The 461,373-nt window shown below is 63.2% G+C and carries 401 protein-coding genes, 6 tRNA genes and 1 riboswitch (2 of these 408 running past the window's edge); of the genes, 266 read left to right on the top strand and 141 right to left on the bottom strand.

The genetic code is table 11. The features are described 5' to 3' along the window. Positions 1–587, top strand: the 3' portion of a protein-coding gene (locus BZG29_RS22320; RefSeq protein ID WP_077407661.1) for an energy transducer TonB. It extends 193 nt beyond the left edge of the window; 587 of the gene's 780 nt are visible here — the last part of the coding sequence; its start codon lies off the left edge, out of view; its stop codon occupies positions 585–587. Between the two features lie 38 nt (positions 588–625). Next, a complete protein-coding gene (locus BZG29_RS22315) occupies positions 626–2,884 on the top strand; it encodes a TonB-dependent receptor (protein WP_077407658.1) in 2,259 nt (752 codons plus the stop codon). Between the two features lie 138 nt (positions 2,885–3,022). Here BZG29_RS22315 and BZG29_RS22310 read toward each other — a convergent pair whose 3' ends face one another. Then, the gene (locus tag BZG29_RS22310; protein ID WP_077407656.1) at positions 3,023–3,424 is read right to left on the bottom strand and encodes a PRC-barrel domain-containing protein; all 402 of its coding nucleotides are present in this window, start codon (positions 3,422–3,424) and stop codon (positions 3,023–3,025) included. Positions 3,425–3,671: 247 nt separating this feature from the next. Here BZG29_RS22310 and BZG29_RS22305 point away from each other — a divergent pair, with 247 nt between their 5' ends. The 3 genes from BZG29_RS22305 (at position 3,672) to ftsB (ending at position 7,133) form a co-directional block, all read left to right on the top strand. Then, a complete protein-coding gene (locus BZG29_RS22305; RefSeq protein WP_077407654.1) occupies positions 3,672–5,324 on the top strand; it encodes a CTP synthase in 1,653 nt (550 codons plus the stop codon). A 140-nt stretch (positions 5,325–5,464) separates the two neighbouring features. Beyond that, positions 5,465–6,748: a phosphopyruvate hydratase gene (gene eno, locus BZG29_RS22300; RefSeq protein WP_034750709.1), complete on the top strand. Its 1,284-nt coding sequence runs from the start codon at positions 5,465–5,467 to the stop codon at positions 6,746–6,748. 61 nt (positions 6,749–6,809) lie between these two features. Beyond that, on the top strand, positions 6,810–7,133 hold the full coding sequence (gene ftsB / locus BZG29_RS22295; protein WP_035821182.1) for a cell division protein FtsB: 324 nt from the start codon (positions 6,810–6,812) through the stop codon (positions 7,131–7,133). Positions 7,134–7,484: 351 nt separating this feature from the next. Here ftsB and BZG29_RS22290 read toward each other — a convergent pair whose 3' ends face one another. From BZG29_RS22290 to BZG29_RS22270, 5 genes are all read right to left on the bottom strand, one after another. Continuing rightward, positions 7,485–7,763, bottom strand: coding sequence for a hypothetical protein (locus BZG29_RS22290; RefSeq protein ID WP_034783329.1), 279 nt, complete (start codon positions 7,761–7,763; stop codon positions 7,485–7,487). Between the two features lie 152 nt (positions 7,764–7,915). Then, on the bottom strand, positions 7,916–9,058 hold the full coding sequence (locus BZG29_RS22285; protein WP_077407652.1) for a glycerophosphodiester phosphodiesterase: 1,143 nt from the start codon (positions 9,056–9,058) through the stop codon (positions 7,916–7,918). Further along, positions 9,058–11,469, bottom strand: a complete 2,412-nt coding sequence (locus BZG29_RS22280) for a TonB-dependent receptor (protein ID WP_253192675.1) — start codon at positions 11,467–11,469, stop codon at positions 9,058–9,060. Before BZG29_RS22280 ends, BZG29_RS22285 begins: the two co-directional genes overlap by 1 nt. Positions 11,470–11,620: 151 nt before the next feature. Continuing rightward, a complete protein-coding gene (gene hslO, locus BZG29_RS22275; protein ID WP_077407650.1) occupies positions 11,621–12,601 on the bottom strand; it encodes an Hsp33 family molecular chaperone HslO in 981 nt (326 codons plus the stop codon). A gap of 4 nt (positions 12,602–12,605) precedes the next feature. Continuing rightward, positions 12,606–13,130, bottom strand: coding sequence for a gamma carbonic anhydrase family protein (locus BZG29_RS22270; protein WP_070260363.1), 525 nt, complete (start codon positions 13,128–13,130; stop codon positions 12,606–12,608). A gap of 206 nt (positions 13,131–13,336) precedes the next feature. Between BZG29_RS22270 and BZG29_RS22265 the strand changes: the two genes are divergently transcribed. The 8 genes from BZG29_RS22265 to bamC all read left to right on the top strand — a co-directional run bounded on the left by BZG29_RS22265 (position 13,337) and on the right by bamC (position 20,536). Continuing rightward, on the top strand, positions 13,337–14,212 hold the full coding sequence (locus BZG29_RS22265; protein ID WP_077407648.1) for an alpha/beta hydrolase: 876 nt from the start codon (positions 13,337–13,339) through the stop codon (positions 14,210–14,212). Positions 14,213–14,302: 90 nt separating this feature from the next. Then, a complete protein-coding gene (locus BZG29_RS22260) occupies positions 14,303–15,136 on the top strand; it encodes a 3',5'-nucleoside bisphosphate phosphatase (RefSeq protein WP_077407646.1) in 834 nt (277 codons plus the stop codon). Positions 15,137–15,349: 213 nt separating this feature from the next. Continuing rightward, positions 15,350–16,234: a protease HtpX gene (gene htpX, locus BZG29_RS22255; protein WP_077407644.1), complete on the top strand. Its 885-nt coding sequence runs from the start codon at positions 15,350–15,352 to the stop codon at positions 16,232–16,234. A gap of 38 nt (positions 16,235–16,272) precedes the next feature. Beyond that, positions 16,273–16,896 carry an L-threonylcarbamoyladenylate synthase gene (locus BZG29_RS22250; protein WP_077407642.1) on the top strand — a complete coding sequence of 208 codons (624 nt, stop codon included), beginning with the start codon at positions 16,273–16,275 and terminating at the stop codon, positions 16,894–16,896. A gap of 94 nt (positions 16,897–16,990) precedes the next feature. After that, positions 16,991–17,668, top strand: coding sequence for a site-2 protease family protein (locus BZG29_RS22245; protein ID WP_077407640.1), 678 nt, complete (start codon positions 16,991–16,993; stop codon positions 17,666–17,668). A gap of 58 nt (positions 17,669–17,726) precedes the next feature. Further along, positions 17,727–18,299 (top strand): class I SAM-dependent methyltransferase, encoded by a 573-nt coding sequence (locus BZG29_RS22240; protein WP_077409237.1) that lies wholly within the window; start codon positions 17,727–17,729, stop codon positions 18,297–18,299. Between the two features lie 84 nt (positions 18,300–18,383). Next, entirely contained in the window at positions 18,384–19,262 is an 879-nt protein-coding gene (gene dapA / locus BZG29_RS22235) for a 4-hydroxy-tetrahydrodipicolinate synthase (protein WP_077407638.1), read from the top strand. 80 nt (positions 19,263–19,342) lie between these two features. Beyond that, entirely contained in the window at positions 19,343–20,536 is a 1,194-nt protein-coding gene (gene bamC, locus BZG29_RS22230; RefSeq protein ID WP_077407635.1) for an outer membrane protein assembly factor BamC, read from the top strand. A gap of 170 nt (positions 20,537–20,706) precedes the next feature. On the opposite strand, the gene BZG29_RS22225 is transcribed toward bamC, so the two are convergent. After that, complete coding sequence (locus BZG29_RS22225) at positions 20,707–20,964, bottom strand: hypothetical protein (protein WP_077407633.1); 258 nt, start codon at positions 20,962–20,964, stop codon at positions 20,707–20,709. Between the two features lie 353 nt (positions 20,965–21,317). Beyond that, positions 21,318–22,439 (bottom strand): cupin domain-containing protein, encoded by a 1,122-nt coding sequence (locus tag BZG29_RS22220; RefSeq protein ID WP_077407631.1) that lies wholly within the window; start codon positions 22,437–22,439, stop codon positions 21,318–21,320. Positions 22,440–22,532: 93 nt separating this feature from the next. Here BZG29_RS22220 and BZG29_RS22215 point away from each other — a divergent pair, with 93 nt between their 5' ends. Then, positions 22,533–23,078 (top strand): peptidylprolyl isomerase, encoded by a 546-nt coding sequence (locus tag BZG29_RS22215; RefSeq protein WP_035821149.1) that lies wholly within the window; start codon positions 22,533–22,535, stop codon positions 23,076–23,078. A gap of 54 nt (positions 23,079–23,132) precedes the next feature. On the opposite strand, the gene BZG29_RS22210 is transcribed toward BZG29_RS22215, so the two are convergent. The 4 genes from BZG29_RS22210 to BZG29_RS22195 form a co-directional block, all read right to left on the bottom strand. Further along, a complete protein-coding gene (locus BZG29_RS22210) occupies positions 23,133–24,167 on the bottom strand; it encodes a hypothetical protein (RefSeq protein WP_077407629.1) in 1,035 nt (344 codons plus the stop codon). Beyond that, positions 24,164–26,866 carry a DNA mismatch repair protein MutS gene (mutS, locus tag BZG29_RS22205; RefSeq protein WP_077407627.1) on the bottom strand — a complete coding sequence of 901 codons (2,703 nt, stop codon included), beginning with the start codon at positions 26,864–26,866 and terminating at the stop codon, positions 24,164–24,166. The genes BZG29_RS22210 and mutS overlap by 4 nt, the downstream gene beginning before the upstream one ends. A 244-nt stretch (positions 26,867–27,110) precedes the next feature. After that, on the bottom strand, positions 27,111–27,668 hold the full coding sequence (locus BZG29_RS22200) for a hypothetical protein (RefSeq protein WP_077407624.1): 558 nt from the start codon (positions 27,666–27,668) through the stop codon (positions 27,111–27,113). Next, positions 27,665–29,830, bottom strand: a complete 2,166-nt coding sequence (locus BZG29_RS22195; RefSeq protein WP_171985090.1) for a serine/threonine-protein kinase — start codon at positions 29,828–29,830, stop codon at positions 27,665–27,667. The genes BZG29_RS22200 and BZG29_RS22195 overlap by 4 nt, the downstream gene beginning before the upstream one ends. A 371-nt stretch (positions 29,831–30,201) precedes the next feature. Here BZG29_RS22195 and BZG29_RS28250 point away from each other — a divergent pair, with 371 nt between their 5' ends. The 3 genes from BZG29_RS28250 to BZG29_RS22185 all read left to right on the top strand — a co-directional run bounded on the left by BZG29_RS28250 (position 30,202) and on the right by BZG29_RS22185 (position 31,799). After that, positions 30,202–30,354 carry a type VI secretion system baseplate subunit TssF gene (locus BZG29_RS28250; RefSeq protein ID WP_171985089.1) on the top strand — a complete coding sequence of 51 codons (153 nt, stop codon included), beginning with the start codon at positions 30,202–30,204 and terminating at the stop codon, positions 30,352–30,354. A gap of 207 nt (positions 30,355–30,561) precedes the next feature. After that, positions 30,562–31,125 carry a DUF3274 domain-containing protein gene (locus BZG29_RS22190; protein WP_077407620.1) on the top strand — a complete coding sequence of 188 codons (564 nt, stop codon included), beginning with the start codon at positions 30,562–30,564 and terminating at the stop codon, positions 31,123–31,125. Between the two features lie 410 nt (positions 31,126–31,535). Further along, positions 31,536–31,799 (top strand): PAAR domain-containing protein, encoded by a 264-nt coding sequence (locus tag BZG29_RS22185; protein WP_077407618.1) that lies wholly within the window; start codon positions 31,536–31,538, stop codon positions 31,797–31,799. On the opposite strand, the gene BZG29_RS22180 is transcribed toward BZG29_RS22185, so the two are convergent. The 7 genes from BZG29_RS22180 to cphA (BZG29_RS22150) form a co-directional block, all read right to left on the bottom strand. After that, positions 31,796–33,118 carry an aspartate aminotransferase family protein gene (locus BZG29_RS22180; protein WP_077407616.1) on the bottom strand — a complete coding sequence of 441 codons (1,323 nt, stop codon included), beginning with the start codon at positions 33,116–33,118 and terminating at the stop codon, positions 31,796–31,798. The two genes, BZG29_RS22185 and BZG29_RS22180, sit on opposite strands and share 4 nt — an antisense overlap. A gap of 83 nt (positions 33,119–33,201) precedes the next feature. Continuing rightward, complete coding sequence (locus tag BZG29_RS22175) at positions 33,202–34,098, bottom strand: MurR/RpiR family transcriptional regulator (protein ID WP_077407614.1); 897 nt, start codon at positions 34,096–34,098, stop codon at positions 33,202–33,204. Positions 34,099–34,142: 44 nt separating this feature from the next. Further along, positions 34,143–34,427 carry a hypothetical protein gene (locus BZG29_RS22170; RefSeq protein WP_077407612.1) on the bottom strand — a complete coding sequence of 95 codons (285 nt, stop codon included), beginning with the start codon at positions 34,425–34,427 and terminating at the stop codon, positions 34,143–34,145. A 170-nt stretch (positions 34,428–34,597) separates the two neighbouring features. Further along, positions 34,598–37,267, bottom strand: a complete 2,670-nt coding sequence (locus BZG29_RS22165; protein WP_077407610.1) for a TonB-dependent receptor — start codon at positions 37,265–37,267, stop codon at positions 34,598–34,600. Between the two features lie 227 nt (positions 37,268–37,494). Next, positions 37,495–40,641 carry an EAL domain-containing protein gene (locus BZG29_RS22160; RefSeq protein ID WP_253192674.1) on the bottom strand — a complete coding sequence of 1,049 codons (3,147 nt, stop codon included), beginning with the start codon at positions 40,639–40,641 and terminating at the stop codon, positions 37,495–37,497. Between the two features lie 192 nt (positions 40,642–40,833). Further along, positions 40,834–43,404 (bottom strand): cyanophycin synthetase, encoded by a 2,571-nt coding sequence (gene cphA / locus BZG29_RS22155; protein ID WP_077407606.1) that lies wholly within the window; start codon positions 43,402–43,404, stop codon positions 40,834–40,836. 57 nt (positions 43,405–43,461) lie between these two features. Then, positions 43,462–45,639 (bottom strand): cyanophycin synthetase, encoded by a 2,178-nt coding sequence (gene cphA / locus BZG29_RS22150; protein ID WP_077407604.1) that lies wholly within the window; start codon positions 45,637–45,639, stop codon positions 43,462–43,464. Between the two features lie 513 nt (positions 45,640–46,152). Here cphA (BZG29_RS22150) and BZG29_RS22145 point away from each other — a divergent pair. Then, positions 46,153–48,423, top strand: coding sequence for an ABC transporter ATP-binding protein (locus tag BZG29_RS22145; protein WP_077407602.1), 2,271 nt, complete (start codon positions 46,153–46,155; stop codon positions 48,421–48,423). A gap of 2 nt (positions 48,424–48,425) precedes the next feature. Further along, on the top strand, positions 48,426–48,896 hold the full coding sequence (locus tag BZG29_RS22140) for a DUF1854 domain-containing protein (RefSeq protein ID WP_077407600.1): 471 nt from the start codon (positions 48,426–48,428) through the stop codon (positions 48,894–48,896). A 44-nt stretch (positions 48,897–48,940) separates the two neighbouring features. On the opposite strand, the gene BZG29_RS22135 is transcribed toward BZG29_RS22140, so the two are convergent. Both BZG29_RS22135 and BZG29_RS22130 read right to left on the bottom strand, forming a co-directional pair. Continuing rightward, positions 48,941–49,546, bottom strand: a complete 606-nt coding sequence (locus tag BZG29_RS22135; RefSeq protein ID WP_077407598.1) for a hypothetical protein — start codon at positions 49,544–49,546, stop codon at positions 48,941–48,943. Between the two features lie 56 nt (positions 49,547–49,602). Next, positions 49,603–51,117: an AMP nucleosidase gene (locus tag BZG29_RS22130; RefSeq protein WP_077407596.1), complete on the bottom strand. Its 1,515-nt coding sequence runs from the start codon at positions 51,115–51,117 to the stop codon at positions 49,603–49,605. Between the two features lie 123 nt (positions 51,118–51,240). Between BZG29_RS22130 and BZG29_RS22125 the strand changes: the two genes are divergently transcribed. The 4 genes from BZG29_RS22125 (at position 51,241) to BZG29_RS22110 (ending at position 53,905) form a co-directional block, all read left to right on the top strand. Next, complete coding sequence (locus tag BZG29_RS22125) at positions 51,241–51,837, top strand: TetR/AcrR family transcriptional regulator (RefSeq protein WP_034783384.1); 597 nt, start codon at positions 51,241–51,243, stop codon at positions 51,835–51,837. A 14-nt stretch (positions 51,838–51,851) separates the two neighbouring features. Then, entirely contained in the window at positions 51,852–52,655 is an 804-nt protein-coding gene (gene map, locus BZG29_RS22120; protein WP_077407594.1) for a type I methionyl aminopeptidase, read from the top strand. Between the two features lie 2 nt (positions 52,656–52,657). Further along, positions 52,658–53,182, top strand: coding sequence for a hypothetical protein (locus BZG29_RS22115; RefSeq protein WP_077407592.1), 525 nt, complete (start codon positions 52,658–52,660; stop codon positions 53,180–53,182). A 78-nt stretch (positions 53,183–53,260) separates the two neighbouring features. Continuing rightward, positions 53,261–53,905 carry a heme-binding beta-barrel domain-containing protein gene (locus BZG29_RS22110; protein WP_070260323.1) on the top strand — a complete coding sequence of 215 codons (645 nt, stop codon included), beginning with the start codon at positions 53,261–53,263 and terminating at the stop codon, positions 53,903–53,905. A 139-nt stretch (positions 53,906–54,044) separates the two neighbouring features. Here the strand turns inward: BZG29_RS22110 and BZG29_RS22105 are convergent, their stop codons facing one another. Together BZG29_RS22105 and BZG29_RS22100 are read right to left on the bottom strand one after the other, a co-directional pair. Continuing rightward, complete coding sequence (locus BZG29_RS22105; RefSeq protein WP_150131025.1) at positions 54,045–56,507, bottom strand: tetratricopeptide repeat protein; 2,463 nt, start codon at positions 56,505–56,507, stop codon at positions 54,045–54,047. An 81-nt stretch (positions 56,508–56,588) separates the two neighbouring features. Continuing rightward, a complete protein-coding gene (locus BZG29_RS22100) occupies positions 56,589–57,368 on the bottom strand; it encodes a helix-turn-helix transcriptional regulator (RefSeq protein WP_077407588.1) in 780 nt (259 codons plus the stop codon). Between the two features lie 102 nt (positions 57,369–57,470). Here BZG29_RS22100 and BZG29_RS22095 point away from each other — a divergent pair, with 102 nt between their 5' ends. Together BZG29_RS22095 and BZG29_RS22090 are read left to right on the top strand one after the other, a co-directional pair. Then, a complete protein-coding gene (locus tag BZG29_RS22095) occupies positions 57,471–58,361 on the top strand; it encodes a DMT family transporter (RefSeq protein WP_077407586.1) in 891 nt (296 codons plus the stop codon). A gap of 38 nt (positions 58,362–58,399) precedes the next feature. Further along, positions 58,400–58,987: a class I SAM-dependent methyltransferase gene (locus tag BZG29_RS22090; protein WP_077407584.1), complete on the top strand. Its 588-nt coding sequence runs from the start codon at positions 58,400–58,402 to the stop codon at positions 58,985–58,987. Positions 58,988–58,991: 4 nt separating this feature from the next. Here the strand turns inward: BZG29_RS22090 and BZG29_RS22085 are convergent, their stop codons facing one another. Together BZG29_RS22085 and BZG29_RS22080 are read right to left on the bottom strand one after the other, a co-directional pair. After that, positions 58,992–59,501 carry a GAF domain-containing protein gene (locus BZG29_RS22085; protein ID WP_077409236.1) on the bottom strand — a complete coding sequence of 170 codons (510 nt, stop codon included), beginning with the start codon at positions 59,499–59,501 and terminating at the stop codon, positions 58,992–58,994. Positions 59,502–59,569: 68 nt separating this feature from the next. Then, entirely contained in the window at positions 59,570–60,460 is an 891-nt protein-coding gene (locus BZG29_RS22080; protein WP_253192673.1) for a LysR family transcriptional regulator, read from the bottom strand. 85 nt (positions 60,461–60,545) lie between these two features. On the opposite strand from BZG29_RS22080, the gene BZG29_RS22075 reads away from it, so the two are divergent. The 8 genes from BZG29_RS22075 (at position 60,546) to BZG29_RS22040 (ending at position 69,343) form a co-directional block, all read left to right on the top strand. After that, positions 60,546–61,538 (top strand): aldo/keto reductase, encoded by a 993-nt coding sequence (locus BZG29_RS22075; RefSeq protein ID WP_150131024.1) that lies wholly within the window; start codon positions 60,546–60,548, stop codon positions 61,536–61,538. Between the two features lie 114 nt (positions 61,539–61,652). Continuing rightward, on the top strand, positions 61,653–62,486 hold the full coding sequence (locus BZG29_RS22070; protein WP_034783398.1) for a CheR family methyltransferase: 834 nt from the start codon (positions 61,653–61,655) through the stop codon (positions 62,484–62,486). Position 62,487: 1 nt separating this feature from the next. Beyond that, positions 62,488–63,096 (top strand): chemotaxis protein CheB, encoded by a 609-nt coding sequence (locus BZG29_RS22065; RefSeq protein WP_077407580.1) that lies wholly within the window; start codon positions 62,488–62,490, stop codon positions 63,094–63,096. Between the two features lie 106 nt (positions 63,097–63,202). Then, positions 63,203–64,327, top strand: coding sequence for a hybrid sensor histidine kinase/response regulator (locus BZG29_RS22060; RefSeq protein WP_077409234.1), 1,125 nt, complete (start codon positions 63,203–63,205; stop codon positions 64,325–64,327). Next, complete coding sequence (locus BZG29_RS22055) at positions 64,324–67,728, top strand: PAS domain S-box protein (protein WP_077407577.1); 3,405 nt, start codon at positions 64,324–64,326, stop codon at positions 67,726–67,728. The genes BZG29_RS22060 and BZG29_RS22055 overlap by 4 nt, the downstream gene beginning before the upstream one ends. A 49-nt stretch (positions 67,729–67,777) precedes the next feature. After that, positions 67,778–68,176 (top strand): MAPEG family protein, encoded by a 399-nt coding sequence (locus tag BZG29_RS22050; RefSeq protein WP_077407575.1) that lies wholly within the window; start codon positions 67,778–67,780, stop codon positions 68,174–68,176. A gap of 331 nt (positions 68,177–68,507) precedes the next feature. Continuing rightward, on the top strand, positions 68,508–68,879 hold the full coding sequence (locus tag BZG29_RS22045) for a KGG domain-containing protein (RefSeq protein ID WP_077407573.1): 372 nt from the start codon (positions 68,508–68,510) through the stop codon (positions 68,877–68,879). Between the two features lie 200 nt (positions 68,880–69,079). Further along, a complete protein-coding gene (locus tag BZG29_RS22040; RefSeq protein ID WP_077407571.1) occupies positions 69,080–69,343 on the top strand; it encodes a hypothetical protein in 264 nt (87 codons plus the stop codon). Positions 69,344–69,477: 134 nt separating this feature from the next. Here BZG29_RS22040 and BZG29_RS22035 read toward each other — a convergent pair whose 3' ends face one another. Next, complete coding sequence (locus BZG29_RS22035; protein ID WP_077407569.1) at positions 69,478–69,975, bottom strand: pyridoxamine 5'-phosphate oxidase family protein; 498 nt, start codon at positions 69,973–69,975, stop codon at positions 69,478–69,480. A 277-nt stretch (positions 69,976–70,252) separates the two neighbouring features. Here BZG29_RS22035 and BZG29_RS22030 point away from each other — a divergent pair, with 277 nt between their 5' ends. The 6 genes from BZG29_RS22030 to BZG29_RS22005 all read left to right on the top strand — a co-directional run bounded on the left by BZG29_RS22030 (position 70,253) and on the right by BZG29_RS22005 (position 75,363). Continuing rightward, positions 70,253–70,906 carry a PepSY-associated TM helix domain-containing protein gene (locus tag BZG29_RS22030; RefSeq protein WP_077407567.1) on the top strand — a complete coding sequence of 218 codons (654 nt, stop codon included), beginning with the start codon at positions 70,253–70,255 and terminating at the stop codon, positions 70,904–70,906. 34 nt (positions 70,907–70,940) lie between these two features. Beyond that, positions 70,941–71,456, top strand: a complete 516-nt coding sequence (locus BZG29_RS22025; RefSeq protein WP_077407565.1) for a DUF2271 domain-containing protein — start codon at positions 70,941–70,943, stop codon at positions 71,454–71,456. 10 nt (positions 71,457–71,466) lie between these two features. Further along, positions 71,467–72,291, top strand: a complete 825-nt coding sequence (locus BZG29_RS22020; RefSeq protein WP_077407563.1) for a DUF4198 domain-containing protein — start codon at positions 71,467–71,469, stop codon at positions 72,289–72,291. Between the two features lie 30 nt (positions 72,292–72,321). Then, positions 72,322–73,362 carry an FAD:protein FMN transferase gene (locus tag BZG29_RS22015; RefSeq protein ID WP_077407561.1) on the top strand — a complete coding sequence of 347 codons (1,041 nt, stop codon included), beginning with the start codon at positions 72,322–72,324 and terminating at the stop codon, positions 73,360–73,362. A gap of 12 nt (positions 73,363–73,374) precedes the next feature. Further along, the gene (locus BZG29_RS22010) at positions 73,375–74,739 is read left to right on the top strand and encodes a sulfite reductase subunit alpha (RefSeq protein WP_077407559.1); all 1,365 of its coding nucleotides are present in this window, start codon (positions 73,375–73,377) and stop codon (positions 74,737–74,739) included. Positions 74,740–74,811: 72 nt separating this feature from the next. Continuing rightward, on the top strand, positions 74,812–75,363 hold the full coding sequence (locus tag BZG29_RS22005) for a glutathione peroxidase (protein ID WP_077407557.1): 552 nt from the start codon (positions 74,812–74,814) through the stop codon (positions 75,361–75,363). A gap of 3 nt (positions 75,364–75,366) precedes the next feature. Here BZG29_RS22005 and BZG29_RS22000 read toward each other — a convergent pair whose 3' ends face one another. The 6 genes from BZG29_RS22000 to BZG29_RS21975 all read right to left on the bottom strand — a co-directional run bounded on the left by BZG29_RS22000 (position 75,367) and on the right by BZG29_RS21975 (position 79,915). Beyond that, on the bottom strand, positions 75,367–76,593 hold the full coding sequence (locus BZG29_RS22000; RefSeq protein ID WP_077407555.1) for a DUF2325 domain-containing protein: 1,227 nt from the start codon (positions 76,591–76,593) through the stop codon (positions 75,367–75,369). A gap of 48 nt (positions 76,594–76,641) precedes the next feature. Further along, entirely contained in the window at positions 76,642–76,968 is a 327-nt protein-coding gene (locus BZG29_RS21995) for a hypothetical protein (RefSeq protein ID WP_077407553.1), read from the bottom strand. 85 nt (positions 76,969–77,053) lie between these two features. Then, positions 77,054–77,251, bottom strand: coding sequence for a hemin uptake protein HemP (locus BZG29_RS21990; RefSeq protein WP_034750559.1), 198 nt, complete (start codon positions 77,249–77,251; stop codon positions 77,054–77,056). A gap of 249 nt (positions 77,252–77,500) precedes the next feature. Then, on the bottom strand, positions 77,501–78,307 hold the full coding sequence (locus BZG29_RS21985; RefSeq protein ID WP_077409233.1) for a helix-turn-helix domain-containing protein: 807 nt from the start codon (positions 78,305–78,307) through the stop codon (positions 77,501–77,503). A gap of 340 nt (positions 78,308–78,647) precedes the next feature. Beyond that, positions 78,648–79,292 (bottom strand): response regulator transcription factor, encoded by a 645-nt coding sequence (locus BZG29_RS21980; protein WP_034783426.1) that lies wholly within the window; start codon positions 79,290–79,292, stop codon positions 78,648–78,650. 155 nt (positions 79,293–79,447) lie between these two features. After that, a complete protein-coding gene (locus tag BZG29_RS21975; RefSeq protein WP_077407551.1) occupies positions 79,448–79,915 on the bottom strand; it encodes a universal stress protein in 468 nt (155 codons plus the stop codon). Between the two features lie 466 nt (positions 79,916–80,381). Here BZG29_RS21975 and BZG29_RS21970 point away from each other — a divergent pair, with 466 nt between their 5' ends. The 19 genes from BZG29_RS21970 (at position 80,382) to BZG29_RS21880 (ending at position 102,200) form a co-directional block, all read left to right on the top strand. Beyond that, entirely contained in the window at positions 80,382–81,248 is an 867-nt protein-coding gene (locus BZG29_RS21970; protein WP_077407549.1) for a protein phosphatase CheZ, read from the top strand. Further along, positions 81,248–83,146 (top strand): chemotaxis protein CheA, encoded by a 1,899-nt coding sequence (locus BZG29_RS21965; RefSeq protein WP_077407547.1) that lies wholly within the window; start codon positions 81,248–81,250, stop codon positions 83,144–83,146. The genes BZG29_RS21970 and BZG29_RS21965 overlap by 1 nt, the downstream gene beginning before the upstream one ends. 278 nt (positions 83,147–83,424) lie before the next feature. Next, positions 83,425–84,828, top strand: a complete 1,404-nt coding sequence (gene leuC / locus BZG29_RS21960) for a 3-isopropylmalate dehydratase large subunit (RefSeq protein WP_077407545.1) — start codon at positions 83,425–83,427, stop codon at positions 84,826–84,828. Between the two features lie 126 nt (positions 84,829–84,954). Continuing rightward, complete coding sequence (locus tag BZG29_RS21955) at positions 84,955–85,077, top strand: entericidin A/B family lipoprotein (protein ID WP_010400408.1); 123 nt, start codon at positions 84,955–84,957, stop codon at positions 85,075–85,077. A gap of 51 nt (positions 85,078–85,128) precedes the next feature. Further along, positions 85,129–85,776 (top strand): 3-isopropylmalate dehydratase small subunit, encoded by a 648-nt coding sequence (gene leuD, locus BZG29_RS21950; RefSeq protein ID WP_077407543.1) that lies wholly within the window; start codon positions 85,129–85,131, stop codon positions 85,774–85,776. Between the two features lie 11 nt (positions 85,777–85,787). Then, the gene (gene leuB / locus BZG29_RS21945) at positions 85,788–86,858 is read left to right on the top strand and encodes a 3-isopropylmalate dehydrogenase (protein WP_077407541.1); all 1,071 of its coding nucleotides are present in this window, start codon (positions 85,788–85,790) and stop codon (positions 86,856–86,858) included. A gap of 45 nt (positions 86,859–86,903) precedes the next feature. Continuing rightward, on the top strand, positions 86,904–88,031 hold the full coding sequence (gene asd / locus BZG29_RS21940) for an aspartate-semialdehyde dehydrogenase (RefSeq protein ID WP_077407539.1): 1,128 nt from the start codon (positions 86,904–86,906) through the stop codon (positions 88,029–88,031). Positions 88,032–88,286: 255 nt separating this feature from the next. Continuing rightward, the gene (locus tag BZG29_RS21935) at positions 88,287–90,785 is read left to right on the top strand and encodes a FimV/HubP family polar landmark protein (protein WP_253192672.1); all 2,499 of its coding nucleotides are present in this window, start codon (positions 88,287–88,289) and stop codon (positions 90,783–90,785) included. A 46-nt stretch (positions 90,786–90,831) separates the two neighbouring features. Next, on the top strand, positions 90,832–91,662 hold the full coding sequence (gene truA / locus BZG29_RS21930) for a tRNA pseudouridine(38-40) synthase TruA (RefSeq protein ID WP_077407535.1): 831 nt from the start codon (positions 90,832–90,834) through the stop codon (positions 91,660–91,662). A 22-nt stretch (positions 91,663–91,684) separates the two neighbouring features. After that, complete coding sequence (locus tag BZG29_RS21925; RefSeq protein ID WP_077407533.1) at positions 91,685–92,368, top strand: phosphoribosylanthranilate isomerase; 684 nt, start codon at positions 91,685–91,687, stop codon at positions 92,366–92,368. Then, positions 92,361–93,611, top strand: coding sequence for a tryptophan synthase subunit beta (gene trpB / locus BZG29_RS21920; RefSeq protein ID WP_150131022.1), 1,251 nt, complete (start codon positions 92,361–92,363; stop codon positions 93,609–93,611). The genes BZG29_RS21925 and trpB overlap by 8 nt, the downstream gene beginning before the upstream one ends. A gap of 99 nt (positions 93,612–93,710) precedes the next feature. Continuing rightward, on the top strand, positions 93,711–94,508 hold the full coding sequence (trpA, locus tag BZG29_RS21915) for a tryptophan synthase subunit alpha (protein WP_077407531.1): 798 nt from the start codon (positions 93,711–93,713) through the stop codon (positions 94,506–94,508). A gap of 197 nt (positions 94,509–94,705) precedes the next feature. Then, on the top strand, positions 94,706–95,578 hold the full coding sequence (accD, locus tag BZG29_RS21910; RefSeq protein WP_010400390.1) for an acetyl-CoA carboxylase, carboxyltransferase subunit beta: 873 nt from the start codon (positions 94,706–94,708) through the stop codon (positions 95,576–95,578). A 115-nt stretch (positions 95,579–95,693) separates the two neighbouring features. Then, on the top strand, positions 95,694–96,992 hold the full coding sequence (gene folC, locus BZG29_RS21905) for a bifunctional tetrahydrofolate synthase/dihydrofolate synthase (RefSeq protein WP_077407529.1): 1,299 nt from the start codon (positions 95,694–95,696) through the stop codon (positions 96,990–96,992). 24 nt (positions 96,993–97,016) lie between these two features. After that, a complete protein-coding gene (locus BZG29_RS21900; protein WP_077407527.1) occupies positions 97,017–97,988 on the top strand; it encodes an SPOR domain-containing protein in 972 nt (323 codons plus the stop codon). Positions 97,989–98,008: 20 nt separating this feature from the next. Continuing rightward, positions 98,009–98,497, top strand: coding sequence for a CvpA family protein (locus BZG29_RS21895; protein WP_077407525.1), 489 nt, complete (start codon positions 98,009–98,011; stop codon positions 98,495–98,497). A 38-nt stretch (positions 98,498–98,535) separates the two neighbouring features. Then, on the top strand, positions 98,536–100,059 hold the full coding sequence (gene purF, locus BZG29_RS21890) for an amidophosphoribosyltransferase (protein ID WP_034783451.1): 1,524 nt from the start codon (positions 98,536–98,538) through the stop codon (positions 100,057–100,059). A 43-nt stretch (positions 100,060–100,102) separates the two neighbouring features. Then, a complete protein-coding gene (locus tag BZG29_RS21885) occupies positions 100,103–101,347 on the top strand; it encodes a cystathionine gamma-synthase family protein (protein WP_077407523.1) in 1,245 nt (414 codons plus the stop codon). 79 nt (positions 101,348–101,426) lie between these two features. After that, on the top strand, positions 101,427–102,200 hold the full coding sequence (locus BZG29_RS21880; protein WP_077407519.1) for a tetratricopeptide repeat protein: 774 nt from the start codon (positions 101,427–101,429) through the stop codon (positions 102,198–102,200). Between the two features lie 71 nt (positions 102,201–102,271). Here BZG29_RS21880 and lexA read toward each other — a convergent pair whose 3' ends face one another. Continuing rightward, positions 102,272–102,907: a transcriptional repressor LexA gene (lexA, locus tag BZG29_RS21875; RefSeq protein WP_034783454.1), complete on the bottom strand. Its 636-nt coding sequence runs from the start codon at positions 102,905–102,907 to the stop codon at positions 102,272–102,274. A gap of 275 nt (positions 102,908–103,182) precedes the next feature. Between lexA and rpsF the strand changes: the two genes are divergently transcribed. From rpsF to BZG29_RS21840, 7 genes are all read left to right on the top strand, one after another. Beyond that, positions 103,183–103,572 (top strand): 30S ribosomal protein S6, encoded by a 390-nt coding sequence (rpsF, locus tag BZG29_RS21870; protein WP_034750499.1) that lies wholly within the window; start codon positions 103,183–103,185, stop codon positions 103,570–103,572. A 20-nt stretch (positions 103,573–103,592) separates the two neighbouring features. Next, positions 103,593–103,892 carry a primosomal replication protein N gene (priB, locus tag BZG29_RS21865; protein ID WP_034783455.1) on the top strand — a complete coding sequence of 100 codons (300 nt, stop codon included), beginning with the start codon at positions 103,593–103,595 and terminating at the stop codon, positions 103,890–103,892. A gap of 25 nt (positions 103,893–103,917) precedes the next feature. Next, positions 103,918–104,208, top strand: coding sequence for a 30S ribosomal protein S18 (rpsR, locus tag BZG29_RS21860; RefSeq protein WP_010400024.1), 291 nt, complete (start codon positions 103,918–103,920; stop codon positions 104,206–104,208). Positions 104,209–104,235: 27 nt separating this feature from the next. Continuing rightward, positions 104,236–104,691, top strand: coding sequence for a 50S ribosomal protein L9 (rplI, locus tag BZG29_RS21855; RefSeq protein WP_034783456.1), 456 nt, complete (start codon positions 104,236–104,238; stop codon positions 104,689–104,691). 135 nt (positions 104,692–104,826) lie between these two features. Continuing rightward, positions 104,827–106,212 carry a replicative DNA helicase gene (locus BZG29_RS21850; RefSeq protein ID WP_034750488.1) on the top strand — a complete coding sequence of 462 codons (1,386 nt, stop codon included), beginning with the start codon at positions 104,827–104,829 and terminating at the stop codon, positions 106,210–106,212. A gap of 94 nt (positions 106,213–106,306) precedes the next feature. Beyond that, the gene (locus BZG29_RS21845) at positions 106,307–106,933 is read left to right on the top strand and encodes a DUF47 domain-containing protein (RefSeq protein WP_010400015.1); all 627 of its coding nucleotides are present in this window, start codon (positions 106,307–106,309) and stop codon (positions 106,931–106,933) included. A gap of 42 nt (positions 106,934–106,975) precedes the next feature. Then, positions 106,976–107,986 (top strand): inorganic phosphate transporter, encoded by a 1,011-nt coding sequence (locus tag BZG29_RS21840; protein ID WP_034783457.1) that lies wholly within the window; start codon positions 106,976–106,978, stop codon positions 107,984–107,986. A 46-nt stretch (positions 107,987–108,032) separates the two neighbouring features. Here BZG29_RS21840 and BZG29_RS21835 read toward each other — a convergent pair whose 3' ends face one another. After that, on the bottom strand, positions 108,033–108,929 hold the full coding sequence (locus tag BZG29_RS21835; protein ID WP_077407517.1) for an MBL fold metallo-hydrolase: 897 nt from the start codon (positions 108,927–108,929) through the stop codon (positions 108,033–108,035). A 198-nt stretch (positions 108,930–109,127) separates the two neighbouring features. Here BZG29_RS21835 and BZG29_RS21830 point away from each other — a divergent pair, with 198 nt between their 5' ends. The 8 genes from BZG29_RS21830 to BZG29_RS21795 all read left to right on the top strand — a co-directional run bounded on the left by BZG29_RS21830 (position 109,128) and on the right by BZG29_RS21795 (position 125,169). Beyond that, positions 109,128–110,750, top strand: coding sequence for an HD family phosphohydrolase (locus BZG29_RS21830; RefSeq protein WP_077409230.1), 1,623 nt, complete (start codon positions 109,128–109,130; stop codon positions 110,748–110,750). A gap of 50 nt (positions 110,751–110,800) precedes the next feature. Beyond that, complete coding sequence (locus BZG29_RS21825) at positions 110,801–113,002, top strand: CHASE2 domain-containing protein (protein ID WP_077409231.1); 2,202 nt, start codon at positions 110,801–110,803, stop codon at positions 113,000–113,002. 210 nt (positions 113,003–113,212) lie between these two features. Beyond that, the gene (locus tag BZG29_RS21820; RefSeq protein WP_077407515.1) at positions 113,213–114,823 is read left to right on the top strand and encodes a ShlB/FhaC/HecB family hemolysin secretion/activation protein; all 1,611 of its coding nucleotides are present in this window, start codon (positions 113,213–113,215) and stop codon (positions 114,821–114,823) included. Between the two features lie 16 nt (positions 114,824–114,839). Further along, the gene (locus BZG29_RS28245; RefSeq protein WP_077407513.1) at positions 114,840–120,740 is read left to right on the top strand and encodes a YDG domain-containing protein; all 5,901 of its coding nucleotides are present in this window, start codon (positions 114,840–114,842) and stop codon (positions 120,738–120,740) included. Further along, a complete protein-coding gene (locus BZG29_RS21810; RefSeq protein ID WP_253192671.1) occupies positions 120,709–121,467 on the top strand; it encodes a FecR domain-containing protein in 759 nt (252 codons plus the stop codon). The genes BZG29_RS28245 and BZG29_RS21810 overlap by 32 nt, the downstream gene beginning before the upstream one ends. A 187-nt stretch (positions 121,468–121,654) precedes the next feature. Then, positions 121,655–124,009: a heavy metal translocating P-type ATPase gene (locus BZG29_RS21805; protein WP_253192910.1), complete on the top strand. Its 2,355-nt coding sequence runs from the start codon at positions 121,655–121,657 to the stop codon at positions 124,007–124,009. Continuing rightward, positions 124,006–124,425: a Cu(I)-responsive transcriptional regulator gene (gene cueR, locus BZG29_RS21800; protein ID WP_077407509.1), complete on the top strand. Its 420-nt coding sequence runs from the start codon at positions 124,006–124,008 to the stop codon at positions 124,423–124,425. Before BZG29_RS21805 ends, cueR begins: the two co-directional genes overlap by 4 nt. Before the next feature lie 21 nt (positions 124,426–124,446). Beyond that, positions 124,447–125,169, top strand: a complete 723-nt coding sequence (locus BZG29_RS21795) for a glutathione S-transferase (protein ID WP_077407507.1) — start codon at positions 124,447–124,449, stop codon at positions 125,167–125,169. Positions 125,170–125,215: 46 nt separating this feature from the next. Here the strand turns inward: BZG29_RS21795 and BZG29_RS21790 are convergent, their stop codons facing one another. From BZG29_RS21790 to BZG29_RS21735, 13 genes are all read right to left on the bottom strand, one after another. Next, positions 125,216–125,416: a heavy-metal-associated domain-containing protein gene (locus BZG29_RS21790; RefSeq protein WP_077407505.1), complete on the bottom strand. Its 201-nt coding sequence runs from the start codon at positions 125,414–125,416 to the stop codon at positions 125,216–125,218. Positions 125,417–125,498: 82 nt separating this feature from the next. After that, the gene (locus BZG29_RS21785) at positions 125,499–126,440 is read right to left on the bottom strand and encodes a bestrophin family protein (RefSeq protein WP_077407503.1); all 942 of its coding nucleotides are present in this window, start codon (positions 126,438–126,440) and stop codon (positions 125,499–125,501) included. 258 nt (positions 126,441–126,698) lie between these two features. Then, complete coding sequence (locus BZG29_RS28240; protein ID WP_171985088.1) at positions 126,699–126,863, bottom strand: hypothetical protein; 165 nt, start codon at positions 126,861–126,863, stop codon at positions 126,699–126,701. Between the two features lie 194 nt (positions 126,864–127,057). Further along, the gene (locus tag BZG29_RS21780) at positions 127,058–127,732 is read right to left on the bottom strand and encodes a site-2 protease family protein (protein WP_077407501.1); all 675 of its coding nucleotides are present in this window, start codon (positions 127,730–127,732) and stop codon (positions 127,058–127,060) included. Between the two features lie 139 nt (positions 127,733–127,871). Continuing rightward, positions 127,872–129,692, bottom strand: a complete 1,821-nt coding sequence (locus BZG29_RS21775) for a PhoH family protein (protein ID WP_077407499.1) — start codon at positions 129,690–129,692, stop codon at positions 127,872–127,874. 289 nt (positions 129,693–129,981) lie between these two features. Further along, positions 129,982–130,404, bottom strand: coding sequence for a peroxiredoxin (locus BZG29_RS21770; protein WP_217916808.1), 423 nt, complete (start codon positions 130,402–130,404; stop codon positions 129,982–129,984). Between the two features lie 122 nt (positions 130,405–130,526). Continuing rightward, positions 130,527–131,486 (bottom strand): polysaccharide deacetylase family protein, encoded by a 960-nt coding sequence (locus tag BZG29_RS21765; RefSeq protein ID WP_077407497.1) that lies wholly within the window; start codon positions 131,484–131,486, stop codon positions 130,527–130,529. Continuing rightward, positions 131,486–132,538, bottom strand: a complete 1,053-nt coding sequence (locus BZG29_RS21760; protein ID WP_070290550.1) for a bifunctional UDP-4-keto-pentose/UDP-xylose synthase — start codon at positions 132,536–132,538, stop codon at positions 131,486–131,488. The genes BZG29_RS21765 and BZG29_RS21760 overlap by 1 nt, the downstream gene beginning before the upstream one ends. A gap of 21 nt (positions 132,539–132,559) precedes the next feature. After that, positions 132,560–133,477 (bottom strand): formyltransferase, encoded by a 918-nt coding sequence (locus BZG29_RS21755; protein ID WP_077407495.1) that lies wholly within the window; start codon positions 133,475–133,477, stop codon positions 132,560–132,562. After that, entirely contained in the window at positions 133,477–134,472 is a 996-nt protein-coding gene (locus BZG29_RS21750) for a glycosyltransferase (protein WP_077409228.1), read from the bottom strand. Before BZG29_RS21750 ends, BZG29_RS21755 begins: the two co-directional genes overlap by 1 nt. Positions 134,473–134,483: 11 nt before the next feature. Beyond that, entirely contained in the window at positions 134,484–135,620 is a 1,137-nt protein-coding gene (locus tag BZG29_RS21745; protein ID WP_077407493.1) for a DegT/DnrJ/EryC1/StrS aminotransferase family protein, read from the bottom strand. 206 nt (positions 135,621–135,826) lie between these two features. After that, positions 135,827–137,500 (bottom strand): glycosyltransferase family 39 protein, encoded by a 1,674-nt coding sequence (locus BZG29_RS21740; protein WP_077407491.1) that lies wholly within the window; start codon positions 137,498–137,500, stop codon positions 135,827–135,829. After that, entirely contained in the window at positions 137,497–137,889 is a 393-nt protein-coding gene (locus tag BZG29_RS21735) for an Mth938-like domain-containing protein (RefSeq protein WP_070311121.1), read from the bottom strand. The genes BZG29_RS21740 and BZG29_RS21735 overlap by 4 nt, the downstream gene beginning before the upstream one ends. 423 nt (positions 137,890–138,312) lie before the next feature. On the opposite strand from BZG29_RS21735, the gene BZG29_RS21730 reads away from it, so the two are divergent. Together BZG29_RS21730 and BZG29_RS21725 are read left to right on the top strand one after the other, a co-directional pair. After that, positions 138,313–139,542, top strand: coding sequence for a pyridoxal phosphate-dependent aminotransferase (locus tag BZG29_RS21730; RefSeq protein WP_077407489.1), 1,230 nt, complete (start codon positions 138,313–138,315; stop codon positions 139,540–139,542). A gap of 72 nt (positions 139,543–139,614) precedes the next feature. Further along, positions 139,615–140,937 carry a homoserine dehydrogenase gene (locus BZG29_RS21725; protein WP_077407487.1) on the top strand — a complete coding sequence of 441 codons (1,323 nt, stop codon included), beginning with the start codon at positions 139,615–139,617 and terminating at the stop codon, positions 140,935–140,937. A gap of 63 nt (positions 140,938–141,000) precedes the next feature. Here the strand turns inward: BZG29_RS21725 and BZG29_RS21720 are convergent, their stop codons facing one another. The 4 genes from BZG29_RS21720 to BZG29_RS21705 all read right to left on the bottom strand — a co-directional run bounded on the left by BZG29_RS21720 (position 141,001) and on the right by BZG29_RS21705 (position 144,460). Then, positions 141,001–141,366 (bottom strand): ribonuclease E inhibitor RraB, encoded by a 366-nt coding sequence (locus tag BZG29_RS21720; RefSeq protein WP_077407485.1) that lies wholly within the window; start codon positions 141,364–141,366, stop codon positions 141,001–141,003. 143 nt (positions 141,367–141,509) lie between these two features. Beyond that, positions 141,510–142,067, bottom strand: coding sequence for an outer membrane beta-barrel protein (locus BZG29_RS21715; RefSeq protein WP_077407483.1), 558 nt, complete (start codon positions 142,065–142,067; stop codon positions 141,510–141,512). 168 nt (positions 142,068–142,235) lie between these two features. Further along, positions 142,236–143,714, bottom strand: a complete 1,479-nt coding sequence (locus BZG29_RS21710) for a sensor histidine kinase (RefSeq protein ID WP_150131148.1) — start codon at positions 143,712–143,714, stop codon at positions 142,236–142,238. A gap of 23 nt (positions 143,715–143,737) precedes the next feature. Continuing rightward, on the bottom strand, positions 143,738–144,460 hold the full coding sequence (locus BZG29_RS21705; RefSeq protein ID WP_077409227.1) for a response regulator: 723 nt from the start codon (positions 144,458–144,460) through the stop codon (positions 143,738–143,740). Positions 144,461–144,674: 214 nt separating this feature from the next. Between BZG29_RS21705 and BZG29_RS21700 the strand changes: the two genes are divergently transcribed. The 5 genes from BZG29_RS21700 (at position 144,675) to BZG29_RS21680 (ending at position 150,822) form a co-directional block, all read left to right on the top strand. Next, on the top strand, positions 144,675–145,736 hold the full coding sequence (locus BZG29_RS21700) for a porin (RefSeq protein WP_077407479.1): 1,062 nt from the start codon (positions 144,675–144,677) through the stop codon (positions 145,734–145,736). Positions 145,737–145,739: 3 nt separating this feature from the next. After that, the gene (locus BZG29_RS21695; RefSeq protein WP_077407477.1) at positions 145,740–146,720 is read left to right on the top strand and encodes a tripartite tricarboxylate transporter substrate-binding protein; all 981 of its coding nucleotides are present in this window, start codon (positions 145,740–145,742) and stop codon (positions 146,718–146,720) included. A 48-nt stretch (positions 146,721–146,768) separates the two neighbouring features. Beyond that, positions 146,769–147,866 carry an ABC transporter substrate-binding protein gene (locus tag BZG29_RS21690; RefSeq protein WP_077407475.1) on the top strand — a complete coding sequence of 366 codons (1,098 nt, stop codon included), beginning with the start codon at positions 146,769–146,771 and terminating at the stop codon, positions 147,864–147,866. A 69-nt stretch (positions 147,867–147,935) separates the two neighbouring features. After that, entirely contained in the window at positions 147,936–149,726 is a 1,791-nt protein-coding gene (locus tag BZG29_RS21685) for an iron ABC transporter permease (RefSeq protein WP_070219148.1), read from the top strand. A 22-nt stretch (positions 149,727–149,748) separates the two neighbouring features. Further along, on the top strand, positions 149,749–150,822 hold the full coding sequence (locus tag BZG29_RS21680) for an ABC transporter ATP-binding protein (RefSeq protein ID WP_077407473.1): 1,074 nt from the start codon (positions 149,749–149,751) through the stop codon (positions 150,820–150,822). 48 nt (positions 150,823–150,870) lie between these two features. On the opposite strand, the gene BZG29_RS21675 is transcribed toward BZG29_RS21680, so the two are convergent. The 3 genes from BZG29_RS21675 to BZG29_RS21665 are packed head-to-tail and all read right to left on the bottom strand — an operon-like array spanning position 150,871 to position 152,524. Beyond that, positions 150,871–151,656: a DUF2145 domain-containing protein gene (locus tag BZG29_RS21675; protein ID WP_077407471.1), complete on the bottom strand. Its 786-nt coding sequence runs from the start codon at positions 151,654–151,656 to the stop codon at positions 150,871–150,873. A gap of 4 nt (positions 151,657–151,660) precedes the next feature. After that, complete coding sequence (locus tag BZG29_RS21670; RefSeq protein WP_150131020.1) at positions 151,661–152,077, bottom strand: hypothetical protein; 417 nt, start codon at positions 152,075–152,077, stop codon at positions 151,661–151,663. 24 nt (positions 152,078–152,101) lie between these two features. After that, positions 152,102–152,524: a hypothetical protein gene (locus tag BZG29_RS21665; RefSeq protein ID WP_077407467.1), complete on the bottom strand. Its 423-nt coding sequence runs from the start codon at positions 152,522–152,524 to the stop codon at positions 152,102–152,104. A gap of 160 nt (positions 152,525–152,684) precedes the next feature. On the opposite strand from BZG29_RS21665, the gene BZG29_RS21660 reads away from it, so the two are divergent. Further along, a complete protein-coding gene (locus BZG29_RS21660; protein WP_077407465.1) occupies positions 152,685–153,428 on the top strand; it encodes a helix-turn-helix domain-containing protein in 744 nt (247 codons plus the stop codon). Positions 153,429–153,647: 219 nt separating this feature from the next. Here BZG29_RS21660 and BZG29_RS21655 read toward each other — a convergent pair whose 3' ends face one another. Together BZG29_RS21655 and BZG29_RS21650 are read right to left on the bottom strand one after the other, a co-directional pair. Further along, positions 153,648–155,129, bottom strand: coding sequence for a DUF3999 family protein (locus tag BZG29_RS21655; protein WP_077407463.1), 1,482 nt, complete (start codon positions 155,127–155,129; stop codon positions 153,648–153,650). Next, positions 155,126–158,308, bottom strand: coding sequence for a DUF2339 domain-containing protein (locus tag BZG29_RS21650; RefSeq protein ID WP_253192670.1), 3,183 nt, complete (start codon positions 158,306–158,308; stop codon positions 155,126–155,128). Before BZG29_RS21650 ends, BZG29_RS21655 begins: the two co-directional genes overlap by 4 nt. Before the next feature lie 254 nt (positions 158,309–158,562). Between BZG29_RS21650 and BZG29_RS21645 the strand changes: the two genes are divergently transcribed. After that, positions 158,563–160,449, top strand: coding sequence for an MFS transporter (locus BZG29_RS21645; protein ID WP_077407459.1), 1,887 nt, complete (start codon positions 158,563–158,565; stop codon positions 160,447–160,449). 3 nt (positions 160,450–160,452) lie between these two features. Here BZG29_RS21645 and BZG29_RS21640 read toward each other — a convergent pair whose 3' ends face one another. Both BZG29_RS21640 and BZG29_RS21635 read right to left on the bottom strand, forming a co-directional pair. Beyond that, positions 160,453–161,997 carry an ATP-binding protein gene (locus tag BZG29_RS21640; protein ID WP_077407457.1) on the bottom strand — a complete coding sequence of 515 codons (1,545 nt, stop codon included), beginning with the start codon at positions 161,995–161,997 and terminating at the stop codon, positions 160,453–160,455. An 8-nt stretch (positions 161,998–162,005) separates the two neighbouring features. Beyond that, positions 162,006–163,517, bottom strand: a complete 1,512-nt coding sequence (locus BZG29_RS21635) for an ATPase domain-containing protein (RefSeq protein WP_077407455.1) — start codon at positions 163,515–163,517, stop codon at positions 162,006–162,008. A 422-nt stretch (positions 163,518–163,939) separates the two neighbouring features. Between BZG29_RS21635 and BZG29_RS21630 the strand changes: the two genes are divergently transcribed. The 8 genes from BZG29_RS21630 to BZG29_RS21595 all read left to right on the top strand — a co-directional run bounded on the left by BZG29_RS21630 (position 163,940) and on the right by BZG29_RS21595 (position 180,210). Next, the gene (locus BZG29_RS21630) at positions 163,940–165,148 is read left to right on the top strand and encodes an efflux RND transporter periplasmic adaptor subunit (RefSeq protein ID WP_077407453.1); all 1,209 of its coding nucleotides are present in this window, start codon (positions 163,940–163,942) and stop codon (positions 165,146–165,148) included. Between the two features lie 15 nt (positions 165,149–165,163). Further along, positions 165,164–168,328 (top strand): efflux RND transporter permease subunit, encoded by a 3,165-nt coding sequence (locus BZG29_RS21625; RefSeq protein ID WP_077407451.1) that lies wholly within the window; start codon positions 165,164–165,166, stop codon positions 168,326–168,328. Position 168,329: 1 nt separating this feature from the next. Continuing rightward, complete coding sequence (adeC, locus tag BZG29_RS21620) at positions 168,330–169,778, top strand: AdeC/AdeK/OprM family multidrug efflux complex outer membrane factor (RefSeq protein WP_077407449.1); 1,449 nt, start codon at positions 168,330–168,332, stop codon at positions 169,776–169,778. A gap of 62 nt (positions 169,779–169,840) precedes the next feature. Next, a complete protein-coding gene (locus BZG29_RS21615) occupies positions 169,841–170,455 on the top strand; it encodes a TetR/AcrR family transcriptional regulator (protein WP_077407447.1) in 615 nt (204 codons plus the stop codon). A 102-nt stretch (positions 170,456–170,557) separates the two neighbouring features. After that, a tRNA-Pro gene (locus BZG29_RS21610) sits at positions 170,558–170,634 on the top strand. Positions 170,635–170,864: 230 nt separating this feature from the next. After that, on the top strand, positions 170,865–172,877 hold the full coding sequence (locus BZG29_RS21605) for a S9 family peptidase (RefSeq protein ID WP_077407445.1): 2,013 nt from the start codon (positions 170,865–170,867) through the stop codon (positions 172,875–172,877). A gap of 714 nt (positions 172,878–173,591) precedes the next feature. Continuing rightward, positions 173,592–179,750, top strand: coding sequence for a putative Ig domain-containing protein (locus tag BZG29_RS21600; RefSeq protein WP_171985087.1), 6,159 nt, complete (start codon positions 173,592–173,594; stop codon positions 179,748–179,750). Positions 179,751–179,916: 166 nt separating this feature from the next. Next, positions 179,917–180,210 (top strand): hypothetical protein, encoded by a 294-nt coding sequence (locus BZG29_RS21595; RefSeq protein WP_230542479.1) that lies wholly within the window; start codon positions 179,917–179,919, stop codon positions 180,208–180,210. 65 nt (positions 180,211–180,275) lie between these two features. Here the strand turns inward: BZG29_RS21595 and BZG29_RS21590 are convergent, their stop codons facing one another. From BZG29_RS21590 to BZG29_RS21580, 3 genes are read right to left on the bottom strand one after another with little or no spacing between them, the layout of a single operon-like run. Next, positions 180,276–180,809 (bottom strand): tail fiber protein, encoded by a 534-nt coding sequence (locus BZG29_RS21590; protein WP_077407441.1) that lies wholly within the window; start codon positions 180,807–180,809, stop codon positions 180,276–180,278. Between the two features lie 48 nt (positions 180,810–180,857). Next, the gene (locus BZG29_RS21585) at positions 180,858–181,391 is read right to left on the bottom strand and encodes a tail fiber protein (RefSeq protein WP_077407439.1); all 534 of its coding nucleotides are present in this window, start codon (positions 181,389–181,391) and stop codon (positions 180,858–180,860) included. A 30-nt stretch (positions 181,392–181,421) separates the two neighbouring features. Beyond that, positions 181,422–181,925, bottom strand: a complete 504-nt coding sequence (locus BZG29_RS21580) for a tail fiber protein (protein ID WP_253192669.1) — start codon at positions 181,923–181,925, stop codon at positions 181,422–181,424. Positions 181,926–182,491: 566 nt separating this feature from the next. Between BZG29_RS21580 and BZG29_RS21575 the strand changes: the two genes are divergently transcribed. After that, the gene (locus tag BZG29_RS21575) at positions 182,492–189,163 is read left to right on the top strand and encodes an IPT/TIG domain-containing protein (protein ID WP_077407437.1); all 6,672 of its coding nucleotides are present in this window, start codon (positions 182,492–182,494) and stop codon (positions 189,161–189,163) included. Between the two features lie 66 nt (positions 189,164–189,229). Here the strand turns inward: BZG29_RS21575 and BZG29_RS21570 are convergent, their stop codons facing one another. The 9 genes from BZG29_RS21570 to BZG29_RS21530 form a co-directional block, all read right to left on the bottom strand. Beyond that, positions 189,230–190,258 carry an acyl-CoA dehydrogenase gene (locus tag BZG29_RS21570; RefSeq protein WP_077407435.1) on the bottom strand — a complete coding sequence of 343 codons (1,029 nt, stop codon included), beginning with the start codon at positions 190,256–190,258 and terminating at the stop codon, positions 189,230–189,232. A gap of 159 nt (positions 190,259–190,417) precedes the next feature. Further along, positions 190,418–191,050 carry a hypothetical protein gene (locus BZG29_RS21565; protein ID WP_077407432.1) on the bottom strand — a complete coding sequence of 211 codons (633 nt, stop codon included), beginning with the start codon at positions 191,048–191,050 and terminating at the stop codon, positions 190,418–190,420. Positions 191,051–191,265: 215 nt separating this feature from the next. Then, positions 191,266–191,934, bottom strand: coding sequence for a hypothetical protein (locus BZG29_RS27935; RefSeq protein ID WP_150131019.1), 669 nt, complete (start codon positions 191,932–191,934; stop codon positions 191,266–191,268). 342 nt (positions 191,935–192,276) lie between these two features. Next, positions 192,277–194,367 carry a methyl-accepting chemotaxis protein gene (locus BZG29_RS21555; RefSeq protein ID WP_077407428.1) on the bottom strand — a complete coding sequence of 697 codons (2,091 nt, stop codon included), beginning with the start codon at positions 194,365–194,367 and terminating at the stop codon, positions 192,277–192,279. A 57-nt stretch (positions 194,368–194,424) separates the two neighbouring features. Continuing rightward, complete coding sequence (locus BZG29_RS21550; protein ID WP_171985086.1) at positions 194,425–195,219, bottom strand: TorF family putative porin; 795 nt, start codon at positions 195,217–195,219, stop codon at positions 194,425–194,427. 239 nt (positions 195,220–195,458) lie between these two features. Further along, positions 195,459–195,872, bottom strand: coding sequence for a hypothetical protein (locus BZG29_RS21545; RefSeq protein ID WP_077407424.1), 414 nt, complete (start codon positions 195,870–195,872; stop codon positions 195,459–195,461). A gap of 63 nt (positions 195,873–195,935) precedes the next feature. Next, entirely contained in the window at positions 195,936–196,955 is a 1,020-nt protein-coding gene (locus BZG29_RS21540; protein WP_077407422.1) for a WYL domain-containing protein, read from the bottom strand. Positions 196,956–197,036: 81 nt separating this feature from the next. Further along, positions 197,037–198,137: a GGDEF domain-containing protein gene (locus tag BZG29_RS21535; protein WP_171985085.1), complete on the bottom strand. Its 1,101-nt coding sequence runs from the start codon at positions 198,135–198,137 to the stop codon at positions 197,037–197,039. Between the two features lie 109 nt (positions 198,138–198,246). Next, positions 198,247–198,957, bottom strand: a complete 711-nt coding sequence (locus BZG29_RS21530; RefSeq protein WP_171985084.1) for an FCD domain-containing protein — start codon at positions 198,955–198,957, stop codon at positions 198,247–198,249. A 140-nt stretch (positions 198,958–199,097) separates the two neighbouring features. Here BZG29_RS21530 and BZG29_RS21525 point away from each other — a divergent pair, with 140 nt between their 5' ends. The 4 genes from BZG29_RS21525 (at position 199,098) to BZG29_RS21510 (ending at position 203,850) form a co-directional block, all read left to right on the top strand. After that, a complete protein-coding gene (locus BZG29_RS21525; RefSeq protein ID WP_077407418.1) occupies positions 199,098–199,895 on the top strand; it encodes a (Fe-S)-binding protein in 798 nt (265 codons plus the stop codon). Further along, entirely contained in the window at positions 199,892–200,608 is a 717-nt protein-coding gene (locus BZG29_RS21520) for an LUD domain-containing protein (protein WP_077407416.1), read from the top strand. The genes BZG29_RS21525 and BZG29_RS21520 overlap by 4 nt, the downstream gene beginning before the upstream one ends. Next, complete coding sequence (locus BZG29_RS21515; protein WP_077407414.1) at positions 200,605–202,050, top strand: LutB/LldF family L-lactate oxidation iron-sulfur protein; 1,446 nt, start codon at positions 200,605–200,607, stop codon at positions 202,048–202,050. Before BZG29_RS21520 ends, BZG29_RS21515 begins: the two co-directional genes overlap by 4 nt. A 93-nt stretch (positions 202,051–202,143) precedes the next feature. Then, entirely contained in the window at positions 202,144–203,850 is a 1,707-nt protein-coding gene (locus BZG29_RS21510; RefSeq protein ID WP_077407409.1) for a lactate permease LctP family transporter, read from the top strand. A gap of 58 nt (positions 203,851–203,908) precedes the next feature. On the opposite strand, the gene BZG29_RS21505 is transcribed toward BZG29_RS21510, so the two are convergent. The 3 genes from BZG29_RS21505 to BZG29_RS27930 all read right to left on the bottom strand — a co-directional run bounded on the left by BZG29_RS21505 (position 203,909) and on the right by BZG29_RS27930 (position 205,111). Next, positions 203,909–204,436 (bottom strand): NADPH-dependent FMN reductase, encoded by a 528-nt coding sequence (locus tag BZG29_RS21505; protein WP_171985083.1) that lies wholly within the window; start codon positions 204,434–204,436, stop codon positions 203,909–203,911. Positions 204,437–204,547: 111 nt separating this feature from the next. Continuing rightward, the gene (locus tag BZG29_RS21500; protein ID WP_077407407.1) at positions 204,548–204,781 is read right to left on the bottom strand and encodes a DUF3563 family protein; all 234 of its coding nucleotides are present in this window, start codon (positions 204,779–204,781) and stop codon (positions 204,548–204,550) included. A gap of 99 nt (positions 204,782–204,880) precedes the next feature. Next, complete coding sequence (locus tag BZG29_RS27930) at positions 204,881–205,111, bottom strand: hypothetical protein (protein ID WP_150131018.1); 231 nt, start codon at positions 205,109–205,111, stop codon at positions 204,881–204,883. Between the two features lie 105 nt (positions 205,112–205,216). On the opposite strand from BZG29_RS27930, the gene fucP reads away from it, so the two are divergent. After that, complete coding sequence (fucP, locus tag BZG29_RS21495) at positions 205,217–206,521, top strand: L-fucose:H+ symporter permease (protein WP_077409222.1); 1,305 nt, start codon at positions 205,217–205,219, stop codon at positions 206,519–206,521. Between the two features lie 52 nt (positions 206,522–206,573). Here the strand turns inward: fucP and BZG29_RS21490 are convergent, their stop codons facing one another. Further along, complete coding sequence (locus BZG29_RS21490) at positions 206,574–207,467, bottom strand: LysR substrate-binding domain-containing protein (protein WP_077407405.1); 894 nt, start codon at positions 207,465–207,467, stop codon at positions 206,574–206,576. Positions 207,468–207,627: 160 nt separating this feature from the next. On the opposite strand from BZG29_RS21490, the gene BZG29_RS21485 reads away from it, so the two are divergent. After that, positions 207,628–209,124: a succinate CoA transferase gene (locus tag BZG29_RS21485; RefSeq protein ID WP_077407403.1), complete on the top strand. Its 1,497-nt coding sequence runs from the start codon at positions 207,628–207,630 to the stop codon at positions 209,122–209,124. A 61-nt stretch (positions 209,125–209,185) separates the two neighbouring features. Here the strand turns inward: BZG29_RS21485 and BZG29_RS21480 are convergent, their stop codons facing one another. Both BZG29_RS21480 and BZG29_RS21475 read right to left on the bottom strand, forming a co-directional pair. Next, complete coding sequence (locus BZG29_RS21480) at positions 209,186–209,557, bottom strand: hypothetical protein (protein WP_077407401.1); 372 nt, start codon at positions 209,555–209,557, stop codon at positions 209,186–209,188. Positions 209,558–209,653: 96 nt separating this feature from the next. After that, positions 209,654–210,316 carry a TetR/AcrR family transcriptional regulator gene (locus tag BZG29_RS21475; RefSeq protein WP_077407399.1) on the bottom strand — a complete coding sequence of 221 codons (663 nt, stop codon included), beginning with the start codon at positions 210,314–210,316 and terminating at the stop codon, positions 209,654–209,656. Between the two features lie 302 nt (positions 210,317–210,618). Between BZG29_RS21475 and BZG29_RS21470 the strand changes: the two genes are divergently transcribed. After that, on the top strand, positions 210,619–211,740 hold the full coding sequence (locus BZG29_RS21470; protein WP_077407397.1) for a M14-type cytosolic carboxypeptidase: 1,122 nt from the start codon (positions 210,619–210,621) through the stop codon (positions 211,738–211,740). A 12-nt stretch (positions 211,741–211,752) separates the two neighbouring features. Next, the gene (locus BZG29_RS21465) at positions 211,753–212,217 is read left to right on the top strand and encodes a CYTH domain-containing protein (RefSeq protein WP_077409221.1); all 465 of its coding nucleotides are present in this window, start codon (positions 211,753–211,755) and stop codon (positions 212,215–212,217) included. Here the strand turns inward: BZG29_RS21465 and BZG29_RS21460 are convergent. From BZG29_RS21460 to BZG29_RS21435, 6 genes are all read right to left on the bottom strand, one after another. After that, positions 212,206–212,973, bottom strand: coding sequence for a CPBP family intramembrane glutamic endopeptidase (locus tag BZG29_RS21460; protein ID WP_171985082.1), 768 nt, complete (start codon positions 212,971–212,973; stop codon positions 212,206–212,208). The genes BZG29_RS21465 and BZG29_RS21460 overlap by 12 nt on opposite strands. Before the next feature lie 57 nt (positions 212,974–213,030). After that, entirely contained in the window at positions 213,031–214,284 is a 1,254-nt protein-coding gene (locus tag BZG29_RS21455; RefSeq protein ID WP_077407391.1) for a DUF2863 family protein, read from the bottom strand. Positions 214,285–214,498: 214 nt separating this feature from the next. Then, positions 214,499–217,219: an aconitate hydratase AcnA gene (acnA, locus tag BZG29_RS21450; protein ID WP_077407388.1), complete on the bottom strand. Its 2,721-nt coding sequence runs from the start codon at positions 217,217–217,219 to the stop codon at positions 214,499–214,501. An 88-nt stretch (positions 217,220–217,307) separates the two neighbouring features. Beyond that, positions 217,308–217,853, bottom strand: a complete 546-nt coding sequence (locus BZG29_RS21445) for a hypothetical protein (protein ID WP_077407384.1) — start codon at positions 217,851–217,853, stop codon at positions 217,308–217,310. Positions 217,854–217,866: 13 nt separating this feature from the next. Further along, positions 217,867–218,865, bottom strand: coding sequence for an aldolase/citrate lyase family protein (locus BZG29_RS21440; RefSeq protein WP_034789112.1), 999 nt, complete (start codon positions 218,863–218,865; stop codon positions 217,867–217,869). A 111-nt stretch (positions 218,866–218,976) separates the two neighbouring features. Then, positions 218,977–219,966, bottom strand: a complete 990-nt coding sequence (locus BZG29_RS21435) for a malate dehydrogenase (RefSeq protein WP_034789110.1) — start codon at positions 219,964–219,966, stop codon at positions 218,977–218,979. Between the two features lie 305 nt (positions 219,967–220,271). Here BZG29_RS21435 and BZG29_RS21430 point away from each other — a divergent pair, with 305 nt between their 5' ends. The 7 genes from BZG29_RS21430 to gltA all read left to right on the top strand — a co-directional run bounded on the left by BZG29_RS21430 (position 220,272) and on the right by gltA (position 226,585). After that, positions 220,272–221,165: a GntR family transcriptional regulator gene (locus tag BZG29_RS21430; RefSeq protein WP_077407381.1), complete on the top strand. Its 894-nt coding sequence runs from the start codon at positions 220,272–220,274 to the stop codon at positions 221,163–221,165. Positions 221,166–221,471: 306 nt separating this feature from the next. Continuing rightward, a complete protein-coding gene (gene sdhC, locus BZG29_RS21425; protein ID WP_034789105.1) occupies positions 221,472–221,894 on the top strand; it encodes a succinate dehydrogenase, cytochrome b556 subunit in 423 nt (140 codons plus the stop codon). Further along, complete coding sequence (gene sdhD, locus BZG29_RS21420) at positions 221,894–222,259, top strand: succinate dehydrogenase, hydrophobic membrane anchor protein (protein ID WP_034789102.1); 366 nt, start codon at positions 221,894–221,896, stop codon at positions 222,257–222,259. The genes sdhC and sdhD overlap by 1 nt, the downstream gene beginning before the upstream one ends. 2 nt (positions 222,260–222,261) lie before the next feature. Further along, the gene (gene sdhA, locus BZG29_RS21415; RefSeq protein ID WP_077407378.1) at positions 222,262–224,043 is read left to right on the top strand and encodes a succinate dehydrogenase flavoprotein subunit; all 1,782 of its coding nucleotides are present in this window, start codon (positions 222,262–222,264) and stop codon (positions 224,041–224,043) included. A gap of 9 nt (positions 224,044–224,052) precedes the next feature. Beyond that, positions 224,053–224,763 carry a succinate dehydrogenase iron-sulfur subunit gene (locus BZG29_RS21410; RefSeq protein ID WP_034752075.1) on the top strand — a complete coding sequence of 237 codons (711 nt, stop codon included), beginning with the start codon at positions 224,053–224,055 and terminating at the stop codon, positions 224,761–224,763. A gap of 117 nt (positions 224,764–224,880) precedes the next feature. Next, complete coding sequence (locus tag BZG29_RS21405; protein ID WP_034752073.1) at positions 224,881–225,162, top strand: succinate dehydrogenase assembly factor 2; 282 nt, start codon at positions 224,881–224,883, stop codon at positions 225,160–225,162. Positions 225,163–225,283: 121 nt separating this feature from the next. After that, positions 225,284–226,585, top strand: coding sequence for a citrate synthase (gltA, locus tag BZG29_RS21400; RefSeq protein ID WP_034752071.1), 1,302 nt, complete (start codon positions 225,284–225,286; stop codon positions 226,583–226,585). 71 nt (positions 226,586–226,656) lie between these two features. Here the strand turns inward: gltA and BZG29_RS21395 are convergent, their stop codons facing one another. Continuing rightward, positions 226,657–227,112 carry a hypothetical protein gene (locus BZG29_RS21395; RefSeq protein ID WP_077407374.1) on the bottom strand — a complete coding sequence of 152 codons (456 nt, stop codon included), beginning with the start codon at positions 227,110–227,112 and terminating at the stop codon, positions 226,657–226,659. A 117-nt stretch (positions 227,113–227,229) separates the two neighbouring features. On the opposite strand from BZG29_RS21395, the gene BZG29_RS21390 reads away from it, so the two are divergent. The 20 genes from BZG29_RS21390 (at position 227,230) to BZG29_RS21295 (ending at position 253,425) form a co-directional block, all read left to right on the top strand. Beyond that, positions 227,230–228,204, top strand: coding sequence for a LysR family transcriptional regulator (locus BZG29_RS21390; protein WP_077407371.1), 975 nt, complete (start codon positions 227,230–227,232; stop codon positions 228,202–228,204). 257 nt (positions 228,205–228,461) lie between these two features. Then, complete coding sequence (locus BZG29_RS21385; protein WP_077407368.1) at positions 228,462–231,314, top strand: 2-oxoglutarate dehydrogenase E1 component; 2,853 nt, start codon at positions 228,462–228,464, stop codon at positions 231,312–231,314. A 109-nt stretch (positions 231,315–231,423) separates the two neighbouring features. Next, positions 231,424–232,680, top strand: a complete 1,257-nt coding sequence (gene odhB, locus BZG29_RS21380; protein ID WP_077407365.1) for a 2-oxoglutarate dehydrogenase complex dihydrolipoyllysine-residue succinyltransferase — start codon at positions 231,424–231,426, stop codon at positions 232,678–232,680. 94 nt (positions 232,681–232,774) lie between these two features. Beyond that, positions 232,775–233,152 (top strand): PspC domain-containing protein, encoded by a 378-nt coding sequence (locus BZG29_RS21375; RefSeq protein ID WP_077407361.1) that lies wholly within the window; start codon positions 232,775–232,777, stop codon positions 233,150–233,152. Continuing rightward, positions 233,142–234,572 carry a dihydrolipoyl dehydrogenase gene (lpdA, locus tag BZG29_RS21370; protein WP_034752057.1) on the top strand — a complete coding sequence of 477 codons (1,431 nt, stop codon included), beginning with the start codon at positions 233,142–233,144 and terminating at the stop codon, positions 234,570–234,572. Before BZG29_RS21375 ends, lpdA begins: the two co-directional genes overlap by 11 nt. A gap of 70 nt (positions 234,573–234,642) precedes the next feature. Next, a complete protein-coding gene (gene zapE, locus BZG29_RS21365) occupies positions 234,643–235,740 on the top strand; it encodes a cell division protein ZapE (protein ID WP_077407358.1) in 1,098 nt (365 codons plus the stop codon). A 19-nt stretch (positions 235,741–235,759) separates the two neighbouring features. After that, positions 235,760–236,479, top strand: a complete 720-nt coding sequence (locus BZG29_RS21360; RefSeq protein WP_077407355.1) for a hypothetical protein — start codon at positions 235,760–235,762, stop codon at positions 236,477–236,479. A gap of 139 nt (positions 236,480–236,618) precedes the next feature. Continuing rightward, positions 236,619–236,819 (top strand): DUF465 domain-containing protein, encoded by a 201-nt coding sequence (locus BZG29_RS21355; protein ID WP_034752051.1) that lies wholly within the window; start codon positions 236,619–236,621, stop codon positions 236,817–236,819. 61 nt (positions 236,820–236,880) lie between these two features. Further along, the gene (locus tag BZG29_RS21350) at positions 236,881–238,905 is read left to right on the top strand and encodes an ATP-dependent DNA helicase (RefSeq protein WP_253192668.1); all 2,025 of its coding nucleotides are present in this window, start codon (positions 236,881–236,883) and stop codon (positions 238,903–238,905) included. A 283-nt stretch (positions 238,906–239,188) separates the two neighbouring features. Continuing rightward, a complete protein-coding gene (locus BZG29_RS21345; RefSeq protein ID WP_077407350.1) occupies positions 239,189–239,794 on the top strand; it encodes a toll/interleukin-1 receptor domain-containing protein in 606 nt (201 codons plus the stop codon). A 19-nt stretch (positions 239,795–239,813) separates the two neighbouring features. Next, entirely contained in the window at positions 239,814–242,279 is a 2,466-nt protein-coding gene (locus tag BZG29_RS21340; RefSeq protein WP_077407347.1) for a tetratricopeptide repeat protein, read from the top strand. A gap of 94 nt (positions 242,280–242,373) precedes the next feature. Then, positions 242,374–243,111, top strand: coding sequence for a 5'/3'-nucleotidase SurE (gene surE / locus BZG29_RS21335; protein ID WP_077407344.1), 738 nt, complete (start codon positions 242,374–242,376; stop codon positions 243,109–243,111). A 22-nt stretch (positions 243,112–243,133) separates the two neighbouring features. Next, the gene (locus BZG29_RS21330) at positions 243,134–244,024 is read left to right on the top strand and encodes a protein-L-isoaspartate(D-aspartate) O-methyltransferase (protein ID WP_077407341.1); all 891 of its coding nucleotides are present in this window, start codon (positions 243,134–243,136) and stop codon (positions 244,022–244,024) included. A gap of 42 nt (positions 244,025–244,066) precedes the next feature. Beyond that, positions 244,067–244,984 (top strand): peptidoglycan DD-metalloendopeptidase family protein, encoded by a 918-nt coding sequence (locus tag BZG29_RS21325; RefSeq protein ID WP_077407338.1) that lies wholly within the window; start codon positions 244,067–244,069, stop codon positions 244,982–244,984. Positions 244,985–244,992: 8 nt separating this feature from the next. After that, positions 244,993–246,024, top strand: a complete 1,032-nt coding sequence (gene rpoS, locus BZG29_RS21320) for an RNA polymerase sigma factor RpoS (RefSeq protein WP_077407335.1) — start codon at positions 244,993–244,995, stop codon at positions 246,022–246,024. A 132-nt stretch (positions 246,025–246,156) separates the two neighbouring features. Continuing rightward, a complete protein-coding gene (rlmD, locus tag BZG29_RS21315; RefSeq protein WP_077407332.1) occupies positions 246,157–247,497 on the top strand; it encodes a 23S rRNA (uracil(1939)-C(5))-methyltransferase RlmD in 1,341 nt (446 codons plus the stop codon). Positions 247,498–248,041: 544 nt separating this feature from the next. Further along, complete coding sequence (locus tag BZG29_RS21310; protein ID WP_253192667.1) at positions 248,042–249,988, top strand: glycosyl hydrolase family 18 protein; 1,947 nt, start codon at positions 248,042–248,044, stop codon at positions 249,986–249,988. Between the two features lie 77 nt (positions 249,989–250,065). After that, positions 250,066–251,106 (top strand): cupin-like domain-containing protein, encoded by a 1,041-nt coding sequence (locus BZG29_RS21305; RefSeq protein WP_077407329.1) that lies wholly within the window; start codon positions 250,066–250,068, stop codon positions 251,104–251,106. Positions 251,107–251,405: 299 nt separating this feature from the next. Next, positions 251,406–252,551 carry a cyclopropane fatty acyl phospholipid synthase gene (cfa, locus tag BZG29_RS21300; RefSeq protein ID WP_150131145.1) on the top strand — a complete coding sequence of 382 codons (1,146 nt, stop codon included), beginning with the start codon at positions 251,406–251,408 and terminating at the stop codon, positions 252,549–252,551. 28 nt (positions 252,552–252,579) lie between these two features. Then, positions 252,580–253,425, top strand: coding sequence for a LysR family transcriptional regulator (locus tag BZG29_RS21295; RefSeq protein ID WP_077407323.1), 846 nt, complete (start codon positions 252,580–252,582; stop codon positions 253,423–253,425). Between the two features lie 165 nt (positions 253,426–253,590). On the opposite strand, the gene BZG29_RS21290 is transcribed toward BZG29_RS21295, so the two are convergent. Then, positions 253,591–254,277, bottom strand: coding sequence for a Bax inhibitor-1/YccA family protein (locus BZG29_RS21290; protein ID WP_034752039.1), 687 nt, complete (start codon positions 254,275–254,277; stop codon positions 253,591–253,593). Positions 254,278–254,498: 221 nt separating this feature from the next. Between BZG29_RS21290 and ndk the strand changes: the two genes are divergently transcribed. The 13 genes from ndk (at position 254,499) to hflC (ending at position 267,994) form a co-directional block, all read left to right on the top strand. After that, entirely contained in the window at positions 254,499–254,915 is a 417-nt protein-coding gene (gene ndk / locus BZG29_RS21285) for a nucleoside-diphosphate kinase (protein ID WP_034752036.1), read from the top strand. Positions 254,916–255,040: 125 nt separating this feature from the next. Further along, entirely contained in the window at positions 255,041–256,216 is a 1,176-nt protein-coding gene (rlmN, locus tag BZG29_RS21280) for a 23S rRNA (adenine(2503)-C(2))-methyltransferase RlmN (RefSeq protein ID WP_034752035.1), read from the top strand. A gap of 11 nt (positions 256,217–256,227) precedes the next feature. Further along, positions 256,228–257,004 (top strand): type IV pilus biogenesis/stability protein PilW, encoded by a 777-nt coding sequence (gene pilW, locus BZG29_RS21275; protein ID WP_171985081.1) that lies wholly within the window; start codon positions 256,228–256,230, stop codon positions 257,002–257,004. A 67-nt stretch (positions 257,005–257,071) separates the two neighbouring features. Then, a complete protein-coding gene (locus BZG29_RS21270; protein WP_366928673.1) occupies positions 257,072–258,010 on the top strand; it encodes a helix-turn-helix domain-containing protein in 939 nt (312 codons plus the stop codon). Between the two features lie 38 nt (positions 258,011–258,048). Next, a complete protein-coding gene (ispG, locus tag BZG29_RS21265) occupies positions 258,049–259,317 on the top strand; it encodes a flavodoxin-dependent (E)-4-hydroxy-3-methylbut-2-enyl-diphosphate synthase (RefSeq protein WP_077407314.1) in 1,269 nt (422 codons plus the stop codon). 32 nt (positions 259,318–259,349) lie between these two features. After that, positions 259,350–260,711, top strand: coding sequence for a histidine--tRNA ligase (gene hisS / locus BZG29_RS21260; protein ID WP_077407312.1), 1,362 nt, complete (start codon positions 259,350–259,352; stop codon positions 260,709–260,711). A gap of 54 nt (positions 260,712–260,765) precedes the next feature. Next, entirely contained in the window at positions 260,766–261,434 is a 669-nt protein-coding gene (locus BZG29_RS21255) for a tetratricopeptide repeat protein (RefSeq protein ID WP_077407309.1), read from the top strand. Between the two features lie 85 nt (positions 261,435–261,519). Beyond that, entirely contained in the window at positions 261,520–262,665 is a 1,146-nt protein-coding gene (gene bamB / locus BZG29_RS21250) for an outer membrane protein assembly factor BamB (protein WP_077407306.1), read from the top strand. A 4-nt stretch (positions 262,666–262,669) separates the two neighbouring features. After that, positions 262,670–264,016 (top strand): ribosome biogenesis GTPase Der, encoded by a 1,347-nt coding sequence (der, locus tag BZG29_RS21245; RefSeq protein WP_070221915.1) that lies wholly within the window; start codon positions 262,670–262,672, stop codon positions 264,014–264,016. A gap of 227 nt (positions 264,017–264,243) precedes the next feature. Next, positions 264,244–264,480 carry an RNA chaperone Hfq gene (hfq, locus tag BZG29_RS21240; protein WP_008450615.1) on the top strand — a complete coding sequence of 79 codons (237 nt, stop codon included), beginning with the start codon at positions 264,244–264,246 and terminating at the stop codon, positions 264,478–264,480. 114 nt (positions 264,481–264,594) lie between these two features. Beyond that, the gene (gene hflX / locus BZG29_RS21235; RefSeq protein ID WP_077407303.1) at positions 264,595–265,818 is read left to right on the top strand and encodes a GTPase HflX; all 1,224 of its coding nucleotides are present in this window, start codon (positions 264,595–264,597) and stop codon (positions 265,816–265,818) included. 2 nt (positions 265,819–265,820) lie between these two features. Further along, entirely contained in the window at positions 265,821–267,107 is a 1,287-nt protein-coding gene (gene hflK / locus BZG29_RS21230) for an FtsH protease activity modulator HflK (RefSeq protein ID WP_077407300.1), read from the top strand. Next, the gene (gene hflC / locus BZG29_RS21225; protein ID WP_077407297.1) at positions 267,107–267,994 is read left to right on the top strand and encodes a protease modulator HflC; all 888 of its coding nucleotides are present in this window, start codon (positions 267,107–267,109) and stop codon (positions 267,992–267,994) included. Before hflK ends, hflC begins: the two co-directional genes overlap by 1 nt. 83 nt (positions 267,995–268,077) lie before the next feature. Here hflC and BZG29_RS21220 read toward each other — a convergent pair whose 3' ends face one another. Next, positions 268,078–269,046 (bottom strand): IS1595 family transposase, encoded by a 969-nt coding sequence (locus BZG29_RS21220; RefSeq protein ID WP_077407293.1) that lies wholly within the window; start codon positions 269,044–269,046, stop codon positions 268,078–268,080. A gap of 286 nt (positions 269,047–269,332) precedes the next feature. Between BZG29_RS21220 and BZG29_RS21215 the strand changes: the two genes are divergently transcribed. The 6 genes from BZG29_RS21215 (at position 269,333) to BZG29_RS21190 (ending at position 274,224) form a co-directional block, all read left to right on the top strand. Next, complete coding sequence (locus tag BZG29_RS21215; RefSeq protein WP_077407290.1) at positions 269,333–270,493, top strand: ATP phosphoribosyltransferase regulatory subunit; 1,161 nt, start codon at positions 269,333–269,335, stop codon at positions 270,491–270,493. A gap of 3 nt (positions 270,494–270,496) precedes the next feature. Further along, complete coding sequence (locus tag BZG29_RS21210; protein ID WP_077407287.1) at positions 270,497–271,810, top strand: adenylosuccinate synthase; 1,314 nt, start codon at positions 270,497–270,499, stop codon at positions 271,808–271,810. A 66-nt stretch (positions 271,811–271,876) separates the two neighbouring features. Further along, on the top strand, positions 271,877–272,422 hold the full coding sequence (locus BZG29_RS21205) for a phosphoribosyltransferase family protein (RefSeq protein ID WP_034752020.1): 546 nt from the start codon (positions 271,877–271,879) through the stop codon (positions 272,420–272,422). 67 nt (positions 272,423–272,489) lie between these two features. Continuing rightward, positions 272,490–272,999, top strand: a complete 510-nt coding sequence (locus tag BZG29_RS21200) for a GNAT family N-acetyltransferase (protein ID WP_077407282.1) — start codon at positions 272,490–272,492, stop codon at positions 272,997–272,999. Next, positions 272,996–273,922 (top strand): WD40 repeat domain-containing protein, encoded by a 927-nt coding sequence (locus BZG29_RS21195; RefSeq protein ID WP_077407278.1) that lies wholly within the window; start codon positions 272,996–272,998, stop codon positions 273,920–273,922. The genes BZG29_RS21200 and BZG29_RS21195 overlap by 4 nt, the downstream gene beginning before the upstream one ends. Then, a complete protein-coding gene (locus tag BZG29_RS21190; protein WP_034752016.1) occupies positions 273,919–274,224 on the top strand; it encodes an NIPSNAP family protein in 306 nt (101 codons plus the stop codon). Before BZG29_RS21195 ends, BZG29_RS21190 begins: the two co-directional genes overlap by 4 nt. A 19-nt stretch (positions 274,225–274,243) precedes the next feature. Here the strand turns inward: BZG29_RS21190 and BZG29_RS21185 are convergent, their stop codons facing one another. From BZG29_RS21185 to BZG29_RS21170, 4 genes are all read right to left on the bottom strand, one after another. Then, positions 274,244–274,903 carry a glutathione S-transferase family protein gene (locus BZG29_RS21185; protein WP_077407275.1) on the bottom strand — a complete coding sequence of 220 codons (660 nt, stop codon included), beginning with the start codon at positions 274,901–274,903 and terminating at the stop codon, positions 274,244–274,246. 119 nt (positions 274,904–275,022) lie between these two features. Beyond that, positions 275,023–276,450 (bottom strand): hypothetical protein, encoded by a 1,428-nt coding sequence (locus BZG29_RS21180; RefSeq protein ID WP_077407272.1) that lies wholly within the window; start codon positions 276,448–276,450, stop codon positions 275,023–275,025. A gap of 74 nt (positions 276,451–276,524) precedes the next feature. Continuing rightward, positions 276,525–276,989, bottom strand: coding sequence for a hypothetical protein (locus BZG29_RS21175; protein ID WP_150131016.1), 465 nt, complete (start codon positions 276,987–276,989; stop codon positions 276,525–276,527). Between the two features lie 293 nt (positions 276,990–277,282). Next, positions 277,283–278,344, bottom strand: coding sequence for an AI-2E family transporter (locus tag BZG29_RS21170; RefSeq protein ID WP_077407266.1), 1,062 nt, complete (start codon positions 278,342–278,344; stop codon positions 277,283–277,285). Between the two features lie 191 nt (positions 278,345–278,535). Between BZG29_RS21170 and BZG29_RS21165 the strand changes: the two genes are divergently transcribed. Then, entirely contained in the window at positions 278,536–279,162 is a 627-nt protein-coding gene (locus BZG29_RS21165; RefSeq protein WP_077407263.1) for a flavin reductase family protein, read from the top strand. A gap of 138 nt (positions 279,163–279,300) precedes the next feature. On the opposite strand, the gene uvrB is transcribed toward BZG29_RS21165, so the two are convergent. Continuing rightward, positions 279,301–281,388, bottom strand: a complete 2,088-nt coding sequence (gene uvrB, locus BZG29_RS21160; protein ID WP_077407260.1) for an excinuclease ABC subunit UvrB — start codon at positions 281,386–281,388, stop codon at positions 279,301–279,303. A gap of 112 nt (positions 281,389–281,500) precedes the next feature. Here uvrB and BZG29_RS21155 point away from each other — a divergent pair, with 112 nt between their 5' ends. The 6 genes from BZG29_RS21155 to BZG29_RS21130 all read left to right on the top strand — a co-directional run bounded on the left by BZG29_RS21155 (position 281,501) and on the right by BZG29_RS21130 (position 284,645). Next, a complete protein-coding gene (locus BZG29_RS21155) occupies positions 281,501–282,715 on the top strand; it encodes an amino acid aminotransferase (protein WP_170909622.1) in 1,215 nt (404 codons plus the stop codon). A gap of 131 nt (positions 282,716–282,846) precedes the next feature. Further along, positions 282,847–282,922, top strand: a tRNA-Asn gene (locus BZG29_RS21150). 135 nt (positions 282,923–283,057) lie between these two features. Then, positions 283,058–283,133: transfer RNA gene (locus BZG29_RS21145), tRNA-Asn, on the top strand. 123 nt (positions 283,134–283,256) lie between these two features. Continuing rightward, entirely contained in the window at positions 283,257–283,583 is a 327-nt protein-coding gene (locus BZG29_RS21140) for a Dabb family protein (protein ID WP_077407257.1), read from the top strand. Positions 283,584–283,673: 90 nt separating this feature from the next. Next, positions 283,674–283,749 (top strand) — tRNA-Asn (locus tag BZG29_RS21135). 185 nt (positions 283,750–283,934) lie between these two features. After that, entirely contained in the window at positions 283,935–284,645 is a 711-nt protein-coding gene (locus BZG29_RS21130; RefSeq protein WP_171985080.1) for an alpha/beta hydrolase, read from the top strand. Between the two features lie 63 nt (positions 284,646–284,708). Here BZG29_RS21130 and BZG29_RS21125 read toward each other — a convergent pair whose 3' ends face one another. The 4 genes from BZG29_RS21125 to BZG29_RS21110 all read right to left on the bottom strand — a co-directional run bounded on the left by BZG29_RS21125 (position 284,709) and on the right by BZG29_RS21110 (position 288,066). Next, the gene (locus BZG29_RS21125) at positions 284,709–285,677 is read right to left on the bottom strand and encodes an alpha/beta hydrolase (RefSeq protein ID WP_077407251.1); all 969 of its coding nucleotides are present in this window, start codon (positions 285,675–285,677) and stop codon (positions 284,709–284,711) included. A gap of 141 nt (positions 285,678–285,818) precedes the next feature. Next, a complete protein-coding gene (locus BZG29_RS21120; protein ID WP_077407248.1) occupies positions 285,819–286,841 on the bottom strand; it encodes a hypothetical protein in 1,023 nt (340 codons plus the stop codon). Then, the gene (locus BZG29_RS21115; RefSeq protein ID WP_077407245.1) at positions 286,838–287,575 is read right to left on the bottom strand and encodes an aspartyl/asparaginyl beta-hydroxylase domain-containing protein; all 738 of its coding nucleotides are present in this window, start codon (positions 287,573–287,575) and stop codon (positions 286,838–286,840) included. Before BZG29_RS21115 ends, BZG29_RS21120 begins: the two co-directional genes overlap by 4 nt. Continuing rightward, complete coding sequence (locus BZG29_RS21110; protein WP_171985079.1) at positions 287,560–288,066, bottom strand: GNAT family N-acetyltransferase; 507 nt, start codon at positions 288,064–288,066, stop codon at positions 287,560–287,562. Before BZG29_RS21110 ends, BZG29_RS21115 begins: the two co-directional genes overlap by 16 nt. A gap of 147 nt (positions 288,067–288,213) precedes the next feature. Between BZG29_RS21110 and BZG29_RS21105 the strand changes: the two genes are divergently transcribed. The 6 genes from BZG29_RS21105 to BZG29_RS21080 all read left to right on the top strand — a co-directional run bounded on the left by BZG29_RS21105 (position 288,214) and on the right by BZG29_RS21080 (position 295,065). Beyond that, a complete protein-coding gene (locus tag BZG29_RS21105) occupies positions 288,214–289,230 on the top strand; it encodes a hypothetical protein (protein ID WP_150131015.1) in 1,017 nt (338 codons plus the stop codon). 122 nt (positions 289,231–289,352) lie between these two features. Next, positions 289,353–290,012: a sugar dehydrogenase complex small subunit gene (locus BZG29_RS21100; RefSeq protein WP_077407236.1), complete on the top strand. Its 660-nt coding sequence runs from the start codon at positions 289,353–289,355 to the stop codon at positions 290,010–290,012. Then, on the top strand, positions 290,009–291,667 hold the full coding sequence (locus BZG29_RS21095) for a GMC family oxidoreductase (RefSeq protein ID WP_077407232.1): 1,659 nt from the start codon (positions 290,009–290,011) through the stop codon (positions 291,665–291,667). The genes BZG29_RS21100 and BZG29_RS21095 overlap by 4 nt, the downstream gene beginning before the upstream one ends. Beyond that, positions 291,664–293,142 (top strand): c-type cytochrome, encoded by a 1,479-nt coding sequence (locus BZG29_RS21090; protein WP_253192666.1) that lies wholly within the window; start codon positions 291,664–291,666, stop codon positions 293,140–293,142. The genes BZG29_RS21095 and BZG29_RS21090 overlap by 4 nt, the downstream gene beginning before the upstream one ends. A gap of 151 nt (positions 293,143–293,293) precedes the next feature. Continuing rightward, a complete protein-coding gene (locus BZG29_RS21085) occupies positions 293,294–293,695 on the top strand; it encodes a GtrA family protein (protein ID WP_034788967.1) in 402 nt (133 codons plus the stop codon). Between the two features lie 71 nt (positions 293,696–293,766). Then, the gene (locus BZG29_RS21080; RefSeq protein WP_070282116.1) at positions 293,767–295,065 is read left to right on the top strand and encodes an NCS2 family permease; all 1,299 of its coding nucleotides are present in this window, start codon (positions 293,767–293,769) and stop codon (positions 295,063–295,065) included. A gap of 70 nt (positions 295,066–295,135) precedes the next feature. On the opposite strand, the gene BZG29_RS21075 is transcribed toward BZG29_RS21080, so the two are convergent. Next, positions 295,136–295,843 carry a GntR family transcriptional regulator gene (locus tag BZG29_RS21075; RefSeq protein WP_077407229.1) on the bottom strand — a complete coding sequence of 236 codons (708 nt, stop codon included), beginning with the start codon at positions 295,841–295,843 and terminating at the stop codon, positions 295,136–295,138. Between the two features lie 268 nt (positions 295,844–296,111). Between BZG29_RS21075 and BZG29_RS21070 the strand changes: the two genes are divergently transcribed. Further along, a tRNA-Asn gene (locus BZG29_RS21070) sits at positions 296,112–296,187 on the top strand. Positions 296,188–296,338: 151 nt separating this feature from the next. On the opposite strand, the gene BZG29_RS21065 is transcribed toward BZG29_RS21070, so the two are convergent. Further along, complete coding sequence (locus tag BZG29_RS21065) at positions 296,339–296,722, bottom strand: hypothetical protein (protein WP_253192665.1); 384 nt, start codon at positions 296,720–296,722, stop codon at positions 296,339–296,341. 337 nt (positions 296,723–297,059) lie between these two features. On the opposite strand from BZG29_RS21065, the gene BZG29_RS21060 reads away from it, so the two are divergent. Continuing rightward, a complete protein-coding gene (locus BZG29_RS21060; RefSeq protein ID WP_077407223.1) occupies positions 297,060–297,851 on the top strand; it encodes an alpha/beta hydrolase in 792 nt (263 codons plus the stop codon). 5 nt (positions 297,852–297,856) lie between these two features. Here the strand turns inward: BZG29_RS21060 and BZG29_RS21055 are convergent, their stop codons facing one another. Next, positions 297,857–298,540 (bottom strand): hypothetical protein, encoded by a 684-nt coding sequence (locus BZG29_RS21055; RefSeq protein ID WP_150131014.1) that lies wholly within the window; start codon positions 298,538–298,540, stop codon positions 297,857–297,859. A gap of 138 nt (positions 298,541–298,678) precedes the next feature. Here BZG29_RS21055 and BZG29_RS21050 point away from each other — a divergent pair, with 138 nt between their 5' ends. The 4 genes from BZG29_RS21050 to BZG29_RS21035 all read left to right on the top strand — a co-directional run bounded on the left by BZG29_RS21050 (position 298,679) and on the right by BZG29_RS21035 (position 305,350). Further along, a complete protein-coding gene (locus BZG29_RS21050; RefSeq protein WP_077407220.1) occupies positions 298,679–299,518 on the top strand; it encodes a M15 family metallopeptidase in 840 nt (279 codons plus the stop codon). 217 nt (positions 299,519–299,735) lie between these two features. Beyond that, positions 299,736–303,575 carry a type VI secretion system membrane subunit TssM gene (tssM, locus tag BZG29_RS21045; RefSeq protein WP_150131013.1) on the top strand — a complete coding sequence of 1,280 codons (3,840 nt, stop codon included), beginning with the start codon at positions 299,736–299,738 and terminating at the stop codon, positions 303,573–303,575. Continuing rightward, on the top strand, positions 303,572–304,552 hold the full coding sequence (tagF, locus tag BZG29_RS21040; protein WP_077407217.1) for a type VI secretion system-associated protein TagF: 981 nt from the start codon (positions 303,572–303,574) through the stop codon (positions 304,550–304,552). Before tssM ends, tagF begins: the two co-directional genes overlap by 4 nt. A gap of 9 nt (positions 304,553–304,561) precedes the next feature. Then, complete coding sequence (locus BZG29_RS21035) at positions 304,562–305,350, top strand: OmpA family protein (protein ID WP_077407214.1); 789 nt, start codon at positions 304,562–304,564, stop codon at positions 305,348–305,350. Between the two features lie 141 nt (positions 305,351–305,491). Here BZG29_RS21035 and icmH read toward each other — a convergent pair whose 3' ends face one another. From icmH to tssJ, 3 genes are read right to left on the bottom strand one after another with little or no spacing between them, the layout of a single operon-like run. Beyond that, positions 305,492–306,274 carry a type IVB secretion system protein IcmH/DotU gene (gene icmH, locus BZG29_RS21030; RefSeq protein ID WP_077407211.1) on the bottom strand — a complete coding sequence of 261 codons (783 nt, stop codon included), beginning with the start codon at positions 306,272–306,274 and terminating at the stop codon, positions 305,492–305,494. Continuing rightward, the gene (gene tssK / locus BZG29_RS21025; RefSeq protein WP_077407208.1) at positions 306,271–307,641 is read right to left on the bottom strand and encodes a type VI secretion system baseplate subunit TssK; all 1,371 of its coding nucleotides are present in this window, start codon (positions 307,639–307,641) and stop codon (positions 306,271–306,273) included. The genes icmH and tssK overlap by 4 nt, the downstream gene beginning before the upstream one ends. A 47-nt stretch (positions 307,642–307,688) precedes the next feature. After that, complete coding sequence (tssJ, locus tag BZG29_RS21020; RefSeq protein WP_077407204.1) at positions 307,689–308,288, bottom strand: type VI secretion system lipoprotein TssJ; 600 nt, start codon at positions 308,286–308,288, stop codon at positions 307,689–307,691. Between the two features lie 278 nt (positions 308,289–308,566). Here tssJ and BZG29_RS21015 point away from each other — a divergent pair, with 278 nt between their 5' ends. The 12 genes from BZG29_RS21015 (at position 308,567) to BZG29_RS20960 (ending at position 321,438) form a co-directional block, all read left to right on the top strand. Then, positions 308,567–309,154: a tetratricopeptide repeat protein gene (locus BZG29_RS21015; RefSeq protein ID WP_077407201.1), complete on the top strand. Its 588-nt coding sequence runs from the start codon at positions 308,567–308,569 to the stop codon at positions 309,152–309,154. A 37-nt stretch (positions 309,155–309,191) separates the two neighbouring features. Further along, on the top strand, positions 309,192–309,701 hold the full coding sequence (gene tssB / locus BZG29_RS21010; RefSeq protein WP_077407198.1) for a type VI secretion system contractile sheath small subunit: 510 nt from the start codon (positions 309,192–309,194) through the stop codon (positions 309,699–309,701). Between the two features lies 1 nt (position 309,702). After that, positions 309,703–311,202, top strand: coding sequence for a type VI secretion system contractile sheath large subunit (gene tssC / locus BZG29_RS21005; RefSeq protein ID WP_077407195.1), 1,500 nt, complete (start codon positions 309,703–309,705; stop codon positions 311,200–311,202). A gap of 31 nt (positions 311,203–311,233) precedes the next feature. Continuing rightward, positions 311,234–311,725 carry a type VI secretion system tube protein Hcp gene (locus BZG29_RS21000; RefSeq protein ID WP_034750126.1) on the top strand — a complete coding sequence of 164 codons (492 nt, stop codon included), beginning with the start codon at positions 311,234–311,236 and terminating at the stop codon, positions 311,723–311,725. Between the two features lie 65 nt (positions 311,726–311,790). Then, positions 311,791–312,264: a type VI secretion system baseplate subunit TssE gene (tssE, locus tag BZG29_RS20995; RefSeq protein ID WP_077407192.1), complete on the top strand. Its 474-nt coding sequence runs from the start codon at positions 311,791–311,793 to the stop codon at positions 312,262–312,264. Further along, complete coding sequence (gene tssH / locus BZG29_RS20990) at positions 312,261–314,903, top strand: type VI secretion system ATPase TssH (protein ID WP_077407189.1); 2,643 nt, start codon at positions 312,261–312,263, stop codon at positions 314,901–314,903. Before tssE ends, tssH begins: the two co-directional genes overlap by 4 nt. 20 nt (positions 314,904–314,923) lie before the next feature. After that, on the top strand, positions 314,924–315,955 hold the full coding sequence (tssA, locus tag BZG29_RS20985; protein ID WP_077407185.1) for a type VI secretion system protein TssA: 1,032 nt from the start codon (positions 314,924–314,926) through the stop codon (positions 315,953–315,955). Between the two features lie 33 nt (positions 315,956–315,988). Then, positions 315,989–316,789 carry a transporter substrate-binding domain-containing protein gene (locus tag BZG29_RS20980; RefSeq protein ID WP_077407182.1) on the top strand — a complete coding sequence of 267 codons (801 nt, stop codon included), beginning with the start codon at positions 315,989–315,991 and terminating at the stop codon, positions 316,787–316,789. A 34-nt stretch (positions 316,790–316,823) separates the two neighbouring features. Next, positions 316,824–317,336 carry a lipocalin family protein gene (locus BZG29_RS20975; RefSeq protein WP_077407179.1) on the top strand — a complete coding sequence of 171 codons (513 nt, stop codon included), beginning with the start codon at positions 316,824–316,826 and terminating at the stop codon, positions 317,334–317,336. A gap of 264 nt (positions 317,337–317,600) precedes the next feature. Continuing rightward, entirely contained in the window at positions 317,601–319,373 is a 1,773-nt protein-coding gene (locus BZG29_RS20970) for a methyl-accepting chemotaxis protein (RefSeq protein ID WP_077407176.1), read from the top strand. A gap of 86 nt (positions 319,374–319,459) precedes the next feature. Further along, positions 319,460–320,167, top strand: coding sequence for a tRNA-uridine aminocarboxypropyltransferase (locus BZG29_RS20965; RefSeq protein ID WP_077407173.1), 708 nt, complete (start codon positions 319,460–319,462; stop codon positions 320,165–320,167). A 128-nt stretch (positions 320,168–320,295) separates the two neighbouring features. Further along, a complete protein-coding gene (locus tag BZG29_RS20960) occupies positions 320,296–321,438 on the top strand; it encodes a PA0069 family radical SAM protein (protein ID WP_077409216.1) in 1,143 nt (380 codons plus the stop codon). 208 nt (positions 321,439–321,646) lie between these two features. Here the strand turns inward: BZG29_RS20960 and BZG29_RS28235 are convergent, their stop codons facing one another. From BZG29_RS28235 to BZG29_RS20930, 7 genes are all read right to left on the bottom strand, one after another. Then, entirely contained in the window at positions 321,647–321,823 is a 177-nt protein-coding gene (locus tag BZG29_RS28235; protein ID WP_158301208.1) for a hypothetical protein, read from the bottom strand. Between the two features lie 154 nt (positions 321,824–321,977). Next, entirely contained in the window at positions 321,978–323,891 is a 1,914-nt protein-coding gene (locus BZG29_RS20955) for a S8 family serine peptidase (protein ID WP_216350322.1), read from the bottom strand. A 289-nt stretch (positions 323,892–324,180) separates the two neighbouring features. Then, complete coding sequence (locus BZG29_RS20950; protein WP_077407167.1) at positions 324,181–324,894, bottom strand: aspartate/glutamate racemase family protein; 714 nt, start codon at positions 324,892–324,894, stop codon at positions 324,181–324,183. Next, a complete protein-coding gene (locus BZG29_RS20945) occupies positions 324,891–326,111 on the bottom strand; it encodes a DUF917 domain-containing protein (RefSeq protein WP_077407165.1) in 1,221 nt (406 codons plus the stop codon). The genes BZG29_RS20950 and BZG29_RS20945 overlap by 4 nt, the downstream gene beginning before the upstream one ends. Further along, positions 326,086–328,365, bottom strand: a complete 2,280-nt coding sequence (locus BZG29_RS20940) for a sigma 54-interacting transcriptional regulator (RefSeq protein ID WP_253192664.1) — start codon at positions 328,363–328,365, stop codon at positions 326,086–326,088. The genes BZG29_RS20945 and BZG29_RS20940 overlap by 26 nt, the downstream gene beginning before the upstream one ends. Before the next feature lie 335 nt (positions 328,366–328,700). Continuing rightward, on the bottom strand, positions 328,701–329,285 hold the full coding sequence (locus BZG29_RS20935; RefSeq protein WP_150131144.1) for a gamma-glutamylcyclotransferase: 585 nt from the start codon (positions 329,283–329,285) through the stop codon (positions 328,701–328,703). A 53-nt stretch (positions 329,286–329,338) separates the two neighbouring features. Further along, positions 329,339–330,274, bottom strand: coding sequence for a LysR family transcriptional regulator (locus BZG29_RS20930; RefSeq protein WP_077407156.1), 936 nt, complete (start codon positions 330,272–330,274; stop codon positions 329,339–329,341). 118 nt (positions 330,275–330,392) lie between these two features. On the opposite strand from BZG29_RS20930, the gene BZG29_RS20925 reads away from it, so the two are divergent. The 15 genes from BZG29_RS20925 (at position 330,393) to BZG29_RS20855 (ending at position 342,226) form a co-directional block, all read left to right on the top strand. After that, positions 330,393–330,926 (top strand): VOC family protein, encoded by a 534-nt coding sequence (locus tag BZG29_RS20925; protein WP_077407153.1) that lies wholly within the window; start codon positions 330,393–330,395, stop codon positions 330,924–330,926. A 54-nt stretch (positions 330,927–330,980) separates the two neighbouring features. Continuing rightward, positions 330,981–332,015: a fumarylacetoacetate hydrolase family protein gene (locus BZG29_RS20920; protein WP_077407150.1), complete on the top strand. Its 1,035-nt coding sequence runs from the start codon at positions 330,981–330,983 to the stop codon at positions 332,013–332,015. 14 nt (positions 332,016–332,029) lie between these two features. Next, a complete protein-coding gene (maiA, locus tag BZG29_RS20915; protein ID WP_077407147.1) occupies positions 332,030–332,680 on the top strand; it encodes a maleylacetoacetate isomerase in 651 nt (216 codons plus the stop codon). A 141-nt stretch (positions 332,681–332,821) separates the two neighbouring features. Next, entirely contained in the window at positions 332,822–333,601 is a 780-nt protein-coding gene (locus BZG29_RS20910) for a uracil-DNA glycosylase (RefSeq protein WP_077407144.1), read from the top strand. Between the two features lie 38 nt (positions 333,602–333,639). Further along, positions 333,640–334,191 carry an NADAR family protein gene (locus BZG29_RS20905; protein WP_077407141.1) on the top strand — a complete coding sequence of 184 codons (552 nt, stop codon included), beginning with the start codon at positions 333,640–333,642 and terminating at the stop codon, positions 334,189–334,191. Positions 334,192–334,380: 189 nt separating this feature from the next. Beyond that, on the top strand, positions 334,381–334,857 hold the full coding sequence (gene iscR, locus BZG29_RS20900) for a Fe-S cluster assembly transcriptional regulator IscR (RefSeq protein ID WP_034779566.1): 477 nt from the start codon (positions 334,381–334,383) through the stop codon (positions 334,855–334,857). 70 nt (positions 334,858–334,927) lie between these two features. After that, positions 334,928–336,154, top strand: a complete 1,227-nt coding sequence (locus BZG29_RS20895) for an IscS subfamily cysteine desulfurase (RefSeq protein WP_290440892.1) — start codon at positions 334,928–334,930, stop codon at positions 336,152–336,154. A gap of 172 nt (positions 336,155–336,326) precedes the next feature. Beyond that, entirely contained in the window at positions 336,327–336,716 is a 390-nt protein-coding gene (gene iscU / locus BZG29_RS20890) for a Fe-S cluster assembly scaffold IscU (protein WP_076567031.1), read from the top strand. 51 nt (positions 336,717–336,767) lie between these two features. Further along, positions 336,768–337,088: an iron-sulfur cluster assembly protein IscA gene (gene iscA, locus BZG29_RS20885; RefSeq protein WP_010399774.1), complete on the top strand. Its 321-nt coding sequence runs from the start codon at positions 336,768–336,770 to the stop codon at positions 337,086–337,088. A gap of 66 nt (positions 337,089–337,154) precedes the next feature. Beyond that, on the top strand, positions 337,155–337,670 hold the full coding sequence (gene hscB / locus BZG29_RS20880) for a Fe-S protein assembly co-chaperone HscB (protein ID WP_077407134.1): 516 nt from the start codon (positions 337,155–337,157) through the stop codon (positions 337,668–337,670). A gap of 108 nt (positions 337,671–337,778) precedes the next feature. After that, on the top strand, positions 337,779–339,659 hold the full coding sequence (gene hscA / locus BZG29_RS20875) for a Fe-S protein assembly chaperone HscA (protein ID WP_077407131.1): 1,881 nt from the start codon (positions 337,779–337,781) through the stop codon (positions 339,657–339,659). Between the two features lie 195 nt (positions 339,660–339,854). Further along, positions 339,855–340,196 (top strand): ISC system 2Fe-2S type ferredoxin, encoded by a 342-nt coding sequence (gene fdx, locus BZG29_RS20870; protein WP_034750070.1) that lies wholly within the window; start codon positions 339,855–339,857, stop codon positions 340,194–340,196. A 1-nt stretch (position 340,197) separates the two neighbouring features. Next, positions 340,198–340,392: a Fe-S cluster assembly protein IscX gene (gene iscX, locus BZG29_RS20865; protein ID WP_070288776.1), complete on the top strand. Its 195-nt coding sequence runs from the start codon at positions 340,198–340,200 to the stop codon at positions 340,390–340,392. Further along, positions 340,379–341,296, top strand: coding sequence for an SAM-dependent methyltransferase (locus tag BZG29_RS20860; protein WP_077407128.1), 918 nt, complete (start codon positions 340,379–340,381; stop codon positions 341,294–341,296). Before iscX ends, BZG29_RS20860 begins: the two co-directional genes overlap by 14 nt. Positions 341,297–341,467: 171 nt before the next feature. Next, on the top strand, positions 341,468–342,226 hold the full coding sequence (locus tag BZG29_RS20855) for an rRNA pseudouridine synthase (protein ID WP_077407125.1): 759 nt from the start codon (positions 341,468–341,470) through the stop codon (positions 342,224–342,226). Here the strand turns inward: BZG29_RS20855 and BZG29_RS20850 are convergent. From BZG29_RS20850 to BZG29_RS20830, 5 genes are all read right to left on the bottom strand, one after another. After that, entirely contained in the window at positions 342,223–342,651 is a 429-nt protein-coding gene (locus tag BZG29_RS20850; RefSeq protein WP_077407122.1) for a group III truncated hemoglobin, read from the bottom strand. The two genes, BZG29_RS20855 and BZG29_RS20850, sit on opposite strands and share 4 nt — an antisense overlap. 63 nt (positions 342,652–342,714) lie before the next feature. Beyond that, a complete protein-coding gene (locus BZG29_RS20845) occupies positions 342,715–343,251 on the bottom strand; it encodes an RDD family protein (protein WP_077407119.1) in 537 nt (178 codons plus the stop codon). Continuing rightward, positions 343,241–344,008, bottom strand: coding sequence for a DUF3106 domain-containing protein (locus BZG29_RS20840; RefSeq protein WP_077407116.1), 768 nt, complete (start codon positions 344,006–344,008; stop codon positions 343,241–343,243). Before BZG29_RS20840 ends, BZG29_RS20845 begins: the two co-directional genes overlap by 11 nt. Then, a complete protein-coding gene (locus BZG29_RS20835) occupies positions 344,008–344,412 on the bottom strand; it encodes a DUF3619 family protein (RefSeq protein WP_077407113.1) in 405 nt (134 codons plus the stop codon). The genes BZG29_RS20840 and BZG29_RS20835 overlap by 1 nt, the downstream gene beginning before the upstream one ends. Next, on the bottom strand, positions 344,409–344,978 hold the full coding sequence (locus tag BZG29_RS20830) for an RNA polymerase sigma factor (protein ID WP_034779551.1): 570 nt from the start codon (positions 344,976–344,978) through the stop codon (positions 344,409–344,411). The genes BZG29_RS20835 and BZG29_RS20830 overlap by 4 nt, the downstream gene beginning before the upstream one ends. A gap of 495 nt (positions 344,979–345,473) precedes the next feature. Here BZG29_RS20830 and BZG29_RS20825 point away from each other — a divergent pair, with 495 nt between their 5' ends. The 9 genes from BZG29_RS20825 (at position 345,474) to BZG29_RS20785 (ending at position 355,234) form a co-directional block, all read left to right on the top strand. Then, a complete protein-coding gene (locus tag BZG29_RS20825) occupies positions 345,474–347,204 on the top strand; it encodes an acetolactate synthase 3 catalytic subunit (protein WP_077407110.1) in 1,731 nt (576 codons plus the stop codon). A gap of 2 nt (positions 347,205–347,206) precedes the next feature. After that, positions 347,207–347,698: an acetolactate synthase small subunit gene (ilvN, locus tag BZG29_RS20820; protein WP_010399754.1), complete on the top strand. Its 492-nt coding sequence runs from the start codon at positions 347,207–347,209 to the stop codon at positions 347,696–347,698. A gap of 74 nt (positions 347,699–347,772) precedes the next feature. Further along, the gene (ilvC, locus tag BZG29_RS20815) at positions 347,773–348,789 is read left to right on the top strand and encodes a ketol-acid reductoisomerase (protein WP_034750044.1); all 1,017 of its coding nucleotides are present in this window, start codon (positions 347,773–347,775) and stop codon (positions 348,787–348,789) included. Between the two features lie 155 nt (positions 348,790–348,944). After that, positions 348,945–349,355, top strand: a complete 411-nt coding sequence (locus BZG29_RS20810; protein WP_077407107.1) for a hypothetical protein — start codon at positions 348,945–348,947, stop codon at positions 349,353–349,355. Between the two features lie 190 nt (positions 349,356–349,545). Further along, positions 349,546–350,784 (top strand): MFS transporter, encoded by a 1,239-nt coding sequence (locus BZG29_RS20805; protein ID WP_077407104.1) that lies wholly within the window; start codon positions 349,546–349,548, stop codon positions 350,782–350,784. Between the two features lie 206 nt (positions 350,785–350,990). Continuing rightward, a complete protein-coding gene (locus BZG29_RS20800) occupies positions 350,991–351,761 on the top strand; it encodes an SIMPL domain-containing protein (RefSeq protein WP_077407101.1) in 771 nt (256 codons plus the stop codon). A gap of 104 nt (positions 351,762–351,865) precedes the next feature. Continuing rightward, complete coding sequence (locus tag BZG29_RS20795; protein WP_077407098.1) at positions 351,866–352,633, top strand: SIMPL domain-containing protein; 768 nt, start codon at positions 351,866–351,868, stop codon at positions 352,631–352,633. 156 nt (positions 352,634–352,789) lie between these two features. Beyond that, positions 352,790–353,641, top strand: a complete 852-nt coding sequence (gene pssA / locus BZG29_RS20790; protein WP_077407095.1) for a CDP-diacylglycerol--serine O-phosphatidyltransferase — start codon at positions 352,790–352,792, stop codon at positions 353,639–353,641. A gap of 48 nt (positions 353,642–353,689) precedes the next feature. Beyond that, positions 353,690–355,234: a 2-isopropylmalate synthase gene (locus BZG29_RS20785; RefSeq protein ID WP_077407092.1), complete on the top strand. Its 1,545-nt coding sequence runs from the start codon at positions 353,690–353,692 to the stop codon at positions 355,232–355,234. Between the two features lie 168 nt (positions 355,235–355,402). Here BZG29_RS20785 and bamE read toward each other — a convergent pair whose 3' ends face one another. Next, positions 355,403–355,900 carry an outer membrane protein assembly factor BamE gene (bamE, locus tag BZG29_RS20780; protein ID WP_077407089.1) on the bottom strand — a complete coding sequence of 166 codons (498 nt, stop codon included), beginning with the start codon at positions 355,898–355,900 and terminating at the stop codon, positions 355,403–355,405. A 185-nt stretch (positions 355,901–356,085) separates the two neighbouring features. Here bamE and rpsO point away from each other — a divergent pair, with 185 nt between their 5' ends. The 33 genes from rpsO (at position 356,086) to BZG29_RS20615 (ending at position 385,758) form a co-directional block, all read left to right on the top strand. After that, positions 356,086–356,355 carry a 30S ribosomal protein S15 gene (gene rpsO / locus BZG29_RS20775; RefSeq protein WP_010399743.1) on the top strand — a complete coding sequence of 90 codons (270 nt, stop codon included), beginning with the start codon at positions 356,086–356,088 and terminating at the stop codon, positions 356,353–356,355. 232 nt (positions 356,356–356,587) lie between these two features. Then, entirely contained in the window at positions 356,588–358,705 is a 2,118-nt protein-coding gene (pnp, locus tag BZG29_RS20770) for a polyribonucleotide nucleotidyltransferase (protein ID WP_010399742.1), read from the top strand. Positions 358,706–358,930: 225 nt separating this feature from the next. Further along, the gene (locus BZG29_RS20765) at positions 358,931–359,626 is read left to right on the top strand and encodes a hypothetical protein (protein WP_077407086.1); all 696 of its coding nucleotides are present in this window, start codon (positions 358,931–358,933) and stop codon (positions 359,624–359,626) included. 6 nt (positions 359,627–359,632) lie between these two features. Then, positions 359,633–359,932 carry a hypothetical protein gene (locus BZG29_RS20760; RefSeq protein WP_216350321.1) on the top strand — a complete coding sequence of 100 codons (300 nt, stop codon included), beginning with the start codon at positions 359,633–359,635 and terminating at the stop codon, positions 359,930–359,932. 121 nt (positions 359,933–360,053) lie between these two features. After that, on the top strand, positions 360,054–362,006 hold the full coding sequence (locus tag BZG29_RS20755) for a methyl-accepting chemotaxis protein (RefSeq protein WP_171985078.1): 1,953 nt from the start codon (positions 360,054–360,056) through the stop codon (positions 362,004–362,006). 151 nt (positions 362,007–362,157) lie between these two features. Further along, positions 362,158–362,367 (top strand): hypothetical protein, encoded by a 210-nt coding sequence (locus tag BZG29_RS20750; protein WP_077407080.1) that lies wholly within the window; start codon positions 362,158–362,160, stop codon positions 362,365–362,367. A gap of 109 nt (positions 362,368–362,476) precedes the next feature. Continuing rightward, positions 362,477–363,238 carry a DUF2807 domain-containing protein gene (locus BZG29_RS20745; protein ID WP_034779536.1) on the top strand — a complete coding sequence of 254 codons (762 nt, stop codon included), beginning with the start codon at positions 362,477–362,479 and terminating at the stop codon, positions 363,236–363,238. Positions 363,239–363,300: 62 nt separating this feature from the next. After that, entirely contained in the window at positions 363,301–363,909 is a 609-nt protein-coding gene (locus tag BZG29_RS20740; protein WP_077407077.1) for a tetratricopeptide repeat protein, read from the top strand. Positions 363,910–363,979: 70 nt separating this feature from the next. Next, entirely contained in the window at positions 363,980–364,960 is a 981-nt protein-coding gene (locus BZG29_RS20735; protein ID WP_077407074.1) for an NAD(P)H-quinone oxidoreductase, read from the top strand. A 72-nt stretch (positions 364,961–365,032) separates the two neighbouring features. Further along, on the top strand, positions 365,033–365,782 hold the full coding sequence (tpiA, locus tag BZG29_RS20730) for a triose-phosphate isomerase (protein ID WP_077407071.1): 750 nt from the start codon (positions 365,033–365,035) through the stop codon (positions 365,780–365,782). A gap of 28 nt (positions 365,783–365,810) precedes the next feature. Further along, positions 365,811–366,221 carry a preprotein translocase subunit SecG gene (secG, locus tag BZG29_RS20725; protein WP_070255615.1) on the top strand — a complete coding sequence of 137 codons (411 nt, stop codon included), beginning with the start codon at positions 365,811–365,813 and terminating at the stop codon, positions 366,219–366,221. A gap of 191 nt (positions 366,222–366,412) precedes the next feature. Next, positions 366,413–366,497 (top strand) — tRNA-Leu (locus BZG29_RS20720). Between the two features lie 177 nt (positions 366,498–366,674). Beyond that, entirely contained in the window at positions 366,675–367,034 is a 360-nt protein-coding gene (locus tag BZG29_RS20715; protein WP_010399734.1) for an NADH-quinone oxidoreductase subunit A, read from the top strand. Positions 367,035–367,037: 3 nt separating this feature from the next. Continuing rightward, the gene (locus BZG29_RS20710) at positions 367,038–367,514 is read left to right on the top strand and encodes an NADH-quinone oxidoreductase subunit B family protein (RefSeq protein ID WP_010399733.1); all 477 of its coding nucleotides are present in this window, start codon (positions 367,038–367,040) and stop codon (positions 367,512–367,514) included. A gap of 17 nt (positions 367,515–367,531) precedes the next feature. After that, a complete protein-coding gene (locus tag BZG29_RS20705) occupies positions 367,532–368,125 on the top strand; it encodes an NADH-quinone oxidoreductase subunit C (protein WP_077407068.1) in 594 nt (197 codons plus the stop codon). Next, the gene (locus BZG29_RS20700; RefSeq protein ID WP_034749992.1) at positions 368,125–369,378 is read left to right on the top strand and encodes an NADH-quinone oxidoreductase subunit D; all 1,254 of its coding nucleotides are present in this window, start codon (positions 368,125–368,127) and stop codon (positions 369,376–369,378) included. Before BZG29_RS20705 ends, BZG29_RS20700 begins: the two co-directional genes overlap by 1 nt. 12 nt (positions 369,379–369,390) lie before the next feature. Beyond that, entirely contained in the window at positions 369,391–369,870 is a 480-nt protein-coding gene (gene nuoE, locus BZG29_RS20695; RefSeq protein WP_034779513.1) for an NADH-quinone oxidoreductase subunit NuoE, read from the top strand. Next, positions 369,867–371,162 carry an NADH-quinone oxidoreductase subunit NuoF gene (gene nuoF, locus BZG29_RS20690; protein ID WP_010399729.1) on the top strand — a complete coding sequence of 432 codons (1,296 nt, stop codon included), beginning with the start codon at positions 369,867–369,869 and terminating at the stop codon, positions 371,160–371,162. The genes nuoE and nuoF overlap by 4 nt, the downstream gene beginning before the upstream one ends. 22 nt (positions 371,163–371,184) lie before the next feature. Continuing rightward, positions 371,185–373,518, top strand: a complete 2,334-nt coding sequence (gene nuoG / locus BZG29_RS20685; RefSeq protein ID WP_077407065.1) for an NADH-quinone oxidoreductase subunit NuoG — start codon at positions 371,185–371,187, stop codon at positions 373,516–373,518. Beyond that, positions 373,518–374,600 carry an NADH-quinone oxidoreductase subunit NuoH gene (nuoH, locus tag BZG29_RS20680; protein WP_071076363.1) on the top strand — a complete coding sequence of 361 codons (1,083 nt, stop codon included), beginning with the start codon at positions 373,518–373,520 and terminating at the stop codon, positions 374,598–374,600. The genes nuoG and nuoH overlap by 1 nt, the downstream gene beginning before the upstream one ends. A 14-nt stretch (positions 374,601–374,614) precedes the next feature. Further along, positions 374,615–375,103, top strand: a complete 489-nt coding sequence (gene nuoI / locus BZG29_RS20675; protein ID WP_010399726.1) for an NADH-quinone oxidoreductase subunit NuoI — start codon at positions 374,615–374,617, stop codon at positions 375,101–375,103. A gap of 66 nt (positions 375,104–375,169) precedes the next feature. After that, positions 375,170–375,802 carry an NADH-quinone oxidoreductase subunit J gene (locus BZG29_RS20670; RefSeq protein ID WP_034779507.1) on the top strand — a complete coding sequence of 211 codons (633 nt, stop codon included), beginning with the start codon at positions 375,170–375,172 and terminating at the stop codon, positions 375,800–375,802. Then, positions 375,799–376,107, top strand: a complete 309-nt coding sequence (gene nuoK / locus BZG29_RS20665; protein ID WP_010399724.1) for an NADH-quinone oxidoreductase subunit NuoK — start codon at positions 375,799–375,801, stop codon at positions 376,105–376,107. The genes BZG29_RS20670 and nuoK overlap by 4 nt, the downstream gene beginning before the upstream one ends. Before the next feature lie 46 nt (positions 376,108–376,153). After that, positions 376,154–378,247, top strand: a complete 2,094-nt coding sequence (nuoL, locus tag BZG29_RS20660; protein ID WP_035820513.1) for an NADH-quinone oxidoreductase subunit L — start codon at positions 376,154–376,156, stop codon at positions 378,245–378,247. A gap of 29 nt (positions 378,248–378,276) precedes the next feature. Continuing rightward, complete coding sequence (locus tag BZG29_RS20655; protein ID WP_077407062.1) at positions 378,277–379,776, top strand: NADH-quinone oxidoreductase subunit M; 1,500 nt, start codon at positions 378,277–378,279, stop codon at positions 379,774–379,776. A gap of 16 nt (positions 379,777–379,792) precedes the next feature. Beyond that, positions 379,793–381,295, top strand: coding sequence for an NADH-quinone oxidoreductase subunit NuoN (gene nuoN / locus BZG29_RS20650; RefSeq protein WP_076567089.1), 1,503 nt, complete (start codon positions 379,793–379,795; stop codon positions 381,293–381,295). 3 nt (positions 381,296–381,298) lie between these two features. Beyond that, entirely contained in the window at positions 381,299–381,622 is a 324-nt protein-coding gene (locus BZG29_RS20645; protein ID WP_070288753.1) for a DUF2818 family protein, read from the top strand. A gap of 58 nt (positions 381,623–381,680) precedes the next feature. Beyond that, positions 381,681–382,238, top strand: coding sequence for an NUDIX hydrolase (locus tag BZG29_RS20640; protein ID WP_077407059.1), 558 nt, complete (start codon positions 381,681–381,683; stop codon positions 382,236–382,238). Next, a complete protein-coding gene (locus BZG29_RS20635) occupies positions 382,196–382,942 on the top strand; it encodes a hypothetical protein (protein WP_366928671.1) in 747 nt (248 codons plus the stop codon). Before BZG29_RS20640 ends, BZG29_RS20635 begins: the two co-directional genes overlap by 43 nt. A 12-nt stretch (positions 382,943–382,954) precedes the next feature. Then, on the top strand, positions 382,955–383,680 hold the full coding sequence (gene ispD, locus BZG29_RS20630) for a 2-C-methyl-D-erythritol 4-phosphate cytidylyltransferase (protein WP_077407053.1): 726 nt from the start codon (positions 382,955–382,957) through the stop codon (positions 383,678–383,680). Between the two features lie 17 nt (positions 383,681–383,697). Further along, positions 383,698–384,198, top strand: a complete 501-nt coding sequence (gene ispF / locus BZG29_RS20625) for a 2-C-methyl-D-erythritol 2,4-cyclodiphosphate synthase (RefSeq protein ID WP_077407050.1) — start codon at positions 383,698–383,700, stop codon at positions 384,196–384,198. A gap of 36 nt (positions 384,199–384,234) precedes the next feature. Beyond that, positions 384,235–385,398 carry a PQQ-dependent sugar dehydrogenase gene (locus BZG29_RS20620; protein WP_077407046.1) on the top strand — a complete coding sequence of 388 codons (1,164 nt, stop codon included), beginning with the start codon at positions 384,235–384,237 and terminating at the stop codon, positions 385,396–385,398. A gap of 57 nt (positions 385,399–385,455) precedes the next feature. Continuing rightward, entirely contained in the window at positions 385,456–385,758 is a 303-nt protein-coding gene (locus BZG29_RS20615; protein WP_170846310.1) for a hypothetical protein, read from the top strand. Positions 385,759–385,761: 3 nt separating this feature from the next. Here the strand turns inward: BZG29_RS20615 and BZG29_RS20610 are convergent, their stop codons facing one another. Beyond that, positions 385,762–386,976, bottom strand: a complete 1,215-nt coding sequence (locus BZG29_RS20610) for an MFS transporter (protein ID WP_077407040.1) — start codon at positions 386,974–386,976, stop codon at positions 385,762–385,764. A 92-nt stretch (positions 386,977–387,068) separates the two neighbouring features. On the opposite strand from BZG29_RS20610, the gene BZG29_RS20605 reads away from it, so the two are divergent. After that, on the top strand, positions 387,069–387,689 hold the full coding sequence (locus BZG29_RS20605; protein WP_077407037.1) for a TetR/AcrR family transcriptional regulator: 621 nt from the start codon (positions 387,069–387,071) through the stop codon (positions 387,687–387,689). Between the two features lie 12 nt (positions 387,690–387,701). Here the strand turns inward: BZG29_RS20605 and BZG29_RS20600 are convergent, their stop codons facing one another. After that, positions 387,702–388,040: an MmcQ/YjbR family DNA-binding protein gene (locus tag BZG29_RS20600; RefSeq protein WP_077407033.1), complete on the bottom strand. Its 339-nt coding sequence runs from the start codon at positions 388,038–388,040 to the stop codon at positions 387,702–387,704. Between the two features lie 513 nt (positions 388,041–388,553). On the opposite strand from BZG29_RS20600, the gene BZG29_RS20595 reads away from it, so the two are divergent. Beyond that, on the top strand, positions 388,554–388,958 hold the full coding sequence (locus BZG29_RS20595) for a PEP-CTERM sorting domain-containing protein (protein ID WP_077409214.1): 405 nt from the start codon (positions 388,554–388,556) through the stop codon (positions 388,956–388,958). A 95-nt stretch (positions 388,959–389,053) separates the two neighbouring features. On the opposite strand, the gene BZG29_RS20590 is transcribed toward BZG29_RS20595, so the two are convergent. The 6 genes from BZG29_RS20590 to BZG29_RS20565 all read right to left on the bottom strand — a co-directional run bounded on the left by BZG29_RS20590 (position 389,054) and on the right by BZG29_RS20565 (position 395,915). Further along, positions 389,054–390,034 carry an FHA domain-containing protein gene (locus tag BZG29_RS20590; protein ID WP_077407030.1) on the bottom strand — a complete coding sequence of 327 codons (981 nt, stop codon included), beginning with the start codon at positions 390,032–390,034 and terminating at the stop codon, positions 389,054–389,056. Continuing rightward, complete coding sequence (locus BZG29_RS20585; protein ID WP_077407027.1) at positions 390,031–391,443, bottom strand: serine protease; 1,413 nt, start codon at positions 391,441–391,443, stop codon at positions 390,031–390,033. The genes BZG29_RS20590 and BZG29_RS20585 overlap by 4 nt, the downstream gene beginning before the upstream one ends. 69 nt (positions 391,444–391,512) lie before the next feature. Beyond that, the gene (gene ribA, locus BZG29_RS20580) at positions 391,513–392,166 is read right to left on the bottom strand and encodes a GTP cyclohydrolase II (RefSeq protein WP_077407024.1); all 654 of its coding nucleotides are present in this window, start codon (positions 392,164–392,166) and stop codon (positions 391,513–391,515) included. A 221-nt stretch (positions 392,167–392,387) separates the two neighbouring features. Continuing rightward, positions 392,388–394,643, bottom strand: a complete 2,256-nt coding sequence (locus tag BZG29_RS20575) for a PhoX family phosphatase (RefSeq protein ID WP_077407021.1) — start codon at positions 394,641–394,643, stop codon at positions 392,388–392,390. A gap of 156 nt (positions 394,644–394,799) precedes the next feature. Beyond that, positions 394,800–395,186, bottom strand: a complete 387-nt coding sequence (locus tag BZG29_RS20570; RefSeq protein WP_077407019.1) for a DoxX family protein — start codon at positions 395,184–395,186, stop codon at positions 394,800–394,802. Positions 395,187–395,213: 27 nt separating this feature from the next. Continuing rightward, positions 395,214–395,915, bottom strand: coding sequence for a pirin family protein (locus BZG29_RS20565; RefSeq protein WP_077407016.1), 702 nt, complete (start codon positions 395,913–395,915; stop codon positions 395,214–395,216). Positions 395,916–396,077: 162 nt separating this feature from the next. Here BZG29_RS20565 and BZG29_RS20560 point away from each other — a divergent pair, with 162 nt between their 5' ends. Continuing rightward, positions 396,078–397,004, top strand: a complete 927-nt coding sequence (locus BZG29_RS20560; RefSeq protein ID WP_077407013.1) for a LysR family transcriptional regulator — start codon at positions 396,078–396,080, stop codon at positions 397,002–397,004. Positions 397,005–397,157: 153 nt separating this feature from the next. Then, on the top strand, positions 397,158–399,314 hold the full coding sequence (locus BZG29_RS20555; RefSeq protein ID WP_077407010.1) for an EAL domain-containing protein: 2,157 nt from the start codon (positions 397,158–397,160) through the stop codon (positions 399,312–399,314). Positions 399,315–399,325: 11 nt separating this feature from the next. Here the strand turns inward: BZG29_RS20555 and BZG29_RS20550 are convergent, their stop codons facing one another. Then, positions 399,326–399,859 carry a DUF4256 domain-containing protein gene (locus BZG29_RS20550; protein WP_077407007.1) on the bottom strand — a complete coding sequence of 178 codons (534 nt, stop codon included), beginning with the start codon at positions 399,857–399,859 and terminating at the stop codon, positions 399,326–399,328. Between the two features lie 64 nt (positions 399,860–399,923). Then, positions 399,924–400,844 (bottom strand): LysR family transcriptional regulator, encoded by a 921-nt coding sequence (locus BZG29_RS20545; protein ID WP_253192663.1) that lies wholly within the window; start codon positions 400,842–400,844, stop codon positions 399,924–399,926. 85 nt (positions 400,845–400,929) lie between these two features. On the opposite strand from BZG29_RS20545, the gene BZG29_RS20540 reads away from it, so the two are divergent. Then, positions 400,930–402,153: an MFS transporter gene (locus BZG29_RS20540; protein WP_077407001.1), complete on the top strand. Its 1,224-nt coding sequence runs from the start codon at positions 400,930–400,932 to the stop codon at positions 402,151–402,153. Positions 402,154–402,156: 3 nt separating this feature from the next. On the opposite strand, the gene BZG29_RS20535 is transcribed toward BZG29_RS20540, so the two are convergent. After that, positions 402,157–403,047, bottom strand: coding sequence for a DMT family transporter (locus BZG29_RS20535; protein ID WP_077406998.1), 891 nt, complete (start codon positions 403,045–403,047; stop codon positions 402,157–402,159). Positions 403,048–403,124: 77 nt separating this feature from the next. Here BZG29_RS20535 and BZG29_RS20530 point away from each other — a divergent pair, with 77 nt between their 5' ends. Further along, positions 403,125–403,613, top strand: coding sequence for an Lrp/AsnC family transcriptional regulator (locus tag BZG29_RS20530; RefSeq protein WP_077406995.1), 489 nt, complete (start codon positions 403,125–403,127; stop codon positions 403,611–403,613). 16 nt (positions 403,614–403,629) lie between these two features. Beyond that, complete coding sequence (locus tag BZG29_RS20525) at positions 403,630–404,451, top strand: APH(3')-I family aminoglycoside O-phosphotransferase (RefSeq protein ID WP_077406992.1); 822 nt, start codon at positions 403,630–403,632, stop codon at positions 404,449–404,451. Between the two features lie 13 nt (positions 404,452–404,464). On the opposite strand, the gene BZG29_RS20520 is transcribed toward BZG29_RS20525, so the two are convergent. After that, the gene (locus BZG29_RS20520) at positions 404,465–404,989 is read right to left on the bottom strand and encodes a hypothetical protein (protein ID WP_077406989.1); all 525 of its coding nucleotides are present in this window, start codon (positions 404,987–404,989) and stop codon (positions 404,465–404,467) included. Positions 404,990–405,113: 124 nt separating this feature from the next. Between BZG29_RS20520 and BZG29_RS20515 the strand changes: the two genes are divergently transcribed. Next, positions 405,114–405,497 (top strand): glutaredoxin, encoded by a 384-nt coding sequence (locus BZG29_RS20515; protein WP_077406986.1) that lies wholly within the window; start codon positions 405,114–405,116, stop codon positions 405,495–405,497. An 8-nt stretch (positions 405,498–405,505) separates the two neighbouring features. Here the strand turns inward: BZG29_RS20515 and BZG29_RS20510 are convergent, their stop codons facing one another. After that, complete coding sequence (locus BZG29_RS20510; protein WP_034749909.1) at positions 405,506–405,742, bottom strand: DUF3820 family protein; 237 nt, start codon at positions 405,740–405,742, stop codon at positions 405,506–405,508. A gap of 144 nt (positions 405,743–405,886) precedes the next feature. Between BZG29_RS20510 and BZG29_RS20505 the strand changes: the two genes are divergently transcribed. From BZG29_RS20505 to BZG29_RS20420, 17 genes are all read left to right on the top strand, one after another. Then, entirely contained in the window at positions 405,887–407,098 is a 1,212-nt protein-coding gene (locus tag BZG29_RS20505; protein ID WP_077406983.1) for an MFS transporter, read from the top strand. 75 nt (positions 407,099–407,173) lie between these two features. Continuing rightward, positions 407,174–408,391 (top strand): YeeE/YedE family protein, encoded by a 1,218-nt coding sequence (locus BZG29_RS20500; protein WP_077406980.1) that lies wholly within the window; start codon positions 407,174–407,176, stop codon positions 408,389–408,391. A 68-nt stretch (positions 408,392–408,459) separates the two neighbouring features. Then, positions 408,460–409,938, top strand: coding sequence for a sodium:solute symporter (locus BZG29_RS20495; protein ID WP_077406978.1), 1,479 nt, complete (start codon positions 408,460–408,462; stop codon positions 409,936–409,938). A 75-nt stretch (positions 409,939–410,013) separates the two neighbouring features. Next, positions 410,014–411,888, top strand: a complete 1,875-nt coding sequence (sppA, locus tag BZG29_RS20490) for a signal peptide peptidase SppA (protein WP_077406975.1) — start codon at positions 410,014–410,016, stop codon at positions 411,886–411,888. Between the two features lie 75 nt (positions 411,889–411,963). Beyond that, entirely contained in the window at positions 411,964–412,503 is a 540-nt protein-coding gene (locus tag BZG29_RS20485; RefSeq protein WP_077406972.1) for a GNAT family N-acetyltransferase, read from the top strand. 407 nt (positions 412,504–412,910) lie between these two features. After that, entirely contained in the window at positions 412,911–414,272 is a 1,362-nt protein-coding gene (locus BZG29_RS20480) for an efflux RND transporter periplasmic adaptor subunit (RefSeq protein WP_077406969.1), read from the top strand. Next, positions 414,269–417,388 carry an efflux RND transporter permease subunit gene (locus tag BZG29_RS20475; RefSeq protein ID WP_077406966.1) on the top strand — a complete coding sequence of 1,040 codons (3,120 nt, stop codon included), beginning with the start codon at positions 414,269–414,271 and terminating at the stop codon, positions 417,386–417,388. Before BZG29_RS20480 ends, BZG29_RS20475 begins: the two co-directional genes overlap by 4 nt. Beyond that, a complete protein-coding gene (locus BZG29_RS20470) occupies positions 417,385–420,654 on the top strand; it encodes an efflux RND transporter permease subunit (protein ID WP_077406963.1) in 3,270 nt (1,089 codons plus the stop codon). Before BZG29_RS20475 ends, BZG29_RS20470 begins: the two co-directional genes overlap by 4 nt. After that, positions 420,651–422,081, top strand: a complete 1,431-nt coding sequence (locus BZG29_RS20465; RefSeq protein ID WP_253192662.1) for an efflux transporter outer membrane subunit — start codon at positions 420,651–420,653, stop codon at positions 422,079–422,081. The genes BZG29_RS20470 and BZG29_RS20465 overlap by 4 nt, the downstream gene beginning before the upstream one ends. Before the next feature lie 130 nt (positions 422,082–422,211). Continuing rightward, complete coding sequence (locus BZG29_RS20460; protein WP_150131012.1) at positions 422,212–424,824, top strand: chemotaxis protein CheB; 2,613 nt, start codon at positions 422,212–422,214, stop codon at positions 424,822–424,824. Further along, positions 424,821–426,944 carry a PAS domain S-box protein gene (locus BZG29_RS20455; RefSeq protein WP_253192661.1) on the top strand — a complete coding sequence of 708 codons (2,124 nt, stop codon included), beginning with the start codon at positions 424,821–424,823 and terminating at the stop codon, positions 426,942–426,944. Before BZG29_RS20460 ends, BZG29_RS20455 begins: the two co-directional genes overlap by 4 nt. Before the next feature lie 87 nt (positions 426,945–427,031). Beyond that, positions 427,032–429,188, top strand: coding sequence for a S46 family peptidase (locus BZG29_RS20450; RefSeq protein WP_366928669.1), 2,157 nt, complete (start codon positions 427,032–427,034; stop codon positions 429,186–429,188). Between the two features lie 145 nt (positions 429,189–429,333). Beyond that, entirely contained in the window at positions 429,334–432,108 is a 2,775-nt protein-coding gene (gene tssI / locus BZG29_RS20445; protein ID WP_077406958.1) for a type VI secretion system Vgr family protein, read from the top strand. A 25-nt stretch (positions 432,109–432,133) separates the two neighbouring features. Beyond that, positions 432,134–434,191 (top strand): phosphatidylserine/phosphatidylglycerophosphate/cardiolipin synthase family protein, encoded by a 2,058-nt coding sequence (locus BZG29_RS20440; RefSeq protein WP_077406955.1) that lies wholly within the window; start codon positions 432,134–432,136, stop codon positions 434,189–434,191. 2 nt (positions 434,192–434,193) lie between these two features. Beyond that, positions 434,194–435,786: a tetratricopeptide repeat protein gene (locus BZG29_RS20435; RefSeq protein ID WP_077406952.1), complete on the top strand. Its 1,593-nt coding sequence runs from the start codon at positions 434,194–434,196 to the stop codon at positions 435,784–435,786. Between the two features lie 4 nt (positions 435,787–435,790). Further along, positions 435,791–436,975, top strand: a complete 1,185-nt coding sequence (locus tag BZG29_RS27925; protein WP_150131011.1) for a tetratricopeptide repeat protein — start codon at positions 435,791–435,793, stop codon at positions 436,973–436,975. Between the two features lie 41 nt (positions 436,976–437,016). Continuing rightward, positions 437,017–437,550 carry a hypothetical protein gene (locus tag BZG29_RS20420; protein WP_077406942.1) on the top strand — a complete coding sequence of 178 codons (534 nt, stop codon included), beginning with the start codon at positions 437,017–437,019 and terminating at the stop codon, positions 437,548–437,550. 3 nt (positions 437,551–437,553) lie between these two features. Here the strand turns inward: BZG29_RS20420 and BZG29_RS27920 are convergent, their stop codons facing one another. Both BZG29_RS27920 and BZG29_RS20410 read right to left on the bottom strand, forming a co-directional pair. Continuing rightward, positions 437,554–438,045 carry a hypothetical protein gene (locus tag BZG29_RS27920; RefSeq protein WP_150131010.1) on the bottom strand — a complete coding sequence of 164 codons (492 nt, stop codon included), beginning with the start codon at positions 438,043–438,045 and terminating at the stop codon, positions 437,554–437,556. Positions 438,046–438,086: 41 nt separating this feature from the next. Then, positions 438,087–438,734 (bottom strand): TetR-like C-terminal domain-containing protein, encoded by a 648-nt coding sequence (locus BZG29_RS20410; protein WP_077406936.1) that lies wholly within the window; start codon positions 438,732–438,734, stop codon positions 438,087–438,089. 67 nt (positions 438,735–438,801) lie between these two features. Here BZG29_RS20410 and BZG29_RS20405 point away from each other — a divergent pair, with 67 nt between their 5' ends. From BZG29_RS20405 to BZG29_RS20395, 3 genes are all read left to right on the top strand, one after another. Further along, positions 438,802–439,320, top strand: a complete 519-nt coding sequence (locus tag BZG29_RS20405; RefSeq protein WP_077406933.1) for a DUF2867 domain-containing protein — start codon at positions 438,802–438,804, stop codon at positions 439,318–439,320. An 87-nt stretch (positions 439,321–439,407) separates the two neighbouring features. Continuing rightward, positions 439,408–440,019 (top strand): nicotinamide riboside transporter PnuC, encoded by a 612-nt coding sequence (gene pnuC, locus BZG29_RS20400; RefSeq protein WP_077409210.1) that lies wholly within the window; start codon positions 439,408–439,410, stop codon positions 440,017–440,019. Next, positions 440,019–440,555: an ATP-binding protein gene (locus tag BZG29_RS20395; RefSeq protein WP_077406930.1), complete on the top strand. Its 537-nt coding sequence runs from the start codon at positions 440,019–440,021 to the stop codon at positions 440,553–440,555. The genes pnuC and BZG29_RS20395 overlap by 1 nt, the downstream gene beginning before the upstream one ends. Positions 440,556–440,562: 7 nt before the next feature. Here the strand turns inward: BZG29_RS20395 and BZG29_RS20390 are convergent, their stop codons facing one another. The 3 genes from BZG29_RS20390 to BZG29_RS20380 all read right to left on the bottom strand — a co-directional run bounded on the left by BZG29_RS20390 (position 440,563) and on the right by BZG29_RS20380 (position 446,226). After that, on the bottom strand, positions 440,563–442,518 hold the full coding sequence (locus BZG29_RS20390; protein ID WP_077406927.1) for a S9 family peptidase: 1,956 nt from the start codon (positions 442,516–442,518) through the stop codon (positions 440,563–440,565). 135 nt (positions 442,519–442,653) lie between these two features. Further along, entirely contained in the window at positions 442,654–444,819 is a 2,166-nt protein-coding gene (locus BZG29_RS20385; protein ID WP_077406925.1) for a TonB-dependent siderophore receptor, read from the bottom strand. Positions 444,820–444,904: 85 nt separating this feature from the next. Next, positions 444,905–445,002, bottom strand: a riboswitch (TPP riboswitch). A 66-nt stretch (positions 445,003–445,068) separates the two neighbouring features. Then, a complete protein-coding gene (locus BZG29_RS20380; protein ID WP_077406922.1) occupies positions 445,069–446,226 on the bottom strand; it encodes an iron-containing alcohol dehydrogenase in 1,158 nt (385 codons plus the stop codon). A gap of 142 nt (positions 446,227–446,368) precedes the next feature. On the opposite strand from BZG29_RS20380, the gene BZG29_RS20375 reads away from it, so the two are divergent. Further along, complete coding sequence (locus tag BZG29_RS20375; protein WP_034750230.1) at positions 446,369–446,674, top strand: hypothetical protein; 306 nt, start codon at positions 446,369–446,371, stop codon at positions 446,672–446,674. 125 nt (positions 446,675–446,799) lie between these two features. Further along, on the top strand, positions 446,800–447,279 hold the full coding sequence (locus BZG29_RS20370) for an Imm26 family immunity protein (RefSeq protein ID WP_077406919.1): 480 nt from the start codon (positions 446,800–446,802) through the stop codon (positions 447,277–447,279). A gap of 38 nt (positions 447,280–447,317) precedes the next feature. On the opposite strand, the gene BZG29_RS20365 is transcribed toward BZG29_RS20370, so the two are convergent. Then, positions 447,318–448,676, bottom strand: coding sequence for a sensor histidine kinase (locus BZG29_RS20365; RefSeq protein ID WP_077406916.1), 1,359 nt, complete (start codon positions 448,674–448,676; stop codon positions 447,318–447,320). 13 nt (positions 448,677–448,689) lie between these two features. Further along, the gene (gene ompR / locus BZG29_RS20360; protein ID WP_223278807.1) at positions 448,690–449,391 is read right to left on the bottom strand and encodes a two-component system response regulator OmpR; all 702 of its coding nucleotides are present in this window, start codon (positions 449,389–449,391) and stop codon (positions 448,690–448,692) included. Between the two features lie 264 nt (positions 449,392–449,655). Between ompR and BZG29_RS20355 the strand changes: the two genes are divergently transcribed. Further along, positions 449,656–450,045 (top strand): hypothetical protein, encoded by a 390-nt coding sequence (locus tag BZG29_RS20355; protein ID WP_099378341.1) that lies wholly within the window; start codon positions 449,656–449,658, stop codon positions 450,043–450,045. A gap of 159 nt (positions 450,046–450,204) precedes the next feature. Further along, positions 450,205–452,064, top strand: a complete 1,860-nt coding sequence (locus BZG29_RS20350) for a flagellar assembly protein A (protein ID WP_077406907.1) — start codon at positions 450,205–450,207, stop codon at positions 452,062–452,064. On the opposite strand, the gene arfB is transcribed toward BZG29_RS20350, so the two are convergent. After that, positions 452,065–452,463 (bottom strand): alternative ribosome rescue aminoacyl-tRNA hydrolase ArfB, encoded by a 399-nt coding sequence (gene arfB / locus BZG29_RS20345; protein ID WP_034749850.1) that lies wholly within the window; start codon positions 452,461–452,463, stop codon positions 452,065–452,067. It abuts the gene before it with no gap. Positions 452,464–452,660: 197 nt separating this feature from the next. Here arfB and BZG29_RS20340 point away from each other — a divergent pair, with 197 nt between their 5' ends. Next, positions 452,661–453,143 (top strand): chemotaxis protein CheW, encoded by a 483-nt coding sequence (locus tag BZG29_RS20340; RefSeq protein WP_077406904.1) that lies wholly within the window; start codon positions 452,661–452,663, stop codon positions 453,141–453,143. 39 nt (positions 453,144–453,182) lie between these two features. On the opposite strand, the gene BZG29_RS20335 is transcribed toward BZG29_RS20340, so the two are convergent. The 7 genes from BZG29_RS20335 to dapC all read right to left on the bottom strand — a co-directional run. Next, positions 453,183–455,174, bottom strand: coding sequence for an ATP-binding cassette domain-containing protein (locus tag BZG29_RS20335; RefSeq protein WP_077406900.1), 1,992 nt, complete (start codon positions 455,172–455,174; stop codon positions 453,183–453,185). Between the two features lie 48 nt (positions 455,175–455,222). After that, on the bottom strand, positions 455,223–456,113 hold the full coding sequence (gene prmB / locus BZG29_RS20330) for a 50S ribosomal protein L3 N(5)-glutamine methyltransferase (protein ID WP_077406897.1): 891 nt from the start codon (positions 456,111–456,113) through the stop codon (positions 455,223–455,225). Positions 456,114–456,169: 56 nt separating this feature from the next. Then, on the bottom strand, positions 456,170–457,306 hold the full coding sequence (gene dapE, locus BZG29_RS20325) for a succinyl-diaminopimelate desuccinylase (protein WP_077406894.1): 1,137 nt from the start codon (positions 457,304–457,306) through the stop codon (positions 456,170–456,172). A gap of 55 nt (positions 457,307–457,361) precedes the next feature. After that, the gene (locus tag BZG29_RS20320; RefSeq protein WP_077406891.1) at positions 457,362–457,718 is read right to left on the bottom strand and encodes an ArsC family reductase; all 357 of its coding nucleotides are present in this window, start codon (positions 457,716–457,718) and stop codon (positions 457,362–457,364) included. 132 nt (positions 457,719–457,850) lie between these two features. Next, positions 457,851–459,398 carry an FAD-dependent oxidoreductase gene (locus tag BZG29_RS20315; RefSeq protein WP_077406888.1) on the bottom strand — a complete coding sequence of 516 codons (1,548 nt, stop codon included), beginning with the start codon at positions 459,396–459,398 and terminating at the stop codon, positions 457,851–457,853. A gap of 122 nt (positions 459,399–459,520) precedes the next feature. Continuing rightward, positions 459,521–460,348, bottom strand: a complete 828-nt coding sequence (dapD, locus tag BZG29_RS20310) for a 2,3,4,5-tetrahydropyridine-2,6-dicarboxylate N-succinyltransferase (protein WP_077406885.1) — start codon at positions 460,346–460,348, stop codon at positions 459,521–459,523. A 12-nt stretch (positions 460,349–460,360) separates the two neighbouring features. Continuing rightward, positions 460,361–461,373, bottom strand: partial view of a succinyldiaminopimelate transaminase gene (dapC, locus tag BZG29_RS20305; protein ID WP_077406882.1) — the 3' portion only. It continues 217 nt past the right edge of the window; 1,013 of the gene's 1,230 nt are visible here — the last part of the coding sequence; its start codon lies beyond the right edge, outside the window — the gene reads right to left on this strand; its stop codon occupies positions 460,361–460,363.

Below are 461,373 nucleotides of genomic sequence, written 5' to 3'. Positions count from 1 at the left end.
GCCAGTCGGCTGCCTCCAGCTCGGTCCGGCCGCCAAGGAGCGCCATCCGGCAAGAGGCGCTGCCCGTGCTGGCGCGCGCCGCCGTGCCGGAGATCGTCGCGGCGGAAAAAGAGGAAAAGGCGGCGGCCAGTCCGTCGGTGGAGCCGGGCAAGGATGCCGCGAGGGAAGCGTCCGTGCCCGCGCAGGCCAGCAGCAGCGCCACGCCGGCACCAAGCACCGTGCGCGGTCCGCAGGCGGCGCCGTTCGACAGCGACACGCCATCGAACAGCGCGGCGCCGGCCAGCTGGCAAAGCCAGGTGCTTGGCCACCTGGCGCACTTCAAGCGCTATCCGGGCGATGCGCGCCAGCGCAAGCGGGCCGGCGCCGCCTGGGTGCGCTTCCAGGTGGACCGTGACGGCAAATTGCTGGCCAGCGAGCTGGTCACTTCATCGGGCACGGTGCTGCTCGACCGCGAAGCCTTGCAAGTGCTGCAGCGCGCGCAGCCGCTGCCGGCCCCGCCCGACAACGTATTGCGCCAGGGCACGGTAACGGTGACCTTGCCCGTGTCGTTCAAGCTCGATGCCGAGAGCGGCCACGGCGCCAGCTGAATTTCACATTTTTCAATAACATAACAAATCGAGGGTGTATGCATATCAAGACAATGACGCAGGCCGTGGGCATCTGCATGGCCTTGCTCGCGCAGCAGGCATGGGCGCAACAGGCGCAAGACAGTGGCAAGGTGGAATTTTCGCCGCTGAATGTATCGGGTGAAACGGTGCCTGCGGAACGGCAGGCGCTGGAAAAACCGGGCGCCGTCAGCGCGCGCGGTGCGGACACGCGCTTGCAGAGCGTGGACCAGATCGTGCGCAGCATGCCGGGCACGTTTACCCAGATCGATCCGGCGCAGGGCGCCGTCAGCGTCAACATCCGCGGCTTGTCGGGCCTGGGGCGCGTCAACATGATGGTCGATGGCGTGAGCCAGAATTACTATGGCAGCGCGCCGTCGTCCGTGTCGCACGGCGGCGTGCCCAGCAGCCAGTTCGGCGCGCTGATCGACCCGAATTTCATCATCGGCGTGGATGTGTCACGCGGCAATGTCGTCGGCGGCGACGGCGTCAATGCGCTGGCCGGCAGCGCCAATTTCCGCACCATCGGCGTCGATGACGTCGTCTTCGCCGGGGAAAAGACGGGTGCGCGCACGAAGATGTCGGCCGGAAATAATGGTGTGGGACGCAGCGCCATGCTGGCCGTGGCCATGAAAAACCCGGCCTTCGATGGCGGCAGCGTCGGCTTCATGGCCGCCACCAGCGCCAGCGTAATCGGCAACAACTACAAGAATGCGAAGGGCGTCAACAGCGAGGAATTCGGTTTCGGCTACAACCGCTATTACAAGCAGAAACCCAAGTCGCAATTGCTGAAGCTGGACCTCACATTGAGCGACTTCCACTCGCTGGAACTGTCGGCGCGCGATTACCGCAGCACGTTTACGCGCCGCGACATTCGCAGCGATGACTACTACGTAAAATATCACTACACGCCGTTTTCCGAGTTGATCGATCTCAATGTGGTGGCCAGCAGCAGCCGCGGCAACCAGAAATACATGCCCGAGGCGCTGACCAATTTCATCAACACGAATGCAGCCAACCGCGCCGACGCCTTCGACATCAACAACACCAGCAGCTTCAGGCTGGCGGGCGGCGATGCGCTGGTGACCATCGGCGGCAAGCTGATGCGTAATAAATACAGCAAGCACGTGGAAAGTCTGGTCGACGATCCGGACAACCCGGATGCGAACCAGCAATCGATTGAAAACAATACGTTTGGCCCCGAGGGCGTGCAAAAGATCAACAGCCTGTATGCGGGCCTGCAATACAACCGCGGCATTGTTCAAGTCAATGCGGGCCTCAACTACACGCACTTTGATTTGACGGGCCACAAGCCCGCCTGCGACCCGCGCGTGCAGTGCTTCCCGCAAGGGGCAAGCGATATTGCGTTGAAGGAGCATGGCATCAATCCCTCGCTGCTCGTTTCCGCGCAAGTGACGCCGTGGTTCCAGCCGTTTGCCAGCGCCGAGCGCACCATGCGCGGGCCGAATCCGCAGGAAGTGTTTTTCTCGAATGACGGCGGGGCTTCGATGAACCCCTTCCTGAAGGGCGAGCGGGCCAGCACCTACCAGCTGGGTTTCAATTCCAGCCTGCATGGCTTGCTGAGCAAGAACGATGTGCTGAACTTCAAGGCTTTGTATTTCAAGAGCAAGATCGACGGCTATATCACCAGCCAGTCCTTCCTCGTGTGCGACAGCGGCCGCAAGTGCAATATCGCGGAAGTGATCGCCAATGACTGGCAGAATGTGGATGACTACATGACCAATATGTATATCTACATCAACTCGGCCACGCCCGTGTATACACGCGGCTGGGAACTGGAAGCGCAATATCACCTGGGGCCGGCGTATGCGCGCCTGTCGTACACGCGGGAAACGACGCGCCAGCCCACGTCGATCGCCAGCGCCTGGTTCGGCGCGGCCGACATCAGCGAGCTGCCCAGCGTGTACTACAACCTCGACGTGGGCACGCGCTTGCTGGACAACAAGCTGGAAGTGGGCGCCATCCTCAAGCACACGGGTTCGAACCGCCGCCTGTCGCCGGAGAATGAGGCCGATGAAGCGACGGGGGAAGTGCTGAAGGCCGACAATCCGAAGATTCCTGCCGTGATCGACCTGTATGCGAGTTACCAGGTCAGCAAGAATCTGTTCCTGCGCCTGTCCGTGCAGAACGCCATGAACAAGGATTTCTCGGAAGCGCTGAACCGCCTGAACTCGATGCCGTCGCAGTCGCAGGAAAATACGCCGCTGAGCACGGCGCGGGGCAGGACGTATGTGGCGGGGCTGGAGTACCGCTTCTAGTTTTTTACCAAAGTTGCGACGCCTGACAAAACTGTAGCGAGCGGATGTGATTTGTGGCCGAGAAGCGCAACTGTGCTGCAGCACAGTGAGCATCGCCGGCCGCAAAGCGCACCGCGCAGTAAGTTTTGTCAGGTGTTATCAGCGTGGTGTGGTGCCATAGTAGCTGTGGATCGAATTGGCCCACGTCTGGTCCGCCATGTTCGGCCAGTTATCCGTATCGAAGCCGGGGGCGTTTTCGATGCGCTCCTTGTCGACGTTCAGGGTGAAGCGCTTGTTGACGGTGTCGAGCAGCAATGCCTCCCAGGGCACGGCGAACAGCTTTTCGCCGATGGTGAAGACGCCGCCGTGCGACATGACGGCGTAGGCAATCTTGCCGCTGCGCATGTCGAGCATGATTTCCTTGATTTCGCCCAAGTGTTCATCCTTGGCGTTGTGCACATGGTCGCCGATCAGGGTGTCGGCACCCATCAGTTCAGGGCCGGGGCCTTTGTGGCCGCGGTTGACATACATGCCGTAGGCGTCGCGTTCTTCGTAGCTCATGATGGACCTCCTGTTGAAAAATCCCAGTCTGCCGCCGGGGCCCGGCAGGGTCTGTTCGCTCGCCCACACAAAGTATGGAATTGGAAATATTTCAATTATTGCTATCGGGTAATTTTGTTGTGCGTAGACAGCAGGAGGGGGAGGGATAGTCGGTATTTGGCGCAAATTTCCACGCGCGGGGGGCGACGCAGGCGGGCTTTAGTGTATAATTTCAATTTCCCGCACGTGCCGTTCGGCACCATCTGCAATGACCAAATTTGTCTTCGTCACTGGTGGCGTTGTGTCTTCCCTTGGAAAAGGGATTGCCGCCGCCTCCCTCGCCGCGATCCTCGAATCGCGCGGCCTTAAAGTCACCATGCTCAAGCTCGACCCGTATATCAACGTCGATCCTGGCACGATGAGCCCTATGCAACACGGTGAAGTATTCGTCACCGATGACGGGGCCGAAACCGACCTCGACCTCGGTCACTACGAGCGCTTCATCTCCACCCGCATGAAAAAGGTGAATAACTTCACCACCGGCCAGATCTATGAATCGGTGATCCGCAAGGAACGCCGGGGCGAATATCTGGGCAAGACCGTGCAGGTGATTCCGCATATCACCAATGAAATCCAGGATTACATCCGCCGTGGCGCCGAAGGCTACGACGTGGCCCTGTGCGAAATCGGCGGCACCGTCGGCGATATCGAATCCTTGCCGTTCCTGGAAGCGGCGCGTCAGCTGAGCCTGCGCGCCGGCCGCAAGAACACGGCCTTCGTCCACCTGACCCTGGTGCCTTACATCGCCTCGGCCGGTGAACTGAAGACCAAGCCGACCCAGCACTCGGTGCAAAAGCTGCGCGAAATCGGCATCTTGCCGAACGCCTTGCTGTGCCGCGCCGACCGCGCCATCCCGGAAGACGAGCGCGCGAAAATCTCGCTGTTCTCGAACATCGAGGAAGACGCCGTCATTTCCGTGTGGGACGTCGACACCATCTACAAAGTGCCGCAAATGCTGCACGACCAGGGCCTCGACAAGATCATCTGCGACGCGCTGGACCTCGATCCTGCGCCGGCCGACCTGTCGATCTGGAGCAAGTTGATCTACACGATGGAGCACCCGAAGGCGGAAGTGACCGTCGGCATGGTCGGCAAGTATGTCGAGCTGACCGAGTCGTACAAGTCGCTGATCGAAGCGCTGCGCCACGCCGGCATCCACACGGAAAGCCGCGTCAACATCGAGTACATCGATTCGGAAGAAATCGAAACGACCGGTTGCGACAACCTGGGCAAGTACGACGCCATCCTGGTGCCGGGCGGCTTCGGCAAGCGCGGCGTGGAAGGCAAGATCAAGGCGGCCCAGTTTGCCCGTGAAAACAAGATCCCTTACCTGGGCATCTGCCTGGGCATGCAAGTGGCCCTGATCGAGTACGCGCGCAACAAGGCTGGCATGCCGAACGCGAATTCGACCGAGTTCGACCTTGATACGGATCAACCTGTCGTTGCACTGATCAATGAGTGGCAAAACCACGATGGTAAAGTCGAGTTGCGCGATGAAAACTCGGACCTGGGCGGTACCATGCGCCTGGGCGCGCAGACCTGCGCCGTCAATCCGGGCACCCTCGCCGCCGAGATCTACGGCAGCGTGGTGACCGAGCGTCACCGTCATCGCTACGAAGCCAATAATCACTACCTGGCCCGTGTCGAATCGGCTGGCCTGATCGTGTCGGCCCGCACGCCAAGCGAAGATTTGTGCGAAATCATGGAATTGCCGCGCACGGGTGAAAATTCCCACCCTTGGTATATGGGCGTGCAATACCATCCCGAGTTCAAGTCGACGCCACGCACCGGCCATCCGTTGTTTACCTCGTTCATCAAGGCAGCGCTGGCGCACAAGGAAGCCAACGCCGCTGCGCAATAACGCGGTCGATCGCGACAGTATTACCCGTAAGACAGCTCCCGGCCAGATCGTTCCCGCCGGGAGTTTCTTTGCCCCCTTTGTGCAATTGCGCATCAGAACGCAGTGTGCAGCCCCTGTTACGCTTAACTTTGGAGAATGACATGAGTGCTATTGTTGATATTATCGGCCGCGAAATCCTGGACTCGCGCGGTAACCCGACCGTCGAATGCGATGTGTTGCTGGAATCGGGCGTGATGGGCCGTGCGGCCGTGCCGTCGGGTGCCTCGACCGGTTCGCGCGAAGCCGTGGAATTGCGCGATGGCGACGCCAAGCGCTACTTCGGCAAGGGCGTGCTGCAAGCATGCGAAAACATCAATACCGAAATCTCCGAAGCCATCATGGGCCTGGACGCCAATGAACAGGCTTTCCTGGACCGTACCCTGATCGACCTGGACGGCACGGAAAACAAATCGCGCCTGGGCGCCAACGCCATCCTGGCCGTCTCGATGGCCGTTGCCAAGGCTGCCGCCGAAGAAGCGGGCTTGCCGCTGTACCGCTATTTCGGCGGTTCGGGCGCCATGCAGATGCCAGTGCCGATGATGAACGTCATCAACGGCGGCGCACACGCCGACAACAACCTGGATATCCAGGAATTCATGATCATTCCCGTGGGCGCCCCGTCGTTCAAGGAAGCCGTCCGCTACGGCGCGGAAGTGTTCCACACGCTGAAAAAGATCCTGCACAAGAAGGGCCTGAACACCAACGTGGGCGACGAAGGCGGTTTCGCGCCATCGCTGGCCAACCATGAAGAAGCCATCAAGCTGATCATCCAGGCCATCGAAGAAGCGGGCTACGAGCCGGGCACGCAGATCGCCATCGGCCTCGATTGCGCCGCGTCCGAGTTCTACAAGAACGGCAAGTACGAAATGGAAGGCGAAGGCCTGAGCCTGACCGCCACCGAGTTCACCAACCTGCTGGCGACCTGGTGCGACAAGTACCCGATCATCTCGATCGAAGACGCGATGCATGAAGGCGACTGGGACGGCTGGGCGATCCTGACGGCGGAACTGGGCAAGAAAGTGCAACTGGTCGGCGACGACCTGTATGTCACCAATACCAAGATCCTGAAAGAAGGCATCTCGAAAGGCATCGCCAACTCGATCCTGATCAAGATCAACCAGATCGGTACCCTGACGGAAACCTTCGCCGCCATCGAAATGGCCAAGCGCGCCGGCTACACGGCCGTCATTTCGCACCGCTCGGGCGAAACGGAAGACTCGACCATCGCCGATATCGCCGTGGCTACCAACGCCCTGCAGATCAAGACGGGCTCGATGTCGCGTTCGGACCGCATGGCCAAGTACAACCAGCTGCTGCGCATCGAAGAAGACCTGGGCGACATCGCCAGCTACCCTGGCCGCGATGCGTTCTATAATCTGAAGTAAGCTGATGTAAAACCCACTGGCCGGCCGGAGATATCCGGCCGGTTTTTTAACTGAATGCCCCATGCGCCTGATTACGCTCGCCCTGGCAGCCCTGCTGCTGTTGATACAATTTCCCCTCTGGCTGGGCAAAGGCGGCTGGCTGCGTGTTGCCGACATGGAAGCCCAAGTGGCGGTGGCCAATAAAAAGAATATGGAATTGAAGGCGCGCAACGCCAAGCTCGAATCCGAAGTGCGCGACCTGAAGGATGGCACGGGCGCCGTCGAAGAGCGTGCCCGCTATGAGCTGGGCATGGTCAAACAGAATGAGATTTTCGTGCAGATCGTGCGCAAGGGACAAACCCCGCCACTGCTGGAAACACCGGTGGACGCCGCGGCACCACATTAAGATAGTACTACTTCCCATTTGCCAGCCTGGACCGATTGCCAGGCTGACATATCACTTTACTTCCTACTTATTACCTTGTACTGCTGCACACGACTGGCCGCATGGCGCGGCGTGCTGCTGCTGCTGCTGCCTTGCTGCTTGCTGATCAGAAACGGGCCTTGCCGGTCGTGATCAGGTAAAAATGGATGCCGGTGACCACGACGGCGACGGCGATCAGTGCGGTTTCGAGAAATATCATAAAAAATCCTTGTGAGTAAATAGTTAGCTTAAAAAACGTCCAGGGCCAGGCGCCAAGCCGAAGACAGTACGAACGTACGGCGAGGCGCAGGCAACGCCGCCCTGGGCGTTTTTTTAGCCGCGCGAGGCCAGGAAGCGCAGCTCAGCTGCCAGGTTTGGCATCAGCTTTTCGTAGCGGTTCGCTTCCGAGTTCAGCAGGGCGAAATCGCGCTTGCTTGGGCGCACATAGCGCTGTTCTTCATCGGTGACGCTGCTGGCGATGACTTCCTTCTGTGCCAGTTCGCTGTACGGCTTGGAAGCGAGCAGGGCGCCCAGGAAGGCGCGCGTGGCGCGGCCCAGGTTGCTGAAGTAGTTGTCGTTGTCGTTGCTGTAGGTGTTGGTAAAAGTGGACATATGCCCTCCATGAATGGTCTGTTGTTGCATTGCACAATAATGGAGTTGGCGATATATGTCTAATTTCAAATTCCAATTTCAGAAATTCAAGAAACGAATAATAAGGGCGTAGCCGCCGGCCACGCCCTGAAAAAGAATTTGTTACCAAATGTTTATCCCGCGGCGATGCGTCCCAAACCGGGATCGTCGCTGAAAAAGCCGTCGAGTCCCGTCTCGATGTAGCGCCGCATTTCCGCCACGGATCCCGCTTCGTTGCGCGCGTTTTCTCCATTGCCGTCGCGGAAGTCGGCCGCCAGGAAACGGTTTTCCGGGCGGAAGGTCCACGTGTGCAGCAGTAAGCCTGCCTGGTGCGCATCGTCGACGATGGCGGTGGGCTTGGCCAGGCGCTGGTCGGCGCCCAGCGCGATGACGCCTCGCGTTGGCGGCGCCACCACGTCCGCGTAGGCGGCGATGTCGCGCAGGCCGGCCGGCGTTGTCATCTGCCCGAACGTCAGCTTGCCGCCCGCCTTGGCCACGTCCATCGGACGGATATCGCCGCCCACCACCAGCTGCATCAGGCGCACGTTGGCGCGCCGTCCCAGCTTCTCGCGCAGGTATTTCAAATTGGCCACTTCGAAGGACTGGATCTCTATCGGCGCGCGGCGCGTGTACTCGTGCGCCAGCAGGGTCGACAGGAAACGGTCTTCCAGCGCCAGGCCAGCATCGCGGAAATACGTGGAACTTTTCAGCTCCGGCACGAGGCCGATGATGCGTCCGCTGGCGGCCGATTGCGCTGCAACAAAATCGATGATTTCTTCCCACGTGGGGATCTGGAATTGTCCATCGTACAAGGTGTTGCCGGTACGTACTTTCGGCAGCCGTTCGATGGCGCGCAGGGTTTTCAGTTCCGCCAGGGTGAAGTCGTCGACGAACCAGCCTTCGTGCCACTCGCCGTCGACCATCTTCTTGCCGCGCCGGCTCGCAAACTCGGGACGGCGCGCCACGTCGGTGGTGTCGATCAGGTTGCTTTCGTGGCGGGCCACGAGAATGCCGTCGCGCGTGGCCACCAGGTCCGGCTCGACGTAGTCGGCGCCGTCGAGGATGGCCTTGGCGTACGACGCCAGCGTGTGTTCTGGGCGCAGGGCGCTGGCGCCGCGGTGGGCGAACACCAGCGGACGCGCCGGTTTTGTCTCCAGCAGGCCGGCCGCGAAGCCGGGCGCGGCGGCCAGGGCCAGGCCGCCGACGGCCGCCTGGACGAAGCTGCGGCGCGAAAAGTGCCGTTGCGGCAACACCGGGGCGAGCTGCGGCGCGCGCATTAGAAATCCGCCGTCAGGGTCAAAAAGCCCTGGCGCGGGGCGATCGGGAAGGTGTTGTACGTCTTGTCGGCCGCGCCCACGACCACGTTCAGCGCGCCTTCGCGGTTGGCCAGGTTGCTGACGTTGACTCTCCAGCGCGGATTCTTCAGCCAGCCGGCCATGGCCGGCAGCTTGCCCGACACGCCCAGGCCCATCAGGAAATAGCTGGGGACCGACAGATCGTTGGTGTACGTCGCGTAGCGCTTGCCCACATAGTCTCCCGTCAGCTGCACTTCGATATCGCCAACCGTGGCGGAAGCAACAAACTTGTTCAGCCATTCAGGCGAGCCCGGCACGTTCTTGCCCGCCGTCAAGACCAGCGCGGCGCCATTGTTGTAATTGTCCGCGTACTGCGAGCGGTTGTACGACAGGGCATTGTAGAACGAGAAATTGTTGCCGAAGTGAACAGTGCCCGCGATATCGATGCCGTCCGTGCGCACGCTGCCCACGTTGGCCAGCACGGGGTTGCCGCCAATGATGGAGGAAATCACGGGCGTGGGGCTGATCTGCAGCAAACGGTTGCTGAAATCGACGTGGTATACATTGACTTGGCCATCGATGGCCGTGATGGCGCCCAGGTTCAATGGGTGGCTGCCGCGCACGCCCACTTCATAGGTGAGGGCCGTTTCCGGCTTGGCGTCGCGCTTGAACAGGTCGAAGGCGGCCTGGCTCGACAGGCTCCAGGGCGAGGCGCCGCCGCCGCCATAGGTGACGAACTGGCGCATGTTTTTCTGGATGTTGAAGTACAGCTGGTCTTGCGGCGTGAAATCCCAGCGCGCGCCCACTTGCGGCAAGAACCATTTTTTCGTGTTGATGGTGCCGACCGGCAAGGCCGTGGAGCCGCCGGCGATGGCGCCCTTGGCCGGCTGCACGGGGAATTGGCCGTCGGCAAACTGCAGGCTGGACTTGAAACCGGCTTGCAGGGCGATATCGGGGCGGATGCGCCATTCATCCTGCAAGTGCAGCTGCACCACCTTGTTGTCGATCTCGCTGCCGTACTGCGTGATCAAAGGATTGCTGGGGCGGTCGTACGGCGACGTCGGGTTGTTGACGTCGAGCGCATACCAGCGGCGGTAGGCGGACGAGCGGTTCTGTTCCAGCCACAGGCCCGCTTCCAGCTGGTGATTGCCGATTTCCTTGCGCAGGGTGGAAAGGAAGCCGCCCCGCTTGATGTCGTATTCCGTCGTGCGCACGGCGTAGCCCGAGTTGCCGAACACCTGTTTCAGGTTCTGTTTCGGGTAATACACGCTGAACAGGCCCGGCAAGCCGGCCACGCCGATGGGGCCGGCCACCACGCCCGCGCCGTCATCCTTGTGGTAATACACCTGGTTAGCCCAGGTCATGCCTTCGGACAAGTTGGCGTCGAACTTGGCGTAGGCCAGGTAATCGGTGCGCTGCGCATCGCTGTAGTAGTTGCGGTAATTGTTGCCGTCCGCGGCAGGCGTGGCGCCCGTGGGCGACAGGTAATTCAGCGCCGCCTTGAAGTCCGGATACAGGAAGGGGCGCGTGTAGGGCGCGCTCGTCTCGCCGGCCACGTGCACGGTGCTGTCTTCGTTCGGCTCGATCTTGTCCGAGTAATTGAAGAACAGGGTCAGCTTGCCCGCCTCGCTGCGGTTGACGTATTTGGCGTTGAACTGGTCGCCGCCCTGGCGCGCATCGAAGTCCCAGGCGCGCGCTTCATGGTGCAGGATGGAAAAATAGGCGCTGCTGCCATCGCCGAAGGCGCCCGTGTCATAGCGGGCAAACGTGCGCGAGGTGCGGTGGCTGCCCACCGTTTGCTGCACGCTGGCGCCCTGCGTGGCCAGCGGGTCGCTGGAATAGGTTTCGATGGTGCCGCCCAGGTTGCTGGTCGAGGCCGTGGCCAGGTCGCCCGCGCCCGAGGACAGCACGACGCTGCGCACGTTTTCGCTGATCACGGCGCGCTGCGGCGACAGGCCGTTGTAGTTGCCGTACTGCTGGTCGCCCAGCGGCACGCCGTCCATGGTGTAGCCGAGTTGCTGGCCGGAAAAACCATGCACGAACAGCGACAGGTTCTGCTCGTTGTTGCCCCACGGGTCGGCCGTCTGGAAGCTGACGCCGGGCAAGGTTTGCAGGGCTTTCAAGGGATTCGTGCCGGGCAGGATTTTCTGGATTTCATTCTTGCTCAGGGCAACCGAAGAACGCGTCTTGCGCGAGGAAATCTCCACGGTGGCCATCGGTGCATTGTCGTCGGCAGCGGGGGCAGGGGCGGCCATGTCGGTGGCGGCGGATGCCACGGCGGCGGCCACGGCCGTTTGCGCCAGGGCCGGCAGGCTCAAGCCTGCGGCGCAGGCGCCCAGCAACACATGAAAGGAATGGCGGCGCAGGGCCAGCGTCAAGTGGGTATTCATCATCAGCCTGTGGAAAGTAGGAAGTAATACAAGCTGCGCAGCGTAACGGCGGCGCGTGACGGGCTGATGACGAACTGATGACGGAACGATGACAGTGGAAACAATTGCGCCGCCTCAAGGGCGGCGCGGCGGATTCATTGCGAAACTGTAATGCTTAGTTGATGCTGGCGGCTGGCGGAATCAAGACTTCGGCCGGCGCATCGGTAATGAACAGCTGTGCGCAATCGACCTTGTCGAATTCATAGTGCTGGCCGCAGAAGTCGCAGTTCACGCCCACCTGGCCTACTTCTTCCAGGGTGCTGTTGACTTCTTCCTCGCCCAGCATCTTGAGCATATTGCCCACTTTTTCGCGCGTGCAAGTGCAATGGAAGCTCGGGTGCAGCGGGTCGAAGACGCGGATTGTTTCTTCCCAGAACAAGCGCTGCATCAGGGTATCGATGTCCGTCGACAGGATTTCCGCCTCTTTCAGGGTCGACGCCAGCATCACGGCGCGGTTCCACGTGTCCAGCGCGTCTTCTTCCGACACGGGCGTCGCTTCGGCCTTGCCGCCGTGGTGGGGCAGCTTTTGCAGCAGCAGGCCGCGCGAGACGCTGTCGTCCGTGGCCAGCCACAGGCGCGTGTCGAGCTGTTCCGAGCGCAACATGTAGTTTTCGATCACGGTGGCCATGTCGTCGCCGTCCAGCGGCACGATGCCCTGGTACGGTTGCTGGCCCGGCACCTTGTCGGCCGGATCCAGGGTGATGATGAAGCGGCCCTTGCCTGTGGCGTTGAGCAATTGCGGCACGGTGGCCACGTCGGGAATCGTGGCGTCCGGGTCCAGCTTGGCCGTGGCGCGCAGGCGCAGGTCGGAGTCGCACTCGACCACCATCAGGCGCACGGGGCCGTCGCCATGGATCTGCATGATGATGGAGCCGTTGAATTTCAGGTTGGCCGACAGCAGGGCGGCGGCGGCCACCATTTCGCCCAGCACTTTTTTCACGGCCGTCGGGTAGGCGTGGCGCGACACCACTTCCTGCCAGGTGGTCGAAACGTCGATGAACTGGCCGCGCACGGCGGCGTTGTCGAAAATAAATTTTTGCAGGGTATCCTGGCCGGTAAGGGCTGCGCTGATTGCGCCCGTGGTTTCAGTCGTCATTCTCTTATCCAATCTTCTTGAGTTGCGTATTAAATAGCTGGCCGCGTTGCACATAGTTCACGGCGTTGCCTTGTAGCCTGGTGATATCGTCTGCCGTCAGGGCCCGCACGGCTTTCGCCGGTGAGCCGATGATCAGCATATTGTCGGGAAATTCCTTGCCTTCCGTGACCAGCGCACCCGCGCCGACCAGGCAGTTCTTGCCGATCTTCGCGCCGTTCAGGATCACGGCCTGGATGCCGACCAGGGCGCCATCGCCGATCGTGCAGCCATGCAACATCGCCTGGTGGCCGATGGTCACGTTCCGGCCGATGTCCAGCGGGTAGCCCGGATCCGTGTGCAGCACGGCGCCTTCCTGCACATTGCTGTTGGCGCCCACGGTGATGCGTTCGTTGTCGCCGCGGATCGTGGCGCCGAACCATACGGACGTATTCGCTTCCAGGGTCACCTTGCCGATCACGTTGGCCGTGTCGGCAACAAAAGCGGAAGCATCAATCAGCGGCGCATCGGCGCCCAATTGGTAGAGTGTCATCGTTAGCCTGTGGCGGTGGTGGAAGCGCCGGGCACGGCCGGACGCGGAAGTTTTGCGCTATTTTACGCTGTTGCAGGGCAAGTCCGAGCGCCGGCCGCTAATCCGGTATAATTATCGAACGGTCGTACTTTTATGCGCACCCTATCTACAGACACAGCATGTGGCGCCATCCGCGCCACTTTCAAGGCAGGCATCCGATGAAACCCATGAAACTTTCCCGTTCCGAATTCATCAACATCCGCGGCGCCCGTACGCATGTGCGCCATTGGGGCCGTGTAGGCGCGCCCATCCTGTTCATGGTGCACGGCTGGATGGACGTGGCCGCCTCATTCCAGTTCGTCGTCGACGAGTTGCAAGGCGACTGGCACGTGATCGCGCCCGACTGGCGCGGCTTTGGCCTCAGCGACTACACGCAATCGGACACCTACTGGTTCCCCGACTACCTGGCCGACCTGGACGCCATGCTGCTGCACTATTCGCCGGACCTACCCGTCAACCTGCTGGGCCACAGCATGGGCGCCAACGTGGCCGGCCTGTACGCGGGCGTGCGCCCGGAGCGCATCAGCCGCTTCATCAACCTGGAAGGCTTCGGCATGATGGCAACGCAGCCGGAGCAGGCGCCGGCCCGCTACGCCAAGTGGCTGGACGAATTGCGCGAGCCGCCCGCCATGCGCAGCTACCCTTCGCAGCGCGCCGTGGCCGAGCGCCTGCAAAAGACCAATCCGCGCCTGCCGGACGAGCGCGCGGCCTTTCTGGCCGAACACTGGTCGGCACGGAACGAGGCGGGCGAGTGGGACATCCTCGGCGACCCGCGGCACAAGCGCGTCAATCCCATCCTGTACCAGGTGGAAGAAGTGATGGCGTGCTGGCGCCGCATCACGGCGCCCGTGCTGTGGGTGGAGGCCGATGGTACGAATATGTGGCAGTGGATGGGGCCAAAGGAAGAAGCGCGCATTGAAATCGACCGGCGTTTGGCCTGCATCAAGGATGTGCGCTGCGAGATGATGGCGGATGCGGGCCACATGCTGCATCATGATCAGCCAGCGGCATTGGCGCGGCTGGTGGAAGCCTTTTTGGCCTGATGTGTGTCGGGAACGCTGCAGCGCGATTGGCCAAGCAGCGTACAATGAAAACTTCTTCCATGCTGAGCCCGTGCAGGGTATTGTTTTCACATGCTTAAAGTCGACCTGCATTGTCATTCGAATATCTCCGACGGCGTGCTGTCACCTGCCGCCGTGGCCGCTTACGCGCGCAAGGCGGGCGTGGACGTGTGGGCGCTGACGGATCACGATGAAGTGTCCGGCGTCGCCGCCGCGCGCACGGCCGCGCTGGACCTGGGCATGCGCTTCGTGGCCGGCGTGGAAATTTCCATCACGTGGGCCGGCGAAACCGTGCACATCGTCGGCTTGCAAGTCGATGAAAACAATCCGGGTCTCGTGCAGGGCTTGCACCGCACGCGTTCGGGGCGCGACGCGCGCGGCCGCGAAATCGCCCGCCAGCTGGACCTGGCCGGCATCCCCGACGCCTATGAAGGGGCCTTGAAATTCGTCGGCAACCCGGACCTGATGTCGCGCACGCACTTTGCCCGTTACATCGTGGAAACGGGCAAATGCGCGAATATCCCCGACGTGTTCAAGAAATACCTGTCGGAAGGCAAGCCGGGCTACGTCGAGCACCGCTGGGCCACCCTGGCCGAAGCGGTCGGCTGGATCCGCGGCGCGGGCGGCGTGGCCGTCATCGCCCATCCGGGCCGCTACCGCTTCAGCGACATGGCGCAAGGCGTGCTGTTCGATGAGTTCAAGCAACTCGGCGGCGTGGCCATCGAAGTCGTCACGGGCAGCCACAGTCCAGACCAGTATCCGGAATACGCGCAGTTGGCCAATGCCTACGGCTTCCTCGCCTCGCGCGGCACGGATTTCCATGCGCCGGGCGAGTCGCGCGTGGATTTTGCCATGCTGCCGCCGTTGCCAGCCAACGTCACGCCCATCTGGCACGACTGGTTTTAGCTGGCAGCCAGGCAAATCTGCTGCGCGGCGCGCTTTGCGGCCGGCGATGCTCACCGTACTCCAGTACGGTTGCGCTTCTCGGCCACAAATCACTGCCGCTCGCGACGATTTTCCTGGCTGCCGATGCGCCGTCGTGTCGCTGCTTGAAATCTGCGTTTGCGTGCATATCTTTTTGTTATTCTTGTTATACATAGTCATCCGGAGCCATCGCCCATGAAACGTATCGTCCTGTTTATTGCAACCAACCTGGCCGTGATGCTGGTGCTGTCGCTCGTGCTCAGTTTGCTGGGCGTGGGCAATCCGGCGCGCGGCAGCAGCCTGAACCTGGGCAGCCTGCTGGTGTTTTCGCTGGTGGTGGGTTTTACAGGGTCGATCTTTTCCCTGTTGATCAGCAAACCCATGGCCAAGTGGAGCACGGGCGCGCGCGTGATCGACAACCCGACCTCGTCGACGGAATTGTGGCTGGTCAATACCGTGCGCGCCCTGTCCGAGCGGGCCGGCATCGGCATGCCGGAAGTGGCCGTGTACGAGGGCGACGCGAATGCGTTTGCCACGGGCGCCTTCAAGAATTCGGCGCTGGTGGCCGTGTCCACGGGCTTGCTGCAAAGCATGAACCGCGATGAAGTGGAAGCCGTGCTGGGCCACGAGATCGCCCACGTCGCGAATGGCGACATGGTCACCCTGACCCTGATCCAGGGCGTGGTGAATACCTTCGTCGTCTTCATGGCCCGCGTGGTGGGTTTCTTTGTCGATAATGTCCTGTTGAAAAATAACAACCGCGAAGGCGGCGGACGCGGCATCGGTTACTTTGTGACCGTGATGGTGTGCGAAGTGATCTTCGGCTTGCTCGCTTCCATCATCGTGGCCTGGTTCTCGCGCCAGCGCGAATTCCGCGCCGACGCCGGTTCCGCCAAGCTGCTGGGCAGCCCCACGCCGATGATGCATGCGCTGGCCCGCCTGGGCGGCGTGCCGCCGGGCGAGCTGCCGCAATCGATGCAGGCGCTGGGCATCAGCGGCGGCAATGGCGGCTGGGGCGCGCTGTTCGCCACCCATCCGCCGCTCGAACAACGCATCGCCGCGCTGCGCGGCGTACAATAATGCTAACTTAACAAGCTGGTTCGCCAGAACGCTGACACATGAGTCAATTTTTTCATATTCACCCCGACAATCCGCAATTGCGCCTGATCAAGCAGGCGGCGCAGATCATCCAGTCCGGCGGCGTGGTGGCCTTGCCCACCGATTCCTGCTACGCGCTGGTGTGCCAGCTCGACGACAAGGGCGCCGTCGAGCGCCTGCGCCGCATCCGTGGCGTGGATGAAAAGCACCATTTAACCTTGCTGTGCCGCGACTTGAGCGAACTGGGCGTGTATGCCCGCGTGGACAACCGCCAGTTCCGCCTGCTCAAGGCGGCCACGCCGGGCGCCTACACCTTCATCCTGGAAGCGACGAAGGAAGTGCCGCGCCGCCTCAGCCATCCTTCGCGCAAGACCATCGGCCTGCGCGTGCCGCAGCACCGCATCGTGCAATGCCTGCTGGAAGAGCTGGGCCAGCCGCTGCTGGGCGCGACATTGACCTTGCCGGGCGACGAAGACAGCCTGACGGATGCCGACACGATCCGCGAACGGCTGGAAAAGCTGGTCGACCTGATCGTCGACGGCGGCGTCTGCGCGCATGGCCCCAGCACCGTGATCGACCTGACGGGGCCTGAGCCGGAAGTGGTGCGCGTGGGACGGGGCGACCCGGCCGTGCTGGGCTTGTAGAGGGACATGGCGCGGCCGTTGCGGCGCAGTTCTTCATCTGTTCTTAATGACAACGTAAGAAAGGGGCCGGGACTGCTCTGGTAGAATCGCGGTCATGAGCGATTTCAATACGATAGTCCAGACCGTTGCGGTCTACCTGGTGCCGGTGCTGTTTGCCATTTCCCTGCATGAGGCGGCGCACGGCTACGCGGCCCGCTATTTCGGCGATCCCACGGCCTCGAACGAGGGCAGGCTGAGCCTCAATCCCATCCGGCATATCGATCCTTTCGGCACGATCTTGCTGCCCTTGATGCTGTATTTCACCATCCAGGTGCCGTTCGGCTATGCCAAGCCGGTGCCCGTCGATTTCAGCCGCCTGCGCAATCCGAAGAAGCAGATGGCCTGGGTGGCGTTTGCCGGGCCTGGCGCCAATTTCGTCATGGGCCTGGGCTGGATGATCGCCTTTGTCGTGCTCAGCGTCCTGCCGCCGACGGAAATGGGCATGTTTTTCCGCAAGATGGCGGGCGCCGGCGTCAGCGTGAATGCGGCCATGTTCGTCTTTAACCTGATTCCCGTGCCGCCCCTTGATGGCGGGCGCATCATGACGGGCTTGCTGCCGATGCAACTGGCGCGCCCGTACGCCAGCATTGAGCGCTACAGCCTGTATGTCTTCGGCGCCCTGGTGCTGCTGATGTACACGGGCATCCTGAACCGTGCCTTGCTGGCGGCGATCGAATTTGTCATCGGCATGTTTGTCACCCTGGTCACGCCCCTGACGGCCCTGTTGACGTGAGATAAGCTGGATGTACGACAGGCAACTGGATGGTCGTAAATAATTGATGGAAGTACCGATGCAAGTAACTGAACCAATACTAGAAGCCGAAGCGATTTCCGGCTGGCTGCGCCGCTGGGCGCCCCTGATCCCGGGCGGCGAAGTGCTGGACCTGGCCTGCGGCGCCGGCCGCCACGCGCGCCACCTGGTGAGCCTGGGCCACCCCGTGATCGCGCTCGACCATGATCCGGAAATGCTGGAAAAGGCGGCCGGCACGGGCATCACCACCTCGCTGGTGGACCTGGAAGCGCCGGGCGCCGTGTGGCCTTTCGCTCCCGGCCGCTTTGCCGGCATCGTCGTCACCAATTATCTGCACCGGCCGCTGCTGGAAGCCATGGTGGCCAGCCTGGCGCCCGATGGCGTGTTGCTGTACGAAACGTTTGCCGAGGGAAATGAGCAGTTCGGCAAGCCGTCGAATCCGAAATTCCTGCTGAAGGAAGGCGAAATGCTGACCTGGGCGGTGCAGCACGGCTTGCGTGTGGTAGCGTATGAGGATGGGCGCGTGGAACAGCCAAAAGCTGCTCTGGTGCAACGAATTTGTGCCGTCCGGCCGGATTTTCCACGGTTGGCAGCCCTGCTGCCGACGTTTTGAGCGGCCATACTATGTCAGAATGCACCACAGGCGCGGGCTATCCGCTACAATCGTTGTTTTATTTATCGGCGCTATAAACTTACTATGATCAAGGGCAGCATTGTAGCAATCGTCACCCCGATGCACGCAGACGGCAGTCTGGACTTTCCAGGTCTGCGCAAGCTGATCGACTGGCATATCGCCGAGGGTACGGACGGCATCGTCATCGTTGGCACGACGGGCGAATCGGCAACAGTCAGCGTGGAAGAACACTGCGAACTGATCCAGTTGACCGTCGAACATGCCAAGGGACGCATTCCTATCATCGCCGGCGCCGGAGGCAACTCCACGGCCGAGGCCATCAAACTGACGCGCTACGCGAAAGAAGCGGGCGCCGATGCTGTCTTGCAAGTGGTGCCGTACTACAACCGTCCTACCCAGGAAGGCATGTACCAGCACTTCAAGGCCATCGCCGAAGCCGTCGACATTCCCGTCATCCTGTACAACGTGCCTGGCCGCACGGTTGCCGACATGAGCAACGAGACCATCGTGCGCCTGTCCGCCATCCCGAATATCGTCGGTGTGAAAGATGCGACCGGCAATATCGGCCGCGGCATCGACCTGCTGCGCCTGGTTCCAGCGGACTTCGCCGTGTATTCGGGCGACGATCCGACGGCCATGGCGCTGATGTTCTGCGGCGGCCACGGCAACATCTCCGTGACGGCCAACGTCGCGCCGCGCGCCATGCATGACATGTGCGTGGCGGCCATGGCGGGCGAGCGCACCACGGCGATTGCCATCAATAACAAAGTTTTTCCTTTGCACCAGAAATTGTTTGTCGAGCCCAACCCGGTGCCCGTCAAATGGGCGCTGGCCGAAATGGGCCTGATGCCGGCCGGCATACGCTTGCCGCTGGTGCCGCTGGCTGAAAATTGCCATGCCACCGTACGCGATGCCTTGCGCGACGCTGGCATCCTGTCCTAAGCCGAACTTCAAGCCCGGGCTTGACCAGTCCGGACCTTTCCTGATTCCAGCTGCTACTTAGCTTCTTATCCAGTTACGACATGACTAATTGCAAGAAAACCAAACCGGCGCCTGCCACCATCGCCGTCCGCGGCATCGTCATCGGCGCCGTCGCAGCCAGCCTCGCGGGCTGCGGCATGATCAGTTCGGTAGTCGGCGGCGACAAGGTCGACTACAAGTCGGTCAAGAAAGCCAGCACCCTGGACGTGCCGCCTGACCTGACGCAATTGCAGCAGGACAACCGTTATTCCTTGCCGGATTCGAAAAACGGCGTGGCCACGGCTTCCGGCTACAACGCGCAGCGCAACGCCACGGCCGGCACGCCCGTCATCGTGGGCGCCGACGGCGTGGTGGGTGTCGTGCCCGTCACGGCCGGTGGCGTGAAGGTCGAGCGCGCGGGCAACCAGCGCTGGCTGGTCGTCAAGCAGTCGCCTGAAGTGCTGTGGCCGCAACTCAAGCAATTCTGGGAAGATTCGGGCTTTACCGTCGCCATCGACCAGCCGACGGCTGGCATCATGGAAACCGAGTGGAACGAAAACCGCGCCAAGCTGCCGCAAGACTTTATCCGCAACACCATCGGCAAGGCCTTCGATTCGATGTACTCGACTGGTGAAAAAGACAAGTTCCGCACCCGCGTGGAGCGTCTGGCCGATGGTTCGACCGAGATCTACATCAGCCACCGTGGCGTGGAAGAGGTCGTCACGGGCCGCGACAAGGAAACCACCACCTGGACCGCGCGTCCCAACGATCCGGGCCTGGAGGCGCAATTCCTGGCCAAGCTGATGACGCGCCTGGGCGCGGCCAGCGACGAAGCGCAGGCGAAGACAGCCGTTGATGGCGCCATCGTGCAGCCGCTGCACGCCAAGCTGGTGGGCGATGCCGCCACGCCGGCGCGCGCCATCGAAGTCGACGAGGGTTTCGACCGCGCCTGGCGCCGTGTCGGCCTGGCGCTGGACCGCGTCGGCTTCACCGTGGAAGACCGCGACCGCACGCAAGGCACGTATTTCGTGCGTTACGTCGATCCGGACGCGGTCAAGAAAGATGGTTTCTTCTCGAAACTGTTCAGCTGGGGTTCGTCGTCCGAAAAGGACAAGGAAGCGCAGCGCTACCGCGTCCTGGTCAAGGCCGGCAATGGTTCGACCAGCCTGGTCAGCATTCTCAGCAACGAAGGCCAGCCCGACGTCTCGCCAGTGGCCGAGAAGATCCTGGGCTTGCTGAACGAGCAGCTGAAGTAATCGGTACATTTGCGGCGGGTATCACAACCTGCCGCGCAATAAAAAAGGCTGATCCGGGAAACCGGCGCAGCCTTTTTTATTGCCTGCGTCCGGCCTTTATCCTGCGGATAAAACGCCGGACGCAAAAAAGCCGACCCGAAGGTCGGCTTTTCCTAGTGCAGGGTGCTAAATTACTTAGCAGCCGATGCAGCAGCCGAAGCAGCCGAAGCAGCGTCGGTAGCGGCCGAAGCGGCAGCCGAAGCAGCAGCAGCAGCGTCGGTAGCGGCCGAAGCAGCAGCGTCAGCAGCAGCTGCTGCTGGAGCAGCTTCAACTGCTGGTGCTGGTGCTGGGGTTTCAACTACTGGTGCTGGTGCAGGAGCTTCTTCTTTTTTGCTGCAAGCAGCCAGAGCAACAACCATCAGGGAGGCGATCAGCAGGGATTTTTTCATTTGTTTTCCTTAATTATTTCAAAAAATAAATCAATATTGTTGCGATGAATAATTACCGGTAATTATCGCTCGTTAGGTCGTCTTCGAAGGCTTTTCGTACCAGGTGGTGCCTGCCAGACAACGGAAACTTCCTAACCGAATATTATAGCGATTTTTGGTGCGTCGCAATAGGAGCAAGAGGCAAATTCGCAACTATTTTGTGATATCGCAATATTTGCCGAAGCAAATTGCAAGCAAGTGTAAGCGATTTGCGAAAGCGCGACAAAACGATATAAAAATAATATGTTTCATTGCGCTGGCGCAGATGCTGCTATTTTAACTACTGTAATACCACTTTGCTACGACACCCCCATTCAAGCCAGTTCGATCCAGCCATCCTGATACCACGTATATAACGCATCCATCACGTCATCGGAAGCCTGGGCCACGGCGGCGCCATCGAGGGCGCGTTCGTTGGCCAGGGTTTCCAGGGCCGCTTTATCGGCCTTGCCAATGGCGAACGATTCGCCATTGATGAAGACATTCTTGCCACGATACAGCATCAGGGTCTTGCGCGACAACACGACACCCTTTTTCTGTGCGGCGTCCGCGAAGCGGCCTACCGTCAGCGGCTTGGACAGCGGCGTGAAAAATACATTGTGCTTCGGTTCCGACAGGTGTTCGCCCAGGAAAATGGTCACGTCTTCTTCCGTGAAGCGCACCTTGTTCATTTCTTCCGCGATGGTGCTGAGCATTTCACGGGGGATTTCCGCCGGTTTGCCCGACGCTTTCAAGTCCGGATCGCTGTAAATGCCCGGCAAGTCGATCGAGTCGGCCATGAATTGCAGGAACGCTTCGCCCAGCTCCTGGAACGTGGGCGAGCGGAAGCCGATCGAATACGTCTGGCAATCGCCGATGGCCACGCCGTCGTGCGCGTAGTGGGGCGGCAGATACAGCATGTCGCCCGGTTCCAGCGTGAATTCTTCATCGGGCGTGAAGTTGCTGAGGATTTTCAGCGGCAAGCCGTCGATCAGGCTCAGGTCTTTCTGCGCGCCGATGCGCCAGTGGCGCTTGCCCTGGCCTTGCAGCAGGAATACGTCATAGGAATCGAAATGCGGGCCCACGCCGCCGCCATCGGTGGCAAAGCTGACCATCAGGTCGTCCAGGCGCGCGTCCGGCAGGAAGCGGAACTGGCGCAGCAGGGCGTCGGCCTTGGCGCTGTGCAGGTTGGCGCCCTGCACCAGCAGGGTCCATTCCTTCTGTTTCAGCGAGGGCAGGCTGTTCAAAGGGCCTTGCTGCATGTTCCAGTGGCCATCCGCATGGCTGACCAGGCGCGATTCGACGTGGTCGAGGGTAGCCAGCTCGGCCAGGGCCTTGAAATCGAACAGCGCCTTGAAGCCAGGCACGGCTTGACGGATCAACAAGGGTTTTTTATGCCAGTAGTCGCGCAGGAATTGCGCCGGCGTGATATCGCCGAGGAGAGTTAATGTTTTCATGCGCCCATTATAACAACCGGAAATGCAGGAATGCGCCTGCCGTCGGCGGCGTGAAGGTATAATTTGCCAGCTTATACAATGAAAGGAAGCATAATGAAGATTGCCAAAAATACGGTCGTGACTGTCAACTACAAACTGTCAGACGCGCAAGACAATCTGATCGAAGACGGCCGTCAGCCGATGGTCTACCTGCACGGTGATTATGAAAACACCCTGCCGAAGATCGAAGAAGAGCTCGACGGCAAGGAAGTTGGCTATTCCAACACGATCCAGATCGAACCGGATGATGCTTTCGGTGAATACGATCCAGCCCTGGTGAAGGTCGAGCCGCGCAATCGCCTGCCTGAGCCGCTGGAAGTGGGCATGCAGTTCGAAGGCATGCCGGAAAGCGATTCGCCGGACGAAGAAGCGATGATCTTCACGGTCACCGATATCGCCGACGACAAAGTCGTGCTGGACGGCAACCATCCACTGGCCGGCATCGCGCTGCGCTTCTCGCTGACCGTCGCCGACGTGCGCGAAGCCACCGAAGAAGAAATCGCCCATGGCCACGTGCATGGCGCACACGGCCATGACCATGGCGATGATGAAGATGAAGGTGACGAAGGCGATCACTTCCGCACGCATCCGATTCACTAATACCGCTTGTTCCAGGCCGGCTATATGCCGGCCTGTTCATTTGTACCGCTGTTATTAACGGCGTAGCGTCGACGCCTTGGCCCGCGCTTGTGCCGATGGGCGGGTAGCGCGTTGACGTACCTCAAAGAATGGCGTCTTGCCGGGCCGTACGGCGATGGCGGACCAGTCGTTGTCGATGCTGACGTGGCCCAGGTTGCCTTTCCAGCTGATTTTCGGCCCGCCTGCCCTGGCTGCGGCCTTTTTACTTTTTCCCTCCTTGCCATCCGCGGCGCCATCGCGCTGCGTATCGACCAATAACACCTTGCCGCTGAACTTCTTCGCCAGGGTGCGGATCTGCTTGCGCGGTCCGGCAAAGCCATCCTGTTTCGAACTGAAGCTGGGCAGCAGCGAATTGTCGTCTTCATCGAGCACGCCCACGTCGCCATCGGAAAACAGCACGATGCCGTCGAGCTGCTTGCGCTGCGCCATGGCGAACAATCTCTGCAGCCAGGAACGGTTGGCGACCAGGCGGTCTTCGAATTCGCTGTTGCGTCCCGCTTCCGGCAGGAAATGGTTGTTGTTGGCCGGCAGATTCACGGTGGCAAACAGCACGCCGCCGTATTCCCAGTGGGCATTTTCCGCATAACTGCGGAATTTCGCCGTCGACGACAGGCGCGACAGGGTCAGCTTGTGCTGGCCCAGGCTCTGGTCATCGGCGAAATATACGTCGCGCAAGCGGTTCAGGCGTTCGATGGCGTTGACCCTGCCGCGCGAATTGCGGCAGTTGGCCCAGTCGCTGGCCGACAGCGAGACGATCAGCGGCGGGCCGCTGGCGTCGAGCACATCCTTGCGCTGGCCATACAGCTTGTCGCTGCACGATTCGCTGGCCGCCTTGATGCCGGTGGCCACGACGAACGACGCATTGAAGGCGCTCGTTTCCGCGATGGCTTTTTTCAGGGGACCATCGTCCGGCCCCGCGTTGAAGGAGTGGCCCAGTACGGCAAACTCGAAGCCGGCCTGGTCGCCCGGGGCGGCCAGCGCTTGCCATGGCAGGCTGGCAGCGAGCAAGCCGGCGGCCAGCAGGCGTATCGAGCTGCGCCGGCAGGTCATGCGGCGGCCAGCCGTTTCAATTGATACAGCTGCTCCAGCGCATCGCGCGGCGTGAGCGCGTCGGGATCGAGGTCGGCGATGGCGTCGAGCAAGGCTTGTTGCGCTTCATTGAGCGCGGCCAGCGGCGCCGCCGCTGCCTCTTCTTCCTCTTGCGCATACGGATCGGCGGCCGGGGCGGCGAACAGGTCGCGCTGCGGCGTGGCGTCGAGCGCCTGCGCTTCCAGGCGCGCCAGGTGCTTGCGCGCGGCCTTGATCACGGGCTGCGGCACGCCGGCCAGCTGCGCCACCTGCAAGCCATAGCTTTGCGAGGCGGGACCGGCCTGCACGGCGTGCAGGAAGACGATGCTGTCCTTGTGCTCGACGGCGGACAAATGCACGTTGGCGGCGCTCGGATGACTGTCCGGCAATTGCGTCAGCTCAAAGTAGTGCGTGGCAAACAGGGTGAAACTACGGCTGGTGTCGATCAGATGGCGCGCGATGGCCCACGCCAGGGCCAGGCCGTCGAAGGTGGAGGTGCCGCGGCCCACTTCATCCATCAGCACCAGCGAGTGTTCGGTGGCGCCGTTCAAAATCGCTGCCGACTCCGTCATTTCGACCATGAAGGTCGAGCGTCCGCCCGCCAGGTCGTCGGTGGCGCCGATGCGCGTGAAGATGCGGTCGATGGGGCCGATGGTGGCGGACGCGGCCGGCACGTAGCTGCCCACGTAGGCCAGCAGGGTGATCAATGCCACCTGGCGCATGAAGGTCGATTTACCGCCCATGTTCGGACCGGTAATCAGGAGCAGGCGGCGTTCGTTGACGAAGCGGCAATCGTTGGCGATGAAGCGCTCGATCTGCTTTTCCACCACGGGGTGGCGGCCTTCGACGATGTTGATGCACGGCTCGTCGACCAGTTGCGGCGCGGCCCAGTTGTGCTGCTGCGCGTGTTCCGTCAGCGCGTTCAGGGTGTCGAGCTGGGCCAGGCCCTGCGAAATGGTCTGCAGGGTGCCGATGTGCGGCGCCAGTTCGGCCAGCAGCAGGTCGTACAGCAGTTTTTCGCGCACCAGGGCCTTGTCTTGCGCGGACAGGGCCTTGTCTTCGAACACTTTCAGTTCGGGCGTGATGTAGCGCTCGGCGTTCTTCAGGGTCTGGCGGCGGCGGTAGTCGTCCGGCACCTTGTCCGTCTGGCCGTGCGTGACTTCAATATAGAAGCCGTGCACCTTGTTGTATTCGACGCGCAGGTTGGCGATGCCCGTGCGTGCGCGTTCGCGCGTTTCCAGGTCGAGCAGGAACTGGCCCGCGTTTTCCGACAGCGCGCGCAATTCGTCCAGTTCGGCGTCGAAGCCGGTGGCGAAGACGCCGCCGTCGCGCACCATGGCGGCCGGTTCCTGCGCCACGGCGCGCACCAGCAAGTCCAGGCAGGCGGTCGGCGTGGACAGGGCCGCGTGGATGGCGGCCAGCAAACCGCTTTCGCCATCCTGGCCGCATTGGTCACCCCTGTAGCAGCGCACGACGTCGCCGCGCAGGGCCGGCAGTTGCAGCAAGCCGTCGCGCAGGGCGGCCAGGTCGCGCGGACGCGCCGACAGCAGCGCGATGCGCGTGGTGATGCGTTCGATGTCGGGCACTTGCGCCAGCGTGGCGGCGAGCGGACCGGCCGCTTCGCTTTGCGCCAGCGCGGCGATGGCTTCATGGCGCGCGCGCGCCACGTTCTGGTCGCGCCGGGCATGGTGCAGCCAGTGGCGCAGCATGCGCGAACCCATGGCCGTGCGGCAATGATCCAGCAGGGAAAATAATGTCGGCGATTCCTGGCCGCGGATGGTTTCCGTCAATTCCAGGTTGCGGCGCGTGGCCGCGTCCAGGCCGATGAATTCGCTTTCCGTTTCCGTCGTCAAGGAGCGCACGTGCTGCAAGCCGCGTCCCTGCGTCGATTGCGCATAGCGCAGCAGCGCGCCGGCCGCGCCGAACGCGGCGCCGAGGCCGTCGGCGCCAAAACCCGTCAAGGTCGCCACGCCCAACTGGTCGAGCAAGGCCTTGTGGCCGCCGACCACGTCGAAATGCCAGTCCGGCACGCGGTTGATGTGCGTGCCCGCGTAGTCGTCGAACAGGTTGCCGTTGTCGCCGCTGAGAATTTCCGCCGGCACGATGCGTTCCAGTTCCTGCTGCAGGCGCGCCGCCACGGTGGTGCTGTCGCCGGAAAATTCCATCAGTTTCAAGGCGCCGCTGGCCAGCGACAGCCAGGCCAGGCCCGTCGTCACCGTCTTGCGCTGCGTGATGCTGCACATGGCCAGCAGCGGGCGCTCGGCCTTTTCCGGCAGCAAGTCCGCATCCGTCAGGGTGCCCGGCGTGACGACGCGCATGACCTTGCGCTCGACGGGACCCTTGCTGGTGGCCGGATCGCCGATCTGCTCGCAAATGGCCACCGACTCGCCCAGCTTGACCAGCTTGGCCAGGTAGCCGTCGAGCGAGTGAAACGGCACGCCGCACATTTTAATCGGGTTGCCGCTGGCCACGCCGCGCGCCGTCAGGGTAATGCCCAGCAGGCGCGAGGCTTTTTCCGCATCCTCGAAAAACAGCTCGTAGAAATCGCCCATGCGGTAGAACACCAACATCGTCGGGTGGTTTTCCTTAATGCCAAGATATTGTTGCATCATTGGCGTAAGCTTTTCAGCGGAATTCTTCTTTGCCGCGGCGGCGTTGATTTCTTTTGGGACGGTGGTCATGTGTTCTTTGTCGTTGGTCCGGCGGCCAGGAAGTGCGTGCCTGCCGGGCTGTGGGTGGTGCTGTGTGCGTTCAAGGCCGCGCCAGGGGGCGGAGCTTGGGTTCAAGGCCGTCATTTTACCGCTTTCGGCGGACGGGGCGGCGTATTGCGTGCGGATGTGAAAAAGCCGCGCTGGTGGAGGCGCGGCTTGTATATCCGGTAGCACTTACTGTTGTTCGAAAAGTGTCCGTCGGTGGCTGTACGGATTACGTATCGGTGTGGCCACCGATCGATGCTTCCGGATCAAAACTGAAGACGCGCAGTTCCGGGAGGTCTTGCTCGCCTCGAATGATGCGCACGGTCAGTACGAACGAGAGTTCCCAGCGACCCTTGCTCTGACCCACGTCAAGGTTGTGTTTCCATTCCTGGCGGATGCGGCGCAGATCGGGCAGGGCAGGGTCTGGCGGCAGCAAATGGGAATCGAAATCGAGGGGCAGCTGATAGGTGGCGCCAGCGGCTTGCAGAAAGGGCGACGGCAACGAGTAGCGCGTGGGCACATCTGGACCGATTTGGGTCAGCTGGGGGACGCTGATCAGGCAGCAATCGACGATCTGGAAGGAAGTGAAACCACTGTCTTTGCTGCCACAGCAATTGACTTCCAGATAGACGTGCTGGCCCTGCTGGAAGTGTATGCCACCCATGTAGGGGCCGTGGCGCGGGTCTGCGCTGCCGTCGCAGGATGTAAATGCATAGTCGAGTTGGTTGGTGATCTGGTCTGCATCAAAGTGGACCGATAACTTCATCCAGGGTTTTTCATACGTCATGTTTTCTGATTTCTTTCCATATTAATAAGTAATTTCTGATAGCGAGCATCTCGCCGTAGTGTCAACAGATCGGGAGCGGACTCGATCAGGTTGAGGGGGTAGCCGCGTTCTATGGCTTGTTTCAATGCCGCCATCGCTTCATTGCGCTTGCCTATCAGTTCATAGGTCAGTGCGGCCCTGAAATGGATGTCTGGTAATGTGGGAGCAAGCCGGACAGCTTGCGCTACGTGCTTCAGTGCGTCGTCTTGCGAGCCTGCATAGGCTGAATAGAGTGCCAACCGCGAATTGATTTTTGGGTCGTCTGGCGAGTGGCGTAGCATCACTTGAATCAGCGTAATTGCGCGCCGGTAAGAATCGCGTGACAACTCAATCTGTCCGGGCACCCACCGCTGGGCATCCGCCAGGTTCGCCCATAGCAGGTAGTTACCGGGACTGCCTTTAGTTTCTGAGACGGCATTTTTAAATGCCTGCACTGCTCCCAGATAGTCGCCTCGATTAAACAGGGCATTGCCAAGGTTGGTATACAGTTCCCAGTCGGGATGCACCTGCAATCCTTGCTGCAGAACTTGCAGGGCTTCGTCATTGCGATTCAGACGGTCAAGTGTGCCGCTGAGTTGGGCATAGGAATTGGCCACATCCGGGTCCATCTGTATGGCTGTCCGAAAGAGCTTTTCAGCTTCCGTGTAATTACCAAGGTTATAGTGCAGCTTGCCCAGGATGGAAATGAAAGGGCGATCACGGGGATATAGCGCGATGGCCTTGCCAAGCACTTCCTGAGCCAGGTCAAATTTTTGTGCATGGATGAGTAGGCGCGCCTTACCATACATGCCCAGCAGATTGTTTGGTTCAAGGTTCAAGGCTGCCGTGATTTCCTGCATCGCTTGGGGGCGTTTGCCTTGATATTCCAGAACCCAGGCCTGTGCCACATGGGCAAGCGCCAGCTGATCGTCGGCTGCCAATGCCTGTTTTGCCGCGATGTCCGCGCGTTGCAGCCAGGTTTCATCGCGGCCACCACCAATATAGCGCAACGTGAAAGCCAGCGACAGGCCGGCATTTGCAGCAGCATGCTCTGGATTGTGTTTAAGGATGGCACTGAAATGCTCAATGGCCAGCGTCTTGCTGCTATCTTGATCGAGCATGCGCAACGCTTCCATTCCCGCCGCCATGCTGGCCATTTCCGAATACGGCGCGGGCGCTTTTTCACCCGTGACGAACGACTTGACGGCAGGAAGGATATTGGGCAGCTGCCATCCCGCCAGTACCGCCAGCAGCGCCACGCCTGCGCCCCATTGCAGGGTGCGCTTGCGGGGCAGGGGCAGGCGGATGGAGACGCTGGCGGGCGGTTCTTCCTTCGCCGGCGTCTCGTCGGCAAGGGGCGTGGCCAGGTTGAGCGGTTCGCCGCGCTGCGCCCCGATCGCCTCGCGCACGTCGCGCATGGTGCGTGGCCGTTCGGCCGGGTCGTGCGCCGTCATCGCGCGCACGAGGGCGTTGATGGCGGGCGGCACCGTATCCGGCAGGTCGGGCCACGGTTCCGTCGCCTGCATGTGGGCGGCGGCCAGGGCCAGGCCGTTCAGGTGGGCGAAGTGGCGCTGGCCGGCCAGCATTTCGTACAGCATGGCGCCCAAGGCATACACGTCGCCGCGCGTGTCGGGCAGGCGGCCCATCAGCCGTTCGGGCGCCATGTAGGCGATGGTGCCCTGCAAGTCGCACAGGGTGGTCGTTTGCGTCGCTTGCGGGTCGATGTGACGGGCCAGGCCGAAGTCGAGGATGCGCACCTTGCTGTCCGCCTCCAGCATCAGGTTCGACGGTTTCAGGTCGCCGTGGACCAAGTCCATGGCGTGCGCCTCGTCCATGGCGTCGGCGATCTGGTAGGCGATGTCGAGCGCCCCCTGCAAGTCGGCCTTGCCGCTGTGCATGAATTGTCCCAGGGTCTGGCCTTCGACCAGTTCCATGACGATGGATTGGCTTGTGCCCTGGCCCTCGATGGCGAAGATGCGCACGAAGGCGGCATGCTTGAGCGAAGCGGCCAGGCGCGCTTCATTGATGAGTTTTTCCGGATGCAGCACGTCGGCTTGCGGTTTCAGCCGCTTCAGCGCCACGCTACGGCACAGCTTGGCATCCCAGGCTTCGAATACATGGCCGAAACCGCCTTCGCCCAGCAAGCGGCGCACTTCATAGTGCCCGCTGATCGTGTCGTCTTGCGGCGGGGGCTGACGCAGGGAGTCGAGCAGTTCCATATACCTTGGCTTCAGAGTGCATCAGCGTGGGCGTCCAGCATCGAGAGGGTCAATGCGATGTTGGAATGCGCAAGATGATTGATTTTGAGTAACTTCCTGATTTAAAACGATTGTTTCGAATAAGTCAATTAATATTGACAAGGAGTGAACAAAAGCTGCTTTACCTGCGCCAGGAAGGCACTCCTTGCTGACGCATGCGCGCAATCTTGTTCAAACTCAATTTTCCTCCCTCCCGCTTCATCAATAATGCAGACGGGGCCGTACCGGCATCTGCGGGTCGGGCGATGGGAGCGGACATGGACGAGTTGCTGCAATACTACGAGCGCGAACTGGGCACCTTGGCACACAACCAGGCGTTTGCCCGGCGCTATCCGGCCATCGCGGGCGCGCTGGACATCGTGGGGGGCGACATGGGTACCACCCACGATCTCCGCACTTGGCGCGCATGAGGTGGGCAAGCAGGGCAGCTATCACTACTGGAGCGATCACTGGCGCAAACCCACGCCGGGGGGCAAGGACTTCTGGTTTCCGGCGCAGAAATATGCGTCGTATTCCATCAAGCAGGGCGTCGAGGCCAGCCAGGGCGCCTTTTCCACCATCCAGACGGTCAGGTTTGCACCCTTGTCTATCGTGGCAACGGGCCTGGCGCGCAGTCCTTGCGCTTTGGCCAGACAAGCGAGGAATTCGACGAAGGCTACGATCCGCCCGGCGAATCGCGCCTGCGATTCGAGCAGCGCGCGGTGATACGCGCCCAGGCAGTGCGGGAGGGGAAAAGTCTGGCCGGCCAGGAAGTCCAGCAGGAAATGCCCAACGCCACGCCAGACGCCGCCTACCAGCAATGGCGCAGCACGCGCATCGGGGAAATGATGTCCAGCCAGGCGGGTGCCTACGCCACCGACCACTCCACCATCCTGACCAACCCCATGCACGCAGAGCGGGCGCTCGCGTATGACGTGGCGGTGGGCGTGTGCCGCATCAAGCCGGATCAGCTGCGCAGGTTGAGGGTGGCGGCGGATTGGAGGTTGTTGGGGGCATTGAATAAAACTGATCCGGCGAAGAGCTTTGAAGAGTACTTTGACAAGGCGACACGTAAAAAGATGACTGCCTCAGTGTGGGTAAAAGAGTCTGAAGAAGCCAGTCTTCCTGAAAAAATTATCGACATACGTGAAAACCCTGCGCGGGATCCCCGGCCTACGTCTGGAGAACTGGCTCACGATTGATGTCATGCGATTTACCGGTTTGTATAGAGCAGATCCTTCTGCAACAGCCTTTTTATAGATGGAGCATTGAGCATGTTCAAAACTATTTTTCTTTATGTGTCCCTCGGATTTCTGGTCGTATTCCTGCTGGCCGCTTGTTCACATTTGCGATCATCGCCTGCTACCTTGAGCAGTACCTCCAGCGCTACACCTGAGGTTAATCGGCAGCCATACATGGCTCAAGTAGTTGGCTTGCAATGGTTGAATCCCTTGCAGCGTAAGGATTATATGCGCTTCCTGAAGATAAGCTTGATCCGGTGGAGTCCGCCGCCTTCGTACAGAACTATGTCCATCGCATTTTTACCATCCTGCGCCAGAGTATTACCAGGGGTTCTCGCAATGAGGCGTTTGACCTATTCAAGGAGAAGAGCATGCGTGGCGTAATCCGCTTGAACGATCCCACCAGCCACGGCGGCAAGGTGGTGGGGGCGGCGCCGAACAGCACGGTGCTGGGCGTGGCTGTGGCGCGCAAGGGCGATCCTTGTGTGTGCCCGGTCAAGGGGCACGTGCGCTGTGTGATCGCCGAGGGCGATCCGCAGGTACTGATCGACGGCGTGCCCGTGGCGTTTGACGGGCACAAGACCAGCTGCGGCGCCAGCCTGATGTCCACCGTGGGCAACAGCGGGCGCGCTTAGGCCAGGCTCGTGTCGATGGCCGCGCCCAGCTTGTCGACGATTTCGTCGACATGGCCGGCGTCGATGATGTAGGGCGGCGCCAGCAGGATGTGGTCGCCGTGCAGGCCGTCGATGGTGCCGCCCATGGGGTAGCATATCAGTCCGTTTTGCATGGCGTGCGCCTTGATGCGCGCGTGCAGGCGGCGGGCCGGGTCGAACGGCTGCTTGGTGGCGCGCTCCTGCACCAGTTCCAGGCCCAGGAACAGGCCGCGGCCGCGGATGTCGCCCACGTGCGCATGGCCGTCGAAGCGCTGCTGCAGCCGCTTTTGCAGCAAGCGGCCCATGGCGCGCACATTGGCCAGCAGATCGCGTTCCTCGATCTGCCGCTGCACGGCCAGCGCGGCGGCGCAGGCCGTGGCGTGGCCGATGTACGTGTGGCCGTGCTGGAAGAAACCCGTGCCGGCGCGAATCGTGTCGCGGATGTCCTGCGATACCATCACGGCGCCGATGGGTTGGTAGCCGGCACCCAGGCCCTTGGCGATGCAGATCAGGTCGGCCGTGACGCCTTCCTGCTCGCAGGCGAACAGGCTGCCCGTGCGCCCCATGCCGCACATGACTTCGTCGAGGATCAGCAGGATGCCGTGGCGCTGGCAGATGGCGCGCATGCGCGCAAAATAGCCGGCGACGGCGGGCAGGGCGCCGGCCGTGGCGCCGACGACGGGTTCGGCGATGAAGGCCATGACGTTCTCCGCGCCCAGTGCGGCGATATGGTCTTCCAGTTCCTGCCCCAATCGGGCCACGTAGTCGCCGTCCGTTTCATGGGCTGCCTGGTCGCGCCAGGCGTAGCAGGGCGACACGTGGGTCACGCCGATCAGCAGCGGTTCGAACTGCTGGCGCCGCCAGGCGTTGCCGCCCGTGGCCAGCGCGCCCAAAGTGTTGCCGTGATAGCTCTGGCGGCGCGCGATGACGTGGCGGCGCTGCGGCTGGCCCCGTTCGACGAAATACTGGCGCGCCATTTTCAGCGCGCTTTCCACCGCTTCCGAACCGCCCGAGACGAAATACACGCTGTCGATGCCGGCTGGCGCCCTGGCGACGAGGAAATCGGCCAGCTGCTCCATCGGCTCGGTGGTAAAGAACGAGCTGTGCGCATACGCCATGCTGGCCACCTGCTGCTGCACGGCGGCGATGACGGCCGCATCGGAATGGCCGAGGCAAGAGACGGCCGCGCCGCCGCAGGCATCGAGGTAGCGCTTGCCAGCCGCATCGATCAGGTAAGGGCCGTCGCCGCCCGTGGCGACGGGATAGCTGGCGGTCAAGCTGCGGTGGAAGACATGGCTCATGGCATCGCTTTCTTATCGGCAAGGAGGGAATGGCCGATTATAGGATGCGTTGCGCTGTATTGCAACGTTTGGTGTATTTGTTTTTAGTTTACATCATTTGATGTTTTTGCGTAGGCGCCCAGCGCCCGCAATTGTTTTTCCGCCGCGCCGATGGCCGTGACGGCATCGGGGCCCGCGCGCGCCACCAGCAATTCCACCAGGCTTTCCACGGCCGCGACGCCGGCCACGATGGAGGGGAAGAACGAGGGGCTGTCGACGGCGATGACGATGCTGGCGTCGGCCTGCAGGGCCAGCGGCGACATGGCGCTGTCGCTGATGGCGACCACCCGGCAGCCCGCCTGGCGCGCCGCCTGCGCCACCAGCAGCGCTTCGCTCGAATACGGCGCGAAGCTGACGACGACGACGGCTTCGTTCGCCTGCAGGGCGCGCAAGTCCATCTCCAGGGTGCCGCCCTGGCCGCTCAGCAGCTGCACGCTGGGGCGCAGCAGCCGGTACAGGTAGTGCAGGGTGTAGGCGATCGGGTGGGCGGCGCGAAAGCCGGCCACGTGCACGCGGGGCGCCGCCTGCAGCAGATTGGCGGCCGCATCCAGGGCGGCGTGGTTGGCGCTTTCCGTGGCTGCCAGGTTGCGCTGCTGCACAGTGAACACTTCGGTGACCAGGTCGCGCTCTTTCCCCTCTTTGCCGGCCAGAGCGCCGGCTTTTGCCGCGTAGCCGCTTGGCCCCGCGCGCAGGCGCTCGACGAAGATGGCTTTCAGTTCGGGCCAGCCGGCAAAGCCCAGTTGCTGCGCCAGGCGCACGAGGGCGGCCGATTGCACCTGCGCCCGCGCGGCGATGCTGCGCATCGACGAGACGGCCACTTCGTCCGGGTGGTCGGCCAGGTAGCGGGCGCCGGCCTGGAATTGCGGGCTCAGCTGCGCATGGCGCGCCTTGATCAGGTCCATCAGTGCCGCATAGGAATCGTGGGGTGTCGCTGCCTGCATCGCCGTGCCTCAGTTGATAGGTTGCGGCGATGGTACAGGATTCGTCAGCGCGCCGGTAGCGGCGCGCCTTGCACCCGGGCGGCCGTGCGTGGACGCAGGCGGGCAAACAGGTGCGGCCCGGCCGGTTTGCGGCGCGGTCCCGTCGTCAGCACGCGCAGGGCGGTGGGCAGCGGCACGTCGTGGCAGTGCAGGAACAGGGCAGCGGCGCCCGTGCCGGCCATTTCCTGCAAGGCCAGCGCATGTTCGACCAGCGCCGCCGTGCGCATGTCGAGCCGTACCGGGATGTCGGGTTGAAATAACTGGGTATCGATGGGCCGTGCATTGCGCATGCTGTCCCCCGCCGGGTTCGCTAGTCAAGCTGCCAGCATAAAAGCGCCCCGGCGCCACCACTTTGCGCCAGATCAATTCCACTGTCGGATAGCTTCCATAGAGCAAAAAAACGCCAACCGTTGCCGGCTGGCGCTGAAAACCCTCGAAGGAAGAAAGGGTGGGGGACGGGCTAGTAGCTCCAGCGGACGGAGAGTCCCACGACCTTGTCATAGCGCCGCACATCGCGCACATAGTCCGGCGTGTCGTGGTAGTCGCCGTAGGTCGAGTCGAGCAGGTTGTTCGCGTCCAGGGTCACCGTGGTATGCGGGTTGAGCTTGTACGAGACCGATGCGTCCAGGGTTTTCGTCGGCGCCACGGTCAGGTGGATGCCCTTGCCGCGGTAGTTGTAGTCGTCGACGTACTTGTCGCGCCAGCTGTAGGCCAGGCGCGCCGACCACGGTCCCTGTTCGTACAGGCCGACGATATTGGCCGACCATTTCGACATGCCCGTGAACGGATGCGCGCTGCCATTCAATTCTTCCAGCTCGCCCGTCATGTAGGTGGCGTTCGCCTGCAGGCCCAGGCCGCTCATCCAGCCTGGCAGCTTGTCGTAGAACTGCTGGTAAGCCATTTCCACGCCTTGCAGATGGCCCTTCGAGGTGTTGCGCGGACGCGTGATGTCGTACTCGATGCCGCCGTACGTTTCCTTGGCCGAACCGGACAGGATGTAATTCTTGAAATTGTGGCGGAACACGGTGGCCGTGACGGAACCCGTCTGCGCGAAATACCATTCCAGCGCCACGTCGAGGTTCTTGCCTTCCACGGGTTTCAGGTCGGGATTGCCGCCGCTGCCCGTCGGACGCACCATTTCCAGGCTCTGGCCCAGGGTCACGCCGGGATTGAAGTCGGCGAAGTTCGGGCGCTGCACCGCCTTGCCGGCGGTCAGGCGGGCGATCAGATCCTGGCGCAGCATGGCTTTCAGGGTCAGGCTGGGCAGCACGTCCGTATCGGACGTTTTCACGCGCACGGGCGTGACGATGCCGTTTTGCGAGGAATTGCCTTGCAAGTCCTGCCTGGTCTGCACCACGCGCACGCCCACGGTGCCGTCGACCGGCACTTGCGCCAGATCAAAGCCGATGCGCGCCTTGCCGTAGACGGCATTGGTTTTTTCCACATCCTTGAAGTGGGTCATCGGATCGTCCGGGCTGCGCTCGCTGCTGCCCGTAAACAGCTGGCGCAAGGTGTCCGTGTTGTTAAGCATGTAGTCGCGGCAGGGCGTGAGCCAGCTTTGCAGGCCGAAGTTGCCCGTGTTCTTGTGCGAGGTGCACGCCAGGCCGGGCAGGGCGTCCGCAGTCATGATCGACGTCAGTCCGCCTTGCACGTTCTTTTCGCGGATCGATTCGGCCTTGCGCTTGGCCAGGCGCACGCCGCCCGAGAATTCGCGGAAGAAGCCCGTGCTGTCCATGTCGTAGGTAAGGTCGCCGCGCCAGTCGGTCGAGCTGCCTTCGTCGTGGCTGTGATTGTCGTAGAAGCCGAGCAGCGTGTAATTCTTCGGGTCCAGCATGTTGTAGCCGGGGTAGCTGATCTGCGCGCCGCCGTTGACGTTCGTGCTGCCGATCACGCTGGTCGGATGGGCGAGGAAGTCGAGGATGGGGAATTCGCGTTCGAAGTTGCTCACCGTGCGCGCCAGTTCCGTCGTGGCGCGCAGCTGCGGCGTGATATCCCAGCGCGCGCCGATGGCGCCTTGCGAACCGATCGAGCGGTCGCGCCGCGCCTGGGTCGAACCGAGCGTGAACGGCGACCAGGGGCCGTCGATCTTGCCCACCGTGGCCGCCTGATTGGTGCCGGGGATCAGGGTGATGTCCGGGTTCTGGCCCCAGGGCAGCGAACCGACGAAGAACTGGCTGTCGAACGCATGCTTGATCAGGGTCGACATGCCTTCCGCATACACTTCCACCTGCGAGTTCGGGCGCCACTGGAAGGCGGCATTCGCCGCGTAGCGCTTGCGGTCGCCTACGGTGGGGATCATGCCGACGGAATCGGGACCCGTGATGTTGCCCGCGTCGGGGCGCTTGACGGGTTCGGCGTTCCAGATCGTCTCGTCATAGTATTTGCTGCGCTGGTAGGACAGGCCGAGCAGGGCGCCGAATTCGCCGTATGCGGTCTTCCAGCGGTTCGACACCATGCCGCTGACGTTCGGGTCCGTCGAGCCGGACTTGTCGCGGTGCTCGGCGCGCACGTTGCCCGACGCCGTGAAACCCTTGAAATCGAACGGGCGGTTGGTACGCACGTCGACCACGCCGGCCGTGCCGCCTTCGACCATGTCGGCGCCCTGCGATTTGTACACGTCCACGCGCTGCAGCATGGCCGTCGGGATGTCTGCCAGGTACAGGCTGCGGCCCACGGAGGTGAACATTTCACGGCCGTTGAGCAGGGTCACCACGCCGGGCAGGCCGCGGATGATGACGGAACCCGCTTCGCCGCCTTCGCGGCGGATTTGCACGCCTGTCACGCGGCCGAGGATTTCGGCCACGTTCTTGTCGGGGAATTTGCCGATTTCATCGGCGACGATGGAGTCGACCACCTGGTCGTTGTTTTTCTTGATCGTCTGTGCGCTTTGCGCAGCGCGACGCACACCGGTGACGGCGACGACGGCGATGCCGGCATTGTCGGCCGCCGCCGGTGCCTCCGGTGCTGCCGTTTCCGCCGTTGCTACCGCTTCCACGGCGGGCGCCTGTTGCGCCCAGACGGAAGCACTGCTCAGCAGGCCGGCGCCGGCCAGGGCGGCCACCGTGGCCTTCAAGGTCAGCCGTGTGTTTTGCTTGGGCGTGCGGGGGCCCGTTGCCATCAATTGCTTCATCTTGTCTCCACCTGTATTTTAGTTATGTTGAGAACGCCGCGGCAGTCGCCGCCAGAGCTGGAACTTGCTCAGAAACATGGTAGGTGGGAATGACTTTGCCCCACAAATGACTTCTTTTGCGATGTCAATACCAATTCCGGTATCCCTGCTGCATTCATGCGCCCTGGCGGCGCGCCGCGCGTAGTCGAACCTGGCGCGTGCGCGTTGCGGACGCTCCACAGCAGCTGTCAGGCGGCGCAGGGCGCGGCGCTGTGCGCCAGCCAGGCCATGAAGTGCGCCTGCGGCATGGGGCGGGCGAAGTAATACCCTTGTAATTCATCGCAGCCGGCGTGGCGCAGCACGTCGGCATCGGCCGCGCTTTCCACGCCTTCGGCGGTCACCGTCAAGCCCAGGGTATGGCCAAGGCCGATGATGGTTTTCGTCACCGCCAGGTTTTGCGGCGAGCCGTGGATGTCCTGCACGAAGCTCATGTCGATTTTCAGCTTGTCGAGCGGGAAGCGGCACAGGTAGTTCAGGCTCGAATAGCCGGTGCCGAAATCGTCGATCGACAGCGCGAAACCCAGCGCCTTGATGGCGTGCAGGGTGGCGATGGTGTCGTCCACGTTGTCCATCAGGATCGATTCCGTCAGCTCGAATTCGATCTGTCCCGGCGTGACTGGGAACTCGCGCAGCACCTCGCGCAAGGTGGCCGCCAGGCCGCCGCTTTTCAGCTGGATGGCCGACAGGTTGATCGACACGGCGATGTCGCCCGCGCCCGCCTCGCGCCAGGCCAGCTGCTGGCGGCACGCCTCGCGGATGACCCACGCGCCGATGGAGACGATCAGGCCCGATTCCTCGGCGGCGGGGATGAAGCTGTCGGGCGCGATCAGACCGTGCTGCGGGTGCTGCCAGCGGATCAGGCTTTCCACGCCATTCAGGCGGCTGCTCTTCGCATCGATGCGCGGCTGGTAGTACAGCACCAGTTCCTGCCGCTCGATGGCGTGGCGCAGATCGCTTTCCAGGTGCAGCTGCTGCAACTGCTGTTCCTGCATTTGCGGCGTGAACATGCGCGCGTGATCGCGCCCGCCGCTCTTGGCCTGGTACATGGCCGCATCGGCGTGGCGCATCAGGGTATCCATGTCGCCGCCGTGGTCCGGGTAGATGGCCACGCCCACGCTGCACGAGACATACAGCTCGTTGCCTTCCACCTGGTGCGGCTCGCGCATGGCGGGGATCAGCCGCGTGTCGAGCAGGGCGGCGATGGATGCGGCGTCGCCGACGCCGTTGAGGATGACGACGAATTCATCGCCGCCCAGGCGGCTGACGGTATCGCCTTCGCGCACCAGCTGCAGCAGGCGCTTTGAGACCGATTGCAGCAGCGCGTCGCCCACATGGTGGCCCAGCGCGTCGTTGACATGCTTGAAGCGGTCCAGGTCGACGAACAGCACGCCCACCTTTTCGCCGCTGCGGCGCGCCTGCGCGATGGCGGCCGCCAGACGCAGTTTCGACACGTGGCGGTTCGCCAGTCCCGTGAGCGCATCGTGGTGGGCCATGTGCTCGATCTGCCGCTCGCTGGCCTTGCGTTCGCTGATATCGAGCGAACTGGCGATGAAATGCGTGGTAACGCCATCGAGGCCGCGCACGGCGTTCATCACCAGCCAGGCGGGATAGCTTTCCAGCGACTTGCGCTGCACCCGGATTTCGCCCTGCCAGTAACCGCGCCGCGCCAGGGTCTGGCGCAGGCTGTCGAGCTGCTCGGGAGGGTTCTCGGGCGCGAGCAGGAAGGCCGGGCGCTTGCCGATCAGCTCCACCATGTCGTACAGCGAATGGCGGCGGAAGGCCTGGTTGACGGTGATGATGCGCATGCCGGCGTCCATCACGATCAGGCTTTCGGCCGATGCCTCGAATACCTTGGCCCACAATTCCAGGCGCGACTCCATCAGCTTCATCTTGTTGATGGGCGTGAAGGTCGACAGCACGGCGCGCTGGCCCTGGTAGTCGATCAGGCGCGCGGAAATCAAGGCCCAGGTGGGCGTGCCGCCGCCGCTCCAGCACACTTCGAATTCATCGACGGCACCCAGGTCGCTCAAGCGCTGGAAGAAGCGCGAACGGGCTTGCGGATGCATGCCGCCCACCCACGGGTCCAGTTCCAGGCCGCCCTGCCAAGCGTGCGCGGCCTGGTTCGCGTGCAGCACCTGGTGATGCGGGATCGAGGTGACCATCAGCGGGATGGGAATGGCGTCGACCAGCTGGCGCTGCGCATCGGCCGCGCTGGCGCGCGCCACCAGCTCCTGCTGCGCCATGCGCTGGAAGTCGAGTTGCTGCAGCATGGTATTGAAGGCGCTGACCAGGCGGCCCGTTTCGTCCTCGCTGTCCCAGATGGCGCGCAGGCTATGGTCGCCCGTTTCGCGCACTTCCTGCGCCACGCGCGCCAGGCGGCGGATGGGCAGGGCGATCTGGCGCGCGACGAAAAACACCAGGCCCAGTATCATCACCAGCAGCAGCACGGCCGTGCCCAGGTGCAGCCACATGCGCGTGAAGAAGCCGTCGACGCGCAGCTGGATCAGACGGTGCAATTGGCCTTCCGCCTCGTGCCAGGCACGCTGCAGGGCCGCGGCGGCCACCGCATCGCGGCGCAGCAGTTCCTGCGTGCCTGCGGGGTTGGCTTGCGCGCCGGCCAGGGCCTGGGTACTGGCGCGTAACTGCGCCACGGCCTGCCGCAGGGCCGCGCGCGAGCCGTCCAGGTGCTGGCGCAGCGGCGGCGTGCTGGCCGCGAACGCCTCCGTGTAGTCGCTGCCGATGCCGGCCATGGTGGCGTCCATGCGTCCCTCCAGTATCAGGAACTGGGTCTGCAGGCGCTGGCGCTGCGCGCCTTCGGCCGTCGCCAGTTGCAGGGCCAGGGCGCGCGTGCTGTTGATCACTTCCAGCAGTTCGGGGAAGCGCAGGATCACCAGCGACATCGTGTAGTAGCTGTCCAGGTCCGGGTCGAGGATCAGGTTCGACTGGTTGCCTACGCGCGTGAGCAGTGCGCGTCCGGCCACGAAGGCGGGCGAGGGCGCGATGCTGTCGTCCGGCGCAGCGAGAGTCTCGCCGGCCTGGCGCAGCAGGGCGGCAAATTGCGCATTCAGTTCGGCGCTGCGCATGCCGGCGCCGAAGCGGTTTTCGGCCTGCTCCACGGCCGCTGCCTGTGCGACCGGCTGCGCCGTGCTGCGCGCCAGGGGCAGCAGCGCATCGCGGATCGCGGCGATGTAGTCATTGCCCGCCATCTCCTTGCGCGAGAAATCGATGGCGATGTATTTTTCGTTGATGAGGATGCCGGAAATGAAGATCACGGCGGACAGGTCGAGCAAATAGATCAGCGCCAGTTTGCGCCCCACCGTCAATTTCCCGATCATGCGCGAGATTCTGCCCACCATGCGTGCCCCACCTTCTCGTCAGCCCATGTATGTTTTCTTATGAGCAATTTTCATGCCTGAATTTACAAGCTTGCAAGGGAACTTTTGCACCAAGCAGGTGCGCGGCGGGAGACGGCGGACGATAAAAAAAGGGCGGCCCGCAGGCCGCCCTTGTGTGCACTGTTACAGCGCTCAGGCTTCGGCGACGCGCTTGGCGATGTGCGCCAGCGCTTCTTCCACCTGGTCGATCAGGATCAGGCACAAATCGCCTTCGCCGAGGCGCGCCAGGGCCTTGTCGATGGCGACGAATTCGCCGTTGATTTCATCGATATGGCTGGTGCGCTTGGCGCCGTCCAGGCCCTGGCGCAGCAATGCCACCACTTCGCCGTCGGCGCGGCCGCGCTGGCACTGGTCCTGGTACAGCAGCACGTCGTCGAACGCGGCGCCGAGGATTTCCGTCTGCTGGCGGATGTCTTCGTCGCGGCGGTCGCCGGCGCCGCTGATGACCACCGAGCGGCGCTTGGCCGGCATGCTTTCCACGGCCTGCACCAGCGCCAGGATGGCGTCCGGATTGTGGCCGTAGTCGGCGATCAGGGTGGCGCCCTTGTAATCGAAGACGTTGAAGCGACCCGGCGCGTTGTCGGCTTCATTGGCGAAGGTTTTCAGGCCCAGCGCGATGGTTTTCCAGTCCAGACCCACGGCCCAGGCGGCGGCCAGCGACGCCATGACGTTGTCGACCTGGAAGCCGATGGCGCCATTGCGCGTGATCGGCACTTGCGACAGGGCGATTTCGTGGCGTTCCTTGCCCTGCGCGGCGACCAGCTTGCCGTCTTCCACGTACACCACGCGGTTGCCTTGCGCGCGGTGCGTGGCCATCACGGGATGCGTCTTGTCGGCGGCGAAGAAGGTCACCGTGCCGCTGCAATTCTTGGCCATGCGCGCCACGGCAGGGTCGGTGGCGTTCAGCACGGCCACGCCGCTGTCGGCCACGTTCTGCACGATCACGCGTTTCAATACCGCCAGGTCTTCCACGGTGGTGATGTAGTTCAGGCCCAGGTGGTCGCCCGCGCCGATATTCGTCACCACGGCGACCTGGCAGCGGTCGAAGGCCAGGCCTTCGCGCAGCATGCCGCCGCGCGCCGTTTCGAACACGGCCGCGTCGACGTCGGGGTGCAGCAGCACGTTGCGCGCGCTGCGCGGGCCGCTGCAGTCGCCGCTGTCGATCTGGCGGCCTTCGATGTACACGCCATCGGTATTGGTCATGCCGGTGCGCAGGCCCGAGGTGGTGAGCAGGTGGGCGATCAGGCGCACGGTGGTGGTCTTGCCGTTGGTGCCCGTGACGGCAACGACGGGAATGCGGCCATCGTCGCCTTCGGCGAACATGGCGGCGATGATGGCTTCGCCCACGGGGCGCGGCTTGCCGAACGACGGCGCCAGGTGCATGCGCAGGCCCGGCGCGGCGTTCACTTCCACGATGCCGGCGTTCTGCTCTTCCAGCGGTTTCAGGATGCTTTCGGAGACGACGTCCACGCCGCAGATGTCCAGGCCCACCATGTGCGCGGCGGCGACGGCGCGCGCCGCCACTTCCGGGTGCACGTCGACGGTGACGTCGGTGGCCGAGCCGCCCGTCGACAGGTTGGCGTTATTGCGCAAGATCACGCGCTGGCCCACGGGCGGCACGGATTCGGCCACGTAGCCCTGCTTGGCCAGGCTGGCCAGGGCGATGTCGTCGAAGCGGATTTTCGTCAGCGAGGTGGCGTGGCCGCTGCCGCGGCGCGGGTCCAGGTTGACCTGGTCGACCAGTTCGCGCACCGTGTGCTGGCCGTCGCCCACCACTTGCGGCGGGTCGCGGCGGGCCGCTGCCACCATCTTGTTGCCGATGACGAGCAGGCGGAAATCATGGCCCGGCAGATAGCGCTCGACGAGGATATCGTCGCGGAATTCCTGCGCCGCGAGGAAGCCGGCCGTCAGCTGTTCGCGCGTGGTGACGTTGACGGTCACGCCCTTGCCCTGGTTGCCATCTTTTGGTTTCACGACGACAGGCAGGCCGATTTCGCAGGCGGCGGCCCAGGCGTCGTCCGCATCGATGGCGACACGGCCGTGCGGCACCGGCACGCCGGCCGAATCGAGCAGTTTTTTCGTCAGTTCCTTGTCTTGCGCGATGGCTTCCGCGATGGCGCTGGTGCCGTCCATTTCGGCGGCCTGGATCTTGCGCTGCTTGCTGCCCCAGCCGAATGTCACCAGGCTGCCTTCGGTCAGGCGGCGGAATGGGATGTTGCGCGCCACGGCGGCGTTGACGATGGCGCCCGTCGAGGGGCCCAGGCGCACGTCTTCATCGAGTTCCTGCAACTGGTGCAGGGCGCCGGCCAGGTCGAACGGCGCATCGGCCAGGGCGGCCTGGCACAGCTGCTGCGCCAGTTCCAGGGCCAGGCGGCCGACGGCTTCTTCCGAGTATTCGACGACGACCTGGAAGATGCCCGTTTCCAGGGTCGGCGTGGTGCGGCTGAAGGTGACGGGGCAGCCGGCTTGCGCCTGCAGGCCCAGCGCCGCCAGTTCCAGCACCTGCGCCATCGGCGCGGCGTTGTAGTTGCCCAGCGGTTGCAGCGGGCTCAGTTGCGGGAAGAGCGCGCGCAGGCGGGCTTCGAAGCCGGGCAGCTGGGCGATGTCGAGTTCCTGCGTGGTGCAGGAAACAATGGCTTCCACGGCGGTGTCGTGGCTCCAGAGGTTAGGGCCCCGCAAGGCCCGTACGCGAGATACTTCCATAATTAAACCGTAATCCTGTTGTGTTCTTGTGGGCCCGGCCGTAGCCGGGCTTGAGTCTTAATTCCCGATGCAGCCGGGGGCCGCGTCAAAGGTGCGCAAACCTGCGCAAATCAGGTCGACGGGCAGGTTCATGGCCCAGGCGGCGGCCGCCACGGCCAGCACGCTGTCGACATTGCCGGCCGTGGCCGGTTTCAGCAGGTCCAGGCACAGCAAGACCGTTTCGATGCCGCCTTCGGCCAGCACGATGTGGTTGCCGCGCACGAACACGGCGCGCTGGCCGGCGGCCAGTTGCGCCGTGATGGCTGGCAAGCTGCCGTCCTGCGCATACAGGGTCACCGTGCCGTCGCACAGCTCGGCCAGTTCCAGCACGTGCGCGTTGGCGGCGTTCAGCACGGCCACGCCCGTCGGCACCACCACGTCGACCTGGCTGCGCACGGCCTTGTACAGGCCCGCTTCGTCCAGCACGTCGAAATCCTTGACGCTATCGAGGCTGCCCATGTCCGTGACGACGCCGATCTGGCATTTGTCGTAGGCCAGGCCTTCGGCCAGGATCATGCGCGGATTGCTTTCGAACAGGGCCGTCTGCACGGTGCGGTTGAGCAGCAGGCGCTGGCCCGCGTCCCAGTTTACGCAATCGCTGCTGACGACGCGGCGCTGGTCCAGGTACATGCCTTCGCTGCAGACGGCGCCCGTGTGCAGGCCCGACAGGTTGAGCAGCTTGCACAGCATGCGCACGATCAGGCTGGCGCCGCGCGTGCCCGTCACGCCGATCAGCGGAATGCGGCCCGTTTCCTCGGACGCGAACAGGTGGTCGACGATGGCCGCGCCGACAGGGCGGGGCTGGCCCACGCCAGGCTTGATGTGCGCCAGCAGGCCGGGGCTGGCATTGACTTCGATGATGGCGCCGCGCTGCTCTTCCAGCGGACGCGTGATGTCGGTGGTGACCAGGTCGATGCCGGCGATATCCAGGCCGACGACGCGCGCGGCCAGCAGGGCCGCATGCACGACGGAGGGATGCACGTCGTCCGTGACGTCGATGGCCACGTTGCCGTTCGGCTGGATCAGCACTTTCTGGCCCGCCTGCGGCACGGACAGGGCGGTCATGCCCTGGCGCTGCAGTTCCAGCACGATTTCGCCCGATTCATGCGGCTTGACGGTACCCAATGGGAAATCTTCGCCTTCGCCGCGGCGCGGATCGATATTGATCTGCGTGTTCACCAGTTCCAGCACGGTCGAGACGCCGTCGCCGTCGACCCACAAGGATTCGCCCTTGGCGGCCGCGATCAGCTTGTTGCCGACGACGAGCAGGCGGTGTTCGTCGCCCGTGATGAAGCTTTCCACCAGCACGGCCGAGCTGTCGCCCTTGCGCGCGGCCAGGTCGTAGGCCGCCTTCACGTCGGCTTCCGTCATCAGGTTCAGCGACACGCCGCGGCCATGGTTGCCGTCATACGGCTTGACGACGACGGGCACGCCGATGTCCTGCGCTTCTTCCCAGGCCGCCTCGGCGCTGCGCACCAGGTTGCCCCCGGGCACGCGCACGCCGCACGACTTGAGCAGGAATTTGGTCAGATCCTTGTCGCTGGCGATGCCTTCGGCAATCGCGCTGGTGCGGTCCGTTTCGGCCGTCCAGATGCGGCGCTGCGCGGCGCCGTGGCCCAGCTGCACCAGGTTGCCGTCGTTCAGGCGCAAGGAAGGGATGCGGCGCTCGGTGGCGGCATCGACGATGCTGGCCGTGCTCGGGCCCAGGCAGCGCGAATCGACCATGTCGCGCAGGGGTGCCAGGGCCGCTTCCAGGTCGTAGGCCTCATCGTTGATGGCGGCCATCAGCAGTTCGCGCGCGGCGGCCAGGGCGGCGCGGCCCACGTGCTCTTCGCGCGTGCGGAAGGCCATCTTGTAGACGCCGCGCTGGCTGGTCGAGCGCGTCTGGCCGAAGCCCGTGCGCATGCCTGCCAGGTTTTGCAGCTCCAGCACCACGTGTTCGAGGATGTGGGCCGACCACGTGCCTTCGCGCAGGCGCTCGAAAAAGCCGCCCCGTTCGCCCACGCCGCAGCGGTGCTCGATCATGCCGGGTAGCCACGCCACCAGGCGCTCGTACAGGCCGGGCAGGGTATTGGATGGATAGTCTTCCAGTTCGCCGATGTCGACCCAGGCTTCAATCACCGGGCGATACGTCCAGATGTTGGGGCCGCGCAAGTGGGTGACGCGGGCAAATTCGATGTTCTTCTTCTTGATCATGTAAGTGGTTTCTTGATAACAAGCCAGGCGTCTGGGCGCCAGATACTTTATGTTGGCTCTACAGAGTCTTTTCAGGCTCGTGCTTGGTTCTTTATCCCGGGTATGCGCAGTGTGCCACTTTTAGCGGCCTCTTGTCGCGTTTGCTTCTCGTATTCTGCTGGTGTTGTCATTCTAATTGTTACTAATTGTTGCCATACTTGTTATAAAGATACCGACTCTGCTCAAAGCTGGAGCATTTGCGCAACAGCGGGCTGTTGTATACTTGCTCCCGTATCGAGGCCGCGTTGCAAAAGCGCCGCGCCTGCCTGGCACTTCCTGCGACAGCCGCGCATTTTTTTTGCGCCGTTTTGCCATCATTCCTTACCGGCAGGCATCCATTCGATACAATACAGGAAATTGCCACTGGTGCATCCACCTCGCCATCGCGCAGTACACAAACATTGATCGGGCGTCTGCCCCATCCCCCAAATCCCGCCCTGAAGGGCTTGGCCTCGAGCCGGAGTATGCTTTACGATGACAACTGAACTGAGTGTTCCTGCAACAACTATTCCCCTTACCTCGCTGCCGCAACACTGGCTGGCGGAAGTGGAAAGCAACCTTTCTCCAGGGGAGAACGTTTTAAGTAGCGTTGAGGTTGACCTCGATGCGCGATTACGTTTCACAAAAGGCATAATTGTTGTCACCGAGAAGCGTTTACTGGCCCGTTCGCCGGGCGATACCGCCTGGAAAAGCTGGTCTTTCCGCCCTGGATTGCGCCTGACGCACCATGACCACGCCGGTGTCGGCCACCTGGAGCTGTTCGACGACCACGGTCGCCTGGCTTCGTGGCGCTTCACTTTGGGCCAGAACCTGCATGCGATCCGCGTGCTGGAACAGTTTGTCGAGCGCCTCGACAGCCACCTGACGGGCCAGCCCGTGCTGGAAGCGGAGCAGGAAGTGTGCCCCAGCTGCAAGGCCCCGCTGGAGCCGGAGCAGGAAGAATGCCCGATCTGCGCCAAGGTACTGCACACGCCGCCATCGACCTGGACCCTGTTCCGCCTGTGGCGCTTCGCCCACCCTTACCGTGGGCAACTGGCGCTGGGCTTCATGCTGATGCTGCTGAGTACGGCCGCGCACATGATTCCGCCCTACCTGACGGCGCCGCTGATGGACAATGTGCTGATTCCGTATCAGAACGGCAAGCATATCGACCCGTGGCTGGTGGTGTACTACATGAGCGGCTTGCTCGGTTCGGCCCTGCTGGCCTGGCTGTTGGGCTGGGGCAAGACGTATGTGCTGGCCCTGGTGTCCGAACGCATGGGCGCCGACTTGCGCTCGGCCACGTATGAACATTTGATGAAGCTGTCGCTGGAGTTTTTCGGCGGCAAGCGCACGGGCGACCTGATGGCGCGCATCGGCAGCGGCAGTGACCGCATCTGCGTCTTCCTCTCGCTGCATTTGCTCGATTTCGCGTCCGACGTGTTGATGATTATCATGACGGGCGTCATTTTGTGGTCGATGAACCCGTGGCTGGCCATCATGACCCTGGCGCCATTGCCCTTCATCGCCTGGATGATCCACCTGGTGCGCGATCGCTTGCGCACGGGTTTTGAAAAGATCGACCGCGTGTGGAGCGAAGTGACCAACGTGCTGGCCGATACCATCCCCGGCATTCGTGTTGTCAAGGCGTTTGCACAGGAAAAACGCGAAGCGGCCCGCTTCCGCGACGCCAACGCGCACAATCTGGCCGTCAACGACAAGCTGAACAAGGTCTGGTCGCTGTTCTCGCCCACCGTCTCCTTTTTGACGGAGATGGGCTTATTGGTCATCTGGTGCTTCGGCATCTGGCAACTGTCGCGCGGCGAAATCACCGTCGGCGTGCTGACCGCCTTCATCGCCTACAGCACGCGTTTCTATGGCCGCCTCGATTCCATGAGCCGCATCGTCTCCGTGACGCAGAAATCGGCGTCCGCCGCCAAGCGCATCTTCGACATCCTCGACCACGTGTCGAGCGTGCCGGAACCGGCGCAACCTGTGAAACTGGAGAAGATCGAAGGCCGGATCGACTTGCGCGAAGTCGGTTTCCGCTATGGCAACCGGGCCGTCAACCGCGGCATCACCCTGAACATCAAGGCGGGCGAGATGATCGGCCTGGTGGGCCACAGCGGTTCGGGCAAGAGCACGCTGGTCAACCTGATCTGCCGCTTCTATGACGTGTCGGAGGGGGCGATTCTGCTCGACGGCGTCGACATCCGCTCGTTCGCCGTGTCCGACTACCGCCGCAATATCGGCCTGGTGCTGCAGGAGCCGTTCCTGTTCTTCGGCACCATCGCGGAAAATATCGCCTACGGCAAGCCGCACGCGACGCGCCAGGACATCATCGCCGCCGCGCGCGCCGCGCATGCCCACGAATTCATCCTGCGCCTGCCGCAAGGCTACGATTCGATGGTGGGCGAGCGCGGACAGGGCTTGTCCGGCGGCGAACGCCAGCGCATCTCGATCGCCCGCGCGCTGTTGATCGACCCGCGCATCCTGATCATGGATGAAGCGACATCGTCGGTGGACTCGGAAACGGAAAAGGAAATCCAGAAGGCGCTCGACAACCTGGTGCAGGGCCGCACGACGATCGCCATCGCGCACCGGCTGTCGACCCTGCACCGGGCCGACCGCCTGGTGGTGCTGGACCGCGGCCAGGTCGTCGAAGTGGGCAGCCACGATGAACTGATGGCGAAAGAGGGCGCCTATTTCCGCCTCTACGAAGCACAGGCGCGCAACAACGAACTCGCCCTGGATGACAAGGAATAAGCATGGCCAGTACAACTTTTACATTACACCGCGATACCTTCGGCAAGCTGGTGATGACGGACGCGGACGGCCAGGTCTTTGAAGGCGTGGCGCCCGTGCGCGCCTTTCCCATCCAGTCGCCCGACGAAGGCATTTCGCTGGTGCTGGGCAATGGCAAGGAAGTGGCGTGGATCGACCATGTCGACGCCTTGCCCGAGCCGGCGCGCAGCCTGTTGCAGGAAGAGCTGGAAGGGCGCGAATTCATGCCCGAAATCGCGCGCGTGAAAAGCGTGAGCAGTTTTGCCACGCCATGCACCTGGTACGTCGACACGGACCGGGGCGAGACGCAGTTCGTGCTGAAAGGCGAGGAAGACATCCGCCGCATCGGCGCCGCGTCGCTCTTGATCGCCGATAACCACGGCATCCACTTTTTGATCCGCGACATGTTCAATATCGACAAGACGACGCGGAAGATTCTCGATCGCTTCCTGTAAGCGATGCAGCAATCAAGAACGGCGCCTTCACGGCGCTGTTTTTTTTACTTCTGTTTATGCGCCTCATACTCCCTGCGTATCGAGACCATCTGGTCCTTTACGCAGGACAGCATGGCATCGTGATCTTCATCCGAGAGCTTTTGCGAGAACTCGATGACGGTCTGGTTGCGCTGGTTCGGGTACTCGATGGAAATCTGCATTGCTTCCCCTTCGATCAGGTTCATCAACTGCTTGCTGGCGGGGATGAGATCGGCCGTGCCGGCCAAATGGCCCGGCTTGCCGGACGCCTTGATATCCCGCGCATGCAGTGCCTCGCCGTGATCCTTCCTGGCGATCCAGAATCCCGTGGGACGGGGGAATACTTTCTGTTTTTCCGCCGTTTTCGGCTTGGCTGGATCACTCAGCTGTCCTGCATTGATGTGGCCGCTGAAAGTCGAGGCCGATACATAGAACTGGAATGCATACGTTTCAAGTTTCTTGTCGATGACCACGGCGGCGGTGGCGTCCACGCCGCAGATGTCTATGCCGTTCGCATCGCTTTCCACCAGCGGCTGCAGCAACATGTAGATGGGGGTGGTGGTGGTTTGTGCCAGCGCCGGTACGGACAAGCCCAATGCCAGGGCGAAAGGGATGCTGTGGAATAGGTTCATGTATTTTTCTTGAAATGAACGGCGGACCCGGTGGCCCGCCGGTAAATGCCCGGGATTTACTGGAACGCCACCTCGGCAAAACTGCGCAGCTTGCGGCTGTGCAGCCGGTCCACGCCTTGGCGGCGCAGCAGTTCCACGGCGCGGATGCCGATGCGCAGGTGCTGGTCGACTCTTTCGCGGTAGAAGTGGTTGGCCATGCCGGGCAGCTTGATTTCGCCGTGCAGCGGCTTGTCGCTCACGCACAGCAGGGTGCCGTACGGGACGCGGAAACGGAAGCCGTTGGCGGCGATCGTCGCGCTCTCCATGTCCAGCGCGATGGCGCGGCTCTGGCTGAAGCGGCGCTCCGGCGTGCGCTGCGGCAGCAGTTCCCAGTTGCGGTTGTCCGTGCTGGCCACCGTCCCAGTGCGCATGATGTGTTTTAAATCATGGCCCGTCAGCTGGGTGATTTCCGCCACGGCCGTTTGCAGCGCCTGCTGGATTTCCGCCAGCGGCGGGATCGGCACCCACAGCGGCAAGTCTTCGTCGAGCACGTGGTCTTCGCGCACATACGCATGCGCCAGCACGTAGTCGCCCAGGCTTTGCGTGGTGCGCAAGCCCGCGCAATGGCCGAGCATCAGCCAGGCGTGCGGGCGCAGCACGGCGATATGGTCGGTGATGGTCTTCGCATTGGCGGGACCGACGCCGATATTGACCATGGTGATGCCGCTGCCGTCCGCGCGCAGCAGATGGTAGGCGGGCATCTGCGGCAGGCGCGGCGGGGCTGCGCCCAGCGCATCTTCGCTTTCCACCGTTTGGCCGACCCGGCGCGTGACGACGTTGCCCGGTTCGACGAAGGCGATGTAGCCGTCGTCGTCCGATGGCGCGGCGGCGTCGGGCGCGCGGTCCATCAGGGCGTGGCCCAGGCGGATGAATTCGTCGATGTAGAACTGGTAATTGGTAAACAGGACGAAGTTCTGGAAATGCTGCGGCGAGGTGCCGCTGTAGTGGCGCAGGCGCTGCAGCGAGTAATCGACGCGCGGCCCCGTAAACAGCGACAGCGGCTGCGCTTCGCCGTGCGCCGGTTCGTGCGTGCCGTTGGCGATGCCGTCGTCCATGGCCGACAGGTCGGGCAGGTCGAACAGGTCGCGCATGGCCAGACGGCGGCCCGCATCCATATTGCCCTCGATATGGTCATGCTCGGCGAACGAGAAATGCACGGGGATGGGCTGGGCGCTGACGCCCACTTCCAGGTGCACTTTCTGGCCGCTGTTATGGTTTTTCAGCAGCAGCGTGAACTGGTCGAGATAATAGTCGCCGAACAGGTCGGGGCGCGTCAGGGTGGTCTCGAACACGCCGGGGCCGGCGACAAAACCGTAGGCCAGCGGCGAGTCGGCGCGCGCCACGGTGTCCGTCTGGATGCGCACGAAGGGGTAGCAGGCGCGCACCCGTTCGTGCATGTCTTCGCCGGCGACAAAGCGCTGCAGCGCATCGCGCAAGTGTTCGATGCTGCTGCGGTAAATGGCTTGCACCTGTTCCAACGCCAGGCGTGGATCGTCGAAGCGGGAGGAGGCGATGAAGGGGGGCGTAAGCAAGCGGATTCTCCTTGTAGCGGTTCGTGCATACCATTGTAAGGCAGCAAGGCAAGTCGCGTTGGACGCGTTTTTCAGCGAACCGGGCCGCTTGACGGATTCAAATAGAATCTGTATTCTATTTGAATGGTCAGACTCGCTAAATTCAACGAAAACAACTTCATCGACAGCGCGATCGCCGTCGCCGCCCAGTGCGGCGTGGGCGCCGTGTCGATGGCCGCCATCGCCGTCAAGGCCGGCGCGCCCATCGGCTCCGTGTATCACCGCTTCGATTCGCGCAACGCGATTTTGGCGCGCGCCTGGCTGCGCGTGAAAAGCGACTTCCGCGAGGAGGTGGCCAGCCGCTGGCTCGGCGGCGACACCTGGGCCGGCGTGCACGGCTTGCTGGACTGGTGCCGGCGCAAGCCCGTGTATGCGCGCTTCCTGCTGCAATGCGCGGACAGCCCCGATTTCAGCAGTGGCCTCAGCGAGGAATTGCTGGCCGCCGTCGAAGAGGAGCAAGCGGCGCTCGATGCCTGCTTTGTCCGCTGCGCCGAAGCCATGCCCGCCACCACCGAGCTTGACCTGGATCACATGCTGCTCAAATTCGTCCTGATCGACGCGCCCGTAGCCGTCGTCAAGCCTTACCTGACCCAGGAGCGGCCGATACCTGCCAGCGTCGACGCCATGCTGCGCGCCTCGCACGACGCCGTGCGCGGCTGGGCCGCCCACACCACACACTAACCAAGAAGAAAACCATGCGCTATTCCACCCAGCTTGAACACGGCAAGAAAATCCCCCTGCACGACGAAGAAGGCTTCATCGGCATGCGCGCGGCCGGCCGCATCGCCGCCGACACGCTCGACTACATCGCGCCTTTCGTGAAACCGGGCGTCTCGACGGCCAGGCTCGACGCCCTGTGCGAGGAATTCATGCGCGCCGCCGGCGCCATCCCCGGCACCATCGATTACCACGGCTACAAGCACGCCAGCTGCATCTCCGTCAATCACGTGGTCACGCACGGCATCCCGTCCGAGACCAAGATCCTGAAAGTGGGCGACATCCTCAACATCGACGTCACGCCGAAGTTCCAGGGCTGGTTCGGCGACACCAGCCGCACCTTCAAGGTGGGCGCCGTTTCCATCCTGGCCAACCGCCTCGTCAACACGGCGTATGAAGCCATGATGGCCGGCATCCACACCGTGCGCCCGGGCGCGACCCTGGGCGACGTGGGCGCCGCCATCGAAGCGGTGGCCAAGGCGCAGGGCTTTTCCTCCGTGCGCGACTTCTGCGGCCATGGCGTGGGCCAGGTCTTCCACGACACGCCGCAAGTGCTGCACTATGGCCGCGCCGGCACGGGCATCGTGCTCGAACCGGGCATGATTTTTACGATCGAACCGATGCTCAACGTGGGCAGCTACCAGGTCAAGGTCTTGCCGGACAAATGGACGACGGTGACGAAAGACCGCTCGCTGTCGGCGCAGTTCGAGCACTCGCTGGCCGTGACGGAAACGGGTTTCGAGATTTTCACCCTGACCGGCTCGACCGACCCGCTGGTGTAAGCATGGATGACGCGCGCCGGCGGCAGCTCACCGATATCGTCGCCGCGAAAGCGGGCGTGGATGTCGCTTGCGCGGCGCGCCACCTGGCGCTGCACGATGGCGACGTGGCGGCCGCCCTGCGCGGCATCGACATCGAGCGCTACACGCTGACGCAGCGCCTGCTGAACAAATACCGGCGCGACCCGGAAGACGCGCTGCAGCACGTGGTGCTGGCCGTGCTGCAGCACGAAGATATCCGCAGCGACAGCGTGCTGCGCCTGGAGCGCATCGCGGCCCTGGCGCCGCCCGTCGCCGGCGTGGTGATGCTGGCCGAGTGGCTGGCCTATGTGGACTGGGAAGGCTTCGACAGCGCCCTGTACGCGAATGTCGACGCGGTGGCGGCGTTCATTGCCGGCGAATTGAAACTGCCCGAGGTGGCCGCCAACCTGCTGCAAGCGCGCGATGCGGACGTGTTTGAAACGCGGCGCCCGGCGCTGGCTGCCGCGGCCCTGCTGTTCATCGAACGCCACACTACGCAGTTTCCCTGACGGCTGGCGCTTTGCCGCCGGCGGGCGCGCGTCTTACAATGGCGGCAAGCACTGTTGCCCCATTTTGAAGACTTCCGCATGAGCGATTTTCCCGAAGATATCTACACCGAGCCGTCCGCCGACGTGCACACCCTGAACAACCTCGGTCCCCTGACCGGCATGGCCGGCATCTGGACGGGCACGCGCGGCCTGGACGTCAAGCCGAAGGCCGACGGCCCGCGCAAGCAGGCTTTCGTCGAGCGCATCGAACTGCAGCCGATCGACCCCGTCACCAACGGCCCGCAACTGTTCTACGGCTTGCGCTACTACATCCACATCACCAAGCCGGACCAGGTCAAGACGTATCATGAGCAGGTGGGCTACTGGCTGTGGGAGCCGGCCACGGGCGCCGTGATCCAGACCCTGGCCATCCCGCGCGGCCAGATCGCGATGGCGTCCGGCACGACGACGGCGGACGCCACCAGTTTCGAACTGGTGGCCAAGCGCGATTCGACGGCCTACGGCATCTGCTCGAACCCCTTCCTCGAACACGCATTCACCACCGTCGAATACCGCATCAAGGTCGATATCCACGCCGATGGCACCTGGGGCTACGACGAGGACACGGTCATGTTGATCCGCGGCAAGGATGAACCGTTCCACCACACGGACCGCAACCTGCTGACCAAAGTCGGCGAACCGACGCCGAACCCGATGGCCTTGCAGGCGCTGGCGGCGGTGTAAAAATCAAAAAGCGGCGACTTTTTCCGCCAGCTCTGCTGGAGCGCCTGAAAAATGCTCAGGGCTAGGCGCGTTGCCGCAGGCAGTACGAACGTACGGCCAGGCAACGCAACAACGCCATGGGCTTTTTCTCAGGTGCTCCTTAAGGCTGTCCCTGGGCCACGGCCTTGATCGCGCGCTCTTCTCCCATGGCGGCGGCGATCTTCCAGCGCTGCATGGCGCTGGCGCGGTCCGGGCGTTTTAATCCGGCGCCTTCCCAGTCCATCAGGCCCAGGTTATAGATGTCGCCCGCGCTGCCCTTGTCGGCGGCCAGGGTGAACCATTTGCGCGCTTCCTTGTGGTTGACGGGGATCTGGTAGCCGCGCACGTGGTACAGGCCCAATAAGTGCATGGCTTGCACATTGCCCTTGCTCGCGGCCTGTTTCAGCAGGTCGAGGCCGCGCGCCATGTTGCGCGGTTCCTGCCAGCCTTCTGCCAGCATCACGCCCTTCGCCGTCAGCGCATAGCTGTCGTTCTTCACCAGGCCCTTGCCGATCAGGGGCTTGGCGGCCACCTGGCGCGCTGCGCGCTGCTGCGCCGTCGGCGCCGTGACGGGGCCGGGTTGGCCTTCGCCCATCAGCAGCATCCAGCCATACAGGCCATACGCGCCCGCGTCGCCCTTGCCGACCAGGCTTTCCAGCATGGCCAGGGCCTGCGCCTTGTCGCCATTTTCGTACAGCTTGACGGCCTTGGCGCTGCTCGCGTCCTGCGGCACGGCGGCCGGCGCATGCGGCGCGACGGGCGCCGACGCCATGGCCGTTTGCTGTGGCGCGGAAACCGGGCGCACGCGCGCGGGCAAGCCATAGCTGGCGGCCAGCACGGCCAGGCTGGCGGGGGCGAGGATCAGCACTTGCGCCAGCTGGTTGCGGCGACCCTTGCCGGCGATGCCCATGGCGCGTTCGGCCTGCTGCTCGCCGCCCAGCGCCTCGCTGAGTACCGCCTTGACCTTGCGGTTGAACAGCCAGTAGCCGGCGCCCGTGACGAGCAGCCCGGCCACGGCGGCCGCACCGCGGCCGGCCAAGAACCAGGCGGCGATGGCGGCGGCCAGCGCGGCCAGCGCACTTTTCCACCAGAACTGCTTGGCCAGCCGCGTGTAGACCTGGCGCAGGGCACCGAGCACGCAGGTGCGCACGTTCTGCGCGTAGTCGGCGGAAACGACATCGACGTGCGCGTGATCCGCGGCGCCGCTGAGGACCGATTCGATCACGTCCGCATTCAGTTCCGAGGCGGCCACGTCGCGCAGCGGCGTTAATAAACCCTGGACGTGGGCCGAGAACAGGCCGTCATCCAAGCTGCCGGCCAGCGCGTCGCTGAGCGCCTTGAGGTCGCCGCGCAGCAGCTTTTCCACGATGTCGTCCAGGGTCAGCCAGCGCAAGTCCGTGCCGTACGCCACCAGGTGGTGCTTTTCCGCGTTGCACGATGCGTCCAGCCGCACGATGCGCAGCTTGGCCGCATACAGGGCGTCGACTTCCTGCGGCTGGTCTTCATTGTAAATGCTCACTTTCGCCAGGGCCAGGCTGCTGGCGATGGCGGCCAGTGAGTGCACGCTCTCCTTGTCGCGGATGCGGCGCGCGTCGTCGGGCGCCTGCTTGGGCAGGCTGACGCTGTAGCCGGGCGCCACGTGCACGTCGACCCAGGCCGCCTTGCCCACCTTGCCGGAGCCGTCGCAGGGGGTGCAGCGCAAGTCGCCCACGCCGCTGCAGGTGCGGCACGTAACCTTGCCGCTGGCGCGGCAGGTGCCGCAATTGATGTTGCCGGAACCGTGGCAAGTGTTGCAGCTGACCTTGCCGAAGCTGCAATGGTAGCAAGAGCGATATTCCGTGCGGTATTGCGTGCGTGTTTCGCTGTGGTAGCTGGTGTGCGAGCTGCCGTTGCTGTAGGTGGTAGTGGGCACTTGCACCGTGACGTAATCGGTGACTTGCTCGGACACCGTGCCGCTGCCGCTGCAATACGAGCACGACACCTTGCCGCTGCCATAGCAGCCATAGGCGTCGCAGCTGACGGTGCGCCCGCCGTGGCAGTTCCAGCACGTTTCCGTCGTCGCGCCGTGGCAGGTGTGACAGCCGATGCGGCCGCGGCCGGTGCAGTTGCTGCAGGTATCGAGGTGCCAGTACTTGACGGCGTGCGGCAGGTAGACGCCCGCCTCGACGCCGTTGTAGGCCTGGCCCGCCTGGCGCAAGGCATTGTCGAGCTTGCTCGCCGCGCGGCGCAGCCGCTCCTTTTCCTGCGCGTGAGCGAGCGCTCCCACTTCATGCGAGCCGCAGCGGCAGTCATTGCCCGCCGGCGCGAAATAGCCATTGATGACGCGCTGCTCGAAGCGTGCCTCGAGCGCGTAATTGGCTTGCAGGGAAAAATCCTGCAGCACGTCTTCCTCGCCCAGCGGCGTGATGTCGTGCGGCTCGAAGCGCGTCTTGTCCTGCACCAGCGTGCGCAGCTTGCCCAGCACGGTGGGCATGTCTTCCTTGTCGAGCTTGATGGGCGCGGGCGCCGTCACGGCCATTGCTGATGCCTGGGGCATGTCCTCGCTGCCTTGGGTATCGGTGGCCGTGTCAGTGCTGGGGTTCATGCGCGTCCTTTTGCTCTCTGGAAAGATGTTTGAATTTTAGCATCCCCATATGACAAAGCATGACAAAGCGGACCCGCTTTTTCAGCGCAGGCCGCGGCGGAACTGGTCCGGCGTGCCGCCGCTCTGGCGGCGAAACATGGCGATGAAGGCGGAGGCCGTGCTGTAGCCCAGTTCCAGCGCGATCGCCTGCACGGTGTCTCCCTGTTCCAGCAGGGGCAGGGCCGCCAGGAAGCGCTGGCGCTGGCGCCATTCGCCGAACGGCATGCCCAGTTCGCGCTGGCAGCGCCGGGCCAGGGTGCGCTCGGTCACATGCAATTGCGCAGCCCATTCGGCAAGTGAGCGGTTACTTCCCGGCTCCGCCTGCAGGGCGGCCAGCAGCGCCGCGATGACGGGCTCGTCGCTGCCGGGCAGGTAGTTGCGGCTGCACGGCGCCAGCTGCAATTGGTCGACCAGCACCTGCGCCAGGCGCTGGTCGGCTTCGCTGGCGGGCGTGGTGACGTTTCTTTCGGCAAAGTCGGCCAGGATGGCTTTCAGCAGGGGGCTCAATACCAGCGCGCACGGCTGCGCCGGCAGCTGCGCGCACAGGCTGGCATCGATGTAGGCAGAGTGAAACACGACATCCTGGCGGATATAGCCGTCATGCAAAGTTTCCGGCGGTATCCACACGGCGTACTGGGGCGGCGACAGGTAGCGCTGGCCCGCCACCATGATTTCCATCACGCCCGTGGAGCAATACGTGAGCTGTCCCCACGGATGGCTCTGGTAATCGAACTGCTGGTGCGCGTGATAGTCGTCGAGGCGAAAGTACACGGGATAGGGCAGGGCGTCGGAAACGGCGGGGAAATGCTGGTTGCTGGCCATGGTGTCTTTGTCCTGTTCTTCGCATCGATTGTCCGGTTTTCATTATATCCATGGAATCGGACCATGCGAAAATGGCAGTCATTGAATTGTGGAGTTACTTGCATGAAAGCCAAGCATTATCTGTTTCCCGTGATCGCCGTGTTGATCTGGGCCATCAATACCATCGTCAGCAAGCTGGCCGTCGGCGTGATCGACCCGGCCGCCATCTCGTTCTACCGCTGGCTGCTGGCCGGCGTGCTGCTGGCGCTGGTGTTCGCGCGTCCAGTGTGGAAGCAGCGGGCCGTGGTGAAACCATATCTTGGGAAACTGTTTGTGCTGGGTATGTTGGGCATGGTGATGTACCAGTGCCTCGCCTACATCGCCGCGCAAACGACGACGGCCACCAACATGGGCATTTTGGCATCGATGATGCCGCTGCTGGCCGTGGGCCTGTCCGTGCTGGTGTTGAAGGAGGCGCCCACCGTGGGCGGCGTGTTCGGCGGTTTCGTGTCGCTGCTGGGACTCGGCTACCTGCTCAGTCACGGCGACCCGGCCGCCCTGATCTCCCATGGCGCGGCCGTGGGCGACGCCCTGATGCTGCTGGCGTGTTTGTCGTATGCGGGCTATGGCGTGCTGCTCAAGCGCTGGAAGATTCCCCTGAATAACTGGCACTCCTTGCTGATCCAGGTGTGGTGCGCCGTGCCCGTGCTGTTCGTGTATTACCTGAGCCAGTCCGCGCCGCCCGTCACCGGCGCCGGCTTGCCGCTGGTGCTGTTTGCCGGCATCCCCGCGTCCATCATCGCGCCGTTCTTGTGGATGCACGGCCTGGCCAAGCTGGGACCGAGCCGCGCCACGACCTTGATGAATCTGCTGCCCGTGTTCACGGTCATCATCGCCATGCTGTTCCTCGGTGAAACCTTGCACAGCTATGACGTGATCGGCGGCGGCGTGACCCTGCTGGGCGTGGTGATGGTGCAAACCCTGAAGCGCCCCCTGCGCCGCGCCAGCGCCTAGTTTTTTTGCTATGCTGGTGCTTTGAGCAAGGAGCCATCATGCCGGACATTGATACCCTGTTGAGCGAACTCGAAGCCTTCGGCAGCAGCAACGATGCGGCGCACACGGAACGCGCCAGCCGCATGCTCAATATTACGCGCGACACGGGCGAGCTGCTGGCCGTGCTGGTGCATGCGCGCGGTGCGCGGCGGGTGCTGGAAATCGGCACCTCGAACGGCTATTCCACCCTGTGGCTGGCGCGCGCCGTGCAGGCGCTGGGCGGCAGCGTGGTGACGGTGGAAAAGGCGCAGGACAAGTTCGACATGGCGCATGCCAACTTTGCGCGCGCGCAACTGCAAGGCGTGATCGGTCAGCTGCTGGCAGACGCGGGCGACGTGCTGCGCGATGCGGCTGACGGTGCCTACGATTTCATCTTCCTCGATTCCGCGCGCCAGCAATATGAACAGTGGTGGCCGCAGCTGGACCGCGTGCTGGCGGCGGGCGGCGTGCTGGTGGTCGACAACGCCAGTTCGCACTACGCGGACATGGCCGGTTTTATCGACGCCATCCGCGCCGACAGCCGCTACACGGCGTGCCTGGCGACGGTCGGCAAGGGCGAATTCATCGCCGTCAAGGCGGGCAACTAGTTAATTACTCGGCGACGATAGCCGCTTCCAGCACGCGCACCAGCGATTCGACGCCCTGTGCGTCGACATCGTCGAAGCGGCTGACCTGGGGACTGTCGAGGTCGAACACGCCGATGATTTGACCCTGCGCAAACACGGGCACCACCAGTTCCGAGCGGGAATTGACGTCGCAGGCGATGTGACCGGGAAACGCGTGCACATCCTGCACGACGATGGACTTGCCTTCGACCACGGTGGTGCCGCATACGCCGCGGCCCTTCTTGATGCGGATGCAGGCCGGCTTGCCCTGGAACGGTCCCAGCACCAGTTCCTCGCCTTTCAGGAAATAAAAGCCGGCCCAGTTGAGGCCCGGCATCGTATTGAAGACCAGCGAACTGAAGTTGGCCGTATTGGCGATGAAATCGCTCTCGCCGGCCAGCAAGCCTTGCAGCTGCGAACGCAGGTCCGCATACATGGCGTGCTTGGCGGCGGGGGTGTCGGTGCCGTAGGCGGCGTCGCTGATGGTAAACGTCATGGTCGTGGTGGCGCTGAAAAATGGGGAAGGCGCCATGGTAGCGCGTCTGGCGTATCCGCGCGCGGCCTTCACTCTTTCAAATGTTCTTGCGCCAGCTGGCGCAGCAGGGGCAGGGCCGCATGGCCGTGCTCTTCCCGCCAAGCCAGGCCGATGCCGGCCGCCAATTCCTCTCCCTCCAGCAATGGCCGATAAACCACGCCAGCCAGGCGCAGCGCGCGGAACGAGTCGGCCAGCAGGGCCATGCCCTTGCCGGCCGCCACGTCGCCGAGCAGCACATGGTGGTCGGGCGCTTCGCGCAGGAAAACGGGCGCGAAACCATGCCGGCGAAACACCTGCTGGCAATGGTCGAAGAAGGCGGGCTGGCGCGCCCGTTCGAACCAGTAAATCGATTCTGCCGCGATGTCAAACAGGCTGAGCTTGCGCTTTTTCGCCAGCCGGTGCCCGGCGGGCAGGGCCAGCATCATGGGCTGGCGCGCCAGCGGCTGCACGGCCAGTTCGAAGGTGGCGCTGGGCAAGGCCAGCATGGCCGCATCGAGCTGGCCCTTGCGCACGCCAGCCACCAGGCGCGGCGAGGGAGCGGACGTCAGTTCCAGGCGGATACTGCCCAGTTGCCCTTCCAGCGTCGCCAGCAAGGGCCGGAACAGGCCGGCCGCCACGGAACTGGTCAAGCCCAGGCGCAGGCGCGCGGGCGCGCTGTCTTGCCGCAGCGACGTTTGCGCAATATCAAGTAAATCGAGGATGTGCAGCGCCTGCGGCAGCAAGGTATGCCCTGCCTGCGTCAAGGCCACGCCTTGCGTGTCGCGCTCGAACAATCGCGCACCCAGCCGGTCTTCCAGTGCCTTGATGGCGCGCGACAGGGGCGGCTGGGTCATGTGCAATTGCTCGGCCGCCTGGCGGAAGTTCAGGCAGCGGGCGACGGCGCAAAACAGGGTCAATGCATGGGTATCGAGGGCTCTCATACCAGAAAGGTATCACGAAATTGCGCATTCCCTTGCCGGCCGGCGCGGCGCAGACTGGCCGCATTGACACTTGAGGGAGATCAACATGCAACTGCAACAACGACGCATCGGCCATAGCGGCTTGACCAGCTCGGCATTGGGCCTGGGCTGCATGGGCATGTCGGAATTCTATGGCGCCACGGACGAGGCGCAATCGCTGGCCACCCTGGAAGCGGCGCTGGCGGCGGGCGTGACCCTGTTCGACACGGCCGACGCCTACGGCTTCGGCCACAACGAGCAATTGCTGGGACGTTTTTTACAAGGCCATCGCGGCCAGGCGCTGGCCGCCACCAAGTGCGGCCTGGCGCGCGAGCCGGGCAGCTATGCGCGCCGCGTCGACAATGCACCCGCCACCATCCGCCAGGCGTGCGAGGCGTCGCTGGCGCGCCTGGGCGTGGACGCCATCGACCTGTTTTATCTGCACCGCCTGAACCTGGAGACGCCGCTGGAAGAGTCGATGGGGGCGCTGGCGCAGCTGCGGCAAGAGGGCAAGATCCGCGCCGTGGGCCTGTGCGAAGTGAGCGCGGCTACCTTGCGGCGCGCGGCGGCGCTTTGCCCCGTGGCGGCCGTCCAGAGCGAGTACTCGCTGTGGACGCGCGAACCGGAGCAGGGCGTGCTGGCCGCCTGCCGCGACGTGGGCGCCAGTTTCTTTGCCTACAGCCCGCTGGGGCGCGGTTTCCTGACGGGCGCCATTGCCGATGCGGCCAGCCTCGACGCGGGGGATTTTCGCCAGTTCAATCCCCGTTTTTCATCCGACAACCTGGCGCGCAACCAGGCCATCGTCGCGCAGGTCCGGGACCTCGCGCATGCAAAAGGCTGCACGCCGGCCCAGCTGGCGCTGGCCTGGCTGCTGGCGCAAGGCGACGACATCATCCCCATTCCCGGCACCAAGCGCATCGCGTATTTGCACGACAACCTGGGCGCGCTGGCCGTGCGGCTGGACGGCGCGGAACTGGCGGCGATGAATGCCGCCTTTCCTATGGGCATGGCGGCGGGCGCGCGTTACACGGAGGAAGGCATGAAGGGCGTGGATGCCTGAAAAAGATGGCGCAGTGTACGCCAGCGTACCTAACTGGCACTTTCCTTGCGGGATAATCGCCGGCGATCTGCTAGCATTTGGTAAGTTGCACTGTGTTCAACGGTCAGGTATCCGATGAGGTGGATGTTGTTAGATGACGATATTTTCGATATAGAACTGAAATTGTTGCTAGAGGGAATCTTGTTGAGATATCAGCACGATTTCCGCGATTATTCGGTGGCGTCGCTGCGCCGGCGCATGCGCCAGGCCATGGAGCGCTTCGGCTGCGCCAGCCTGTCGCAGTTGCAGGACCGCATCTTGCACGAGCCGGCCATGTTCGCGCAGATGCTGCAGTTTTTCACGGTGCAAGTGAGCGAGATGTTCCGCGATCCCGCGTATTTCCGCGCCTTGCGCGAAAAAGTCGTGCCCATCCTGCATACCTATCCCTCGATCAAGATCTGGGTGGCCGGCTGCAGCAGCGGCGAAGAGGTGTGGTCGCTGGCCATCTTGCTGGAAGAAGAAGGCTTGCTTGAACGTAGCATGATTTACGCGACCGACATCAACGTGGAAGCGCTGGCCGCCGCCGAAGCGGGCATCTATCCGATCGAGCGCATCGCCCAGTTCAGCGAGAATTACCAGTTGGCGGGCGGCAAGCGTTCGCTGTCCGACTATTACACGGCCGCCTACAAGGGCGCCATCTTTGAGCGGCGCTTGCGGCGCCAGTTCGTCTTCGCCGACCACAGCCTGGCGACGGACAGCGTGTTTTCGGAGGTGCACATGGTTTCCTGCCGTAACGTCATGATTTACTTCAATAAAGACTTGCAGGACCGCAGCCTGGGCCTGTTCCACGAAGCGCTGGTGAACCGGGGCTTCCTGGGCCTGGGCATGAAGGAAAGCCTGCATTTCAGCCGCCATGCGGCCAGCTTCAACGAGCTGAGCCCGGCTGAGCGCATCTTCCAGCGTGCCTGACATGTTGCCGACCTGCGACGTCGCGCCGCCGCCACCTGGCCTGCGCCTGATCGCCATCGGCGCCTCGGCCGGCGGCGTGGAAGCGCTGGGCATCGTGCTGCGCGCCTTGCCCGCCACCTGCCGCGCGGCCGTGGTGGTGGTGCTGCACCTGGCGCCGGGCCGTTCGAGCCAGTTGCCGCAGCTGTATGCGGAACGTTGCCAGCTGCCCTTGCGCGAAGCGCAGGACAAGGAACCGCTGCAAGCGGGCACCGTGTATTTCGCGCCGCCCGATTACCATTTGCAAGTCGAGCCCGATGGCTGTTTTTCCCTGTCGCAGGAAGCGCCCGTGTATTTTTCGCGCCCGTCCATCGATGTTCTGCTGGAAACCGCTGCGTACGCCTACCGGCGCGCCATGCTGGCTATCATCCTGACGGGCGCCTCGGCCGACGGCGCGGCGGGCCTGGCGCGCGTGCGGCAGCTGGGCGGTAGTGCCTGGGTGCAAGACCCACAGCGGGCCAGTTGTGGCATCATGCCGGCCGCCGCGCTCAAGCGGGCCGGCGCCGACCGCGTGCTCGATTTGCCGCAGATGGCTGCCAGCCTGGCCTTGCTCGGCGATGGTGAACACAAGTGAATGGGAATGGTGTAGTGCGTGTAATATATGTGAGAATTGAAACAATGTTTATGTCCATATCGAAACACGATGGCATCTTGCCGTTGCGATGCCTGAAGATGATTCCGTGACCGCCCCTATCCATATCCTCGTCGTTGACGACATCGCGCAAAACCTGGTCGCCGCCGAAGCCGTGCTGGCGCGGCCCGGTATTGTCATCCTGAAGGCCAGCTCGGGCGCCGAGGCGCTGGAATTGCTGTTGACGCATGACGTGGCGCTGGCCCTGATCGACGTGCAAATGCCGCAGATGGACGGTTTCGAGCTGGCCGAGCTGATACGCGGCAGCGAACGCACGCGCAGCATTCCCTTGATTTTTCTCACGGCCGCGTCGCGCGAACCGAGCTACAGTTTCCGTGGCTACGAGGCGGGTGCCGTCGATTTCCTGTACAAGCCCATCGACGTGAAAGCCTTGCAAAGCAAGGTGGCCGTGCTGGTCCAGCTGTACCAGCAGAAACGCGAATTGTCGGCCCAACTCGACGAGCTCAAGCATGCGCTGCACCTGAATGAACTGTTCACGGCCGTGCTGGGCCACGACTTGCGCACGCCCCTGTCGGTGGTGATGAACGGCGCCATGCTGTTGCCGATGATGAGCGACCACCCGAAGGTGATCGTCACGGCGCAGCGCATCGAAAGCAGCGCCAAGCGCATGGCGCGCATGGTCGACCAGTTGCTGGACCTGGCGCGCATCCGTTCCGGCACGATGGAGTTGCGCAGCAGCACGCACGACTACCTGGCGCTGGCGCGCGCCATCGTCGACGAGTTCGAGACGGCGGGCCAGGCCCCGCTGGTCGAGATCAGCAGCGTGGGCGAGCTGCACGGGCAATGCGACGCGGGCTTGTTGTCGCAAGTCATCTCGAATCTGCTATGCAACGCCCTCACGCATGGCGAGGCGGGCGCGCCGGTGCAATTGGCCCTGGACGGACGCGACGCCGACAGCATTGAATTGCGCATCGCCAATCGCGGCGTCATTCCCGCCGCCTTGCTACCGACCCTGTTCGAGCCGTTCCAGCAGGCGGGCGAAAAGCGCAGGACGGGGCAGGGCCTGGGGCTGGGCCTGTACACGGTGAACATGTTCGTCAAGGCCCATGGCGGCACGGTCGAGCTCAGTTCGACGGACGCGCAGGGCACGCTGGCGACGGTGCGCATTCCGCGCCAGTGCCAGGTGCGCGTGCAAGCGGGATTGGCCACATGAGCGCGCCAGCCTGGCCGCGCGGCGGCGGCAGCATGGGCGAGCTGGTGCGCCAGCGCGACTGGTCCGCCACCAGCCTGGGTGCCCTCGATGGCTGGCCCGCCCATTTGCGCACCAGCGTCGACATCGTCCTCAATTCGCCGATGGCGATGGTGCTGATGTGGGGCCCGCAGCATGTGATGATTTACAACGACGACTACATCCAGATCGCCGGGGCGCGCCATCCGGCGGCGCTGGGCGGTACGGTACCGGCCGTCTGGCCCGAAATCTGGGACTGGAACGCGCGCATCCTCGACGCGGGATTGCGCGGCGAGACGCAGGTGCACCGCGAGTGCTGCCTGCCGCTGTTGCGCGGCGGACAGCGCGCGGATGTCTGTTTCGACCTGTTTTACACGCCCGTGCATGGCGCCGGCGGCCAGGTCGATGGCGTGCTGTGCACGGCGCTGGAATTGACGGCGCGCATGGAGGAGGGGCGCCAGCTGAAGCTGGCCACGGCCGAACTGGGCGAACTCAATACCACCTTGCAAGCCGAGAGCGAGGCCGTGCGCGCGGCCAACCGCCGCCTGGGCGAGGAACGCGCGCTGCTGCGCGCCCTGTTCCAGCAGGCGCCCAGCTTCATGGCCATGCTGCGCGGGCCGCAGCACGTGTTCGAATTGGCGAATGAACATTATTTGCGCCTGGTGGGACGCCCCGAACTTGAGCTGCTGGGCAAGACAGTCGAAGTGGCCTTGCCCGAAGTCAAGGCGCAAGGTTTCATCGCGCTGCTCGACCAGGTCTACCGCACGGGCGAACCTTACGAGGGGCGCCAGGTCAAAGTGGATTTGCAGACGGCGGATGGCCAGACGGGCCAGCGCCACATCGATTTCGTCTACCAGCCCATCAAGGATGATGAGGGCGCGGTCACGGGCATCCTCGTCGAAGGCATCGACGTCACCGAGCGCATGGAAGGCGAGGAGCGGCTGCGCCTGGCCCAGCAGGCGGGCGGCATCGGCACCTTCGAATGGTTCCCCGAGACGGGCGCGATGCTGGTGTCGCCTACCTTCCGCCGCCTGTGGGGCATTGCCGACGAGACGGAAGTGACGGAACGCCTGCTGGTGAGCCTGGTCGATGCGCGGGACCAGCAAAAGGTCGGACCCAGCAAGCTGGATCTGGCGCCCAATCCCCTCGAATACGTGGAATACCGCATCCGCCGTCCCGCCGATGGCGCGCTGCGCTGGATCGCGCGCCAGGGCGAGGTGGTGGCCGGCCGCGTGCCGGGCCAGCGCCGCTACGTGGGCGTGTCGTTCGACGTGACGGAGCGGCGCCAGATCGAGGATGAACTCAACGCCAGCCAGGAGCGCATGGCGGCCATTTTCGGCCAGGCGTCCGTGGGCTTGTCCGAGCTGGGCCTCGATGGCCGTTTCCAGCGTGTCAACGGCGCCCTGTGCCGCATGCTGGGCCGTTCCGCCGAAGAACTGCTGAGCCTGAACATGAACGACATCATGCATCCGGCGGACGTGCCCGGCAACGGCGTGCTGTTCCGGCGCCTGGTGGAAACGGGCGAGTCGTTTTCGCTGGAAAAGCGCTACCTGAAGCCCGATGGCTCGCAGGTGTGGGTGTCGAGCAATGTCAGCCGCCTGGTCGATGAGCAGGGTCATACGCGTTCCTTGATCGCCGTCAAGACGGACATCACGGACCGGCGCCGCGTGGAAAAAGCGCTGCATGAATTGAACGAAACGCTGGAACACCGGGTCGAACAGGAAGTCAATGAGCGCACCAAGGCCGAAGACGCCTTGCGCCAGGCGCAAAAGATGGAAGCCGTGGGCCAGTTGACGGGCGGCATCGCGCACGACTTCAACAATGTGCTGCAAATCATTTCCGGCAATTTGCATTTGCTGCAGCACCTGGCGGGCACGGATGGCCTCATGCGCCAGCGGCTGGACACGGCGATTGCCGCCGTCGAGCGGGGCGCCAAGCTGTCGTCGCACCTGCTGGCGTTTGCGCGGCGCCAGCCGTTGCAACCTGTGGTGGCCGACTTGACGCGCGTGGTGCGCAACATGGATGCGCTGCTGCGGCGCGCCCTGGGCGAAGCGATCGATATCGTGCTGGTGGGCGGCGGCGGACTGTGGAATACCCTGGTCGACCGCAGCCAGATCGAGAACGTCATCCTCAACCTGGCCATCAATGCGCGCGACGCCATGGATGGCGTGGGCAAGCTGACCATCGAACTGGGCAACGTCGTGCTCGACGAACAGTATGTGCACAACCTGGTCGACGTGCCGGCAGGCCAGTACGTGATGCTGTCGGTGACCGATACGGGCCGCGGCATGAGCGGGCCTGTGCTGCAGCGCGCCTTCGAGCCGTTCTTCACGACCAAGCCGGAAGGCGCGGGCACGGGCCTGGGCTTGTCGATGGCGTACGGCTTCGTCACGCAAAGCCGCGGCCATATCCGCATCTACAGTGAACCTGGCGTGGGCACGGGAGTCAAAATCTATTTGCCCCGTTCCCTGATGGCCGAAGCGGACGAGGAACTGGAGTTGAGCGGCGTCGTCACGGGCGGCACGGAAACCGTGCTGGTGGTGGAAGACGACGTGGGCGTGCGCACCACCGTGGTCGACATGCTGGGCGCGCTCGGTTACAAGGTGCTCAAGGCAGAGGATGGCGAAAGCGCGCTGGCCGTGCTGCACAGCGGTGCGCAAATCGATGTGCTGTTTACGGACGTGATCATGCCCGGTCCCGTCAGCAGCACGGAGATGGCGCGTCAGGCGCGCGAGTTGCAGCCCGATATCGCCGTCTTGTTTACCTCGGGCTACGCGCAGGATGTCATCGTGCACGAGGGCAGGCTCGATGCGGGGGTGGAATTGCTCAGCAAGCCATACCGGCGCGAAGAGCTGGCGCGCAAGCTGCGCCATGTGCTGGCCAACCGCCAGCAGCAAATGCGCGCGCGCCAGTTCGAACGGTCCGGCGCGCCCGTGGCCGGCACGCTGGCAAGCGGCAGCACGGCGGCCGGCGTGCTGGGAGGCGGCACGCCGGGGCTGGACTTGACGGGCCATGCGTTGGTACCGCAGGGGGACATGCCGACTTCGATGAAGATACTCGTGGTGGAAGACAATCTCGATTCCCAGCTGATGGTGTGCGAGCTGGTGGGCATGCTGGGCCACACGGTCAGCGGCGTGTCCGATGGCGAGGCGGCGTGGGAGTTGCTCAACGAGCAAGACTTCGATATCCTGTTTACGGATGTCAGCCTGCCCGGCATGTCCGGCATCGCGCTGGCACGCATGGTGCTGCGCGATAAACCGGACATGCGCATCATCTTTTCCACCGGCTATGGCAAGGAATCGATGGACGAGCTGGGCTTTTCCGCCAGCGTCTTGCGCAAGCCCTATGATTTGACGGAGTTGCAAGCGGCACTCGACCAACCCTGACGGGCACGCGCCGGCACGGCTTGCCTGTCCCACCCTGCAGAGGTAAAGCATGACTCCTGAACTGACGATGCTGGCCTGTACCCTCGTGCTGGCGCTGGTACAAATCCTGCTGCCCGCGCTGTTTCGCACGCGCGAGACAGGCACGGCGTATAACGTGAGCGCGCGCGACGGCGAAGGCCCGCCCGTGGGCAGGATCACGGGCCGCTTGCAGCGGGCCCAGGCGAACCTGTTCGAAACCCTGCCCCTGTTCGCCGCCGCCGTGCTGATCGCCCACGTGACGGCGCAGGAAAGCGCGCTCACGCTCTATGGCGCGGCCCTGTACCTGGCCGCCCGGGTGCTGTATCTGCCCCTGTATGCGTTCGGCGTGCCCGTCGTGCGCACGCTCGTGTGGTGCGTGTCGATTGCCGGCTTGCTGATGCTGTTCTGGGCCATCCTCTTCGCTTCCTGAATTCCTCGCCGCTGGCGTCTCGTGGCCGCGCGCCCGAGGCGACGCGCGGCAAGTTCCGATGCCGCCGCTCTCCGGCCGCTCTGGCGGCTGGCCGCGTGCGTTGCCTCGCGCGCGGCACTTGCCCCCGCTAACTGCTGAGTATCTGGTACTTTTGGTGGAAAACTGAAAGTAACTGCGCCACCACGGGCGGGACTCATCCTACATGCGCTCTTGGCATCCTCCTATTTCTTGCACCCCATGCGCGCACTAAGATGACGGTTCCCTTGCCATGCGAGGGGAAAGAATTGCATGGTTTGCACTGTTTCTGATTCCATCGATCAAGGAGATCATCATGGCCACATCGAGCGACAATAAACAGCAAGGTAGTAAAACCAGTAGCAGCAGCGGCAGCGGCGGCAGCAAGCAAAGCGATACCAGCAAACGGGGTTTCGCTTCCATGGACCCCGCCCAGCAGCGCGAAATCGCCAGCGAAGGCGGACGTGCCGCGCATGAAAAGGGCACGGCGCATGAATTCACGTCGGAAGAGGCACGCCGCGCAGGCAGCCAAAGCCACAAGAACGATGCCAGCCGGCAAAGCGCTTCCAGCTCCAGCGGCACGCGCGACAATGCCGGCATGAACCAGGAGGGCAACCGCGACAGTGGCAACAAGCAAAGCGGCGGCGCGGGGTCGAGTTCGGGTTCCGCAGGTTCGCGCAACAAGTAGCAGCAAGTGGTAATGAGCGGTAGCGGTGACCATGGCCAGCGGCAGGCACGTCGCTGGCCATGGCCGCATCTGTCCGGTCGCTGCAAAATTTTGATGCAATGCAGCAGGCATGGACTATGATGAAATAGCTGCGCTGGCAAGGTGCAATCGCCTGGCAATCGCCGCGCAGTCAACTCGCATTGATGATCAGGGAGAAGATAATGGGCAACGCGAATACGCCGCAACCGGGCAATAGCCAGGGCGGCACGCCATCCACGGCGGGCAGCAAGCAAAGTACGGCCGACTCGGCCGAAAACTTTGTACTGGTCGATAGCGAGCAAGGCCTCGATATCGGCGACGATCTGTTTTCCATCGGCGAAGTGCGGCGCGCCGACCGCTTGCCGCATCACCAGTCCGGCTCCGCCGGGCAGAGCCGGCAGAGCGCCGACGATGCGCCAGACACCACGGGCAGTACGGGCGTCTGAGCTTTCCTTCCTGACTGTCTGATAATTTCCGCAGGGCCAGCCGTCAGGCGTGTTCGCGCACGGCGGCTGGTCGTTTCCCCTTGCGCGCTGACAACGTCGCTTGCTTGCCGGCGCGGGTAGGAATGGCGAGCCGGCTACAGGTCAACCCGTCCGTGTTCGCCCAGATCCTTTGGCGGTTCGCCCGTGATGGCGGCCTTGGCCATTTCATAGAATTGCATCATCTTGCTGGCGCTGCTATCCCAGTATTCGGCTGACTGGATCGTTACCTTGATCAGCGACAGCTTCGGATCGTCGAGTCCGCCCGGGAACCAGGCTTTTAGCAGCGGGTTCCACAATTCCTCCGCCTTGGCGCGGTCCTTCAGCAATTGCGCGTGACCGCAGACGGACACATACAGGCTGTCGCCCGTGTCGACAAAGCTGACGTTGACTTGCGGATTGTTCAACAAGTCGCGCGTGTAGGCGGCCTCGTCCGAGACAAAGAACCAGATTTGCCCTTCGCTATCGACCTGCTGCTGCGTCAGTGGCCGGCTGGTGAGGGTGCGCATGTCATCGCTGGTGGTCAGCATGCCGAATTTGACATCCTTGATCCTGGCCGCGATGCTGGCCAGTTGTTCGCTGGAATATGCTTGCATGGGTGCTCCCTTGATGGTTGTCCTGAACAACAGCATAGACGGGCGTGGCAGGCGGATCTGTACGGCAGCTTACGTAGCGGCGTCGGCCTGCCTGCCTCGCGCCATGTTTCAAAGCTGTTACAAAACGCTGGCCCGGCGGGGCGCCCCATGTATTGACTTAATAAATGATAATCATTATCATTTGTTTGAAAATGAGGCATGAACTTTGATTGAAGGATGGGAATGAAGCACACTGACTTGTCGCGCCACCTGGCCCGCTCCTTGCCGGGAGCGCTCGATGGGTAATGCGGGCGCAGCAGACAAGGCCAAGAACAACGCCAGCCGCGCCGTCTGGCTGAAGAACTTGCATCAATGGCACTGGATCAGCTCAGCGCTTTGCCTGCTGGGCATGTTTCTGTTCGCCATTACCGGCATCACGCTGAACCACGCCGGCCAGATCGAAGCCAAGCCGGCGATCACGCGCCAGAAGGCGGCGTTGCCGGCACCCCTCGTCACGCAACTGGCCGCGTATGCCGCCAAGCACGATGGCGCCAATGCGCCCATGCCGGCCGACGCCGAAGCCTGGCTCAAGCAGCAGTGGTCGCTCAATGCGGGCGGCCGTCCCGCCGAATGGTCGATCGACGAAGTCTACCTGCCGCTGCCCAGGGCGGGCGGCGACGCCTGGGTGCGCATCGGCCTGGAAGACGGGGCCGCCGAATACGAATTGACGGACCGGGGCTGGGTGTCCTGGCTCAACGATGTCCACAAGGGCCGCAACACGGGCGTGGCGTGGAGCTGGTTCATCGACATCTTTGCCGGCGCCTGCATCGTATTTTGCCTGACGGGCTTATTGATTTTGAAGTTCCACGCGGCCAACCGGCCATTTACCTGGCCAATGGTTGGCCTCGGTATCTTGATACCCTGCGCGATCGCCTTGCTGTTTATTCACTGATCGTTTTTATTCTTACTTTTTTTACAGGCACACCATGAAATTACGCTACACCCTGGCGCTTGGCCTTCCCCTGATCGGTACGTCGGCGATGGCGGCCGACCTGTCCCTCAAGCTTGAACTCCCGCAATTGAACGTGGCGGAATACCACCGTCCCTACGTGGCGGCGTGGCTGGAAACGGCGGATCAGAAGGTGGTTGGCAACCTGGCCGTGCTGTATGACGTGAAAAAGAAAGACAAAGTCGGCGAGAAGTGGCTCAAGGACATGCGTCAATGGTGGCGCAAGAGCGGTCGCGACCTGGCCATGCCCGTGGACGGCGTCAGCGGTGCCACGCGTGCGCCGGGCGAACATACCTTGACCTTCCCAGGCGCCAAGGCCTTGCTCGACAAGTTGCCGGCGGGCGAATACCAGGTGGTGGTGGAAGCGGCGCGCGAAGCGGGCGGACGCGAACTGGTGCGCGTGCCGTTCCAGTGGCCGCTGAAATCGGCCCAGTCCGTGCCAGCCAAAGGCAAGGAAGAACTCGGTAATGTCGTCGTTCAACTCAAACCATAAGGCGCACCCCATGTTCAAGCAATTCAACAAACCCCTGATCGCCCTGGCCCTGGCCGGCCTGGCCATGAACGCCCACGCCCACCGCGGCTGGATGGTGCCATCGAGCACGATGGTGGAAAGCAAGGACGCCTGGGTGACGGTGGATGCCGCCGTCTCCGACGCCTTGTTCGAGATCGACCACCAGCCGCTGCGCCTGGACGCGCTGCAAGTCATCGGCCCGGACGGCGCCAAGGTCGCGCCGGCGAACACCCTCACGGGCCGTTTGCGCAGCGTCTTCGACGTGAAAATGGAAAAGCCGGGCACGTATAAAGCGGCCATCGTGTCGCAAAACGTGATGGGCAGCTACACCGTGAACGGCGAGCAGAAGCGTTTCCGCGGGAACGAGGAAACCTTCAAGAAAGACGTGCCGGCCGACGCGAAAGACGTGAAAATCACGCGCACGGCAGCGCGCCTGGAAACTTTCTTCAGCAATGGCGAAACCAGCACGGAAGTGTTCAAGCCGACGGGCGTGGGCCTGGAATTCGTGCCGGTAACGCACCCGAACGACTTGCGCGCGGGCGAGAAAGCCACCTGGCGTTTCTTGATCGACGGCAAGCCTGCGGCGAACCAGGCGTTCAGCCTGGTGCCAGGCGGCGTGCGCTATCGCGGCGTGCTCGGTGAAATCCGCCAGAGCACGGATGCCAAGGGCGAGATCACGTTCACCGTGCCGGCGGCCGGCATGTATTACCTGAGCAGCACCTGGCCTGCGGCCGCGCCAGCCGTGGCCGGCCAGCCGCCCGTGATGCCGGAGCGCCGCGCCACCTACGCGGCTTCCGTGGAAGTGCTGCCGCAGTAAGCGGCGGCATCTTCGCGAGCGAGAGCGCCGATGCGCCGGGTCCTGCTGCCGCAGCATATTTCCGATCAGGTCGCGCCGCCCGGCGCCGCGATCCGGGACTTGCACGGCCTGTCGATGGGCACCAGCTGGTCGGTGCGCTTGCTGGAGCCCGCCATGCCGGGACGCGCGGGCAGCGCCGACCTGCAGCAGGGCTTGCAGCAGCAGCTGGATCTTGTTGTAGCGCAAATGAGCCACTGGGACGAGGACTCGGACCTGGGCCGCTTCAACCGGGCCGAGCCCGGCAGCTGGCACAGCCTGCCCGCCGCCTTTTGCGAGGTGCTGGGCTTTGCCATGCACGTGTCGCAGGCGTCCGGCGGCGCGTATGACCCATGCGCCGGTGCCCTCGTCAACCTGTGGGGCTTCGGCCCCCGCAATCGCTACGATGAGGCCGGCTTCCTGCCGCCGAAAGACGATACCGTGGCGCTGCTGCTGGCGCAGCGCCAGCGCCGCCGCCTGGAACTGGATTTGCCGGCCCGCCGCGCGCGCCAGCCGGGCGGCTTGCAGCTGGATTTGTCCGCCGTGGCCAAGGGCTATGGCGTGGACCGCCTGGCGCGCTACCTGGACAGCCAGGGCATCCATCATTACCTGGTCGAAGTGGGCGGCGAGCTGCGCGGCGCCGGCAGCAAGCCCGACGGCCAGCCATGGTGGGTGATGCTGGAACAGGTCGATGGTGCCGCCGATAGTGCCGAGAATGCGCAGCATCCGCCGGAAATGCTGCTGGCGCTGCACGGCTTGTCCGTGGCGACGTCGGGCGACTACCGGCGTTTCTTCGACGATGGCACGGTGCGTTTCTCACACACCATCGATCCGCGCAGCGGCATGCCGATCGCCAATCAACTCGCCTCCGTCACCGTCGTGCACGCCGAATGCATGGCGGCCGATGCCTGGTCGACGGCCTTGACGGTGCTGGGCCCGGAAGCCGGCATGGCGCTGGCCGAAGAGCAGGGCCTGGCCGCGCGCTTCCTGCAGCGCGACGGCGATGGCTACCATGAAACGCTGAGCAGCCACATGCTGGCCATGCTCGACGAATGAACGATTGATTCCATGATTTTTACGCACGATACGACGCGGCTGGCCTTGCTGGCCGCCCTGTCCCTCAGTTACGCGGGCGTGTGCCTGGCGCCCTGGCTGCGCGCGCGCGCCAAGCGCCGCGCGTCCGACGCCGCGAAGGCGGCGCTGGCCAACAGTCCCGCCTGGCTGGTGGCGTATGCGAGCCAGACGGGCAATGCCGAGGAACTGGCCACGCAAACGGCGCAAAGCCTGCAGCTGGCCGGCATTCCCGTGCGCCTGTGCGCGCTGACCGACCTCACGGCCATGGATCTGCAACAAGCGGAACGGGCCTTGTTTTTGGTCAGCACGTATGGCGAAGGCGATGCGCCCGACAATGCGGCCGCCTTCATGGGGCGCCTGATGACGGGCGAGCTGGCGCTGCCGCAATTGCACTACGCCGTGCTGGCCCTGGGCGACCGCAGCTATGGCCAGTTCTGCGGCTTCGGCCGCGCGCTCGATGCCTGGCTGGCGGAGCAGGGCGCCTCGCGCCTGTTCGAGCGCATCGAAGTCGACCGCAGCGCCAGCGCTACCATCGAGCAATGGTTCCAGCACCTGAGCCACCTGGCCGGCACCAGCGACGCGCCCGACTGGAGCGCGCCCGCCTTTGGCGACTGGCGCCTGACGCGTCGGCAGTTGCTCAATCCCGGCAGCGCCGGCGGCCCCATCTATCACGTGGAACTGGCGCCCGTGGCGGGCAGCCTGCCTGACTGGCAGTCGGGCGACCTGGTGCAGGTGGCCGCGCCGCTTGATCCTGCGCAACCGCGCGAATATTCGATCGCCTCGATTCCGCACGACGGCGGCGTGCACTTGCTGGTGCGCCAGCATGCGCATCCCGATGGCAGCCTGGGCCTGGCCTCCGGCTGGCTCACGGCGCAGGCCGCCGTCGGCGACGTGGTGCAGCTGCGCTTGCGCCAGCACAAACGCTTTCGCCTGGAAGACAATGCCCAGCGGCCATTGATTTTGATCGGCAACGGCAGCGGCATCGCCGGCTTGCGCGGCCACCTGAAAAGCCGCGTGCTGGCAGGGCAGCGGCGCAATTGGCTGATCTTTGGCGAACGCAACGCGGCCCATGATTTCCATTATCGCGAGGAAATTGAGCACTGGCATGCCAGCGGCGACTTGCCGCGCCTGGACCTGGCGTTTTCGCGCGACCAGGCGGAGCGGACCTACGTGCAGGACCGCTTGCGCGGCAATGCCGATGAAATCAAACTGTGGCTGCAGCAGGGCGCGGCCATCTACATTTGCGGCAGCCTGGCCGGCATGGCGGGCGGCGTCGATCAGGCCCTGCAAGAGATGCTGGGACGGCCCGCGCTCGACGCGCTGGCGGCAGAGGGGCGCTACCGGCGCGACGTCTACTGAGTTTTTGACGCCGCCAGCGCGTTCGCGCACACGCGGCTATCATGATTGTTTTATCCGCCGAGGAGACACATCATGAGCGACAGTATTTACGACATTCCCTTGCGCCGCATCAATGGCGAACCCGCGAGCCTGGACGCCTATCGCGGCAAGGTCGTGCTGGTGGTCAATGTCGCCTCCGCCTGCGGCTTGACGCCGCAGTACGAAGGACTGGAAAAGCTCTACGCCGACAAGCAGGCCGATGGCCTGGTGGTGGCCGGTTTTCCCGCGAATGAATTCGGCGCACAGGAGCCGGGCAGCAATGCCGAGATCGCCGACTTTTGCCGCGGCACCTTTGGCGTGCAATTTCCCATGTTTGAAAAAATCGTCGTCAAGGGGCCGGGCCAGCATCCGCTGTACCAGCGCCTGGTGCAAGAGCAGCCGCGGGCGCAGGAAAAGCCGGGCAGCGATTTCCGCGCCAAGCTGGCCGGCTACGGCATCACGCAGGAGCAACCGAGCGACGTGCTGTGGAATTTCGAGAAGTTTTTGATCAGCAAGGACGGCAAGGTGGTGGGGCGTTTCGCGCCCGACACCACGGTCGATGATGCGCTCCTGCGCGAGGCGATCGCGCGCGAGTTGCAGGCCTAGGTTTTAGTCGGAGGCGTCCAGCGCGGCCGGCTCCATCTCGCCACTGACTTCCTGCAAGCCCCGTGCCAGGCTGGAGATGCTGGGGTTGTCGATGAAGACGCAGCGCTTGCCCGTGCGCTTGCAATAATCCTTCACGCGCCAGTAGGCGCTGTGGCTGATGCAGCCGGTCTGGCAAATCACCAGGTCGGCCGCCGCCAGGCTCGAATCGAGCAGGTTGGCATTGTCTTCCAGGCCGCCGTCGTGGTGGGCGAATTGCGCGCCGACCCGCTCGATCAGGGCGCGGTAGGTGGCGACATTGCCGCTGCGCCCGCCCACGCACAGGACGCTTTGATCGACGAGGCGGATCGGCATTTTCAGCTTGCCGCCCGTCGGCACTTCCAGCTTCGGCGCCGGTGGCGGCACGGCCGTGCCCGGACGTGGCTGGGCTTGCTTCAAATCCGCGATTTGCTGGCGCAATTCCTTTTCGCGCTCATCCATTTGCGCCAGGCGCTCGACCAGGCGCGTGCGCGATTCCAGCGCCGGGATGGCCGCCTGCAATTGCGCCAGATCAAGGCGCAAGCCATCGATCACGCTATCCTTGCCGATCGCCTCGGCACGCGTGCGCAGCAGCACGGCTTCCTGGCGTTCCAGTTCGCCCGTTTTCTCCATCAGTGCGGCCTGGCTGCGCTGTTGCAGCTTGGCCAGTTCGTGCGTCAGGCGCGCATTTTCTTCCTGCAAGGCCGTAAACTTGCCCATGTCGGCGCGCACGCAGGCGCCGGCCTGGTGCTGGATCATGTGCAAGTCTCTGCACATCTGCTCTTCCAGCTCGGCGTCGCAGCGCGGGTGCGTCAGGCCGGCCCAGAAAGCGCCCGACACGTCGCCGTTGGCGACGGCCGTGCGCCACAGTTCGGCCACTTGCTCCGTCGTCTTGGCGCCGCGAAAGCGCAGGATCACGGGGGCGTAGCGGCGTTCGAGTTCCTTTTGCAGCGCTTCGGACAGGCGGTTGCGCGCGCCGCATTCGGTCACGGCGCCCACGTGCACTTCGTAATCGTCGGCCAGCACGCGCCCGCCCGTCATCTTGCCCACCAGCTTGCGCAAGTATCCCAGGGGCAAGCCCACGCCGACCAGCGGGCAATGACAGGTATGCGACAGTTCCCACAGCCGGCGGCGGCGTGAAGCGAGCGCGGCCGTTTCCGTGCCGGCGTGGGTGCAATTGCTGATGACGGGCAGGGACTGGTCTTTGTCACACATGGCGATATCCTGTTGGGCGATGGGGCAGCAGTTGACGAGAAATTGAAATTATTGCGGCAGGGGCGAGGCGGGGCGCTTGGCGCTCAGCAGGCGTGCCAGGCGCTCAAGCCAGCTGGTCCTGGGCGGCGCGGGCCGGTGCAGCGCCACCAAGGCAGCCCATTGCTGCGACAGTTGCTGGCAGGTCGCTTGCAGCACGGGGCCCAGGCCGGGCGAGTTCGACAGCACTTGTAGATGGCGTTCGATGACACCCGCCAGTTTCTCGCAGGGACTGCCCGCATGGTAGTGCGACATCAGGTGCAGCACGGCCGACAGCAGCAGTTCAGGCTGTTGGCCTTGCGGAGGAGGAAACATCGGGGAAGGTCGGTCGTTCGCCATCAAACACTCCTGTGCGGTGGTTTGGCTGGCTGCGCGCACGGGGCGCGACTGGCTGGCGAGTGTGGTGACTGGCTGCCGTGCTGCTTCAGGCAGTCAGGATCAGCTTGTTCAATTGGGTGACGCGCAGGCGATAAATCTTGCCGCTGTGCTCAATCTCCACTTCGCGGCCCTGCTGCAGCAGCGCTTCGCTGGTGATGCGGCGCGCCGGCTGGGCCATGCTGACGGGAGGACGGACGTGGGCGGTAGCGGCATCCTGGATCAAGGCTGGTTTTGAGCTTTGCATGTTAGGCTTTCTTTGTCTCAGTTGAGAATGATTCGTATTTGCATTATTGTTGAATGTGGCCCGAAAAGCAAGGCTTATTTGTGCGGAATCCGCGCTTTTTTACGCTGGGATGGCAGCGTGGGAGAGAGTGCTGCGCAAAGGCGGCCGCTGGCGCGGCGCGGGAGGGGGGCGGCAGCAAAAAAGACCCGGCAAGGCAGTGCGCCTTGGCCGGGTCAAGCCTGTGCCAAGCTTGAGGAAATCGGGATGAGGCTAGATGGTGGCCAGCAATTGCGCCGAGGCGTTGGCAGCCGCGGTGGTATCGGCCTTGAGCTTGGCGGCGGCCAGCTGCTTGGCGCGCGAGCGCGACGGCGGCAGGCGGCGCAGGGTTTTCAGGGCGTCCGGATCCTTGATGCCGATGGTGCGCTGGTCAACCGTGATCAGGCCGATTTCATTGAAGGCGGACAAGGTACGGCTGACCGTTTCCAGGGTCAGGCCCAGGTAGCTGCCGATTTCATGGCGCGTCATGCGCAGGTTGAACAGCTTGCTCGAGTAGCCCATCTGCGCGAAGCGGTCGGCCAGCGAGACGAGGAAGCGCGCCACGCGGGCTTCGGCGCTGAGGGCGCCCAGCATGCCGATCATGGCTTGCTCGCGCACCAGTTCGCGGCTCATCACGCCGTACATGACATTTTCCAGTTCCAGGTGGACACGGCCCAGCGCCGTGAGTTTCTTGAAGGGCAGCAGGATCAGGTCGCAGTCGGACAGGGCCACCGCTTCCGAGGAATAGTGGCGCGAGTGGATGCCGTCGACACCCAGCATGTCGCCCTTCATGGGAAAGCTGAGCACCTGCTCATTGCCGAACTCATCGATGAGCACGGTTTTCAGGAAGCCCGAATTGACGATGTACAGGGTGTCGAACGGCTGGCCGATCGTGTGCACGCGCTGGCCCGTCTTGAATTGCACGTGCTGGAACAGCAGTTCGTCGGCGGCGATGGTGCAGGCGCTGGAGATATGCAGCAGGTCGCACACCTCCTTCAGGTTCGACCAGAGCCGGCCCTGGCGCTGGCGTCCCGCTTCCATCGGAGCGGAGGGGGCCAGCGATGGTGAGGCGGCGCGGGTGTCGGGCGTTTGCGTGGACAGCATGTTCATCTCCTGGTGACAGGTAGTTCAGAGTTGAATGACGGGGTGCACGGGACGGCGGGCAGGCGTGGGCCGGCGGCGCGCGTTCGGGCAGGTAATGCTCAATTCGCTGAAGACTTGCTGTGTGATGAAATAACTTTCCAGCAACTTGATTACTGGTTTCAGTATGCCAACAAGCGTATGCAATTAATATCAGCAGTGGCTGAATATGGCAGTAGGAGCTGTGGTAGATGAAGTAGGATTGTTCCTACAGTCGACGCGCGGGCGCGCGCCGCCGTATTCAGGTCTTGAAGGGGGAGAGCAGGCGGTGCGCCACGGCATACTGGACCATTTCAGACAGCGAACTCATGCCCATCTTTTGCATGATGCGCGTCTTGTGCGTACTCACCGTCTTGACGCTCAGATGCAGGTTGTTGGCAATTTCCGTGATCGACTTGCCTGCCACCAGCAGGGAAAAGACTTCGAATTCGCGGTCCGACAACTGTTTATGCAGCAAGCTTTCATTCGGCATCATGATGTTGAGCACGAGCTGCTCCGCCACCTCGGCGCTGATGTAGGGACGTCCCGACGCCACCTTGTGGATGGCGCCCACGAGCTGGGTGCCCGCGCTTTCCTTGGTCAGATAGCCTTGCGCGCCGGCGCGGATGGCGCGCACCGCATATTGCTCTTCCTCGTGCATGGTGAGGATCAGGATGGACAGCTTGGGCGCCTCGCTGCGGATTTGCCGGATCAGGTCGACGCCGCTGCGGCCCGGCATCGACAGATCGAGCAGCAACAGATCGAAGCCGCCCTGGCGCACATGGTTAAGTACTTCAAAACCGTCGATGGCTTCACCCACGATGTCGATATCCGGCGCGCCGTCAAGGATGCGCTTCAATCCTTCACGCATGATGGTGTGGTCGTCGGCAATCACAATACGTATCATAGGCGGGCAATCTGGTGGCGTGTAATCTGCTCTGTCCGTCACCGGACAATCAAATATTAAGAAACGAGAAACGTTGTCATTTTAACCGAAGCGGCCGCACTGTGCCTTTTCTTGAGAAGTGCCGGCAGCGACGGCCCCCGTGGCCATGTGACCCCTTATTTTGCCGGGGGTTCCTTGATCAGCCTGTGCACCAGCACGGGCAATTTCGAGTGCGACAGCACCTTGTTGGTCACGCTGCCCAGCAGCAACTGTCCCCAGCCGCTGCGGCCATGCGAACCCATGAAAATCAGGTCGCATTGCTGCAATTGCGCCACTTCCACGATTTTCAGGGCCGGGCTGTCGGAAAAGGCCGTCAGGCCCGTCGCTTGCAGACCCCGCTTGGCCGCCGCGTCGAGGATGGGTTGCCAGTGGTCGGCGCCCGCCTTGCGCATGGCGACGCGGTATTCCTCTTCGCTGGGATAGCTCGGTGGAATGATTTCGATGTACACCGGGTACTGGTACTCGGGCGCCACGTACACGGCAAGGATGTCGGCGTGCATTTGTTCGGCAAAGGCAACGCCGGCACAGGCCGTCAAGTTGGAGACGGTGGAGCCGTCCGTGGCGATCAGAATTTTCTTATACATGGCAGGTCCTTTGGCAGTGACTCAGCGCGCGCAACGCCTCTTATTGTAGACGTCGCGGCAGCATTGTATTCATGTAAAGACTTGATAATTATCAATACTACTGCACCTTCAGTATAGACAACATTGGCAGAAAGATCGTGTTTAGCTGCGGCGGGGTCCGCCTGGCGCCGTTGCGCAGGCGCCTGAGAGCAGGATTTCTTGCGTCGCGCGTGGTCTTGCACGCACGCCAATGGTAGTATTTCAAAATACAACAGCAGGAACACTTATTTCCTGGCGGAAAAGCTCTTGCGGACCCGCTTTGCACCAGGAAGCGCGTTTTGAGATTTACCAACAGGGCGGCGCCCTGCTACACTCGCACCATCGCAGCGGTATTGCCTCAAATCATCTTAATCGAGAAATTGTGGGTATCAGTCTGTAAAACGCACAGTTCAGGCGGAATTTTGACAAATTATGGAGAAGCAGGGATATGACCAACGCCGCTGATGATTTCGATGCATTATTCGATGAAGTATCCGCGCAAAGCGCGGCCGCAGCCACGCCGGCACCTGCCGCCGCGCCCGCTCCCGCCGTGATCGCGGATGACGATTTTGACGCGCTGTTCGACTCCGTGTCGGCCAGCGCCGCCGTACCGGCAGCCGCAGCGGCGCCGGCGGCTGCCGCGCCAGCTGCAGCGGAAGCGGCCCCCGTGGCCGGCGCCGACGCGCCTGGCGAAGCGGCCGACCCGGTCGACCAGTCCGACAAGCCGATGTTCGAGCGCCTGGGCGGCATCGTGCGCCTGCTGCACGATTCGCTGCGCGAACTGGGCTACGACAAGGCGTTGACGGAAGCGTCGTCGCAGATCGTCGACGCCCAGGACCGCCTGGAATATGTCGCCACCCTGACGGAACAGGCCGCCAACAAGGTCTTGAACACGCTCGACGAAGGCATGCCGGCGCAGGACGTGCTGTCGAAGAAAGCCAAGGACATGGACGGTCGCTGGACGGCGCTGTTCGACGGCAAGCTGAGCCTGGAAGAATTCAAGGCCCTGGCCGGCGATTCGCGCCAGTTCGCGCAAGCCGTTGCCGAAGCGACGGAAGCGGAAAAAGCCCGCTTGCTGGAAATCATGATGGCCCAGGACTTCCAGGACATCACGGGCCAGCTGATCAAAAAAGTGGTCAACATCACCAAGACGGTGGAAAACGAGCTGGCTCAGCTGCTGCGCGACAACGCGCCGGCCGAGGTGCGCGAAAAACTGGCGCAAAAGCCGGTGCCGCTGATGCAGGGCCCGTCCGTGCCGTCGGTGGCGCTGGACCAGGATAATGTAGACGACCTTCTTGCGGATTTGGGATTCTAATGGACGATATGCTCAAGGATTTCGTCGTTGAGGCGATGGATCTTGCGGTTAATGTTGAAGAGCACTTATTGCGCCTCGAGCGTGATCCTGACAACAAGGAAACACTGAATGCCGTGTTTCGTTCCTTCCACACCATCAAGGGCGGTGCCGGTTTCATGGGCCTGCCTGCGCTGGTGGCGGCCTGCCATCTGACGGAAAATCTGTTCGATGCCTTGCGCACGGGCGCCGCGCCCGTGACGCCGATCGCCATCGAGGCGGCGCTGCAAGCGTCCGGTTTCGTGGCCGACCAGCTGACGGAACTGGCGAACGGCGCCGCGCCGGAAAGCTTGCCGGCCATGCCGGAAGAGCTGGAACACATCCTGACGAACGCCATCGAAGGCAAGGGCATGGACGCGCCTGCGCCTGCCGCCGCCGTAGTGGCGGAAGCGGCCGCGCCCGTTGCCGAGGTCGCTGAAGTGGTTGCGGCCGCGCCTGCCGCTGTCGTGGCCACTGCCAGCGCCGATGGCCTGGACTGGGAAGGCATGTACAACGCCGTCGTGCCCGAGGGCAGCCGCGTCGCTGCCGCACCGGTGTCCGCCGTCGCCGCTGCGCCTGCCGTCGTGGCCGCCGCGCCTGCCGCTGCTGCTGCTGCTGCCGCCGCCAAGCCGGCCGCCAAGGCCTGGGATGGCGCCGAACGCCGCGAAGAGCGTCCGGAAGTGCGCCATGCCGCGCCCGTCAAGGAAGACAGCATCCGCGTCGACGCCGTCAAGCTCGACGCATTGCTGGAAGTGGCCGGCGAATCCGTGCAGGCCGCCAACCAGGCTGCCGTGCTGCTCGAGCGCTTGCTGCAATTCAAATTCGAAGGCCAGGCCGCCACCTTGATGGCGACCCTGGCGGAAACCCTGGAACGCGCTTCGCGTTACTCGACGGAACTGCAGCGGGCCACCCTGGCCACGCGCATGCAGCCCGTCGGCCGCCTGTTCCAGAAATTCCCGCGCCTGGTGCGCGAACTGGCCAAGGACTTGGGCAAGGATGTCGAACTGACCATCGAAGGCGCGGAGACGGAAGTCGACCGCGTGGTGGTCGACAGCCTGTACGATCCGCTCGTGCACATGCTGCGCAACTCGCTCGACCATGGCGTCGAATCGCCGGAAGCGCGCCTGGCTGCCGGCAAGCCCGCCAAATCGTATATTTCGCTGAAAGCCTGGCAGGAAGCCAACAGTGTCATGATCGTGCTGCAGGATGACGGCAAGGGCATGGACCCGGTCTTCTTGCGCAGCAAGGCCCAGCAAAAGGGCTTGATCAGCGAAAACGCGCAGTTGAGCAACGACGAATGCTTCCAGCTGGTGTTCCTGCCGGGCTTCTCGACCAAGGAAGTCGCGTCCAGCGTTTCCGGTCGCGGCGTGGGCATGGACGTGGTGAAGACAGCCGTGGAGAAAAACCGCGGCGCCATCCACATCGAGTCGACGCTGGGCAAGGGCACCAAGTTTGCCATCCGCCTGCCGATCGAACTGTCGATCGTGCCGACCATGCTCGTGTCGACCTCGGGCGCCGCGCTGGCGCTGCCGATGGCCGTGGTGCAGCGCGTCGTCGAATTGCCGGAAACCTTCATGGAAGTGGGCGGCGCACCCGTGCTGAAAGACCAGGGCCGTCCATTGCCCGTGCGCTCGCTGGCAGGTTCGCTGGGCTACGAATCGTGCAGCGAGCGCGTCGGCATTGTTGTCGCTGCGCCACAGCCGTACATTCTGGCCGTGGAAGCCGTCGATGGCACGGCCGACCTCGTGATCAAGCCGATGACGGCCATCACCGTGGAAGGCATTACCGGCACGGCCCGCTCGGCCGAAGGCGAGCTGGTGCTGGTCGTGGGCCTATCTTTCCTGATGGATGGTTGCAGGGGAAGTGTGCGCATGGCTGCTTGATAACACAGGCCAGTTCACACCCAGCCCGCTGCAGACCTCTGCAGCGGGCTTTTTTTTCGGCTTTTTTCGATTTTTATTCGCCCCGCCGGCATTTTGGCGGATTTTCGTATCAGCAATTTTTTAACCATATCAGCAAGGCAGGCCGAATTTTGTATCGCCCATCCCACGCTGGGGCGGCTTTTGCTTCTGCATTGCACAATATATGGCATAATCATTGCCGATCCCTTCGATCAGTACGACAGATCACTTAAACAGGCTGTGGCAACGCCGCATAAATCATGATGAAGACGCTTTACGACAAACTTTGGGAATCCCACGTTGTTCGGGCCGAAGATGATGGCACGACAATTCTGTACATCGACCGGCACCTGCTGCACGAAGTCACCAGCCCGCAAGCCTTCGATGGCCTCAGCGTGGCGGGCCGCCAGCCGTGGCGCATTTCCGCCAACCTGGCCGTGGCCGACCATAACGTGCCCACCACCAGCAGGATCGACGGCATTGCCGATCCGGTCTCGCGCCTGCAGGTGGAAACCCTGGACAAGAACGCCCGGCACTATGGCTTGACCTACTTCAATATGAACGACAAGCGTCAGGGTATCGTGCATGTGATCGGCCCCGAACAGGGCGCGACCCTGCCCGGCATGACGGTCGTCTGCGGCGATTCGCACACGTCCACGCATGGCGCGTTCGGCGCGCTGGCGCACGGCATCGGCACGTCCGAAGTGGAACACGTGCTGGCCACGCAAACCTTGCTGCAAAAGAAATCGAAATCCATGCTGGTGCAGGTCGACGGCGCTCTGCCGGCGGGCGTGACGGCGAAGGATATCGTGCTGGCCATCATCGGCAAGATCGGCACGGCCGGCGGCACGGGCTACTGTATCGAGTTCGGCGGCTCGGCCATCCGCGCCCTGTCGATGGAAGGCCGCATGACGGTGTGCAACATGGCCATCGAGGCGGGCGCGCGCGCCGGCATCATCGGCGTGGACGACACCACCATCAATTACGTCAAGGGCCGCCCGTTTTCGCCGGCCGGCCCGCACTGGGAGCGCGCCGTGGCCTACTGGCGCACCCTGCATTCGGATCCGGGCGCCCGCTTCGACCTCGTCGTCACCCTGAACGCGCAAGACATCGTGCCGCAAGTGACCTGGGGCACGTCGCCCGAGATGGTGATCGGCGTCGATGGCCGCGTGCCCGATCCTGACCTGGAAAAGGACAGCGTCAAGCGCGATGCGATGGAAAAGGCGCTGGTCTACATGAACCTCAAGCCCAATACCGCCATCGAAGACATCCGCATCGACAAGGTCTTCATCGGTTCCTGCACCAATTCGCGCATCGAGGATCTGCGCGCCGCCGCCGCCGTGGTGCGCGGCAAGTACCGCGCCTCGAACGTCTCGCTGGCGCTGGTGGTGCCCGGTTCCGGCCTGGTGAAAGACCAGGCGGAGCGCGAGGGACTCGACCGCATCTTCAAGGATGCCGGCTTCGAGTGGCGCGAACCGGGCTGTTCCATGTGCCTGGCCATGAATGCGGACCGTCTGGAACCGGGCGAACGCTGTGCGTCCACGTCGAACCGCAACTTCGAAGGCCGGCAAGGGCAGGGCGGACGCACGCACCTGGTGTCGCCCGCGATGGCGGCCGCGGCGGGTATCGCCGGCCACTTTGTCGACGTGCGGGGATTGCGATAAGCTGAAAATCTGCGTGGCAACGCAGCGGAAATCAGGGGTCAGACCCGTCGGGTCTGACCCCAGCTTTAAGCCGCTGGGTTACACTGACGCTTCCGGCTTTCTCAAACATACGCATACGAACTCATCATGAAAAAACTCTTCGCCCTCCTCATCGCCACCGTCATCTTGTCTGGCTGCAACACCGTTTCCGGCATCGGCCGCGATGTGCAGAAAGTCGGCCAGGTTGTCACTGGCGCCGGCGGAAAATAAACCGCGACGTGCCGGCGCCCTGCGCCGCGCGTCTTACCGAGTAGAAACAGCATGGATAAATTTACGATTTACGAAGGCCTGGTCGCCCCGCTGGACCGCGCCAACGTCGACACCGACGCGATTATCCCGAAGCAATTCCTGAAATCGATCCACCGCAGCGGCTTCGGCCCCAACCTGTTCGACGAATGGCGCTACCTCGACCATGGCGAACCGGGCCAGGACAACAGCCGCCGTCCGCTGAACCCGGAGTTCGTGCTCAACGAACCGCGCTACCAGGGTGCATCGATCTTGCTCACACGCAAGAATTTCGGCTGCGGCTCCTCGCGCGAACACGCGCCGTGGGCGCTCGATCAATATGGCTTCCGCGCCATCATCGCGCCCTCGTTTGCCGACATCTTCTTCAATAATTGCTACAAGAACGGCTTGCTGCCCATCGTGCTGTCGGAAAGCCAGGTCGAGCACCTGTTCAATGAAGTCAAGGCCTTCCCCGGCTTCAAGCTGGTGGTGGACCTGGAGCAGCAATGCGTGCGCACCAGCAACGGTTCCGTGTCGTACCCGTTCGAGATCGACGCCTTCCGCAAATATTGCCTGATGAATGGCCTCGACGATATCGGCCTGACCCTGCGCCACGCGGACGATATCCGCGCCTTCGAAGAACGCCACCTGCATAGCCAACCCTGGCTCGCCAACGTCATCTAATCGATAAAAATATGAAAATTGCAATCTTACCCGGCGACGGTATCGGTCCTGAAATCGTCGCGCAAGCCGTCAAGGTCTTGAATGTGCTGGGCGAATCGTTCGAGCTGGAAACGGCGCCCGTGGGCGGCGCCGGCTATGCGGCCCATGGCCACCCCTTGCCGGAAGGCACCCTTGCCCTGGCGAAAGCGGCCGATGCCGTGCTGTTCGGCGCCGTGGGCGACTACCAGTACGACAATCTGGAGCGCCAGTTCCGCCCGGAGCAGGCGATTCTGGGCTTGCGCAAGAACCTGGGCCTGTTCGCCAACCTGCGTCCGGCCATTTTGTATCCGGAACTGGCGGGCGCCTCGACCCTGAAGCCGGAAGTGGTGTCCGGCCTGGACATTTTGATCATCCGCGAATTGACCGGCGACATTTATTTCGGCCAGCCGCGCGGCGTGCGCGAGTGCCCGGACGGTCCGTTCAAGGGCCAGCGCGAAGGCTTCGACACCATGCGCTATGCGGAAGGCGAAATCCGCCGCATCGCCCATGTGGCTTTCCAGGCCGCGCAAAAGCGCGACAAGCGCCTCACCAGCGTGGACAAGGCGAACGTGCTGGAAACCTTCCAGTTCTGGAAAGACATCGTCATCGACGTGCACAAGGAATACCCGGATGTTGCGCTCGATCATATGTATGTCGATAACGCAGCCATGCAGCTGGTGCGGGCGCCGAAGAAATTCGACGTCATGGTGACCGGCAACATGTTCGGCGACATCTTGTCGGACGCGGCCGCCATGCTGACAGGCTCGATCGGCATGCTGCCGTCCGCTTCGCTGGACGCCAACAACAAGGGCTTGTACGAGCCGTCGCACGGTTCGGCGCCCGATATCGCGGGCAAGGGCATCGCCAATCCGCTGGCGACGATCTTGTCGGCGGCCATGATGCTGCGCTATTCGCTGAACCGCGAAGAGCAGGCAAACCGCATCGAGGCAGCCGTCAAGCAGGTGCTGGCGCAGGGCTTGCGCACGGCCGATATCCACGAAGCGGGCACGACTTTGGTCGGTACCGAGGCCATGGGTGATGCAGTTGTAAAAGCACTGGGATAAAATAGTCTAATGACGGCAGTCGCCGTCTCATCTTGAGGAATGGTAATGAAATTAGTTGGCTTGGTAGGTTGGCGCGGTATGGTCGGTTCGGTCCTGATGCAGCGCATGCAGGAAGAGGGCGATTTCGCCCACATCGAACCGGTGTTTTTCACGACGTCGAACACGGGCGGCGCCGCGCCGGCCATGGCGAAGAATGAAACCATCCTCAAGGATGCCAACAATATCGCCGAACTGTCCAAGTGCGACATCATCATTTCCTGCCAGGGCGGCGACTACACGAGCGCCGTCTTCCCGCAGCTGCGCGCAGCCGGCTGGAACGGTTACTGGATCGATGCGGCCTCGACCCTGCGCATGGAAAAAGACGCCGTCATCGTGCTCGACCCCGTCAACCTGCACGTCATCAAGGATGCGCTGGGCAAGGGCGTCAAGAACTACATCGGCGGCAATTGCACCGTGTCGTGCATGATGATGGGCCTGGGCGGCCTGTTCCAGCATGACCTGATCGACTGGATGACGTCGATGACCTACCAGGCAGCCTCGGGCGGCGGCGCGCAGCACATGCGCGAACTGCTGACGCAATTCGGCACCATCAACGGTTCCGTCAAGGCGCTGCTGGACAACCCCGCTTCCGCCATCCTGGAAATCGACCGCCAGGTGCTGGCCACCCAGCACGGCTACTCCCCGGATGAGATCAAGCAATTCGGCGCGCCGCTGGCCGGCAACCTGATCCCGTGGATCGACAAGGACCTGGGCAACGGCCAGTCGAAGGAAGAGTGGAAGGCGGGCGCGGAAACCAACAAGATCCTCGGCCGCGGCGTGGACTTCGGCACGAAGGAAATCCCGGTCGACGGGCTGTGCGTGCGCATCGGCGCCATGCGCTGCCATTCGCAAGCCTTGACCATCAAGCTGAAGAAAGACGTGCCGCTCGATGAAATCAACGACATCATCGCCAGCAACAATCAATGGGTGAAATTCGTGCCGAACACGCGCGAAGCGTCCGTGCGCGACCTGTCGCCGGCCGCCGTCACGGGCAGCCTGACGATTCCCGTCGGCCGCGTGCGCAAGATGAGCATGGGCGGCGAATACCTGTCCGCGTTCACCGTGGGCGACCAGTTGCTGTGGGGCGCGGCCGAGCCGCTGCGCCGCATGCTGCGTATTTTGTTGGACGCGTAACAGCAATAAATCAGCAATCAATTGCTGATCCAGATCAAGCCGGGGCTGTTTTCCCGGCTTTTTTTTCGTCCTGAGCCCGTCAAGGCTCAACCATGCGGAGCTTGCATAGCTCTGGGCATGATGATATGTTGATACCTCTGGAAAAGTAACAGTTTTCCCATGTCAACTAAGATGCCGCCAACTATGCCTGTACACACTCGTCCCCGGGTCGCCTCCCTTGCCATTAAAACACTCAGCAGCGCTGTCGCCTGTGCGGTGTTATTGTCACCGGCGGTATCCGCAGCCGAGCTGGGCAAGATCACGGTGCTGTCCGCCGCCGGCCAGCCGCTGCGCGCCGAGGTCGAATTATCGGCCGTCAAGCCAGGCGAGGCTTCGAGCCTGCTGGCCAAGCTGGCGCCGCCGGACGCCTACCGCCAGGCCAACGTGGAATTCAATCCCGCCCTGAACGCCTTGACGTTTGCCGTGGAAAACCGCAACGGCAAGTCCTTCATCCGCATCAGCTCGGCGCAACCGGTGGCCGAACCCATGGTCGACCTGCTGCTGGAGCTGAGCAGCAAGAGCGGCCGCCAGGTGCGCGAATATGCGTTCGTGCTCGACACGCCCGAAGCGCGCCAGACGCGCGGCGCGCAGGTGACGGCGCCAGTCGAGCCTGGCAAGGCCAAGCCGGCTGCCGCTGCCGCCGCGGCCGATGCTGCGCCGCCGGCGTCGAAAAAGGCGGCTGGCGAATACAAGGTCAAGGCGGGCGACACCCTGAGCCGCATCGCCAGCGAACTGAAGCCTTCGGGCGTGTCGCTCGACATGATGCTCGTCGCCCTGTACCGCGCCAATCCCGATGCCTTCAAGGGCGAGAACATGAACCGCATGCAGGCCGGACGCATCCTGGCCGTGCCGGGTGCGGACGCCGTGCGCGCCACCGGCGCGGCTGAAGCGAAGGGCATCGTGACGGCGCACGCCATCGATTTCGACGCCTACCGCAACAAGCTGGCAGGCCAGGTGTCGCAAAGCAAGCCGGCCAAGGCCGCGCAGGCGGCGCAAAGCACGGCCGGCAAGATCGGCGCGACCAAGGTGCAGGAAAAACCGACGGCCGTGAGCGAGTCGCAAGACAAGCTGAAACTGTCGAAAGCGGAGCCGGCGGCCAAGTCGGCAGGCAAGAGCGCCGTCGCCAGCGAGGAAGACAAGATCGCCAAGGCGAAGCAGGTCGATGAAGCGGCCGCCCGCGTCAAGGAACTGGAAAAGAACGTCAGCGACCTGGAAAAGTTGATGGCGGTCAAGAGCAAGGCCATGGCCGACAAGAGCGCCCCGGCGCCCGCCAAGCCGGCCGAAGCCGCTGCCAGCGCAGCGGCAAGCGCATCGGCCAGCGCCGTGGCCAGCGCACCTGCCGAAGCCCAGCCGCCCGTGCCGAAGGCGAAACCGGTGCCGCTGGTGAAAAAGCCATCGCCGCTGGAGCCGACCTTCGCCGACAAGATCAGCGACCATCTGGGCGCCATCGGCATCGGCCTGGCCGCGCTGCTGGCCGCCGTGGCCGCGCTGGTGATCGCGCGCCGCCGCAAGGAGACGCCGCCGCCCGCCGAAGATATCGCCCCCGTGTTCGAGCCGGAAGCGCCAGTGGCGCCGCCGGCCGGCCTGGCGCCGGAAGATCAGCAATCCGAAGCGAGCAACCACCTGTTCGGCACGGGCGCCGCCGCTGCCGGCGTGGCCGCCGCAGCGGGCGCCAGCATGCTCGACGCGAATGAAACGGACCCCGTCGCCGAAGCGGACGTGTATATCGCTTACGGGCGCGATGGCCAGGCGGAAGATATCCTCAAGGAAGCCTTGCGCATCCATCCGGAACGCCATGCGGCCCGCTTGAAGTTGCTGGAAATCTATTCGGCCCGCAACGACGTGCGCGCGTTCGAAGACCAGGCCAGCGAGCTGTACAGCCTGACGCGTGGCCAGGGCGAAGAGTGGCCGCAGGCGGCCGCGCTGGGCCTGGCGCTAGATCCCGCCAATCCCCTGTATGGCGATACGGAAGACGACGCCGTCGTCAGCCTGAGCAAGGCTGCCGGCGACGACTTGCATGGCCAGAGCATGGACTTGCCTGACGATTTGTCTAGTCCTGCGCCGCTGGCCGACCTGGCGCCGGCCGAACCGGTGTCTTCCGTGGCGGCCCGCGATGCGCGTGATCCGCTCGATTTCGACCTCGACAGCCTCGATTTCGAGCCCGTTTCCACCAGCGACCCGATCGTCATGCCGGGGCCGGACAGCAAGCCTGTTTCTGCCGCGCAAGATGCGCAGTATGACGCCAGCATGGATTTCGGCCTGGACCTGGAGCCGCCAGCCGGTCCCGTGAACGGCGTGGGCGCCGGCCTGGCGCCGTTGCCTGATCCGTTGAAGGATGTCGACCTGGCCCATTTCGACCTTGACGAACCCGTGGCGCCGGCTGCCGTGCCCGTCGCGGCGGCCGAACCGTCGATCGACAGCCTGTTTGACGACGCGCAAACGCCCGCCACCTTGCCGGAAGCCATACCGCCGGCGCAGGAATTCGACCTGTCCGGCATCGACCTGGACCTCAACGATGGCAAGACGGCCAGCGTGGGCGTGGACGATCCGCTGTCGGCCATCCACATGGAAATGGATACCAAGCTGGACCTGGCGATCGCTTACCAGGAAATCGGCGACAAGGAAGGCGCGCGCGAGCTGATCGATGAGGTCATCAAGGGCGGCAGCGAAGAGCAGGTCAAGAAAGCCAATACCATGCGCGCACTGCTCAGTTAGCAATACCCGCCGGCGCGGCAGGCTGCTGCGCCGGTATAATGCTTCGATGCAAAATATTACGACAGCAACGCCATTCAAGCGTATCGTCCTCGGCCTGCAGTACGACGGCACGGCCTGGCACGGATACCAGAAGCAGGAAGACGGGCAAACGGTGCAGGACCAGCTGGAAAACGCGCTGGAACAGTTTGCCCGCGTGCGCCTGGCCACCACCTGCGCCGGCCGCACGGACACGGGCGTGCATGCGCTCGAGCAAGTTGTGCATTTCGATACGGAATTGAACCGCGACGTGCACTCGTGGGTGCGCGGCGTCAATGCCTTCCTGCCGAAATCCATCGCCGTGCGCTGGGCCAAGGAACTTGAAGGCGATCCGACGGTCAATGACTTCTTCCACGCCCGTTTCAGCGCGCGCGCGCGCACCTATCATTATGTGTTGTATAACAACGCTACCCGTTCGCCGCTGGTGGAAGGGCGTGCCGGTTTCTTTTTCCGTCCGCTGGACGTGGAACTGATGCGGCAAGCCGTGCAACCGCTGCTGGGCTGGCACGATTTCACGGCCTTCCGTGCCGCGCAATGCCAGGCCAAGTCGCCTGTCAAGCTGATGCATGACATCCGCATCGAGCGGCGCGGCGATTGCGTGATTTTTACGATTACAGCCAATGCCTTCCTGCATCATATGGTGCGCAACCTGGTCGGTTCGCTCGTCTACATCGGCACGGGACGCGAAAAACCGGACTGGCTCGGGCACTTGCTTGAAAGCAAGGACCGTCATGCGGCTGCGCCCACGTTCATGCCGGACGGCTTGTATCTGGCGCAGATCGATTACGATCCGAAATGGGCCTTGCCGCAAGACAGCAGCAGCGCTTTGCCCTGGTTTTGATCTGCATCAACAAAGGATAGCCATGCCTCGCACACGCATCAAGATCTGCGGCCTGACCCGCGCCGAAGACATCCAGGCCGTCGTGGCGGCCGGTGCCGACGCCATCGGCTTTGTGTTTTATCCGAAAAGCCCCCGCTATGTCACGCCCGGGCAGGCGGCCAGCCTGATCGCCGCCATGCCGCCCTACGTGACGACGGTGGGCCTGTTCGTCAATGCCACGCTGGAAGAAGTGCAGGCGACAAAGGCCGTGGCGCCATTGTCTCTCCTGCAATTTCATGGCGACGAGACGCCCGAACACAGCGCCGCGCTCGCTGGCGCCGTGAATACGCCGTTTACGCAGGTGTTCCGCGTCAAACCCGACACCTCCTTTGAAGATTTGCTAGAATACGAACAGCGCTATCGCGCCGCCAGTCCCTTGTTTTCGAGTCTCTTGCTCGATACCTATGTGGATGCCTACGGTGGTGCAGGAAAGGTATTTGATTGGTCCCTCATTCCAAAAGAACTCGCGCCTCGGGTCGTTTTAAGTGGTGGCTTGAGCGTACAAAACGCGACTGACGCAGTGGTGCGCGTGCGCCCTTACGCCGTCGACATCAGCAGTGGTGTCGAAGCGTCCAAGGGCATCAAGGACGTATCCCGAGTCCGCGCGTTCATCGCCGCGGTACAGGATGCCGATGCCATCATTGCCAGAGGAAACCATCATGAATGACCACACCACCGCGCCCGGCGCAGCCGCCGCATTGTTCCACGCCACCGATTACCCGTTTCCCGACCCGCGCGGCCACTTCGGCCCGTACGGCGGTTCCTTCGTGGCCGAAACGCTTACGCACGCGCTGGCCGAGCTGAAGGAAGCCTACGCCCGCTACAGCGTCGATCCGGAATTCCTCGAAGAATTCCGCTACGAGCTGAAACACTTCGTCGGGCGTCCGTCGCCGATCTACCACGCCAAGCGCTGGTCCGAGATGGCCGGCGGCGCGCAAATCTACTTCAAGCGCGAAGACTTGAACCACACGGGCGCGCACAAGATCAACAACGTGATCGGCCAGGCCCTGCTGGCCAAGCGCATGGGCAAGCCGCGCATCATCGCCGAGACGGGCGCGGGCCAGCATGGCGTGGCCACGGCCACCATCTGCGCCCGCTTCGGCCTCGAATGCGTGGTCTACATGGGCAGCGAAGACGTCAAGCGCCAGGCGCAGAATGTGTACCGCATGAAATTGCTGGGCGCCACCGTCGTGCCCGTCGAATCCGGCTCCAAGACCCTCAAGGATGCGCTGAACGAAGCCATGCGCGACTGGGTCACGAATATCGAAAACACCTTTTATATCATCGGCACCGTGGCCGGCCCCCATCCGTATCCGATGATGGTGCGCGACTTCCAGTCCGTGATCGGCGAGGAATGCCTGGTGCAGATGCCGGAAATGACGGGCCGCCAGCCTGACTACGTGCTGGCCTGCATCGGTGGCGGCTCGAACGCCATGGGCATCTTTTACCCGTACATCGATCAGAAAGAGGTCAAACTGATCGGTGTGGAAGCGGCCGGCGAAGGACTCGATACGGGCAAGCATTCGGCGTCGCTGACGGCCGGTTTCCCGGGCGTGCTGCACGGCAACCGCACCTATCTGTTGCAGGATGAAAACGGCCAGATCATCGAGACGCACTCCGTCTCGGCCGGCCTCGACTATCCGGGCGTGGGCCCGGAACATGCGTGGCTGAAAGACTCGGGCCGCGCGCAGTATGTGTCGATCACGGATGAGGAAGCGCTGCAGGCTTTCCATGACTGCTGCCATATCGAAGGCATCATCCCGGCCCTGGAATCGTCGCACGCACTGGCCTACGCGGCCAAGCTGGCGGCCACCTTGCCGAAAGATAAAATTGTACTGGCCAACCTGTCGGGCCGCGGCGACAAGGACATGCATACCGTGGCGGAACGCATGGGATTGAATTTCTCCTGAGACCCCAATAACGGCTGGGGTCGGACCCTCAGGGTCCGACCCCGGTCTTTGTTCCTGGGTTGAAATTATTTCCTCTATCCATCACTACGAAAGCTCGCCATGTCCCGTATCTCCGCCACCTTTGCCACCTTAAAATCCAACAACAAGACCGCCCTGGTCACCTTCATTACCGCCGGCGACCCCGGCCCCGACGCCACCGTGCCCCTGATGCACGCGCTCGTCGAGGGCGGCGCCGACGTGCTGGAACTGGGCGTGCCGTTTTCCGACCCCATGGCCGAAGGCCCCGTCATCCAGCGCGCCTGCGAGCGGGCCTTGAAATTCAACGTCGGTATCCACGACGTGTTCGGCTACGTGCGCCAGTTCCGCGAAACGAACCAGACGACGCCCGTGGTGCTGATGGGCTATGCGAACCCCATCGAGCGCATCGGCAGCGCCGCGTTTATTGATGCAGCGCAAGCGGCCGGCGCCGATGGCGCCATCGTCGTCGACTATCCGCCGGAAGAGTGCGAGGAATTCGCGGCCGCCATGCGCGCTGCGGGCCTCGACCTGATTTTTCTCTTGGCGCCCACCTCGACCGAAGAGCGTATCGCGCAAGTGGCCAAGGTTGGCGGCGGCTTCAGCTATTATGTGTCGCTGAAAGGCGTCACAGGCGCCGGCAACATTGATACGGAACAGGTGGCAGAGCGCCTCGCGGCCATCCGCCAGCATGTAAAATTGCCTATCGGCGTGGGCTTCGGCATCCGCGATGGCGCCACGGCCAAGGCCGTTGCCAAGGTGGCCGATGCCGTCGTGATCGGCAGCCGCATCATCCAGGAAATTGAAAATGCGCCGGAAGGGGGCGCCGTCGACGCTGTGCGCAGCTTTACGGCAGGCATCCGCGCCGCACTGGACGCCTGAGCAAGCTTGTTGTTTACGCAAGCTCGGGTGGCGGCAAAGTTCGACAGCCCGGCGATAAACGGCTACACTTCGGCCACTGATTTGCCTGTTATTGTGCAATAGATAAAATTTTTGGTGGCGCCCTGCGGGGCGCCGCCGTTTACCGTCTGCCGGGGGCGTCCACCGACGCTACCCCTACAAGGGCCCAAGGAGAAAATATGAGTTGGTTGGAAAAACTGCTGCCACCGCGCATCCAGCGTTCGGACGCTGCCGCGCGCAAGACCATGCCGGAAGGCCTGTGGGTCAAGTGCCCGTCGTGCGAAGCCGTGCTGTACCGTACGGACCTGGAATCGAATCTGCACGTGTGCCCGAAATGCGACCACCACATGCGCATCCGCGCGCGCGAGCGCCTCGACAGCCTGCTCGACGCGGGCGGCCGCTATGAAATCGGCCAGGAAATCCTGCCTGTCGATACCTTGAAGTTCAAGGACAGCAAGAAATACCCGGACCGCCTGAAATCCGCCATGGAAGCGACGGGCGAGACGGATGCGATGGTCGTCATGGGCGGCGCCATCATGAGCCTGCCGGTAGTCGTGGCATGCTTCGAATTCGAATTCATGGGCGGCTCCATGGGCTCCGTCGTGGGCGAGCGCTTCGTGCGCGGCGCGCAGATCGCGCTGGAACAGAAAGTGCCGTTCATTTGCATCACCGCCACCGGTGGCGCGCGCATGCAGGAAGGCTTGCTGTCCCTGATGCAGATGGCGAAAACCACGGCCATGCTGACCAAGCTGTCGGAAAAGAAATTGCCATTCATCAGCGTGCTGACCGACCCGACCATGGGCGGCGTGTCCGCCTCGTTCGCCTTCATGGGCGACGTGGTCATTGCCGAGCCGAAAGCGCTGATCGGCTTTGCCGGCCCCCGCGTGATTGAAAACACCGTGCGCGAAAAACTGCCGGAAGGCTTCCAGCGCGCCGAGTTCCTCGTCACCAAGGGCGCCGTCGACATGATCGTCGACCGCCGCAAGATGCGCGAAGAAATCGCCCGTCTGCTGGCCTTGTTGCAGAACCAGGCTGTTGAAGTACTTGCGTAATTTGATTTACCCCAAAACCTGAACTGCCGGGGTCGGACCCTCAGGGTCCGACCCCAGTCTTCGGTTTGGGTCTCATGTCTTTCTCGCCCCGCGCACTCTTTTCAAGAAGTCTCCCATGCACAAGCTCCCCACCACCTTGCCGGAATGGCTCGCCATGCTGGAAACCCGCCATTCGGAAACCCAGATCAACATGGGCCTGGACCGCGTGCAAGCCGTCAAGGCGCGCATGCAACTGGCTTTTACCTGCCCCGTGATCATGGTGGCGGGCACGAATGGCAAGGGTTCCACCTGCGCCATGCTGGAATCCGTGCTGTTGCGTGCCGGCTACAAAGTGGGGCTGTACATCAAGCCGCATTTTCTCGATTTTAACGAGCGCGCCCGCGTGTTGGGCGAGATGGCCAGCGACGAACAGATCGTCGCCAGCTTCAACGCGGTCGAAGCCGTGCGCGGCGACACGCCGCTGACGTATTTCGAATTCACCACCCTGGCCATCCTGCACCTGCTGTCGCAGGCGAAGCTGGACGTGGCCATCCTGGAAGTGGGCCTGGGCGGGCGCCTCGATGCCGTCAACGTGATCGACGCCGACGTGGCCATCGTCACCAGCGTCGACATCGACCACACGGATTACCTGGGCGACACGCGCGAAGCGATCGGCTTTGAAAAGGCGGGCATCTTCCGCCCGGGCAAGGCGGCCATCTGCAGCGACCCCGTGCCGCCGCAATCCTTGATCGACCATGCCGAGGCCATCGGCGCCGACCTGTGGCTGATGGGCCGCGATTTTAATTATTCGGGCGACAAGCAGCAGTGGAACTACGGCGGACGCGAGCAGCGCCGCAATTCGCTCGCGTATCCAAGCTTGCGCGGCGCCAACCAGATCCTCAACGCGACGGCCGTGCTGGCCGCGCTGGAAGTGCTGAAGCTGAAATTGCCCGTGGGTGCGCAGGAAGTGCGCACGGGCCTGGTGACGGTGGAGCTGCCGGGCCGCTTCCAGGTCTTGCCTGGCCGCCCCAGCGTGATCCTTGATGTAGCGCATAACCCCCACGCGGCGTCGGCGTTGAACCAGAACCTGGGCAATATGGGTTTCCACCCGTATACCTATGCCGTGTTCGGCTCCATGCTGGACAAGGATATCGATGGCGTATTGGCTGCGATGAGCGAACACGTCGACCACTGGTGCCTGACGGGCTTGCCTTCGCCGCGCGCGGCCACGGCGTCCGAGCTGGCCGCCAAGGTGCAGATCATGCTGGAAGATAAGCCTGACAGCAGCGAGCATACTGTATCTATTTTCGATGATCCGGCACAAGCTTTTGCAAATGCAATGAGCCGGGCCGGTGAGAATGATAGAATTGTGGTCTTTGGTTCTTTCCTCACCGTTGCCGGCGTGATGAAGGCCCGAAAATCCTCACTTCACTGAAACGCACTCGACTGAAAATCACGCATGGGCTTGTTCTCGAAACTGTTTAAAAACAAGCAAGAATCCTCTGGCGAAGACAGCGGCTTTTATGTCCCTGGCGAAGCACAGTCGCCGACCCGCAAACGCGCCGCCAACACCTCCGGTGGCGGTGGATCGCGCCGTGGCGGCAAGGAAGCGCCGGATCCGGTCTTGCCTGAAAAAAAGCGCGCACGCCGCCGCCTGGTCGGGGCCATTGCCCTGGCCCTGGGCGTGGCCGTCGGCTTGCCGATGCTGCTCGATTCCGAGCCGAAGGCGCCGTTCAACGATATCGCCATCGATATTCCGTCGAAGGAAAAGGCCGCCGCGCCTGCACCGGCGCCCGTGCCGGCCGTTCCGGCCCGGGCCGCATCGAATGGCCTGGACCAGTCCGAGGAAATCGTCGACACGCCGCTGCCGCCTGCGGCCAAGCCGACGCAGGCACCGGCACCCGTGCTGGCCGCTGTCCAGCCTGCGCCGCTCAAGCCAGCCTACGTGGAGCCGAAACCCGAGCCCAAACCTGAACCCAAGCCGGTCAAGGTGGAGCCGAAGCCGGAAGCGAAGCACGAACCCAAGCCTGAGCCAAAACATGAGCCCAAGCCTGAACCCAAGCATGAAGTAAAACCGGAAGCCAAGCCCGAGCCGAAACCTGCCAAGCCGGCGCAATCGGCCGACGATGCCGCGCGCGCGCTGGCTATCCTGGAAGGCAAGCCGCAAGAGAAAGCACAAGACAAGGCGCACGACGCCGGCAGCGGCAAGTTCGTGGTGCAGGTGGCGGCCTTGGCGACGCAGGACAAGGTCGACGAATTGCAGGACAAGCTGCGCGAAGCGGGCATCAAGTCGTACACGCAGAAAGTCTCCAGCCCGGCGGGCGAGCGCATCCGCGTGCGCGTGGGCCCGTTCGGCAGCCGCGAAGACGCCGAAAAGACCCGCGCCAAGCTGCAAAAGCTGGGCCTGGGCGGCAGCCTGGTACCGGCGTGATGTTGCAAGGCTGAGCGCACGTGACGATCTTCGATTACCTGGTGCTGTTCGTGCTGGTGACGTCCGTGCTGATCAGCATGATGCGTGGCCTGGTCAAGGAAATACTGTCATTGGTCAGCTGGATCGTGGCTTTCGTCATTGCCAATGCCTATGGCGCCACCCTGGCGAAATTCCTGCCGGAAGCCGTGCCGGGCGAAGCCATCCGCCTGTTGCTGGCCTTCGTGGTGCTGTTCATCGGTGTGCGCATTTTGATGGGATTGCTGTCCATGACGGTCGACGCGCTGGTCAAGGTGACGGGACTGAGCCTGGCCGACCGGACCCTGGGCAGCCTGTTCGGCGTGGCGCGGGGCCTTGTGATCGTGCTGACCGCCGTCATCTTGTGCGGCATGACGTCCATACCGCAGCAGCCATTCTGGAAGAACGCGCAGCTCAGCCCGCTCGCCGAGCAGGGCGCGCGCGCCATCAAGCCTTATCTGCCTGCCGCTTACGCGCAGCATGTGAAATTTTGAATTTTTTTAAAATCAGTAGCACAGTTTAGGAGCACACCATGTGTGGCATCGTCGGCGTCGTTTCCCATCAACCTGTCAATCAATTGCTCTATGATGCATTGTTGCTCCTGCAACATCGCGGTCAGGACGCGGCAGGGATTGCGACCAATCACAGCAGTATGTTTTCCATGCACAAGGCCAATGGCCTCGTGCGTGACGTCTTCCGTACGCGCAACATGCGTTCGCTGCAAGGCACGACGGGCATCGGCCATTGCCGCTATCCGACGGCCGGTTCGTCGAGCGAAGAGGAAGCACAGCCGTTTTATGTGAATGCGCCGTTCGGCATCACCCTGGCGCACAATGGCAACCTGACCAACTGGGAACAGTTGAAGCTGGAAATGTTCAAGAACGACCGCCGCCACATCAATACCGATTCCGATTCGGAAGTGCTGCTCAACGTGCTGGCGCATGAAATCCAGGAAGCGACGACGGGCCTGAACCTGGACCCGGAAGCCATCTTCAAGGCTGTTACCGTGCTGAACCGCCGCGTCAAGGGCGGCTACGCTGCCGTGGCGCAAATCGCCGGCGTGGGCTTGCTGGCCTTCCGCGACCCGCACGGCATCCGTCCGCTGTGCCTGGGCATCAATGAAACGGAGCAGGGTCCGGAATACCTGATCGCTTCCGAGTCCGTGGCCCTGGAAGGCATGGGCTTCCGCTTCGTGCGCGACATCGGTCCCGGCGAAGCCGTCTTCATCGATGCTGACAAGCAATTGCACAGCGCCCAGTGCGCCGACAATGCCAGCCTGAACCCGTGCGTGTTCGAATTCGTCTACCTGGCCCGTCCCGACTCCGTCATCGACGGCGCCTCCGTGTACGCCACGCGCCTGAAAATGGGCGAATACCTGGCCGAGAAGATCCGCGCCGAGTTGCCTGGCGTACATATCGACGTGGTCATGCCGATTCCCGACTCCTCGCGTCCGGCCGCCATCCAGCTGGCCATGGCGCTGAACATCGAGTACCGCGAAGGCTTCATCAAGAACCGCTACATCGGCCGCACCTTCATCATGCCGGGCCAGGCGGCGCGCAAGAAGTCCGTGCGCCAGAAACTCAACGCGATCCCGTCCGAATTCAAGGATAAAGTGGTGCTGCTGGTCGACGATTCCATCGTGCGCGGCACCACCAGCCGTGAAATCGTGCAGATGGCGCGCGAAGCGGGCGCGACGAAAGTCATCTTCGCCTCGGCTGCGCCGCCGGTGATTTACCCGAACGTGTACGGCATCGACATGCCGACGCGCGACGAACTGATCGCCTACGGCCGCACGACGGAAGAAGTGTGCCGCGAAATCACGGCCGATTACCTGGTGTACCAGGATATCGGCGCGCTGAAGCAGGCGATCGCCGACGTCAACCCGGCCCTGACCAACTTCGAGGCGTCGTGCTTCGATGGCGTGTACGTGACGGGCGACGTGTCGCAGGAATACCTGGACCGCCTGGAATATGCGCGCCACCATCCGAAGGCGGCAGCGCCCGAAGATACGCCGCGTTCCCAGCTGAACCTGAACCTGGCGACAACAGAAGCGTAATTATCTTGCCCGGCTAGCGCCGGGCTTTTTTTGCTCCGCGATCATGAACGATAAAAAAAACTACGGCTTTACCACCACCATCCTGCATAACGACCGCCGCAAAGGCATCGAGCACGGTTCCCTGCACAAGCCCGTGCATACTTCCGTTGCCTTCGGCTACGGTGATGCGCGCCAGCTCGCTTCCGTATTCCAGGGCAAGGAACCAGGCTTCCGCTACGGCCGCCAGGGAAATCCGACCGTCTCCGCGCTGGAAGACAAGGTCAATAAGATGGAAGACGGCGTGGCGACCCTGTGCTTCGCCACCGGCATGGGCGCCATCGGCTCCGTGGTGCAGTCGCTGCTGCGCGCGGGCGACCATGTCGTGTCGTCGGCCTTTTTGTTTGGCAACACCAACAGCCTGTGGCAAACGGTGACGGGGCAGGGCATCGCCGTGTCGTTCGTCGACGCCACCGACGTGGCCAATGTGGCAGCCGCCATCACGCCGGCCACGCGGATTGTTTTCGTGGAAACTATTGCCAATCCGCGCACGCAGATCGCCGACCTGAAGAAGATCGGTGACTTGTGCCGCGAGAAGGGCATCCTGTACATCGTCGACAATACGATGACGACGCCCTACCTGTTCCGTCCGAAAGCCGTGGGCGCAGGCCTGGTGGTCAATGCCTTGACGAAATCCATCGGCGGCCACGGCAATGCCCTGGGCGGCAGCTTGACGGACACGGGCGTGTTCGACTGGACGCAGTATCCGAACATTTTCGAGAATTACAAGAAGGCGGCGCCCGCGCAGTGGGGCATCGCGCAAATCCGCGCCAAGGCCTTGCGCGACTTCGGCGCGTCCCTGGGCCCGGAAGCGGCGCACCATATCGCCGTCGGTGCGGAAACCATGGCCTTGCGCATGGACCGCACCTGCTCGAACGCCCTGGCGCTGGCCACCATGCTGGCCGCCGACCCGAGAGTGGCGGCCGTGCATTACCCGGGCCTGGCGTCGCACCCGCAGCACGCGCTGGCGACGGACTTGTTCCGCAGCTATGGCTCGCTGTTCAGCTTTGAATTAAAGGATGGCATCGACTGCTTCGATTTCCTCAATCGTCTCAATCTTGCCATTCCCGCCAGCAACCTCGGCGACACGCGCACCCTCGTCATTCCCGTCGCCCACACGATTTTCTACGAGATGGGTGCCGAGCGGCGCGCCAGCATGGGCATCGCCGAGTCGCTGATCCGTGTGTCGGTGGGTATCGAGGATGAGGTGGATCTGTTGGAAGACTTCAAGCACGCATTGGAAGAAGAATAAGGTTTCACTTTTTTGAGAAAAAGATTACATTTAAGTGTAATTAAAGCATATATGTCTTTTTCTTAATTGGAGAGTGAGAATGAAAAAAATTGTATTGAGTGTTTTTTTATTGTTTTCTTGCGCTGCACATGCTGATGACCTGACGGATGCGAATAAATTCCTGCAATCCAAGGCTTATCCGCAAGCCTTGGATTTGTACAAGAAGCTGGCTCAGGCTGGGAATGCCGAGGCTCAATTTCATTTGGGTGAGATGTATTTGTATGGCGAGGGAGTGGCTGTCGATGCCGCGCAAGCCGGACAATGGTTTGGGCAGGCCTCCAAGGCGGGCAACAAGAATGCCGAAGCCGCGCTTGCCCTTATGGCTAACCGTGTCGCGCGCAAAGGTGACATTGATTACTATGTCAACTCATATGCCGGCGAGGATGTTGCCTTGAGTAAGGTCAAGTGCGTTACCCCGGTGATCCCTGCATTCTCCCAAACCAAGCGTCAAATCAGAGATGTGGCCGATAGTGTTGATGCCTGGATGGCGTGCTATAACAGCTTCGTCAGTAATTTGAATGCTTCTTTGCCGCCCGGCAAAGCCATTCCTTCTGATATTGAATCGTTGATGAATGAGCAGGAATTTGAAAAGGCCAAGCTGCGCATGGATGCAGCCTATGCTAGAGTGAGTGCCGAAGGGCGTGAGCTGGCAAAAAATATCTTGGCGCAGCGCGATGAGTGGCACGCCAAAACAGAGGCGTATCTCTTGGCGGAGAATAAAAAAATTCAGACAGAAAATGAAATGAGTGAACTGAATCGCTCACGTACCGCGAACACGCCGCAATGGGTGACCAGCCCTTTGCCAAGCAAGTAAGACAGTCTTGCCGATGTGCTCAATGGGATGGGAGTTAAGCGCTCGCAGGTATGATGCAAGCGCTTTCCCTCTTAATGCCAGCTGCGCATGAGTCCGACGGCCAAACCTTCCAATGCAAACTCATCTTCCGGCGACACGGTAATCACCTTGAAGTCGGGGTTTTCCGGCAGCAATTCGATGACGGAACCGGTCTTCTTGTAGCGCTTGACGGTGACTTCGTCGCCGATGCGGGCGACGACGATCTGGCCATTCTTGGCGCTGTCGACCTTCTTGACGGCCAATAAATCGCCATCCATGATGCCGGCGTCGCGCATGGACCAGCCGCGCACCTTCAGCAGGAAGTCAGGCTTGGCCGAAAACAGGGCCGGGTCGACGTTGTAGCTCGCTTCCAGGTTTTCCTGCGCCAGGATGGGCGACCCGGCCGCTACCCGGCCGATCAGGGGCAGCGACATCAGCAGCGCTGCCGGCACCTTCGACGGCAGCGCTTCGGCGGCCGCGCCGATCAGGCGGATGCCGCGCGAGGTGCCGGGCGAAATCTCGATCGCGCCCTTGCGGGCCAGGGCCTGCAAATGTTCTTCGGCCGCATTGGCCGATTTGAAACCCAGTTCATTGGCGATTTCGGCACGGGTGGGAGGAAAGCCCGTGTTTTCAATCGCGTCCTTGATCAGGTTCAGGATTTGTTCTTGTCGTGCTGTCAGCTTGATCATGAGCGGTGGGTGCATACTAAAATGCTGTCTATATGAACAGTCTGTATTTTTGTACAGTATCGTTCACTATGCAAGGGGATTTCCGTGTTTTCGGCGAATTTCGCAAGAAATACTTGTCCAGGCGTGGAAAGCGCGGCGGTGCGCGGGCTTTTCCAGCGCTGGTGCAAGGAATGATTGAAACGTTTGCAAAAGGCGGTTATAATCTTCGGCTGACCTTCCCACACCCGTCTTGACGCCGGGGTGGGCGATTATCAATCCGACCTGAAGGAGTTTGCATGCGTCATTATGAAATAGTCTTTATCGTCCATCCGGACCAAAGCGAGCAAGTGCCCGCGATGATCGAACGCTACAAAGCCAGCGTAACCACCCGCGGCGGTTCGGTTCACCGCGTGGAAGATTGGGGCCGCCGTCAAATGGCTTACTCGATCCAAAAGCTGCCTAAAGCACACTACATCTGCCTGAACATCGAATGCGACAACGAGACCCTGGTCGAGTTGGAAACAGCATTCAAATTCAATGATGCCGTGTTGCGTCACCTGACCGTTAAAATGAAGAAAGCTGAAACAGCTCCTTCGCCGATGATGAAATCGGTACAACGCGAAGACGCGGCCAAAAGCCACCGCACCGAAGCACCAGCAGCCGCTCCAGCCGCAGCAGCAGCTTAATTCTTGACCAGGATCGTGCGCTGAACCAGCTACAAGTAACCGCCATCATTGCCGAGCGCGAAATATTGCGCTATACCCCGGCAGGGCTGCCGATTGTGAATGCAGTATTGCAACACAGTTCGCAGCAGATGGAAGCAGGGATTGCCCGTTTGACCGAGTTTGATGTTGCCGCGCTAGCCGCTGGCGAAATCTCAGGCCGGTTCAGCCAGGCAAGCTTGGGCGGGGTGTATCAGTTCACGGGTTTCCTGGCCAGGAAGAGCCGCAACAGCAAGAGTTTGGTGTTTCACATCATTGATTTTAGTGCAGTCAATTCTGACTAGCGCATTTTAGATACAGGAGCCTGACATGGCATTCGGTAAAAAGTTCGACAAAAATAAGCTCAAGCTTAAAGAAAAACGCAAACAGCAAAACCCGTTGTTCAAACGCAAGAAGTTCTGCCGCTTCACCGCAGCTCACGTTGAGCAAGTCGACTACAAAGACGTCGACACGCTGAAAGACTTCGTCCAAGAAAACGGCAAGATCATGCCAGCACGCCTGACCGGTACCAAAGCGCACTACCAGCGCCAAGTTGACACCGCAATCAAGCGCGCTCGCTTCCTCGCGCTGCTGCCATACACCGATCTGCACCACGCTTAATCGGTCAGATATTCCTGGAGAAGAACTATGCAAATCATTCTGTTAGAAAAAGTTGTTAACGTCGGTAACCTCGGCGAAGTCGTCAAAGTCAAAGACGGTTACGCACGTAACTTCCTGATCCCGCAACGCCTGGCACGTCGTGCTACGGCAACCGCTGTGGCTGAATTCGAAGTCAAGCGCGCCGAACTGGAAAAAGCTGCTGCCGCTAAACTGGCCGCATCGCAAGCCCAAGGCGAAAAACTGAGCGGCCTGACCGTTCAAGTTGCTCAAAAAGCTGGTGTTGATGGCCGTCTGTTCGGTTCCGTCACCAACTTCGACATCGCTGAAGCGCTGACCAAGCAAGGTTTTGCTGTTGAAAAAGCACAAATCCGCATGCCTACCGGCCCGCTGAAGATCGTTGGCGAGCACAACGTTTCGGTTGCTCTGCACACCGACGTGGTTGTGGAAGTGGTTATCGCTGTCGTTCCAGACGCGAACGCGTAATCGTCTGCGGGCCTGGCCCGCAAGCGCTGCCGCACTATGAAAAGCCGGGTTCGCCCGGCTTTTTTGTGGCCTTTTTTTCGCTCATTTTCAGCCCTTTATTTTTGCCAGCACGCCGAAGCGGGTATAATTCGCGCCATGAACGCCCCCTCTGATCCGCAACTGGATTCCCTCCGTATTCCGCCGCATTCGATCGAAGCAGAACAATCCGTTATCGGTGGTCTGCTGCGCGACAATGCCGCATATGACCGCATCGCCGACTTCATGCATGCGGAGGATTTCTATCGCTATGACCATCGCATCATCTTCGAGCAAATCGTCAAGATGGTTAACGCTTCCAAGCCAGCCGATGTCATTACTGTTTTTGAAACCCTGACCCAGCTCGGCAAGGCCGATGATGTGGGCGGACTCGCTTACCTGAACGCCATGGCGCAAAACACGCCATCGGCCGCGAACATCCGGCGCTACGCCGAGATCGTGCGCGACCGCGGCGTGCTGCGTAAACTCATTACCGTCGCCGACGATATCTCCGGCACGGCCTTCAGCCCGCAAGGCAAGGAAGTCAAGCAGATGCTTGACGAGGCCGAATCGAAGATTTTCGCCATCGCCGAAGAAGGCGCGCGCGGCGCCCAGGGCTGGACCGCCATCCAGCCCCTGCTGACGCAGGTAGTCGAGCGCATCGACGAATTGTACAGCCGCGACAACCAGAGTGAAATCACGGGCGTGCCCACCGGTTTCATCGACCTCGACCGCATGACCTCGGGTCTGCAGCCGGGCGACCTGGTGATCGTGGCGGGCCGTCCTTCGATGGGCAAGACGGCGTTTTCCGTCAATATCGGCGAAAACGTGGCCATCGACAGCGGCTTGCCCGTGGCCGTGTTCTCGATGGAGATGGGCGGCGCCCAGCTGGCCATGCGTATGCTCGGCTCCGTCGGACAGCTCGACCAGCACCGCCTGCGCACTGGCCGCCTGAACGACGAAGACTGGCCGCGCCTGACGAATGCGATCCAGAAGATGAACGACGCGCAGTTGTACATCGATGAAACGCCGGCCTTGAATTCCATCGAGTTGCGCGCCCGCTCGCGCCGTTTGTCGCGTCAGTGCGGCAAGCTGGGCCTGATCATCGTCGATTACTTGCAGCTGATGTCGGCCAATACGCCGGGCGACAACCGCGCCACGGAGATTTCCGAGATTTCACGGGGCTTGAAAGGCCTGGCGAAAGAACTCGGTTGCCCCGTGATTGCGCTGTCCCAGCTGAACCGCTCGCTGGAGCAACGCCCGAATAAACGTCCTGTCATGTCCGACTTGCGCGAATCGGGCGCTATTGAGCAGGATGCCGACGTGATCCTGTTCATTTACCGCGACGAGGTGTATAACCCCGACTCGCCGGACAAGGGAACGGCCGAAATCATCATCGGTAAACAACGTAACGGTCCAATCGGCAGCATCCGCCTCACCTTCATGGGGCAGTACACCAAATTTGGCAATTACAGTGGTGGCCTGGCGCTTTACCAAGGCGACTAACACAGCAGCACTGATATTCCATTGGCCGCCCCTTCATCAAAAGGGGCGGCTTTCTGTAGTAAATAATACGACTCAATGCTTAACGGAGAATGACATGTTTGGACGCTTGATGCCCACTGAGGGCAAGTTTTTTGAATTGTTTAACCAGCACGCGGAATTGTGCGTCAAGGGCGCCAAAGAGATGCTCGGCCTGATGACCAATTTCGACGACCTGGAAAACCGCGTGCATGCGATCGAAAGCATCGAGAAACAGGCGGACAAAGTCACCTACGCCACCGTGGAAATGCTGCACAAGACCTTCATCACGCCGATCGACCGCGATGACATCCATCAGCTGATCACGCGCCAGGACGACATCCTCGACCTGCTGGAAGATGCGGCGCAAACCGTCTCGCTGTACGACCTGAAGGCCGTCACGCCGGAAGCCAAGCGCCTGGCCGAACTGGTGCTGGCCTGTACCGAAAAAGTGCGCGACGCCGTCGCCATGCTGCACAACATGGATAACTCGCGCAAGATCGTCGCCATCTGCGAAGAGATCGACCGCCTTGAATCGGACGCCGACCACGTGATGCGCGCCGCCATGTCCAAGCTGTTCCGCGACGAGCCGGACGTGCGCAACCTGATCAAGCTGAAAGCGATCTACGAAATTCTGGAAACCGTGACCGACCGTTGCGAAGATGTGTCCAATATTATCGAAGGCATCATCGTCGAAAACGCGTAAGCGTTGGGCCTGTCCTGAACCAGAATCAGAAAAGAAACTACAATGACCATACAAATCAGCATCTACGTGCTAGGCCTGTTGATCGTCCTCGCACTGCTGTTTGACTTCATGAACGGCTTCCACGATGCCGCCAACGCGATCGCCACGGTGGTCTCGACGGGCGTATTGAAACCGCAGACCGCGGTTGCCATGGCCGCCACGTTCAACTTCGTCGCCATCTTCGTGTTCCACCAGCTGACCGTGGCCGCCACGGTGGGAAAGGGAACCATCGACCCGGCGGTGATCGACCAGTACGTGATCTTCGGCGCGCTGATGGGCGCCATCTTCTGGAATTTGTTTACCTGGTACTACGGGATTCCTTCGTCATCCTCGCACGCGCTGATCGGCGGCCTGGTGGGCGCCGCCGTCGCCAAGTCCGGCACGGGCGCGCTGGTCGCGGCCGGCCTGTGGAAAACGGTGGCCTTCATCGTGATCGCACCTGTGCTGGGCTTTGTGTTCGGTTCCATCATGATGCTGCTCGTGTCGTGGATCTTCGTGCGTTCGACGCCGCGCAAGGTCGACAAGTGGTTCCGCCGCCTGCAGCTGGTCTCGGCAGCCGCCTACAGCCTGGGCCACGGCGGCAATGATGCGCAAAAAACCATCGGCATCATCTGGATGCTGCTGATCGCCGCCGGTTACTCGAGCGCGGCCGATGCCATGCCGCCGATGTGGGTCATCATCTCGTGCTACACGGCCATCAGCTTCGGTACGCTGTTCGGCGGCTGGCGCATCGTCAAGACCATGGGCCAGAAGATCACCAAGCTCAAACCGGTCGGCGGCTTCTGCGCCGAAACGGGCGGTGCGATCACCCTGTTCGTCTCGACGGCGCTGGGCATTCCCGTGTCGACCACGCACACCATCACGGGCGCCATCGTCGGCGTCGGCTCGTCGCAAAAAATGTCCGCCGTGCGCTGGGGTGTTGCCGGCAATATCGTCTGGGCCTGGATCTTCACGATTCCCGCGTCGGCCTTCGTCGCAGCAGTCGCGTGGTGGATTGGCCACCACATCATGTAATGGATAGTCAACGCCAGTAAAAAGGGAGCCTTGCGGCTCCCTTTTTTTATGTGCCGGCCAGTTCCACCGTCAGCCCCTCGCTGGCGAGGAACACCTGCAAGCCTGCCAGGCGGCTCGCATAGCGGCCCATCACGTCGGCAAACACGGCTTCGAGCTGCTCGTCGCTGCGCGTCGGTTCGTGGTGGGTGCAGTACAGGCGCCGCGCGCCGCAGCGCAGGGCCAGGTCGAAGGCAGCGTCGAAGGTGCCGTGGCCCCAGCCCTGCTTGCCCGGGTATTCCTCGCGCGTGTAGGAGCAATCCATGATCAGCGCATCGACGCCGGCGATCAGCGCGTCGATGCCGGCCTGGCGCTGCGCATTGCGCGCCGCGCAGGCCGCGTGCTCGGCATGGCCGGGCGGATGCAGGTTGTAGAATGGTTCATGGTCGCCGCTGAAAAACAGCGCGGCGCCGCCGCAGTCGATGCGGTAGCCGAGATTGACGACAGGGTGGTTCATTTCCGCGCCGCGCACGCGCGCGCCGCCCACCTCGACGGCTTCGCCGGGCACCAGGGTGCGGTACTCGATGCTGGCCGCCATGGCCGCTTCGCTGACAGGAAAATAGCTGCCTTGCAGCTGCACCGCCATCACGTGCTCGATGCCGCGTCCGCTGATGGCATCAAAGGCGCCATGCAGTCGCATGCGGTTGCCGGCCACGAACAAGGGCGAAAACATGGGCAGGCCGTGGATGTGGTCCCAGTGGCTGTGCGTGATGAAGACGTGCGCGTCGACGGGTTCGCCCGGCGGCAGTTGCTGCGCCAGCGAGAAGATGCCGCTGCCCGCATCGAGGATGATCAGGCTATCGTTGTCGGTGCGTACTTCGATGCACGTGGTGTTGCCGCCATAGCGCGCCGTGCGCGGACCGGGAGAGGGGATGGAGCCGCGCACGCCCCTGAACGTGAATTTCATTCAGTACCTTGTTACGGTGTAATTATTGTTGATTCTATTCTAATTAATGAGATTGGCGGCAACATTTATGCGTGTTGCAATATGGCAAGTTATTTCATTTTGTTGTAACTAAGTAATGTACAGTGCGCAGGGTGGCCGTTACACTGGCGCTTGCCGACTTCCCCTTTTTTGCTTGCCCATTACCTGATTGCCGCCAACATGCCTCAGTTGCACCCTGAGAAAATCGCCCACAGACTGGAGCAATTGACCGAACTCAGTGTCGCGCTCGGCCATGGCCTGGGCGGCGAAGGACACGATATCGGCGCGCTGTTGCAGCGCATCGTGCTGCTGGCAAAAAGCATGAGCGGCGCCGACGGCGCCACCCTGTACCGGCCCATGGCCGGGGGGCGCCAGCTGGCGTTCGACATCAGCGTCAACGACAGCCTGGGCATCGCGCAGGGCGCCGACATGGGCTTGCCTGGCGTGTCCCTGTTTGACGATGTCGGCCAGCCGAACCTGGCGTCGGTGGCCGCGTATGCGGCGAACCTGCGCCGCAGCGTGAATATCGCCGACGTGTATCGCGACGAGGGCTTCAATTTTTCCGGCATGCGCGATTTCGACCGCCACCACGGCTACCATACGCAATCGATCCTGACGGTGCCCATGAGCGACCACGAGGGCGACCTGATCGGCGTGCTGCAGCTGGTCAATGCCAAGGATGGCGAAACGGGCCAGGTGCGCGCCTTTTCCTCCACCGACCAGCGCTTCATCGAGGCGCTGGCCGCGCAGGCGGGCGTGGCGCTGACGAATCAATTGCTCATTTCGCAGCTGGAAGAGCTGCTCGAATCGCTCGTTACGTTGATCAATATCGGCATTGATGAAAAGTCGCCGTACACGGGCCGCCACTGTCAGTTCGTGCCCGAGCTGACGATGCTGCTGGCCGACGCCGCGCACGCCACGCAAACGGGGCCGCTGGCTGATTTCCGGCTCAGCGACAACGAGCGCAAGCAGCTGTGGCTGGCCGGCCTGCTGCACGACTGCGGCAAGATCACCACGCCCGTGCACGTGGTCGACAAGGCGACCAAGCTGGAAACCATTTTTGATCGTATCGCCCTGATCGACACGCGCTACGAAGTGCTGCTGCGCGACGCGGAGATCGCGGCCTTGCGCCAGCAGGCGGCGCAGCCGCAGCAGGCGGACGCCATCGCCCGCGCGTTGGCACAGGAGCAGGCGGCGCTGCGCGAAGAGCGCGACTTCATCCGCACGGTGAATGTCGGCGGCGAAAGCATGGCGCAGGCCGACCAGGAGCGCGTGCGGCAGATCGCCAGGCGCCGCTGGCGCGCCGCCGACGGCGAACTGCGCGATTTTCTCGACGCCGACGAGACGGAAAACCTGACCATCCGCGCCGGCACCCTGACGGCGGCCGAGCGGGCCATCGTCAACAACCATATCAGCGTCTCGATCCGCATGCTCGAAGCGCTGCCGTGGCCCAAGCACCTGCAGAAGGTGCCGGAATACGCGGGCGGCCACCACGAGCGCATGGATGGCAAGGGCTATCCGCGCGGGCTGACGAAAGAGCAGATGTCGGTGCCGGCGCGGCTGATGGCGATTGCCGACATTTTCGAGGCCCTGACGGCGCGCGACCGGCCGTATAAAAAGGGCAAGCCGCTGTCGGAATCCCTGCGCATCCTCGGTAATTTCAGCCTGAACGGGCATATCGACCCGGAGCTGTTCGACGTTTTCATCCGCAGCAAAGTCTATCTGACCTTCGCTGAAAAGCACATGCATCCGAGCCAGATCGATGCCGTCGACGAGGCGGCCATTCCGGGCTACACCCCTTGAAGCTGTCGCTGGCCTGGCGCAAGCACGGGGCGCGGTCGCTGCTGGGCATCATGCTGACGCTGGCGGCGGCCGTCCTGTGCCTGGCCGGGAATGAGAATATTGCCCGCCTCGATGCCATGCTGGGCGACTGGCGCATGCGCCTGGATGCGCCGCAGCTGGACCGCCGCATCGTCATCGTCGACATCGACGAGCAAAGCCTGGCCCGCGTGGGCCGCTTTCCGTGGAGCCGCGATATCCAGGCGCGCCTGGTGCGCCAGCTCACCGGCCATTACGGGGTGGCCGCGCTGGGTTTCGATATTGCGTTTCCCGAGGCGGACACCAGTTCCGGCTACGCCGTGCTGCAAGGCCTGGCGCAGGGCGAACTGGCGGGCGTGGCCGGCTTGCCGGCGCAGCTGGAAAAACTGCGCCCGGCCATGGACTACGATGGCCTGTTTGCCGAGGCCATGCGCGGCCAGCCCGTGGTGCTTGGCTACAGCGTGTCGGAGCAGCAAAGGAAGGGCGTGCTGCCCAATCCTGCTTTTACCGTCGCCGACTTGAACGGGCGCACCGTCACGGCTTACGTGGCGCGCGGCTACGAAGCCAATATCGCGTCCCTGCAGGCGGCCGCGCAGGGCGCCGGCATCTTCACGGCGCTGACCGACGCCGATGGCGTCGTGCGTTCCTCGACCCTGTTGCAGCGCATCGGCGACGGCTATTATCCGTCGCTGTCGCTGGCCACCGTGGCCGTCTACCTGCAGGCGCGTGCCATCGCCCCCCGATTCACGGGCACGGCCGATACCCTGTCGGCGCGCGAGCTGGCCAGCGGCGGACTCGAACACATCATGCTGTTCACGCCGCGCGGCGCGCTGGCGATACCGGTGGGCGAAGCCTTGACGACCACGGTGCAGTACCGCGGCGCGGGCGGCCCCGATGGCGGCGCCTTCCGCTATGTGTCGGCGTCCGACGTGCTGGCCGGCACGGTGCCGCCGGCGCTGCTCAAGGGCGCCCTCGTGCTGGTGGGCACCACGGCGCCCGGTTTGAACGATATCCGCGCCACGCCCGTGAATGCCGAGTATCCGGGGGTGGAAGTGCACGCCAACCTGATCAAGTCCATGCTCGACGGGCGTTTCAAGGCGCGGCCCGACTATGCGCTGGCATTCGAACTGGTGCAGATCGTGCTGTTTGGCCTGCTGCTGGCGGGCGCCCTGGCCGTGCTGCCGCCGGCCGGCGTGATGCTGGCGACCATGGGCGCGCTGGCGGCCGTCATCGCCATCAACCTGTACCTGTACGCCGCGCACGACCTGGTGCTGGGCGGCGCCGTGCTGCTGTTGCTGATCGTCGCGCTGTTCATCGCCAACCTGGCGTGGGGCTATTTTTTCGAGGTGCGCAAGGGACGCGCGCTGGTGGCCCGTTTCGGCGAATATGTGGCACCCGAACTGGTGGCCGAGATGGCTGACGATCCGCAGCGCTACACCATGGAGGGCGAGAACCGCGAACTGACGGTGCTGTTTGCCGACGTGCGCGGTTTCACGGCCATTTCCGAGCAACTGGCGCCGGCCGCCCTGCGCGAATACATCAATGCATACCTGACGGCGATGTCGGAAGATATCCGCGACAGCCATGGCGGCACCCTCGACAAATACATCGGCGACGCCGTGATGGCGTTCTGGGGCGCGCCCGTTGCCTTTGGCGATCACGCCAGCCGGGCCGTGGCCAGCGCCCTGCTGATGCAGGGCAGCGCGGCGCGGCTGAACCGGCAGTTTTGCGCGCGCGGCTGGCCGGCGCTGCACATCGGCATCGGCCTCAATACGGGACCCATGCATGTGGGCGACATGGGCTCGCGCATCCGCCGCGCCTATACCGTCATGGGCGACAGCGTCAACCTGGCCGCGCGCCTGGAAGGGGCCAGCAAGCTGTATGGCGTGGGCATCGTGGTGGGTGAGGCCACGCGCGCGGCGGCCGCCGCATTCCTGTACCGCGAGCTGGATCGGGTCAGAGTGCAGGGCAAGCAGGAAGCGGTGGCCATCTTCGAGCCGCGCTGCCTGCTGGCTGATGCTACCGCCGCGGAACTGGCGCAGCTGGAACGCTGGCACGCGGTGCAGGCCTTGTTGCGCGCGCGCGACTGGGCGGCGGCTGGCGCGCAGCTGGCCCGCTTGCAGGCGGACTTTCCCGATGACGGCTTGTACCGGCTGTACGCGGCGCGCCTGGAACGCTATCGCAGCCTGCCGCCGTCAGCCGACTGGGATGGCGTGACAGAATTGCATAGTAAGTAAGGCTGCCAGCGCGCCGGAAAATGCCCGTTATTGCGGCATTTTTATCACTGTGCGCACACTGTTTGTTGCGTTGCGATAAAAATCAGGGAGAAATGTTAGAAATTTCTGACTGGAAACAAAAAGCCGTCTAAAATTTGTCTTCAATCCATTGCCGGACACGCTGGCGCCTGCGGGCCGCGCGCTTGTCCGGTTACACAAGAAATCCTTCACATGACATATCGTTTGGTGCACCTGCTTGCGGGTTCCGCGCTGCTGTTCGCCGTCGGCGCCGCCGGCGCTGCCGTTTCCATGGATGAAGCTGCTCCTGTCCTGCAGGAAGATGGCGTGCCGCGCTTCGAGATCCGCCGCTTCGACGTCCAGGGCAATACCCTGCTCACGTCCGCGCAGGTGCAAGCCTTGCTGGCGCCTTTTACGGGAGTACGGCGCGACTTTTCCGACATCGCCCGCGCCGTCGAGGCGCTGGAGGCGGCTTACCGCGAGCGCGGTTACAGCGCCGTGCAGGTGCAACTGCCGGAACAGGAACTGGAACGGGGCGTGGTGCGCCTGAGCGTGCTGCAAACGCCGCTCGGCAAGCTCGCCATCAGCGGCAACATCTACGTTGACGAGGCCAACGTGCGGCGCGCCTTGCCGTCCTTGCGCGAAGGCGAGACGCCGAACTTGCCGGCCCTGTCGCAAAGCCTGAAGCTGGCCAATGAAAACCCGGCGCGCAAGATCGAAGTGCGCCTGCAGGCCGACGAGCCGGCGGGCGCCATCGATGCCATCGTCACGGTGGCCGATGAACAGCCCTGGAAAGCCATGCTCAACGTGGACAATACTGGCAATGCGCAAACGGGCAAGACGCACGTGGGCGTGGTGCTGCAGCACGCCAACCTGTTCGGCCGCGACCACGTGGCCAGCCTGCAATACACGAGCAGCCTGGAAAAGCCGGACAAGGTGGGCGTGTATGGCGCCGGCTACCACTTGCCGCTGTATGCGCTGGGCGATTCGATGGATTTTTTCGCCAGCTACTCGAACGTCGATTCGGGCAGCATTTCGGCCGGCATCTTCGACCTGGCCGTCAGCGGCCAGGGCAGCATGGCCGGCATCCGCTACAACCAGAACTTTGCCCGCAGCGGCGATTTCGAACCCAAGCTCGTGTACGGTGTCGATTACAAGGCTTACCGCAACAGCGTGCAGCTGTTCGGCATGGAGCTGGGCGCCGACGTCACCGTGCACCCGCTCAGCGTCAGCTACATCGGCGCCTGGACCTTGCCCACGGGCGAGACCAGCGTGGCCGTCACGTTCGCGCATAACATTCCTGGCGGCAAGCATGGCGCACAAGCCGATTTCGACCGCGTGCGCGCGCATGCGAAGGCCGCCTACAACACGCTGCGCCTGAGCGCCAGTTCCGGACGCGTGCTGGCCGGCGGCTGGCAATGGCGCGCGCTCGTCAATGCGCAAGTCACGCCGGACGCGCTGGTGCCGGGCGAGCAGTTCGGCGCCGGCGGCGCCGCGTCCGTGCGCGGCTTTGCCGAGCGCGAGGTGTCGAATGACTCGGGCGCCAGCCTGAACCTGGAACTGTACACGCCGAACTGGTGCGGCCAGGCCCTCGGTTACCAATGCCGCGCGCTGGCCTTCTATGACACGGCCTGGCTGCGCCGCAACCATGCGCTGCCCGGCGAAAGTGCTTCGCAAGGCATCAGCAGCGGCGGACTCGGCCTGCGTTTGCTGCTGAGCCGCTACGCCAATCTGCAACTCGATTACGCCCATGTCGTCAATGGCGGCGACACGGGACAGCGGGGCGTCAACCGCCTGCATTTCCGCCTCGCCTTGGCCTACTAGTATCAGGATGAACACCATGCAAAACCACGCCCAGCACGCCTCCGTTTTCATCCTGACGCCATCATTTGCTCCACCTTGTGCCTTGCCCCTGCGCCGCACGGCGCTGGCACTGCTGCTGGCCGGCTGCTTCGGCGCGGCGCAGGCCAACCCCGTCTTGCCGCAGGTGGTCCATGGACAGGCGACGTTCAACCAGCAGGGCAATGTGTTCTCGATCACGAACACGCCCAACACCATCATCAACTGGCAGAGCTTTTCCATCCATGCGGGCGAAATCACGCGCTTCATCCAGCAAAACGGCAATAGCGCCGTACTCAACCGCATCACGGGACAAGACCCCAGCAAGATCCTGGGCAGCCTGGAATCGAACGGCAAGGTGTTCCTGATCAATCCGAACGGCATCGTTTTCGGCCAGGGCGCGAAAGTGGACGTCAACGGCCTGGTGGCATCGAGCCTGGGCATGACGAACGAGGATTTCCTGGCCGGCAAGCGCCAGTTCACGGCGGGCGGCGTGGCTGGTGCCGTCGGCAATGCGGGCACCATCAACGCGGGCAAGGGCGGACAAGTGCTGCTGATCGCGCCGAACGTGGAAAACACGGGCCTCATCACGGCGCCGAACGGCGAAGTGATCCTGGCGGCCGGGCGCAGCGTGCAGCTGGCCGACCCCGGCAATCCGCAATTGCGCGTGCTGGTGTCGGCGCCCGCCGACCAGGCCCTGAACCTGGGCCAGATCATCGCCCAGGGCGGCAGCATCGGCATGGCCGGCGCGCTGGTCAGCCAGCGCGGCGTGCTCAACGCGAACAGTGCCGTCGTCGGCGACAACGGCAGGATCGTCCTCAAGGCCAGCGGCAAGGCGCTGCTCGACGCGGGCAGCGTGACCAGCGCTACAGGCGCGGCAGGCAAGGGCGGCGACATCCAGGTGCTGGGCGAGCAGGTGGGCTTGCTGGGCAATGCGGCGATCGATGCCAGCGGCGCCACGGGCGGCGGCACGGTCTTGCTGGGCGGCGACTACCAGGGCAAGAACGCGGCCGTGCAGAATGCGCGGCAAGTGCTCGTCGGCAAGGACGCCAGCGTCAAGGCCGATGCCATCGACAGCGGCAACGGCGGCAAGGTCATCGCCTGGGGCAATGAATCGGCGCAGGTGCACGGCAGCATTTCCGCGCGCGGCGGCGCGCAAGGCGGCGACGGCGGCTTCGTGGAAACCTCGGGCCATTCCCTGGCCGTGGGCGGCATCCGCGTCGATACGAGTGCACGCCGCGGCAAGCGCGGCACCTGGCTGCTCGATCCGTATGACATCGACGTGGTGCAGGGCGGCGGCGGCAGCCTCGGTGACGTGGACGAGTTTGCCGAAGGTCCGCCCTCCAGCAGCACCAGCATCGGCGCCGACGTGATTTCTAACGCCAACAGCAACGTGACCTTGCAGGCTCAGCACCGCATCAATTTCAGCAGCACCGTCAATATGCTCAATCCCGGCATCGGCCTGAGCGCCACGGCGGGCGAGACGATCAATGTGTATGCAGCCATTAGCACCAACGGCGGCAATGTGACCTTGTCGGCCAACGACGCCAGCAGCGGCGCCGCGTATGGTTCCGGCGCGAATATCCACCTGAACGCGCCGATCACGACGAACGGCGGCAGCGTGTCGCTGTCCGGCGCCAGCGTGGCGGGCAGCGGCGTGGTCAGCGTCGGCAGCGGCAACCTGTCCCTGCGCGCCAATTTCGCTGGCGGCGAAATCAACCTGACGGGCGGCGGCGCGCGGCTGACGGGCAGCGGCACCGGCGGCCAGACGGTGACCTTGCAGGCCGACAGCATCAGCATCGGCGGCACGCTCGATTTCGGCGGCACCGGCGGGCGCGCCAGCGTGGCGATCAAGCCCCTGAGCAGCTCGCGCCTCATCGACCTGGGCAGCAAGTCCGGCGGCGCCCTGGGCCTGGACGCGGCCGAACTGGCCGGCATCTCGGCATCCTCGCTGACCATCGGCGACGGCAGCAATACGGGCGGGATGCGCATCTCGAATGCGATCAATCTGGCGGGCGACCTGCGCCTCAATTCAGCTTCCCCTATCACGGCCACGGGCGCCGTCACGGTCGGCGGCCTGTTTGCCCTCGACGGCGGCGCGTGGACGCAAAATGCGCCCGGCCTGGCCGCTTTCTCCGCCAGCCGCTTCAGCATCGCGCCGGGCGCCAGCTTCCTGCGCGTGAGCGGCGGCGACGGCAGCACGGCCGCGCCTTACCAGATCGTCGATATCTACGGCTTGCAAGGCATCGGCAGCCTGGGGCTGGGCAACAACTATCGGCTGGCGGGCAATATCGACGCCAGCGGCACGACCAGCTGGAACCAGGGCGCCGGTTTTGCGCCCATCGCCGGCGGCGATGGCGCAGGGTATGCGGGCATGTTCGACGGCGGCGGTTTTGCCATCAATGGCCTGTACATCAATGCCCTGAACCCGACCGTCAGTTCCGGCGTGGGCCTGTTCGGCAAGGTGCAGGGTGGGACGGTACGCAACCTGGCCCTGCAAAATGGCAGCGTGGCGGGCTTGAACAATGTCGGCGCGCTGGTCGGCCTGAATGCGGGCGGGACGCTGGACAGCGTGCGCAGCAGCGCCGCGGTCAGCGGCGCCAGCGCCGTCGGCGGCCTGGTCGGCAGCAACGGCGGCACGCTGCGCAATGCCAGCGCCAGCGGCAACGTCGCGGGCATCAATGCGGACAATGGCGGCAGCATCGGCGGGCTGGTGGGGGCAAACCTGGCCGGCGCCAGTATCGATGCCGCCTATGCCACGGGCGACGTGACGGGAGCGCGCGACAAGGTCGGCGGCCTGGTGGGGAACAATGACGGCGCCATTTCGCAATCCTACGCCACGGGCGCCGCGCGCGGCGCGGCCAATATCGGTGGCCTGGCGGGACGCAATGGCGGCAGCATCAGCGACGCCTACGCCACCGGTGCCGTCGGCGTGTCGGCCGATGGCGATGTGGCGGTGTCCCGCGCAAACCTGGGCGGGCTGATCGGCTGGAGCGTGGCGGGCAGCAGCGCCAGCCACGTCTACAGCAGCGGCGCCGTGGCCGGCAGCGGCTTTGCGGGCGGCACGGTGGGCGGGCTGGTGGGCCGCGCCGATGTGGGCGCGGGCATCGCGTTCGGTTTCTGGAATTATGAGACGGCCGGCATCCTGATGGACCAGGGCGGCGCCAGTGGCCGCACCACGGCGCAGATGCAGCAGCAGGGCAGCTTCAACGATTTCAATTTCAGCAGTGTCTGGCGCATCTACGATGGCTATACGACGCCGATGCTGAAGGCGCTCCTGAAACCGCTGCAAGTGAATGTCACGGACAATGCCAGCGGCAAGGTTTACGATGGCCAGCTGGCCGCCTTCCTGGGCACGATAGGCTACGTGGGATTGCTCGATGGCGACGCGGGCGTGAATGGCAGCCTCGGCTACGGGAGCAATGCACGCAATGTGGGAACCTATGGCCTGACGGGGCTGTGGTCGACCAAGTACGACATCACCCTGGGCGGCACGACCACCTACGCCATCACGCCGCGCATCCTGACGGTCGGCATCGGCGGCAATGGCAAGGTGTATGACGGCAATCTGGGCTATGACGGCGCCACCTTCGTGCTGGGCAATGTGGTAACGGGCGACAACATCAGCATCAGCGGCAGCGCCGCCTTCCTCGACAAGAACGCGGGCGGCAGCAAGGCCGTGCACGCCAGCGGCCTGACCCTGGACGGCAACGAGCTGGGCAACTACAGCCTGGCCGCGACGACGGCGGACGGCACGGCGGCCATCACGGCGCGCATCCTGAACTATGGCGTCTCGGGCGCGCACAGCCGCGTCTACGACGGCACGCTGCAAGCGGCCCTGGACGGCTATTTTGAAGGCCTGGTGGCGGGCGACCAGGTCGGCATGGCCGGCTTGCTGGGCAGCTTCCGCGACAAGAACGTGGGCAGCGGCAAAAGCGTCGACTACCAGGTGGCGACGGGCCACCTGACGGGCGCCGATGCGGGCAACTATGTGCTCAATGGAAATACGGGCAGCACCACGGCCGACATCGGCGCGCGTGCGCTGAACCTGTCCGGCGTGGTGGGTAACAAGGTCTACGATGGCACGACGGGCGCCAGTTTGGTCCTGGGCGATGACCGCATCGCCGGCGACAGTTTGGTGGCCTCGGCAGTGGCCAACTTTGCGGACAAGAACGTGGGCGCGGCCAAGGTGGTGCAGCTGAGCGGCGCGACCTTGGCAGGCGCCGATGCGGGCAACTATTTTATCGTCTTGCCGACGGGCTTGCTGGCCAGCATTACGCCCGCCAGCCTGACCCTGGCCAGCCTGAGCGCGGCCGGCAAGGTGTATGACGGCACCACGAATGCCGCCGTCAGCGCGTCGGCGAACGGCGTGCTGGGCCAGGATGTGGTCAGCGTGGTGGGCGGCAGCGGCAGCTTTGCCGACAAGAATGCGGGCGCGGGCAAGCTGGTGACAGCCAGCGGCTTCCGCCTGGCGGGCGCCGATGCGGGCAATTACACATTGGAAACGACGGGCGGCACGGCGCAGGCAACGATTGCGCAAAAACAATTGTCAACCTGGGTCGGCAGCGGCAGCGGCTTGTGGAGCGACGCGGCCAACTGGGATGGCGGTGTGGTGCCGGAAGGCGCGAACGTGCTGGCCGTCGACTTCAGCAACAGCAAGGGTATCGTCACCTACAGCGCGGCGGCCGGCAGCACCATCCTGAAAAAGCTGCATTCGGCGTCGGGCTTGCTGTTGACGGGCGGTAGCCTGACGCTCGGTGAAAGCGCGCTGGACCTCTCCGTGCTGGGCGGCCAGGCCGGCCTGGAAATCAACGGCGGCAGCTTGCTGCTGAACGGCAGCCTGTCGGCGGACCGTTATGCGCAAGGCGGCGGCATGCTGAGCGGTAACGGTAACTTGCTCGTCGCCAACAGTTTTAATCAGACGGCCGGCGCCATCCGGTTGGCGGGCCAACTGGCCATCACGCAAGCGGCGGGAGATGTGCGCTTCGCCAGCCTGGCGGCCAACGAGGTGAAACTGAGCGCCCTGAACGGCGCCATCGGCCAGGATGGCGCCTTGCTTGCCGGCAGCCTGGCTGCGCAGGCGCGCGACGGCATCGTGCTGGGCCATGTGGGCAACCAGGTGGGCAGTTTTACCGCCAGCAATAGCGCAGGGGGCGGCATTGCGCTGAACAATACCTCGGCGCCGGGCACCTTGGTCCTGGGAACCTTGGTTACGGGCGCGGGCAACATCGCCATCGAGAACACGGGCGGCGTCACGGCCGGCAATATCAATGCGAATGGCGGCAACGTCAGCGTGACGGCGCATAGCCCCGTCACCATCAACGGCAAGATCGAAGGCAAGGACATTGCGCTCAATGCCAGCACGGACGTGCTGCTGGGCAATGGTGCGCAGCTGGCAGCGGCGCGCGACATCAGCCTGGCGGCTGGCGGCGACATTCGTATCGGCGGCAATGCCCAGGTTCTCGGCGGCGGCAACTTCAGCGCCAGCGCGGGGGGCAATGTGCGCTTTGCGGACACGGCAAGCTTCGCCTTGCCGGCTGCGGCCAGTATGAGCGTGCTGGCGAAAGCGGGCAGCATCACGGGCGACTCGGGTGTGCGCATCAACCGCCAGCGCGCCAACGTCAGCTTGCTGGCGCCGAATGGCGCGGTGAGCATGGCGGACGCCATCTTCCTGCCTGCCACGACCGTCGACAAGCCCGTCATCGATGCCAGCGCCAGCGCCGCCATCGATGAAGCCTTGCGTATCATCAAGCAGGCCGACCGTGCCAACGCCCCGCTCGCTTCTGCGTCGCCAGCCAAGGATGATGACAAGAAGAAAGACAGCAAGGATGTTGCCGATGCCACAGATAAACCCACAGGATACAAATACGATGATGCCGCAAAAAAAATGTACTGCAATTAAGGCCTTGCTGTGGCTGGCCCTGATGTGCGTGGGCGCGCACGCCTGGGCGGGACAGGTGGCGGGCACGGTGATGCAGTTGAGCGGTCCGCTGATGGCGAAGAAGGCGGATGGCAAGATGAAAATCCTGGCCATCAAGTCCGAAGTCGAGCAGGGCGATACCTTGCTGACGGAAAAGGAAACCTATGCCTTGATCAAGCTGATCGACAATAGCGAAATCACCCTGAAGCCGAATACCAGTTTCGTGATCGAGCAATTCAGCTACACGGCCGAGCAGCCCGACGGCGACCACGCCATCTTCAGCCTGCTCAAGGGCGGCTTGCGTTCCGTCACGGGCTTGCTGGGCAAGCGCAACAAGGAGCGTTTCGAGATGAAGACGCCGGCCGCCACCATCGGCATCCGCGGCACGACGTTTGTTGCCAGTTACGTGCCGCCGGCGGCACCTGGCGGGCCAGCGTTGCCCAATGCACCGGCGCCCGTGGCGCTGCCACCCGGTTTGTACGTGCAGGTGCTCGATGGCCTGATTCATGTTAGCAATCCTGCCGGGTCGCAAAATTTTTCTGCCGGGCAATTTGGTTTTACTCCCAACTTCAGGCAGCCGCCCGCCCCCTTGCCCGTCAACCCCGGCATCCCGTTCACGCCGCCGCCGGTCTTTTCAGCGGCGTCACCGGGCCCGGGCAGCGCGGCAGGCGGCGGCAAACCAGCCGCCATCGACTGCGTGGTGCGCTAAGTCTTCAAACAAGCCCGGCACACCGTGCAAATAGGGCTTGACCTTCCCATCATGGGATAGCAGATCCTGACCCTATTCGTTACTCTTTCGTACAGGATCTGCCATGAACCAGGCCGCACTCGCTCCCGCCAATTCCAGTTCTCCTCCTCCTTCCACCGCCCATGCGCAGGCGCTGGCCATCGAAGGCATGACTTGTGGCTCGTGCGTGGGCCGCGTGGAAAAGGCTCTGGCCGCCGTGCCCGGCGTGACCCAGGCCAGCGTCAACCTGGCCACCGAAGTGGCCAAGGTCACGTCCAGCACGCCGATTCCCCTGGCCACCTTGCAGGCGGCCGTGGAAAAGGCTGGCTACAGCGTGGCGCAGCGCGAAATCGACCTGAACGTCGCCGGCATGACGTGCGCCTCTTGCGTGGGCAGGGTGGAAAAAGCCTTGCTGAAGGTGCCGGGCGTGCTGGCCGCCAGCGTCAACCTGGCCACGGAAAGCGCGCGCATCAAGGTGACGGGCGAGGCCGATGCGGGCACCCTGATCGCCGCCATCGACAAGGCTGGCTATGCAGCCAAGGTGCCCGCCGCCAGCCGGGCCAGCGCACTCGTTGCCGCGCCGAACCGCGACGGCCTGAAAGTGGCGTTCGCGGCCGTGCTGGCTTTCCCCTTGATGCTGCCGATGCTGCTCGAATGGACCGGCATCCATCTGATGCTGCCCGGTGCTCTGCAATTCGCGCTGGCGACACCTGTGCAGTTTTACTTTGGCGCGCGTTTCTACAAGGCGGGCTGGAAGGCGGCCCGCGCCGGCAGCGGTAATATGGATCTGCTGGTGGCGCTGGGCACGAGCGCCGCGTACGGCTTGTCCGTCTATCAATGGCTGACGGCCGGTGAAATGTTGCCGCACCTGTACTTTGAAGCGTCGGCCGTCGTCATCACCCTGGTGCTGCTGGGCAAATGGCTGGAAAGCCGCGCCAAGCGCCAGACGGCCTCGGCAATTCGCGCGCTGCAAGTCCTGCGTCCGGAGTCGGCCCGCGTGCGCCGCGACGGCGTCGAGATCGACTTGCCCGTGGAACAAGTCAAAGTGGGCGACCTGGTGGTGATACGCCCTGGCGAGCGGGTGGCCGTCGATGGCGTCGTGGTGGAAGGCGCCAGCCAGATCAACGAATCCCTGATCACGGGCGAAAGCTTGCCGGTCGATAAGCATCCGGGCGACAAGGTCACAGGCGGCGCCATCAATGCGGATGGCTTGTTGCTGGTGCGCACGCAGGCCGTGGGCGGCGAGACGACTTTGTCGCGCATCATCCGCCTCGTGGAAGATGCGCAGGCGGCCAAGGCGCCGATCCAGCACCTGGTCGACAAGGTCAGCGCCATCTTTGTGCCCGTGGTGCTGGTGCTGGCGCTGCTGACCTTGCTGGGCTGGTGGTTCGCCACGGGCGAGCTGGAAAACGCCATCATCAATGCCGTGGCCGTGCTGGTCATCGCCTGCCCATGCGCGCTGGGGCTGGCCACGCCGACGGCCATCATGGCCGGCACGGGCGTCGCTGCCCGTTACGGCATCCTGATCAAGGATGCGGAAGCGCTGGAAGTGGCGCACGCCGTCAATACCGTCGTGTTCGACAAGACGGGCACCCTGACGGTGGGAAAACCTGCGCTGGCGGCCCTGCATGCGCACGGCATCGAGGAAACGCGGCTGCTGCAGCTGGCGGCCAGCATCCAGCGCGGCAGCGAGCACAGCCTGGCTACGGCCGTGCTCGATGCTGCTGCCCTGCGCCACATCGAGTCCTTGCCCGCCACGGCCCTGTCGGCCTTGCCGGGCCGGGGATTGGCGGCAAGCGTGGATGGCCTGGAGTTGAAACTGGGCAGCACGCGGTTGATGCAGGAGTTGAATGTAGACATGACGCCGCTGGCGGAGCAGGCCTTGTCCCTGGAAGCCACGGGCAACACGATTTCGTGGCTGGCTTCGGGAGCGGAACTGCTGGGCCTGTTCGCTTTCAGCGACCAGGTCAAGCCGAACGCGCAGGCGGCCATTGCCCATTTGCACAGCCTGGGCATCCGCACGGTGATGTTGACGGGGGACAATCAAGGCAGCGCGGACGCCGTCGGCAAGCTGCTGGGCATCGACACGGTGGCGGCGAAAATGTTGCCGGCCGATAAAACCGCTAAAATTGTCGCGCTGAAAGGCGAAGGGGCGAAGGTGGCTATGGTGGGAGACGGCATCAACGATGCGCCCGCGCTGGCGGCCGCCGACGTGGGCATCGCCATGTCGACAGGCACAGACGTGGCCATGCATGCGGCCGGCATCACGCTGATGCGCGGCGATCCGGCCCTGGTGGCGGACGCCATCGATATCTCGCGCCGCACTTACAGCAAGATACGGCAGAATCTGTTCTGGGCCTTCATTTATAACCTGATCGGCATTCCGCTGGCCGCCTTCGGCTTGCTCAACCCCATGGTGGCGGGCGCGGCGATGGCCTTCAGTTCGGTCAGCGTGATCAGCAATGCCCTGTTGCTGCGCCGCTGGAAAGCCCGCAGCGCGCATACCAAGGAGCAACAAGGATGAATATCGGTCAGGCGGCAAGCGAGACGGGCGTATCGGCAAAAATGATACGCTATTACGAAAGTATTGCCCTGTTAAAACCCAGCGCGCGCAGCGATGCCGGTTACCGCATCTACACGCCGAACGATTTGCACGCCTTGCGCTTCATCAAACGCGCGCGGGGCTTGGGTTTTTCGTTGGAACAGATCCGCGAACTGCTGTCGCTGTGGCAAAACGACCAGCGCGCCAGCGCGGACGTGAAAGGCATCGCCCTGGCCCATGTGGCGGACTTGAATCAGCGCATCGCCGAACTGACGGAAATGCGCGACACCCTGGCCCACCTGGCGCAATCGTGCCATGGCGACGACAAGCCCGATTGCCCCATCCTGCAAAGCCTGGGACTGGCCGGCGACCCGGAAACGAAACCATGTTGCCATTGATGTAAATCAACGGAGGTGTGTATGGTCTATGAACTGTACTACTGGCCCACGATACAGGGGCGCGGAGAATTCATCCGGCTGGCGCTGGAAGAGGCGGGCGCAGACTACCGCGACATCGCCCGCTTGCCCGAACGCCCGGGGCAGGGCGTGCCCGCCATGCTGGCCTGCCTCGACGGCGACAGCACGCCACAGGCCGCCTACGCGCCGCCCGTGCTGCGCGACGGCGACATGCTGATCGGCCAGACCACGAATATCCTCTTGTACCTGGGCCGGCGCCTGGGCCTGGCGCCGCGCGCGGAAAGCGGTCGTTTGTGGCTGAACCAGCTGCAACTGACGATGGCCGACTGGCTGACGGAAGTGCACGACACGCACCATCCGCTGTCGGTGAATCAGTATTACGAAGAGCAACAGCAGGCGGCCATGCTGCGCAGCGCGGTTTTTCGCGCAACACGTTTGCCCAAATTCCTCGATTATTTCACCCAAGTCTTGCTGAGCAGTCGCGGCCAGTATCTGCTGGGCGCAAAGCTCACGTATGGCGACCTGTCGCTGTTCCAGATGCTGGCTGGCTTGCGTTATGCGTTTCCGCAAGCCATGGCGCGCCTGGCGCCCGAATATCCGGCATTGTCTGACTTGTATGACGCCGTGGCGGCGCGGCCGAATATTGCCCGTTACCTGAAGTCGAAGCGCAGGATCGCCTTCAATGAAGAAGGCATCTTCCGTCATTACCCGGAACTGGACGGGTAAACAAAAACAGCCGGCGCAAAGGCCGGCTGTTTTACGTGTCTGGCGCTTATTGCGCGCTGGTAACGGGATAGCCCGCCTCCACGATGGCCGCGCTGATGGCGCCCAGTTCGGCGGGCGATTCCACCGTGACGCGCTTGCTGGCCAGGTCGATCTGCACCTGGGCTTGCGGATCGACGCCTTGCACCGCTTTCGTGACCGAGCCGACGCAATGGCCGCAGCTCATGTTTTCAACTTGTAACTGATACATGACAAGCACTCCTTGAATGATTAAGTGCTTCCACTGTAATCCTTGCCCCGGTGGGAAGGTCAAGCGGAAGCGTTGTCGCGTTTTAGTGGAGAAGGAAGTCGACGGCTTGCATGGGCGGCGGCACGTTCTCGTCCTGCACGGATTCGCGCAAGCTGATTTCGATGGCGCGGCACATGGCCGACAGCGGCAGATCGTTGGCATCTTCGCCGAACGGTTCCTCGATCTCGTCGCCCAGGGCATCGAGGCCAAAGAAGGTGTAGGCGACGATGGCGACGACGAAGGGCGTCATGAAACCGAGCGAGTCGACCAGGCCGAAGGGCAGCAGGAAACAGTACAGATAGGCCGTGCGGTGCAGCAGCAGCGAATACGAAAACGGAATCGGCGTGCTGCGGATGCGTTCGCACGAGGCACCCGCCGCCACCATGGCCGAGACCGTGTTATCGATCTGCGTGGCGAGGATGCTGTCGATGCGGCCTTGCCCGATGCAGTCGGCCAGGTCGTGGCCCATCTGCAGCATCAGGTAGTCGGACGGGTTCGTGGCCTGGCAAGCCGCTTCCCATTCGGGCGCACGCAGCAGCGGCTGCAAGTCGGCTGGTCCGCGCGTGTCGCGCAGCTGGTGGCGCAGCGCATGGCAAAAGGCGATGGTGCGGTAAATCATGCGTACGCGCACGTCCTCCAGGCCCAGCCTGGCGTGGGCAGGCGTGTCGCTGCGTATCATCGTCTGGCACTGGCGCGAGAAGTTGCGGCTGCGCAAGACCAGTTCGCCCCACAGCTTGCGCGCTTCCCAGTAGCGGTCATAGGCGGCCGTGTTGCGAAAGCCAAGGAAGATGGCCAGCGGCAAGCCGATCAGGGTAAACGGGATGGTGGTGAGGATGACCTTGTGGTCGAACAAGGTGCCGTGGCACCACGTGACGAGGGTGGCGATCAGGGTATTGACGATCAGGGTAGTGCGGATGCGCGGCAGGACGGAGCCGCGCACCACCAGGAACAACCGCAGCGCCGAAGGACGCTCGCGCACGATCATGTTGCGCTCCTTGCTGGGGGCTGGGCTGGCGGGGACACGCAAGCCCAGCGATTGCTAAAAAGTGCAAAAAAACGAAGTGGCAGGTACGGGGAACAAAAAGCCCGCGGTGTGTGCGGGCTGAGCTGGGTGTGCATGGGAAGCAGTGTAGGGGAGACGGCATGAGTATAGGCCGCCGTGCCGCTTCCAGCCAATTCACAGTGATAATGGGCATTATTCATTTCATGAATGAATATTTCATTTATAAGTTATTGTGTGAATTTAGCTGTCCGTATCCTGTCGCTGTTTGATCTTCTTGCGGTGTTCTTCCTGCTGCCGTTTCAGTGCGGCACTGGCTGTATAGTCATTGCGGAACCACATCGGGTTCTTGCCGCGGCCCGGCCGCGAGCAATCAGCCAGGCTGGCCACGTCGGTGTAGTCGATCATGGGCAAGTCGCAGGCGCAATACCCCGCCTGTGCCTGGCGGCTGGCGACAGATAGCGCTGGTAGGCAGCGATGGCCCATAGGGCCAGGCGCGTGCCGCAAGTGTCGAATGAGAAAATGCCGGCTCCTTTTACCGATGGCGTCAAGACGGTGGTGCCAGCATACGATAAGCATCTAAAAAATAATAGCCTCAAGGCCTAGGCGCCCATGATTTTCCAGCCATACCAGCCGAACGCCACTAGCCACGCCAGCAAGACCGCCAGCCCCGGCAGCAATAGCCATTTTGCTGCCGTCTCTTCCCACGTCACATACGGCTTGCCGCCGCGCGCGATGGCCAGCAGCGCTTGTCCCCCGTTCAAGCCGGCAAACGGCAGCAGGTTGAAGGCGCACAGTTTCAACGAGAACAGGGTGAACACCAGCGCAAAGCCGTGCGTGCGGGCAAAGGTTTCCCCTTCCCCCAGCAATTCCTGCGCCGTCGACAACGGCGCCAGCGCGCCATGGAAGATTTGCCCGAAGGCGGCGACAAAGCTGTCCCAGCCCGACGCTCCCATGATGCCCAGTGACAATGCCAGCAGCACGGCCACGCCGCTCAATGGCAGCAGCACCTGCTTCCACAACGGCTGGAAGTTATAGGCGTCAAGACAGGGATCGTCGTCATACAGGGTTTCCTCGCGCGTATCTTTCAGCACCACATTGCCGGCCAGGGGCAGCAGCTTGACGTGGACTTTCCCCCAGCTCAGCAAAGTCGGTCCCACGCCATAGCTGACACTGCGGACCGTGATGCCGAACAGCCTGGCGCAGGCCGCCATGACGGAAATGTGGATCAACATGAAGATGAGGAGGCAAAGCAGCAACTGGAAGGCGGGAGGCATCAGATACGGTGTCCTGGAGGAAAGAGAGCGGTATTAGAACATGTCGCAGGGAAAAGTCGCGCACATGAAAAAAGCCCCGCCTGCATCGCTGCAGCCGGGGCTTTCGAATGACTGGGCAGCTTGCGCCGCCCGCTATCACTTACAGCACTTCGCTGGCGTGATCGGCCAGGCGCGAGCGCTCGCCGCGCGCCAGGGTGACGTGGCCGCTGTGGGTCCAGCCCTTGAAGCGGTCGACCACGTAGGTCAGGCCGCTCGAGCCTTCCGTCAGGTATGGCGTGTCGATCTGCGCGATGTTGCCCAGGCACAGGATCTTCGTGCCGGGACCGGCACGCGTGACCAGGGTCTTGACCTGTTTCGGCGTCAAGTTTTGCGCTTCGTCAATGATCAGGAACTTGTTGACGAATGTGCGGCCGCGCATGAAGTTGAGCGACTTGATCTTGATGCGCGAACGGATCAGGTCTTGCGTTGCCGCACGGCCCCATTCGCCGCCATCGGAGTCGGACTTGTTCAGCACTTCCAGGTTGTCGTCGAAGGCGCCCATCCATGGCGACATCTTTTCCTCTTCCGTGCCTGGCAGGAAACCGATGTCTTCGCCCACCGGTACCGTGACGCGGGTAACGATGATTTCATTGTAGAGCTTGGTTTCCAGCACTTGCGCCAGACCGGCGGCCAGGGCCAGCAGGGTCTTGCCGGTACCGGCCTGGCCCAGCAGGGTGACGAAGTCGCATTCCGGGTTCATCAGCAAGTTCAGCGCGAAGTTCTGCTCGCGGTTGCGCGCCGTCACGCCCCATACATTGTTCTTCGTGTGGCTGAAGTCGCGCAGGGTTTGCAGCACGGCCGTCTTGCCGTTGATCTGTTTCACCTGGCCATAGAATGGCGTTTCGCCGTTTTTCGGTTCCAGGTAGATGAACTGGTTGACCAGCAACGATGGAATGAACGGGCCCGTCACGCGGTAGAAGGTGGAGCTGTAGCCGTTCTTGCTTTCCTGCCACGATTCCATGTCCTTGCCGTGCTTGTTCCAGAAGTCGTCCGGCAATTGCACGATGCCCGAGTACAGCAAATCCGTATCTTCCAGCACATGGTCGTTGAAGTAATCTTCGGCCGGCAAGCCCAGGGCGCGCGCCTTGATGCGCATGTTGATGTCTTTCGACACCAGCACCACGGGGCGGCCATCCTGCTCCGACTCGAGCGAACGCACGACGGCGAGGATCTGGTTGTCGGCCTTGCCCACTGGCAAGCCAGCCGGCAAGTCGGCGCTTTGCAGGCGCGTCTGGAAGAACAAACGGCCCTTGGCATCCTTGTTGCCCAGCTTGGACAGCAGGATGCCGTGTTCGATAGCGTCGTCATCCGTATTGCTGATCAGGGCGTCCAGGGTGCGCGACACCTGGCGTGCATTGCGCGCCACTTCCGTCATGCCCTTTTTATGGTTGTCCAGCTCTTCCAGGGTCATCATCGGCAGGTACACATCGTGTTCCTCGAAGCGGAACAGCGACGATGGATCGTGCATCAGCACGTTCGTGTCGAGCACGAACAGCTTGCTGATGCCGCGCTGGTCGGCGGCGCGGCTGGCGGATGACTTGAGCTGGACTTCGACCGCCTTGTGCTTGGCCGGATGCGGCTGCTCGACTTGCTTGACGGACTTGATCGGCGTGACCTTGCCTTTGGCTGCCGGCTTGGCTTTCGCTGCAGGCGCAGCCACAACGGCCGGCGCGGCCGCAACGGGCGCAGGTGCCGCAACGGCGGGTACAGGCTTGGCGACCATCAGGGCCGCCACTTGCTTGATCTTCGTGGCCGCATTGCGGACTGGCTTGGCAACTTCGGCGATCGCCGCTTCAATGATCGGTGCAGCCACTTTCTTGGCTGCCGGGGTTTTGGTGGCCGGGCGCGCTGCGCCTGCGGTTGGGTAATCTTGGGTGGCCAGGATGGTGGCTGGCTTGCTCGGTAATTTTGGCAGTGGCATCAGGATCTCAATCAAAAAATTTCTGGAATGAATCGCCCATGGGCAGCCAGCTTCTGGCGGCACTTCTCATGGGGTGGATGCGGGGGAACAACAATGCTACAGGACGAGTAACTGCCGGAAGGCCGGCAGCATGGCCGGTCATGGACGCCATCGGCGGGCTGCAGGCCCGCCTGGCGGAGTGGATGGAGGCGCTTCGTTGACTCAAAATGGCGATAGGTACCGTGAACTGAACTGCGGTTGAACTAAGCTCGCTGGAAGCCGGCAACGCGCATTGGATCAAAATAGACGATCAATTCAGATGCGCTACGAATTCCAGCACTTCTTCCACGTGAGTTGCGACCTTCACGCCTCTCCATTCTTTCACCAATCGGCCCTGGGCGTCAATCACAAACGTGCTGCGCTCGACGCCACGGACCGTCTTGCCGTACATCTGTTTCATCTTCATGACGTTAAACAGCAGGCAAACGGCTTCGTCCGGGTCGGAAATGAGCTCGAATGGCAGCTCCAGCTTGGCTTTGAAGCTTTCGTGCGAGCGCAGGGAATCGCGGCTGATGCCGTAGATTTCCACGCCGGCAGCGACGAATTGCGAATACGCATCGCGAAAGGCAATGTTTTCCGTGGTGCAGCCAGGGGTGTTGTCCTTCGGATAGAAAAACAGCACCGTGGCCTTGGCCGGGCGGCCCAGCAACTGAAAGGTCTTGCCGCTGGTCATCGCGGCGCTAAAGTCGGGTATGCTAACGAGGGATTGGCTATCAGCCACAGGTTCTCTCCTGAACGGTCATCATCAGCGCTGTTTTTAACCTGGCAACGCATCCAGGTGCAACAATACAGCATTCAGGCCGCTTTGCCCTGCACAATCAGGCGTCCCGAACGGCCTGGCAGCTCATCCCAGGTGACGGGACAAACGGGCAAGTCCGTATTTTTTATCTTTTCATAATAATCGCCCATCGCTGCAAACTGGTAGCCCTGGGCTTTCCAGCCAGCCAGCAGTTGTTCGAAAATGGGGGCGAGTTTCTGACCTTCAAGTTCCGCATGCAAGGTATATACGTGATCGCGCGGGTTGTCGGCCGTCAGCGACAATATATGCGCGGCAACATTTCCGGTTGTAATCAGTTTGCCGTCGATTTCGCAGCCCAGCAATTCATCCAGGGTGGGCAGGGTGGTGGGCAATTGCACGCATTGCAGGATCGTGTTGCCGTTGCGCACGCGGTGCGGGCCATTGCTTGGATGCACCATGGCGCCGCGCGCGTCGAGCATGGCGCGGCCATCGGAGGCAAAGCGGTAGCCGGCCGTGTCGTGTTCGACAAAGGCGCTGACATTCATTTGCCAGCCGGCCGCGCCGTGCGTGTGCGGCTTTGTTCCAAACACTTGTTCGTAGCGGTTGGCGGCCTTGCGCATCATGTTGATGGTCCAGGCGGCGTTGCGCTTGGCCACGTTGTCTTGCCACAGGGTGTGATCCCAGGTGTGGATGCCGCACTCGAAACCGGCATCGCGCACGGCGCGCAATTGCGCCGCGCATTGCTTGCCGATATCGGGTCCCGGCAGCAAAGTGCCGTACATCAATGTTTTCAAGCCGTAGTGCTCGACCACCGAGGTGCGCGATACCTTGCTGAAAAAGCCGGGCTTCAAGGCGCGCCGCAGGGCCCAGCCCGTGTGGTCGGGGCCCAGCGAGAACAGAAAGGTGGCCTTGGCCTGGTGCGCGGCCAGCATGCGCACCAGGTTGCCCATGCCTTCACGGGTGCCGCGATAGGTATCGACGTCGATTTTCAGGGTCAGGAACGGCTTGCTCAACATTAATCCATCAGTGCTTTGGCTTGGGCTACCTGGCTGCGGTAGGCGTCGAAAATGTTGCGCAGGGAATCGGCCATGGTGGTGGTCGGCGCCCAGCCCAGTTCTTCGCAGGTATTCGTGATTTTCGGCACGCGGTTTTGCACGTCCTGGTAGCCGGCGCCGTAGTAGGCACCCGAGGTCGTTTCCACGATTTTCACGTGTTTCGCGCCTTCGGCGTATTCCGGGTATTCGGCGGCCAGGGTCAGCATCATGCCGGCCAGGTCGCGGATCGAATAGTTATTGGTCGGATTGCCAATGTTGTAGATCTTGCCGCTGGCGATGCCGTTCTTGTTGGCGATGATGCGGATCAGTGCATCGATGCCGTCGTCAATGTAGGTGAACGCGCGTTTCTGCGCGCCGCCGTCGACCAGCGAGATGTTCTCGCCGCGCACGATGTGGCCGAAGAATTGCGTCACCACGCGCGAGGAACCTTCTTTCGGCGTGTGGATCGAATCCAGGCCGGCGCCGATCCAGTTGAAGGGACGGAACAGGGTGAAGTTCAAGCCTTCCATGCCGTAGCCCCAGATCACGCGGTCCATCAGCTGCTTGGCGTTCGAATAGATCCAGCGCGGCTTGTTGATCGGGCCGCAGATCAGTTCCGAGTTTTCCGGGTCGAATTCCTCGTCATGGCACATGCCATACACTTCCGAGGTCGACGGGAAGACCAGGTGCTTGCCGTACTTGGCGGCCGAGCGCACGATCGGCAGGTTGGCTTCGAAGTCCAGTTCGAAGACGCGCAGCGGCTGCTTGACGTAGGTCGAAGGCGTGGCGATGGCGACCAGGGGCAGGATCACGTCGCATTTCTTGACGTGGTATTCGACCCATTCCTTGTTGATCGTGATGTCGCCTTCGAAGAAGTGCATGCGCGACTTGTAGTTGTCATCTTCCAGCAATTCCGTGATGCGGTCCGTGTTCATGTCCATGCCGTAGACATGCCAGTCGGTGGTTTCCAGGATGCGCTTGGACAGGTGATGGCCGATGAAGCCGTTGACGCCTAAGATGAGGACTTTTTTCATGTGAGATTCTCTTGAGTGATATCAGTGTGTGCTGACGCGGGTGGTCAGACTTGCTTGCAATTGCTGAGCCGAAATCGGCTCCCCGGCAGCCCTCAGCGCGGAAATGGCCAGCATGCGGCCGTCTCCGCAGACGCCAAAGATGCAATTATCCACTACCGCCAAGCCCGGTGGCAAACTTCCTGCGGAATGCTTGCTCAAACGGGCTTTTTCGATAATGTAAATGACATCATTGACTTCGGTGAAGGCGCCGGGATAGGGGGGCGCGACGGCCCGGTGCAGGTTGTAAACCTGCTGCGCGGGTAACTTCCAGTCGATCCTGCCATCTTCGGGCTTGCGGCCGCCAAAGTAGCCGCCCTGGCGCAAATCGTTGAGCTGGCGCGGCGCGGTGCCGTCCAGCAAGGCCGGCAGCACGTTCCACAAGGTTTGTTCCGCCGCCACGGTGACCTTGCCGAAGACTTCGAAGGCCGTGTCGTCGGGCAGGATGGGCACGGCCGTTTGCGCGACGATGGCGCCGGCATCGGGCTTGACTGTCATTTCATGCAGGGTGGCGCCCGTTTGCGGGGCGCCATGCAGCACGGCCCAGTTGACGGGCGCGCGGCCGCGGAACGCCGGCAGCAGCGAGCCGTGCATATTGTAGGCGGGCGCGACTTCCAAGATGCTAGCCGGCAACATGTGGCGGTAGTAAAAACTGAACAGCATGTCCGGTGTTGCCGCCTGCACCTGCGCCAGCAGCTCGGGCGCGCGGGCGTCCGATGGCGTGATGTACGGGATGCCTTCCGCCTGGCACAGGCTGGCGACGGATTCGAACCACAGGTTTTCCGTGGGGCTGTCTTCGTGCGTGACGACGAGGGCGATGTCGACGCCGCCGGCCAGCAGCACCTTGATGCAGCGCACTCCCACATTGTGGTAGCCGAAGACGACGGCGCGCGGGGCGCCCATCAGCGGCCCACCTGGCGTTTTTCTAGGCGCACATACGATGGCGCCTCGGCTTCCGCCTGCGTCATGCCGTCCTGCAAGATGGTTTGCACCACGTAGCGGGGACGGGCGCGCACTTGCTGGAAGATGCGTCCCACGTATTCGCCCACCAGGCCGATGCCGAACAGGATCACGCCCATGAAGAAGAAAGCGATGGCGAACAGGGTAAACACGCCTTCGGCTTCCGCGCCCAGCAGGAAGCGGCGTATCAGAAGGAAGATCACCAGCAATGCCGAGCCCAGCGACATCGCCATCCCCAGCATCGAAAAGATTTGCAGGGGAATCAGCGAAAAGCCCGTGACCAGGTCGAAATTGAGGCGGATCAGGCTGTACAGCGAGTATTTCGATTCGCCGGCCGCCCGTTCCTCGTGCTCGACGATGATTTCCGTGGGCTTGCGGGCAAACGTGTAGGCCAGGGCGGGCACGAAGGTATTGACTTCGGCGCACTGATTGACCAGGTCGATCACGTTGCGGCCATACGCGCGCAGCATGTTGCCCTGGTCCGTGATCTTGATGTTGGTGATGCGTTCGCGCAGGCGGTTCATCATCTTCGAGGCCAGCGTGCGCCAGGCGGAATCTTGCCGCTTGCGCCGGATCGAGCCCACGTAATCGTAGCCTTCGCGCATCTTCGCCACCAGGTTGCCGATTTCTTCGGGCGGGTTCTGCAGGTCGGCGTCGAGCGTGATCATGATTTGTCCGCGCGACGCTTCAAAACCGGCCAGGATGGCCATGTGCTGGCCATAATTGCCGTTGAACAAGACTACGCGCGTGACATCCGGGCGCTGGCGGAACTGTTCCGCCAGGATGGGCACCGAATTGTCGCGGCTGCCATCGTTGACGAAGATGATTTCGTAGCTCGTCTGGAGGGCGTCGAGGGCCGGATACAGGCGGGCGAACAGGCTGGCCAGGCCATCTTGCTCGTTGTAGATCGGAATGATAATGGACAGTTCAGGTTTCATCGGCGCGCTGCTCATTTGATGAGAATGGATTTGACGGTGGCGACGGCGCGTTCCACGTCCTGTGTCGTCATGGCGTAGAACATCGGCAAGGTCACGGTCAGGCGGCCGATCTTTTCCGAGACGGGGAACATGCCCTCGGTAAAGCCGCGTTCGCGGTACATGGTAAACAGGTGGATCGGTGCGTAATGATAGCCCGTTCCCACGTTTTGCTGCGCCATCGCCTGCATGAAGGCGGCGCGCGTGCCGGGGCCATTATCGGGCAGGATGATCTGGAACAAATGCCAGTTGCTGTTTTCAAAGTCCTGCACGGGCAGCTGGGCGCCGCTGGCCGCTTCGAAATCGCTGCCGAATTGTGCGAAATAGTGGCGTGCCAGCGCGCGGCGGTGGGCCGTGATCGCGTCGATGTTGGCAAACTGGCCCAGGCCGATGGCGGCCATGATGTCGCTCATGTTGTACTTGCCGCCCAGCACATCGACATCGATGCCGTCGACGCCGCTGCGCGTCACGCCCTGCAGCCGGTATTTCTCGGCCAGTTTCGCTTCTTCCAGGTTGTTGAGGACGAGGCAGCCGCCTTCACCCGTGGTGATGTTCTTGTTGGCCTGGAAGCTGAACGAGACGAAGTCGCCAAACGCACCGATGCGCTTGCCTTTCCAGGTGGAGCCGAACGCTTGCGCCGCGTCTTCCACGACCCGTAAATTGTACTTTTCAGCAATCGCGTACAGGCGGTCCATGTCGACGGGCAAGCCGGACAGGTAGACGGGGATGATGGCTTTCGTGCGCGGGGTGATGGCCGCTTCCAGCTTGTCGAGGTCGATATTGCGCGTAACGGGATCGATATCGGCAAACACGGGCGTGGCGCCCACTTCGATGATGACGTTGGCCGTCGCTACCCACGACACGGGGGTGGTGATGACTTCGTCGCCGGGTTTGACGCCTGCGATGCGCAGCGCGATTTCCATGGTGCAGGTGCCCGAATTGAAGGTGCGCACGGGGCGCCCGCCGAAATACTCGGACAGCTGGGCTTCGAAGGCCTGCACTTTCGGGCCGCTGGTGATCCAGCCCGAGCGCAGCACTTCGCCGACGGCGGCGATGGTCGCTTCATCGATGGTGGGTTTGGAAAAGGGCAAAAAGGGCAGGGTAGAGGTCATGGGGCGCAGTTCTTGGATCTGTATTGTGTCAGGGTATCGGCATCGCCGACGCTGCCAGTGCCGTGAAAAGGCGCCGGCAGGCATGGCTATTTTATATCGTCAGTATGGCGGCGCAGCTTTTCAGCGGTGAAAAATCCTGCTGATGCGGGGGCGGGGCAAGCTGGCCGGGGGCGCGATCCGTGCTGCCTCGCGCCCCAGGTAAATATTTACTTGTTGGCAATGACCATGCGGCGCGCATCTTCGGCAATCACACGCATGGGCACGCCACGCCCCTGCAATTCCTTGTAGCGGTACAGGCTGATAATCGCCATGTCGTGCACGCCGGCATTGGCATCGTTCGTCCATTGCGCGATGAAAGGCTCGATGTTCGGGATGGACAGTTCGGGCTGCTGTTTCAGGCCAAACGTAAACTCATCCCAGTAATCGACGAGGATCACGGGCCGCTGCAGGTAATACGTCAGCGACTGTTCATAGATGCCGATCGAATAGAGCTTGGTGTCGGCTGTCAGTTCGGCCTGGATCTGCGGCAGCATGTCGGTGCCTGCGCGGTTCTGGCCATACAGTTCGGAGCCGGCCAGGATGCAGTGCGTGGCCAGGAAGCCGGCGCCGGCAATCGTCAGCACCGTCATGTCGCGGCGCAACTGGCGCGCATGCAGCAAGGCCAGGGCGCCGCCGGCCAGGGCGAAGAAGCCGGCCGCCATCAGCCATGGCTGGTAGCCCTTCAGCGCGACCAGGGCTTCCGCGTCGCGTGCGCTGGCCTTGCTGAAGGCGATCGGTCCGCCGATCAGGATGGCCGCGCCCAGCGCGCACAGCAGGCCGGCGGCGAACAGACGCTGGCGGCGCGAGGCCGATTCCAGGTACAGCGCCACCAGCAGGGCCAGCGCCGGGAAGATGGGCACGATGTAGCCAGGCAGCTTCGAGGTCGAATAGCTGAAGAAGAAGAAAATGAAGACGGCCCAGACGAGCAGCATCAGGCGGGGCTGGAAGGCGCCTTCCTGGCGCTTGAAGGCGGCGGCCAGGCTTTGCGGCAGCACGCCTATCCATGGCAGGATGCCGGGAATGAGCAGCACCAGGAAGTAATACCAGGCGCCTTCGCGCTTGTGGCCCTTCATCAGGAAGCGCTGGAAATGCTCGTGGATGAAGAAGAAATGCGGCTGTTCCGGATTGCGCAGGGCGACCAGCACGAACCACGGCGTGGCGACGGCAAAGAACACCAGCAAGCCCTTGACAAGGTGCAGCCGCGTCCAGATGCGCCAGTCGCGTGCGCACAGCGAATACAGCACCAGCACGGCGCCCGGCAGCACGATGCCGATCAGGCCCTTGGCCAGCACGGCCAGCGCCATGGCGGCCCAGCAGGCCAGCATCCAGTTGCGCCGCTCGATCTCCGTGGCGTCGTCGCGCTGGGCGATCAGCAGGCTGCCCAGGGTAAGGGTCATCATGCCCGACAGGCCCATGTCCAGCGAATTGATCTGGCCGGAAGCGAGCCAGAACAGGCTCGACGCCAGCACCAGGCCAGCATACAGGCCTACGCGCGGGCCAAACACTTTCTTGCCCGCGTAGGCCGTCATGCACACGCCGATGATGCCGCACAGGCCAGTCCACAGGCGCGCCTGCCATTCGCCCAGGCCGAAGGCGGCGAAGGTCAGCGCATTCATCCAGGTTTGCAGCGGCGGCTTTTCAAAGTACTTGATGCCGTTCAGGCGCGTGGTGATCCAGTCGCCCGTGACGAACATTTCGCGCGCCATCTCGGCGTAGCGGCCTTCGTCGGGCGGTACCAGGGTGCGCACGCCCAGCGCATACAGGGTGACGACGATGAAGATGCCCAGCAGCGACCACATCAGCACCCGCGACGAGTGCAGCTCGTTGACATTGATTTTCATGCGGCCTTGCCCGCGGCCGGGGCCAGGATCAGTGCCAGCGTGACCTTGCGGCCTTCGCCCATGAGGATATTGTAGGTGCGGCAGGCGGCCTGGCTATCCATGCATTCGACGCCGATGCGGCGCATGGTCAGCGCGGCCGTCAGCTTCGGATGCACGAAGCGCTGGCGCTCGCCCGTGCCGAGGATGACCACGTCGGGCGCATCGGCGAGGATTTGCGCGAAATGCGCCTCGTTCAATTGCTCGAAACTGTCCACTTCCCACGCCCGCGGGGGCGTTTCCGGCATGACGATCAGGCTGTAGTTGTACGGCTGGGCATTGATCTCGACGCCGTTTTCGTCATAGCCGGTGACAGTCTGGTATTGTTGGGTGCTGCTGGCGTGGAGTTTCATGGCGATATCGGGGCTGGTCGTGTCGGTTGATCGGTGCGCGCGCGGCCAAACTGGGTGCCGCGGCCAAGGGCGTAAGCATGCCATAAATGACAGAAAAGAGCGACTGAAAAGCAACATCCTTTCCAAATTGCAATCTTCGGCGCCACAGTGGGACTGCCTGCTGGCGCCATGGTAATGCTGCCAGATTAAGGGAAGATGAAGATGGCGCGTGCCGGATTGCCGTCCGGAGGCGCCGGCGTGGCAGAATCAGCGTCAAATGCTGGGGTTGGCCATGTTTAATTTGATAAAATGGCCTGTTTTCGGCGAGAATGGTTGTTTTCGCCTTGCAGTCTTTCGCATCGCAGTTTCACGGGTTCATAGTTCTGGCGCGGCTATCATGCTGCAAGTTCTGCTTACCGCGCCGCATCACGACAGGGATTTATTTTGCGACCGATTCAGAAATCGAATAAATTGGCGGACGTCTGCTACGACATCCGCGGCCCGGTCCTGGAAAAATCCAGGCAAATGGAAGAAGAAGGCCACAAGATCACCAAGCTCAATATCGGCAACCTGGCCGTATTCGGCTTCGATCCGCCGGACGAGATCGTGCGCGACATGATGCTCAACCTGCAAAATGCCGCCGGCTATACGGATTCGAAAGGCATGTTCGCGCCGCGCAAGGCCGTCATGCACTATACGCAGGGCAAGAACATCGCCGGCGTGACCATCGATGACATTTATTTGGGCAATGGCGCTTCCGAACTGATCGTCATGTCGATGAACGCCCTGCTCAACAGCGGCGACGAAGTGCTCGTGCCGGCGCCCGATTACCCGCTGTGGACGGCCGCCGTCAGCCTGTCGGGCGGCAATCCCGTGCATTATGTGTGCGACGAGCAGAACGAGTGGTATCCCGACATCGAGGACATGCGCCGCAAGATCACGCCGCAGACCAAGGCTATCGTCGTCATCAACCCGAACAATCCGACGGGCGCGCTGTATCCGGTTTCCGTGCTGCTGCAGATCGTCGAACTGGCGCGCCAGCACCAATTGATCATTTTCGCCGACGAGATCTACGACAAGGTGCTGTACGACGAAGCCGAGCACGTGTCGATCGCCTCGCTGGCCGACGACGTGCTGTTCATCACCATGAACGGCTTGTCGAAGAATTACCGCTCCTGCGGCTACCGTTCCGGCTGGATGGTGGTCTCGGGCGAAAAGCGCCACGCAAAAGATTACATCGAGGGCCTCAACATGCTGGCCTCGATGCGGCTATGCGCCAACGCGCCGGGGCAGTTTGCCATCCAGACGGCGTTAGGCGGCTACCAGAGCATACAAGACCTGGTGGGGCCCGGCGGGCGCCTGCTGAAACAGCGCGACCTGGCGCACAAGCTGCTGACCGATATCCCGGGCGTCACCTGTGTCAAGCCGAAGGCCGCGCTGTACATGTTCCCGCGCCTGGACCCGGAGATCTACCCGATCGCCGACGACCAGCAGTTTGCCTATGAATTACTGGCCGAAGCGAAGGTCCTGATCGTGCAGGGCACGGGCTTCAACTGGATCGCGCCCGACCATTTCCGCGTCGTCTTCCTGCCCAACTCCGATGACCTGACCGAGGCCATGGGCCGCATTGCGCGCTTCCTCGAAGGTTACCGCAAGCGCCATAGCCGGGGCTGAGCCAGACAGTAGCAATACCGATCAACCTGGCGCCGCCCAAGGGGGCGCCACTTATGAGCAGTCAAGCACACTATGAAATCCATCAAGATCGGCCTGCTGGGCCTGGGCAATGTCGGTTACGGCACGTTCAGCGTCCTGAAACGCAACCAGGAAGAAATCAAGCGCCGCGCGGGCCGCGGCATTGAAGTCGTCGCCGTCGCCGTGCGCGACATGGCGCGCGCCGAAGCGCTCGTCGCCGGCGGCTGCAAGGTCGTCAATGACCCTTACCTGATCGTCAACGATCCCGAGATCGACATCGTCGTCGAACTGATCGGCGGCTACGACCTGTCGAAAACCCTGGTGATGCAGGCGATTGCCAACGGCAAGCACGTGGTCACGGCCAACAAGGCCCTGCTGGCCGTGCACGGCAATGAAATCTTCGCCGCCGCCCAGGACAAGGGCGTGATGGTGGCCTTTGAAGCGGCCGTCGCCGGCGGCATCCCCATCATCAAGGCGCTGCGCGAAGGCTTGACGGCCAACCGCATCGAATGGATCGCCGGCATCATCAACGGCACCACCAATTTCATCCTGTCCGAGATGCGCGACAAGGGCCTCGATTTCGCCACCGTGCTGAAACAGGCGCAGGAACTGGGCTACGCGGAAGCCGACCCCACCTTCGACATCGAAGGCGTCGATGCCGCGCACAAGGCCACCATCATGTCGGCCATCGCCTTCGGCATCCCGGTGCAGTTTGACAAGGCCTACGTGGAAGGCATCAGCAACCTCAATGCCGTCGACATCCGCTACGCCGAGCAGCTGGGCTACCGCATCAAGCTGCTGGGCATCACCAAGCGCGCCACCGTCAACGGCGTGGAAGGCATCGAGCTGCGCGTGCATCCGACCCTGATCCCGGCCAAGCGCCTGATCGCCAACGTGGAAGGCGCCATGAACGCGGTGCTGGTGCATGGCGACGCCGTCGGCGCCAGCCTGTACTCGGGCCGCGGCGCGGGCGCCGAGCCGACCGCTTCGTCGGTGATCGCCGACCTGGTCGACATCACCCGCCTGGCCACGGCCGACCCGGAACACCGCGTGCCGCACCTGGCGTTCCAGCCGAACGCGATGACCGACATCGCCATCCTGCCGATGTCGGAAATCACCACCAGCTACTACCTGCGCATGCACGTGGCCGACCAGCCGGGCGTGCTGGCCGACCTGACGCGCATCCTGGCCGAACGGGGCATCTCGATCGACGCCATGCTGCAAAAAGAGCCGGCCGAAGGCGAGACGCATACGGACATCATCATGCTGACGCACCAGACGCAGGAAAAGAACGTCACGGCCGCCATCGAGAAGATGGAAGCGTTAAATAGCGTGGTGGGCACGGTCACCAAGATCCGCCTGGAAAACCTCAGCTGAGCGTTTTCAGCGATCCATGCAAAACGGCGCCCGCGGGCGCCGTTTTTCCATCCGATGACTGTCTTAATGCTGCGGTACGTCGGGCGCGCCGACGGGGCCCACATCCATGCCGTCATAGCTGGCCAACTGGTTTTCCTGCGCAAACGCCATCAGTTCGCCATTGCGCGCGTGCAGGCTGTCGACGCCATGCACTTCGGCCTTTTCCACGTGCAGTACCCACACGGGCGGTGCCGCCGGATCGTCGAGTTCCGGCTGGTACAGTTCCACCGGCCGGTAGCCCTGCAGCGCCAGCACGGTGGCGGCCTGCTCCAGCGGTTCGGAAGTCGGGTTGGTGAAGTAATAGCCCCACAGCAGCGGCTGGGACAGGTCCCAGGGCGCGTTCTCGGCGATGTTGGCGAACAGTTCGCTTACGTCTTCTTTGGTCATCATGGCGGAATCTTTCAGTCAATTTCAGGGCGAGATCTTAACATCGGTGCCCGTGGCGCGCCATGCGCCCATAAAAAAAACCGGCTATGCAGCCGGTTTCTTATCAGCCGTTGCAACGGCTGGATGCTGATGCGCGCGAGCGTGAATCAGAACTTGTAGCGCAGGCCGATCGACAGCATGTCGGCTTTCAGCTTGGCGTCATCGCCGTTTGCTACCTTGCCGAAGTTTTCGTATTCCGCGACCAGCGACAGTTTTTTGTCAAAGTGGTAGGCGGCACCGATGCCAAAGATGGCGGAGGTCTTGTTGGTCGAGTCGTTAACGTTCTCACCAACGACGCTGACTTTGGTGCGGTTTTGCGACACGCCAGCCTTGGCGAACAGCGAGAACTGTTCGTTCAGTGGCAGGGTGCCGGTGGCGGCAACGTAGAATGCATGGCTTTTCACGTCCAGTTTATCACCGTCGAAGGTTGTCGTCAGTTTGCCAAAGTCGACGTAGCCGGCTTCCGCGCCGAAGTTTTGCGTGAAGTCGTAGCCTGCATAAGCTTTGTAGCCGGTATTGCTTTTCTTGGTCGAACCTGCTTCATCGATGGACAGCTTCATTTCCGAACGGCCGACGTTGGCGCCGATGTAGGTGCCTTCGGCTTGAGCGAACAAAGGGAATGCCAGGGCGGCGCCTACGACTGCTGCAAACAATTGCTTTTTCATATTGATCCTAGGTAATTAATGCGGAGAGACTGCCTCGCCGCTTAATGGGAGCCGAATTGTATAGGGATGAATATGTTTATGTAAGGCAATTATTTAAAAAATATTAGAAATAAACTACGTGTTGTTTTTGGGCAACGCTTCGTGTCGAATGACTATCTGTGCCGGACATCATGCGGCACCGCCAAAATGCACGCTGACTTTCAAGCCTTGGCCATTTTCCGCCGTCTCCAGCTCCAGGCGCGCGCCGTGCAGGGCGGCGATGTCGCGCACGATGGCTAAACCTAGCCCCGCGCCGCCTGGATTGCTCTCGAGCGCCGTGCCGACGCGGTAGAACGGCGTGAATACGCGTTCGCGCTCGGCCGGCGGGATGCCCTTGCCGCTGTCTTCCACCTCCAGCACGGCGCCGTGTTCGTGGCCGTTCCCCGTCTGCGCCGCGCGAACGCGCAGGATCACGCTGCCGCCCTGCGGCGTGTAGCGCAGGGCGTTGTCGACCAGGTTGGCCACCAGTTCATGCAGCAGCAGGGCCTGGCCATGCACGGGCGCTTCGTCGGGCGCTTCCAGCGACAGGTCGATTTGCCTGCCGACGGCGGCCATGGCCATTTCCAGTCCCACCTGCTGCGCCACGTCGCGCAAGGAGACGGTGTCCATCGCCAGGCTGTCGCCGCCATGCTCGATGCGCGCCAGGGTCAGGAGGCGGTTGGCCAGCAGCACGGTCGAATCGGTGGTGGCGGCGATCGAGCGCACGATGTCGCGCAGGGCGGCGATGTCCGGCGGCGCGCCCGCTTGGCGGTCGCACTCGCGCATGGCCAGTTCGGCCTGGGTTTTCAGCACCGTCAGCGGCGTGCGCAATTGGTGCGAGGCGTCGGCGATGAAGCGGCGCTGGCTGGCGATCAGCTGCTGCAGGCGCGACATGGAACCGTTCATGGCGCTCACCAGAGGGCGCATTTCCTTGTGTACCAGCGTGGGATCGACGTCGGACAGGTCGGACAGGGTGCGCGTCTCGACCTCCGTTTTCAAGCGCATCAGCGGACGCAGCACCAGGCGCACGGCAAACCACACGAGGGCGCCCATCACCAGTATCATCGCCGCCTGCCAGCTCAGGGTGTCGAACAGGATCTGGTTCGACAGGCCGCGCCGCGCGTCCAGCGTCTCGGCCACCTGGATCAGGGCGATGCCGCGCATCGAGTCGTCGTACACGGGTTGCAGCAGGGCGGCGATGCGGATCGGCTTGCCGTGGTAGTCGGCGTGGTAGAAGCGCACCAGGGCGGGATAATTCTGCGAGCGGGGCACGTTTTTCGGCACGGGCGGCAAGTCGCCATAGCCCGACACCAGTTCGCCGTTGATGCCCGTCACCTTGTAGTAGATGCGGCCCAGGGTATCGGTTTCGAAGCTGTCGAGCGCCACGTAAGGCACTTCGGCCACCACCTTGCCGCCCACGATGGAGACGCGCTCGGCCAGCGCCCGCGTCGACGCCAGCAAGGAGCGGTCGTAGGCCATGTCGGCCGCGTCGAGCGCGTTGCGGTACACAAAGACGGCATCGAGCAGCACCAGCATCACCAAGGGGATGAGCAGCCAGCGCAGCAGCTGGCTGCGCAGGCTGCCCAGCGGCCGGCCCTGCGCCCAGCGCCGGCGCAGGCGTTCGAGCATGGGCGGGCGTGGGGCGCGCACGGTCATTTCGGCGCGGCCGGCGCCATGGCGCTGCGCGGCTGCAGAAGGTAGCCGATGCCACGCAGGGTGGTGATGACGGCGCCGTCGGGCGAGCCGCTTTCCACGCCGCTTTCCAGCTTCTTGCGCACGCGGTGGATATACAGTTCGATGGCGTCCAGGTTGGCGTCGTCGGCCAGCGCAAAGACTTCGTCGAACAGCTTTTCCTTCGACACGGCGCGCCCCGAGCGCGTGATCAGCGCTTCGAGCACGGCGTGTTCGCGCGGGGTCAGGGGAAACGGAGCGCCGGCATAGCTGAACATGCGCGTGACGGTGTCGAAACTGAGGGCGCCGCAGGTATGCACGAGGGCTTCGTTGCCCTGGCTGCGGCGCAGCAGGGCTTTCACGCGCGCTTCCAGTTCGGCCAGCTCGAACGGCTTGGCCATGTAGTCGTCGGCGCCCAGGTTCAGGCCCTGCACTTTTTCATCCAGGCCGCCGCGCGCAGTGAGTATCATGACGGGAGTCTTGCCGCGCGTGCCGCCGCGCGCGCGCAGGCGGCGCAGCACGTCCAGGCCATCCATCTTCGGCAGGGTCAGGTCGAGCAGCACCAGCGAGTACTCCTGCGTGTGCAGCAGGGCGTCGGCATCGGCGCCGTTGTGGGCGGTCTCCACCGTCAGGTGCGCGTCGCGCAGGGCCTTTGCCAGCCAGTGCGACAGCTCCAGATGGTCTTCCACTAATAATATGCGCATGGTCTCCGCCATTCGTTGAAATGGATGCAGTGTAAGCCTGCCGGCGCTGCGCCGACAGGGGCGGCGATGAATATGTTTGTCCCCTTTGTGGCTGGCTGGCGACACCTGTCAGTCTGAAAGCGAATTGAAAGGATCGCGCTCATATAGTGTGATCCTGATTCATGAAATTGATCAGGCATATCACTAATAACTATATCTAAGGGAGATACTCTACATGAAGAAGACCGCATACTCGCTGGCCGCTCTGGCTGTCCTGGCCGCCGCTGGCAGCGCCCAGGCACAATCGAACGTCACCCTGTACGGCCGCCTGGACGCCGGCGTCAGCACCACCAGCAACGCCGGTCCGAACAAAAGCTCGATGACGCAAGTGAGCTCCGGCGGCATGAACACCTCGCGCTGGGGCATCCTGGGCAGCGAAGACCTGGGCGGCGGCCTGAAAGCCGTCTTCAATCTGGAAGGCGGCATCCTGGTCGACACGGGCGCGGCCGACGGCGCGCTGTTCAAGCGCCAGGCCAACGTGGGCCTGGAAGGCGCGTTTGGCCGCGTCGTGCTGGGCCGCTCGTTCACCACCGTGTATGACTTCGTGCTGCCGTTCGATCCGATGGCCTATGCGCCGTTCTATTCGTGGGCTACTTCGGCCAACGCGACGGGCCCGAGCAAATACGGCATGACGACGGCCTTCGACAATATGGTCAAGTATTCGGGCAAGACGGGCGACTTCAGCTACGGCGCATCGTACGGCTTCGGCGAGCAGTCGACGGGCAACTCGGACAGCGCCAAGCTGTCCACGGCCGTCACCTACAAGACCGGTCCTGTCAGCCTGCTGGCCACGTATGAGCAGGTGAACGGCAATGCCATTGCCGGCGGCGCGCGCGACAAGACCACGGTGTACCACCTGGGCGCCATGTATGACGACGGCCCGTGGAAAGTGCAGGCTGCGGCGCGCGACTACAAGCTCGATCCGGCCGCCGCCGGCAAGGCCGACGTGCGCGGCACCCTGTACTGGGGCGGCGTCAGCTACAAGACCACGCCGGTGATCACCCTGACGGGCGTGATCTACTACCAGGACGTGAAAAACGTGGTCGCCAACCTCAATGCCGATCCGATCATGTACGTGGCGCGCGTGCGTTATGCGCTGTCCAAGCGCACCGACCTGTACGTGGCCGGCGCCTACGCCAAGGCCAAGCACAACCAGCTGGTCAGCCTGTCGCGTGACGATGCCGGTTTCGGCGACACGCAGCGCGGCCTGATCGCCGGCATCCAGCACCGCTTCTAAGGCATGACGATGCTGCGCTCCCTGCTCCTGTCGTTGCTGTGCCTGCTGCCTGCCGTGGCGGGGGCGCAGGCGTCGGCGCCGGCCGAGTGCGTGGTGCCGTCCAAGCCGGGCGGCGCCATGGACCTGACCTGCAAGCTGGCGAAAAAAGGCCTGGCGCAGGAGGGCGCGGCAGCCGCCATGGCGCCGATGCGCATCAGTTATCTGCCCGGCGGCATCGGCGCCGTGGCCTGGCACTCGATGGGTTCGCAGCGCCGCCGCGCGGAGCCGAACACCCTGGTGGCCTTTTCGGGCGGCTCGCTGCTGAATCTGGCGCAGGGCAAGTTCGGCAATGCCAAGGCGGGTGACGTGCGCTGGGTGGCGGCGCTGGGCGCCGACTACGGCATGATCGCCGTGCGCAGCGATTCGCCCTACAAGACGCTGGGCGACCTGATCGCGGCATTGCGGCAGCATCCGGACAAGGTGCTGATCGGCGTCTCCGGCACCATCGGCAGCCAGGACTGGCTGAAGATGGCGCTGGTGGCGCGCCAGGCCGGCATCGATCCGAAAGTGCTGCGTTTTGTCGCGCTCGAAGGCGGCGGCGAAGTGTTTACGGCGATGCAGGCCGATTATGTGCAGGTGGTCTCGGGCGACACGTCCGAAGCCACCCTGAACGCCAGCGCCAACCATGCGCGCGTGCTGGCGGTGCTGTCGGAGAAGCGCCTGCCGGGCGTGCTGGCCGGCGTGCCGACGGCGCGCGAACAAGGCGTCGACGTGGTCTGGCCCATCATCCGCGGCGTGTGGATGGGGCCCCAGGTGCCGGAGGCGGACTACCAGCGCTGGGTGGCCACCTTTGACCGCGTCATGGCCACGCCGCAGTTTGCGGAATGGCGCGCGCAGGCCGGCCTGTATCCATTTGCCCTGACGGGGCCGAAGCTGACCGCGTATGTCAGGAAGGCGGTCGATGAGTATACGAGGCAGGCAAATGAGCTTGGCCTGATGCGCTGAACGACATTCCATTAAATAAAAAACCTATTCATAGACGGAGACAACCCCATGCAAACCAAGACCCTGCTTCAAGCCGCCCTTGCCACCGCGTTTGCCAGCCTGGCCGGCGCCGCTTTCGCCCAAGTGCCGGCAGGTTATCCGGCCGACTACCAGAAGATCATCGACGCGGCCAAGAAGGAAGGCAAGGTGGTGATCTACAGCGCCACCGACAGCAAGGCCGCCGCGCCGCTGATCAAGGATTTCAGCGCCCTGTATCCCGGCATCTCGGTCGAATACAACGACATGAATTCCACCGAAGTGTATAACCGCTTCATTTCCGAAGTGGCCGCCGGTGGCAACACGGCCGACGTGATGTGGTCGTCGGCGATGGACTTGCAGATGCGCCTGGCCTCGGACGGCTACGCCCTGAAGTACAAGTCGGTCGAAGCGGCCAAGATCCCCGGCTGGGCCATGTGGGACGACCAGGCCTACGGCACCACGTTCGAGCCGGCCGCCATCGTCTATAACAAGCGTTTGCTCGACCCGAAGGAAGTGCCGAAGAACCACGACGACTTCGTCAAGCTGATCGCCACGCCGAAGTTCAAGGACAAGGTCACCACCTACGACATCGAAAAATCGGGTGTCGGTTTCATGTTCATGGCGCAGGATGCCAAGGAATACCCGCAATTCCTGGCGCTGCAAAACGCGTTCGGCACGGCCAAGGTGCGCGTGCAGTCGTCGACGGGCACCATGATGGAGCGTATCTCGTCCGGTGAAAACCTGATCGGCTACAACGTGCTGGGTTCCTACGCACTGGTGCGCGCCAAGACCGACCCGTCGATCGGCGTGGTGCTGCCCAAGGATTACACCCTGATCCTGTCGCGCGTGCAGTTCATCAACAAGAACGCGAAGAACGTCAATGCCAGCAAGCTGTGGCTCGATTACATCCTGTCGCACCGCGGCCAGACCATCATCGCCAACGGCGCCAAGCTGTTCGCCATCCGCGCCGACGTCACGGGCGAGACCACCTCGGCGGAGCTGATCAAGGAAATCGGCGCGGCCAACGTCAAGCCGGTGCCCGTGCATCCGATCATCCTGCAATTCCTGGGGCCAGCCAAGCGCATGGCCTTCCTCAAACAATGGAAAGAGACAGCCGGCAAGAAGTAACGCCGTCCTGGCCGTCCGCAGGCGCGTGCCCGCGGACGGATGCCGTACCCTTCATTCATTGGATTCATCATGCAAACTGCTATCTTGCCGCTGCCTGCACGGTCGCGCTCTCCCTTGTCGCGCCTGAACTGGCCGCGCGGCGTGGTCGTGGCGATCACCCTGGTCGCCATTTTCCTGCCGCTGTTCCTGATTTTTTACCAGAGCTTTTTGAACGCGCCCTTCTTCATGCCGGTGCGCGAATTCGGCTTTGATTCCTACCGTTTCATCTTCGATGATCCCGATTTCGCCATGGCCTTCAAGAATGGCCTGATGCTGGCCTTCGGCCTGACCGTCATCGCCGTGCCGCTGGGCGGCATGCTGGCCTTCCTGATGGTGCGCACGGATTTGCCGGGTCGCGGCTGGGTGGCACCCATGCTGCTGGTGCCGATCTTTGTCTCGCCGATGGTGATGGGCTTTGGCTACGTCGTCTCGATGGGACCCGTGGGCTTCTATTCGATCTGGGCCAAGGAGCTGCTGGGCTTCGTGCCCTGGAATATCTATTCCTTCACCAGCATCGTCATCATCGCCGGCCTGACGCACGTGCCGCACGTCTACCTGTACGCCTCGTCGGCCCTGAAAAGCCTGGGTTCCGATGTGGAAGAAGCGGCCCGCGTGGCCGGCGCTTCGCCGATCCAGGTGATGCTCAATGTGTCGCTGCCGATGATCATGCCGGCGCTGGCGTATGCGGGCGTGCTGGTGTTCTTCCTCGGCTTCGAGGTATTCGGCCTGGTGCTGGTGCTCGGTGATCCGGAAGGCCATCTGGTGCTGCCGACCTATCTGTACAAGCTGACGAACAAGCTCGGCACGCCGTCGTACCACCTGATGGCCGCCGTCGCCGTCTGCCTGGTGATGGTGACCATGCCGCTGGTGATGATACAGCGCTGGCTGCTCAAGTCCGCCAACAAGTATGTGTCGATCAAGGGCAAGGGCGCGCGCAGCAAGGCCATGCCGCTGGGCCGCTGGAAGTGGCTGGCGTTCGCCCTGCTGGCCGGCTGGCTGATCTTCACCATCATCCTGCCGTTGACGGGCATCGTGCTGCGCTCCTTTGTGCAGTACTGGGGCGAAGGCGTGCACCTGGCCGACGTGCTGACCTTGCAGCATTTCCGCGACATTTTCGACCAGCCTTCGCTGGTGCGCGGCATCGTCAACACCATCCTGATCGGCGTCGTCGGCGGCGCGCTGGCCGTGGGCTGCTACAGCTTCATCGCGCTGGCCATGCACCGCAAGCAGGACGGCATCACGCGCCTGCTCGATTACAGCGTGCTGGTGCCGCGCGCCGTGCCGGGCCTGCTGGCCGGCCTGTCGTTCCTGTGGGTGTTCCTGTTCGTGCCGGCCTGGCTCGACGGCATATTGAAAGGCATGGACAACGGCGTGGCCCTGTGGCTGAGCGGCCATGTGATCCCCGTGCTGCGCGAAGTGCGCTCGACCATCTTCGCCCTGTGGCTCGCGTATTCGGTGGTGTGGATGGCTTACGGCATGCGCCTCATTTCGACGGCGCTGCTGCAGGTGGGGCCGGAGCTGGAAGAGGCGGCGCGCGCCGTCGGCGCCAGCCGCGGCCAGGTGACGCGCGACGTGACCCTGCCGTTGATCAAATACGGCTTGCTGGGTGCCTGGCTGATGGTGTTCCTGATCTTCGAACGCGAATATTCGACGGGCGTGTACCTGCTCTCGCCGGGCACGGAAGTGATCGGCGCCATGCTGGTGTCGCTGTGGGCGGGCGGCTCGACCGACCTGGTGGCGGCGCTGTCCTTCATCAATATCACCCTGGTGGCCATCGGCCTGGGCATCGCGCTGCGCTTCGGCGTGAAGTTGCATAACTAAATACAAAGACTGAGACCACATCATGAATGAATTGACCGTCAATGAGCTGTACCTGGACTACGGCACCGGCGCTGCCGCCAACCAGATCCTGAAAGGTGTCTCGATGCACCTGCAAAAAGGCGAAGTGGTCGCCCTGCTGGGGCCTTCGGGCAGCGGCAAGACCACCTTGCTGCGCGCCGTCGCCGGGCTGGAAAGCCCGAAGGCGGGCACCATCCAGATCGGCGAGCGCAATGTCTTCGACGGCGCGAAGCATTTCGAGATGCCGGCCGAGCATCGCAACCTGGGACTGGTGTTCCAGTCGTACGCGCTGTGGCCGCACAAGACCGTGTTCGACAACGTCGCCTACGGCCTCAAATTGCGCAAGATGGGCAGCACGGAAATTGCCGCGCGCATCAAGGAAGTGCTGACGCAGCTGGGACTCGGACACCTGGGCGAGCGCTATCCGCACCAGCTGTCCGGCGGCCAGCAGCAGCGCGTGGCGATCGCCCGCGCGCTGGTGTACAACCCGCCCGTGATCCTGCTCGACGAACCGCTGTCGAACCTGGACGCCAAGCTGCGCGAGGAAGCGCGCGCCTTCCTGCGCGAACTGATCGTGCGCCTGGGCCTGTCGGCCCTGATGGTGACGCATGACCAGGGCGAGGCGATGGCCATTTCCGACCGTATCTTGCTGCTCAATAACGGCAAGATCGAGCAGCAGGGCACGCCGCAAAGCATGTATGAAACGCCGGACACCTTGTTCACGGCCGAATTCATGGGCAGCAACAACCGCCTGCCCGGCAAGGTGGTACAGCGCGAAGGCAAGCAGGTGCGCCTGCTGGTCGATGGCGCTTCCATGCAGGGCGTGGCGCGCGGCGCCAACGCGGGCACGGAAGTGACCACCATGATCCGCGTCGAGGAAGTGAAGATCAGCGCCACGCAGGTCGACAACGCCATCGAGCTGCCGCTGCTGACGTGCATGTACCTGGGCGATCGCTGGGAGTGCCTGTTCGAGCGCGGCGGCGCCGAGAACATCAGCCTGCGCGCGTATTCGCGCCACAAGCTCGAGGCGGGCAAGTATTGGCTGCACATGCCGGCCGATAAGCTCTGGGTGTTTTAATGGTGGCGAGGTGGCCTTCCTGGCCGCCTCGCCCGTGCTGCCGCGACCTTAATTTCCCCGCACGACGATTTCCTGCACTTTCGGTTCGCGCTGGCGCATGAAGCGCACGATGGAGTCGACGGTGACGACGTCGATCTGGCGCGTCATGCGGCGCTCGAACGGGTGGTCGTCGAAGGCGATATTCGCGCGGAACATGCGCGCGCCCAGGCGCGTGGCGGCCGGTATGCTCAGCGTCTGCGGCGCGTAGCTGGCGCTGCGCAGCCAGCCTTGCGCTTCGGCGCGCGTTTCGATCTTGCCCGGCTCGTTGCTGGCAGCGGCCAGGGTTTCCAGCACCCACTGGTTCGAGTTCTGGTACTTGGTGGAAAACGGGTAGGCCAGCATATTGTAGTGCGCCTCATGCAGGCGCTTGGGCGTGTTCGACGTCAACAGGCGCGCCAGCTGCTGCTGCGTATCCTGGCCCGGAATCAGGATCAGGGTTTCATACATGAACACATCGTCCATGAAGAAATTGCCCAGGCCTTCGTTGTACAGCGACGATTGCGCCGTGCCGCATTCATTGAGTTCATGCACCACCAGCCAGCGGCCTTTCGGGTGGTCGCGCCAGGCCAGCGCCATGTGCGAATAACGCAAATTGTACTTCGACAGGTCTTGCCCGGCGCGCGCCACCAGCGCCACTTGCGCGCCCGAACCATCGAGCGCTTGCAGGGTCTTTTGCGCCAGATCCATCGATTTGACGAGGGTGGTCGCATCCGTTTGCTTTTCCTCGCACGAGCGTCCCGCATGGGCGGCGCCGGCCAGGGCCAGGCTGATGATCATGACAGTCAGGCGTTTCATGGGTTCACGCTTTCGAATGGTGGAGGATGGCATTGCCGGCCGCATTCGGCACATAGGCGATGGCCTTGCCCGACAGTACCAGCATGTGGCCCGTCGAGACTGCCACCACCTGGAGGGCCGTGCCGGCCGCCAGCGACAGGCCTTGCGTGGCTTTCTGGCTCAGCTTGACGGAGGCCGTGGCCGCCTGCGAGGCGCCCCTGGCTGCGCTCTTCAGTACGAGGACGCTGCCGTCGGCCACGTCTTCCACCTTGTCGATGACGATTTCACCGGCGGCGGCCAGCACCGACATGGAGCCGACGAGCACGATGGCCGAGGCCATGCTGGCGTTGTCGGACGCGTTGGCGGTGTCGGAATTGGCGGCCTGGGCCAGCGGCGCCATGGTGGCGGCGCACAGCAGGGCGGTGGCGAGCAAATGTTTCATGGGATTTTCGTTTTTCATTGGTGGTTACACTTTGGAGTGGTGCAGCAGCGCCTTGCCCAGTTCGTTCGGGATGAAGGCGATGGCCTTGCCGGAAAGAACCAGCATATGGCCGGTGGACAGCGCCACCACGTTGACCACGGTGCCGGCCGCCAGCGACAGGCCCTTGGCCGCTTGCGTGCTCATCTGGATGGAAGCGCCGCCCGCTTCGGACGCGCCTTTCAGCACGATGACGATGCCTTCGCCCACCGTTTCCACGCTGGCAACCACCACCTGGCCGGAGGCGACCAGCATCGACATGGAGCCGGCGACAACGATGGCGGAACCCTGGCTGAGGTTTTGCGAGCCATTCGACAGGTTCTCCGAGGCGGCGGCGTGGACCAGGCCGGGAGCGGCCACGGAGAGCGTCAACAGCGACAGGGACAGGCAGAGGGGCAGCAGGCGTTTCATGTGTTTCTCCTTCAAGTGTGCCAAGTGGCAACGCCATCATTGTAGACTGTGGGCAATTGGTCAATGAAAACGCTACTCGTAGCGGGCAGGCATACCGCAGGTAGCGTATTGCGCTACTTTTTTGCCGACAGAACCGATGCCATTTTTACAAAGGAAATGCATGCCGCAAACCCACGCCTTGATCGAAGCCTTGAAACGCCTGTTGAAAGCGCGCGCCGTCACGTATGCCGAGCTGGCCCAGCGCATCGGCGTATCCGAAGCCAGCGTCAAGCGGATGTTTTCGCAGAAGCAATTTACCTTGCAGCGCCTGGACCAGATCCTGGTGGCCATCGGCAGCGATTTCCAGCAGCTGGCGCTGGCCGTGCAGTCTGCCCAGGCTGCGCCCACCCTGATCACGGGACTGACATATGCGCAGGAAAAGGAAATCATCGAGGACACCCGGCTGTTCGTGGTGGCCGTCTCTGCCCTGAACCTGCTGCCGCTGGAACAGATCGTCGCCATCTATGACATCAGCGAGGCGCAAGCCGTGAAATACCTGCTGCGCCTCGACAAGATCGGTTTTCTGGAACTGCTGCCGAATAACCGGGTCAAACTGCTGGTGGCGCGCACGTTTGCGTGGATACCGAACGGGCCCATCCACACGTATTTCAAAAAGGAAGCCTATGGTGACTATTTGAATTCCCAATTCGATGGCGAGACGGAATTGTTGCGCCTGGTGAACGTGATGCTGTCGAAAAAATCCACGGCAGCCTTGCTGGAACGCCTGAAACAAGTGGCGGTGGAATTCTCGCAGCAACACCAGGAAGACGCGCGCCTGCCCGGCGATGAGCGCCTGGCCATCAGCTTTATGCTGGCGGCGCGTCCCTGGATGCCGCAGACGTTCAAGGCGTTGCTGCGGCAGTGAGCGAGCAAGCCGGCCGGTAAGCTGGTCAGCTAGCAAGTCAGCAAGCCAGCAAGCAGTGAAGCCAGCAGGCCAGCAGGTCAGCAGGTCAGCAAGTCAGCAAGTCAGTCGCCACAGAGTGCCATTCGTGGCGCCTGGTCTTTCTGGCCGCTAGTCTGGCCGCTAATCGCGCCGGTTTCCGCCATCCTCCATTGCTTGCCGGCCCATTGCTTGCCGATCCATTTATTGCGGGCCCGTTTGCTGTTGGCCCGATTTCTGCTGCCCCTCTTGTTCCTGTTGTTCCTGTTTCATTTGCGTCAGCAAGCGCCAGGCAAAGAAGCCCAGCACGCCCACGCCCAGCAGCAGTGCGCCCCACAATGCGGCCAGGCGCCACGGTGCCCCGTCCTTTGTGGCGCGTGCTGGTGCCGCCGCGCCACCGTTGGGGTGGAGCGGGCCGGCGCTGGCCGTCTTGAGCGCCAGCAATTCGTCCGTCTTGAAGCCGGGCGCCACCTGCGACAGCGGTTGCGCCACGGCGGCGGCGTTGCTGTTGCCGAATGCCAGCTGATAAGGCGGCTTGCCGCTGGCCAGGAAAACGACGGTAGCCGGCGTCCAGCCCAGGCGCAGGGCGGGCGCATCGCTGGCGTCGAGCTGGAGATCCGTGGCCGTCAGCAGCACCCATTCGCCCGTTTGCGTCACGGGCATGGCCAGGTCGCCCGAGATCCTCTCCTTGCCATCGAGGCCGATGCGGTAAAACGTCGTGCTCAGCAGGGGATCGAAATACGCGCCTTGCGCGGGACGCGCCTGGTGGCGCAGGTGCAGCCGGTGCCGGGGAACATAGCTGTTCTGGCGATACACGCCCAGGGTCACGGGCAGCACCACATTGTTGTGCGTCAATTGCAGGGCGATGCTGTCGGCGGGAATGGCGAGGGGCGTGGCGTAGCGCCATTCATTCGCCTGCTTGCCGGGCAAGCCTTGCAGCACGATGGAGGCGCGCGCTGGGGCGATCTCCGTTTCGCTGACGGCTTGCGCCGTGATCGCCGCAAAGGCCAGCGCTTCGCCCGCCTGCCAGCTCAGGCGCGCATAGCGGAAGGCGCGCGGCGCAAAGGTGATGCTGTCGTTGGCCAGGGTTTGCGTGTCGCTGTTGCTGAGCCAATTCAGGGTGGTGGTGCCGATGGCGTCCCATTGCTTCAGGTCATCGCTCACTTCCAGCAGCACTTGCGCACTGTAATTGTCCGTGCGGGCCGGCGGCGTGAAGCGCAAGGCGGCGATGCGCTTGTCTTGCGTCTGCTTGCCCAGGTCGAGGATCAGCGCTTGCAGCGCCGCCGTGGTCGCTGCCGTGCCGGCGCGCGTGCTGACCGACAGCAAGCGGCCATCGTCCGCCGTGCGGATATCGATGCCTTGCAAGCCATCGCCAGTTGCCGGCGCGCCCGTCACGGGGAAAATGCGGGCGGGAATGGCTGTCCGTTGCGTGGCCGATTGCGCGGGCGGCGCGCCGATGGCGTAGGCCAGGCGCTTGCCGTCCGCGTCGAACAGGCGCAGGTCGGCCAGGCTGGCCGAGCGGGCGTGCAGGTAGACGTCCCTGGGCAATGTTAGCTGGACGATGCCGGCGCCGGCCGGCACCTGCATGGGCATGCTCCAGGCATAGTCCTGTGGCCGGTCCTGGCCAGGCGCGGCCAGCGCGGCGCCTGTCACCAGCAGGCTGCAGCAGATCAATGAGGGTTTCATGCGGCTCCTTGTTGCGGTTCGGCTGAAGCGGGCGCGGCAGCCTTGGGGAAGGGCGCCAGGTAGCCGATCAAGACCATCAGCAAGCCGACGCCCACGAAGGAGACGATGCGCTCGATGCCGCCCACGTTCGACAGGTCGATCAGGAACAGTTTCAGCACGACCAGCCCCAGCAGCACGGCGCCCAGGCTCCATTGCTGGCGCCGCTGCTGGCGCGCCGCGTGGCGCATCAGCAGCAGGGCCGTCACGCTCCACACCAGCGACAGCATCGCTTGCACGAACTGCGAGGCCAGCATGGCGTCAAAGGTGTAGGGCACGCCCAGGTACTGCGACACTGTGCGCAGCAGCATCAGGTTGAACCAGCCATACAGCAGGCACGCGGCCACGACAGGCAGGCGCGCCTGCCACACGGCGGGCAGCGGCATCTGGCCGGCCGGGAATAAACGGTAGCTGGCAACGGCCAGCAGGACGGCAAAACCCGTGCTCAGGTCCAGCGGATTGAGCAATGGCAAGTACGGCAGCGGTGCCATGGCGCCGTCGTCGAAAATGTTCCATGCGGCGATCAGCAGCAGCGACCATGCCGCCGCCAGCGGTATCAGATAACGTTGGTACCACGCTGCGATCGGCGCCACCGGCCAGGCGCCAGCGCGGCAGCGGCGGATCAGCCAAGCCAGCACCAGCATCATGGCCCAGGCCGGTAAGTAGCGGGCCCAGGCGGGGCTGACGCTGCCTTCATGCCGTGCCAGCCAAGTACTGACATGTATGGCGCCAAGCGGCCACAGCATCAGCCATGGCGCCGCCGTGCGCAGCGTATGCAGCAGGCGCAGCGCACGCACGTCGAGTTGCCAGCCCGCTTGCGGCCAGGCCAGCAGCAGGTATTCTCCTGCCGCCAGGGCACTGGCCAGGGCCAGCCAGCTCAAGCCGGCCGGCAGGTAATCGCGCAGGTACAAGGCCAGCAGCAGGTTGACGCTCCACAAGCCCAGGCCCAGCCAGGCGGCCACGCTGATCCAGCGCAGCTGCGGCCAATCGAGGCGCCGCGCCAGGAGGGCGAACGCGGGCGTGGTGACGCAGACGGCGATCAGGTACAGCGCCAGCCAGTGTTCGCCCGCGTGCGCTTGCAGCTCCAGGTTGCCGTCGATCAGGCGCAGCAGCCAGCTGGTGAAGGGCACGAGGATGGCGGCAAACCACAGCAAGCCGCTCCAGGCCAGCAGGGGCCGCGCCACCAGGGCCAGCAGCTCGTCGCCGCCGCGCGCGCGCAGCGCAAGGAAACGGGCGCTGGCAAATGCGGCGGCGCCCAGCAGCAGGGCGCTGAGGAAGGAGCCGCCGAACAGGTTGGCCGGATGCTGGTCCCAGGCCCAGCTGGCGCGGCTGAGCAATATCATGCCGGCCAGTACCTGCACGGCCAGCAGCAGCGCGCGCGGCGCATGCCATTGCTCGCGCCGCGCCAGCACCGCCAGCAGGGCGGCCACCGCCAGCGCGCTGACGGTGAGCAGGTTCAGTTGCGTGGCGGCATCCGTGCGCAGCAGGATTTCGCTCCAGATGCCGCCCAGCAGCCAGACCGTGGCGGCCGTCAGGAACAGCACGGACAGGCTGCTCATGAATTCCGGATGCAAGTGGCTGCCGTGGCGGCGGAAATTGAAGGCCATCACCAGCGCGGCGGCGGCCAGCAGCGCGCAGCCGAGCCAGATGTTGGCGTCCAGGGCCGTTGCCGTATTGAGTTCCTGCATGGCGCCGAGGAAGGCAAGCCAGGCGGCCCCCTGCACCAGCAAGCCGAAGGCCCAGGCCAGCGTCTGGCGCTGGCGCAAGCCGACCCAGACGATGCCCGCGCCTTCCAGCGCCCAGGCGGCGGACGTCCAGCGGCCGTCGAGGGCGAACGGGATGGCCAGGGTGCCGAAGACGACGCCCAGCGCGAGGAAGGCTTCGGCCAGCAGTTTGAAGCCTGCGCGGCGCCACAGCGCCACGGCCAGTCCCGTGTAGGTCAAACCGGCAAGCAGCGCGGAAAACGCCAGGCCGAAGTCAAAGTGCCGGACCAGGCCGTATTGCAGGCCCATGGCCGCCAGCGGCGTGCCGAAGACCAGGGTGCCGTCCACGTAGTGCTTCAGGCGCGGCGCCTGGCGCGCGCAGTAGGCAATCGCGATGCCGATATAGAACAGCACGAACAGGATCAGAAACAGTTGCGTCGACAGGTAGTGCTCGGGCGAGTAGCGCAGCAGGCCCCAGGTGGTGGCGACGACAAAGGTGAAGCCAAAGCTCAGCACGTTCAGCACGCGCCAGGCGCGTTTCAGGGCGATGGCGAAGACGCCCGCATTGAGCAGCGCGTAATAGCTGAACAGGCCGATATGGTTGCCGCTGCCCGTCGACACCAGCAAGGGCACGGCAAAGCCGCCGACGATGCCGAAGACGGCCAGCCAGACGGCGTTTTGCAGCACGGCCAGCAGACACGTGAACGCCGTCAGCACGAACAGCACGGCAAACGCCAGTCCGGCCGGGATCAGTTCATACAGGCGGAAGGCGCCAAACGTGACCAGCATCAAGATCGCCAGCGCCGTGCCCTGCAGCGGCAGGCTGATGCCGGGTCGGCTGAGGCGGATGCGCCAGGCCCAGGCCAGCAGGGCGATATCGGCCAGCGCGATGCCGGCCAGGCGCAGCTCGATGGGCAGCGTCACCTGGGCCGACACATACTTGAGCAGGAAGCTGACGCCGAGGAAGAGGATCAATAAACCCAGCTTGGCGACCAGGTTGCCGGTGAATAACCAATTTTTCGCCTTTGCAAGCAAGCCATCCTGACGCGCGATCCAGGACGGGGTACTGGCGGCGGGGGCGGGCCTGGAGGGGGCCGGTGGCGCTGGTTGCGGTGGCACGGGTGCGGCGGGTGCTGGCTCTGCTGCCGGCGCGGCCTGCGCCACCTCGGCCACCTTGAACGCGGCCGCCTGCGGCAGGGGGGCGGGCGCCGGCGCGGGCACTGGCGCCACGCTTTCGGGCACGGCGGGTGCGATGGACACGACGGGCGTGGCCGCAGACGCTTCGGCCTGGCCTTCCAGCGCGCGCAGGCGCTGCTGCATGCCGTCGACTTCCTTGCGCAAGCGCGCCGTCAGCAATTCCAGATCCGCCACCTTGCGGCGGTGCTGCAGCACCAGCACGAAGCCGGTGACCAGCAAGGCCAGGATGGTCAATGATGTCATTCCAAACATGTAGGCAGCTTTCCGGGAGGGGCGGGCAGGGGCGCCGGCTGTATGCGCACATTACCTTATTATTAAGAAACAGGCGATTTCTGTTGTGCCAGGGCAAGTGCGAGGCAGTGCGTGCGACGGCAAGGCCAGCATGGCGCGGCAGGCGGTTTTCCGTATTGATGCCAAGCAAGATGACGACATTCAGATTGTCGTGCGCAAGATAGTGCTGTATTTTAGCAATTCCTTAATTGCCAGTTCCCCATGCCATGAGTCAAAGCAGCCAGTTTTCCTTATTGTCGCAGCGCCGTTTCGGGCCCTTCTTCTGGACCCAGTTCTTTGGCGCATTCAACGACAATCTGTTCAAGACGGCCTTGATGGTGATCCTCGCCTACGATGCGCTGAGCTGGACCACGCTCGACCCGTCCACCATCACCAACCTGATTCCCGGCCTGTTCATCCTGCCCTACGTCGTGTTTTCAGCCACGGCGGGCCAGCTGGCCGACAAGTTCGAAAAGGCGGGCCTGGCCCGTTTCGTGAAATGGATGGAACTGGCCATCATGGCCGTGGCTGCCGCCGGCTGGATGACGCACACCCTGTGGCTGCTGGTGGCCGCCGTGGTGGGCATGGGCGTGCATTCGACCCTGTTCGGCCCCGTCAAGTATGCGTACCTGCCGCAGCAGCTCAAACCCGAGGAGTTGGTCGGCGGCAATGGGCTGATCGAGATGGGCACCTTTGTCGGCATTTTATTGGGCGAAATCCTCGGCGCCGTGTTGATCGTGCACAAGCCGCTGGGCGTGGAACTGGTGGCCGGCGCGACGATTGCCGTGGCCGTCTTCGGCCTGGTCGCCAGCTACCGCGTGCCGCGCACGCCGGCGCCCGAGCCGGACTTGAAGGTGAGCCTGAATTTCGTCGCCGAATCGTTCCGCAACCTGAATTTTTCGCGCAAGAACCGTCCCGTCTTCCTGGCCATGCTGGGCAATTCCTGGTTCTGGTTCTACGGCGCCCTGATCCTGGCGCAGTTCCCCGTGTACTCGAAGGATTTCCTGCATGGCGACCATAGCGTGTTCGTGCTGCTGCTGACCGTGTTTTCCGTTGGCATCGGCACGGGTTCCTTGCTGTGCGAACGCTTGTCCGGCCACAAGATCGAAATCGGCCTGGTGCCGTTCGGCTCCATCGGCCTGTCGCTGTTCGGCATCGACCTGTATTTCGCCAGCAATGCCTATGCGAATACGCAAGTGGTCGATGCGCTGGCCTTTGTCAGCCAGGCGGGCGTGCCGCGCATTTTGCTCGACATCGTCATGATCGGTGTCTTCGGCGGCTTCTTCATCGTGCCCCTGTTCGCCCTGATCCAGACGCGCTGCGACCCGAAGCACATTTCGCGCACGATCGCCGGCATGAATATCCTGAACGCGTTGTTCATGGTGGCGGCGGCCGGCGTGGCCATCGTGCTGCTGGGCCAGGGTTTCACGATTCCCCAACTGTTCCTCGTCACGGCGATCCTGAACGCGCTGGTGGCGGCCTACATCTTCTCGCTGGTGCCGGAATTCCTCATGCGTTTCCTCGCGTGGATTTTGATACAGACCGTGCACCGCGTGAAAGTCGTCGATGGCGAGCGCATCCCGACGGAAGGGGCGGCCGTGCTGGTGTGTAACCACGTCAGCTATGTGGATGCCATCGTCATCATGGCTGCCAGCCCCCGCCCCATCCGTTTCGTCATGGACCACCGCATCTTCAAGATGCCGCTGATGGGCTGGATCTTCCGCACGGCCAAGGCGATTCCCATCGCGCCGGCCAAGGAAGATCCTTTCCTCATGGAAAAGGCCTTCATCGACATCGCGCAAGCGCTGCACGAAGGCGAACTGGTGTGCATCTTCCCCGAAGGCAAGCTGACGCGCACGGGCCAGATCAGCGAATTCAAGGGCGGTATCGCGAAAATCGTCGAGCGCAGCAAGGTGCCCGTGATTCCGCTGGCGCTGCGCGGCTTGTGGGGACATCTGTTGAGCCATCGCAATGGCCATTTATTCGAGCGCGCCTTCAAGGCGGGCTTGCGCTCGCGCCTGTCGCTGGCCGTGGGCATGCCCGTGGCGCCCGAGGCCGCCACGCCGGAACTGTTGCAGCAAAAGGTGCAGGAATTGCGCGGCAAGTGGAAATAAACATTATTCCTTTTGCCTAGCGTCGCCTGCCCGCCGCGCCAGGTGCTGTTTCAGCAGGGCGGCGATGGCGGCGAAATCCACCGGTTTCGTCAGGTGATGGTCGAATCCGGCTTGTTCCGTGCGTGAGCGCGCCTCTCCCCAGCCCGTCAGGGCGATCAGCAGCACCTCGCGCCCCTGCGCACGCTGGCGTATCTGGCGCGCCGCCTCATAACCATCCATGTCCGGCATGCCCAGGTCCATCACGACCAGTTGCGGCCACGACCTGTCGACGGCCGCCAGGGCCTGCGCGCCGCCATACGCGACACTGGCGGCATAGCCCTCGAGCTGGAACAGGCTTTGCAAGGCATCGGCCGCATCGAGGTTGTCGTCCACCACCAGCACTTGCACGGGCTGGCCAGCGCCGGCGGGCGTCTCGCTGCCGGCTGCCGCCGGCGTGGCCTGGGTGCCTGCCTGGGCGTCGTCGGCGCTGGCCGGCAAGGTGACGATGAAGCGGCTGCCGCGGCCGGGGCCGTCGCTGCAGGCTTCGATGTTGCCGCCATGCATCTCGGCAAACTGGCGCGCCAGGCTGAGGCCGATGCCCAGGCCGCTGGCCATCTGGCCTGCCACCGTGCGCCCCTGTTCGAACATGGAAAAGATGCGCGGGATGGCGTCCGGCTCGATGCCGATGCCATTGTCTTCGACCGTCACTTGCAGCAGGTCTTGCGCCAGGCGCGCCGTCATGTGGATGTGGCCGCCCTCCGGCGTGAACTTCACGGCATTCGACACGATATTGGCAAAGATCTGCACCACCCTGGCATAGTCGGCGTGCAAGGTCACGACATGCGGCGGCAACGCCTGCGTGATGCTGATGTGCCGGCTGTCGGCAGCCGGTTGGCACAATTCGATCACATGCTCGAGCACTTGCTGCAATTCAATATTCTCGCGCTGCAGCAGTACCTTGCCGCTGGTGATGCGCGCCACGTTGAGCAAGTCATCCACCAGCCGCGTCAGGTGCGTCACCTGGCGGTCGATCACGCCGCTCACTTTGCTGACCTGCTCGGATGCCGGATACAGGTGCTTGAGCAGGGCCACGGAGGTCTTGATGGGCGCCAGCGGATTGCGCAGTTCATGCCCGAGGCTGGCAAGGAATTCATCCTTGCGCCGCTGCGTTTCGCGCACCTGGTACTGGCGCCGGCGCGCGCGCAGCATGGCGTGGGCCGAGGTGATCAGGGTCAGTATATGTACGGGGCGTTCCAGCAGGGTCAGGTTGCCCAGGGTGGCAACGGCTTGCCGCAAAGGCAGGGAATCGAGTCCCGCGTGCGTCAGCAGGATGATGGGCAAATCGGACCAGTCCGGCTGCTGGCGGGCGTAGGCGTCGAGCACGGCGTACACGCCTGCATGCAAGGCTTCGTCCACCGTCAGCACGCCGCCGGCGCCCAGCGCCAGCTGCTCGGCCAGTTCGCCGGCGGAGCGGCAGGCGTGGCTGGCGATGGCCTCGCCGGCGAGCACCCTGGCGGCCAGGGCGGCGTCCTGGCCGCCAGGCGCGTAGATGAGGATGCGCTGCTCCATGGCAACTCCTAGGGGAAAGGCGTGCCGCCGATGGTGGGCAAGCCCGACAGGATGCCGTGAAAACCGGCCAGGGCCGGGCCGATGCGGATGCCCTGCGGGCTGATCTCGAAGCGGCGGATGCTGCGCTCGTGCGCGCTGCCGCGCTTCTTGAAGACGGAAATGGCTTGCCGCACCTCGCCTTCCGTTTCGTAGTAGCGCAGCATGATGACGCTGTCGGCCAGGTAGCTGGCGTCGGCCGCCGTCGTCATCGAGGTGCCCAGCATGTTTTGCTGCACGCCGACGAGCAGGGTGGCCACGCCGCGCTGGCTCAGGTAATTGAGCAGTTCGTGCAGGTAGGTGCTCTGGAAGCGTTCATTCGGCACGGCATGCATGTAGCCGTTCAGGCTGTCGATGACGATGACCCGGGCGCCCCGTTCTGCCGCGTCGACCACGGCCTGGGCGAATTCTCCCGGTGTCAGCTCGGCCGGATCGATTTGCTGGGCGCTCAGCAGGCCGGAGTCGAGTGCCGCCTGCAGGTGCATGCCCACGTTGCCGGCCCGGTTCAACAGCTTGCTGCGCGCCTCCTCGAACAGGAACATGGCGCACGGTTCGCCGCGCGTTGTGGCCGCGTGCACGAATTGTGCCGCTAGGGTGGACTTGCCGCTGCCGGCCGGGCCGGAAATGAGCGTGCTCATGCCTTCTTCCAGGCCGCCGCCTATCATGGTATCGAGTTCGGGCACGCCGCTCGACAGGCGCCGGTGGTCGCCATCGCGCCGCGTGTCGGCCGCCACCAGGCGTGGATAGACGATCAGGCCGTCATGGGCGATCTTGTAGTCGTGCGTGCCGCTGCGAAACGGCACGCCCCGGTATTTCACCACCCGCACGCGGCGCCGGTCATTGCCATAGTCCTGGTTTTGCAGTTCCAGCGAGATCACGCAATGGGCCACGCTACGCACTTGCAAGCCGTCGTCCAGCGCGGAACGGTCATCGATCAGCAGGGTGGTGCAGTGCCGGCTGGCCAGGTATTGTTTCAAGGCCATGACCTGGCGCCGGTAGCGCAGGGGGTTCTCCGCCAGTAATTGCAGTTCGGACAGCGAATCGAGCACGAGGCGGGCAGGGCGGTGCTTTTCGATGGCGGCGAGGATGCGCAGGTTGGTCGAGGCCAGTTCGATTTCCGACGGGTGGAAGATGGTGTACTGGCGCTCGGGGTCGAGGATGTCGTCGCTGGGCGCCACCTCTTCGATGGCGATGCCGGCCAGATCCCAGCCATGCGACAGCGCCGCGCCGCGCAGCTCGATCTCGGATTCCGCCAGGGCGATATACAGCACGGGCACGCCGCTGCGCGCGCCCTCGGCCAGGAATTGCAGCGCCAGGGTGGTCTTGCCCGTGCCGGGGACGCCTTCGACCAGGTACAGGCGATCGGCCAGCAAGCCGCCCGTGAGTATGGCGTCGAGGCCGGCGACGCCCGTCGACAGCAGTGGCGGGGTGTCCGGGCCGCTCGCGCCATCTTGCTGCCTTGTATGTCGCGCCTGTGCTGTCATCGTTGCGCCCCCGCTTTGCCACGCTGTGGCCACTATACTAGCGCGTCCGCCGCGCCATGTCTTTTCGATACCATTGGTAAATATTTATGAAGGCGAGGTGTGTGCGCAAGGCAGTGTTGCGCGCGCGATCACGGCTTCAGCAAAAAACGCATTACCCTGCTACAGTAACCATTCAATCCAACTTTCCCGCTTTGCCGTTTTGCCGCCGCCCGCCCGCTTCCTGTTCGACCTGGCTGGCGTGCCGACGCTGTTGCTGTCTTCATTTTATTGCCTCATTGATAATTTAATTCGCTTGATAGTTACTATGTTTCAATTGTAACGATGCTTGACGATTTTAGAATGATCGTTCATTCTTTGATCTGCGTTAATAAATTTAGTCATTTCTAACGACACTAGCCAGCTTCTTTTTCAGAAAGTCCAAGATGCAACCAACATTTTCCTTGACGTCGCCGCGTACGAGCGGCGCTATTGCCGTTCTGTGCGCCACTGTAATCATGGCCGGCTGCAGTAAAAAACAGGAAGCACCTCACGCGCAGCAAGCGCCGCAGGTGGTCGTGTTTACTGTTAATCCGGCCGCGTTGCCGATGAGCACCGAATTGCCCGGCCGTACGAATGCCTACCAGGTCGCCGATGTGCGCCCGCAAGTCGGCGGCTTGATCCAGAAGCGCCTGTTCGTCGAAGGCAGCGATGTGAAAGCCGGCACGGCCCTGTATCAGATCGACCCCGCCACCTACCAGGCGGCCTACAATTCGGCCAAGGCCGCGCTGTCGAAAGCCAAGGCCAACCTGCTGACGGCCGGTCCGAAAGCCTCGCGCTACAAGGAACTGGTTGCCATCGAAGGCGTGAGCCGCCAGGAATACGACGATGCCGTCGCTGCGTTCGAGCAAGCCAAGGCAGACGTCGAGTCCGCCACTGCGGCGCTGGAAACGGCAAACATCAACCTGAAATACAGCACCGTGACGGCGCCGATCAGCGGCCGCACCAGCCGCTCGACCGTGACGGCCGGCGCGCTGGTCACGGCGGGCCAGGCCGACGCGCTGACCACCGTGCAGCAACTCGATCCGATGTATGTCGACGTGACCCAGTCGAGCACGGATCTGCTGCGCCTGAAGCGCCAGATGGCCGACGGCTCGCTGAAAAAAGTCGGCGAAGGCCAGGCCAAGGTCGACCTGATTCTGCCGGATGGCAGCAAGTACAGCGAACCGGGCAAGCTGCAGTTCGCTGGCGTGACGGTCGATCCGACCACCGGCAACGTGATCTTGCGCGCGCTGTTCCCGAACCCGAAAGGCGAATTGCTGCCAGGCATGTACGTACGTGCCCAGCTGGAAACGGGCGTCGATGAAAAAGCCATCACCGTGCCGCAAGTGGGCGTGACGCGCAATCAGAAGGGCCAGGCAACCGCCTTGATCCTGAACAAGGAAAACAAGGTCGAGCAACGCGTACTGACCACCAGCGGCACCGTCGGCACCAACTGGCTGGTAACGTCCGGCCTGGCCGCAGGCGACCGCGTGATCGTGGAAGGCTTGCAAAAAGTCAAGCCAGGCGCACCAGCCGTTGCCGTGCCGGCCAAGGCTGCTGACGCGCCTGCCGCTGCCGCCTCTGCCGCCGCATCGGCTGCCAGCGCCCACTAATTCAGGAGAATATTAATGGCCCGTTTTTTCATTGACCGCCCGATTTTTGCCTGGGTGGTCGCGATCGTCATCATGCTTGCCGGCGTGATTTCGATCCTCAGCCTGCCGATCGCGCAGTACCCGAGCATTGCTCCGCCGTCGATTTCGATCAGCGGCTCCTACCCTGGCGCCTCCGCCAAGACCGTGGAAGACGCCGTTACCCAGGTCATCGAACAAAAGATGAAGGGTATCGACGGCTTGCGCTACATGGCCTCGTCGAGCGATGCCACTGGCGGCATCAGCATCACCTTGACGTTTACCAGCGGCACCAATCCTGATATTGCTCAAGTGCAAGTACAGAACAAGCTGCAGCTGGCCACGCCGCTGCTGCCGACGGCTGTCACGCAGCAAGGCCTGGTCGTGTCGAAAGCCACGAAGAACTTCCTGATGGTGTTCGGCTTCATTTCCGAAAACGGCAAGATGGACCAGACCGACTTGAGCGACTATGTGGCCGCCAACGTCGTCGATCCGCTGAGCCGCGTGCCCGGCGTGGGCGACGTGACACTGTTCGGTTCGCAGTACGCGATGCGCATCTGGCTCAATCCGGCCAAGCTGCAAAGTTTTAATCTGACCCCGGCGGACGTGATCACGGCCGTGCAGGCACAGAATGCGGAAGTGTCGGCCGGCGAACTGGGCGGCACGCCGTCCATCAAGGGCCAGCAGCTGAACGCCACCGTGTCGGCGCAAAGCCGTCTGCAAACGGTAGAGCAGTTCGGCGCCATCTTGCTGAAAACCACGACCAACGGCGCCATGGTGTACCTGAAGGACGTGGCCAGCATGGAACTGGGCCGCGAGAACTACAACACCGTGGCCCGCTACAACGGCCATGCGGCAACCGGCGTGGCGATCAAGCTGGCGACGGGCGCCAACGCGCTCGACACGGCCAACGCGGCGAAAGCCATGCTGGGCAACCTGAGCAAGCAATTTCCTGAAGGCATGAGCTACCAGGTGGCGTTCGACACGACCCCGTTCGTGAAACTGTCCATCGAAGAAGTGGTCAAAACCCTGGTCGAAGCGGTCATCCTGGTGTTCCTGGTGATGTATCTGTTCCTGCAGAATTTCCGCGCCACCCTGATTCCGACCATGGCCGTGCCGGTCGTGCTGCTGGGTACCTTCGGCATCCTGAACGCCTTCGGCTATTCGATCAATACGCTGACCATGTTCGCCATGGTGCTGGCCATCGGTCTGCTGGTCGACGATGCCATCGTGGTGGTGGAAAACGTCGAGCGCGTGATGAGCGAAGAGGGCTTGTCGCCGCTGGAAGCGACGCGCAAGTCCATGACGCAGATCACGGGCGCGCTGGTCGGTATCGCCATGGTGCTGTCGGCCGTGTTCGTGCCGATGGCCTTCTTCGGCGGTTCGACGGGCGTGATTTACCGCCAGTTCTCGATCACGATCGTGTCGTCGATGGTGCTGTCCGTCGTCGTCGCGCTGGTGTTTACGCCAGCGCTGTGCGCCACCCTGCTCAAACCGGTCGAAAAGGGCCATCACGCGACGAACAAGGGCTTCTTCGGCTGGTTCAACCGCAGCTTCGATAGCAGCAGCAACAAGTACCAGGGCCTGGTCGGCAGCATGATCCGCCACCGCGCCCGCTCGATGCTGTTGTATGTGCTGTTGCTGGCCGGCCTGGTGTTCGTCTTCATGCGCCTGCCGACCTCCTTCCTGCCGGAAGAAGACCAGGGCATCCTGTTTACGCAGATTCAATTGCCGACGGGCGCCACGCAAGAGCGCACCCTGAAAGTGATCGAACAGGTCGAAGACCACTTCATGAACAGCGAGAAAGACAACGTCGCTTCCGTGTTTGCCGTCGCCGGTTTCAGCTTCGGCGGTAACGGCCAGAATACGGGTATCGCCTTCGTGCGCCTGAAAGACTGGTCGCTGCGCAAGGACGTGGCGCAAAAAGCGCCGGCCGTGGCCGGTCGCGCCATGGGCAAGTTGTTGCAGATCAAGGATGCGATGGTGTTTACGTTTGCACCGCCTGCCGTGCTGGAGCTGGGTAACGCCACCGGTTTCGACATGCAGCTGCAGGATATCGGCGGTGTCGGCCATGACGCCCTGATGGCGGCGCGTAACCAGTTGCTGGGCATGGCGTCGCAAAATCCGGCCATGGTCGGCGTGCGCCCGAACGGCCAGGAAGATACGCCGCAGTACAAGATCGACATCGACCAGCAGAAAGCTACCGCGCTGGGCTTGCAGATATCGGAAATCAACCGCGTGCTGAGCGTCGGCTGGGGTAGTTCATATGTGAACGATTTCCTCGACCGTGGCCGCGTGAAGAAAGTGTTCATCCAGGGTGACGCCAGTTCGCGCATGCTGCCGGAAGACTTGAACAAGTGGTTCGTGCGCAATACCGCTGGCCAGATGGTGCCGTTCTCGGCCTTCGCCACCGGCAAGTGGATTTACGCGTCGCCACGCCTGGAACGCTACAACGGCTTGCCGTCGGTAGAGATCCTGGGTACGCCGGCGCCGGGCCAAAGCACGGGCGCCGCCATGAACGCGATGGAAGAGATGGTGGCCAAGTTGCCGCCTGGCATCGGCTTCAGCTGGACCGGCGTATCGCTGGAAGAGCGCGAATCCGGTTCGCAGACGCCGCAGCTGTACGCGCTGTCCCTGCTGATCGTGTTCCTGTGCCTGGCCGCGCTGTATGAAAGCTGGTCGATTCCGTTCTCCGTGCTGCTGGTGGTACCGCTGGGCGTGATCGGCGCCGTGCTGGGCACCTGGTTCTTCGGCCTGTCGAACGACGTGTACTTCCAGGTGGGCTTGCTCACGGTGGTGGGCCTGTCGGCGAAGAATGCGATTCTGATCGTCGAATTCGCCAAGGAAATGCAGGAATCGGGCATGTCGCTGCTGGACGCGACCTTGCATGCGGTGCGTCTGCGTCTGCGTCCGATTCTGATGACCTCGATTGCCTTCGGCCTGGGCGTGTTGCCACTGGCTATTTCCAGCGGCGCCGGTTCCGGCAGCCAGAACGCCATCGGTATCGGCGTGCTGGGCGGTATGTTGACGGCCACCTTCCTCGGTATCTTCTTCGTGCCGGTGTTCTTCGTGCTGGTGCGCGGCTTCTTCTCGAAGCCGGACGCACCCGCCACGCCGGCGACGCCTGGTTCGCCAGCCGTCACGCTTTCCAAGGATGCACATTAATATGAAAAAATCGCTACTCTCCATGGCGGCGCTGGCCTTGCTGGCCGGTTGCAGCCTGGCTCCCACGTACGAGCGTCCGGCAGCGCCGGCGCCCACGAGCTGGCCAACGGGCCCTTCCTACAAGGCCGACACGGCCGCCGCCGATGCCAAGCCGGTGGCGGACGTCGCCTGGCGCGAGTTCTTTGCCGATGCGCGCCTGCGCCAGGTACTGGAACTGGCGCTGGCCAACAACCGCGACCTGCGCGTCTCGATCCTCAACATCGAGAAGGCGCGCGCCACCTACGGCATCGAACGCGCCGCGCTGATCCCGACCCTGTCGGCGTCCGGCGGCCAGTCGGCCACGCGCATTTCGAAAAACGCCAGCCCGACGGGCGAAGCGTCCATCAACCGCCAGTACACGGCGAACCTGGGCGTATCGGCTTATGAGCTGGACTTCTTCGGCCGCGTGCGCAGCCTGTCCGACAGTGCGCTGGAGCAATACCTGGGCACGGAAGAAGCCCGCCGCGCACAGCAGATCAGCCTGGTGGCCGAAGTGGCCAGTACCTATCTGAACCTGGTGGCCGACCAGCAGCGCCTGCGCGTGGCGCAGGACACCCTGAAGAGCCAGCAGTCGTCGTATGACCTGGCCGTGCGCCGCTTCAGTGCCGGTGCGACTTCCGGCCTGGACAAGTACGATGCCCAGACCAGCGTCGAGTCGGCCCGTTCCGACGTGGCGGTCTTCACGAGCCAGGTTGCGCTGGATCAAAACGCGCTTGTCCTGCTGGTGGGCGGCCCCGTGCCGGCCGACCTGCTGCCGCCAGCCGAGTTCGGCGCCGTGACGGCCCTGGCGGACATTCCGTCCGGCGTGCCGTCGGACGTGCTGCAACGCCGTCCCGACGTGCTGGCGGCCGAGCGCACCTTGCGCGCTGCCAACGCCAACATCGGCGCGGCGCGCGCGGCGTTCTTCCCGCGCATTTCGCTGACGGCCACGGCCGGTTCGGTCAGCGACAACCTGTCGGGCCTGTTCAAGGCGGGCAGCGGCACGTGGAGCTTTATTCCGCAGATCAGCTTGCCGATCTTCGATGGCGGCGTGAACCGCGCCAACCTCGATATCGCCAAGGTGCAGCGTGAAATTTCCGTGGCGCAATACGAAAAGGCGATTCAGGTCGCCTTCCGCGAAGTGTCCGATGCGCTGGCCCAGCGCGGCACCATCGACGAGCGCCTGCAATCGCAGGTCTCGCTGGTCGAGGCGTCGACGAAGAGCTACACCATCCACGACGCGCGCTACAAGCAGGGCGCCGAGTCCTACCTGAACGCCCTGGTGGCCCAGCGCGCGCTGTACACGGCGCAGCAAAGCCTGATCACGGCGCGCCTGGCCAAATCGACCAACCTGGTGACCTTGTACAAGGTGCTGGGCGGCGGTTGGCAGCCTGAGCAGACAGCCGTCGCGGCGGCTGGCGGCGTCCAATAATCACGGGGACGCCGACGCCGGCCTTGCCCGCAAGGGCAGGGCCGGCGCGCTACTGGAAAATCATGAACCAAGTTGAAAAGAAGCATCCGGATCCCGAGCGCGCCAACACGCGGCGCAAGCAGGTGCTCGATGCGGCCGAAAGCTGTTTCAGCCGCCGCGGCTTTCACGGCGCCAGCATGGCCGAGATCTCGAAAGCGGCCGGCATGAGCGCGGGCCATATCTATAATTATTTTGACAGCAAGGATGCGATCATTGCCGCCTTCGTCATGCAGAATACGGAGCGGGTGTCGAACCTGATGCAGGACCTGGCGCAGCGCGAAGATCCGCTGCAGGCCGTGATCGACAATGCGGGCGAGCATGTGCTCGAAGCGCTGGACCCGACAACGTGGATGATGCCGCTGGAAATCTTCGCCGAAGCATCGCGCAATCCGGTGATCGCCGACATGCTGCAATGCTCGGACCAGCGCTCGCGCCAGCTGTTTCTCTCCATCATCCGCGATGCGCGCATCAAGCGCGGCTTGCCGGCCGATGAAGAGATGCTGCAAGGCCGCCTGAATGCGCTGGTCGCCATGTACCAAGGCTTGCCCGTGCGCTTCATTCACAATCCGGACGTGAAAGTCGAGCCGCTGATCGCCGGCTTCCGCATCGTCCTGACGGCGCTGCTGCTGAACGAATAGGCCGCTTGCCAGGGCCATGCAAAAAAGTTTGCGCAGTTCGATATGAATCATGCGCAAAGCATGGCAAAAACCTAAAAGCCTCTGCTATAATTCCCACCTCGTCGGGGCGTAGCGCAGCCTGGTAGCGTACATGCATGGGGTGCATGGGGTCGGAAGTTCGAATCTTCTCGCCCCGACCATTAGATTCAAGGACTTAGGCCACTCTTCGGAGTGGCCTTTTTCTTTTCTGCCGGCCATCGCCATGACGGCATGCATCATTCGCCGTGCATTCCATCCCCTTTTTCCACCATTCTGTCCCCCGATTTTCGTCCCCTGTCGCGTAGTCAACATGGCAATATGGCTTTGGCCTATGATGTGCTGGCACATGCACGTGTGAAATTTCCCTTCATTCATCAACCATGAGGTGTCCATGATTCGCTATGTCCTGCCTGTCCTGTTGTTCGCCAGCGCTCTGCCGGCGCACGCCCAAGCTCCTGTCAATGACACGCCGCTGATCGAGCGTGCCAAGCTGTTTGGCAATCCCAGCAAGTCCGGCGGGCGCATCAGCCCGGATGGCAAGTGGCTGTCGTGGATCGCGCCGCGCGACGGCGTGCTCAATGTGTGGGTGGCGCCGGCCAGCAATCCGGCGCAGGCGCGCCCGCTGACGGAAGAAAAGGTGCGGCCCATCCGCAGCAGCTTCTGGTCGCCCGATTCGACAACCCTGCTGTTCATCCAGGACAAGGGCGGCGATGAAAACTTCCTGCTGTACGGCGTGAATGTCGTGAGCGGCAAGCAGATCAACTACACGCCGTTCGAGAAGACCCGCGTGCGCATCGTCCAGATCAGCAGTAAGGTGAAGGATCGCATTTTGATCGGCATCAATAACCGCGATGCGCGCTGGCACGACGTGTACAGCCTGGACCTGGCCAGCGGCAAGCTGACCCTGGTGCTGCAGAACGATGGCTATGGCGGCTATGTGGCCGATGAGCTGCTCAACGTGCGCATCGCCAGCAAGGCGCGCGCCGATGGCGGCATGCAGTACTTCCGCATAACGGACGGCAAGGCCGAGAGCACGCCGCTGGCCGAGGTCGGCCTGGAAGATGCGCAGACGACGTCGCCGCTGGGCTTTACGGTCGATGGCAAGACCTTGTACTGGACCGATTCGCGCGGCCGCAATACTTCGGCGCTGCTGGCGCAGGACGTGGCCAGCGGCAAGACCACGGTGGTGGCGCAAGACCCGCGCGCCGACATTTCCGACGCGCTGTACGACACGCGCACAGGCAGGGTGCAGGCGTATTCCGTCGACTATCTGCAGCACGAATACCTGCCGCTGACGGATGAGCTGAAGGCCGACCTGGCCTTCCTGAAGAAGCATGCCAAGGGCCAGTTCAACGTGACGTCGCGCACGGACGCCGATGACAAATGGCTGGTGGGCGTCGATGCCGTCACGGCGCCGGCCTCGAGCTGGCTGTACGACCGCAAGAGCAAAAAGCTCACGCAGCTGTACGTGACGCGGCCCGAGCTGGAAGGCGCGCCATTGGTGCCCATGTATCCGCAGCAAATCAAGGCGCGCGACGGCCTGACCCTGGTCTCCTATCTGACCTTGCCGCAGGCATCGAAGGCGGGCGCCGGCGGCGTGCCGTCGCAGGCGGTGCCGATGGTTCTGCTGGTGCATGGCGGCCCGTGGGCGCGCGATACCTATGGCTATAACAGCTACCATCAATGGCTGGCCAACCGCGGCTATGCGGTGCTGTCCGTGAATTACCGGGGCTCGACGGGCTTCGGCAAGCAATTCATCTCGGCCGGCGACCTGCAGTGGGGCCGCAAGATGCATGACGACTTGCTCGACGCCGTGCAATGGGCGGTGCAGAGCGGCGTGACGACGGCCGACAAGGTGGCCATCATGGGCGGCTCGTATGGCGGCTACGCCACCCTGGCCGGCATGGCGTTCACGCCGACGACGTTTGCCTGCGGCGTCGACATCGTCGGCCCGTCGAACCTGTTTACCCTGCTGCAAACCATCCCGCCGTACTGGGAAGCGGGCAAGCAGCAGTTTTACAAGCGCATGGGCGACCCGACGACGGAAGAGGGCAAGGCGCTGCTGAAGGAGCGTTCGCCGCTGAACTTTGCGCAGAATATCCAGCGCCCGCTGCTGATCGGCCAGGGCGCGAACGACCCGCGCGTCAACGTGGCCGAATCGGACCAGATCGTGGCGGCCATGGCGGCGAAAAATATCCCCGTCACCTACGTGCTGTTCCCCGACGAAGGCCATGGCTTTGCCCGGCCCGTGAACAACATCGCCTTCAATGCGGTGACGGAAAACTTCCTGGGTCAATGCCTGACGGGCCGCGCCGAGCCGATCGGCACCACGCTGAAGGCCTCCACCGCGCAGGTCAAGCATGGCGCCGAGTTCGCGCCGGGCTTGAAGCAGGCAATGCAGTAACGCTGCCAGCACGTGGCATGGCCTGCCGGGCAAGCTGCCGGGCAGTCCATGCTGCCCGCTGACAAGAAATTCCGCGCGGGTGGCTTGCAAGGTGACAGCTTCCGGCGTGGCGTGCATACAACTGATGGCGGGTGGGCGAGGCCGCATTCGATGCGGCTACTGCCGATGAAGCGGCAGGCATGCACCGCCGAATTCCCCCATGCAAAGCTGGCTTCCTGTCGGCGCATCGAGCGTACCCGACAGGGAAAATGGGCGGCAAGCCCCTGCTGCTGCCTATGCGAACTAGCGTGATACCGGATCCGCATGGCTGATGGCGAGTTGGTCAATATAGCCTTCCATGCTGCTTTCTTTTCTATATTTGTTGTTAAATAAATACATTCTTTTAGCAATAATTGATTTTCATTAAAAAACTTCCTTATTTGATAATATTTTATAGTTGCTTTCTTTGTAAGCCGTAGTAGCATAGATTGACTTAAAGCAAGGTTCAATCATGCTGGAAAGCCATCTTCAGTCCTGTTGACGGTCGTTGTCATCGGCGTGCAGGTTTGCCATGACCGTTATCAGTACCAGGCCCAGCGCCAAGATAAATGTATCGAGGGAAGACAAATGTTTCTAAATTTCACGAAATTTGGATGGCTAATCACGCCTGTCCAGAGTGTTGATTGCCTTATTGTCAGAACACCGACTGCCCAGACTCTGGCGCGATCGTGGCTGATGCGCCTGGCGGGAACTCTGCTGTTTGTCTTGCTGTCCCTCTGTTCGTACCAGGCTTCCGCCGCCAGTGCCTGCCCGAGCCCGCGCGCCATCACTGTGGTGGCGGGAGATGAGTATTACGAGAGTTATCTCAATTCGGCTTGCTCCCCCTTCGGCCTGACGGGCACCCTGGTGCCGCCGCAGCATGGCACGCTGGAAGATTCGAATGTCACGAATGCCGTGCGCTACCGGAATACCAATCTCAGCGCGACATCGGACACGTTTACCATCAGGGATGATGTGGGGCAGCCCATCGTCTACAACGTCACGATCACATCCGCCATCGCGCTGTCGCCTGCGACTGTGCCGAATGGCACGGTGGCCCAGGCTTACGCGACGACGACCCTGAGCGCGACGGGCGGCGCGGCGCCTTACACTTACGCAATCACGGCTGGCAGCCTGCCTGCAGGCATGAGCCTGTCCGGCGCAGGCAGCCTGTCGGGCACGCCGACGGCTGGCGGCACCTTCAATTTCACCGTGCGCGCCACGGACTCGCTGGCCGCCAATGGCACGCGCGCGTACACGCTGACGGTCAATGCGCCAACGATCACGCTGGCGCCGACGGTCATGCCGGCCATGACGGCCGGCGTCGCCTACAGCCAGGGCATTACCGCGGCGAACGGCACGGCGTCATATACTTATGCCATCACCGGCGGCAGCCTGCCGACGGGCCTGAGCCTGGCGCCGGACGGCACCCTGTCGGGCACGCCGACGGCGGCGGGGCCATTCAACTTCACCGTTACCGCCACCGACAGCAGCACCGGCAGCGGCCCCTACGCGGGTTCGCGCGCGTACTCCGTCACGGTGGCGGCAGGTGCACCCGTTGCCGGCGCCGTCAGCGTCACGGTAGCCTACGGCAGCAGCGCCAATCCGATCACCCTGAACCTGAGCGGCGGCGCGGCAACGTCAGTGGCGGTGTCGTCCGGCGCCCTGCACGGCACGGCGACGGCCAGCGGCACCAGCATCACCTACACGCCGACGGCAGGTTATGGCGGACCGGACAGCTTTACCTACACGGCCAGCAACGGCGTGGGCACCTCGGCGCCGGCCACCGTGACGATCACGGTGAGCGGGCCCACCATCACGATTGCGCCAAGTACCGTGCCCGCAGCAACCGTCGGGGCGGCTTACAGCCAGAACGTGACGGCCGCGAACGGCATGGCGCCGTACGCGTATGTGATCAGCGCCGGCGCCTTGCCGGCGGGCCTGAGCCTGTCCAGCGGCGGTGTGCTGTCGGGCACGCCGACGGCAGGCGGCGTTTTCAACTTTACCGTGCGCGCCACGGACAGTTCGGCGGGCAGCGGCCCGTATGCCGGCGCGCGCGCCTACTCGATGACGGTTGCCGGGCCGACGATCACGGTGGCGCCATCGGTCTTGCCTGCGATGACGGCCGGTGTCGCCTACAGTCAGAACATCACCGCCAGCGGCGGCACGGCGCCACATAGCTATGCCATCACCGCTGGCAGCCTGCCGACGGGCCTGAGCCTGGCGCCGGACGGCACCCTGTCCGGCACGCCGACGGCGGCGGGGCCGTACAACTTCACCGTTACCGCCACCGACAGCAGCACCGGCAGCGGGCCCTACACGGGTTCGCGCGCGTACTCCGTCACGGTGGCGGCAGGTGCACCCGTTGCCGGCGCCGTCAGCGTCACGGTAGCCTACGGCAGCAGCGCCAATCCGATCACCCTGAACCTGAGCGGCGGCGCGGCAACGTCAGTGGCGGTGTCGTCCGGCGCCCTGCACGGCACGGCGACGGCCAGCGGCACCAGCATCACCTACACGCCGACGGCAGGTTATGGCGGACCGGACAGCTTTACCTACACGGCCAGCAACGGCGTGGGCACCTCGGCGCCGGCCACCGTGACGATCACGGTGAGCGGGCCCACCATCACGATTGCGCCAAGTACCGTGCCCGCAGCAACCGTCGGGGCGGCTTACAGCCAGAACGTGACGGCCGCGAACGGCATGGCGCCGTACGCGTATGTGATCAGCGCCGGCGCCTTGCCGGCGGGCCTGAGCCTGTCCAGCGGCGGTGTGCTGTCGGGCACGCCGACGGCAGGCGGCGTCTTCAACTTTACCGTGCGCGCCACGGACAGTTCGGCGGGCAGCGGCCCGTATGCCGGCGCGCGCGCCTACTCGATGACGGTTGCCGGGCCGACGATCACGGTGGCGCCATCGGTCTTGCCTGCGATGACGGCCGGCGTCGCCTACAGCCAGAACATCACCGCCAGCGGCGGCACGGCCACCTACAGCTATGCCATCACCGGCGGCAGCCTGCCGACGGGCCTGAGCCTGGCGCCGGACGGCACCTTGTCCGGCACGCCGACGGCAGCGGGGCCGTACAACTTCACCGTCACGGCCACCGACAGCAGTGCCGGCACGGGTGCTCCTTATACGGGTTCGCGCGCCTATTCCGTCACGGTGGCGGCCGGTGCTCCCATTGCCGGCGCCGTCAGCGCCACAGTGGCTTACGGCAGCAGCGCCAATCCGGTCACCCTGAACCTGAGCGGCGGCGCGGCGACGTCGGTGGCGGTGGCCTCCGCCGCACTGCACGGCACGGCGACGGCCAGCGGCACCAGCATCACCTACACGCCGACGGCAGGTTATGGCGGCAGCGACAGCTTTACCTACACGGCCAGCAACGGCGTGGGCACCTCGGCGCCGGCCACCGTGACGGTCACGGTCGGTGGGCCCACCGTGACGATTGCGCCCTCCACCGTGCCGGCAGCCACCGTTGGCGCGGCCTACAGCCAGAATGTGAGTGCGGCGAACGGTGCAGCGCCATACACCTACGCGGTCAGCGCCGGCGCCTTGCCGGCGGGCCTGAGCCTGTCCAACGGCGGTGTGCTGTCGGGCACGCCGACGGCGGGCGGCGTCTTCAACTTTACTGTGCGGGCCACGGACAGTTCGACGGGCAGCGGCCCGTATTCCGGCGCGCGTGCTTACTCGCTGACGGTGGCTGCACCGACGCTCGGCGTCGCGCCGACGACCCTGCCGGCGATGACGGCCGATGTCGCTTTCAGCCAAGCCATCACCGCCACAGGCGGGACGGCAGCGTACAGCTATGCCGTCACTGCCGGCAGCCTGCCGACGGGCCTGAGTCTGGCGCCGGACGGCACCCTGTCCGGCACGCCGACGGCCGCAGCTGCCTACAGCTTTACCGTCACGGCCACCGACAGCAGCACCGGTACCGGTCCCTATACGGGGGCGCGTGCCTATTCCGGCACGGTGGTGATCGCCGTGCCTGTTGCCGGCGCCGTCACCGCCACCGTGGCCTACGGCAGCAGCGCCAACCCGATCCCCCTGAACCTGAGCGGCGGTGCTGCAACGTCGGTGACGGTGGCGTCCGCCGCCTCGCATGGCACGGCGACGGCCAGCGGCACCAGCATCAGCTATACGCCGACGGCAGGTTATGCCGGTGCTGACAGCTTCACCTACACGGCCACGAATGGCAGCGGAACGTCGGCGCCGGTTACTGTGAGCATTACCGTGGGCATGCCGACGGTCAGCCTGACGCCGGCCACCTTGCCTAATCCAACGGCGGAAGCAGTTTACACTGCAACGCTGACGGCAGCGGGCGGCACGGCGCCATACGCATTCAGTGTCAGCAGCGGTAGCCTGCCTGCCGGTCTGAGCCTGAATGCGGCCACCGGTGTGGTCTCGGGTACGACGAATGTGGCGGGCAGCTTCACCTTCAGTCTGCGCGCCAGCGACAGCAGCACGGGCTTGGGCGCGCCATTCAGCGCGACCAACAGCTATGTCGTGACAGTTGCGGCACCGACCCTGAGCCTGGCCCCTGGCAGCCTGGCGCCGATACGCGCCGGTGATGCCTACAGCCAGCAGTTCACGGCCGCCGGCGGCGTCGCGCCGTATGCGTATTCGGTCAGCAGCGGCGCCTTGCCGACCGGCCTGGCGCTCGATGCGGCGAGCGGCATCGTCAGCGGCACGCCGACCGCGTTCGGCAGCTTCGCCTTTACCTTGCAGGCGAAGGACGCGCACCAGTTCACGGTGCAGCAAGCGCTGACCCTGCAGGTGAACCAGGCGCCGCCGCCGGTGCCCAATGAAACGGCGACCACCTCGGCCAACCAGGAAGTGAGCCTGACCATCGCTTCTACGGATGGCAGCCCGATCACGGACGTGACCATCGTCACGCCGCCGCAGCACGGGCGCGTCACGGTGGTCTCGAGCGGTGCCTCGGCGCGCATGGCGCGCGCCGTCGCCGGGGCGAGTTTCAAGGTGACGTATGTGCCGAATGCCAATTATTTCGGTCCGGACGCCTTCAGCTACACGGCGACGGGTCCGGGCGGCACGTCCGCGCCGGCCACGGTCAGCGTGACGGTGGCGCCGCAGCCGGTGCCGGTGCCTGTCGCCAAGACGGCGACGGTACTGGCCGGCACGCCGGTGACGTTGAACGTGACGCAGGGCGCCACCGGCGGCCCGTTCACGGCGGTGGCCATCACCACGCAGCCGGCCAGCGGCACGGCAGTGGTCAATGGCATGGACATCGTCTACACACCAGGCATCAACACCAGCGGCGACATCAGCATCGGCTACACCGTGTCGAACGTGTTCGGCACCTCGGCGCCGGTGACGTCGACGATTTCCGTCAATCCGATGCCGCAGGTGGCCAGCCAGAGCGCCACGGTGGTGGCCGGCCTGACGGTCAATGTGGACCTGACGGCGGGTGCCACGGGCGGCCCGTTCACGGCGGCCAATGTGCTGAGCGTGGCGCCGGCCGAGGCGGGCAAGGCAGTGGTGCGCGACGTGGGCACGGCCGGCAAGCCGTCGTACCAGCTGAGCTTTGCGGCCTCGGGCAAGTTTGCCGGCGCGGCCGTCGTCAGCTACACCCTGAGCAATGCCTTTGCCACCTCGAAGCCGGGCGTGGTCAACGTGACGGTGACGGCGCGGCGCGATCCGTCGCTCGATCCGGAAGTGATCGGCTTGCAAGCGGCGCAAGCCGATGCGGCGCGGCGCTTCGCCACGGCGCAACTGGCGAACTTCACGCAGCGCCTGGAAAGCCTGCATGGCGATGGCTGGGGACGGTCGAACTTTGGCCTGAGCCTGACGCCGCCGAACGACAGCGGCAACCCGACGGCGGCGCTGGCGCGCTGGCAGGAACAGGAAGCGGACCGCGTGTTCGGCACCGCCGTGAAACCGTTCATGCGCAAGGCGTCCCTGCGCCAGCCTGATACGGGTTTCAGCAGCGACCGGCAACAGGCCGATGTCAGCGGCGCCACGCAGGGCTTGCCGGACATGCCGCAAAAGCCCGACACGCAGAAACAGGCGTTATCTCTGTGGCTCGGTGGCGCGGTGGACTTCGGCCAGCATTATGTGAATGGCCGCGACACGGGCTTCCGCTTCCGCACGAATGGCGTGAGCGTGGGCGGCGATTACCGCTTGAGCGACCTGGCGACCCTGGGCGTGGGCGCCGGTTTCAGCCATGACCGCAGCGACGTGGGCCAGAACGGCAGCCGCAGCACGGCCGACAGCGCCGTGGCGGCCGTGTATGGCAGCTTGCGTCCGAGCAAGGGCGTCTTCCTGGACGGCGTGCTCGGCTACGGCACCCTGCAATACGACGCGTCGCGCTACCTCACCGATGGCAGCGGCTTTGCCACGGGCGAACGCGACGGCAAGCAAGTGTTCGGCGCGCTGGTGGGCGGTATCGAGATGCGCCAGGAAACCTGGATGTGGTCGCCGTATGGCCGGGTAGAACTGATGTCGGCCAAGCTCGATCCGTACACGGAGAAGGCGGCGGGCATCAACGCCCTGAGCTACTTCAAGCAAACGGTGCGTTCGCGCATCGGCGCGCTGGGCGTGCGGGCCGAGGGCATTTATGTCGGTGGCCTGGGCACGTGGTTCCCGCGCGCGCGGCTCGAGTACCGCCACCAGTTCCAGGGTGCCGACGATGCGCGCCTGGCGTATGCCGACCTGGTGGCCGACGGTCCCGTGTATGTGATCCGCACGGTGCCGCAGCAGACGGGCAACTGGACGGCGGGGCTGGGCGTCAAGCTGCTGCTGTCGAACGGCATGACCATCACCTTGGACTACAACAGCAATCTGAACATCGATAGCGGACGTAGCCAGTCGGTGATGTTCGGCATCGCCATGCCGCTCAGGTAGGCCTGCAATTCAAGGAAGTGACGCCATGGGGCGGGAGCAGCTTGCTCCCGCCCCGTGGCGCATGTGGCGGCTGGTTTTTCATGTCATTGCCGTGCCAGGGCGGCAATGATTCCATTAGAATCAGGCATCGTCTTGACCACACTGCTTACGGAATGGAATACCTGGAATGATGAATGTCCTGACCCTCGAACATTTTGCCGCGCGCGTCAACGAGACGTTTGTTGCGGCCGCTGACGGGAATGCCGCCTTTGTCCTGAAGGAAGTGCGCCCGCTGCCGTCAGCGACCCTGGAGGGCTTGATGCGCAAGCCGTTCAGCCTGTTGTTTCACAATAGCTCGCCCATCCTGTTCAACCAGAAAATCTTCCAGATGCAGCATGAAGCGTTGGGCGAGGTGGGTATCTTTCTGGTGCCGGTGGCGCGAGACAGCCACGGCTTTCTGTACCAGGCAGTGTTTAACTGAGGCCAGTGCGGGGAGAAGGGCAAGGCGGGCGCCGCGATGGCGCCGCCTGCCTGGATCAAGCAAGCTTAATCAAATGAGGGGAATTCGCCTTGCAGGGAGATGCAGAAATTGACCGCTAGCAACGGCTGGCGGTTTTCGTGCGGCTGGCCGCCGCCAGCGGTACCGATCGCCGCCGGGGCCAGCGTGACATTGGGCGTCGTCGCCGGCACGAATGCGGACGTGCCGCCAAGCGCAATCAAGCCATCGCCAGCGAGCGGTATGTTGTGCTGCAGGGCGGCGGTGGGCTGGCGGTACACAGTGAGTTGATGGGTGTGGTTCGGGATTTCCGTGACGTTCAATGCGACACTGTTGGTGCCGAAGGTCTCGCCCATCACGCGCGGCGTCAGGTTCGGTGCTTGTCCCTGGCTGCAGGGCGCGCGTCCCGTGAAGTTGGGCAGCTGGAAGGTGGTGGTTCCATTGCCGCCATACTGCGTGCCGATCAAGGAAAACAGCGCGGCATGTTGCTGGATCTGCAGGGTGGCGCCATTGCAGCTGGCCCACCCGTAGGGTGTGAAATTGAAGCCGAAGACTTGTATCTCGCCAAGGTATGGTGTTGTCACGGTAGGTTCTCCTGATCGATTTTATGGGCTGCGCTAGCTTGCTGGCTGTTATTGCTGCGATGGGAAAATGCCTGCCCATGCGATGCAAAATGACGCTGTCAGGGTTGGCATGGTGTTCTCGTGCGGCAGGTTGCCGCCTGTCGCGCCCGTGGCGGTGGTTGCCAGTGCATAGGCGGTCAGCCCGGTCAGATCGCTCGTGTACATCTTGTCGTTATTCGACGGGGCAGTCAGCAGCAGGTTGGCCGCCGGCACATTCGCCGTCGCCAGGGTGCTGTTCACATTGTACGGGTGCGTATGCGAAGGAAGCTGGGTGGCCAGCAGGGTCACGGATTCGCTGCCGCTTCGTTGCCCCAGGGGCCGGTTGCTCAGGCCGGGACCGGTACCCATATGCAGGGGAACCTGGCCGCGCAAGTCGGGCACGGCAAAAGTGTTGACGCCGTCGCCGCCGTAGGTGGTGCCCAGCAGGGTGTACAGCACTTCATTATTGGCGATCGGTTTCAGGCTGCCGTCGCAGGCGAACCAGCCGCTGGGAATGCGGGGAAAGGCAAACAGGCGAATTTCGCCGACATAGGGTGTGGTCATGACTATGCTCCGTAAGAAGTGGCTGATTCGTTAGTTGCGCGACGGGAAGATACCGCTCAAGGCGATATTGAAGTTGATGACCGAGAACGGCTGCATATTGTTATGCGCCTGGTTGCCGCCGGTCAACGCCAGGGTCTTGCTGGAGAGGGTGACTTGCGGGCCCGCCGAACCGTAGATGAATTCCGCGCCGCTGCCGCCAAACAGGGTATTCGTGGGGTTTTTCGAAGTGCCGGGCGTGGTCACCGTATTGGCCGCATGCGTGTGCTGTGGCATCTCGGTCGATATCAAGGTGACAGCCTCGACCCCCGCGCGCGCGCCGATCTGATAGGGCGTGGGTTGCCAGGAACCATCCACCGAACTGCCTGCACCGACAGGGGTACTGCCTTGCAAGTTAGGCAAGGCAAAGGTGGTACTGCCATTGCCGCCGTAATAGGTGCCCAACAGTGCGAACAGCGCCTGATTCTGCGCAACTGGCAGCAATTGCCCGTTACATGCTGCAAAGCCACGCGGCGCAAAATTGAAACCGCCCATCATGATTTGTCCTAGATACACATCAGCCATCATCGTTCTCCCACGGTTGGAATGTCATTAAATTTCAAATGAGCAATATTTTCCATTTGCAATCAATATTGCGTTTTAAAAAACCCTTTTTGTTATAGTTACTTTATTGAAATCTCGGGGTAGCATACGTTGTCATATGGCAAGCGTCAACATCTGTTGGCACTGTAGAAGAGCTCGGAATGGACCTTGCTGACGGCCTGAAATCACGTTCTTTTTTGTCTGAAAAATTCTGTATTGGAGAAACTATGTTGCGTACTTGCAACGGTGTCGTCGCCCGCTCGGTATTTTCTTTCCTGCGTTCTTTTTTTGTTGGGAACCAGCGACGAATGCCAAACCGTGCCGCTGACAGGTCGCCAGTCTCGGGCCTTTTCGTGCACTGGTTCGCTTCGCTGTGCCTGGTGATGCTGGGACTCGTCGCAGGTCCTGCACAGGCGGATCCGGGTGATCCAAGCACGAAATGTATTCCCAATCAGAGAAGTTTTACCGTCGCATCAGGAGCCCCCTATGTGATTGATTTGTCTGACTGTAGCGAATTTGGCTTGACGGAAAATATCCCCGGCGCGCAGCACGGCATGATTACCGGCCTCGTCGGTAACGGTACCGGTATTGCGACCTATATTAATAATGGCGACGGGGCCTTGTCCGACAGCTTTGTTCTGTGGGACGAGGACAGCAAGGCCGTGACTTTCACGGTGACTGTCCTGCCTCCCGCGGCAGCCTTTAGCGTGTCGCCGGCCGGTTTGACGGCACCCGTGATTGGCGTGCCGTACAGCCAGGCCATGTCGGCGAGCGGTGGCGTGGCTCCCTATACCTACGCGCTGGATACTGGAACCTTGCCACCTGGCATCACCGTGTCAACGAGCGGCGTAATTTCCGGCACCGTGACGGCGACCGGCGCCTATGTGTTCGGCGTCAAGGTGACTGATTCGACGGCAGGCACGCCGCTGACCGTCACCAAGAACTATTCCGTGTCGATCGCCATACCAATCTTGTCCATCACGCCCACGGTCCTGTCGGCGGGAGGATTGTCGACGCCCTACAGCCAGCAGATGTCCACTTCGAATGGCACCGCGCCCTACACTTACGTGGTGGAATCGGGCAGCTTGCCGCCGGGCCTGACCTTGTCGAGCAGCGGCCTGGTTTCGGGCACGCCGGGCAGCCTGGGTACCTTCAACTTCGTGATCAAATCGACGGATGTCACTGGCGGCAACGGACCGTACAACACGTCCAGAAGCTACTCCATGGTGATCAACGCCACCCCGCCGCCGACCGTGACCGGCATCTCGCCGACGGCAGGCCCCACCGGTGGTGGCACCAGCGTGATTATCACCGGTACCAATTTGACGGGTGCGACGGCAGTGAAGTTCGGCGCCACCAATGCCAGCGGCTTTACGGTCAACAGCGCCACGCAGATCACGGCGACGGCGCCAGCGGGCAGCGCAGGCACGGTGGACGTGACCGTCACGACTGCCGGCGGCGGTAGTACCACCAGCGCGGCCGATCAATTTACCTATGTCGGCGCGCCAATTGTGACGAGCATTTCGCCGACCGCGGGTCCCACCACTGGCGGTACCACGGTCACCATCACCGGCACGCGCTTTACCGGCGCTACAGCCGTGACCTTCGGCGCCACGGCCGCGACTGGCTTTACGGTCAACAGCGCCACGCAGATCACGGCCACGGCGCCAGCCGGTTCCGGCACGGTGGATGTGCGCATCACCACCGTGGGTGGCACCAGCGCCACCAGCGCCGCTGACCAATTTACCTTTGTGGCAGCGCCGACAGTGACAAGCATTTCGCCCACTGCGGGGCCGGCAGGCGGCGGCGCCACGGTCGTCATCAGTGGCACGAACTTTTCCACCACGACGGCGGTGACCTTCGGCGCCACGGCGGCGACCGGCTACACGGTCAACAGCGCCACGCAGATCACGGCCACGGCGCCAGCCGGCGCGGGCACGGTGGACGTGCGCGTCACCACCATCGGCGGCACCAGCGCCACCAGCGCGGCGGACCAATTTACGTACGTGGCGGCACCGGTGGTGAGCAGCATTTCGCCCACCTCCGGCCCGGCTGTTGGCGGCACCACGGTCACCATCAGCGGCACGAATTTCAGTGGCGCGACGGCGGTGACTTTCGGCGCCACGGCAGCGACGGGCTTTACGGTCAACAGCGCCACGCAGATCACGGCGACGGCGCCAGCCGGCACGGGCACGGTGGATGTGCGCATCACCACCACCGGCGGCACCAGCGCCACCAGCGCGGCCGATCAATTTACCTACGTGGCGGTGCCGACGGTGACGAGCCTGTCGCCGACGGCAGGCCCCATCGCTGGCGGTACTACGGTCACCATCAGCGGCACGAATTTCAGTGGCGCGACGGCGGTGACTTTCGGCGCCACGGCAGCGACGGGCTTTACGGTCAACAGCGCCACGCAGATCACGGCGACGGCGCCAGCCGGCGCGGGCACGGTGGACGTGCGCGTCACGACCATCGGCGGCACCAGCGCCACCAGCGCGGCCGATCAATTCACCTATGTAGTTGCACCGGCGGTGAGCAGCATTTCGCCCACGGCCGGCCCGGCTGCCGGCGGCAGCACGGTCACCATCAGCGGCACGAATTTCAGTGGCGCGACGGCGGTGACGTTCGGCGCCACGGCAGCGACGGGCTTTACGGTCAACAGCGCCACGCAGATCACGGCCACTGCGCCAGCCGGCGCGGGCACGGTGGACGTGCGCGTCACCACCATCGGTGGCACCAGCGCCACCAGCGCGGCGGACCAATTTACGTACGTGGCGGCACCGGTGGTGAGCAGCATTTCGCCCACCTCCGGCCCGGCTGCCGGCGGCAGCACGGTCACCATCAGCGGCACGAATTTCAGTGGCGCGACGGCGGTGACCTTCGGCGCTACGGCAGCGATGGGCTTTACGGTCAACAGCGCCACGCAGATCACGGCGACGGCGCCAGCCGGCACGGGCACGGTGGACGTGCGCATCACCACCACAGGTGGCACCAGCGCCACCAGCGCGAACGACCAGTTCACGTATGTGGGCGCACCGGTGGTGAGCAGCATTTCACCCACGGCCGGTCCCGCTGCGGGGGGGAGCACGGTCACCATCAGCGGCACGAATTTCACTGGTGCGACGGCGGTGACGTTCGGAGCTACCGGCGCCACGGGCTTTACCGTCAACAGCGCCACGCAGATCACGGCGACGGCGCCAGCCGGCACGGGCACGGTGGATGTGCGCGTCACGACCATCGGCGGCACCAGCGCCACCAGCGCGGCGGACCAATTTACGTACGTGGCCGCACCGGTGGTGAGCAGCATTTCGCCCACCTCCGGCCCGGTTACTGGCGGCACCACGCTCACCATCAGCGGCACGAATTTCACTGGCGCGACGGCGGTGACGTTCGGCGGCACGGCAGCGACGGGCTTTACCGTCAATAGCGCCACGCAGATCACGGCGACGGCGCCAGCCGGCACGGGCACGGTGGACGTGCGCATCACCACCACAGGTGGCACCAGCGCCACCAGCGCGAACGACCAGTTCACGTATGTGGGCGCACCGGTGGTGAGCGGTATTTCCCCGGCCTCGGGTCCAACGACGGGCGGCAGCAGTGTCGTTATCAGCGGAGCGGGCCTTGGCGGCGCGACGGCAGTGACGTTTGGCGGCACGGCGGCGACGAGTTTCACCGTCAACAGCGCCACGCAGATCACGGCGACGGCGCCAGCTGGTGCCGGCACGGTGGACGTGCGCGTCACCACCATCGGCGGCACGAGTGCCACCAGCGCGTCGGACCAGTTCACCTACGTGGTGGCGCCGACAGTCAGCGGCATTACACCTGCCTTCGGCCCCGTCGCCGGCGGCACCAGCGTGGTCATCACCGGTACCGGCTTTACAGGTGCCACGGCAGTGCGATTCGGCGGCGCCAATGCCGGCAGCTTTGTCGTCAACGGCGCCACGCAGATCACGGCCACGAGTCCATCGGGCAGCTCGGGCGTGGTGGACGTGAAGGTGACCACGGTTGGCGGCACCAGCGCCAGCGGCGCGGCGGACCAATTTACGTATATCCCGACCGGTGTCATCACGTTTGCGACACCGACCGCGGCATCCGTTCCATTGGGCAATAACTTCAGCAATGCAGCGACATCCAGCCTGACGGGCGGCAGTTATGGCGCCTTGAGCTATACCAGCTCGAACGCGGGCGTGGCGACTGTCAGCGGCACGGGCGTCATCACTCCGGTCAGCGCCGGCACCAGCACCATCACCGCGACGCAAGCCGCGGTCGCCGGGGTCAATACCCAGGCAACGCAAACGTATACCTTGACCGTGACCTCGGCCATCGGCGTCACCCCGGCCAGCTTGCCGGCGGCAACCGTTGCCACCGCGTACAGCCAGCAACTGACGGCCAGCGGCGGAGTCGGTCCTTACACGTTCGCGATAACGGGCAGCCTGCCTGCCGGCATGAGCTCGAACGCCAGCGGCGTATTGAGCGGCACGCCCACGGCGGCTGGCGATTTTGCGCTGGTGGTGCAAGTGACGGATTCGCGTCAATTCACGGGGACGAAGAGCTACACGCTGTCCGTCGCTTCGGCGGTACTGGCGTTGAACCCGGCCAGCTTGCCCAATCCGACGGCGGAAGCGGCCTACAGCACGACCCTGACGGGGACGGGCGGCACGGTGCCGTACAGCTATGCCGTAGTGGGCACCTTGCCCGTGGGCCTGAGCCTGAATACGGCTACGGGCGTGCTGTCCGGCACGACGAATGCGGCGGGCAGTTTCCCGTTCAGCATCAAGGTCACCGACAGCAGCACGGGCGTGGGGGCGCCATTCAGCCTCAGCAAAAACTACACGCTGACGGTAGCTGCGCCCACCCTGACTCTGACGCCGGCCAGTTTGGCGGCGATCCGCGCGGGCGACGCGTATAGCCAGCAGTTCACGGCCACCGGCGGCGTCGCGCCTTACGTGTACTCCCTGATTAGCGGGGCCTTGCCGACCGGCCTGGCGCTCGATGCGGCGAGCGGCATCGTCAGCGGCACGCCGACCGCGTTCGGCAGCTTCGCCTTTACCTTGCAGGCGAAGGACGCGCACCAGTTCACGGTGCAGCAGGCGCTGACCCTGCAGGTGAACCAGGCGCCGCCGCCGGTGCCCAATGAAACGGCGACCACCTCGGCCAACCAGGAAGTGAGCCTGACCATCGCTTCCACGGATGGCAGCCCGATCACCGATGTGACCATCGTCACGCCGCCGCAGCACGGGCGCGTCACGGTGGTCTCGAGCGGTGCCTCGGCGCGCATGGCGCGCGCCGTCGCCGGTGCGAGTTTCAAGGTGACGTATGTGCCGAATGCCAACTACTTCGGTCCGGACAGCTTCAGCTACACGGCGACGGGTCCGGGCGGCACGTCCGCGCCGGCCACGGTCAGCGTGACGGTGGCGCCGCAGCCGGTGCCGGTGCCTGTCGCCAAGACGGCGACGGTACTGGCCGGCACGCCGGTGACCCTGCAGGTGACGCAGGGCGCCACCGGCGGCCCGTTCACGGCGGTGGCCATCACCACGCAGCCGGCCAGCGGCACGGCAGTCGTCAATGGCATGGACATCGTCTACACGCCGGGCATCAACACCAGCGGCGACATCAGCATCGGCTACACCGTGTCGAACGTGTTCGGCACCTCGGCGCCGGTGACGTCGACGATTTCCGTCAATCCGATGCCGCAGGTGGCCAGCCAGAGCGCCACGGTGGTGGCCGGCCTGACGGTCAATGTGGACCTGACGGCGGGCGCCACGGGCGGCCCGTTCACGGCGGCGAATGTGCTGAGCGTGGCGCCGGCCGAGGCGGGCAAGGCAGTGGTGCGCGACGTGGGCACGGCCGGCAAGCCGTCGTACCAGCTGAGCTTTGCGGCCTCGGGCAAGTTTGCCGGCGCGGCCGTCGTCAGCTACACCCTGAGCAATGCGTATGCCACTTCGAAGCCGGGCGTGGTGAACGTCACCGTGACGGCGCGGCGCGATCCGTCGCTCGATCCGGAAGTGATCGGCTTGCAAGCGGCGCAAGCCGATGCGGCGCGGCGCTTCGCCACGGCGCAGCTGTCGAACTTCACGCAGCGCCTGGAAAGCCTGCATGGCGATGGCTGGGGACGGTCCAGCTTTGGCCTGAGCCTGACGCCGCCGAACGACAGCGGCAATCCGACGGCGGCGCTGGCGCGCTGGCAGGAACAGGAAGCGGACCGCGTGTTCGGCACGGCCGTGAAACCGTTCATGCGCAAGGCGTCCCTGCGCCAGGCCGATGCCGGTTTCAGCAGCGACCGGCAACAGGCCGATGTCAGCGGCGCCACGCAGGGCTTGCCGGACATGCCGCAGAAGCCCGACACGCAGAAACAGGCGTTATCTCTGTGGCTCGGTGGCGCGGTGGACTTCGGCCAGCACTATGTGAATGGCCGCGACACGGGCTTCCGCTTCCGCACGAATGGTGTCAGCGTGGGCGGCGATTACCGCCTCAGCGACCTGGCGACCCTGGGCGTGGGCGCCGGTTTCAGCCATGACCGCAGCGACGTGGGCCAGAACGGCAGCCGCAGCACGGCCGACAGCGCCGTGGCGGCCGTGTATGGCAGCTTGCGTCCGAGCAAGGGCGTCTTCCTGGACGGCGTGCTCGGCTACGGCACCCTGCAATACGACGCCTCGCGCTACCTGACCGATGGCAGCGGTTTCGCCACGGGCGAACGCGATGGCAAGCAAGTGTTCGGCGCGTTGGTGGGCGGTATCGAGATGCGCCAGGAAACCTGGATGTGGTCGCCGTATGGCCGGGTGGAACTGATGTCGGCCAAGCTCGATCCGTACACGGAGAAGGCGGCGGGCATCAACGCCCTGAGCTACTTCAAGCAAACGGTGCGTTCGCGCATCGGCGCGCTGGGCGTGCGGGCCGAGGGCATCTATGTCGGTGGCCTGGGCACGTGGTTCCCGCGCGCGCGGCTCGAGTACCGCCACCAGTTCCAGGGTGCCGACGATGCGCGCCTGGCGTATGCCGACCTGGTGGCCGACGGTCCCGTGTACGTGATCCGCACGGTGCCGCAGCAGACGGGCAACTGGACGGCGGGCCTGGGCGTCAAGCTGCTGCTGTCGAACGGCATGACCATCACGCTGGACTACAACAGCAATCTGAACATCGATAGCGGACGTACCCAGTCGGTGATGTTCGGCATCGCCATGCCGCTCAGGTAATCAGTCAGCCTTCAGGCTAGCCCTGATCGCCGGCCCGGAGTCCATCCGGTCCGGCGATTTTTTTTGTCACAGCGACCACGGATGGTCTTCCGCGCCGGCGACGATGCCGCCCAGCACGGCCTGGTCGCGTTCGGCATGGCTCTGGCGCAGGAACACGGGCAGGTCGGCCGCCAGGCGCGCGAAGCGGGCATCGCGGCACAGGGGAGCCGCGCCCAGCGCCCGCGTGGCCAGGCGCAAGACCAGGGTGGCGGCATCTTCCGTTGCCAGGCGCAGGCGCAGGGCCAGTCCCATGGCGTCGCGTTGCGGGTGCCGGTCGATTTCGGCGGCGCCTTCGCGCAGCAGGGCGCCGGCGGCGCGCAAGACGCAATCGATTTGCCCCAGCTGCGCCAGGCGCACGGGATCGGGGGCGGCGTGCTGCGCGCGCGCATGCAGGTGGCTGGCGACGGCGCAGGCCGCGCCATACCAGGCGGCCGCGATGCCCGCACTGCCATGCCAGTAGCCGGGCCGCTGCAGATAGGCGCCCGGCGCCCCCACGGGAAAGGCGCGCGCGGCAGAAAAAGTCACGTCGACGCTGGCGCAGGCATGCATGCCGACGGCTTGCCAGCCGTCGTCCGTGACGTGCACGCCGGGCTGCGACAGGGGCACCGATGCCAGGCAAGCTTGGCCTGCGTCGTTCCAGCAGCTGATCAAAGCATGGCTGAGGCCCTTCGCCCCGGCACACCAGGCCTTGCGTCCGTCGAGCACATGGCGGCCCTCGGCCGTTTGCCGCAAGCGGACGCGCGCGCCCGGCAGATCCGCGCACCAGACGCCCCAGCTGCTGCCGGCCGGCACGCCGGAGCCGCCAATTTCCGCCAGGATGGCGAGCGCATCGGTATGGCCTTCATACAGCTTGAGCAGGGAGAGGTCGACGGCGGCGATGGCGGCCAGCATTTGCCAGCGCTGCAGGGTGGCGCCGTGGCCGGGCAGGGGCAGCTGGTCCAGTCCCGCGTCGCGCAAGCGCTGCAAGCCTTCGATCGGGTGGAAAGCGCTGTCCTGGGGCTGCAGCAGGGCGTCCAGTGCAGCGTGGGAGGGCAGGGGAAAGGCATGGTGTGACATGGCAAGCTCCTGTTTTTCTACAGGATAGCTTTTTATTTTTGCAATGTCTGTTCGATTTTACACAGACCCCCGCTCACGCTTGCGAGTCCATGAAGCGGCGGGCGAGAAGATGCTCCGTGGCAACTGCAGGGCCGGGCGGCCCCGCAGCTGATCACGCGCTTATTTTTTTACGTAGTGCATGTCCAGGACATACACGCCCTTTTCCGGGTCCAGCACCACCGAGTACAGGTCGTTGCCGCGCAAGGACAGGCCGCCGGGGACGCTCAGCGCCGAATGCATGCCTTCATCCCACATGCACGATTCGCCATTGTCCACGCTGACGCACCATTGCTGCTTGCCATCGCGCAATACATATTGCACGCTGGCGCCGCTGCGCTGGAAGGTATAGGCCGGCACCGACGAGGTGAACTTGTCGACGCGCAAGTTCGTTGCCGCGGCATTTTCCGCCAGCTTGATCGGCATGTCGGCTGTACCGTCCGGCTTGCCGGTGATTTTCGCGCTCATGCCGTCTGTCGCGACCACGGGGCCGGTGCAATCGGCCTTGAAGTAGGTTTCGCCGGTCGGCGTCAGTTCCAGCGAACCGCTGCCGTCGCTCTTGAGCGCGATGACGAGCAGTTGACGGTCGTGATTGTCGCACGCCGATTGCCACGTGCCGATATACGCGGCCAGTGGCGAGGTGGAACCGGAATCGCCGGCAAGCTGCTGTGTCGAACCGCCGCCACCGCCGCCGCCACCGCAGCCGGTCAGGAGTGCCGCGGCCGAGCCGACCAATACTGCCAATAATTTTTTCATTCAGAGTCCTTTTCATCCGGCAGCGGTGCGTGCCGTCAACGCGGCCTGATTATAGGATTATTAATAGGAAGGAATTCTCACCGAATCTATCGCCGACTTGATTTGGATCATGTCGCGGCAATGCGCTGAAATGGTTTGAGGGAATGAAGGGAGGATGTGTGTAACTGGTGCGCATTGCGCCGCTCACGCGGCGCAATGGCTGATTATTGGCTGATTTATTGTTTTACATAGTGCATATCAAGCACATAAGCACCGTCTTTTTCCATCACGCTAAACAATTCGTTACCGCGCAAATAAAAGCCGCCCTTGCCACTTACTGCCTGTTGTATGCCGGTATCCGGGATGTCCGTGGTGTCGCCACTGCCATCAGTGATGCGCCAATGGGGTTTGCCGTCGACCAGCACCGTGGTGACGGCCGGGCCCGTAATCTGGATGGTGTGGGCTGGCAGCGACGATACGACCTTGTCGATGCGGATGTCCGAGGCCGGGCTGTCCGCCGTCAGCTTGAGCTGGATATTGCCTGCGCCATCCGGCGTTGCGGTAATCTTTTCACTCGTGGTTTCCGTAAATTGCACGGGGCCGCTGCAATCGGAAGTGCCGAAAGTTTCATCGTAGGTCGATATTTCCAGGGCGCCGCTGCCATCGCTTTTGAGGGCGACGACGAGGCGCTGGCGGAAAGAGTCGTTACAAGCGGGTGTCCAGGTGCCAACATAGGCGGCCAGTGCGGGAGGAGGCGGAGGTGCGACAACCACTGGCGGGGGCGCTACCACCACTTGCGGGACCGCTACGTCTGCATTGCCGTTAGCACTATTGTTTCCGCCACCACCGCAACCAGTCAATACCACTGTGCCCGATACCATTAATAATGCCAATACTTTTTTCATCCGTCATTCCTGTAAATCTTCAACCGGCTGGAAGCGTGCCGTATACGCGGCGATATTATAAAGTACATGCGTATATTATTTTGTGAAATCTGAAATTGGCCGCAAAGCCGGTATTGAAAATGGTCATCGGATAAATTCCGGCAGGAGCGGTTGAACATTCTCCTGGCGCTGATGTGGCGGGAAATAAAGGAAGGTAATCTCACGTGCGGCCATTCAATGGCGCCGAGGAGAAACAGGCGGGTACCGCGCCGAATCCGGCGCGAGGCAGGTATTGATATGGCCGTTTATAAAATTCGTGCCGGCGCCTGAACCTGGCGCCGGCCGCCGCCGGAAATGGCCGGCTTAAAACTCTTCCCAGTCATCGCCTGCCGGCGCCTTGGCCGGCGCATGCTGTGCCGCTTGCGGCTTGGCAACACTCAGGCGTTTGGCTGGCGCGGCTGTCTTGGGCGTCACGGCGCGCGGCGCTGCCGGTGCTGCAGCCGGCGTTGCTGTCGACGCTGCCTGGCGCGCCTGCTCGCCCAGCTTGAACACGCTGACCACCTCGGCCAGGTGGCTGGCCTGGTCTTGCAGGCTTTCGGCGGCCGCTGCCGCTTCCTCGACGAGGGCCGCGTTTTGCTGCGTCACGCCATCCATCTGCGCCAGCGCCTGGTTGACCTGGGCGATGCCGTCGCTTTGCTCGGTGGTGGCGACGCTGATGTCGGCCATGATGGCGGTGACCTTGCGCACGCTGTCGACCACCTGCTCCATGGTGGCGCCCGCCTCATCGACGAGCTTGCTGCCGGCCGCTACCTTGCCCACGGAATCGTCGATCAGCAGCTTGATTTCCTTGGCCGCGGCGGCCGAGCGCTGCGCCAGGTTGCGCACTTCCGTGGCGACGACGGCAAAACCGCGCCCCTGTTCGCCCGCGCGCGCCGCTTCCACGGCCGCGTTCAGCGCTAGGATATTCGTCTGGAAGGCGATGCCATCGATGACGCTGATGATATCGACGATTTTATTGGACGAGTCATTGATCGACGTCATGGTCTCTATGACCTTGCCGACCACTTCGCCGCTCTTCTGTGCCACACTCGATGCGGAGGCGGCCAATTGATTCGCCTGGCGCGCGTGGTCGGCGTTTTCCTTGACGGTGCCCGTCAGTTCTTCCACCGAGGCGGCCGTTTCTTCCAGCGAACTGGCTTGCTGTTCCGTGCGGGCCGACAGGTCGTTATTGCCTTGCGCAATTTCCGCGCTGGCGCGCGCCACGTTGTCGGCACTGGCTTGCACTTGCAGCAGCACGGCGTGGATCTTTTCCACGAAGGCGTTGAACCCCTTGCCGATGACGGCCAGCTCGTCGGTGCCCTTGACTTCCAGCTTGACGCGCAGGTCGGCGTCGCCGCTGGACAGGTCCGTCATGGTGCGGCCCAGGGTGCGCAGGGGGCGCGTCAGCTGGTTGACGACGAGAATCAAAATGCCGGCCGTGGCTGCCGCGCACAGCAGGGCAACGATCAGCGTGTAGACCATCAGGTCGCGCGCCGAGGCGGTGGCCACGCTTTTCGGGAAATTCAGCTCCACGCTCCACGGCGCGATGTCGGGGTGGATCTGCAGCGGCTGCAGCAAGTGGATGTAGCCCTTGTCGTCCGCGTATTCATACGCCTGGCCCTGGCGTACCTTTTCCAGGCCGGCGGCCGGCACGTCGTCCGCCTTCTTGCCCAGCCGTGCAGGCTCGGGGTGGCTGGCGTACAGGCCGCCGTTCGAGATCAGGGCCAGCTTGCCGCCCTCGATCACTTTCAGGTCGGCGAGGATTTTCGCCAGGCGCGTGAGCATGAAGTCGGCGCTGGCCGTGCCCTTGAAGCTGCCGTCGATCATGATGGGCGCCACCAGCGAAGCCATCAGCACATCCTTGCCGTCGACGGGGTAGATATACGGTTCCGTAAAGTAGGTCTTGCCGGTGCGCTTGGGCACGTCGTACCAGTCGTTGGCGCCCGCTTTCGGGTCGAAGACGATGGGTTCGACTTGCAGCTTGCCGCCGGCGCCCCGCGTCCAGTAAGGCATGAAGCGGCCGCTGGCGTCGTAGTTCGGTTTCTGATTGGCAAATTCCGCATCCTTGCCGTCGAGTGCGTTCGGCTCCCACGTCACGGCCGAGCCCAGCAAGTCTTCCGAGCTGGTCAACGTCGCCTTGGTCAGTTCATTGATCTGCTCGCGCTGCAGGGGCAAATTCGCGCCCTTGGTGCCGCGCATGGCGCCGGCCAGGCTGCTGACGCTGGACAGGTTGCTGGCGATGCGCGCCTGCAGCGCAGCGGCCACTTCGCGTGCCGACGTGCGCGCCAGTTCCAAAGCGGCCGCCTCGGCGCTGGCGCTGCTCTTGTAGCCGATCACGGCCGCCGTGACGCCCAGGCTGAGGATGGCGAGCGCGGTGGCGGCGACGCAGATTTTACTGTTCAGTGATAGTTGCATGATGCTGTTCCTTGATGGGGAGAGGTATCGGTGTCTCGGGCGTCGCGGGTAGCGAGCCTAGAAAGTCTTGCTGACGGCCAGCACGAAGGTAGCCGCGGCCGGGTTCGACGTGTCGAACTGGCCGGCCGCATTCGGGATGCCCAGCGTGTAATGGTCGTAGGCGTCGGTGGCGCCCCAGGCGCGCGTCACGGCGCCACTCAGGCTCCAGCCGCCGTCGAGGGTTTTGGTGACGCCCACCTTGGCGTCGCGCCAGTTCCACATGGCATTGTCCGTGCCCGCCACGCGGCCATTGCCGGCGTGCAGGTTCAAGGTCCAGGCATTGCCCAGGTCGACATTCGCGCCCACGTCCAGGTAGCCCGTGCCGCGCGCATGCGTGATGCCGAAGAAGTCCCGCGTGACGGTGTGGTTGTATTTGGCGTACAGCATGCGGTAGCTCAGGCCCAGCGACAGTTCGCCATAGTCGTACTTGACGCCTGTGGCGCGGTACACGGCGCCCGGATACTTGTAGTAATACGCGAGCACGCTGTAGCCGAGCTCGCCCACCGTGCCGCCGTAGCCGCCGTACAGGTCCCATTCGACGGTTGCATCCTGGATATAGCGGTCGCTGACGGTGGAAGCCCAGGTGCCCAGCGACCAGCCGCTCGGGTGCGCGTAGTCGATGCCCGCCTGCAGGGCCGGCTTGCCCCAGGTCTGACGAAAACCGCGCGAAATGTATTGCGAAGTGAGGCTGGCATTGGCGCTGAAGGTGGCGCCAGCGCCGTCCGTGGTCTGGGCCTGCACGGGCAGGCAGGCCGCCAGCAGGAAGGCGCAGCCCAGCAAGGATGATCCGGGGAAATGGTGGTGCGATGGCATGGCAGTCGGCTCCGTATTTGCTGGCAGCGGCCGTCCAGGCGCGTTGCCCTGATGGTTGCGATAAAAATGCGGAAGGGACTTTGTTGGGGCAAGGCGATGCCGTCTGCCGGTTCGCGCGAACAGGCAGATATTCTCACCAAACGTAACTGAAAGGATAGGGGCTCGGGCTAGTGGAAGTCAATAAAGTTGCGCTGTGGAAATCGTAAGTTGTTGTTTCTCGGCACTTTTTCATGCGCCTGTCACATTCCCGGCTTGCCCCGGCTGGCGGCCTGTTGCAGGCTGGCCAGCAAGCCGGGCAGGGCCGCATGCAATGCTCGCAGGCTGTCAGCCTGCAGTTCGGCCTGCATTTCCACCCGGCCCGAGGGCTGGCCCCAGACGACCTGTGCGCTGAGCCGGGCGCCGGCGTCGAGTCCCGTGACGCTGACCAGCAGGGCGACTTCTTCCGGGGCATCTTCGGGCACGTCCGCGAGCAGGCAGGAAATGCCGAAATGATAATCCTGGAAAGCGCAGGCCGTGCCGCTGGAAAAGGCGAACACGGAGGCGAGCACCTGCGGCGCGGCGGCCGCAAGTGACGGCAGGGCGGCGCGAAACAGGGGCAGCAAGTCGTTTTCCAGCTGCAGTACCAGCGGATGAGTGTGGCTGAGGACGGTCATGGACGGACGAAAGGAGTGGCGGCGCGCGATGGTAGCAGTTTTCGCCGCCGCCGGGGGTCATCGTCAGGCGGCGTAGCGACCGGCCATGCTGGCGATGGTGCTTTTCATCTGTTCGCGCAGCGCGGCGGGCGCCAGCACTTCCACGCCATCGCCCAGGCCCAGCAGCCACCATTGCAGTTCGCGCGTGCTGGGCACGGTGGCGCTCAGGTGCAGCGAACCGTCGGCGCGTTCCTGCAGTTGCTGGTCCGCGCTCAGCGGCGTCTCGTACAGGTGCTCGCCGCTGCGGCGGGCAAACACGGCTTCAAGCAGCAGCGGTTCGCCCTCGCGGATGCCCATGGCGCCGGAGGCGATATACGCATCGATGTCGAAGCCGGGCTGTGCGCGCGCGGCAAGGAAGAGCATTTCCGCCTGCTGCACGCGGTGCAGGACCAGGGTGCGCACGTCGTGGTAGTCGGCGAACAGGCATACCAGGTAGAGCAACTGGCCCCGCTGCACGATGGCCAGCGGATGGACGGCGTCATAGCTGACGAGGTTGTCGTTGTCGCGCTTCTTGTAGCTGAGCTTGAGCTGGCGGTTCTGCATCAGCGCTTCATACACGGTGCGCTGGCAAGCTTCGTCGATGTCGGGCGCCAGCAGCCGCTGCATGGGGGCGATGACGCGTATCTTGCCCAGCCAGGCGGACGCGTTGGCACGCTCGCTGGCCGCGTTCAGGGTCTGGCGTGCCGCGCTGAAATACGGCTGCATGCTGTCCAGGGTGGATGGCGGCAACGCATGGCGCATGTGTTGTTCCATCAGGGCCAGGGTCAGCGCGGCAGGCGTCGACAGGCCCGGCATGTCCATGCGCGCCGCATTTTCCATCCAGCACCAGCCAAACGGCTTGCTGTCGGCTGGATTGGTCAGCGGGAAAATCTCGGCCAGGTCCAGCAAGTCGCGCTGGATGGTGCGCAGGCCGATGGCAAAGTCGATGGCCTTGAGCTTGTCGTGCAACTCGTTGGCGGTGATGGTGCGAGGCGCCGGCGGTATCAGGCGCAGCATTTGCCATTGGCGCATGATGGTGGAGGGACGGGGCGCGTGTTCAGACATGGTGGTTCCGTTCTATTGAATGGCAGGATGTGTACTGATGAGTACATAAGTTAACGAATGGTAACATTGATTCGATGACAATTACAGGGCGTCCAGCATGGCGGCCCTGACGCAATTGCGCCCTGCGTGCTTGGCCTGGTACAGCAGGCGGTCGGCGGCAGCGACCAGGGCGGCAGCGCCAGGCGCCGGGCGGCCGGGTGCGCACGCGACGGACGCCACGCCGAAGCTGGCCGTCGTCCCGATGTGCTGCGCCAGGCCGTCGCGCAGGCGTTCGGCCAGGCGCACGCCGCCGGCCAGGTCCGTTTCGGGCAGGATCAGCAGGAACTCTTCGCCGCCGTGGCGCACCACGCTGTCGATGCCGCGGCGCGTGGCGTTGCCGAGCAGGCCGGCAAAGGTGCGCAGCACGGCATCGCCTGCGGCGTGGCCGTGGGCGTCGTTGATGCGCTTGAAGTGGTCGAGATCGCACAGGATGGCCGTCAGGCACAGGCCATGGCGTTGTGAGCGCGCCAGTTCGGCGCCCAGCAAGTGCTCGTCGAGGTAGCGGCGGTTGTAGCAGCCGGTCAGGTGGTCGCGCACGGCCTGTTCGGCGAGGACGGCGTGCTGCAGCACTTGTTCGCGGCGCTGGCGCTGCTGGCAGTGGCCGGCACAGAGGCCGGTCAGGTTGAGCAGCAGCAAGGTGGCGGCGTTGCCGGCCTGAAAGTCATCCTGCAGGCCCAGCCAGGCCAGACTCGCCGCGACGGCCAGGCCGGCGCCGCCCAGCAGTTGCCGCGTGATGCCCGCATAGGGTGCGGCGAGCAGGATGCAAAAGGCGGTCGCATGCCAGCCGGCGTCGGTTTCGCGCAAGGCATAGCAGAGCAGGAATACGACCAGGTCCAGCGCCAGCAGCGCGGTGCCGGAGGCGGCGCGGCCAGGCTGTGCGGCAGGTGCGCGCACGGCCCGCAGCAGCATGGCCAGGATGAGCAGGCAGCAGGCCAGGGCCAGCGGCCACCCGGCGGGCGGCAGCAGCGCGGCGGCAAAGACGGCGCTAGCGCCGGCATGCAGCGCCAGCAAGGGCCAGGTGTGCGTCCCGCATGCGGAGGCCAGGCGCGGAGGCGCCGCTTCCTGTTGCGGATCGTGCGAGTGCGCCGGCAAGGGAAGCGGTGCCGGCTTGCGGATATCGTCAATTGCATGATGCAAATGCATGGAAACCTGTCGGATGGCGAATCGGGACCCCATTCTTGCCCGGTCCTGCGACAAGCCACGACGCGTTGCCCTGCCAGCTTGCGTATCGGATTGGTCCTACCAGTGGACCTTATTCGTCGCTGGTGACGCGCGTGCGCACGAAATCGATGTGGCCTTGCATGGCCGTGCGGGCCTCTTCGGGCTGGCTGGCGCAGATGGCCTCGCACAGGGTGCGGTGCTGCGACAGCAGTTGCAGCGAAGTCGCCTCGTCCTGCTGGCGCAAGCCCGTGCCATTGATGGTGATGTGTTCGTGCAGCATGCCGATGATGCTGGTGTGCAAGTGCAGGAACATGGTGTTGTGCGACGCTTGCGCGATGACTTCATGCAGGCGCGCGTCGGCCTGCGCCTCGCCGTGCTTGTCGTCGCTGGCGCGTGCCTGTTCCAGCTCGGCCAGCAGCGCCATGATCTGTGCGCGCTCGTCGCCGCTGGCCCGCTGCGCCGCAAAATAAGCCGTCGCCCCTTCCAGCACGCGGCGAAATTCCAGGATGTCGTCGCGCAGGGCGGGGTGGTCGGCCACCAGCTGGCTCCACGGCGACGCCATGCCGGTGCGCAATTGATCTGTCACAAATACACCGGCGCCGCGCCGGCTGCGCACCAGGCCCCGCGCCGCCAGCCGCTGCACCGCTTCGCGCACGGTGCTGCGCGAAACCGCATATTGCTGCGCCAGCAGGCGTTCGGCCGGCAGCTGCGCGCCCGCCGGCAAGCTGCCGTCCAGCAGGGCCGTTTCCAGCCTGCGCATCACCATCTCGACCCTGCCCCGCGTCTGCATGCCTGTCGCCATCGCTGTCTTCCGGTGTTGTTTTAAAGTGGTCCGAGCAATTTGAAGTGGCTCGCGGAAGCTGGAATTATGCGTGAACCAGTCATTCTTAACAACACACAGCGGCGCCGCAGCAACACACAGAGCGCCGGGGAGACACACTCATGCAGCCAGACCCGCGCCAGCCGCGTCATTACCCGCCCGCACCGCTCCAGGTGTACCTGTTTGCCACCTGCCTGGTCGACCTGTTCGTGCCGCAGGCGGGGCTCGACGCGGTGCGCCTGCTGGAGCGGGAAGGCTTGCTGGTGCACTATCCGCGCGGCCAGAGCTGCTGCGGCCAGCCCGCCTACAGCAGCGGCAATCCGGAGCAGGCGCGTGCCGTGGCCCGCGCCCAGCTCGACCTGTTCGCGCAGCCCTGGCCCGTGATCGTGCCGTCCGGCTCCTGCGCCGGCATGATGCGCCACCACTGGCCGCAGCTGTTCCAGGACGACCCCGTGGCCGGCCCCAGGGCGGCCGAACTTGCCGAACGCGTGTATGAACTGAGCGAATTTCTCGTCTGCGTGCTGCAGCTCGACCTGGCCGGCCTGGCCCTGGCGAACCCCGGGCAGGCCGATGAAAACGTGGTGCTGCACACCTCGTGCGGGGCGCGCCGCGAAATGGGCACGCGCACCCACGGCGTGGCCCTGGTCGACGCCTTGCCCGGCGTGACGCGCATCGAACACCAGCGCGAATCGGAATGCTGCGGCTTCGGCGGCACGTTTTCACTGAAACACCCGGATATTTCCGGCGCCATGGTCAGCGACAAGATCGCCTCGGCCTGCGCCACGGGCTGCGACCGGCTCGTCTCGGCCGACTGCGGCTGCCTGCTCAATATCGGCCACGCCGCGCAACACCAGGGCGCGCCGCTGCCCGTCGAACACCTGGCCAGCTTTTTGTGGCGCCGCACGGGAGGCGAAGCATGAGCGCCGCCCTGACCGCCCGCGAACGCATGCTGGGACGCTTGCGCGCCGCCGCGCCCTCAGCGCCCGAGGCGGTGGACGCCATCGATACGGCCATCGACCAGCACTACCTGGCGCGCCGGGCGCAAGCGCCGCTGTCGCCACGGGGCCGGATCGCCGCCCTGCAGGCCGCCCTGCGCGCCGCGCACGCGGAAGTCGATTGCGTGCGCGGCGACGCCTGGCCCGCCCTGCTGGCGCAGCGCCTCGGTGCGCATGGCGTGCGCCGTTTGCTGATGGATGCCGATAGCAGGGAAGGACTGGCCTTGCGGGCCGCCTTGCCGGACGGCGTCGAGGCGCTGTCTTTCGAGCGTCCCTTGGCGCAGTGGAAGGGCGAGTTGTTCGACACCGTCGACGCGGGTTTTACCGTTGCCCGTTCCGGCATCGCCGCCACGGGCACGCTGGTCATCGCGCCCGACGCGGCCACGCCGCGCACGGTGTCGCTGGCGCCGCCCCTGCACATTTGCCTCGTGTATGCGAGCGCCCTGCATGCGGACTTGCATGCGGCAGCGCGCGCCGAGCGCTGGGCGGACGGCATGCCATCGAACCTGGTGCTGGTGTCGGGGCCCTCAAAAACCTCGGACATTCAGCAAACCCTCGCCTATGGCGCGCATGGCCCGCGCTGGCTGTGGGTGCTGATCGTCGATGACTTGCCAGCCCGTGAAGGAGGCCAGCCATGAACGCCAAGCCACTGCAATTCGTCAAGCCGGCGGATTTTCATGCGCGCGCGCGCGCCGCGCTGGACGACCCGAAACTGCGCCAGAGCTTTCGCGGCGCCATGGATTTTTTGCAGGACAAGCGCACGGCGCAGTTCCCCGACGGCGACGAACTGGAACGCCTGCGCGACCTAGGCGAAGCCGTGCGCCGGCACGCGCTGGCGCGCCTGCCCGATCTGCTGGTGCAGCTGGAAGACAAGCTGACGGCGGCGGGCGTGCAGGTGCACTGGGCCGAGGATGGCGAGCAGGCCAACGCCATCATCCACGCCATCGCGCAAAAGGCCGAGGCGACGCGCTTCATCAAGGGCAAGTCGATGGCCAGCGAGGAAATCGAGCTCAATCACTACCTGGAAGCGCGCGGCATGACCTGCCTGGAGTCGGACATGGGCGAGTACATCGTGCAGCTGGCCGGCGAAAAACCGTCGCACATCGTCATGCCGGCCATTCACAAGACGAAGGCCGACATCGCCGGCCTGTTCGCTGAGCACATCCCGGATGCGCCCTACACGGAAGACGTCGACAGCCTGATCCAGACGGGCCGGCGCGCGCTGCGCCAGGCCTTCGTCGAGGCCGATATCGGCCTGTCGGGCGTGAACTTCGCGGCGGCCGACACGGGCACCCTGTGGCTGGTGGAAAACGAGGGCAATGGCCGGCTGACGACGTCCGTGCCGGAGGTCCACATCGCCATCATGGGCATGGAAAAAGTGGTGGCCAAGCTGGAACATATCGTGCCGCTGGCCAGCCTGCTGACGCGTTCGGCGACGGGCCAGGCCATCACCACGTATTTCAACCTGATTTCCGGCCCGCGCCGCGCCGCTGAAAAGGATGGGCCGCGCGAAGTGCATCTGGTCTTGCTCGACAACGGCCGCAGCCAGGCCTACGCCGACGAGCAGCTGCGCGCCACCCTGCAATGCATACGCTGCGGCGCCTGCATGAACCACTGCCCCGTCTACACGCGCATCGGCGGCCACGCGTACGGCACCACGTATCCGGGGCCGATCGGCAAGATCATCTCGCCCCACTTGCTGGGACTCGATGCGACGGCGGATCTCGCCACCGCGTCGAGCCTGTGCGGCGCCTGCGGCGAAGTGTGCCCCGTGCGCATCCCGATTCCGCAGCTGCTGGTGCGCCTGCGCACGGAAGCGAACCGCAATCCGGACGAACAGGTGGCGCATCCGCTGCGCGGCCAGGGGGCCAAATTCAGCCGCGGCGAAAGCCTGGTCTGGCGTTTCTGGAGCGGCGCCTTCGCGCGCCCCGCCAGCTACCGCTTGTTCCGCTGGGCCGCCACGCGCTTGCGCATGCTGACGCCGCGCGCGCAGCTGGGCTGGACGCAGCACCGCAAGCCTTTAAAACCGGCGCCGCGCAGCCTGGCCGACCTGCTCGATGCGCGGGGGCAGGAAGAATAGCGACGCCCCGCCATACCGCAAAAAACACGCTACACACAATTACATCAAAAGCCGTTTTTTCACTCAACCCGCATCCACCGGAGGAGACCCGACATGCAAACCTGGACCCAACTTTATACACCGCTCGGCAGCCTGTGGCTGTCGTCGCTGGCGGCAGCCGTTCCCATCATTTTCTTCTTCATCGCCCTGGCGGCGCTGCGCATCAAGGGCCATGTGGCGGCTGCCGTCACCCTGGCGCTGGCGCTGGCCGTGGCGATTTTCGCCTACGGCATGCCCGTGCCGCAGGCGCTGGCGGCGGCCGGCTATGGTTTTGCGTATGGCCTGTGGCCGATCGCCTGGATCATCGTCACGGCCGTCTTCCTGTACAAGATCGTCGTGAAGACGGGGCAGATCGAGATCATCCGCGCCTCGGTGCTGTCGGTGACGGACGACCAGCGCCTGCAGGTGCTCTTGATCGGCTTTGCCTTCGGCGCCTTCCTGGAAGGGGCGGCCGGTTTCGGCGCGCCCGTGGCGATCACCTCGGCCCTGCTGGTGGGCCTGGGCTTCAACCCGCTGTATGCGGCGGGCCTGTGCCTGATCGCCAATACGGCGCCCGTGGCCTTTGGCGCCATGGGCATCCCCATCATCGTGGCGGGCCAGGTGACGGGCATCGATCCGTTCCTGATCGGCGCCATGGCGGGCCGTCAGTTGCCGCTGCTGTCGCTGGCCGTGCCCTTCTGGCTGGTCTTCATGATGGATGGCGTGCGCGGCGTGCGCGAAGTGTGGCCGGCCGCCCTGGTGACGGGCGCCAGCTTTGCCGTCACCCAGTACTTCACGTCGAACCATATCGGCCCCGAGCTGCCGGACATCACCTCGGCCCTCGTCAGCCTGGTGTCGCTGACCCTGTTCCTGAAAGTGTGGCAGCCGAAGAATGCGAAAGTGGTGCACGCCGTCGGCGGCGGCACGGCCGCGCTGTCCGGTTTTGGCGGTGCTGGCGGTGCTGCGGACTTGCGCGGCAGCGGCAGCCGCGCCGCCTCGCCCTACACGCTGGCGCAGACGGCGCGCGCCTGGACGCCGTTCGGCCTGCTGACGGCCATCGTCACCGTGTGGAGCCTGCCCGGCTTCAAGTCGCTGTTTGCGGCCGGCGGCGCGTTATCGAGCCTGGTCGTCAAGATCCACGTGCCCTACCTCGATAAACTGGTGATCAAGACGATGCCCATCGTGGCGGAGCCGAAAGCGTATGACGCCGTCTTCAAGCTCGACCTGCTGTCGGCCGTGGGCACGGCGATCTTGCTGACGGCCGTGCTGTCGATGTGGATGCTGCGCATGAAGCCGCGCGATGGCATCAAGGCCTTCGTGGAAACGCTCGTGGAATTGCGCCGTCCCGTGCTGTCGATCGGCCTGGTGCTGGCGTTTGCCTTCGTGGCCAACTATTCGGGCATGTCGTCCACCCTGGCCCTGCTGCTGGCAGGCAGCGGCGCCGCCTTCCCGTTCTTCTCGCCGTTTCTGGGCTGGCTGGGGGTGTTCCTGACGGGGTCCGACACGTCGTCGAATGCCTTGTTCTGCTCCCTGCAAAACACCACGGCGCACCAGATCGGCGTGTCCGATACCTTGCTGGTGGCGGCCAATACGACGGGCGGCGTGACGGGCAAGATGATCTCGCCCCAATCGATCGCCGTCGCCTGCGCCGCGACTGGCCTGGTGGGCAAGGAATCGGACCTGTTCCGCTTCACCTTGAAACACAGCCTGCTGTTTGCCGTCATCATCGGCATCATCACCATGCTGCAGGCGTACGTGTTCACCGGCATGATCCCGCACTGAGCGATCCGTAGAAGTACGTAGTAAAACTAGATGAATTGATAGTAAAACGTGCAGATGGTCATGAAAATGACCTGATGCACTGCAACATATCGAGCAGGGCCCGGCGCAATGCCGGGTCAGCGGCGATGCCGTCCGCGTCGAGACCCGACCCCAGCAGGGGCAGGCTGATGCAGGCCTCGTCGATCAGGCGCGCCGACATGGTGCGCACCGTTTCGCGCAACGCCGCCTGCGCATGCGTGGCGCGCGGCGAGGCGTTCAGCAGCACCAGCGGCTTGTCGATGAACGATTCATTTCCCACCATCCAGTCCAGCGCATTCTTCATGGGGCCGCTCACGCCGTGCGCGTACTCGGGGCTGGCGAGCAGCAGCACGTCGGCCGCCAGGATGGCGTCGCGCAGACCCGTCACGGCCGGCAGGCTGTCGGCGTCGAGGTCTGGATTGAACAGGGGCAGCTCACCGAGTCCCGGATAGATGCGAATGTCGAATGGCGCGGGGGCAAGCCGGGCGATGGCGCGCAGCAGGGCGGTGTTCAGCGAGGCGGCGCGCAGGCTGCCGGCGATGGCGAGGATGGTGATGGGCGTTTGCATCCCGCCTGTATAGCCCATCCTGTGCTCAAGCGCAAGGCGAGCAGGATGGTGCTATCGATGTTGCAACAGCCTATGATGGGCTGCAATGAGTGACCGGGTACTGCGGCACTCTTAACGGCTCAGGCCGCTCATCCAGGTGGGCTGCGGGTTGGCACGGGCCAGTTCGCGCATGCGGTATTCCAGATCGTAGCGGTCGGTCGATTCGGCCAGGTAGGCTTCTTCGTAGGCGCGTTCGCGGCGGTCGCTGCTTTGGTTCAGCCAGGCACCGACGCGCTTGGCGGCGTGGACCAGGGTGGCGACGATATTGCTGTTTTGCGTAGTGTGGTAGGTAAATGCGGTAGACATGGCAGACTCCTTGAGTGGCGTGCCGCGTTGTGCTGCACTGCAATATAAGTATAACGATTCCAAGTTATAAGGCTACTTTTGATTTCAAATGTCAGCTATTCATTTTTCAGATAACAGGCGGGAAAGCTGCGCAATACGGGGCTTTAAGGCATAATGCCGGCGCAGGATCGTAGTTTTACTACAAGACGTTTTTGTCCTGGATGTTGTTTTCAGACGCAGCCCGCAGGCGTGCCGCGCCCACAAGACATCGTTCTGACGAGAAACGGTCGGCCGTGCGCCTGCCGCACGCGCGAGATGCCATGCCTGTCCCGCATCGCTGATGGCAGTCATGGCCCACGCTGATATCTGCGTGGCGCTTGCGCGTCCTGGTGCTGCCCGGGTGGAAACGCTTCCATGCCTGGCGCGATCAACTTGGAATTGAAAAATGGAGAAGGTATGGAATACGTAAAGCAAGGCCAGGGCATCCAGTCCGTACAGGCCGGCACGCAAAACAATACAGGCGCCCTGATCATTGTCACGGTACTGTTTTTCATGTGGGGATTGCTGACCTCGCTCAATGATGTGCTGATTCCCCATCTGCGCTCGATCTACACCTTGACCTATGTCCAGGCGATGCTGGTGCAGTTCTGCTTCTTTGGCGCCTACGCCATCGTTTCGTTGCCGGCCGGCATGCTGATCAAGAAAATCGGCTACCAGCGCGGCGTCGTCGCCGGCTTGCTGATCGCTGCCGCCGGCTGCGCCATGTTCTACCCGGCGTCCACCGGCAGCTATGCGCTGTTCCTGCTGTCCTTCTTCATCCTGGCGGCCGGCATCACCGTGCTGCAGGTGGCGGCCAACCCGTACGTGACGGAACTGGGCGACCCGCAGACGGCGTCGAGCCGCTTGACCCTGACGCAAGCGTTCAATGCGCTGGGCACCACCGTGGCGCCGGCCTTGGGCGGCATGCTGATCTTGTCGGGCACCGTGCTGACGGTGCAGCAGTTCGACCTGCTGCCGGCAGCCGAGCAACTGGCGTACCGCGCCAAGGAAGCCGCTTCCGTGCAAGGCCCGTACCTGGTGCTGGCCGCCACCCTGGTGATCCTGGCCGTGCTGTTCGCGCTGGCCAAACTGCCGAAGATTTCGCATGCGGACGATGCGGCCGCCCTGGCGCAGGACGGCAACAAGGTCTCGATCTGGTCGCACCGCCACCTGGTGCTGGGCGCGCTGGCCATCTTCCTGTACGTGGGCGGTGAAGTCAGCATCGGCAGCTTCCTGATCAACTTCCTGGGCGAGAGCCATATCGCGGGCCTCAGCCACGCTGACGCCGCCTATTTCGTCAGCTATTACTGGGGTGGCGCCATGCTGGGCCGCTTCGTCGGCTTTGCCGTGATGCGCTATGTCAGCCCGGGCAAGACGCTGGCCTTCAACGCCGCCGTCGTCATCGCGCTGATCCTTGTCGCCGTGTTCTCCAGCGGTCATACGGCCATGTGGGCATTGATCGCCGTCGGCCTGTTCAACTCCATCATGTTCCCGACCATCTTCAGCATGGCGCTGAACAAGCTGGGCGCGCAAACGGGTCAAGGTTCGGGCATCCTGTGCATGGCCATCGTCGGCGGCGCCATCGTGCCGTTCATCCAGGGCTTCCTGGCCGACCACATCAACCTGCAGCTGTCCTTCCTCGTGCCGGCCCTGTGCTACACCTTCATTCTGTACTTCGGCTGGAAGTACGCCAGCATGTACAAGGACGACGCTGCCAAATAAGCAAGGTGGCGCGATCAATCAAAAGGGTGGCCTCGGCCACCCTTTTTTTACGTCAGTGCGCGAACGGCGTGCCCAGCACGTCCTGGCACACCTCGAGCCAGGCGCGCGCCGCGTGCGACAGGTAGCGCCCGCTCCAGACGTGCGCCACCTGCCACGCCACCTCCGGCTCGACGATGCGCACCGCCTCCAACGGCTCGCCGGCCAGGCGGTGGATGAACGGCTCGGGCAACAGGGCCACGCCCAGGCCCGCTGACGCCATCGCCACCAGCCAGTCCCACTGGCCGCTCTGCGCCGTAATCGTCGGCGTGAAGCCCGCTTGCGCGAAATGTTGGCGCAGGCTGCGCGTGAGGGCGAAATCATCCTTGAGTAATACCAGCGGCAGCTCGGCCAGCGCCTTGAAGGGCAGCGTCGTGCGGTTTTTCTGGAACGTGCCCGGCTCGGCCAGGGCCCAGATCGGGTAGTTGGCCACTTCCACGGCCACGAGGTCGAGTTCCGGGTCGGCCGGCAGCACCGTCATGCCGATTTCCAGCTCGCCGGCCGCCACCTTGCGCTCGATCTGCTGGCCCGTGTCTTCCTGCAGGGTCAGGCTGATGTGCGGATACCGCGCGCGGAAGGCCTTTAGTACCGGCGTAAACAGCACATTGATCATGGGTGGGATGCCCACCGTCAGGCTGCCGCGCTGCAAGGCCTGGGTGTCGCGCACTTCCAGGGTCAGCTGGCGCATATTGGCCAGCATTTCCTGGCCATGCTGGTAGACGATGCGGCCCGTGTCCGTCAGGGTCAGCTTGCGCCCGTCGCGCACGAGCAATTGTGCGCCCACCTCGTCTTCCAGTTGGCGCACCATCTTGCTGATGGTGGACTGGGTCAGGTGCAGCGATTCCGCAGCCTGCGTAAAGCTCGACAGGCGCACGGTTTCGACGAAATAGCGCAGGGAACGGATATCCAAGAGGGTGCTCGGCAGTGGCGCGGCATGAAAATATCGACTGGATGTGGCGAAATTAATTCATGCCATGCATGTAAGCGGGATTTTATACTGAATCCACTTATGGGGTTGGTGTATGACAGCCATCCAGTTTGAGAATATTAAGAATATCAGGAGCATCACGATGTACGAGGACCGTATCCGCCACCCAGGCTTGCTCAGCAAAATCATGAGCGCCGATGAGGCAGCCAAATTGTTCCACAACGGCATGCGTGTCGGCATGAGCGGCTTTACCCGTGCCGGCGACGCCAAGGCCCTGCCGCGCGCGCTGGCCGCGCGCGCCCTGCAAGACCCGTTGAGCCTGACCCTGATCACGGGCGCTTCGCTGGGCAATGGCAGCGACGGCTTGATGGCCGAAGCGGGCGTGCTGGCGCGCCGCATGCCGTTCCAGGTCGACCCTGTGCTGCGCGGCAAGATCAACAGCGGCGAAGTCATGTTCATCGACCAGCATCTGTCGGAAACGGCCGAGCAGCTGCGCTCGGGCAACCTGGCGGCCGTCGACATCGCCGTCATCGAAGCGACGGCCATTACGGCGGCCGGCGCCATCATCCCGACCATGTCAGTGGGCAACTCCGCGGCGTTCGCCCAGCAGGCCACCCAAGTCATCATCGAGATCAACTTGTCCACGCCGCTGGCGCTGGAAGGCTTGCACGACATCTATATTCCGCAAACCTTGCCGGGCCGCGAACCGATACCCCTCACGCGCGTCGACCAGCGTCTGGGCAGCACGGCCATCGCCATCGACCCGGCCCGCATCGCCGCCATCGTCATCACGGACAGCCCCGACAGCCCGTCGAACGCCTTGCCGCCCGACGCGGAAACGCAGGCGATCGCCGGCCACGTGATCGCCTTCCTGGAGGGCGAAGTGGCGGCCGGACGCATGGGCCCGGAATTGCTGCCCCTGCAGGCGGGCATCGGCACCATCGCCAACGCCGTGCTGCATGGCCTGATCGGCTCGCCTTTCCGCAATATGACGATGTATTCGGAAGTGCTGCAGGACAGCGCCATCGAGTTGCTCGACTCGGGCCAGCTGGCGTTTGCCTCGGCCTCGTCGATCACCCTGTCGGCCGCCGTGCATCAAAAGCTGATGGACAATATCGACCATTACCGCTCGAAAATCGTGCTGCGCCCGCAAGAGATCAGCAACCACCCGGAAATCGTGCGCCGCCTGGGCATCATCGCCCTGAACACGGCGCTCGAGTTCGATATTTACGGCAACGTCAATTCCACGCATGTGTGCGGTACGCACATGATGAACGGCATCGGCGGCTCGGGCGACTTCGCGCGCAATGGGCAAGTGTCGATGTTCGTGTCGAAATCGGCGGCCAAGGGCGGACGCATTTCCAGCGTCGTGCCGATGGTCTCGCATGTGGACCATACGGAACACGACGTCGACGTGCTGGTGACGGAGTGGGGCTATGCGGACTTGCGCGGCCTGGCGCCGCGGGAACGGGCGCCGCTGATCATCGAGCGCTGCACGCACCCCGACTACCGCGCGCAACTGCGTGCGTATTATGACGCGGCATGCCAGCGCGGCGGCAATACGCCGCACATGCTGGAGCAGGCGCTGTCGTGGCATACGCGTTACCAGGAAACGCAGAGCATGCTGGCAGCGCAGTAAGTTTGCGTCAGCGCAAACACAGGGCAGGGCGGTGCAGCACCGCGCCTGCCTTTTTCACTATTCAATACATATGCAGCGCCTTGGCGCCCAAGCCCAGCAGGGCAAACGTGGTGGTGGCCTGGATGCCCATGAACCACAGGAAGTGGGTATGCATGTGCTTGCGGATGTCGCCCAGTTCCGTGCGCAAGGCGTGACAGTCGCCGCGCAGGTCGCCGCGAAATTGCGTCAGGTCGGCGCGCAGCAATTGCGATTCGTCGCGCAACTCCGTGCGCACCTTGTCGAGGCCCTCGCCAAGCCGCTGTTCCAGGGTCTTGAACCATTGCCGGTCATGTTCCCGGTCCGTTTCCAGTTTTGTCAGGCGCGCTTCCATCCGTACAGCATTGTTCGCGCTTTGCTGTTTGTCAAGCCGGTCCGTGGCATAGGCATCGTTCATCTCGCACTCCTTCGCGCGGGCCGCACTGCACCAGCGCAGGCGGCGTCACCCCACTGTCCGCTTTTGGCGCCGCGATGGTTTGCGCTGGATCAAACGTCACGAGGGCGGTGCAAAGCGCAGGCGGATGCCTGCCGTGACGACGGCCAGCAGGTCGTCGATATGTGCGTTCATTTCCGGGTGCGGTGTCCACGGGTCGCCCGCATCCATGACGATGCGCAGCGACACGAGGCCGTGCAGCGATTGCCAGAAGATTTGCGTCATCGTGTGCAGCGCCGGCTCGTCCTGGCGCACCTGGCCCGATTGCGCCAGTTCGGTAAACAGGTGCAGCGCATACGCGTACGGATCCTGCTCGATATTGCCGTGTTCGACCTCGACGGCGTCGACTTCCGCGTGCGGCCGCAACTCCATGAAGATCAGCGAATACTCGTCCGGATGCTGGAAACCGTATTCAATGTAGGCGCGGCCGACCAGGGCGATGCGTTCCCACGGGTCAATGCTGCTGGCGCACGCCGTGCGCATGGCGCGCACCAGTTCCAGCAAATCCTTGTCCATGGCCTGGGCGATCAGGGTGGCCTTGTCGCGGAACAGGGCGTACACGACGGTGGTGGAAAAACCGGCCGCCTCGGCTACCTTGCGGATGGAGACGGCGCGCGCGCCGCCCTTCTTGATGAGATCCTTGACGACGTCGATGATGTGCTCGCGCCGCGCCTGAGCCTCGCGTAACTTTCTTTCCTGGATGTTAGTTAACTTCTTGTCCACGACTCTTTCCTGGCGACTCTATGAAAGCAAGAATTATAGGGGGGCGGCCGGGCGCCAATGTGTCAGCCGCTGTTACAAAGCAGTTTTTTGTCCGGTAGATGCAACAGCTGACCGATTTTTCGCGCTTTTGCCCGGCACTTTTCCATCGATGCCCCGGATTGGTGCATAAAACGCCGGGCCAGGCTTTGCTAACGGTGCCAAAGGGCGGAAAATAGCGGAATAGCTTACACTGCGTTTTTTAGCGCGCCGGCGCTGGCCCACGAGGCAACGCCGGAACACTTACATTCGGACGGGATCATTACATGACCATTAAAATCAGCCAGAACTTCGACTCGGGCGCCATCGACGTGGTGAACGCCACCAGTGCCGGCGCCATCGACCTGAACTTGCGCAAGGATAGCCACGCCGACATCCACCAGTGGTTCCACTTCCGCCTGCAGGGCGCGCGCGGCCAGGCGTGCACGATGCGTTTCCTGAACGCGGGCCAGGCCACCTATCCGGCCGGCTATGAAGACTACCAGGCCGTGGCCAGCTACGACAGCGAAAACTGGTTCCGCGTGCCGACGTCGTTCGATGGCCAGGTCATGACGATTTCGCACACGCCGGAACTCGACAGCGTGTACTACGCGTATTTCGAGCCGTATTCGTGGGAACGCCATTTGCGCCTGCTGGGCGAAGTGGCCGAGCATCCGCTGGCGCGCGTGTCCGACCTGGGCAGCACGGTCGACGGCCGCGACATGAACATGGTGACCATCGGCAATCCGCAAGCGGAAAAGAAAATCTGGGTCATCGCGCGCCAGCATCCGGGCGAATCGATGGCCGAATGGTTCGTCGAAGGCTTGATCGACTCGCTGCTGGACGACGCCAACCCGATCGCGCGCAAGCTCTTGCAGCGCGCCGTGTTCCACATCGTGCCGAACATGAACCCGGACGGCTCCATCCGTGGCAACCTGCGCACGAATGCGGCAGGCGCCAACCTGAACCGTGAATGGATGACGCCATCGCTGGCGTCCAGCCCGGAAGTGCTGTGCGTGAAAAGCAAGATCCACGAAACGGGCGTCGACATGTTCTTCGACATCCACGGCGATGAAGCGCTGCCGTACAACTTTGTGGCCGGCAACGAAATGCTGGAAAACTTCACGCCGGCGCAAGCGGCGCACCAGAAGGCCTTCATCGAGCGCTACAAGCAGGCCAGCCCCGACTTCCAGGACAAGTTCGGCTATGCGGCCAGCAAGTACAAGTCGGACATGCTGACTCTGGCATCGAAATACATCGGTCACCACTTCGGCTGCCTGGCGCTGACCCTGGAAATGCCGTTCAAGGAAAACGCCGACTTGCCGGATCCGGCCGTCGGCTGGAACGGCGCGCGCAGCGCGGCCCTGGGCGCAGCCATGCTGCAGCCTATCCTGCTGTCGCTGGATTGAACGGCGTTGTTCATGGGTATCGAGATCGAGCGTAAATTTCTGCTTGCCGGCGACGCCTGGCGCGGCCAGGGTCAGTCGGTCCTGCTGCGCCAGGGGTATTTGTCGTCCGCGCGCGAGCGCGTGGTGCGCGTGCGCATTGAAGGCGAGCAGGCGATGCTGACCATCAAGGGGGCGAACGTGGGCGCGACGCGCGGCGAGTGGGAGTATCCGATCCCGCTGGCCGACGCGGCCGAACTGCTCGACGGCCTGTGCGAACAGCCGCTGATCGAAAAGGTCCGCCACCGCATCGAGCACGCGGGCATGGTGTGGGAAGTCGACGAGTTCCTGGGCGCCAACGCGGGCCTGGTGGTGGCGGAGATCGAACTGGCCTCGGAAGACCAGCCGTTCGAGAAACCCGACTGGATTGGCGCGGAAGTGTCGGGCGATGCGCGCTACTACAACGCCAACTTGATCCGCCATCCGTTTTCACAGTGGTGATGTTGGCCACAGAAACTGGAAAATCATGGCATTCATCGTCAGATTGAATGCCGCGTGTGCCGCCATCGCTGGCCGTAGCGAAGCATGGCGGCGCCGCAGCCACGCGAACAGGCAGGCTGTCGCAAACATCAGCGTCACCCATACTGCTGCCGAGTCCGCATTTAGCGACAGGCCGGCAGCCGTCATGCTCAAGCCATGGTGGCACAGGTGTGCCAGGCCGAACAGCCCTGCTTCAATGCAGGTGCTGACGCGCACGGACAGTTTTTCCTCCAGCGCCTTTTGCAGCACGCCGCGAAAGAAAATCTCCTCGCCGATCGGACTGAAGATGCAGGCCGGCACGGTAATCATCAAGTGCAGCATCCAGACGTTCAGTCCGGCCGTGGGGGCCGTACGGCGAAAGCTGCTTGCTATGCTGACAAACCAGTTGTCCGGCGTGGTGCCATACAGCAGCATGCCCAGCGTAAAGCATAGAAGTGCGGCCGCCGCGCCGCAGGCCAGCGCCAGGGCATAGGGCGCCTTGCCCGAGGGCGCTTGCAAGCCGATGCTGCGCCGTCCGTGCGGCGACAGCAAGATCCATGGCAAGGCCGCCATCACGCAAAAACTCAGCGGCAGCATCCAGAACAAACTCAACGGACCCAGCGTGCCCATGACGCGCATGGCGATGAATGCGCTCGCCAGCAACATTGCCAGCATGGGGAACGACAGCGCCAGCAATGCTGGCCGCAGCGGAGAGAGCGAGGCTGGGCTGGAATTCATCGGCGGCCGGGGCAAAAAAAAGGCCGGAAGAAAGCTTCCGGCCCGATGCGTCATCAATTAATGGAAATGCTCGGTGCCTTGCGGCGTATCTTCCGGCATTTCCGCATGCGCCAGCTCGCCCACGGGGTCGGCAAACAGCGGTGCGCCGCAGTCGTCGCAGTATTCACCGACAAAACGTTCCGCATGGCGCTTGATCTGCGTCACGCCGGCGGCGTTCAGATGCTCGATAATCTCATCGACCGGTGTCTTTTGCTTGTCCAGCGCGGCGATGCCGACCTGGATCAGGCCTTCGATCGGCGTGCCATCCTCGTCTTCCTGGCCGTACAGGGGCCAGACGATGCCGTAGATGACGTCCGGCGCCTGGCGCAGGGTGAAGGCGATGCGGTACTCGTCCACTTGGCCATCGGCCGCTTCCTCGCCGAAGCCGGCGATGACGGCGCGCAATTCCGACGGCTCGATGGCCAGCGTGTGCGTCAGGTAGTGCACGGCGGCGCGCACGGAGACGGGACGGATCAGCTTGTCCGCTTCGCGGCAGGCCACGTAGTACGCTTCCGGCAGCAGCAGTTCCAGGCCGCAGCCCGGCAGCAGGCGGGCAATCGTCGGCGTCGCCTGCGTGCGCCATTGCTCCAGGGCGGCGCTGCGCTCCTTGATGAAGTCGGGCTGGCTGGCTGGCGTTTGCCAGCGGAACAGGGGGGCGCCGCTTGGGGCCACCACGGCCACCAGCAGGTAGCGCGTATCGGCCAGGAAGGGCGCCGTTTCCGCCTCTTTGCTCGAGGGCTTGACGGCCGTGCCTTTCAGAGCGGCCAGTGCCAGTTTTTGCGTCTTGGCATAGGTTTCGACGTGGCTGCGCGGCAACTGATCGATCGAATACAGGGTCGGCGCCATGGCCATCTTCGTGCCGTCTGCCAGCAGGTGGGCGGCGAAATGCGCCGACAGCACGCCGTGCGCGTCGCCGGCCATGGGGCCGGAGGCGATGGAAAAGCGCGTCCACGCGAGGATGGGCACGGCGACCAGCAGGGCGTCGTGGCGCACGTCTTCATGCGTGACGACGGTTGATTCGCTGACGGCTTCAACGCAGTCCATCAGCACGTCGTAGGCGTTCAAGTCTTCCTTGAACAGGCTGCCCAGGGTGTTGTCGATGGTGTCCTGGTGGCCGGTTTTGAGTAATTTCTGGAGCTGCGTATCCAGGCTGTGTTCCCAGGACCGCTCTTCGAGACGGCTGGCTGCCTGTACGATCGCCTGGGCAAAGGTGACCAGGCGCTGGCTGTCGGCAGTCAGTTTATGGGATGAATCTTTGGAAGGACGACGCATAGCGGGATAAGAGTCTCGGAAAGTGAAAAAAATGGATCAGTCAAACAATGATAAACCCTTATAACCGTATTGTAGAGGATTCAGCCGCACGCAATACGTAAGCTGTCCTTAGATCATGCCAATAGTCTGAATTTCAAGGAAAAACGGGGTGCCGGGACGAAAAAAAAGCGCCGGTCGGAACCGGCGCTTTTATCTTACCTCACAGCTGGGCTGATTACTCGGCCAGCAGTTGACGCAGCACGAATGGCAGGATACCGCCATGCTTGTAGTAGTCGACTTCGATCGGTGTATCGATGCGCAGCAGGACTTTGACTTCCTGGCTGGAGCCGTCGGCGCGGTGGATCACCAGGGTAGCCAGTTGCTGTGGCTTGATTTCGCCTTCGAGGCCTTTCAGGTCGAAGGTTTCATTGCCGGTGATGCCCAGCGTCTGCACGCTGTCGTCGCCGATGAATTGCAGCGGCAGCACGCCCATGCCCACCAGGTTCGAACGGTGGATGCGCTCGAACGAACGGGTGATCACGGCTTTCACGCCCAGCAGTTGGGTGCCCTTGGCTGCCCAGTCGCGCGACGAGCCCGTGCCGTACTCTTCGCCGCCGAAGACCATGGTTGGCGTGCCTTCAGCAACATATTTCATCGCTGCGTCGTAGATCGACATCTGTTCGCCGGAAGGCTGGTGGATCGTGATGCCGCCTTCGACCGCCGAACCGTCTGCCTTGGCAGGGATCATGCGGTTCTTGATGCGCACGTTGGCGAACGTGCCGCGCATCATGATTTCATGGTTGCCGCGGCGCGAGCCGTAGGAGTTGAAGTCCGCTTTCAGGACGCCGTTTTCCTTCAGCCACTTGCCTGCAGGACCGTTTTCCTGGATCGAGCCGGCTGGCGAGATGTGGTCGGTGGTGATGGAATCGCCGAACACGCCCAGTGCGCGCGCGCCTTCGATGCCGGTGGCCACTGCCGCTGGCGTCATCGAGAAGTTGTCGAAGAACGGTGGTTCCGCGATGTAGGTCGATTTCGGCCAGTTGTAGACTTGACCGGACACGGTGGTGACTTTTTCCCACAGCTTGCCTGGCGCGCCCTTGACGTCGGCGTAGTTGTCCTTGAACACCTTGGCGTTCATGGCGAACTTCATCATGGCCGAGACTTCAGCCGAGGTCGGCCAGATGTCGCCCAGGTAGATGTCCTTGCCGCCCTTGCCCTTGCCGACCGGTTCCGTCATCAGGTCGCGCGTCATGTTGCCGGCGATGGCGTAAGCGACGACCAGCGGTGGCGAAGCCAGGAAGTTCGAGCGGATGTTCGGGTGAATACGCGCTTCGAAGTTACGGTTGCCCGACAGCACGGCCGACGCGACGATGTCGTGCGTGGCGATGGCGGCGTTCAGCTCAGGCGTCAGGTCGCCCGCATTGCCGATACAGGTGGTGCAGCCGTAGGCGGTCACGCCGAAGCCCAGTTTTTCCAGGTATGGCAGCAGGCCGGCGGCCGTCAGGTACTCGGTCACGACGCGCGAGCCAGGGGCCAGCGATGTCTTGATGTGCGGAGCAACTTTCAGGCCGGCTTCCACGGCTTTCTTGGCCAGCAGGCCGGCAGCCAGCATCACGCTCGGGTTCGAGGTGTTGGTGCACGAGGTGATCGCGGCGATCAGCACGTCGCCGTTCGACACTTTCACGCCGTTCGTCGTTTCGTACACGGCAGCCAGGTCGGCCGGGTTCTTGTTGAAGCCGTTTTCGGTCGTTGGCTTGGCGAACAGCTCGGCGAAGTTCGCCTTGACGTTGCCGATTTCGATACGGTCTTGCGGACGTTTCGGGCCGGCCAGCGACGGAGCAACCGACGCCAGGTTCAGTTCCACCACGCGGGTGTAGTCGATGTCGCCGGCTTTTGGCACGCCGAACAGGTTTTGCGCCTTGAAGTAGCCTTCGAACGCGGCGATTTCAGCCTTGCTGCGGCCGGTGCCCTTGAAATAATCGATGGTTGCTTCGTCGACAGGGAAGAAGCCCATGGTCGCGCCGTATTCCGGTGCCATGTTGGCGATCGTCGCGCGGTCGGTCAGAGTCAGTGATTCCGTGCCTTCGCCGAAGAATTCGACGAACTTGCCGACGACTTTTTCTTTGCGCAGCAATTCGGTGATGGTCAGTACCAGGTCGGTGGCGGTGCAGCCTTCGCGCAGCGCGCCCGACAGGTTCACGCCGATGACGTCAGGCGTCAGGAAGTAGACCGGCTGGCCCAGCATGCCGGCTTCCGCCTCGATGCCGCCCACGCCCCAGCCGACCACGCCGATGCCGTTGATCATGGTGGTGTGCGAGTCGGTGCCGACCAGGGTGTCAGGGTAGTACACATCGCCGGCTTTCTTGCCTGCGTGGTGCACGCCGCGTGCCAGGTATTCCAGGTTGACCTGGTGGACGATGCCGAAGCCCGGCGGCACGACGCCGAAGGTGTCGAAGGCCTGCATGCCCCATTTCATGAACTGGTAGCGCTCGTTGTTACGCGAGAATTCCAGTTTCATGTTCAGGTCCAGCGCTTTCTTTTCGCGGTAGTGATCGATGGTCACCGAGTGGTCGACCACCAGGTCGACCGGCACCAGCGGTTCGATTTTCTTCGCGTTGATGCCCATCTTGGCGGCCACGTTGCGCATCGCTGCCAGGTCGGCCAGCAGCGGCACGCCGGTGAAATCCTGCAGCACGACGCGCGCCACTACGAACGGGATCTCGTCGGTGCGCTCGGCGGTCGGGCCCCAGCTCGCCAATTGCTTGACGTGTTCTTCGGTGACTTTTTTGCCGTCGCAGTTGCGCAATACCGATTCGAGCACGATACGAATCGACACTGGCAGGCGGGAGACATTGATGCCCAGGCTTTTTTCCAGCGCAGGCAGGGAGTACAGCTTGCCCTTCTTGCTATCCGAAATATTAAAGTCCTTGAGCGTGTTCAGAGTGTTGCGGGACATGACCTCTCCTTGTTGGGTATCGTCTATTTATTGATTATTCAAATTACAAAACATGACTGAGCCCCCGAAGAGGCCCTTGCTGCTCACATCAGCCGCCGGTCGCCGGCAACACGCCCAGCGATGGCGCGGCTTCCACCACTGCCGCCGGCTTGGCTTGCTCCGCATCCTTGCATTCATTGGCCAGCTGGCGGCCCTGCTTGGAATCGAGCAGCATGCCTTTGGCCGGGATGCCGATCCAGACGAGACCATACAAACGGTTCTCGAAGCGGTTGGCGCCGGTGGTGGTGCCAACGCGGCTCAGGCGGTGCAGGCGCTTCTTCCAGCGCAGGGCGATGTGTTTGTCGTCGGTCGCATTGGTGTAGATGGTAATTTTATTACCAAGTTCACAATTGAAATCGGTGGAAGCCGAGCCAGCGGTGTCCGGCTCGTCGGACTCTTCCTTGTCGGCGACCGACATGGCGAGCGGATGCGCTTCCTTGGCGGCGGCCTTGGTGGCCTTGGCCTTGGCCTTTGGCTTGGCCTTGACTGCCTTGGGATTTGCCTCTGCCGTGGCGGCGAAGCTGGCCGGCGCCAGCGTGAGGGTCATGGCGCCCAGCGCGACGCTGCAGGCAATTGCTAATTTGGAGAGGGACATCGTGTAATTCCTGTCAGTTTTCAGTGGTGCTGGAAGAGGGGGCGTTGAGTAATGCAGCGGCCGCCTCGGGCAGGCCGAGGCCTGCCAGTTTGGCGCGTTGCAAAACGGTCCAATAATATCGGTAGCTGGCGCGGTCGTGCAAGCGGCCATTTTGCGCAATCGGTCCCCAGTTGGCGCGCAGCGCTTCATTGAGGATGTTGCTGGCCTCGTTGACTTCGGACAGGCGCGGCGTGAAGGCCTTGATGATGGGCTTGATCTGGTCCGGGTGGATGCTCCACATGCGCGTATAGCCGAACTCGGCAGTAGCGCGCTGGGCATCATTCGCCACCACGGCCGAATCGCGCACGTCGGTCGTCACGTTGTGCGATGGCACCTTGCCGTGCGCGTGGCAGGCAGCCGCCACTTCGAGCTTGGCGCGCACCACCAGCGGGTGCGTAAACTGGCCCGGCGTGCGCATGGCGGCGGCGGGAATGGCGCCGTAGTGGGCCGAGACGAAATCCATGATGCCGAAGGACAGGCATTCGACCTGGGGCAGGGCGGCGATCGCATAGGCGTCGCGCAGCGCGCCATGCGTCTCGATCAGGATATGCACGGGCAGGTTGTCGCGGCCGGCGCGGCGCGCGTGCAGGTTGATCAGGTCGATGGCCAGCATGGCGTCCTGCACGCCGCCCACCTTGGGCACGGCGATGTAGGCCAGACGCGAGGCGGCGGTGCAGATGATTTCCACGTCGCGCGCGAAAAACGGGCTGTCGACGTCGTGCACGCGCACGCCGATGCGGTTGAACTGGTTCTCGTCGCTGGCCAGCAGGCCGGCGATCATCAGGGCGTGGGATTCTTCATTGCCGGCGCTGGCGCCGTCTTCGCAGTCGAACGTGATGTCGAACAGGGGGCCAAGCTCTTGTTGCAAAGCAATCGATTTACGCATCAGCTTTTCAGAGCCGGCGTAGTGGTCGCAAGCGGCGAGCAACAGCGGCTGGCGTTTGCCTTGGAATAAAACCTCGGAAGGGTGCATGCTTAAGGCATTTCTGCAGGTAAAAACTACTTGAGAAAACAGCCGCGCCGCGAATCTCGCAGGGCGGCCTTCTTGGCGGGCGGCGCTCAGGCCGCGCCGCCAATACTGGATTTACGCCAGCAGGTGTTTCACGCCTTCGCGCTCTTCGGTCAGTTCTTTCAGGGTCAGGTTGATGCGCTCTTGCGAGAAGGCATCGATTTCCAGACCTTGAACGATGGTGTACTCACCGTTGTCGGTGGTGACCGGGAAGCCGAACACGGTGCCTTCAGGAATGCCGTACGAGCCATCCGAAGGAACGCCCATGGTGGTCCACTTGCCGGCGGTGCCCAGCATCCAGTCATGGATGTGGTCAATGGCGGCGTTCGCTGCCGACGCTGCCGACGACAGGCCGCGCGCTTCGATGATGGCCGCGCCGCGCTTGCCGACGGTTGGCAGGAAGGTGTTGGCGTTCCATTCCTGGTCGTTGATCAGGTCCTTGACAGCCTTGCCGTTCACGGTGGCGAAGCGGTAGTCGGCGTACATCGTTGGCGAGTGGTTGCCCCAGACGGTCAGCTTTTCGATGTCTTTCACGGCGGTGCCGGTCTTGGCAGCGACTTGCGACAGCGCGCGGTTGTGGTCCAGGCGCAGCATGGCGGTGAAGTTTTTCGCCGGCAGCGATGGTGCCGATTTCATGGCGATGTAGGCGTTGGTGTTGGCAGGGTTGCCGACCACCAGCACTTTGACATTGCGCGAAGCGACGGCGTCGAGCGCCTTGCCTTGTACGGTGAAGATCTGGGCGTTCGCTTCCAGCAGGTCCTTGCGTTCCATGCCTGGGCCGCGTGGACGCGCGCCAACCAGTACGGCCACGTCGACATCCTTGAATGCCGTCAGCGGATCGGAGTGGGCGGTCATTTCCGTCAGCAGCGGGAATGCGCAATCGTCGATTTCCATCATCACGCCCTTGAGCGCCTTCTGGGCTTTTTCGTCCGGGATTTCAAGCAGTTGCAAGATGACAGGCTGGTCTTTGCCGAGCATGTCGCCATTGGCGATGCGGAACAACAGGGCGTAGCCGATCTGGCCGGCGGCGCCGGTCACTGCAACACGCATTGGGGTTTTAGCCATGATGAATCTCCAAAAATGGGAAAGAAAACGGGCTTGAAGCTGGGCTTACGCTTATCCGGAAAAACTATAATGATACCAAAACCGGCACGCGCCACCGAATTGCTGGCGTACGCTGCCGTCACGCTTGTGCTGCACGAGGCCAGAGTGGCTGGCCGACAACATAAAACGCTGGCTCACAAGTTTTATCGAGGGCAGTTTAGGCCTCCGATCTCTATCTGTCAATCCTATCTTATGTCTTATATAAGACAGATAACTACGTGTGTTTTACTGGACGCGGGCAGTGATTTGTGTTGAAATGTCGGACTATGAATTCCGCCTCGTCCAATCTGACCAACAATGCCACTGCTGCAAGCGGGGCGGTCAGTCCGACCGCGGGCACCCCGGCCACGCCTGTTGCCGCAGCGGCCAGCACCGCCGCCGCCCCTGTCGCCAGCGTCAATACCACTGCCACCACCGCCGTGCCCGCGCCTGCCGCGAATGCTTCGCCCACCTTCAGTCCCCTGTACCAGCAGATCAAGGCGCTCATCACGCAGAGCCTGCAATCGGGCGAATGGAAGCCGGGCGAACTGATTCCCAGCGAGGTCGAGCTGGCGGGCCGTTTCAAGGTCAGCCAGGGCACGGTGCGCAAGGCCATCGATGAACTGGCCGCCGAGAATCTCGTCATGCGCCGCCAGGGCAAGGGCACCTTCGTTTCCACCCACCATGAGGCGCGCGCGCATTTCCGCTTCCTGCGCCTGGTGCCGGACGAGGGCGTGCCGCATTATCCCGAAAGCAAGTTTATTGAGGTCAAGCGCGTGCGCGCGCCGGCCGACGTGGCGCGCCTGATGGACCTGAAGTCCGGCGACGCCGTGATCTTCATCAAGCGCGTGCAGTATTTCGACGGCGTGCCGACCATCGTCGAGGAATTGTGGCTGCCCGGCCTGATCTTCAAGGGCCTGACGGCCGAGCGCCTGGTGGAGTACAAGGGTCCCATGTATGGCCTGTTCGAAACGGAATTCGGCACGCGCATGATCCGCGCGTCCGAGCAGATCCGCGCCGTGTGCGCCGACGCGGGCGCCGCGCAATTGTTAAATATCGACCTCGGCACGCCCCTGCTCAGTTCCGAGCGCGTGTCGTTTACCTACGGCGACAAGCCGGTCGAACTGCGCCGGGGCCTGTACCTGACCAGTCGCCATCATTATCAGAATGAACTCAGCTGAAGCGGCGGGGCGCCCGTGGGCGTCCGGACAAGCAGCAAGGCTGAAGTGCATCGCTTGCAAGATGCCTGCCGCAAGGCGGGCAACGGAGACAACGGAAAGCGCAGCGACAGCATGGCCCGCCCCGGCGGGCCGTGTTTTGCCGGCGATTCTGTAATTAAATTACGTGAACTACGGAAAGTAGCGCGGTATTTTGTAGTAAAAAACCATTTTGGTTATATGTAACAATAGATATTGGTATGGGTTGCGAAAATCGGCGAAAATCGCGGCTTCAATATTTAGTTGAAATTCAAAGGGGAGGTTTTTGTTATGTCTGAAGCCGTAAGAGAAGTACCAAAAAAAGAACGGCCGCAATTCCGTAACATCCATGTTACCGAATTGTCGAACTACCGCATGGCGATCGGCGCCATCGTCTCGATCCTGCATCGTATCAGCGGCATCATCATTTTCGCCCTGCTGCCATGCATCCTGTACATGCTGGAACTGAGCCTGCGTTCCGAAATGTCCTACGCCTACTTCCAGGGCATCGCCTCGCACTGGTTCGTCAAGCTGATCACGCTGGGTCTGGTCTGGGCCTTCCTGCATCACTTCTGCGCCGGCATCCGCCACTTGCTCATGGACGTGCACGTCGCCGCCGAGAAAGAACCCGCGCGCAATACCGCCAAGTTCGTTCTGGTGATCAGCCTGGTACTGACCGCTCTGGTCGCTTTGAAACTGTTTGGAGTATTTTAATGGCAAACAATAACATCGGACCGAAACGCCTCGTCGTCGGCGCCCATTACGGCTTGCGCGACTGGCTGGCGCAACGCGTCACTGCCCTCGTCATGGTGGCCTACGTCGCCATCCTGCTGATCGCCTTCCTGACCGGCAGCAACTTCAGCTATGAAGGCTGGGCAGGATTGTTTGCACAGCAATGGTTCAAATTATTCAGCCTGGTGACGTTTGTCGCCCTGTTCTACCACGCATGGGTCGGCGTACGCAATATCTGGATGGACTACGTGAAAAGCGTTGGCCTCCGCATGACCCTGCAAATTGCCACCATGCTGTGGTTGATCGCTTGTGCCGGCTGGACGGTACAGATACTCTGGAGTGTGTAATCGTGGCAGCATATAAATCTGCAATCCCTACCCGCCGCTTTGATGCGGTAATCGTTGGCGCCGGCGGTTCCGGCATGCGCGCGTCGTTGCAGCTGGCTGAAGCCGGTCTGAACGTCGCTGTCCTGTCGAAAGTTTTCCCGACCCGTTCGCACACTGTTGCGGCGCAGGGCGGTATCGGCGCGTCGCTCGGCAACATGGCCGAAGACAACTGGTTCTGGCATATGTTCGACACCGTCAAGGGCGGCGACTATCTGGGCGACCAGGATGCCATCGAATTCATGTGCCGCGAAGCACCGAAGGTCGTGTACGAGCTGGAACACTTCGGCATGCCATTCGACCGCAACCCTGACGGCACCATCTATCAGCGTCCTTTCGGCGGCCACACGGCCCACTTCGGCGAAAAGCCGGTGCAGCGCGCTTGCGCGGCAGCCGACCGTACCGGTCACGCCCTGTTGCACACCCTGTACCAGCGCAACGTGCGCGCCCGTACGCACTTCTTCGTCGAATGGATGGCACTCGATCTGATCCGTGACGCCGACGGCGACGTGATCGGTGTTGTTGCGCTGGAAATGGAAACCGGCGAATGCATGATCCTGGAAGCAAAAACGACGGTCATGGCAACGGGCGGCGCAGGCCGTATCTTTGCCGCGTCGACCAATGCCTTCATCAACACCGGCGACGGCATGGGCATGGCGGCACGCGCCGGCCTGCCGCTGCAGGACATGGAATTCTGGCAGTTCCACCCGACCGGCGTGGCCGGCGCGGGCGTATTGATCACCGAAGGCGTGCGCGGCGAAGGCGGCATCCTGATCAATAGCGAAGGCGAGCGCTTCATGGAGCGCTATGCGCCAACCTTGAAGGATCTGGCGCCGCGCGACTTCGTTTCGCGTTCGATGGACCAGGAAATCAAGGAAGGCCGCGGCTGCGGTCCGAACAAGGACCACGTGATGCTGGACCTGCGCCATATCGGCGCCGATACCATCGCCAAGCGCCTGCCGTCGATCCTGGAAATCGGCCACAAGTTCGCCAACGTCGATGCCACCAAGGAACCGATTCCTGTCGTGCCGACGATTCACTACCAGATGGGCGGCATTCCGACGAACATCCACGGCCAGGTCGTCACCCCGACCGGTCCGGACAATTCGGCGAAAGTCGTCAACGGCCTGTACGCGATCGGCGAATGCGCCTGCGTCTCCGTGCACGGCGCCAACCGCCTGGGCACGAACTCGCTGCTCGACCTGGTGGTCTTCGGCCGCGCGGCCGGTAACCACATCGTCAACAGCGGCCTGAAAGCCAAGGAAAACAAGTCGTTGCCAGCCGACGCTGCCGATTTCGCCATGGGCCGCCTGGCGCGCCTGGAAAACTCGACCGGCACGGAAACCGTGCAGGGCGTGGCGAACGAGATTCGCGCCACCATGCAGAAGTACTGTGGCGTGTTCCGTACCGACGCGATGCTGGACCAGGGCGTGATCGAAATCATGAAGCTTGACGAGCGCCGCAAGCACGTCTCGTTCAAGGACAAATCGATGGTGTTCAACACGGCCCGCGTGGAAGCGCTGGAGCTGGACAACCTGATCGAAACGGCGAAAGCGACCATCGTCTCGGCAGCAGCCCGCAAGGAATCGCGCGGCGCGCACGCCCAGGACGACCATCCGCAACGTGACGACGACAACTGGATGAAGCACACTCTGTGGTATTCGGAAGGCAACCGACTGGAATACAAGCCAGTCGTGACCAAGCCGCTGACGGTTGATACCTTCAAACCGAAACCACGTACTTTCTAAGGCTATACCATGGCACGCACTCTTAAATTCAAAATCTACCGCTACGATCCTGACCAGGATGCCAAGCCGTACATGCAAGACCTGACGGTCGAACTGAAGGACACCGACAAGATGCTGCTCGATGCATTGCAGCGCATCAAGGCGGACGTCGATGACTCGCTGGCCCTGCGCCGCTCGTGCCGCGAAGGCGTGTGCGGTTCGGACGCGATGAACATCAACGGCAAGAACGGCCTGGCATGCACGACCAACCTGAACGAACTGTCGGAGCCTATCGTGCTGCGTCCGTTGCCAGGCTTGCCGGTCATCCGCGACCTGATCGTCGACATGACGCAATTTTTCAAGCAGTACGATTCGATCAAGCCTTTCCTGATCAACGATTCGATTCCGCCTGAAAAAGAACGCCTGCAGTCGCCGGAACAGCGCGAAGAACTCGATGGCCTGTACGAGTGCATCCTGTGCGCATGCTGCTCCACGTCGTGCCCGTCGTTCTGGTGGAATCCGGACAAGTTCGTCGGTCCTGCCGGCCTGCTGCAAGCCTACCGCTTCATCGCCGATTCGCGCGACGAAGCCACGGGTGCGCGTCTGGACAACCTGGAAGACCCGTACCGCCTGTTCCGCTGCCATTCGATCATGAACTGCGTCGACGTCTGCCCGAAAGGGTTGAACCCGAACAAGGCGATCGGCAAGATCAAGGAATTGATGGTCCGCCGCGCGATCTGATCCTCGTGATCGCGTCCGCCGGGCGCCGTTTGCGGGAAGAGGGTATCCTCTCTTGCCTGCAGGCGGCGCCTGCAAAGCAGCACCGTGCCGCGAGGCACACGTAAAGTGGTAAACCAAATGACAGAATCAATTTTGTCCTCGCATCAGGCCGACCCGGCCAACCGCGCCCGCCTGCGCTGGCGTTCACGCCGTGGCCTGCTGGAAAACGACATTATCCTGACCCGTTTTCTCGATGCGTATGAAACCGAATTGACCGATGAAGAAGTTGACGCGCTGACGCGTTTGCTGGATTTATCGGACAATGCGTTAATGGATCTGGTACTGGCCCGTAAAGAGCCGGAAGGCGAAGTCGATCTGCCGCATGTGCGCGCACTGCTGCAACGACTGCGCATTGCCTAGACGCCTGGGCGATATATTGCAAACGGTGCGAGTGGCGCGCTGTAGTACTGCCGAGTGCGGTGCGAATTGCAGCCAGAATTTTTGATTTTAATTTCGACTCACTCCCGAGAAGGAAGAGCCCATGAATATCTCTGACACAAAAGCTACCCTGTCGTTCTCCGATGGCAGCCCATCGCTTGAATTTCCAATCTACAAAGGCACGGTTGGCCCGGACGTCATCGACATCCGCAAACTGTACGCCGGTAGCGGCAAGTTCACCTACGACCCAGGCTTTATGTCGACGGCCGCCTGCAACTCGTCGATCACCTACATCGATGGCGACAAGGGCGAGCTGCTGTACCGTGGTTACCCGATCGAACAGTTGGCCGTCAACGCCGACTTCATGGAATCGTGCTACCTGCTGCTAAACGGCGAACTGCCGAACGCGGCGCAGAAAGCCAAGTTCGTCGACACCGTCACCAAGCACACGATGGTGCACGAACAGATGCAATTCTTCTTCCGTGGCTTCCGCCGCGATGCGCATCCGATGTCGGTCCTGGTGGGCACCGTCGGCGCGCTGGCATCGTTCTACCATGACTCGCTGGACATCAACGACCCGCGTCACCGCGAAGTGTCGGCCATCCGCCTGATCGCCAAGATGCCAACCCTGGTCGCCATGACCTACAAGTACTCGGTCGGCCAGCCGTTCGTGTACCCACGCAACGACCTGTCGTACAGCGCCAACTTCATGCACATGATGTTTGCCAATCCGTGCGAAGAGTACAAGGTCAACGACGTGCTGGTGCGCGCCCTGGACCGCATCCTGATCCTGCACGCGGACCACGAGCAGAACGCATCGACTTCGACCGTCCGTCTGGCCGGTTCGTCGGGCGCCAACCCGTTCGCCTGTATCGCTGCCGGTATCGCCTGCCTGTGGGGCCCTGCCCACGGCGGCGCCAACGAAGCGGCACTCAACATGCTGAAGGAAATCGGCACCGTCGAGAACATCCCTGCCTTCATCGCGCAAGTCAAGGACAAGAACTCGGGCGTCAAGCTGATGGGCTTTGGCCACCGCGTGTACAAGAACTTCGATCCACGCGCCAAGCTGATGCGTGAAACCTGCTACGAAGTGCTGCAAGAACTGGGTCTGCAAGACGACCCGCTGTTCAAGCTGGCGATGGAACTGGAAAAGATTGCGCTGAACGACGAATACTTCGTGTCGCGCAAACTGTACCCGAACGTCGACTTCTACTCGGGCATCGTGCAATCGGCGCTGGGCATCCCGGTATCGCTGTTCACCGGTATCTTCGCTATGGCCCGTACGATCGGCTGGATCGCCCAGTGGAACGAAATGATCGCCGACCCGGAACAAAAGATCGGCCGTCCGCGCCAGCTGTTCGTCGGTTCGACCACGCGCGAAGTACTGCCACTGGACAAGCGTTAATCCAGAGCGGTATCGAGCAAACAAAAAACGGGCTTCGGCCCGTTTTTTTATGCGCGCGGAAGATGCCCGGATCAGTCGAGCGCCGCCAGCAGCGACTGCAGGCACACGCTGCCGCCTTCGAGCGGCAGGCTGGCGCCCTCATGGATGTGCGGCAGGACGATACGGCGCGGCGCATTGTGCTTGAGGATGCCGCCCCAGTGGGCGACCCTGGCGCCGGCCTGGCGGCGGATCGCCTCGACCGTGGCGCCGCTGGCGAGGATGCGGGCATGCGGAAAGGCTTGCTGCAGCACGCCCAGGCCGAAATAGGCTTGCGGCTCGGCCGCGCTGATATAGATGGTGGTCAGGCGCTTGCCGCTGGCGGCGATGGTGTGCGCTAACTGCGCCGCATCGTCGCGCAGGAACTGGGTATTGACGAGGATGGCGTCGGCCACGCCGCTCAGCAGCAGCGAAGTGGACGGTGCGCGGCCCAGCACATCGAGGCGGAAGGTTTCCAGGGTGCGGGAGAGGCGGGCGGCGCATGGAAGCATATTATTCTTTCGATATTAGATACTCTTGTCGCATATTATCCTTTCGACCAGGGGAGACAAATAGGGTAGATTGCAATACTTAGTTGCATGAATCGGATGAATCAAGGGAGTACCCGCATGGACCGCATCACCGCCGCACAAGTATTCGTCGCCATCGCCGAGCGTGGCAGCATGGTCGCCGCCAGCGAGGCGCTCGACATGTCGCGCGCCATGGTGACGCGCTACCTGGCCGAGATGGAGCAGTGGGCGGGGGCGCGCCTGTTGCATCGCACCACGCGCCGTTTGAGCCTGACGGATGCGGGCGAAGCGACCCTGGCGCGCTGCCGGCAGATGCTGGAAGTGGCCGGCGCCATGGCCGTCACGTCGCCCGAAGGTCTCGACACGCCGCATGGCTTGTTGCGCATCACCTGCTCGCAATCGCTGGCGCAGACGGCGCTGGCCGGCGCAGTGACCGCTTACCTGCGGCGCTACCCGCGCGCCGCCGTCGACCTGCAGATGGAGAACCGCGCCGTCAACCTGGTGGAGCAGCGCATCGACCTGGCGATCCGCATTACGAACGCGCTCGAGCCAAACCTGATCGCGCGCCAGCTGGCCAGCTGCGCTTCGGTGGTGTGCGCCGCACCATCGTACCTGGCGGCGCACGGCACGCCGCGCCGGGCGGAAGACCTGGCCCTGCACAACTGTCTGACGTACACGTATTTCGGCAAGAGCCTGTGGCAGTTTACGCACGACGGGGAAGCGCTCACTGTCCCCGTCAGCGGCCGCCTGTCGGCGAATGAGTCGCTGGTCCTGCTGGTGGCCACGGTGGCGGGGGCGGGCATCGCCATGCAGCCGCGCTATTCGGCCGCGCCGCTGATCGCCAGCGGGCAGCTGGTGGAGCTCCTGCCCGCGTATCAGCCGCAGGACATGGGCATCTACGGCATCTACACCTCGCGCCAGCACATGTCGCCCCTGCTGCGCACCATGCTCGACTTCCTGGTCGAGTGGTTTGCCGGCGATCCCGATTGGCTGGCGGCCATCGCGGCGGCGCCGTTGCCGGGCAGACCAGTTGGGCGCAAGCGGCACGCCGGCAGGGCTGCGGATGTGCTGTAAGCGCAACAGTGACAGGCTTGCAAGCCCGGGAAAATCAGCAACACAGCTTACATTTGCTTGCCAAATAAAATTCAACTAGCGGTTGTTGCGTTACAATACCGCGTGCTATTCTAAATGACGGTATGCAGAATGCTGGTGCAATAAAAAAGCCCTTCCCCACAACTTGATGTGCAATCCGCTAACCGGTCAGGCCGTGTCGCGGAAGGTTAGATTAACCCGCTAATTCCTCGCGAAACGCGAAGAAAGGTGAGCAATATATGCAGCAATTAACGACCAACTCCTACCTGTTTGGTGGGAATGCTCCGTACGTGGAAGACCTGTACGAGGCGTATCTGAACAACCCAGGCTCGGTACCCGATAACTGGCGTTCCTACTTCGACGCGATGCAGCACGTGCCTGCCGTCGATGGCACCAACAAGCCTGACGTGGCGCATGCCTCCGTCGTCGCCTCGTTCGCCGAGCGCGCAAAAGCTGGTCCGATCCGCACAGTGACCGCTTCCTTCGATGCTGAAATGGGCCGCAAGCGCGTCGCCGCCACGCAGCTGATCGCCGCTTACCGCTACCTCGGGTCGCACTGGGCCAACCTGGATCCGCTGCAACGCCAGGAACGTCCGATGATCCCTGAGCTCGAGCCGAGCTTCTACGGTTTCACCGACGCGGACATGGACACCGTGTTCAACATCAGCAATACCTATTTTGGCCCCGAGACCGCCACCCTGCGCGATCTGCTGAACTATCTGCGCGATACCTACACGCGCTCGATCGGCGCCGAATTCATGTACATCTCCGACCCGGCCGAAAAGCGCTGGCTGCAAGAGAAACTGGAAGCGATCCGCTCCACCCCGAATTTCACCCCAGAGAAAAAAATCCACATCCTCGACCGCCTGACCGCGGCTGAAGGCCTGGAACGCTATCTGCACACCCGCTACGTGGGCCAGAAGCGCTTCTCCCTGGAAGGGGGCGAAACCTTCATCGCCTCGATGGATGAAACCATCCAGCGCGCCGGCGAAAAAGGCGTGCAGGAAATCGTTATCGGCATGGCCCACCGCGGCCGCCTGAACGTGCTGGTGAACACCCTGGGCAAGGCGCCGCAGGAACTGTTCGAAGAATTCGAAGGCAAGCATGGCGACGACCTGCCTGCCGGCGACGTGAAATACCATCAAGGCTTCTCGTCGGACATCTCCACCGCAGGCGGCCCGGTCCACCTGTCGCTGGCGTTCAACCCGTCGCACCTGGAAATCGTCAACCCTGTGGTCGAAGGTTCCGTCAAGGCCCGCATGGATCGCCGCGGCGACGCGCAGGGCGCGCAAGTGCTGCCGATCCTGGTGCACGGCGATGCCGCTTTCGCCGGCCAGGGCGTGGTCATGGAAACGCTGAATCTGGCGCAAACCCGTGGCTACCATACCGGCGGCACGGTGCATATCGTGATCAACAACCAGATCGGTTTCACCACCTCGGATCCGCGCGATGCCCGCTCGACCCTGTACTGCTCGGACGTCGTCAAGATGATCGAAGCACCGGTCCTGCACATCAACGCCGATGATCCGGAAGCCGTGGTGCTGGCGACGCAGATCGCGCTCGACTACCGCATGGAATTCAAGAAGGACATCGTCCTCGACATCATCTGCTACCGCAAGCTTGGCCACAACGAGCAAGATACGCCGGCACTGACGCAGCCACTGATGTACAAGAAGATCGGCCAGCATCCAGGCACCCGCAAGCTGTACGCGGACAAGCTGGTAGCGCAAGGCGTGATCCCTGCCGATGGCGGCGACAAGATGGTGGCCGCATTCCGCGACGCCATGGACGCCGGCAAGCATACCGTCGATCCGGTCATCTCGAACTTCAAGAACAAGTACGCCGTCGACTGGCTGCCGTTCCTGAACAAGAAATGGACCGATTCGGCCGACACCGCCGTGCCGATGACGGAACTGAAACGCCTGGCCACCCGCATCACCAGTGTGCCGGAAGACTTCAAGGTCCACTCGCTGGTTGAAAAAGTACTGGGCGACCGCGGCACCATGGGCCGTGGCGAAATGAACCTGGACTGGGGCATGGGCGAACACCTGGCCTACGCTTCGCTGGTATCGTCCGGCTACGCCATCCGCCTGACGGGCCAGGACGCCGGCCGCGGCACCTTCGTGCACCGTCACGCCGTCTTGCATGACCAAAACCGCGAGCGTTGGGATGCAGGCACCTACATTCCGCTGCAAAACGTGTCGGACAACCAGGCGCCGTTCACCGTCATCGACTCGGTGCTGTCCGAAGAAGCCGTACTGGCCTTCGAATACGGCTACTCGACCGCTGAACCGAACACCCTGACGATCTGGGAAGCCCAGTTCGGCGACTTCGCCAACGGCGCGCAAGTGGTTATCGACCAATTCATCAGCTCCGGCGAAGTGAAGTGGGGCCGCGCTTCCGGTCTGGTCATGATGCTGCCGCACGGTTACGAAGGCCAGGGTCCTGAGCACTCGTCCGCGCGTCCAGAGCGTTTCCTGCAGCTGTGCGCAGACAACAACATGCAAGTGGTGCAGCCGACGACGGCTTCGCAGATCTTCCATTTGCTGCGCCGCCAGATGGTGCGCCAGTTCCGCAAGCCGCTGGTCATCCTGACGCCGAAGTCGCTGTTGCGCAACAAGGATGCCGGTTCGCCGCTGACCGACCTGGCCAAGGGCGGTTTCCAGACCGTCATCGGCGAAGTCGACGACAAAATCGACGCCAAGAAAGTCAAGCGTGTGGTCGCCTGCTCGGGCAAGGTTTACTACGACCTGGTCAATGCACGCAAGACCCGCGGCCAGACCGACACGGCCATCGTGCGCCTGGAACAGCTGTATCCGTTCCCGCACAAGTCGTTCGCTGCTGAACTGAAGAAGTTCCCGAACCTGGTCGAAGTCGTCTGGGCGCAGGACGAGCCGCAAAATCAGGGCGCCTGGTTCCAGATCCAGCACAACATCTTCGAAGGCCTGGAATCGGGTCAGCGTCTGGCTTACGCCGGCCGTCCTGCTTCGGCGTCGCCTGCTGTCGGTTACTATGACAAGCACTACGCCCAGCAAAAAGATCTGCTGGAAACGGCATTCTCGAAGCTGAAGGGTTTTATCCTGACCAAGTAAGGATAACGGGCGCCGTGCGATGCGCATTGCGCCTGATCAAGATGATGACGGAGCGCCGCCCTTGCTACGCAGGGGCGGCGCCGCAATAACAAAATAAACGGAGTTTTACATGGCACAAATCGAAGTCAAAGTTCCCCAGTTGTCGGAATCGGTTGCAGAAGCGACCCTGCTGGCATGGCACAAGAAAGTCGGCGAAGCAGTTGCGCGCGACGAAAACATGATCGATATCGAAACCGATAAAGTGGTGCTGGAACTGCCGGCGCCCGCCGCTGGCGTGATCGTTCAAATTATCAAGGCTGACGGCGCTACCGTCGTCGCCGGCGAAGTCATCGCCATCATCGACACCGACGGCTCGGCCAAGGTCAGCCCGATGGAAGTGTCGGCCGTGCCTGTGCCAGCCCTGGCTGCCGCCGCACAAGACGCCGCTACCGCGTCCGCGCCAGCCGCTGCGACCAAAGGCGATGTCGCCATGCCTGCCGCCGCCAAGATCCTGTCCGAAAAAGGCCTGTCCGCTGGCGACGTCGCCGGTTCGGGCAAAGACGGCCGCGTGACCAAGGGCGACGCCCTGGCCGCTTCCGCCAAGCCAGCTGTCGCGCCGCTGGCGCCAGCCGCTGCTAAGCCAGCGCTGCAGCAAGTTGCCACGCCGTCGGCCGCCAGCCTGGGCGACCGCCCTGAAGAGCGCGTGCCGATGAGCCGCCTGCGCGCACGTATCGCCGAGCGCCTGCTGCAATCGCAATCGACGAACGCCATCCTGACCACGTTCAATGAAGTGAACATGCAGCCGGTCATCGACCTGCGCAATAAGTACAAGGACAAGTTCGAGAAAGAGCACGGCGTCAAGCTGGGCTTCATGTCCTTCTTCGTCAAGGCCGCCGTCGCCGCCCTGAAAAAGTACCCGATCATCAATGCCTCCGTTGACGGCAACGACATCGTCTACCACGGCTACTTCGACATCGGCATCGCTGTCGGTTCGCCGCGCGGCCTGGTCGTGCCTATCATCCGCAACGCGGACCAGCTGTCGATCGCCGACATCGAGAAAAAAATCGGTGAATTCGGCGCGAAAGCCAAGGAAGGCAAGCTGACCCTGGACGACCTGACGGGCGGCACGTTCTCGATCTCGAACGGCGGCACCTTCGGCTCCATGCTGTCGACCCCGATCATCAACCCGCCGCAATCGGCCATCCTGGGCGTGCATGCGACCAAGGACCGCGCCGTTGTCGAAAACGGCCAGATCGTGGTGCGTCCGATGAACTACCTGGCCATGTCCTACGACCACCGCATCATCGACGGCCGCGAAGCCGTCCTGGGCCTGGTGGCGATGAAAGAAGCGCTGGAAGATCCTGCACGCCTGCTGCTGGACCTGTAAGCACTGTAGTCCCCCGGCGTAGCCGCCGGGGCAATGTAGCTGATACCCCTTGCCAGAAGACGCAGCTGGCTGATCTCAATGAAAGAGGATTCCCATGAACGTCTCTGAAGAAATCAAGCGTCTGCACGAGTTGCATCTGGCAGGTGCCCTGAGCGACGCGGAATTCGCGCAAGCGAAAGCCAAGCTCCTGAGCAATATCAACCTGGACAAGCCGGACAACGCGTCCGGCGCCGCTTCCGGCCCCGCGAACGACCTGGTGCAGGAATTCAACCGCCTGCGCCGGTCGCGCAACGACCGCTGGCTCGGCGGCGTCTGCGGCGGCCTGGGCCGCGCTTCCGGCATGGAAGCGTGGATCTGGCGCCTCGTCTTCGTCCTGTTTACATTGACCTTCGGCTTCGGCGTGGTGATTTACCTTCTATTGTGGATTTTCGTACCAGACGAAGAGATTGGAATAACAAAACATGAGTACTAAACAATTTGACGTAGTTGTCATCGGTGCGGGCCCTGGCGGCTACATCGCCGCCATCCGCGCAGCGCAGCTGGGCTTTTCCGTCGCTTGCGTCGACGAGTGGTCGAACGCCAAGGGCGGCGCCGCGCCTGGCGGTACCTGCACCAACGTCGGCTGCATCCCGTCGAAAGCGCTGCTGCAATCGTCCGAGCATTTCGAACACGCGGGCCACAGCTTCGCCGAGCACGGCATCGACGTCGCCGGCCTGAAGCTGAACCTGGGCCAGATGCTCAAGCGCAAAGACACCGTCGTCAAGCAAAACAACGACGGCATCCTGTACCTGTTCAAGAAGAACAAGATCGCCTTCTTCCACGGCCGCGCCGCTTTCGCCGCTGCCGCCGCTGGCACGTACGACATCAGTGTGACGGGCGAAGCCAACGAAACCCTGACGGCCAAGCACGTGGTCATCGCCACGGGTTCGAACGCGCGCGAACTGCCGGGCGCACCTTTCGACGAGAAACTGATCCTGTCGAACACGGGCGCACTGGCCATCGACGCCGTACCAGCCAAGCTGGGCGTCATCGGCGCCGGCGTGATCGGCCTGGAAATGGGCAGCGTCTGGCGCCGCCTGGGTTCCGACGTCACCGTGCTGGAAGGCCTGCCGGTCTTCCTGGGCGCCGTCGACGAGCAGATCGCCAAGGAAGCGTCGAAGTTGTTCACCAAGCAAGGCTTGAAGATCAACCTCGGTTGCAAGATCGGTGCGATCACGCCAGGCAAGAAAGACGTCACCGTGGAATTCGTGGACGCCAAGGGCGAAGCGCAAAAAGCCGTGTTCGACAAGCTGATCATCTCGATCGGCCGTACGCCGAACACGAATGGCCTGGGTGCCGACAAGGTCGGCCTGCAGCTGGACGAACGCGGCTTCATCGCCGTCGACGGCGACTGCAAGACCAACCTGCCGAACGTGTGGGCGGTGGGCGACGTCGTGCGCGGCCCGATGCTGGCGCACAAGGCCGAAGAAGAAGGCGTTGCCGTGGCCGAGCGTATCGCCGGCCAGCACGGTCACACCAACTTCAACACGATTCCTTGGGTAATCTACACCTCGCCGGAAATCGCGTGGGTCGGCAAGACCGAGCAAACCCTGAAGGCGGAAGGCATCGCCTACAAGGCCGGCACCTTCCCGTTCATGGCCAACGGCCGTGCGCGCGCGCTGGGCGACACCTCGGGCATGGTGAAATTCCTGGCCGATGCGACCACCGATGAAATCCTCGGCGTGCACATCGTCGGCCCGATGGCGTCCGAACTGATTTCCGAAGCCGTCGTGGCGATGGAATTCAAGGCTTCGGCCGAAGACATCGCGCGCATTTGCCACGCTCACCCATCCCTGTCGGAAGCGACCAAGGAAGCGGCACTGGCGGTTGACAAGCGCACGTTGAACTTTTAATTGTAGTTAGTCCTTCAGGGGCGCTCGCGGATTTTTTCCGCCGGCGCCCCTGTGCGTTAAAGCGAATCCCATGAACGTAGAAGAGTTTTACCAGCACGCGCTGCAGAAGCGTGATTTCAAGGCCGATGCCGCCCAGCGGCGCGCGGTCGACCGCCTGCAGCTGTGCTATGACGAGTGGGTGGCCTACAAGGGCCAGCGTTCGAGCACCTTCAAGCGCCTGCTGAACCGTCCTGCCGTGCCGAAAGGCGTGTACATGTGGGGTGGGGTGGGGCGCGGCAAATCGTTCCTGATGGACAGTTTTTACTCGGTCGTGCCCCTGGTGCGCAAGACGCGCCTGCACTTCCACGAATTCATGCGCGGCGTGCACCAGCAGCTCGACGAATTGAAAGGCGTGGCCGACCCGCTCGACGAGGTGGCCAAGCGCATCGCCAAGAAATACCGTCTCATCTGTTTCGATGAATTCCACGTCTCCGACATCGCCGACGCGATGATCCTGTACAACCTGCTGTCGGCCCTGTTCGCCAACGGCGTGTCCTTCATCATGACCTCGAATTACGACCCCGACCTGCTGTATCCGGACGGCCTGCACCGCGACCGCATGCTGCCGACCATCGCGCTGCTGAAGGACAAGCTCGACGTGATGAACGTCGACGCGGGCGTCGATTACCGCGGCCGCGCGCTGGAACAGGTGGAAAGTTACTATACCCCGCTGGGTGCGGACACGGACCGCTCCCTGCGCGACGCTTACACGCGCATCGCCGAGACGGCCGATGAAGACGCGCGCATCCGCATCGAGAGCCGCGAAATCCATTGCCTGCGCCGCGCCGGCGGCATCATCTGGTTCGATTTCGCGACTCTGTGCGGCGGTCCCCGCTCGCAAAATGATTACCTGGAAATCGCCAGCCGCTTCCATACGGTGATTTTGTCCGGCATACCGGCCATGTCGGCGGCGCAGTCGTCCGAAGCGCGCCGCTTTACCTGGCTGATCGACGTGTTTTATGATCAAAAGGTCAAGCTGATCATGTCGGCCGAAGTGGCGCCTGATGAGCTGTACACGAACGGCATGCTGGCCAACGAGTTTCACCGCACCGTTTCGCGTATCATCGAGATGCAATCGCGCGAATACATGGAAAAAGAACAGCGCGGCGCGGCCGACGCGATCGTTTGAGGCAGGGATAAGGAACATAATGGCAAATACACTATACAAGCTGGGTGCGGCGCTGGGCCTGGTCCTGGCGTTGTCCGCCTGCGCGCACCAGGGTGCCGCGGCGTTGGATGAAGTCGGTGCGCCGCAGGTGCCCGCCACCTTGTCGGTGGACGAGGCGGACGCCAAGCTGAAGCTGGTCGCCAGCGAGCGCGCGGCGGCGGAAAACGAGTTTGCCGCGCGCGAACTGGAGTGCTACGACAAGTTTTTCGTGAATAACTGCCTGGACAAGGCCAAGGAAAAGCGCCGCCTGATCCTCGTGCGCCTGCGCGCCGTCGAAGCGGAAGCGAATTACTTCAAGCGCGCCGAGTCCGTGCGCCTGCGCGATATCGATCTGGCCCGGACGCAGGAAAGTGCGCGCCTGGACGCCGAGCAGCGTGCCGCGGCCCTGCCCAAGCCCGTGAAAGTGGTCGCGCCCGAGCCGGCGCCGCCCAAGCCGAAAGGCAAGAGCGTGGCCGAGCGCGAGGCTGAGCACGCGGCGAAGGTGGCGAAACAGGCTGCCGCCGACGCCGCCGATGCCCCGCGCCGCGCCGCCCGCGAAGCAGCCTATGCCCGCAAGCAGGCTGACGCCGTGGCGCGCCAGAAACGGGTGGCGCAACGCCTGGCCGAGCGCCAGGCCGAAGCGCAGGCCAAGGCTGCCAAGGCGGCCGCCGCCGCTGCCAGCACGCCGGCCGTTGCTGTGCCTGTGCCGCCGGCCAAATAACACCGCTGCGCAGGGGGGCATGCCGGAAATGGCGTGCCCTAACCCGCGCGGCAGGTTAAACTACGCCCACTGGCTGCCTGCGTACGCTGCGCGCGCCGGTTTCCCAACACCGTTACCAACACTGCCTGGAACGCAACACATGAGCGATGCACAGCAAATAGAGCGGCGCCTGATTGAACTCAACGTGGAACACCGCGACCTCGATGCCGTCATCGAGTTGCTGATACTCGATGGCCACCATGACGAGCTGCAACTGCGCCGCCTGAAAAAACGCAAATTGCAATTGAAGGATCACATCACCTTGCTGAAAATGCAGTTGGTGCCCGACGTTCCCGCCTGAGGGGCGCCAGTAGCGTCCAGTCCAGCCTTCACCTAAGTATATTTTGACCGATCACAATTTATTGCCAGTAAACCCAGATGGCCAGCCTGCCGATCTGCCAGCCGAACTCCAGGCGCCGCCTGGCAAGCACGATGCCGACATCGAGCGCCTGTTCGGCGCCGGCGGCCCGCTGGGTCCGGCCGTGGGCAGCTACAAGCCGCGCCGTTCGCAAACGGAAATGGCGAAAGCCATCGCCAGCGCCATCGACAGCCAGACGACCCTGATCGCCGAGGCGGGCACGGGCACAGGCAAGACCTTCGCCTATCTGGTGCCGGCCCTGATGTGGGGCGGCAAGACCATTGTGTCCACCGGTACCAAAAACTTGCAGGATCAGCTATTCCTGCGCGATATACCCACCGTGCGCGCCGCGCTGCAGGCGCCCGTGTCCGTCGCCTTGCTGAAGGGCCGCTCGAACTACGTCTGCCACTATCACCTGGAACGCACCCTGCAAAACGGGCGCATGACGTCGCGCGACGACGTGGGCCACCTGCGCGAAATTTCGCGCTTCATCAAGATGACCAGCTCGGGCGACAAGGCCGAGCTGACCAAGGTGCCGGAAAACGCCATGATCTGGAACCTGGTGACGTCCACGCGCGACACCTGCATGGGCGCCGAGTGCCAGTATTACCAGGATTGTTTTGTCATGAAGGCCCGCAAGGAAGCCCAGCAGGCGGATGTGGTGGTGGTCAACCATCACTTGTTCTTTGCCGACGTGGCCCTGAAGGATACTGGCGTGGCGGAATTGCTGCCCTCGGCCAACACCATCATCTTCGATGAGGCGCACCAGCTGCCCGATACGGCCACTTTGTTCTTTGGCAATACGGTGTCGACGTCGCAAATCCTGGAACTGTGCCGCGACGTGCTGGCCGAGGGCCTCGCGCATGCGCGCGGCATCGACTGGGCCAAGACCGTCACGGTGGTGGAAAAGGCGGCGCGCGACCTGCGCCTGACCTTCCCGCAGGATATCGTGCGCCTGTCCTTGCCGCAGATCGCCCCGTCGAGCGACTTCTTTCCCGCGCTCGACACCCTCAAGGACGAGCTTGACGGCATGGTCGCCGTACTGGAAACCCAGGCGGAACGGGCGGAAACGCTGGAACAGTGCCGCGTGCGCGGCGTCGAGCTGGCGCAGCAGCTGAGCGGCTGGAAGTTCGACCCGAAGGCCAAAGTGGCGGCCGGCGAGGAGGCCGTGTTCTGGGTGGAAGCGTTTTCCAGCTCCCTGCAATTGCATAAAACGCCATTGTCGATCGCGCCCATCTTCAACAACCAGCGCGAAGGCACGCCGCGCAGCTGGATTTTCACGTCCGCCACCCTGGCCGTGAAAAACGACTTCAAGCATTTTTCCGAGCAGATGGGCTTGACGGGCGAACCGTCGCATACGTGGCCGTCGCCGTTCGACTATGGCCAGCAAGGCTTGCTGTTCGTGCCGCAAAACCTGCCGCAGCCGAACTCGCTGGGCTACACGGACGCCGTCATCGACTGCGCGCTGCCCATCATCGAGGCGGCGGGCGGGCGCACCTTCTTCCTGTGCACCACCTTGCGCGCCGTCAAGCGCGCGGCCGAGCGCCTGGCCGATGAATTCAAGCAGCGTGGCCTGAACTTCCCCCTGTTCGTGCAGGGAGAAAAGGGCCGCACGGAATTGCTGGACCAGTTCCGCGCGGCCGGCAATGGCGTGCTGATCGGCAGCCAGAGCTTCTGGGAAGGCGTCGACGTGCGCGGCGATGCGCTGTCGCTCGTGATCATCGACAAGCTGCCGTTCGCGCCGCCCGACGATCCGGTGCTGGCGGCGCGCATCGAAGTGATGGAAAAGCAGGGCAAGAACGGCTTCATGCACCACTCGCTGCCGGAAGCCATCATCAACCTGAAGCAGGGCGCGGGCCGCTTGATCCGTGACGAGGGCGACCGGGGCGTGCTGATGATCTGCGATCCGCGCCTGATTTCCAAGCCGTACGGCAAGCGCATCTGGCAAAGCCTGCCGCCGTTCAAGCGCACGCGCGACACCGCCGAAGTGGTGGAGTTCTTCCGCAACCTGCCCGCCAGGGGTGCTTAAGTCCTCGCTTAGGTCCTGCCTGCCGGCGCCATCCGCGCGCCGGCATATTTCCCTTTGTTATCAAGCGAATAGCGTTTTTCGCGCGGTGCCCGCTTGCGCGCCTGGCATGCCAGGAATCGGCGCGATCGCGCCAGTTTCTGGCATTGTGACGCATGTCCAGGACGCCAGACACATCTTTGCGCCAGCGCAAACAGGCTTGTTGCCGAGCGGTCTACAGTGAGCTCATGCCTTGCAGGGTCAAGGCGCGGCGATGGCAGGGCCGCACGGGGAACAGGGGGATGCCATGGAGATCCGCTACGGCTGTTTCTTGAGCTACGCGCACGGCCAATATGCGTTCATGAACAAGTTCAAGAATGACCTCATCGAGGCGCTGGCTTGCTATCTGGAACCGCACCTGGACCGCGAGGAAGTCCTGTTCATCGACAGCGAGCAACTGGGGGGCGGCGACGATATCGACCTGCGCGTGGCGCGCGCCATGTGCCAGAGCGTGTGCATGATCGTGCTGTACACGCCCAAATATGAAGCGCACGGCTACACGCGGCGCGAATTTGCCGCCATGCAACTGATCGAGCAGGAGCGGCGCGCCTGGTACGACTTGCCCAGCCACCTGATCATTCCCATCATCATGACGCGCCATCCGGACGGCTTGCCGCCGCAAATCACGGAATCGGGCCTGTACGTCGATTTTTCCGCCTATACCCTGGCCAGCGGCGACCTGAAATCGAATCCGCAATACCTGCCCGACATCGAACGCATCGTGCAGCGCATCGCCACGCATTACCACTTGCTCAAGCGGTCAACACCGCCCGGCCACGATTGCAGCCGTTTCGTGTTGCCCGCTATTCCGCCGGAATGGCGCGCCATTCCGCCTCCCCACTTTCCACGTTAATCACGTAAAAGGTCCTGTCATGGAATGCCAACGCCTCTCCCTGCCGCCTTTGAGCGCCCCTGGCGAAGTCGTCACCTTCTACTCCTACAAGGGCGGTACCGGCCGCACCATGGCCCTGTCGAACATCGCCGTCCTGCTGGCGCGCCGCGAAAACGCCAGCGTGCCCGTGCTGATGCTGGACTGGGACATGGAAGCGCCGGGCCTGCACCATTATTTCGAGCAGCACGAGGAGCGACCGGGCGTGCTCGAGTTCTTCGAGGCGTGCCGCCAGCAGCTTGAACGCATCAGCCTGGAAACGGCGGGCGGACGTGCCGGCGGTCAGGGCACGGGCCGCGAGGACGCGGCGCTGGCGCAGCGCGTGCTCGACGCCATCGACTGGCAGCAGTACGTGGTGCGCGTCGACCAGGGCAGTCCGCTGTACCTGATGCGCGCGGGGCGCTTCGACGCCAGCTACAGCGAGCGCCTGGCGCAGATGCGCTGGGATCAGCTGTTCGACAGCTGCCCGGCCCTGTTCCGCTGCTTCGCCGACACCCTGGCCCAGCATTTCCGTTACGTGCTGGTCGATTCGCGCACGGGCCGCACGGACAGCGCCGGCATCTGCACCACCTTGCTGCCGAAGAAGCTGGTGGTGGTCTTCACGCCGAACCGGCAAAGCCTGGAAGGCGTCGACGCGCTCGTCACGCGGGCCATCGAGTACCGCCGCAGCCATGAAGACGAACAGCGCCCGCTGCTCGTGTACCCCTTGCCCTCGCGCATAGAAATGGGCGACGGGGCGCAGCGCGCCGAGTGGCGCCGCGGCGATGCGCACAAGGGCATCGCCGGCTTCCAGCCCATGTTCGAGCGCCTGCTGCGCACTTCCTACGGCTTGCCGCAGATCGCCCTCGACAGTTATTTCGACGAAGTCCAGCTGCAGCAGACGAAAACCTTTGCCTATGGCGAGCAATTGGCCGTGCGTATAGACCAGGGCGGCGACCGCTTTTCCCTCACGCGCACCTTCGAAGCCTTTTTGCACTGGCTGACGGGCGGCTACTTCCCATGGCAATCGAGCCGTGAAATCGCCTTGCTGGGTGCCATCAGCGAAGCGCGCCAGGCCTTGCAGGCCGAACCGGGCCGCGCCGTGGCCCTGCCGCTGGCGCGCGACCTGGCGCGCTTGGGCGAGCTGTACCGCAAGGATGGCCGCAGCGGGCAGGCGCTCGAGGCTTTCCGCCAGAGCGTCGAGATCCGCGTGCGCCTGCTGGGCGAGGAGCATCCCGACAGCCTGACGTGCAAGAGCGGCATGGCGCGCCTGTTGCGCCAGCTGGGCAAGCTCGAGGAAGCCCGCTTCCTGGAAGAAGACGTGCTCGACGTGCGCGAACGCGTGCTGGGCAGCGAACATCCCGACACCCTGGCCGCCCGGGCCTGCCTGGCGAAAACCCTGTTGCTGCAGGGCGAACTGGCGGCGGCGCTGCTGCTGCAGGACACGGTGCTGGCAAGCTACGCGCGCCAGCTGGGCGGCGAGCATCCGCTGACCCTGGAAGCGATGGATGGCCGCGCCGCCACCTTGCTGCGCATGGGCCGGCTGGCGCAGGCGCAGCAAGTGCTGGCCACGGTGGTGGCGGCGCGCGAACGCCTGTTTGGCGCCGAGCATGGCGATACCCTGCGCAGCAAGCTGGCCCTGGCGCAGGCGCTGGGGCGCGAAGGCGACCTGGAAGGGGCGCGACGCCTGTTCGCTGCCGTGCTGCAGGCGCAGGAGCGGCGCCTGGGCAGCGACCATGCGGCCACCCTGGCCACGCGCGATTTGCTGGCCGACATCGTTGCCGGGCAGGGCGACTGGGCCGGCGCGCGCCAGTTGCATGAAGACCAGGTGGCGGCGCGCGAGCGCACGCACGGGCTCGATCATCCGGAAACCCTGATGAGCCAGCGCAAGCTGGCCGAGGCGCTGCTGCGGCGCGGTGAACTCGATGCGGCGCGCAGCGTGCAGGAGCAGGTGCTGGAAGTGCATGCGCGCCTGCTGGGCGAAGACCACCTCGATACCTTGCACAGCAAGACGCAACTGGCCGGCACCTTGCAGCAGCAGGGCGACAGCGAGGCGGCGCGCCTGCTGGAAGACGCCGTGCTCAGCGGCAGCGACCGGCTCTTGAACGCCCCCGTCACGGGGCATGCGGACAGCGTGCTGGACGGCGCGCGGCATTTGCAGGAAACCATCCTGGCCGGCCGCGCCAACGGGCACGAAGGGGCCGAGCCCGAGACCCTGGCCAGCATGATCTCTATGCTGCAAGGCATGATCGAGCGCGAACAGTATCCGCAGGCGGGCGAACTGGCCGAACATTTGAAGTCTTGCCTGCTGCGTCCGGGCGTGCCGGGCAAGCTGCGCCGGCGCGGCATGGCGCAGCTGAAAAGAATGTACAAATTACAAGGCGATTTGAATGCCTTGCTGGCCTTGCAGGAGGATGAGGTGCAGGCGCTGGAAGGGGCCTTGTCCGAGGCGCGCATCGAGCAGCGCTGATGCTGCGCGCCATGTCCGCGCGGCGGCACAAATAATGCAGTCTATCGGCGTGCGGTACGCGCAGTGTTGGCATTGCTTCAGGTAAAATCTCGGTATGAGAATTCTTATCAGTAACGACGACGGCTACCTGGCGCCTGGCTTGGCGGCCTTGGCCGACGCGCTCGCCCCCATTGCCGACATCGTCGTGGTGGCGCCCGACAGCAACCGTTCGGGCGCTTCCAATTCGCTGTCCCTGGACCGGCCCTTGTCCGTGCACAAGGCCGCCAACGGCTTTTATTTTGTCAACGGCACGCCCACCGACTGCGTGCACGTGGCGCTGACGGGCATGCTGATCGAGCGCCCCGACCTCGTGGTCTCCGGCATCAACAACGGCCCCAACATGGGCGACGACACCCTGTATTCGGGCACCGTGGCCGCCGCCACGGAAGGCTATCTGTTCGGCATTCCCGCCATCGCCTTTTCCCAGTCGCAATTCGGCTGGGCCAACCTGGACGCGGCCGCCCGCGTGGCGAGGGAAATCGTCGAGCGCCAGTTTGACGCCCTGCAGAAACCGTATCTGCTGAATGTGAATATCCCCGCCATTCCTTACGAGCAATTGCAAGGGGTGGTGGCCACGCGCCTGGGCAAGCGCCATTCGGCCGAGCCCGTGATCCGCGCGCTCGACCCCCGCGGCCGTGAAATCTTCTGGATCGGCCCCGCCGGCGCCGCCAAGGAGGGCGGTCCGGGCACGGACTTCCATGCTGTTGAACATGGACAAGTATCGATCACGCCGCTGCAGATCGACCTGACCCATACCGCCCAACTCGATGCACTGGCAAAAGGCCTGGCATGACCGCTCACGATGACCGACAACCATGACCGATAAGCCGCGCACCTTCCCCCTGTCCCTCGATTCGCTGGCCGGCAAGCCCGCCAGACAGGGCGGGGGGCAGTCGCTGGCCCAGTCCAGGATCGCCACGCCGCAGACGGCCACGCAGAATGCGGCGCAAAACGCGGCGCGCGGCGTGGCGCCGCCGTATGGCGCACACGCGGCCATCGCGCCGTCGCGCGCCCAGGCCATCGCCAATGAGCGGGCGCAGCCGGCCGTGGTGTCGCCGCCGCGGCAAAACCCGCTCGTCTCGGAAGCCGTGCGCCGGGCCATGGTGGCGCGCGTGGCGAAACAGGGCGTTAAGGACCCGGTGGTGCTCGGCGCCATGCAAGCCGTGCCGCGCCACATGTTCATGGACGAGGCGCTGGCGTCGCAGGCGTATATCGACGCCTCGCTGCCCATCGGCCACCACCAGACCATTTCGCAGCCGTACATCGTGGCGCGCATGATCGAAGTGATGCGCCAGGGCGGGGCGTTGCAGCGCGTGCTGGAAATCGGCACGGGCTGCGGCTACCAGGCGGCGGTGCTGTCGCTGGTGGCGAAAGAGGTGTATTCGATCGAGCGCATCCGGCCCCTGCACGAGCTGGCGAAGGCCAATCTGCGCCCGCTGCGCGTGTCGAATCTGCGCTTGCAGTACGGAGATGGTATGCTTGGCCTGCCGCAGGCGGCGCCCTTCGACGGGATCATCCTTGCCGCAGCCGGCCTGGAAGTTCCGCAAGCCCTGCTGGAACAGCTGGCGCCCGGCGGGCGTCTGGTTGCGCCGGTGGGGGCTAAATTGCAACACTTACAACTCATTACCCGGGTGGGGAAAATGGAATGGACTAGCCAAACCCTGGAAGATTGCCATTTCGTACCTTTGCGCCCGGGCACCATATGATCCCCGGATCAGCTAGCAAGCAGGACATATAAATACATGCGAATGATTAAGAAAAGTAACATACTTCTATGTAGCATCACCTTGGCCGCGCTGTTGAGCGGTTGCGGCACGACGGGCGTCCAGGCGCCTGTCGTCGAGCGCCACCCATCGAGCAGCAGTGCCGCCGCCAGCGATCCGCGCGACCGCGACCCGGCCTATTACACGGTCAAGCGTGGCGACACCCTGTTGCGCATCGCCCTCGAGCACGGGCAGAATTACCGCGACCTGGTGGCCTGGAACGACTTGAGCAACCCGAACGACATCAAGGTCGACCAGGTGCTGCGCGTGTTGCCGCCGAATGGCGACACGGGCGGCGCGCAAACGTCGGCCATCGTCATGCCGCCAGCGACGGAAGTCAAACCGGCCGCGCCTGTCGTGCCGAAGAAGACGGGCCCGCGCGGCGAGAAGCGCGCGTATTCCGACGCCACCCTGGCCGAGCTGCGCGCCGATGGCGGCACCGGCGACGCCAAGCCGGCGCCAGCCCCGGCAGCAGCCGTCGCCGCCGCACCGGCCGCCGCCGCGGCAGCCCCTGCGGCATCGGCGCCTGGCGACGACAAGATCAGCTGGATGTGGCCTTCCGAAGGCAAGGTCATCGGCACTTTCGACGAAGGCAAGAACAAGGGCGTCGATATCGCCGGCAAGGCGGGCCAGCAAGTGGTGGCCGCCGGCGCGGGAAAAGTCATGTATGCCGGGAGCGGAATCCGTGGTTATGGTAATCTTGTCATCGTGAAGCACAGTAATAGTTTATTGTCGGCGTATGCGCATAACCGCAGCATCCTGGTGAAGGAAGGGCAGAACGTCAACAAAGGCCAGGCTATCGCCGAAATGGGCGATTCCGATGCCGACCGCGTGAAGCTGCACTTTGAAATTCGCCAGCAGGGCAAGCCTGTCGACCCTTCGAAATTCCTGCCTAACCGTTAGGTAAAGCAATGACACACGCGCCGCACGACCAGCTGGACGATGACCCGGAACTGCCGGAAGACGGGGCAGACGAAGTCGTGACGGACGATGCCGGCGAACTTGACGGCATTGATGCCGTCGACGCGGGCGAGGGCGGCGAGGTGGCCAGCGTCAGCGTGCTGGTCGAAAGTGTCGATGAATTGAAAAAAGTGCTGGCGGCCGAGCTGTCGACCGATACCACCCAGCACTATCTGAACCAGATCGGCACGCGGCCCCTGCTGACGGCGGCGCAAGAGGTGCATTACGCCACCCTCGCCAAGCAGGGCAATTTCGAAGCCCGGCAAACCATGATCGAGCACAATCTGCGCCTGGTCGTGTCGATCGCCAAGCATTACATCAACCGGGGCGTGGTCTTGCTCGACATGATCGAGGAAGGCAACATCGGCCTGATGCGGGCCATCGACAAGTTCGAACCCGAGCGCGGTTTCCGTTTCTCCACCTACGCCACCTGGTGGATACGCCAGAGCATCGAGCGCGCCATCATGAACCAGGCGCGCACGGTGCGCCTGCCCGTGCACATGGTGCGCGAACTGAATCAAATTCTGCGCGGCAAGTACCACCTGGAAGCCCAGCACCACGATGGCAAGGATGCCACCGCGGAAGACATCGCCCACCTGGTGGGCCGTCCCGTGGAAGAGGTGCAGGATATCCTGGCCCTGTCCGAGCACGCCACTTCGCTCGACGCGCCGCTCGACAACGATCCGCAGTCGTCGCTGATGGACATGTTGCCCGGCGCCAGCGAAGACAGCCCCGACGCGCGCGCGGAACACCATGAAATGACGGTGCTGGTGCGCGACTGGCTGACCAAGCTGCCCGACAAGCAGCGCGTGGTGATCATGCGCCGTTTCGGCCTCGACAACGACGACCCGGCCACCCTGGAAACCCTGGCCGAGGAAATGGGCGTGACGCGCGAGCGCGTGCGCCAGATCCAGCAGGAAGCCTTGATCAAGCTCAAACGGGCTATGGCCGCGCGCGGCGTGGTGCGCGACTCTCTGCTCTAGGACGCCCGGTCCCGGTATTTCCGGGGCCGCATCTGCTATCATACGCCCCGCTCGCGGCGCCTGACCTTTCCCCCATTCTTTCAAGTTCCAGCGCGGCCCTGCGTCCTGGCCCACTCTTACCTATTGATCGCTATGCAAGAAAATATCATCGAAATCAAATCGCTCGACATGGACGCCCGTGGCGTTGGCCATATTGAGAACGAAGACGGCTCGCCGGGCAAGGTCGTGTTTGTCGAAGGCGCGCTGCCGGGCGAGCGCGTCAGCTTTGTGACGTTCAAGAAGAAGAAAAACTGGGAAATGGCCCGCATGACGGCGCTGCACCGCGAGTCATCGATGCGCGTGACGCCCAAGTGCAAGCATTTCGACAATTGCGGCGGTTGCTCGATGCAGCACCTGGAGCCGTCGGCCCAGGTGGCGATCAAGCAGCGCGTGCTGGAAGACAACTTGTGGCATATCGGCAAGGTACGTCCGCAAAGCATCATGCGCCCCATGTATGGCCCGACGTGGGGCTACCGCTACCGCGCGCGCCTGTCCGTGCGCCACGTCAAGAAGAAAGACGCCGTGCTGGTGGGCTTCCATGAAAAGAAATCGGCGTTCGTGGCCGACATGGACAGCTGCGAAATCTTGCCGCCGCACATCTCGGCCATGCTGCTGCCGCTGCGTGGATTGATTGCCTCGTTGTCCATCTTCGACCAGATGCCGCAGATCGAGCTGGCCGTCGGTGAAGACGTCACCGCCATGGTCTTGCGCATCATGGCGCCATTGACGGCGGATGACGAAACGAAATTGAAGGCTTTTGCCGACGAGTACGGCGTGCAATGGTGGCTGCAGGTGAAGGGCCCGGAAACGGCCGTGCCGTTCTATCCGCTCGACAAGCAATTGCACTACCTGCTGCCGGAATTCGGCGTCAAGATGCCGTTCAAGCCCGTTGATTTTACGCAAGTGAACCACCACATCAACCGCGTGCTGGTGTCGAAAGCCCTGCGCCTGCTGGAAGTGCAGCCGACCGACCGCGTGGCCGACTTGTTCTGCGGCCTGGGCAATTTCACCCTGCCGCTGGCCACGCAGGGCAGCGAAGTGGTGGGCATCGAAGGCAGCACCACCCTGACGGAGCGGGCGCTGGAAAACGCGCTGGCCAATGGCCTGGCGGAAAAAACCTCGTTCTCGACGCGCAACCTGTTCGAAGTGACGACGGACGACCTGATCGCGCTGGGCAAGTTTGACCGCATCCTCGTCGACCCGCCGCGCGATGGCGCCATGGCCCTGTGCCAGGCGCTGGTCGGCCTGTCGCAAGTGCGTCCGGACATGCTGCCGAAGCGCATCGTGTACGTGTCGTGCAGCCCGTCCACCCTGGCGCGCGACGCCGGCATCCTGGCGCTGGAAGCGGGCTATGTGCTGAGCAAGGCGGGCGTGGTGAACATGTTCCCGCATACTTCGCACGTCGAATCGATGGCGGTGTTTGATTTGATCTGAAGGCACACCTGATAAAACGTCCATAGCTGCGTTGCCTTGCCTAGCCGTACTTACGTACTGTCTTCGGCAAGGCGCCTTGCTCTGAACGTTCCAAAAACGTCCATAGCTGCGTTGCCTTGCCTAGCCGTACTATTCGTACTGTCTTCGGCAAGGCGCCTTGCTCTGAACGTTTTTCAGGCGCGCTGAAGCTTCCCATGCGCTGGCCCTGATTCCGTGCTAATACCACTTACAGCGTGTTATAAAACTGGTCTGTCTTTTCCCGATCCAGCGTCTTTTTTCCTCCTTCCTCTGCCGTTTTTTTGCTTGTCCAGTAGGACAACGCGCCGTCCGCCTCCGTCGTTATGTTTTCTTTGCAAAGTGGTATTGCCCACTTTGAGGCCACTTCAAAACCACTTGACCGCCTATTTTTTCAGCAGCATGCTGTTCTTGCAACTGCAAAAAACAAAATCACAGGTAGCTTTTTCATTGAAGCAGAGTGGTATTTCCGCAAACCTGAACAGGAGACAACGTGGAAAATTTAATACTCAAAAAAACGATCAGGAACATGATGGTATGTCTGACCAGCGGTGGCGTGCTGGCGGCCTGCGGCGGCGGTGGTGACGCCGGCGCGCCGGCCGGTTCGCAATTGCTGGCGGCCAGCACGGTGGTCGCCTGCGTGCCGTGGCAAGAGGGCGGCACGTATAACGCGGGCACAGTGGTCACCTACCTGGGCGCCAACTACACGGCCCTGGTGACGCAGACCGATCACGTGGGCTCGGGTTGGAACCCCGTCGCCACGCCGAGCCTGTGGAGCGCCGGCGGCACGTGCGATGGCGGAACGACGCCAACCCCTACGCCGACACCAACGCCGACACCAACGCCGACACCAACGCCGACCCCAACGCCGACCCCGACACCGGCGCCTACGCCAAATCCAACGCCCACCCCGACGCCAACACCCGCCGGCGGCACCTGCGCGCTGGCGTGGGTGGCCGGCACGGCCTACAGCGCGGGCGCCACCGTCAGCTATGCGGGCACGAATTACCGCGCCAACTACTGGACGCAGGGCGACAACCCGTCGACCAGCAGCGGCGCCGCCGGCACGGGCAAGCCATGGACCAGCCTGGAGATCTGCAGCACCACGCCTACCCCGACGCCGACGCCGACGCCTACTCCAACGCCGACTCCAACGCCAACCCCAACGCCGACACCGACGCCGACACCGACACCGACGCCGACGCCAACGGGCCGCGAGGTCGGTTCCTATTTCGCCCAATGGGGCGTGTATGGCCGCGATTACGAAGTGGCGAACGTGCATACCAGCGGCGTGGCCGACAAGTTGACCTTCATCAACTACGCTTTCGGTAATATCTATCCGAAAAACGGCGGCTACGAGTGCGCCATGATCACCAAGACGGAGCCGGGCGCGACGAATCCGAACTCGCCGGATGCGGGCACGGGCGGCGATGCCGAGGCCGACTACATCCGCACGCCGAAACGCACCGTCGATGGCCAGGCCATCCCGTGGGATGCACCGTTGTCGGGCAACTTCCTGCAGTTGAGAAAGCTCAAGGCGGCGCACCCGAACTTGAAACTGTTCATCTCGCTGGGCGGCTGGAGCTGGTCGAAGAACTTCTCCGTCGGGTCCGCCACGGATGCGCTGCGCAAGCAGATGGTGCGTTCCTGCATCGACATCTACATCAAGGGCAACCTGCCGGTGCAGGGCGGCCGCGGCGGCGCGGGTGCGGCGGCGAATATCTTTGACGGCATCGACATCGACTGGGAATATCCGGTTGGCGGCGGCCAGCCGTACAACACGGTCAGCCCCAACGACAAGCGCAATTTCACCTTGCTGATGGCGGAATTCCGTGCCCAGCTCGATGCGCTCGGGGCCGCCAACGGCAAGCGCTACCTGTTGACGGCCGCGGTCGGTGCCGGCAAGGACAAGATCGACAACACGGAACCGGCCCTGTACTCGCAGTACATGGATTGGATCAACCTGATGACCTACGACTTCCACGGCGGCTGGGAAAACAGCACCAACTTCAACGCCCAGCTGTTTGCCGACCCTGCCGACCCGTCGACAGGCATGGCGCGCGAATACGTGGGCGACAAGGCGGTGCAGTACATGATTGCCGCCGGCGTGCCGCGCGACAAGCTGCTGCTGGGCATACCGTTCTATGGACGCGGCTGGACGGGCGTGGCGCCGGGGCCGAACGGCGATGGTCTGTACCAGGCGGCCACGGGCACGGCGCCGGGCACCTACGAGTCGGGCATCGAGGACTATAAAATCCTCGTCGCCAAGGCCGGCACGCGCTACTACCATCCCGTGACCAAGCAGCTGTACCTGTACACGGGGGCGGGCGGCCAGTGGTGGAGCTATGACGATCCGACCGTCATCGGCACCAAGGTGAAATACGTCAAGGACCAGGGCTTGCGCGGCGCGTTCTCGTGGGAACTCGATGGCGACGCGAATGGCGTGCTGGCAACCGAGGTGTGGAAAGTGCGGTAATGTTGATGTAATGTAAGACGCGGCCGGATAGCCATGCTCTCCGGCCGCTTATTCATAAAAAACACGGGAGGCGGGCGATGGCGGCGGTATCGACATTCGGAGTCAAGCAGCAGACGCAGGAGCAGGAGCTGAGCCGCGAGTGGCGCAGCTGGATCGCGGAAAACCTCATGCTGGGCAGCCATCCGTCGGCGTTGATGCCGGTGCTGCAGCAGGCCGGCATCGCGGAGCCCCTGGCGCGCCGCGAAATCGAACTTGCGCTGCAGAGTCCCTACCTGGCCGGCGCCGTGCGCCTGTCGAACCGCCTGGCCAAGCGCGACTGGGTGATCGACATCCAGCGCAAGCTGAACCAGCTGCGCCCGCCCGAGATTCCCCGCCGCGACAAGCTGACCGCGCAGGAATTCCTGGACGAATACTATTCCACCAACCAGCCCGTCATCATCACGGGCATGATGGGCGACTGGCCCGCCTTGAGTAAATGGAGTCCGGCGTATTTCCGCGAACATTACGCGCAGCGCGAAGTGGAAGTGCAGTTCGGCCGCGAAGCGGATGCCCAGTATGAAATGAACAGCGTGGCCCACAAGCGCAAGATGGCGTTCGGCGAGTACGCCAGCCTGGTCGAGGCCAGCGGCGCGACCAACGATTTTTATATGACGGCGAATAACAATTCGCAGAACCGCCAAGCCTTGTGCGAGCTGTGGGACGATATCGGCCAGCTGCCCGAGTATCTGGAGCAGAGTGGCGGTCCCACGGGTTTTCTGTGGTTCGGCCCGGCCGGGACGGTGACTCCCTTCCACCACGACCTGACGAACAACTTCATGGCGCAGGTCAAGGGGCGCAAGCGCCTGCGCATCATGGCAGCCTGCGAGGTGGCGCGCGTGTACAACCAGCGCCACTGCTTTACGCCCGTCGACGGGCGCGACATCGACCTGCGGCGCTACCCGTTGATGGCCGACGTGCAGGTGCGCGAATGCGTGCTGGCGCCCGGCGAGATCCTGTTCCTGCCCGTCGGCTGCTGGCATTTCGTCGAAGCGCTCGACGTATCGATGACGGTGGCGTTTACCAACTTCAAATGGGATAACGATTTTTACAGCAAGTACCCATCAAATCACGACTTTTGATCGTGGTGCCGCATGGCGCGAACCTGTCGCGAACAGCCGCCTTACGGGCGGCTTTTTTCATGTTACGGGGCGCATCCTGTATAAGATATTTCCATGAAATAATTGATTCAAATCATTTTGCAGCAATTATTTTGATATGAATGACCATGATGTTTCATTATCCAGATGGCGATGGCGGGCGGATAATTTTATGGCTGGCGCGGCGCCGGGCCGCTGATGGGGTTTGCCGGCGCGCGCCAGCACCGACAACCATCTGGAGGCGGCAGGGCATGAACACGCAGCACACGACACAAGCAGCAATGCAGTTGCAGCAAACACCGAAAATCACCGTGGACACGCGGCTGACGCGCGAAGCGGCCGAACTGCTGGCAAAGGCCGACATCCATTTGAATGGCCGCGCCGCCTGGGACATGCAGCTGCGCAAGCCCGGCGTACCGGAGCGCGCCTTCGCCAGCGGCAACCTGGGCCTGGGCGAAGCGTACATGGATGGCGACTGGGATGCACAGCAGCTCGACGAATTCTTTTGCCACCTGCTGCGCGCCAGGGTGGCCGACGATGTGCGCCCCATGCGCCTGGCCTTCCACGCGCTGTACGCGCGCCTGTTCAACCTGCAGACGGAGCGCCGCGCCTGGATGGTGGGCAAGGAACACTACGACCTCGGCAACGCCTTCTATGCGGCCATGCTCGATCCGCGCATGACGTATACGTGCGGCTACTGGAAGGATGCGAACAATCTGGCCGAGGCGCAGGAAGCCAAGCTCGATCTGGTCTGCCGCAAGCTGCGCCTGGAGCCGGGCATGCGCGTGCTCGACATCGGCTGCGGCTGGGGCAGTTTCATGCGCTATGCGGCGGAAAAATACCAGGTGCAATGCGTGGGCGTGACGATTTCGCAAGAGCAGGCCGCGTATGCGCGCGGCATGCCGGGTGGAGAAAACCTGGACTTCCGCCTGCAGGATTACCGCGACACGGATGAAAAATTTGACCGCATCGTCAGCATCGGCATGTTCGAGCACGTGGGCCACAAGAATCACCGCACCTTCATGGAGGTGGCGCACCGCTGCCTGGAAGACGACGGCCTGTTCCTGCTGCACACGATCGGCAAAAATAAACGCCATTCCACGTGCGACCCGTGGATCGACAAATACATCTTCCCGAACGGCGACTTGCCGTCCATCGGCCAGATCGGCGACGCCATCGACGATTTGTTCGTGGCAGAAGACTTGCACAACTTCGGCGCCGACTACGACAAGACCCTGATGGCCTGGCATGCGAATGTCGAGCAGGCGTGGCCCCGCTTTGCCGCCCAGCTTGGCGAACGCTTCCACCGCATGTGGTCATATTATCTGCTGTCGTGCGCGGGCGCCTTCCGTGCGCGCGACTTGCAGCTGTGGCAATGGGTGTTGTCGAAGCAGGGCGTATTGGGTGGCTATGAGCGTGTCAGTTGAGATGTGCGGCAACTGATATGATGGATTGATGGATATCAATCAAGCGCGTACCTTCCTGGAAGTGGCTTCCTGCGGCAGCTTCATCATGGCCGCCGAACGCATGCACGTGACGCAGACGGCCGTCAGCGCCCGCATCCGCACCCTGGAGCAGCAGCTGGGACGCCAATTGTTCGTGCGCAACAAGGCGGGCGCGCGCCTGACGCCGGCCGGCGAGCGCTTCATGCGCCACGCGGCCACCATGGTGCAGGTGTGGGAGCGGGCGCGGCACCAGGTGGCCTTGCCGCCGGGGCGCGACGACGCCGTCAGCATCGGCTGCGAGCTGAGCTTGTGGCAGCCGCTGCTCGGCGACTGGCTGATACGCATGAGCCGCGATTGCCCCGAGATCGCCCTGCGCGCGGAAGTCGACAGTTCCGCGCGCCTGCTCGACGCCGTGCACGACGGCTCGCTCGACCTGGCCGTGCTGTACAACCCGCCGCAGCGCCCGGGCCTGGCCAGCGAATTGCTGGCCGAGGAAAAGCTGGTGATGGTGACCACGCGCGATGACGGCCAGATGCATGCCGATACGTATGTGTACGTGGATTGGGGTCCCAGTTTCGCCGCCAATCACCAGGCCGCGTATCCGGAGCTGAGCAGCCCGCCCATCTCCATTTCCCTGGGGCCGCTGGCGCTCGTCTACCTGCTGGACGTGGGCGGCGCCAGTTACTTCCGTATCGGCAGCGCGCAACCCTATCTCGATGCGGGCCTCCTGCACCGCGTGCGCGATGCGCCCGAATTCTCGCATTCCGCCTACGCCGTCTACGCGGCCCAGCGCGACAACCCGACCCTGGACCGCGCCCGCGCCTGCCTGCTGGAGGTGGCGGAGAAGGGCAAATAGATGCGACAGACGTAAAAAAGCCGACCCGAGGGTCGGCTTTTATTTTCATGCTCTGGCGCATAAGCGCAGCGCATAAAACGTTCAGGGCAAGGCGCGGTGCCGAAGACAGTACGACTAGTACGGCGAGGCACTGCAACGCCGCCCTGGGCGTTTTTGCGTTAGCGCTTAGTCGCGGCTGCCGCCGGCGAAACCTAAAAGTGACAACAGGCTGGTGAAGATGTTGTACACGTCCAGGTAGATGCGCAGGGTGGCCGAGATGTAGTTGGTCTCGCCGCCGTTGATGATTTGCTGCACGTCATACAGGATGTAAGCCGAGAAGATGGCGATGGCGACCATGGAGATCACGATCGACAGTGCCGACAGGCCCAGGAAGATGTTCGCCACCGATGCCAGGATCAGCACGATCACGCCGGCGAACAGCCATTTGCCCATGGCCGAGAAGTCGCGCTTCGAGACCGTGGCGATCGTCGCCATCACGGCCAGGATGGTGGCCGTGCCGCCGAATGCCGTCATGATCAGCATGCCGCCGTTCGAATAGCCCAGGGTACGCGTCAGGATAGGCGTGAGCATCAGGCCCATGAAGAAGGTAAAGCCCAGCAGGACGGCGACGCCCAGGCCAGAGTTCTTGGTTTTCTCGATCGCGTACATGAAGCCGAAAGCGACGGCCATGAAGATGATGAAACCCATGCCGCCGGTCAGCATCGGCAAATGCATCTGCACGCCGATGAAGGCGCCCAGCACGGTCGGGATCATGGACAGTGCCAGCAGCCAGTAAGTGTTGCGCAAGACCTGATGGCGGACTTGCTGCATGCCCCCCGACAGGTCAAAGGTGCGTTGCATGTTCTGATTCATAGTGCCTCCGTGTTGTCAATTCAAATTACTGCTTTGTCCAAGGATAGCATGAGGGCCGGAATTTGCCAAAAAAGCAGCTTAAGATTTCATTAAACTCCAGCGGCAGGGAAGGATGCCCCCTGCCTGTCTGGGTGATATGGGGTGGAGTATGGTAAAATCAAAGGTTGATTGAGTTATCAATTTACCGTTTTAAACCTTACTTTTTATTGGAGTTTTCACACATGGCAATCGAACGCACCCTGTCGATCATCAAACCAGACGCAGTTGCAAAAAACGTAATCGGTCAAATCTACTCCCGTTTTGAAAACGCTGGCCTGAAAATCGTTGCAGCACGCATGACCCAACTGTCGCGCGAACAAGCTGAAGGCTTCTACGCAGCGCACAAAGAACGCGGCTTCTTCAAGGATCTGGTCGACTTCATGGTTTCCGGTCCAGTCATGATCCAAGCCCTGGAAGGCGAAAACGCCGTTCTGGCCCACCGTGACCTGATGGGCGCGACCGATCCGAAGAAAGCAGAAAAAGGCACGATCCGCGCCGATTTCGCCGATTCGATCGACGCTAACGCCGTACACGGTTCCGACGCTGTCGAAGCTGCTAAAGTGGAAATCGCTTACTTCTTCCCAGAACTGAAGGCTTAATTGCCTTAGATAACGTTATTTCCTGGCGTTATCTGTGAAATAACTTATCACCCCCTGTTCCCGCTGCGCTGTGGAGTTTTCGCTCCGGATGCGCGCGGGGACGGATTTTTAGAATAGACATGATCATGAATACGACGACCCTCACCAACTTGCTGGACCTTGATCCCGCGCAACTCATCGCCTACTGCGCCGAGTTGGGAGAGAAACCGTTTCGTGCGAAACAATTGCAACGTTGGATACACCAGTTCGGCGCTTCCGATTTCGACGCCATGACGGACCTGGCCAAGTCGCTGCGCGACAAGCTGGCCACGCGCGCCGAAGTGCGCGCCCCGGCCATCATCAGCGACCATACGTCGACGGATGGCACGCGCAAGTGGCTGGTCGACGTGGGCAATGGCAATGCCGTGGAAACCGTGTTCATTCCGGAAGAAAACCGCGGCACCCTGTGCATCTCGACCCAGGCCGGCTGCGCCGTGAACTGCCGTTTCTGCTCGACGGGCAAGCAAGGCTTCAACCGCAACCTGTCCGTGGGCGAAATCATCGGCCAGCTGTGGATGGCGGAATTCGAATTGCGCCGCACCAAGGGCATCGAACCGGGCCCGAAAGGCGAGCGCCAGATCACCAACGTGGTGATGATGGGCATGGGCGAGCCCCTGCTGAACTTTGAACCGACCGTCACGGCCCTGAAATTGATGCTCGACGACAACGCCTACGGCCTGTCGCGCCGCCGCGTGACCTTGTCGACCTCGGGCGTGGTGCCGATGATGGACAAGCTGTCGCAGGAAGTGCCGGTGGCCCTGGCCGTCTCGCTGCACGCCTCGAACGATGCCTTGCGCGACGGGCTGATTCCACTGAACAAGAAATACCCGCTGAAGGAATTGATGGCGGCCTGCAAGCGCTACCTGGAATTCGCCCCGCGCGATTTCATCACGTTTGAATACTGCATGCTGGACGGCGTCAACGACAGCGACGAGCACGCGCGCGAACTGCTGGCGCTGGTGCAAGACCGCGAGTTCGGCGTGAACTGCAAGTTCAACCTGATCCCGTTCAATCCCTTCCCCGAGTCGGGCCTGTTCCGCTCGAAAAACCCGCGCATCAAGGCCTTTGCCCAGGTGCTGATGGACGGCGGCATCATCACCACCGTGCGCAAGACGCGCGGCGACGATATCGATGCGGCCTGCGGCCAGCTGGCCGGCGAAGTCAAGGACCGCACGCGGGTGCAGGAACGCATGGAAAAGATGACTGAGTATCAACAGAAATTTGGCGCCAATTTCGGCAAGATCGTGGAGATCCGCTCCTGATGCGGGGAAGCATGGCTTATCCTGGCGTACTTGCCGCGGCTGTTGTCAGCCTGGGCGTGCTGCTGGCCGGCTGTGCTTCCACCGTGGACAAGGAGCAAGCTGCATCTGTCGAGCAGCGCGCCGCCTTGCGCTTGCAGCTGGCCAGCGCCTATTATATGCAAGACCAGTTTGCGGTGGCGTTGGCCGAAGCGGAGCAGGCGGTGCAGCTGGTGCCGGACAATGCCCAGGTGCGCGGCATGCGCGCCCTGATTTTTGCTGCCATGCGTCAACCTGTGGCTGCTGAAAAAGATTTTCTTTACGCATTGCGCCTCGCGCCCCACAATCCCGAGTTGAGCAATAATTATGGCCTGTTTCTGTGCCAGACCGGGCACGCGGCGCAGTCGCTGGCGTATTTTGATGCCGCATTGCAAGATGCCGCCTATGGCACGCCTGAACTTGCGCTGCATAATGCGGCCGCGTGCAGCCTGCTCATGAAAGATTACCCGCGCGCCGCCAACTACTGGCTCAAGGCGGAGCGCATCGCACCAGGCGCGGCAATGACCTATGCCGGCCTGGTGCGCGTGTATTACCAACAGCAGGACTACCGGCAAGCGGCTCATTACCTTGAGCGGCTCGGTAAAGTAGCGACAATGGAGAGCCAGACGGCCGATGTGCTGTGGCTCGGGATCAAGGTGCAGCATAAGCTCGGGGATGCGGGTGCGGAAGCTGGCCTGGGGGCGCATTTGCGCAACCACCATTCCGCCTCCCCCGAATATGCTGCTTATCAAAATGGGGCGTTTGATGAGTGAGACAGGGATACCAATGAATTCAGAGTGGGCAGAAACGCCTCAGCAGCAGCCCCAGGGCAATCTTGCGTTGGCAGGCGCACAGTTGAAGGCGCAGCGCGAAGCGCTGGGCTGGCCGGTGGAACAGGTGGCCGACCAGCTCAAGCTGGCGCCGCGCCAGGTGATCGCGCTGGAAGAGGGCGACATGGCGGCCTTGCCGAACGTCGCCGTGGTGCGCGGTTTCGTGCGCGCCTACGCTAAGGTGGTGCGTCTTGACGCGGCGCCGCTGGTGGCCATGATCGAAGTCCACCCGGCGCCGGCGCAAGACCCGGCCGCGCCCGTGCGGCGCGAGATTTCCGCCACGTTTTCCGAATCGCGCTTTCCGTCGATGACGCAGCGTTCGTCGAACCAGACTCCCCTCTGGATCGCCGGCGCCGTGGCTGTCGTCGTGGCGGCCGCCTTTGGCGCCTATAAACTCGGCTATGTGCCGGCCAGCCTGCTGTCCGCGCATGTCGAGAAAGAAACGGCGCATGCGGAAGTGGGCCCCGTGGAAACGACCCTGATCAAGCCGGGCCAGGATTTGACGCCCGTGCAGTCGCCGTCCGTGCCCCTGATTTCCGTGCCGCCGCCGCCAGGCAACGATACGCAGACGGGCGCTCCTGCCGTCGCCATTGCTTCGGTGCCGGCCGCCGCCGTGCCGCCAGCAACTGCGCCGGCAACGACGCCAGCCGTGACGCCAGCCGCCACGGCCGCCGTCACGCCGCCGCCGGCTGCCGTTACCGCCGCCGTGGGCGCGAATGCGCTGGTGTTGAAGGTGGAGCAAGATTCCTGGGTGGAAATTCGCCGTCCCGGCACCTCGCCGCTGATTTCGCGCATGGTCAAGGCGGGCAGCACGGAAACGTTCGACATCACGGGTCCTGCCACCTTGGTGGTGGGCAAGCCTGGTGTCGTGCAGGCAACTTTGCGCGGCGCCAAGCTGGACTTGCCGACCGTTGCCGGTGGCACGATTTCCCGCGTCAGCATCAAATAATTGCAGTAATCGTTCAAGCAAACTCAGAAGATAATATTATGGCTACCTCGAAAACAGCGATCGGCTCCGGTCCATCCGGCCGGCGCGACAGCCGCAAGGTGCTGATCGCGCACGGCCAGCGCCAGATCTGGGTGGGCGGCGACGCCCCCGTGGTGGTGCAGTCGATGACGAACACGGATACGGCCGACGCCATCGGCACGGCGATCCAGATCAAGGAACTGGCGCGTGCCGGTTCGGAACTGGTGCGCCTGACGGTGGACCGTCCGGAGGCGGCCGCGGCCGTGCCCTACATCCGCGAGCAGCTCGACAAGATGGATATCGACGTGCCGCTGGTGGGCGATTTTCACTATAACGGCCATACCCTGCTCAACGATTACCCCGATTGCGCGCGCGCGCTGTCGAAGTACCGCATCAATCCGGGCAACGTGGGCAAGGGCGCCAAGCGCGACACGCAATTCGCGCAAATGATCGAAGCGGCTTGCAAGTACGACAAGCCGGTGCGCATCGGCGTGAACTGGGGCAGCCTGGATCAAGCCTTGCTGGCACGCATCATGGACGAAAACGCGGGCCGCGCCGAGCCATGGCCGGCGCAAGCCGTCATGTACGAGGCGCTGGTGACGTCGGCGATTGAAAACGCCGTGCGCGCCGAAGAGCTGGGCCTGGGCCGCGACAAGATCATTCTGTCGTGCAAAGTTTCTGGTGTGCAAGATTTGATCGCCGTGTACCGCGAACTGGCGCAGCGCTGCGACTATCCGCTGCATCTGGGCTTGACGGAAGCGGGCATGGGCAGCAAGGGCATCGTCGCCTCGACGGCGGCCCTGGCCGTGCTGTTGCAAGAGGGCATCGGCGACACCATCCGCATTTCGCTCACGCCGGAACCGGGCGGCGACCGCACGCGCGAAGTCATCGTCGGCCAGGAAATCCTGCAAACCATGGGCTTGCGCAAGTTCGCGCCCATGGTCATCGCTTGCCCGGGTTGCGGCCGCACGACGTCGACCACCTTCCAGGAGCTGGCCGACAACATCCAGACGTATCTGCGCGAGCAGATGCCGGAGTGGAAAAAGTCGTATCCGGGCGTGGAAGCGATGAACGTGGCCGTCATGGGCTGCATCGTCAACGGTCCCGGCGAATCGAAGCATGCGAACATCGGCATCAGCCTGCCCGGCACGGGCGAGTCGCCGGCCGCGCCCGTGTTTGTCGACGGCGAAAAAGTCGTCACCCTGCGCGGTGAACGCATCGTCGAGGAATTCCAGGACATCGTCTTGAATTATGTAAAGAGTCACTACGGAAAAACGGTTGCCGCCTGAGCCTGATCCGATCAAAAGCAAAGAAGAATACTATGTCCGAAAATAAGAAATTCGATAAAATTACCGCGGTTAAAGGCATGAATGACGTGCTGCCGGCCGACGCCCCGCTGTGGGAATTATTTGAAAACACGGCGCAATCCGTGCTGCAAAGCTATGGTTTCCAGCAAATTCGCACACCGATCGTGGAAGAAACGAAATTGTTCGCGCGCGCCATCGGCGCCGTGACCGATATTGTTGAAAAGGAAATGTATTCGTTCACCGATTCGATGAACGGCGACAACCTGACCCTGCGTCCTGAAGGCACGGCCGGCGTGGTGCGCGCCGTGGTCGAGCACAACCTGGTCTACGAAGGCCCGAAACGCCTGTGGTACAAGGGCCAGATGTTCCGCCACGAGCGCCCGCAAAAGGGCCGCTACCGCCAGTTCCATCAGTTCGGCGTGGAAGCCATCGGTTTTACGGGCCCGGATATCGACGCGGAAATCATCATGCTGTCGCGCCGCCTGTGGGATGACCTGGGCCTGGAAGGCATCCGCCTGGAACTGAACTCGATCGGCGACGCGGCCGAGCGCCTGCGCCACCGCGCCGACCTGATCGCCTACCTGGAAAGCCACAGCGAGCTGCTCGACGAAGAAGCCAAGCGCCGCCTGCACAGCAATCCGCTGCGCATTCTGGACACCAAGAATCCTGCCATGCAGGATCTGGTCAATGGCGCGCCGAAGCTGCTGGACTACCTGGGCGAGGAATCGCTGGCCCACTTCCACGGCGTGCAGAAGATATTGAACCACAACAATATTCCGTTCACCATCAATCCACGCCTGGTGCGCGGCCTCGATTACTACAACCGCACGGTGTTCGAGTGGGTCAGCGACAAGCTGGGCGCGCAAGGCACGGTCTGCGCCGGCGGCCGCTATGACGGCATGGTGGAAATGTTCGGCGGAAAATCGACGCCCGCCGTCGGTTTCGGCATGGGCGTGGAACGCCTGGTGCTGCTGATGAAGGATGCGGCCGAACCGGAAGCCCCGGCCCAGTGCGACGTCTACCTGGTGCACCAGGGCGAGCAGGCAGGCTTGCAAGCGTTCGTGCTGGCCGAGCGGATTCGCGATGCGGGCCTGGACGTTGTGCTACATTGCGCTGCGAGCAACGGCGGCGGCAGCTTCAAGACGCAAATGAAAAAGGCCGATGCCAGCGGCGCGGCGTTTGCCGTGATCCTGGGCGACGATGAAATCGCCAATAACGTTGCTACGGTGAAAGCCATGCGCGAAGCCGATGCCGGTGCGCAGCAGAACACGGTGCCGTTCGACGATGTCGTCGACTACGTGGTTGACCAGATCATCGGCGACCACGATTGCGGCCATGACCACGGTCCTGGCGGCCACGTGCATCACCACCACTGATTTGACGCAATACCGTTCTACCCTCGATCAACTACTCATTAAAACTGACGACCCATGGCATACGATCACGAAGAACAAGAACAACTGGCAACCCTCAAGGCCTGGTGGCAGCGCAATGGCAATCTGACCTCCTGGGTCCTGATCGTGGCGCTGGCGGGCTACAGCGGCTGGGCCGGCTGGCAGTACTACCAGCGCACGCAGGCTGCGCAAGCGGGCCAGCTGTACGACGAACTGCAAAACGCCATCGCCGCCAAGGACACGGCCAAGGTGATGCGCGCGGCCGGCGACATGCAATCGCGTTTTAGCGGCACGGCGTATGCACAGATGAGCGCGCTGTCCGCGGCCAAGGTGGCGTTCGACGCGAATGACCTGAAAACGGCCAAGACCCAGCTGCAATGGGTGGCCGAGCATGGCACGGAAGAGTACAAGTCCATCGCCAAGCTGCGCCTGGCCGGTGTCTTGCTGGACGAAAAAGCCTACGATGAAGCGCTGAAAGTGCTGGCGACGGCTTCCGTGGCGCAATTTGCCGGCGCCGTGGCCGACCGCAAGGGCGACATCCTGGTGGCGCAAAACAAGCTGGCCGATGCCCGCACCGCTTACCTGGCCGCGATAGCCGCGACGGACAAGAACAATCCAGGCCGTCAATTGATCCAGGTCAAACTGGAAGCGATCGGCGGTACGGTACCGGAAGACAAGGCCAAGGCTGACAAGGCTGCCGCCTGACAGGAACACTGATGGCGTGGCCGCGCGGCGTTGTGCGCCGCCGGCCTTGCCCTTACAAGTACAAGAAAAAGGTTGGATAACACTTATGCGTGTCACTGAAAAGCTGGTAGCTGCAAGTCTGTTGGCCATGATGGCCGGTTGCTCGTCCTGGAACCCGTTCGCCTCGAAAGATCCGAAAGTCGAACCGGCCAAGCTGGTCGAGTTAAAATCGAGCATCGCCGTGCGCGACGCCTGGAAGTATTCGATCGGCAAGGCCGGCGTGTACGCGTTTACGCCTGCGCTGGCCGGCAACAGCCTGTACGTGGTCAATGCCGATGGCGCGCTGGCGCGCCTGGATGCGGCCAGCGGCCGTGAAACGTGGCGCATCAAGGCCGGCAGCGACATCACCTCCAGCGCCGGCAGCGATGGCGCGCTGGTGGCCGTGGGCGCCGCCAAGGGCGCCGTGCTGGCGTTTGACGCCGATGGCAAGCAACTGTGGAAGGCGCAGGCGTCCAGTGAAGTATTGACGGCGCCCGTCGTGGGGCAGGGCGTGGTCGTGGTGCGCAGCGTGGACAACCGCATCGTCGGCTTCGACGCCAAGACGGGCGAGCGCAAGTGGACGGTGCAGCGCGCCACCCCGGCCTTGACCTTGCGCAATGCGCCGGGCATGGTGCTGGGCGGCGCGAATATCTACGTGGCTCAGCCGGGCGGCAAGCTGCTGGCACTGACGGCGGCCACCGGTGTGGTACGCTGGGAGATCGTCGTCAGCGAACCGCGCGGCGCTACCGAACTGGAGCGCGTCTCCGACATCGCCGGCGCGCCGGTGGCGTTCGAAGGCGAAGTGTGCGTCGTCACGTACCAGGGCAAGGCGGGCTGCTTCGATGCCGCCACGGGCGTGCCGCGCTGGACCAAGCCGATCTCGTCCGATGTGGGCGTGGCCGTCGACCAGCGTTTCGTGTTTGTTGCCGATGACCAGGGCGCCGTGGTGGCGTTCAGCCGCGAAGGCGGCCAGAGCGCCTGGAAGAATGAGGCGCTGGCGCGCCGCCGCCTGTCGACGCCGGCCTCCTACGGCCGCAGCGTCGCCGTCGGCGACTATCAAGGTTATATCCACTTCCTGTCACGGGAAGATGGCGCATTAATAGGTCGTGTCAGCACCGATGGTAGCCCGATTGTTTCGGCTCCTGTTGTTGCCGGTTCGAATTTGATTTTTCAAACCCAATCAGGGACAGTGACCGCTCTCGCGGTCGAGTAATACAATGAAGCCGGTAATTGCACTAGTAGGTCGACCCAATGTTGGGAAATCGACTTTATTCAATCGTCTGACCCGCTCGCGCGATGCGCTGGTGGCGGATTTGCCTGGGTTGACGCGCGATCGTCACTATGGCGAAGGCCGTGTCGGCGAACGTCCCTTCCTGGTCATCGATACGGGTGGTTTCGAACCCGTCGCCAAGGAAGGCATCATGCACCAGATGGCACTGCAGACCAAGCAGGCCGTGGCCGAGGCCGACGTGGTGGTGTTCATCGTGGACGGCCGCCAAGGCCTGACTCCGCATGACAAGACCATCGTCGACTTCCTGCGCAAGAGCGGTCGCCCGGTCTTGCTGGTGGTCAACAAAAGCGAAGGCATGCGCTACACGGCCGTCGTGTCCGAATTCTATGAATTGGGCATGGGCGATCCGTATGCGATCTCGTCGGCGCACGGCGACGGCGTCAACGACCTCGTCGAAGTGATGCTGGACCTGGCGTTCGCGCAGCGTCCGGATGAGCCTGAAGAGCTGGAAAAGACCGACCGCGGCATCAAGATCGCCCTCGTCGGCCGTCCGAACGTGGGCAAGTCGACCTTGATCAACACCCTGCTGGGCGAAGAGCGCGTGATCGCCTTCGACATGCCGGGCACGACGCGCGACTCGATCGAAATCCCGTTCGAGCGCGACGGCCAGCAATACACCTTGATCGACACGGCCGGTATCCGCCGCCGCGGCAAGGTGTTTGAAGCGATCGAGAAATTCTCGGTGGTGAAAACCCTGCAGTCGATTTCCGAAGCCAATGTGGTCGTGCTGATGCTTGACGCACAGCAAGATATTTCCGAGCAGGATGCGCATATCGCCGGCTTTATCCTGGAATCGGGTCGCGCGCTGGTCGTGGCCGTGAATAAATGGGATGGCTTGCAATCGCACCAGCGTGACGAAATCAAGATCGATATCGACCGCAAGCTCGATTTCCTGTCGTTCGCGCAAATGCATTTCATTTCCGCGCTGAAGGGCACCAACATCGGCCCGCTGATGAAATCGCTCAACGCCGCGTATGCGGCCGCCATGTGCGACCTGTCGACGCCGAAGCTGACGCGCGCTTTGATCGAGGCCGTGGAGAAGCAGGAACCGCGCCGCAAGGGCTCGATTCGTCCGAAGCTGCGTTATGCCCACCAGGGCGGCATGAACCCGCCTGTGATCGTTATTCACGGCAATGCGCTCGACGCCGTCGGCGATCCTTACAAACGCTATCTGGAAAAACATTTCCGCGATACGTTTGCGCTGGTCGGCACGCCGCTGCGTATCGAATTGCGCACGGGTAAAAACCCGTTCGCACGCACGCCAAGCAAGTAAAATTAAGTGCATATTAAGGCGCCGCAGAGATAATGCGGCGCCGACAGCCAATTCAATGGCTTTTGCACGGAAATAATAAAGTGTTAATGCGCCATGCGCGACAGCGATCGCGAAAACAGGTTACAGTAGCTATGACGCATCTTTCTTTCTTTGAAAGGTGTGAGAGCACTTGAAATCAAGCGAGTCGCCTCCAATTCTTACACAACAACATAAACAACGGAGCTGTTATGAGCAACAAAGGGCAACTGTTACAAGACCCATTCCTCAATGCATTACGCAAAGAGCATGTTCCTGTCTCGATCTACCTGGTCAATGGCATTAAATTGCAGGGCCATATCGAATCGTTCGATCAATATGTCGTATTGCTGCGCAATACGGTGACACAGATGGTGTACAAGCATGCCATCTCGACAGTGGTGCCGGCCCGTGCCGTCAATCTCAATATTGAATCTGAAGCGGAGTAAAGCGTTGAGCTTGACGGCCCAGCGCCTTTCACCCTCCATCGCCCCCGTCCGCGCCAGCGGCACTGATGCGTTTGCATCGGCGTCGGCGTCCGCTACAACTCATCAGTTGCCATCATGCGCGCGGCACTAGTCGGGGTTGACTTCGGTCACAGCGACTTCGCCGCCAGCATGGAGGAACTCATGCTGTTGTCGCGTTCGGCTGGCGCCGACCCGATTTCCACCATCACGGCCAAGCGTTCCAGTCCGGATTCCGCGTATTTCGTCGGCAGCGGCAAGGCCGATGAAATTGGCGACGTCGTCGTCAACGATGGCCTGGAAATCGTCATCTTCAACCACGCCCTCTCGCCAGCACAGCAGCGCAATCTGGAAAAGCGCCTGAATGTGCGCGTGCTCGACCGTACCAGCCTGATCCTCGACATCTTCGCGCAGCGCGCCAAGAGCCACGAGGGCAAGCTGCAAGTCGAACTGGCCCAGCTGCAGCATCTGGCCACGCGCCTGATCCGCGGCTGGACCCACCTTGAGCGGCAAAAGGGCGGTATCGGCTTGCGCGGTCCCGGCGAGACGCAGCTCGAGACCGACCGCCGGCTGATCGGCGAGCGCGTCAAGGCCTTGCGCGCGCGCCTGGAAAAGCTGCACAAGCAGCGCGAAACGCAGCGCCGCGCGCGCGGCCGCAATCACACATTTTCCGTGTCCCTGGTCGGCTATACCAATGCCGGCAAGTCGACGCTGTTCAATGCCGTGACCAAGGCCGGCGTGTATGTCGCCGACCAGTTGTTCGCCACCCTCGACACCACCTCGCGCCGGGTTTACCTGGGCCAGGAAGTGGGCAACGTGGTGATCTCCGACACGGTCGGCTTCGTGCGCGAATTGCCGCATCAGCTGGTGGCGGCCTTCCGCGCCACGCTCGAAGAAACCATCCATGCCGATTTGCTGCTGCATGTCGTCGACGCCGCGTCGCCGGTGCGCATGGAGCAGATCGAGCAGGTCAACCTGGTCTTGAAAGAGATCGGCGCCGATCATATTCCGCAAATCCTCGTGTGGAACAAGATCGATGCGGCCGGGCTGGAGCCTTCGGTGGAACGCGATGAATATGCTACGATCAGTCGCGTGTTCGTCAGTGCGCAGAAGGGCAGCGGGCTCGACCTGCTGCGCGATGCGATCGTCGAGATGGCCAGGAAGGCGCCCGGTTCGGCCCACCTGTATCAGAACGATGAAGCACTGCAGGAAGATCAGTTTGACGGTCAGTACGACCAGCACGATGGCGCCGCCCCGGACCAGGACGAAGAGCCTGGCGAGGACGATAGGATTTCCACCCACTCCCAAGTCGGAACACGATAGTTATGCTTGTCTCCCTACTCAAAAAAACAGGCTTGAAGTTGTCCCTGAACGATCCCCGCTGGGGCAATCGCAAGGACGACGGCAAGAAAGCCCAAGAAGGCAAAAAGCCCGGCGAAGGTCCGCCGGACCTCGATCAGTTGTGGCGCGATTTCAATCAGCGCCTGAACGCGTTTTTCGGACAGAAGAACCGTCCCGACAACGGCGGCAATAACAACGGTGGCGGCGGTGGCCCGCGCCCCGACATGAAGGGCGCCGGCATCACCGCCGGCGTGGTCGGCGTGATCGCCGTCTTCATCTGGCTGGCCAGCGGCGCCTTCATCGTGCAAGAGGGCCAGAGCGGCGTCGTGCTCACGTTCGGCAAGTACAGCCACACCACGCCGGCCGGTTTCAACTGGCGCTGGCCGTATCCGTTCCAGACCGACGAAACCGTCAACGTATCGCAGGTGCGCACGGTGGAAGTGGGTTACCGCCAGTCGCTGCGCAACAAGCAGGCCAGCGAATCGCTGATGCTGACGGATGATGAAAACATCATCGACATCCAGTTTGCGGTGCAATACACGCTGAAAGACCCCGTGGCGTGGCTGTTCAACACGCGCGACCAGGAAGACACCCTGCGCCAGGTCGCCGAAACGGCGATCCGCGAAGTGGTCGGCCGCAGCAAGATGGACTTCGTGCTGTACGAAGGCCGCGAAAAGGTGGCCTACGATACGCAGCAGCTGATGCAGCAGATCCTTGACCGCTACAAGGTCGGTGCCGCCATCACCAACGTGACGATGCAGGCCGTGCAGCCGCCGGAGCAGGTGCAAGCCGCCTTCGACGACGCCGTCAAGGCAGGCCAGGACCGCGAACGCCAGAAGAATGAAGGCCAGGCTTACGCCAACGACGTCATTCCAAAAGCCCGCGGCGCCGCTTTCCGCCTGATGGAAGAGGCGCAAGCCTACAGTGCGATGGTGACCGAGAACGCGGCCGGTAATGCGTCGCGCTTCAAGCAGGTGCTGGTCGAGTACCAGAAGGCGCCGGTCGTCACGCGCGACCGCATGTATCTGGAAACGATGCAGCAGGTGTTCAGCAGTGCCAGCAAGGTCATGGTCGATGCGAAGACGGGCAGCAATCTGCTGTACCTGCCGCTCGACAAGCTGATCGCCCAGACGGCTGCCACCGACGCTGCCGCCGCCCGTGCTGCCGCGACACCCGCAGCCAACACCGTTTTGCCACAGGAAGCCATGCCGACAGTAGAAGTCAATACGCGCCGCGACAGCCGCTCTTCGCGTGAACGGGAGAGCCGCTAATGAACCGTATCGTAGCCGCCCTGATCGCGGGCTTTATCGCGATCATGCTCTTGTCCTCGACCGTGTTCGTGGTCGACCAGCGTAAGTATGCGGTCGTCTTCGCCCTCGGCGAAGTCAAGGAAGTCATCAGCACGCCGGGCCTGTATTTCAAGCTGCCGCCGCCGTTCCAGAACGTGCTGTACCTGGACAAGCGCATCCTGACCCTGGATACGCCGGAGCCGGAACGCTTCATCACGGCCGAGAAGAAGAACATCCTCGTCGACGCGTATGTGAAATGGCGCATCGCCGATCCACGGCTGTATTTCCGCAGCTTTGGCGGCGATGAAAAGCCGGCCCGCAACCGCATGTCGCAAATCGTCAAGGCGGCGCTGAACGATGAAATCACCAAGCGCACCGTGCGCGAAGTGATCTCGGGCCAGCGCGGCAAGGTGATGGAAGCGATCCTGGCGAAGGTCTCGGCGGAAGCCAAGGCCATCGGCGTGGAAATTGTCGACGTGCGCCTGAAACGCGTCGATTACGTCGAGCAGATCAATAACTCCGTGTATGAGCGCATGAAGTCCGAGCGCGTGCGCGTGGCCAATGAGCTGCGTTCGACCGGTTCGGCCGACTCCGAGAAGATCCGCGCCGACGCCGACAAGCAGCGCACGGTGATCCTGGCCGAAGCGTATCGCGAAGCCGAGAAGATCCGCGGCGAGGGCGATGCCAAGGCGTCGCAGGTGTATGCGGAAGCGTTTGGCAAGAATCCGGAGTTCTACAAGTTCTACCGCAGCCTGGAAGCCTACCGCGCCACCTTCAAGGACAAGGGCGACGTGATGGTGGTCGATCCGAGTTCGGAATTCTTCAAGTACTTCAAGGGTGGCGGCGCAGCCGGTCCGTCCAAGAAGTAAGGCAGCATCCAGACTGCTCCCGGCCGCAAGGTCGGGTGCGGCAGCAGCGGGGCCGGCGTGAATGCCGGCCCCGTTTTTTTGGGCTATGTCACCGTCAAATGTGGGAATGCTCCGAGTGTTGCCTTCAATAATGTTTCCGGCGAACGGATACGCCCGGCGTCGAGTATCCAGCGCCAGCCCAGGTAATTCGGCAGGTAGCGCGTCGCCACGCCGTGAAAGGGGCGTAGCCATTCCCGCAGGCGGCTGTGATAGGCATTGACGTGCTGCACATGCACGGCGCCCTGCACCCGGATGCCTGCGCGCAAATTGACAGCCTGGTGGCTGATCCCCGCTTCACGGGCAAAGGCGCGATAGGCGGCATGGCCATCGGTGAGCAACAGGATATCCTTGTCGATCATGGGCAACAAATAATGGCGCACCTGCGCCTTCGTCAGCGCTCCTTTTCCCGTGACGAAATCGAGGGTCTGCCCCGTGCGGTCGCGCGCCACCAGGATGCAGACTTGCTCATCGGAAATGCCACGTTTGCGGGCATGACCGCCCCGGCGGCGCGCCGGACGGGTCAGATGTCGCGATCCCTTTTCCGATTCGAGCACATACAGTTCGTCCGCTTCAGCAATGCCATGCAGGCAATGCGGCCGGTCCGTTTTTGCCAACGATAAAAACCGGTGGCGCCAGCGAAAGGTGGTGTTGCGGTGCACGCCCAGCCGTAACGCCGCCTTGCGCACGGAATCCGATGCCAGCAGGCAATCGGCGTAATCGAGCCACAGTGATTTATGGCGCAAGCGCGCCAGCGGCGTGCCGGTGAGCGCATTGAAGGTGCGGCCGCACGGCACGCAACGGTAGCGCTGCAGTCCGTGCGCATGGCCATGCCGGTGAGCATGATTGCTATTGCAGGCAGGACAGTGCAATCGCTGCCGGGCCACGTTTTCGACGAGTACCGCGGCAGCATCCCGTGGTGCGCTTCCTCGCAGCAGAGCGATACCCGCCAGGCGCTGGCGACGGTTCAGCGCGGCGAACTGGGCGATGAAGGTTTTCCATTGGCCGGTCTGCATGGAGGGCTCCCGTTTGTCTGCGATGTACACTCAGACAGCAGGGATACAGGATGATTCCCGGACTTCCCCTACTTAGCGGGGACAGAGCCTTTTTTTGTGCCCGTCACGCTGTTGCGGGAAGGCGTAAAATGCGGTGTTTTTAGGGCTGTGCGGCAGCGTTTCGGACAACTTATCCCTAAAGGCCCGTGTTTTCGCGTAAAATATCAGGTTCGGCCTCTTGCCTGGCGCGCCCGCCGCTGCCTCGCATGATGCATTTTTTCAACTTTCTTCCGTATCTCGCTCCCTCATGCCGAATTGGCTTTTGCCCGAAAATATTGCCGATGTTCTGCCGTCGGAAGCGCGCAAGATCGAAGAGCTGCGCCGCCTCATGCTGGATAATTTCCGTCTGTACGGATATGAACTGGTCATGCCGCCGCTGCTCGAGTATCTGGAATCGCTGATGACCGGCGCTGGCAAGGATACCGACCTGCGCACGTTCAAACTGGTCGACCAGCTGTCGGGCCGCATGCTCGGCCTGCGCGCCGACATGACGACGCAAGTGGCGCGCATCGACGCGCACCTGCTCAACCGTGCCACCGTCACCCGCCTGTGCTATGCCGGCAGCGTGCTGCATACCCGTCCGTCGGGCCTGCACGCCACCCGCGAACCGCTGCAGATCGGCGCCGAGATCTATGGCCACGCCGGCCTGGAAGCCGATGCCGAGATCCAGGAACTGGCGCTCGCTTCGCTGGCACTGGCCGGTTTCGACAGCGTGCGCCTGGATTTGTCGCACGTCGGCCTGTTGCGCGCTATTATTGCGCAAGACGCCAATGCCGAGCGCGACGAAGCTGCGCTGTACACCCTGCTGCGCGCGAAAGATGCGCCGGGCCTGCGTGCGCTGACCGCATCCTACGATGCCGTCACGCGCGATGCGCTGCTGGCCTTGCCGAACCTGTATGGCGATATCGACGTGCTGGCGCGTGCGCGCGAAGTGCTGCCGCCGCTGCCGGGCGTGCTGAAAGCGCTGGCCGAACTGGCCGCGCTGGCAGGATCGGCCCTGGGCCGCGCCGAAGTGGCGATCGACCTGGCCGACCTGCGCGGCTACCAATATGAAAGTGGCGCGATGTTTGCGCTGTATGTACCTGGCTTGCCGAACGCGGTTGCGCGCGGCGGCCGTTATGACCACGTCGGCGAAGCGTTCGGCCGGGCTCGTCCCGCGACCGGCTTCTCGCTCGATTTGCGCGAACTGGCGCGCCTGTTGCCGACCGCGGAACGGAAGCATTCGATCCGCGCGCCGTGGGGCAGCGCGCCAGAATTGAAGGAAAAAATCGCCGAGTTGCGCAAGGCGGGCGAGGTCGTGATCCAGAGTATGCCGGGTCACAGTAATGAACAAGACGAGTTCGAGTGCGATCGCGTGCTGGTACTTGCCGATAATGGTAGTAGCTGGATTCTTAAAAACTTAGGTTGAGTGATGTCAAAGAAAATTATGGCAAAGAACGTTGTTGTCATCGGCACCCAATGGGGCGATGAAGGTAAAGGCAAGATCGTCGATTGGTTGACCGATCACGCCCAGGGCGTGGTGCGCTTCCAGGGCGGCCACAATGCAGGCCACACGCTGGTCATCGGCGGCGTGAAAACCGCGCTGCAGCTGATCCCGTCGGGCATCATGCGCCCAGGCGTCGCCTGCTACATCGGTAACGGCGTGGTCGTTTCCGTGCCGGACGTGCTGCGCGAAATCGACAAGCTGGAAGCCGTCGGCGTCGAAGTCGCCTCGCGCCTGAAAGTGTCGGACGCCGCACCGGTCATCCTGCCTTACCACTCGGCACTCGACCTGGCCCGCGAAGCGGCGCGCGGCGCGGCCAAGATCGGCACCACGGGCAAGGGCATCGGCCCGGCCTACGAAGACAAGGTGGCGCGCCGCGCCATCCGCGTCGCCGACCTGCTGAACGAGAGCCGTTTCGCCGAAAAACTGGCGGAAAACCTCGATTACCACAACTTCGTGCTGGAGCACTACCTGAAGGCTCCGCGCATCGATTACCAGAAGACCCTCGACGACGCACTGGCCTATGTGCCGCGCCTGCGCCCGATGGTCACCGACGTGTCGAGCGCGCTGTACAAGGCGCACAAGGCCGGCGCGAACCTGCTGTTCGAAGGTGCGCAGGGTTCCCTGCTCGACGTCGACCACGGCACCTATCCGTTCGTCACCTCGTCGAACTGCGTGGCCGGCAATGCCGCCGCCGGTTCGGGCGTCGGTCCTGGCATGCTGCACTACATCATGGGCATCACCAAGGCTTACACGACGCGCGTCGGTTCCGGCCCGTTCCCTTCGGAACTGCCAACGGATGCAGGCGTCGGCCATCACCTGGCGCAAGTCGGCCATGAATTCGGCACCGTGACGGGCCGCGCCCGCCGCTGCGGCTGGTTCGACGCCGCCTTGCTGCGCCGCTCCGTGCAGATCAACGGCGTGACGGGCATGTGCCTGACCAAGTTGGACGTGCTGGACGGTATCGAAACCTTGAAACTGTGCACCGGCTACACCATCGACGGCGTGGCCACGGACATCTTCCCATCGGGCGCCGAAGAAGCCGCCCGTTGCGTGCCGGTGTACGAAGAGATGCCGGGCTGGACGGAAAGCACGGTCGGCGCCAAATCGCTGGCGGCCCTGCCGGCAACCGCCCGCGCTTACATCAAGCGCATCGAAGAACTGGTCGGCGTACCGGTGGACATGGTTTCGACCGGTCCGGATCGTGAAGAAACGATCGTGCTGCGCCACCCATTCGAGTAAGCTGCTGGACACAATCCGCCGCAAGGCGGATTTTTTTAATCACGCTAATAATAAGATTCCACTATCATGACTACCCCACAATCGAACGATCAACATCTCTGGGTCAACTGGGAAGAATACCACCGTCTGATCGAGCGCCTGGCGCTCAAGGTCTACGAATCGGGCTGGAAATTCGACCAGGTACTGTGCCTGGCGCGCGGCGGCGTGCGTCCCGGCGACGTGTTCTCGCGCATCTTTGATTTGCCGTTGGCCATCCTGTCGACCAGCTCCTACCGCGAAGACGCGGGCACGGTGCGCGGCGACCTCGATATCGCCAAGTACATGACCATGACCAAGGGCCCGCTGGCCGGCCGCATCCTGCTGGTCGACGACCTGGCCGATTCCGGCGTCACGCTGGACAAAGTCACGCGTCACCTGAAGGAAAACTTCCCTGACGTGACCGAAGTCAAATCGGCCGTGATCTGGCTGAAAGGCTGCTCCGTCGTGCGTCCCGACTACTTCCTCGATGAACTGCCGCACAATCCATGGATCCACCAGCCGTTCGAAGACTACGACGGCCTGCGCCCGCACCAGCTGGCGGCGTGGATCAAGAAGGGCGAAGCAGGCAAGTAATTTTGCGTGCACTCTTGCTAAAAAAAGACGATCGTGTATCGTCTTTTTTTTCGTCCAAGGAAATGCCATGACCATCTTGCACACGGCGCGCCTGCGCCTCGAACCCGTCACCGAGAAGCATTACGACGCCATGCATGCCATGAACTCGGATACCGAAGTGATGACTTACCTCAATGCGGGCCAGCCGGAGACGGAGGAACATACACGTGCAGCCGTTGGCCGCATCATGGGGCGCTGGGTCGAGTGGGGCTATTCGTGGTGGGCCTTGATCCGCACCGAAGATGAGGTGCTGGTGGGGCTGGCCTGTCTGCAGCATATTGGCGGCGACAAGGCACAGCCGCACGAAATCGGCTGGCGCCTGGCGCGGGCCGGCTGGGGCAAGGGCTACGCCAGCGAGGCGGCCAATGCCATCGTCGCGCATGCGTTCGACGTCGTCGGCGCGCCCGAAGTGGTGGCCGTGGCCCACCCGGACAATGCCGCCTCGATCAAGGTCATGACGCGCCTGGGCATGCAGTACGTGGGCATGGAGCGCCATTACGACCTCGATAGCGTCGTGTACCGGCTGGTGCGCCCATGACGGCAAGGCCGAAGCCCCTGAAGCTGGGCTGCAGCTACGGCGTGCGCTTTTCGCCCGATGGCACGCGCCTGGCCGTGCTGGGACGCGACCTGGTCCTGTGGGACGTGGCGGCACGGCAGAAGCTGTGGCGCGGCAAATTCATCGCGCACATGTCGGACATGGCCTTTTCGCCCGACGGCAGCCGGCTGGCCATCAAGAGCACGACGGGCCAGATGGCCGTGGTGGATGCCCACGCGGGCCAGTTGCTGCTGAATTTTCAGAACAAGAAAGATGGCGAAGGCTGCGGTCCCGCGTGGTCGCCGTGCGGGCAGTATCTTGCCGACGGCGGCTGGGATGGCCGCCTGCGGGTGCGCGACGCGCAAACGGGCGAGCTGCTCTTCACGCAGGCGCACCCGGGCGAGATGCTGCGCGGCATGTGGGCTATCGATGGCGGCCGGCGTTTGCTGCTCCTGCATGGCGTCAAATCGGTGGAAGAGGGGCAAGTGCAGCCGCCCGACTATTGCAGCGTGTGGGACTGGCCGCTGCAGGCCGGCGCCGGCCGCGTGGTGCTGTCGCTGCCGAAGCTGGCGTCGTGCGCGCCGTCGCCCGATGGCGCGCACCTGGCAGTGCTGCATTACGCTGACGGCCAAGAGTCTCTGTCCGTGCATGCGCTGGACGACGGCCGCCGGCTGGCCACGGTGCCCGTGGAGGCGGGCGGCGGCACGGGCGACGCCTTGCGCTGGCTGCCCGACGGCGGCGCGCTGGGCCGCATCGGCAAGGGCAAGCTGCTGTTCTACGCCTGGCCGGGACTCGGCGTGCTTGCCGAACACGCCATTGCCTATCCCTGCGCGCTGGACTTCTTGCCTGGCACGCCACTGGCCGCCATCGGCTCCTGGGAGACTGGCATGCTGACGGATCTGAACCTTCACAAGGAAACCGCATGATTACCTGTTACCTGCGTTACATCATCGACCCGTATAAGTTGCGGGAATTCGAAGCCTACGGCAAGTTGTGGATACCGCTCGTCGAACGCTTCGGCGGCCAGCACCACGGCTACTTTTTGCCGTCTGAGGGCGCCAGCAACGTGGCGCTGGCCATGTTCTCGTTCCCCAGCCTGGCCCTGTACGAGCAGTACCGCAGCGACTCGATGCAGGACGCCGAATGCCAGGCCGCCTTTCGCTATGCGGAAGAGACGCGCTGCATCGTCAGCTACGAGCGCAGTTTTTTCCGTCCTGTGTTTGCCTGAACAGGTTTACTGAACAAGATCAGTCGCGCTGCGGTGCGCCCAGGGGGAAGAGGTGGCGGTACGGACGTGCCTCCTCCACCGCGCGGGCGAACGAAGGACGTGCCAGCAGGCGCGCGCGGTAGGCGCGCAGCAGGGGCAAGGTGGCGGGAATCGGCTGCGTCCAGTCCGCATAGAACAGCGATGGGGCAGCGGCGCAGTCGGCCAGGCTGAAGTGGTCGCCGGCGGCCCACGTCCTGCCGGCCAGGTGCCCTTCCAGCCAGGCGTAGGCCAGGTCCAGCTTTTCGCCGGCAAATGCGCGGCCTTCGCGGGCCTTTGCCGGGTCGCCGGTCAGGGCGGCGCCGACGGCATGCTGCACGGGTGACATGAGGTGCAGGTCGAAGCAGCGGTCGAGAAAACGCACGTCCAGCGCCTGCATGGGCTCGTCCGGCAGCAGGCGCAGCGGGCCCGGATGGGCCAGTTGCAGGTATTCGATGATGATGCTGGTCTCGGCGACGTTGCGCTCGCCGTCCAGCAGCAGCGGAAACTTGCGCAGTGGCCAGCGCTCCAACCACTCTTGAAGGTGCTGGGGCATGTCCGGCGCCAGGCAGCGGAAGGAGAACGGGATGGCGTTCTCGTACAGCGCGATGAGCACCTTTTGCGTGTACGAGGAAAAGGGATGGCCGTAGAGGATCAGCGACACGGTGGGAACTCCTGTCATTGTGAAAGGTTGGCAACACGCGCGTGTGCCAACGATAGTGCAATGACAGGAGCAATGCAAGCGGTCCGCGCCGTTCCCGCTTGCCTCCGTGGCGCGCCCGCCTAGCCGAGGTTCGCCAGGTAGCGCAATCCCGTGATGCTGGGGAAGAAGCAATACACGCCGCCACGCGTGATGACGCTGCGCGAGAAATGCTGCAGTTCGGTATTGCCGCTTCCCTTGGCGCCCACGCCGGGCAAGGTGAAGGAACTGACGGTCGGGTCGTTGATGCCCAGGAACACGTCCTGGCCGCTGATGTTGAACGCGGCATCGCCCGCCTCGGGACCGGCCGGGCCGACGGCCGATTTGACGAAGGCATCGTCATTGTTCCATTGCTTCATCAGGAATTCGAACTGATTGCGCAGGCTGGCATTGATGAAATAGCCGACCAGGCCGCGCTGCGTTGCGATGGGTGCTGCCGGATCATATTCGCTGCCGTAGGGCATGGCGCGCCGCACGATGCGGTGGTGGCGGGAGGGGGCGCCCACGACGGCTTCGTCGCGCGGATTGTTGCGCCGGATATGCGCGCCGATCGGGCATTTCAGGCCCAGCGTGTCATCGAGGTCCGGCTGTCCATCGACATAGTGAAAGCGGTTCAGGCTGGCGTCCGGCAGCACGGGCCCGGCCTCGTCCGGCCTGAGCACGAGCGGATTGCCGTTGCGCCAGCGTCCGCACATCTTGGCGGCCACCATTTCGGTCGTGAGCCCGGAACTGGCCGCGCCCTGGCTCAGGATGCTGTCGAACAGCGGCACGTCCTGCTCCAGGATGCGGAAGGCGGCATAGCTGCCATTGGTGGACAGTTGCGGCGGCTGCACCTGGTAGGTGCCGCCGTTTTCATTCGGATAGCCGAGCAGGAATTCCCCCGTCTTGACGCTGTTGAGCGGGTCGGGGTCGTGCTCGCGCTTGCGCTGCGGGGCGCCATCGACGTCCGGCTGGGCGATGCTGTCGCGGTAGCCGAAATGCACGCGGTTGTCTGGCAGGGCCACGCCGTCGTGCGCATACAGTTCGCGCCAGCCGGCGGCAAAGGCGCGGCGTAGTGTGGCCGAGGTCGCCTGCAGCACTTCCGTCGATTCGCTGACCCACAGGCTCAGCAGCGCATGCACCTGGCCATGCTGGGTAGCCGGCCCCAGGTTGCCGAGCCAGTGCTCGGGGGCGCTGTCGCCCACGTCGCCCACGGCAGTGACGCTGGCCGGATCGGCCGCGCCCCGTTGAAATGCCTGGTCAAAGGTGGCCAGGTCGGTCGCGGCAACGCCCAGCGCCGACAGGCCGGGAGCGGTAAAGCTGAGATTCAGGAAGCAGGGCGGCTTGGGGTAAATGTGCCGTGCGGTGGTAATGGACGGCAATCCGTCGCTGCCGTCGAGCAGGGCCGCGATGGTGCGCCGTGCCTGCGCCGCATCCGTGATGCTGAAGATGAAATGGCGCGCCAGGTTGACGCGGTAGCCGCGCAGGATCGTGCCTTGCACGTCGTCGTAATCGATGGTGGAATCGGCCATGCTGTCTCCGGGGGCTGGGGTGGTGGCTGGCAGGGTGGTGGGGCCGCTTGCGCAGCCCCGGCGTGGCTTTCGGCTCAGGTCCGGACTGAGGCGAGGATTTTCTGGACGGTCTGCGGATAGGCGCTATACAGGCCGTTATTGGGCACGTGCTGTGCGGCGTCGTTGGCCGTGATGAAAGCTTCAAATGCGGCCACATGGTTGGCAACAGGAATCAGCGCCTTGCCGCCCACGACAAATTGCAGCAGCGCGTCGAATACCTCGCCCAGTTGGCCCACGAAATCTTCGATGTAGTCGTTGAAGTTGCCGTCATACTCGGTGATCACGCCGATGATCAGGCTATCGGAAGTGCCCGCCGATTGAAGGTTGGGCAGCAGATTGGGCTGGGAGCGGTCAAGCAGGGTGAAGCGGGCAAAGTGCACGGTACCGATAGTGGTAAGGGCGGTATTGATCTTCGGCTGGTATTCCAGCAATGTTGCGGCGATGGCGGTCGGATTGGTGCCGGGTAGCGCCGGCATCATTAAGCACAGTGGATTTGCCATGGGAGGCTCCTCATTACGTGGTTGTCGGGACGACCGACACTACGCCGCGGCACCTGCTGCGTCAAAAACTATATTTTTGCATCCGTTGCTAAATACGCACTGTTGCAACATGGTAAATGGTGTGAAATGCGGTCTCATGTGGATAGTTGCCGAGGCTGGCCAGCGCTGGCGGGCGCTCTGCCGCCAGGCTGTTCCGGCCTGTTTCAGGAAGCGCAAGTGGCGCCGTCGGCAAGCCGGCTTCCGTCGCCATTATTTTTGCAGGATGGGACGCTGACGCTCCCGATTGCCACGCTTTAATCCTCGGCCTGGAATTCGCTGGCCGAGACGAACAGATCCCATGAGGCGATGAACAGGGCCGCCACCACGGGGCCGATGACAAAGCCGTTCAGGCCGAACAGGGCCATGCCGCCCACGGTCGACAGCAGCACCACGTAGTCGGGCATCTTGGTATCCTTGCCCACTAAAATGGGGCGCAGCACGTTGTCGACCAGGCCGATGACGAAGACGCCGAACGCGGCCAGGCCCGCGCCTTGCCAGATGGCGCCCGTGGCAAGGAAGTAGACGGCCACGGGCGCCCAGACGAGGGCGGCGCCGACAGCAGGCAGCAGCGACAGGAAGGCCATCAGCACTGCCCACAGCAGCGGTGCCGGCACGTCGAGGAACCAGAACGCCAGGCCGCCGAGGGCGCCCTGGGCGATCGCCACGAGGATGTTGCCCTTCACCGTGGCGCGGATCACCGTGGTGAAATTGGTGAACAGGCGCTGCTTGTATTTGCGGCTCAGCGGCACGGCGCCCTTGATGCGGGCCGACAGGGCGGAGCCGTCGCGCATCAGGAAAAACAGCAGGTACAGCATGATGCACAGGCTGGTGAGGAATTCGAAGGTGTACAGGCCCACATTGATGGCTTTCACCGCCACCACCTGGCTCACCTGCGTGGCGCCCTCGGCCAGCTTGTCCTGCAGGCTGGCCAGGCTGGTCAGGTTGAAGCGGTCGAGCAAGTTGATCAGCCATTGCGGCAGCACCGCCATGATTTTATCGAAGAACATGGCGACCGTGATTTCACCCGAACGTACCATTTCCACGACGCTGGCAGCCTGGTTCACCAGCGACACGGAAATGAGCGACAGCGGCAGGATCACGATGACGATGATCAGCAACAAGGTGAGCAGCGACGCCACGCCGGCGCGGCCCCTGGTTTTTCGCAGCAGCCAGCGGTACACGGGCGCGAACAGGATCGCCAGGACGACGCCCCAGAAGATGGCGCCCGAATATGGCGCCAGTATCCAGCCGAAGCCGATGGTGACGACGCTCAGGAGGAGCAAGAACACTTTCTGGTGCAGCGTGAGTGTAGGCATGGGCGGTGGCGCAATGATCAGGGTTGAGTTGCCCCATCATAAGCGAGGCGTGCTGCGGCGCGCCATACAATTGTCATGCTGCGTGCGCGAACGCACCTGGCTCCGGCGGGCCGGCAACGCGGTGGCGGCAATTCCAGTAAGCTGTCGTTCCAGGCGTTCCATCCCGGGCGCCTTTGACTTCAGGAGCGCGCGTGCTTGACCCCATTCACTTTTATGAACCGGCACAGGGCCATGGCCTGCCGCACGACCCGTTCAACGCCATCGTGGGGCCGCGGCCCATCGGCTGGATCGCCTCGCGCAGCGGCGAGGGCGTGCTCAACCTGGCGCCGTACAGCTTTTTCAACGCCTTTAATTACCATCCGCCGCTGATCGGATTTTCCAGCATCGGCCGCAAGGATACCTTGCGCAATATCGAACAAACGGGCGAATTCGTGTGGAACCTGGCGACGCGTCCGCTGGCCGAGGCGATGAATGCCAGCTGCGCGCCGGCGCCGCCCGAAGTCGACGAATTCGCGCTGGCCGGCCTGACGCCGGCCGCCTCGCGCCTCGTCAACGTGCCGCGCGTGGCGGAAAGCCCCGTGTCCTTCGAATGCCGGCGCACGCAGATCATCGAGCTGCAAGGCGTCAAGGGAGACGGTGTCGGCAGCTGGCTGGTGCTGGGGGAAGTGGTGGGCGTGCACATCGCGCGCCACTTGCTGACCGATGGCCTGTACGACACGGCCGCCGCCGCGCCGATATTGCGCGGCGGCGGTCCGGCCGATTATTTCGAGATTGGACAGGACAGCCTGTTCCACATGCGCCGGCCCGTCTGGCCATGACGTGCGGCTGGCTAGGCCGGTCTGGTTCGCGCCTGGGCGGGATGAGTCAGGCGACTATCGCCAGCTGAGAACGGCGATAGTCGAGCGGCGTACTGCCCAGGGGCTGGCTGATGAACGGACCCCGGCCCGGCCAGTCGTTTACTTGCCCAGTATCGACGCCACGTTGTCGGTGCCCGGTGCGCCGAACAACTGCTGCTTGAGGATGTGCAGCTGGTCGCGCACCTGCGCCGCCTTTTCGAACTCCAGGTTCTTGGCGTGGTCGACCATCAGTTTTTCCAGGCGCTTGATTTCCTTGCTGACCTGTTTTTCGCTCATGGCTTCGAACTTCGCCGCTTCCTGCGCCACTTGCAGGGTTTCGCGCGCTTCCTGCGGGCTGTAGACGCCGTCGATCATTTCGCGGATCGATTTTTTGACGCCGATCGGGATGATGTTGTTGGCCGTATTGAAGGCGATCTGCTTGGCGCGGCGGCGCTCCGTCTCGTCGATGGCGCGGCGCATGGAGTCCGTGATGCGGTCGCCGTACAGGATCGCCGTGCCGTTCAGGTTGCGCGCGGCGCGGCCGATGGTCTGGATCAGGCTGCGCTCGGAGCGCAAGAAGCCTTCCTTGTCCGCGTCGAGGATGGCGACCAGCGACACTTCCGGCAAGTCCAGGCCCTCGCGCAGCAGGTTGATCCCCACCAGCACGTCGAAGGTGCCCAGGCGCAGGTCGCGCAGGATTTCCACGCGCTCCACCGTCTCGATGTCGCTGTGCAGGTAGCGCACCTTGATGCCATGGTCACCCAGGTATTCCGTCAATTGCTCCGACATGCGCTTGGTCAGGGTCGTCACCAGCACGCGCTCGTCTTTCTTGATGCGTTCGACGATTTCCGACATCAGGTCGTCCACCTGGCTGCTGGCGGGGCGCACGATGATCTGCGGGTCGACCAGGCCCGTGGGGCGCACCACCTGCTCGACGACCTGGTCGGAGTGGTTCTTTTCGTATTCGGCGGGCGTGGCCGAGACGAACACGGTCTGGCGCATCTTTTGCTCGAATTCCTCGAATTTCAAGGGCCGGTTGTCGAGCGCCGACGGCAGGCGGAAGCCGTAGTCGACCAGATTCGTCTTGCGCGAGCGGTCGCCGTTGTACATGGCGCTCAGCTGGCCCGTCAGCACGTGCGACTCGTCGAGGAACATCAGGGCGTCGGGCGGCAAATAATCGACCAGGGTGGGCGGCGGTTCGCCCGGCAGCGCGCCGCTCAAATGGCGCGAATAGTTCTCGATGCCCTTGGTGAAGCCGATTTCCGCCATCATTTCCAGGTCGAAGCGCGTGCGCTGCTCCAGCCGCTGCTCCTCGATCAGTTTATTTTCCTTGCGGAAAAACTCGAGGCGCTCGCGCAGCTCGTCCTTGATGGTTTCGACGGCGCGCAGCACGGTGGAGCGGGGCGTCACGTAGTGCGAGCCCGGATACACGGTGAAGCGGGGGATTTTTTGCCGCACGCGGCCCGTCAGCGGGTCGAACAGCTGGATCGATTCGATTTCGTCGTCGAACATTTCCAGGCGCACGGCCAGTTCCGCATGCTCGGCGGGGAAGATGTCGATGGTGTCGCCGCGCACGCGGAAGGTGCCGCGGCCGAAATCGACCTCATTGCGCGTGTACTGCATCTGGATCAGGCGCGCGATGACGTCGCGCTGCGCGACCCTGTCCTTGACGCGCAGGGTCAATATCATCTGGTGGTATTCGTTCGGATTGCCGATACCGTAGATGGCCGAGACGGTGGCGACGATGATGACGTCGCGCCGTTCCATCAGCGATTTGGTGCACGACAGACGCATCTGCTCGATATGTTCGTTGATCGACGAATCCTTTTCGATGAACAGGTCGCGCTGCGGCACGTAGGCTTCGGGCTGGTAGTAATCGTAGTAGCTGACGAAGTATTCGACGGCGTTTTGCGGGAAAAAGTCGCGGAACTCGCTGTACAGCTGCGCCGCCAGGGTCTTGTTCGGCGCGAAGACGATGGCGGGCCGGCCCATGCGCGCGATGACGTTGGCCATGGTGTAGGTCTTGCCCGAACCGGTCACGCCCAGCAGCGTCTGGAAGGCCAGGCCGTCGGCAATCCCCTCGGATAACTGGGCGATCGCCGTGGGCTGATCGCCGGCCGGAGGGAAGGGCTGGTGCAGCTTGAAGGGGGAGTCCGGGAAAGAGATAATTGCGCTTTCCGCCTCGCTGGCGGTAGATAATTCGGGCATGTGAATCAGACCTTTGTTAGAATAGTGCTCTGCTGGCGGCCCTGGCGTTGTATTTTGGGGCGCTGTCTACAACTCCGCTGTGAACCTGCTTCCAATCGAATCCAATCTTATCATGACGAACCCAACTGTTTCTGCCAGTCTGTTTAGCGCCATCGAGATGGCCCCACGCGACCCGATCCTGGGCATCACCGAAGCATTTAACGCGGACCAGAATCCCGCCAAAATCAATCTGGGCGTCGGCGTCTATTATGACGACAACGGCAAAGTGCCTCTGTTAGCTTGCGTACGCAAGGCGGAAGCCATCCTGATCGAACAGGCCGCCCCACGCACCTACCTGCCGATCGAAGGCCTGGCTGCCTACGACAAGGCGGTGCAAGAACTCGTATTTGGCGCCGACAGCGCCGTAATTCAAGAGCGCCGCGCCGTGACCGTGCAAGCCATCGGCGGCACGGGCGCGTTGAAGATCGGTGCCGACTTCCTGCAGCGCTTCGCGCCGGGTGCCCAGGTCTACATCAGCGACCCGAGCTGGGAAAACCACCGCGCGCTGTTCGAGAACGCCGGTTTCGTCGTGAATAACTACACGTATTACGATGCCGCCACCCATGGCGTGAACTTCGACGGCATGCTGGCCAGCCTGAACGCCATGCCAGCCGGCTCCATCGTCGTGCTGCACGCCTGCTGCCACAACCCGACCGGCGCCGACCTGAGCGTGGCCCAGTGGGACCAGATCATCAGTGTCGTCACCGCGCGCGGCCTGGTGCCGTTCCTGGACATGGCCTATCAAGGCTTCGCCAACGGCATCGCCGAAGATGGCGCCGTGGTGCGCCGCTTTGCCGACGCGGGCGGCCCGCTGCTGGTGTCGAACTCGTTCTCGAAATCGTTCTCGCTGTACGGCGAGCGCGTGGGCGCCCTGAGCGTCGTCGCTGCCAGCGCCGATGAAGCGGCCCGTTTGCTGTCGCAGCTGAAGCGCGTCGTGCGCACCAACTACTCGAACCCGCCAGTCCATGGCGGCAAGGTCGTCGCCACCGTCCTGGCCACGCCGGAACTGCGCCAGCTGTGGGAAGAGGAATTGGCCGGCATGCGCGTGCGCATCCGCGAAATGCGCAATGCCTTCGTGGAAAAATTGAAAGCCAAGGCGCCAGGCCACGATTTCGAATTCGTGCGCCAGCAAATCGGCATGTTCTCGTACTCCGGTCTCACCAAGGAGCAGGTGGCGTCGTTGCGCGAGCAATCGATCTACGCCGTCGACACGGGCCGTATCTGCGTGGCAGCATTGAATTCGCGCAATATCGACATCGTCATTGACGCGATCGCCAAAGTGCTTTAATATCTTGCTTCTTCGGCGCTGCATGCAAGTGCGGCGCTGATGGCAGTAGAAAGTCGGCGATGGCCGTGTTTGTGAAGATGCAGTCTCAGTCTTGCAAATATGGAACAAGCGACATATAATATTGCCTCTTTTCCCTGATAGCTCAGTTGGTAGAGCGACGGACTGTTAATCCGCAGGTCCCTGGTTCGAGTCCAGGTCGGGGAGCCAGAATTCGGAAGGCCACGTTGAAAAACGTGGCCTTTTTTGTTTTTGCGCCGCCGGTGCGCAGCTTGAGGCAAGATAAGATTTTCCCTATGGAAATCTAGACAATTGAAAATTCGCCCTATATAATACGGCCTCTTTTCCCTGATAGCTCAGTTGGTAGAGCGACGGACTGTTAATCCGCAGGTCCCTGGTTCGAGTCCAGGTCGGGGAGCCAGAATTCGGAAGGCCATGTTGAAAAACATGGCCTTTTTTGTTTTCCGGAGCCGCCAGCGGGGCTTGCCTGTGCGTGATCGCATTTTGCGCTATCCTGAATGCATCACTTCAGGAGCACCTTCCCATGACTTGTACCTCCGCCTTGCGCCACATCGTCCTGTGCGACTTCCTCGATGGCATCACGTCTGCCAAGCACGCCGAGCTCGTCTATGAGTTTTCCCAGCTGAAACACCGCATTCCCGGCGTGCGCCAATTCGAATGGGGGCCGAACGTCAGCCCGGAAGGCCTCGACGACGGCTTTACCGATTGCTTTACGCTGACCTTCGATGACGCCGCCGCACGCGACGGGTACTTGAGCCATGCGGCTCACCTGGCCTTTGTCGAGCAGCTCAAGCCATGGCTGGGCCGGGTGCTGGTCTTTGACTACTACCCGCAAGAGCATCCCGGCTGACCGACGGGCAAGGCGAAGCCGGGAAAATACACATTTTTCCGGGGGAAATCTGGACATCGTAAAATTTACCCTATAGAATGCGGCCTCTTTTCCCTGATAGCTCAGTTGGTAGAGCGACGGACTGTTAATCCGCAGGTCCCTGGTTCGAGTCCAGGTCGGGGAGCCAGAACACGCAGTAGCAAAAAGCCCAGCCTTCACCGGTTGGGCTTTTTGCGTTTCCGGGCCGGCGTGAGGCGCCCGTGTCGCCTGCTCTTGATCCACCGCATGGACCGCCAGGCATCTGGCGCTATGCTGGAAGAGACAAGGCGGCGGCGGGTCTGTCATCGCTTGCAATTTCCGGAAGGGGCTGACATGGATGACATCACACGCGCCGGGCCGGCAACGATCGTGCTCGTGCATGGTGGTTTTGTCGACGGGTCCGGCTGGGAGGGTGTTTACCGGGAACTGCGTGACGAAGGCTGTCACGTTGCCATTGTGCAAAATCCAACGCTATCGCTGGCGGACGACGTGGCCGCGATGGGCCGGGTCATCGCCGCAGTGCCTGGTCCCGTCGTCCTGGTCGGTCATTCGTATGGGGGCGCCGTGGTCACGCAAGCGGGGAACGATCCCAGGGTCAAGGCATTGGTCTACATCGCGGCGTTTGTGCCGGATCAAGGGGAGTCTGTCGATTCCTTGCTGAAAAATGCCCCGCCTGGCGCGCCGGTGCCGCCGATCTTGCCGCCGCACGATGGCTTCCTGCTGCTCGACCAGAAAAAGTTTGCGGCCGCCTTCGCCGCCGATGTGCCCAGGCACAAGGCCAACTTCATGGCGGCATCGCAAGTGCCCTGGGGGATGGCTGCCTTGACGGGCGTGGTCAGCGCGCCAGCGTGGAGGAGCAAGCCCAGCTGGTACATGGTCGCGACCGAGGACCAGATGATTGCACCGGCGATGCAGCGCCAGATGTCGGAACGGGCGGGTTCGACGGTGGTCGAAGTTGCCGGCAGCCATGCCATTTACATTTCACAAGCCCAGGCGGTGGCATCGCTGATCCGCAAGGCCGCGGCGAGCATTGCCGGCGACTAGGCCAGCAGTGCGCCGGCCAGCCTGTCGGCCCCCGAAAAGGGCCCCAAGTCATGGTGCGTCGTATCAGAACTTGGCAGTCGCATCCAAGGTCTTGATGATGGCTTCTTGAAATTGCACCGGTTCATCCTGGTGTATCTGATGGCCGGAATGCTCGAAGAAAAACAGCCCCTTCCTTGGCGCCTTCAAGGTGTCGAAATACGCTTGCGTGATCCTGGTCGAGGTCTGGATATCGTTTTTGCCGACGAAGAAATACACGGGGCAGTCAACGCTTTTCAAGGTCCTGGGCAAATCAATGTTCATGACCTCGTTCCAGACGGGCGACCAGGTTTTTGACCATTGCAGAAAACCCGTCTTGAAACCTTCGCTCGTCGCAAATGCCTTGCCATCCTTGTAAAAAAGCCATTTTCTTAAATAGAACATGCTTTCGTCACTGGCAAACGGAAAACTGATGCTGTTCAGCTCCTGGCTGGCGACGGCATTGTCCTTGAAGTGCACTTTCAAGGCTTGCAGCAATTCTTTCTCGCTTTCCAGCTGGCTCACGACCGGATTCGACGCGAAATAGGCATGCAGCAGTTCCGGGTGACGCTTGACGATATCAAAGCCCAGGACGTTGCCCCAGGAACTGCCCAGCAAGTATATTTTGTCCTGCTTTAACTCCTTGCGCAGAAATTGGATGACTTGATACGTGTCCTGCTCCATCTGCCCGACGGACGGCTGCGTGGGGGAGGGGTTTAGTTTCAAGGTTTTTCCGGCATCCCGCTGGTCCCATTGCACAATCGTAAATCTGCTTTTCAGGAGATTCGTAAAGGCATCCGCGCCCTTGATCATGGAGCTTCCCGGGCCGCCGGATAAAAACAGCAGCACGGGCTTGTTCGCGTCGTCCGTCTTGATTTCCACCACTTGCTTGATGCCGCCAATATCGGGTGTCAGGGTGGTGGTGACTTCTGCGGAAGCCGGCTTCGCTTCCGCCGTGGTTTGCGCCTTGCATGCGTAGAAGGGAATCAGGGCGGTCAGGAGCACTGCCAATGTCATTTTTTTTATCATGGTGTCAGGGTCGGTTTCAGGTTGCTTGCACCGGCGCATTTTGCGCCGCAGTTGAACAGCTCATTTATCGCATGGTTTTCAGCGGGTACGTCGACATGCCTCCTTGTTGGAAAGTTGGTTTTATGAAATTCATTGACCTTGCCCGGCATGCAGCCGCAACGCTTCCAGCGCCAGATAAGCGGGTTGCAATTGCGCGGCGATGGCGGCAAGGCCGCTTGCCGCGGGCATGGGCGGATCGCCGTGGTAAGCCGTGCCGTACTTCGCATGCACGCCGCCTTGCGCGCGCATCGCTTGCAACTGCGCCGCTGTGGGGGCGATGCCGAAGCGAGGCAATACATCGCTGAAGAGGATGTATGGCAATTGCTTGTAGTTAATTAGCTGCAGCTGGCCTGCGGCCGCATGGGGCTGGGCGGCGTTGAGCAGGCTGGCCAGCACGAGGCCCGTGTAGCCGTCGATATCACCGGGCGCCAGCTGGTGCGCGGGCAGCGGCAGCTGTGCCGGGTGCAGCATGCCGGGCACCATTTGCGGGCCGCGCTGGCGCTGGTGCGAGACCAGTACGGCCAGCGGTTCGCGGTAGACGAACAGGCAGGGCGTGCCGGGAAACGCTTGCCGCAGCAAGTCCAGGCTGTGGATGTGCCAGCAGTCAAACTTGATGAGGAAGTGCGTCTCAGCAAAGGTGCGGCGCTGGCCCAGTGCCAGGATGGCCTGGCGCAGCAGGGCCACGCTGGCGGCCGGGTCGGCGCTGTCGTGATGCAGGCGCAGCAGCGAATCGATGACGGGCGGCTCGGACATCACTATGCATTGCGGCAAGGACGCCAACAGCTGGCTCAGCAGGGTTGAGCCGCAGCGCGAGACGTGGAAGATGAAGGCGTCGGGCGCCAGGCAATCGCCGAGCGTCCCCAGCGCCGCCAGCGGCGTGCGGCAGACGCGGCGCTCCCCGTGCGGCTGGCGCGCCAGGGTATTGACAAAGAAGGCGTCGCTGAAGGATGTTTTTCCCAGCTCGCGCCAGCACATGGCGGCGTCCGCCAGTGTTTCGCCCCGCTCCACGTACAGCGGATACCAGCCGCGCAGGTCCATGCCCTCGTGCCACGGCACCGTCTCGCCCCTGGCCAGCAAGCGTTCCTGCAGGGCCAGGCCCGGCGCGGCGTTCACGGCGCGTTCCCGTCGGTCAGGGCGGCCAGCGTGCTGGCCAGCGCCAGGCTGGCGGGCGAGGGCGATAGCCGCAACTGGGCGATGACGGCCCGCACATTGCCATCGTTGATGCTGGGGTCGCCATACTTGTGGGGCGCTTTCGGCACGAAGCCGGCCGAGGCGAACAGCGCTTCGAGCCAGGCATTGCTGATGCAGTCGAGCACGAGGTGGATGCGCGGCGTCGTGCCCCGGTTGTGCACCGCGTGCATGCAGCTGGCATCCATGTACCAGGCGTGCCCGGCCGTGAAGTGGACGGTCTCGCCATCGATGGTAAACAGCACCTGCGGCGAGGTGTGGATGGGGATATGGATGCGGACCAGGCCATCGGCCAGCGACATGCCGGCGTCGCGGTGCGCGCGGATGAGGGTGCCCGGCGCCAGCGCCATCAGGCGCGCGGCGTGAAGCTCGCATGCGAAGCTGGCAAGCACCTCGCGCAGGCAGGGGCAGCGCGCCAGTTGCGGTGTGGCGGCATAGGCGGCGCCGTTGACGGGCATGATGTGCTCGGACTGGCCGCCGGGCGAGCGCAGCGGCACGCAGCTCCAGCCCGTGTCGTAGGCGCCCGTGTTGAAATGGCTGATCCACTCGCCGGCGGCGAACTGGTCGCTGTCACCCTGCATGCGCGCCACGTCGAAGCGCAGCGGCAGTTGCAGCCAGCTGCTGGGCGGATTCGGCGCCGGCACTATGGCGCGCTCCATTCCAGTTGCTCCTGCACCTCGTTTTCCCCGCGCAGGCGAAAGCCCAGCCGCTGGTACAGTGCGCGCGCGGCGGCGTTGCCCTTGTTGACGGCAAGGTGGATCTGCCATTGCTCCGCAGCGGCTTGCGCCTGCAGGCCGCGCAGCACGGCGCTGCCGGCGCCCTGGCCTTGCGCGGCGGGCAGGATGGCGATGTCGACCAGGTGCAGCACCTGATTCCGGCGCTCCAGGATCAGGCGGCCGATGGGCGTGTCGCCGTGCTGCAGCACCAGGTACACGGCGTGCGGATACGCCTGGCGATAGCCGTGGCTTTGCATGCGCTGCTGCATGGCGATCAGCTGTTCGATGACGGCGGGCGCGGCCGGCATCTGGCGCAAGTCGTCGCGCGTGGAACCGTACAGTGCGGCGGCAAAGCCCTCGTCGTCGTCGCGCTGGACGCGCAACTGGTAGGGGGCGGGCAGGCTGGCGAGGGCGGAAAACGGCAAGGCGTGCATCGGTGCTCCGGTAGGTGGTTGCGATGGCGGCAAATGCGCAGGCATGTACTTATTTGCTATGCTGCCAATTTTTCCGCGTACTTGCAATCATTTCAAGGAAGCCGCCATGCATTCTGTCTTTATCCCGCATTTTCCATGGAGCCGCGCATGAATCCGGCGCGCGCGGAACTGGCCGCCATTGCGGCCGCGCTGTGCGATCCGCAGCGCTCCCTGGCCAGCCTGGTCGGCGAAACGGTGCAGCTGCGCCAGCTCGTCGAGCGCCATTCGCGCCTGTCCATGGAGCGGCAGGACGGCTTGCGCGATGGCGAAAGTTTCCTGCCCAGCGGCTGGGCCATCTCGCCCGTGCAGGCGGGGCTGTGTGCGCGCGAGCCGTACCGCAGCGCCGCCTTCATCCAGGGCCTGGCGCTGGCCGTGCGCGAGCGCCTGGACGTGGGCGGCGGGCGGCCCGTGCGCGTGCTGTATGCGGGTTGCGGTCCGTTCGCCCTGCTGGCCTTGCCGGTGATGGCCGTGCTGGATGCGGAGTTGGTGCAGTTTTCCATCCTCGACGTGCACGCCGAGACCCTGGCGTATGCGCGCGACCTGATCGCAGCCCTGGGCCTGGGCAGCCACGTCGCCGACTACCTTTGCGCCGACGCGGCCGCCTTGCGCATTCCTGCCGGTGCCATGCCGGACGTGATCGTCAGCGAAACCATGAATACGGCGCTGGGCAAGGAGCCGCAGGTGGCCATCCTGCGCAATCTGCACGCGCAAGCGCCCGCGGCGACGCTGCTGCCGGCGGCCGTCACCGTGCATCTGGGCCTGGACCGGCGCGCGCCGGATGCGCCGTGCACCGACTGGGGCCGCGTGTTTACCCTCGATGCGGATGCCTTGCGCGCCTGGCAGGACGAAGGGGGCGACAGCTTGCCGGCCGCCAGCATCCGCCTGCCCGACGTGCTGGAGCAGGCGCCGCGATTGCTGACGCGCATCCGCGTGCATGGCGACATCGTCCTGGGCGACCATGAGTGCAGCCTGAACCTGCCCCTGGCCTTGCCGGGCAAGCCTGCCCTGGCTGGCGGCAGCGTGCTCGATTTTCATTACCGCCTGGGCAGCCAGCCGGGACTGGCGTTTTGCCTGCGCAGAATGCCTGAATCCATACCGGAATTGCCCAGGGCAGAGTCTCAGTAGTAGTACTACATTGGCAGACTATTTACTTCTGTAGGATAATATGGAACCGGTTCCATCTATGCGCAAATGCAATGTGGCGCAATCATCGAAGTCAATAAAATAACAAGTCTTGCGGGAGTCTCATGAACCATCCAGGCACTGAACCATCTGCAACATCCGTTTCATCCCTTCCTCGCATCAGCCGCCGCCACGCCCTGATCGGCCTGGCTGCCCTGCTGGCGCAGGCCGGTTTCTGGAGCAATCCCCTGTCGGCCGCCATGCAGGCGCCGGCCAGCGCTCCGGCGCCCGGCCTGGCGCCCGCCACCATGCTGTTCTACACCTTGTCGCAAACGATCACGGGCCACCGCGACCTGTCCGCCGCGACGGCGGCGCGCATCGAGCAAGCCATGCGCAGCAACGTGCCCGGCTTCGCCGAGCAGTTGCCACGGCTGGGCGCGCTGCTCGTCACGGGCCAGGAAGCCAAGGCCCTGCTGGCGGCCGCCAGTGCCGCGGACGCCAGCCTGCGCGAGCTGGCGCTGGCCATCGTTGCCGCCTGGTACACGGGCACTGTCGCCGGCCATCCCGCGCAGGGCACGAAGTCCATCGTCGTCGCGTATGCGGAAGCGTTGATGTACCGCACGGTGGCCGATGGCCAGGTCGTGCCGACTTACTGCAATTACGGCCCCCTGTGGTGGCTGAAGGCGCCGCCGGCCGTGGGCGTCTCCGCGCCCGTGGCGCCAAAACCCGTACCGGCCCCGGCTACCACCGGCACTCCCGAAACCAAAGGCAAGCAAGCAAAATGAAATCACCCCAATTTAAGAGTAATGGCGACGTCGTCGCCGATGTCGTCATCGTCGGGACCGGCGTCGTCGGCGCCATGATGGCCGACCAGCTGGCCGCACAGGGTCACTCCGTGATCATGCTGGAAGCGGGCTTGCGCATCGAGCGGGGCCAAGCCGTGGAAAACTGGCGCAACATGCCGTTCGAGAACCGTGTCGGTTCCGACTTCCAGGGCCTGTATCCGCAGGCGGACAACGCGCCCGCGCCGCTGTATTTTCCAAAAAACAACTATGTGGAATTGTCCGGGCCCAGCGGCAGCAGTTTCCAGCAGGGCTACCTGCGCACGGTGGGCGGCACGACCTGGCACTGGGCCGCGTCGTGCTGGCGCCATTTGCCGTCCGACATGCGCATGAAAAGCGATTACGGGGTAGGGCGCGACTGGGCCATTTCCTACGATGAGCTGGAACCGTACTATTGCCGCGCCGAGCAGGAAATGGGCGTGGCCGGCCCCAACGATCCCGCGCTGCAGTCGCCCAGCGAGCGCAGCGCGCCGTATCCGATGGATATGGTGCCCTGGGGCTATGGCGACAAGCGCTTCGCCGAAGTGGTCAACCCGCACGGCTACCGTTCCGTGCCGATCCCGCAAGGCCGCTCGACGCGCCCATGGCAGGGCCGTCCCACGTGCTGCGGCAACAATAATTGCCAGCCGATCTGCCCCATCGGCGCCATGTACAACGGCATTCACCACGTGGAACGTGCCGAGCTGAAGGGCGCTGGCGTGCTGGCCGAGGCCGTCGTCTACCGCATCGACACGGACCACAACAACCGCGTGACGGCCGTGCACTGGTATGACGCCAAGAAACAGTCGCATATGGCGACCGGCAAGGCCTTCGTGATTGCCTGCAATGGCATCGAAACGCCCCGCTTGCTGTTGCTGGCGGCCAACCAGAATAATCCGAACGGCATCGCCAACAGTTCGGATCAAGTCGGCCGCAACATGATGGACCATTCCGGTTTCCACTGTACCTTCCTCGCCAATGAGCCGATCTGGACGGGCCGCGGCCCGGCGCAGAGCAGCTGCCTGGTGGGACCGCGCGACGGCGCCTTCCGGTCGCAGTATTCGGCGAACAAGATGATCTTGAACAATATCACCCGCGTGGGACCTGCTACGCAGCAGTCGTTGAAGCTGGGCCTGGTGGGCAAGGACCTCGATGACGAGATCCGCCGCCGCGCCGCGTTCGGCGTGGATCTGTCGATCAGCCTGGAACCCTTGCCCGAAGCGCACAACCGTTTGACCTTGAGCAAGACGCGCAAGGACCCGCTGGGCCTGGCCTGTCCCGACATCTACTATGACGTGGGCGACTACGTGCGCGACGGCGCGAAGGCCGCGCATGCGCAGCTCGAACACATCGGCAAGCTGTTCGGCGCCGTGGAATTCCATATCACCGACAGCCTGAACGCGAATAACCACATCATGGGCGGCGTCATCATGGGCAGCAACCGTCTTGACTCCGTGGTCGACGGCAATTGCCGCGCCCACGACCACGCCAACCTGTGGCTGCCGGGCGGCGGCGCCATGCCGTCGGCCAGCGTCGTCAACACGACCCTGAGCATGGCTGCGCTCGGTTTGCGCGCGGCCGACGACATCGCCCGCACCCTGGCAAGGGAGGCAGCATGATGCGCCGGTTATTGCTGAGTCTGACCCTGGCGGCCGGCTTGCCGCTGGCCGCGCGTGCTTTACCACCTGTGCCACCGGCGCCGCCCGTCACGCTGACGCCGGACCGTCCTGCCGCGCCTGCCGCAAGCACAGCCGCCAAGCCCGATGCGCGTCTCGAGCGGGGCCGCTACCTGGCCATCGCGGCCGACTGCATGGCTTGCCATACGGCCGCGGGCGGCAAGCCGTACGCGGGCGGCTACGCCATCGATTCGCCCCTGGGCACGATTTACGCGACGAATATCACGCCGTCGAAACAAGGCGGCATCGGCCGCTACACGGAAGCCGACTTTGCGCGCGCGCTGCGCGAAGGCGTGCGCGCCGACGGCAGCCATCTGTATCCCGCCATGCCCTACACCAGCTATGCGCAGCTGACGGATGCGGACGTGGGCGACCTGTATTACTACTTCATGCAGGCCGTTCAACCCGTCGACGCGCCGGCGCGCCAGACGGCCTTGCCATTCCCGTTCAATGTGCGCCTGTCCATGCTGGGCTGGAATACCTTGTTCCTCGACAACAAGCGCTTCGTGCCGGACCCCACGAGAAGCGCGCAGATCAACCGCGGCGCCTACCTGGCCGAAGGCCTGGCGCACTGCAGCGCCTGCCATACGCCGCGCAACGCGCTGATGGCGGAAATCGGCAGCCAGACCCTGGCGGGCGCCTCGCTCGGTTCCTGGCATGCGCCCAACATCACGTCCGACAAGGTCAGCGGCATCGGCGCGTGGACGGATGCGGAACTCGCGGCTTACCTGAAGACGGGCCACGTGGAAGGCAAGGGGCAGGCGGCGGGCGGCATGGCCGAAGCCATCCAGAACAGCCTGCAATTCCTGCGCGACGACGACGTTGCCGCCATCGTCGCCTGGCTGCGCACGGTGCCGCCCGTGCGCGCGCCGGGGCAGACGCAAGCTGCCTTCAGCCATGGCAGCGCCGCCAGCGAAGAGCCGCTGCTGCGCGGCATGGCCAGTGCCACCGAGCGCCATTCGCTCAACAGCGGCGCAATCCTGTTTTCCGGCTATTGCGCCAGTTGCCATTCGGCCAGCGGTGCCGGCAGCACGGGCCAAAGCTATCCGGCCCTGTTCCATAACACGGCGACGGGCGGCAGCACGCCGGCCAACCTGGTCTCGGCCATGTTGTTTGGCGTCGAGCGCAAGATCGAAGGGGAAGAGCACGAAGCGTTCATGCCCCGTTTCGACCAGCGTTCGTATGTGCAACCGTTGACGGACGAGCAGATCGCTTCGATCGCCAATTACGTGCTGAAGCAGTACGGCAACCCGGAAGTGTCCGTCACGCCCGCCTACGTGGCGCAGGCGCGCAGCGGCGGCGAGAAACCCGTGCTGGCGCGGGCACAACCGTTCATGCTGCCGGGCGGCATCGTGGGCATCTTGCTGCTGATCGCGCTGTGCGTGTGGCTGCGCCGGCGCCGCCAGGTCAAGAAATAGGCGTCGGAGTCGTGGAGTATCGGCGGCGAATATGAACGTTGGGCGCAACTTGCAGTAAAATGCAGGCTGAAAAATGGTTACGAGCAATCGTAGCCATTTTTTATTCTGGCCCGATCCCGGCAATTGTTTTCGTCTTATTTGAAAATTGACAATGTCCCATTCCCTGCATCACCAATTTTTGCGTTTCGCCGCCGTCGGCGCTTCCGGCACGGCCGTGCAATACAGCGTGCTGTGGGGCGGCGTGGAATGGGCCGGCATCAGCGCCGCCGCCGCGTCCGGCATCGGCTACATCCTCGGTTCCGTCGTCAACTACCTCCTCAATTACTTTTTCACGTTCAAGAGCGACAAGGGCCATGGCGAGGCGGCCAGCAAGTATTTCACCCTGCTGGGCATCGGCTGGTGCATCAATACGGGCCTGATGTGGCTGCTGGTACACCAGCTGGGCTGGTATTACTGGCTGGCGCAGGTGCTGGCGACGGGAATCGGGCTGGTGTGGAATTTCGCGGGCAGCCGCTGGTGGGCCTTCAAGCCGGCCGGCGCAGCGGGAAAGTAGTCATTTCGTCATAAAAAGAGGCGCACTGGCCACACGCAGGCGCCCGGTTTTACCAAAACAAGGGGTTAATCATGCAGTTCCTGGAACGCTATTTCAAACTGAAGGACAACGGAACCAATGTGCGCACGGAGTTGCTGGCCGGCCTGACCACGTTCCTGACGATGGCCTACATCATCTTCGTCAACCCGTCCATCCTCGGCGACGCGGGCATGCCGAAAGACTCCGTTTTTGTTGCCACCTGCCTGGCGGCCGCCATCGGCACCCTGATCATGGGTCTGTACGCGAACTACCCGATCGCGCTGGCGCCGGGCATGGGCTTGAATGCGTATTTTTCGTACACGGTGGTCAAGGGCATGGGCATGAGCTGGGAAGTGGCGCTGGGCGCCGTCTTCATTTCCGGCTGCCTGTTTATCCTGGTCAGCCTGTTCAAGGTGCGCGAAATGATCATCAACAGCATTCCGCCCGCGCTGCGCACGGCCATCACCGTCGGTATCGGCTTGTTCCTGGCGATCATTTCCCTGAAAAGCGCCGGCGTGGTCGTGTCGAACCCGGCCACCATCATCGCGCTGGGCGACTTGCACCAGGCGGCGCCCATCCTGGCCATCCTCGGCTTCTTCATCATCGTCGCGCTGGACCGCCTGAAAGTGCCGGGCGCCATCCTGATCGGCATCCTCACCATCACCGTCGCCAGCTTCTTCTTTGGCGGCAACCAGTTCAACGGCATCGTTTCGGCGCCGCCCGCCATCGAGCCGACCTTGTTCAAGCTCGACATCATGGGCGCGCTGTCGATCGGCATCGTCAACGTGGTGCTGGTATTTTTCCTGGTGGAATTATTCGATGCGACGGGCACCCTGATGGGCGTGGCCAACCGTGCCGGCTTGTTGAAAGACGGCAAGATGGAGCGCATGAACAAGGCCTTGCTGGCCGACAGCACGGCGATCGCGGCCGGCGCCTGCCTGGGTACGTCGAGCACCACGGCCTTCGTGGAAAGCGCTGCCGGTGTGCAAGCGGGCGGCCGCACGGGCTTGACGGCCGTGGCCGTTGCATTGTTGTTCCTGGGCAGCCTGTTCTTCGCCCCGCTGGCGCACACGGTGCCGCCGTACGCGACGGCGCCCGCGCTGCTGTACGTGGCGTGTTTGATGCTGCGCGAACTGACTTTCATCGACTGGGATGACAGCACGGAAAGCATTCCTGCCGCCATCACGGCCTTGATGATGCCATTTACGTATTCCGTGGCCAGCGGCGTCGCCTTCGGCTTCATCACCTATGCGGTATTGAAACTGTTGACGGGCAAGGGCAAGCAGGTGTCCGTGGTGGCTTACATCATCGCTGCCATCTTCCTGTTCAAGTTTATCTACCTGGGCGAATAGCAAATTTGCCTGCAAGCAGTGACAAGGCCGCCCGTGCATCAGCAGGGCGGCCTTTTGCTTTTGGCGCCGCTTACATCAGCAGCGCGGCCACCAGGTCTTTCCTGTCGTCGCCGGCGCTGCCGTCGAAGCGCAAGGCCGCTTCCACGTGCGACAGGTGCTCGACCATCAGGCGCGCCGCCAGGTCCGCGTCGCCGTTGCGCGCCGCCTCGAGAAAGCGGCCGTGTTCGTCGTACGAGCAGGCGGCGGCGTGGCCCGACTGGTACAGCATGGTGATGAGCGAGCTGCGGCCCACCAGTTCGCGCACGATGTCGCGCAGCACGGCGTTGCCGGCAATATCGGCCAGCAAGACGTGGAAGTCGCCCAGCAGTTGCGAACGCAGCGGCGTCGCTTGCGCCAGCGCCAGGCGTTCCGCCTTCAGGTGGCGCTCCAGCATCCGGTAGTCGGCAGGCTTGGCCCGCGCGACGAATTCGCGCGCCAGGGCCCCTTCGATGACGCGCCGCGCGGCAAAGATGTCGCGCGCCTCCGCCTCGGTCGGCTGGCTGACGAAGGCGCCCTTGTCGGGCACCATGCGGATCAGTTTATCTTTTGAAAGAATGAGCAGGGCGGCGCGGATCTTGGTGCGGCTGACGCCATACAGCCGGCATAGCGCTTCTTCGCGCAGCCGGGTGCCGGGCGGCAATTGGCGCGCCACGATGGCGGCCGCCATATGCTCGGCAATTTCCGCCGAGCTGTCGCCGCTGCCGGGTTTGTCCACCAGGGGTGCGCTTGATTCTGTCATGTCGGGTGAGAGCAGTAAGCCAGGGGCAAGGTGAGCTTGCAAGCGCATGTCCGCGCGGCGGCGTGGTTGCGCCCCGTTGCCGGCATGCCGTTGTGCGCCTTCCATATCGGCAAGGCCTGGCTATTCTACTATCTTGCGTGGCGCCGCGCAGACGGGCGCAGCCATCCGGCGAGGCTGGCTCGCTGGCGGCCTGTTTTGCTGGTCATGCAGCAACCATGCCGTAACGACTGGACATGGGAAATTTTGACGTATATAATTCGGCCTCCTTTCCCTGATAGCTCAGTTGGTAGAGCGACGGACTGTTAATCCGCAGGTCCCTGGTTCGAGTCCAGGTCGGGGAGCCAGAACAAGCAGCAGCAAAGGGCCACGTGGCAACACGTGGCCCTTTTGTCATGCGCGCACGGTTTTCCGTTCACGCTGGCCATGCCTTCAGTGTGTTAGCGACCTGCGCGACGCCGGCCCGCTGGTGGCAGGGGGCGCGCAGTGTTTCCCGGATCAGGGATCGACAAACACGTCGAAACGCACCTTGAGCGGGCTGCCCCACGAGATTTCCACCCAGGCCCGGAAGCCGCCGTTGTATGGCGCAATGTTGTACACGGCCATGCGGGCGGCGCCAATGAAACGGTCCTGGGGAGTGGCGCCGTATTCGCTGATGTTGACGAAGACGCGCGAATTGGCGTGCACGTTGGCATTGGCGAAGTTAACCGAAGGATGCACGCCGTTGGCCGTCCACGTGTAGTAGGTGGTGAAGGCGGCGGGGCTCAGGTTCAAGTCCTGCGCGGCCGCGCCTTTGGCGCTCTGGCCTTCCTGTTCCATCGGCAGCTCGGTTTCTTCCAGTGCCAGGTTGCTGCCGGTGCGATGTTCTACTTTCATTTCCATGATGTACTCCTGATCGATAGTTTGGACGCCGCGCCTGTCGTCGTGCGGCAAGACGCCCTATCTGTTGCCGTGACGGCCAGTGTCACGTCCTGGCTGATAAGGTAGCCGCCTGCTCCATGCTGTGGGAGTAAGCTATTCTAGGCAAACGCGCGGGCAAAAAGGGGGCGGCGCCACGGGAAAAACAGCGCTCGCTTGTGCTGGCGCAAACACCTTGCAGGCAGGCGGCAAGATCTTTTCCCGCAGGCTATTTTTGCGGGGCGCCACGCATGCTGCGCAGGACAATGGCACAATAGGCCCAGCCGATCTGTCGATGCGCAACCCGTTGCGAGCCTAGCCCATGCCGATACTGAACCTGAGTGCCGAAACCGATATCTACTACGAAGTGATCGAAGGCGACCCCGCCAAACCCTGCCTGGTATTCCTGCATGAGGGACTCGGTTGCTGTGCGATGTGGAAAGATTTTCCCGCGCAGCTATGCCAGGCGACGGGGTGCCGCGGCTTGCTGTACGACCGCCACGGCTATGGCCTGTCGTCGCCGCTGGCGGCGCGCCGGCAGCTCCATTATTTGCACGATTCCGCGCTGTGCGAGCTGCCGCAAGTGCTGGCGGCACTGCTGCCGGGACAGGATCATTTTCTCGTCGGCCACTCCGATGGCGGCAGCATCGCCCTGATCTATGCGGCGCAGCAGCCGCCGCGCTTGCGCGGCATCATCACCGAAGCGGCGCACGTGTTTGTCGAGGGCATCACGCTCGAGGGCATCCGCGTGGCGGACGCGGCGTTTGGCGCGGGCAAGCTGCGCGCGCTGGCGAAATACCATGGCGACAAGACGGAAAGCATCTTCAAGGCCTGGTCGGACACTTGGCTCAGCTATGGTTTCCAGTTCTGGAACATCGAGTACCTGCTGCCTTCCGTCGAATGCCCGGCGCTGGTGGTGCAGGGCAGCGAGGACCAGTACGGCAGCGCGGCCCAGGTCGACACGATCGTGGCGCAGGCGCTCAACGCCGTGCCCGCCATGGTCGAGCAGTGCGGCCATACGCCGCACCAGGAGCAGCCGCAGGCATTGCTGGCGCTGATGGAAGGCTTTTTGCAAGGCCGCATGGACGCGGCCACGCATCCGAGACACACATGAGTTCCTCAATGGCAGGCGGGATCGCTGTCCCAGCGGCCCGAGCAGATGCGCGAGCGGCACAGCATGCCTTCGATCAAGCCCAGCTGCTTGCAGCGCCGTAACAGTTCCGCCGTTTCCTGCTCTTGCTCCTGTTCCTGCCTGCGCAGCACCACGTCGCGCACGGGCGCTGCCGTGCCTTCTTGCCGATGCGCATGGGCCACCATCGCCGTCAGCAAGGCGACGTCGCTGTCGCCGGGCGCGGCAGCGGGCCTCGCCCCCTGCGGCCGCGCCGCCGCCTGGCGCACGGGCGGCGGCGTCTTGCGCGGCGCGCTCGCGGCCGCCGCCTCGGGCAAGGGCGGTGCCGCCGTATTGACGATGGTGGCCGCCTGCGCCGCCTGTGGCGGCACCGTTGGCGCCGGCACTGCGGGCGGCGCCATGGCCGTGGCGGGCGCCGCCGGCCGGGGCCGGGGCAGGACCTCCGTGTCATAGGCGAGCACGGCCGTGACCAGCACCGCCAGGCACAGCGCGCCAGCGGCCCCGTGCCGCCAGCCGGGGCGCCAGCGCAGGGCCGGCATGGCAGCGGGCGCGGCGACGCCGTGTTCGAGCTGCGACAGGATGCCCTTGCCTTCGATGCGCGCGCCAGCCGCGTCGGCCTTGCTCAGCAGGTCGGGACCGTGCGCCTGGCCATCCCCGGTTTTCAGTAAAGACAAAATATCACCTCCGCAGTGGATCAAATTCGACTGACCTTGATGTAAACCGCGCTCATGCGGGCCGCGGACGCCTACGATCTAGCGATACCGCCGGGAAATTGCTGTCCGGCCCAGACTACCCCTGTCACGGAGCGCCCCATGTTTGTCGCCCTGATCCTGATGTATTTCCTGCTCGCCTGTTTTGCCTGCTGGCTGCTGCTGTTTCCCGGCGGTCGCGCCATCGTGCTGCACACGCTCGTCAACCTGGGCTGGCGCATGCAGCGGCGCGCGCAGCACCTGAAGGGCGGCAGCGGCGCGCAGTGGCAGCGCGTGCAACGCTACACGGGCTCGGGCATGGCGCGCGCCTGGCAACTGCTGCGGCGGCACCGCTGGCTGAGCCTGGCGGGCAGCGTGCTGGTCATCGTGCCGCCGTTGCTGGCCTGGCTGTCCAGCGACCGCATCGCCCTGCGCGGTTATGCCGACCAGCAACACGTCATCAATGACCAGGTCAGCGACTTGCTGAAAGGCGAGCAGCTGGTGCCGCCGCCGGCCTTGCCGCCGCTGCTGTTTTCCACGGCGGAAGTGACGCAGCTGCGCCCGCTGCTGGGCGGCGCCAGCCGCAACTGGCAATTGCTCGACCACGATTACGCGCAGCGTTTGCTGCTGGTCTTCAAGATCATGAAGGACGTGCATGGCTACGACATGGTCTTGCTGGAAGGCTATCGCAGTCCCGCGCGCCAGGACCAGCTGGCGGCAGCCGGCCCGAACGTGACGAACGCCAGGGCGTTTCAAAGCTATCACCAGTACGGCCTGGCGGCCGATTGCGCATTCATGCATGAAGGAAAGCTCATCATTTCTGAAAAAAATGCCTGGGCCATGCGCGGCTACCGTCTATATGGCGTGACGGCCGAATCGGTGGGCCTGCGCTGGGGCGGGCGCTGGACCATGATGGATTTTGGCCATACGGAATTGCCGCAACCGCGCGTGCTGGGCAAGTAAGCCGCGCCAGCCATTCTAGCGCCGCGCGGCGGCCGGATTTTCATAGCTGCAAGCTTGCTTGCGCAGCGTCAATTGAACGCCGGCACCTGCCGCACGCTGGCGCCTGGTACTTGTCATATGTCAACAAAGGCGCGCCGCATTGCTGTCAGCATGGGCCGACTCCGCCTCGCTGCGCGGCGGCGTTCCTCCTGCTTTGCGACCTCACCCTGGGCTCATCATGCTGCGACGACTCTGGCATTTCCTCACCGACAGCCGCAATCTGACCATCCTCGGCTTCGTGGCGCTGGCCGTGTTCCTGTACCTGGGCGCCGAAGTGCTGGAAGTGGCGCTGATCTGGGCGCTGGCCTTGCTGTTGCTGGCCTTTGTCACCTGGCTGGGCCTGTGGCTGTGGCGCCGGCGCCGCGCGCGGCGCGATGCCCAGGCGCTGGGACAGGCCATCCTCAACGAGGCCGAGATCGCCGCCGCGCAAGCGGCCTCGGCGTCGACGGCCAGCAGCACGCAGCAGGGCGAACTCGGCGCCGTGCGCACGGGCATGCTGGCCGCCATCGAAACCATCAAGACGTCCAAGCTGGGCATTAAATCGGGCGCCGCCGCCCTGTATGAATTGCCGTGGTACATGATCATCGGCAATCCGGCCGCCGGCAAGAGCAGCGCCATCCTGCATTCGGGCCTGCAGTTTCCCTTCGCCGACGGCAAGATCGTGCAAGGCGTGGGCGGCACGCGCAACTGCGACTGGTTTTTCACCACGGACGGCATCGTGCTCGACACGGCGGGCCGCTACTCCGTCGTCGACGAGCACCGCGGCGAGTGGTTCGGTTTTCTCGACCTGCTGAAAAAATACCGGCGCAAGGCGCCCATCAACGGTATCCTCATCGCCGTCAGCATCGCCGAACTGCGCGGCGACCCCGATGTCGGCATGCAACTGGCGCGCAGCCTGCGCAAGCGCGTGCAGGACGTCATCGAACGCCTGGAAGTGTTCGCGCCCCTGTACATCGTGTTTACCAAGGCGGACCTGATCTCCGGTTTCACGGAGTTTTTCGCGGATGCCGAACGCAGCGAGCGCGAGCGCGTCTGGGGCGCCACCATGCCCTACCAGCGCAAGCTGCCGACGGCCGACTTGCTGGCGTTTTTCGACCAGGGTTTCGATGAATTGCACGATGGCTTGACGGAGCTGAGCCTGGCCAATATGGCGCACCGGCAACGCAAGACGATGGCGCCCGGCGTCTTCACCTTTCCGCTCGAATTCGCCGCCATCAAGCCGGCCCTGCGCGCCTTCATCGCCACGCTTTTCGAGGAAAATCCGTTCCAGTTCCAGCCCGTGTTCCGCGGCTTTTACTTTACCAGCGCGCTGCAGGAGGGCGAGCCCGTCAGTGCTTCCTCGCAGCAGGTGGCGCGCCGCTTCGACCTGGCCTTCGCGCCGGCCCCGGCCGCCGTGCCATCGGGCGCGCGCCAGCATGGCTATTTCCTGCTGGAGCTGTTCCGCAAGGTCATTTTTGCCGACAAGCACCTGGTGGCCAACTATGCCAACCGCGCCAGGCTGCGCTTCAAATATGCCGTGTTCTTTGCCGCCACCGTGTCGCTGGGCGCTTGCCTGGGCGGCTGGAGCTGGTCCTACCTGGGCAACCGGCAACTGGTGGCCAACGTCGAGGCCGATTTAAATAAAGTGGTGAAGCTGCAGGAGCGGCGCCTGGACTTGCAGTCGCGCCTGGAAGCGCTGGAGATCTTGCAGGACCGCATCGAACAGCTGGAAGCGTACCGCACGCAACGGCCCTGGTCCTTGCGCCTGGGCCTGTACCAGGGTGACTTACTGGAGCGCAAGCTGCGCGAGGAATATTTTGCCGGCGCGCGCCAGGTCATGCTCACCCCCGTGGCGGGCGCGCTGGAAGCCCTGCTGTTTGAAATGAACGCCAGCGCCGACCAGTTGCAGCCCACGGCGCGCACGCCGCAGACGCCGGCCGCCGCGTCCGCAGCACCTGCCGCCGCGCCGCGCAGCGTGCAGTACCAGGCGGCCAGCGCGACGAACGTGGAAGATGCCTACAATGCACTGAAAACCTATCTGATGCTGGCCGATAAGTCGCATGCGGAAAGCAGCCACCTGAACGACCAGCTGACGCGCTTCTGGCGCGGCTGGCTGGAGGGCAACCGGGGCGCCATGCCGCGCGAACAGATGATACGCAGCGCCGAACGGCTGCTGACGTTTTACCTGGCGCAGATCGGCGACCCGTCCTGGCCACGCATCGAGCAGAAGCTGGCGCTGGTCGACCAGGCGCGCGAAAACCTGCGCCGCGTGGTGCGCGGTATGCCGGCGCGCGAACGCGTGTATGCGGACGTCAAGGCGCGCGCCTCGACGCGCTTTCCCGGCATGACGGTGGCGCGCATCGTCGGCGAACAGGACCAGGCGCTGCTGGCGGGCAGTTACGCCGTCTCCGGCGCCTTTACGCGCCAGGCGTGGGAAAAGTTCGTCGAGGGCGCATTTCGCGACGCCGCCAACCGCGAGCTGCAAAGCGCCGACTGGGTGCTGAAAAGCGCCTCTACCGACGACCTGACCCTGGAAGGCAGTCCCGAACAGATCGAGAAAAACCTGGTGGCCATGTACAAGGCCGATTACGCGCGCGAGTGGCAGAAATTCGTGCAGGGCGTCGCCGTCGCCGACCTGAAAGGCTTCGACGGCGCCGTGCAGGCGATGAACCGCCTGGGCGACCCGCAGTCGTCGCCGGTCGCCAAACTGCTGACGACCATTTACGAGGAAACCTCCTGGGACAACCCGGCGCTGCAAAACGCCCAGTTGCGCAAGGCCGAGCGGGGCCTCGTCGCCTGGTTCAAGGAAACCGTGCTGCGCCGCGCGCCGTCGCCGCTGACATCGAATCCCGGCATGAATGCGCAGCTCGACCCGGCCCGCCTGGACAAGCCCATGGGCCCCGTGGGCCGCGAATTTGCCGGCGTGGGCAAGCTGGTGGCGGCCAGGGACAACAATGCGTCCTTGATGCGCGCCTACCTGGAAGCGCTGTCCAAACTGCGCAGCCGCTTGAACCAGTTGAAGAACCAGGGCGACGCAGGGCCGGGCGCGCGCCAGTTCATGCAGCAGACCCTGGAGGGCAGCGGTTCCGAACTGGCCGACGCCCTGAAACTGGTCGACGAGCAGCTGCTCACGGGGATGAGCGACGCGCAGAAGCAGGCCATACGCCCCATCCTCGTGCGCCCGCTGATGCAGACCTTCGCCGTCATCGTCGCGCCGGCCGAACTCGATATCAACAAGACCTGGGCGGCGCAGGTGTATGAGCCGTTCCAGAAATCGCTGGCGAACAAATATCCGTTCGCGCCCACGGCGCGCATCGAGGCGAGCAACCTGGAGATCGGCCAGTTCTTCGGCCCGGAAGGCCTGGTGGCGAAATTCGTCACGACGTCCATGGGACCGCTGGTGGTGCGGCGCGGCGACGTGCTGGCGCCGCGCACCTGGGCCGACATGGGCATCAGCCTGTCGCCGCAGGTGGTGGCGCGCTTCCCTGGCTGGATCGCGCCGCTGGGCGCGGGCGGCGTGGCGGCCACGTCGACGGCGGCGCAAACCGTCTTCCAGATCCAGCCGTCGCCCGCGCCGGGCACGCTGGAATACACGGTGGAGATCGACGGCCAGCAGCTACGCTACCGCAACACCCCGGCGCAATGGACGAACATGGTGCATCCGGGCCCGCAGGGCGCGGCGGGCGGGCAGGGGGCGCGCATCACGGCCGTCACCTTCGACGGGCGCACGGTGGAGCTGTTCAACGAGCCGGGCCAGTTCGGCCTGAAGCGCATGATCGATGCGGCGGCCAAGAAGCGCAAGGATGGCGGCGTGTTCGAACTGCGCTGGGCACGCGGCGAGGTGGCCGTGGCGGTCGACCTGAAAATCACCAGCAGCGCCGAGACGGCGGGCGCCGGCGCGGGCGGGACTGCGGCGGTGCAGGAGCAGGGCTTTCGCGGCATGCAGCTGCCCGAGACCATCGTCGGCACGCCGGGCGCTTCCGCCGCGCCCGCGCCGGCGATGGCCGTCGCCGCAGCCGCAGCGGGAGTGTCGCCATGATGCGCGCGCAACAGCAGGTGCGCCTCGGCTACTTCGGCAAGATCCCCGCGCGCGGCGATTTCATCAAGGCTTGCGACAATCACGCGCTGGTGCAGCTGCTCGACGACTGGCTGGCGCAGGTCATGACTGCACTGACGGTGGAGCCGCGCTGGAAGCTCAATTACGACGCCTTGCCGCCGCTGCGCTTTGCCTTCGTCGGCACGCGCAGCCGGCGCGCCATCGCCGGGCGCCTGGAAGCGAGCAATGACCAGTCGCACAGGCGCTTCCCCTTCATGGCCATGGGCGCGCTGGAAATCGATGACGCCGAAGCCTTTGTCGCCTGCAGCCCGCTGGTGCTGGCGCCCCTGTGGCAGCGCGTGGAGCAGCTGTCGCAAGGCATCGTGGCCAGCGCCGAACCGTTGCCGGCCCTGCTGGCGCTGGCCGGCAACGTGGTCGACATCGAACCGGCCGCGCCGTGTCACGCGGCGCGGCTGGCCGCCTTTTTGCAGGCGCAGACGCTGCATGGCCTGCAATCGATGCTGGCCTCGCCCGCGTTTCCCGTGACGGTGCGCGAATTGCTGCTGGGCCTGGGCCTGCTGCTGCGGCCCGTGCGCCGGAGCGGCTTGCCGCGCCTGGAGAAAAGCCTGGTGCTGCCGCTGCCGCAGGAGGCGCAGTTGCGCGAACTGGTGGCCAGCTTCTGGCTGCATTTGATTGCGCCCTTCCTGCGCCAGGCCGATTTCGAACTGGCGCTGTTCTTTTCCCGCCTCGACGAGGCGCCCGTGCTGGTGATCGGCTTTTGCGGCGCCGACCCGCACGGCTTGCGCGCGCTGATCGATCCGCAGGCAGGCTGCGAACGGCTGATCGTCTTCGACCAGCTCGACTGGGTCGAGGAGCAGCTGGGACACGATGCGGCGCTGCGCCGGTTTTCCGCCTGCCTGCAGCAGGAGCAGCTGTCGCTGCGTTCGGCCTGCGCCATGTTTGCCGATACCTTTGCCTGAAGGATTGCGATGAAATCTCCCGTCATTTTTTTGCTGCCGCTGCTGCTGCTTGCCGCCGCCTCTTGCCACGCCCAGGCGCAAGCGCCGCAGACGCCGATGCCGGGGCAGATCCTCGTCACGGGCACCCTGGCCGACGAGGCGGGCAAGGCGGCCGTGCTGGCCCGCTTGCGCGAACTGTACGGTGCCGAGCGGGTGGTCGACCAGATCGCCATCGGCAACGTGGCCGTGCCGGCCAACTGGAACGGCTACGTGCAAAAGCTGATCGCGCCGAACCTGAAGCTCATTTCACGGGGGCAGATCAGCATCGACGGCAACAACGTCAGCGTGCGCGGCGAAGTGGCGAACGAGGCGCAGCGCCAGCAGATCGCCAGCGACATCGCCACCAGCCTCAATCCCACCTACATCGTCAACAATGGCTTGCGGGTCAAGGCGGCCGAGGCCGAGCAAGGCTTGCTCGATGCGGCGCTGGACAAGCGCATCATCGAATTCGACAGCGGCAAGGCGTCCATCACGCCGGCCGGCCAGGCCATCCTCGACGAGATGGCGGCCGCCATGCTCAGGCTGCGGGGCCGCAAGGTGGAGGTGATCGGCCACACGGACGACACGGGCCTGCGCGCCAGCAATGTGGCCCTGAGCCAGGCGCGCGCCGAAGCCGTGCGCGCCTACCTGGCCGGCAAGGGTATCGTCGCCGATACCGTGCTGGTGTCGGGCCAGGGGCCGGACCGCCCCGTGGCCAGCAACGCCACGGCCGATGGCCGGGCGCGGAACCGGCGCATCGAGTTCAGAATCGCGCAATAGATTGGGTCGACACCTCACAAAACCGTAGCGAGCGGATGAGAGTTGTGGTCGAGAAGCGCAGATGTGCGAATGTACGGGGACGCCGAGTCATTGAGCATCGCAGGCCGCAAATCTCGACGCGCAGTAGGTTTTGTGAGGTGTTCAGGGCAAGGTGATGGTCAGGTGCGCAGGGCGTGGCGCCAGCTTGACCAGGTCCGCATACGCGGCCAGGGTCGTTTGCGTGCCGCGCGTCAGATGCGTTTTCAGGCCCAGGTAGGCGCAGATGGCCAGCAGGGCGAAAAAGCTCGACAGCGCCCACAGCGGCACATCGCTGCCGCGTTTGTTGACCACCTGGTCGGGGCGTTCCGCGCGCGGCGCGAAGCCGCGGCTCTTGCCCTTGATGTGGGCGATTTCATCGCCCAGGCGCGCCGTCAGGTAGCTGAGTTTTTCGCCGCCGTCGATCGCATACTTGCCCTGGAATCCCAGCAACAAACACATATGGAAGACCTGCAGCGCCTGCACGCGCATGGCGCCCTTGCCGCGCAGGGCGTCGAGGCGGTCGAAAAAGTGTTCGCCGGCCAGCTGGTCGCCGAAGATCAGCAGCTGCAGCGGGCGCCGCTCCCACTGCTTGCGCAGGGTGAAGGGCGAGGCCAGGATGATTTCATCGACGGCCGCGCAGAACGCATATTTGGCCGCCTCGATATCGTCGCCGTCGGCGCGGATCTTTTTCGCCTCGCGTTCGAAGTCGTCGAGGAAGGCCGTGATGCGGTCCATGAAGCCTTGCTCGTCGCCGGGCGCCGAACCGTGCTTCAGCATGAACAGCATGTAAAAGCCTTCATGCATCAGGTCCAGCAGGGCGCTGCCGGCATGCCGGGCGCCGGCAGGGGCGGGGCCGCGTGGTCCCAGCAGGGAAGGCGCCGCGCGCCGTTCGATGAGCTGGCTCATGCCGTCACCGCGATCAGTTCCAGCTGCAGGTCGCGTATGCCGGCCGGCACGTACACGGAAATCGACTGCGCCTTGAGCATCTGCTCGTACAGCGCGCCGCGGTTTTCAATCGCAAAATAATAGGTGTCGGGCCGCACGGGGATGGCCGCCGGCACTTGCGGCGCATGCGACAGTTTCAGGCCGGGCATGGCCGTGAGCACGCATTTTTCCACGTCGTCGGGCGCGCCCACTTTCACGCGCAGCGGCACCACGTCGACCAGTTCGATGGCCGGCATGGCGGCGCGGATCGCCAGATACAAGGTGGTGTGCTGGTCGATCTTGCCCGAATCGAGCTTGCCCAGGTAGTACGACGGCTGGTCTTCCAGCAGGGCGATGGAAAAATACTTCGACGAGATGACGGTGTCGAGCAGTTCGCGGATGATCGCATCGATGGCGTCGAAGCCGGCGCCCGGCTGCGCGTGGTCGTAGGCCGGCAGGCTGGCCAGGGTGTAATGCTTGGAGTAGCTGAGCAGGCCGCCCGCAAGGCCCAGCAGCGCCTCGTACAGGCGTTCCGGATGCAGGGCCGGATGGCGCACATAGTGCATCAGCGCGGCGGCGGCCGTGCTGACCGTGTGCAGCAGCCAGAATGAGGATACGTCGCCGGAGCGGAACTCGATCACGTTGCGGCTCGGTTCGCGGTGGTGGCCGTGCAGCGCGCTCACCTTCGCCTGCAAGGCGTCGAGCAGGTGTTCCAGCACGCCCCGCAGGCGCGGCGCGCCGGCGATCGCCAGGCTGGGCGCCATGAACGAGGGCACGGGCTCGAAGCCGCCCGACACCGTGCGCCGCAGGGCGATCAGCGGCAGGCAGTCGTAGGAGCCGCGCGCCTCGCTGTCGGGAATCAGGCGCACGCTCTTCTTCAGGTAAGCCACGTCGGCCACGGCGGACTCCGTGAACAGGTCGGGCGTGGCGCGCATGGCGTGCGCAAAGCGCGTGGCCGCCGGCGTGCCCGCCGTTGACGCCTGCGCCGTGTAGTTCATGCCTTCGCCGTTGAGGATGGGCAGCGCCGCGTAATACGTCACTTCCTGCACCGCCGGCGGCAGCGCTTCCAGGTCCACCGGCGGGGGCAGGGTATCGCTGCCTGGTGCGCCGTCGCCCAGCGCCTCGAACACTTCGCCGTCGCGGAAGATCGCCGACAGGGCCTGCAGGCGCAAGGTGCCCGTCTTCAGCGCCGCCAGATCCCATTCCATGTGTGCCACGCCCCACAGGTAGGGATGCAGCGCGCTGGCCGTGTGATGCAGGCGCGCTTCGTGATATTGATCCTGGCGCTGGAAATGCTGCGGCCGCAGGAACAGGCCCTCTCCCCACAAGACTTTCGCTGCCATGCCCATTGCGTTTCTCCTTGAATGTGTGGCGTGCCGCTGCCGCCGTTACGGCGTTACCGGCAGCGCAGGGTGGACAGCGGCGCCATGCCGCCGTCCATGCCGGCCACGCTGAGCGCGCAGGCGTGCAGGCCGACGGTGATGCCGCCGCGTTCCGCGTCGGCGGCGGCAAAGGTGGCGCGCCAGCGCTGTGCCGCAGGCGCGCGGAACAGGGCCACGACGCCGATGAAATACGCTTCCTTGCTGACTTTTTCCTGCACCTCGTAGCGCTGGCCCGGCACCAGCAGCACTTCCTTTACTTCCATCAGGTCGGCGCCCAGCGCCGTCTTTTCGCGCTGCGTATCGAGGAAGCTGTCGTACGGCGCCTGCTCGAAGGCGGCGCTCTGGCGCAGCTTGTAGATGCGCGCCACCAGCGCCAGCGGCCGGCCGTCGGCATCCGTGTTGAGGCGCTGCGCCGCGTGCAGGCGGATGCTGACGTTGCGCGGCGGCTTTTGCGCGTCGGGCAGTTCGGGCGGCGGCTTGGCCGCGCCGGCCATCTGCAGCGCCGCGTTGGCCAGGGTGCCGATGGCGCCGCCCGCGCAGCCGGCCAGCGGCAACGCCAGCAGCAGTAGCGCGGCGGTGCGGGCCAGGCGGCGGAGCGGGGCGTCAAATGGCATGGCTGCTCTTTGTAAAGTGAAGAATGGAAATAAATGTGCTGCAGTCATTTAAACGCATGCAGGGGCGGCCTGCTTGCGTTGGCGCAAAATCGGTCAGCGATCAAGACAATTACTGCGCCAGATCAGGTTTCATGTCGCTGAACGCGGCTGTGATATGGAACTTCTTCTTTGCTGATTAATCTCAATCTGGCAAAAAAATTGGCGATCAATAATGGCCTCCACCAAGGCGCCGCCCATCTTTCCCAGCGGTAGCGTCCTCCACGTGAAGGAATGCCCCGATGAAGCCAGCCACCCTGTTGCCCCGTATTGCCTGCCTCGCCAGCGCCTTGCTGCTGGCCGCCTGCGCCTCGCCGGACCAGCCGGCGCCCAAGAAACCTGCCGCGCCGACCCTGGCGCAAGTGATGAGCGACGCCGATGCGGCGGCGCGCGCCGGCCAGTACGAGCGGGCCATGACTTTGCTCAAAGGTGGCGGCACGAGCTACCCCGCCGACAAGGCGCCGTGGCTGCAAATGGCGCAGATGAAGTTCGACCGCGGCCAGTACGGCGACGCCATCGGCCATGCGCTCGAAGCGCTGGAGCGCGACCCGGACGACAAGGTCGCCAACAGCATCGTCGCCGTCAGCGGCTTGCGCCTGTCCGGCAAGGCGCTGGCCGACCTGTCGCGGCAAAACAATCTGAACGGCTCGCTGCGCTCGGAGGCGCAGGACCTGGCCAAGCTGCTGCGCGCGAGCATCGGCGAAGACGTGCTGGTGCCGCCGGCCAGGCGCCCGCCGGCGGCCGGCAAGCGCGCCGCCGGTTCCGGCACGCCGGCGGCGAAGGGCGCGGCGCAAGGCGGCGCGGCCGACCCGTTCAGCGGCCTGAAATAAGCCGGCATCCCCACCATCCCCTTGCAAAGGAAGCGACATGCCCAAGTCCGACAGCGTGCAAAAACGCCTGCAAAAGATACGCGCGCCGCGCGTGCAGATGACCTACGACGTCGAAATCGGCGACGCGATTGAAAACAAGGAGCTGCCCTTCGTGGTCGGCGTGCTGGGCGACTTTGGCGGCAATCCGGACAGTGAAAAAAAACGCCTGAAGGACCGCAAGTTCGTCGCCATCGACCGCGACAACTTCGACGAAGTGCTGGCCGGCGTCGAGCCGGTGGCCCGTTTCGCCGTGCCGAACCGCCTCGGCGAGGCGGGCGGCACGTTCGCCGTCGACCTGCACTTCCGCTCGATGGACGACTTCCGCCCGGAATCGGTGGTGCGCCAGGTCGACCCCTTGCGCAAGCTGCTCGAGGCGCGCACCAAGCTGGCCGACCTGCGCAACAAGCTGGCCGGCAACGACAAGCTGGAAGACTTGCTGACGGAAGTGCTGAACAACACGGACAGCCTGGCCACCCTGAAACCGCAGTTCCCAGCGCAGGAGGATTGAGATGAGCGCCCAGGCAGAAGCCCCAGAATCCCTCGCTGTATCCGCACCCGATGCGCCGGCCGCCACCGACTTGCTGGACCAGATCGTCGAGCAAAGCCGCGTCGCCAAGTCCGGCGCCGAACATGCGCGTGCGCGCGACCTGATCTCGGAACTGGTGGCGCAGGTGCTCGACGGCACGGTGCTGATGTCCAGCAGCCTGTCGGCCACGCTGGATGCGCGCGTGGCGGAAATCGACCGCCTGATCTCCGCCCAGCTCAGCGAAATCATGCACGCGGCGCCGTTCCAGCAGCTCGAACAAAGCTGGACCGGGCTGCGCTACCTGGTCGGTAATTCCGATACGGGCACGCGCCTGCAGATCCGCATGTTCAACGCCACCAAGCGCGAACTGGTGAAGGATTTCCAGGCCGCGCTGGAGTTCGACCAGAGCAGCATGTTCAAGAAGGTGTATGAAGAGGAATTCGGCACCTTCGGCGGCGCGCCGTTCGCCGCGCTGCTGGGCGACTTCGCCATCTCGCGCCAGCCGGAAGACATGTATTTCGTCGAACAGATGTCGCACATCGCCGCCGCCGCGCATGCGCCGTTCATCGCCTCGGCCGCGCCGGAACTGTTTGGCCTGGAAAGCTACGGCGACCTGGGCAAGCCGCGCGACCTGGCCAAGGTGTTCGACACCATCGAGTACGCGAAATGGAAAGCCTTCCGCGAATCCGAGGATGCGCGCTATGTCGGCCTGACCTTGCCCCGCTTCCTGGGCCGCCTGCCGTTCAATCCCGTCGACGGCACGACCGTCGAAGGTTTCAATTTTGTCGAGGAAGTCGACGGCAGCGACCATCACAAATACCTGTGGTGCAACGCCGCGTATGCGTTCGGCTGCAAGCTGACGCGCGCCTTTGCCGACTACGGCTGGTGCGCCGCCATCCGCGGCGTCGAGGGCGGCGGCCTGGTGGACGACCTGCCGACCCACACCTTCAAGACGGACGAGGGCGACGTGGCCCTGAAATGCCCGGCCGAAGTGGCGATCACCGACCGCCGCGAAAAGGAATTGAGCGACCTGGGTTTCATCTCGCTGGTGCACTGCAAGAACACGGCGTATGCGGCGTTCTTCGGCGCGCAATCGGCGCAGAAAAGCCGCAAGTACAACAGCGACGCCGCCAACGCGAACGCGGTGCTGTCGTCGCAGCTGCAGTACATCTTCGCCGTTTCGCGCATCGCCCATTACATGAAGGCCATGATGCGCGACAAGATCGGCAGCTTTGCCGCCGCCTCCAATGTGGAAGATTTTCTGAACCGCTGGCTGATGCAGTACGTGCTGCTCGACGATAACGCCAGCCAGGAACAGAAGGCGCAGTTCCCGCTGCGCGAAGCGTCCGTGCAGGTGCATGAAGTGCCGGGCCGGCCCGGCGTGTACCGCGCCGTGTCGTTCCTGCGTCCCCATTTTCAGCTCGATGAGCTGTCCGTTTCGCTCCGACTGGTCGCGGAGTTGCCGAAGTCGACCAATTCCTGATCCACCCCTCTTTCAACCACAGGAGCACACCATGGCAATCGATGTATATCTGCAGATAGACGGCATCAAGGGCGAGTCCACCGATGACAAGCACAAGGACTGGATCGAGTGCAAATCGGTCAGCTGGAGCGTCGAGCAGCCGAAGTCCGCCACCGCGTCGACGGGCGGCGGCCACACGGCCGAACGCTGCGAGCACAAGGACATCGTCATTTCCAAGCTGGCCGACCTGGCCTCGCCGGTGCTGCTGCAGACCTGCTCGGCCGGCAAGACCATCCCCAAGGCGCGCTTCGAATTCATGCGCGCCGACGGCCAGGGCGAACGCGTCAAGTATTTTGAGATCGAAATCGAGAATGTGCTGATCGGCGCCGTCACGCCGAACGTGGAAGAAGGCGACATCCTCGGTGAACACGTCGGCTTCAAGTTCTCGAAGGTGAAGTGGAAATACACGCAGCAAAAAGTGACGGGCGGCGCCGGCGGCAATACCTCGGGCGGCTGGGACCTGGCCGCGAACCGCGTGGCTTGATCCATCCTCGCGCGGCGCGCGGCGGCCACCTGCGCCTGCGCCGCGCCGACTTTTCAGGAGTGCGCATGGACAGTTATGTACCTGGCCTGTTCGACCGCCTGATGGGCGACGGCGGTGCGGCGGGCGGCGTGGCGCCGCGCCTGTCGCTGGAACAGTTGAAGGATGCGGTGGCGCGCGACCTGGAAGAACTGCTCAATACGCGCGTGGCCCTGCCGCCGGGCGCGCTCGACGCCTATCCGGAATGCGCGGCGTCCATCGTCAACTATGGCTTGATCGATTTCGCCGGCATGTGCCTGTCGAGCAGCGATGACCGCGCCCGCATCTGCGCCGCGCTGAAGGCCGCCATCGAACGCCACGAGCCGCGCCTGCGCAATGTGCGCGCCCGCCTGGAGCGCGAGGCCGGCGCCATCAACCGGGTCGGCTTCGTCATCAGCGGCACCCTGGCCGTGAGGTCCGGCGGCGAGACGGTCAATTTCGACGCCGTGCTGCAGCCGTCGTCGCTGCGCTATTCGATCAACCGCAAGGGAGCCGCCGCATGAGCAATAACTTGAAAACCCTGATCGCCAAACTGAATGACACGGCGCGCACGGCCGCCACCCGCGCCGCCGCCATCTGCGTCGGGCTGGGCCAGTACGAAGTCGATATCGAACACCTGTTTTTGGCGCTGCTGGAGCAGGAGCGCAGCGATTTCGTCACCATCGCGCGGCGCAGCGAAATCAGCCTGACGGCGCTGGAGGCGGACCTGCGCCGCGAGATCGGCGGCTTCCGCACGGGCAGCGCGCGCACGCCCGTCTTCTCTCCCCATTTGCCGCTGCTGTTCGAACACGCCTGGCTGATCGCCTCGCTGGATACGGCGCAGCCGGGCCCCATCCGCAGCCGCCATCTGCTGCTGGCGCTGCTGACGGAGCCGGAACTGTCGCAGCTCGCGTACCGCGGCTCGAAGCTGTTCGCCCGCTTCAGCGTGGAGCAATTGAAGCACCATCCGGACAAGCTCACGGCCGGCTCCGGCGAGGAGGAAAGCGCGGCAGTGCCGCGGCTTGCCGACACCGGCGACGATCCTGTTGCTAGCCTGGCCAGCAAAACCCCGGCGCTGGACCAGTTCACCACCGACCTGACGCAGCTGGCGCGCGACGGCAAGCTCGATCCCGTGATCGGCCGCGAGGCGGAGATACGCCAGGCAGTCGACATCCTGCTGCGCCGGCGCCAGAACAATCCGATTCTCACGGGCGAGGCGGGCGTGGGCAAGACGGCCGTGGTGGAAGGCCTGGCCTTGCGCATCGCCGCCGGCGACGTGCCCGAGGTGCTGCAGGGCGCGCGCATCCACGCGCTCGACATGGGCTTGCTGCAGGCCGGCGCCAGCGTGAAGGGAGAATTCGAAAGCCGTTTGAAAAATGTCATCGACGAGGTGACGAAAAGCCCGCACCCGGTCATCCTCTTCATCGACGAGGCGCATACGATGATCGGCGCCGGCGGCCAGGCGGGGCAGAACGATGCGGCCAATCTGCTGAAACCGGCGCTGGCGCGCGGCGCCCTGCGCACCATCGCCGCCACCACCTGGAGCGAGTACAAAAAGTATTTTGAAAAGGATGCGGCGCTGGCGCGGCGCTTCCAGGTGGTGAAGGTGGAAGAGCCCAGCGAAGACATCGCCTGCGCCATGCTGCGCGCCATGGCGCCGCTGATGGAGCGCCATTTCGGCATCCGCGTGCGCGACGCCGCCATCGTCGAGGCGGTGCGCCTGTCGCACCGCTACATCAGCGGGCGCCAGCTGCCCGACAAGGCCATCGGCGTGCTCGATACGGCGTGCGCCAAGGTGGCGCTGGGCCAGCGCGCCACGCCGGCGCAGCTGGAAAACGCGCACCGGCGCCAGGAACGCGTCGGCGCGGAAATCGCCGCCCTGGCCCGCGAGGCGGCCGACGGCGAAGTGCCCGATAAAGCCGGCACCGCGCGCCTGGCGCAGCTGCGGCGCGAGCATGACGACGGGCAGGCGGCGGTCGCGGCGCTGGCGCAGCGCTGGGAGCGCGAAAAGGCGCTGGTGGCGCAGATCGGCGAGCTGCGCGCGCAGCTGCGCGGCGAGCGGCCGGGCGAGATCGGCGCGGCGCGCCTGCTGGCGCTGAAGGATGAACTGGCGGCCCTGCAGGGCGACGCGCCGCTGTCGCCGCTGGAAGTCGATGCGCAGGTGGTGGCCGGCATCGTCGCCGGCTGGACCGGCATCCCGCTGGGGAAAATGCTCAAGGACGAGATCCGCACGGTGCTGACCCTGGACGGCGCGCTGCGCGAACGGGTGCTGGGACAGGACCACGTCATCGAGGCGGTGGCGCAGCGCGTGCGCACGGCGCGCGCCAGCCTGGACGACCCGAACAAGCCGCAAGCCGTGTTCCTGTTCACGGGGCCGTCCGGCACGGGCAAGACAGAGACGGCGCTGGCGCTGGCCGACTTGCTGTATGGCGGCGAGCGCAAGCTCATCAGCATCAACATGAGCGAGTACCAGGAAGCGCACAGCGTGGCCGGCCTGAAAGGCTCGCCGCCCGGCTATGTCGGCTATGGCGAAGGCGGCGTGCTGACGGAGGCCGTGCGGCGCCAGCCCTACAGCGTGGTGCTGCTCGATGAAGCGGAAAAGGCTCATCCCGACGTGCTGGAACTGTTCTTCCAGGTGTTCGACAAGGGCGTGCTCGACGATGCGGAAGGGCGCGAAGTCGATTTTCGCAACACCATCATCATCGCCACTTCGAACCTGGGTTCGGGCGCGATGATGGCCGCCTGCCTGAACCGGGCGGCGCAGGACTTGCCCACGCCGGTCGCGCTGGAAGAACTGGTGCGACCGCAACTGGTGGCGCACTTCAAGCCGGCCTTGCTGGGGCGCCTGAAGGTGCTGCCCTTCTATCCCCTGAACGACGCGGTGCTGGCCGAGATCATCGCCCTGAAACTGGCGCGCATCGGCGCGCGCATCGCGCGCAACCACCAGGCGCAGTTCAGCCATGACGCGGGCCTGGTCGACGCCGTGCTGGCGCGCTGCACCGAGGTCGATTCGGGCGCGCGCAATGTCGACCAGATCCTCAACGGCAGCCTGCTGCCGGCGATCGCCGAAGCGGTGCTGGCGCGCATGGCCGCAGGCGAGCCGGTCGCGTCGATACGCGTCAGCGCGAACAAGCAGGGGCAGTTCAAGTACACGATCCGATAATCCACCTTCCGGAGAGCGCCATGTTCAATCTGGAGCAGTTGCTGCACCCCGTCAGCGCCGTCAGCCCCTGCGGCGACGACCTCACCTTCAGCCAGGAGCTCGACGCCATCGCGCGCGCGCGCCAGCACGACGACCCGAGCCTGGACCAGGGCGAGTGGGTGACGGCGCTGAAGGAAGCCGACTGGCCCTTCGTGGCGACGCGCTGCGAACAGTTGATCGCGGCGCGCAGCAAGGATTTGCGCATGGCCGTGTGGCTGGCCGAGGCGCACGCGAAGACGCGCCACTTCCGTGGCCTGGGCGATGGCTACGCGCTGCTGGCCGGCCTGTGCGAGCGTTACTGGGATGGCCTGTACCCGCCGGCGGAAGAGGGCGACCAGGAACAGCGCATCGGCAATGTCTTCTGGCTGTTGTCGCGCACGCCGCAGCTGCTGCGCGAGATCCCGCTGACCGAAGGCGCCGACGGCCTGTATTCGCTGCAGGATTTCGATGCGGCGCGCCAGCGCGCGGCCGCCAGCCTGGCGCAGGGCGCGGCGGATCAGGGCTGGGGCGACGCGCGCCACGACGAAGCGGCAACCCTGGCGCAGATGGAGGCGGCGCGGCAAAGGAACACGCGCGCCTTTTCCGACGCCTTGCTGGCCGATGCGCAGTACTGCATGCAGTCGCTGCTGGCGTTCGAGCGCAGCGTCGATGCGCGTTTCGGCGCCGACGGCCCGAGTTTCCGCGCCGCGCGCGAAGCGCTGGAAAACGCCATTCACTTTATCGCGCCGCTGTCGCCAGGCGCCGATTTTATCGGCGCGCCGGCCGCCGCCGGCCAGGCCGCCGGCGAGGGCGGCGGCGCCATCGTGCAGCGCCAGCAGGCGCTGGCCCAGCTGCGCCAGGTGGCCGATTTCTTCCGCCGCACGGAGCCGCACAGCCCAGTCGCCTACCTGGCCGAGAAGGCCGCCAGCTGGGGCGAGCTGCCGCTGCACCTGTGGCTGCGCGCCGTCGTGAAGGACGCCAACACCCTGGCGCAGCTCGACGACATGCTGGGCACGAACAGTGCAAACGGGTGATGGCGCTGGCCCCTTCCATGCTACTCTTCGGGCATGTCCAGAATGCTCATCCTGCCTGCCGCGCTATGCCTGTTTATCGCCGCCGGCGCGCGGGCCGGCACGGCGGTGCCGCTGGTGATTTATGGCGACGACGACTATCCGCCGTACTCCTACGTTGAAAACGGCCAGCTGAAAGGCATTTATACGGAGATCGTGCGCGAAGCGGCGCAATCGATGCCGCAGTATGCGGTGCAGCTGCGCCCCGTGCCCTGGAAACGGGGGCTGCTGATGCTGCAGACGGGCGAGGCCTTCGCCCTGTATCCGCCGTATTCGTGGCGCAGCGAGCGGCCGTACGTGCGCTATTCCGTGCCGCTGTTGATGGAGCAGCTGGTGGTGCTGTGCAACCGGGACGTGCTGGCGAAACGCACGCTGCGGCAATGGCCCGCCGATTACGGCGGCCTGCACATCGGCGTGAACGCCGGTTTCCTGCCGGGCGACGCGGGGTTGATGGCGTCCTTGCGCGCTGAAAAAATCGTGCTCGATCCGGCCAAGGGCACGCGCACGAATTTGCTCAAGCTGATGCGCGGACGCATCGATTGCTATGTCAGCGACCGCCTGTCGGCGCAGTGGGAATTGCAGCGCATCCGGCGCGAGGGGCCGCCGGGCACGCCGATGCAGGCAATCGAGGAAACGGCGCAGCTGGCCAGCCAGCAAGGCCACCTGGGTTTTACGGCGCGCCAGCCTGCCGCCCATCCTTATCGCGATGACTTTATCGAACAATTCAATGCCGCCATCGTGCGCATGCAAACCAATGGCGCAATCCGCCGCATCGTCGACCGCGCATTGCTGCCCTGACGCTGCCACCCTGATTCACCCGATGGAGAAGACCATGAAAAAACTGCTGTTCCTGTGTGTGCTCGTGCTGGCCGGCTGCGTGGGCCGCCCCGAGAATATTGTGCCTGTCAGCAACTTCGACACGACCCGCTATCTGGGAAAATGGTATGAGATCGCGCGCCTCGACCATTCCTTCGAGCGGGGCCTGAGCCATGTGACGGCCGATTACAGCCTGCGCCAGGATGGCGGCCTGAAAGTGCTCAACCGCGGCTACAAGGATGCGGATGCGAAATGGAAGGAAGCGGAAGGCAAGGCGTATTTCGTGGACAAGAAAGACGCGGGCTACCTGAAAGTGTCGTTTTTCGGCCCCTTTTATGGTTCCTACATCGTCTTCGACCTCGATCAGCAAAATTACAGCTATTCCATGATCAGCGGCCCGGACAAGTCATACTTCTGGCTGTTGTCGCGCACGCCCAGCATGGACCCCGCCTTGCAGCAGCGCCTGATCGAAAAAGCCGGCGGCCTGGGGTTCGATACGTCAAAATTGATCTATGTGAAGCAAAACTGACCTTGCTTGCCTGCCGCCCGTTCGTGGCGGCATAGCGCCTTCTGGTTGTTGCTTTTCTGCATGTTATTTCTTGCAATACCATTCTGATTCACTCACAATCTGCTCCAAAGTGGTGCGCCTCGGCGTGCTGCCATTCTGGCGACGTGGATGGCCTTGCGTCGCCGTTCGTGATTGCCGCACGGCAGATGCCTGCTATATTGATGTGTAGCGGTAAGTCGGTTTCGTGGCGTCTGTGCATTGTTTTTTTCAGATAGGAATCACGCAATGAAAAACCTCAAAATCGGCGTACGTCTCGGTGGCGGTTTTGCCGCCGTCCTGCTCCTGTTGACCAGCCTGACCGTGGTGGGCATCGTGCAGATGCAAAGCGCCAGCAAGGAAACCGATGCGCTCGTCAACGTCAAGGTGCGCAATGAGCGCCTGATCGCCGAATGGACCAAGGTCATCGAGGTCAACGCGGCGCGCACGGCGGCTGCCTGGAAAGTCAGCGATCCCGAACACCAGAAGCAGTTTGAACAGGAAATGGCGGTCTCGTCGGCACGCGCCACGGAAATCCAGAACGATATCGGCAAGAGCGAGCTGAGCGCGGACGAGCAAGCGCTGTACCAGGAAGTGTTGAGCACGCGCAAGGCGTACACGGAAGTGCGCAAGAATGTGTTCAAGGCCAAGAATGCGGGCGACCTGGAGCTGGGCAAGCGCCTGTACGAAGGCGACATGGCCGTCAAGCGCGACATCTACCTGGCGTCGCTGAAGAAGCTGGAGTTGCTGGAAGCCAAATTGCTCGATGAAACGGCCGCGCAAATCCGTTCGCGCTACGAGAATGGCCGCATGCTGCTGATCTCGCTGGGCGTGGTGGCCATCTTGCTGGGCATCGCCTGCGCCTACTGGATCACGCGCTCGATCACGCGTCCCATCACGCGTGCCGTCGAGGTGGCGGAAGCCGTTTCTGCTGGCGACCTGACCAGCCATATCGTCGTGGAAAGCCGCGATGAGACGGGGCAATTGATGCATGCGCTGAAAAACATGAACGATAAACTGGTGAGTATCGTGGGCCAGGTGCGCGCCGGCACCGAATCGATCAGCACGGCGTCGAGCGAAATTGCCGCCGGCAACCTGGACTTGTCGTCACGCACGGAAGAGCAGGCCAGTTCGCTGGAAGAAACGGCGTCTTCCATGGAAGAGCTGACTTCCACCGTGAAACTCAACGCGGACAATGCGCGCAGCGCGAATCAACTGGCCATCGACGCCTCGCAGATCGCCAGCAAGGGCGGCGTGGTGGTGTCGGAAGTGGTCAGCACCATGGGTTCGATCAATGATTCCTCGCGCAAGATTGTCGATATCATCAGCGTCATCGACGCCATCGCCTTCCAGACGAATATCCTGGCCCTGAACGCGGCCGTGGAAGCGGCCAGGGCCGGTGAACAGGGCCGTGGTTTTGCCGTCGTGGCCTCCGAAGTGCGCAACCTGGCGCAGCGTTCCAGCGCGGCGGCCAAGGAAATTAAGGGCTTGATCGACGATTCCGTGCAAAAGGTCGAGGCCGGTTCGCAACTGGTGGACAAGGCGGGCCGCACCATGGACGAGATCGTGCAAAGCATCAGCCACGTGACGCAGATCATGAACCAGATCACCGACGCCAGCGATGAACAGCGCGCCGGCATCGAACAAGTCAACCAGGCCATCGGCCAGATGGACCAGGTGACGCAGCAAAACGCGGCCCTGGTGGAAGAAGCGGCCGCGGCGGCCGAGTCCATGCAGGAACAGGCGGCCAGGCTGGCCGAGGTCGTGGGCGTGTTCAAGCTCGATGCCACGCAGCAATATGCTGCCGACCGTAGCAGCCCGTCCGTGACGGCGTCTGCGCCAGTGGCGGCTGCCACGCGCGCCGCCACGCGGCCCGCCATGCGACGCGCGCCAGCACCCCGCACGCCAGCACCCGCCGTGACCGCGACCTCGCCGGACAAGGCGGCGCAAGCGGAAGCGGTGCGTGCACGCACGCCGAAGACGCCGGTGGCCTCCGGCGCCGACGAATGGGAAGAGTTTTAAGACCGGATTCTTAAGCGCAGATTCCCCCTTGGCATGGCGCGGGCGCTACAATCGCGGCTTGAAGACAGCCGCGAACGCGCTCCGCCATGACCACCCGCCGTACCTCCAGCCCCAGCTCCAGCCCTGGCTCAAGCCATCCCGCCAGCCCTGGCGCTGCATCGTCCTCCCTGGCTGAACCGGCCAAACGCGCACGCTGCCCAGCCTGCCTGCGCGCCGTATCGAGCTGCATCTGCCGCTGGATCGCCCCCGTTTCCCACGCCGTGGAAGTGCTGATCCTGCAGCATCCGCTGGAAGTTCACAATGCCAAAGGCAGTGCCCGCCTGCTGCACCTGAGCCTGCCGAACAGCCGCATGCTGACGGGCGAGCAGTTTGCCCCCGATACGCTCGCCGAACTGCTGGCTGACAAGCACAACGTGCTGCTGTATCCGGATACGCCCGGCGACCGTTCGCTGGGCATCGCCCCGCCGCCGGCGCTCGACCCTGCCAGCTTGCTCGATCTTGCCCGAGTGCGGCTGGTGGTGCTGGACGCCACCTGGCGCAAGAGCCGCAAGATGCTGTATCTGAATCCGCTGTTGCAACAGCTGCCGCGCCTGCCCCTGCGCGATACGCCCGCATCCCATTACCTGATCCGCAAGGCGCATGCGCCAGACCAGTTATCAACCCTGGAAGCGACGTGCTATGCCCTGATGCAGTTGGAGCAGGACGCGGCTCGCTTCGTTCCCTTGATCGCCGCATTTGACGGCTTTGTCGCACAGCAGTTGAGTTATGTCATGCCGCACGGTGAAAAAGCTTGAAACGGCATCACATCAGCCCTTGATCTTGCCCGCCCAGCGGCATAGTATACTGTACGTATATACAGTTGATGGGGCCGTTCATGAAAGCAATCATTCCAGAGCACGATGACAGCTTCGCCGGGCAAGCCATGTTGCCGCCGCAATCGCTGAAAGCCCGCAAGGGCCGCGGCGCCGTGTCGAACCTGCAAGGGCGCTACGAGGCGCACGCGCGCGGCGGTTTCGATGATGGCTGGAGCGTGGGCGGCCTGGATGAGGCGGCCGGGGAGGCGGGGCCTCCCACCTGGAAGACGCAGGTCAGCGACGAGCAGGCGCGCACCATTCTCACGCGCAACGCTTCGCCCGATTTGCCGTTCAATGTATCGCTCAACCCGTACCGGGGCTGCGAGCACGGCTGCATTTATTGCTTTGCCCGCCCCACGCACAGTTATCTGGGGCTGTCGCCGGGCCTGGACTTCGAAAGCCGCATCTACGCCAAGGTGAACGCCCCGGAACTCTTGCGGCGCGAACTGGCCAAGCCCTCGTATGTGCCCGAACCGATCGCCTTGGGCGTGAACACGGATGCGTATCAGCCGTGCGAGCGCGAACGGCAACTGACGCGGCGCGTGCTGGAAGTGCTGCACGAATGCGACCACCCCGTGGCGCTGATCACGAAATCGTCGCTGATCGAGCGCGACATCGATATTCTGGCGCCGATGGCGGCCAAACGCCTGGCGGCCGTGGCCGTCACAGTCACCACGCTCGACCCGGCCATCGCGCGCACCCTGGAACCGCGCGCGGCCGCTCCGGCGCGGCGGCTGCGCACCATCCGCACCCTGACGGAGGCGGGCATCCCCGTGGGCGTGAGCATCGCGCCCATCATCCCGTTCGTGACGGAGCCGGAAATCGAGCAGTTGCTCGAAGCCGTGCGCGACGCGGGCGCCATCCACGCCCATTATGTCGTGCTGCGCCTGCCGTGGGAAGTGAGCCCGCTGTTCCAGCAATGGCTGGAAGCGCACTTCCCGGAGCGGGCCCAGCGCGTGATGAACCGGGTGCGCGAAATGCGTGGCGGCAAGGATTACGACAGCGCGTTCGGCACGCGCATGCGGGGCGAGGGCGTGTGGGCCGATCTCATCCGCCAGCGTTTCGAGAAAGCCGTGCACCGGCTGGGCTTGCACGGCAAGGGCGGCCGCTTCAAGCAGCTCGATTGCACGCAGTTCCGCCGGCCGCTGGTGGTGCCGCCGCTGGGCGCAAAAGTAAAAAAAGGTAATGCGGGGCAGCTGGATTTGTTTTAGCGCAAGCAGCGCGGGGCGCGGGTTTGTGCGTTGACAAGGGCACGCGCAAGGGCATGCGTACTGCGCGAAACAGGCGGGCTTGGTGGCGAGTCGCATCGCCGTCCTGCTTCCTTCGTGGGGGATGCCGGCAGGGGGAACGGGCGACGAGAAACTCATCGCCCGCAGGCATGCCCGGTTTAGCCGGGATGGCTCGATCTTGCTGGCTTGATCAGCAAACGGTGGCGTTGCAAGCCATCAGGCAGAGTTGCTGTGCGGTGCCGCTCAAGGCGCCGCAAGCCGCTTTGCACAGGGTGCAGGTAATGCCGGAAGGGGCGACACCCTGGCTGATGGCGGAGATGCTGGGGCTGCGTTGTACGGCTTTGGCTTGCAATGGCAGATTGTTCATTTTAAAGCTCCTTGTGGTGGCGCCGCCGCGGGCAACGGCAATGGGTGTGCGTACCGAAGTACGGTGCTGATCGTTTCCCGCCAACGACCGTATGCTGAAGCGCGTGCACGCATTGCTGCGCCCACGAACCCCGACAATTTCAATGCTGTTGGCGTCAGCGTTGCGACCAGTAGCGCACTGCGCCGACGCTGACCGGTATCACGTCGCTGACGTCGACGGCGAAACGGGCGACCGTGTTGGCTACCTGCAGGTTTTCCGGGTTGAAGAAGGTCATGATGATGTCGTAGCACTCGGAGCCCGGGCGGCACACGGGGCTCTGTTGCACGACGATGGTATCGAGTTGCATGCCGGTGGTCTTGGCCAGCATTTCCGCCGCTTGCATGGCATTCGTGGCCGAGAAGTTGAGCGCGCGGTCCATGCCCGTGACGCCCAGGTTGCGGAAGTCGTAATAGATGCGGTTCAGAAAGTTTTCCAGGCGCGCGCCCGTGTTGCTGCTGTTGATGTCCAGGCTGTCCTGCACCGCCATCAGGCTGTCGATCAGCTGCGGCACATTCCAGCTGAACATGCCCCGGATGGCCGGCTGGATTACGGGAACGACCTGGCCGGACATCAGCCTGGCGGCGCCCGAGATTATGCCGGGAAACGAATTCATGACGACCAGGCCATCGATGGTGCCGACATAGGCTTCGAACAGCAGTTCATAGGTCAGGTCGGCATACGGACCGACGGGGACGACCGCGTAAATCGGCGTGGCGTCCAGGTTCACGGTCCAGGTCAGTGATTGGCGGAAATATGGCTTTGCGCGCAGGAATTCGATCAATTGCTGCGGATCGCTCGGATTGTTTCTATCCGATGGCATGGCCTGGACGAAGGAATCGCGGCGCGCTTCGCTGCCGAAGTCGACGCCCAGGTTGCCCAGCGCATACACCAGGGTTGGCCCCTTGGCGCTGCCGCCGCCGCAGCCGCAATCGGAGGCATCGATGCCGGAAGCGGCGATGCCTTGCCGCGTCGCGCCGGAAGGGCCCGCAAGGTTGGCCAGGGAGGGGGTTTCCAGCATGGGAATGCTGAGCGGATGCGCCTGCGCGGAAGTGTCGGCATTGGCTGGGCTCGCTTCAATCACAGTATCGTCTGACATTTCAATTTTCCCTTTTAATAATAGTTGAGTGGCGCCCGGCACATTCAATGTCCCAGTCAGGAGGCGGCGACAGTCCAGCTCGCCATTGGTGTTGCAACGCGTTGCGCTCTGCAGCAATGCGCTGCAAACTCCACGAGGGTCAGGACGATCCCCATGTTGGTGTTGCCGGCATAGCAGCAAGGCTGCGATGGCCGAGACGATCGGGGTGGCAAAGCTGGTGCCGCTGCTGAGCCGCACGCGCCCTGCGGGAGCGGCGCCGAGGATGTCGGTGCCGGGCGCCATGATGCCGCGCGCGCGATAGGCCGCGCCCCAGTTGCTGTTGGGCATGGGCGCGCCTTGGCGGTCCAGTGCGCCGACCACCAGCGTGTACTCGATGGAGGCGGGAATATGCAGGCAATCGCAGCCGTCATTACCCGCCGCCGCGATCAGCAGGACGTTGCGTTCATGGCACAGCTGTATGGCTTTTTGCAGCAGGCCATCGGCGGCGCCGCTGTCGGACAGTTCGCCGCCGCTGACATTGATGATGTGCGCGCCGTGCTCGACGGCCTGGGTGATGGCGCGGGCCAGGTCGAGCTGCGTGCATTGCGTCAGTGCGCCGTCGGCGCGGTCGGCAAAGATGGGCAGGATCAAGCCCCGACAATGGGGAGCCAGGCCCGTGACGGGACTGCCCGGCTGGCCAAAGATGATGCTGGCGACATGCGTGCCGTGCTGCGATGCCCGGCCGCTGCCGCTGGCACCCGTGGCGAGCGTGTCGAGCAGTTGCAGCCTGGCGCCGGCAAAGCAGGGGTGGCTGGTATCGACGGGACCGTCGAGCACGGCGATGCAGATGTCGGCACAGCCGGTGTTGCCATCTTGCAAGGCAGCCAGGCCGGGCAGCAAGCCATGATTGGCCAGGCTGTCGTGGGTGGTGGATTCGTCCATAATCGTCGGCACGCGCTGCTCCTTGCTGGGTCCTGGAGGGCGGGCGGCGCACCGCTTGAGGTGCTCCGCCCGCCTGCTGCGGCGCCTGCTGCTCAAGCGCCGATAGCATGATCTTTAGCAAAGGGTGTGCCAGAAGGCCAAGTGCTTGATTTTCAAGGGGTGGGGCGGATTTGCATTGTCGTGCTGCAATAATGTTGGCGGATATCGTCCACCCTTTTTGAGCGGGATGGACGAAAACGGCAGGCGGCTAGGACGGGGAGGGGCGCCCGGGACATGGCGTGGCGCGGGCGCGTGCGGCGGTTCAGCTATCCTTGCTGTAGCAGGCGCGGCTGGGCCGCAGGCCCATGCGCACGAGGGACACCAGGAAGCTGAAGCCTGCCTGGTTCGGATCGATGACCGGCACATAGGTGTGCAGCGCGTCCTCCAGCAGCGCGCTGACGCGCGCGGCGACGCCGACGAAGCCTGTGCAGCCCAGCAGGATGGACTGGGCGCCGTCTTCCCGTATGGCCAGCAGGGCGGCCTTGAAAGTTTTTTCGACCACCGTGTCCAGCTGGCCGAGGTCGGCGACAGGACAGTCGATGGAGCGGATGGAGGCGAAGCTGTCCTGCAAGCCGTAAGCCTGCATGTGGCCCCGCTGCATGGCGAGCGTGCTGGGCAGTATCGTCATGATCGACAGGCGCTGGCTGAGGGCCAGCGCGGTAAATGCGGCGGGCGGGAAGCCGCCGAGGATGGGGATGTCGATCACTTCGCGCGCTGCCTCCACGCCACACATGTCGAAGTCGCTGAGCCAGATGCCGTCATAGCCGTCGCGTTCGATTTCCCTGGCCAGCTGCACTACCGGATAGCCGTTTTGCAGCCAGTCGACGCGGTATTCGATGCAATTGTGTCCGGTAGAAATATTTCGCACGGACACTTCGACATCGGGCGGCATCACGGGTTCGATGGCGTCGAGCAGGCGCTGGTTGTAGTCGGACGTGGCCACCGGCGCCACGACGCAGATGCGCAGCGGCTTCATGCGGCGCTCCCTGCCGCTGCGCCGGCGTTGCCCGTGAGCGGCACGTAGGGGCCCAGGTAGCCGATGGTGTTGATCAGTTGCATGAAGCTGTCGAGTATCAGTCCGTTCCGTTCCCGCAATGCCGGATGGGCTTGCAGGCCCAGCAGCGTCACCTTGCGCTGCATCAAGGCCGGGTTGAGCGTGCCGTCCGGCAGCAGCAAGTCGCCATTCGAATACACGGCCTGGCCATCGCCCTCGACAAAGTAACTGATGGTGTCGGGCGCCATGCAGAGGGGCGTGCTGCGGCTGCTGTCCCAGGCCAGCAGCGATTCGTTCTGGTACAGGACCGTGCAGAGCCGCTCACCCGCGCGGATGGTGATCTTGCCCAGGTCGAAGCCATTGCGCGAGTCGACCTCGGCGGCGACGAATGTGCCCTGTGGAAACAATGGCCAGGCGCGCATGTCGCATTGCCGCGCAAGATAATCGACCAGTTCTTCCGCGCTGCGCAAGCGGCCTGCCTGCAGTTCGCGGCCCAGGCGCAGGGCGCGTCCCAGGGTGCCGCGCACGGGCAGCGCCCGGGCCAGCTCCGCCGGCGCCATGATCCACATGGCCAGGCCGCCGAACTGCTTGAAATCGGCCTGCGAAACGATGGGGCGCATCATCTGGTCGATGATCGTTGCCACGTCTTGCTGGTGGGCATGGGCGCCGTTCACGCCCTGGCTCGGCTGGACGTCGAGTTCCACGCGCAGCCCCGCCTGGCTGACGAGGAAGGCGGGGCGCGGATTGATGTGCGCGGCCGCATATGTGAGCTGGGGCAGCGAGGGAACGGCGCGGCCGGCCCCGTCGGCGTCGATCACGGCCAGGCCCAGGCGGGCGGCGACCAGGCAGGCGACGAGAAACCCCAGCGCGCCGCTCTCGGGCGGCGCCAGGTAGGCCAAGGTGCGGTTTTCCAGCGCCAGGCGCTCCCTGACGGCGAGCACGGCGTCGACGGGACCCTGCGGAAAATGGGCGCCATTGATCGCCACGGGCGAACCCAGGTAAGCCACCATGACCGTTTCGCCAGCGGTGGCTTCGTCGACGCTTACTACGCGCACCTGGGCGTCCGGATAATAATCGCCGGCGTGGAACTGGGCCAGCAGGCTGCGCGCGGAAGCGAGCGTGCCGCCGCCGCCGCTGCCGAAGAAGCAGGCGCCCAGCAACAGCGATTCAAGGTCATCGTGGTTCAGCACATAGCTCATGTTGCGGGTCCTCAGGTTGGCATGGCATGGAAATGGTTTGCGCCAGGACGGCCTGCAACTGCAGCGCCTGGGCAAACCGGGGAAAAGCCGTGTCGCGCTCCACGCCGCGCAAGGCGCGCGTGAGGTGTTCGAGTGCTTCGGCCCGGCGGCCGCGCTGCAGCAGCAGTTGCGCCAGGCGGGTCGCCACCAGCAGGCTGCCGGCCGCGGCGCCCAGCGCCTTGGCGGTCGACAGCGCACTGCCCAGTTCGCGTTCCGCGTTGTCCAGGTCGCCCACCGCGATCCACGTCCGGGCATGCATGTCGAGCAATTCGACCAGGTAGGCCCGTTCGCCATGTTCCAGCGCCAGTTCGATGGCGCCGTGCAGCAATTGCCGGGCTTGCGATGGCTGGCCTGCCGACAGCAGCAGTTCGCCCCGTTTCCAGGCCTGGAATGAATGGAAGAGCATGCCGCCTTCGCACAGCATGTATTGCTGGTAGCCGTCGGCGATGCGCTGTTCGGTCTGCGCATGGATGTTGCCTGTTGCCAATGCGCAGGCATGGAATATCTGGCCCACCCCCAGGTAGAATTGATAGCCGTATTCGCTGGCGACGGTTTGCAGGTCCGCCGCCAGGCTTGCCAGCCGGACCCAGTCCTCGAACATGCAGGCCAGCCATGCGGCGCCTTGCAGCGCGATGGCGCGATGGAAGGGGTGCGGGTTGTCGGCGCCGCCGCGCAACGCCAGCTGTTCCATCACCGCGCGCGCGCGGCGGAAGGCGCCGCTCTGGAAGCAGGACAGGCCTTCGAAAGTGGTCGACAGCGCGGCGATGTCCAGGCCCTGTCCCCCGGTATCGGCCGCTGCCGCGCCGCACAGCAGGTGCCCGCGCGCCAGGCAGGCCAGCGTCTCGCGGTAGTCGCCGAGCCAGAACAGCGTGTTGGCCAGGGCCAGGTGGGCCTGCGACAGCAAGTCCGTGTCGCCTATCGCTTGCGCCCGCTGCAGCATGTCTTGCGCCGTTGCCCGCGCCGCCACCAGGTCCAGCGCCATCAGCTGCGTGCTCCAGATGCCGAACCGCAGGGCGGTGATTTCCACCTCGTCGCCCAGCGCCGCCGCTTCCTGCAATGCCTGCTGGTAGCAGGCCAGCGCTTCGGCGCTTTGCCAGCCGCTGATGCCGCGGTGCGAAATCGCCAGCCAGCGGTGCAGGTCGCAGCTCAGGCGGCGCGCCGTGCAGGGATGCGCATCGGCGGCCAGCAAGGTGAGGCCGCGGCGTAACACTTCGATGGCTTCCTTGAAGCGGGCCGCCTCGATCAGCGCGCGCCCCTCCAGCAGGCAGACGCGGGCGAAATTGCTGCGCTCCTCGTCGCCGTGCAGGCGGCGTTCGATGACCTTGCGGTTGATGCCCAGGTGGCGGGCCGCGGTCGTCTTGTTGCCATCGGCAAGGCGCATCGCATAGTCGATCAGCAACTGTTCGGCGGCCGCCAGCTTGTCGTCTCCGTCCAGCCGCATGAGCGCTTCCGCCAGCAGCGTGCGATCGGCGTCCTGCGGCCTGCCCGCCGACAGGAAGGCTTCCAGGCTGTGCGCATCGATCAGCGCGGATTCGGCCAGTATCGACAGCCGTTCAATCAGGTTGCGCAGTTCGCGGATATGCCCGGGCCAGGCATGCCGGCACAGGCGCTCCATGGCGGTGGCGGTAAAGCGGATGGGGCGCTTTTGCTGCCCGGCAAAGTGCGCGGCGAGGGCGGCAACGTCGCCGCGGCGCTGGTCCAGGCCCGGCACGTCGAGTTTCAATACTGCCAGCCGGTAATACAAGTCTTCGCGGAAACGGCCCGCCTGCACCATCGCGGCCAGGTCGCAATGGGTGGCGGCCACGATGCGGCCGTTGAACGGCTGGGTATCGCCGCCGCCCAGCGGCCGGAAACAGCGCGATTCGAGCACGCGCAGCAGCTTGCTCTGTACCGCCAGCGGCAATTCGCCGATTTCATCGAGAAATAGCGTGCCTTGCCCCGTCTGGGCGAAAAAACCGGCGCGGCTGCTCAGCGCTCCCGTAAACGCCCCCTTGGTATGGCCGAAGAGTTCAGCGTCGATCAGGTGTTCCGGCAGGGCGCCGCAGTTGAGATCGACAAAGGGCGCGCCGGGATCGCCGCTTTGCCGGTGCACGAGCTGGGCGATGATTTCCTTGCCGGAACCGGTGGGGCCGCTGATGAGCACCGTGCAGCGGGTCGGCGCCACGGCTTCGACCATGCGCAGCAGGCGCTGGAAGATCGGGGAGCTGCCAATCACGTTCAGTCCGCCCCCGAGGCTGGCGCGGTGTAGGGGGGCTTGCACAGGAGCAATGGTGCCCGTCCCGGGCAGAACGTAATGCGGCTGCCTGCCATGCTGTTGCAGCATAGACCTGTCGGACATGGTCGTCTCGCTCCGATGAATTCGCTCCGATCGTGCAGGGCCATCATTTTTGTTCTGCCCCGCTGCCTCCTGACGCGTGCCATTGCTCTACTCAGGCATAAAGGAATCGCGCGTTCCGATTATGGGCGCTAATGAAACGGCGATAGTCGCCAATTGTCACAATAAAAAGATTTTCATCGCTTGCATCATGCAAGCCGGCGGCCCGCTGCAGCTCACTGCGCGGCAGGCGGCGCATCCTTCAATTGCGCCAGATGTTGCTCGATGGCAAAGACGTGCGGATCGCTCTTGCCCAGCTCGCGCAGGGCGCTGGCCAGGTGCAGCAGGTAGTCGCTGTTCGGGCCGCTGGGGCCGCTTGATCGGGCGATCTGGCGCGCGATGTCCAGTTCCGGCGCGGCACCGAGGAAGGCGGCGTTTTCCTCGTTGGCGATGTACACCAGGCCTTCGGCCTTGCTGCCATCGTCGAAGGTGATCTCGGTGGCCAGGCGCAGGTAGCCGTTCTTTTCGCGGTGGTCGAGGTGGGCGAAGACTTCGGGCGTGATCAGGTAAGCCATGCCGTCGCACACGGCGCCCGCCTGCGGCACGATGGTGGCGACCCGGCCCGGCGCCATCGGCGTGCCGCGGTGGTCGTGCGAGCCTTGCCAGAAGCGCCGCGTCCAGCCGGCGATGCTGGCCGGGCGCCGTTCGATATAGGGGAAGTCCGCCTTGTAGATCAGCGAGCCATAGCCGAACAGCCAGACCTGCGCATGGCCGTCGAATGTGGTCATGCGCCGGTTGGCGGCGATGGTGGCGGCGTCGATGGCGGAGAGGTCAGGCTGGGTCATGGTGCAGGCGGTGAGGGGGCGATGCGGGATTATAAAACGGCGCCAGCCGGGCCGCCCGCTCCCACGTTCCATTCGTGCGTCTCGACAAAGCGGAACAGGAATGCCATGAAGCTTTCGGCCGCCGGAGACAGCGAACGGCCCGTCTTCGTGTAGACGAAGAAGCGCCGCGTCAGTTCCGGCTCGTGCAGGGCGCGCATGTGCAAGTTGTATAGTTTGACCATCGGTTCCGCGTACGGCAGGCACACCGTGATGCCCAGGTTGGCGCTGACCATGGCCAGCGCCGTCGTCATGAAGGTCACTTCATTGTAGGGATTGAGCGACAGCTCGCGAAACGCGCCGTGCATGTCGCGCAGCAGGCGTTCCGTGAACTGGCCCTGCAGCGATATGAACGGATAGTCGCCCACGTCGGCCCAGGTGACGCGCTCTTTCTGCCGCAGCGGGTGCTGCTCGGGGTAGACCAGCACGAAGGGCATTTCGAACAGCACTTGCGCGGCGATTTCCGCCGTCGGGTCGCGCTCGGGGCCGATGCCGAAATCGACTTCGCCGCTGAAGACGCGCGCCGAGACATTCTCCACAGGGCAATCGACCAGGCGCAGCTGCACGTCCGGGTGCGCCTGGCGGTAGGCGGCGATCACTTCCGGCAGCAGGGTGCAGGCCATCATCTGCGGCGCGGCGATGCGCACCATGCCCGTTTTCAGGGCCTTGCGCTGGGCGATGCCGGCCATGGCGCCGTCGAGGTCCTCGATCATCTTCTCGAACAACGGATACAGTTCGCGGCCGATTTCCGACAGCTGCGTCTTGCGCGTGCTGCGCTCGACCACGCGCACGCCCAGCACGCTTTCCAGTTCCTTGATCAAGCCGCTCAAGGCGGACTGCGTCACGTGCAGGTATTCGGCGGCCAGGGTAAAACTGCCGGTCTTGGCCAGCGCCACGAAGGCGCGCATCTGTCGCAGGCTGGGACTCATAAGATAATCCGATAAATCGATGGTTAAAAATTGTTTGTATGATAGCTGTAACTGGATTCTAATGGTGAAAAGCTGAAAAACATCGCGCCCAGGGCGCCATCCATCGGAGACAGACCGCATGAAAATCAAGCAAATCCACCACGTCGCCTACCGCTGCATCGACGCGAAGAAAACCGTCGAGTGGTACGTCAAGCATTTGAACATGAATTTCGTCCTCGCCATCGCGGAAGACCTGGTGCCGTCGACCAAGGCGCCGGACCCGTACATGCACGTCTTCCTCGACGCGGGCCGGGGCAATGTGCTGGCCTTCTTCGAGCTGCCGACGCAGCCGCCGATGGACCGCGACCGCAATACCCCGGCCTGGGTGCAGCACCTGGCGCTGGAAGTGGGCAGCATGGAAGAACTGCTGGCCGCCAAGGAGCGCCTGGTGGCGGGCGGCATCGAGGTGCTGGGCCCCGTCAACCACGCCATCTTCCAGTCGATCTATTTCTTCGACCCCAACGGCCACCGCCTGGAACTGGCGGCCAACGTGGGCACGCCGGAAATGATGGCCAAGCTGGACGCCGTCAAATGGGAAATGCTGGAAGAATGGTCGCAGACGCGCCGCGCACCGAAGCACGCGGCCTGGATGCACGCGCCGGCCGACGCCTGAGCGCCCCGGATCGACACTGACACTCTCTGACCAATACACCGAACTAGGAATACCATGAAACTCGCAACCCTGAAAAACGGCAGCCGCGACGGCGCCTTGATCCTCGTCAGCCGCGACTTGCGCCAGTACCAGCGCGTGGCCGCCATCGCCCCCACCCTGCAGGCGGCGCTCGACAACTGGGACGCCGTCGCGCCCAAGCTGGAACAGGCCTACGCCAACCTGAACGCGGGCCAGGCGCCGGACGCCCAGCCGTTTGATGCAAAGCAGTGCCACTCGCCGCTGCCGCGCGCCTACCAGTGGGCCGACGGTTCCGCCTACATCAACCACGTGGAGCTGGTGCGCAAGGCGCGCAACGCGGAAGTGCCGGCCTCGTTCTACACGGACCCGCTGATGTACCAGGGCGGCTCGGACAGCTTCATCGGCCCGCGCGACCCCATCTTCGCCCTGTCCGAAGAGTGGGGCATCGACCTGGAAGCGGAAGTGGCGGTGATCACGGGCGACGTGGCCATGGGCGCCGGCGTGGATGACGCGGCGAAGGCGATTCGCCTGGTCATGCTGGTCAACGATGTCTCGCTGCGCAACCTGATCCCGGGCGAACTGGCGAAAGGCTTCGGCTTCTTCCAGTCGAAGGCGGCCAGTGCGTTTTCGCCCGTCGCCGTCACGCCCGACGAACTGGGTGCCGACTGGGCGGATAGCAAGCTGCATTTGCCGCTGCTGGTGGACCTCAACGGCAAGCCGTTCGGCAAGCCGAATGCGGGCGAAGACATGACCTTCAATTTTGCGCAACTGGTCGCCCATGCGGCGAAGACGCGCGAACTGGGCGCCGGCACTATTGTTGGCTCGGGCACCGTGTCGAACAAGCAGGGCAACCTGTTTGGCTCCAGCATCGAGAACGGCGGCGTCGGCTACTGCTGCCTGGCCGAAGTGCGCATGTATGAAACCATCGAACACGGCGCGCCCAAGACGGCGTACCTGAAGTTCGGCGACACGGTGCGCATCGAGATGCGCGACGCGGCCGGCGCCAGCATCTTCGGCAGCATCGAGCAGACGGTCGCGCTGTATGTTGGCAACAGCGCCGGCCGCGCCTGAGGGGAGGGCGCGCCATGAAGCTGTACACCTATTTTCGCAGTTCGGCCGCCTACCGCGTGCGCATCGCCTTGAATTTGAAGGGCATCGATTACGACAGCATCCCCGTGCACCTGCTGCAGGACGGCGGCCAGCAGCTGCTGCCGGCCTACCGCGCCGTCAACCCGTCGGCGCTGGTGCCGGCCCTCGATGACGACGGCGCCATCCTGACGCAGTCGCTGGCCATGCTCGAGTATCTCGACGAGACGCGGCCAGCCGTGCCGCTGCTGCCGGCCGATGCGCTGGGGCGCGCCCGCGTGCGCGCGCTGGCGCTGGCCATCGCCTGCGACGCCCATCCGCTGACGAATCTGCGCGTGCTGAAATACCTGAAAAACACCCTGGGGCTGTCGGACGAGGCCAAGCAGGAATGGTACCGCCACTGGATGGCCGAAGGGCTGGCGGCCGTCGAGGCGCTGCTGGCGCAGGGCGACCCGGAGGGTAAAAACCTGTTCTGCCACGGTGACAGTGCGACGATGGCCGACTGCTGCCTGGTGCCGCAAGTGTTCAATGCGCAGCGCTTCGCCATCGACCTGGCGCCGTACCCGCGCGTGGCGCGCATCCATGCGCATTGCGCAGGCTTGCCCGCGTTTGCCGCCGCCCATCCGTCGCGGCAGCCTGACGCCGAGTAAGTTTGAGCCGCATCAAACGCAAGTCGCCCCGGCCAGCATGCAGGTCGGGGCTTTTTTTATGCGGAATTGATTTTGCGCAGTCAACGCGTGCTTGCCGGTAGGCTACAATTTGCGTTTGCCCAAATATTTTACTGACGCGCCATGACCGCAACAATCGTTCCTGCCAGCATCACCGATGCCCTGTCCCTGGCGCATGCTTCCTGGCGGCCCATCCTGCTGCGCGGCTTGCACGCCGTGATGGATGCCGATCCCGCCTACCTGCCGGCGCTGGCCGCCGACGATTACCTGCCCACGCAGGGCCGCCTGTTCGCCGCCTTTGCCCTGCCGCTGGCGCAGGTGCGTTACGTGCTGGTGGGCGAGGGGCCGTATCCGCGCGCCGACAGCGCCACGGGCGTGTGCTTCATGGATGGCGCCGTCGGCAGTTTGTGGTCGGCGACGGGCCTGTCGAAGCCCGTCAACCGCGCCACCTCCTTGCGCAACTTCATGAAGATGTTGCTGGTGGCCGATGGCCAGCTGCAGGGCGGCGACACTTCGGGCGCGGCCATGGCGCCCGTGGCGGCGGCCGCGCTGCAAGCCGGCAGCGGCGTGATCCAGACCCTGCCCGACTTGCAGCGCAAGATGACGGAGCAGGGTTTCTTGCTGCTCAACGCGGCGCTGGTGTTCCGTGCCCACGTGCCGCCCGTGCAGGATGCGCGCGGCTGGCTGCCCTTCCTGCAGGTGGTGCTGGAAGCGCTGGCGCTGCAGGGCGGGGCGGTGCCGCCGCAACTGGTGCTGTGGGGCAAGATTGCCGAGCTCATCAAACGCCTGCCGGTGGCGGCATCGTTGCCGCAGGTGACGGCGGAACATCCGTATAATCTGTCCTTTATCGGCAATCGTGACATGCAGGCCTTGTTTGGCCCGATGCAACTATTGCGTGCTTGAGCTTGAATCATCGCCGGTCTGGCGGAAGTGCGGGGAATATGCAAATCAGTAACGTGGAAGAATTGAAGGCGTGGATCGCGGCGGGCGGCGTGCCCGACTATCTGTATTTCTGGGGCCACACGCCGGCGCAGCCGCAGGTGCCCGACAAAAGTTGCTTCAGCCAGTGGTTCCCGTCACCGTTCAGCCTGGCCGGCGTGACGTATGCGACGGCCGAACACTACATGATGGCGCAAAAGGCGGCCCTGTTTGGCGACACGGCGGTGCAGGCGCGCATCGTGGCGGCCGAACGGCCGTCGGAAGTCAAGAAGCTGGGCCGCGAAGTGGCGAACTTTGATGCCAGGGTGTGGGAAGCGGCGCGCGCCGGCATCGTCTTCGATGGCAATTTTGCCAAGTTCTCGCAAAAGGCTGCGCTGCGCAAGTTTTTGCTGGGCACCGGCGAGCGCGTCATCGTCGAAGCCAGTCCCGTCGACCGCATCTGGGGCGTGGGCCTGGCGTCGGACAATCCGCGCATCGGCGATCCCTCCCGCTGGGACGGCTTGAACCTGCTGGGTTTTGAACTGATGAAAGTGCGCAGCGCATTACGTGCCTGAGCAGTACTGTTGTTTTCCTGATGCCGCCGCGCCTGGCGCGGCCGGCCATGCCCCTTCCAGCCCTGTGGTCATCGAGGGGCGCTCTGACAAACCCCGCCGAATTTGTTATACTTGACTAAATCATTCAACTACTCGGGGTTTGAGGAGTTGAAAAACCGCAATATTTTAAACCAGTTGACCAGAGGATGTATGCGTCTGACTACAAAAGGCCGTTTTGCCGTGACAGCGATGATCGATCTTGCCCTGCGCCAGGGCAAGGGACCGGTCACCTTGTCCGGCATCAGCCAGCGCCAGTCGATTTCCCTGTCCTACCTGGAGCAGCTGTTCGGCAAGCTGCGCCGGCATGAGATCGTCGAGTCGATCCGCGGCCCCGGCGGCGGCTACAGCCTGGCGCGCCGTGCCGACAAGGTGACGGTGGCCGACATCATCATCGCCGTCGACGAACCGCTGGACGCCACGCAGTGCGGCGGCAAGGAACATTGCCACGGCGCCGACGCGGCCACGGGAGCGCGCTGCATGACGCATGAATTGTGGTCCACGCTCAACGAAAAAATGGTCGATTATCTGGATTCTGTGTCCTTGCAGGACCTGGTCGACCAGCAGAGACAAAAGATTGCCGAACAAAGCGTGATGGTGATGCACCGTAACCACGCCGCCCTCGGTTGAACATAACAAAATACCAAGTTGCTGATTGCAGGAGTTATTGATGAACGCCCCAGAAAAAAACGTAGGCCAAGTGCACTTTGAAACCGCACCGCATTTCCCGATCTACATGGATTACTCGGCCACCACGCCGATCGATCCACGCGTCGCCGACAAGATGATTCCCTACCTGCGCGAGCAGTTCGGCAATCCGGCATCGCGCAGCCACATGTATGGCTGGACGGCGGAAAAAGCCGTGGAAGAGGCACGCGGCTACGTGGCGGCCCTGGTGAACGCGGATCCGCGCGAAATCATCTGGACCTCCGGCGCGACGGAAAGCAACAACCTGGCCATCAAGGGCGCGGCGCAGTTCTACAAGACCAAGGGCAAGCACATCATCACCGTCAAGACCGAGCACAAATCGGTGCTGGACACGGTGCGCGAACTGGAACGCATCGGCTTTGAAGCGACCTACCTGGAACCGCAGGACAACGGCCTGATCACCGTCGAGCAGCTGGCCGCGGCCGTGCGCCCGGACACCATCCTCGTGTCGGTGATGCTGGTGAACAACGAAATCGGCGTGATCCAGCCGATCGACGAGATCGGCGCGTTCTGCCGCTCGAAAGGCATCATCTTCCATTGCGACGCCGCGCAAGCGACGGGCAAGGTCGTCATCGACCTGCAAAAGACCAAGGTCGACCTGATGACCTTCACGGCGCACAAGACCTACGGTCCGAAAGGCGTGGGCGCCCTGTACGTGTGCCGCAAGCCGCGCGTGCGCCTGGAAGCGCAGATGCACGGTGGCGGCCATGAGCGCGGCCTGCGTTCGGGCACCCTGCCGACGCACCAGATCGTGGGCATGGGCGAAAGCTTCCGCATCGCCAAGGAAGAGATGGACAGCGAAATCGGCCGCATCAAGGCCTTGCGCGACCGTTTGGCCAAGGGCCTGCAGGAGATCGAAGAAGTCTACATCAACGGCGACATGGATCACCGCGTGCCGCACAACCTGAACGTCAGCTTCAACTACGTCGAAGGCGAGTCGCTGATCATGGCGATCAAGGATATCGCCGTGTCGTCCGGTTCGGCCTGCACCTCGGCCAGCCTGGAACCATCGTACGTGCTGCGCGCCCTGGGCCGCAGCGACGAACTGGCGCACAGCTCGATCCGCTTCACCATCGGCCGCTTCTCGACCGAGGAAGACATCGACTTCGCCGTGAACCTGCTGAAATCGAAAGTACACAAATTGCGCGAACTGTCGCCGCTGTGGGACATGTTTAAAGAGGGCATCGACATTAATTCGATCCAATGGGCAGCCCACTAAAAGTACCTGCCAAACCTGCTGCGCGTCGCGATTTGCGGCCTGCGATGCTCACTGTGCTACAGCACAGTTCCGCTTCTCGGCCACAACTCACTTCCGCTCGCTACGGTTTTTCAGGCACTTTATTAATCCTGGCCCCTCACGGGGCCGGCAAGAATATTTAAGGAGCAACAAAATGGCTTACTCGGACAAAGTACTCGATCACTACGAAAACCCGCGCAACGTGGGCGCTTTCGACAAGGGTGATGAAACCATCGGCACCGGCATGGTAGGCGCGCCTGCTTGCGGCGACGTGATGAAACTGCAGATCAAGGTCGGCGCCGACGGCCTGATCGAAGATGCGAAATTCAAGACCTACGGCTGCGGTTCGGCCATCGCCTCGAGCTCGCTGGTAACGGAATGGGTCAAGGGCAAGACCCTGGACCAGGCGCTGGCCATCAAGAACACGCAGATCGCCGAAGAACTGGCCCTGCCGCCAGTGAAGATCCACTGCTCCATCCTGGCGGAAGACGCCATCAAGGCGGCAGTGCTGGATTACCAGACCCGCCATCCAGTAGCAGCTTAAACGTTGGCAGCCCGCCCCAGCCGCAAGGCCGGGGCAGTTGCGGAGAAATACATGATCACACTGACCGAAAAAGCGGCGAAACACATCAACCGTTATATCGAACGGCGCGGCAAGGGCATGGGCCTGCGCTTTGGCGTGCGCACCACGGGCTGCTCGGGCCTGGCTTACAAGCTCGAATATGTCGATGAAGTGGCGGCCGAAGACAGCGTTTTTGAGTCGCACGGCGTGAAAGTCTTCGTCGACCCGAAAAGCTTGCCTTACATCGACGGCACGGAACTCGATTTCGCGCGCGAAGGCTTGAACGAAGGCTTCAAGTTCCACAATCCGAACGAAAAAGACGCCTGCGGCTGCGGCGAGTCCTTCAGGATTTAAACAGCTGGCAAGACCCCGGTCGGTGCGCTGTACCCATCGATTGCGGTACAGCGACCACCGACCATTATGCAAAACCACTTCGAATTATTCCAGTTGCCGGCGCAGTTCGGGCTCGACATGAGCGCGCTCGACTCTGCCTACCGCGACGTGCAGGGCAAGGTCCATCCGGACCGCTTCATCAATGCCAGCAGCGCTGAAAAGCGCGTGGCGATGCAATGGGCCACGCGCGCCAATGAAGCCTATCAAACCCTGAAAAGCCCGCAAAAACGCGCGCAATACCTGTGCGAACTCAATGGCGTCGATCTGCAGACGGAGTCGAACACGGCCATGCCCGTCAGCTTCCTGATGCAGCAGATGGAGTGGCGCGAAGAACTGGGCGACGCCCGCGCCGGCAAGGATGCCGACGCGCTCGACGCCCTGGACCGCCAGCTGCGCGGCGAACGCAAGGCCTTGCTGGCCCAGGTGGCGGCCCAGCTGGACGCGGCCGACTACGCGAACGCCGCGCAAAGCGTGCGCGCCCTGATGTTCCTCGACAAATTCGGCGAGGAAGTCCGTTTTGCCTATGAGGCGATGGAAGCTTGATCGCCGGATAGCTTGACCGGCGTGCCAAGCGCCAGTCTGGCCCGCGACTTATAATGCGCGTCAGGCATCAACTGCATCACGCAAAAAATTAATCGAGGCACGAATACAATGGCACTTCTGCAAATTTCCGAACCAGGCATGTCGACCGCGCCGCACCAGCACCGCCTGGCCGTCGGCATCGACCTGGGCACCACCAATTCCCTGGTCGCCACCGTCCGCAACAGCATTCCCGAGGTGCTCAACGACGAAGACGGGCGCTCCCTGCTGCCCTCCGTCGTGCGCTACCTGCCGAACGGCCACGCGAACATCGGCTACAAGGCCCTGGCCGCGCAAACCACCGACCCGAAGAACACCATCGTTTCCGTGAAACGCTTCATGGGCCGCGGCCTGGCCGATATCGCCTACGCGGAAAACCTGCCCTACGACTTCCAGGATACGCCTGGCATGGTGCAGCTGAAAACCGTGGCCGGCGTGAAAAGCCCCGTCGAAGTGTCGGCGCAAATCCTCGCCACCCTGCGCCAGCGCGCGGAAGATTCGCTCGGCGACGACCTGGTGGGCGCCGTGATTACTGTACCAGCGTATTTCGACGATGCCCAGCGCCAGGCGACGAAAGATGCGGCGCAGTTGGCCGGCATCAATGTCTTGCGCCTGCTGAGCGAGCCGACGGCCGCCGCCATCGCGTATGGCCTCGATAACGCCTCCGAAGGCGTGTACGCCGTGTACGACCTGGGCGGCGGCACCTTCGATATCTCGATCTTGAAACTGAGCAAGGGCGTCTTCGAAGTGCTGTCCACGGGCGGCGACTCGGCCCTGGGCGGCGACGATTTCGACCGCCGCCTGTTCTGCTGGATCAGCGAACACGCCAAGCTGGCGCCCCTGTCGGACGAAGACACGGCCATCCTGATGGTGAAGGCGCGCGAAATCAAGGAATTGCTGTCGACCAAGTCGGAAACGACGATCGACGCCAAGCTGAACTCGGGCGAGGAAATCCATCTGCGCATCACGGCCGAAGAATTCGCCGCCATGACTTCGCACCTGGTCGTGAAAACCATGAACGCCATCAAGAAAGCCCTGCGCGACGCGAACGTGGATGCGGACGACGTCGACGGCGTGGTGATGGTGGGCGGCGCCACGCGCATGCCGCACGTGCAGCGCGCCGTGAGCGAATTCTTCCACACGACGCCGCACGCGAACATCGACCCGGACAAAGTGGTGGCGCTGGGCGCGGCCATCCAGGCGAACTTGCTCGCTGGCAACCGCGCCGCCGGCGACGACTGGCTGCTGCTGGACGTGATCCCGCTGTCGCTCGGTATCGAAACCATGGGCGGTCTGGTGGAAAAGATCATCCCGCGCAATTCGACCATACCATGTGCGCGCGCGCAGGAATTCACGACCTTCAAGGATGGCCAGACGGCCCTGGCCGTGCACGTGCTGCAGGGCGAGCGCGAACTGGTCAGCGATTGCCGCTCGCTGGCGCGCTTCGAGCTGCGCGGCATTCCGCCGATGGTGGCGGGCGCCGCGCGCATCCGCATCACGTATCAGGTCGATGCGGACGGCTTGCTGTCCGTCTCGGCGCGCGAACTGCGCTCGGGCGTGGAAGCGTCGATCAGCGTCAAGCCGGCCTACGGCCTGGGTGACGACGACATCGCCCGCATGCTGCAGGATTCGTACACCTCGGCCGACACCGACATGGTGGCGCGCGCGCTGCGCGAAGAGCAGGTGGAAGCGGAACGTATCCTGCTGGCCACGCAGTCGGCGCTCGATGAAGACGGCGGCTTGCTGGATGCGGACGAACGCGTCGCTGTCGACAACCTGATGAACAAGGTGCGTGACGCCATTGCGCAATCGCAAAGCGGCGCCATCGACCACCAGGCATTAAAACTGGCGATCGAGGCGCTGGCCGACGGCACCGAGGATTTCGCCTCGCGCCGCATGGACCGCAGCGTGCGCACGGCCTTGAAGGGCAAGTCCCTGGACCAGGTGGTGTGAGGACACCTGACCAAACCTACTGCGCGTCGCGCTTTGCGGCCGGCGATGCTCACCGTACTAGAGTACGGTTGCGCTTCTCGGCCACAAATCACTGCCGCTCGCTACGGTTTTGTCAGGTGTTGTAATAGTGTTGAAATGCGCGCCGTGTGCCATTGCTGCGGCAGCGCCCCGAATCATTGAAATTGTAGAGGTAATATGCCCCAAATCGTCATTCTGCCGCACGCCAAGCTTTGCCCGGACGGCGCCGTCATCGAAGCCCCTGCCGGCAAGTCCATCTGCGACATCCTGCTGGAAAACGACATCGACATCGAGCACGCCTGCGAAAAATCGTGCGCCTGCACCACCTGCCACGTGCTGGTGCGCGAAGGCATCGAATCCCTGAACGAAGCGACGGAACTGGAAGAAGACATGCTGGACAAGGCCTGGGGCCTGGAAGCCGTGTCGCGCCTGTCTTGCCAGTCCATCGTGGCCGAGGCCGACCTCGTCGTCGAAATCCCGAAATACACGATCAACCAGGTCAGCGAAGGCAGCCACTAACATGAAATGGTCCGACATACACGCGATCGCCGAGGCTTTGTTCGACGCGCATCCGGACATCGACCCGCTGACCGTGCGTTTCACCGACCTGCACAACTGGGTGGTGGAACTGGACGGCTTCGACGATGACCACACGCGCGGCGGCGAAAAAGTGCTCGAAGCGATACAGATGGCGTGGATCGATGAAGCGCGCTAAGGGCGCGGCAGCCGCCGCCACCGCAGTCGCCGCGCCGAAAGACGTCATCACCGCCGCCAGCAACATGCCCGAGATCAAGGATGGCCAGTCGGTCGCCTTGTTGCAGGAATTGCACATCCTGACGCGCGACGGCAAGATGAACCAGGACAGCCGCCGCAAGTTGAAACAGGTGTACCACCTGACGCAATTCATCGAGCCGCTGCTGCGCGAAGTGCAGCTCGACCATCCCGGCGTGTCGCTGGTCGACCACGGCGCCGGCAAGTCGTATCTGGGTTTCATCCTGTACGACCTGTTCTTCAAGAACGGCAACGACGGTTCGCATATCTACGGCATCGAGACGCGCGAAGAGCTGGTGCAGCGCTCGCAGGAACTGGCGAAGAAATTCAAGTTCCCCGGCATGTCGTTCTTGCCGCTGTCCGTGGCCGAATCGACGGAATCGACCTTGCTGCCGCAGCAGATCGATATCGTCACGGCCTTGCATGCGTGCAATACGGCCACCGATGACGCCATCCACTTCGCCTTGAAGAAAAAGGCGAAATTCATGGTGCTGGTGCCATGTTGCCAGGCGGAAGTCGCCTCCGTATTGAAGAAGAACAAGGGCAAGAGCCTGGGCAAGAATGTCTTGACGGAATTGTGGCGCCACCCGCTGCACACGCGCGAGTTCGGCAGCCAGATCACCAACGTGCTGCGCTGTCTGCAGCTGGAAGCGCACGGCTACCAGGTCAGCGTGACGGAACTGGTGGGCTGGGAGCATTCGATGAAGAATGAACTGATCATCGCCAGCTATAAAAACCTGCCGCGCCAGCGTCCGACGGAACGCCTGCAGGAAGTGCTGCAGACGCTGGGCCTGGAAGAGATGGGCCACCGCTTCTTTGCCGAGGAATTGGCCAAGGCGCAAGCCTGATTGTTGGATGACGACCGGGGTCAGACCCGCCGGGTCTGACCCCAGCCTTTTGCTGCGGAGGTCGGATTAGCGCAGCGTAATCCGACAATCAGCAGCGCAAGTCGTAAAAGGGGAGGAGCGGGTCGGTTACAATACCGGCTTTCTCCTCCTCTTGCTTTTTGCGCCTCCCCCATGACCACACCTATTGAAATGCCCACCGTCCGCCTGGCCAAGCGCCTGTCTGAAGACGTGCCCTGTTCGCGCCGCGAGGCCGAGCTGTATATCGAGGGCGGCTGGGTGACGGTCGACGGCGTGCTGGTGGAAGAGTCGGGCGCGCGCGTGGCGGACAACCAGGAAGTGGTGCTGCTGCCGAACGCCACCCTCGATGAAATGCCGCCCGTGACGATTCTGCTGCACAAGCCGGCCGGCATCAACGGCGGCGTGGGTGCGGAAGGCAAGCCGGCCCTCGGTTGCTTGCGTCCCGAAGAGATTTTCACGCCGGAAAACGTGGCGCCCAGTTCCGTCACGCGCTTCCTCAAGCGCCACCTGATCGGCCTGACCATCACCAATCCGCTGGACACCATGGCCTCCGGCCTGCTGGTGTTTACGCAGGATTTCCGCGTCGCCCGCAAGCTGGTCGACGAAGCGAAAACGGTGGAGCAGGAATTCATCGTGGAAGTGGCCGGCAGCATCATGGAAAACGGCCTGGCGCTGCTCAATCACGGCTTGCCCTTCAATGGCAAGCCTTTGCCGCCGATCAAGGTCAGCTGGCAAAATGAAACACGCTTGCGTTTCGCCCTGAAAAACGTGCAGCCGGGCCAGATCGCCCATATGTGCAAGATGGTGGGGCTGGACGTGGTCGCCATGAAGCGCTTGCGCATCGGCCGCATTTCGATGGGCGCCATGCCGTCAGGCCAGTGGCGCTACCTTCAAGGCTACGAGAGGTTCTAAAGCTGCGGCGCCACGATGGAATGGCTTTCCGCAAAGCTTTTCCATAGCCGTTCGGCAATATTCAAGGCGATGGTGTCGGCCTTCTCCTGTAAGGCCGCATTGCCCATGCTCTCGGTCGTGGCGAAGAACAGGGTCAGCCAGCGGCGGAACATGCAGGGCGTCAGGTGTTCCATTTGCGCGTGCTGGGCCAGCGGCTTGCCGTGGTAGCGCATGGTGCCGCGCAGCAAGCCTGACCAGAAATCGACCAGTGTGGCCAGGTGGGCATCCCAATCCTTGACCTCGGCGGCAAAGATGGGGCCCAGCATGGCGTCGTCGCGCGCGGCCGCATAAAAGGTGTGGACGAGATGCTTGACGTCGTCTTCGCTGCAGACTTCCTCGCGGTAGGGAGCGAAACGTGTGTGGGGGAGGGGGGCGGTATTGTTCATGGCATGCCATGATCGCAGAGCCCCCGTGGCGCTTCAATGACCCAGGTCAAGCCGCGTCAAAACTCAGGCGGCGACTTTCTTCGGCTTCTTCGCCGGGGCCGGCAATTGCACGATTTGCGTGCCCGCCAGCTTGTCGTGCAGGAATTGACCATTGCCCGTGAACAGGGCCGTGCTGGACCAGGCCAGGATGCCGACACCGATGGCGCCCAGGGCCGTCCAGTGCTGCAAGTCCAGCAGATACGACACCAGCAGGGCTGGCAGCAGCCACATCCATGACAGCACGTAGCGGTAGGCGGCCACGCGCAGCGGCACGTGGGCTTGGCCCGGCAGCACGACTTTCAGGCGCCACGTCTTCATGGCCAGGGTTTGCCCTTCGCGGCTCCACTGATGGATGAAATACGCACCCATGACGAGGAAGGCCAGGCACTGGCGCATGTGTTCCGTCAACGGCGTATGCGCGCCCTGCACGGCCAGCTCGAACAGCAGGAAGGGTAAAAAGAGCACGGCCAGGGCCAGCAGCGACTCGTATACCATGGAAATCAGGCGGCGCTTGATCGTGGGATGGGAAGTGATGCTGGCAGCAGGCGTGCTATTTGGCATTGGTTGGCAGTGGGGCAGGCGTGGTGGGTGGCGTGACGGGCACGGTAGCGGGCGCCGCGGCAGGATCCGTTACCGGCACGGCGGCCGCTGCGGGAGCGGGCGGCAGCACGGGCGCGGCGGCCGCAGGCGCTGCCGGCGTGGCGGGCAGCAGGATGGGGGCCGGCTTGCTCGTATTCGAATTGATCGCGGGCACTTTTTCCAGCGGCTTTTTCGGCACGAGTTCCGTCGCCAGTTTTTTCTTTTGATCTTCCGGCAATTGCTGGTATTGCTCCCATTGCGCGGTTTTTTGACCAGGATCAATCTTCTTCGTGCGCGTATAGTTTTCTCGCACGAGGCGGCGTTGTTCCGGCGTCAGCTTGATCCATTCGCGCATGCGTTCATGCACGCGGGTTTGCTCGTCCGGCGTCATCGAGGCGAAACGGCTGGCAATATCGAGCCATTTCTGCTTGCGCAAGGCTTCCAGCTTGTTCCATTCGCCCGCCAGCGGCTGCAGGGCTTCCTGCTGCGCGCGCGACAGCTTGTTCCACGAGGGATTCTCGCCGGTCTTCGGCGGCGTGCCGCCCTTGCCGGCCGTGCGGGGTGAGCCGGGCTTGGCTGTCGAGGCCGGGGCCGGCGCCGTCACGGGCGCGGCTGCCACGGGAGGGGCGGCGGGCGCGGTATGTTGCTGCGCGCCAACCCAGGCGGCGCCGGCCAGGGCGCAGGCACCCAGGCCGATGCCGCCGGCCAGCCAGCCTTTGCGTACGCTCGAGCGTGTCATTATTGCTCGCGTTTCGTCAGGTAGGCGTTGAAGCCATGGTCCATGTAGGCGGACAGCGGCAACTCGTCCGACAGCACGGCGGCGTCGATTTCTGCCAGTTCGGCAATATGTTGTTCTTGCTCAAACTGATAGATGCCCACCATGCCGCCGACCAGCAGCAGCAGGGGGATGATCACGCTCATGCGGCCCAGCCACGACAGCGGCTCGACCAGCAAATGGCTGGCGATGCCGGCGAAGACGTCCTTGCGCACGGCGACGGCGGCGGGCGCGTCCGCCTTCTTGCGCGACAGGGCCAGCTTGCGTGCCGCTGCCAGGCGATCGGTGGCCGATGCGGGCAGGTCGTCGAGTTTTTCGTTCAGTGCATGGCGCACTTTGTAAGCGAAATTGAGATCGTCGGTGTTCATAATTTAATTCCCTTGGCTTTCAGCGATTCGGCGAGCGTGTGGGTAGCTCTAGAGCAATGTGTTTTCACGCTACCTTCGGAGCAACCCATCGCTTCCGCTGTTTCAGCCACATCCATGTCCTGCCAATAACGCATGAGGAAGGCTTCGCGTTGACGTGACGGTAGTTTTTGTACCTCTGCATCAATCAAATCAAGGATTTGCGCGCGTTCGACCTGGTCGGCCGAGGATTCGGCGGCGCTGGAGCCCTGTTCCGATTCATAAGTGTCAAGTATATCAAAATCCTCATGCTCGTCGCCCGAGGGCTTCATGCCGGAAAACAGGCTGACCCAGGTGTTGCGGACTTTTTCGCGGCGGAAATAATCGAGTATGGTGTTTTGCAAGATGCGCTGGAACAGCATCGGCAGTTCGGCGGCCGGCTTGTCGCCGTATTTCTCGGCCAGCTTGATCATGGCGTCCTGCACGATGTCGAGTGCCGATTCTTCCTTGCGGACCGCGTAGGCGGCTTGCTTGAAGGCGCGCCGCTCGACATTTTCTAGAAAGTCGGATAATTCTTTGTCTGTTGCCATGCGGTATGGGGGATCTTAGCGGCTGCGGGAGCGGTGGGCGAATTGGGGCGGGTATGCTTTTTGCAACCCCGTGCATGCTAGCAAAAAATGTGCGTTTCCGCAGAGTTTTTGCACTCCGTGCGTGCAAAATGGCCTTTCGGCTGACATTTTCCTTGACCATAATGGTGCGACGCGATACCGTATAGGACGCTTTGAACACCCCAAAGCCCTATGGTCAGGTCGCGACCGGCACACAAGGCCATCCGCGGCAAGACGCGCTTTCATTTGTAGGCAGTTTGTTCTAACCCGCGCCACAAGCGCGAGCGGTTCGTACAGGCGCCACAGAAACTCCGGCCAAACGAGTTGCGTTAAGCGTTGTTTTGTAAGGTATCTATGGGTGCCCAAAGAAATTGCGTGACCGCATGAAAAGGGAAGCAGGAGCACTGTCGCGCACAGCGAACTTCGTCAGGAAAGAACATCCGATCAATCTCCAATGGACCTTGAAAGGAATGTTTCATGAATACCGAAGCAGCAGCAGGACCAATTACGGGCGCAGAAATTGTCGTGCGCTGTCTGGCTGAAGAGGGCGTCGAGCACGTCTTTGGATACCCGGGCGGAGCCGTACTCTACATCTACGACGCCATCTTCCAGCAAAACAAATTCCAGCATATCCTGGTACGCCACGAGCAGGCCGCGATCCACGCCGCCGATGCCTATTCGCGCAGCTCGAACAAGGTCGGTGTCGCCATCGTCACGTCCGGTCCGGGCGTCACGAATGCCGTCACAGGCTTGTCCACCGCGTACATGGACTCGATTCCCATGGTGGTGATCTCCGGCCAGGTGCCGAGCCACGCCATCGGGCAGGATGCGTTCCAGGAATGCGACACGGTCGGCATCACGCGCCCCGTCGTCAAGCACAACTTCCTCGTCAAGGACGTCAAGGACCTGGCAGCGACGATCAAGAAAGCCTTCTTTATCGCCCGTACCGGCCGTCCGGGACCCGTGCTGGTCGATATCCCCAAGGATATCAGCATGCACAAATGCCATTTCGACTATCCGAAGGAAGTCGAGATGCGTTCCTACCGTCCCGTCGACAAGGGCCACTCGGGCCAGATCCGCAAGGCCGTGCAGCTGTTGCTGCAAGCCGAACGCCCGATGATCTACACGGGCGGCGGCGTGATCCTGGCGAACGCCTCGGCCGAGTTGAACAAGCTGGTCGACCGCCTGGGTTTCCCTTGCACCAACACCTTGATGGGCCTGGGCGGCTACCGCGCCTCGAGCGAGCAGTATGTCGGCATGCCCGGCATGCACGGCACCTACGAAGCGAACATGGCGATGCAAAATTGCGACGTCCTGATCGCCATCGGCGCCCGTTTCGATGACCGCGTGATCGGCAACCCGAAACATTTCGCCTCGCATCCGCGCAAGATCATCCACGTGGACATCGATCCCTCGTCGATTTCCAAGCGCGTCAAGGTCGATATTCCCATCGTCGGCAACGTCAAGGACGTGCTGATCGAGTTCCTCGCGCAACTCGACGCGGCCGAAGCCAAGCCGAACGTCAATGCATTGAGCAACTGGTGGAAGCAGATCGCCGAATGGCGCGGCCGCGAATGCCTGAAATACCCGACCTCGGACCTGGTCATCAAGCCGCAAGCGGTGGTCGAAAAAGTGTTCCAGATCACCAAGGGCGACGCCTTCATCACGTCCGACGTGGGCCAGCACCAGATGTGGGCCGCGCAATACTATGGCTTCGACAAGCCGCGCCGCTGGATCAATTCCGGCGGCCTGGGCACCATGGGTGTCGGCTTGCCGTACGCCATGGGCGTGCAGATGGCCAACCCGGACGCCACCGTTGCCTGCATCACGGGCGAAGGTTCGATCCAGATGTGCATCCAGGAACTCGCCACGTGCAAGCAGTACCACTTGACGCCGAAGATCATCATGCTCAACAACCGTTTCCTCGGCATGGTGCGCCAGTGGCAGGAAATCGATTACGGTTCGCGCTATTCCGAGTCGTACATGGATTCCCTGCCCGACTTCGAGCGACTGGCCGAAGCGTATGGCCACGTGGGCATGAAAATTGAAAAACCGGGCGACGTCGACGGCGCCCTGAAAGAGGCGTTCGGCATGAAAGACAGGCTGGTATTCATGAACTTCATTACCGACCAGTCCGAAAACGTGTGGCCCATGGTGAAAGCCGGCAAAGGCCTGTCCGAAATGATGCTCGGCTCGGAGGACCTCTAATCATGCGCCATATTATTTCTGTCTTGCTGGAAAACGAAGCGGGCGCCCTGTCGCGCGTGGTGGGCCTGTTCTCGGCACGCGGTTACAACATCGAAACGTTGACCGTGGCGCCGACGGAAGACTCGACCCTGTCGCGCATGACCATCGTCACCAGCGGCTCGGACGACATCATCGAGCAGATCACCAAGCACCTGAACCGTCTGATTGAAGTGGTGAAGGTGGTGGACCTGACCGAAGGCCAGCATATCGAACGCGAGTTGATGCTGATCAAGGTTCGTGCCGTGGGCAAGGAGCGCGAGGAAATGAAGCGCACCGCCGATATCTTCCGTGGCCGCATCATCGATGTCACCGAAAAGACGTACACGATCGAACTGACCGGCAACAAGGTCAAGCTCGACGCGTTCATCGATTCGATCGACCGCGCCGCCATCCTGGAAACCGTCCGCACGGGCGGTTCCGGCATCGGCCGCGGCGAACGCATCCTCAAAGTATAAAAATATAAGCAGCTCTACGCGGCCCTGGCGCCGCATTTAAAACAACAACGCATCATCAAATTATAGGAAATACCATGAAAGTTTTTTACGACAAAGACGCTGACCTCTCCTTGATCAAAGGCAAAAACGTTGCCATCATCGGCTACGGTTCGCAAGGCCACGCGCACGCGCAAAACCTGAACGATTCGGGCGTCAACGTCACCGTCGGCCTGCGCAAGGGCGGCGCTTCGTGGACCAAGGTCGAGCAAGCCGGCCTGAAAGTGGCGGAAGTCAACGACGCCGTGAAAGCGGCCGACGTCATCATGATCTTGCTGCCGGATGAAAACATCGCTCAGGTCTACAACGAAAACATCGCTCCGTTCGCCAAGCAGGGCGCCGTGCTGGCCTTCGCCCACGGCTTCAACGTGCATTACGGCCAAGTCGTGCCACGCGCCGACCTGGACGTGATCATGGTGGCGCCGAAAGCCCCGGGCCACACCGTGCGCGCCACCTACACCCAGGGCGGCGGCGTGCCCCACCTGATCGCCGTGTACCAGGACAAATCGGGCATCGCCCGCGATATCGCCCTGTCGTACGCGTCGGCCAACGGCGGCGGCCGTGCCGGCATCATCGAAACGAACTTCCGCGAAGAAACCGAAACGGACTTGTTCGGCGAACAGGCCGTCCTGTGCGGCGGCGCCGTGGAACTGATCAAGGCCGGCTTCGAAACCCTGACGGAAGCGGGCTATGCGCCGGAAATGGCGTATTTCGAGTGCTTGCACGAACTGAAACTGATCGTCGACCTGATCTATGAAGGCGGCATCGCCAACATGAACTACTCGATCTCGAACAACGCCGAATACGGCGAATACGTGACCGGTCCTAAAGTCGTGACGTCGGCCACCAAGGATGCGATGCGTCAATGCCTGAAAGACATTCAAACGGGCGAATACGCGAAGAGCTTCATCCTGGAAAACAAGGCGGGCGCACCGACCCTGATCTCGCGCCGCCGTCTGACGTCCGAGCACCAGATCGAAGAAGTGGGCGCGAAACTGCGCGCCATGATGCCTTGGATCGCGAAGAACAAGATGGTCGACCAGTCGAAGAACTAAGCATTTATTAGTCATTTGCAAGCAAAAGCCGGCGCAAGCCGGCTTTTTTATGTGCGCCGGCGCCTGGCAGGCAACATCCGTTACAATCAGGCCCATTCAACCATACCGTCAGTCTCATGCTTGTTTTTTCTAAAGTTTTTGTCGGGAATCTTCATGTGCTCAAGCGCCCCGTCTCGGTTGCCCTCAGCTGCTGGTTTCTGGTCATCGGTTCGCTGTCAGCGCTGGTGTCGGCTTTCCTCGGCCGCCACGATCCCGCCATGCAGGCGTGGATGACGGACGGCGTGATTCCCGCCGGGGCGCAATACGCGATTTTGCTCTTCAGCCAGGGCATTACTCTGGTGGCAGCGCTGGCCATGCTGCAACGGCAGCGTGGCGCGCGCACGGTGTACCTGGTGTGGGGCGTGATCGACATTGCGTTTTGCCTGGCGACCTTGCCGGTCAGGATGAACGTCTTGCCTGGTGCGCTCATGTTCGCCGTCATCTGCGCCTTCCTGTACAGCCCGAAAGCGAATGCCTGGTTTTCGCCACGCAAGGCGGCCAATGATGCCTGCATGACGCCAGCCTGAGCGCGGCTGGCTTAAGCACGGCTGTCTTGGCGCGCACGCTTTTCGCCCGCCTCCTATATAATCCCGCCCTTCCTTTGCAGTTTCATATAGCTGCATCTGTTTCGGTATCTGCCGACCGCAACGCGCATCACCGCTTTTGTAGCACGCCAGACGCTAATTGATCAGCCGCCTGGCAACCTGAAGGACCCCTATGACTGACCGCATTACCGCCACAGTACCCATGCCGGGCACTGCTGAATCTTCCGTTTCCGAACGGCTTCCCGTCCTGGCCTTGCTGGCCCTGGCCATGACGGCGTTTCTCGCCCTCCTGTCCGAAACCTTGCCGGCCGGCTTGCTGCCGCAGATTGCCCGCGACCTGAATATTTCCGAAGTCATGACGGGCCAGCTGGTGACCGTGTACGCCATCGGTTCCATCCTGACGGCAATTCCCCTGACGGCCCTGACGAGTGGCTGGCGCCGGCGCAATGTCTTGCTGCTGGCGATCATCGGCTTCTTGATCTTCAATACGGCGACAGCCTTGTCGCCCAACTATATGGTTGCCCTGGCCTCGCGCTTCGTCACCGGCATGGCCGCCGGGCTGGCCTGGGGCTTGATGGCCGGCTACGCGCGCCGCATGGTGTCCGTGGAACAGCAGGGCAGGGCGATGGCCATCGCCATGATCGGCACGCCGCTGGCCCTGTCGCTGGGCGTGCCGCTGGGCACCCTGATGGGCGGCGTGCTGGGCTGGCGCAGCATCTTCGGCATCATGTCCGGCCTGGCCGCGGTGCTGGTCGCGTGGGTGTTGCTGGCCGTGCCCGATTATCCGGGGCAAAAGAATGGCGAGCGCCTGTCGATCCGGCAAGTGTTCATGACGCCGGGCGTGCGGCCGATTCTGGCGGTGATCGTCGCCTGGATGCTGGCGCATAACATTCTATATACCTATATCGCGCCATTCCTGGCGCCGTCCGGCTTGCGGCCCCGCGTCGATCTGGTGCTGCTCGTGTATGGCGTGGGTTCCTTGGCCGGCATCTGGCTGGTCAGCCAGTTGATCGACCGCTGGCTGCGCCCGCTCGTGCTGGGCTGCATCGCTGCCTTTGCCCTGGTGATGGTGGCGCTGGGGCTGGCGATGGACTCGCCTGCCGTGATCTATGTCAGCATGGCCATCTGGGGCATCACCTTCGGTGGCGCCGGTACCTTGCTGCAGACGGCGTCAGCCGACGCGGCCGGCGACGGCATGGATGTGGCGCAAGCGATGGTGGCGACCATCTGGAACGTGGCCATCGCGGGCGGCGGCCTGGCGGGCGGCTTGCTGCTGGACGGCTATGGCGCGGCGTCGTTCCCGTGGGCCATGCTGGCCTTGCTGCTGGCGGCGCTGAGCATCGCCTGGCGCGCCAGCCGCTACAGTTTCAAGCCGGGCCGGCGCAGCGGCGGCCCGGTGGCGGGTCACTGATAACATTGTTATTTTGAATGTCGGTGTATTGAAATGTGAGCAGATGTGACTGGCAAGCACATTTTGTGACGATTTGTTAATTTGCGCCACAGGAATGAACGAGGCGTTAGAATCTACACAGTTTGACAAGTTTCTCAAGCGAAAGGGATGGCAAAAGCGTCTTTTTCGCGGGCTGTCAGCCACATTAACTACCTAGGAGTACCCCCATGACCGTGATGAAATCCGTCCTTGTTGCCGCCGCAGCCACCGTTGCCCTGAGCGCGCAAGCCCACGCACAAGCTCAAACCTTGCCGACTTCCGGCACCCTGGTGGTCGTCCCCGCATTTGGCGAAGTCAAGCATGTCAATGACCAGGTGGTCGCTACCCTGGCCGTCGAAGAACAGGACAAGGACAAGGCCGCCGCCGCGTCGCGAGTCAACCAGAAGATGAACAAGGGTATCGCCATCGTCAAGCAGGCCGATCCGTCGGCCGCACTGAAATCGTACGGCTACTATACCTATCCCGTGTATCCGGAAGAGCGCCCATTGCCGGCCGGCGCCGTGGCCAAGCCGCGTTTGCCGACGGCCTGGCGCGTGGGCCAGTACCTGGAAGTGACGACGGCCAACCTGGCGTCCCTGCCAAAAACCGTGTCGGCGGCGCAAGGCGTGCTGACCCTGAATGGCTTGAATTTCGGCCTGAAGCCGGAAACCATCCGCCTGCTGGACGACCAGCGCATCGCCGCCACGTATAAAAACCTGAACGAGCGCGTGGCCGCCATCGCCAAGGCCATGGGCCGCAACGTTGCCGACGCCGTGCTCGATACGGTGGACTTCGAAGGTTCGGGTAATTACGCCACGGAAAGCCGTCCTGCCGCCGCGCCGATGATGATGCGCAGCGCCAAGATGGCCGAAGACAGCAGCGTCGTCGCCGAACCGAGCTTCGAACCGGGCGAAACAACGCTCGACATGCGCGTCGTCGGCAAGGTCAAGTTCAAGTAAGCGCATTCGCGTGGAAATGTTTCCGCGTTAGCATGTTTTAAGATGATCATGGGGCTGCTGGCCCCATGGTCGTTTTTGCCCCATTATTTTTTCAGGAGAACACCATGACCGTCATGAAAACCATGCTGGCCGCCGCCGTCGTTACCGCCGCCGCTACCGTTACCCTGGGCGCACAAGCCCAGGCCTTGCCCACTTCCGGCACCCTCGTGGTGGTGCCCGCCAACGGCGAAGTCGTGCATGCGAACGACCAGGTGACCGTCACCCTGGCCATCGAAGAGCAGGACAAGGACAAGGCCGCCGCCGCCTCGCGCGTGAACCAGAAGATGAACCAGGGCGCCGCCATCGTCAAGAAGGCCGACCCGCAAGCCGTGCTGAAGACCCAGGGTTACTACACGTATGCCGTGTACCCGGAAACGGCGCCGCTGCCGCCAGGCGTCGCCGCCAAGCCGCGCGTGCCGACCGGCTGGAGAGTGGGCCAGTACCTGCAGGTCACGACGACCAACCTGGCCGCCTTGCCGAAGACCGTTTCCGCGGCGCAAGGCGTGCTGACCCTGAACCGCCTGAACTTCGGCCTGGCACCCGCCACCATCCGCAAGCTCGACGACCAGCGCATCGCCGCCGCCTACAAGAACTTGAACGAGCGTGTGGCCGCCATCGCCGGCGCCATGGGCCGCAACGTCAATGACGCCGTGATCGACACCATCGATTTCGAAGGCTCGGGCAATTACGCGCAGCGCGTCAGCGTGGCCGGCGCGCGCAACATGAGCGCCGACATGGCGGCTTATGGCGGCAACCAGGTGGCCGAGCCGAGCTTCGAGCCGGGCGAAACGACCCTCAACATGGGCCTGGTGGCGAAGGTCAAGTTCAAATAAGGATAGTATCGGCGTCAATATTGCCGGCTTGACGCCGCCACGCTTTTCTTTGGCGGTAGCTCCTCTATAATGGCAATATCGGCGGGCGCATGGGAGACAGTCATGCACCCGCCATCTGGCACCGATTCCCCCGCAGTACACAAGATATGGAACAACATGGCAAACTTCCCCCGTCGTAGAGGCAAGAACGGCACTCCCGCAGCATCCAAAGCGTCCCGCTTCAGCAAATTCGTGCGCCAGCCGGTGACCGATGGCACTGGCAAGAAAACCTTGCGACGCCGCGGCATCTATCTGTTGCCGAACGCCTTCACGACGGCAGCCCTGTTTTGCGGTTTCTACGCCATCGTCATGGCCATGAACCAGAAATTCGAACACGCGGCCTGGGCCATCTTCATCGCCATGATCCTCGACGGCCTCGACGGCCGCATCGCGCGCCTGACGAATACGCAGAGCGAATTCGGCGCCCAGTACGACAGCCTGTCCGACATGGTGTCGTTCGGCGCCGCGCCGGCGCTGGTGATCTACGAATGGTCGCTGCGCGGCATGGGCAAGCTGGGCTGGCTGGCCGCCTTCGTGTATTGCGCCGGCGCCGCCTTGCGCCTGGCCCGCTTCAACACGAATATCGCCGTGGTCGACAAGCGCTTCTTCCAGGGCTTGCCCAGCCCGGCTGCAGCGGCCATGGTGGCCGGCTTCATCCTGTTGATGAACGACCTGGAATTTGCCGGCAACCAGCTGGCCTGGGTGTCGTGGGCGATCGCCCTGTTTTCCGGCCTGACGATGGTCACCAATGTGCCGTTCTACAGCTTCAAGGATGTGAATTTCCGCAAGTCCGTGCCTTTCATCGTGGTATTCCTGCTGGCATTGTTCTTTGCGCTCATCTCCATCGACCCGCCGAAAGTGCTGTTCCCGATTTTCGTCGCCTATGGCCTGTCCGGCTACGCCGTGTTCTTCTGGCGCATGGCGAAGGGCAAGCCCGTCAGCATTATCCAGACCGACCCCGAGCATTGATGCGCTGAGTCGGTAGCGTCGCCAGTCTTCAGCCAGCCAGGAGCAGCCATGAGCACCAGCAACCGACTCATCATTTTTGACACCACCTTGCGCGACGGCGAGCAATCGCCGGGCGCCTCCATGACGCGCGAGGAAAAGCTGCGCATCGCCAAGCAGCTCGAGCGCCTGAAGGTCGACGTGATCGAAGCGGGCTTCGCCGCCGCCTCGCAAGGCGACTTCGAGTCGATACGGGCGATAGCCGGCGCCGTGCGCGAGTCCACCATCTGCTCGCTGTCGCGCGCCAACGACCGCGACATCGCCCGCGCCGCCGAAGCCCTGCAACCGGCCGAGCGCAAGCGCATCCACACTTTCATTGCCACGTCGCCCCTGCACATGCAGATGAAGCTGCGCATGACGCCCGAGCAAGTGCTGACGCAGGCACAGAACGCCGTGCGCTACGCGCGCCAGTTCACGGACGACATCGAATTCAGCCCCGAAGACGGCAGCCGCTCCGACGAGGATTTCCTGTGCCGCGTGCTGGAAGGCGTGATCGCCGAGGGCGCCACCACCATCAATTTCCCCGATACGGTGGGCTACGCCGTGCCGGAAATCTTCGGCGCCACCATCCGCCGCTTGCGCGAACGCATACCGAACTCAGATAAAGCCATCTGGTCTGTCCATTGTCATAACGACCTGGGCCTGGCTGTGGCCAATTCGCTGGCAGGTGTCATGATAGGCGGCGCGCGGCAGATCGAATGCACGATCAATGGCCTGGGCGAGCGGGCCGGCAATACGGCACTGGAAGAGGTGGTGATGGCGCTGCGCACGCGCGCCGCCTATTACAACTTGACGGTGGGCATTGATACAACGCAAATCGTGGCGGCATCCAAGATGGTGTCGCAGATCACGGGCTTTGCCGTGCAGCCGAACAAGGCCGTCGTCGGTGCGAACGCCTTTGCGCACGCGTCCGGCATCCACCAGGACGGCATATTAAAGGCGCGCGAGACGTATGAAATCATGCGCGCCGAAGACGTGGGCTGGACGGCCAACAAGATCGTGCTGGGTAAATTATCTGGCCGCAACGCCTTCAAGCAGCGCTTGCACGAGCTGGGCATCGCGCTGGAATCGGAGGCGGACATCAATGCCGCCTTCATCCGCTTCAAGGAGCTGGCGGACCGGAAATCCGAGATTTTCGACGAAGACATCATGGCCCTCGTCAGCGAGGAACAGCAGGCGCAGGAAAGTGAGCACTACCGTTTCATTTCACTGACGCAGCAGTCGACGACGGGGGCCGTGCCGCATGCGCGCGTGGAATTCCTCGTCGGCGGCAAGCAACTGAGCTGCGAAGGGCGGGGCGACGGTCCCGTCGACGCCACCGTCAACGCCATCGAAAGCGCGGCCGCCAGCGGCGCGGAGCTGGTCTTGTTCTCCGTCAATGCCATCAGCACGGGCACGCAGTCGCAGGGCGAAGTCACGATGCGATTGTCGCGCGACGGGCGCATCGTCAACGGCGTGGGCGCCGACCCGGACATCATCGTCGCGTCGGCCAAGGCGTATTTGTCGGCCTTGAACAAACTGCATGCCAAGGACGAGCGTATCGACCCGCAGCCGTAGGAAGGACGCCTGATTAAACCTACTGCGCGTCGCGCTTTGCGGCCGGCGATGCTCACCACCTCGGCGGCCCCGTGCTCAAGCACGGCTGCGCTTCTTGGCCCAAAGGGGGCGCCGAGCCTCACTGCCGCTCGCTACGGTTTTATCAGGCGTCGTTACGCCGGTAATGGTTTACCAGAAGAAGCGGCGCTCTTCCTTGGCCGGATCGGGCCCGTTCATCATCATGCGCACGATGCCGTCGTGGTCGAAGTGCACGTGCATCATGGAATCCCACACGCCCGATTCCTTGTAGCGGTAAGACCAGACGTGCAGTTTCGGCAGCGACAGATACGAGGTTTCCGTCGGGCGGCCCAGCGTGTGCAGCACGTCTTGCTGGTTCGATACGCCCACCTTGATGCGGGCAAAGCCCGGCGTGTCGAGCACTTGCTCGTAGGAAATGAGCTTGTCGTCGGGGCCGAAACGGGCCATGTAGGTATATTGACCGTACGGGCCCGTCGCGTATTCCAGTTCCGGCCCCGTGGGCAGTTGATAAATATTGGTGGGCCGGCCCAGGCGCGCTTCCACGGCGGCGCGCGGCTCGCCCGGCTGCGGCGGCGGGACGTTCCAGCTGGCGCAGCCGGCCAGCACGGCAAACAGCAGCGGTGTTGCTAATTTGAGCAGATTTTTCATGTTGGACCTCCTGAAATGCAGGAAAACCCTATCATGCACCGAGAAAAGCGCGCACGGCAGGATACAGGCGGGCATTTTTCCGATATACTTGCGCGTCTGGTTGGCAGCATAGGCCAGTATTTTAATAATCGTAGTTCACGGTGGATAGGGTTCAGACTCTGTGCACCGCATGTGAAAGGTTTATCATGACAGTAGAAAACATCAACAAAGCCGCTATCATCGCGGACAACGCACGTGGTCAAAACGACACCGGCTCCCCTGAAGTGCAAGTTGCACTGCTGACAGCTCGCATCAACGAACTGAACGGCCACTTCAAAGCCCACTCGAAAGATCACCACTCCCGCCGCGGCCTGATCATGATGGTCAACCGTCGTAAGAGCCTGTTGTCCTACCTGAAGGCTAAAGACGCTACCCGTTATCGCGACCTGATCGCTAAACTTGGTCTGCGCAAGTAATTTTTGCCGTACAAGGTTTATACAGAAATGCCTGCGCCAGTTCGCTGACGCGGGCATTTTGTCATTTGAATTCCGGATTTATGTCGGGAAGTACAGTATTCTCTACCGATATCATGTTTTAAAAGTAAAGTAGCAAAGGTGGCAACAAGTAAAGGCAGCATTTTTACGCCGCCTGTGGTGAGGTGAACGACAGCCCCTGAAAATCTGTCGGCAATTAGAAAAGGGATACCCCATGTTTAACAAAGTTACGAAAACCTTCCAGTACGGTCAACATCAAGTGACCCTGGAAACCGGCGAAATCGCTCGTCAGGCATCCGGCGCAGTGCTGGTGTCGATCGAAGATACCGTCGTTCTGGCAACGGTAGTGGCACGCAAAGATGCCAAGCCAGGCCAGGATTTCTTCCCTTTGACGGTTGATTATGTCGAGAAAACCTATGCTGCCGGTAAAATCCCGGGCGGTTTTTTCAAGCGCGAAGGCCGTCCTTCCGAAAAAGAAACACTGACATCGCGTCTGATCGACCGTCCTATCCGTCCGCTGTTCCCGGAAGGCTACCTGAATGAAGTGCAAGTCATCATTCACGTGCTGTCGGTCAACCCTGAAATCGATCCGGACATCGCCGCCATGATCGGCGCATCGGCCGCCCTGTGCGTATCGGGCGTGCCTTTCAACGGTCCTATCGGCGCCGCGCGCGTCGGTTACGCCAATGGCCAGTACATCCTGAACCCGACCGTCCAGCAGCTGAAAACGTCGGAAATGGACCTGGTTGTCGCCGGTACCGAAACGGCCGTGCTGATGGTCGAATCGGAAGCGAAACAGCTGTCCGAAGAAATCATGCTGGGCGCCGTGGTCTTCGGCCACGACCAGATGAAAGTCGTCATCGACGCGATTCACGACCTGGTGCGTGACGGCGGCAAGCCGGAAGTGGAATGGGCGCCTGCGCCGAAAAACGAAGCACTGATCGCCCGCGTCGCGCATTTCGCCAACGCCAAGATCAATGACGCGTATCAAACCAAGGACAAGCAAGAGCGCACGGCCAAGCTGAAAGCGGCGACGTCGGAAGTGATCGCCGACCTGTCGGCCGAAGCGGCTGCCGCCGGCGGCGCGTCGATCGACAGCGCTGAAGTCAACAACATCCTGTTCGACATCGAAGCCAAGATCGTGCGTACGCAGATCCTGGACGGCGAGCCACGCATCGACGGCCGCGACACGCGCACCGTGCGTCCGATCTCGATCCGCACCAGCGTGCTGCCACGCACCCACGGTTCGGCCCTGTTCACGCGCGGCGAAACGCAGGCGCTGGTCGTCGCCACCCTGGGCACCGCCCGCGACAGCCAGAAGATCGACGCGCTGATGGGCGAGTTCACCGATTCGTTCATGCTGCATTACAACATGCCTCCGTTCGCCACCGGCGAAACGGGCCGTGTCGGTACGCCAAAACGCCGTGAAATCGGCCACGGCCGCCTGGCCAAGCGCGCGCTGATCGCCGCCTTGCCAGCAGCTGAAGAGTTCAGCTACTCGGTGCGCCTGGTATCGGAAATCACGGAATCGAACGGTTCCTCGTCGATGGCATCGGTGTGCGGCGGCTGCCTGGCACTGATGGACGCCGGCGTGCCGATGAAAGAACACGTGGCCGGTATCGCCATGGGCCTGATCAAGGAAGGCGGCAAGTTTGCCGTGCTGTCCGACATCCTGGGCGACGAAGATCACCTGGGCGACATGGACTTCAAGGTAGCCGGTACCCGCAACGGTATCACGGCGCTGCAGATGGACATCAAGATCATGGGCATCACCAAGGAAATCATGCAAGTGGCACTGGCGCAAGCCAAGGAAGGCCGCGAGCACATCCTGGGCGAAATGCAAAAAGCCATGCCGCACGTCAAAACCGAACTGTCCGATTTCGCACCGCGTCTGATCACCATCAAGATCAACCCGGAAAAAATCCGTGACGTGATCGGCAAGGGCGGCGCCGTGATCCGCGCGCTGACCGAAGAGACGGGCACCCAGATCGACATCAGCGACGAAGGCGTGGTCACCATCGCTTCCGTCGACGCCGCTGCCGGCCAGGAAGCCAAGCGCCGCATCGAAGAACTGACGGCATCCGTCGAAGTGGGCAAGACCTACGAAGGCACCGTGCTGAAACTGCTGGACTTCGGCGCCATCGTGCAAGTCATGCCAGGCAAGGACGGCTTGCTGCACATTTCGCAGATCGCCAACGAGCGCGTCAACGCCGTGGCCGACTACCTGAAAGAAGGCCAGCTGGTGCGTGTAAAAGTTCTGGAAACGGACGACCGCGGCCGCCTGAAACTGTCGATGAAAGCTGCCGAAGGCAACGAAGCGCCAGCCGCTTAATGTCCTTCAGGTACGCCTGAGTGCGGCTTCGGCCGCATGCTTAAAAACCGCCGGCGCGCAAGCCCTGGCGGTTTTTTATGCGCCGCGTTTGCGCTGTATCGAAGGCGTGTGCCGGCTTGCCCGCCTGTCTGCAGCGGCCTTGATCCAGCGCGTATCGGCCGCCGCTGCTCTCTGTAGATTCGGCATGGGATCTTCCCCTGAACGAGTCTTCCAAGGAGATGCAGCATGCGCACATTCTGCGGGCTGGCCGCCGCCTTTCTGCTTGCCGTCGCGCCCGGTGTCCGGGCGCAGCTGGACAGCGCACCGACGCCGGTGCCGTTGCCCATCCCTATCGCTGCCGCGTCCGAGTCCATGCCGGCGCAAGACCTCGATGCCTTGCGCGCCGTGCATGCGCGCGAAATCAATGACCTCAGCACCTTCAGGACGGCGGGCTTGCCGCGGGATGCGATCGATGCCTACCTCGAGAGCGGGCCAGGGCGGCAGTTCCTGCGCGAACTGCGCGCCGCCGATCCCGCCGCGTCGGCCGACACCATCTATGCGCGGGCCGTAGAACAGCTTGCTTCTGGCAGCACCGTGCCGGACCTGCAGCCGATGGCCGCCGCGCTGGTGAAAATCGTGCCGCATGGCCAGAATGTGTCGCCGTATTCGCCGTATTTCACCACCAGCGCGCAATTGCAGCTGGCTTCGGGTCAGTGCGCCAGCCTGGCCGACTGTTTCGGCTTGCCCTTGAAGAGCGAGGCGCCGCTGTATGATGTGTATCAAATCATGCCCAAGGGTACCGTCAGCGTGTTCGTCAGCCAGGTGGCGCCGACGGAAGAACTGGGCGGGCTGGTGCGGCGCAAGGGCGGGGCGCAGCAGTATTTGCTGCCCAACCGCAGCCTGTGGTCGGCCCCCGTGCTGATCGGCACGATCAAGAATTGAGGAGAAATGATGGATCAACCGCGCCTGCAAGCCAGCGCCGCCGAACTGGAACAGTTGTTGACGCGCCTGGCGCCCGCCGATGGGGAGGTGGCCGACTTGCGCAGCGCGCTGGAGCCGCTGCTGGCCCTGGCGGGCAGCGGCGCCTTGACGACGCCCTTGCCGTGGGGCGACATCCCCGGCGGGCGTTATTTTACGGAAGGCGGCTTGCGTCGCTACCCCGAGCTGGAGCGGGCATTTGCCCGTTTCCGCATCGAGGCGACGGGCGGCGAATCGCCGGCCCTGCGCAAGCTGCGCGGCGAGATCTGATTAATATATGGTATCAATTGTTGTTTATGGGTAATTGACTGTCAGTATTGCTTGACGACAAAATCTTATTCCCTGACCATGGCGCATCCCTCCCGATTTTCTCTTTTTTATTGGATGCACCATGTTGTCCTCCCTTAAGGCGCGGCTGATCGCCATCGCCGTTTCCATCGTCGTGCTGGCCATGCTGGCCGTCGCCATCGCCAATTTCTTCACTACCCGCTCCAGCACCCTGGCCGCGCTCGACACGCAGATGCTGCAGTTGTCGCACAGCCATGCCGCGGCCATCGCCGAATGGCTGCGTTCCAAGCAAGCCGTCGTGGGCTCGCTCAAGCAGGGCGCCACGGCGGCCGATCCGCTGCCGGCCCTGAAGGCGGCCGAGCAGGCCGGCACCTTCGACATGGCGTATATCGGCTTTGCCGACAAGCACGCCGTCTTTTCGCAGGAGCGCAAGCGCGCCGCCGACTACGATCCCACGGCGCGGCCCTGGTACAAGCTGGCGTCCGAAGTGGGCGGCCCCATCATCACGGCGCCCTACATCGGCGCCAGCACGGGCAAGCTGGTGGTGACGTTTGCCGAGCCGCTGGGCGGCAAGGGCAGCGTGACAGGCGTGATGGCAGCCGACGTGATGATGGATGCGGTGGTGCAAAACGTCGCCTCGATCAAGCCGACGGTGGCCAGCTATGCCTTCCTCGTCGATGGCGGCGGCAAGATCATCGCCCACCCGGACGGCAAGCTGACCCTGAAGCCGCTGGCCGAGCTGGATCCGGGCTTGAGTGCGCAGGCGCTGGCCGATATCGAAAAGAGCGGCGACGGCGCCGCTATTCGCCTGGGCGAACGCGATGGCATCTTGCATGTGAGTAAAGTGCCGGGCAGCGACTGGCTGCTGGCGACCGTGCTCGACCGCGCAGAAGCGACGCAAGCCTTGAGCTCCATGCTGCGCGCCTCGGCCCTGACGGCCTTGCTGGTGCTGGCCCTGGCCGCCACGGTGTTGAGCGTGCTGGTGGCGCGCGCCTTGCGCCGCCTGGGCCTGGTGCGCGACGCGATGGAAGCGATCGCCACGGGCGACGGCGACCTGACCAGCCGCCTGGACGCGGAAGGCACGGACGAGCTGGCGCAGATCGCCAAGGCATTCAATTTGTTCGTCGAAAAGATCGCCACCGTGCTGGTGCAGATCCGCAGCATCAGCACCCTGGTGCGCAGCGAATCGGCCGATATTGCCGCCGGCAATGCCGACCTGTCCTCGCGCACGGAAGCGCAGGCGGGCGCGCTGGAAGAAACGGCCAGTTCGATGGATGAGCTGACCTCGACGGTGAAACAGAATGCGGAAAACGCGCATGCGGCCAATGAGCTGGCCGTGTCCGCCTCGGAAGTGGCGGCCAAGGGCGGCCGCGTGGTGCAGCAAGTGGTCGGCACCATGGCCGGCATCCAGGAAAGCTCGCGCAAGATCGTCGACATCATCGGCGTCATCGACGGCATCGCCTTCCAGACGAATATCCTGGCCCTGAACGCGGCTGTCGAGGCGGCGCGCGCCGGCGAGCAGGGCAGGGGCTTTGCCGTGGTGGCGTCCGAAGTGCGCAACCTGGCGCAGCGGTCTGCCGGCGCGGCGAAGGAAATCAAGGAATTGATCGGCGATTCGGTGGAGAAGGTCGATGCGGGCGGGCGCCTCGTCGATGAGGCGGGCCAGACCATGGATCAGGTGGTGGCCTCGGTGCAGCAATTGACGACCATCATGAGCGAGATCACGGTGGCCAGCCGCGAACAGAGCGCCGGCATCGGCGAGATCAATACGGCCGTCACGCACATGGATACCATGACGCAGCAGAACGCCGCCCTCGTCGAGCAGGCGGCCGCCGCCGCGGAAAGCCTGCAGGAGCAGGCCGTGGATCTGGCGCAAGCCGTCGGCATGTTCCGCCTCGGTGATGCGGGCCCTGCCGCGGCGCCCGCGCCCGTGACGCGCCTCAAGGCGAAGCCGGCCGTTCGCGCTCCCGCGCCGCGCGCGCCAGCCCGCGCGCTGTCGCCGGCCAAGCCCGTCAAGGCGGCCAAGTCCGGGGGCGACGAGTGGGAAGAGTTTTAAGCACGCAGCAGTAAATCGACGTTTATCCGCGTTTTTGTCAGGCCAGCCTGCCAAAAGCGCAGTTCGTCGCAATCGGCGTGTCTGCCGGGAGCGGTATGGCTATAGTGACACCATACCGCAAGCCCACTGCCAGACACCCGAGGAGATTCAAATGAACGTCGCTAAAAACATGGAAGTCATCGCCGTTGCCGCCGCCATCCTGCTCGGCGCCAGCTGCTACGCCATCGCCCCGGCCGCCCCGGCCCTGCAAGTGGCCAGTTCCACGGTCACCCTGGCCGCGCCGGCGAACAAGGCGGCCATGCAAGTGGTGGTGGTCAAGGCCAAGCGCCTGACTGCCTTGGAAAAAGCCCGTTTTGCATAATTGATTGTCAGCAATTTTTGCTGCTGCTACAGTGGCGGCCAGTGAGAATGCGCGCGAGCCCCACGAGGGCGACGCGACACATAAAAACAAGATACCGAGGATGCACTACATGAAAAAGACACTGCAACTGGCGCTGCTGTTCCTGGCGACTCTGGGCCTGGTGCGCGGCGCGGCCGCCGAGACCCGCTTGCTGGAAATGCGCAACGTCGACGCCCGCGTGGTGAGGGTCAAGCTCGACGGCGTGATGGAAGTGCGCATTCGCCAGGGCAACGTGCCTTCGCTGAGCATCACGGCCGACAAGCGCTACATCGCCGATGTCAGCACGGCGCAAAGCGGCGATACCCTGCACATCGAAACGGAAGTGCGCGGCTTCAAGATCGGCCCTTCGTCGATCCGCGCCGATCTGGTCCTGCCGAATTTGCGCGAGCTGAGCTCGGAAGGCTTCGGCAGCACGGACATCACGGGCTTCAAGGGCGAGGAACTGACCCTGTCGCTGGAAGGGGCGGGCAGCATCAAGCTGGTGGGCGACTACCGCAAGCTCAATGCCAGCCTGGGCGGCGTGGGCAGCATGCAGATATGGATAGGTAACAATGAGCGGGCCGAGCTGGACTTGCAGGGCGCCGGCTCGGTGGTGCTGGGCGGACGCGGACGACTCCTGAAGGCCAGCCTGGGCGGCCTGGGCAGCCTGAATGCGCAGCAATTCGAAGCCGATGCCGTGAACCTGGAATTGAGCGGCCTGGGCAACGCCACGGTGAATGCCCATACGAATGCCAAGCTGAACTTGAGCGGGCTCGGTTCGGTGGTGGTGTACGGCAAGCCGGTCAACCGCGATGTCAGCGTCGAGGGCCTGGGCAAAGTTAGCTGGAAGTAAAAGCATCCTGCCGCAGGCCTTCGGCAGGACAAGAATAAGCAGTCAGACCACATCCCATTCCGATGAAAAAACTGATCATTACATTACTCATGCTGTTGACGATACAGCTACCCGCGCGGGCTGGCTTCGCCGAAGGCGCCAGCGCCTACAACAACAAGAATTACGCGCTGGCCTACAAGGAAATATTGCCCCTTGCTAAGACCGGCAACGCCGATGCCCAGCATTTGCTGGGCTTGATGTATTACATGGGGCGGGGCTTGCCGCAGGATTACAAGCAAGCCATGTTCTGGCACCGCAAGGCGGCCGAGCAGGGCAAGGCCGACGCCCAGTACGTGGTGGGCGCCATGTATTACACGGGCAACGCCGTGCTGCAGGACCATAAACAGGCCGTCGGCTGGTTCCGCAAGGCGGCCGAGCAGAATCATGCCGAGGCGCAGCAGGTGCTGGGCCTGATGTACCGCTACCACATGGGCGGCGTGCAGCAGGACAACGTCATCGCCTACATGCTGTGGAACCTGGCGGCGGCGAATGGCAACGCGAATGCGGCCGACCAGCGCGCCGCCGTGGTGCGCAAGATGACGCATGAGCAAGTCGAGGAAGGGCAAGCCCTGTCGGCGAAATGGAAGCCGGGCACGCCCTTGCCGCGCCAGTCGAAGACGGGCGCCGGTTAAGAGGGGCGGTGGTCTGCAGGGGAGGGCGGCTTGGCGTACAATCGCCGTTTTCCCTTGAGAGAGTCCCGCCATGCGTGCAGTTGCCATCAGCCAGCCAGGTCCCGCCGACGTTTTGCAGATCGCGGAACGTCCCATGCCGCAATATAAGGCGGGCGAACTGCTGATCAAGGTGCACGCGGCCGGCATCAACCGTCCCGACGTGCTGCAGCGCCTGGGCAAGTACGCGCCGCCCGCCGGCGCCTCCGACTTGCCGGGCCTGGAAGTGGCGGGCGAAGTCGTCGATGGCGATTTCAGCAACACTGAATTCAAAAAAGGCGACCTGGTCTGCGCGCTGGTGCAGGGCGGCGGCTATGCCGAATACTGCGCCGCGCCCGCCGGCCAGTGCCTGCCCTTGCCCAAGGGCTTGACGGCGCTGGAAGGCGCGTCTTTGCCGGAAAACTTCTTTACCGTCTGGAGCAATGTCTTCGACCGCTGCGCGCTGGCCGATGGCGAAACGTTATTGGTGCAGGGCGGCACGTCCGGCATCGGCGTGACGGCCATTCAATTGGCGGCCGCGCTCGGTCACCGCGTGTTCGCCACGGCGGGCAGCGACGAGAAGGCGCGCGCCTGCGAGGCGCTGGGCGCCGAACGGGGCATCAATTACCGCACGGAAGATTTCGTCGCCGTCGTCAAGGAATTGACTGATGGCAAAGGCGTCGACGTCATCCTCGACATGGTGGGCGGCGACTACCTGCCGCGCGAAATCGATTGCCTGGCCGACGATGGCCGCATCGGCCTGATCGCCGTGCAGGGCGGCAGCAAGGCGGAGCTGGACCTGGGTGCCTTGCTGCGCCGTCGCCTGACGGTGACAGGTTCCACCTTGCGTCCCCGTTCCGTTGCCTTCAAGGCGGCCATCGCGAACCACCTGCGCGCGACCGTCTGGCCGCTGATCGAGGCGGGCAAGATCAAGCCCGTGATCCATCAAACTTTCCCGTTGGAAAAAGCCAACGAGGCGCATGCCTTGATGGAAGCGAGCACGCACGTGGGCAAGATCATGTTGCAAGTTGCCTGAAACGGGGCACTGCCTGTTTGACCGGCATCGGTGCCGGAGTTAGAATGACGGGTTATTAGAATTTAGGCTACTATGCGTCGCAAACTCGTCGTCGGAAATTGGAAAATGAACGGCAGTCGCACCTCGAACGCGGTGTTATTGTCTGAAATAGTTGCTGGCCTGGCTGCCTCTGGCGCCGCCAGCGCCGTCTGCGTGCCTGCGCCGTATCTGGCGCAGTGCCAGGCGCAATTGGCAGGCACGGCCCTTGGCTGGGGTGCGCAGGATGTGTCCGCGCATGCCGGCGGCGCCTACACGGGAGAAATCTCGACCGCCATGCTGCAGGATTTCGGCTGCGGCTATGTGGTGATCGGGCATTCCGAGCGCCGCGCCTACCATGGCGAGAGCGATGCGCAGGTGGCGGCCAAGACGGTTGCGGCGCTGGCGGCGGGCATCACGCCTATCGTCTGCATCGGCGAAACCCTGGCGCAGCGCGAAGCGGGCCAGACCAATGCCGTGGTGGAGCAGCAGCTGGGCGCCGTGCTGGCGGCCATTTCCGCCGACGACGTGGCGAAACTAGTGCTGGCCTACGAGCCGGTCTGGGCCATCGGCACGGGCAAGACCGCCACGCCGCAAATGGCGCAGGACGTGCATCAGGTATTGCGCGCCCAGCTGGCAGAAAAGAATGCGGTAGCGGCCGCCGGCGTGCAGATCCTGTACGGCGGCAGCATGAAGCCGGAGAACGCAAAAGAATTGATGGCGATGCCGGATATCGATGGCGGTCTGATCGGTGGAGCAGCATTGAAGGCGGCGGATTTCCTGGCGATTATTCACGCCGCTGATTGAATTACTTTAAACTAAGAATGGAATTGCAATGAACATGATGTTCAATCTGGTAGTGGTAGTACAGGTTATTTCGGCATTGTCGATTATCGCGCTGGTGTTGTTGCAGCACGGTAAGGGCGCCGACATGGGCGCCGCCTTCGGTTCGGGCGCCTCGGGCAGCCTGTTCGGTGCGACGGGTTCGTCGAACTTCATGTCGAAATCGACGGGCGTTGCCGCCGCGATCTTTTTCGGCGCCACCCTGGCTCTGTCGCTGATGGCCAATCAGCGCGCCACCACGGTGGGCGGCGGCGTGATGGATAAAGTCGTCAAGCCAGTGCCGGTTACCGGCGCGGGCGCGATCCCGACGACGGTGCCTGCAGCCCCTGCGGCACCAGCGGCCAGCGCTCCTGCAGCGGCGGCACCGGTTGCCAGCACCCCGGCCGGCGCGATTCCGAAGTAATTCTGTATTAACTCGATACCTCATCGAGAGTAATTCTCATTACGGGCAGATTATTGCTCAATGTTTTAGCAGTGCGGCAGGAAAAAATCGTGGCGCGCTGGAAGATGTAAAAATTTATCGTTTTTATCTGTGTTTTGATGCATTTGTGCATTAACTTTAGCGGCAAAGCAGAGTAGAATACGGGCCTTACCGCCGACGTGGTGAAATTGGTAGACACGCTATCTTGAGGGGGTAGTGGCGAAAGCTGTACGAGTTCGAGTCTCGTCGTCGGCACCAGAAATCAGAAGCCAGCAACGGCGCACGAGCCATGGCTCGTACAAAGTTGCTGGCTTTTTTTACGAGGATGTGTCGTTCGATCCTGGTCTTAGCTTTGATTGGGGTCGTGCGTTAGATACGCTGCAAATGATCGCAGCGTCCTCATTTAACCGATCGTTCAATATAAGCTCATCAATCGTGAACCTCGAAAATTACTTCCCCGTCCTGCTGTTCATTATTATCGGCCTTGGTGTCGGTATCGCTCCCCAGCTCCTGGGGCGCCTGTTAGGCCCTAACAAGCCCGACGCAGCAAAACTCTCCCCGTACGAATGTGGCTTTGAAGCATTCGAAGACGCGCGCATGAAATTTGATGTGCGCTACTATCTGGTCGCAATCCTGTTTATTTTGTTCGATCTGGAAACGGCATTCTTTTTCCCATGGGGCGTTGCAATGCGCGACCTGGGCTGGGCCGGTTTCGTCACGATGATGGTGTTCATCGCTGAATTCGTGGTCGGATTTTGGTACATTTGGAAGAAAGGTGCCCTTGACTGGGAATAAGCCATGGCTATTGAAGGCGTATTAAGCGAAGGTTTCATCACCACCTCGGCCGACAAGCTGATCAACTGGGCGCGCACCGGGTCTATGTTCCCGATGACGTTCGGTCTGGCCTGCTGTGCGGTCGAAATGATGCATGTGGGCGCAGCCCGCTACGATATGGACCGTTTCGGCGTCGTGTTTCGTCCGTCGCCGCGTCAGTCCGACGTCATGATCGTTGCCGGCACCCTGTGCAACAAGATGGCGCCGGCCCTGCGCAAGGTCTACGACCAGATGGCAGAGCCACGCTGGGTCATCTCGATGGGTTCCTGCGCCAACGGCGGCGGGTACTACCATTACTCCTATTCCGTGGTGCGCGGTTGCGACCGCATCGTGCCCGTCGACGTGTATGTGCCTGGCTGTCCTCCGACCGCTGAAGCCTTGCTGTACGGCATCATGCAGTTGCAGAACAAGATCAAGCGTACCAGCACGATCGCACGCTAACGGGGCCGCTTCAGATTATGACAACACATTTAGAAGTATTGCAAAACGCCCTCGGCACTGCCCTGGGCGATCGCGTTAGCACGACAGTTGCGCTGGGCGAAGTCACCCTGGTCGTCAAGGCCGAGGACTACCTGGCCGTGATGCTGACCTTGCGCGACGATCCGAGCCTGCATTTCGAGCAATTGCTCGACCTGTGCGGTGTCGACTACTCGACCTATGGCGACGGCAGCTGGGATGGCCTGCGTTTCGCGGCCGTTTCGCACTTGCTGTCGGTCAAGCACAACTGGCGCGTGCGCGTGCGCGTGTTCGCGCCGGACGACGACATGCCGCTGCTGCCCTCCGTGGTCGGCATCTGGCGCGCCGTCAACTGGTACGAGCGCGAAGCATTCGACCTGCTGGGCATCCTCTTCGAAGGCCACAACGACTTGCGCCGCCTGCTGACCGATTACGGCTTTATCGGCCATCCGTTCCGCAAGGATTTCCCCGTCTCCGGCTATGTCGAGATGCGTTACGATCCGGAACAAAAGCGCGTGATTTACCAGCCCGTGACGATCGAGCCGCGGGAAAACGTGCCGCGCGTGATCCGCGAAGAACATTACGGGATGAAATAATGGCTGAGATTAAGAACTACACCCTGAACTTTGGGCCACAGCATCCGGCCGCGCACGGTGTGCTGCGCCTGGTGCTGGAGATGGATGGCGAAGTCATCCAGCGCGCCGACCCGCATATCGGCCTGCTGCACCGCGCCACCGAAAAGCTGGCCGAACAGAAGACCTACCTGCAATCCGTGCCGTACATGGACCGTCTCGACTATGTGTCGATGATGTGCAATGAACATGCGTACGTGATGGCCATCGAAAAGATGCTGGGCCTGGAAGTGCCGCTGCGCGCGCAATACATCCGCGTCATGTTCGACGAGATGACGCGCATCCTGAATCACTTGATGTGGCTCGGCACCCACGCGCTGGACGTTGGCGCCATGGGCCCGTTCCTGTATTGCTTCCGCGACCGCGAAGACTTGTTTGACGCCTACGAGGCAGTGTCGGGCGCGCGCATGCACGCAGCCTACTACCGCCCGGGCGGCGTGTACCGCGACCTGCCGGACGCGATGCCGCAGCACAAGGCCTCGATCATCCGCAACGCCAAGGCCATCGGCAAGCTGAATGAAAATCGCCAGGGCTCGCTGCTGGACTTCATCGAAGACTTCGCGCGCCGTTTCCCGAACTCCGTGGACGAGTACGAAACCTTGCTGACCGACAACCGTATCTGGAAACAGCGTACCGTCGGCATCGGCGTGGTCTCGCCGGAAGATGCGCTGGCCATGGGCTTTACGGGCGCCATGCTGCGCGGCTCGGGCGTGCAGTGGGACTTGCGCAAGAAACAGCCGTACGAAGTGTACGACCTGATGGATTTCGACATTCCTATCGGCACCAACGGCGATTGCTACGACCGCTACCTGGTCCGCGTGGAAGAGCTGCGCCAGTCGAACCGTATCATCAAGCAATGCGTGGAGTGGCTGCGCAACAATGAAGGTCCTGTCATGACCAGCAACCGCAAGGTGGCGCCTCCGGGCCGCGTCGACATGAAGACCAACATGGAATCGCTGATTCACCACTTCAAGCTGTTTACGGAAGGTTTCCACGTGCCGCCAGGCGAGGCCTACAGTGCCGTGGAACATCCGAAGGGCGAGTTCGGCGTGTACCTGGTGTCCGATGGCGCCAACAAGCCGTACCGCATGAAACTGCGCGCGCCAGACTACGCCCACTTGCAGTCGCTCGACGAGATGGCGCGTGGGCACATGCTTGCCGACGCCGTGACCATCATCGGGACGCAAGATATCGTGTTCGGCAGTATTGACCGCTAAGAGGCAAAAAGTATGTTGTTATCAGAGCAATGCTATAAGAAAATTGACCGTGAGTTGGCCAAGTACCCGGCCGACCAGCGTCAATCCGCCGTCATGGCCGCGCTGGCCCATGCCCAGGATGAACTGGGCTGGCTGGCACCGGAAACCATGAAGGAACTGGCCGATTACATCGGCATGCCGGCGATTGCCGTGCAGGAAGTGGCCACGTTCTACAATATGTACAACGTGAAACCAGTGGGCAAGCACAAGATCACCGTGTGCACCAACCTGCCATGCGCCCTGTCGGGCGGCGTGCGCGCTGCAGACTACCTGAAGCAGAAGCTGGGTATCGATTTCCGCGAAACCACCCCTGACGGCCAGTTCACCCTGGTTGAAGGCGAGTGCATGGGTGCGTGCGGCGATGCGCCTGTCTTGCTGGTCAGTAATAAAACCATGTGCAGCTGGATGTCGAACGAGAAGATCGACGCCATGCTGGAGGAACTCAAGAAATGACGTCACTCCACAACCGCCATATCGATCCATTGATCCTGAAGGATCTGGATGGCAAGAACTGGCATTTGCAAGATTATGTGAACCGCGGCGGCTACAGTGCCCTGCGGCGTATCCTGGAAGAGAAAATCACGCCGGAACAGATCATCGCCGACCTCAAGGCTTCGTCCTTGCGCGGCCGTGGCGGCGCGGGTTTCCCTACCGGCTTGAAGTGGAGCTTCATGCCGCGCCAGTTCCCGGGTCAAAAATACCTCGTCTGCAATACAGATGAAGGCGAACCGGGCACTTTCAAGGACCGCGACATCATTCGTTACAATCCCCATGCCCTGATCGAAGGCATGGCCATTGGCGCTTACGCGATGGGCATCACCGTCGGCTATAACTATATCCACGGTGAAATCTTCCAGGAATACCTGCGTTTCGAAGAAGCGCTGGAAGAGGCGCGCGCCGCCGGTTTCCTCGGCGACAAGATCATGGGCAGCGAGTTCTCGTTCCAGTTGCATGCGCACCATGGTTATGGCGCCTACATCTGCGGCGAAGAAACGGCCCTGCTGGAGTCGCTGGAAGGCAAGAAAGGCCAGCCGCGCTTCAAGCCGCCTTTCCCTGCCTCGTTTGGCCTGTACGGCAAGCCGACGACGATCAACAACACGGAAACCTTCGCGGCCGTGCCATTCGTGCTGAACATCGGTCCAGAGAAATACCTGGCGATGGGCAAGCCGAACAACGGCGGTTCGAAGATCTTCTCGATCTCGGGCGACGTGGAAAAACCGGGCAACTACGAAGTGCCGCTCGGCACCCCGTTTGCGACCCTGCTGGAACTGGCAGGCGGCATGCGCGGTGGTAAAAAGATCAAGGCCGTGATCCCTGGCGGTTCGTCCGCTCCGGTGATCCGCGGCGACATCATGATGCAGACCGACCTGGACTACGACTCGATCGCGAAAGCCGGTTCGATGTTGGGTTCGGGCGCCGTCATCGTGATGGACGAAACACGCTGCATGGTAAAGGCGCTGGAACGCCTGTCCTACTTCTACTTTGAAGAATCGTGCGGCCAGTGTACGCCTTGCCGTGAAGGCACAGGCTGGATGTACCGCATGGTGCACCGCATCGAGCAGGGGCAGGGTCGTCCAGACGACCTGGACATGCTCAACTCGATCGCCGACAACATCCAGGGCCGCACCATTTGCGCGCTGGGCGATGCGGCTGCCATGCCGGTACGGGCCTTCATTAAGAATTTCCGTGAAGAATTTGAATATCATATCGAGCACAAGCATTGCTTAGTGCCCGCATATATCTAAGCTGCGTCAGGTAACGATCACCATGGTTGAAATCGAAATAGACGGCAAAAAAGTCGAAGTCCCTGCTGGTAGCATGGTGATGGACGCCGCCAACAAATTGGGAACCTACATTCCGCACTTCTGCTATCACAAGAAATTGTCGATCGCAGCGAACTGCCGCATGTGCCTGGTCGAAGTGGAAAAGGCGCCCAAGCCTTTGCCCGCTTGCGCGACCCCGGTCAGTGCCGGCATGATCGTGCGCTCCGCCAGCGATAAAGCTGTGCAGGCGCAAAAGTCGGTCATGGAATTCTTGCTGATTAACCACCCGCTCGATTGCCCTATCTGCGATCAGGGCGGCGAATGCCAGTTGCAAGACCTGGCTGTGGGTTACGGCAAGAGCGAATCGCGCTACAAGGAAGACAAGCGCGTCGTGCAGCCAAAGGAAGCCGGTCCGCTGGTGTCCATGCAGGAAATGTCGCGCTGCATCCAGTGCACCCGTTGCGTACGCTTTGGCCAGGAAGTGGCCGGCGTGATGGAACTGGGCATGATCGGCCGCGGCGAACACTCGGAAATCGTGTCCTTCGTGGGCCAGACGGTCGACTCCGAACTGTCGGGCAACATGATCGACCTGTGCCCGGTCGGCGCGCTGACGTCGAAGCCGTTCCGCTACAGCGCCCGTACGTGGGAACTGTCGCGCCGCAAATCGGTCAGCCCGCATGACGGCCTGGGTTCGAACCTGATCGTGCAAGTGAAAGCTGGCAAGGTCAAGCGCGTATTGCCGCTGGAAAACGAAGCCGTCAACGAGTGCTGGATCTCGGACAAGGACCGTTTCTCGTACGAAGCGCTGGACAGTGCCGAACGCCTGACATCCCCGATGCTGAAGCAAGGCAACGAGTGGAAAGAAGTCGATTGGCAGACCGCGCTGGAATACGTGGCGCACGGTTTGAAAAATATCAAGCACGAGCATGGCGCCGACGCCATCGCCGCGCTGGCAACGCCGCATTCGACCGTCGAAGAGCTGGTCCTGCTGCAAAAAGTCGCCCACGGTCTCGGTTCCGAGAACGTCGACTTCCGCCTGCGCCAGACCGACTTCGCGCTGGACGCCGGCGTCAAGCCATGGCTGGGCATGCCGATCAGCGAATTTGGCCAGATCAAGCGCGCCTTCGTCATCGGCTCGTTCCTGCGCAAGGACCACCCATTGCTGGCCACGCGTTTGCGCGCGTCCGTCAAGGGCGGCGCCAAGCTGTCGATCCTGCACGCCTCCGACGATGATCAACTGATCACCATCGCCAACAAGATGATTGTCGCGCCGAGCGATTGGCTGGCAGCCTTGTCGGAAGTGGTCGTCGCTGTTGCTAAAGCGAAAGAAATCGCCGCGCCAGCCGGTTACGAAGCGGTCACCGCTTCGGACGTGGCTGTCGCGATTGCCGCCAGCCTGATGGCCGGCGACCACGGCGCCGTGCTGCTGGGTAATGCCGCAACGCAACACCCGCAAGCATCGCAACTGCATGCTGCCGCGCAATGGATCGCCGAACAGACGGGCGCCAAGCTCGGTTACCTGACGGAAGCGGCCAATACGGTTGGCGCGCACCTGGTCGCCAAGCCGCGCGCCAACGTGCAAGCTGCCTTTGCCGTGCCGAAGAAAGCTTACGTGCTGCTGCACGCCGAGCCGGAACTCGATGCCGCCAATCCGCAAGCGGCCCGCGCCGCCCTGGATGGCGCCGACATGGTCGTGGCGATGTCCGCCTTCAAGCACGGCATGGATTACGCCGACGTCTTGCTGCCGATCGCCCCGTTCGCTGAAACCTCGGGCACCTTCGTCAACTGCGAAGGCCGCGCGCAAAGCTTCAACGGCACCGTGAAACCGCTGGCCGACACCCGTCCAGCCTGGAAAGTGCTGCGCGTCCTGGGCAACATCCTGGGCCTGGCCGGTTTCGACTACGACACCTCCGAAGCGATCCGCGACGAAGCGTTTGGTGCCGGCGTGACCGATCTGTCGGCACAGCTGAACAACATCGCGAAAAATGCACCGGAAGCGGCAAGCTACGCACCGGCTTCGCCAGCGCTGCAACGCATCGCCGACGTGCCGATCTACTTCGCCGACGCGCTGGTACGCCGCTCCGAACCGCTGCTGCGCACGGTCGACGGCGCCGCGCCGCAAGCCCATCTGTCGCCGGCATTGGCTGAAAAGCTGGGCATCAAGGCGGGCGACAAGGTCAAAGTGGCGCAAGGCTCCGGCAGCGCCATCCTGGTGGCGGCACTTCATGCCGGCCTGCCAGCCAATGTGGTCAAAGTGTCGGCGGCGCATGCCTCGACGGCCAGCCTGGGCGGCATGTTCGGTGACATCACAGTTGAAACAGCAGAGGGGAAAATCTGATGGCTCTGCCTGAATTTGTAAACGTCATCAACAGCAGCGGCCAGGATCTGCTGGGCGGCTCGTGGCCGTTCTTCTGGACCCTGATCAAGATCCTGTGCGTGCTGTTGCCGCTGATGGGTCTGGTTGCATACCTGACCTTGTGGGAACGCAAACTGATCGGCTGGATCCAGATCCGCGTCGGCCCGAACCGCGTCGGCCCTCTGGGCTTGCTGCAGCCGATCGCCGATGCGCTGAAACTCTTGTTCAAAGAGATCATCATCCCGTCCAAGGCCGCCAAGGGCCTGTTCGTGATCGGCCCGATCATGACCATCATGCCGGCCCTGGCCGCCTGGTCGGTCGTGCCGTTCGGTCCGCAAGCCGTGCTGGCCAACGTCAACGCCGGCTTGCTGATGCTGCTGGCGATTACCTCGATGGAAGTCTACGGCATCATCATCGCCGGCTGGGCTTCGAACTCGAAGTACTCGTTCATGGGCGCCATGCGCGCTTCGGCACAGATGATTTCGTATGAAATCCCGATGGGCTTCGTGATGGTCATCGTGCTGATGGTCTCGGGCAGCCTGAACTTCATCGACATCGTCGGCGGCCAGCAAATCGGCTTCTTCGCCGACAAGGGCGTGAACTTCCTGTCGTGGAACTGGCTGCCGCTGCTGCCGATGTTCGTCATCTACCTGGTGTCGGGCCTGGCTGAAGCCAACCGCCACCCGTTCGACGTCGTCGAAGGCGAGTCGGAAATCGTTGCCGGCCACATGGTTGAATATTCGGGCATGGCCTACGCCATGTTCATGCTGGCCGAATACGCCAACATGATCCTGATCGGCGCCCTGGCTTCGATCATGTTCCTCGGTGGCTGGTCCGCACCATTTGCTTTCCTTGAGTTCTGGGGTGGTTTCGGCGGCTTCTTCTGGTTGTTCGCCAAGACCTTCTTCATCGTGTCGGTGTTCATCTGGGTACGCGGTACTTTCCCACGCTACCGTTATGACCAGATCATGCGCCTCGGCTGGAAAGTGTTTATCCCGTTGACGCTGGTCTACCTGGTCTTCGTCGCTGCCTGGATGCAGACATCCTGGAATATTTGGAAGTAAGAGAGTGCATACGAATGGATAAGGTAAAAGATTTCTTCAGCAGCCTCTTGTTAGGCGAGCTGATCAAGGGCATGGCGTTGACAGGCAAGTACATGTTTTCGCGCAAGATCACGGTGCAATTCCCGGAAGAGAAGACACCGATCTCGCCGCGTTTCCGTGGCTTGCACGCGCTGCGCCGCTACCCTAACGGCGAGGAACGTTGCATCGCCTGCAAACTGTGCGAAGCGGTTTGCCCGGCGATGGCCATCACGATCGAATCGGAACAGCGTGACGACGGCTCGCGCCGCACCACGCGTTACGATATTGACTTGACCAAGTGCATCTTCTGCGGTTTCTGCGAAGAGTCCTGCCCGGTCGATTCGATCGTCGAGACGCAAATCCTGGAATACCACGGCGAGAAACGCGGGGATTTGTATTACACGAAAGAGATGTTGCTGGCCGTAGGCGATCGTTATGAAAATGACATCGCCGCTGCGCGCGCCGCCGACGCACCTTATCGCTGATGGATGCGCCGCAGCTGACCAGCTGCGGCGCGCCCCTCGTTCATCTGTACGTCTATTGGGTTTTTTATGGACTTTAAAACAATTTTGTTTTACGCCTTCGCGCTGATCTTGATTCTGGCAGCGACGCGCGTCATCACGGCCCGTAATCCGGTCCACGCAGTACTGTTCCTGGTACTGTCCTTCTTTTCCGCAGCGGGCATCTGGATGCTGCTGCAAGCTGAATTCCTGGCCATCGTGCTGGTATTGGTGTATGTCGGCGCCGTGATGGTGCTGTTCCTCTTCGTGGTCATGATGCTCGATATCAATATCGACCGCATGCGCGAAGGTTTCTGGGGCTATCTGCCATTGTCCGTGACGGTGGGCGTGATCATCGTGCTGGAAATGGCCGCTGTCCTGTGGCACGGTTTCCGCAACTTTGCGCCTAGCATCGCTCCGGTGAACGTCAACCTGGGCGGCACCAAGGAACTGGGCCTGCTGATCTACACGAAATATGTGTTCGCCTTCGAGATCGCCGCCGTCGTGCTGCTGGTGGCCATCGTTGCCGCGGTTGCACTGACTTTGCGCAAACGCAAGGACACCAAGCATTTTGCTCCAGGCGATGCGGTACGCGTCAAGCGCAACGACCGCCTGAAGATCATCAAGATGGACGCGGTCGTCGAGCGTCCTGCGGCTGAGCCGGAAGTTAAGGAGGCACCATGACATTATCGCTCACACATTTTCTGGTCCTGGGCGCGATCCTGTTCGCAATCTCGATCGTCGGTATTTTCCTGAACCGCAAGAACATCATCGTATTGCTGATGGCAATCGAATTGATGCTGCTGGCGGTGAATATGAATTTCATCGCGTTCTCCCATTTCATGGGCGACGCGGCCGGTCAGATCTTCGTTTTCTTCATCCTGACGGTTGCCGCCGCTGAGTCGGCTATCGGTCTGGCTATTCTGGTGGTGATGTTCCGTAATCTGGATACCATCAACGTCGAAGACCTGGACAGCCTCAAAGGCTGATGTTTTTCAGACTCGATCTCTCGAATAATAACGATTAAGGTTCATCATGGCGGGGCAACTCCTCAACCCTAACCTCCTTCTTGCCGTACCGCTGGCGCCGCTGGCCGGTGCCGCGATTGCAGGCTTGCTTGGCACCCAGTTCCTGGGTAATTTGGTCGGACGCAAGACGTCGCATACTGCGACGATCCTGGGCGTACTGATTGCGTTCATCCTGTCCGTGCAGACATTGCTGGCAGTGATGGATGGCGCGACATTCAATGGCACGATCTATAACTGGATGACGATCGGCACCCTGAAGATGGAAGTGGGCTTCCAGATCGATTCGCTGTCGGCGATGATGATGTGCGTGGTCACCTTCGTTTCCCTGATGGTGCATATCTACACGATCGGTTACATGAAGGATGATGAAGGCTACAACCGCTTCTTCGCCTATATCTCGCTGTTCACGTTCTCGATGTTGATGCTGGTCATGGCCAACAACTTCCTGCAACTGTTCTTCGGTTGGGAAGCCGTGGGCCTGGTCTCTTACCTGCTGATCGGTTTCTGGTACCAGCGTCCGACGGCCATCGTGGCCAACATGAAGGCTTTCCTCGTCAACCGCGTGGGCGACTTCGGCTTCATCCTGGGCATCGGCCTGCTGCTGGCCTACGCCGGCACCATGAACTACCAGGAAGTGTTCGCCAAGAAAGACGAACTCGCGCTGTTGAGCCTGCCAGGTACCGACTGGGCCCTGCTGACCGTCGCCTGCATCTGCCTGTTCATCGGCGCGATGGGCAAGTCGGCGCAATTCCCGCTGCACGTGTGGCTGCCTGACTCGATGGAAGGTCCTACCCCGATTTCGGCACTGATCCACGCCGCGACGATGGTGACGGCCGGTATCTTCATGGTCTCGCGCATGTCGCCGCTGTTCGAACTGTCCGACACGGCACTGTCCTTCATCCTGGTGATCGGCTCCATCACGGCGCTGTTCATGGGCTTCCTGGGCATCATCCAGAACGACATCAAGCGCGTCGTTGCTTACTCGACCCTGTCGCAGCTCGGTTACATGACCGTCGCGCTGGGTTCGTCCGCGTACTCCGTGGCCGTGTTCCACCTGATGACGCACGCATTCTTCAAGGCACTGCTGTTCCTGGGCGCCGGTTCCGTCATCATCGGCATGCACCACGACCAGGACATCCGCAACATGGGCGGCCTGCGCAAATACATGCCGATCACCTGGATCACGTCCCTGGTCGGTTCGCTGGCCCTGATCGGCACGCCGCTGTTCTCCGGTTTCTACTCGAAAGACAGCATCATCGAAGCCGTCGAAGCGACGCACATCTGGGGCGCTGGCTTTGCCCAGTTCGCCGTGCTGGCTGGCGTGTTCGTTACCGCCTTCTACTCGTTCCGCATGTATTTCCTCGTCTTCCACGGCAAGGAACGTTTTGGCCAGGCGCATGCGCACGGTCATGACGACCACCACGCGCCTGCTGCGAAGCATGATGCCCATGCACATGACGACCACCATGAAGAAGAGGAAGACGACCACGCGCACCACGGTCTGGAACCTGGCCAGAAGCCGCATGAATCGCCGTTCGTCGTGTGGTTCCCGCTGGTGATGCTGGCGATTCCTTCGCTGATCATCGGTTACCTGACGATCGGCCCGATGCTGCATGGCGATTTCTTCAAGGGCGTGATTTTTGTGGGCGAAAACCATCCAGCAATGGAAGAGTTGTCGCATGAATTCCACGGCGCAATGGCGATGGCGATCCACGGCCTGTCGACGGCACCGTTCTGGCTGGCATTGTCCGGCGTGGTGGCAGCCTACTACTGCTACATGGTCAACCCGCGTGTACCGGCCTGGTTCTTTGCCAAGTTCCACGCGATCCACACCCTGCTGGACAACAAGTACTACATGGACAAGTTCAATGAAGTCGTGTTCGCCGGCGGTGCCCGCTTGCTGGGTAATGGCCTGTGGAACTTCGGTGACAAGAAGCTGATCGATGGCCTGCTGGTCAACGGTAGCGCCAAGGTCGTCGCCTGGCTGTCCTCGCTGTCGCGAGTGTTGCAGACCGGCTACATCTATCACTATGCATTCGTGATGATCCTGGGCGTGCTGGGCTTCCTGATCTATTTCCTGCCATTCTGGCCCGCTAAGTAAGCTGACCTGATAAAAGAATACTGAGAACCATGATGCAGTCTACGATTTCTACACTACCTCCTTACCTGAGTCTGTCGATCTGGGTGCCGATCATTTGCGGCGTCCTGATCCTGGCTCTCGGCCGTGACAGCAAAGCGGGCTTTACCCGCTGGCTGTCGCTGGCTGGCGCCGTGCTCAGCATGCTGTGCACCTTGCCGCTGATCCAGCATTTCGACAACGCCGCACACGGCATGCAATTCGTCGAAAAAGCACCGTGGATTGAAACCTTCAATATCTGGTACTCGCTGGGTATCGACGGCCTGTCCCTGTGGTTCGTGCCACTGACGGCCTTCATCACCGTCATCGTCGTCATTTCCGCATGGCAAGTGATCGAGAAGCGCATCGCCCAGTACATGGGCTCCTTCCTGATCCTGTCGGGCCTGATGATCGGCGTGTTCTGCGCGCTGGACGGCTTGCTGTTCTACTTCTTCTTTGAAGCAACCCTGATCCCGATGTTCATCATCATCGGTATCTGGGGTGGTTCGAACCGCGTGTACGCGTCGTTCAAGTTCTTCCTGTACACCTTCTTCGGTTCGCTGCTGACCCTGGTTGCCATCATTTACCTGCGCAATGTGTCGGGTACCTTCGACATCCTGGCCTGGCACGCGTTCAAGCTGACGATGAACGAACAGATCTTCATCTTCCTGGCCTTCCTGATGGCGTTTGCCGTCAAGGTGCCGATGTTCCCGGTGCATACGTGGTTGCCGGACGTCCACGTGGAAGCGCCAACGGGCGGTTCCGCCGTGCTGGCCGCCATCATGCTGAAACTGGGCGCCTACGGCTTCCTGCGTTTCTCGCTGCCGATCACGCCAGACGCCAGCCACTACCTGTCGGGCTTCATGATCGCCTTGTCGCTGATCGCCGTCATCTACATCGGTCTGGTTGCCTTGGTGCAAACCGACATGAAAAAACTGGTCGCCTATTCGTCGATCGCGCACATGGGCTTTGTGACCCTGGGCTTCTTCATGTTCAACGACATCTCGGTGCAGGGCGGTATCGTGCAGATGGTTTCGCACGGCTTCATCTCCGGCGCGATGTTCCTGTGCATCGGCGTGCTGTATGACCGCATGCATACCCGCAACATCGCCGACTACGGCGGTGTCGTGAACCGCATGCCGAAATTTGCCGCCTTCTTCGTGCTGTTCTCGATGGCCAACTGCGGTCTGCCAGCCACGTCCGGTTTCGTCGGCGAGTTCATGGTGATCCTGGGCGCGGTGAAATTCAACTTCTGGATCGGTCTGCTGGCTGCAACGGCACTGATCTGGGGCGCGGCGTACTCGCTGTGGATGGCCAAGCGCGTGGTGTTCGGCAAGATCAAGAACAAGCACGTGGCCGAATTGACCGACATCAACAAACGTGAATTCTTCATGCTTGCTGTGCTGGCCATCGCCGTGCTCGTGATGGGTCTGTACCCAGCCCCGTTCACCGACACGATGCAAACTTCGGTTGCCGACCTGCTGCAGCATGTCGCCATCAGCAAGTTGCCTTAAATAGAAGACCGATAACATGACTAATGCACCTAATCTGGTACCGCTGTACGCGGAAATCTTTCTGCTGATCGCCACGTCGGCGCTCTTGCTGATCGATATGTTCTTGCCTGCGGCGAAGCGTTCGATCACTTACGTGCTGGCCTTGCTGACCCTGGCCGGCTGCGCCTTGCTGACCGTGGGCGACTTCAATGCGGGCACCACCGTCTACACGTTCCATAACATGTTCGTGTCGGACCCGATGTCGCAGTTGCTGAAACTGTTCTCGTACGGCGCCGTGGCGCTGACCCTGATCTACTCGCGTGCCTACGCCACCGACCGCAGCATGCTGTCGGGCAACCTGGGCGGCGAGTTCTACGTGCTGGCCCTGTTTGCACTGCTGGGCCAGATGATCATGATCTCGGCCAACAACTTCCTGATCATCTACCTGGGTCTGGAACTGATGTCGCTGTCGCTGTACGCACTGATCGCCTTGCGCCGTGACAATGCCAAGGCCACGGAAGCGGCCATGAAGTACTTCATCCTGGGCGCACTGGCTTCCGGTTTCATGTTGTACGGTATCTCGATGCTGTACGGCGCGTCCGGCACGCTGGACCTGGGCGAACTGCGCGTGGCGCTGGAAAACGGCAAGACCAACGGCACCATCATGGTCTTCGGCCTGGTGTTCCTGGTCGCCGGCCTGGCCTTCAAACTGGGCGTCGTGCCATTCCACATGTGGGTGCCTGACGTGTATCAAGGTTCGCCGACGGCCGTGACCCTGCTGCTGGGTGCGGCGCCGAAACTGGCCGCGTTCGCCATCACCCTGCGCTTGCTGGCCGAAGGCTTGCTGCCGATGGCACATGACTGGCAGCAAATGCTGCTGGTGCTGGCCGTGATGTCGCTGGCCATCGGTAACTTCACCGCGATCGCGCAAACCAATTTGAAGCGCATGCTGGCGTACTCGACCATCGCGCAAATGGGCTTCGTTCTGCTGGGCTTGCTGTCCGGTACCGTGGATGCGCCGAACAACACGCTGAACGCGGCCGGTGCAGCCACCGCCTATGGCGCCTCGATGTACTACGTCATCACCTACGTGTTCACCACCCTGGGTACTTTCGGCGTGATCATGTTGCTGGCACGTAATGGTTTCGAAGCAGACGAACTGGCCGACTTCAAGGGCCTGGGCAAACGCAGCCCGATCTTCGCGCTGGTGATGACCCTGTTCATGTTCTCGCTGGCCGGCGTGCCGCCGCTGATGGGCTTCATGGCCAAGTACTCGGTGCTGGCATCGGTATTGGCCACGGGCCAGCTGTGGCTGACCATCGCCGCCGTGCTGTTCTCGCTGATCGGCGCCTTCTACTACCTGCGCGTGGTCAAGATGATGTGGTTCGACGAGCCAAGCGACAGCAATGCGCTGGTCGTGCATGGCGACATGCGCGTCGTGCTGGCCCTGAACGGCGTGTTCGTCCTGGCCCTCGGTGTGATGCCTAACAGCATCCTGGCTGCCTGCGCGACCGCCATCACCAAGACCCTGGCGTCCTGATCGATGGATGTCACCGCATCGAGCTGGCTGGTGATCGCCCTGGGCATCCTGGGCGCCAACCTGCCATTCTTGAACGAAAAACTGTTTGCCGCCGTGCCCCTGAAAAAGGCGGCGCAGGCAGAGCAGGGCTGGCGCAAGCCGCTGGCGCTGCGCCTGCTGGAGATGGTGATTCTGTACTTCATCGTCGGCGCCGTGGCGTTCGCGCTCGAAGCGCGCATCGGCAACGGTTTCCCGCAGACGTGGGAGTTCTATGCCATCACGGGATGCCTGTTCCTGGTGCTGGCTTTCCCAGGTTTTGTGACTCGTTATCTGCGTAAACGCCGTTAGGCACCATCCTCCGAAAGCGGCGCCTCTGGCGCCGTTTTTTATTGAATAAAGGAATTCCATGGATACGAATCTGATTGAAACCAAGGTGGACGGCGAGCTCGTCTACCAGGGCGGCTTCCTGCGCGTGCAGCGCGACCGGGTTGCGCTGCCGGACGGCAAGATCACGGCGCGCGAATTCGTCCTGCATCCGGGCGCCGTCGTCATCCTGCCGCTGCTCGACGATGGCACGGTGCTGATGGAACGCCAGTACCGCTATCCGCTGGACCGGGTCTTCATTGAATTCCCGGCCGGCAAGATCGACGCGGGCGAATCGCACCTGGCTTGCGCCCAGCGCGAGTTGCTGGAAGAAACGGGCTACACGGCCAGCGACTGGCAATTCGTTTCCACCATCCACAACGCCATCGCGTATTCGGATGAGCACCTGGAATTGTTCCTGGCGCGCGGCCTGGTGGCCGGCGAACGCCAGCTCGATGAAGGCGAATTCCTCGAGACGTTCACGGCCACCGTGCCGCAGCTGCTCGACTGGGTCCAGGATGGCACCATCACGGACGTGAAAACCGTCATCGGCATCTTTTGGCTCGACAAGATTACCAGCGGCGCCTGGCAGCCGGCTTGATCCTGCGCATGCGCACGGCGCTTTTTCTGCTGCTCGCCTGTGTCACCTTGGGTGCACAGGCGCAGGCGCGCACGCCGTTCCAGGTGCGCTGCGAAGACACGATCAGCAAGACGGTGTCCGTGCTGACGGCGCAGCAGAACGGTTACAGCATCGACACGCATCTGCCGTACAGGGCCCTGACCGTCATGAAGGGCACGGCGCGCGCCAATACCTGGGTGCTGGGCTTGACGAAGACCGATTCGCAGGTGCGGATCGCGCTGGCCGGCCCCATGCTGCAAGACCCGGCCAGCGGCTACGAATGCGTCGCGCCGCAGATTACCGTGACCCTCACGTATGCGCCCGTGGTGATCTATATCGGCCGCGAGTTTGCGCCGGGCACGTGCGCGTATGATGAGATACTCGCGCACGAGCTGCGGCACATGAAAACCTATATGGAACACTTGCCGCGCGTGGAAAAGACCGTGCGCGCTGCGCTGGCGAAGCGCTTCGAGGCGCGGCCCCTGTATGCGCCCAGCGGCACGGCCAAGGCGGCGCTGGCGCGCGAGATCGACACGGGCTGGTTGCCGTACGTCAAGGCCGAAATGCGCAAGGTGGAAATCTTGCAGGCGGCCATCGATTCTCCGCAGGAATATGCGCGCCTGGGCAAGGCGTGCAATGGTGAGATCCAGAATATCCTGGCGGGCAAGACAGCGCCCGCCAACTAGACAAGGAATGGCATGACAGCAGCACCGAATCGCCCCCGTTATTTTGCCCTGATCCCCGCCGCCGGCGTGGGCGCGCGCATGGAAGCGGGCAGTCCCAAGCAATATTTACCCATCGCCGGCAAGCCCATGCTGCGCCACGCGCTCGACGCCTTTCTTGCCAGCCCCCTGATAGCGCACACCTATGTCGTCGTCAGCGCCGAGGATGGCCAGATCGACGCCGTCGTGCCGGGGCAGGGCGCAGGCTCAGGCGTCACTGTGCTGCGCTGCGGCGGCGCCACGCGCATGGAAACGATACTGAATGCCCTGCAGGTGCTGCACGGCAGCATCGATGCCCACGACCAGGTGCTGGTGCACGACGCGGCGCGCCCTGGCCTGACGCCGGCGCTGATCGCAAAACTTATCGCCGAAGTCGCTGACCATCCGGCCGGCGGCTTGCTGGCCTTGCCCGTGGTCGATACCGTCAAGCGGGCAGGGCAGGGCACGGGTGCCGCCACCATGTCGGCGCAGACGGTGCCGCGCGACGGCCTGTGGCTGGCGCAGACGCCGCAAATGTTTTCCTACGCCTTGCTGCACCAAGCCTTGTCCGAAGCGCCCGATCCGCAAGCGATTACCGACGACGCCAGCGCCGTCGAAGCGCTGGGCCTGGCGCCCAGGCTGGTCGAAGGTCACCCGCGCAACCTGAAGGTGACCCTGCCGCGCGACATCCACACGGCCGAGCTGTACCTGGCCAACCCTTGAATTCCAGAGAGACCCGCATGAACACAACGACTACCGTACTGCCTTTCCGCATCGGCCAGGGCTATGACTGCCACGCGCTGGTGGAAAACCGCGACCTGATCATCGGCGGCGTGAAAATCCCCCATCACCTGGGCTTGCTCGGCCATTCCGACGCGGACGTATTGCTGCACGCGATTACGGACGCCATCTTCGGCGCCGCCGCGCTGGGCGACATCGGCCGCCATTTCCCCGACACGGATGCGCAATTCAAGGGCGCCGATTCGCGCACCCTGCTGCGCGAAGCCGTGCGCCGCGTGCAGGCGACCGGTTATATCATCGGCAATATCGACGCGACCATCATCGCCCAGCGCCCGAAAATGGCGCCGCATATCGCCGCCATGTGCGCCAACGTGGCCGAAGACCTGGGCGTGACCGTGGGCCAGGTCAACATCAAGGCCAAGACGAATGAAAAACTCGGCTATCTGGGCCGCGAAGAGGGTATCGCGGCCGAAGCCGTGGCCTTGCTGCTGCGCGCCTGATACGCCACCGACTATCGACCACTGACAGGAGAGAGCATGTTCCAGCTACGCCGTACCAGCATCTTGCTTGCATGGGCACTGGCCGCCGCGCCAGCGGCCCACGCCGAACTGCAAGCCACGGGCGAGCCGCCCGCCGCGAAACAGGGCTGGAAGGCCGAGACTGTCGCGCAGGGCGTGCGCCAGCCGTGGGGCATCGCCTGGCTGGGCGAGGGGCGCGCGCTCGTTACCAGCAAGCAGGGGACCTTGCATTTGCTCACTGGCAAGACGTTCACCGATGTGCCATTGGAAGGCCTGCCCGCCGTCTTCACGGGCGGGCAGGGCGGCTTGCTCGATATCGTGCTGCACCCGCAGGATGCGGGCAAGCCGAACCCGCGCGTGTACATGACGCTGTCGACCGGCAACAATGACGCCAATCGCACGACCCTCGTGCGTGGCGTGTTCGATGGCAAGAAGGTGACGGGCATCCAGACCCTCTTCAAGGTCGCCACGGACAAGAGCGGCGGCCAGCACTTCGGCTCGCGCCTGCTGTGGCTGCCGGACGGCACTTTGCTGATGAGCGTGGCCGACGGCGGCAATCCGCCGCTGCGCATAGGCGACCGCCTGGCGCGCGAGCAGGCGCAAAACCTGGCCACGCACCAGGGCTCCATCCTGCGCCTGACGGAAGACGGCAAGCCGGCGCCCGACAATCCGCTGGCGGCCAAGGGCGCCTTGCCGGAAATCTGGTCGTATGGACACCGCAACGTGCAGGGTCTGGCGCTCGACCCCGTTTCCGGCCGCGTGTGGGCCACGGAACACGGTCCGTACGGCGGCGATGAGCTGAACCTGGTGGTGGCGGGCGGCAACTATGGCTGGCCCCTGCAAAGCTATGGCGCCGACTACACGACGCATGAACCGGTCGGCAAGCACGAAGTGGCCGGCATGCGCAATCCGAGCGTGGCCTGGGTGCCGTCGCCGGCGCCGTCCGGACTGGCCGTCTACACGGGCGACAAGATTGCCGCATGGCGCGGCAGCATCTTCAGCGGCGGCCTGGCGGCCAAGGATATCCGCCGCATTGCCGTCGATGCGCACGGCAAGGTGACGGGGCAGGACCGCCTGGCCATCGGCGCGCGCGTGCGCGACGTGCGCCAGGGGCCGGATGGCTACCTGTACGCGCTGACGGATGAAGACAATGGCCGCCTGTTGCGCATCGTGCCGCAGTAGCACGGCAGGCGCCCACTTCGCTTAAGATGGCGCCTTTACTTCATTCAAGGTGGCGGCATGGCCCGTGATACTTATGCATACCGGCACGTCGCCGTCGAATCGCGCGCGATTAATGGCCGCGTGGAAATCCGCCCCGTGCCGGGCCAGGCTTTTTCGCCGGAGCTGGCGGTGCAGTGCTCGCGCCGCCTGGTGGACTTGCAGCGCTACCCGCTGGGCAGCCGCTTCTTACTCTTTGCCAAGCTGACGGACCGCCTGGGCGGCACGCCTTTCCTGTATGCGTATCACGGCGACGCGGACGTGGTGATGACGCCGGCCGAAGTGACGAAATTCCTCGGAGAATTCCGCCGCGGCCGCATCTGATTCCTACGAGGCGATGCAGGCCGCGCCGGCCTTGGCGGCGGCCTGCGGCTTGCCGAAGACGGCGATCGTCAAGCCGCAGCCGAGGGCGAACAGGCCGCCGACCACCATCGCGCTGGACACGCCCAGCCGGTCGACGGCCACGCCACCGAGCAAGGCGCCGGACGCCAGCGACACTTGCACGATGGCAACGAAGAGCGCGCTGCTGCCCTCCATCAGCTCCGGCGCCGCCTTGAACATCCACGTCTGCACGGCGATCGGCATGGCGCCGAAACCGAAACCCCAGACGGCCACCAGCAGCATGGCCGTGAGCGAATGGCTGCCGAACGCGGCCAGGGCCAGGGTGGACGCGCCCAGCACGGCGCCCGTCGCCATCAGCGCGGCCCGTTCGTAGCGGCCGGCGGCCCAGCCGCCCACGAGGTTGCCGATGAAGCCGGAAGCGCCATATACCAGCAGCATGGCGCTGACGGTGCCGGCGGCAAGGTGCGAAATCTGCGTGAGGAAGGGCGCGATATACGTGTAGGCGGCGAACTGGCCCGTGAACAGCATGGCCGTAGCGATCAAGCCCAGCCTGGCCTTGCGGATGCCGAAGATCATCGGCAACTGGCGCAGGCGGATGGCTTGTGTCGGTGGCAGCTTGGGCAGCAGCAACAGTTGGCCGAGGAAGACCAGCACGGCAATGGCACTGGCCGTGCCGAAGGCGACCCGCCAGCCCACCAGTTCGCCCACCAGCGCGCCGGCCGGCACGCCCGCTACCGTGCCCAGCGAGACGCCGGCGAAGATGATGGACATGGCGCGCGAGGCATGTTGCGGCGCCACCAGACGCGGGCCGATGGCGCTGCCGATGGCCCAGAAGCCGCCCACGCCCACGCCCAGCATGGCGCGGCCCAGCAGTATCCACGCATACGAAGGGGCCAGCGCCACCAGCAGGTTCGAGGCCACCAGCAGGGCCGTCAGGGCCAGCAGCACGATGCGGCGGTCCAGGCGGCCTGAGCCGACGGTGACGAAGATGGCGGCAAATGCGGCAACGATGCCGGGCGTGGTGATCATCAAGCCCGCCTGACCCTTGCTGATGGCCAGTTCGGCGGCCATGGCGGGCAGCAGGCCGACGGGCAGGAATTCGGAAGTGACGAGGGCGAAGGCGCCGATGCCGACGGATAAGACGGCCAGCCACGGCGCCACGGTGGTATCGTCGTCGGTAGCGTTGGAAAGTGTATGCATGGGAGGTTCCTGAAAAGCCGAGAGGTTTTTAACCGGTCGGTATATAATCAGGGCAGTCGGACATTGTTGTCAATAATTTTTTACCGAACGGTATGAAACAAGATAAAAAAGAAGAGGCGGTCAAGGCGAAAACGGGGCGGCCCCGCACGTTCGACGCGGACGAGGCGCTCGATTGCGCCATGAAAGTATTCTGGGAAAAAGGCTATGAAGGCAGCTCCTTGCCGGAATTGACGAAAGCCATGGGCATGAACCGGCCCAGCCTGTATGCCGTCTTCGGCAACAAGGAACAATTGTTCCACAAGGCGCTCGAACGCTACAGCGATACGCGCATGCGGTTTTTCGATGCGGCGCTGGAACAGCCGACGGCGCGCCAGGTGGTGGAAGCGTTGCTGACGCAATATGTCGACGCGCAAACCATGCCGGATGGCCCGCACGGCTGCATGGGCGTCAATGCGGCGCTGGCTTGCAGCGACGATGCCTTGCCGATCCGCGATGAATTGTTCGCGCGCCGGCTGCGCGGTGAAATCAAGCTGCGCGACCGCTTGCGGCGCGCGAAGGAAGAGGGGGATTTGCCGCCCGATTCCTGCCCGGAGCAGCAGGCGCGCTTCGTCGTGACCCTGTCGCAGGGCATGGCCATCCAGGCGGCGGCCGGCGTATCGCGTGAGCAATTGCAGCAGATGGTGGGCTTGCTGCTGCGCAATTGGCCGATGTAACTGCCGATGTAACTACCCCGTCGGGGCGATGGTCTTGGCCAGGTCGCTGGGTGCCTTGCGCCGCCAGGCGGCCGTCAGGGCGGCGGCCAGCATGTCCAGCTCGGCATCGGCCAGGCATACCGTGATGCCGGCCAGGCGTTCGCCCCACCACAGCTTCTCGCAGCCGGAGGGCGTGATGACGGTGGCGATATGCGCCGCTTCCGCATCGAGCAGCACATTGATGTGCTCGTCATCGGGCAGGGTGGCAAAGATCTTCCCGCCCACGCGGAAGGCCGGTCGGTCGTGGTGTTCTTCCTCGGTGGCGTCGGGAAACGACAGTGCCAGATAGCGTAGTTCTTCCAGGTCGACCATTCCTCTTTCCCCCAGTTCGGATAGATAGCAGCGTGACTACATTTTGCCATGCTGTTTCGCCGCGTGGTGCAGCGGCATGCGAAAAGAAATGCGCAAGATGCGACACTGGCGCGCGCGCTTGTGGCGCTTGCGCGACAGGTCCGGCCAGCGCGCCAGGAGTAAAATGGTCGTCCCGGCAGGCTTGTTCAGCCTGTTTCAAGGTGCTTGTCATATAAATATCTTACATGCCTAAAAGAAAAATAATTTTCTTCTAGGGAATTTAAGATAGAATAGACTCAACGTTTCACCTGACCCGTCAATTGTCTGGTTTTGTCCCGGGAACCCGAACCCTTTCCAGGACGCTTGCAGTGCCGCCATGGTACGCCGCAAGTCCGCGAAGTTTTGCGGAAGCCACGCCCCCGACCGCTCATTCTTGCAATTCCTGCGCTACGCCGACACGCCTCAATGCAGCGTGTATTCAGCTCAAGCGCCTTCACGCCTGTTGCGCCCGTTGAATACTGATTGGAGACCATCATGAAAAACTTGCCCAGAATCGCCTTGTTCCTGATCGTTGCCGCTGTGTTTGCCAATGCGAACGCCAGCACCATCCCCTTGTCCACCGGCTACTGGAACGCTGGCGCGCACGATTCCGCCGCCTATGGTGCGGCGGGCGCTGCCAGCGATAATGGCAGCCAGTTCCTCAGCGCCTCGAGGTCCTTGCTGGTCGATAGCCACACTTTGCGCCTCTTCGAACTGGAAAACTGCTGCGATGGTGGCCAGCAAGTGCAATTCAAGGCGGCTGGCAACCATCCGTCCAGCATTGCCGGCACCGACGGCCTGGTGTCGGAAGTGTCGGAACCAACCATCTACGCCATGCTGCTGATCGGCCTGGGCTTGCTGGGCTTCACGGCGCGCCACAAACAGGACGACAAGTTTTAAGCACGAGTTCTGGCAGTATTCTGCGCCCTTCGCGGCGCACGTAAAAAAGCCCGCCGGTGCGTCAGGATCCGGCGGGCTTTTTGCATGATAGCGGTTCAGTCGCCGCTGTCTTCGTCTTCGTCGGCGCCCTTGGCCGCCTGGCCGCGCTCGGCGTCGACGGCGCGCTGCAGGCTGGCCGCGTCGCGGAAGAAGGCGTCCGTCGCGTGATCCGGGCTCAGGCGCAAGGCTGGCGGGTAGATCACGGACATGTAGGCTTCGTCGGCCAGGCGGCCGCTGGCCTGCAGGTTGCTCAGCAGGATCAGGGTCGAGCCCACGATGGCCAGCACGACGGCGACGAGGCCGAAACGGCGCGGGTGCTGCGGCTTGATCGTGCACAAATGGTAATAGATCATCGCGCATACAATAACGATGAACATATGCCGTCCGTAGCGCGTCAGCACTTCCAGCGACAGCGCATACGCCGCCACATTGCTGCCCAGTTCCCACACTTCCATGGCCAGCAAGCCGCAGCCGATGATGAACAGGTGGCGGCCGAAGCGCGCCCCATGGCCAAACAGGCGGTTTGCCACGGCCCAGATCGACGCCCACACGAGGCCGCCGGCCAGCGCGTAGGCGATGATCATCAGGTAGGAAATCGGCTCGAAGGCGTCCGCATCGCTGAGCCAGTTGCTGAAGGCGGCCGAGGCGCCGATCATGGCCAGGCCGGCGATGGCGGGGCGCAAGCCTTCCCAGTCGTGCCGGGTCGTGTCGCCCAGTTCGGGCGCCACCGGGTGGTCGCTGGCGCGCACGCGCAGGCGCGTGTGGCCCAGGCGCACGATGCTGTTGCCCGTCATGGCCACCTGCAATTGCCGCTGGCCCCGGTGGATCACGCCATTCTGGCTGCCCAGGTCGCGCAGCAGCAGGCCGCCTGCGCCGTCGTCTTCGACGATGGCGTGCGCGGCGGCCGTATGCGCGTCGTCGAGGATGAAGTCGTTGTCGTAGCCGCGCCCGATGCGGATCGGCAGGGTGTCGATCCGCTGGCGTTGCCGCACTTCGCCATTCTCGGCGAGGATTTCGATGAAGTACGGTGCTTTCATGGCTTGCGCGTTCCAGTGGTGGATGGTGCGCGCGACAGTGCTTCGAGGAAGGTGCGCGTGACGCGCATGCCGTTGGCGTAGGACACGCCGCGCGCGTCGATGCGGCTTTGCAGGCTCATGAGTGGCTCATCGGTGCTGGCGGCCAGCAGGGCAAAGTCGTACAGGCCGGTAAACTTGCGGTAGGCGCGCACGCACAGGACGGCGCGCAGGGGCAGGGTCTTGTTCTTGACGAACTGTTCGGTGCATTGCGGGCCTGTCAGGTTGGCGCTCTTGTAGCTGCCGAAACTTTCATTCTTGAACGAAGCGCTGGCCAGCTCGGAAAAGCGCAGGGCGCCCAGACCGCTGCTGCGCAGGAATTCGTGGCGCATCGACACTTGCCCCGTCTGCAGGGCGCCGGAGATAAAGATGGCCGATTCCATGGCGCAGCTGGTGTTGTCGAGCATGTAGGGCTTGTCGGACTTGACGTTGGAGCGGCCCCAGCAGCGCATCTGGTCGGACTCGCGCACGGGCACGCGGTACGGGCCCATGGCTTTCAGGCTCAATGGCGTGTCGAGCAGGCGCGCCAGCATGACTTCCTGGTGCGCCAGCAGTTGCGCCGTCACCAGCGGCTTGAAGTCCTTCGGCGGCTTGCCTTGCTGCGCCACCTTGGCCAGCAATTGCTGGGCGTAGCGGGCCGGCACGAGAAAACTGACGAGTTCGCCATCGAGGCGTTTCGAGACATTGATGCCGGCGACGTCGCCGTTCGCCGTGACGCTGGGGCCGCCGCTCATGCCGGAATTGATCGGTCCCGTAAACATCAGCTGGTCGTAGAAGCTGCGCGTGACGACGCCGTTGTACGAGCCTTCCGAAATGGCGAAGCCCAGGTCCAGCGGATTACCCATCGAATACAGGTACTGGCCCTGCGTCAGCGGCGCCAGCCCTTCCGGCATCTTGAAGAAACCCGTGCCATGGCGGTTCACGCGCAGCACGGCCAGGTCGTGCAGCACGTCGACGGCCAGCAATTCCACGTTGCCGCGCTGGCCGCTGGTGTCGACCCATTCGCCCACGTAGGTATCGGGGTCGAGGGCGAATTGGGAGACCACGTGATAGTTGCTCACCACCAGGTCGCCCGTGCCGATCAAAAAGCCGGAACCCACCGATGACTGCGTGCGGCCGTTTTTCAGCAGCACGCGCACTTGCAGGATGTCGGCGCGCGCCGCCGTGTACAGCTTTTGCGCGGCCGACGAGGGCGGCGGCAGGGCCGCATGTTCGGTGGCGGCGGGCGCGGCGGTGGCCGGCGGCGGCTTGAGGGGGGGAGTCGAAGCGGAGGTGGCCGCGGCAGGCGCGGCAGGTACAGGCGCCGCGGCCGCGTGGGCGCCTGCGGCAGCGCACAGGCTGGCCAGCAAGCAGGCGTAGTTAGATAATTTCATGCATCCTTTGTGCGTGAGCAGGAGCGCGGCCGGCCCGGCGCGGTATCGCGCACGCGCCGGCCCGGGGAACTACAGGGCGCCGTCTTCCAGCGCCGGCGCCGTTTGCGGCGTCATCATGTGACCGAGCTTGCTTTGCTTGGTATTCAGGTAGTGCTGGTTGAAGGCGTTGCGGTTAACCAGCAGCGGCACCCGTTCGGCCACCGTGATGCCCAGCGCTTCCATGGCGGCGATCTTGCGCGGGTTGTTCGTCATCAAGCGCAGGCTGTGGATGCCGAATTGCGCAAACATGGGCTTGCACAAGGTGTAGTTGCGCGCGTCGGCCTTGAAGCCCAGCTGTTCATTTGCCTGCACCGTGTCGGCGCCCGCTTCCTGCAGGCGGTAGGCGCGGATCTTGTTGATCAGGCCGATGCCGCGTCCTTCCTGGCGCAGGTACAGCAAGATGCCGCGGCCCTCTTCGGCGATGCGTTTCAAGGCGCCCTCGAGCTGGGCGCCGCAGTCGCAGCGCTGCGAAAACAGCACGTCGCCCGTCAGGCACTCGGAATGCACGCGCGCCAGCACCGGTTCGCCGTTGCCGATATCGCCCAGCACCATGGCCAGGTGTTCTTTACCAGTGGCGTGCTCGACAAAGGCGTGCAGGGTGAACTGGGCCCACGGCGTCGGCAGTGCGCAGGAAGTCGTGTAATCCAATTCGCCTGTCGCCAGGAGGTCTGCGCCGCTTTGCATGGTTGTGCTCATATAAGTAATTATCAAAAATAAAAGGCGCGCGACACCACTCCGGTGCCGGCGCGCCTTGCCATCATACCAAAAAGCCGGGAAACGTTTTTCCCCGGTTGCCATTCGGTTGTTGCAATGTCTGGTGATGAACCTTACTTAAGGGCACTTCCTCCTTTTACAAGGTGGATGGCCGGCTTTGCCTGGCGGATGCCGCCGCCAGGCAGGTGACATCAGCTGCCGATGCGTCCGCCATCGTTCTTGGTGATCACGATGGTGGCCGAGCGGGGACGCTTACCGGCGCCATAACCGGCGTTGGCCGGCCACTGGCTCGTGTATTTGGACGGATCGCCGATATTCGCCAGCGCGGTGTTTTCGCCCGGATGCTGGATGTTGATGAACATGGTCTTGCCGTCCGGCGTTTCGCTGATGCCCGTGATTTCCGAGCCGACCGGCCCCACCAGGAAGCGCTTGAGCGTGTCGGCCGTGGGTTTCTTGCCGATGAAGGTGTCGACGGCCAGGTTGCCGCCGGCCGCCGTGGCGTAGTTCAGGGTGGACTTGGCGCCGTCGCCCACCTTGCCGGGGATGGCGGCCAGCATCATGCAGTTGGTCACGTCCGTGTACGCGCCATCGTCGGTCTGGATCCAGCAGATGCCCGTGTAGGGGCTGAAGGCCAGGCCGTCCGGGCTCGAGAAATCCTGGTCGGCCGTCAGGTTCGACAGGTTGATCTTGCTGGCGTCGGCGCCGCTCTCGGCGCCGAACAGGTAGACATCCCAGGTAAAGCTGGTGGCTGCCGCCGCGCCCGTGCCTTCCTTGAAGCGGATGATATGGCCGTTCGGATTGCCGTTTTGCGCGCTGCTGCCCTTCATGTCCGTGTAGGCGCGCGGGTTGCCGCCGTCCGGCGCCAGCTGCGACGAGCCGCTCGGATTGACGGTGCGGTTCGAGTTGTTGGTCAGCGTGTAATAGATCTCGCCGTTGGCCGGGTTGACCGAGCACCATTCCGGGCGGTCCATTTTTGTTGCGCCCACGGCGTCGGCCGCCAGGCGGGCGTTGACCAGCACGTCGGCCAGGTCGGCGAACTTGTAGGCGCCGTACGCCTGGATCTGCGCGTTCGACAGGGCCAGCTCGATCCACTGGCCGGTGCCGTCGGCGGCCAGCTTGGCCACGTACAGCTTGCCCGAATCGAGGTATTTGTCGCCCGTGGCGATACGGTCGGCCGGGTTGGCGTCCGCCGCGGCCCAGACGGCGGCCGTGACGAATTTGTAGATGTATTCGTTGCGCGAATCGTCGCCCATGTAGACGGCCAGCTGCTGGCCCACGGCCGGCACGCTGAAGGCGGCGCTTTCGTGCGCGTAGCGGCCCAGCGCCGTGCGCTTGCGGATCGCCTTGGTTTTGTCGTACGGGTCCATCTCGACGATGTAGCCCATGCCGTTCAGCTCATTGCGGTAGTCGTCGCTGCCATCGGCCGATGCGCCGATCTTGCTCAGGTTCCAGCGCGCGTACTTGTCGTCGCTGCCGCCCGTTTCCCAGCCGTGGCGCGAGGCGCCGCCCTGGCTGCGGCCATAGCGGTTCAGCGACACCACGGATTTGTCGCCGCGCGCGGCGTTGTCGGTGGCCGAGCGCGTGAAGTAGCCGGCCCAGTTTTCTTCGCCGGACAGGTAGCTGCCCCATGGCGACTTGCCCGTGCCGCAGTTGTTGATGGTGCCGCGCGTCTTGGTGCCGGTCGGCGAGTACTTGGTCACCACGAGGGCGTTGCCGCGCACGGGGCCGGCAAGCTCGATATCCGTCAGCGGCGTGACGCGGCGGTTGAAGGCGGAATCGTTGACCGTGGCCCAGGCGCTGCTCGTCTTCTTGACTTCCACCACGCTCAGGCCATGGACGGCCACTTCCTTGTCGACTTCGGCGGCGGGGCGCGGCAGCGTGGTGGTGCCGCCATTCACGTGCAGGAAGTGCGAGGACAGTTTTTCGTCGGTGGTCGCTTCGTGGTTCATCGCCAGCAAGCCCCGTTCGGCGCCGGATGCCAGCGGCGCGCCTGCGGCGGACAGGCCGTAGTATTCCATGCCGTCGTGGTGGTCGCCGGCGCGGTTGTCGAAATCGGTATCGCTGCCGTCGTTCTTGTAGGCTGGCGTGGCCGCGCGCAGCGAGTCGCCCAGCGCATACAGGGCGGTGGCCGTGTAGCCGGCCGGCACCGACACGACGTCGGCCAGGCTTTTTGGCACGGCCGTGAAGGCCAGCAGTTTTTCGGGCGTCGGCGTTGGCGTCGGCGTCGGCGTCGGCGTGACGGCGGCCGCATCGCTGCCGCCGCCGCAAGCGGACAGGCCCATCGAACCCATGACGGCGGTAGCGGCCGTGACGGCGCTGCCGCGCAGCCAGTTGCGGCGGCTCAGGCGGGCGTTCAGGATGCTGTTGAAATGGTTGTCGTGGGACGCGTTGCTGTCAATGTCGTTCAGATCGGTGGCGCGGATGGCCAGATCGTTGGGCTTGTTCATGGGCTGCGATGTCCTGTGGTTGCGTGATTTAAAGGCAACCGCATGATAGTTGTCGAATGTGACAGCGCCATGTCAGCTTGATGACAAAACGGTGACAGGCTGCCGGCCGGGCGGGCCGCGTCCATGACGGGCCCGTCCGGTCAGGCGGCCTTAGCCTTATCTGGCCTGGCGAAAGCCGCGCTCCACCAGCAACAGCATGCCGCCGAAGATGGACAGGTTCTTCAGGAAGTTCGTCAGCTGCTCCTGGAAGTGGGCCGCATCGGCGCTCCAGAAGGCGTGGAAGATGAGCGTCGTCGGGATCAGGAACAGCGCCAGGGCCAGCGCCGCCCAGCGCGCCTGCCAGCCCGTGATCAGCAGCAAGCCGCCGCCCACTTCCAGGACGATCACGCCCACCAGCAAAATATTGGCAATTGGCAAGCCCTGGCTGGCCATGTAGCCGGCCACGCCCGCAAAGCCGCCGATTTTCAGCAAGCCCGAAACAAAGAACAGCACGCCAAGGGCGGCACGGCCGAGGGGCAGCAATACGTTGGTTCTGTTTTCCATGATTTTCTCTTTCTTTGTATTTATCAATTATTTCGGTAAATCGAAGACCAGAAACTCTGCGTCCTCTGCTTGCGTGATGATCACGGCCGCTTCCTGCGTCAGTTTCAGCGCATCGCCCGCTTTCAACGGCGTGCCGTTGACGACCAGGCTGCCGCGGATCAGGTGCACGTAGGCGAGGCGGCCTTCGTCCAGCGCATGTTCGGCTTGCTCGCCTTCCTGCAGGATGCTGGCGTAGATGGCCGCATCCTGGTGGATCAGCACGGAACCCTGGCGGCCGTCGGAGGACGCGATCAGGCGCAGCTTGCCCCGTTTGCTGTCCGGCGTGAAGTGTTTTTCTTCATAGCTGGGGGGAATGCCCGCCACGTTCGGCTGGATCCAGATCTGCAGGAAGTGCAAGCCATCCGTGTTCGAATGGTTGAACTCGCTGTGGCGCACGCCGCTGCCGGCGCTCATGCGCTGCACGTCGCCGTAGTGCAGGACGGAACCGGTGCCCATGCTGTCCTTGTGCTCGAGCGCGCCGTCGAGCACATACGAAATGATTTCCATGTCGCGGTGGCCGTGCGTGCCGAAACCCTGGCCTGGCGTGACCCGGTCTTCATTGATCACCAGCAAGGGACCAAAGCCCATGTGCAGCGGATCGTGGTAGCTGCCGAAGGAAAAGCTGTGGTGGGAATTGAGCCAGCCGTGGTTGGCGGCGCCGCGTTCTTCGCTGTGACGAATCTGTAACATGGTGGACTCCGTTTCTATAAGTTAATGTGCGATAATTTCGAAGGACCGTTGCCTGGCGCTACGCTGTGGCCTCTGCCCTTCGCTGTACGATGGAGAAAGTATAGGCCCCTGTGCCGGGAAAGAAAAACGGAAAATCTTGCGACCTATGATCGAAAAAATCGAATGTTAAGACTGAGCCTGGAAGCCCTGCAAATCGTCGACGCCATCGACCGCCGCGGCTCGTTCTCGTCGGCCGGCAAGGAGTTGCACAAAGTCCCGTCCACCATTTCCTATACGGTGGCCAAGCTGGAAGACGACCTGGGCGTGCAGGTGTTCCAGCGCAATGGCCCGAAAGTCATGCTGACGGCGGCCGGCCAGGAATTGCTGAAAGAGGGCCGCTACCTGCTGAAGGCGGCGCAGGACCTCGAACACCGCGTGCGCCGCGTGGCTTCCGGCTGGGAAACGGAATTGTCCATCGGCATCGATTCCATGTTTTCCGCCGTGGCGCTGGCCGACGACGTGCGCGCTTTCTATGACGTGGCGCAACAGACGCGCTTGCGCTTGTCGCAAGACACCCTGTCGGGCACGTGGGAAGCGCTGCTGGACCGGCGCGCCGACTTGCTGGTGGGCGCGCCCGGCGACGGGCCGGCGGGCGGCGGCTACATCGCGCAGCCGATCGGCATGCTCGACTTCGTGTTTGCCGTGGCACCCACGCATCCGCTGGCGCAGGTGACGGAACCCTTGTCGCGCGGCCACCTGCAGCAGCACCGGGCCGTGGTGGTGGCCGACTCGGCGCGCCAGATGGCGCCGCGCACGGTGGGCCTGCTGCTGGGACAAGATGCCTTGAGCGTGCCGAACATGCAGGTCAAGTTCGATTACCAGGTGCTGGGGCTGGGCTTTGGCTTTTTGCCGGGACCGTGCGCGCGCGCCGCCATCGCGCGTGGCTTGCTGGTGGAAAAGGCCGTCGAAGAGCCGAAACCGTCGGAAACGTTTTACCTGGCCTGGCGAGTGGGCGAGGATGGCGCCGCGCTGCGCTGGTGGATGGCGCGCATGCGCGAACCGGATGTGTTTGCCCGCCTGGCGCAGCATCTGCCGGGCCATTCGGCGTAGGTCTTAAAATGTTGACATACGCCAACATTTTTAAGTTACCATATTCACAGTATTTCCGCCCGACCTCCACGCCCCACAGTGGGATTTTGATGATTACACACACCGCAGCGCCCCTGATCTGTTCCCCTGACCTGGCCCAAGAGTGGGGTTGCCATGCTTGAGGCGAAGGTTGCGCTGTGCCTGCGCCTGGCCCAGGATGCCCGTGAACAGGCTGGGCCGCAGCAGGCCGCCACCCTGGCGCGGCTGGAGGAAGAGCTGGAGCGGCTGCGCGGCGCCAGCCGGCCCGTGGTGCGCGTGGCGCCCCCCGACGCCTTGCTGGAAATCGATCCCGACGGCTTCCTGATCGGCTGGAATCATGGCGCCGAACAGATGTTCGGCTATTCCGAACTGGAAGCGCTGGGCCAGCACATCCTGTTCCTGTATCCGGAAGACGACGCGGAAGCGAGCGTGCTGGAATTGCATTTCACGCAGGGCGACGTGGCCACCGACGTGCGCCGGCGCAAGAAGTCGGGCATGGTGACGTGGCTGCGCATGCACCGCCACGTGATCCACGACCAGGCGGGCAAGGCGTGCGGCATGGCCGTGCGCCTGTCGGCCATGAGCGAGCCGCTGTCCGACGTGGACAAGGTAAGGTTGCACGCACGCATCATCGAAGACAGCGAGCAAGCCGTGCTGATCACGGATGCGGAAGAGCGCATCGTCTCGATCAACAGTTCGTTTTCCCGCATCACCGGCTATTCGCCTGCCGAAGCCATCGGCCGCACGCCGGACTTGCTGCGCTCGGGCGTGCACGATCCCGACTTCCGCGCCAAGGTGCGCGCCGCCATGCGCGGACACGGTTCCTGGCGCGGCGAAATCATCGGCAAGCGCAAGAATGGCGAACTGTTCCCGCAAGACGTCACCATCAGCGTCGTGCGCGACGAATTCGGCGAAATCAGCCACGTGTTTTCCCTGTTTTCCGATATCTCCGTGCACAAGGATGCCGAGGCGCGCATGCAGCGCATGGCCAACTATGACAGCCTGACGGGCTTGCCCAACCGCTGCCTGCTGAACCAGCTGGTCGACCAGGGCCTGGCCGAAGCGAAACGGCAGGGCACGCATGGCGCGCTGATGGTCATCGACATCAGCCGCATCGGTTCCATCAGTGACACCCTGGGCCATGAAGTGGGCGACCAGCTGGTGATCGCCATCGGCCAGCTGTTCCGCGGCGCCCTGCGCGACGCCGATATCCTGGCGCGCGTCGACAACAGCAAGTTCGTCGTCGCCCTGCTGCACATCGAAAAGCGCGAACACGCGGCCAACGTGGCGCAAAAGCTGCTCAACCTGCTGGAGGCGCCGATCAATATCGATACGCACGCCCTGCACGTGGGCGCCAGCATCGGCATCACCGTGTATCCGGAAGACGGCCTGGAAGCGCCGGCCCTGTTCCGCTTTGCCGACGTGGCCGTGTCCAAGGCAAGCCAGACCATCGAATCGACCTTCCTGTTCTACCGCGAAGACATGAACCGCAGGGCCAAGGAACATTTGCGCCTGGAAAGCGAGATGCGCCTGGCGCTGGGCGACAAGGAACTGGAATTGCATTACCAGCCGAAAGTGAGCCTGGCCAGCGGGCGCATCGTGGGCGCGGAAGCCTTGCTGCGCTGGAAGCATCCGATGCGCGGCATGGTCTCGCCCGGCCTCTTCATCCCCGTCGCCGAGGAAACCAGTCTGATTCTGGAGCTGGGCACCTGGGTGCTGGACGAGGCGTGCCGCCAGATCCGCAGCTGGGAAGACCGGGGCCTGCACATGCCGGCCATCGCCGTCAACCTGTCGGCGCGCCAGTTCGATGAACAGTTGCCGGCGCGCATAGCGGCCGTGCTGGAACGCTACGGCGTGCGGCCCGACCAGATCATGCTGGAAATCACGGAAAGCCTGTTGATGCGCGGCGCCGACAAGGTGATTGACATCATGAACCAGCTGGTGGCCATGGGCCTGGCGCTGGCGCTGGACGACTTCGGCACCGGCTATTCCAGCCTGGCGTATCTGAAAAAATTCCCCATCAGCACCTTGAAAATCGACCGCTCCTTCGTCATCGGCTTGCCGTTCGAGGAAAACGATTGCGCCATCGCCCGCGCCATCGTCACCATGGCGCAGCAGCTGCGCCAGGAAATCGTCGCCGAAGGGGTGGAAACGGCCGAGCAGATGCGTTTCCTGCGCGAACTCGGCTGCGACCAGCTGCAAGGCTATCTGTTCAGTCCGGCCGTGCCGGCGGCCGAATTCGAGCTGATGCTCGATGAAGGCCGGCAATTGCGGCTGGAAGAACTGGCCTGAGCCAGCGATGGTCAGACGTTGAATAGTCCACGGAAACCCCGGCTCGCATAATACGACTCGGCGCCATTGTGGTAGACGAAGACCTGTTCATAGCGGCGGTCGCAAAACAGCGCGCCGCCCAGCGCCCGGATGCTGTCCGGCGTCGCGATCCAGCTCGAGGTTTTCCGGTCGAACGGTTCCAGTTCCTGCAACTGGCGGTACTGCGCCTGCGTCAGCAATTCGATGCCCATCGCCTGTGCCATGGCCATGGCGCTGCCGGCCGGCTTGTTGGCCTTGCGCGCGGCCAGGGCTGCCGCATCGAAACACAGGCTGCGCCGGCCGAGCGGGCTTTCTGCTGAACAATCGCAAAACGTGACGGCGCCCGTGTCGCCGGCGCGCCCGATGACGTCCGGTTCGCCACCCGTATCCTCCATTTGCTGCAATACCGCCAGGCTGGCGGGAGCGGCGTTCAAGCGCGCCAGCACGCTGTCCCATGTCCATCCCGGATGGCGGTGCCTGTGCTGGCTGAAGCGGGTTTGCAAGGTGTGGATCAAGGCCTCATGCATGACGCGGCTCCCTGAAGTTTCAACGATAGGGCCGATTATAGGACGCGAGGCGTGCAGGCGGCGTTCACCCCAGTTTTACTTTTTCCAGCAGATAATCGAGCATCACGCGCACCCGCGCCGGCACTTGCAAGCCCGGTCCCACGAAGACGGCGTGCACGAGTTCCTTGTCGCCCGGGTTGTAGTCCTGCAGCACGGGTATCAAATCGCCTCGCTCGATGTCGCGCAGCACGTGCTGGCGCGAAAAGCGTCCCAGCCCCATGCCGGCCAGCACCAGCTGGCGCATGCTTTCGCCATCGCTGACGCAGGTATTGCCCTGCGGCGCCACCTGCACCGTTCCGCCCGCGCCATCGAGGAAGGGCCAGGTTTCGTTCTGGCAGCGGAAGTTGAAGGCCAGCAAATTGTGTGTTGACAGCTCCTGCGGCGTGCGCGGCAGGCCGTGGCGCGCCGCGTACGCGGGCGAGGCGACGACCACCATCGCGTCTTCGCCGAGTTTGCGCGCCACCAGGTTCGATTCCTTCAGCTTGCCCGTGCGGATGGCGATGTCGGTGCGGTCTTCCAGCAAATCGACGATGGCGTCGCTGACGACGACGTCGAGCACGATGTCGGGATAGCGTTGCGCGAACTCGGGCAGGATGGGCAGCAGATGGCGCACGCCGAACGGCACGAAACAGTTGATGCGCAGGCGCCCGCGCGGCGCCGCCCCCTGCGATGCTTCGCGCTCGGCGCCGTCGATATCGTCGAGGATGCGCTTGCACTGGATAAAAAAGGCGTCGCCCTCGGGCGTGGTGTGCAGCTGGCGCGTGCTGCGCTGCAGCAAACGGGCGCCGAGCCGCGCTTCCAGTCGATTGACGAGCTTGCTGACGGCCGACGGCGTCAAGGCCAGGCGGCGCGCGGCGGCGGAAAAAGCCCCCGTTTCCACCACGGCGGCAAACACGGCCATCTCGAACGCGCGGTTGATGTCTTGCCTGGCCATTATTGAATCCATTTCACAGGTGTTTCCATTATTGAAGTCTATATCAAAAGCGCTTGCATCGATACACTGGCTGGCTTGAACCCTTGTTGGAGCCATCATGACCACCGCAACCCCTGTTTTACCGCACGCCAGCAAGATGCCGCCCGGCGTGCTGGCGCTGGCCGTCGGCGCCTTTGCCATCGGCGTGACCGAATTCATCGTCGTCGGCATCTTGCCGACCATCGCGAAGGATCTGCATATTTCCATCGAATCGGCCGGCTCGCTGGTCAGCCTGTATGCGCTGGCGCTGGCCATCGGCACGCCGCTGCTGGTGCTGCTGATGTCGCGCCTGCCGCGCAAGGCGGCCTTGCTGGGGCTGATGAGCGTGTTCCTGGCCGGTAACCTGCTGGCCGCCTTTTCGCACACGTTCGAATTGTTGCTGCTGGGGCGTGTCATCACGGCCGTGGCGCACGGCACCTTCTTTGCCATCGGCGCCACCGTGGCCGCCAGCCTCGTCACCAAGGCGCAGGCGGGCAGGGCGATTTCCGTGATGTTTGCGGGATTGACCCTGGCCATGGTGATCGGCGTGCCGTTCGGCAGTTTCCTCGGCAACTTGATGGGCTGGCGCCTACCCTTCTTTGCCGTGGTGCTGCTGGCCGCGCTGGGCCTGGCCGCCATGGCGCGCTGGCTGCCGGCCGGCTTGCAGCAAGGCAAGGGCGGCAAGGCCATGACGCAGCTGGCAGCCCTCGGCAGCGGCCCCATCCTGACGATGATGGCGATTACGACGTTTGGCTTTGGCAGCAGCTTTGCGGCCTTCACGTTTATTACGCCCATCCTGACGGATGTGACGGGCTTTTCCGCCACCATGGCCAGCGCCTTGCTGATCGTGTTCGGCATCGCCACCTTTGCCGGCAACTTGGCGGGCGGCTACCTGACCAGCCACCTGGGCTGGCAAAAGGCCTTGCGCGTGATGCTGCTGTTGCTGGCCGTCACCCAAGCGGGCGTGGCGCTGAGCATCAGTTCTCCCTGGATGATGACGGTGATGCTGTTCGTCTGGGGCGTGTTCGCCTTCGGCCTGTCGCCTGCCTTGCAGGCCGGCATGCTGGCCACGGCCGAGCGCTACACGCCGCAAGCCGTCGATTTTGCCTCGGGCCTGAACATTTCCGCGTTTAATCTCGGCATTTCCTTCGGTTCCATGCTCGGTGCGCTGATGGTGTCGCGTCAGCTGATGGCGTCGTCGCCGTGGGCCGGCGTGGCCGCCGCGCTGCTGGCCCTGCTGCCGCTGGCCTGGCTGGCGCGCAAGAACCTGGCGTCGCACGTGGCGGGTGCGGCCGCGCACTGAGGTTCAGGTATGCACGGCGACGGCCGGCGCCGGTTTCTTCATGCGCTGCGCCATGTAGGAACTGCCCATCGATGCGGCCATGATCATGGCGATGGCCAGCCATTGCGGCGCGTCCAGCCGTTCGTCCAGCAGGATGAACGCGAGCATGGCGGCCACGGCCGGCTCCATGCTGCTCATGATGCCGAACGCTTGCGGCGTCAGCCGCTTCAGGGCCACCATTTCCAGCGAGATCGGGATGGCGCTGGAAATGAGGGCCACGCCCAGCCCCACGGCCAAGACCACCGGCGAGAGCAGGGCGGCGCCGCTGTGCATCACGCCGACGGGCACCACCACCAGCGCGGCCATGGCCAGGCCCAGCGACACGGAATGTCCCGCATGCAAATGGCTGGCGCGCTTGCCGAAAACGATGTACGAAGCCCAGCAGACGGCGGCGCCCAGGGCGAACAGCACGCCCGTGGGATCGAGATTGCTGACGTCGTGACCGAGCGGCAGGAGCAGCGCCAGTCCCGCCACGGCCAGGGCCACCCAGACGAAGTCGAGCGGGCGGCGCGAGGCCAGCAGCGCCACGGCCAGCGGGCCGGAAAATTCGATGGCGACGGCGATGCCAAACGGTATCGTGCGCAAGGCCATGTAGAAGCACAGGTTCGTCAAACCCAGCGCTGCGCCATACAGGGCCACCGTGCGCAGGTCGGCGCGGCTCAGCTGCCAGCGCCACGGACGCCAGAACAGCAACAGCAGCAGGGCGGAAAAGCCCACGCGCACGGCCGTCGTGCCTTGCGCGCCCACCAGCGGGAACAGGCTGTGCTTGGCCCATGACGTGCCCAGTCCCAGGCAGGTGACGGAGCCGAGGATGGCCAGCAGGGGAATCAACGAGGAATAGCGGCGTAATGGCATGGTGATAAATGGCTTGATATCGAAGTGGTGAAAGTTTATTGTGTCTGCTCCGATATTTGCACTGCATTTCGACCTCTATGACGCAACTTTCGCTCACGCCTGCTGTCGCCCTCGACGCCTTCGACCTGGCCATCCTCGATATCTTGCAGCGCGATAACACGACCTCGCAGCGCGAAATCGCCCAGGCCGTGCACCTGTCCGCGCCGGCCGTGCAGCGGCGCATCCGCCGCCTGCGCGAGAGCGGGGTGATCCGCAACGAGGTGGCCGTGCTCGACGCGAGCCGCTTGGGCCGGCCCCTGATACTGACGGTGGAAGTGCATCTGCACGACGAGCATCCGCTGCGCACGGCCGGCATGCGCGCGCGCATCATGGCCGAGCCTGCAATCCAGCAGTGCTACGGCATCACGGGCGAGGCCGACTACCTGCTGGTCATCACCGCCAGCAGCATGGCCGAATACGAGGCGCTGACGGAACGCCTGTTCGGGGGCGACGACAATATCCGGCGCTACCGCACGTCGGTGGCCTTGACTTGCCTCAAGATGGGCTTGCACGTGCCGCTGACATAGAACAAGGGCCAGGCAGATGACGCTCTCCTGCAAGAAGCAAGCGGCCGTGCTGGCCGCCATGCCCGCCAGCCTGCGCGCCGCCGTGGCAGGGTACGACTGGGCGCGCGACAGCATCGGCGAATCGGACGCTGCCGTCTACCGCCTGCAGGGCAGGAACGGTGCGCCGGCCCTGTTCCTGAAACACGGCAGGGGTGCCGCCGCTGCCGAGCTCGCCGACGAACTGGCGCGCCTGCGCTGGCTGGCGCAGTACCTGCCCGTGCCGGCGGTGGCGCAATTTGCCCGCGCGGCGGACCCGGAGCAGGCCTGGCTGCTGACGGCGGCGCTGCCGGGCAAGACGGCTCGCCAGGTACTGGAAGAAAACCCCGCCCTTGGGCCCGCCGTGACCGACGCGCTGGCGGCCTTCCTGCGCCGCCTGCACGCGCTTCCCGTCAGCGACTGCCCATTCGACGCCGGCCATGCTGTGCGGCTGGTTCAGGCGCGCCAGCGCATCAATGCGGGCCTCGTCGATGCCGGCGATTTCGATGCCGAGCGGGAAGGCTGGACGGCGCAGCAAGTGTGGCTGGCGCTGCAAGAGTACCTGCCGCTCACCCCCGACCTCGTCGTCACGCATGGCGATTTTTCGCTGGACAATATCCTGATGCATGATGGCGCCGTCGTCGGCTGCCTCGACGTGGGCCGGGCGGGCGTTGCCGACCGTTACCAGGACCTGGCCATCGTCTGGCGTGCTCTTGGTGAGTTGGACGCCGCGCTACAGCAAAGGTTTGCTGAGCAATATGGGCTCCTTGATATCGATCAAGGCAAGCTGCAATTTCATTTGCTGCTCGACGAGCTGTTTTGAGCGCCGCCCGCCATCAAGGCTCATCGCGCTCGGCGTCGCGCTCGCGGCAGCTCAGGGACGCGTAATGGCCTTTGGGCATCCTGTTCTTGATGGCCACTTCGTTCAGTGCATGTCCGATATCGACGGGGTCGTTCAAGGTGCAGCGCTGGGTGCGGGCGAACGCTTGCAGCTTCTGCGTGCTGCCCTGCACCCTGACCGTGACGCCCGCGCCGGGGCTGACGCAGCAGCCGATGTATTGGGTGATGTATTCTTCTTCGATGAGCACCAGTTCATGCCCCATGAAGCTGGCCGGCTTTTTCAGCAGGTAGTAATCGGTGTAATCGAAGCGCTGGTCCGGGCGCTTGCCGATGTAGCCTTCGCGCATGTAAGCCCGGATGGCCTTGCCCGAGGTGCCCGCTCTTTGCGGCGTGCCCTTTTTCAGGTACAGCGCCTGGATCAGGCCGCTTTCAAGCCCGGGATCGGCGGCGGCCAGGGCACTGCAGGAGCAGGTGGCGAGCAGGAGCGAGACGAGCAGGCGGCGTGTGCGGCATTCAGGCATGACATTGATTCCTTGCATATATTTCACGCGTAGGGGAGAAGAGGCGCAGTGTAGCCCACGCCGGCCATGGCGCGTGGCACAATGCGTGATCCGCACGCCACGTGCCACTCCCCCCAGGACTTTCATGACCCGCGCCATCCTTGACCAAGCCCAGATCCATTCCGCCGCCCGCCCTTTGATCGGCAGCAAGCACAAGGACATCGTGCGCGAAGTGCAGGCGGCCGTCGCCGCGCACCAGGTGGTCGTCGTCGGCATGGCGCTCAACCCGTTCCCGCGCAAGGCGCGCAAGATCCTCGACGTGCTGGGCACGCCCTACCAGTACTTGCAATACGGCAGCTATTTGAACCAGTGGCACCGCCGCAATGCCCTCAAGATGTGGACGGGCTGGCCCACGTTCCCCATGGTCTTTGTCAACGGCGTGCTCATCGGCGGCGCCAGCGAATTGCACAAGCTCGTGGAAAGTGGCGAGTTCAGCACCATGCTGGCAAAGAAGCTGCGCGAGTTTTAAGCGCTGTCCTATTCGCCCGGCCGCCACGGCGACTTGCGCGTGCGCAAGGGGTCAAGCAAGCTGCGTAGATCGTTGTGGTCGAGCTCGTACATCAGCGCAATTAAACTGCCCAGTTCGCCCGAGGGAAAGCCCTCGCGCGCGAACCAGCCCAGGTAGTGGCCCGGCAAGTCGGCCAGCAAGCGTCCCTGATACTTCCCATATGGCATTTCGCGCGTGACCAGCAGCGCCAGTTTTTCTGAATTCATGGTGGTGACCCCGTGTGGATGCGGCCAGTGTAGCAGACCGCTCTATTATTGATCTGTACGCAACTATCTTCTGCCCGATCAGGTATTTTTCGAAACAAAGAAAACCCCGATACTGCATGCCAACATCATTTATCGGAGTTTGCCATGCCCATTGCCTTGCTCGCGCTGACCCTCAGCGCATTTGCCATCGGAACCACCGAGTTTGTCATCGTGGGGCTGTTGCCCACCATCGCCGCCGACCTGGGCGTCAACCTGCCGTCGGCCGGCTTGCTGGTCAGCCTGTATGCGCTGGGTGTCGCCGTCGGCGCGCCCGTGCTGACTGCCCTGACGGGCAAGATTCCCCGCAAGACCCTGCTGCTGTCGCTGATGATCTTGTTCACCCTGGGTAACTTGCTGGCCTGGAAATCGCCGGGCTACGAAACCCTCGTCGTCGCCCGCATCCTGACGGGGCTGGCGCATGGCGTGTTCTTTTCCATCGGCTCGACCATCGCCACCTCGCTGGTGCCGAAGGACAAGGCGGCCAGCGCGATTGCCATCATGTTTACGGGCTTGACCGTGGCCCTGGTGACGGGCGTGCCGCTGGGTACTTTCATCGGCCAGCATTTCGGCTGGCGCGAAACTTTCCTCGCCGTTTCGGCGCTGGGCCTGGTCGCCTTTGTCGGCAGCCTGCTGTACGTGCCATCGACCATCAAGCACAGCAAACCGGCCTCGCTGCTGCAGCAAGTGCAGGTGCTGGGCCAGCCGCGCCTGCTGCTGGTGTACGCCATGACGGCCGTCGGCTATGGCGGCTCCTTCATCGCCTTTACCTATCTGGCGCCGATTTTGCAGCAAGTGTCGGGTTTCAGCGCCGGCGCCGTGGGCGTGGTGATGCTCGTGTATGGCGTCTCCGTGGCGTTCGGTAATATCTGGGGCGGCAAGCTGGCCGACAAGAAAGGCCCAGTGCGCGCCCTGAAACTGATCTTCCTGCTGCTGGCGTTGGTTTTGCTGCTGTTGACCTTCACGGCGCCGCATCCCGTGCTCGTCGTCATCACCGTGCTGCTGTGGGGCGCCGTGGCCTTCGGTAACGTGGCTGGCTTGCAAGTGTATGTCGTGCAGCAAGCGGAACATTTCACGCCCCGCGCCGTCGACGTGGCCTCGGGCCTGAATATCGCCGCCTTTAATCTGGGCATCGCCGGCGGCGCCTGGGGCGGCGGCCTGATCGTCGAACACCTGGGCCTCGCGCATACGGGCTGGATCGGCGCCATCGTCGTGCTGGGCGCCTTTGGCTTGACGGCCTTGAGCGGCCGGATGGACCGCTTGAATCCCATCCCCGTGCGTGCGGGCGGCGAAAAGTCGATGCATGCGGTGGGGCATTAGTCTACAGGCAAGTCGCTGGCATGCGCGAGAGCAGGGTTTACAATAGCGCTTACCTTTCTCTCGCCCATACTCCCCATGTCCGATACCGCAATGTCACTGCTGCGCCTGCGCGCCGCCATCAATCCGAAACCGCTGGGCGTCGCCCTGTTGCTCATCCTGATCGGTGCATGGTACCTGGCGCACACCGTCGGCATCAACCAGGCCGCGCTGTACGTGGTGGGCGCCTTGCTCGGCATCACCCTGTATCACGCGGCGTTCGGTTTCACGTCAGCCTGGCGCGTCTTCATCGCCGATGGCCGCGGCGACGGCTTGCGCGCGCAAATGCTGATGCTGGCCGTGGGCGTGGCGCTGTTTTTCCCCGCGCTGTCCGCCGGCACCCTGTTCGGCACGCCCGTCGCGGGCCTCGTTTCGCCGGCCGGCACTTCCGTCATCTTCGGCGCCTTCATCTTCGGCATCGGCATGCAGCTGGGCGGCGGCTGCGCGTCCGGCACCTTATATACAGTCGGCGGCGGCAGCACGCGCATGCTCATCACCCTGGCCGCCTTCATCGTCGGCTCCGTGATCGGCACGGCGCACATGCCGTTCTGGACGGCGCTGCCGCAATTGAAACCCATTTCCCTCGTCACGACACTGGGCCTGGCGCCGGCGCTGGCGCTGAACTGGATCGTTTTTGCCTTGATCGCCGCCATTACGGTCTTCGTTGAAAAGCGCCGCCATGGCAAGCTCGTCGCCACGCCCCTGCGCTCGGCGCAGGCGTCGCCCTGGCTGCACGGCCCGTGGCCGCTGGTGGCGGGCGCCGTTGCGCTCGTCGTGCTGAATTTCGCCACGCTGGCATTGTCGGGCCGTCCATGGGGCGTGACGTCCGCGTTTGCCCTGTGGGGCGCCAAGGCGGCGTCCGTGGTCGGCATCGACACGGCCAGCTGGGCCTACTGGTCCACCAAGGCGAATGCCGCCGCCCTGGCCGCGCCATTGACGCAAGACAAGACTTCCGTGATGGACATCGGCATCGTGCTGGGCGCCATGCTGGCGGCGGCCCTGGCCGGACGTTACGCGCCCGTGTGGCGCATCCCGCGCCGTTCGATCATCGCCGCCGTCGTCGGCGGCTTGCTGCTCGGCTATGGCGCGCGCCTGGCCTACGGCTGCAATATCGGCGCGTATTTCAGCGGCATCGTCTCGGGCAGCCTGCACGGCTGGCTGTGGCTGGTCTGCGCCTTCCTCGGCAACGTCATCGGCACGCGCCTGCGTCCGTGGTTCGGCCTGGAAGTGGAGAAAGTCAAACCGACTGGCTGCTGAGGCCGGCATAAACAGGGGCTTTGCTGTATATTTCTGCCCCTGTTCCCCTTGCCGCCAGCGTATCGCCCATGTCCCCAGTCACCCTGTTTTCAGTCGTCCTCGCGTATTTTTTGATCCTGCTGGGCGTGGCGTGGCGCACCTCGCGCCATGCCACCAACGACAGTTTTTTCATCGGCAACAAGGACAGCAACTGGATGCTGGTGGCCTTCGGCATGGTGGGCACCACCTTGACGGGCGTGACCTTCATCAGCGTGCCGGGCGCCGTGGGCAGCAACGGCTTCGGCTATATCCAGCTGATGCTCGGCTATGTGCTCGGCTACCTGGCCATCACCTTTATCTTGCTGCCGCTGTACTACCGGCTGCAGCTGACCTCCATCTACCGCTACCTGGAAGTGCGTCTGGGCCGGCGTTCCTACCAGAGCGGGGCGGCGTTTTTCATCGTTTCGCGCCTGCTGGGCGCCACGGCGCGGCTGTATCTGGTGGTTAATATCCTGCAGGCAACTATTCTCGACAGCCTGGGCGTGCCGTTCTGGCTGACGTCGTGCGTCGTGCTGCTGCTGATCCTGCTGTACACCTATGACGGGGGCGTGAAAACCATCGTCTGGACCGATACCCTGCAAACGGCGTGCATGCTGGCCGGCCTCGTCATCTGCAGCGTGTTTTTGCTGCGAGAGATGGACTTGTCGCTCGTCGACAGCCTCGAACGCATGCGCGCGCAAGGCCTCACGCGCATGTTCACTACCGACCCGGACAGCCCCGCCTACGTGTGGAAGCACATTCTCGCCGGCATGTTCATCACGATTGCCATGACGGGCATGGACCAGGAAATGATGCAAAAGAACATTTCCGTGCGGACCTTGCGCGATTCGCAAAAAAACATGCTGAGTCTCACCGTCGTGCTGACCGGCGTGCTGCTGCTGTTCCTGTTTCTGGGCGGCCTGCTGCACCTGTACGCGCCGCTGGCCGGCGTGACGGCGACGGGCGATAAACTCTTCCCCGCCGTCGTGCTCGGTCACTTTCCCGCCGTGGTGCAGCTGATTTTCTTCATCGCCCTCATTTCCGCCCTGTTCCCCAGCGTGGACGGGGCGCTCACGGCGCTCACGTCCACCTTCTGCATCGATATTTTGGGCTTGCAGCGCCGGCAGGATTTGAGCGCCGCCACGCAGATGCGCTGGCGCCGCCGCGTGCACCTGGGCTTTTCCGCATTGTTCTTGATATTGATCATGGCCTTCAAGTGGCTCGATGATCCCAGCATGATAGGCGTGATCCTGAAGCTGGCCAGCTATACCTACGGTCCGCTGCTGGGCTTGTTCGCCTTCGGCCTGCTGAGCCGGCGCGGCGTGCGCGACCGCTGGGTGCCGCTGGTGGCCGTGGCCGGGCCGCTGCTGTGCGCGCTGATCGAGCAGGAGCAGGCGCTGCTGTTCGCGCATTACCGCCTCGGCCTGGAATTGCTGATACTGAATGGCGCCCTCGTGCTGGGCGGCCTGTTCCTCATTTCCACGTCGCCAGGGCAGGGCGCCCAGGACGCGCAATACTTGTCAAAATAAGACGAATCCCAAGGCGATCGCGGCCATTTTCAGCTATATTGATTTCCTTTAGGTACATAACCTCACGGAGCATCGATGTCACTCAACCCCTTCCCGCCGCTGCGCCGCGGCTTTGGCGCATTCTGGCGCGCGCTGGACGCCACCCGCCGCGCGGTCATCAACCTGATTTTCCTGCTGATCGTCATCGCCATCCTGATCGCCATCTTCGGCGGCGGCGCCAAGCCCCTGGCGGACAAGACCACGCTGGTGCTGGACTTGCAAGGCCCGCTGGTCGAGGAAACGCCGGGCGGCGTGCGCGAAGCGGTACTGGCCAATGTCAGCGGCGAAGTCAAGAAAAGCGTGCAGCTGCGCGACGTGCTGGCCGTGCTCGACACGGCGGCCAAGGACAAGAACATCGGCTCGATGGTCATCCTGCTTGACGAATTGCAGGGCGGCGGCCTGGCGTCGCTGCGCGAAGTGGCGGCCGGCGTGGGACGCTTCCGCGCCTCGGGCAAGAAAGTGACGGCCTGGGGTTCGAGCTACAACCAGCGCCAGTACCTGGTGGCGGTCAAGGCCGACGAGGTATTCCTGCACCCGATGGGCGGCGTCATGCTGGAAGGCTTTGGCCGCTACCGCAATTACTACCGCGACGCGCTCGACAAGGTGGGTGTGACGGTCAACCTGCTGAAAGTGGGCACGTATAAGAGCGCGGCCGAGCCTTTCATCGCCAACGGCCCGTCCGAAGCGGCGGCCGAAGCGGACCGCTACCTGAACAACGGCCTGTGGACCACCTACACGACGGACGTGGAAAAGGCGCGCAAGCTGCCGGCCGGCGCCATCATGCAATCGATCGATGCGCTGCCCGCGCTGATGACGGCTGCCGGCGGCGACCTGGGCAAGCTGTCGCTGGACGCCAAGCTGGTCGACGGCCTGAAAACGCGCGATGAACTGCGCCAGTTCATGATGGCGCGCGGCGCCAAAAATACGGAAGGGACGAACTTCCGCCAGGTGAACTACACCGACTACCTGGCGCGCCTGCGCCCCGTGCACATCGGCGACGCCGTCGGCGTGGTCATCGCCTCGGGTGAAATCGGCGACGGCATCGCGCCGCCGGGCGCCATCGGCGGCCTGTCCACCTCGCGTCTGATCCGCCAGGCGCGCGAAGACAAGTCGATCAAGGCCATCGTGCTGCGCGTCGATTCGCCGGGCGGCAGCGCCTTCGGCTCGGAATTGATCCGCCGCGAACTGGAACTGACGCGCGCCGCCGGCAAGCCGGTGGTCGTCTCGATGGGCAACGTGGCCGCTTCCGGCGGCTACTGGATCAGCACCTCGTCCGATGAAGTCATCGCCGACGCGGCCACCATCACCGGTTCCATCGGCGTGTTCGCGATTCTGCCGACGGCCGACAAGGTGGTGGAAAAGCTGGGCATCCACACGGCCGGCTCGCCGACCACCTGGCTGGCCGACGCGGGCAACCCTTTGCGTCCGCTCGACCCCCGCTTCGCGCAAGTGATCCAGGGTTCGATCAACCACGTGTATGGCGACTTCCTGAACCTGGCCGCCAAGGCGCGCAAGACGACGCCGGAAAAGATCAATGAAGTGGCGCAGGGCCGCGTCTGGACGGGCTTGCAGGCGAAAGAGCGCAACCTGGTCGACCGCATCGGCAGCTATGGCGATGCGCTGGCGTCGGCCGCCAAGCGCGCCAAGCTGGGCGCCGACTACCGCGTGACGTACCTGGAGCAGGAAACGTCGAACGTGGACCGCCTGATCGGCATGTTCGGCTCGAAGGCCATGGCCTCGCTGGGACTGGGCGAACACGTGAAACTGGGCCTGGCCGGCACGGGCTTGCCGGCCGACGCGGCGCTGGGCATGGCGCAGGACCTCTCCTGGCTGTCGGGCATCACGCGCGAGCACAAACCGTTCATGGCCCTCACGCACTGCCTGTGCGAGGTGCCTTTGGGCGGCAAGTAACCCCCACATCAACAGCATACCCAAGCCGGCTTCGTCCGGCTTGTTTCATATCAGGAGCACAGCATGGCAAGCGACATGAGTACACACACTGACGCGGCGATCGCCATCCGGCCGTGCGCGAAGGGCGATGAAGCGGCGCTGGCGCTGGTGGGGCAAGCGACTTTCCTGGAGGCGTTCGCCGGCATCCTCGATGGCGCCGACGTCATCGCCCATTGCCAGCGCCAGCACGACGCGCAGCTGTACCGCGACTGGCTGGCGCTGCCGGCCATGCGCCTGTGGCTGGCCGAGGCCACGCCCGGCGGCGCGCCCGTCGGCTACCTGGTACTCAGTCCGGCCAGCCTGCCGGTGGCCGACCCGCGGCCGGACGACCTGGAAATCAAGCGCATCTACCTGCTGCACCGCTTCCAGGGCCGGCGCGTGGGCCAGCGCCTGATGCAGGCGGCGCTGAGCCAAGCGCGCGCCAGCGGGGCAGGGCGGGTGCTGCTGGGCGTGTACGCGGAAAACCACGATGCGCTGGCGTTTTATGCGCGTTGCGGCTTTGCGCAGGTGGGCCGGCGCACCTTCCGCGTGGGCCGCACCGACTATCAGGATGTCATCCTCGGCATGACCCTGTAAGCGTCAACGGCGTGCGCGGGGCCAGGTCAAGCCGGCTGGCGGGAGATTTGTAGCGAGTTTGTATCTGCATGCGAGTCGCCCGCGCACCGCCGGCGCCGGGGCGCGGCGCCCCGCAAGCCTGATTTTTTCACCATTCCCCCACAGGGGCGGCGTGCCTGCCGGCCCGCCCGGTCCTCCCAGGCCTGCCTGGCTGTGTGTAATTGTTTCAAGTAGAAATGAAACAGTTACATGACTATGCTAGAGTCGTTTCACGCTAGGGAGCGATGTTTTTTCAGCTGACTTTCAGCTCTTGACTCCCCCGGCTTTGTACCGAAACAACCCCGAAAAACGGTCGTCCGGCCTGAGTGTGTTCCACCTCGGCCGGCGCCACAGACTCGCCGTGCCAGCGGCCTAGACAAGGATAAGCGATGGATTCGCAGACAACACCCAACACCCCGCGGCGCAGCCGCCGTTCGAAAATCGTCGGCACGGTCATCGCGCTGGCCGTGATGGCTGCGCTGGGGGGCGGTGCCTGGTACCTGACCCATACCGGTGTCAGCGCGCAGCCCGGCGCCGGTGGTCCCGGAGGGCCGGGAGGCCCCGGCGGGCGCCGCGGCGGCCCCTCGACCACCGTGGGCGTGGCCACGGCCGTGAAATCCGACTTGCCCGTGGTGCTCGATGCGCTGGGCACGGTGACGGCTGCGTCCACCGTGACGGTGCGCCCGCAAGTATCGGGCATTTTGAAGGAGCTGAAATTCAAGGAAGGCGGCATGGTCAAGGCGGGCCAGGTGGTGGCGCAGATCGACCCGGCCCAGTTCGAGATGGCGCTGATGCAGGCCACGGGCCAGCGCCAGCGCGATGAAGCGCAGCTGGAAAACGCGCGCCTGACCCTGAAGCGCTATCAAACCCTGCTGGGCCAGGATTCCATCGCGCGCCAGGACGTCGACACGCAGGCCGCCCTGGTCAAACAATTGGAAGGCACGGTCATGACGGACCGCGCGGCCGAAGGCACGGCCAGGCTGAACCTGGGCTACACCAAGGTGGTGTCGCCGATCAGCGGCCGCGCGGGCTTGAAGGTGGTCGATATCGGCAACCTGGTGAGCACCGGCGATACGGGCGGCGTGGTGGTGGTGACGCAGCTGTCGCCCATCGACGTGGAATTCTCCGTGCCGCAGGATAAGGTCCAGACCATCCAGGAACGCCTGAATGGCGGCACGGCCCTGGCGGCGCTGGCGCTGGACCGCACGCGCACGCATACCCTGGACAAGGGCAGCTTGACGGCGCTGGACAATCAGGTCGATGTGCAGACGGGCACCGTGCGCGCGAAGGCCCGCTACACGAATGACAAGATGGCCCTGTTCCCCAGCCAGTTCGTCAACGTGCGCCTGGAACTGGGCAACATCACGGGCGCCGTGCTGGTGCCCGTCACAGCCCTGCGCCACAGCAACAACGGCGACTTCGTGTATGTGCTCAAGGCCGACAAGACCGTCACCGTGCGCATGGTCACGCGGGGCCAGGCCACCACCGACATGGTGGAAATCCGCGCCGGCCTGGAAGCGGGAGAACAAGTCATCACGGAAGGCGCCGACCGCCTGAAGGAGGGCGCGAAAGTCACGCTGGCGGGCGACAAGCCTGCCATGGGCGGCGCCGGTGCGGCCGGGGCGAACGGCGAACGCCGCCACCGCCGCCAGCACCCTGATGGCAGTGGCGGCGCGGCCAGCGCCTCGGCATCCGCATCGGCGCCGGCCAGTGCGCCAGCCACGGCGCCGGCGAAGGGCGCAGCGCAATGAGTCCATCGACTCCCTTCATCAAGCGCCCCGTCGCCACGGCGCTGCTGATGCTGGCCATCGTGCTGGCGGGGCTGGTCGGCTTCAAGTTCCTGCCGCTGGCCGCCTTGCCGCAGGTGGACTTCCCCACCATCCAGGTGCAGACTCTGTACCCGGGCGCCAGTCCCGAAGTCATGGGGCAGACCGTGACGGCGCCGCTGGAGCGCCAGTTCGGGCAGATGTCGGGCTTGCAGCGCATGAGTTCCACCAGCGCGGCCGGCGTCTCCATCATCACCCTGCAATTCACGCTGGGCCAGACCTTGGACGTGGCCGAGCAGGAAGTGCAGGCCGCCATCAACGCGGGCGGCTCGCTGCTGCCGACCGACTTGCCGGCGCCGCCCGTGTACGCGAAGATCAACCCGGCCGACGCGCCCGTGCTGACCCTGGCCATTACCTCCGACACGATGCCGCTGACGCAGGTGCAGAACATCGTCAACACGCGCCTGGCGCTGAAGATCAGCCAGGTCAACGGCGTGGGCCTCGTCTCGCTGTCGGGCGGCCAGCGTCCGGCCGTGCGCATCCAGGGCGACACCAAATTGCTGGCCTCGTACGGCCTGGGTCTCGACAGCCTGCGCACGGCCATCGCGGCGGCCAACGTCAACAGCGCCAAGGGCAGTTTCGACGGCCCCACGCGCTCGTTCACCATCAACGCGAACGATCAACTCGTCACGGCGGAAGACTACAAGCGCCTGATCATCACCTATAAAAACGGCGCGCCCGTGCGCCTGTCCGACGTGGCGAATGTCGTCGACAGCGCGGAAAACACGCGCCTGGGCGCCTGGTCCGGCAAGCAGCCGGCCATCATCCTGAACGTGCAGCGCCAGCCCGGCGCCAACGTCATCAAGACGGTCGACGCCATCAAGGCGCTGCTGCCCGACCTGCAGGCCAGCCTGCCGGCGGCCATGAAGCTCGACGTGCTGAGCGACCGCACGACGGGCATCCGCGCTTCCGTCGAACACGTGGAAATGGAACTGCTGTTGTCCGTGCTGCTGGTGGTGCTGGTGATCTTCGCCTTCCTGCACAGCATGCGCGCTACCGTGATCGCCAGCCTGTCCGTGCCGATTTCGCTGATCGGCGCCTGCGGCGTCATGTATCTGCTCGGTTACAGCCTGAACAACCTGTCGCTGATGGCGCTGACGATTGCCACGGGCTTTGTCGTCGACGACGCCATCGTCATGATCGAAAACATCGCCCGCTACATCGAGGAGGGCGAAACGCCGATGGCCGCCGCCCTGAAGGGCGCGTCGCAGATCGGCTTTACCATCATCTCGCTGACGGTCTCGCTGATCGCCGTGCTGATTCCCCTGCTGTTCATGGGCGACGTGGTGGGCCGATTGTTCCGCGAATTTGCCATGACCCTGGCCATCACCATCCTGATTTCCGCCGTGGTGTCGCTCACCCTGGTGCCGATGATGTCGGCGCGCTGGCTGAAAAGCCACGCCGATGAAAAAATCAGCGCCACGGGCCAGCGCATCCAGGCCTTCCTCGACCGCGTGATCGTGCAGTACGACCATGCGCTCGTGTGGGTCTTGAAACGCCAGGGCCTGACCCTGCTCGTCGCCCTGGCCACCTTGCTGCTGACCGTCATCCTGTACATCACGATTCCGAAAGGCCTGTTCCCCACGCAGGACACGGGCCAGCTGCAGGCGCGCATCGAAACCTCGCAAGCCGTTTCGTACGAGCGCATGGCCACCTCGCAGCAGGCGGCCGCCAGCGCGCTGCTGGAAGACCCTGCTGTCGATACCTTGAGTTCCCTCGTCGGCGTCGATGCGGCCAACAATACCATGCTGCACACGGGTAGCATGCTGATCAATCTCAAGCGTCCGCGCAGCGGCAGCCAGGACGAGATCATGGAACGCCTGCGCAACCGCGTGGCCAAGGTGGCCGGCGTGACCCTGTATCTGCAGCCGACGCAGGATCTGACCATCGATGCGGAATCGGGGCCGACGCAGTACCGCGTCTCGCTCGAAGGGGCCGATACGGCCACCGTCACCGAATGGGCCGGCAAGCTGGCCGCGCGCATGCGCGAAAAATCGCAGCTGCGCAACGTCGTCACGGATGCGGGCGCCACGGGCGCCGCCGTCACGGTCGCCATCGACCGCGACAGCGCCGCGCGCATGTCCGTCACCACGGCCACCGTCGACGACGCCTTGTATAACGCCTTCGGCCAGCGCATCATTTCGACAATTTTCACGGAAACCAACCAGTACCGCGTGATCCTCGAAGCGCAGCCTGGCATCGTCACCACGCCGTCCGACCTGTCGGACCTGCAGGTGCGCACGGGTTCCGGCAAGTCGACGCCGCTGTCCGCCTTTGCCAGCGTCAGCGAAAAACAGGCGCCGCTGCAGATCACGCACGTGGCGCAGTATCCGGCCACGACGCTCGGCTTTGATACGACGCAAGGCGTGGCGCTGGGCAGCGCCGTCGACGCCATCCGCCAGGCGGCGAAAGACATCGCCTTGCCGCCATCGGTGACATTGACCTTCCTCGGCGCGGCCGGCGCGTATGAAAACTCGCTGTCGAACCAGCTGTGGCTCATTCTGGCCGCCGTCGTCTGCGTGTACATCGTGCTGGGCGTGCTGTACGAAAGCTACATCCACCCGCTGACGATCCTGTCGACCCTGCCGTCGGCCGGCGTAGGCGCCCTGCTGGCGCTGATGATTTCCGGGCAAGACCTGGGCGTGATCGGCATCATCGGCATCATCCTGCTGATCGGCATCGTCAAGAAGAACGCCATCATGATGATCGACTTCGCCATCGAGGCCGAGCGCGACGAAGGAAAAAGTCCGCAGGAAGCCATCCACCAGGCGGCGCTGCTGCGCTTCCGCCCGATTTTGATGACCACCCTGGCGGCCCTGTTCGCGGCCGTGCCGCTGATGCTGGGCTGGGGCGAGGGCGCCGAGCTGCGCCGTCCGCTGGGCCTGGCCATCTTCGGCGGCCTGATCGTCAGCCAGGTGCTGACCCTGTTTACCACGCCCGTCATCTACCTGGGCTTCGACCGCCTGGGCCAGCGCTTTGCGCGCAAGACGCCCGGGGTGAAGCTGGACAAGCCGGCCGATAACGCGGGGAGCGCCGCGTGAACCTGTCCGAACCGTTCGTCAAGCGCCCCATCGCCACCGTGCTGCTGACCATCGGCATCGCGCTGGCGGGCATCGGCGCCTTCTTCGTGCTGCCCGTCTCGCCGCTGCCGCAGGTCGATTATCCGACCATTTCCGTCAGCGCCAGCCTGCCCGGCGCCAGCCCCGCGACCATGGCCACGTCGGTGGCCACGCCGCTGGAACGGCGCCTGGGCGTGATCTCGGGCGTGAACGAGATGACGTCGTCGTCGGGCACGGGCTCGGCGCGCATCAATTTGCAGTTCGACTTGAACCGCAAGATCGATTCGGCCGCGCGCGAAGTGCAGGCGGCCATTGCCGCCGCGCGCGTGGACTTGCCGGCCACCCTGCGCAGCAACCCCACCTACCGCAAGGCCAATCCGTCCGACGCGCCCGTGATCATCCTGGCGCTGACGTCGAAAACGCGCACGCCGGGCCAGATCTACGACGCCGTGTCGAACCTGGTGCAGCAGAAGGTGGCGCAAGTCAAGGGCGTGGGCGACGTGGAACTGGGCGGCGGCTCGCTACCGGCCGTGCGCGTGGAACTGCTGCCGTACCAGCTCAATCACTATGCCGTGTCGATGGAAGACGTGCGCGCAGCCATCCAGGCCAGCAACGCCAACCGCCCGAAAGGGGCGATTTCCGGCGACGAGCGCAGCCTGCAGATCTATTCGGGCGCGGCGACGGCCTCGGGCGGGCGCAGCGCCGCCGATTACCGCAGCCTGGTGGTGGCCTGGCGCGACGGCGCCGCCATCCGCCTCGACGACGTGGCCGAAGTGGTCGACGGCGTGGAGAACAACAATACCCTGGGCCTGTTCAACGGCGACCCGGCCGTCATCGTGCTGATCACGCGCCAGCCCGGCGCCAACGTCATCGCCACCGTGGACGGCGTGCGCGCGCTGCTGCCGCAACTGCAGGCGCAGCTGCCCGGCGACATCAAGCTGCAGGTGGCGTCCGACAGCACCAATTCCATCCGCTCCTCGCTGCACGAGATCGAGTTCACGCTGATATTGTCCATCGTGCTCGTCGTGCTGGTGGTCAGCGCCTTTTTGCGCAGCGTGCGCGCCACCATCATCCCGGCCGTGGCCACCATCGTCTCGCTGCTGGGCACCTTCGGCGTGATGTACATGCTGGGCTTTTCGCTAAATAACCTTTCCTTGATGGCGCTCACGGTGGCCACGGGCTTTGTCGTCGATGATGCCATCGTGGTGCTGGAAAACACGCAGCGCCACATCGAGGCGGGCATGGACCGCTTCAAGGCGGCCCTGCTGGGCGCGCGCGAAGTGGGCTTTACGGTACTGTCGATCAGCCTGTCGCTGGTGGCCGTCTTCATCCCGCTGCTGTTCATGGGCGGGCAGGTGGGGCGGCTGTTCCGCGAATTCGCCGTCACCCTGTCGGCCGCCGTGATGATTTCGCTCGTCATCTCGCTCACCACCACGCCGATGATGTGCGCCTGGCTGCTGAAAAGCGGGCAGCAGCACCAGCCGCCAGGCAGAGTGGCGCGCTGGTTCGAGCGCGGTTTCGAGCGCATGCTGAACGTGTATGAACACTGCCTGGATTGGGCCCTGTCGAGCGCGGCTCTCGTGATGACGATCCTCGTCTTCGTCGTCGGCCTGAATGTGTACCTGTTCGCGGCCGCGCCCAAGGGCTTTTTCCCGCAGCAGGACACGGGGCAGATCAACGGCGGCATGCGCGCCGACCAGAGCATCTCGTTCCAGGCCATGCAGGGTAAATTGCGCCAGCTGGTCGACATCATCAAGGACGATCCGGCCGTCGCCACCGTCGTCGGGTTTACGGGCGGCGGACGGGCAGGGGGCGGCTTCATGTTCATCGACTTGAAGCCTGCCTCGCAGCGCACGGACAAGGGGCAAGCCGTGATCGCGCGCCTGCGCCCGCAGCTGGCCAAGGTGACGGGCATCTCGCTGTTCCTCAACCCCGTGCAGGATTTGCGCATGGGCGGGCGTTCCAGCAACTCGACTTACCAGTACACTTTGATCAGCGATAACCAGGCGGACCTGAAGAAATGGGCGGCGAAGCTGGCCGACCAGATGAAGCTGCAGCCGGCCCTGATCGACGTGGACACGGACCAGGCGGAAAACGGCGTGGAAACGTTTGTCAGCATCGACAAGGACCGCGCCACGCAACTGGGGGTGCAGGTGAAAGATATCGACAATGCGCTGTACAACAGCTTCGGCCAGCGCCAGGTGGCGACCATCTACGATGAGCTGAACCAGTACCACGTGATCATGGAAGTGGCGCCGCGCTACGCGCAAAGCCCGGAAGCGCTGCGCTCCGTGTACGTGCCGGCGTCGAATGCGGCAGCCGTCGCCGCCACCGGCACGACGGCCACCGGCACGACGGCCGCCGGCGCCGCCGCAGCCGGCACCAGCGTGGCCGCAACGACGTCGAATACGACGGCGGCGCGCGACCCGTCCAGCGGCTCGGCCCTGAGCACCACCCTGGCGAAGATGGTGCCGCTGTCGTCGTTCAGCAGCTTCGCTGAAAGCTCGACGGCCACGTCGATCAACCACCAGGGCGGCGAACTGGCCACCACCGTGTCGTTCAACCTGGCCGACGGCTATCCGCTCAGCGACGGGCAGGCGGCCGTGGCCCAGGCGGAATCGGAAATCGGCATGCCGGTGAATGTGCGCGGCAGCTTCCAGGGTTCGGCGAAGAGCGCGCAGGACAGCAACAAGGAGCAGCCGCTGTTGATCCTGGCGGCCATCGTGGTGATCTACATCGTGCTGGGCATCCTGTACGAAAGCCTGGTCCACCCCGTCACCGTGCTGTCGACCTTGCCCTCGGCGGGGGTGGGCGCCGTGCTGGCGCTGCTGCTGTTCCGCATGGAGTTTTCCATCATCGCCCTGATCGGCGTGTTCCTGTTGATCGGTATCGTCAAGAAAAATGCTATATTGATCATCGACTTCGCGCTGGAGGCCGAGCGTTCGCGCGGGCTGACAGCGGTGGAAGCGGTGCGCGAGGCATGTTTGCTGCGTTTCCGCCCCATTCTGATGACCACCCTGGCGGCGGCGCTTGGCGCCTTGCCGCTGGCGATCGGTTTCGGCGAGGGGTCAGAGCTACGCCAGCCCTTGGGGGTCGCCATCATCGGCGGCCTGATTGCCAGCCAGTTACTCACATTGCTGACCACCCCGGTGGTCTACATCCTGCTCGACAAGCTGCGCACGCGCAGCGCCGACGAGCAGCAATTGAGCCGCATTCCTGGGCCAGATAACCCGAGCACACAATCATGAAGCAAGTAAAACCTATCGTATCGACCGTCCCCGCACGCCACCTGCTGGCACTGGGCGCGGCCACCGCTTTCCTCCTGCTGGCTGGCTGCGCCGTCAGCCCCGCGTATGAAACGCCGACGGCCGCCGCGCCGCAAGCGTTCAAGGAGGCGGCCGGCTGGCAGCCTGCCGCGCCGGCCGACACCCTGGAGCGGGGACCGTGGTGGACCCTGTTCGGCGACGCGCAATTGAACCAGCTGGCCGAAGGCATCGACATCTCGAACCAGAACGTAGCCGCCGCCATCGCTTCCTACGAGCAGGCGCGCGCGCTGGTGCGCGAACAGCGCGCCTCGCTGTTCCCCACCGTGAACCTGACGGGCAGCGGCGCCCGTTCGGGCGGCGGGGGCGAGCAGCAGACGAACAACAACTTCAAGGCCGCCATCGGCGCGTCGTGGGAACCGGACGTGTGGGGCAAGCTGCGCGCCGGCGTGACGGGGGCCGATGCCAGCGCCAGCGCCAGCGCGGCCGACCTGGCCGCCGCCCGGCTGTCGGCGCAGGGCGAGCTGGCCACCAATTACTTTTCGCTGCGCCAGAGCGATGCGCAGATCGCGCTGCTGAATGCCACCATCGACGGCTACAAGCGCGTGCTCGAGATCACCGGCAACCGTTTTAACTCGGGCATCGCCGCCAAGTCCGACCTGCTGCAGGCGCAGACGCAGCTGGCCAATGCGCAGATCGACCTGTCCAGCCAGACGCGCGCGCGCGCCCAGCTGGAACACGCGATCGCCATCCTGTTGGGCCGCGCCCCGTCCGACTTCAGCCTGGCCGTGGCGCCGTGGACCCTGACCGTGCCCGAGGTGCCGCTGGGCGTGCCCTCGACCCTGCTGCAGCGCCGTCCCGACATCGCCGCCGCCGAGCGCCGCGTGGCCGTGGCCAACGAGCAGATCGGCATCGCCCGTTCCGCGTATTACCCGAGCCTGAATCTGACGGGTTCCTACGGCTCCGGCGCCAGCAAGGTGGGCGACCTGTTCAATGCCTCATCGAGCCTGTGGTCGCTGGGCGTGTCGGCCGCGCAAACGCTGTTCAACGCGGGCGCCACCACGGCCAGCGTGGATGCGGCCAAGGCGGGCCATGAGGCGGCCGTGGCGCGCTACCGCCAGACGGTATTGAGTGCCTTTGGCGCCGTGGAAGACCAGTTGTCGGCCACGCGCGCGCTGGCCGAACAGCTGGCCTTGCGCCAGCAGGCGTCGTCCGCCGCCGACCAGGTCGAGCAGCAGATGCTGAACCGCTACAACGCGGGCCAGGTCGGCTATACGGACGTGGTGACGGCGCAAGTGACGGCCCTGTCGGCGCGCCGTTCGCTGGTGCAGGCGCAGGCGGATCGCCAGACGACGGCCGTGGCCCTGATCCAGTCGCTGGGCGGCGGCTGGCACGTGCCGCAGGCGCAGTAGCGGCACAGGCTGGCGCAGGCGGAAAAACCTGCACCAAATTCGCGTTTTGCCGCGCGGCTAGAGTGCTAGAATGCAAGATTATCAATTGCCGGCCATGGCAAGGCTTGTCGAGGCTGGTTTCTTGCAGACGATGATAACCCGCAAACGCAGCAAAACCAGTCTGGCCGGTCTGCCGACCGTCCCTGAAGCGCCCACCATCGGTTTTCCCGTGGTGGCCATCGGCGCTTCAGCCGGCGGACTCGACCCTATTGTCGCTTTCCTGACCCATGTGCCGCTGGAAAGCGGCATCGCCTATGTCGTGATCCAGCACCTTGATCCCACGCAAAAAGCCTTGCTGCCGGAACTGCTGCAGCGGGCGACCAGCATTCCCGTCACGGAAATCACGCACCAGACCGCATTGCGGCCCAACCATATCTATGTGATTCCGTCGAATGCCGACCTGGGCCTGTCGAAGGGGCATTTCCTGCTCAGTGAGCCGCTGCAGTTGCGCGGACACCGCTTGCCCATCAATGCTTTCTTCGAAAGTCTGGCGGCCGAGCTGGGCGAACTTGCCGTGGGCGTGATCCTGTCGGGCATGGGCAGCGACGGCACGCGCGGCTTGCAAGCCATCAAGCAGGCGGGCGGCCTGACCCTGGCCCAGCATCCGGATACGGCCAAGTTCGACATGATGCCGCAAAGCGCCATTGCCGCCGACGCCGTGGATCTCGTCGATTTTCCCGACAAGATGCCGGAAAAGATCGTCAGTTACCTGTTTCGCAGCAGCTTTCTGGCGTTGCCGGGCAGGGAGCCGAGTGGACGCAATGCATTGCAGGAAATTATCGCCTTGCTGTCCGAACATACGGGCAACAGCTTTTCGGACTACAAGATCAATACGGTACTGCGCCGCATCGAGCGCCGCATGAGCTTGTACCAGATGACGTCGATGGAAGAGTACATTCCCTATCTGCGCAACAATCCTGCGGAAATCGACCTGCTGTTCAAGGAATTGCTGATCGGTGTGACGAATTTTTTCCGCGACCCGAAAGTGTGGGAATACCTGAAAATGGTGGTCTTGCCGCAAATGCTGGCGGCCCACCCGGACGGCCGCGCGTTCAAGGCCTGGATCCCTGCCTGTTCCACGGGAGAGGAAGCGTATTCGCTGGCCATGCTGTTCCATGAAGTGGTGGCTGCCAGCAACCTGCCGTCGAAGTACAGCCTGCAGATTTTTGCCACCGACCTGTCGGCTGACGCCATCGACCGTGCGCGCCAGGGCCGCTTTCCGCCAACGATAGTCAGCGAGGTGTCGGCCGAGCGCCTGGAACGGTTTTTCTTGCAGGACAAGAACGATTACCTAGTCAGGAAAGAGATCCGCAACATGATCATCTTTGCCCAGCAAAACATCATTTCCGATCCTCCGTTTACTAAGCTCGATATCCTGTGCTGCCGCAACCTGTTGATTTACCTCAATGCCAAGCTGCAGCAGCGTTTGATACCCCTGTTTCATTACGCCTTGAATCGCGATGGCGTTTTGCTGCTGGGCAGCGCCGACACTCCCGGACATTTTTCCGAGCTGTTCGCTCCGCTGACGACATCGACCCGGCTGTACCGTCGCCTCGACAACCTGGCGCGTCAGCGCTTGCTGACGTACTTTCCCACGAAGGTATCGTCGGCCACTCCTCCTACCCCCAGTGACACGAGAGAAGTCAGCATGCCCGGAAAAATCCAATCCCATGTCGAGCAATTATTGCTCCAGAAATATTCGCCTGCGGCCGCGCTGCTGAACCAGGATGGCGACATCCTGTATATCAATGGCCGCACGGGCGCCTTCCTGGAACCGGCGGCAGGCAAGGCCAACTGGAATATCCACGCCATGGCGCGCGACGGCTTGCGCTACGAGCTGGCGGGCCTCATCAAGCAGGCGTTGCAAAGCGAAAGCCTGGTGCGCCTGAAAGGCCTGGTGCTCAAGGATCACGCGGGACAGGCGCAGGGCGTGGATTTGACTGCGGAAGCCTTGCGCCAGCCCGAAGCGCTGCGCGGCATGGTCTTCGTCACGTTTGCCAGCGTGCCGCTGGCGGCTACTCCGCGCCGGGGCCGCTCGCCGAATCCCAAGGTGCTGGAACTGGAGCAGCAGCTGATCCAGGCACGCAATGAAATCCAGGCCGTGCGCGATGAAATGCAGACCTCGCGCGAAGAATTGAAATCGGCCAACGAGGAACTGCAATCGACCAATGAAGAACTGCAATCGGCGAACGAGGAGCTGACCACCTCGAAGGAAGAAATGCAGTCGTTGAACGAAGAACTGTACACGGTCAATGCGGAGCTGCAATCGAAGGTCGACGATTTGTCGCTGGTCAATAGCGACATGAAGAATCTGCTCAATAGTACCGACATCGCCACCATTTTCCTCGACAGCGAGCTGCGCATCCGCCGCTTCACGGCGCCGGCCACGCAAATCTACAAGCTGATCCAGACGGACTTGCGCCGGCCGCTCAGCGACATCGTCAACGACCTCGCCTACCCGAACCTGGAGGCGGATGCGCTGGAAGTGATCCGCAGCCTGGTGTTTTGCGAACGGCAGGTACAGACCAAGAACGGGCGCTGGTACAACGTGCGCATCATGCCTTACCGCACGGTGGAAAATGTGATCGATGGCGTGGTGGTGACCTTTATTAATATTACCGAGTCAAAGGTATTGGAGGCCCAGTTGCGCCAGATTCAGTCCGGCGCCGCGGCAGACGGGAAAGCAGGAGAGCGCGCGTCATGAGCGAACCATTCGACGACGGTAGCGGGCCGGCCAGAATGCGAGAGCAGGCCGAGCATTTGGCGGTGCAGCAGCACCAGCCCGTGCCGCAGTCGAATGAAGACGTGATGCGTCAGTTGCATGAGTTGCAGGTCAGCCAGATCGAGCTGGAAATGCAGAGCGCGGCCCTGGCCGAGCTGGAACAGCTGAAAAATGAATTTGAAAGCAGCCGCGACCGTTATGCGCAGCTGTATGAACAGGCGCCCGTCAGTTACTTTTCTCTGGCGCGCGAAGGCGTGATCACGCGTGTCAACGTGGCGGCTTGCGGCTTGTTGCAACGCGACAAGAACCGGCTGCTGGGACGGCGTTTCGAGCAATTCGTCGCCCCCCAGGCGCAGGGCGGCTTCCGGCGCTTCCTCGACGCCGTCTTCACCGGCGGCGCGCGCCAGGTGCTCGAAGCGCCGCTGTTCGAAGGCGAAGCGGGCGGCATGTGCGGCATGGTGCGCATCGAAGCCAATTACGATGCGGACAGCGCCACGGCGCGCATGCTGGTGACGGACCTGGGCGACGAGCATGCGCGCGAATCGGCCTTGCGGCGCGCTTTCGTGATTCTCGACAGCATACGCGAAGGCGTGCTGGTGACGGACAGCGCCAACCGCATCATTTCCGTCAACCCCGCGTTCACCACCATCACCGGCTACCAGGCGGAGGAAGCGATCGGGCGCGATCCGTCCTTCCTCGGCGGCGGCACGCATCTGCCGCATTTTTATGAAGCCATGTGGCGCAGCCTGCACCAGGATGGCAGCTGGTATGGCGAACTGGTGAACCGGCGCAAGAATGGCGAGCGCTTCGTCGAATCGCTGTCGATCACGCCGATGCGCAGCCCGGATGGCGCGATCAGCCATTTTGTCGGCGTGTTTTCCGACATTACCGAGCGCAAGCTGGCCGAGGCGGACTTGCGCGAACTGCACCGCGAGCTGGACCAGCGGGTGGTCGACCGCACGGCCGAATTGCTGCGGGCCAACCAGCACCTGCAGCTGGAAGTACACCAGCGCGAGCGGGCGCAGGAAGCCTTGCGCGATGCCGAGCGCTTCTTTCACGCCACCATCGATTCCCTGACGGACCGGGTGCTGGTGCTGGACCGGGCCGGCCGCGTCGTGCATGCCAACCAGGCTTGCCTGGCCTTCGTCGGGCAAACGCCGCAGCCGCTGCACTACCTGGAATTTTGCGAGACGGACCCGCGCTGGCAGCGCAGCGCCGGGCGCGAGCTGGCCGCCGGCATCCGCTCCGTCATTGCCGGCAACGCGGACACGTTTGCCCTCGAGTATGAGTTTGCCACGCGTTCTGGCCCCCGCTGGTCGCAGGCCAGGATCAGCCGTTTCCTCGGGGAAGGGCCGCTGCGCGTGGTGGTGGCGCACACGGACATCACCGAACGCAAGCTGATGGATGGCGCGCTGCGCCAGTCGCATGCGCAGCTGCGCCAGCTGGCGCTGCACCTGGAAACGGCCAAGGAAGACGAGCGCAAGCGCATTTCGCGCGATATCCACGATGAGCTGGGGCAAAACCTGCTGGCGCTGCGCATCGATATTTCCATGCTCAGCGCGCGCACGGAAGGCTCCCATCCGCTCCTGCACCGCCGGGTCGGCGCCGTGCTCAGCAACGTCGACACCACCATCAAGAGCGTGCGCGGCATCATGAACGAGCTGCGCCCGATGGCGCTGGACCTGGGCCTGCAAGCCGCCATCGAGTGGCAGGTGGGCGATTTCCGCAAGCGCAGCGGCGTTGCTTGCCAGCTGCTGATACGCGACGAGGCATTGTTTTCCGCCATCGGCAGCCAGGTCGAGATCGTGCTGTTCCGCATCGTGCAGGAAGCGCTCAGCAACGTCATGCGCCATGCCCAGGCCAGCCAGGTCGAGATCGAGCTCAGTTCGGATGCCTGCGCCGTGTACGTGGCCATCAGCGACAACGGCATCGGCATCACGCCGCAGCAGCAGCGCAAGAAGCAGTGCTTTGGCCTGATCGGCATCGCCGAGCGGGTGACGGCGCTGGGCGGCCAGTTTGACGTGGGGCTGCCGGCCTCGGGCGCCGGTTGCCGGCTGGCCCTGCAGATACCCTTGCAGGGGACGGGACGGCCGGCCGCCTGATACAGAAAATGCAATGGGATAATTTTTGCCGACTCAGGTCGCCTGGACAGGCTATACTTTCGCCTGCTTTTTATGGAGGAGCAAATCTTGTTCAAGACAATCGTATTACCAGTCGCCTTGCTGGGCGCGTTCGCCGGCGCACACGCTGACGAAGGGCAGTGGCAACCACACCAATTGCCACAGCTGAAAGCCGAACTGAAACGGGTCGGCATCGACATTCCTGCAGAAAAACTGGCCGACCTGAGCAAGCACCCGATGAGCGCCATCGTGTCGCTGGGCGGCTGCTCGGCCGCTTTCGTTTCCGACGCCGGCCTGGTGGTGACGAACCACCATTGCGCGTATGGCGCCGTGCAGCGCAATTCCACGCCGGAACACAATTACATCACCGACGGCTTCCTGGCCAAGACGCGCGCTAGCGAGCTGCCGGGCGGTCCGAACAGCCTCGTGTATGTGACGGACAAGGTGGAGAACGTCAGCGACCGCGTGCTGAAAGGCTTGACGGCCGACATGAGCGGCCGCGCGCGCCACGAAGCCGTGGAAAAGCGCATCAAGGACCTGATCGCCGAATGCGAAACGGACAAGATGTACCGCTGCTCCGTGCCCGCCTTCCACCGCGGCCTCGAGTACTACCGCATCCGCCAGATGATGATACGCGACGTGCGCCTCGTGTACGCGCCATCGGACAAGATCGGCAACTTCGGCGGCGACACCGACAACTACGAGTGGCCGCGCCACACGGGCGATTACTCGTTCCTGCGCGCCTACGTGGGCAAGGATGGCCGTCCGGCCGACCCGTCGCCCGACAACGTGCCGTACAAATCGAAGGATTTCCTGGTGGTATCGGCCGAAGGCTTGAAAGCCGGTGACGGCATCTTGCTGGCGGGCTACCCTGGCCGCACCAGCCGCTACAAGCTGCCGGCGGAAATCCGCTTCGCGCGCGATACGGCCTTCCCCCTGAAAGTATCCGAACTGCAAGCCGACCTGGCCGTGATGGCCGATGCGACGCAGGGCGACGCGGCCGCTGCCGTGCGCTATGCGAGCGTGGTGAAAAGCATCAACAACGTGCTGAAGAAAACCCAGGGCTTGCTCGACGGTTTCGCCCGCAAGGACATCGCCGCCATCAAGGACGTGCAGGATGCCGAGTTCCGCGCCTGGTACGCGAAACAGCCGAACGTGTCGACTACCCTGCTGGCCGAACTGGACGCGGCGATCGCCAGCGACATGGCCTTGAGCGAAGAAGAGTTCGCCTGGAGCGTGGCCACCAACAGCGACTTGCTGAAAAGCGCGCGCACCATCTACCGCCTGTCGCTGGAGCGCCAGAAAGCGGACGCCGAGCGCGAATCGGGCTTCCAGCAGCGCGACCTGGCCTTCATCAAGGCCCGCCTGGCCCGTCTGGAACAGTCGTATGTCAACAAGGTCGACCAGGCGCGTTTTGAAGCCGGTCTGAAGCGTTACGCGCAACTGGCGGCGAAGAGCCATCCGCAAGGCCTGGACGCGCTGCTGCCGGCGCCAGCTGCCGTGGCGGCCCTGTACCAGCAGACGCAACTGGCTGACACGGCCAAGCGCCTGGCCTGGCTGGAAAAGGACCAGGCCGCTGTTGCCCAATCCGACGACGCCTTCATGGCGCTGGCCATCAAGCTGCAGCCCGTCGAAGCGGCGCTGGAAGAGCGCCGCAAGGAAATCGACGGCAACCTGGAACGCGTGATTCCGCAATACATGCAAGCCGTGATTGCCTGGAAGAAAACACAAGGCAAGCCGGTCTATCCTGACGCCAACTCGACCCTGCGCGTCACGTACGGCACGGTATCGCCGTACTCGCCGCGCGACGGCATCACCAAGGGACCGTTCACGACCGTGGAAGGCATCGTCGAGAAAGTCACGGGCAAGGCCCCGTTCGAAGCGCCGCAAGGCTTGATCGACGCCGTCAAGCAAAAACGCTACGGCCAGTTCCGCGACCCGGTGCTGGGTACCGTGCCGGTCAACTTCCTCACCAGCGCCGACACCACGGGCGGCAATTCCGGCTCGGCCGTGATGAACAAGCGCGGCGAACTGATCGGCCTGAACTTCGATTCGACGTATGAATCGATCACCAAGGACTGGTACTTCGACACGGCCATCACGCGCGCCATCCACCTCGACATCCGCTACATGCTGTGGGTGATGAAGGAAGTGGACCATGCGGATAATTTGCTCAAGGAAATGACGGTCAAGTATCCGAAGTCTGTGAAAACTGCCAACAAGTAAGCTTCAGCTTGCGCCAGCGCAAAGCCGCATCCGCCCCAGGGCCGATGCGGCTTTTTTGCGTATGGCCAACTATTTTGAGTTCCATCAATATGCCAGCGTCCGCCATGGTTAGCATGGGTAGGGAGACAAGTCCGAAGGAGGCAATATGGATGATGGCGAGCTGGCAGCCGATCTTGCGCGCCTTTTCGGGGCGGGCAGACAAGTTCAGGACAGCCGCTTGCTGCGCATGGATTTTCCGCGCGAGGACGGTCCGCCCGATACCGCGCTGCTGGTCGACAGCTTGCGGGCACACGAGGAAATGTCACGCGACTTCCGCTTCGACGTCGAAGTGCTGTCCGACAATCTCCACGTTCCCCTGACGGCGATGATGGGACGCATGGTCACGATTTCGCTGGTGCGCGATGACGGCAGCTTGCGCTATTTCAATGGTTATGTCGGCGAATTTCGCCTGTTGCGCAGCGATGGCGGTTTCGCGTTCTACCAGATGGTGCTGCAACCCTGGCTGGCGTTTTCCAGGCTGCGCATGGACAACGTCTCGTTCCACGAACGCACGGTCATCGACATCAGCGAAACGACCTTCGATCATTACTTGCAGCGCGACTGGCAAAACCGGCTGCATGAGGAAAAAGCGATATTAAGCTGCGCCAACCAGCATAATGAAACCGATTACAACCATCTGCACCGGCGCTGGGAAGACCAGGGTATCCATTACTGGTATGAACATCGCGCCGACGGCCATACGCTCTGTCTGGGAGACAATACCTGGCTGAACGACAGCATCGATCCAGGCGACGGCCATGCCAGCGCAGCCGACGAGATGGCGTTTCGCAGCGACGCCGGCTCGCTGGAGCGCGACGGCATACGCGATTGGCAGGCAATACGCAAGATCGCTTCAGGCTCGCTCACGCTGGCCAGCTTCAACTACAAGCATCCGTATGCCAGCCGCGCCAGCGGCTATGCGCTGCACCAGCAGGGCGACGTGTTTGCCCATGAACTGTATCAAAACACCGGCTATGGCTATGCCGGCATGGGCGACGGCGAAGCGCTGGCGCAACGCCGCCTGGAGGAGCATCACTGTCAGGCGCAATACTTCGACGCTGGCGGCAATCACCGCTGCGCCCAGGCCGGGCGCAGTTTCACGCTGGGCGGACACTTCAGCGGCACGCCATCCATGCCGGCCAGAGGTGAGGCGGCGCGCCCGGACGTCGGCTCGCGCGAATACCTGATCCTGTCGGTCGATCATCTCGCCAGCAACAATTACCAGGCAGGCACGGGCGCGAAGTCGCATTATGAGAACCGTTTTAGCTGCATCCGCAAGAGCATCCGCTGGTATCCGGGGCGGCAGTTCAACAGCGCGCCTTGCGCCTTGCCCGGCGTGCAGACGGCGATCGTCACCGGGCCGGCAGGCGAAACCATCCATACCGATGGGCTGGGCCGGGTGAAGGTGCAATTCCACTGGGACCGGCTGGGCAAGTTCGACGCGGGCAGTTCGCCATGGATCAGGGTCATGACGCCATGGGCGGGCCAGGCGTTCGGCCAGATCGCGCTGCCGCGCATCGGCCAGGAAGTGCTGATTCAATTTCTCGACGGCAATATCGACCGTCCCGTCATCGTCGGCGCGGTGTACAACGGCAACCATGCACCGCCTTGGAACTTGCCGGGGCAACGCATGCTGGGCGGCTGGCGCAGCGCCGAGCTGATGCCTGGCGGCGGCTACGGCGTGCGCGGCAACCAGTTGGTACTCGACGACACGCACCAGCGCATCCAGGTGCAATTGAAAAGCGATCATCAGCACAGCCAATTGTCGCTCGGCTGCATCAGCCGCATCGAAGACGCCAGCGGGCGCAAGGATGCGCGTGGCGAGGGCTGGGAACTGGCGTCAGACGCCTGGGGCGTGGCGCGCGCCGGCCGCGGCATGTTGCTGACCACCGAAGCGCGCCCTGGCGCCGCCTCGCATATCAAGAGCATGGATGAAACCTTGCGCCGGTTGGCCGAGGCTGCTGAGCGGCACAAGGCGCTTGCCGCCCTGGCACAGCATTACGGCGCGCAAGAAAGCGCCGCCCAGCAGGGTGCCGCCGCCGATGTGCTCAATGCCCAGCATGCCGCGATCAAGGGCGGTGCCGGCAGTGGCGAAAGCGCATTTCCCGAACTATCCAAGCCGCATCTGGTGCTGGCCAGTCCGGCCGGTATCGAAACGACGACCGCGCAATCGACGCACATCGCCAGCGCCGAGCACACGGCGCTGACGGCCGGGCGCGACCTGTCGATGGCGGCCGGCGGCGGCCTGTTCGCCAGCATCGGCGCGGCGTTCCGCCTGTTCGTCCACAAGGCCGGCATGAAACTGATCGCCGCAGCTGGCCCGGTGCAGATCGCGGCGCAAACCGATACGGTCGATATCGTCGCCAACAAGGTGCTGGAATTGATCAGTCAGACCGACTGGGTGCATATTCGCGGCCGCAAAGGCGTGCGCCTGCATGGCGCCAATTGCATGCTTGAAATTAGCGACAAGGTACAGTTTTTTACCGCGTCGCCGACGCTGTTCCATGGAAACCTGGAAACCCTGGCGCCCAAAAACCGGCCGCAACCGGAGTTGGAACCGCCCATCGCGCCGGTAGCGGGGCAGTTGCAGCATACGATACAGGCCCATGCGGATGGCGGGCAATACGCGCACGTGCCGTACACGCTGTACAACGGGGAAGCCGAGGTCGAGCAAGGCCTGACCGACGAATTCGGCCGCATCCTGATCGCGCATCAGGACGGCACGCCGCGCTACCGTGTCGTCCTTGGCAATGGCGAAGAGTTTTTATTGCAAGCGAGCGCACGCTTCGACCCGGACGCGGCGCCGGACGGCGAACACACGCTGTCGAACCGCGGCTTGCGCGCGTTTGACGACACCGCCGACGGCCGCGGGGTTCAATGATGCACGACACTGACTGGAGAGCGCCATGCCGGAATCGAGCGGCCGCATCGAAACCACCCATATCGACGAAGTCGGACGGACTGCGACCAGTTCGCTCCAGTGGCTGCTGGAAAACCGCAACCTGAAGGGCAAGGCCACTCATCCGATTACGCATAACAACAAGCTGACACTGTTCATTTGCGGAGAGGAAGGGTTCGCCGACATCGCCGGCGAGATCGCCAAGGCTGAAAAGTCCATCGACCTGTGCTGCTGGGGTTTCGACCCGGGCATGGAACTGGTGCGTGGCAACAGCGCCACCTGGCCGCGGGGCGAAACGTTTGGCGACTTGCTGATCGCCGCCGCACGGCGTCACGTCAGGGTGCGCCTGCTGATCTGGCATGACCGGATCGGTTCGCCGATAGCGCGCACTATGCCGGGCTATTCGCATGACGCATCATCATGGAAAGCCGATGGACAACGCTTTGATGACGTCAGCGCAAAAGCCAGCCTGGCGATGTTGCACGATGCTGTCCAAAAAAAGAAACATATTTTAGGCAACGGTTATTGGGGCGAGTACCTCCGGCCCGAGGATATGCCGATGATGGCGCGTCAAGAATATTGTTACAGCTGGTATACGGCCGCTTTCAAGGGCCTGTTTGGTGGCCTGGAGATCCGCTTGCGGCACGGCGACAGCGGCGCGATCGGCAAGAGTATCGCGACCGAGATAAACCAGCCGCACGGCTTGACGATGGGGGAAATCGAAAAGCCCGGCATGCAATATCTGGGCACGCACCACCAGAAGCCGGTCCTGATCGATTTCGATCACGAAGAGGGGGCCAAGGCCGTCGGTTACGTGATGGGCCTGAACTCGGTGACCGATTATTGGGATACGACGGCCCATCTGCTCGACGATACGCGCCGCGAACAGGGCGGCGTCAACGAGCGGCGCGAGTGTGTGCAGGGAGTGGCCGAGGACGGCGGCTTCGCCACCTTGAAACCCTATCAGGATTACGCCTGCCGCATCGACGGCGGCAAGGCGCTTATCGCGCTCTACAATAATTTCGTGAAGGCGTGGGATCGCGCGTCTGGCGATCGCACGCATGGCGCCGCCACTGCCAGCGTGAGCCGCGAATTGCCACATGGCAGCCCGCCGGCGCGGCTGTTGCGCAAGGCCGGACCAAGCGACTCCACCGTGCAGATCGTCCTGACGCAGCCCGAGGAGCAAGACAAGACGATCAAGGAAACCTATTTTCGCGCCGTGACCCAGGCCAGCCTGGCGGCCGGCTACCTGTATGTGGAAAACCAGTATTTCCAGTATGAAGAATGGGCCCGGCACTTGCTGGCCGAGCGCAAGAAGGTGGTCGCCGCCTGGAAGGCCGGAAGCCTGAAAGCTGGCAAGACCATGCGTGATATGCCGGTCATGCACGTATTCATCGTCATTCCCGTGCCGGAGCGCGCGCAGATGGTGCCGCGCACCCACGACACGCTGGCTGCGCTGGGGCAGCATGCCGGCATGACGGGGCAAAACACCATGATCGACGACTATAACAAGCGACCGAAAACCCGGCGTGTCAGGGCCGGATTCGGCATTTCCACCGAGGCGGAAGTCAAGTTGCCCGACGTGGTGCAGCATTCCAACGGCATCAACAAACCCGGCGCGATGACGCTCGAAAGCGAATTCGGGCTGAAGGTGTCGGTGGCCATGCTCAATGTCAGCGCGTTTGACAAGGACCGCTGGCGCTACCGCGAAATCTACATCCATTCCAAATTGATGCTGGTCGACGACGTGTTCATGACGCTGGGCAGCGCCAACCTGAACCAGCGCAGCATGGCCGTCGACAGCGAGATCAATATCGCCACTGTCGATCACTGCGTGGCCCGCGATTTGCGCAAGCGGGTGTGGCGCATGCATAGCGGCGGACTGGTTGATGGAGGGGGAGGGACGAAGGCGGAGATTGTGGATGCTTATCGGAAGTGGGTGGAGCTGATGGGCGCAAATCGCAAGAAAAAATGGGATAAATCTGAAAATGCACTTTTAAAGAAAATGACCGGTTTCCTGCTGCCTCTGGAAGACAAACGCAGCTCCACCATACGCCTGGGCTGATCATGAGTAAAAAAAATATCGTCTTCTTTCGCCTGCCATTTCTTGCGTTGGCAGTTCTTCTCTTTGTTCCTTTGATTGCCTGCAAAATGCCTAACGACAAAGTCCTGCCACGGAACCAGAGTCTGCCCCTCTTCAATCCGCATGCTCCTGACTTCATTTGCGAAACCGAGGCGAGCAAGGTGCCGCCCATCGATGCGCAAGCCGAGGATTGGTTCCTCGAAGCGCGCGCCATGGAAGATCCTGAAATTTTCGTGGAAGACCGCGATTACAAAAAAATCGTCGCTCTGACGCGTCAGGCGGCAGAGCGATTGCACTGGAAGGCGATGCTCAATCTGGCCAGCCTGTATGTGGAAGGGCGTGATCCTCTATATGGTGAGGAAGAAGCGGTGCAACTGGTGGAAAAGGCGATGCGGCTGGGCATACCTGCCGCCTATGACCGGATGGGGACGTATTACGCGAATGGCACGGGCGTCAACGGCGACATCACGCGTGCCTATGCCTTTTGGCAAAAGGCGGCGCAGATGGGTAACCCCCAAGCGCTGGGTTTTTTAGGAGAAAAACTCACTGCGGGGAAGGATTATCCGGGTGCTGAAATGTGGGGGAATATTCCTGTGGCAATCAAGATGATGGAGTGTGCGCTGAGGCAGGGATATGGCCCATCCGCATATGATTTATCTTATTTATATGTTGTATTAAGAACGCCTGACGGCACGTCTGATGGGGAAAGAACAAATGAAACCAAAGAGCGTGCCTTGCAAGTATTACATACCGGAGTAAGGCTGGGCTGTGAGAAATGCGCAAACAAACTCACGATTGAATTCGGCGATCCGTTTGATCTTGCAAATATGCTGGTTCCGTACATTGATAAAGCGCGAGCGGAACGTTACGGCGTACTTAGCCGTGAACTGGGATTCAATCCCAATGCGCGCTTTCCTAATCTGGACAAGGTCTTGCCGCTCCCGCCAGCCGATCTGCCGCCCTGGAATGGCGACAGGGATACCTTGCTGCATGCCGCCAAGGGTGTCCGCCCGCCGCTACCCACCCCGCAGCCAAGCGCCGCCGCGCTGTTGCAAAAACCATATTTCCTGGCCGCCGACTATGCGCTGCGTCCCGCCGGCTTGCACAGCGACGCGCCGACTGCGCCGTTTTCTGCATACTGGCAACCCGCCCAAGGGCAAGGAGTGACGGAACCGGCCCGGCTTTTTGGTGAGGGCGAAGAGTTCCGCCATTTCAGCATGCTCGATGCCGCTGGCAAGAGCCGTTACGGCCCCGTGACGTGGGAACAGTGCCTGACGATACGGCACAACCATGGCGCCGTGGAACCGCGCGCGGCGCGCGGTTTGCTGCGCGAGGTGGCGCGGCCCGAGCCTTTGTTGAGCTGCGCTTGCGGGCAAGCCTGTCCGGTCAGCGGCGTCTGGCAACCGTGGGTGGCGGCCGACCATCCGCTGCAGGCCATCGTCAACCAGTACTGGCGCCAGGTGTGGCTGAACCAGGGCGCACCGTTCCCGCGACCGCGCCGCGACTGGCTGCTGGACTTGCCAGATGGCGACGTGACGTGGCATTTGATGGATGCGTCCCTTCCTGATCTTGGGTAACGCAATGGATAGCAATCAATCCAGCATGGCTGGCTCAAGAGGACGCCTTGCGTCGCTTATTGTCTTGTGCTGCCTGCTTGCCTGCAAAATGCCTAACGACAAAGTCCTGCCACGCAACCAAAGCTTGCCCCTCTTCAATCCGCATGTTTCGGATTTCATTTGCGAAACCGAGGCGAGCAAGGTGCCGCCCATCGATGCGCAAGCCGAGGACTGGTTCCTCGAAGCGCGCGCCATGGAAGATCCTGAAATTTTCGTGGAAGACCGCGACTACAAAAAAGTCGTCGCCCTGACGCGTCAGGCGGCAGAGCGATTGCACTGGAAGGCGATGCTCAATCTGGCCAGCCTGTATGTGGAAGGGCGCGATCCTTTATATGGTGAGGAAGAAGCGGTGCAACTGGTGGAAAAGGCGATGCGGCTGGGCATACCGGCGGCGTATGACCGGATGGGAACGTATTATGCGAATGGCACGGGTGTCAACGGCGACATCACTCGCGCTTATGCCTTTTGGCAAAAGGCTGCACAGATGGGTAACCCGCAAGCGATGGCATTTTTGGCGCTTAAATTAAAAGTGGGGCCACGTAGTGAGGGCGCGGGCTATTGGTCGAATATTCCGGTAGCGACAAAAATTTTGGAGTGTGCTTTTGGCCAAGGAAATGGCCTAGCAGCTTATCAATTGCATTTTCTGTATTTGTCTCCGAGTGCTGCTACTGGAGAAATAATTGGACCGCGTAACGCTGAAACAAAAAATCGTGCATTAAAGGTGTTGCATGAGGGTGTTAAGTTTGGTTGTGAGGATTGTGCAAATGCATTGGCAATTGAATTCGGTTCACCTTTTGATCTTGCCGATATGCTGGCGCCATATGTGGACAAGGCTCGTGGCGAGCGATATCGTATGCTTAGTAATGCCCTCGGCTTCAACCCCAATCGCCGCTTCCCCAACCTCGATAAAATCCTGCCATTGCCACCGGCCGATCTGCCGCCGTGGGATGGTCAACGAAAGAGCCTGCTCGACGCCGCCATGGGTGTGCGTCCTCCGCCCGCAACCCCAAAGCCAAGCGCCGCCTCGTTGTTGCAAAAACCATATTTCCTGGCCGCCGACTATGCGTTGCGCCCCACCGGCCTGCGGTTCCGGCATGGCCCCGCACTGTTCATGCGCCACGACCTGCCGCATTGCCTGCGCCACGTATAATTCCTCCACTATCCACCGCTATTCTTTTTCGACAGGTTCCCATGCCCCAGACTCCCGATTTGCCGCCGGATTGGCACGCGTTTGAAACAGCCTATGACGTTGAAGCAACCTGGTTCAGGCTGGCCAGCGCCTCGCTGGCGCTGCTGGGCGCGTCCGCTTTCAAGGATCAGGCATTTTCAGCCTTTGCCTTCAACGCCGTATCGTTCCCGTCCATTTCGCTGAGTTTCGACACCGATCCCGGTAACAGGGCGCGCGATTACTATCCTCCGGACTGGTCGAACGAGTGCATGGAAGCCGACGTGCCGGAAATCGGGCAATTGTGGGACGAGGGCTATGCAAGGATCGAAGATGCTTTAAGCGAGCTGATCGACGCTGCCGATGACGAGTTGCTCTGCGCCATCGAGGAAGGCTATCTGCATAGCCTCAGGAAAACCATGGTGCGGCTGGAAACGCGCCGTGCTTTTGAGCAGATCAAGACGTGTGCGCCGTTCTGGACCGTGGTCACGCAAATCGATGCCGATACGGAGGAAGAGGAGCGCCTGCTCGAACAGGTGCGCCAAGGCCTTCTGGCGTAAGCGCTATATCAGGGCTTGCCAGGCCCGGACTTCTTCGTCCGTGAGCGTCGGCCCCCAGCCGCCACGCAGCGCTGCATCGTGCTGCACATAGTGCGCAAGCGGCGGCACGGCCACGCCATGCCTGGCACAGATTTCAAGCACGGCTTCCAGCTGGCGCCGGCTGGCCGGAAGGTCATCGCCATGCCAGGTACAGGCGCTCGTTTCCAGCACATGCTGCACCAGTGCTTCCAGCGCGCCCAGCAGGTGCCCCGGCAGTGCCGCGCGCACGTCTTCCGGCCAGGGATCGCCCATGCCCGTGACAGCCAGGGACGCAAAGCCTCGTTCCCAAGCCGCAAAATCCCTTGGCCCGACCTGCGCCACTTTCCACACGTGAGCGGAGAACGCGGACAGGGCGGGATGATGCACATCAAAGCGCCGGCAAAAGCGTTGCAGGCACGTGGCGGCAATGCATTGCCTGGCGATCACGGAGAGTGTGTCTATCGATATGTTGTGCATGAGTCAAAAGCTCCTGAAGGCGGCGCCTGCCGATAAGCGAGTCAATTTGACTGTATGACGGTTGTCCCGCATGGCAAGGCAGCCTGCCGCAGTGCCTCCACCGGCAACTGAAAAAAGCGCGGCACCATGGCCGGCGACAGGTCGTCGCCGCCGTCCGCCATGGCCAGGCGGCCACTCAGCAGCAGCATCACGTAGCCGTGGCCCAGCGACCAGCCGGCGCTGGCGGCGGCCTTGTCCCAGCGCGCATCGAGGCCCGCTTCGCGCACGGCCGCGCCTGCCGTCTGCAGCACATATTGAAAGCACGCCTGCGCCGCTTCCTGCAGGGCGGGGAACTGGCGCACGTCCTGGTGCTCGAACATCAGCCGGTAGTGGGCCGGCGCGGCCAGGGCGAATTCGATGTATTGCTGGCCCAGCAGCTGAAAACGCTGTTCGGAAGGCAGGCTGCCCTGCGGCGGCAGTTCGGCCTCCCATTTGGCGATCAGGCTGGCGAAGCCGGCCGCCGCCGCCTCGGCCAGCAGGGCTTCCTTGCTGGGGAAGTGGCGGTACACGGCGGCGACCGACACGCCCACCGTGCGCGCCAGTTCGCGCAGCGACAGGGCCGCGTCGTGCTGCTGCGCCAGTTGCGCGATGACGGTGGCGACCAGGGTGTCGCGCAAGTTGCCGTGATGATAGGTGCTCGTTGTTGTCATTCTATGTTATCGCTGTTCACATCGTCGTGTATGATAGGCATGTTATCACTGAAAACATGGAGAGCACATGCATGAGATGAACATTGCCGTCCGCAGCGTGGACTTGCCGCCAGGCGCCAGCATCGCCCCGTTGTATCCCGGCAGCAATCTGGCCGACGCGTACGCCGTCGATTTACCCACCGCGCAGGCGCGCCAGATGGACATGCAGAGCCTGGCGCGCCAGCTGCTGGGCAAGCAGCCGGGCTGGGCGCGCAAGCTGATGGTGCTGCGCGACGCCATTGTGGCGCGCTTCGGTATCCGGACGGCAAAACAGATGGAAGCGCGGCCAGGCAAGCGCATCGGCATCTTCCGCATCTATGCCGTCAGCGATGACGAGATCATCCTGGGCGAGGATGACAGCCACCTCGATTTCCGCCTGTCCGTGCTGCGCAACCGCGACGCGGGCCGCCATGGCAGCGTGACCGTCTCCAGCGTCGTGCATTGCCATAACCGGGTGGGGCGCGCCTACATCCTGCTGATCCGCCCGTTTCACAAGCTGATCGTGCGGCATTCGCTGGCGCGCGCCGCCAGGGCGGGCTTCGTCTGAGGCGGGAAGGGCGGCGGACGGCAAGGGCAATCTTGCTTATTCATGGCCGGTATTGCATACTGCACCACCAGCCTCATCACGATTCCCATGAACGATACGCTTCTCCTGCTGGGTTTTGCCACCACGCCGCTTGAACTGATTTCCTTTGTCCTGGCACTGACAACCGTTGCGCTGAACATCCGCCAGAATCACTGGGCGTGGCTGTTCGCCATCATTTCCTCGGCCGCCTACGGTTTCGTGTTTTTCGAGTCGCGCCTGTACGGCGACATGGCCTTGCAACTGCTGTTCATCAGCGTCTCGTTCTGGGGCTGGTATCAATGGCTGCATCCGGCCAGCGGCGGCAAGACCCTGCCCGTCACGCGCCTCGACGGCCGCGGCTGGCTGGCGTGCGCCGCGGGCTGGCTGGTGGGCTTCCTGCTGATCGCCTGGCTGCTGACGACGACGGACACGGACGTGCCCCATGCGGATGGTTTCCTCACGGCAGGCAGCCTGGTGGGGCAATTTCTGCTGTCGCGCAAGAAACTGGAAAACTGGATCGCCTGGATCATCGTCGACGTGCTGTACGTGTGGCTGTATGTGCACAAGGGCCTGACCCTGACGGCCGTGCTGTATGCGTTCTTTGTCGTGATGGCCGTCATCGGCTTGCTGGCGTGGAGAAAGTCGGCCCCGGCCGCGCCGAGCGCGATGGTCCTCAAGTGATGGAGCGTTGCGTGCGCGTGGCCATCCTGGGCGCGGAATCGTCGGGCAAGTCGACCCTGGCGGCCGCCCTGGCCGAGCGCTATGGCAGCGTCTGGGTGCCCGAGTATTTACGCGAGTTTGTGGAAACGCAAGGCAGGGTGCCCGTGGCGGCCGACCAGTTTGGGATTGCCCGCATGCAGCTGGCGCGGGAAAACGCGGCCGCCGCGCAGGCGCAGCATTTCTTATTTTGCGACACGACGCCGCTGATGACGGCCGTCTACAGCCGCCATTACTTCCATGGCGTCGATGCGCCGCTGGCCGCCCTGGCCGATGACTACCACTATGGCCTGACCCTGGTCACGGCGCCCGACAGCCCCTGGGTGGCCGACGGCTTGCAGCGCGAGTCGGAAGCCGTGCGCCAGCTGATTCACCGCCAGCTGCTTGAGGAGCTGGCTGAGCGCCAGATTTCCTATCTGCTTGTCAGCGGCAGCCTGGCGGCGCGGCTGGAGCAGGCGGATGCCTGGTTGAGCGCCAGTACCCCGAGCATGGCGGGGTAAAGCAGCCTTATTTGCCGATGTGCTCGGCCAGGAAGCTTTCCAGTTGTTGATAGAACGCGGTGGCGTTTTTGGTCATGTAGAAGCCATGTCCCTCATTTTCCGCCATCATCCATTGCGGTGCATTGCCGGCCTTGGCCAAGGCCTTGCGCATCAACTCGGCGTGTTCCGGTGGCGCCGTCTTGTCCTTGTCGCCGTGCACCAGCAATACCGGCACCTTGATGCGGTCAGCCAGGCGTGAAGGCGAGATGGCGTCGAGTTCCTTGTCGTTTTCACCGATGTAATCCTGGTAGGCATTCCGGATATATTTGTGGCGGCGCGCATTATCTTCTTTTCTGAACAAGCTGAGGTCATATACGCCGGCATAGCCGATAGCGCATTTGAAGGCGCCAGGCGCACGTATGGTCAGCATCATTGCGGAGTAGGCGCCGAAGCTGGCGCCGTAGGAGCAGACGCGCCCTGCATCGACTTCGCCTTCAGCAATGACGGCGGCGAGGCCGTCCAGGATGTCGTCCTGGATTTTTTCGCCCCATTGACGGTAGCCTGCCCGGATGAAGGTCTCGCCACGGCCCCCGGAACCACGGAAATTAACCTGGAGTACCGCGTAACCGCGGCTGGCGAGGAACTGCGCATCGCTGTCGAACGACCAAGTATCGTAGACGCCGTGCGGTCCGCCGTGGGGCATGACAACCAGCGGCAATTTGACGCCTGGCGCATGCGTCGGCATGGTCAGATAGCCATGCAGTTGCAATCCGTCGCGTGCCTTGAAGGCAATGGGACGGCGCTCGGCCATGCGATCCGGGTCGATGCCAGGCATGGCCGAGTACAGCAGTTCCGCCTTGTTGCTGGCCTTGTCGTACAGGTAGTAGCTTCCCGGGTCGCGATCGCTGTAGATGGAAAACAGCAAGGTGGCGCCGTCATCCGTGAAGTTGATGAAGCGTACATATTCGTCCGGAAAAGATGCGCTCAATTGCTTGTGCAGCCGGGCGTCCGCACTATCGGCGTCCAGGTAGATGGCACGGGTACGGCCCAGCTGGTGAGATACTGCAAAAGGCATCTCGTTGGCGTCATACATTACGCTGCCCAGGTCGGCAACAGGATCTTGCGCGAGAACCACTTGTTTTCCGCTAGCCAACTCTTCCCGCACCAGGGCTTCCGGGCCACCGTCGACGGCATGGGTTGCAAAAAAAGCGCTGTCGTCCATTGTGAACTGGAACGGGATTGTGGTTTGTTTTGGGGCGGGAGGGGTGAGACGCCACTGACCGCTGGCGTCATCAAGACGGTACAGCACCGGCTCGTTCTTGTCGTCCCAGCCGTAGGCGAAGCGCGGTACGCTATTGCGCTGCTGCACAAACTGCAGGCGTGGCGCAGCGATGTCGGCCAGGGTCTTGCGATGGGCCTTCTTGCTGTCGACGTCGTATAACTTTGACCGGTCACGATCCCATTCCTGGGCTGACAGAAAGACGTGACTATTGCGCGGCAAGGGAACGCCGTTGATGCGGGCATAGCCATGATCATCGTCGAGGCGGTCGCCTCGACTCGACGAGCGGAACATATCGTAGCCGAACAGGTATTCCTGCTTGGACCCGTCGAGGTCAAAAGCAATGATTTCACCAGTTGATACCGGTTGTTCCAGCTCTCCCAGTTCCAGACCCTTGCGCAATACCAAGCGCGTGTTTGTCAACCAAAGGTAGTTAAGCGGCACTTCAAATATGCGCAGGCGCAGCATGCCTACCGCTTTCATGTCCGGCAAGGCATAGATGGTGATGATGGGGATGCTGCGCCCGCCCTGCTGCACCTGAGTCGTGACCGCTATGTGTTTGCCATCTGGCGACAGGCGTGGCGTACTGAACCGATCCTTGCTGGTGAATTGCTCTATGGGAATCGCTGCCTCGGTGGCGTGGACGCCGCCTCCCGTGATCAGGATCAGGCTGGCAAATGCCAGTGACGCTACATGCTGTTTCATGGAGATGCCTTGCACGGATAATAAAATAAAGGTGGCAATTATAACAATTTAATAATTGCCACATTGTAATATTTTAATTATTTGATATTTGCATCCATGAATAGGGGCATGTCCGGCGCATGCCCCATGTGGTTGTCAAAAGTCGAACTGCGCCGAGACTTTAAAGGTACGGCTGGCGCCCGGGTACAGATAGCCGTCCGATTCCGGCGTCACGTCGCGCCAGTAGAACTTGTCGGCCACGTTGTTGACGGCGGCGCGCAGCACGGCGCGCGTGCCGGCGATGCGCGTGGCGTATGCGGCGCCCAGGTTGAATACGTGGTACGACGGCACGAAGGTCGTGTTGTTGTACTCAAACGCTTTCTTGCCCGCATATTCCCAGCTGCCATTTACGCTCAGGCCCGTCACTTGCTGCACGGCGTAATCCGCATGCACGGCCGCCTTGAAGGCGGGCACGTTCGGCACGCGCTTGCCGTCGAGGTCGGCATTGCCCGTGCCTGACTGCTGGCTGTTCAGGGCCGTCACGGACGCGCCCAGGCTCAGGCTGGACGATGCCTTGCCCTGGGCCGACAATTCCAGCCCCCGGTGCTGGGCCTGGCCTTCGCGCACGAAGTTGTAGGCGCTCTTGCTGCTGTCGACGTACTGGTTGAATTCCAGGCCCTTGCGGATCTGGAACAGGCTGGCCGTCAGCATGAAGTCCGGCGTCACATCCATCTTGGCGCCGAGTTCGATCTGCTTCGAGCGGCTCGGCGACAGTTCCACGTTGGCGTTGATGGCCTTGCGGTCGGCCGTGCCGCCATGTTCCATGCCCTGCGAATAGGCCGCATACACGGACACATTGTCGAGCGGGGTGTAGACGAGCGATACATTCGGCAGCAGGAAATCGTGCTTGGCGCGGATTTCCGTATCGGCCTTCAGCACGTACTGGTAGCCGTCGACATTGATATGGCGCAAGCCGCCATGCAGTTTCCAGTTCGGCGCCAGGCTGACGATATCCTGCACGAAGACGGCGTTTTCCGTATCCTTGCGCACCAGGCGCACGGGGCCCGTGACGCCGGGCGACGTGCCGACGATCTGCGGCTGATAAATGTTGCTCACGCCCACCCAGTCGTACACGTACAGGCCGGCGCGGTCCTTGCGGCGGAAGGTCGAGACGCCGGCCGTGAAGTCATGGCGCAGGGAACCGGTGGCGAACTTGCCCTGGATCATGGCTTGCGCGCTCAGCGGCTTTTTCGTCTCGCCCAGGCTGCGGTAGTCATACACGTCGTAGTCGCCATTGCCGCAGAAGCCGGGGTACAGGTCCTGTCCGCTGCAGCCGTACGGGAAGGCCGTGTAGTCGTCGCGCTTGAACGAGTGCTGGTTGGCCGACAGGGTGGCGTGCCAGTCCTCATTGAAGGCGTACTGGAAGCGCAGGCCGAGATTGCTGGTGACGGTTTCCACGGGGCGCGTCCACGGCTGCAGGTTGAGCATGGCGTCGGCGCTGATGCCGGTTGGCAAGGTTTTATTGTTCAGCAGCTGGAAGCCGGGCGCCGTCGCCTGCGCCTTGTCCTGGTAGTCGGCATCGAGCTGCAGCAGCGCTTGCGGCGAGATTTGCCAGTCGAAGGCGCCGGAAATGAACTTGCGGTTGCCGTCCGCGCCCTTGATGTAGGAGCGCAGGCGTTCGGCCGCCACGTTGACGCGGTAGCCGAAGCGGGTGTCTTCCAGGCGGCCGCCCAGGTCGACGGCGCCGTACAGGGTGCCACGCTCGCGCGTTTCCACGGTGACGGTGCGCAATGGCGTGTTGGTCGGGCGCTTGACGATGAAGTCGATCACGCCGCCCGGCGCGGCCACGCCTGCCTGCAAGCCGGCCAGGCCCTTCAGCACTTCGATGCGTTCCTTGTTTTCCAGCGGAATTTGCGTGTCGCCAGGAATGGCCACGCCATCCTTGCGGTAGCTGGAATTGTTATCGAGCTTGAAGCCGCGGATCGTAAACTGTTCCGCATAGCCGACGGCGTTGTAGGCGTCGTTGATGCTGGCGTCGAGCTTGACGGCATCGCTGAGATTGCGGATCTGTAAGTCCTGCATGTCTTTTTGCGAAATGACGGTGACGGACGCGGGCGTCTGCAGCAGCGGCGCGTCGGAAAAGCCGCCCACGGAGGCGCGCTTGGCGGCCGGCGCCTTGCTGGCCGTGACGACGACTTCGGCCATGCTTTGCGCCTGCGGGTCGGCGGCTTCGGTGGTGTCATTCGCGGCCAGGGCAGGCGCGGCAAACGCGTGCAGGATGGCCAGGGTCAATACAGAAACGGATAAATTCGGTGTGGACATAGATTGCTCGTGGTTCAAGCCGTCTCGGGAAAGAGCACGGCAGGCTGCTTGTTCGGCTGGCGCCAACGCAGGAGCTATCAAAGGAGGGAGGTACTTTGCGCTTTCCTTCGCTGGCATTATCCAGATCAGGTACGAAGGGTATCTCTCACCCGGATGACTGCTCCAGGACCCCTAGCGAAATGACAGCTTAGCATGAAGCACGGCCAGCTGTCCCGCTGGCTGACCGTTTTACAACAGTGTGGCGCGAATCTATAAACTGAGTTCCAGCACCTTGCGGCTGACGGCGGGCGTCACTTCGCGCTGTTCGCCCAGCGCCGTCATGCCGTGCGCTTCCAGGGCGGAGACGACGGCGTCCACGCTGGCGTGATTGAGGCCGTAGTCGGCCAGGCGCGTCTTGACGCCCATGTGGCGGAAGAAGAATTCCGTGCGCGCAATGGCCGCTTCGATGCGGCCGTCTTCGTCGCCGCCGTCCAGGCCCCACACGCGGGCCGCGTACTGCAGCAGCTTGGCACGCTTGGCCTGCTTGCGCACGCGCAACATGCTGGGCAGGATGATGGCCAGGGTTTGCGCATGGTCGAGCTCATACAGGGCCGTCAATTCGTGGCCGATGGCGTGCGTGGACCAGTCCTGCGGCACGCCCACGCCGATCAGGCCGTTCAAGGCCAGGGTGGCGCTCCACATCACGTTGGCGCGCACGTCGTAGTCGTCCGGGTGCGACAGCGCTTTCGGGCCTTCCTCGATCAGCGTCAATAAAATGCCTTCGGCGAAGCGGTCTTGCACGGACGCGTTCACGGGGTAGGTCAGGTACTGTTCCATCACATGCGCGAACGCATCGACGACGCCATTGCCCACCTGGCGCAGCGGCAAGGTGAACGTTTTCGACGGGTCCAGCACGGAGAATTTAGGATACACCTTGCGGCTCATGAATGAGCGCTTTTCCTGCGTCGCCTTGCGCGTGATCACGGCCGAGCCATTCATTTCGGACCCCGTGGCCGGCAAGGTCAACACGGTGCCGAAGGGCAGGGCGGCTTCGACGATCTTGCCGCCTTTGGCCAGGATGTCCCACGCCTCGCCTTCATGCAGGGCGGCCGCGGCGATGAACTTGGTGCCATCGACCACGGAACCGCCGCCGACGGCCAGCAGGAAGTCGATGCGCTCGCTTTTCACCATGGCCACGGCCTGCATCAGGGTTTCATAGCTGGGATTGGGTTCGATACCGGCAAACTCGAGCACCGTATGGCCGGCCAGCGCCGCCTTGACTTCATCGTAGACGCCGTTCTGCTTGATGCTGCCGCCGCCGTAGGTCATCAGGACCCGCGCCTGCGGCGGGATCAGGCTGGCGATGGCGGCGATCTGGCCCTGGCCGAAGAGGATTTGCGTCGGATTGTAAAAGTCGAAATTGAACATGGGGCTCCTGCCGCTGAGGTTTGCGCTGTTGCTGAGCCATGATTATGGCCGAACGGGTGGAAACGTGTCGTGGACGCTTGAGCTTTTCGTCCGCGCGGTGGAGAATGCAGCCGATGTCACCACTACGCGAAAAGGAATGCGCATGACCACCGTCCCACTGGAAGAATCCGGCTTGCCGGCCACCGCGCTCGACATGCACCGCGCCATCGGCGCCACCATCGCCGCGCTGCAGGCGCTGGACTTGAACAGCCAGCGTTTCGAGGCGTGCACGGACCCGGAACTGCGCCGCGTGCTCGCGCATGCAGGCGACACCAGCCGCAAGGAAGCGGCCATGCTGCTCGAATGGATGCGCCGCCGCGACGCGCGCCTGGACACGGCCATGAAGGAAGCGCTGTTCAAGGCGGGGCCGATTGTTGCCCAATATCACTATGACGAGAAAATATTGTAACTATTGGTTTGTTGCTGTGGCGTACCATGCGCCACTTTCGCATCGCTTCGCGTAGACTGTGCCCCTAATTAAATTTAACGTCGGATAGCAGCGGCTGTCCGGAGTATTCCAGGGGGCTTCAAGAAATGAAATCATTACCATACCGAGAAGGCAGCTGGTTTGCCGTGCCCTTGCCGGGCGGCGGCTATGCCGTCGGCGTGGTGGCGCGCAGGGCGCCTGCCGGGCGCATCATGCTGGCGTATATGTTCGGGCCGAAGCGCGACAGCCTGCCCACGCTGGAAGAGCTGGAAGGCTTGCGCCCGGAACAGGCCGTGCGCCGCCTGCGCACGGGCGACATGGCCCTGCTCAACGAGCGCTGGCCCCTGCTGGGCGACAGCCGCCACTGGGAGCGCGACGCCTGGCCCATGCCAGCCTTTATCCGCCGCAATGAATCCTTGCAGCGCGCCTGGCGCGCCAGCTATGCGGACGCCGACCCTGCCAAGCTGAATCGCGAAGAATCGATTCCCTTCGATACGCCGGGCATGGAAAGCGATTCCCTGTACGGCTATGGGGCGACGGAATTGTTGATGAATAAATTGCTGGCGCAGGAACAGGCGTCCGCCTGAGCGGCAGGGAACGGCACAGCTGTGCCGTTCCCGTCCGTTTATGCCGCTGGCAAGCTGATCTGAAACGCGAGGCCGCCGCCTTCGCGGTTGCGCACTTGCAATTCGGCGCCATGGCGCAGCAGCACGCGGTCGACGATGGCCAGACCCAGCCCGGCGCCATTTGCCTGCCCACGCGCCGTGTCGAGGCGGGTGAACGGCTTCATCAGCTGTTCGATCTTTTCCGCCGGCACGCCCGTGCCGTGGTCCTGCACCTCGATGATCACCTTTTTCGCGCCGTGGCTGGTGCGCACCTGGCAGGCGATGTCGATTTCCGTCACGTCGCTGTCCGGCGTCTTGCCGTAGCGGCGCGCATTCTCGATCAGGTTGTTGAGCACGCGGCGCAGGTCGGTGGGGTTGCCCATCGCATGCGCGCCGTCGGCGATGCTGGCGTTGATCTTCACGTCCGGCAGGCGCATCGCTTCGCGCGTCATGTCGTTGAGCAAGCCGCTGAGGTCGACGTCGGTAAAGCTCGACGCTTCCGTCGGCCTGGCATAGTCGAGGAACTGGCCGATGATGGCGTCCATTTGCCCGATATCGGACTGGATGCCTTCGCGCGCCTCGTCCGACAGGTTCGCCATTTCCACTTCCAGCTGCATGCGCGCCAGCGGCGTGCGCAAGTCGTGCGAAATGCCGGCCAGGATCACGGCGCGGTCCGATTCCACCTGTTTCAGGTCATCGACCATCTGGTTGAAGCTGCGGTTCGCCTCGATGATTTCGATCGGGCCCTTTTCCGGCAGCGGCGCCGGCTGCTTGCCCTTGGCGATGTCGCGCGCGGCCGCCGTCAGGCGCGACAGCGGCAGATTGATCAGGCTGGAAATAATGGCCGCTCCCAGCAGGGACAGCAGCGACACCAGGCTGGCCCAGCCCAGCCACTGGAAGCCCGTCAGGCCGCGCAGGCGCTCGCGGTCCAGCATCAGCCAGTACTCGTCGTCGTCGATCTTGAAGCTGACCCAGAAGCCGGCCACCCCGTTGACGCGCGCGGAAAAGCGCGTGTCCTTGCCCAGCTTGGCCTTCACCAGCGCCTCGATGTCGGGCATCAGGTAATTGTCGGGCGGCGGTTCGATGCGGTCGTCCTCTTCCAGCGAGAAGATGCGGATGCCTTCATTGCTGACGAGGTCGAACAGCAGCTCGCGCCGCAGCTCGGGAGCCGAGTGCGTCAAGGCCGCATGCGTGATGGTGACGACGGAAATGATCTGGGCGGAAATCTGCTGCGCCTGCGGCTCGCGCTGGATGAAGGAAATCATGCTGAACCACGCGATCATGCTGACCGTGGTCAAGGTGCCGAGCAGCAAAAAGGTGCGCCAGAACAAGCCGCTTTTCAGCCGCGCCAGGCTGATATCGGGAAAAAGCTTCATCATGCCTCGCCAGCGATCAGCGCGGCTGTCCGTCCGGGATGAAGACGTAGCCGAGGCCCCACACGGTCTGGATGAAGAGCGGGCTCGACGGATCAGGCTCGATGAGTTTGCGCAGGCGCGAGATTTGCACGTCCAGGCTGCGGTCGAACACTTCGTATTCGCGGCCGCGCGCCAGTTCCATCAGTTTCTCGCGCGACAGGGGCTGGCGCGCATGGCGGGCAAACACTTTCAGCACGGAAAACTCGCCCGTGGTCAGCGGCACCGTTTCTCCATTCTTTTTCAGGGTGCGCGTGCCCAGGTCCAGCACGAAGTCGCCGAATTCGAAGGTTTGCGGCGTTTCCGACGGCGCACCGGGGATTTCATCGGGACCCTTGCGGCGCAGCACGGCGCCGATGCGGGCCACCAGCTCGCGCGGATTGAACGGTTTCGGCAGGTAATCGTCGGCACCCATTTCCAGGCCCACGATGCGGTCCACGTCTTCGCCCTTGGCCGTCAGCATGATGATCGGCGTCTGGTCGCCCGCGCCGCGCAGGCGGCGGCAGATCGACAGGCCGTCTTCGCCCGGCAGCATCAGGTCGAGCACCAGCAGGTCGTAGCGTTCGCGCAGCCACAGCTTGTTCATGGCCGTCGCGCTCTCTGCCGTGAAGACATTGAAACCCTGTTCGGTCAGGTAGCGGCGCAGCAGGTCGCGCAGGCGCACATCGTCATCGACCACCATGATTTTTGCCTGGTGGCCGTGGATCGATTGCGTTGGTGTGTTGCTGCCGGAAGTGGAGGTTGTGGTCATTTAGGGTGTCGTGTTATCTTATATTAGTTGCTATAGTAACGCCTCGCGCGGCGTCGGCAAGGGGCTGTGGCGACCCATTACAAAGTGTTACAAACTTTACCCAATTACTCTTACTGCACCGTGTAAAGCATCATACACTGGGGCCACAGTGGAAATCAGCTTTAAGTTTATACGGCATCGCGGAAGAGGAACTCAATGAATATCTTTACTAAAAAAATTCACGCCGCTCCCAGCGCAGCTATTGCCGCACGTACGACTGTGCTGTCCGCATTTGCCGTTTGCTCCGTGTTTGCCGCCAGCCTGGCGTCAGCGCAAAACCAGCCGCCGCCACGCCGTGACGACCAGCAGCAAATGCAGGCCCAGCGGTATGAACAGGTACAGCGCACCAGCAGCAATGATACGCGACTGCGCGAACAGCGTGACGCACGCAGTTTCGACACGCGCGCCGAAGAGCAGCGCCGCGCCAACGAAGGCGCCGACGCCTCGCGCCGCACGGGCCGCATGACGCCCGACGAGCGGCGCGACCTGCGCCGCCAGATCAACGAAGTGGGCCAGGATATCTATTCCAACCCGCCGCGCCGCTAGGCAGCCATCCCCCCTCCGACAGGGCCATCTCGCAAGACATGGCCCTGTTTGCATCTGGCCGCCCGCATTGTTGCTCAGTCAGGCACACGGCCCCGCCCCGTGATATTGTTCTAGTGCACGGAGGCAATTCTTTGAAATGGCTGCTGGGGGAGGCAAGGCGTGAGCGACGACGACACACCCGTTCCGGATGCGGTCCCCGCAGGCGGCTTGCCGCACGGCCTGGTCCAGCGCGACGAGGGCGTGTTCCTGGACCTGTCGCTGGCGCCGGCGCAGCTGCGCGCCGCCGTCGACCAGCTGTTCCAGTCGGGCCAGCTGCTGGCGGGCCTCGATTACGGTTTGTTCCTGCTGACCCTGTTCCATGCGCCCGCCCCCCGCGCCGCGCCCAAGGGCGACGCCTTACTGCGCATCGCCGTGCGCGTGGCGCCATTCCCGCCCCAGCGCCGCGCGCTGTATAAACAGGTCAAGATCCGTGGCGACAGCGCCGAGTTTTACTTTGAAACCTTGCCTGCCGACGCGGATGGCCAGGCGCCGGCGCGCCGCGAGTTTGACGAGCTGGTGGCTGACTTGTGGTGCAAGGGCGTGCACTACGGCATCGATAGCGTGGCCGTGCGCGCCATGCTCGCCAGCGGCAAGGCCGAGCGCATCACGGTGGCGCGGGTGCTGCCGCCGCAGCCGGGGCGCGACGCCCAGCTGGTCGAAGTGTCGCAAGGCATCCACCGTGACGATGCGCCGCGCGAACGCTCCGATGGCCGCCTGGATTTGCTCAGCTTCAAGAACCGCTTCCCGCAAGTGAAAAAGCACGCGCGCCTGCTGCGCCTGCTGCCCGGCACGCCCGGCTTGCCTGGCTATGACCTGGCCGGCAAGGCACTGCCGCCGCCCGCGCCGCTGGAGCTGGACCTGGCTGCGGTGGCGGGGCCAGGCACGTCGGTCGAGCATTTCAGCGATGGCGCTTTCGTCGTGGCCACCATGGATGGCTATGTGAATGTCGATGAGCACGGCAAGATGTCGATCGAAAACAAGATCGTCAGCCGCGAAGGCGTCAGCAGCCGCACCACGGGCAATCTGAAGCTGCGCGCCGCCTACGAGGAGTACGGCGAAGTGCAGGAGCAGCGCCAGCTCGACGGCAGCGACATCACCATCCATGGCGACGTGTATGGCCATCTGCACTCGCATGGCGGGTTGATATGGCTCAAGCGCAACCTGGTGGGCGGCACGGCTTTCAACGAGCACGGCGACGTGCGCGTCGAGGGCGTCGCCTCCGGCTCCGTGCTGCAGGCGCTGAGCGGCGAAGTGCACGTGAAGCGGGCCGAAAGCTGCGTCATCGCCGGCACGCGCGTGGTGATCGACAGCGCCAGCAATTGCGAGATCATCGCCGACGAGGTTGTCATCGAACTGGCCGAAGGCTGCGCCGTGGCGGCGCGCACCATCCGCATCGGCAGCGCAGGCCCCCGCAGGCAGGTGGAAATGCTGCTGTTTCCCCTCGTGCCCGATTTGAGCGTCCTGGAGCAGAGAATTGCGGAAAGCCTGGCGAAGGCAACGCAGTACCAGCAAGTGCAGCACAAGCGCCAGCAGGAAATTGATGCGATTGCGCAATTGCCCGAGGTGCGCAACTACCTGACCCTGGCGGGCCAGCTGCGGCGCGGCGAATTGCAGCTGCAGCCGGCGCAGCAGGTGCAGTACGACAAGCTGGCCGCGCGCATCGCTCCCGTGCTGAAAGAGGTGGCGCGGCTGCGCGTGGAAGTGAAACAGTCGGAAATCCTGCATGCGCAGATGCTGGCGCTGGTGGAACAATTGCGCCAGGAGCGGCAGGCGACGGCGGGCCAGTCGCGCTGCACCCTGGGCCTCGTCGATGGCGAGACGACGGTGCGCGCCCTCGTCGTGCCGCCCGGACCGGCCAAGGTCTACGACCGGCCGCCGAAAGAAATCAAGGCCTTGCTGCGCAGCGCCACGCCGGCCACGCAGCCCGTGTTCGCGGACAGCACGGGCAGCCTGGACTGGACCTACCAGCCACCGTCGTAATCAGTCTGTGACCTTGCCGCGCGATTGCTTGAGGACGCTGTGCGTGCTCTTGCTGTCGAGGCGACGCCGCTGCGAGCTGCGCGTGGGCTTGGTGGCGCGCCGCACGGCGGGCAAAAAGGTGACGCTGTCGATGATTTCCTGCAAGCGCCGCAAGGCTTCTTCCTTGTTCTGCTCCTGGCTGCGCGACTGCTGTGCCTTGAGCACCAGCACGCCATCCTTGCTGATGCGGCTGTCGCGCAGGGCCAGCAGCCGCTCCTTGTACGCTTCCGGCAGCGACGAGGCGGCGATGGGGAAGCGCAAATGGATGGCGCTGGATACCTTGTTGACATTCTGTCCGCCCGGCCCCTGAGCGCGGATGGCGGAAAATTCAACTTCAGCGGGGTTGACGAGGTGTTGCATGGCCTGCCTGTGGGGGAAACGATGTAGGTATTGTAAGGGAAGTTGGCTGCGCAGGCGCAAGCCGGGGCGGTGCGGCTACGCATGCCTTCCGGGAAAGTTGATGTTTCTCAACGCCGCCTGCGGTGATGCTGGTTAGCATGGGGCCAACGTTGCGCCACTGCGCATCCTGGCAGCGCTTACCGGATGAAAGGAACACCATGCAGCCCACGACCACGCCTGGCGCCGCAACCGCGCAATACCTGACGCAGTACTTGAGCTTCCGGCTGGGCGGCCTGGAATACGGCCTCGATTACCGTTGCGTGCGGGAATTGCGTCCGCTGAAGGAACTCGACCGTTTTTCCTCGGAAGGGGAAGTGCTGCACAGCGTGGCCGTCTCGCGCGGCGTGATCATTCCCATCGTCGACATGCGCGCCGCGTTCGGCAGCGCCCACGGCGCGCCCGACCCGGCCACCGACGTGATCATCCTGCAGCTGAGCAATGGCGTGATGGGCATGGTGGTCGATGGCGTCACCGATATCGTCAGCCTGGCGCCCGCCGACATCGCCGCCGTGCCCGGCCTGGGCGAGACGGAAGCCGATTATCTGCTGGGCCTGGGCACGGTGGCGGGACGCCGATTGATCCTCGTCGACATCGACCGCCTGATGGCGATCCGCAGCCCCAGCCCCATGCAGGCGGCATAAAAAAAGACGACCCGGGAGTCGTCTTTTGTCGCTACGGCATTAACCGAGCTTTTCCAGTTGATCCTGCAGATCGAGCCATTCCGCTTCCAGCTGCGCCAGGTCCTTGGTGAAGAAGGTCTGATCGGCCAGCAATTGCTTCAGCTTGGCCTTGTTGGCCGCGTCGTAGATGGTCGGCTCGCCCAGCTTGGCGTCGGTTTCCGCCTTTTGCGCATTGCGCTTGGCGATCTGCTCTTCCTGGCGCTTGATCTTGTTTTCGATCGGCTTGCGCAGGGTGGCCGTTTTCTGGCGCTCTTCCGCTTCCTTGCGCTTGTCGCGCACGGGCGCGGCAGGGGCCGGGGCGGCTACTACCGGCGAAACGACGGGGAAGTCCGTCTTGTTGGCCTTGCCGGCGGCCGGCAGCACATCGGTACCTTTACCCAGCTTGGTCTTGAACAGCCAATCCTTGTAGTCGTCCAGGTCGCCGTCGAACGGTTGCAACTTGCCGTCGGCCACGATGATGAATTCGTCGGTGGTGGCGCGCAGCAAGTGGCGATCATGGGAAACGACGACCAGCGTGCCTTCGAACTGGGCCAGCGCTTCCGTCAGCGCTTCGCGCGTTTCCAGATCCAGATGGTTGGTTGGTTCATCGAGCAGCAGCAGGTTAGGACGCTGCCAGACGATCAGCGCCAGCGCCAGACGGGCTTTTTCGCCGCCCGAGAACGGTGCGATCGACGCGGTGACCATGTTGCCGGGGAAGTTGAAGCCGCCGAGGAAGTTGCGCAGTTCCTGCTCGCGCACGGTCGGGGCGATCTTCGCCAGATGCCACAGCGGCGATTCGTCGTGGCGCAGCATTTCCACCTGGTGCTGGGCAAAGTAGCCGATGTTGAGGCCCTTGCCCATGGTGGCGTCGCCCGTCAAAGGCATCAGTTCGCCCGCGATGGTCTTGATCAGGGTCGATTTGCCGGCGCCGTTCTGGCCCAGCAAGCCGATACGCTGGCCGATCTGCAGCGAAAACTTGATGCCGTTGACGATGGTCTTGTGCGTGATTTCGCCCGTCGCTTCGTTTTCGATCTTGTAGCCCGCATCGACGTCTTCCATCACCAGCAGCGGATTCGGGGCCGACAGCGGCTCGCGGAATTCGAACGAGAATTCGGCGGCGGCGCGCAGCGGCGCCAGTTCTTCCATCTTTGCCAGCGCCTTCATGCGGCTTTGTGCCTGGCGGGCCTTAGACGCTTGCGCCTTGAAGCGGTTCACGAACGATTCCAGATGGGCACGCTTGCGCTGCTGCTTTTCCAGCGCGCCGGCGGCCAGGATCATCTGCGCCGCGCGCTGGCGCTCGAAGCTCGAGTAGTTGCCCGAGTAGCGTTTCAGCTTGCGCTCGTCGATATGCACGACCACGTTGACGACTTCATCGAGGAAGTCGCGGTCATGGGAAATGATCAGCAAGGTGCCGGCGTAGCGCTTGAGCCAGTCTTCCAGCCAGATGATGGCGTCCAGATCCAAATGGTTGGTCGGTTCATCGAGCAGCAGCAGGTCGGACGGGCACATCAGCGCCTGCGCCAGGTTCAGACGCATGCGCCAGCCGCCGGAGAAACTGGCCACCGGTTGCTGCATCTGGTCCAGGGTGAAGCCCAGGCCCAGCAGCAATTGCTCGCCGCGCGACTGCACGGTATACGCATCGGCATCGGCCATGGCGCTGTAGATCTCGCCGATGGCGATACCGTTTTCCGACGTGGCCGGTTCCGATTCCAGGCGCGCCAGTTCCGCTTCCAGTTTGCGCAGGGTGATGTCGCCATCGATCGCGTAGTCGAGCGCGGCACGGTCCAGCGGCGGCGTTTCCTGCGCCACGTAAGCCACGCGCCATTTGGCCGGGAAATCGATCTCGCCCTGGTCAGGGTGCAATTCGCCGCGCATCATGGCGAACAGGCTCGATTTGCCCGCGCCATTGGCGCCGATCAGGCCGATCTTGTCGCCCGGATTGAGGGTGACATCGACTTGTTCGAGCAACGGTTTGATGCCGCGCATCAGGCTTACTTGTAGGAAACGTATCATTTTTTTCTTTGTGTTGTAAATTAAGGCGCTGCGCGCTGACGCCAGCGCTTATACCAGCTTGAGCTGCTCGGCCGTCAGCAGGAAGACCATGTCGTCGCCGGCGCTCGTCGTCAGCCAGGTCAGGCCCAGTTCGCCGAAGGCCGCTTCCGCGTAGGCGCGTTCGTTGCCGATTTCAATCATCAGGATGCCGTCGTCCATCAGGCGCTCGGCCGCGCCGGCGATGATCTTGCGCACCAGGTCCATGCCGTCGCTGCCGCCGTCGAGGGCGATTTGCGGTTCGGCCAGGTATTCCTGGGGCAGGGCGCCCATCGACGCGGAATTCACGTACGGCGGGTTGCTGATGATCAAATCATATTTCTTGGCCGGCACGTTCGTGTACAGGTCCGATTCGATCAGGTTCACGCGGTCTTGCAATTTGTACGTGTCGACGTTGCGCCTGGCCACGGCCAGGGCGTCGGCGGAAATGTCCACCGCGTCGACCTGGGCGTTCGGGAAGGCGTCGGCCATCATGATCGATAGGCAGCCCGAGCCGGTGCACAGTTCCAGGATGTTTTCCACGGCTTCCGGTTCCGCCACCCATGGCGAGAAGTACTCAGGGATCAGCTCGGCGATGAAGGAGCGGGGCACGATCACGCGCTCGTCGACGTAGAAGTTATACGTGCCCAGCCAGCCTTCCTTGGTGATGTAGGCGGCCGGCACGCGGTCGATGCTGCGGCGGTCGATGACGCTCATGACGCTGGCCACTTCCGACGGCAGCAATTTGGCGTCGAGGAACGGTTCGAGCTTGTCGAGCGGCAACTTCAACGTGTGCAGGATCAGATAGGCGGCTTCGTCGAACGCTTCGGCGCTGCCGTGGCCGAAAAACAGCTTGGCGGTATTAAAACGGGTAACGGCGTAGCGCAGCAGGTCGCGTGGCGTGGAAAACGGGTTCGGGGTCATGGCATTCTCGAAAAGACGGTGTTCTGGCCCGCCGTGACGGGCCTCGGTATTCTGGTTCAGGCGGGCAGCAAATGCTCCAGGGTGCGCCGGTAAATATTCTTCAGGGGATCGATGTGGCGCAGTTCGATGTGCTCGTCGATCTTGTGAATACTGGCATTGGGCGGCCCGAATTCTATCACTTGGGGGCAGATTTGCGCGATAAACCGGCCATCCGAGGTGCCGCCCGTGGTCGACAGCTCCGTCGCGATGCCCGTTTCTTCCAGGATGGCGGCAGACAGCGCATTGGAGAGCGTGCCGCGCGGCGTGAGGAAGGGCAGGCCGCTCAGGGTCCACTGCAAATCGTACTGCAAGTCATGCTTGTCGAGGATGGCGTGCACCCTTTCCTGCAGGTTTTCCGCCGTGCTGGCCGTGGAAAAACGGAAATTGAAGTCGATCACCATGTCGCCCGGAATCACGTTATTCGCGCCCGTGCCCGCGTTGATGTTGGACATTTGCCACGAGGTTGGCAAATAGTACTCGTTGCCGGCGTCCCATTTTTCCTCGACCAGGTCGGCCAGCGCCTGCGCCGCTTCGTGAATCGGGTTTTTCGCCAGATGCGGATAGGCAATGTGACCCTGCACGCCCTTGATCGTCAGGCGGCCCGACAGCGAACCGCGGCGGCCGTTCTTGATCATGTCGCCCAGCTGCGCGCTCGACGTCGGCTCGCCCACCAGGCAATAGTCGATCTGCTCGCCGCGCTCTTTTAACTTGTCGCACACGATGACGGTGCCGTCCGTGGCCGGGCCTTCCTCGTCGCTGGTGATCAAGAAGGCGATCGAGCCCGTGTGGTCGGGCGTGGCCGCAATAAATTCCTCGCAAGCAACAACCATGGCGGCGATCGAGGTCTTCATGTCGGCCGCGCCACGGCCGTACAGCTTGCCGTCGCGGTGCGTGGGGATGAACGGTTCCGAGCGCCATTGCTCGACGGGGCCGGTCGGCACCACGTCCGTATGGCCGGCAAAGACGAACACGGGCGAGGTGGTGCCGCGCCGCGCCCACAGGTTGGTGACGTCATTCGACTGTATCGTCTCGCAGACAAAGCCCAGCGGCGTGAGGATATCGATCAGGTGCTGCTGGCAGCCCTTGTCGTCGGGCGTGACCGAGGACAGGGCGATCAGTTTTTCGGTCAGGGCGAGGGTTTTGGAGGTGGTCATGGTGTAGAGCGGGCTCGTACTCTTGAGTACGACCCCAGCCTTGCAGGTGTCGGGTTTAAACTGAAAAAATGGCTGAATATTGCACATCGGAAAACGCCACGCTGAACTGGCCATCCTTGTCCAGCACGGGGCGCTTGATGATGGATGGGTTTTCCAGCATCAGGTCCAGGGCACTGGCCGCATCGACGGTGGACGCCTTGCGCTCGTCGGACAGGGCGCGCCAGGTCGTGCCTTTCTTGTTGACCAGCACATCCCATGGCAATTGCGCCAGCCACGCCTCGACGGTGGCGCGTTCCAGGCCCTGTTTCTTGAAGTCGTGGAAGGTGAAATCGAGTTGCTGCGCGGCCAGCCAGGTGCGGGCCTTTTTGACGGTATCGCAGTTGGGGATACCGTAGAGTGTAATGGTCGTCATGGGTAGGGCTAAGGGGAATGAATGCGGTTCGCTTGATCGCGGCGCTTGCGCCAGGACAAAATGCGATGGTAGCCGACATTATACAGTCGATGCGCAGTCGATGCGGCAGTGCAACACGGCCCCGTGATTCCCCTACACCGGCCGGGGCGCCGCCTTGCCCGATTCGGCAGGACCGAAATGCAGGCCCAGCCGCAAGGCCAGGGCGCGCAGGGCGCCGCTTTCCTGCTGGTGCAGGGCCAGCGCGATGTGGCCGTCGGGGCGCAGGAGGTAGGCCGCGTCGCGGCCCAGGCCGGCCAGCTTGGCGGCCACGTTGTAGGTGTAGCAATGCACGGGCAGTTTCAGCACGCGCGCTTCGTCCAGCAGTTCGGGCGCCGGCTCGCCATAGATGTGCAATTGCCAATCCATGCTGCGCAGGGCGATAAAATTGTCTTGCGTGCCGTCCGAGAACCACGGCAGGCGGTCGCCGCCGCGCAGGTATTCCGCGTGGCCGGCGGAGAGGGCGCTGTCCTCGTAGCTGATCTCGATTTGCGACACGGTCCGGAACAGCAAGCGACGCGCCCGTGCAAAGCCGGAGAGGAAGGGCAGCGCGTGCGGCACCAGCCAGCGCCGGAGGAATTGCCCGGCGATGCCTTGCGCGACGATGGCCTGGAAGGCGCGGTCGGTGGTGGCGACGAGCTTGCGGGCAAACACGATGCGCTCGCTTTCATAGGTGTCGAGCAGGGCGTCGTTGCTTTGTCCCCGCAGCTTTTGCGCCAGTTTCCACGCCAGGTTGACGGCGTCGCCCAGGCCCGTGTTCATGCCCTGGCCGCCCACGGGGCTGTGCAGGTGGGCCGCGTCGCCGAGGATGAAGCAGCGCCGCTCGCGAAACTGCGCCGCCACCCGGTGATGGACTTTATACGTGGAAAACCAGTTCACGTGCTCGACCTGGATATTCAGCAAGCTTTCCACCTGTTCCCGCACGTCGTCGAAGACGGGCGCGGGCGTGCCTTCCGGCTTGTCGGGCAGGATGCCGATCAGGCGCTGCATGCCGCTGGTGCGCACGGGCAACATCAGCGCAAAAGAGTTCGCGCCCAGGTGGGCGTGCAAATCCGTGTTGTTGCCAGCCACTTGCGCATCGGCCACGTAATACAGGTGGTCGTAGGTGCCGCCGGAGAACGCAAAGCCGGCGATCTCGCGCACCTTGCTGCGGGCGCCGTCGCAGCCGCAGATATAGTCAAACGTGCAATATTGTCGTTCGCCATTGTGGAGCAGGATGGCTTGCACTTCGCTATCGTCCTGCGTCCACAGATCCAGCGCCACGTTCCATTCCACGTGTATGCCGGCCGCTGCCAGCTTGCTGATGAGGAAACGCTCGTGTTCGTCCTGCGGCAGGCTCAGCACGAAAGGATAGGGGCTCAGTCCCTCGCCGATCTCGCCCAGCGCCAGTTTCACGAGTTCCTCGCCCCCTTCGTGGATGTGCATGGCATTGATCTTGATGCCCAGGCTGACCAGCTCGTCGGCAAAGCCCAGCTGCTGGTAAAACTCCAGGGTGCGCGCATGCACGGCCATGGCCCGCGACGCCTGCCCCGGGCCGCTGTTTTTATCGATGATGCGGCAATCGACGCCATGGCGCGCCAGGCGCAAGGCAAGCATGAGGCCGGTAGGGCCGGCGCCGACGATCAATACGGGAGGAGTATTCATGCCATCCAGTATAGGACAGGATGGGTGATGGCTGCGCGACGATTGAAGTTGCGCTCTGGAAACGAAAATGTCCCGCCGGAGCGGGACATTCAGAGAGCTGCGTGCGCCTTGTGACGCAGTAATTAGATGCCGCGCAGCAACTCGTTGATGCCGGTCTTGGCGCGCGTTTTTGCATCCACGCGCTTGACGATCACGGCGCAGTACAGCGAGTACTTGCCGTCTTCCGAAGGCAGGTTGCCCGAGACCACGACGGAGCCGGCCGGCACGCGGCCGTAGGTCACTTCGCCCGTGGCGCGGTCGTAGATCTTGGTCGACTGGCCGATGTACACGCCCATCGAGATGACGGAGTTTTCTTCGACGATCACGCCTTCGACGATTTCCGAACGGGCGCCGATGAAGCAGTTGTCTTCGATGATGGTCGGGTTCGCTTGCATAGGCTCCAGCACGCCGCCGATGCCGACGCCGCCGGACAGGTGGACGTTCTTGCCAATTTGCGCGCAGGAACCGACGGTGGCCCAGGTGTCGACCATGGCGCCTTCATCGACGTAGGCGCCGATGTTGACGTAGGACGGCATCAGCACGACGTTCTTGGCGATGAAGCTGCCGCGGCGGGCGACGGCTGGCGGCACCACGCGGAAGCCGCCTTTGACGAAGTCTTCCTTGGTGTAGTTGGCGAACTTGGTCGGGACCTTGTCGTAGAACTGCATCGTGCCGTCCGATGGCAGGACGACGTTGTCTTCCAGGCGGAACGACAGCAGCACGGCTTTCTTGACCCACTGGTTGACGACCCAGTCGCCCGAGGTTTTTTCCGCCACGCGGATGCTGCCGTTGTCCAGGCCATTGATGACGTGGGAGACGGCGTCGCGCAGTTCGGCCGTGCCGTTGCCCGGATTGATCTCGGCGCGGTTTTCCCAGGCCAGGTCGATGATGTTTTGCAGTTGTTGGCTCATGATGATGTCTTATTAGTGAGTTAATGCGGATGCGGAAAGCTGCTGGCAGAATTTTACTATGCGTAACGCCGCTTCCAGCCCTTCGGCCGTTTCGGCCACGAGGGCCATGCGGATGCGGTTGCGGCCCGGATTTATGCCGTGCGCGTCGCGCGCCAGGTAGCTGCCAGGCAATACCGTGACATTATATTCGGCGTACAGGCGTTGCGCGAATTCGGTGTCGGACAGGCCCGTGCGGCTGACGTCGGCCCACAGGTAGAAGCCGGCGTCCGGCAATTGCACGTCCATCACCGATTGCAGCAGCGGCGTGATGGCGTCGAACTTGGCGCGGTACTTGGCGCGATTTTCCTCGACATGGGTTTCGTCGTTCCAGGCCGCGACGGAGGCCGCCTGCACGGCAGGGCTCATGGCGCCGCCGTGGTAGGTTCGGTAGAGCAGGAATTTTTTCAGCACTTCCGCGTCGCCGGCGACAAAGCCCGAGCGCATGCCCGGCACGTTCGAGCGCTTCGACAGGCTGGAAAACACCACCAGGCGCGCATACGGGCGCTCGACCGTGGACAGGCCCAGCATGTGCGCCGCCTGCAGCGCGCCCAGCGGCGGCGTGTCGCCGTGGTAAATCTCGGAATAGCACTCGTCGGCGGCGATGACGAAATCGTAGCGCTCGGACAGGGCGAACAGGTGTTCCCAGTCCGTCAGGGTCAAGACGGCACCGGTCGGGTTGCCCGGCGAACACAGGAACAGCAGTTTGACCTTTTCCCACACGCTGGCCGGTACGCTGTCGTAGTCGCAGCCGAAATTGCGCGCCGGGTCGGAATTGACGAAATACGGTTCGGCGCCGGCCAGGTAGGCGGCGCCTTCATAGATCTGGTAAAACGGATTCGGGCTGATCACGAGCGAACCGGCGGCCGGATCGATCACCGTTTGCGCCAGCGCAAACAGCGCTTCGCGCGAACCGTTCACGGGCAGGATTTGCGTGGCAGGATTGAGCTTGGGGATGCCGTAGCGGCGCTCGAGCCAGCCGGCGATGG

It is taken from the genome of Janthinobacterium sp. LM6 (assembly GCF_002002885.1).
GTDB lineage: Bacteria > Pseudomonadota > Gammaproteobacteria > Burkholderiales > Burkholderiaceae_D > Janthinobacterium > Janthinobacterium kumbetense.
The sequence above is the reverse complement of the archived record's forward strand: the minus strand, read 5'-3'. Positions and strand labels throughout refer to the sequence as shown.

What these genes read in the sequence shown, in the direction of transcription:
- BZG29_RS22315 (WP_077407658.1), top strand. Translation starts at nt 626, where the DNA reads ATGCATATCAAGACAATGACGCAGGCCGTGGGCATCTGCATGGCCTTG.
- BZG29_RS22310 (WP_077407656.1), bottom strand. Translation starts at nt 3,424, where the DNA reads ATGAGCTACGAAGAACGCGACGCCTACGGCATGTATGTCAACCGCGGC.
- BZG29_RS22305 (WP_077407654.1), top strand. Translation starts at nt 3,672, where the DNA reads ATGACCAAATTTGTCTTCGTCACTGGTGGCGTTGTGTCTTCCCTTGGA.
- eno (WP_034750709.1), top strand. Translation starts at nt 5,465, where the DNA reads ATGAGTGCTATTGTTGATATTATCGGCCGCGAAATCCTGGACTCGCGC.
- ftsB (WP_035821182.1), top strand. Translation starts at nt 6,810, where the DNA reads ATGCGCCTGATTACGCTCGCCCTGGCAGCCCTGCTGCTGTTGATACAA.
- BZG29_RS22290 (WP_034783329.1), bottom strand. Translation starts at nt 7,763, where the DNA reads ATGTCCACTTTTACCAACACCTACAGCAACGACAACGACAACTACTTC.
- BZG29_RS22285 (WP_077407652.1), bottom strand. Translation starts at nt 9,058, where the DNA reads ATGCGCGCGCCGCAGCTCGCCCCGGTGTTGCCGCAACGGCACTTTTCG.
- BZG29_RS22280 (WP_253192675.1), bottom strand. Translation starts at nt 11,469, where the DNA reads ATGATGAATACCCACTTGACGCTGGCCCTGCGCCGCCATTCCTTTCAT.
- hslO (WP_077407650.1), bottom strand. Translation starts at nt 12,601, where the DNA reads ATGACGACTGAAACCACGGGCGCAATCAGCGCAGCCCTTACCGGCCAG.
- BZG29_RS22270 (WP_070260363.1), bottom strand. Translation starts at nt 13,130, where the DNA reads ATGACACTCTACCAATTGGGCGCCGATGCGCCGCTGATTGATGCTTCC.
- BZG29_RS22265 (WP_077407648.1), top strand. Translation starts at nt 13,337, where the DNA reads ATGAAACTTTCCCGTTCCGAATTCATCAACATCCGCGGCGCCCGTACG.
- BZG29_RS22260 (WP_077407646.1), top strand. Translation starts at nt 14,303, where the DNA reads ATGCTTAAAGTCGACCTGCATTGTCATTCGAATATCTCCGACGGCGTG.
- htpX (WP_077407644.1), top strand. Translation starts at nt 15,350, where the DNA reads ATGAAACGTATCGTCCTGTTTATTGCAACCAACCTGGCCGTGATGCTG.
- BZG29_RS22250 (WP_077407642.1), top strand. Translation starts at nt 16,273, where the DNA reads ATGAGTCAATTTTTTCATATTCACCCCGACAATCCGCAATTGCGCCTG.
- BZG29_RS22245 (WP_077407640.1), top strand. Translation starts at nt 16,991, where the DNA reads ATGAGCGATTTCAATACGATAGTCCAGACCGTTGCGGTCTACCTGGTG.
- BZG29_RS22240 (WP_077409237.1), top strand. Translation starts at nt 17,727, where the DNA reads ATGCAAGTAACTGAACCAATACTAGAAGCCGAAGCGATTTCCGGCTGG.
- dapA (WP_077407638.1), top strand. Translation starts at nt 18,384, where the DNA reads ATGATCAAGGGCAGCATTGTAGCAATCGTCACCCCGATGCACGCAGAC.
- bamC (WP_077407635.1), top strand. Translation starts at nt 19,343, where the DNA reads ATGACTAATTGCAAGAAAACCAAACCGGCGCCTGCCACCATCGCCGTC.
- BZG29_RS22225 (WP_077407633.1), bottom strand. Translation starts at nt 20,964, where the DNA reads ATGAAAAAATCCCTGCTGATCGCCTCCCTGATGGTTGTTGCTCTGGCT.
- BZG29_RS22220 (WP_077407631.1), bottom strand. Translation starts at nt 22,439, where the DNA reads ATGAAAACATTAACTCTCCTCGGCGATATCACGCCGGCGCAATTCCTG.
- BZG29_RS22215 (WP_035821149.1), top strand. Translation starts at nt 22,533, where the DNA reads ATGAAGATTGCCAAAAATACGGTCGTGACTGTCAACTACAAACTGTCA.
- BZG29_RS22210 (WP_077407629.1), bottom strand. Translation starts at nt 24,167, where the DNA reads ATGACCTGCCGGCGCAGCTCGATACGCCTGCTGGCCGCCGGCTTGCTC.
- mutS (WP_077407627.1), bottom strand. Translation starts at nt 26,866, where the DNA reads ATGACCACCGTCCCAAAAGAAATCAACGCCGCCGCGGCAAAGAAGAAT.
- BZG29_RS22200 (WP_077407624.1), bottom strand. Translation starts at nt 27,668, where the DNA reads ATGACGTATGAAAAACCCTGGATGAAGTTATCGGTCCACTTTGATGCA.
- BZG29_RS28250 (WP_171985089.1), top strand. Translation starts at nt 30,202, where the DNA reads ATGGACGAGTTGCTGCAATACTACGAGCGCGAACTGGGCACCTTGGCA.
- BZG29_RS22185 (WP_077407618.1), top strand. Translation starts at nt 31,536, where the DNA reads ATGCGTGGCGTAATCCGCTTGAACGATCCCACCAGCCACGGCGGCAAG.
- BZG29_RS22180 (WP_077407616.1), bottom strand. Translation starts at nt 33,118, where the DNA reads ATGAGCCATGTCTTCCACCGCAGCTTGACCGCCAGCTATCCCGTCGCC.
- BZG29_RS22175 (WP_077407614.1), bottom strand. Translation starts at nt 34,098, where the DNA reads ATGCAGGCAGCGACACCCCACGATTCCTATGCGGCACTGATGGACCTG.
- BZG29_RS22170 (WP_077407612.1), bottom strand. Translation starts at nt 34,427, where the DNA reads ATGCGCAATGCACGGCCCATCGATACCCAGTTATTTCAACCCGACATC.
- BZG29_RS22165 (WP_077407610.1), bottom strand. Translation starts at nt 37,267, where the DNA reads ATGAAGCAATTGATGGCAACGGGCCCCCGCACGCCCAAGCAAAACACA.
- BZG29_RS22160 (WP_253192674.1), bottom strand. Translation starts at nt 40,641, where the DNA reads ATGATCGGGAAATTGACGGTGGGGCGCAAACTGGCGCTGATCTATTTG.
- cphA (WP_077407606.1), bottom strand. Translation starts at nt 43,404, where the DNA reads ATGGAAGTATCTCGCGTACGGGCCTTGCGGGGCCCTAACCTCTGGAGC.
- cphA (WP_077407604.1), bottom strand. Translation starts at nt 45,639, where the DNA reads ATGATCAAGAAGAAGAACATCGAATTTGCCCGCGTCACCCACTTGCGC.
- BZG29_RS22145 (WP_077407602.1), top strand. Translation starts at nt 46,153, where the DNA reads ATGACAACTGAACTGAGTGTTCCTGCAACAACTATTCCCCTTACCTCG.
- BZG29_RS22140 (WP_077407600.1), top strand. Translation starts at nt 48,426, where the DNA reads ATGGCCAGTACAACTTTTACATTACACCGCGATACCTTCGGCAAGCTG.
- BZG29_RS22135 (WP_077407598.1), bottom strand. Translation starts at nt 49,546, where the DNA reads ATGAACCTATTCCACAGCATCCCTTTCGCCCTGGCATTGGGCTTGTCC.
- BZG29_RS22125 (WP_034783384.1), top strand. Translation starts at nt 51,241, where the DNA reads ATGGTCAGACTCGCTAAATTCAACGAAAACAACTTCATCGACAGCGCG.
- map (WP_077407594.1), top strand. Translation starts at nt 51,852, where the DNA reads ATGCGCTATTCCACCCAGCTTGAACACGGCAAGAAAATCCCCCTGCAC.
- BZG29_RS22115 (WP_077407592.1), top strand. Translation starts at nt 52,658, where the DNA reads ATGGATGACGCGCGCCGGCGGCAGCTCACCGATATCGTCGCCGCGAAA.
- BZG29_RS22110 (WP_070260323.1), top strand. Translation starts at nt 53,261, where the DNA reads ATGAGCGATTTTCCCGAAGATATCTACACCGAGCCGTCCGCCGACGTG.
- BZG29_RS22105 (WP_150131025.1), bottom strand. Translation starts at nt 56,507, where the DNA reads ATGAACCCCAGCACTGACACGGCCACCGATACCCAAGGCAGCGAGGAC.
- BZG29_RS22100 (WP_077407588.1), bottom strand. Translation starts at nt 57,368, where the DNA reads ATGGCCAGCAACCAGCATTTCCCCGCCGTTTCCGACGCCCTGCCCTAT.
- BZG29_RS22095 (WP_077407586.1), top strand. Translation starts at nt 57,471, where the DNA reads ATGAAAGCCAAGCATTATCTGTTTCCCGTGATCGCCGTGTTGATCTGG.
- BZG29_RS22090 (WP_077407584.1), top strand. Translation starts at nt 58,400, where the DNA reads ATGCCGGACATTGATACCCTGTTGAGCGAACTCGAAGCCTTCGGCAGC.
- BZG29_RS22085 (WP_077409236.1), bottom strand. Translation starts at nt 59,501, where the DNA reads ATGACGTTTACCATCAGCGACGCCGCCTACGGCACCGACACCCCCGCC.
- BZG29_RS22080 (WP_253192673.1), bottom strand. Translation starts at nt 60,460, where the DNA reads ATGAGAGCCCTCGATACCCATGCATTGACCCTGTTTTGCGCCGTCGCC.
- BZG29_RS22075 (WP_150131024.1), top strand. Translation starts at nt 60,546, where the DNA reads ATGCAACTGCAACAACGACGCATCGGCCATAGCGGCTTGACCAGCTCG.
- BZG29_RS22070 (WP_034783398.1), top strand. Translation starts at nt 61,653, where the DNA reads ATGAGGTGGATGTTGTTAGATGACGATATTTTCGATATAGAACTGAAA.
- BZG29_RS22065 (WP_077407580.1), top strand. Translation starts at nt 62,488, where the DNA reads ATGTTGCCGACCTGCGACGTCGCGCCGCCGCCACCTGGCCTGCGCCTG.
- BZG29_RS22055 (WP_077407577.1), top strand. Translation starts at nt 64,324, where the DNA reads ATGAGCGCGCCAGCCTGGCCGCGCGGCGGCGGCAGCATGGGCGAGCTG.
- BZG29_RS22050 (WP_077407575.1), top strand. Translation starts at nt 67,778, where the DNA reads ATGACTCCTGAACTGACGATGCTGGCCTGTACCCTCGTGCTGGCGCTG.
- BZG29_RS22045 (WP_077407573.1), top strand. Translation starts at nt 68,508, where the DNA reads ATGGCCACATCGAGCGACAATAAACAGCAAGGTAGTAAAACCAGTAGC.
- BZG29_RS22040 (WP_077407571.1), top strand. Translation starts at nt 69,080, where the DNA reads ATGGGCAACGCGAATACGCCGCAACCGGGCAATAGCCAGGGCGGCACG.
- BZG29_RS22035 (WP_077407569.1), bottom strand. Translation starts at nt 69,975, where the DNA reads ATGCAAGCATATTCCAGCGAACAACTGGCCAGCATCGCGGCCAGGATC.
- BZG29_RS22030 (WP_077407567.1), top strand. Translation starts at nt 70,253, where the DNA reads ATGGGTAATGCGGGCGCAGCAGACAAGGCCAAGAACAACGCCAGCCGC.
- BZG29_RS22025 (WP_077407565.1), top strand. Translation starts at nt 70,941, where the DNA reads ATGAAATTACGCTACACCCTGGCGCTTGGCCTTCCCCTGATCGGTACG.
- BZG29_RS22020 (WP_077407563.1), top strand. Translation starts at nt 71,467, where the DNA reads ATGTTCAAGCAATTCAACAAACCCCTGATCGCCCTGGCCCTGGCCGGC.
- BZG29_RS22015 (WP_077407561.1), top strand. Translation starts at nt 72,322, where the DNA reads ATGCGCCGGGTCCTGCTGCCGCAGCATATTTCCGATCAGGTCGCGCCG.
- BZG29_RS22010 (WP_077407559.1), top strand. Translation starts at nt 73,375, where the DNA reads ATGATTTTTACGCACGATACGACGCGGCTGGCCTTGCTGGCCGCCCTG.
- BZG29_RS22005 (WP_077407557.1), top strand. Translation starts at nt 74,812, where the DNA reads ATGAGCGACAGTATTTACGACATTCCCTTGCGCCGCATCAATGGCGAA.
- BZG29_RS22000 (WP_077407555.1), bottom strand. Translation starts at nt 76,593, where the DNA reads ATGTGTGACAAAGACCAGTCCCTGCCCGTCATCAGCAATTGCACCCAC.
- BZG29_RS21995 (WP_077407553.1), bottom strand. Translation starts at nt 76,968, where the DNA reads ATGGCGAACGACCGACCTTCCCCGATGTTTCCTCCTCCGCAAGGCCAA.
- BZG29_RS21990 (WP_034750559.1), bottom strand. Translation starts at nt 77,251, where the DNA reads ATGCAAAGCTCAAAACCAGCCTTGATCCAGGATGCCGCTACCGCCCAC.
- BZG29_RS21985 (WP_077409233.1), bottom strand. Translation starts at nt 78,307, where the DNA reads ATGGAAGCGGGACGCCAGCGCCAGGGCCGGCTCTGGTCGAACCTGAAG.
- BZG29_RS21980 (WP_034783426.1), bottom strand. Translation starts at nt 79,292, where the DNA reads ATGATACGTATTGTGATTGCCGACGACCACACCATCATGCGTGAAGGA.
- BZG29_RS21975 (WP_077407551.1), bottom strand. Translation starts at nt 79,915, where the DNA reads ATGTATAAGAAAATTCTGATCGCCACGGACGGCTCCACCGTCTCCAAC.
- BZG29_RS21970 (WP_077407549.1), top strand. Translation starts at nt 80,382, where the DNA reads ATGACCAACGCCGCTGATGATTTCGATGCATTATTCGATGAAGTATCC.
- BZG29_RS21965 (WP_077407547.1), top strand. Translation starts at nt 81,248, where the DNA reads ATGGACGATATGCTCAAGGATTTCGTCGTTGAGGCGATGGATCTTGCG.
- leuC (WP_077407545.1), top strand. Translation starts at nt 83,425, where the DNA reads ATGATGAAGACGCTTTACGACAAACTTTGGGAATCCCACGTTGTTCGG.
- BZG29_RS21955 (WP_010400408.1), top strand. Translation starts at nt 84,955, where the DNA reads ATGAAAAAACTCTTCGCCCTCCTCATCGCCACCGTCATCTTGTCTGGC.
- leuD (WP_077407543.1), top strand. Translation starts at nt 85,129, where the DNA reads ATGGATAAATTTACGATTTACGAAGGCCTGGTCGCCCCGCTGGACCGC.
- leuB (WP_077407541.1), top strand. Translation starts at nt 85,788, where the DNA reads ATGAAAATTGCAATCTTACCCGGCGACGGTATCGGTCCTGAAATCGTC.
- asd (WP_077407539.1), top strand. Translation starts at nt 86,904, where the DNA reads ATGAAATTAGTTGGCTTGGTAGGTTGGCGCGGTATGGTCGGTTCGGTC.
- truA (WP_077407535.1), top strand. Translation starts at nt 90,832, where the DNA reads ATGCAAAATATTACGACAGCAACGCCATTCAAGCGTATCGTCCTCGGC.
- BZG29_RS21925 (WP_077407533.1), top strand. Translation starts at nt 91,685, where the DNA reads ATGCCTCGCACACGCATCAAGATCTGCGGCCTGACCCGCGCCGAAGAC.
- trpB (WP_150131022.1), top strand. Translation starts at nt 92,361, where the DNA reads ATGAATGACCACACCACCGCGCCCGGCGCAGCCGCCGCATTGTTCCAC.
- trpA (WP_077407531.1), top strand. Translation starts at nt 93,711, where the DNA reads ATGTCCCGTATCTCCGCCACCTTTGCCACCTTAAAATCCAACAACAAG.
- accD (WP_010400390.1), top strand. Translation starts at nt 94,706, where the DNA reads ATGAGTTGGTTGGAAAAACTGCTGCCACCGCGCATCCAGCGTTCGGAC.
- folC (WP_077407529.1), top strand. Translation starts at nt 95,694, where the DNA reads ATGCACAAGCTCCCCACCACCTTGCCGGAATGGCTCGCCATGCTGGAA.
- BZG29_RS21900 (WP_077407527.1), top strand. Translation starts at nt 97,017, where the DNA reads ATGGGCTTGTTCTCGAAACTGTTTAAAAACAAGCAAGAATCCTCTGGC.
- purF (WP_034783451.1), top strand. Translation starts at nt 98,536, where the DNA reads ATGTGTGGCATCGTCGGCGTCGTTTCCCATCAACCTGTCAATCAATTG.
- BZG29_RS21885 (WP_077407523.1), top strand. Translation starts at nt 100,103, where the DNA reads ATGAACGATAAAAAAAACTACGGCTTTACCACCACCATCCTGCATAAC.
- BZG29_RS21880 (WP_077407519.1), top strand. Translation starts at nt 101,427, where the DNA reads ATGAAAAAAATTGTATTGAGTGTTTTTTTATTGTTTTCTTGCGCTGCA.
- lexA (WP_034783454.1), bottom strand. Translation starts at nt 102,907, where the DNA reads ATGATCAAGCTGACAGCACGACAAGAACAAATCCTGAACCTGATCAAG.
- rpsF (WP_034750499.1), top strand. Translation starts at nt 103,183, where the DNA reads ATGCGTCATTATGAAATAGTCTTTATCGTCCATCCGGACCAAAGCGAG.
- rpsR (WP_010400024.1), top strand. Translation starts at nt 103,918, where the DNA reads ATGGCATTCGGTAAAAAGTTCGACAAAAATAAGCTCAAGCTTAAAGAA.
- rplI (WP_034783456.1), top strand. Translation starts at nt 104,236, where the DNA reads ATGCAAATCATTCTGTTAGAAAAAGTTGTTAACGTCGGTAACCTCGGC.
- BZG29_RS21850 (WP_034750488.1), top strand. Translation starts at nt 104,827, where the DNA reads ATGAACGCCCCCTCTGATCCGCAACTGGATTCCCTCCGTATTCCGCCG.
- BZG29_RS21845 (WP_010400015.1), top strand. Translation starts at nt 106,307, where the DNA reads ATGTTTGGACGCTTGATGCCCACTGAGGGCAAGTTTTTTGAATTGTTT.
- BZG29_RS21840 (WP_034783457.1), top strand. Translation starts at nt 106,976, where the DNA reads ATGACCATACAAATCAGCATCTACGTGCTAGGCCTGTTGATCGTCCTC.
- BZG29_RS21835 (WP_077407517.1), bottom strand. Translation starts at nt 108,929, where the DNA reads ATGAAATTCACGTTCAGGGGCGTGCGCGGCTCCATCCCCTCTCCCGGT.
- BZG29_RS21830 (WP_077409230.1), top strand. Translation starts at nt 109,128, where the DNA reads ATGCCTCAGTTGCACCCTGAGAAAATCGCCCACAGACTGGAGCAATTG.
- BZG29_RS21825 (WP_077409231.1), top strand. Translation starts at nt 110,801, where the DNA reads ATGCTGACGCTGGCGGCGGCCGTCCTGTGCCTGGCCGGGAATGAGAAT.
- BZG29_RS21820 (WP_077407515.1), top strand. Translation starts at nt 113,213, where the DNA reads ATGACATATCGTTTGGTGCACCTGCTTGCGGGTTCCGCGCTGCTGTTC.
- BZG29_RS28245 (WP_077407513.1), top strand. Translation starts at nt 114,840, where the DNA reads ATGCAAAACCACGCCCAGCACGCCTCCGTTTTCATCCTGACGCCATCA.
- BZG29_RS21810 (WP_253192671.1), top strand. Translation starts at nt 120,709, where the DNA reads ATGATGCCGCAAAAAAAATGTACTGCAATTAAGGCCTTGCTGTGGCTG.
- BZG29_RS21805 (WP_253192910.1), top strand. Translation starts at nt 121,655, where the DNA reads ATGACTTGTGGCTCGTGCGTGGGCCGCGTGGAAAAGGCTCTGGCCGCC.
- cueR (WP_077407509.1), top strand. Translation starts at nt 124,006, where the DNA reads ATGAATATCGGTCAGGCGGCAAGCGAGACGGGCGTATCGGCAAAAATG.
- BZG29_RS21795 (WP_077407507.1), top strand. Translation starts at nt 124,447, where the DNA reads ATGGTCTATGAACTGTACTACTGGCCCACGATACAGGGGCGCGGAGAA.
- BZG29_RS21790 (WP_077407505.1), bottom strand. Translation starts at nt 125,416, where the DNA reads ATGTATCAGTTACAAGTTGAAAACATGAGCTGCGGCCATTGCGTCGGC.
- BZG29_RS21785 (WP_077407503.1), bottom strand. Translation starts at nt 126,440, where the DNA reads ATGATCGTGCGCGAGCGTCCTTCGGCGCTGCGGTTGTTCCTGGTGGTG.
- BZG29_RS28240 (WP_171985088.1), bottom strand. Translation starts at nt 126,863, where the DNA reads ATGATCGACTACACCGACGTGGCCAGCCTGGCTGATTGCTCGCGGCCG.
- BZG29_RS21780 (WP_077407501.1), bottom strand. Translation starts at nt 127,732, where the DNA reads ATGCCTCCCGCCTTCCAGTTGCTGCTTTGCCTCCTCATCTTCATGTTG.
- BZG29_RS21775 (WP_077407499.1), bottom strand. Translation starts at nt 129,692, where the DNA reads ATGCCACTGCCAAAATTACCGAGCAAGCCAGCCACCATCCTGGCCACC.
- BZG29_RS21770 (WP_217916808.1), bottom strand. Translation starts at nt 130,404, where the DNA reads ATGACCAGCGGCAAGACCTTTCAGTTGCTGGGCCGCCCGGCCAAGGCC.
- BZG29_RS21765 (WP_077407497.1), bottom strand. Translation starts at nt 131,486, where the DNA reads ATGTTGAGCAAGCCGTTCCTGACCCTGAAAATCGACGTCGATACCTAT.
- BZG29_RS21760 (WP_070290550.1), bottom strand. Translation starts at nt 132,538, where the DNA reads ATGAAAAAAGTCCTCATCTTAGGCGTCAACGGCTTCATCGGCCATCAC.
- BZG29_RS21755 (WP_077407495.1), bottom strand. Translation starts at nt 133,477, where the DNA reads ATGGGCGCCCCGCGCGCCGTCGTCTTCGGCTACCACAATGTGGGAGTG.
- BZG29_RS21750 (WP_077409228.1), bottom strand. Translation starts at nt 134,472, where the DNA reads ATGAAACCTGAACTGTCCATTATCATTCCGATCTACAACGAGCAAGAT.
- BZG29_RS21745 (WP_077407493.1), bottom strand. Translation starts at nt 135,620, where the DNA reads ATGACCTCTACCCTGCCCTTTTTGCCCTTTTCCAAACCCACCATCGAT.
- BZG29_RS21740 (WP_077407491.1), bottom strand. Translation starts at nt 137,500, where the DNA reads ATGAAAATCAATGTCAACGAGCTGCACTCGTCGCGGGTGCTGATGTGG.
- BZG29_RS21735 (WP_070311121.1), bottom strand. Translation starts at nt 137,889, where the DNA reads ATGAAACTCCACGCCAGCAGCACCCAACAATACCAGACTGTCACCGGC.
- BZG29_RS21725 (WP_077407487.1), top strand. Translation starts at nt 139,615, where the DNA reads ATGAAATCCATCAAGATCGGCCTGCTGGGCCTGGGCAATGTCGGTTAC.
- BZG29_RS21720 (WP_077407485.1), bottom strand. Translation starts at nt 141,366, where the DNA reads ATGATGACCAAAGAAGACGTAAGCGAACTGTTCGCCAACATCGCCGAG.
- BZG29_RS21715 (WP_077407483.1), bottom strand. Translation starts at nt 142,067, where the DNA reads ATGAAAAAGCAATTGTTTGCAGCAGTCGTAGGCGCCGCCCTGGCATTC.
- BZG29_RS21710 (WP_150131148.1), bottom strand. Translation starts at nt 143,714, where the DNA reads ATGCTCGAACGCCTGCGCCGGCGCTGGGCGCAGGGCCGGCCGCTGGGC.
- BZG29_RS21705 (WP_077409227.1), bottom strand. Translation starts at nt 144,460, where the DNA reads ATGCGCATATTATTAGTGGAAGACCATCTGGAGCTGTCGCACTGGCTG.
- BZG29_RS21700 (WP_077407479.1), top strand. Translation starts at nt 144,675, where the DNA reads ATGAAGAAGACCGCATACTCGCTGGCCGCTCTGGCTGTCCTGGCCGCC.
- BZG29_RS21695 (WP_077407477.1), top strand. Translation starts at nt 145,740, where the DNA reads ATGACGATGCTGCGCTCCCTGCTCCTGTCGTTGCTGTGCCTGCTGCCT.
- BZG29_RS21690 (WP_077407475.1), top strand. Translation starts at nt 146,769, where the DNA reads ATGCAAACCAAGACCCTGCTTCAAGCCGCCCTTGCCACCGCGTTTGCC.
- BZG29_RS21685 (WP_070219148.1), top strand. Translation starts at nt 147,936, where the DNA reads ATGCAAACTGCTATCTTGCCGCTGCCTGCACGGTCGCGCTCTCCCTTG.
- BZG29_RS21680 (WP_077407473.1), top strand. Translation starts at nt 149,749, where the DNA reads ATGAATGAATTGACCGTCAATGAGCTGTACCTGGACTACGGCACCGGC.
- BZG29_RS21675 (WP_077407471.1), bottom strand. Translation starts at nt 151,656, where the DNA reads ATGAAACGCCTGACTGTCATGATCATCAGCCTGGCCCTGGCCGGCGCC.
- BZG29_RS21670 (WP_150131020.1), bottom strand. Translation starts at nt 152,077, where the DNA reads ATGAAACATTTGCTCGCCACCGCCCTGCTGTGCGCCGCCACCATGGCG.
- BZG29_RS21665 (WP_077407467.1), bottom strand. Translation starts at nt 152,524, where the DNA reads ATGAAACGCCTGCTGCCCCTCTGCCTGTCCCTGTCGCTGTTGACGCTC.
- BZG29_RS21660 (WP_077407465.1), top strand. Translation starts at nt 152,685, where the DNA reads ATGCCGCAAACCCACGCCTTGATCGAAGCCTTGAAACGCCTGTTGAAA.
- BZG29_RS21655 (WP_077407463.1), bottom strand. Translation starts at nt 155,129, where the DNA reads ATGAAACCCTCATTGATCTGCTGCAGCCTGCTGGTGACAGGCGCCGCG.
- BZG29_RS21650 (WP_253192670.1), bottom strand. Translation starts at nt 158,308, where the DNA reads ATGACATCATTGACCATCCTGGCCTTGCTGGTCACCGGCTTCGTGCTG.
- BZG29_RS21645 (WP_077407459.1), top strand. Translation starts at nt 158,563, where the DNA reads ATGAGTCAAAGCAGCCAGTTTTCCTTATTGTCGCAGCGCCGTTTCGGG.
- BZG29_RS21640 (WP_077407457.1), bottom strand. Translation starts at nt 161,997, where the DNA reads ATGGAGCAGCGCATCCTCATCTACGCGCCTGGCGGCCAGGACGCCGCC.
- BZG29_RS21635 (WP_077407455.1), bottom strand. Translation starts at nt 163,517, where the DNA reads ATGACAGCACAGGCGCGACATACAAGGCAGCAAGATGGCGCGAGCGGC.
- BZG29_RS21630 (WP_077407453.1), top strand. Translation starts at nt 163,940, where the DNA reads ATGCAACCAACATTTTCCTTGACGTCGCCGCGTACGAGCGGCGCTATT.
- BZG29_RS21625 (WP_077407451.1), top strand. Translation starts at nt 165,164, where the DNA reads ATGGCCCGTTTTTTCATTGACCGCCCGATTTTTGCCTGGGTGGTCGCG.
- adeC (WP_077407449.1), top strand. Translation starts at nt 168,330, where the DNA reads ATGAAAAAATCGCTACTCTCCATGGCGGCGCTGGCCTTGCTGGCCGGT.
- BZG29_RS21615 (WP_077407447.1), top strand. Translation starts at nt 169,841, where the DNA reads ATGAACCAAGTTGAAAAGAAGCATCCGGATCCCGAGCGCGCCAACACG.
- BZG29_RS21605 (WP_077407445.1), top strand. Translation starts at nt 170,865, where the DNA reads ATGATTCGCTATGTCCTGCCTGTCCTGTTGTTCGCCAGCGCTCTGCCG.
- BZG29_RS21600 (WP_171985087.1), top strand. Translation starts at nt 173,592, where the DNA reads ATGCGCCTGGCGGGAACTCTGCTGTTTGTCTTGCTGTCCCTCTGTTCG.
- BZG29_RS21595 (WP_230542479.1), top strand. Translation starts at nt 179,917, where the DNA reads ATGATGAATGTCCTGACCCTCGAACATTTTGCCGCGCGCGTCAACGAG.
- BZG29_RS21585 (WP_077407439.1), bottom strand. Translation starts at nt 181,391, where the DNA reads ATGACCACACCCTATGTCGGCGAAATTCGCCTGTTTGCCTTTCCCCGC.
- BZG29_RS21580 (WP_253192669.1), bottom strand. Translation starts at nt 181,925, where the DNA reads ATGATGGGCGGTTTCAATTTTGCGCCGCGTGGCTTTGCAGCATGTAAC.
- BZG29_RS21570 (WP_077407435.1), bottom strand. Translation starts at nt 190,258, where the DNA reads ATGTCACACCATGCCTTTCCCCTGCCCTCCCACGCTGCACTGGACGCC.
- BZG29_RS21565 (WP_077407432.1), bottom strand. Translation starts at nt 191,050, where the DNA reads ATGAAAAAATTATTGGCAGTATTGGTCGGCTCGGCCGCGGCACTCCTG.
- BZG29_RS27935 (WP_150131019.1), bottom strand. Translation starts at nt 191,934, where the DNA reads ATGAAAAAAGTATTGGCATTATTAATGGTATCGGGCACAGTGGTATTG.
- BZG29_RS21555 (WP_077407428.1), bottom strand. Translation starts at nt 194,367, where the DNA reads ATGCAACTATCACTGAACAGTAAAATCTGCGTCGCCGCCACCGCGCTC.
- BZG29_RS21550 (WP_171985086.1), bottom strand. Translation starts at nt 195,219, where the DNA reads ATGCCATCGCACCACCATTTCCCCGGATCATCCTTGCTGGGCTGCGCC.
- BZG29_RS21545 (WP_077407424.1), bottom strand. Translation starts at nt 195,872, where the DNA reads ATGACCGTCCTCAGCCACACTCATCCGCTGGTACTGCAGCTGGAAAAC.
- BZG29_RS21540 (WP_077407422.1), bottom strand. Translation starts at nt 196,955, where the DNA reads ATGTCTGAACACGCGCCCCGTCCCTCCACCATCATGCGCCAATGGCAA.
- BZG29_RS21535 (WP_171985085.1), bottom strand. Translation starts at nt 198,137, where the DNA reads ATGCATTTGCATCATGCAATTGACGATATCCGCAAGCCGGCACCGCTT.
- BZG29_RS21530 (WP_171985084.1), bottom strand. Translation starts at nt 198,957, where the DNA reads ATGGCGACAGGCATGCAGACGCGGGGCAGGGTCGAGATGGTGATGCGC.
- BZG29_RS21525 (WP_077407418.1), top strand. Translation starts at nt 199,098, where the DNA reads ATGCAGCCAGACCCGCGCCAGCCGCGTCATTACCCGCCCGCACCGCTC.
- BZG29_RS21520 (WP_077407416.1), top strand. Translation starts at nt 199,892, where the DNA reads ATGAGCGCCGCCCTGACCGCCCGCGAACGCATGCTGGGACGCTTGCGC.
- BZG29_RS21515 (WP_077407414.1), top strand. Translation starts at nt 200,605, where the DNA reads ATGAACGCCAAGCCACTGCAATTCGTCAAGCCGGCGGATTTTCATGCG.
- BZG29_RS21510 (WP_077407409.1), top strand. Translation starts at nt 202,144, where the DNA reads ATGCAAACCTGGACCCAACTTTATACACCGCTCGGCAGCCTGTGGCTG.
- BZG29_RS21505 (WP_171985083.1), bottom strand. Translation starts at nt 204,436, where the DNA reads ATGCAAACGCCCATCACCATCCTCGCCATCGCCGGCAGCCTGCGCGCC.
- BZG29_RS21500 (WP_077407407.1), bottom strand. Translation starts at nt 204,781, where the DNA reads ATGTCTACCGCATTTACCTACCACACTACGCAAAACAGCAATATCGTC.
- BZG29_RS27930 (WP_150131018.1), bottom strand. Translation starts at nt 205,111, where the DNA reads ATGACTGCCATCAGCGATGCGGGACAGGCATGGCATCTCGCGCGTGCG.
- fucP (WP_077409222.1), top strand. Translation starts at nt 205,217, where the DNA reads ATGGAATACGTAAAGCAAGGCCAGGGCATCCAGTCCGTACAGGCCGGC.
- BZG29_RS21485 (WP_077407403.1), top strand. Translation starts at nt 207,628, where the DNA reads ATGTACGAGGACCGTATCCGCCACCCAGGCTTGCTCAGCAAAATCATG.
- BZG29_RS21480 (WP_077407401.1), bottom strand. Translation starts at nt 209,557, where the DNA reads ATGAACGATGCCTATGCCACGGACCGGCTTGACAAACAGCAAAGCGCG.
- BZG29_RS21470 (WP_077407397.1), top strand. Translation starts at nt 210,619, where the DNA reads ATGACCATTAAAATCAGCCAGAACTTCGACTCGGGCGCCATCGACGTG.
- BZG29_RS21465 (WP_077409221.1), top strand. Translation starts at nt 211,753, where the DNA reads ATGGGTATCGAGATCGAGCGTAAATTTCTGCTTGCCGGCGACGCCTGG.
- BZG29_RS21460 (WP_171985082.1), bottom strand. Translation starts at nt 212,973, where the DNA reads ATGAATTCCAGCCCAGCCTCGCTCTCTCCGCTGCGGCCAGCATTGCTG.
- BZG29_RS21455 (WP_077407391.1), bottom strand. Translation starts at nt 214,284, where the DNA reads ATGCGTCGTCCTTCCAAAGATTCATCCCATAAACTGACTGCCGACAGC.
- acnA (WP_077407388.1), bottom strand. Translation starts at nt 217,219, where the DNA reads ATGTCCCGCAACACTCTGAACACGCTCAAGGACTTTAATATTTCGGAT.
- BZG29_RS21445 (WP_077407384.1), bottom strand. Translation starts at nt 217,853, where the DNA reads ATGTCCCTCTCCAAATTAGCAATTGCCTGCAGCGTCGCGCTGGGCGCC.
- BZG29_RS21440 (WP_034789112.1), bottom strand. Translation starts at nt 218,865, where the DNA reads ATGCACCCTTCCGAGGTTTTATTCCAAGGCAAACGCCAGCCGCTGTTG.
- BZG29_RS21435 (WP_034789110.1), bottom strand. Translation starts at nt 219,966, where the DNA reads ATGGCTAAAACCCCAATGCGTGTTGCAGTGACCGGCGCCGCCGGCCAG.
- BZG29_RS21430 (WP_077407381.1), top strand. Translation starts at nt 220,272, where the DNA reads ATGAATTCCGCCTCGTCCAATCTGACCAACAATGCCACTGCTGCAAGC.
- sdhC (WP_034789105.1), top strand. Translation starts at nt 221,472, where the DNA reads ATGTCTGAAGCCGTAAGAGAAGTACCAAAAAAAGAACGGCCGCAATTC.
- sdhD (WP_034789102.1), top strand. Translation starts at nt 221,894, where the DNA reads ATGGCAAACAATAACATCGGACCGAAACGCCTCGTCGTCGGCGCCCAT.
- BZG29_RS21410 (WP_034752075.1), top strand. Translation starts at nt 224,053, where the DNA reads ATGGCACGCACTCTTAAATTCAAAATCTACCGCTACGATCCTGACCAG.
- BZG29_RS21405 (WP_034752073.1), top strand. Translation starts at nt 224,881, where the DNA reads ATGACAGAATCAATTTTGTCCTCGCATCAGGCCGACCCGGCCAACCGC.
- gltA (WP_034752071.1), top strand. Translation starts at nt 225,284, where the DNA reads ATGAATATCTCTGACACAAAAGCTACCCTGTCGTTCTCCGATGGCAGC.
- BZG29_RS21395 (WP_077407374.1), bottom strand. Translation starts at nt 227,112, where the DNA reads ATGCTTCCATGCGCCGCCCGCCTCTCCCGCACCCTGGAAACCTTCCGC.
- BZG29_RS21390 (WP_077407371.1), top strand. Translation starts at nt 227,230, where the DNA reads ATGGACCGCATCACCGCCGCACAAGTATTCGTCGCCATCGCCGAGCGT.
- BZG29_RS21385 (WP_077407368.1), top strand. Translation starts at nt 228,462, where the DNA reads ATGCAGCAATTAACGACCAACTCCTACCTGTTTGGTGGGAATGCTCCG.
- odhB (WP_077407365.1), top strand. Translation starts at nt 231,424, where the DNA reads ATGGCACAAATCGAAGTCAAAGTTCCCCAGTTGTCGGAATCGGTTGCA.
- BZG29_RS21375 (WP_077407361.1), top strand. Translation starts at nt 232,775, where the DNA reads ATGAACGTCTCTGAAGAAATCAAGCGTCTGCACGAGTTGCATCTGGCA.
- lpdA (WP_034752057.1), top strand. Translation starts at nt 233,142, where the DNA reads ATGAGTACTAAACAATTTGACGTAGTTGTCATCGGTGCGGGCCCTGGC.
- zapE (WP_077407358.1), top strand. Translation starts at nt 234,643, where the DNA reads ATGAACGTAGAAGAGTTTTACCAGCACGCGCTGCAGAAGCGTGATTTC.
- BZG29_RS21360 (WP_077407355.1), top strand. Translation starts at nt 235,760, where the DNA reads ATGGCAAATACACTATACAAGCTGGGTGCGGCGCTGGGCCTGGTCCTG.
- BZG29_RS21355 (WP_034752051.1), top strand. Translation starts at nt 236,619, where the DNA reads ATGAGCGATGCACAGCAAATAGAGCGGCGCCTGATTGAACTCAACGTG.
- BZG29_RS21345 (WP_077407350.1), top strand. Translation starts at nt 239,189, where the DNA reads ATGGAGATCCGCTACGGCTGTTTCTTGAGCTACGCGCACGGCCAATAT.
- BZG29_RS21340 (WP_077407347.1), top strand. Translation starts at nt 239,814, where the DNA reads ATGGAATGCCAACGCCTCTCCCTGCCGCCTTTGAGCGCCCCTGGCGAA.
- surE (WP_077407344.1), top strand. Translation starts at nt 242,374, where the DNA reads ATGAGAATTCTTATCAGTAACGACGACGGCTACCTGGCGCCTGGCTTG.
- BZG29_RS21330 (WP_077407341.1), top strand. Translation starts at nt 243,134, where the DNA reads ATGACCGATAAGCCGCGCACCTTCCCCCTGTCCCTCGATTCGCTGGCC.
- BZG29_RS21325 (WP_077407338.1), top strand. Translation starts at nt 244,067, where the DNA reads ATGATTAAGAAAAGTAACATACTTCTATGTAGCATCACCTTGGCCGCG.
- rpoS (WP_077407335.1), top strand. Translation starts at nt 244,993, where the DNA reads ATGACACACGCGCCGCACGACCAGCTGGACGATGACCCGGAACTGCCG.
- rlmD (WP_077407332.1), top strand. Translation starts at nt 246,157, where the DNA reads ATGCAAGAAAATATCATCGAAATCAAATCGCTCGACATGGACGCCCGT.
- BZG29_RS21310 (WP_253192667.1), top strand. Translation starts at nt 248,042, where the DNA reads ATGATGGTATGTCTGACCAGCGGTGGCGTGCTGGCGGCCTGCGGCGGC.
- BZG29_RS21305 (WP_077407329.1), top strand. Translation starts at nt 250,066, where the DNA reads ATGGCGGCGGTATCGACATTCGGAGTCAAGCAGCAGACGCAGGAGCAG.
- cfa (WP_150131145.1), top strand. Translation starts at nt 251,406, where the DNA reads ATGCAGTTGCAGCAAACACCGAAAATCACCGTGGACACGCGGCTGACG.
- BZG29_RS21295 (WP_077407323.1), top strand. Translation starts at nt 252,580, where the DNA reads ATGGATATCAATCAAGCGCGTACCTTCCTGGAAGTGGCTTCCTGCGGC.
- BZG29_RS21290 (WP_034752039.1), bottom strand. Translation starts at nt 254,277, where the DNA reads ATGAATCAGAACATGCAACGCACCTTTGACCTGTCGGGGGGCATGCAG.
- ndk (WP_034752036.1), top strand. Translation starts at nt 254,499, where the DNA reads ATGGCAATCGAACGCACCCTGTCGATCATCAAACCAGACGCAGTTGCA.
- rlmN (WP_034752035.1), top strand. Translation starts at nt 255,041, where the DNA reads ATGAATACGACGACCCTCACCAACTTGCTGGACCTTGATCCCGCGCAA.
- pilW (WP_171985081.1), top strand. Translation starts at nt 256,228, where the DNA reads ATGGCTTATCCTGGCGTACTTGCCGCGGCTGTTGTCAGCCTGGGCGTG.
- ispG (WP_077407314.1), top strand. Translation starts at nt 258,049, where the DNA reads ATGGCTACCTCGAAAACAGCGATCGGCTCCGGTCCATCCGGCCGGCGC.
- hisS (WP_077407312.1), top strand. Translation starts at nt 259,350, where the DNA reads ATGTCCGAAAATAAGAAATTCGATAAAATTACCGCGGTTAAAGGCATG.
- BZG29_RS21255 (WP_077407309.1), top strand. Translation starts at nt 260,766, where the DNA reads ATGGCATACGATCACGAAGAACAAGAACAACTGGCAACCCTCAAGGCC.
- bamB (WP_077407306.1), top strand. Translation starts at nt 261,520, where the DNA reads ATGCGTGTCACTGAAAAGCTGGTAGCTGCAAGTCTGTTGGCCATGATG.
- der (WP_070221915.1), top strand. Translation starts at nt 262,670, where the DNA reads ATGAAGCCGGTAATTGCACTAGTAGGTCGACCCAATGTTGGGAAATCG.
- hfq (WP_008450615.1), top strand. Translation starts at nt 264,244, where the DNA reads ATGAGCAACAAAGGGCAACTGTTACAAGACCCATTCCTCAATGCATTA.
- hflX (WP_077407303.1), top strand. Translation starts at nt 264,595, where the DNA reads ATGCGCGCGGCACTAGTCGGGGTTGACTTCGGTCACAGCGACTTCGCC.
- hflK (WP_077407300.1), top strand. Translation starts at nt 265,821, where the DNA reads ATGCTTGTCTCCCTACTCAAAAAAACAGGCTTGAAGTTGTCCCTGAAC.
- hflC (WP_077407297.1), top strand. Translation starts at nt 267,107, where the DNA reads ATGAACCGTATCGTAGCCGCCCTGATCGCGGGCTTTATCGCGATCATG.
- BZG29_RS21220 (WP_077407293.1), bottom strand. Translation starts at nt 269,046, where the DNA reads ATGCAGACCGGCCAATGGAAAACCTTCATCGCCCAGTTCGCCGCGCTG.
- BZG29_RS21215 (WP_077407290.1), top strand. Translation starts at nt 269,333, where the DNA reads ATGCCGAATTGGCTTTTGCCCGAAAATATTGCCGATGTTCTGCCGTCG.
- BZG29_RS21210 (WP_077407287.1), top strand. Translation starts at nt 270,497, where the DNA reads ATGTCAAAGAAAATTATGGCAAAGAACGTTGTTGTCATCGGCACCCAA.
- BZG29_RS21205 (WP_034752020.1), top strand. Translation starts at nt 271,877, where the DNA reads ATGACTACCCCACAATCGAACGATCAACATCTCTGGGTCAACTGGGAA.
- BZG29_RS21200 (WP_077407282.1), top strand. Translation starts at nt 272,490, where the DNA reads ATGACCATCTTGCACACGGCGCGCCTGCGCCTCGAACCCGTCACCGAG.
- BZG29_RS21195 (WP_077407278.1), top strand. Translation starts at nt 272,996, where the DNA reads ATGACGGCAAGGCCGAAGCCCCTGAAGCTGGGCTGCAGCTACGGCGTG.
- BZG29_RS21190 (WP_034752016.1), top strand. Translation starts at nt 273,919, where the DNA reads ATGATTACCTGTTACCTGCGTTACATCATCGACCCGTATAAGTTGCGG.
- BZG29_RS21180 (WP_077407272.1), bottom strand. Translation starts at nt 276,450, where the DNA reads ATGGCCGATTCCACCATCGATTACGACGACGTGCAAGGCACGATCCTG.
- BZG29_RS21175 (WP_150131016.1), bottom strand. Translation starts at nt 276,989, where the DNA reads ATGGCAAATCCACTGTGCTTAATGATGCCGGCGCTACCCGGCACCAAT.
- BZG29_RS21170 (WP_077407266.1), bottom strand. Translation starts at nt 278,344, where the DNA reads ATGCCTACACTCACGCTGCACCAGAAAGTGTTCTTGCTCCTCCTGAGC.
- uvrB (WP_077407260.1), bottom strand. Translation starts at nt 281,388, where the DNA reads ATGCCCGAATTATCTACCGCCAGCGAGGCGGAAAGCGCAATTATCTCT.
- BZG29_RS21155 (WP_170909622.1), top strand. Translation starts at nt 281,501, where the DNA reads ATGACGAACCCAACTGTTTCTGCCAGTCTGTTTAGCGCCATCGAGATG.
- BZG29_RS21140 (WP_077407257.1), top strand. Translation starts at nt 283,257, where the DNA reads ATGACTTGTACCTCCGCCTTGCGCCACATCGTCCTGTGCGACTTCCTC.
- BZG29_RS21130 (WP_171985080.1), top strand. Translation starts at nt 283,935, where the DNA reads ATGGATGACATCACACGCGCCGGGCCGGCAACGATCGTGCTCGTGCAT.
- BZG29_RS21125 (WP_077407251.1), bottom strand. Translation starts at nt 285,677, where the DNA reads ATGACATTGGCAGTGCTCCTGACCGCCCTGATTCCCTTCTACGCATGC.
- BZG29_RS21115 (WP_077407245.1), bottom strand. Translation starts at nt 287,575, where the DNA reads ATGGAGCGCGCCATAGTGCCGGCGCCGAATCCGCCCAGCAGCTGGCTG.
- BZG29_RS21110 (WP_171985079.1), bottom strand. Translation starts at nt 288,066, where the DNA reads ATGCACGCCTTGCCGTTTTCCGCCCTCGCCAGCCTGCCCGCCCCCTAC.
- BZG29_RS21105 (WP_150131015.1), top strand. Translation starts at nt 288,214, where the DNA reads ATGAATCCGGCGCGCGCGGAACTGGCCGCCATTGCGGCCGCGCTGTGC.
- BZG29_RS21100 (WP_077407236.1), top strand. Translation starts at nt 289,353, where the DNA reads ATGAACCATCCAGGCACTGAACCATCTGCAACATCCGTTTCATCCCTT.
- BZG29_RS21095 (WP_077407232.1), top strand. Translation starts at nt 290,009, where the DNA reads ATGAAATCACCCCAATTTAAGAGTAATGGCGACGTCGTCGCCGATGTC.
- BZG29_RS21090 (WP_253192666.1), top strand. Translation starts at nt 291,664, where the DNA reads ATGATGCGCCGGTTATTGCTGAGTCTGACCCTGGCGGCCGGCTTGCCG.
- BZG29_RS21085 (WP_034788967.1), top strand. Translation starts at nt 293,294, where the DNA reads ATGTCCCATTCCCTGCATCACCAATTTTTGCGTTTCGCCGCCGTCGGC.
- BZG29_RS21080 (WP_070282116.1), top strand. Translation starts at nt 293,767, where the DNA reads ATGCAGTTCCTGGAACGCTATTTCAAACTGAAGGACAACGGAACCAAT.
- BZG29_RS21075 (WP_077407229.1), bottom strand. Translation starts at nt 295,843, where the DNA reads ATGACAGAATCAAGCGCACCCCTGGTGGACAAACCCGGCAGCGGCGAC.
- BZG29_RS21065 (WP_253192665.1), bottom strand. Translation starts at nt 296,722, where the DNA reads ATGGAAATGAAAGTAGAACATCGCACCGGCAGCAACCTGGCACTGGAA.
- BZG29_RS21060 (WP_077407223.1), top strand. Translation starts at nt 297,060, where the DNA reads ATGCCGATACTGAACCTGAGTGCCGAAACCGATATCTACTACGAAGTG.
- BZG29_RS21050 (WP_077407220.1), top strand. Translation starts at nt 298,679, where the DNA reads ATGTTTGTCGCCCTGATCCTGATGTATTTCCTGCTCGCCTGTTTTGCC.
- tssM (WP_150131013.1), top strand. Translation starts at nt 299,736, where the DNA reads ATGCTGCGACGACTCTGGCATTTCCTCACCGACAGCCGCAATCTGACC.
- tagF (WP_077407217.1), top strand. Translation starts at nt 303,572, where the DNA reads ATGATGCGCGCGCAACAGCAGGTGCGCCTCGGCTACTTCGGCAAGATC.
- BZG29_RS21035 (WP_077407214.1), top strand. Translation starts at nt 304,562, where the DNA reads ATGAAATCTCCCGTCATTTTTTTGCTGCCGCTGCTGCTGCTTGCCGCC.
- icmH (WP_077407211.1), bottom strand. Translation starts at nt 306,274, where the DNA reads ATGAGCCAGCTCATCGAACGGCGCGCGGCGCCTTCCCTGCTGGGACCA.
- tssK (WP_077407208.1), bottom strand. Translation starts at nt 307,641, where the DNA reads ATGGGCATGGCAGCGAAAGTCTTGTGGGGAGAGGGCCTGTTCCTGCGG.
- tssJ (WP_077407204.1), bottom strand. Translation starts at nt 308,288, where the DNA reads ATGCCATTTGACGCCCCGCTCCGCCGCCTGGCCCGCACCGCCGCGCTA.
- BZG29_RS21015 (WP_077407201.1), top strand. Translation starts at nt 308,567, where the DNA reads ATGAAGCCAGCCACCCTGTTGCCCCGTATTGCCTGCCTCGCCAGCGCC.
- tssB (WP_077407198.1), top strand. Translation starts at nt 309,192, where the DNA reads ATGCCCAAGTCCGACAGCGTGCAAAAACGCCTGCAAAAGATACGCGCG.
- tssC (WP_077407195.1), top strand. Translation starts at nt 309,703, where the DNA reads ATGAGCGCCCAGGCAGAAGCCCCAGAATCCCTCGCTGTATCCGCACCC.
- BZG29_RS21000 (WP_034750126.1), top strand. Translation starts at nt 311,234, where the DNA reads ATGGCAATCGATGTATATCTGCAGATAGACGGCATCAAGGGCGAGTCC.
- tssE (WP_077407192.1), top strand. Translation starts at nt 311,791, where the DNA reads ATGGACAGTTATGTACCTGGCCTGTTCGACCGCCTGATGGGCGACGGC.
- tssH (WP_077407189.1), top strand. Translation starts at nt 312,261, where the DNA reads ATGAGCAATAACTTGAAAACCCTGATCGCCAAACTGAATGACACGGCG.
- tssA (WP_077407185.1), top strand. Translation starts at nt 314,924, where the DNA reads ATGTTCAATCTGGAGCAGTTGCTGCACCCCGTCAGCGCCGTCAGCCCC.
- BZG29_RS20980 (WP_077407182.1), top strand. Translation starts at nt 315,989, where the DNA reads ATGTCCAGAATGCTCATCCTGCCTGCCGCGCTATGCCTGTTTATCGCC.
- BZG29_RS20975 (WP_077407179.1), top strand. Translation starts at nt 316,824, where the DNA reads ATGAAAAAACTGCTGTTCCTGTGTGTGCTCGTGCTGGCCGGCTGCGTG.
- BZG29_RS20970 (WP_077407176.1), top strand. Translation starts at nt 317,601, where the DNA reads ATGAAAAACCTCAAAATCGGCGTACGTCTCGGTGGCGGTTTTGCCGCC.
- BZG29_RS20965 (WP_077407173.1), top strand. Translation starts at nt 319,460, where the DNA reads ATGACCACCCGCCGTACCTCCAGCCCCAGCTCCAGCCCTGGCTCAAGC.
- BZG29_RS20960 (WP_077409216.1), top strand. Translation starts at nt 320,296, where the DNA reads ATGTTGCCGCCGCAATCGCTGAAAGCCCGCAAGGGCCGCGGCGCCGTG.
- BZG29_RS28235 (WP_158301208.1), bottom strand. Translation starts at nt 321,823, where the DNA reads ATGAACAATCTGCCATTGCAAGCCAAAGCCGTACAACGCAGCCCCAGC.
- BZG29_RS20950 (WP_077407167.1), bottom strand. Translation starts at nt 324,894, where the DNA reads ATGAAGCCGCTGCGCATCTGCGTCGTGGCGCCGGTGGCCACGTCCGAC.
- BZG29_RS20945 (WP_077407165.1), bottom strand. Translation starts at nt 326,111, where the DNA reads ATGAGCTATGTGCTGAACCACGATGACCTTGAATCGCTGTTGCTGGGC.
- BZG29_RS20930 (WP_077407156.1), bottom strand. Translation starts at nt 330,274, where the DNA reads ATGAGTCCCAGCCTGCGACAGATGCGCGCCTTCGTGGCGCTGGCCAAG.
- BZG29_RS20925 (WP_077407153.1), top strand. Translation starts at nt 330,393, where the DNA reads ATGAAAATCAAGCAAATCCACCACGTCGCCTACCGCTGCATCGACGCG.
- BZG29_RS20920 (WP_077407150.1), top strand. Translation starts at nt 330,981, where the DNA reads ATGAAACTCGCAACCCTGAAAAACGGCAGCCGCGACGGCGCCTTGATC.
- maiA (WP_077407147.1), top strand. Translation starts at nt 332,030, where the DNA reads ATGAAGCTGTACACCTATTTTCGCAGTTCGGCCGCCTACCGCGTGCGC.
- BZG29_RS20910 (WP_077407144.1), top strand. Translation starts at nt 332,822, where the DNA reads ATGACCGCAACAATCGTTCCTGCCAGCATCACCGATGCCCTGTCCCTG.
- BZG29_RS20905 (WP_077407141.1), top strand. Translation starts at nt 333,640, where the DNA reads ATGCAAATCAGTAACGTGGAAGAATTGAAGGCGTGGATCGCGGCGGGC.
- iscR (WP_034779566.1), top strand. Translation starts at nt 334,381, where the DNA reads ATGCGTCTGACTACAAAAGGCCGTTTTGCCGTGACAGCGATGATCGAT.
- iscU (WP_076567031.1), top strand. Translation starts at nt 336,327, where the DNA reads ATGGCTTACTCGGACAAAGTACTCGATCACTACGAAAACCCGCGCAAC.
- iscA (WP_010399774.1), top strand. Translation starts at nt 336,768, where the DNA reads ATGATCACACTGACCGAAAAAGCGGCGAAACACATCAACCGTTATATC.
- hscB (WP_077407134.1), top strand. Translation starts at nt 337,155, where the DNA reads ATGCAAAACCACTTCGAATTATTCCAGTTGCCGGCGCAGTTCGGGCTC.
- hscA (WP_077407131.1), top strand. Translation starts at nt 337,779, where the DNA reads ATGGCACTTCTGCAAATTTCCGAACCAGGCATGTCGACCGCGCCGCAC.
- fdx (WP_034750070.1), top strand. Translation starts at nt 339,855, where the DNA reads ATGCCCCAAATCGTCATTCTGCCGCACGCCAAGCTTTGCCCGGACGGC.
- iscX (WP_070288776.1), top strand. Translation starts at nt 340,198, where the DNA reads ATGAAATGGTCCGACATACACGCGATCGCCGAGGCTTTGTTCGACGCG.
- BZG29_RS20860 (WP_077407128.1), top strand. Translation starts at nt 340,379, where the DNA reads ATGAAGCGCGCTAAGGGCGCGGCAGCCGCCGCCACCGCAGTCGCCGCG.
- BZG29_RS20855 (WP_077407125.1), top strand. Translation starts at nt 341,468, where the DNA reads ATGACCACACCTATTGAAATGCCCACCGTCCGCCTGGCCAAGCGCCTG.
- BZG29_RS20850 (WP_077407122.1), bottom strand. Translation starts at nt 342,651, where the DNA reads ATGAACAATACCGCCCCCCTCCCCCACACACGTTTCGCTCCCTACCGC.
- BZG29_RS20845 (WP_077407119.1), bottom strand. Translation starts at nt 343,251, where the DNA reads ATGCCAAATAGCACGCCTGCTGCCAGCATCACTTCCCATCCCACGATC.
- BZG29_RS20840 (WP_077407116.1), bottom strand. Translation starts at nt 344,008, where the DNA reads ATGACACGCTCGAGCGTACGCAAAGGCTGGCTGGCCGGCGGCATCGGC.
- BZG29_RS20835 (WP_077407113.1), bottom strand. Translation starts at nt 344,412, where the DNA reads ATGAACACCGACGATCTCAATTTCGCTTACAAAGTGCGCCATGCACTG.
- BZG29_RS20830 (WP_034779551.1), bottom strand. Translation starts at nt 344,978, where the DNA reads ATGGCAACAGACAAAGAATTATCCGACTTTCTAGAAAATGTCGAGCGG.
- BZG29_RS20825 (WP_077407110.1), top strand. Translation starts at nt 345,474, where the DNA reads ATGAATACCGAAGCAGCAGCAGGACCAATTACGGGCGCAGAAATTGTC.
- ilvN (WP_010399754.1), top strand. Translation starts at nt 347,207, where the DNA reads ATGCGCCATATTATTTCTGTCTTGCTGGAAAACGAAGCGGGCGCCCTG.
- ilvC (WP_034750044.1), top strand. Translation starts at nt 347,773, where the DNA reads ATGAAAGTTTTTTACGACAAAGACGCTGACCTCTCCTTGATCAAAGGC.
- BZG29_RS20805 (WP_077407104.1), top strand. Translation starts at nt 349,546, where the DNA reads ATGACTGACCGCATTACCGCCACAGTACCCATGCCGGGCACTGCTGAA.
- BZG29_RS20800 (WP_077407101.1), top strand. Translation starts at nt 350,991, where the DNA reads ATGACCGTGATGAAATCCGTCCTTGTTGCCGCCGCAGCCACCGTTGCC.
- BZG29_RS20795 (WP_077407098.1), top strand. Translation starts at nt 351,866, where the DNA reads ATGACCGTCATGAAAACCATGCTGGCCGCCGCCGTCGTTACCGCCGCC.
- pssA (WP_077407095.1), top strand. Translation starts at nt 352,790, where the DNA reads ATGGCAAACTTCCCCCGTCGTAGAGGCAAGAACGGCACTCCCGCAGCA.
- BZG29_RS20785 (WP_077407092.1), top strand. Translation starts at nt 353,690, where the DNA reads ATGAGCACCAGCAACCGACTCATCATTTTTGACACCACCTTGCGCGAC.
- bamE (WP_077407089.1), bottom strand. Translation starts at nt 355,900, where the DNA reads ATGAAAAATCTGCTCAAATTAGCAACACCGCTGCTGTTTGCCGTGCTG.
- rpsO (WP_010399743.1), top strand. Translation starts at nt 356,086, where the DNA reads ATGACAGTAGAAAACATCAACAAAGCCGCTATCATCGCGGACAACGCA.
- pnp (WP_010399742.1), top strand. Translation starts at nt 356,588, where the DNA reads ATGTTTAACAAAGTTACGAAAACCTTCCAGTACGGTCAACATCAAGTG.
- BZG29_RS20765 (WP_077407086.1), top strand. Translation starts at nt 358,931, where the DNA reads ATGCGCACATTCTGCGGGCTGGCCGCCGCCTTTCTGCTTGCCGTCGCG.
- BZG29_RS20760 (WP_216350321.1), top strand. Translation starts at nt 359,633, where the DNA reads ATGATGGATCAACCGCGCCTGCAAGCCAGCGCCGCCGAACTGGAACAG.
- BZG29_RS20755 (WP_171985078.1), top strand. Translation starts at nt 360,054, where the DNA reads ATGTTGTCCTCCCTTAAGGCGCGGCTGATCGCCATCGCCGTTTCCATC.
- BZG29_RS20750 (WP_077407080.1), top strand. Translation starts at nt 362,158, where the DNA reads ATGAACGTCGCTAAAAACATGGAAGTCATCGCCGTTGCCGCCGCCATC.
- BZG29_RS20745 (WP_034779536.1), top strand. Translation starts at nt 362,477, where the DNA reads ATGAAAAAGACACTGCAACTGGCGCTGCTGTTCCTGGCGACTCTGGGC.
- BZG29_RS20740 (WP_077407077.1), top strand. Translation starts at nt 363,301, where the DNA reads ATGAAAAAACTGATCATTACATTACTCATGCTGTTGACGATACAGCTA.
- BZG29_RS20735 (WP_077407074.1), top strand. Translation starts at nt 363,980, where the DNA reads ATGCGTGCAGTTGCCATCAGCCAGCCAGGTCCCGCCGACGTTTTGCAG.
- tpiA (WP_077407071.1), top strand. Translation starts at nt 365,033, where the DNA reads ATGCGTCGCAAACTCGTCGTCGGAAATTGGAAAATGAACGGCAGTCGC.
- secG (WP_070255615.1), top strand. Translation starts at nt 365,811, where the DNA reads ATGAACATGATGTTCAATCTGGTAGTGGTAGTACAGGTTATTTCGGCA.
- BZG29_RS20710 (WP_010399733.1), top strand. Translation starts at nt 367,038, where the DNA reads ATGGCTATTGAAGGCGTATTAAGCGAAGGTTTCATCACCACCTCGGCC.
- BZG29_RS20705 (WP_077407068.1), top strand. Translation starts at nt 367,532, where the DNA reads ATGACAACACATTTAGAAGTATTGCAAAACGCCCTCGGCACTGCCCTG.
- BZG29_RS20700 (WP_034749992.1), top strand. Translation starts at nt 368,125, where the DNA reads ATGGCTGAGATTAAGAACTACACCCTGAACTTTGGGCCACAGCATCCG.
- nuoE (WP_034779513.1), top strand. Translation starts at nt 369,391, where the DNA reads ATGTTGTTATCAGAGCAATGCTATAAGAAAATTGACCGTGAGTTGGCC.
- nuoF (WP_010399729.1), top strand. Translation starts at nt 369,867, where the DNA reads ATGACGTCACTCCACAACCGCCATATCGATCCATTGATCCTGAAGGAT.
- nuoG (WP_077407065.1), top strand. Translation starts at nt 371,185, where the DNA reads ATGGTTGAAATCGAAATAGACGGCAAAAAAGTCGAAGTCCCTGCTGGT.
- nuoH (WP_071076363.1), top strand. Translation starts at nt 373,518, where the DNA reads ATGGCTCTGCCTGAATTTGTAAACGTCATCAACAGCAGCGGCCAGGAT.
- nuoI (WP_010399726.1), top strand. Translation starts at nt 374,615, where the DNA reads ATGGATAAGGTAAAAGATTTCTTCAGCAGCCTCTTGTTAGGCGAGCTG.
- BZG29_RS20670 (WP_034779507.1), top strand. Translation starts at nt 375,170, where the DNA reads ATGGACTTTAAAACAATTTTGTTTTACGCCTTCGCGCTGATCTTGATT.
- nuoK (WP_010399724.1), top strand. Translation starts at nt 375,799, where the DNA reads ATGACATTATCGCTCACACATTTTCTGGTCCTGGGCGCGATCCTGTTC.
- nuoL (WP_035820513.1), top strand. Translation starts at nt 376,154, where the DNA reads ATGGCGGGGCAACTCCTCAACCCTAACCTCCTTCTTGCCGTACCGCTG.
- BZG29_RS20655 (WP_077407062.1), top strand. Translation starts at nt 378,277, where the DNA reads ATGATGCAGTCTACGATTTCTACACTACCTCCTTACCTGAGTCTGTCG.
- nuoN (WP_076567089.1), top strand. Translation starts at nt 379,793, where the DNA reads ATGACTAATGCACCTAATCTGGTACCGCTGTACGCGGAAATCTTTCTG.
- BZG29_RS20645 (WP_070288753.1), top strand. Translation starts at nt 381,299, where the DNA reads ATGGATGTCACCGCATCGAGCTGGCTGGTGATCGCCCTGGGCATCCTG.
- BZG29_RS20640 (WP_077407059.1), top strand. Translation starts at nt 381,681, where the DNA reads ATGGATACGAATCTGATTGAAACCAAGGTGGACGGCGAGCTCGTCTAC.
- ispD (WP_077407053.1), top strand. Translation starts at nt 382,955, where the DNA reads ATGACAGCAGCACCGAATCGCCCCCGTTATTTTGCCCTGATCCCCGCC.
- ispF (WP_077407050.1), top strand. Translation starts at nt 383,698, where the DNA reads ATGAACACAACGACTACCGTACTGCCTTTCCGCATCGGCCAGGGCTAT.
- BZG29_RS20620 (WP_077407046.1), top strand. Translation starts at nt 384,235, where the DNA reads ATGTTCCAGCTACGCCGTACCAGCATCTTGCTTGCATGGGCACTGGCC.
- BZG29_RS20615 (WP_170846310.1), top strand. Translation starts at nt 385,456, where the DNA reads ATGGCCCGTGATACTTATGCATACCGGCACGTCGCCGTCGAATCGCGC.
- BZG29_RS20610 (WP_077407040.1), bottom strand. Translation starts at nt 386,976, where the DNA reads ATGCATACACTTTCCAACGCTACCGACGACGATACCACCGTGGCGCCG.
- BZG29_RS20605 (WP_077407037.1), top strand. Translation starts at nt 387,069, where the DNA reads ATGAAACAAGATAAAAAAGAAGAGGCGGTCAAGGCGAAAACGGGGCGG.
- BZG29_RS20600 (WP_077407033.1), bottom strand. Translation starts at nt 388,040, where the DNA reads ATGGTCGACCTGGAAGAACTACGCTATCTGGCACTGTCGTTTCCCGAC.
- BZG29_RS20595 (WP_077409214.1), top strand. Translation starts at nt 388,554, where the DNA reads ATGAAAAACTTGCCCAGAATCGCCTTGTTCCTGATCGTTGCCGCTGTG.
- BZG29_RS20590 (WP_077407030.1), bottom strand. Translation starts at nt 390,034, where the DNA reads ATGAAAGCACCGTACTTCATCGAAATCCTCGCCGAGAATGGCGAAGTG.
- BZG29_RS20585 (WP_077407027.1), bottom strand. Translation starts at nt 391,443, where the DNA reads ATGAAATTATCTAACTACGCCTGCTTGCTGGCCAGCCTGTGCGCTGCC.
- ribA (WP_077407024.1), bottom strand. Translation starts at nt 392,166, where the DNA reads ATGCAAAGCGGCGCAGACCTCCTGGCGACAGGCGAATTGGATTACACG.
- BZG29_RS20575 (WP_077407021.1), bottom strand. Translation starts at nt 394,643, where the DNA reads ATGAACAAGCCCAACGATCTGGCCATCCGCGCCACCGATCTGAACGAC.
- BZG29_RS20570 (WP_077407019.1), bottom strand. Translation starts at nt 395,186, where the DNA reads ATGGAAAACAGAACCAACGTATTGCTGCCCCTCGGCCGTGCCGCCCTT.
- BZG29_RS20565 (WP_077407016.1), bottom strand. Translation starts at nt 395,915, where the DNA reads ATGTTACAGATTCGTCACAGCGAAGAACGCGGCGCCGCCAACCACGGC.
- BZG29_RS20560 (WP_077407013.1), top strand. Translation starts at nt 396,078, where the DNA reads ATGTTAAGACTGAGCCTGGAAGCCCTGCAAATCGTCGACGCCATCGAC.
- BZG29_RS20555 (WP_077407010.1), top strand. Translation starts at nt 397,158, where the DNA reads ATGCTTGAGGCGAAGGTTGCGCTGTGCCTGCGCCTGGCCCAGGATGCC.
- BZG29_RS20550 (WP_077407007.1), bottom strand. Translation starts at nt 399,859, where the DNA reads ATGCATGAGGCCTTGATCCACACCTTGCAAACCCGCTTCAGCCAGCAC.
- BZG29_RS20545 (WP_253192663.1), bottom strand. Translation starts at nt 400,844, where the DNA reads ATGGATTCAATAATGGCCAGGCAAGACATCAACCGCGCGTTCGAGATG.
- BZG29_RS20540 (WP_077407001.1), top strand. Translation starts at nt 400,930, where the DNA reads ATGACCACCGCAACCCCTGTTTTACCGCACGCCAGCAAGATGCCGCCC.
- BZG29_RS20535 (WP_077406998.1), bottom strand. Translation starts at nt 403,047, where the DNA reads ATGCCATTACGCCGCTATTCCTCGTTGATTCCCCTGCTGGCCATCCTC.
- BZG29_RS20530 (WP_077406995.1), top strand. Translation starts at nt 403,125, where the DNA reads ATGACGCAACTTTCGCTCACGCCTGCTGTCGCCCTCGACGCCTTCGAC.
- BZG29_RS20525 (WP_077406992.1), top strand. Translation starts at nt 403,630, where the DNA reads ATGACGCTCTCCTGCAAGAAGCAAGCGGCCGTGCTGGCCGCCATGCCC.
- BZG29_RS20520 (WP_077406989.1), bottom strand. Translation starts at nt 404,989, where the DNA reads ATGCCTGAATGCCGCACACGCCGCCTGCTCGTCTCGCTCCTGCTCGCC.
- BZG29_RS20515 (WP_077406986.1), top strand. Translation starts at nt 405,114, where the DNA reads ATGACCCGCGCCATCCTTGACCAAGCCCAGATCCATTCCGCCGCCCGC.
- BZG29_RS20510 (WP_034749909.1), bottom strand. Translation starts at nt 405,742, where the DNA reads ATGAATTCAGAAAAACTGGCGCTGCTGGTCACGCGCGAAATGCCATAT.
- BZG29_RS20505 (WP_077406983.1), top strand. Translation starts at nt 405,887, where the DNA reads ATGCCCATTGCCTTGCTCGCGCTGACCCTCAGCGCATTTGCCATCGGA.
- BZG29_RS20500 (WP_077406980.1), top strand. Translation starts at nt 407,174, where the DNA reads ATGTCCGATACCGCAATGTCACTGCTGCGCCTGCGCGCCGCCATCAAT.
- BZG29_RS20495 (WP_077406978.1), top strand. Translation starts at nt 408,460, where the DNA reads ATGTCCCCAGTCACCCTGTTTTCAGTCGTCCTCGCGTATTTTTTGATC.
- sppA (WP_077406975.1), top strand. Translation starts at nt 410,014, where the DNA reads ATGTCACTCAACCCCTTCCCGCCGCTGCGCCGCGGCTTTGGCGCATTC.
- BZG29_RS20485 (WP_077406972.1), top strand. Translation starts at nt 411,964, where the DNA reads ATGAGTACACACACTGACGCGGCGATCGCCATCCGGCCGTGCGCGAAG.
- BZG29_RS20480 (WP_077406969.1), top strand. Translation starts at nt 412,911, where the DNA reads ATGGATTCGCAGACAACACCCAACACCCCGCGGCGCAGCCGCCGTTCG.
- BZG29_RS20475 (WP_077406966.1), top strand. Translation starts at nt 414,269, where the DNA reads ATGAGTCCATCGACTCCCTTCATCAAGCGCCCCGTCGCCACGGCGCTG.
- BZG29_RS20465 (WP_253192662.1), top strand. Translation starts at nt 420,651, where the DNA reads ATGAAGCAAGTAAAACCTATCGTATCGACCGTCCCCGCACGCCACCTG.
- BZG29_RS20460 (WP_150131012.1), top strand. Translation starts at nt 422,212, where the DNA reads ATGATAACCCGCAAACGCAGCAAAACCAGTCTGGCCGGTCTGCCGACC.
- BZG29_RS20455 (WP_253192661.1), top strand. Translation starts at nt 424,821, where the DNA reads ATGAGCGAACCATTCGACGACGGTAGCGGGCCGGCCAGAATGCGAGAG.
- tssI (WP_077406958.1), top strand. Translation starts at nt 429,334, where the DNA reads ATGGATGATGGCGAGCTGGCAGCCGATCTTGCGCGCCTTTTCGGGGCG.
- BZG29_RS20440 (WP_077406955.1), top strand. Translation starts at nt 432,134, where the DNA reads ATGCCGGAATCGAGCGGCCGCATCGAAACCACCCATATCGACGAAGTC.
- BZG29_RS20435 (WP_077406952.1), top strand. Translation starts at nt 434,194, where the DNA reads ATGAGTAAAAAAAATATCGTCTTCTTTCGCCTGCCATTTCTTGCGTTG.
- BZG29_RS27925 (WP_150131011.1), top strand. Translation starts at nt 435,791, where the DNA reads ATGGATAGCAATCAATCCAGCATGGCTGGCTCAAGAGGACGCCTTGCG.
- BZG29_RS20420 (WP_077406942.1), top strand. Translation starts at nt 437,017, where the DNA reads ATGCCCCAGACTCCCGATTTGCCGCCGGATTGGCACGCGTTTGAAACA.
- BZG29_RS27920 (WP_150131010.1), bottom strand. Translation starts at nt 438,045, where the DNA reads ATGCACAACATATCGATAGACACACTCTCCGTGATCGCCAGGCAATGC.
- BZG29_RS20410 (WP_077406936.1), bottom strand. Translation starts at nt 438,734, where the DNA reads ATGACAACAACGAGCACCTATCATCACGGCAACTTGCGCGACACCCTG.
- BZG29_RS20405 (WP_077406933.1), top strand. Translation starts at nt 438,802, where the DNA reads ATGCATGAGATGAACATTGCCGTCCGCAGCGTGGACTTGCCGCCAGGC.
- pnuC (WP_077409210.1), top strand. Translation starts at nt 439,408, where the DNA reads ATGAACGATACGCTTCTCCTGCTGGGTTTTGCCACCACGCCGCTTGAA.
- BZG29_RS20395 (WP_077406930.1), top strand. Translation starts at nt 440,019, where the DNA reads ATGGAGCGTTGCGTGCGCGTGGCCATCCTGGGCGCGGAATCGTCGGGC.
- BZG29_RS20390 (WP_077406927.1), bottom strand. Translation starts at nt 442,518, where the DNA reads ATGAAACAGCATGTAGCGTCACTGGCATTTGCCAGCCTGATCCTGATC.
- BZG29_RS20385 (WP_077406925.1), bottom strand. Translation starts at nt 444,819, where the DNA reads ATGTCCACACCGAATTTATCCGTTTCTGTATTGACCCTGGCCATCCTG.
- BZG29_RS20380 (WP_077406922.1), bottom strand. Translation starts at nt 446,226, where the DNA reads ATGTTCAATTTCGACTTTTACAATCCGACGCAAATCCTCTTCGGCCAG.
- BZG29_RS20375 (WP_034750230.1), top strand. Translation starts at nt 446,369, where the DNA reads ATGACCACCGTCCCACTGGAAGAATCCGGCTTGCCGGCCACCGCGCTC.
- BZG29_RS20370 (WP_077406919.1), top strand. Translation starts at nt 446,800, where the DNA reads ATGAAATCATTACCATACCGAGAAGGCAGCTGGTTTGCCGTGCCCTTG.
- BZG29_RS20365 (WP_077406916.1), bottom strand. Translation starts at nt 448,676, where the DNA reads ATGATGAAGCTTTTTCCCGATATCAGCCTGGCGCGGCTGAAAAGCGGC.
- ompR (WP_223278807.1), bottom strand. Translation starts at nt 449,391, where the DNA reads ATGGTGGTCGATGACGATGTGCGCCTGCGCGACCTGCTGCGCCGCTAC.
- BZG29_RS20355 (WP_099378341.1), top strand. Translation starts at nt 449,656, where the DNA reads ATGAATATCTTTACTAAAAAAATTCACGCCGCTCCCAGCGCAGCTATT.
- arfB (WP_034749850.1), bottom strand. Translation starts at nt 452,463, where the DNA reads ATGCAACACCTCGTCAACCCCGCTGAAGTTGAATTTTCCGCCATCCGC.
- BZG29_RS20340 (WP_077406904.1), top strand. Translation starts at nt 452,661, where the DNA reads ATGCAGCCCACGACCACGCCTGGCGCCGCAACCGCGCAATACCTGACG.
- BZG29_RS20335 (WP_077406900.1), bottom strand. Translation starts at nt 455,174, where the DNA reads ATGATACGTTTCCTACAAGTAAGCCTGATGCGCGGCATCAAACCGTTG.
- prmB (WP_077406897.1), bottom strand. Translation starts at nt 456,113, where the DNA reads ATGACCCCGAACCCGTTTTCCACGCCACGCGACCTGCTGCGCTACGCC.
- dapE (WP_077406894.1), bottom strand. Translation starts at nt 457,306, where the DNA reads ATGACCACCTCCAAAACCCTCGCCCTGACCGAAAAACTGATCGCCCTG.
- BZG29_RS20320 (WP_077406891.1), bottom strand. Translation starts at nt 457,718, where the DNA reads ATGACGACCATTACACTCTACGGTATCCCCAACTGCGATACCGTCAAA.
- BZG29_RS20315 (WP_077406888.1), bottom strand. Translation starts at nt 459,398, where the DNA reads ATGAATACTCCTCCCGTATTGATCGTCGGCGCCGGCCCTACCGGCCTC.
- dapD (WP_077406885.1), bottom strand. Translation starts at nt 460,348, where the DNA reads ATGAGCCAACAACTGCAAAACATCATCGACCTGGCCTGGGAAAACCGC.